Source organism: Methylobacterium sp. NMS14P, assembly GCF_028583545.1.
Taxonomy (GTDB): domain Bacteria; phylum Pseudomonadota; class Alphaproteobacteria; order Rhizobiales; family Beijerinckiaceae; genus Methylobacterium.
In genome coordinates this window covers 3,491,000-3,895,000 of sequence record NZ_CP087106.1, presented here as the reverse complement: position 1 = coordinate 3,895,000, position 404,001 = coordinate 3,491,000, and the positions used below count along the sequence as shown (strand labels likewise).

Sequence of the window (404,001 nt, the reverse complement as noted above, 5' to 3'; positions counted from 1 at the left end):
CCGGCCAGAGCGAGACGCGCTACGGCCGCAACGACGCGGATTCCGAGGCGCACCAGGCGATCGTGCGGGTCTTCACCCTGCCGGGCGGGTTCCGCCTCCTCGTCGGGCGCGACACCGAGGAGCGCGACCGCCTGCGGGCGGTGATCGGGCGCGCCTTCGTCACGTCGCTCGCCGCCGTCGTGCTCCTCGGGGTGATCGGCGGCTGGCTCGCGGCGAGCCGGGTCCTGCGCCGGGTCGATTCGATGACGCAGACCACGCGGGCGATCATGGCGGGCGACCTCGACGGCCGGCTCCACGTGGCCGGGAACGGCGACGAACTCGACCGCCTCGCGTCGAGCCTCAACCAGATGCTGGAGCGGATCGGCGAGCTGATGCGCGGCATGCGGGAGGTCTCCGACAACATCGCGCACGATCTCAAGACGCCGCTGACCCGTCTGCGCAACCGCGCCGACGAGGCCCTGCGCACGGCCTCGACGCCGGAGGAGCTGCGCGCGGCGCTGGAAGCCGTGATCGACGAGGGCGACGGGCTGATCCGGGTGTTCAACGCGCTCCTGATGATCGCGCGGCTCGAGGCCGGGAACGCCCGGGAGATCCTCGCGCCGCTGGATATCGGCCAGACGGTGCGGGGTGTCGGCGAGTTGTACGAGGCGCTCGCCGAGGATCAGGGGCTGACCCTCACGGTGACGGCGCAGGACGACCTGATCATCGCCGGCAACCGCGAGCTGATCGGGCAGGCCCTGGCCAACCTGATCGAGAATGCCCTGAAATACGGTGCCGTCTCCGCCGGGGCGGAGGCCAGCGTGACCCTGGAAGCGCGGCGCGAGGCGGACACGGTCCGCCTCGCCGTCTCCGATCACGGCCCGGGCATTCCCGAGGCTGAGCGGGCGCGCGTGCTCGGCCGCTTCGTGCGCCTGGAGGATGCCCGGTCGCGACCGGGCTTCGGTCTGGGCCTCAGCCTCGTCAACGCCGTGGTGCGCCTGCATCACGGGACCCTGCGGCTCTCCGACAATGCTCCCGGGCTGCGGGTCGAGATCGAGTTTCCGGCCGCGGCGCGGGCGCAGCCGGTGGCCGGTGACATCCTGCCCGCTCCGCTGTCGGGCGGCCCTGTGCCGGAGACCCTGTCCCGCGCTACTTAGGTCGCGACCTGTCCCACCGTGACCGCGCCGTGATCGCGCCGTGATCGCGTCCGAGCGGCGGCGCGCCCGCGTTCCAGGAGGCCCCATGACCCTCAAGACCAAGACCGCCCTCGTGACCGGCTCGACCAGCGGCATCGGGCTCGCCATCGCGCGCGCCCTCGCGGCCGAGGGGGCCAACATCGTGCTCAACGGGTTCGGGGACGCGCGGGCCGTCGAGGAGGCCCGGGCGGGCATCGAGAGCACCTACGGGGTCAGGGCCCGCTACTCGGCCGCCGACATGAGCAAGCCCGACGCGATCGCCGCCATGGTGCGCGAGGCGGAGGAGGCCTTCGGGGCGGTCGACGTGCTGGTCAACAATGCCGGCATCCAGTTCGTCTCGCCGATCGAGGAGTTTCCGGCGGAGAAGTGGGAGCAGATCATCGCGATCAACCTGTCCTCGGCCTTCCACACGATGCACGCGGCGATTCCCGGGATGAAGGCGCGGGGCTGGGGGCGGATCATCAACACGGCCTCGGCCCACTCTCTGGTGGCCTCGCCGTTCAAGTCGGCCTACGTGGCGGCCAAGCACGGGATCGCGGGCCTGAGCAAGACGGCGGCGCTCGAACTCGCCCCGCACAGGATCACGGTGAACTGCATCTCGCCGGGCTACGTCTGGACGCCCCTGGTGGAGTCGCAGATCCCCGACACGATGAAGGCCCGCGGCCTCACCAAGGAGCAGGTGATCGAGGACGTGATGCTGAAGGCGCAGCCGACCAAGGAGTTCGTCACCGTCGACCAGGTGGCCGCGCTGGCGGTGTTCCTGTGCTCCGACGCGGCGAGCCAGATCACTGGCGCCAACATCAGCATGGACGGGGGCTGGACCGCGCAGTAGCGCGACCGGTCGCGACGGCCGGGGCCCATCGCCGCGAAGGCCCCGCCCGAGCCCGGGCGGGGCCGCTCCCGGTCAGCGGCGGCCGTGGACCAGCAAGGCGAGGCCGTAGCCGACCGCGCCCGCGATCAGCAGCGCGACCAGGGGATTCTCTTCCACCCGGGCGCCGACGGCGCTGCGCCCGTCGCGCAGGTACGAGCCGCTCCGCTCGTAGACGTCCCCCGCCACGTCGCCGGCGCGATCGTAGGCGTCGCTCGCGTAGTCACCGGCGCGGTCGGCGATGTCCCGGGCCTTGTCCTTCACCTGGCCGTAGACGTTCTGAGCCTGGCCCTGGGCCTCGCGGAAACGTCCCTCGACCGAGTCGCGGTTGGAGCCCACGAAATCGCCGGCCGCGCCCTGAACCTTGCCGACAGCCTCCTTGGCGCCGCCGACGATCCGATCCGTATCCACCATGGCACTCTCCTGGACGTGAGCGCGGCGCCGCGACACGGGCGCCGCTCGTTACGCCGTCGTCCACCGAACGCGCGAGATGGCGTTTGTGCCCCCGATCGCCACGAAATTGTGCGCCGCGACCCGCGATCGCGGCGGCGGAACGGTCAGAGCCCGATCAGCCCGGCGATGGCCGCCGCCCCGGCGGCGGGGGAGGTCTCGCCCCGGGCGACGCCGGCCTCCGCCTCGGCCGTGCGGCGGCGGACCTCCGGGGAGCCGACGAGGCGCTGGTGCAGGCGCTCGTCGACCAGCGCCCACATCCACTTCACGTCCTGCGTCCGGCGCTTCGCCCGGATCTCGCCGGTCGCCGTGAGCTTCTCCCGGTGATCGACGATCTTCGCCCACAGGGCGTCGAGGCGCAGGTTGTGGAAGCCCGAGATCGTGACCACCGGCGGCGTCCAGGTGGCGGAGGCCGGGGTCAGGATGTGCAGCGCCGCCCGGTATTCCGAGGCCGCCGCGTTGGCGCGCTGCTCGGCCTCGCCCGCGTCGGCCTTGTTGACGGCGATCATGTCGGCGAGTTCGAGGATGCCCTTCTTGATGCCCTGCAACTCGTCGCCCGCCCCGGGCAGCATCAGCACGAGGAAGAAGTCGGTGAGGTCGGCCACGGCCGTCTCCGACTGGCCGACGCCGACCGTCTCGACGAGGATCACGTCGAAGCCCGCGGCCTCGCAGAGCAGCATGGTCTCGCGGGTCTTGGCGGCGACGCCGCCGAGTGTGCCGGAGGACGGGGAGGGACGGATGAAGGCTCCGGGATCGTGCGACAGCCGCGCCATCCGGGTCTTGTCGCCCAGGATCGAGCCGCCGGTCCGGGAGGAGGACGGGTCGACCGCGAGCACCGCCACCTTGTGACCGGCCTCCGTCAGGTTCGAGCCGAGGGCGTCGATGGTGGTCGACTTGCCGACGCCGGGCACGCCGGTGATTCCGACGCGGATCGCCCGGCCGGTCTCGGGCAGGACCGAGTCGATCAGGCTCGCCGCCAGCGCCCGGTGATCGGCGCGCTTGGACTCGGCCAGCGTGATGGCCCGGGCCAGAGCGGCGCGGTCGCCGCGCAGCAGGCGCTCGCGGAGACTCTCGATGTCGATGGACGGCGTCATGGACCCTTCATGGCCGCGGCCGCGGTCGCCGTCGAGGGGGCGTGCGGCGGCGCCAGGGGATGGCGAGCTGTGTCCCACCCACCACAAGCGCGGCCGTGCCCGCTATTCACGCCGCCCTGCGACGATCATGCCCCGCGATGGTCACGATCCTGGGCGACGGAGGGCGCCCCGCCCGAGCGTAAACGGATCATGTCGAGCCAGATCGTCTCACGCCGCGTCCTTCTTCGCTTCGGAGCCCTAGCGGGCGCCTTGGGGCTCGCCCCGTCGCTCGGCGCCTGCGTCACCGACGACCTCGGGACCGGCGCGGCCCTGCCCGAGAAGCAGTCGGCCCTCGACGTCATGCCGGTGCTGCTTGTCGCCACGACCCGCAAGCCCGTGGGCAATCCGCCCCGGCCCCCGTACTTCAGCAGCGACCGCGGCCGCGGCCTGAGCTTCGCCGAGGTGCGCCTGTCGCCGCCCGACCGCTCGCTGCTCGGCAAGGTCTCGTCCGTCATCACCGGCGACTGGACCATCGGCGCGGTTCCGAAATCCGAGTCCGGACCGGGCGCCGCCGAGGCGTTTTCCCAGGCGGCCCTCGGGCGCGACGTCCTGATCTACGTTCACGGCTACCGCGAATCGTTCGAATCGGCCGCGGTCAGCGCCGCCCGGCTGTCGGACGGGATCCGGTTCCGCGGCGTCTCCGGCCTGTTCACGTGGCCGTCGGCGGCCGCGACCCTCGATTACAATTACGATCGCGAGAGCGCCCTCTGGTCGCGCGACGCGTTCGAGGACCTGCTCAAGGCGCTCGCCGCCTCGCCGAGCGGCGGCCGCATCAACATCGTTGCGCACTCGATGGGCACGCTCCTCACCCTCGAGACCCTGCGCATGCTCCGCGCCGAGGCCGGCGAGGCCGCCATGTCGCGGATCGGCGCCGTGGTGCTGGCCGCCCCCGACATCGATTTCGACCTGTTCTCCAACGGCGTCGCCCGCATGGGACCCGACGTCTCGAAGATCACGGTGATCTCGTCGACCAACGACCGGGCGCTCGAGCTCTCCGCCGCGCTGGCGGGGGGCGTGCGCGCCGGCGCGGCCGACCGTGCCAAGCTCGAGGCGCTCGGCGTGCGCGTCGCCGACGCCTCCGATTACGGCGGCGGCCTGATCAACCACGACCTGTTCCTCTCGAACCCGGACGTGCAGGGGGTGGTCAAGCGCGCCATCGCCCGCGGCTCCGGCGTCTGACGCGCGGCGCTCACCCCATCCGGGTCGCCATGCTCTGCGGCGGCAGGGGTTCCTCCGGCAGGACCGGCGCGTCGCCGGACTCGCCGAGGTGGTCGATCCGGTCGGCCCAGACCCGGAAGCCCACGAGGGGATTCGGTCCGAACGTGTGGGTCAGCGGCACGTCCGCGGCGTCGCGGCCGTACGCAACCATGACCCGGCCGATCCGCGGGCTGTTGTTGCGCGGGTCGAACACGTGCCAGCGCCCGCCCAGATAGACCTCCATCCAGGCCGCGAAGTCGCCCGCCGGGTGCGGCTCGGGCTCGCCGATGAAGCTGATGTAGCCGGTGCAGTACCGGGTCGGGACGTTGAGGGCGCGGCAGAACGCGACCGCCAAGTGGGTGAAGTCCCGGCAGACGCCGCGCCCGCCCGCGTAGGCGTCCGCGGCCGTGCGGTCGCGATGGGCGAACTCGTAGCCGAACGCGATGTGGGCGTGGACGAAGTCGCAGACCGCCTGCACCCGGGCCCAGCCCGGCTCGGTATGGCCGAAGAGGCGCCACGCCTCGTCGGCCAGGAGGTCGGATTCGCAGTAGCGGCTGGGAAGCAGGAACACGATCGTCTCGGGCGGCAGCTCCTCGATCGCGTGCTGCGCGGCCTCCGGGTGCGCCGGATCGGGCACCCCGCTGTCGCGGATCGCCGCGTCGGTCCCGATGGTGAAGTTGCCGGCGGGCGCGGTCAGGCGGCCGCACAGGTTGCCGAAGCCGTCGCGATAGATCGTCACCGGGACGGGCGGATCGGTCCGGAGCGCGTCGGGCGCCTCCAGGGCTTCCGCCCGGGAGGGATGCACGTTGAGCATCACCACCATGGGCACAGGGTAGGGGAAGGCGTAGCGCATCTCGCAGCCGAGCCTGATCCGCATGCGCGGGTGATCCTTCGTGTTCGAGACTGTGCCCGCGGCGATGCGCGCAGGATCCGTGCCGCGCCGAATCGTGCGGGTCGGGCCGCGACGGGCTTGGCGGCCGTCCGCTTCCCCCCTACAGCATCCCCGCGCGACGCTCATGGCCGCCGGGCGAAACCGAGGTGTTTCTCCCCGGGGCAGCGCGTCGCACCCGTGCGCCGGCCCGCCGAGCGGGGGCGCCTGAGGACGGTTACGAGAGGGATGCCGGCCATGTTCACGCTCGAGATCGACGGCACCGCCGTTGCGGTGATCAACAGCGACGAGGCGTCCGCCAAGGACCTCTTCACCTGTGACGGCTTCAAGGAAGACATCCGGACCATGACGACCGGCGGGAAGCCGCTCTGGAACGGCACGTCGGCGCTCAAGGTCCGGGCCGCCACCGAGGACGAGGTCGAGATCTTCGAGGACGCGCTCGCCGAGGACGACGGCGAGGGCGACTTCGTCGAGGATCCGCGCCACACCGGGTCCGATTCGGACGACGAGGACGAGGCCGACATCGTCTTCCTCGTGGATATCGACGAGGACGAGGACGAGGCCGACGCCTGAGCGTCGCTGAACCCGACCGCCTCCCGGGTGGTTTCCGATCCGATCTGGATCGGATCCCGGGAGAACGGCATGGCTGACAGCAGACGGATCGTCGACGCGCTCGTGCGCTCGAGGCGGGGCGGGCTCGCCGCCGGTGCCGCCCTCGGCGGGCTGGCGCTGATCGGCGGCCTCGCCTACCGGGCGCTGCGCGGCGCGCCGCCGCCCGAGGCCGGGGGCCCGGACTTCACGAAGGTCGACGAGGACGAGGCCCGGCTGATGCTGCGGGCCATGGTGGCGGCCACGACGGCCGACGGGATGGTCGACGCCGCGGAGCGCAAGCGCCTCGACGCGGCCGTGGCGGAGGCGGGCCTCGATCCCGACGGTCGAGCCTGGCTCGATCGCGAGCTGGAGGACCCCGCCGACGTGGACGCGATCGCCGACCGGGTCGCGAACCCCGACGCGGCGGCGCGGATCTTCGCGGCGGCGCGGCTCGCCATCGACCCCGACACGCTCCAGGAGCGTCAGTTCCTGAAGATGCTGGCCGAGGCCCTCGACCTGCCCGCGGAGGCGATCGAACGCGTCGAGCGCGACATCGCGGCCTGACCGGCAACCTGTCCGATGGGTGGATCTCCCATGGCGGCCGAGCTTCGTGCTAGGCTTCTCCGCGACGACGGGTCCGGGGGATCCGTTCGCGGGAGGACGGGACATTTCATGGCAGGACTGTCAGTGCCCGCGCTCGGGCGCGCCCGGCGGCGGGCCTGCGCGCTGGTCGCAGCCGTGCTGATCGCCGGCGGCTCCGCGCGCGCGGCCGAACCGGCCGCCGCCCCCCTGACGATCGCCGAGCAGGGCAGCTTCTTCGTCGGCGGCCGCGACGTCCAGTCCGACACGCTCTCGACGCTGCCGGCCTACGCGCCGTCGGGCACGATCAGCGTCGACCAGATCTACGTCCGCTACCAGGTCCCGGTGAATGCCGGACGGCCGCCGCTGGTCCTGATCCACGGCTGCTGCCTCACCGGCAAGACCTGGGAGACGACGCCCGACGGGCGCATGGGCTGGGACGAGTACCTCGTCCGGCGCGGCTTCCCGACCTACGTGATCGACCAGGCCTGGCGCGGCCGCTCGGCGGCGAGCCCGGCCCAGATCAACGCCGTGAAGATGGGGCGGGCCGACCCGAACGCCCTGCCGGCCGTCTTCTCGGCCGGGCGCGAGCCGGCCTGGGCGATCTTCCGGTTCGGGCCGGAATACCCGAAGGTGTTCCCGGGCATGCAGTTCCCGCTGGAGGCCCAGGGCGAGTTCTGGAAGCAGATGGTTCCGGACTGGTCGGCCGCCCTGCCGGTGCCGAACCCGACCGTGCCGGCCCTGTCGGAGCTCGCCAAGCGGCTCAAGGGTGCGGTGCTGATCTCCCACTCGCAGTCGGGGATCTACCCGTTCCAGACCGCCGGCCTCGATCGGACCGGCCTGCGCGCCATCGTGGCCATCGAGCCGGCCGCCTGCCCGGACCCGGCGAAGGACGACCTCGCGCCCTACAAGGACCTGCCGATCCTCGTCCTGTTCGGCGACTACGTCGACGCCTCGCCCCGCTGGGCGCCGCGACTCAAGCAGTGCCGCAGCTTCGTGGCGGCCGCGAATGCCGCGGGCGGCAAGGCGGAGCTGATCCTGCTGCCGGAGATCGGCATCCACGGCAACTCGCACATGCTGATGCAGGACAAGAACAGTCTCGACATCGCCGACTGGCTGGTCGGCTGGATCGACAAGCGGGCGCCCGGCAAGTCCTGAAGCGTGGCGGTCAAACCGGTGTCCGTCCTGACGTCTCGGTCGCCACACCCGCCACCGTCATCACGAGCGCAGCGAAGTGACCCAGGTCAGCCCGGCCTCGGCGGTCTCGTCGCGCCAACTGGATCGCTTCGCTGCGCTCGCGAGGACGGCGGCGGCGATACCGCCGACCGGCGCGGATGATGGCGTCCCTGCCGAGGTCGGCGACCGGGCGCCGTCTCAGCCCGGCTTCCGCTCGCCGAGGAACGCGCCCATCCGCTCCAGCGCCCGCCGGATGTTCTCGGCCGAGTTGGCGTAGGACAGGCGGAGGTAGCCCTCGCCGTGGACGCCGAAATCCGGACCGCCGATCACCGCCACGCCCGCTTCCTCCAGGAGGGTCGAGGCCAGGGCCTTCGCCTTCCAGCCGGTCCGGGCGATGTTCGGGAAGGCGTAGAACGCGCCCTTGGGCGCGATGCAGGAGACGTCCGGCAGGGCGTTCAGCCCGTCGACCACGATCGCGCGGCGCCGGTCGAACTCGGCGACCATCGCGGCCACGCAATCCTGCGGGCCGTCGAGCGCCGCGATGCCGGCCCACTGGGTCGCCGCGTTGACGCAGGAATGCGCGTTGACCGCGAGCTTGCGCGCCGCGTCGTAGAGCGGCTTCGGCCAGACCGACCAGCCGAGCCGCCAGCCGGTCATCGCGTAGGTCTTGGACGCGCCGTCGAGGTAGACCAGCCGGTCGCGGATCTCGGGATAGGTCAGCAGCGAGTGGTGGGCCTCGCCGTCGTACGTCATGGTGCCGTAGATCTCGTCCGACAGCACCGCGACGTCGGGGTGCTCGGCGAGGCCCTTCACCAGGGCGTCGATCTCGGTCTTCGGCGTCACGCCGCCGGTGGGGTTGGCGGGCGAGTTGACGATCAGCAGCCGCGTCTTCGGCGTGATCAGCGCCAGCGTCTCGGCCGCCGAGAAGGCGAAGCCGTTCTCCTCGCGGATCGGCACCGGGACCGGCGTCGCGCCGGTGAACTCGATCATGGAGCGGTAGATCGGGAAGCCGGGGTCCGGATACAGGATCTCGGTCCCGGGCGCGCCGAACATCAGGATCGCCATGAACATGGTGACCTTGCCGCCCGGCACGATCATCACGGAATCCGGCGAGACCTCGACGCCGTGGCGGCGGTGGATGTCGCGGGACACCGACTCGCGGAGCTGCGGGATGCCGACCGCCGGCGTGTAGCCGTGGTGGCCGTCGCGCAGCGCCTTGATGCCGGCCTCGACCACGTGGGCGGGCGTCGGCATGTCCGGCTGGCCGATGCCGAGGTTGATCACGTCCCGCCCCTGCGCGGCGAGGGCCTGGGCCCGCGCCAGAACCGCGAAGGCGTTCTCCTCGCCGATGCGCGAGAAGGCCGGGACCACGTGCAGCATCGCGCCCTCCGGGCGGTGGGACCTCAGTGCTTGGACCGCTCGGAGAGCTTCATCGCGCCGAACGACATCGCCGCGGCGATCGCGCCCAGGATGACGAAGGTCTTCACGGAGGCGTAGAACAGGTCCGGATTGATGCCCTCATCGGTGTAGAGCACGAGGCCGATGGCCGCGAGCGGCAGCGAGATGAGGATGAAGAGCGGGACGAGCGGGTTCATATTCGGCACTCGGGATCCGGCGCGCGGCTGACCGCGGCCCTGGGAAAGCGCCCCTGCATATCACCGTGCCGCGAAGGTTGGGACCCCGGGATCGGCAGTTTTTCGCCGGCTCGCCCGAACGCTCATGGATGCGCAATCATTTCGCGCAACAGTGGCGTCTTCGGGAGGGCGGACACGCATGCGTTGGGCATCGGTCGATTCGAAAGGCAAAGGAGCGGGGAGTTCGGGCTCCAGATCCTCCAGCGTCGAGACGCTGGCGCTCCATATCGGGCGGCTGCTGCGACATCCCGCCTACCGGCGCGAGGCGGTCGTGAGCCCGCTCCTGCGGCGCCACCTGCCGTACGAGGCCGGCTACGCGTGGAACGGCGAGGCCGGCCTGCGCACGCGGCTGGCGGGCGCGGCCCTCGACGAGGCGAGCATCGATCACCTGCTCCGGAACGTGCAGGCCGAGTTCCTGCGCCTGCGCCGGCCCGCCGATACCTGACCCGACCGGCGTGATCCGGCCCCGATGATCCGGCTCAGGCCGGAACCCGCACGGTGGCCCGCAGGCCGCCGAGCGGGCTGTCGTGCAGGGTTATGTCGCCGCCATGCGCCCGGGCGATGTCCCGGGCGATCGACAGGCCCAGCCCGGAGCCGCCGGCATCCTGGCGGGCGTCGTCGAGCCGCACGAACGGCTTGAACACGTCCTCGCGGCTCTCCGCCGGGATGCCGGGCCCGTCATCGTCGATCGAGACGAGGAAGGTCCGGGCCTCGAGCCGGCCCGAGATCGCCACCGTCTCGCCGTAGCGGACGGCGTTGGCGGCGAGATTGAACAGGCAGCGCCGGAAGGCGCCCGGCCGGACCGTGACCTCCGGCGCCCCGGCGAGATCGACCGCGGAGACGTGGGCGCCGAGGCGCTCGACGTCGGTCCGCAGGTCCTCCAGCAGGGCGCGCATGTCGGTGGGCGTCGCGGGCTCGGCCGAATCCCCCCGCGCGAAGGCGAGGTAGCCCTCCAGCATCCGGCTCATCTCGTCCACGTCGCGGCTGAGATCCTCGATCTCCTCGGTCTGCTCGATCAGCGCCAGGGACAGGCGGAAGCGGGTGAGGATGGTGCGCAGGTCGTGGCTGACGCCGTTCAGCATCGTGGTGCGCTGCTCCATCGCCCGCTCGATGCGCCGCTTCATCTCGATGAAGGCGTGACCGGCCTGACGGACCTCGCGGGCGCCGCGGGGCCGGAACTCGATCTCCCGCCCCTTGCCGAAGCCCTCCGCCACGGCGGCGAGCCGCAGGATCGGCTTGATCTGGTTGCGCAGGAACAGGATCGCGACGCCGAGCAGCACCAGCGACGAGCCGATCATCCACACGAGGAAGATGTGCGAGTTCGACGCGTAGGCCTGGCTGCGCCGGGCGGTGATGCGCATCACCCCGTCGGGAATCGCCACGCGGATCTCGATCAGGTTCGAGCGGCCGACCGTGTCGATCCAGAACGGCCGGCGGATCTGGCGCTTGATCTCGTCGGACAGGGCCTCGTCGAGGATCGAGAAGAACGGCCGCGGGCCCGGGGGCGGCAGCTTGGCGCCCTTGAGGATGTCGAGGTCGAGGTTCAGCCGCTCCCCGGCGATGCGCGAGAGGGTCTCGGAATCCCTGTCCTGCGGGTAGCTCTCGTAGATGTCGATCAGCGCGGCGACATCCGCCGTGACCGCCGCCGACAGGCGCTTGGTCACGAGTTGCCAGTGCCGCTCCATGAACGTGTAGGCGATCACCGACTGGAGCAGGACCACTGGCGCGATGATGATGATCAGCGAGCGGGCGTAGAGGCCCTTCGGCAGGACGTCGCCGATCGCCCGGCTGACGCGCTTCCACAGGCGACGCGGGCCCGATCGGGGCGGGTCCTTCCGGAGCGCCCGGGCGAGGGCGGGATCCGGGGCATTCATGACATCGCGCGCCCGTCCGGCCCGCGGGCGCGGTGGTCGGTCGGTCGACGGATGGTCCGTTCAGCGGCGGCGGACATGGCTCGAGCGGGCGCGGAATGCCGGCGCGTTATCGCATCCGCGCCGGGATCGGCCAAGGCGCCGTGCAATTCTCGGTGGTCTGTGCCTCGGTGGGCCTGTGCCTCGGTGGGCCCGGGCGACTTGCACGGCGGCACGCGGGCCATACCTGAGAGGGGCGGGGGGCGCCCGCCGGCCGAAAGTTCACGAGGCCATGCTCAGCACCGACACAGACATCCTCTCCGCCGCCCAGTCCTGGCGGCGCGACGGCCGCGCCGTGGCGCTCGCCACCGTCATCGAGACCTGGGGCTCGGCCCCGCGACCGGTGGGCAGCCACCTCGTGGTCGACGGCGACGGCAACTTCCTGGGCTCCGTCTCCGGCGGCTGCGTCGAGGGCGCGGTGATCACCGAGGCGATCGAGGTGATCGAGGCCGGCGCGCCGCGCGTCCTCGAGTTCGGCGTCGCGGACGAGACCGCGTGGCGCGCCGGGCTGTCCTGCGGCGGCCGGATCCGGGTCTTCGTCGAGCGGGTCGACTGATGCGCGGCGACGTCCTGGCGGCGCTCAACGACGCGCGGGCCGCGCGCCGCGCCGCGATCCTCATCACCGACATCGCCGACGGCGCGCAGCGCCTCGTCCGCGAGGACGCGATCGCCGCCGATCCCCTGGCCGAGGTGCTGGCGAAGCACCTCGCCTCCGGCAAGAGCGGCCTCGTGGAGGCGGGTGGGCGGACCCTGTTCCTCACCGTGCAGGTGCCGCCGGTGCGGCTCGTGGTGGTCGGTGCCGTCCACATCTCGCAGGCCATGGCGCCGATGGCGGCGGGGCTGGACCTCGCGCTCACGGTGATCGACCCGCGCACCGCCTTCGCGACCCCCGAGCGCTTCCCCGGCACCGCGCTGGTCGCCGAGTGGCCGGACGCCGCCCTGGGGACCGCCGTGCCGGTGCTCGACCGCTACTGCGCCCTCGCGGCCCTGACCCACGATCCCAAGATCGACGATCCCGCGCTGAAGGCGGCGCTGGCAGCCGAGTGCTTCTACGTGGGCGCCCTCGGCTCGCGGAAGACCCACGCGGCGCGCGTCGCGCGGCTCACCGAGGCCGGCTTCACGCCCGCGCAGATCGGCCGGATCCACGCGCCGATCGGCCTCCCCATCGGCGCCGTGAGCCCCGCCGAGATCGCCCTCGCGGTGCTCGCCGAGATCGTCGCCACCTTGCGCCGCGTGCCCCGTCCGGAGGTCGCGTGAGGTTCGGGACGGTCCCGGTCGCGGAAGCGGCCGGGCTGATCAGCGCGCACACGGTGCGGCGGGCCGACATCACCCTGCGCAAGGGCGCCGTCATCGCCGAGGAGGCCGCCGCCGGTCTGGCGCGGGCCGGCCTGTCGGAGATCGTGGCGGCCACGCTCGAGCCCGGCGACGTCGGCGAGGATGCCGCCGCGGCGCGGCTGGCCGCGCGCCTGCGCGGGCGGAACCTGCGCGTCGAGGCGCCCTTCACCGGCCGCAGCAACCTGTTCGCCGAGGCGGCGGGGGTGCTCACCCTCGATCCGGCCCGGATCGACGCGGTCAACGCCGTCGACGAGGCGGTGACGGTGGCGACGCTGCCGCGCTTCCGGCCCGTGGTCGAGGGCGAGATGGTCGCCACGGTGAAGATCATCCCCTACGCGGTGCCGGGCGCCGTGCTGGCCCGGGCCTGCGCGGCCGCGGAGGGCGACGTCCTCGCGGTGGCGCCGTACCGCCGCCGCCGGGTGGCCGTGATCTCGACGCGCCTGCCGAGCCTCAAGGAGACCACGATCGACAAGACGCTCCGGGCCCTGGCCGACCGCCTCGCGCCCGCCGGCGCCGCGATCGTCGCCGAGACCCGGGTGCCCCACACCGGCGCGTCCGTGGCGGCGTCCCTGGCGGAGGTGATCGATCGCGCCGGGGCCGACCTCGTCGTGGTGTTCGGCGCCTCGGCGATCGCCGACCGGCGCGACGTCATCCCGGCCGGCATCGAGGCGGCGGGCGGCCGGGTCGACCATCTCGGCATGCCGGTCGACCCCGGCAACCTGCTCCTCGTCGGCGCCCGCGGCGGGGTGCCGGTGATCGGCGCGCCGGGCTGCGCCCGCTCGCCGAAGGAGAACGGCTTCGACTGGATCCTCCACCGCCTGCTGGCGGACCTGACCGTGACCCGGGCCGACATCGTCGCCCTCGGCGTCGGCGGCCTGCTGATGGAGATCGTCTCGCGCCCGCAGCCCCGCGCCGGCGGCGCGACCGCGGAGGACGAGCCGGGTCCGGCGGCGGAGGGCCGGCATGCCTGAGGTCGGCACGGTCCTGCTCGCCGCGGGCCTCGGCAGCCGGTTCGGCGCCGCGCCGAAGCTGCTCGCGCCCCTCGGCGATCGGCCGCTGGTGCGCCACGCCGCGGAGGCCGCCCTCGGCGCCCGTCCCCGCCCGGTGGTCGCCGTGCTCGGCGCGCACGCGGCGGCGGTCCGCGCCGCGCTGGCGGGGCTCGACCTCGTCCGGGTCGACAATCCGGATTACCGCTCCGGCCTCGCGACCTCGCTGCGCGCCGGTCTCGCGGCGCTGCCCGCCACCTGCACGGCCGCCCTCGTCGTGCTGGGCGACATGCCGCTCGTCACCGCCGCGCATCTCGATCGCCTGGCGGAGGCCTTCGCGAAGGCCTCCGCGGGCGCCGCGGAGCCGCCGGCGGCCGTGGTGCCGGTGCAGGCCGGCCGGCGCGGGAACCCGGTTCTGCTCAACCTGCGCCGCCTCGGCCCGGACATCGCCCGCCTCGCCGGCGACCACGGGGCCGGGCCGCTCCTGAAGGGGCGGTCGGACGTGCTGGAGATCCCGGGCGATCCGGCGACCGCCCTCGACGTCGACACGCCGGACGCGCTGGCCGCGCTGCGCGGTTAGCCCGGCGCCGCGCCGCGCCCGCGCGCGGCCTTCGCCTCGGCCCGGCACCGGTCCGAGCAGTAGCGGACCTCGTCCCAGACGCGCTCCCACTTCTTGCGCCACGCGAACGGGCGGCCGCACTGGGCGCAGATCTTCTCCGGCAGATCGCCCTTGCGGCGCATCGGCGGCATCGTCGCTCCTCCCGGCCTATCCGGGCCGGCGCGCGTCGGGGCCGGTCCCGGCTGCCCGGCGGACGCGCGCGTCCAGGACGTGGGCCAGGCCGAGCATGACCGCGATCCCCCCGACATTGACCGCGATCTGCAGCGGCCAAGTGGGGTCGAAGGTCCGGTAGAGGATGCGGCCGATGAGCGCCGCCAGGCATCCGGCGGCGAAGATCTCCAGCGAGTGCCGGCCGCAGGCGTCGACGAGGCGCAGCCGCTGCCACCGGCTCGCGCGGGCCACGGCGGGCGTGCTGAACAGCAGGTAGGCCAGCACCAGCATGTTGATCAGGCGCAGGGGCGCGACGTGGCTCTTGTCGGGCGCGCCGATTGCCAGCGGCCGGAGGTCGGGGAGCCCCCAATCCGCCCAGGACCCGCCCTGCAGGAAGGCGAAGGCGAGGTAGGCGGCGGCTGCCGCCACGGCCCATCCGCGCCGCGGCAGCGTGCCGTCATGGGCGCGGACCGTGACCGCGAGCGCCGCCCCGATCACGAACAGGAACTGCCACGCGAAGGGATTGAAGTACCACCCGTCATCCACCGCAGCGGCGTTCGGAAGGTTCAGCTGATGATCGACGTTGGCGGCGAGCCAGAGCGCGCCCGACAGGCCCAGCACGCCCCAGATCCCGCGCCGCATCCCGGCGTAGACCAGCGGGAACAGCGCCAGCAGCAGGATGTAGAGCGGCAGGATGTCGAGGTAGTTCGGCAGCGCGTTCAGCGCGAGGCCGCGCAGCAGGCCCGGAAGGAGGCCCATCTGCAGCAGGGGCGCGACGCCGAATCGCGGCGTCAGGCCGGTGAGGTCCATCCAGATCCGGACGATGACCAGGGTCGCGAGCAGCAGCCCGGCCTGGAACAGGTAGATGCGCAGGCAGCGCTTGGCGATGCGCGTGAGCGCCGTCCGGATCCCGGCACGCCGGAACAGCCCGCCGTAGGCGATCATCGACGAGTAGCCGGCCAGCAGCACGAAGATCTCGGCGGCGTCCGAGAACCCGAAATTGTGCAGCGTCAGCAGGGCCGGCGCGTTGCGCGGGATGTGGTCGACGAAGATCGTCAGCAGGGCGAGGCCGCGCACGACGTCGACCCGCGCGTCGCGCACGGGCTTCGCGGGACGTGCCTCCGCGGGCGGTGGGGGGAGCGCCCGCGGTTCCGCGGCGCCGGGCCGTTCGAGATCGTCGAGGCGCGTCACTCAGCCCATCACCGTGGCGCTCTCCGTCCGGAAGCGGAGCGGCCGGGGCCGCGGTGCAACAATAGCGCGCCGGCGCGCCGCCGCCGCCCGGGAGCCCGCCGATCACGTGCCTTTGTTCGGATGTGCACAACGGCGGGAGCGCGCCGATGATCCGCCGGCCGCGCCGGCTATCGGTCGCGCCGCCCACTCGCGTCGGGGCGGGGCCCGGTATAGACGCGGCCGACGATCCCGGATTCCGGCGTCCGCGCCGGGCCGGGGCGCACCGCAGGGTTCGAGGCAGGGTTGAGGGCAAGGGACATGCGCGTCCTCGTCACCGGAGCGGCAGACTATCTCGGCCGTCGCCTCCTCGAGGCGCTGCGGCGGGACCTGCCGCCGGGCAGTCGCATCCTCGGCCTCGACCGGAGCCCGCCACCGCCCCTCGACGGCGTGACGCTGAAGGCCGTGGACCCGTTCGACGCGGGCGACCTCGCCGAGACGGTCGCGGCCTTCGATCCGACCTGCGTGTTCCACCTCGCGGCCCTGGCCTCGGTGGCCCAGTCGAGCGAGACGCCGTCCTACGCGTGGCGGGCGGAACTGCTCGGCACCCTCAACCTCGCCGAGGCGGTGGCGCGGACCCGCGCGGCCCTGGTGTTCCTCAGCTCGACCGTCGTCTACGGCGAGGTGTTCCGCACGTGCGCCCGGCCCGACGAGAGCGTCACGCCGCGCCCCGACACGATCTCCGGCCGGACCAAGAACGCCTGCGAGTACATCCTCCGCGACGTGCTGGCGAATGCCCGGGTCAAGCATCTCGTGCTGCGGCCCTCGAACTATATCGGAGCCGGGCAGAGCGAGACCTTCGTGGTCGCGTCCTTCGCGGGTCAGATCGCCCGCATCGAGCGGGGACTGGCGCCCCCGAGCCTGGAGGTCGGCGACCTCTCGGCGGGGCGCGACTTCTTCGACGTGGCCGACTTCACCGCGGCGTGCCTGCGCGTGATCGCGCGGATCGACGACCTGCCGGACGGCGGCATCTTCAACGTGGGATCGGGTGTCGTCACCCCGGTCTCCGAGATCCTGGAGACGCTGCGCGGCCTGACCGACGCGCGGTTCGACCTGCGCGTCGCGCCCGGACGGGTCCGCCCGGCGGGCGTGCGCAGCGAGGGCTGCGACCCCGCGGCCTTCGCGACCGCCACCGGGTGGGCCCCCGCCGTCCCGCTCGCGCGGAGCCTGTCGACGATCCTGGCTGGGGCGCGGGCGCGGCTCGGGTGAGCGCCGGTTCCGCGATCGCCCGCGGCGACCCGGAACCGGCGACCGGTCTCAGCGCGAGAACCGCTTGTACTTGATCTTCTTCGGCATGATCGAATCCGCCCCGAGCCGGCGCACCTTGTCGGCCTCGTAGTCGGAGAAGTTGCCCTCGAACCACTCGACGTGGCTGTCGCCCTCGAAGGCCAGGATGTGCGTCGCGATGCGGTTCAGGAACCAGCGATCGTGGCTGATGATGACCGCGCAGCCGGCGTAATCCTCCAGCGCGTCCTCGAGGGCGCGCAGGGTCTCCATGTCGAGGTCGTTGGTCGGCTCGTCGAGGAGCAGCACGTTGGCGCCGCCCTTCAGGGTCCGGGCGAGGTGCACCCGGTTGCGCTCACCGCCCGAGAGGGTGCCGACCTTCTTCTGCTGGTCGGGTCCCTTGAAGGCGAAGGCCGCGCAGTAGGCGCGCGAATTGATCTCGCGCTTGTTGAAGTAGATGATGTCGTTGCCGCCCGAGACCTCCTGCCAGACCGTCGCGTTCGGGTCGAGGGCGTCGCGCGACTGGTCGACGTAGCCGAGCTTCACCGTCTCGCCGACGTCGATCTTGCCGCTGTCGGGCTTCTCCTGGCCGGTGATCATCTTGAACAGCGTGGTCTTGCCGGCCCCATTCGGGCCGATCACACCGACGATGCCGCCCGGGGGCAGCTTGAACGACAGGTCCTCGATCAGCAGCCGGTCGCCGAACGCCTTGCTGAGATGCTCGAACTCGATGACGTTGTTGCCGAGCCGCTCGTCGATCGGGATGACGATCTGCGCGGAGGCGTCGACCTTCTGCGCCTGCTTGGCGACCAGCTCCTCGTAGCGGGTGATGCGCGCCTTCGACTTGGACTGGCGCGCCTTCGGGGAGGCGGCGATCCACTCCTGCTCGCGGGCGATGGAGCGCTGCCGGACCATGTCCTCGCGGCCCTCCTGCTCCAGGCGCTTCTGCTTCTGCACCAGCCACGCCGAGTAGTTGCCCTCGTACGGGATGCCCTTGCCGCGATCGAGTTCCAGGATCCAGCTCGTCACGTTGTCGAGGAAGTAGCGGTCGTGGGTCACGATCAGGATCGCGCCCGGGTACTGGCGCAGGTGACCCTCCAGCCAGTTCACCGTCTCGGCGTCGAGGTGGTTGGTCGGCTCGTCGAGGAGCAGCAGCTCCGGCTCCCACAGGAGCAGGCGGCACAGCGCGATGCGGCGGCGCTCGCCGCCCGAGAGGGTGGCGACCGGCTGCTCGTCGCTCGGGCAGCCCAGGGCCTCCATGGCCTGATCGACCTTCGAGTCGAGTTCCCAGAGACCCAGCGACTCGATCCGGTCCTGGAGCTCGGTCATCTCGTCGGCGGTCTCCTCCGAGTAGTTCATGGCGAGCTCGTTGTAGCGGTCGAGCATGGCCTGCTTCTCGGCGACGCCCTCCATCACGTTCTCGCGGACGGACTTGTTCGGGTCGAGCTGGGGCTCCTGCGGCAGGTAGCCGACGCGCGCGCCCTGCGCGACCCAGCCGTCGCCGGTGAACTCCTTGTCGATCCCCGCCATGATCTTGAGCAGCGTCGACTTGCCGGACCCGTTGATGCCCAGCACACCGATCTTGGCGTCCGGGTAGAAGGACAGGTTGACGCTATCCAGGACCTTCTTGCCGCCGGTATAGGCCTTGGTCAGGCCCCGCATGTGGTAGATGAATTCGCGAGCCATCGCGGATCGTCCTCGGCGCGTTGTTCGGGACCGCGCGGATCGTGCCAATGGCACGGGTCAGGCACCGGGCTTAAGCACCCGTCCTGGACGCGCGTCCCTACGATATAGGAATGACCCTCTCCGAGTATCAGGCCCGCCGGGACGCGGCAAGGACGGGCCGGCCGTCGGCGGGCGCCGGATCGCTCACGCGAAGGGGTTCTTGACCGTTCGCGGCGGCGCGTCAGGCGCCTCCGCCACCGCGTCGGGCAGGTCGGTCGCCTCCAGGGCCTTCACGATCGCGTCCAGCGTCTCCCGGAGCCGTCTGGCCTGCTCCAGGCCGGCGCGGTCGCGCGTCAGGTCGAGGGACCCGTGCAGGGCGATCCGGTCCGTGCCGTTCTCGAAGCTCAGGGTGCCGAAGGAGCGCGCGCCGGCATCGTCCGCGAACGGCACGAAGCTCCTGTCATCCGGGCTCTCGGCCTTCGGCCGGGCGCGTCGTTTGTCCTCGGGCATCGGATCCTCTCAGAAGAACGTGCGCAGGAAGTCGCGGACGAGCTTGCGCAGGGCGCGGGTGAGTTCGCGCTCGAGCCAGTCCTGCCAGGTCTGCTCGTGCCGGGGCCGGCGCTCGTCCGAGCGGGCGGAGGCATGGGGGTCGGGCAGGCTCATCGCGGTCGCCCGCGCCGCGGGCGGCAGGCCGGGGAAGACGTCGATGCCGGATTCCTGGCGGAGATCGTCGATCGACAGGGCGCGCCAGTCCTTCGAATCGTCGTTCCGCGCGAGGTAGGCGCCCGCCTCGCCGCGGGACGGGTCGTACACCGCCTTGAACAGCTGGGTCGGGACGAGCACGCCGCCCTTGATCTGCTGCACCGCGTCGCCCGCGAAGATCACCCCCGTGACGACGAACAGCGCGCCGCGGCGGGTGGCCAGGCGCCGGGTGCTCTCCTCGATATCCGCCCAGAGCCCCCGGTTCAGGACCCGGTTCTGCGGCACGATGTTGGCCAGGCTGAACGACTCGGCCTGCGAAGTGAGCGTCGGCATGTCCCCGGCCGGGGCGAGATGGCCCCGGTCGAAACCGCTGCGGACGTAATCCTCCAGCGAGGCGCGCTGATCCTCGGGGAGGCGCGTCTCCTCGTGGAAGGCGTCGTCGCGGGCCACCGCCCGGGCCGACGCGACGCTGGCCCGGGTGAGGTGCTCGGCGGCGTAGAGCGGCGTGCGCGTCACGCCGGAATGCAGGACCGCGAAGGCCTCGAAGCACAGCGGGACCGCGCGGACGGCGAGCTTCGGATTCGTGAGGACGGGCGTCCGCCCGTCGGCGAACAGGCCCGGACACGCATCCTGGGCCCGGGCCGGGACCGCGCCCAGCGCGAGGGCCAGGGCCGCGGCGACGCGTCCCGGAGCGCGCATCACCAGCATACGCGGACCCGGCGCACACCCTCCGGGGTCGGGCGGTCCCGCCACGCGCAGGGCCGGCCGAGGCTTTTGCTGAACGGGCGGGCGTCGCGGTCCGGACCGCCCGGCGCGACCCGCGCCGGGCAGTCGCCGAGGAAGTTGCAGAGGAAGTCGAGATTGCCGTCCAGCGGCCGCGGCTGGGCGTAAGCTTGGCCGTTACCCGTAATCGCGAACATGAGCAGGATTGTGCACAGACGAGCCGGATTCAAAGGCGAACCTCTTGTGGCGTTAAGGGCACGTGATTGAAAAAAACGCCGGCCTGACATTGATCGCGCCGCCGTTCGTCCGTAACTGGCACTATCATGACAGCGACGGACGGGCGGGTTCTAGCATGAACGCGCGCCCCCGGGCTGCTGGCGTCGCGGTTGCCGAGGGCCCGTGACGGAGCCGTCGCCATACTCGAACGAACGGATGCGAGCATTGGCACTCTCCCCTGAGCAATTGGCGTTGCTGGACCGCGTTCCGTCTCCTTCGGCGCTGCGGCGTCTTCCGGAGTCGGATCTTCAGGCTGTGGCGGACGCGGTGCGCGCCGAGATGATCGACGCGGTCTCGATCACCGGCGGCCATCTCGGCTCGGGGCTCGGCGTGGTCGAGCTGACGGTGGCGCTGCACCACGTGTTCGACACCCCCGACGACCGCATCGTCTGGGACGTCGGCCACCAGTGCTACCCGCACAAGATCCTCACCGAGCGCCGCGACCGCATCCGCACGCTGCGCCAGGGCGGCGGCCTGTCGGGCTTCACCAAGCGGAGCGAGAGCGTCTACGACCCCTTCGGCGCCGCCCACTCCTCCACGTCGATCTCGGCAGCCCTCGGCATGGCGGTCGCCCGCGACCTCGACAACGCCACCGCCAAGCAGAAGAACCGCCCGCTCAAGCGCCGCAACGCCATCGCGGTCATCGGCGACGGCTCGATGTCGGCCGGCATGGCCTACGAGGCCCTCAACAACGCCGGCGCCCTGCACTCGCGCCTGATCGTCATCCTCAACGACAACGACATGTCGATCGCGCCCCCCGTCGGCGCCATGTCGGCCTACCTCGCGCGCCTCGCCTCGGGCGGCGCCTACCAGTCCCTGCGCGAGACCGCCAAGCAGCTCGGCAAGCTCCTGCCCAAGGCGCTCTACCAGCGCGCCGCCGCGGCCGAGGAGTACGCCCGCTCGCTGGTGGTCGGCGGCGGCACCATGTTCGAGGAGATGGGCTTCCACTACGTCGGCCCGGTCGACGGGCACAACCTCGACCACCTGCTGCCGGTACTCAAGAACGTCCGCGACGCCGAGCACGGCCCGATCCTGCTCCACGTCGTCACCCAGAAGGGCAAGGGCTACGCGCCGGCCGAGGCCAGCGCCGACCGCTACCACGGCGTGGTCAAGTTCGACGTGGTCTCGGGCGTCCAGGCCAAGGCCAAGCCGAACGCGCCGGCCTACACGCGGGTGTTCGGCGAGAGCCTGATCAAGGCGGCCGACGCCGACGACAAGGTCGTGGCGATCACCGCGGCGATGCCGGGGGGCACCGGCATCGACCTGTTCGGCAAGGCGCACCCGGACAAGACCTTCGACGTCGGCATCGCCGAGCAGCACGCGGTGACGTTCGCGGGCGGCCTGGCGACCGAGGGCTACCGGCCGTTCGTGGCGATCTACTCGACCTTCCTGCAGCGGGCCTACGACCAGGTCGTGCACGACGTGGCGCTGCAGAACCTGCCCGTGCGGTTCTGCCTGGACCGGGCGGGCCTGGTCGGCGCCGACGGGGCGACGCACGCGGGCGCGTTCGACCTGGCCTACCTGTGCTGCCTGCCGAACATGACCGTGATGGCGGCCTCCGACGAGGCCGAGCTGGTGCACATGGTGGCGACGGCGCACGCGCACGACACGGGCCCGATCGCGCTGCGCTACCCGCGCGGCGAGGGTGTCGGCGTCGAGCTTCCGGAGCGGGGCGAGGCGCTGGCGATCGGCAAGGGCCGGGTGGTGCGGCGGGACGCGGAGGCGCGGGTGGCGCTCCTGTCGCTCGGCACGCGTCTGTCGGAGGCCTTGAAGGCGGCCGACACGCTGGCGGAGCAGGGCGTGGCGGTGACGGTGGCGGACGCGCGGTTCGCCAAGCCGCTGGACGAGGCGCTGATCCTGGATCTGGCGCGCGACCACGAGGTTCTGCTGACGATCGAGGAGGGCTCGCGGGGCGGGTTCGGCGCGATGGTGCTGCACCTGCTGGCGGAGCGGGGCGCTCTGGACGCGGGCGGCGTGCGGGTGCGGACGCTGACGCTGCCGGACAGCTACCAGGACCACGACAGCCCCGAGAAGATGTACGCCGAGGCCGGACTCGACGCCAAGACCATCGTCAGGACCGCCCTCGACACGTTGCCCGAGCGGAAGGACAGCCGGTCGCGCCTGCGGCTCGCCTGACCGGGAGGGCCGCTCCGGCCCTCCGGAACAGCGGGAAGGCCGCCGGCCGTCGGAGTCCTCCCGCGTCCCAATGGTGGCGTCGCCGGCCCGGGCGGCGCCCGGTCACGCGGGACGAACCGTGAGGCCCCAGGCCCCGGCCGTCTTGCCGGCGCGCGCGATCCTCCGCATATCGCCGGCACGGGGTGAGGGCGTGCCGCGCCTTCCGAACCCCGCCGGTATGCCTGTCGCACCGCGCCGACACGGGGACGAACGAGCGGATGACCTCCGAGAACCTGCGCCTGGGCGTCAACATCGATCACGTCGCGACCGTCCGCAACGCCCGCGGCGGCGACTACCCGGACCCGGTGCGGGCGGCCCTCCTCGCCGTCGAGGCGGGCGCCGACGGGATCACCGCGCATCTCCGCGAGGACCGGCGCCACATCCGCGACACCGACATCGCGGCGCTCAAGCGCGGCCTGTCCGTGCCGCTCAATTTCGAGATGGCCGCCACCGACGAGATGGTGGCGATCGCGCTGGCCACCCGCCCGCACGCCGCCTGCCTCGTCCCGGAGAAGCGCGAGGAGCGCACCACCGAGGGCGGCCTCGACATCGTCGGCGGCCGCGCGCACCTGGCGCCGCGCATCCGCGCCCTCGCGGAGGCCGGCATCCGCGTCTCGCTGTTCGTCGAGCCCGAGCCCGCCGTCATGGACGCCGCCCGCGCCCTCGGGGCGCCCGTGGTCGAGCTGCACACCGGCAGCTACTGCGAGGCGGCGCTGGAGGACGACGACGCCCGGACCGCGCACGAGCTCGCCCGCATCCGGCGCGCGGCGGAGCACGGGGCCGGCCTCGGCCTCGAGATCCACGCGGGCCACGGGCTGACCCTGGGCAGCGTCGGGGCGGTGGCGGCCCTGCCGCAGATCCGGGAGCTGAACATCGGCCACTCGCTGATCGCCGACGCGATCTTCGTGGGGCTCGACCGGGCGGTGCGCGACATGCGGGCCGCCATGGACCGGGCGCGGCAGCCATGATCGTCGGGATCGGCTCGGATCTCTGCGACATCCGCCGGATCGCCCGGACCCTGGAGCGGCACGGCGAGCGCTTCACCCACCGGGTCTTCACCGACGGGGAGCGCGCCCGCTGCGACCGGCGGGCCGCCCGCGCCGAGGGCTACGCCCGCCGCTTCGCCGCCAAGGAGGCCTGCGCCAAGGCGCTCGGTACCGGCCTCAGCGCCGGCGTGTTCTGGCGCGACATGGAGGTTGTGAACCTGCCCTCCGGGCAGCCGACCCTCCGGCTCGCGGGCGGCGCCGCGGAGCGGCTCGCGGAGCTCCTGCCGGCGGGGCACGCGGCGCGGCTCCACGTGAGCCTCACGGACGATCCGCCGATGGCGCAAGCCTTCGTGATCATTGAGGCCTTGCCGGTCCCTGTCGCCGGTTGAGGCCGCCGTCGCGGATTAGCCAGCGGCGGTCGCGCGTTGCGGGGGGCTCGCGCATGGTCTAGACCGCCGGTCACGGCGGACACGATTGCGGCGCATTCCTCGGGACAACCGCACATCAGGCCGCGCGCGGCGGGGCCGCGCCCCGCTGATCGCTGGCGATGCACCTCAACCGAAGACGGAACGCGCGCGTGGATTACGACGGCAAGCCGCTCAGGAAACCTGCCGAGACCGGCACCTGGGCCAGCATCCGCGAGACGCTGAAGGTCGGCATCCAGGCGCTGCTGATCGCCCTGGTGGTGCGGACGCTGCTGTTCCAGCCGTTCAACATCCCGTCCGGCTCGCTGGTCCCGACCCTGCTGATCGGCGACTACCTGTTCGTGTCGAAATATTCCTACGGCTATTCCAAGTACTCGCTGCCGCTTTCGGAATACATTCCGATCCAGGCCGACGGCCGGATCTGGGGCGCCGACCCGAAGCGCGGCGACATCGCGGTGTTCAAGCTGCCCAAGGACAACTCGACCGACTACATCAAGCGCGTGATCGGCCTGCCGGGCGACAAGATCCAGATGATCGACGGCGTGCTCAACATCAACGGCAAGGCGGTCAAGCGCGAGCGGATCGCCGACTACGAGACCACCGACCCCTACGGCCAGCCGACCAAGGTGCCGCAGTACCTGGAGACCCTGCCCAACGGCGTGGTCCACCGGGTGATCGAGCGCGACGGCGACAACGGCTTCTGGGACAAGACCGAGCTGTACACGGTCCCGCCCGGTCACTTTTTCATGATGGGCGACAACCGCGACAACTCCACCGATTCGCGCGATCTCGCCAATGTCGGCTACGTGCCCTTCGCCAACCTGGTCGGGCGCGCCGAGATGATCTTCTTCTCGATCGACGAGGGCACGCCGGCGTGGCAGGTCTGGAACTGGCCGGCCCACGTGCGCTGGTCGCGCCTGTTCACGACGATCCATTGACCGGCCCGGACTTGGACGACGCGGCGCAGCCCCGGGCCAACGCCCGATCCCGGCGGGCCCACAAGCCGCGCCCGCCCCTGACCGCGCTCGAGGATCGGATCGGGCACAGCTTCGGCGATCAGGACCTGCTCACCCGCGCGCTGACCCACACCAGCAAGGCGAGCGGCCGCGGCGGCAGCTACCAGCGCCTGGAATTCCTCGGCGACCGCGTGCTCGGGCTCGCGGTCGCCGACCGCCTCTACGGCGCCTTCCCGGAGGCCGACGAGGGCGACCTATCCCGGCGCCTGGCCGCCCTCGTCCGGCGCGAGACCTGCGCGGCCGTGGCCGCCTCCTGGGAGGTCGGCCCGCACCTGATCCTCGGCCAGGGCGAGGTCATGGGCGGCGGCCGGCGCAACCAGACGATCCTGGCCGACGTCTGCGAGGCGATCCTGGGTGCGATCTACCTCGATGCCGGGTTCGACGCCGCCCGGGCGGTGGTCGAGACGCATTTCCGCCCCGGCGAGCCGACCGCGGCGGCCCGGGGCCGCGACGCCAAATCCGCCCTGCAGGAATGGGCCATGGGCCGCGGCCTCCCGATCCCCACCTATGAGGTGGTGGAGCGGACCGGTCCCGACCACGCGCCCCGGTTCCGCATCGCCGTGCAGGTCCAGGGCCTCGAGCCCGGCCTCGGTGACGGCACGTCGAAGCGGATCGCCGAGCAGGCCGCCGCCCGGGCGCTGATGGAGCGGGAGGGGATCGGGGCCTCCGCGGACGCGGAGCCGACGGAGACAGCATGAGCGCGCACGAGCAGGACGATCACGACGAGCAGGACGGGCCCGACACCAAGCCGGTCCGGGAACCCGCGCGCGACCCGTCCACCCTTCCCGGCACGCCCGCCGACGCCCGGGCCGGCTTCGTCGCGCTGATCGGCGTGCCGAATGCCGGCAAGTCGACCTTGCTCAACAACCTCGTCGGCACCAAGGTCTCGATCGTCTCGCGCAAGGTGCAGACGACCCGGGCCCTGGTGCGAGGGATCCTCATCGAGGGCTCGGCCCAGGTCGTGCTGGTCGACACCCCCGGCATCTTCGCGCCCAAGCGCCGCCTCGACCGCGCGATGGTGCACTCGGCCTGGAGCGGCGCCTCAGACGCCGACGCCGTCTGCCTGCTGGTCGACGCGCGCAAGGGTGTCGACGCCGAGGTGGAGGCGGTGCTCGGCCGGCTCGGCGAGGTGAGGCGCGAGAAGCTGCTGATCCTCAACAAGATCGACCTGATCCCGCGCGAGCGGCTGCTCGATCTCGCCGCCAAGCTCAACGCCGCCGCGCCCTTCGCCGAGACCTTCATGATCTCGGCGCTGAACGGCGACGGCGTCGCCGACCTGCGCCGGGCGCTGGCCGCCCGCATGCCGCCGGGGCCCTGGCTCTATCCGGAGGATCAGGTCTCGGACGCGCCCCTGCGCATGCTCGCCGCCGAGATCACCCGCGAGAAGATCTACGACCGGTTGCACGAGGAGCTGCCCTACCGCTCCACGGTCGAGACCGACCAGTGGCAGATCCGGCCCGACGGCTCGGTGCGGATCGAGCAGACGATCTTCGTCGAGCGGGAGAGCCAGCGCTCGATCGTGCTCGGCAAGGGCGGCCAGACCATCCGGTCGATCGGGCAGGCGGCCCGGATCGAGATCGCCGAGGCGGCCGACGCCAAGGTCCACCTGTTCCTGCACGTGAAGGTGCGGGAGAACTGGGCCGACGATCCGGCGCGCTACCGCGAGATGGGCCTGGAATTCCCGCGGGGCTGACGCGCCGGGTCGCCCATGGGAGGCTGGGCTTCCCGGGCGGTTCCGGTATAAACGCGGTGTTCCCCCCGGATGAACCGAGTCGGGCGCGGGTTTACCCCGCTCCGCCGCGGATTCGCGTTCCGGATTCGGCACTCCAAATCCCGAATTGTCTATGCGCCATGCCGTCTACGGCCTGCCGCCGGTGGACCTCGCCGAGGTCCCGGGCGACGCCGTCCAGCTCTCCCCATTGATCCCCGGCGCCGCGCGGCTGGAGGATCTGTCCGAGAACAGCCTCGACGCGGCCACCGTCCTGGCGCCGCCCGGGACGGTCGAGCGGCGCTACGTGCTGGCTCAGGTGCTGCGCGCCCTCGGGCCGGGCGGGCGCATGGTCGCCCTGGCGCCGAAGGATCGCGGCGGCACACGCCTCGCCAAGGAGCTGACGACCTTCGGCTGCGCGGCCGCGGACCAGCCGCGCCGGCACCACCGGATCTGCACGGCGGAGCGGCCGACGGCGCCGGCCGGCCTCGCCGAGGCGATCGACGAGGGCGGCCCGCGCCACGTCGACAACCTCGCCCTGTGCACGCAGCCCGGCATCTTCTCGTGGGACCGACTCGATCCCGGCACGGCGCTGCTCCTGGCGAACCTCCCGACCCTCAAGGGCCGCGGCGCCGATTTCGGCTGCGGCCTCGGGGTCCTGTCGCGGGCCGTCCTGGGCTCCGAGGCCGTGACCGCCCTGACCCTGCTGGAGATCGACCGGCGCGCCGTCGAGATGGCGCGCCGCAACGTCGCCGACCCGCGCGCGACGATTCTCTGGGCGGATATCCGGGCGTCCGGCGCCGTGCCGGAGAACCTCGACTTCGTCGTCACGAACCCGCCGTTCCACGAGGGGGGAAGCGAGGATCAGGCCCTCGGCCGGGCGTTCATCGCGCGGGCCGCCGAGGCCCTGCGCCCCGGGGGAGCGCTGTGGCTCGTGGCCAACGCGCACCTGCCCTACGAGGCGAGCCTGCGCGCGGCGTTCCGGCACGTCGCGGTGGCCGTCCAGGCGAGCGGCTACCGGGTCTACGAGGCCCGCCGGTGAGCGCGCGGCGGTCATGAGCGCCGGGAGATCCGTCCGCCTGGACAAGCTCCTCGCCAATCTCGGCTACGGCTCGCGCCGCGAGATCCAGGCCCTCGCCCGCGCCGGTGCGATCCGCCTCGACGGCGCGGAGCTCGCGGATGCCGGCGACCGGATCGCCCTCGCCCCGGATTTGCCGGCGTGCCTCACGATCGACGGCGAGTCCCTCGACCCGCTCCCCGGCCTGTGCCTGATGCTGCACAAGCCGCTGGGCGTGACCTGCTCCCACAAGGAGGCCGGCCCGCTGGTCTACGGGCTGCTGCCCGAGCGCTGGCGCCGCCGCGACCCGCCGCTGTCCACGGTGGGGCGCCTCGACAAGGAGACCTCGGGCCTGCTGCTGCTGACCGACGACGGGGCGCTCCTGCACCGGATCATCAGCCCGAAGGCCCAGGTGGCGAAGCGCTACCGCGTGACCCTCGACCGGCCGCTGACCGGCCGCGAGGCGGAGGTGTTCGCCTCGGGCACGCTCGTGCTGGAGGGCGAGGAGCGCCCGCTCCTGCCGGTGCGGCTCGACGTCGAGGATGCCACGCGCTGCGCGGTGACGCTGACCGAGGGCCGGTACCACCAGGTCCGCCGGATGTTCGCCGCGGTCGGCAACCACGTCGCGGCGCTGCACCGGGATCGGGTCGGCGGTCTCGCTCTGCCGGCGGACCTGCCGGCGGGGGCGTACCGGGTGATGACGGCCGACGACGTGGCGGCGGTGTTCGCGGGCGGGTGATCCGGGCCACGGTCCCGAGCCCGGTCCAGCGCCGCACCTTGCCTTCGGACCCGCCCTCTGCTAAGCGCCCGCCCATCCCACACGCGGAGCCGGCCTCATGCCTGAATGAGGCGTTTCCGGTGGTCGTCCGAGGTCTCGGCCGGCCGCATCCCTCCGCGGCGGATATAACCGGAGAGCACGAAAAACATGGCCGTCGATTTCTCTATGCGTCAGCTCCTCGAGGCGGGCGCCCATTTCGGTCACCAGTCGCACCGCTGGAACCCGAAGATGCAGCCGTACATCTTCGGCACCCGCAACAACATCCACATCATTGACCTCGCCCAGACCGTGCCGGCGCTGCACCAGGCGCTGCAGGCGGTGAGCGACACCGTCGCCAAGGGCGGCCGCGTGCTGTTCGTCGGCACCAAGCGCCAGGCGGCCGACACGATCGCCGAGGCGGCCAAGCGCTCGGCCCAGTACTACGTCAACTCCCGCTGGCTGGGCGGCATGCTCACCAACTGGAAGACCATCTCGGGCTCGATCTCGCGCCTGCGGAAGGTCAGCGAGACGCTGGAGACCGGCGGCCCGGGCCTGACCAAGAAGGAGCGCCTGATGCTCTCCCGTGAGAAGGAGAAGCTCGAGAAGGCGCTCGGCGGCATCAAGGACATGGGCGGCGTGCCGGACCTGCTGTTCGTGATCGACACCAACAAGGAGCAGCTGGCGATCAAGGAGGCGAACCGCCTCGGCATCCCGGTCGCCGCCATCGTCGACACCAACTGCAACCCGGACGGCATCAGCTACATCGTCCCGGCCAACGACGACGCCGGCCGCGCGATCGCGCTGTACTGCGACCTGATCGCCAAGGCCGCCATCGACGGCATCTCGCGCGCCCAGGGCTCGTCGGGCATGGATATCGGCGCCTCCGAGGAGCCGATGGCCGAGGAGCTGCCGGCGAACGACGACGCGGCCGTCACGGTCGAGTCCGACGCCCTCGACCCGGCCGACGTGGCGATGCTCGCCGAGTCGACCGAGCACTTCGAGCTGCTCGCCGCCCCGCGCGGCGCGCCGGACGACCTGACCAAGCTCAACGGCGCCGGCCCGCAGATCGTGCAGAAGCTCAACGACGCCGGCATCTACCACTACTGGCAGCTCGCCGCGATGACCGCCGAGGACGTCGCCAAGGTCGATGCCGACCTCAAGCTCAACGGCCGCATCGACCGCGATTCGTGGGTCTCGCAGGCCCGCGGCTTCGTCGAGGCCGCCGCCGCGGCCTGATCCATCGGGACTCCGCGACGGCACCGTCATCGGGCCGTCGCGGTTCCAGGCATACCGGGCCCGGCCGCTCACCCGCGCGCCGGGCCTCTCGCATCCAGACCACACGAAAGGGACCGCCATGGCCAACATCACCGCCGCGATGGTGAAGGAGCTCCGGGAGAAGACCGGCGCCGGCATGATGGACTGCAAGGGCGCGCTCAACGAGACGCAGGGCGACATCGAGGCCGCCGTCGACTGGCTGCGCAAGAAGGGTCTCGCCAAGGCCGCCAAGAAGGCCGGCCGCGTCGCCGCCGAGGGCCTCGTCGCCGTCGAGTCCGCCGGCCGCCACGCCGCCGTGGTCGAGGTGAACTCCGAGACCGACTTCGTCGCCCGCAACGACGCCTTCCAGGCCTTCGCCCGCGAGGCCGCCAAGATCGCCCTGAACACCGACGGCACGCTCGAGGGCCTCCAGGCGGCCCATTTCCCGGGCGCCGCCGAGACCGTCTCGGAGAAGCTGCAGGCCCTGATCGCCACCATCGGCGAGAACATGAACCTGCGCCGGGTGACCAAGCTCGAGGTCAAGAAGGGCGTCATCGCCTCCTACGTGCACAACCAGATCTCCGAGGGCCTCGGCAAGATCGGCGTGCTCGTGGCGCTCGAGTCCGAGGGCGACGTCGACGCGCTCTCGGCGCTGGGCCGCCAGATCGCCATGCACATCGCGGCGACCAACCCGGTGGCGCTGGACGCCTCGGGCGTCGACGCCGCCACGGTGGAGCGCGAGTCGAACATCCTGCGCGAGAAGAACGCCGGCAAGCCGGACCACGTCCTCGCCAAGATCATCGAGAGCGGCCTGAAGAGCTACTACAAGGAGGTCACCCTCCTCGAGCAGCCCTTCGTGCACGACGGCTCGAAGACGGTGAGCCAGGTCCTCAAGGAGGCCGGCTCCAAGGTCGGCGGTCCCGTGACCCTGACGGGCTTCGTCCGCTACGCGCTGGGCGACGGCATCGAGAAGGAAGAGGGTCTGGACTTCGCCACCGAGGTCGCCCAGCAGGCCGGCCGCGCCTGAGACCGACCGCGAACGCCCGGTTTGCCGGGCCGTCATCGTGAGATCAGCCCCGTCCGGCACGAGCCGGGCGGGGCTTCGCGTTCTCGGGGTCATCAAATCAATCCACGCCGGGCCGTGTTGCGCCGCACACCCCGCTGTGCGGCGCCGCGCTAAGTTCCCGGCATGGCTCTGAAACCCTTCTCCTACCTGATGATCGGCGTGTTCGCCTCCGGCCTCGCCATGACCGTCTTCGGCGCCGTCGGCGTCCTGGCCGGCAGCTGAGAACGGGCGCCGGCGCGGCGGGTCGCCGTCGCGCCGGCGTCGCATCGACCCGGGGCCCGCCGGTCCGGACCCGGACCGCGCCGGCGGCGCAGACCTCCTTCCCGGGCGCACGTCTCTCGCACGTCTCTCGCGCGTCGGTAGCATTTCGACCCACGATCCCCGCCGGATCGGTGCCGGGCCTCTCGACGGCGCTCGGGCGGTTGACGTAGAAGCCTCCCCGCTTGCGCGATGCGGGATGGAGCCGGGGGCCCAGATGCCGGAGACGACGCCGTTTCGCCGTATCCTTGTGAAACTGTCGGGTGAGGCGCTCGCCGCTCCGGACGGCTACTGGTTGCATCCGCCGACGCTGGCGGCGCTCGCCGAGGACATCGCCCGCACGATCGAGGCGGGCGCCGAGATCGCCATCGTGGTGGGCGGCGGCAACATGATCCGCGGGGCGCGGATCTCCGCGGCCGGCTGGATCGACCGGGCGACCGGGGATTCGCTCGGCATGATGGCCACGGTCATGAACTCGCTGGCGATCGAGACGGCGCTCAACGCCGCGGGCGTCCAGGCGCGGACCATGTCGGCGGTGTCGATGCCGACCATCTGCGAGACCTACGCCCGCCAGCCGGCGCTGCACCATCTGGACAAGGGCCAGGTGGTCGTCCTCGCGGGCGGCACCGGCAACCCGTTCTTCACCACCGACACCGCCGCGGTGCTGCGCGCCGCCGAGCTGCGCTGCGACGCGGTCCTCAAGGCGACGCAGGTGGACGGCGTCTACTCGGCCGATCCGAAGAAGGATCCGAGCGCCACGCGCTACGACCGCATCACCCACGACGAGGCGATCGCCCGCGACCTCAAGGTGATGGACACCGCCGCCTTCGCCCTGGCCCGCGAGAGCCGCCTGTCGATCGTGGTCGGGTCGCTCCACCCGCCGAGCTCGATCGCCGCGATCCTGTCGGGCGACGCGCCCTCGACCCTCGTGGCGCCCTGACGCGCGGCGGGATCGGGGCCGCGACCGTTTGCGGCCCTGAAAAAATTCGTCCATTGAGGCCGCGACTGCCCGCGCCGGGCTCAAGACCACGTCAGACGTCTCGGGACGACCCTCATGGCCACACCGGAATTCGATCTCAACGACATCAAGCGCCGCATGCAGGGCGCTGTGTCCTCACTCTCGAAGGATCTCGGCTCGCTGCGCACCGGGCGCGCCACGCCGTCGCTCCTCGACCCGATCCAGGTCGACGCCTACGGCTCGCTGATGCCGATGGCCCAGGTCGCCACCGTCAGCGTGCCGGAGCCCCGGCTCCTGTCGATCTCGGTCTGGGACCGCAGCATGGTCACGGCCGTCGAGAAGGCGATCCGCGAATCCGACCTCGGCCTCAACCCGCAGACCGAGGGACAGACCATCCGGCTCCGCATCCCCGAGATGAACGAGCAGCGCCGCAAAGAGATGGTCAAGGTCGCCCACAAGTACACCGAGGAGGCCCGCGTCGCCGTGCGCCACGTGCGCCGGGACGGCCTCGACCACCTCAAGAAGCTCCTGAAGGACAGCGCCATCTCGGAGGATGACGAGAAGCGTCAGGCCACCGACGTTCAGAAGGCGACCGACCAGTACATCGCCGAGATCGACGGCGTGCTGGCGTCCAAGGAGAAGGAGATCATGCAGGTCTGAGGCGAAGGATGCGACGCGCGTGACCTCCGCCGCCGCACCGGCCGCGCGTCCCTCGGGGCGGCGCGAGCTGTGGCTGCGCGTCGCGTCGGGCCTCGTGCTCGGGGCCGGCGTGCTGGCCGCGCTGGTCTATGGCGGCTGGCCCTTCGCGGGGATCTGGCTCGCCGCCGGCATCGTCGGCTTCGCCGAGTGGATGGTGATGAGCCGCACCGAGCCCCGCGAGGTGCTGATCGCGCTGGGCGCGGCGACGCTCGGCGCCCTGCTGCTCTGCCAGCGCGGCGGCGCGCCGACGCCGGCCTGCCTCGCGGTCCTGCTGCTCGGCGCCGCGGCCTGCGCCACGGTGGCCCGGACCGGCCGGGGGCGGCTCCGCGCCTTCCTCGGCGTGCTCGGTGCGGCGGCGATCGCCGCGGTGCCGGTGGCCCTGCGCGACGATCCCGCCATCGGCCTCGTCGGGCCGGCCTGGATGTTCGCGGTGGTCTGGTCCACCGACATCACGGCCTACTTCGCCGGCCGGAAGATCGGCGGCCCCAAGCTGATGCCCCGGGTCTCGCCCAACAAGACGTGGTCGGGCGCCCTCGGCGGCCTCGCCGGCGCGGTCGCCGCCGGGACGCTGGTGCCGGTCGTCGCCGACCTCGCCGGCATGACTCTGCCCAGCGCCGCCTCCCTCCCGGTGGTGGCGGGCGTGAGCGCGCTCGCCTCGGTCCTGAGCCAGGCGGGCGACCTGATCGAGTCCGGCCTGAAGCGCCACTACGGCGTCAAGGATTCCGGGAAGATCATCCCCGGCCATGGCGGCGTCATGGACCGGCTCGACGGATTCTTCGCGGTCGCCGTGCTGGCGGCCGTCTATCTCGCCCTGCGCGGGGGCGGTCTGATCACGTGACGATGAGGGAGTTGAACCCGTGACCCAGGTCGTCACCGTCTTCGGCGCCACCGGCTCGATCGGCCGCTCCACCGCCGACCTCCTGGCCCAGCACGCCGACCGGTTCCGCGTCGGCGCCCTGGTCGGCGGCAAGGATCCCGTCGCCCTGGCCAAGGTCGCCCGCGAGCTCAACGCCTCCTTCGCGGCGCTCGCCGACGAGGCCGCCGGCCCGGCGCTGGCCGAGGCCCTGTCGGGCTCCGGCATCCCGAGCGGGGCGGGGGAGGCGGCCGTCATGGAGGCCGCCGCCCGCGACGCCGACATCGTCGTGGCGGCCGTGAGCGGGGCGGCCGGGCTGAGATCGACCCACGCGGCCCTTCGGCTCGGCCGGAAGGTCGCGCTGGCCAACAAGGAGAGCCTCGTCTGCGCCGGCGACGCCTTCATGCGCGACGCCGCCCGCTACGGCGCCACGATCCTGCCGATGGATTCCGAGCACGACGCGCTGAGCCAGGCGCTGGCCGGCCGGCCGCTCGCCGACGTCCGCACCATGATGATCACGGCCTCGGGCGGCCCGTTCCGGACCTGGACCCGCGAGCGGATCGCCGCCGCCTCCGCGGCCGAGGCCGCCGCCCACCCGACCTGGTCGATGGGCATGAAGATCAACATCGATTCGGCGAGCCTGATGAACAAGGGGCTCGAGCTGATCGAGGCGCACCACCTGTTCGGCATCGAGCCCGAGCGCCTGGACGTGGTCGTGCACCCGCAATCGGTGATCCACGGCATGGTCTACTGGCTCGACGGCGCGGTGACCGCCGAGCTGGCACTGCCCGACATGCGCGTGCCGATCTCGCACTGCCTCGGCCTCGGCGACCGGCTGACCATCGAGCGGGGCCGGCCCCTCGACCTCGTGAAGCTCGGTTCGCTGACCTTCGAGGCCGCGGACGAGGCGCGTTTCCCGTGCCTGCGGATCGCCCGCGCGGCCCTGGCCGCCGGCGGCGCGGCGCCCACCGTGATGAACGCCGCCAACGAGATCGCGGTGGCGGCGTTCATCGCCGGCCGGATCGGCTTCTACGGGATCAGCGATCTGGTCGAGCGCGCCTGCACCCACTTCGCCGGGCAGTACCGGGCCGCGCCGGCCGACGTCGACGAGGCGCTCGCCATCGACGCCCATGTGCGGATCTGGAGCGCCGAGGCCCTGCCGGAGCTGCGCGCCGCCGGCTGAACCCGGTCATTGCGAGCGCAGCGAAGCAATCCAGCGACGCCACGCTCGCAGAATGTCGCGCCGCCCTGGGTTGCTTCGCTGCGCTCGCAACGACGTTTCCCGCCGGAGCTGCGCCTCAGCGCGCGGGGCCGTACCCGGCCAGGAACACCCGCACCGCCTCGTCGACCTGATGGCGCATCTCGGCCTCGCCGGCGATGCCGCCTGCCGCGAACAGCAGGCGGGTCAGCAGACCTGCCTGGCAGAGGTGCAGGAAGTGCCGGGCCGCGAGCTCGGTGTCGGCGATCGTCAGGCGACCCGCCTGGACCTGCGCGTCGAGGTAGCGCGAGAGGCGCTCGACGCCGCAGGCCGGACCGGCCTGGTAGTAGACCTGCCCGAAGCGCGGAAACTTCTCGCTCGCGCCGATGACCATGCGGACCAGCGAGACGTGCGCCGGACGGCACATCTCGGTCAGGAAGCTGCTTCCCAGCCGGGTGAGGACGCCCGGCACGTCGGGATCGTCCGCGTCGAGGGTGAACAGAGCCTCGGCGAGGCTGGCCTTCTCCTGGATGGCCAGCGCCTCGAACAGATCCTCCTTGTTCTCGAAGTATACGTAGAGCGTGCCCTTGGAGACGCCGGCTGCGCGGGCGATCTCGCCCATGCTCGCGCCGTCGAACCCCGCGGCCAGGAACACCGTCCGCGCGCCCTCGAGGATCTGCTGCCGCTTGTCGCCCTCGTGCTGGGCCTGACCCCGCTCCAGCACCGCACCCTGAGCCATCATCCCGCTCCGCACCGTGACACCGTCACGCTTGACCGAACCGTTCGGTCAAAATAACCTGCGGCTTCTTCGGGGGCGCGTCAAGCCGTGCCTCGTTATTGACCGAACGGTTCGGTCATTGATGTCGAGGCGCTGATATGTCCCTTCGCGAGGACGCCGATCGGCCGAATTCCGGTCTCGAGGCCCGAATCGAGGCCGGAGACGAGACTCGTGCCGAGCGTTCCGCGCCGCCGGCGCCGGCCACCGCCGCGGCGTCTCTGCCGACGCCCGTACCGGTCGAGGCGCCGCCGGCCCGCAAGCGCCCCCTCAAGCGGTTCGTCCTGCTCGGCCTGCTGACGGCCGCGCTGGGCGGCGGCGCCTACGAGGGATGGCAGTGGTGGACCGTCGGGCGGTTCTTCGTCTCGACCGACGACGCCTACGTCCAGGCCGACATCTCGGTCCTCGCGGCCAAGATCCCGGGCTATCTCCAGTCGGTCCCGGTGGTGAACGGCCTCGCGGTCAAGAAGGGCGACGTCATCGCCAAGCTCGACGACGGCGACTACCGCCTCGCGCTGCAGGCGGCCCAGGACAAGCTCGCCACCCAGGAGAGCACGATCGCGCGGATCGGCCGGCAGGCCGAGGCGGCGCAGGCCCAGGTCGCCCAGGCCGCCGCGCAGCTCGACGCGACCCGCGCCGACGCCGTCCGCGCCCAGGCCGACTTCACCCGCTCGACGCAGATGCAGGCGGATTACGTCGCCAAGTCGCGCATCGACCAGACCCGCGCCGATCGCGACCGCACCGAGGCCTCCGTCAAGGCCATGGAGGCCGGCCTCCTCGCGGCCCGCGCCAACGTCGACGTCCTCCAGGCGCAGAAGCGCGAGGCGGAGAGCCTCGCGGCGGAGCTGCGCACCGCCGTCGACCGGGCCCGCCGCGACCTCGACTTCACGGTGATCCGCGCGCCCTTCGACGGGGTGGTCGGCAACAAGGCCGTCGAGGCCGGCGCCTATGTCGGGCCCGGCACGCGGATCGCCGCGCTGGTTCCGCTCCAGAGCGTCCGGATCGACGCGAACTTCAAGGAGACCCAGGTCGAGCGGATGCGCCCCGGCCAGCCCGTGACCGTCACGGTCGACGCCTACCCGGACCGCGAGATCCACGCCGTGGTGGAATCGTTCTCGCCGGCCTCCGGCTCGGTGTTCAGCCTGCTGCCGCCCGACAACGCCACCGGCAACTTCACCAAGATCGTCCAGCGCCTGCCCGTCCGGGTGCGCGTGCCCGAGGAGGTCGCCCGCGAGGGCCTGCTGCGGCCGGGACTGTCGGCGGTGGTGCGGGTCGATACCCGCACCGGCGCGGACCGTTCCGTCCTCGACCGCGCCTCCGCGCCGCGGCCGGTCAGTACCGCGAGCCGCTGAGACCGGCGATGGCCGCCAGCGCCGCCCTCGCGCCCGCCGCGCCGATCCGCGCGGCCGAGCCGCCCCTCGACCGCCGCCGCATGGTGGCGTTCGTCTGCATGGTCTTCGGCATGTTCATGGCGATCCTGGACATCCAGATCGTCTCGGCCTCCCTGAACGAGATCCAGGCCGGCCTCTCGGCCTCCGGCGACGAGATCCCCTGGGTCCAGACCAGCTACCTGATCGCCGAGGTCATCTCGATCCCGCTCTCCGGCACCCTGTCGCGGGTGCTCTCGACGCGCTGGATGTTCGCCATCTCGGCGGGCGGCTTCACCGCCATGAGCCTGATGTGCGCCACCTCCTCGTCGATCGGCGAGATGATCGTGTGGCGGGCGCTCCAGGGCTTCATCGGCGGCGGCATGATCCCGACCGTGTTCGCCGCGGCCTTCACGATCTTCCCGCCCTCGAAGCGGACCATCGTCTCGCCGATGATCGGCCTCGTGGCGACGCTGGCGCCGACGATCGGGCCGACCGTGGGCGGCTACCTGACCGATCTGATGTCCTGGCACTGGCTGTTCCTGATCAACGTCGTGCCGGGCATCTTCGTGACGGTCTCGACCTGGATCCTGGTCGATTTCGACGAGCCCAATTACGGCCTGATCGGATCGTTCGACTGGGCCGGGCTCGCCTTCATGGCCGGCTTCCTCGGCTGCCTCGAATACGTGCTGGAGGAGGGGCCCAACCACGACTGGCTGCAGGACGAGGCGGTCTTCGCCTGCGCAATCGTCTGCGGGACGTCGGCGCTGCTGTTCTTCTGGCGGGTCTTCACGGCGAAGCAGCCGATCGTGGATCTCAGGGCCTTCTCGGACCGGAACTTCGCCAGCGGCTGCGTGGCGAGCTTCGTGCTGGGCATCGGCCTCTACGGGCTGACCTACATCTACCCGGTCTACCTCGCCCGGGTGCGCGGCTACTCGGCGCTGATGATCGGCGAGACGATGTTCGTCTCCGGCCTGTGCATGTTCGCCACCGCGCCGATCGCCGGCCGGCTCTCGGGCAAGGTCGATCCCCGCATCATGATGGGGATCGGCTTCGTCGGCTTCGCCTGCGGCACGTGGATCGTCACGGGCCTCACCAAGGACTGGGACTTCTACGAGCTGCTCGTGCCGCAGATCCTGCGCGGCTGCTCGCTGATGCTGTGCATGATCCCGATCAACAACATCGCGCTGGGCACGCTGCCGCCGGCGCGGATGAAGAACGCGTCGGGGCTGTTCAACCTGACCCGCAACCTCGGCGGCGCGGTCGGGCTCGCGCTGATCAACACGATCCTCAACGACCGCTGGGACCTGCACCTCGCCCGGCTCCACGAGCGCTTCACCTGGGCGAACACGGCCGCGCTGGAGCGGCTCGACGCGATGCAGCGCGGCTTCGACGCCTACGGCAGCGCCGCCTCCGACATGGCGCTGAAGGCGATGACCAACACGGTGCGCATCCAGGGCCTCGTCATGGCCTTCGAGGACGTGTTCCTGGCCCTCACCGTCCTGTTCCTCGCGATGGCCTGCGCGGTGCCGATGATCCGGCGGCCGAATGCCGGCACGGGCGGAGGCGGCGGCCACTGACGGCCGCGGACGGGCGGTGACGACGGCGCGCGATCGGCCGGTGCGGAATCGGACGGCGCGTGCGACCTTCCGCGGCCGGGCCGCAGGATTGCGTTGGCGGTCGGCACCGCCGATCTGCTAGACAGGGCGGATGGCCGGCCCGAGAAGCCGGCGCCGAGACGGCCAGGATACGGCGTATGGACTTCCTCAACGCGATGGGCGGGACCGCCGGCGGTTTCTTCGGCGCCGTGATCCCGTTCCTGTTCGTGCTCACCGTCGTGGTGTTCGTGCACGAGATGGGCCACTTCCTGGTCGGGCGCTGGTGCGGGGTCGGCGTGCACGCCTTCTCGCTCGGCTTCGGCCCCGAGCTGTTCGGGTTCAACGACCGGCGCGGCACCCGCTGGAAGATCTGCGCGATCCCGCTCGGCGGCTACGTGAAGTTCCACGGCGACGTGAACGGCGCCAGCATGCCCGATCCCGAGGCGGTCGCCCGGATGAGCCCGCACGAGCGGGCGATCAGCTTCCCGACCCAGCCCGTGTCCAAGCGCGCCGCGATCGTCGCCGCGGGCCCGGTGGCGAACTTCATCCTGGCGATCCTGCTCTTCGCGGGCGCGATCTGGCTCGGCGGCCGCTACGAGCTGCCCGCCCGGGTCTCGTCGGTGGAGCCGAACAGCGTCGCCGCCCAGGCCGGCTTCCAGCCCGGCGACGTGATCACCGCCATCGACGGCGAGAAGATCGGCGACTTCAACGCCATGTACCGCACGGTGACGGGCAGCGCCGGGACGCCGCTGACCTTCACGGTGGAGCGCAACGACCAGCCCATCACCATCCAGGCGACGCCGGCGACCTTCGAGGAGAAGACGCCGTTCGGCCGCCACCGGATCGGCCGGCTCGGCATCCGCTCGCCCGCGGGCTCCGAGGCGCGGCTCGTGCAGTACGGGGCGCTCGACTCGCTTAATCTCGGCGTGAAGGAGACCTACTTCGTCGTCGAGCGCACCTTCTCGTATCTCGGCAAGCTCGTGACGGGCCGGGAATCCGCCGACCAGCTCTCGGGACCGATCGGCATCGCCCGCGTCTCCGGCGAGGTCGCCAAGACCGGCGGCGTCGGCGGTCTGGTCGGGCTGATCGCCCTGCTCTCCGTCTCGATCGGCCTGCTCAACCTGTTCCCGGTGCCGCTGCTCGATGGCGGCCACCTGCTGTTCTACGCCTTCGAGGTCGTGCGCGGCCGCCCGCTCAGCGAGCGGGCCCAGGAGATCGGCTTCCGCATCGGTCTCGCCCTGGTGCTGATGCTGATGCTGTTCGCCGCCTGGAACGACATCCTCAACCTCGGCGCCTCCTGGCGGAACACCTGATCCGGGGTCGGCGGGGATCCGAGGATCCCCGCCGGATCCCTGCCGGATCTCCACCGGAAACGCTGCCCCAATCCCGCCGCGATCTCGCCCGGCCACCGCCCGGATGACGCCGCGCCGGCGCGTCGGAACGGGGTTAAGAGAGCGTTCACGGGGTCGCGAGCGCGGCTGAAAAGCCGCGACGGCCCAGGCGTTTACGGCGCGTTCACCACGATCCGCGGTTTGCCCGCATGCTGACCGCGCCGTTAAGTGGCGCGAAGGCCACGACCCCCCAAAATCCCCTGACGATGGCCTCCCGCGCGTTTGCTTGGCAGGGGAATCCCGCTAAGAGCTACGCTTGGACCGAAGCCACGCTTGGACCAGGTGACGGGACGGCCGATCAACGGTCGCCTGTGACGGGCTAACCCCCGCGACCAGAACAGAAACGGGCGATTGCATGATGTCGTTGACGGGGAAGCCCCGACGTAAGTCGGTGCGGAAAACCATCGTCCTAGTCACTGCCGGTCTGGGTGTCGTCCTGAGCGGGGCTGCCCAGGCGCAGCAGATCGTCGTCCAGGGCAACCAGCGCGTCGATGCCGACACGATCCGGTCCTACGTGACCGGGACGGCGTCCGGCTCCGCCGAGGAGGCCCGCCGCAACCTGCTCGCGAGCGGGATGTTCTCCGACGTGAAGGTCGCCCAGTCGGGTGGCCGCACGGTGGTGACGGTCCGCGAGAACAACCTGATCAACCGCGTTGTCTTCGAGGGCAACAAGAAGATCGAGAAGGCCACGCTGGAGGGCGTGGTCGAGGCCAAGGCCCGCGGGCCGTACAGCGAGGCGATCGTCAACGCCGACCTCGCGCGCATCCGCGACGTCTACAAGCGCTTCGGCCGCGGCACCGCCAAGGTGACCTACCGGACCGTCGACCTGCCCAACGGCCGCGTCGACGTGATCTACCAGATCGACGAGGGCGATAAGACCGGCATCCTCTCGATCAACTTCGTCGGCAACAACGCCTACTCGGAGCGGACACTGAAGGGGCTGATGAGCTCCTCGGAGATGAACTTCCTGTCGTTCATCAAGACGTCCGACGTCTACGATCCCGACCGCATCACCAACGACCTCGACCAGGTCCGCCGCTACTACCTGAAGAACGGCTACGCCGACTTCCAGGTGGTCAGCGCCGACGCGCGCTACGTCGAGGGCGACAAGTCCGGCTACGTCATCACCATCACGGTGAACGAGGGCGAGCAGTACAAGGTCGGCGCCGTCCAGGTGGATTCGCGCCTGCCGGGCCTCGACACCGCGAAGCTCGACAGCGACATCGCGACCTCCGTGGGCGACATCTACAACGCCGACGACGTCGAGAAGACGCTCAACAACGTCACACGCGAGGTCAACCGCGCCGGCTACCCGTTCGCGCAGGTCCGCCCGACCGGCCAGCGCGACCCGGCGAGCCACCAAGTCTCCCTCGGCTTCGTGGTCGAGGACGGCCCGCACGTCTACGTCGAGCGCATCAACATCCGCGGCAACACCCGCACCCGCGACTACGTCATCCGCCGCGAGCTCGATATCGCGGAGGGCGATGCCTACAACCGCGTGCTGACCGACCGCGCCGAGCGGCGCCTGAACGGCCTGGGCTTCTTCAAGAAGGTCCGCTTCTCCAACGAGCCGGGCTCGGCCCCGGACCGGGTCGTCATCAACATCGACGTCGAGGATCAGCCCACGGGTTCGTTCTCGGTGGCGGGCGGCTACTCCACCCAGGACGGCATCATCGGCGAGGTCTCGGTCTCCGAGTCCAACTTCCTCGGTCGCGGCCAGTACGTCCGCCTCGCCGGCACCGGCGGCCAGTACTCGCGCGGCGTCGACTTCTCGTTCACCGAGCCGTACTTCCTCGGCTACCGCCTCGCGGCGGGCTTCGATGCCTTCTACAAGTACTCCGACCTGACCCGGTACTCGCGTTACGAGACCACGGTGTACGGCGGTCAGCTGCGCCTCGGCCTGCCGATCACCGAGGAGTTCGGCATCACGCTGCGCTACTCGCTGTACAACACCGAGCTGAAGGTGCCGAACACCCTCAAGCGGCCGTACAACGACTGCTCGATCCCGATCCCGGGCTACACCGCCACCTACGCGGCAGGCACGATCGACCCGAACACGGGCCGGAACATCGGCGGCCAGTCGATCTACCCGAACTGCGCGTATGACGGTGAGGCCTCGATCGCCATCAAGGGCTCGCAGGGCAACACGCTGACCTCGCTGGCCGGCCTGACGCTCGCCTACTCGACCCTCGACGTGATCGGCGCGCCGCGCAACGGCCTCTACGCCGAGCTGAAGCCCGACGTCGCCGGCCTGGGCGGCGACTCGAAGTTCTTCCGCGTGACCGCCGACGCGCGGTACTACAAGGAGATCTTCGAGGACGTGGTCGGCTTCATCCGCTTCCAGGGCGGCCACATCTCGTCGCTCAACAACGACCCGCTGCGGGTGACCGACCAGTTCTTCCTCGGCCCGTCGCTGGTCCGCGGCTTCGCGCCGAACGGCATCGGTCCGCGCGACGTCGGCATCGCCGACGCCCGCTCGAACGCGATCGGCGGCTCGACCTATATCGGCGGCACCCTCGAAGTTCAGTTCCCGCTGCCCCTCGTGCCGCGCGATCTGGGCCTGAAGGGCGCGCTCTTCGCCGATGCCGGCACGCTGTTCGGCTATCACGGCCAGCGGAACTTCAACGTGAACGGCGACGCCTTCATCAACGGCATCTCGCCGACGACCGGGAAGTGCAACTTCAACGCCTTCACGATCGGCGTGGAGCCGGAATGCGTGAACGTCCGCGACACGGCGGCGATCCGCTCCTCGATCGGCGCCTCCATCCTGTGGAACTCGCCGCTCGGCCCGATCCGGTTCGACTACGCCTACGCTCTGTCGAAGGACGAGGGTCAGAAGGTGTTCGTCCCGATCCTCGGCAAGTTCGGCCATATCGGCGCGGATCAGGTCCAGGCGTTCCGCTTCTCCGGCGGCTCGCGCTTCTGATAAAAATCCCGCGCGCCGGCCGGATTCCCCCGGCCGGCGCGTTGTCGAACATGTCAGATCCCGTCTTCTTCACCGCTGCCGCCACCGGCCTCACCCTGGCCGAGATCGCGGCGGCCGCCGGCACCGGCCTTCCCGAGGGGGCTGATCCGGATCGCCGGGTCATCGGCGCGGCCTCCCTGGAGAGTGCCGGTCCGGACCACCTCGCCTACATGGACAATGCCCGCTACGGCGACGCCCTCGCGGCGACGCGGGCGGGCGTCTGCCTCGTCTCGCCCCGCTTCGCGGCCCGCTGTCCCGCCGGCACGGTCGGCCTCGTCAGCCGCGATCCCTACCGCGCCTACGCGGCCCTGCTCGGCCGCCTGCACCCGGACGCCCTGCGTCCCGGTTCCCAGTTCGCGGTCCGCGGCGTCGCCTCCGGCGCCCACGTCCATCCCGAGGCCCGGCTCGAGGACGGCGTCACGGTCGATCCCGGCGCGGTGATCGGGCCGGGGGCCGAGATCGGCGCCGGGACGGTGATCGGGCCGAACGCCGTGATCGGACCGGGCGTCCGGATCGGGCGCGACTGCGCGATCGGCGCCGGCACGACCCTGAGCCACGCGCTCCTCGGGAACCGGGTGATCCTCCATCCCGGCGCGCGGCTCGGGCAGGACGGGTTCGGCTTCGCGATGGGCGCCACCCACCTCAAGGTTCCGCAGGTCGGGCGCGTCATCGTCCAGGACGACGTCGAGATCGGCGCCAACACCACGGTCGACCGCGGCGCCTCGCGCGACACGGTGATCGGGGAGGGCACCAAGATCGACAACCTCGTGCAGATCGCCCACAACGTCGTGATCGGGCGCCACTGCGTCATCGTGTCGGGGGTCGGCATCTCGGGCTCGACCACGCTGGAGGACTACGTCGTCCTCGGTGGGCAGGTCGGCGTCGTCGGCCACCTGCGCATCGGCCGCGGCGCGCAGATCGCCGGCTCGTCCAACGTCAACCGCGACGTGCCGCCGGGAAGCCGCTGGGGCGGCACGCCGGCCAAGCCGGTGCGGGCTTGGTTCCGCGAGCTGACGACGCTCGCGCGCCTCGCCGAACGCTCGGGCAAGGACCCCGCGGCAGACGACGCCTGACCGGGAAGGCCTTGCGCTTCCGGTGATTTCTTCCGAAGAGGGCGGTCGGCACGCCGAAGGCGGCCGGATTGCGGGCCGCCGAAAGCGGCAAGTCGAGGTGCGGATTTCGATGAGTGAGGCGGCGCGCGAGACCAGCACCGAGCTGGGCATAGCCGATATCCAGACGCTGCTGGAGCTGCTGCCGCACCGCTACCCGTTCCTGATGGTGGACCGCATCGTCGAGATCGACCGCGACGAATCCTGCGTCGGTATCAAGAACGTCACGGCCAACGAGCCGCAGTTCATGGGCCATTTCCCCGACATGCCGGTCTTCCCGGGCGTGCTCCTGATCGAGGGCATGGCGCAGACGGCGGGCGCCATCTGCTGCCGCCACATCCGGGCGGACGGGCGGAACACCAAGCAGGTGTTCTTCATGACTATCGACAAGTGCAAGTTCCGCAAGCCCGTCACCCCCGGCGACCAGGTGCGCTTCCACATGACGAAGCTGAACCAGCGCCGGACCATGTGGTGGTTCCGCGGCGAGGCCCGGGTCGACGGCACGCTGGTCGCCGAGGCCGAGATCAGCGCCATGCTGGTGACGGAGTGACCGCGCCCGTCATCCACCCGAGCGCCGTGATCGAGTCCGGCGCCCGGATCGGCGACGGGGCGCGGATCGGCCCCTTCTGCCACGTCGGACCCGAGGTCGTGCTCGGCCCGGACTGCGATCTCATCAGCCACGTGGTCCTGGCGGGCCGGACCACGGTCGGCCCCCGCACCCGGATCTTCCCCTTCGCGTCGATCGGCCACCAGCCGCAGGACCTGAAGTACCGGGGCGAGCCCTCGACCCTGACGATCGGCGCCGATTGCCTGATCCGCGAGGGCGTCACCATGAACCCGGGCACGAGCGGCGGCGGCCTGGAGACCGTGGTCGGCGATCACTGCACCTTCCTGGCCAACTCGCATGTCGGACACGATTGCCGGGTCGGGGCCCACGTGATCTTCTCCAACAACGTCATGCTGGCGGGCCATTGCAGCGTCGGCGACTACGCGATCCTGGGCGGCGGCGCCGCCGTGATCCAGTTCGCGCGGGTCGGCGCGCACGCCTTCGTGGGCGGCCTGTCGGGCCTGGAGAACGACTGCATCCCCTACGGCATGGTCCTCGGCAACCGGGCCTACCTGTCGGGGCTCAACATCATCGGGCTCCAGCGCCGCGGCTTCGCCCGCGAGGACATCCACGCGCTGCGGCGCGCCTACCGCCTGCTCTTCGCCCCCGAGGGCACGCTGATGGAGCGGGTGGAGGACGTGGCCGCGACCTTCGAATCCCACACGGCGGTCGCCGAGATCCTCGACTTCATCCGCCTCGGCGGCAAGCGCTCGATCTGCACGCCGCGCGAGGTTCCGACCCCGATCAGCGCCGCCTGAGCGGCCGGGCCGTGACCGAGGCCGATCCCGCCCCCGAGGGGGCCCTGGTCCTGATCGCCGGGGCGGGGCGCCTGCCGGAGCTCGTCGCCGAGTCGCTCCGCCGGGCGCGCCGGCCCTTCCGGGTGATCGCCTTGCGCGGCTTCACCGGGCCTGCCCTGCGCGCCGGCGCCGACGCCACGGTCGATCTCCTCGATCTCGCGGCCACCCTGAAGCTGCTGCGGCGCTGGGGACCGGCGACCGTGGTGCCGGCGGGCGGCGTCTCCCGCCCGAGCCCGGCCGCGATCTTCAACGCCGGCGCCGCCCTGCGCAACCGGGAGGCCCTGCGGGCGATCGCCGGCGGCGGGGACGACCGCCTGCTGCGGGCCGCCGTCGCGCTGGTCGAGGAGGAGGGCCACCGGGTGGTCGGCGTCCACGAGGCCGCGCCGGACCTTCTCTGCCCGCACGGCCCCCTCGGGCGCCGGGTCCCGGACACCGAGGCGGCCGCCTCGATCCGCACCGGTCGCGGCGTCCTCGACGCCCTCTCGCCCTACGATCTGGGGCAGGCGGTGGTTCTGGCCGGCGACCGGATCCTCGCGGTGGAGGGACCGGAGGGCACGGACCGCACGCTCGCCCGGGCGCGGGCCCTGGGGCGGCGCCCCCTCGGGTTGGGCCGGGCGATGCCCGCCACCGTGCTGGTGAAGGCCCCGAAGGTCGGCCAGGACCGTCGCATCGATCTTCCGGCCATCGGCGCGCGGACCGTGCGCAACGCGGCCCGCGCGGGCTGCGTCGGCCTCGCCCTGGAGGCGGGCGGGACCCTGGTCATCGACCGGGCGGCCACGGCCGCGGAGGCCGACCGCCTCGGCCTCTTCGTGGTCGGGTACGGAGGCGCGCCGTGACCGGCCGGCCCCGGACGATCTGGCTCGTGGCCGGCGAGGATTCCGGCGACCAGCTCGGCGCCAAGCTGATGCGCGCCCTGCGCGAGGCCGCGCCCGACACCGTCTTCGGCGGCGTCGGCGGCGAGGCCATGGCCGAGGCGGGGTTCGCGTCCCTGTTCCCTCTCGATGACGTGGCGGTGATGGGCTACCTGCCGGTCCTCGCCCGCGCCCGGACCCTGCTCCGCCGCATCCGCGAGACCGTCGAGGCGACGATCCGCGCCCGGCCGGACGTGCTGGTGATCATCGACAGCCCGGGCTTCACCCACGCGGTGGCGCGGCGGGTGCGCAAGGCGGCCCCTGGCATCCCGATCATCGACTACGTGTCGCCGAGCGTCTGGGCGTGGCGGCCGTGGCGGGCGAAGGGCATGCGGCCGTTCATCGACCACGTCCTGGCCCTGCTCCCCTTCGAGCCCGACGCGCATCTGCGGCTCGGCGGCCCCCCCTGCACCTATGTCGGGCACCCGCTGATCGAGCGCCTGCCGGAGCTGCGGCCCAGCGCGGCCGAGCAGGACCGGCGCGACGCCGGTCCCTACAGCCTGGTGGTCCTGCCCGGCTCCCGCCGCTCCGAGATCGAGCGGCTGATGCCGGTCTTCGGCGCGGCGCTGGCCCGGGTCGCCGAGGGCCTGCCGGTCGAGGCGGTGCTGCCCGCCGTGACCCGGCACAGGGCCCTGATCGAGCGGCTCTGCGCCGACTGGGCGGTGCCGGCCCGCATCGTCACCGGCGAGGCGCCGAAATACGCCGCCTTCCGGGAAGCCCGGGCGGCGCTCGCCGCCTCCGGCACCGTCACGCTGGAACTGGCGCTCGCGGGCGTCCCGATGGTCGTCGCCTACAAGGTCTCCCGGGCGGAGGAGTTCATCGCGCGCCGGCTGATCCAGGTCCCGAGCATCGTGCTGCCGAACCTGATCCTCGCCGAGAACGCGATGCCGGAATTCGTCCAGGCCGACTGCACCCCGGAGCGCCTCGCGGGCGCCCTGCGGCCGCTCCTGGCCGGCGGTGCCGCCCGCGATACCCAGCTCGCCGCCCTCGGCTGCATCGACGGGCGGATGCGGCTCGCCGCGGAGGACACGCCGAGCCGGGCCGCGGCGCGGATCGTCCTGCGCGCGGCCGAGGGCTCGGTGGTGGATCCGGCGGCGTGACGGCGCCGTTCAGCCGGCGCGGCGGCCGCAGCGGATGTAGGTCGAGGTGCCGCGGCTGCTCGACCAGGTCAGGTGCTCGCCGTCGACCTGCAGGCGGACCTGCGACGACCAGTGGCGGCCGCGATCGCTGCACTCGGCGGCGGTGACCCAGGCGGCGCCGCTCCGCCGCAGGTCGTGGAAGAGGCAGAGCGTGCGGCCCGCGCGGGCGCGGTCCTGCGTGATCGTGGCCGGGATGTAGCCGCGGCGCCGCGACCGCGCCCCGCAGGCCTCGGGCGTCGGGCCCCAGACGCCGACATACTCGGCCGCGGCCGGAGCGGGGCCCGGAGCCGGTGCCGACCGGGCATTCGCGGCCGTCGTGGCCGTCGCGGCAGTCTGCGGGGCCGGCGGCGCCGCCGAGGCCGCCATGGCGGTCTGGCCGGCCGCGTCGGCCGGAGCCGCGGGCTGGTCGGGCTCGTCGAGCATCACCACGCGGCGCGCGGCGCGCGGGCCGGCGGAGCCCTCCGCGGAAGGGCTCGCTTCCGGCATGGACGGGCGGAACGGCAGATCCTCGGTCAGGTAGGCGGCGCTGTAGGCGAACAGGCCCACCCAGCCGAGGATGAGGAGCGTCGGCAAGGCGAGGCGACGCCAGGAGCCGGAACGCGCCCCGTCGCCCGGATCCGCCAGCACGACCGCCCCCATGGTCCGCCCCCCTTGTCGTTCGATCAGCGGCCGAAGATGCCCTTCAGGAACTGCGCCGTCCGGTTGCGCTTGCGCTTGCGCTCCAGTTCCGACGCGTCCTTGAGCCACGCCACCTGCACCACGCGCCGCTCGCCCTCGAACGGCTCGTGGCCGTGCCAGGAATTGTCCGCCCGCAGGAACGCGAACATCGTGCCCATGGTCGGCGGGACCTCCACCGCGAAGGGCTCGTAGTTGCGGCCGTCGTAGAGCACCCGCAGGCGGCCGGCCGCCGGGGCGTCCCAGGCGTCGTTCATGTAGACGAGCAGGGTGAGCACCTTCGACGGGCCGTCGGTGTGGATCGAGCCGTATTTCAGCTGGCTGCGGCGCATGATGGTGGTCAGCCGCGGGCAGGAGACGAGGTCGATGCCGAACTTCTCGCCGAGGATCTCCGAGAAGGCGTCGCTCTCCAGCTCGTCGATCAGCGCCTTGAACCGGCCCTTGAGGGCGACCTCGTCCACCGTCAGGTATCCCGGCTTGGCGATGTCCGGGAAGTCGCGCCGGATGTCGTCGATCGCGTCGGGGTTCAGGACGTTGTTGCCGAGCGTGTAGGCGTAGGGCTCGCGGGAGACGGGCGCGGCGCGCACGGCGGAGATGTCGAGGATCGAGAGAGCGGACATCGCTGGGTCCCTTGGCTCCGGCGCCGGTCGGCCGGCACGCGGGGCGCCGGAGACGCGTGCCGGGGGGCCGGTCCAGCCGTCGTGCCGGGGCCGCCCGCGCAGGCGTCCACGATCACAAATCTACAGCTGCTTTCGGCAATCCCGGAATCTCCTAATCCGCCGATTGCGGCGGTCCGACGGCGAAAGCGGCTTGGTGGCGCATTCCGGTGACAGTCTCGGACGGCCTGCTTGTGCAGGATGGCGCCAGACCCGCGGGCTTTCTTCCCGGGTGCGTACCGGAATTCGTGCCCGATGAGGCCGTTGGCCCTCGCTTTGCTGTTCGCCCACCTCGCCGCCGTCGCGGCCGGGGTCGAGGCCCGTGCGCAGACGCGGCCGCCGCGCGGCTCGATGACGGCCCGCATGACCTGCTCCGAGGCGATGGCCCTGGTGAAGAACGAGGGCGACGTGATCATCGCCGCCGGGACGGCACCGGAGCGTTTCGTCAGCAATCCCGGGCAGTGCACCGGCGCGGAGATCGCCGAGCTGCGCTTCGCCCCGACGCGCGACAACCCGCAATGCCCGATCGGCTACCATTGCCGCGAGCCCGGCTTCGAGGAGTGGAACTGGTAGCCGGCCTGCCCGCGCCACCCGCGTAAATCGCCGCACCGTCGGAACGTGACCAAAGTTTCACGCGACAGCGCCGGCATAGTGCCACTATCTGGCCATCTGCCGGGGCCAAGGCCGCCGGCGGCGTCCCGAGCGGGCGCGCACGGATGGGGGTCGACGCGTGGCAGCACTCAGGACCGGACTGGGCATCCAGGCCGTGCTCACGGCTCTGGCCGCGCTGATCCTTCTGGCGTTTCCCGGAATCCCGAGCCCGCCGCTCTACGTGTCCCTCGCCGGCTTCGCCATGGCGGGCATCCTGATCGCCTCGAACGGCATCTCCGCCTATCTCAAGGTCTTCGTCTCGGTCTACGGCGTCGGCTACCTGCTGCTCGCCGGATCGAAGACGATCGCCGCCATGGAGCTGCTGCCGCCGGTGATCGCGGCGCTGCTCCCGCCGGCCTTCGCCGCCACCGGCGCGGTGGTCTTCGCCGCCATCGTGCTCGGCATCTCGCACCTCGAGCCGATCCGCGCGATCACCAACATCGCCGACCCGTACTTCGCCAACCGCGACAAGCCGACCAAGGAGATCGGCCTGTTCCGCTGGTTCGGCACGACCGAAGGGCGGATCGGCCGCAATCTCGTGGCGCTGTCGATCTTCGTGAACTTTGCCGACGTGGCGCTGACGCTGCGGTTCAATTTCTTCTACCGCGACATGTACAATTCGCTCCAGGAATACAACGCGAGCGCGTTCTGGTACCAGCTGCTGTGGGTGTTCATCCCGCTCGCCACGCTGAACATCGCCATCGGCATGTTCGACCTGTTCGTGGATTCCTCGCTGCTGATCCGCTGGCGCACGTGGCTGACCCACAGCCTCTACGAGCGCTGGCTCGGCAACGGCACGCATTACCGGATCCCGTTCACCGACGAGGAGGCGGACAACCCGGATCAGCGTATCCAGGCCGACGTCAACAGCTTCATCGTTCAGACCACGACGCTGTCGATCCGCCTCCTCAGCCAGGCCGCGCAGCTCGTCTCGTTCATCGTGATCCTCTGGACCCTGTCGCGCGACTTCGTCGTGCCGTTCACCGACACGGTGATCCCGGGCTTCCTGGTCTGGCTGGTGATCGCCTACGCGGTGGTCGGCACGTGGCTCACCCACCTGATCGGCCGACCGCTCATCGGGCTCGACTTCCGGCAGGAGCAGGTCGAGGCGAATTTCCGCTTCGCGCTGGCGCGGAACCGCATCTACTCGGAGCAGATCGCCCTGCTGCGCGGCGAGCGCGCGGAGGCCTCGCGGCTCTCGACGCTGTTCCACAGCGTGATCGACAACTACGTCGGGATCATCTTCCGCCGCATCAAGCTGATCGCCTTCACGTTCAGCTACCGGCAGGCGAGCGTGATCTTCCCGATGGTGCTGGCCGCGCCCTCCTTCTTCGCCAAGAAGATCACGCTGGGCGCGCTCCAGCAGACCTCCCAGGCTTTCAGCCAGGTGCAGAGCTCGCTGTCGTTCTTCGTCGATTCGTACACGACGCTGGCGGCCTACAAGGCCAACACCAACCGTCTCGGCTCCTTCCGCCGGGCCATGACCAAGGCCGAGGCGCTGGAATCGGCCGGCTACGGGCTCGTCCAGGGCAACGAGAGCAGCGGCGACGTCACCGCGCGCGGCCTCGTTCTCGCCCTTCCCAACGGGAAGCCGATCGTCACCGCCGACGCGCTGACCCTGCCGCGCGGCGGCGCGACCCTGGTCACGGGTCCCTCCGGCTCGGGCAAGTCGACCCTGTTCCGGGCGATCGCGGGGATCTGGCCGTTCGGCAAGGGCCGGGTCGACGTGCCCGCCGGTCAGTCGGCCCTGCTGCTGCCGCAGCGACCCTACATCCCGCAGGGGACCCTGCGCGGCGCCGTGGTCTACCCGAATACCACCGACCAGTTCCCGGACACGGCGATCAAGGATGCCCTGACGGCCGCCCAGCTCACCCACCTCGTCGACCACCTCGACGAGACCGACACCTGGGAGCGGCGGCTGTCGGGCGGCGAGCAGCAGCGGCTGGCCATCGCCCGCGCGCTGCTGGCGAAGCCCGAATGGCTGTTCCTCGACGAGGCGACGGCCTCCCTCGACGAGCCCTCGGAGGCGGCCCTCTACCGGATGCTGCGCGAGCGGCTTCCCGGCACGACGATCGTGTCGATCGGCCACCGCTCGACGCTGGACGCCTTCCACGACCGGCGCATCGCCCTCGAGCCGGAGAGCGGCGTGTTCGTCCCGCGGGTGCAGAGGCAGCCGCTGCCGGCGGAGTGAGGGGCTGCAACAGCTCCCACCTCTCTCTGCGGGGAGGGGGCCGTGCCCTCTCCGTCATCGCGAGCGCAGCGAAGTGACCCAGGGCAGCGCGACATCCTGGAGATGTGGCGCGACCCTGGGTTGCCTCGCTTGGCTCGCAAGGACGTCGATCGTGAGGCTTACGCCGTCCGCAACCCAGCGGCGGCCCGGGCCGCCCGCTCGATCGCCGCCGGGTCGGGGGCGCCGGGCTTCACCACCCAGCTGCCGCCCACGCAGAGCACGGACGGGATCGCCAGCCAGTCGGGAGCGGTCGCCTCGGTGATCCCGCCCGTCGGGCAGAACCGCACCGCGCCGAACACCGCCGCGTGCGCCTTCAGCGCCTTGATCCCGCCCGCGGCCTCGGCCGGGAAGAACTTGAACCGGTCGAGCCCGTGGTCGAGGCCGCGCATGATGTCGGCCGCCGTGGCGACGCCGGGCAGGTAGGGCACGCCGTTGGCCTTGGCGGCGTCGGTCAGCGGCTCCGTGAGGCCCGGCGAGACGATGAACTCGGCCCCCGCCGCCAGGGCCTTCTCGAGATCGCGCGGGTTGAGGACCGTCCCGGCGCCCACCACCGCGCCCTCGACCCGGGTCATCTCCCGGATGACGTCGAGGGCGGCCGGGGTGCGCAGGGTGACCTCCAGGGCGGTCAGTCCGCCCCTCACCAGGGCCTCGGCGATGGGCCGCGCCTGGGCCGCGTCGTCGATCACCAGGACCGGAATGACGGGCACGGAGCGCATCAGCGCGTCGATGCTGGTCAGATCGTTCATGGTCGGCAACTCCCTGCTGGTTTCAGAGGCCGGCGGCGGCGAGCATCGCCGAGGCGCCACGCTCCGCCGTGTCGGCCCCGTGACGCATGAACGCGAACAGCTCCCGCCCGGTGCCCTGCGCGGGCTCCGGCGCCTCGGCCTCGGGGCGGGCCGCGAATTCCGCGTCGTCGACCAGAACCTGCAGCAGCCCATCGGCGGCGCTGAGGCGGACGATGTCACCGTCGCGGATCCGTCCGATCGGGCCGCCGCCGAGCGCCTCGGGGCTCAGGTGGATGGCGGCCGGGACCTTGCCCGACGCCCCCGACATGCGCCCGTCCGTCACCAGCGCGACCTTGTGGCCGCGATCCTGCAGCACGCCGAGCGGCGGGGTGAGCTTGTGCAGCTCGGGCATGCCGTTGGCCTTCGGGCCCTGGAACCGGACCACGACGACGACGTCCCGCTCCAGCTCGCCGGCCTTGAAGGCCTTCAGCACCTCGTCCTGGTCGGAGAAGACCCGGGCCGGGGCCTCGATGGTGCGGCGATGCTCCTCCACGGCGCTGGTCTTGAACGTCGCCCGGCCGAGATTGCCCCTCACGAGCCGCATGCCGCCGTCGGGCTGGAACGGGTTGCCGGGACGACGCAGCATCGTGTCGTCGAGGCTCTCCGGCACCGCGTCCTCGAAGACCAGCTCCTCGCCGTCCAGCTTCGGGTCGCGGGCGTGGTCGCGCAGCGACTGGCCCGCCACGGTCAGGATGTCGTCGTGCAGGAGGCCCGCGTCGAGCAGCGCCGCCATCACGAAGCTCATGCCGCCCGCGGCGTGGAAATGGTTCACGTCGCCGGCGCCGTTCGGGTAGACGCGGGCGATCAGCGGCACGGCGCTGGAGAGGCGGTCGATGTCCTCCCAGTCGATGACGATGCCGGCCGCGCGCGCGATGGCCGGCAGGTGGATCGCGTGGTTGGTCGATCCGCCCGTGGCGAGCAGGCCGACCGCGGCGTTCACGATCGCCTTCTCGTCGACGCAGAGGCCGAGGGGCCGGTAATCGTTGCCGGCGCCGCCGATCTCGGTGAGCCGGTGGATCGCCGCCCGGGTCACGGCTTGGCGCAGCTTCGTGCCGGGATTGATGAAGGACGCGCCCGGCATGTGCAGGCCCATCATGTCCATCATCATCTGGTTCGAGTTCGCGGTGCCGTAGAACGTGCAGGTCCCGGCCGCGTGGTAGGAGGCCGACTCGGATTCGAGCAGCTCCGCCCGGCCGACCTTGCCCTCGGCGTAGAGCTGGCGGATCCGCTGCTTCTCCTTGTTGGCGAGGCCGGAGGGCATCGGGCCGGCCGGGATCAGGATCGTCGGCAGGTGGCCGAAGCGGAGCGCCCCGATCAGCAGGCCCGGCACGATCTTGTCGCAGATGCCGAGCAGCGCCGCGCCGTCGAACATGCCGTGGCTCAGCGCGACCGCGGTGGAGAGCGCGATCGTGTCCCGGGAGAACAGCGACAGCTCCATGCCGCTCTGGCCCTGGGTGACGCCGTCGCACATGGCCGGCGTGCCGCCCGCGACCTGCGCGGTGGCGCCGCGCTCCCGGGCGAACAGCTTGATCTGCTCCGGGTAGCGCCCGTAGGGCTGATGGGCCGAGAGCATGTCGTTGTAGGCGGTGACGATGCCGACGTTCATCACCGTCCGCTCGTCGCGGATCGCCGCCTTGTCCTCGCCGGACGCCGCGAAGCCGTGGGCGAGGTTGCCGCAGGCGAGCTTGCCGCGCCGGACCCCCGCCTCGCGCTCGCGGGCGATCAGGTCGAGATAGGCGCGCCGGGTCTCGCGGGAGCGCGCCACGACGCGCTCGGTGACCGCCGCGACCTCGGGATGAAGCTCGGTCATGCTCGTTCCTCCAGGCTCGGTGCCGACGGGCGCAGGGCCGATGCCGCGATTCGGGATCGGCCGCGCGGCCGCGTCGGTGGCCGGTATCTAAGGGGTGCGCCGCGGGATGTAACCCGGGACGGGCGCCGGCGACGCCGCGAGGTCCGCCCGCCGCGTCGTCGCGAGCGGAGCGAAGTGACCCAGGGCAGCGCGACCCTGGATTGCCTCGCCGCGCTCGCCAAGACGGTGACCGCACGCCTCTGCCCGGACGCCCGACGTCGGCACGCCTCAGGACGGGGTCGACCCTCGGAGGCCCGGCCCGTCCCCGGACTCAGTACTCCCAGAAGATGCGCTGCAGCTCCTTGGTGTCGCTGGTCTTGGTGAGCGCCACGGCGGCCAGGATCTTGGCCTTGGCGGGGTTGAGGTCGTGGGCGACCACCCAGTCGTACTTGTCGTCGGGCTGCTCGGCGTTGCGCAGGACGAAGCCGTCCGGCACCCGCGACGAGCGGATCACGACGGCGCCCTTGGACCGGATGTCCTTGAGCTTGTCGACGAGGTAGCCCGGCACCGAGCCGTTGCCGGTGCCGGCGTTGACGATCGCCTTGGCGCCGGCCTGGAGCTCGGCGTCGTAGACGCCCGGGATCATGTTGCCCGAGCCGTAGACGATGCCGACCAGCGGCAGGCTGTCGATCTGGTCGATGTCGAACTCGGAGCTCATGTTGTGCCGCTTCGTCAGCGAGCGGAAGAAGTAGGTCTTGCCCTCGACCACCATGCCGAGCGGGCCCCACTGGCTGTAGAAGGCGCTGGGCACGATGTTGGTCCGCTTGTTCACGTCGCGGCCGCACTGGATGTAGTCGTTCATCGTCACGGTGACGCCCTGGCCGATCGCCTCCTTGCTGGCGGCGACCGTGACGGCGTCGAGCAGGTTGAGGGCGCCGTCGGCCGAGATCGCCGTGCCCGGCCGCATCGAGCCGACCACCACGATCGGCTTGTCGCTCTTCACCACGAGGTCGAGGAAGAACGCGGTCTCCTCGAGGGTGTCGGTCCCGTGCGTGACGACGACGCCGTCGACGTCGTCCTGCTTCAGGAGCTGCGACACGCGCTTGCCGAGCTGGACGAGCTGCGCGTCGGTGAAGCTCTCGGAGGCGATCTGGAAGACCTGCTCGCCGCGGACGTTCGCGATGGTGTTCACCTGCGGCACGGCGGCGATCAGCTTGTCGACCGGCACCTTGGCGGCCGTGTAGGTGGCACTGTTGGCGGCATCGGCGCCGGCGCCGGCGATCGTGCCGCCGGTGGCGAGGATCACCACGTTCGGCTTCTTCACCGCGGCGGCGGTGCCGGCCTCGGGCATCTCGCGGGCCACGAGGGGCGCCGCCCCGAATCCGCTGGCCAGGGCCAGGGCGAAGACCGCTCCGCGCAGGGGAAGAGCCGCGCCGCTTCGGCAGGAGAACATCGGAGATCCTCGACGGTTGACGGGAGAGCGAGCGGGACTCGCCGCGGGGATGGTAGCCGCGCCTCGGCCCGAGGCAAGGATCATGCAGGGCGCCGACGTGCAGGGCGCGACGGATCGTTACGCAAGCTCGGGCGTTAGTCGGGGTTGCTGTCCGCTCGGAGGTAGACCCCATGCTGCATCTCGCCGGCCTGCTCGAGGAACTCGAGCGGAGCGAGCCCGCGCGGGCCGCGATGTCGATCCTCGAGAAATCCCTCGCGCGCCGCTCGATGGAGGAGCAGGGGGCGTTCTGGCGCGCCGTCGACATCTACTACGTCTCGCGCAAGGCCCCGCCGGAGGCGACCGTGCCGCCCCAACTCGGGTCAGGCGAAGTCGTGCCGAGCCAGGCCGCGCCGGAGCTGGCTGCCGCGTCCTGAGCCCGACCTCCGGATCCGATCGCGGCGCTCAGGCGCTCGCCGGAACGGCCGGCGGCATGCCGGCGCCGCTCTCGGGCTCGCTGCCCGCGCGCACCGCGTCGCGGGTCTCGGGCATCAGCGCGAAGTAGAGGACGAAGCCGAGCGCCGCGATGGCCGCCAGCGCCAGGAAGGCGGTGGAGTAACCCGCCGACACGATGATCACGCCGGCGAGGGTCGCGCTCAGGGAGGCGCCGATCCCCTGGGCCGTCGCCACGGCACCCTGCGCCGCGTTGAACCGACCGCCGCCGCGGGTCAGGTCGGCGACGACGATCGGGAACAGCGCGCCGTAGACGCCGGCGCCGATCCCGTCGAGGAGCTGGACGCCCACCAGCCAGAACGGGTTGTCCGACAGCGTGTAGAGGACGCCGCGCAGCGCCAGGATGCCGAAGGCGGTGAGGAAGATCGGCTTGCGGCCGATCACGTCGGCCTTCGCGCCCACGAAGATCGCCACCGGCACCATCACGCACTGCGCCGCCACGATGCAGACCGCGATCAGCGAGGTCGCGTGGTCCTTGCCCGAGATGTGCGTCAGGAGCTGGCCCACCGAGGTCAGCATCGCCGCGTTGGCGAGGTGGAAGATCGCGCAGAGCACCGCGAAGATCAGGAGCGCCCGGTTCTGCAGCAGGGTGGCGAGGCCGGAGGGCTTCTCATGCGCCTGCTCCTCCGCCTCGGTCATGCCCCGGGCGAGGTCGTTGTCGATGGCGTCGGCCGGCACCAGCAGCATGGCGCCGATCGACAGCGCCGCCAGGATGCCCATCAGCCAGAACACCACGACCGGCCCGAAGAAGTAGGCGAGCCCGCCCGCGAGAGCGGCGGAGACCGCGTTGCCGGCGTGGTTGAAGCCCTCGTTGCGGCCGATCCGCTTGGCGAACATCTTCGGCCCGACGAGGCCCAGCGTGATCGCGGCGAGCGCCGGCGGGAAGATCGTCCCGGCGACGTGGGCGATCGATTGCGTGGCGGTGACGAGGTAGAAGTTCGTGATGAACGGCAGGACGAGGCAGCTGGCCGTCACCGCGATCGCGCCGCCGATGACCACCGCGCGCTTGTGGTTGGTGGCGTCGATCAGCGCGCCGGCGGGCGTCTGCGCCACGAGGCCGAGGATGCCCGCGATGGTCATCACGAGGCCGGTGGTGGCCTCGTTCCAGCCCTGGTCCGGGCCGCGCACGGCGATCAGGTAGATGGCGAGGTAGGGGCCGAGGCCGTCGCGCACGTCGGCCAGGAAGAAGTTGAGCGCGTCGAGGCCGCGCAGGGCCTTGGCCGAGGGCGTCCGGCTGCCGGCGCCGCGGGCGCCCGTCTCGATCCTGTTCATCCTGCCGCGATCCCCCGACCGACGGACGGCGCGGCCCCGATCCGGGCCGCACCGTCGCACGCGGGGCTCGACGCCCGCGCGCGCCATCGGTTCCCGCGCCGCCGGGACCTCACGCCGGATGTGAACGATTCTCCGGCCGGTGCAGTCGTCAGGCCGGGTCGGTGCCCGCCGAAGCGTCGGGATTTCCGACAGCATCTGTCGTCTCTTCCGACAGATCGGTCCCCGGCGCGGCGAGGCCGTAGCGCTCGATCTTGGCGTAGAGCAGCTGCCGCTGGATGCCGAGCCGGCGGGCCGCCCGGGCGCGGTTGCCGTCGGCCTCGCGGAGCGCGGCGGCGATCATGGTCCGCTCCAGGCGGGCCACGGCCCCGGGCAGGTCGCCGGCGAGCCAGTCGGCCAACGCGTCGTCGCCGCGCCGCTCGGGCCGCGCGGCGGGCAGATCGATGGCCTCGGCGGCGATCGTGCCGCCGCGCACCAGCACGGCGGCCCGCTCCACGACGTTGCGCAGCTCGCGGACGTTGCCGGGCCACTCGTAGGCGAGCAGGCGCGAGGCGGCGCCGCCGCTCAGGCGCTTGCCGGAGGGAACCAGGAAGTGCTCGGCGAGCGGCACGATGTCGGCCAGGCGCTCGCGCAGGGGCGGCAGGGCGATCGGCACGACGTTCAGCCGGTAGTACAGGTCGGCGCGGAACCCGCCCTCGGCGACGAGCGCCGGCAGGTCGCGGTGCGTCGCCGCCACGAGGCGGACGTCGACCCTGGCGGACCGGCCCCCCAGCGGGGTCACGACGCAGTCCTGGATCACCCGCAGGATCTTGGCCTGCATCGCCGCCGGCATGTCGCCGATCTCGTCCAGGAACAGGGTGCCGCCCTCGGCCTCGTGGAAGGCGCCGGCGCGGTCGGAGGTCGCCCCCGCGAAGGCGCCCCGGACATGGCCGAAGAGCTCGCTCTCCAGGGCCTCGGCGGGGATCGCCGCGCAGTTCACCGGGACGAACGGCCGCGCGCGGCGCCGCGAGAAGGCGTGCAGGGCCCGGGCGACCTCCTCCTTGCCGGTGCCGGTCTCACCCTGGATCAGGATCGTGGACGCGCTGTCGGCGACGAGGCCGATGGTCTTCTGGACCTTGCGCATGCCCGCGCTCGACCCGATCAGGACGGGATGGCCCGGCGGCGGGGCGGCGCTGCCGGGATCGGAGCGCGCGTCGCGCAGCATCGCGTCGAGGACGGCGGCGAGGTCGGCCCGGCCGATCGGCTTCGTCAGGTGGTCGTGCGCCCCGAGGCGCATCGCCTCGATGGTGTTGGCCGGGCTCGCGAAGGCCGTCAGCACCGTCACGGGGGGCGGCTCCGGCAGGGCGCGGATCCGCTCTAGCGTGGCCATGCCGTCGAGGGCGCCGGGCATGCGCAGGTCGAGGAGCACCGCAGCGACCGGACCCTCGCCCAGCCGCGCCAGCGCCTCCGAGCCGGAGGCGACCGGGAGCGCGGTGTGCCCGAGGTCGGTCACCGTCTCGGCGAGCCCGTCGCGCAGGGCTCTGTCGTCGTCGACGATCAGGATGGTTGCCATGGCAGATCCAGGACGAAGGTGGTCTCCGGCGCGCCCTCGACCAGTCTCGCCTCGCCCCGATGCGCCCGGGCGATCTCGCGCACGATCGCGAGCCCGAGGCCGGTCCCGTCGGGCCGGCCGGTGACGAAGGGCTCGAACAGGCTGGCGCGGATCGCCGGATCGACCCCGGCACCGGTGTCGGCGACGCTGAGGCGCAGCCGCAGCGCGCCGTCGACGGTCACCCGCTCGGCACCGAGGCGGATCCGGCCGCCCGGCGGCGCGTGCTGCAGGGCGTTCAGCAGCAGGTTGTCGACGGCCCGGGCGATCTGCGCCCGGTCGAGATGCGGATGGTCCGCGGCGGGCAGCCCGTCGGCGGCGACCGCGATCCGGACCGACCGCGCGCTCGCCAGGTCCTCGTGCAGGTGCGCGCACTCGGTCAGGAGCGGCGCCACCGGCGCGGGCATCCGGTTGAGCGGCCGCGCCTGCGTCAGGTTGAGGAGGTCGCGCAGCAGCGTGTCGACCCGGGCGATCTGGCCGAGCACCGCCTCGAGGGCGGCGGCGGCGCGGTGCGGATCGCCGCTGACCAGGGCGTTCTCGGCCTTCAGCCGCATCGCCGCGATGGGGTTGCGGATCTCGTGGGCGATGCTCGCCGCCAGCCGGCCGACGGCGGCCAGGCGCTCGGTCGCCACGATGCGCGCCTGCGCCTCCCGCAGCCGCCCGCCGGCGGCGTTGAGGGCGTCCACCAGCCGGTCGAGCTCGCGCTCGCCGGTGCGGTCGAGATGGGGCAGGTCCTGGCCGTCCGGGCGCGGCGCGGCGAGCGCGGCCTCCAGCCGGGCGATCCGCCCGGAGAACCCGTACAGGAACCAGCTCAGGAACGCGGCCGATCCGAGCACCGTGGCGGCGAGGAAGCCGAGGCCCGCGAGGAAGCGCGTGTAGGTCGGGCCGTCGTTGACGTGCGCGCGCGTCATCGACCACGCGGTCAGGCCGGCCTCCGGCCCGTGCAGGGGGCAGGCCTGGAGCATCAGGACCTGGGTCCGGCTCGGCCGCCGCTCCGAGACCGCGTGGTCGACCCGCAGCGCCTGCGCGTTCAGCGCCGCGATGGCGTCGCGCTCGGCCGCCGGAAAGTCGGTCTTCGGCCCGGATCCCTCGTAGGTCGGATAGGCGTAGGCCACCGACCCGCGCGCGGCGCTCCAGATTCCGCCCTCGAGGCCCGGGAAGCGCGCCAGCGCGGTCGACAGGGTGCCGACGAGGTCGGCCTCCCCGACGCCCTTGCCCCGCGCGCGCACGAGGGCGGCGTACCGGTCGATGATCTCGCGGCAGGCCCGCCCGACCGCGAGATCGGCCTGCGCCACCTGGACGCCCGTCGACTGGTCGTAGACGCCGAGCATCAGGTAGGCGGTGGCGGCCGCGGAGGCGACCAGCAGGACCCAGAGCGCGAGCAGCCGGGCGCGCAGGCTGTAGGCCGTCACGGCGATGTCCGACCCGGCATGGCGCTGGCTCCTGCGGCGGCGCGCGCCCGGACCCCGTTCCTAAGCCATTGCCCGGTCCCCGACCACGCGAAGACTGCGCGGGTCCCACGGTGACGGGGCGACGCGCGCGAACGGTCCCGGGCCGGGCCCGGGACCGCTGGGAGAGGGGCGCTGCGTCCGGCACCCCTCTCGGATGAACTATCGATCAGTCGTCGGCGCGCGCGCTCACTTGCGGTTCGTGATGAGGCTGTCGACGTTCTTGTTGGCTTCCTTATTCTCCTTCCGCTGCATCACCACTTCGTGCTTGGTGTCCTTCATCGACATCTCGTCGCGCTTGCCCTGCGGCATCTCCTTCGGGGCTGCCAGGGCCGGCGTCACCGACCAGAGACAGGCCAGGCAAAGAGCAGCGCGCGCCGTAGTCTTGAACATGATGCCTCCTCCACTTGATCGACATTGCAGGACGTCTCGGCGATGCCGCCGGTTCCTCATGCGCGGATCACGGACGTGCGATCCGTCGCGCGGATAGTCTCATCTCAGGGCTGGCCCGACGGGTTGATCGGCAGGGCGTCGCTTCCGAGCTGCACGCAGGTCAGCATCGCCACGTAGGACGGGGCGCCGCCGATCTGGCTCTCCGTCGCGCAGGTCCGGCGCTCCGCCACGTCGAACGTCGCCCAGCGCTTGATCAGGGTGCGCCGCGCGGCGGCCTCGTCGGACAGGCAACCGCGGTAGCTCGCCCGGTCGACGGCGGTGGATCCCGCCCGGTGCTCCGGCGCGCAGATCGCCCGGATGTTGAAGTCCGGAACCCCCACCGTCCGGGCGGAGGCCGCCAGGGTCCCGCCGAGGAGCAGTTCGAGTCCCAGGATGGTCGAGATCCAGAATCGCCGCACGCGACCCTCCCTCCTGTGCGCCGACCGGGCCGCGCCCGAGATCCGTCAGGCGCGGCCGTCGTCAGCGGTCGGTCACTTGCCGGTCTTGGCACCCGCCGTCGTGCCGGTCGCCTGCGGCGCGCCCTTGTCGGCCGTGGCGGCGGTCGCCTTCTGGGGCACCGCGACCGCATCGATCACGTCGAAGCGCATGTTGTCCTGGGCCGACTTCAGGGCGGCGTTGGCCTCGTAATACTTGCCCTGATTGATCAGCGTCGCCGCCTGATCGACGTCGGTGATGGTCTTGTTCAGGGGCAGGACCGCCATGGTGAAATTGACGTCGACGTGGGCGAGCTTGAGCTTCTCCAGGGCACCCTTCTGGTCGCCCTGAGCGAGATTCTTGTTCGCCTCGGTGACCGCGGAAGCCTTGGCGGGCGTGGCCACGAAGTCGTCGCCGAGGGTCAGCTGCGCGTCGACCGGAACCCAGGCCACCTGCTCCTTGGAGGCCGTCTTGGTATCGGCCCTGGTGTCGGCCTTGTCGCTCGGCGCATTCGCCTTGTGGGCGGCCATGTCGGCCGGGGACTTGAAGTCGGCCTCGGCCTTGGTGAAGACCGCGTCGTCGGTCTTGGCCTTGGCGAAGGCGGCCTGCGTCTTGGCGATCATGTCCTTGGCCTGGCCGGGATTGGCCTCGAAGATCGCGAGGCGGGTGAGCTGAAGATCTCTGAAGCCCTGTGCGCCGTCCTTCGAGAGCTTGCCGACATCCTTGTCGACCGCCGCCTGGCTCGCGCTGATCTGCGTGCCGTTGGTCTGGACGGCCTGCTCCGCCGCGTAGGCAGTTCCACCGAGGATTGTGGTGAGCACGAGAGCCGCAGCCATAGATTTGCGATAGGACATAACAATATCTCCCTCTAGTGCCGGAGATGAGGCCTTCATCTGCATTGGCCTCATTCATTACGTGTTCAGATAATAGATCAGCCATCATTTGGTCGCATGACCGAAGGATTAAAAAACGGCAATGCGGCGGGCGGCGGCACCCGGGGCGGCACCGGGGCGGCCGCGGAGGCTCAGCGCGGCAGGAAGCGGCCGGCGCGCGCGTTCAGCAGCGCCACCAGCGCCGGCGCCATGACGTCGTGCGCGTCGGGGATGTCGAGGCAGACGAGGCGGGTCCCGCGCAGGGCGGCCCCGAAGCGGCGCATCAGCTTGCGCCGATGCGCGCGCTCCATGACGACGACGATCTCCGCCCAGGCGAGATGATCGGCGTCCACCGGCTCGTCGGCGTCGGGGGACACCCCCGCGCTGGCCGTCTCGATCCCGGGCCGGCGCGCGAAGATCTGTTCCGCGGTCGGGCTGCGGGCGCGCGCCCGGCCGCAGACGAACAGGACCCTCACGCACTCTCGGCGAGGTCGGATTGCCGCTCGAACAGGGCGCGGTACGCCCCGTGCGGGCGGCGCAGCAGGGCGGCGTGGGGCCCGTCCTCGACGACGCGACCGCGGTCGAAGACGAGGATGCGGTCGAGGGCCCGCACCGTCGACAGCCGGTGGGCGATGACGATGGCGGTGCGCCCGCGCATCAGCCGCGTCATGGCCTCCTGCACCAGCGCCTCCGATTCCGAGTCCAGGCTCGAGGTCGCCTCGTCGAGGATCAGGATCGGCGCGTCCGCCAGGAAGGCGCGGGCCAGCGCCACCCGCTGGCGCTCGCCGCCTGACAGCTTGACCCCGCGCTCGCCCACCAGCGTGGCGTAGCCCTTCGGCAGCCGCGCGATGAAGTCGTGCGCGTTGGCGAGGCGCGCCGCCCGCTCGATGTCGAGCGCCGAGGCGCCGGGCCGGGCGTAGGCGATGTTCTCGGCCAGGGAGCGGTGGAACAGCACCGGCTCCTGGGGCACGATGGCGACCTGCGCCCGCAGGCTCGCCTGGCTCGCCGACGCCACGTCCTGCCCGTCGATCGTCACGCGCCCGCCCGACACGTCGTAGAGCCGCTGGATCAGCTTGACGAAGGTCGTCTTGCCGGAGCCCGAGCGCCCCACCAGGCCGACGCGCTGGCCGGCCGGGATCGCGACGGTCAGCCCGTCGTACAGCGGCCGCGTGTGGTCGCCGTAGTGGAAGCGCACGGTCTCGAAGCGGATCGCCCCGCCCGCGACCGCGAGCGGAACCGCGCCGGGCCGGTCCGCGACGCCGACGGGTTCGGCCTCCAGGGCGACCAGCTCCTCCATCTCGTTGATGGCCCGCTGCAGGTGGTTGATGTGGCTGCCGATGTCGCGAAGGTAGCCGTGCACCACGAAGGTCGAGGTCAGGACGTAGGCGACGTCGCCCGGGCTCGCCCGCTCCCGCCACCACAGCCACAGGGCGATGGCGACGATGGCGGTGCGCAGGACGAGCAGCAGCCCGAGCTGGCCGGTGCCGCCCCAGGTGACGATCATCCACGTGCGCCGGGTCCGCCGCTGCCATTTCGCCAGCAGCCGGCCGAGCCGCGCCTCCTCCCGATCCTCCGCGCCGAAGGCCTTGACGACCGCGTTGTTGCCGATCGCGTCGCTCAGCGCGCCGCCGAGGCGGGTGTCGAGGGCGTTCGAGAGGGCGGCCGCGGGCGCGATGACGCGGGTCGCGAGGAGCACGGTCGCGCCGACGTAGGCGCCCGCGCCGATCGCGACCGTCGCGCCCAGGGCCGGCCAGTGCAGGCCGAGCACGAGGGCCGTGCCGACGAGGACGACGAGCGAGGGCAGGAGCGACAGCAGCAGCGTGTCGTTGAGCCCGTCGATCGCCCACATGCCGCGCGAGATCTTCCGGACGGTCGAGCCCGAGAAGGTGTTGGCGTGCCACTCGGTCGAGAAGCGCTGTACGCGGGCGAAGCCGTTGCGGACGATGTCGCTCATGGTGTGCAGGGAGAGCGGCACCACGAGGCTCCAGGCGACGTGCCGCAGCAGCGCGGTGGCGAGGCCGAGCCCGGTCATCGCCAGGAAGGCCGGCCAAGCCGCGTCCAGCGCGGCGCGGCGATCGCTCCCGGACAGCGCGTCGACCAGGCGGCCCGCGTAGAGCGGCAGCAGCACTTCCGCCAAGGTCGCGAGCGTGATCGCGCCGGTGAGGCCGGCGACGAGAGGCCAGCGCCTGCGCCAACTGCGGACGACGAAGGTCAGGACGCGACGGACCGCGTCCGGCTTCCGGGGAGACGACAGAGACATGCGAGTGCCCGACGCAGGGAAAGCGTCGGCTCCGGGTGACGCGGGCGTCCCATCGCGAACGATGCGCGCCGGCGTAGTCAGACGGGACTGGGTTCAGAGGCGCCGGGCGGCAGGGCCGGGCGAGAGCGGGAGGCGGCTAGCCGACCCGCGCGGGGGCGCCGACAAGTCCTGCTCGGAGAGTAGCCAACACAGCGATCATGCAGCTCCCTCCCTGATGCGAGCGCGACAGGCCTGCGAGGCTAGGAGAGGCCGAACTGATTCGCAATGCCCATTGCGACGCTTCGGTCCTTCGCGACGCGCCGCGTCCGATGTTCGTTCCTGACCAGTCTTTCGCCGCCGCGACGGCCGATCCATGCGCCGGGGTCAATCCTGCGAAGACCGGGAGACGGTCGCGCTTCGTTGAAAAGCTGACGCAAGGCGGTGTAAACACTTCGCTGCAAACTTGGCCGTTGTGCGGCGCCTTGGTTGCGCGCCTCTCTCGGATCGCTGTCGCGGATCCGTACTTGGAGACCGACGGTGTCGCACTCCCTGGTGAACCGGGACGCGCTCGAGGAACTCACGGCCGTGATCGGCACGGAGAAGCTCGTCCGCATCCTCGACCGGTTCGTCGTCAGCCTCACGACCGCCTTCGAGGGGCCGGATCGTGCCAATGACGATTACGGCCGCGAGGCGCACACGCTGGTCTCGATGTCCGGCATGCTCGGCTGCGCCGAACTCTCCCAGGCCTGCCGCGGCCTCGAGGAATCGGCCATGGCGGGCAACGATCTGACCCGATCGCTGGTGGATCTCAGGACCCTGCGCGACCGGACGGTCGCGGCCCTGCGGGACCTGCAGGCGGAGACGCGGCTGAGCGCCTAGCGCCGCGCAGCCGCATCAGGCCACCATCACCGCGTCGAGGGGCGCCTCGAAGGTCAGCACCGCGCCCTCGCGCGGGTAGCTCATGTGGGCGGTGCCGCCGAAGCTGTGAGCGAGGCTGCGGGCGATGAGCCGGGTGCCGAACCCCGTGCGGGTCGGCGGCGTGACGGGCGGTCCGCCGCTCTCCTCCCAGCGGAACCGGAGGGTCTGGCCGCCCGCCGCCTCGGCCACGTTCCACGTGATGCAGACCCAGCCGGCGGCCACCGACAGCGCGCCGTACTTGGCCGCGTTGGTCCCGAGTTCGTGCAGCATCAGCGCCAGGGTCATGCCGTGCCGGGGGCCGAGCGTCAGGTCGGGACCGGCGATGCGGAATCGGCCGGCGACACCGTCCCCGTGGAGCGACACGGCCCCCTCGACCAGGCCGCTCAGGGAAGCCCGGGTGAAGGAGCCCTGCAGCAGCACGTCGTGCGCCTTCGCGAGCGCCAGAAGCCGCGCGGCCAGGGCCTCGCCGGCCGCCTCCAGCGACGGCGCGTTGCGCATGGTCTGCGTCGCGACCGCCTGGACCATGGCCATGGTGTTCTTCATCCGATGGGCCAGCTCCTGCATCAGCAGCGTCTGGCGCGCCTCGGTCAGCTTCTGGTCGGTGATGTCGCGCGACACCGCCAGGATCCGCTCGGGCCGGTCCGGTGCCGCGCCGATCGGCGTGACGGCCACGTCCCACCAGCGGATCGCGCCGCCGGCCTCCGACTGCGCCTGGAACCGGCTCGGCCGGCCGAGCCGCGCCCGGTCGAGCGCCTCGCCCACGGCCTCCCGGTCCTCGGGGCGCGTCCAGGTATCGATCCACGGCCGACCGATCGCCTCCGCCTCGTCTCCCGCGGCGGACAGGGCCGGGCCATCCTCGCTCGCGGTGATCAGGCACCCCTCGCGGTCCAGCAGTTCCAGGTAATCGTTGGGCGCCTGCGGCAGGCCGATCGGCCGTGCGCGGCCGAGGGTGCGCGGCCTCGCCTCGGGCGCGAGCCCGGCCCGCTCGCGGGTCGGCGGCCCGCGCGGCGCCTCGACCCGTTCGGCCGCCATGCGCCCGGCCTCAACGCGGCTCGCCGCCTCGATGATGCGGCCGAGCCGCCGGCTCCGCTGCCGCTCCCAGTCAGCCTGCGCGGTCGCCTGGGTCAGCAGGCTGCGCAGGCGGATGTTCTCCGCCTCGAGCGTCTCGACGCGGCGCTCCGCCCCGTCGGTCCGCGGCCGCACGATGTCCACATCCATCGCCCGCCCCCCCTCGTCATCGCGACGGGGCGCCCGTGCGCGGCGCGCCGTCGGAGGTCCCCGACCGCGCGGTGCGGCGACGGTTGTCGAAGGCAGGGCCGCACCGGCGGTTCAGACCGCTTCTGGTGCCGGTTCCCCGCCCGCAGCCGAGCGAATCGTTGGATGTCTCACGCTAGCATGACCCGCGGGATTATCAACTCAGTCCCGTATTCGGTTGCGGGTGAAAACTTATGTTGGTGTCCAGGGCAGGTGCGAAGACGGTTACTTATTTCGCATCAGCAGCACGAGCCAGCCGATCCCGAGGATGAAAATTATCAATCCGATCGAGACGAAGACCGGCGTGCCGAGATCGATGAGGCGGGGCGCGAGCTGGGTGGCGAAGGCCGCCACCACCAGGGCCACGGCGACCCGCGCGGCCGCGCGCTCGATGCCGCGGGTGACCTTGTCGAGGCCCTTCACCTCGATCTCGACGGTGACGCGGCCCTGCTTCAGCCGCACCAGCATCAGGTGGATCAGGGTCGGCAGCTCCGAGGCGGCGCCGTAGAGGCCCACGCCCAGAGCCTCGGCCTTCTGCTTGAGGGCGGAGAGCGAGAACTGCGTCTGCATGCTCGCCCGGACGGTCGGGCCGGCGGCGGCGAACAGGTCGAAATTCGGGTCGAGGTAGCGCATCACGCCGTCGGCGGTGACAAGCCCCTTGAACAGGATGGCGAGGTCGGTCGGCATCGCGAGGTCGTTCTCGCGGGCCATGTTCATGAAGTCGGTCAGCACCAGCCCGAGGTTCAGCGGGATCGAGGAGTGGCTCTCCACGAAGGACTGGGCCGAGACCTGGAGGCGGGTGAGGTCCGGGTTACTGGTGCCGGTCCAGTCGAGGAGCACGGCCATGAGGCCGTCCGCATCCTGCTTGAGCATGGCGCCGATCAGCACGAGCAGCTGCGAGCGCCGCCGCTGCGACAGCCGGCCGATGATGCCGAAATCGATGAAGCCGATCTTGTTGCCGGGCAGCGCCAGCATGTTGCCGGGATGCGGGTCGGCGTGGAACACGCCCTCGATCAGGGCCATCTGCAGGAACGCGTCGGTGCCCTTCTGGGCGAGCAGCTTCTTGTCAATGCCCGCCGCGCGCAGGGCCGCCTCGTCGTTGGGCGGGATGCCGTGGATGAAGTCCTGCACCAGTACCCGCTCGGAGCAGTACTCCCAGTGGATCTTCGGGAAGACGATGTCGTCGCGGTCCTCGAAGATCTGGGCCAGCAACTCGCAGTTGCGCGCCTCGTTGAGCAGATCGAGCTCGCCGTTGAGGCCCTCCGCGAGGTGGCGCATCTGCTCCCGCGGCTGGTAGCGGGCCATGTCGGGCCACTCGTTCTCGACGATGCGGGCGCCGTGCGCCATCAGGCGCAGATCCGCCTCGATGATCTTGCGCAGGTTCGGCCGCAGCACCTTGACGATGACGTCCTCGCCCGAGTGCAGCCGCGCCCGGTAGACTTGGGCGATCGACGCCGAGGCGATCGGGTTGGTGTCGAACTCGGCGAACACCTCCATGGGCGAGGCGCCGAGATCGAGCTCGAGCTGCGGTCCGATCTGCTCCCACGTCACCGGCACGACCTGGCTGTGGAGCTTCTGCAGCTCCTCGGTCCAGGCCGGCGACAGGAGGTCCGGCCGGCTCGCCAGCACCTGCCCGAACTTGATGAAGGTCGGCCCGAGCGCCTCGATCGCCCGGCGCAGCCGCTCCGGCTCGGACAGGCGCGTGACGTCGACCCGGGGCTGGCGCCGCGGCAGGAGCGGCAGGTAGCGCAGGCCGAGCCGGTCCACGACGCGGGTGACGCCGAAGCCGATGAGGATCGTCGCGATCTCCGACAGCCGCTGGCGGTCGCGGGCGGCAACGAAGGCTGTCTTCAGCATGAAAGGAGCGATCCGGTCGGACGGGATTGGGCGTCCGGACAGCACGAGCATAAGGACTTTTTTGCGGTCGCGAACCCCGTCCGGCCCTGGCGCCTCAACTTAAGCGGCGCAGAGCGGGGCCGGAACGGGCGCGATCAGGAGCGCCGGCGGCCCGTCAGAAGGCCGGCTCCAGGCCGCTGGTGCGGTAGGCCTCGGCCGCCTGCGGCGTCGTCAGACCGGCGAGGAACCGGGCCGCGCCGTCCCGATCCGTCGCGCCGCGCAGGATCGCCGCCGCGAAGGTCGTCATCTCCTGAACCGGGTCGGGGAGGGGGCCGACCACCTCGATGCCGGGCACGACCATCAGTTCGCTGATCTGCTGGACGGCGATGTCGGCCTCTCCGGAGACGAGCTTCTCGGCCGTGAAGCCCTGCGGGATGATCGTCGCCCGGGCGTTCACCGCCTCGGCGAGGCCGAGCCGCGGCAGCAGCCCGGCGAAGTAGATCCCGCTGGCGCCGGTCCGCGAGTAGGCCACCGATCGCGCCGCCACGAGGGTGCGCTTCAGCGCCTCGACGGTCGCGATGTCCGGATGCGGAGCCCCGGCCTTCACGGCGATGCCGTAGCGCGACCGCACGACGTCGATCCGGCTCTCGGGCTCGACCCTTCCCTCGGCGACGAGCCGGTCCATGGCGTCCGACAGGACGAGCACCGCGTCGGCGGTCTCGCCCTCGGTGAGCGACTTCACGATGACGGTGGTCGGCGCCCAGTGGATCGCCGTCCGGCCACCCGCCGCCTCGAAGGCCGGGACGACGTGGGCGTCGAAGGCGCCGCGCACCACCAGGGCGCATTTGAGGCGTGTCTCGGGTCTCTCGTTCGGCATGGTGTGTCCAGTCTGTCGTCTCAGGAGGAGCGGTCGGGTGGCCGCGCGCCGAAGAAGCGGTCCGTCACCGCGGCGGCGCGGCGCGGGAATAGTCGATCGCCGTGAAGCCGCCGCCCTGGTAGCGCTCCACCACCGGGTTGCCGCTGGTCTTCCCCTCCAGCGCCGCCGCGTGGGAATCGGCGCTGTCCTGCGGCGCCCAGCCGATGGCGGCGCGCCCGTCCTTCCGCCACCAGGTCATGCGGCTGTTGTTCGACGCGCCCCAGATGACCACGGAGCCCGTCGGACCGAGGTCCGGGGCCAGGGTGGCGCGGGTGATCAGCCGAGTCAGGTCGGCGTAGGACAGCCACGTGGCCAGCATCCGCGCGTCGGTCGGCTCCGGGAAGCACGAGCCGATCCGCAGGAAGACGCTCTCGACCCCGTGCTTGTCGCGGTAGAGGCCGCCCATCAACTCGCCGTAAGCCTTGGACAGGCCGTAATAGCCGTCGGGTGCGAGGCCGCAATCGTCGTCCAGCACCTCCGAGCGCGCGTGGAAGCCGATCGCGTGGTTCGACGAGGCGAAGATCATCCGGGCGCCCTCGCGCCGGGCCGCCTCGTAGGCGTGGTAGAGGCCGCGGATGTTCGGGCCGATCACCGTCTCGAACGGGTGCTCCACCGAGATCCCCCCGAAATGGAGGATCGTGCCGCAGCCCTCCGCCAGCCGCAGGATCGCCGGCCCGTCCTCCAGGTCGGCGACCTGGAAGCGCGCCCCCTCGGGCAGCGGGTCGGGGAAGGGGACGCGGTCCGTGAGCCGGAGCGTCCAGCCCTGCGCGCCGAGCGCGCGGGTCAGGACGCGCCCGAGGGCGCCGGAGGCTCCGGTCAGGAGGACGGGTTTGGGCGGGACGGTCTCGGCGCTCATGGGACGCTGCTCCAGATTCCGGCGGACTTGATCGGACGGCCTCGGTCAGACGGCCTTGGCCGCGGCGAGGGGGCCGGCTTCCGCCGGGTTGCGCGGCCGCCGCACGAAGATCGCCATCGCGACGACGCCGGCCGCCGCGATCAGGGCGGCGATCACGAAGGCGCTGGCGTAGCCTCCGAGATACTGCACGGCCAGCCCCGTGGCGGTCGGTCCGATGATGCCCGAGATGTTGCTCAGGAGGTGGATGAAGCCGCTGACGCCGCCGACCCGCGCCTCGGGCACCAGCTCGTGGATCGTCGCCCAGCAGGATTGCACCGAGCTGGTCAGCATCAGCACGGCCAGCGCGATCAGCGAGACCGCCATGGCGGTGCTGGTCGCGGCGTTGACGGCGAGCAGGGCGACGCCCGCGACGGCCAGCGGCACGATCGTGGTGATCTTCCGCGCGGCGAGCTTGTCGCCCATGCGCGTGTAGACGAAGTCGGCCACCACGCCCCCGCCGACATAGCCCACGAAGCCGCAGGCCCAGGGGATCGAGGCGACCAGCGCCATCTCCTTCACCGGCATGTGCAGCGCGTCGGTGAGATAGCTCGGGAGCCACGAGAGGAAGATGTAGAGGGTGTAGTTCACCGCGAACATGCCGAGCCCGAGCGACAGGGTGCTCGGCAGGAACAGGTACTCCTTGAGCGACCGGGCATGGTCTGACGGCGCGAGGTGCGTGACCGCCCGGCTGCGCTCCACGAGCGCGATCTCCTCCGGGTCGACCCGGTGGTTGTCCTGCGGCCGGTCGGTCATGAGCATCCGCCAGGCCACGACCCAGAGCAGGCCGACGGCGCCGATGGCCACGAACGCCACCCGCCAGCCGTACTGGATCGCCAGCAGGCCGACGACCGGCGCCGCGATGGCGCTGCCGACCGTCTGGCCCGAGAAGGTGAAGCCGATGGTCCGGGCGGTCTCCTCGCGGGGGAACCACGTGGTGATGGTGCGGTTCGTGGTCGAGTTCATCGGCCCCTCGGCGAAGCCGAACAGGGCGCGGACCACGAACATCTGGGCGAAGCCGGTCACCGCTCCGGTGAGCATGCACAGGACCGACCACGAGGCGGCCGCCCAGGTGTAGACGCTGCGCGGCCCGTACCGGTCGGCGAGCTGACCGCCCACGAAGGCGAACAGCGCGTAGCCGAAGAAGAACGTGCTGAAGATCACCCCCAGTTCCGAGGGCGACAGGTTCAGGTCCTGCTTGACGAAGGGCGCGGCGACGCCGAGAGCCGCCCGGTCCATGTAGTTGATGATGCCGGCTATGAACAGCAGGAACGCGATCAGAAACCTGTAACGCTTGGCGAACATGGCGTTTCCTCCGAGATATACATGTTTTTATTTTCTTGATTGGTTGTCGTGGCCCGACAGCGAGCGGTCACGGTTCGACCGCCGCCGGTTCCGCATCTTGCTCTTCGCCCAGGCCGCGATGCGTGTCGGCGCCTCCTACAGGAACGCGATCGTGCAGGGGCTGAGGCTCGGACGCGAACCCGTCCGGGTCAGGTCTCCGGTCTCGGGATCGACGGCGAAGGCGACGAGGCAGTCGCCCTGCTCGTTGGCGACGAGCAGGTGGCCTCCGTCCGGTGCCAGGACCATGAAGCGCGGGTCGCGGCCGCCGGAGGGCGTCCAGCCCGCCGGCTCGAGGCGCCCGGCCGCGTCCGCCCGGAACCGCGCGATCCCGTCCTGCCCGCGGTTCGACGCGTAGACGAACCGTCCGTCGGGCGTGACCGCGATGGCCGCGGCGGTGCTCGCGCCGAAGAAGTCCGGCGGCAGGGTCGAGGCGAGGTGCAGGGGCGTCAGCGTCCCGGCGGCCGCGTCCCACCGGCAGGTGGCGACGCTCGAGTCGAGCTCGTTGACCAGGAAGGCGAGGGGCTGGTGCGGGTGGAACGCGATGTGGCGCGGGCCGGCGCCGGGGCGCATCGCGGTCTGCGAGACGATGGCGAGCCGCTCACCCGCGAGCTTCAGGACGAAGACGTGGTCGAGGCCCTTGTCGGGAACGATGACGTGTCGACCGTCCGGCGACAGGACGACGTGGTGCGGGTGCGCGCAGGCCTGCTCGGTCCGGTGCGGGCCCGGCTCGCCCGGGAGCGGCAGGACGTGGCACGCGGGCTCCAGGCCGCCATCGGCGCGCACCGGCATGAGGGCGACCGATCCGCTGGCGTAGTTGGCCACGATCAGGAACCGACCGCCGGGGTCGAGGGCCTGGTGCACGCTGTTGGTGCCGCCAGTGGCGGCGCTGCCGAGGCCGCGCAGGGTGCCGTCGGGCTCGAGCGCGAAGGCGCTCGCCGCCTCGCCGTCGCCCTGGACCGTGTAGAGGATCGCGCGCGCCGGGTCGGTCACCAGGAAGGACGGGTTCGTCAGGTTCTCGACCCGGCCGAGATGCGTCCAGTCGCCGAGGTCGCGGCCGGTCCGGTAGATGTCGATGCCCCGGCCGCGCGCCCGGCGCCGCTCGGTGGTGAAGCAGCCCACGAAGGCGAGGCCGCGAGAGGCGGTGTCGGTCATGCGGAGCATCCGGATCGGGGACGGGGCTGCGGTGGCCGCCCGAGGGATCGACCGCGCGGGGATGCCGGCCGCCCGAGGGCGGCGATTCCGGCGCCCCGGGCGGGCGCCCGATCCTCGCGGTTCTGCGCGGTGCGCGTGTCCGGGAAGACGATCATGTCGATCCTCCCGCCATCGGCTCAGGCCCGCCGCGGCGCGCGGCGCAGGAAGTCGGGATTGAGTTCGGACAGGCGGTTCACCCCGATCAGCGCCATGTCGCGGTTGAGCTCCTCCTTGAGGATCCGCATCGCGTGCTCGACCCCCGCGGCGCCGCCGAGCGCCGCGGCGAACATGAAGGGCCGGCCGAGCAGGACGAAGTCGGCGCCCAGCGCCAGCGCCTTCATCACGTCGGTGCCCCGGCGGATGCCGCTGTCGACGATGATCTTCAGCCCGCCCTTCCGGGCGGCGATCTCCGGCAGCACGTCCAGGGGAGCGACGGCGTAGTCGAGCTGGCGGCCGCCGTGGGTCGACAGGATCACGCCGTCGGCGCCGCACTCCCGCGCGATGTCGACATCCTCCGGCGCCAGCAGGCCTTTCACCAGCAGGTTGCCGGACCAGCGCTTGCGGATTGCCTCCAGGTTCTTCCACGAGAGCTGGTCGCGGGCGATGGTGTTGCGCACCGCGCCCTGGGACATCATCGGCGGCCCGCGCTCGGCCTCGGTGTTCTCGAAATGCGGGGCCCCGTGCTTGAGGAAGGTCCGGGCGACGGTCCCGAGGAGCCAGCGCGGGTGGGTGGCGCTCTGCCACGCCACCTTCGGCGTGACCTTGATCGGCATGGAGAAGCCGCTGCGGATGTTGTGCTCGCGGTTGCCGAGGGTCGGCGTGTCGGCCGTGACCACGAAGGTCCGGTAGCCGGTGGCCTCGACCCGGTCCAAGAGGCGGTCGATCCGGTTCTGGTCGCCCGGCAGGTAGCCCTGGAACCAGGCCTGCGGGTTCTGGGCGTGGACGTCCTCCAGCCTGATCAGCGAGGAGGCGCTCAGGCACATCGGCAGGTTCATCCGCCGGGCCGCCTCGGCGAGCACGAGGTCGCCCCGGTAGGCGATGAAGGCGGCCCCGCCCAGCGGCCCGATGCCGAACGGCGCCGCGTATGTCTGGCCGAACAGGGTTGTGGCGGTGTCCCGCGCCGAGGTGTCCCGCATCAGGCGGGGCACGAGGGCGTAGTCGGCGTAGGCGCCGCGGCTCTGCGCCAGGGCCGAGCCCGTCTCGACCCCGCCGGAGACGTACTGGAAGATCATCGGCGGCAGGAGCTTGCGCGCGTGCCGCTCGAAATCGTCGAGCGCCAGCAGGTCGCGGAACCGGTACGGCGTGACCGCGTCGCTGCGCTTGAGGCTGGTGACGATGGCCTGCGGAGCCGCGATGCCGGGCGCCCCGGCGTCGGCCCCTCCGACCGTCGGCGCCGCGCGCTCGGGTGCTCCCAGTCCGGAGGCCGGCCGGTCGAGCGTCGCCATCGGGTCCTCCTGTGGCCCCCCGGATCGGCGGCCTTTTGAAAGCGCTTTCAGATAGCCAGCGGTCGGGCGGGGTGTCAATATACTGCCGGTTCGGCCCGGTGCTGGTGGCCGGGCCTCGCCGCGTCGCGTATCTGGTACCGGCGCGATGCTGGTCGTCGCCGCGCGGGAGGGGATCGATTTCAGTGCTGGACCTGCCGGAGGAGATCCTCGAGCCGTCGACGCGCAGCCCGGTTGCCCGGGACGTTGCCCACCGCGCCGGCGTCTCGACCGCGACGGTTTCCCGGGTCCTCAACGGCTCTGCCGGGGTCCGGGCCGACAAGCGCGAGGCGGTGATGCGGGCCGCGCAGGATCTCGGCTTCGTCGCCAACGGAGCGGCCCGGGCGCTCTCGACGCGCCGGTTCATGGCGGTCGGCGCGGTCGTGCCCAACATCGAGAACGAGGCCTTCGTGCGCGTCCTGTCGAGCTTCCAGGACCGGCTGCGGCAGGCGGGCTACACCCTGGTCGCGGCCAATGCCGGCTACGACTTGGAGGACGAGCTCCGCGAGGCGACGTTCCTGCTGGAGCGCGGCGTCGACGGGCTGATGCTCGTCGGCGACATCCACCACCCGGACCTCCACGCCCGGATCGCCCGCGCCGGCATCCCGATGGTCCAGACCTTCAGCCTGTCCCGCGAGCGCCCGTGCGTGGGCTTCGACAACGCCGCCTCGGCGGCCCGGGCGGCCAATTACCTGATGGATCTCGCCCATCGCCGGATCGGGGTGATCTCGGGCCTGCGCAAGGACAACGACCGCGGCGGCGCCCGGGTGACGGGCATCGCGGCGGCCCTCGCGGCCCGCGGCCTCCGGCTCGCCCCGGAACACGACATCGAGATCTCCTACGGGATCGGCGGCGGCCGCGACGGGTTCCGCCAGATGCTGGCCGGCGGGCCGCCGCCGACCGCGATCATCTGCGGCACCGACCAGATCGCCTTCGGGGCGATGATCGAGGCCCGGGCCCGGGGACTGTCCATCCCCGGAGACCTCTCGGTCATCGGCCACAACGATTCCGACTTCGCACCCTTCCTGGAGCCGCCGCTGACGACGATCCGCATTCACTCCGTCGAGATCGGCCACGCCGCCGGCGACCACCTCATCGCCCGGATCCAGGGCCGGCCGATGGTCCGCCTCACCGAGATCGACGCCGAGCTGATCCTGCGCGCCAGCACGGCTCCCCCCAGAAATCCCGCGTGACCTGCGCTATCTTGCCACCCGTTTGAAATCGCTTACAACATCCGGACCGGCTCCCGGCCGGCTCCGCGGCCTCTCCGGAACACAGCATGGCTCCCCGCATCGTCCTCCTGCACGCCACGCCCGTCGCCATGGCGCCGATCCAGGCTGCCTTCGCCGAGCGCTGGCCGGAGGCGGAGACCGTCAACCTGCTCGACGACGGCCTGTCCCTCGACCGGTCCAGGGAGTCGGGCGCGATCTCGGAGGGGATGATCGAGCGCTTCGTGCGGTTCGGCCGCTACGGCCACGACATGGGCGCCGACGGCATCCTGATCACCTGCTCGGCCTTCGGCCCGGCGATCGACCGGCTGATCGAGACCGTGCCGGTGCCGGTGCTCAAGCCCAACGAGGCGATGTTCCGCGCGGCGATCGCGCAGGGCGCGCGCATCGGCATGCTGGCGACCTTCGGGCCCTCGGTCGGCACGATGACGGACGAGTTCGAGGAGTTCGTCGCGGAGGCCGGACGCCCGGCGAGCCTGCGGACGGTCCTGGTGGACGACGCGATGGCGCGACTGCGCGCCGGCGATGCCGAGACCCACAACCGGCTGATCGCCGAGCGGGCGCCGGACCTGCGCGACTGCGACGCGATCATGCTGGCGCATTTCTCCACCTCGCGCGCGGCCGAGGCCGTGCGGAAGGCCGTCGACGTCCCGGTGCTGACCGCGCCCCACGCGGCGGTGGACCGGATGCGGGCGATGATCGAGACCGGCGGGAGCGCCTGACCCATGAAGCTCGGTGCCTACAAGGATCGTCTCAGCGGCCATTGCGGCTTCCTGTTCACGGAGCTGCCGCTGGCCGAGCGGTTCGCGGCGGCGGCCCGGGCCGGGTTCCGCGCCGTCGAGCACCCGAACCTGTTCGCGACGCCGGCCCGGGAGGTCGCGGGCTGGCTGGAGCGGGCGGGCGTGCCGCTGGTCCAGACCGGCTTCCCGGCGGGGGACGCCGCCAAGGGCGAGAAGGGCTTCGCGGCCCTGCCCGAACGGATCGATTACTACCGCTCCACGATCGAGCCGACCCTGGACTACGTCGCGCAGCTCGGCTGCCGGATGGTCCACCCGATGGCGGGCGTCCGGCCCGCGGGAGTCGAGCGGGCGCGGCTCTGGGACACCTATCTCGACAACCTCGCCTTCGCGGCCGACGCCGCCGGCGCGCGCGGCATGACGGTGATCGTCGAGCCGATCGGCCCCGGCTCGATCGCCGACTACGCGATCGACGACCCGCTGCTGGCGGTCGAGGCGATCCGGGCGATCGGCCGCGACAACGTCAAGCTGCTGTTCGACGCCTATCACTGCGTGTGCCTCGGCCACGACCCGGCGGCGCTGATCCGCGCGCACGCGCCGCTCATCGCCCATGTCCAGATCGCCGACGATCCCGGGCGGCACGAGCCCGGGACCGGCACGATCGCCTTCGACCGGATCTTCGCTGCCCTGGAGGAGGTCGGCTATTCCGGCTTCGTCGGCTGCGAGTACCATCCCGCTGCGGGCACCGAGGCGGGGCTCGGCTGGATGCGGGCGGCCGCGGCCTAGGGCCGGGGCCTCAGAACCGGGCGGCGACGCCGCCGATGATCGTGCGGGGCTGCCCCGGCGTCGCGTAGCGGTTCTGGAACGCGCGGTCGTAGAACGTCGCGTCGAACACGTTGTCGACGTTGAGGTAGATCCGCACGCCCGGCGCGATCTGGTAGTACGAGATCAGGTTGACCCGTGTGTATTGCGGCAGGTTGAAGGTCGCGAGCGCCGTCCCCGCGGCGCGCCGGCCGACGAAGTCCAGGCCGCCGCCGAGCCCGAGCCCCTTCAGGTCGCCGCTCTGGAACTCGTAGACGGTCTGGAAGGCGAGGCTGTTGGCGGGCACGTTGGCGATGCGCGTGCCGACCGGCAGGGTGTTGTCGCGGGCGACGGCCGCGTCGACGCGCGTGTAGGTCCCGATCACGCGCCAGCCCGGGGCCAGATAGCCGGCGGCGGTCAGGTCGAAGCCGCGGCTGCGGACCATGCCGGTGGCCACGCTGAAGTTCGGGTCGACCGGATCGGTGCTCAGGACGTTGGTGCGCCGGATCTCGAACAGGGCGGCGGTGGCGTCGAGGCGCCCGTCGAGGAGGCTGACCTTCGCGCCAGCCTCGTAGCCCTCGCCCTCCTCGAACGCGAAGGGCCGGCCGCTGCGATCCGTGCCGATATTGGGCCGGAAGGAGCGCGCGTAGTTGCCGTAGACCGCGACCGTGTCGGTCAGGTCGTAGAGCAGGCCGAAGCGCGGCGTCGCCACCAGACCCTGCAGGCTGGTGGTGCTCTTCGTCAGGTTGTTCGTCGAGACCAGCCCGAGATCCTCGACCCGCACACCCAGGAGCGCGTGGAGGCGGGGCGTGAGGTCGATCTGATCCTGCACGTAGCCGGCGTAGCTCTCGGTCTTCTGCAGGAAGTTCGTGACCCGCGCGGTGATCGGCGGCAGCGGCTGGCCGTAGCGGGGCGCGAGGAGGTCGAGGAGGAACGGGTTCGTCGCGACGTTCGAGCGGTTGAACACCTCGCGGTAGCGATAGAGCTCGTATTCCAGCCCGAGCAGGAGCGTGTGGCGGAACGGGCCGGTGTCGAACTTGCCCGCGAGATTCGCCTGCAGGTCGAGGTCGGACCACGTCAGGTCCCGCCATTCCAGGGTCCGCCGCTGGGTCCGGCCATCCGGCAGCAGGCCGATGGCGCCGACCCCGTAACCCGCGAGGTTCCCGCCGAGCACCTGGGCGCCGGCGTTCAGCACCCAGTCCTGGTCGAACCGGTGCTCGACGCGCAGCTGGCCGAGGGCGTTGTCGACATGGGCCGGCGGCAGGCCCGGCTCGCCGATGAAGCGGCTGCGCGGCAGGGCGCGCACGTTGCCGCCCAACGGCACGATGCCGCGGTCGAAGGTCTGCGCCGTGCTGACGAAGTCACCCTCCAGGGTGATGGTCGTGTCCGCATCCGGCTTCCAGGCGATGACCGGGGCGAGGGCGTAACGGTCGCTGGTGACGAAGTCCCGGAAGCTGCCGTTGGCCTCGACGGCGCCGGTGACGCGGGCCAGCACCTGGCCGCTCTCGTCGAGGGCACCCGTGGCGTCGAAGGTGCTCCGCTTGGCGCCGAAGCTGCCGTACTGCGTGCCGACCGTGAGGGAGCGCGCCGCCAGCGGCTGCTTGGTCACGATGTTGAAAGTGCCGCCGGGGTCGCCGCGGCCGTACAGGAAGGCCGAGGGGCCCTTGAGGACCTCTATGCGCTCGATGGAGACGATATCGGGGCTGTTCGGGTAGCCGCGGTTGATCGGGAAGCCGTTGCGGTAATACTCGCCGGTCGCCACGCCGCGGATCGTAAACTCGGTCAGGCCGAGGCCGCCGAAATTGTTGCCGCGGCCGACGCCCGCGAGGTCGAGGGCGGTGTCGATCCGCGTCGCCGCCGCGTCCTCCAGCACCTCCTGCGGCACCGCCACGATGGTCTGCGGCACCTCGCGCACGGGCGTGTCGGTCCGCGTGGCGCTCACAGCCCGCGCGACCCGGTAGCCGTCGACGCGGGTGTTCCCGTCGCCGGTGCCCGCTACCGAGAGTTCCTCGAGCTGGACCTCCTGGGCGCTGTCAACGGCAAGTTGAGCCCAGCCTGGCGACGGGAGCAATACCGGAGCGAGGAAGAGAGAGATTCTGGCCGCGCGCCCGGAAACGCCGCGCGATGCCCGCGTGCAAGACCTTGCACAGTTACGCCGTACCACGATGTCGACCATTCTGTTTCGAGTGGCGCCAGATACGGTGCAGAAACATTCACGGTCAAGCTTGATGGCCGAAGTGCTCTCAAGGCTAGATTTTGAATAACTACAATCTGAGCGGGATCGACGGTGCGCTCGCACAGGAGCGCGCGAAAACGCCGTCGTCGCCGGTTCGAGCGGGGTGGGAAAAGGACGGTCGCTCCGGTGTCCGGACTCTCAACACGCCGAGTCGCGGGGCATCTGCACAGACGACGCCTCTAGCGCCGTCCGAGCGATCGTGACCAGTTCGCGCGCCGCCCAGACAGCGCGGAGCGGGACCCGCTCCCGGTCAGGCGCCGCCGAGCAGCCGCGCCCGACGCTCCAGCACGGCGGGCCAGACCTCCGGGTTGACGAGCCGCGGCGGCGTCTCGCCCCGGAGCAGGCCGACGATCTGCTCGGCCCCCCAGGCGGCCACGTTGCGCCGCGCCTCGTGGGTGACGCCGGCGGTGTGGTAGGTCGCCACCACAGTGTCGAGCTGCAGCAGGGCCGCGTCGAGGGGCGGCGGTTCCGGCGCCCAGACATCGAGGCCCGCCCCGGCGAGATGGCCGGCGGTGAGCGCGGCGGCGAGCGCCGCCTCGTCGTGAACCCCGCCCCGGGCGGTCGTGATGAACAGCGCCCCCCGCTTCATCGCCGCGAAGGACGCGGTGTCGAAGCTGCCCCGGGTGGTGTCATCGAGGGGGCAGTGCAGGGAGACGATGTCGGCCTCGGCGAGCAGCCGCGCTCGGTCCACTGGCTCCGCGCCGCGGGCCCGGATCTCCGCGTCCGGGAGCAGGGGATCGTGGGCGATGACCCGCATGTCGAAGCCGCGGGCCAGCTTGGCGACCTCCCGGCCGGTATGACCGATCCCGATCAGCCCCAGGGTCGCGCCGCCGATCTCGTGGCCCATGAGCGATTCGCGGGTGAAGCCGCGCGCGGTCCGGAGCAGGCGGTCCGAGACGCAGATCTTGCGCGACACGGCGAGCATCAGGCCGATCGCCAGTTCCGCCACCGAGCGGACATTGCCGCCCACCTGGTTCACAACCGCGACGCCGGCCCGGGTGCAGGCGGCTGCGTCCACCGTGTCGAAGCCCGCGCCGGCCGACGAGACCGCGAGCAGGTCGGGGCATTCGGCCAGCAGCGCGTCGGTCACGTGCCAGCGGCGCGGCAGCTCGTCCCGCGCCGGCGAGACGTGGAGGACGTGGGCCCGCGCCAGCAGCGCCGCGAGCGCGTCCTCCGGTCCCTGCAGGTCGCCGACCTGCAGGTCGATGTCGGGCTCGGCCCCCAGGCGCGCGTCGAAGACCGGATTGATCCAGACGTTGAAACGGCAGACGCGCTTGAGGGCCGCCACCCGGTTCAGCCCTTCACCACCGCGTCGATCGCGTCGATGACGTGGTCGATGTTGTGGGTGTTGACCGCGGCCACGCAGATCCGGCCGGTCTCCAGAGCGTAGACCTCGTGCTCCTCGCGCAGGCGGGTGGCCTCGGCGGGGCTCAGGCCCGTGTAGGAGAACATGCCCTTCTGCACCTTGATGGCGTCGAAGCCGCGCTCGGGGTGGCGCTGCTGCAGGCTGTCGGCCATCCGCTCGCGCATGGCGCGGATCCGGTCGCGCATCTCGCCGAGCTCCCGCTCCCAGTCGGCGCGCAGCTCCGGATCGGTGAGCACGATCTCGACGATCGCCGCGCCGTGGGTGTGCGGGTTCGAGTAGCTCGCCCGGACAAGGCGCTTGGCGAAGGCCTCGACCTTGGCCTTCGCGGCCGGGTTCTCGGCCACGATGGTGAGCGCGCCGACGCGCTCGCCGTAGAGCGAGAACGACTTCGAGAACGAGGAGGCGACCAGGAACTCCTGGCCGGACTCGGCGAACAGGCGCACCGGCTCGGCGTCGGCGTCGAGGCCGTTGCCGAAGCCCTGGTAGGCGATGTCGAGGAACGGGATCAGGCCGCGCTCGGCCATCAGGGGCACGAGGTCGCGCCACTCGTCGAGGCCGAGATCGGCGCCGGTCGGGTTGTGGCAGCAGGCGTGCAGCACCACGATCGAGCCCTTCGGCAGATCCCCGAGATAGGCCTTCATGGCCGGGTAGTCGGCGCCGCCGGTCTCGGCCGAGAAGTAGGGGTAGTCGACCACGGTGAAGCCGGCCTGGCCGAACAGCGCCTTGTGGTTCTCCCAGCTCGGGTTGCTCACTGCCACGGTGGCGTTCGGGTAGAGCTTGGCCAGCAGGTCGGCGCCGGTCTTCAGGGCGCCGGTGCCGCCGATGCTCTGGAGCGTCGCGGCCCGGTTCTGGGACAGGATCGGCGCGCCCTTGCCGAACAGGAGTTCTTGGACCGCGTCGCGGAACGGCTTGGTGCCCTCGATCGGCCGGTAGGTCTTCGGCAGGCCCTTCTCGATCCAGCGCTTCTCGGCGGTCTGCACGGCGCGCAGGCGCGGCACCTTGCCGTCCGCGTCCGTGTACACGCCGACGACGAGGTTGAGCTTCTTGGGGCTCGGGTCGGCGTTGAAGGCCTCGAACAGGCGCATGATCGGGTCGAGCGGCGCGTCCTGGATGCCGGCGAACAGCGAGGTCATGATCGTCAATCGTCCCAGAGGGTCTCGGCCGGCGACGCGTGGAAGGGCGCCGGCACGCCCGGCGACGGGCCGGGCCGACGCCCTTATTCCGCACATCGCGCCCGCCCGCCAGCGCTTCCGCGCGCATCAGCGTCCCGATGCGCTCAACGATGCGCCCGACGGTATGCCGGGCGATCCGGGTCCGACGCCCTTCCGGTCGGGGCCCCGACGGTCCTAGAGTGCCGCCATGATCCGTCGCCTCGTCCCGTTCCTCGCCCTTCTCGTGATGTCCGCCCCGGCCGTCGCGCAGGCACCGGTGCGGATCGGGCTGTCGGCGCCGCTGACCGGTCCGGACGCCGCCTTCGGCCAGGGGCTCCGGCAGGGCGCCGAGCAGGCGGTGGCCGACCTCAACCGCGCCGCGGGCGGACGTCCGCGCTGGGTCCTCGTCCCGGCCGACGACGGCGGCGAGGCCCGGCAGGCCGCCGCGGTCGCGAAGAAATTCGCCGCCGACGGCGTGCGCCTCGTCGTCGGGCCGCTCGAATCCGGGGCGGTCGCGGCCGCGGCGCCCGTGTACGAGGAGGCGGGCGCGGTCATGGTCGCGCCCGCGGCGTCCTACGGGCCGCTGACCGGGCGGGGCCTGTGGAACCTGTTCCGCCTCGGGCCGAGCGACGCGCAGCAGGGCCGGGCGGCCGGGGCCTATCTGGCGAAGGCCTTCGCGGGGCGCCGGGTCGGGATCCTCAGTGACCGCTCGACCTACGGCCGCGGTCTCGCCGACGCGGTGGCGGCGCGGCTGAAGGAGGCCGGCACGCCGGAGGTGCTGTTCGACGGCTTTCCCCGGGGCACCCGCGACCTCGCGGACCTCGTCGCGCGGCTGAAGGCGGCGCGCCTCGACGCGGTGTATTTCGGCGGCCTCGCGCCCGAGGCCGCGACCCTGCTCCGCGCCATGCGCGAGGCCGGCCTGGGCGCGACGCTGGTGGCGAGCGACGGCATCCTCGACCCGGCCTTCGCTGCGGCGGCCGTGGACGGGGAGGGCACCGTCATGACCCTGGTTCCCGACCCGCCGCGCCTGCCCGAGCCGCGCGGCGCCCGTCCGGCGCCGCGGTCCCCCGAGGCGGAGAGCGTCGCGGCCGGGGCCTACGCCGCCGTGGAGCTCCTGGCGCAGGCGACCGAGCGCGCCCGCGCCGCCGACCCGAAGACCGGCCGCATCGCCGACGGCCGCAAGGTCGCCGAGGCCGTGCGGACCGGGCCGTCACGGACGCTGCTGGGATCGGCGGCCTTCGATGCGCGGGGTGACCGCGCCGGCGCGCCGGTCGCGCTGCGGATCTGGCGCCGGACGCCGGACGGGCGCCTCGACTACGCCGGCAACGACGCGGAGCCGTGAAAGCCGGCGAATCGTGTCGATGACGGAACGCGTTCGGCCTCCGTGACTTGCGGCCGGTTCCCGCGGGGACTACATGCGGCGGTGCTGCTGAGCTGGCGCGGGCGGTCCACCGGATCGGATCCGCGCCCTGCGGCGTTTCCCGAGCTCGATGACAGCTGAACACGCATTGCCGGAACGCCTGCTGCCGGACGGTCCGACTGGAGAAGGTGCATGGCGAAAGAAGAATTGATGCAGTTCGACGGTCTCGTGATCGAGATCCTGCCGGATGCGCGCTACCGCGTGCAGCTCGACCAGGGCCACGAGATCGTGGCCTACACGGCCGGCAAGATGAAGAAGAACCGCATCAAGACGCTGGCCGGCGACCGGGTGACGGTCGAGATGTCGCCCTACGACCTCGAGAAGGGCCGCCTCGTGTTCCGCCACAAGGACGAGCGCTCGTCCGGACCCCGCCCGCCGGTGCGCGGCGGACAGTTCCGCCGCCGTTGACGACCGGGCGCGCGAGCCGGACTGCCTCGGCCGCGCCCGCCTACCTGCTGCTGACCGTCACGGCGCTCCTCTGGGCCGGCAACGCCGTCACCAGCCGCTGGGCGCCGGGTCACGTCTCGCCCCAGGTCATCACGACGCTCCGCTGGGCGGTCGCCTGCCTGGTGCTCATGCCCTTCGCCGGGCGCCGGCTCGCCGCCGCGTGGCCGCTCCTGCGGCCGCACTGGCTGCGCATCCTGCTGATGGGCGGCCTCGGCTACACGGCCTTCAACTGCCTGTTCTACGCGGCCGGCGTGCATACCGGCGCGATCAACCTCGCCCTGTTCCAGGGGGCGATCCCCGTGCTGGTGATCGTCCTGAACCGGCTCGCCTACCGGGTGCCGGTCACGCCGGGGCAGGTGCTGGGCGTGGCGCTGACCCTGGTCGGCGCCGGCCTCGCCGCCACGCACGGCGACCTGTCCGTGCTCACGACCCTGGCCTTCAACCGCGGCGACGTGCTCGTCTTCGGAGCCTGCCTGCTCTACGCGGGTTACACGATCTTCCTGCCGACGCGCCCGAAGGTGCCGGCCCTGGTGTTCTTCGCCGCGATGGCGGTCGCGGCCTTCGTCACCTCGCTGCCGCCGCTCGCCGTCGAGTGGGCGACGGGCCACGCCGTCTGGCCCAACCGCGAGGGCTGGCTGATGGTCGCCTTCGTGGGCCTCGGGCCGTCGCTGCTGGCGCAGCTCTTCTTCATGCGCGGCGTGGAGATCATCGGCCCGAACCGCGCCGGCCTGTTCGTCAACCTCGTGCCGATCTTCGGCGCGATCCTCGCCGTCCTGCTGGTCGGCGAGCCGTTCGGCGCCACGGAAGGGGTCGCCCTGGCCCTGGTGCTGGCCGGGATCGCCTGCGCCGAGCGCCTGAAACCGGCGCTCGCCGCAGAGGCGACTCCGGAGGCCGCCTACTCGCAGACGCGAACGCGGCGGATGTAGACGTCGCCGTAGGCATCGTAGGTCCGGCGGCGCTCGAAGTGGCAGACGGGGCCGTAATCCTCCTCGACGTAGACCGGCGGCGGGGCGCGGTAGACCGGACGGCCCGGGTAATAGCCGTTGTTGGCCGACGCGATGGCGCCGCCGACGGCCAGGCCGCCGAGCACGCCGAGTGCGGCCGCGCCGCCGGCGCCGATGCCGTCGCGGGCCTGGGCGGCCGGCGCGAGCGTGGCGAGGCTCCCGACGACAAGGCTCGTCGCGAGAAGGTACTTCATGACATCCCCCTGAAAGCAGGCGATTCGTGCCGATCGATCGGCACAGAGCTGCTACCACACCCGAGCTTTGGGGCGTTTGTTCGGCCGCACGTGCCGGCTTGACGTGAGGTGCTCCGCCGCACCAAACCCGGGAGCGAGCCGGGGGGCGAGCGAGGGGAGCGGCGAACGTCATGGTGACACGGGGCTTCGTCGGACGCAGGCAGCCGCCCGAGACCGGCGCGCGCCTGCCGCCGGGTCAGTACCTGACCGACGACTTCCCGATCCTCCAGATCGGCCCCAACCCGACCGTCGACATGGCGACGTGGCGGTTCACGCTGCGCGAGGGCTCCCGGCCGATAAAGGCGTGGAGCTGGGCGGAGTTCGAGGCGCTGCCCCGCACCACCTGGCACGGCGACATCCACTGCGTCACCAAGTGGTCGAAGTTCGACACGACCTGGGAGGGCGTCAGCTTCGACGACATCCTGGCGGATGCCGGGATCGCGGCGCCGACGGGCTACCTCCTGGCGGAGTCCCACGACGACTACACCACGAACGTGCCGGTGGCCGACCTCGTGGGCGGCCGCGCCCTGGTAGCGACGCGCTACGAGGGCCAGCCGATCCATCCGGATCACGGCGGCCCGGCGCGGCTCTTCGTGCCGCATCTCTACTTCTGGAAGAGCGCCAAATGGGTGAAGGGTCTCCGGTTCACCCAGACCGACACGGCCGGCTTCTGGGAGCTGCGGGGCTACCACATGTACGGAGATCCCTGGCGTGAGCAGCGCTACATCGGTGACTGACCCGGCGATCGAGCCCATCGTTTTCCGCTGGCACGAGGCGGAGATCACCGCGATCGCGCCGGTCACGCCGCACGTGAAGAGCGTCCGGCTGCGCTGCGGCCTCGCCGAGTCCTACCGGGCGGGGCAGCACGTCGACGTCCGGCTCACCGCCGAGGACGGCTACCAGGCACAGCGCAGCTACTCCGTCGCCTCGGCGCAGGACGGCAGCGGCACTCTGGAGCTGATGATCGAGGCCCTGCCGGACGGCGAGGTCTCGGGCTGGTTCTCGCACTGCGCCGAGATCGGCGACCGGGTCGAGCTGCGCGGGCCGATCGGCGGTTCGTTCTCGTGGGACGGGTCCGACGGCGGGCCGCTGCTCCTGGGCGGCGGCGGGTCCGGCGTGGTGCCGCTCCTGGCGATGCTGCGGCGGCGGGCCCAGAACTGGCGCGAGATCCCGGCGGCGCTGATCTACTCGGCCCGCACCCGCGCCGAGGCGATCGCGGTCGCCGAGCTGGAGCGGCTCGCCGAGGCGGATCCCAACTTCTCCCTCCATCTCGCGACGACGCGCGAGCCCGGCGGCAAACGGATCGACGCGCCCCTCGTCGCCGACGCCCTCGCGCGGATCGGGTCGCCCGGGAAGGTGTTCCTGTGCGGCTCGAACCGGTTCGTGGCCGCGGCCTCGGACCTGATCCTGGCGCAGGGCGTCGCGCCGGGCCTGATCCGCACCGAGCGCTTCGGCGCCTGAACGAGGCCTGGCGCTTTCCGGTCGAGGATCTCAGCTCTGTCGTCTTTGCGAGCAGAGCGAAGCAATCCAGCAGTGCGCCACGTTCTCCAACGTCGCGCCACCCTGGGTCGCTTCGCTGCCCTCGCGATGACGGAGCGGGTTGCATCGACCGAAGCGTTCAGCCGGAAGCCGGATCAGGGGCTGAAGATCAGCACCAGATAGACGAAGAACAGCACGAGGTGCACCGCGCCCTCCAGCACGGTGGTGCGCGAGCCCGAGAAGGTCTGCGCGCTGAGGATCAGCGTCACGGCGAGCAGGGTCATCTCGGTGGGCTTGAGGCCGAGCACCACGGTCTGGCCGGTGAGCAGCCCGATGGTCAGGATCGCCGGCACGGTGAGGCCGACCGTCGATGTGGCCGCCCCCAGGCACAGGTTGATCGCCCGCTGGAGCTCGTTGCGGGCCACCGCCTTGAGCGCCGAGATCCCCTCCGGCGTGAACACGATGGCGGCGATCAGCACGCCGCCCAGCGCCGTCGGCGCGCCGAGCGCCGCGATCCCGTGGTCGAGGATCACCGCGAGGCTCTTGGCCAGGATCACGATCGGCACGACGTTGGCGAGCAGCAGGCCGACATGCTTGGCGATGCTGCCGCCCGAGACCGCGTCGGCGCCGTGCGCCGGCTCCGTTGCCTCGGAGACTTCCGCGTCGATGAAGAACTCGCTGTGGCGCCCGGTCTGGATCAGCAGGAACACGCCGTAGAGGGCCAGCGTGAACACCGAGAACGTCACCGCCTGCAGGGTCGTCAGGGTCCCGTCGCTGGTGGAACTGGTGAAGTTCGGGATGATCAGCGCGATGGTGGTGAGCGGGATGATCACCGCCATGAAGGCCGAGGCGCCCTGGAGGTTGTAGCGCTGCTGGTGGTGGCGCAGTCCGCCGACGAGGAGTCCCAGACCGACGACGCCGTTCAGCACGATCATCAGCACCGCGAACATCGTGTCGCGGCCGAGGGTCGGCGCGTCCTTGGCCGACAGCATCACGGCGGAGATCAGCGCCACCTCGATGATGACGATCGCCAGGGTCAGGACCAGGGTGCCCAGGGGTTCACCGAGGCGGTGCGCCAACTCCTCGGCCTCGTGCACCACGCCGAAGGCCGCCCAGACGATCACGCCGAGCAGCCACGCGAACAGGCCCCCCGCGAGCAGAGGTTGCGACAGGTCTCCGAGCCAGGCCTTGCCGAACCACGCGAAGGCGAGAACCGTCGCCCAGGCTACCGCCACCCGCAGGGCTGCCATCATGATGAACGTCTACTCCGGCCGGACCGCGTCGAGGGCGCGATGTGCGAGACTCGACCGTGCCTTAGCAGGTCGCCGCACCGGTGTCGGCCTCTCGTCCGCGCGACGGCCGGGTGGGCGGCCGATCGTCGGACGGGAGGTCGTCGCGAGCGGCACCCGCCGCGTCGCGGATCGAGCGCGCAACCGCCCCATGCTGCAACGGGAGTGGTCAGTCGCCGCGCTTGGCGTTACCTTGCCGATACCCGAATAAAGTCCGGCGCCTGATTCCCCCGCCGCGCGATGGCGCGCTGCCGGGCGCGGCACGGCCGTTGAGAGTTTCCGAAGCTTGCCTTTCCCGACCCTGCCCGCCCCCCTCGCGCGGGCCCTGAGCGACCGCGGCTACGCCGAGCCGACCCCGGTCCAGGCCGCCGTGCTGGAAGCCGCCGCCGGCTCCCGCGACCTCCTCGTCTCGGCCCAGACCGGGTCCGGCAAGACCGTGGCCTACGGCCTCGCCATGGCCAGCATGCTGATCGGGGACGCCGACCATCTGCCGCCTCCGGCGGCGCCCCTCGCCCTGGTGATCGCACCGACCCGGGAACTCGCCCTGCAGGTCCAGCGCGAGCTGTCCTGGCTCTACGGCCCCGCTGGCGGCCGGGTCGCGGCCTGCGTCGGCGGCATGGATCCCCGCCGGGAAAGCCGGATGCTGGCCGACGGCACCCACATCGTGGTCGGTACGCCGGGCCGCCTGCGCGACCACCTCGAGCGCCGCAACCTCGACCCCACGGCGCTGCGGGCGGTGATTCTCGACGAGGCCGACGAGATGCTCGATCTCGGCTTCCGCGAGGATATCGAGTTCATCCTCTCGGCGACGCCGCCGGAGCGGGCCACCTACCTGTTCTCCGCCACGCTGCCGAAGGCGATCGAGACTCTGGCCGAGCGCTACCAGCGCGGGGCCCTCCGGCTCGCGATCAAGAGCGAGACCAAGGGCCACGCCGACATCGCCTACCGGGCGGTGCGGATCATGCCGCGGGAGACCGAGCACGTGGTGCTCAACCTGCTGCGCGAGGCCGACGCCGCCACCGCGATCGTCTTCTGCAACACCCGCAACGCCGTCCGGCACCTCCAGGCCAGCCTGACCGAGCGCGGCTTCTCCGTCGTGGCACTCTCGGGCGAGCTGGGGCAGGGCGAGCGCAACGCCGCGCTCCAGGCCCTGCGCGACGGCCGCGCCCGCGTCTGCGTCGCCACCGACGTGGCCGCCCGCGGCATCGACCTGCCGTCCCTGAGCCTCGTCATCCACGCGGATCTCCCGCACGACGCCGAGGTGCTCCAGCATCGCAGCGGCCGCACCGGCCGCGCCGGCCGCAAGGGCACCTCGGTGCTGCTGATCCCCAATTCCCGGCGGCGCCGGGCCGAGCAGATGTTCGCCATCGCCAAGGTGAGCCCCGAATGGTCGGGGCCGCCCTCGGCCGACGAGATCCGTCGGCTCGACGGCGAGCGCATGCTCTCCGACCCGCTCTTCGCCGAGCCGCCGGCCGAGGAGGACGTCGCACTCGCCGAGACGCTGCTGGCCGGCAAGAGCCCGGAGGAGCTCGCCGCGCTCCTGGCCCGCGTGTACCGCACCCGCCTGCCGGCCCCCGAGGAGGTCAGCGATCCGGGCGAGGGCCGCGCGCCCCGCGGCGAGCGGCCGCCCTACGACCCGATGGACCCGGAGCGGATCGCCGCCATGGGACCGGCGGTCTGGTTCCGGCTCAACCTCGGCCGCCGCGACAACGCCGACCCGCGCCGGCTGCTGCCGATGCTGACCCGCCGGGGCGGCATCGGGCGCCAGGAGATCGGCGCCATCCGGATCTTCGACCGCGAGACCAAGTTCGAGGTGCGGGGCAACGCGGCGGCGCGCTTCGCCGAATCCTTCGCCCGCAACGGGTCACCGGAGATCCAGGTCGAGGCGCTCGCGGGCGAGGGGGCGCCGGCCGAGCGCAGGGGGCCGCCCGCCGGGCCGAAGGGGTTCGCGAGCCCGCGCGCCGGAAAGCACCAGCGCAAGGTCGAGCGCACCGGGCCGAAGGGCGACAAGGCCGGGCGCCAGACGGGCCGGGCCTGAGCGGCGGACCGCGATAGCCGTTCGGCCCCGGTTCCGGGGCCGGCGCGGCGGATCAGAAGACGTTCTTGACGGCGTCGCCGAGCGCGTCGACGCTCTCCTTCAGCTTCCGCCCGGCCGGGGCCAGCGACGGGAGCTTGATTCCGAGCACCTCGGTGTCCTCCGCCTCGGCGGGCTCCGCCTGGGCGACGGTCGCGGTGGCGGCACCCTTCGCCTTGTCGGCGGTGCGCGTCGGCGCGGTTGCCTGGCGGGCCGCCGCCTTGGGCGCGGGCTTCTCGGAGCGCTCGGTCTTCTCGGCGCGCTGAGTCTTCTCGGATTTCCCGGAGCGCTCCGTCTTCTCGGCCCGCTCCTTCTTCTCGGGGCGTTCGACCTTCTCCAAACGCTCCGTGCTCTCCGCCACCGGCTTCGGCGCGGCCGGCTCGACGATCTCGCGGGCCCGGACCGTCTCGGAGGCCCGGGGCGTCTGAAGCGCGGCTGTGCGGACCGGCGCCAGCGGCGCGACTTCCCGCGCGGCCGCGACCGGCGTGACGGGGGTCGGAACCGGGATGCGCTGCGTCGGCGCGACGGGGGCCGCCGCGACCTTCGCGGGCTGCGGCGCCGCCGGCCGCGGGGCGGCGGGCGCGGGCGCCGTCGGAGCGGGCGTGATCGCCGCGAAGGCTTCCGGCAGCGACACCATCCTGAGCGCCGGCGTCTCCGGCGTGGCGGGCTTCGCCGGGGCCGCTGCCGCCTGGACGGAGCCCTTGATGGCGGGCAGCCCGTCCTTCAGCTCCGGCCAGTCCGCGGCCTGCCGGGACGCGACGATCTTGACGGGGGTCGGCGCCGCGAGGCCGGCCATCACCGTCGAGGCGGCGACGCCGAAGCCGACCAGCGCGCTCGCGCCGGCCACGCTGAACAGCACGACCTTGAGGTTCAGCGACGGCCCGGTCTTGGCCGACGGAATCCGGTCAGGCCGGGTCTCGGACGGGTCGAGGTTGAGATCGATCATAGGCCGGGGTCTCTGACACGATACACGCCGCGCGCGACCGGGCTCCCCTTCACCGGCCGCCACACTCCGAGGATTCGAAGGTGGTTCGACTCTGGTGGCGATAGAGGAGCTGCAATACGGCGCAATGATGTCGGTCCGAATTGCCCGCCCAGCCAGTCCTGGTGCGGCTATCCACAAGATTACGCCGTGCCGCTTAAGATTCGGTGTTCGGGCCGTCCGCGCCGGTGCGGGCGGGGCGGCCCGAGCGTGTCCGGCTCGACGGCCCGCGTGCCGCCCGCGGCGGGCGCCATGGACTTCGCCAGCGCGGTCGCTATGCGTCACCGGGTGGATACCCGCCCGAACCTGCCCCCGCGTTCCGAGACGGCCGCCGCGCCGGACAGTCCCCGGCTCCGCCGGTGGCCCTGGTCGGCGTGGTCCACCCGCGCGCGGCTCGTCGCGGTGGTCCTGCTCATCGACGCCTTCGCGGCCGTGATCTCCTGCGCGGTCATCGTGTTGAACGCCCGGTCGGCGGTGCGCGTCGAGACCCGCGCGTCGCTCGCCACCGTCGAGTCGCTGGTGGCCGACACGATCCGCCTGTCCGACACGGCCGCGCCCGACACGCTGCTCCAGACCCTCGACCTGCGCTTCAAGGTCCTGCGGCACGTCCGGGTCGCGGTGCTCGACGCGGACGGCGACCAGGTCGGCCGGCCGCTGCCGCCGCCGCGCGCCGACCGCGAGGCGCCGCACTGGTTCGCCGACCTGATCATGCCGCCGATCGAGCGCCACGCCCTGCCGATCGTCGTCAACGGGCAGCGGCTCGGCACGGCGCAGATCACCACGCAGCCGATGGACGAGATCGACGAGATCTGGGGCTACGCCAGGGCGCTGTCGCTGACCACCCTGGCGATCAACGCCGCGATGCTGATCGCCCTCTACATCGCGCTGGGCCGGATCCTCGCGCCGCTGCGGCGGCTGGGCGCCGGCCTGACCCAGCTGGAGCATCACGACTACACCGCCCGCCTGGAGCCGCCCGGCGCCCGGGAACTGGCGGTGATCGCCGAACGGTTCAACAAGGTCGCCGAGGCCCTGGGCGAGGTCCGGGCCGCCAACGGCCGCCTCAACCGCCAGCTCCTGACCGCGCAGGACGACGAGCGCCGCCGGACGGCCCTGGAACTGCACGACGAGTTCGGCCCGTGCCTGTTCGCCCTGGAGGCCAACGCCGCCTCGATCGGCCGCATCGCCTCCGGCGCGGCCGAGCCGAGCCGCGAGAAGCTCGCCGCCCGGGCGGCCGAGATCAGCGCCATCGTCGGGCAGGTCCAGACCGTCAACCGGGAACTCCTGAACCGCCTGCGGCCGCACGGCCTCGGGCAGGCGCCGCTGGCGACCTGTCTCGACCTCCTCCTGCGCGGCTTCGGGCAGCGCCATCCCGGCATCACCTTCGCGGGCCGGTTCGACGGGCTGGCCCGGGGCTACGGCGACCTCGTGGACCTCACGGTGTTCCGCTGCGTGCAGGAGAGCGCCACGAACGCCGTGCGGCACGGCGCCGCGACCCGGGTGGACGCCGTGGCGGCCGAGACCGGCGGCCGGATCGACCTCACCATCCGCGACAACGGCACCGGTATCCCGCCGGAACACGGCACCGGCCTCGGTCTGTCGGGGATGCGCGAGCGCGTTGAGGCCCTGGACGGCACCTTCGCCCTTGACAATGCCGGCCCCGGGGCGATCGTCCGGATCACGATCCCCGTTCCGCCTGACCGGGGCGACGAGAACAACGCCGCGCCGAGCGCATGAACGCCATCGCCTCCCAGATCGACGCCGCCGCCACGCGCCTGCCGGTTCTCGTCATCGATGATCACCCCATCGTCCTGCAGGGCTGTCGACGCGTGCTGGAGGATTCCGGCGTCGAGACGATCGCGGAGGCGACGACCGTCGTCGGTGGCTACCGGATCTTCCACCGGCTCCGCCCGCCGGTCGTGATCTGCGACCTGACCTTCCAGGGCAGCGGCATGGCCGGGCTCGGCCTGATCCGGCGGATCCGGGCGGTCGCGCCCGAGACGCGCATCCTGGTCTTCAGCATGCACAACGACCCGGTGATCGTCGCCCGCGCCCTCGAGGCGGGGGCCCTGGGCTACGTCCTCAAGGACCACGCCTCGGCCGAACTGTTCGAGGCCTTTGCCAAGGTCCGCGTCGGCGACGTCTACCTCGACCGGCGGCTCGCCACCGAGGTGGCGATGCTGCGCGCCGACGCCCGCCGCGCGCCGGAATCGCAGCTGACCCCCCGCGAGCAGCAGATCCTGGCGCGCCTCGCGCAGGGCCGCTCCTACGGGGCCATCGCGGCCGACCTGTCGGTGAGCTACAAGACCGTGACCAACGCCTGCTCGCAGATGCGCCAGAAGCTCGGCGTGCGCACCCTCGCCGAGCTGATCCACGTCGCCGTCACCCACGCGCAGCGGCAGGGCTAGGCCGTGGCGTCCTCCGGACTGGTGGGCGCCCCCGGCGTCTTTTCCTACGAGGCCTGGGCGCGCAACGCCGCCGCCTACGAGACCATCCGGTCGATGCCGTTCAACGCCGAGCTCGCCGCCGGCACGCTGCCGCAGGACCGGTTCCGGCACTACATCGTGCAGGACGCGCACTACCTCATCGGCTTCGGCCGGGCGCTGAGCCTCGCCGCCGCGAAGGCGCCGGATCCGGACACGATCGTGCAGTTCTCTCGCGCCGCGCAGGAGGCGATCGTCGTCGAGCGCGCCCTCCACGGCGGCTTCTTCCGCGACTACGGCATCGGGCCGGAGACCTTCGCGGCCACGCCCCTGACGCCGGCCAGCGACCACTACGTCTGCTATCTCATGGCCACCGCCTACGCCGAGCCCTACCCGGTGCTCTGCGCGGCCCTGCTGCCCTGCTTCTGGATCTACAAGGCGGTCGGCGACGACATCTTCGCCCGCGCGGCGCCCGACAACCCGTACCGCGCCTGGATCGACACCTACGCGGGCGACGATTTCGCCGCGGCGGTCGCCGCCATGATCGACGCCACAGACCGGGCGGCGCGTGACGCGTCGGAGACCGAGCGCGCGTGCATGCACCGCGCCTTCACGCAGGCCACCCGGCTCGAGTGGCAGTTCTGGGACAGCGCCTACCGCGACGCGGCCTGGGCCCTGTGACCCACCCGGCGCCGTGACCGCGCCCGCGGCCGGATCGGCGCCGGAGACCTGCCGCCGCGATCTCGTCGCCGCCGCGCTCGCGGCAGCCCTGGCCGCGCCGCTCCGTCCGGTCCTGGCCGCCGCCACCGGCGAGCCGGCGCCGATCCCGCCTGACCGCCCCGTCCGGATCGCCATGCTGGTCTATCCGGGTCTGACCGCGCTCGATCTCGTGGGGCCGCAGACCTTCCTCGCCGGCCTCGCGCCCGGCACCCTCCACCTCGTCGGCGCGGAGGCCGGGCCGGTGACGAGCGACACTGGCCTCGCCCTGGTGGCGACCCACGGCTTCACGACCTGCCCGGCCGATCTCGACGTCCTGTTCGTTCCCGGGGGCGACGGCACGCCCGCCCAGATGGGAAACGCGGCGCTCCTCGCCTTCCTGCGCGACCGCGCCGCCCGGGCCGGCTGGATCGCCGGCGTCTGCACAGGATCGCTGATCCTCGGCGCGGCGGGCCTGCTGCGCGGCTACCGCGCGACCTCGCACTGGAGCGTGCGCGACGCGGTGCTGCCGCTTCTCGGCGCCCGGCCGGTGGCGGAGCGGGTCGTCTTCGACCGCAACCGCGTCACCGCGGCCGGGGTCTCGGCCGGGCTCGATCTCGGGCTGGCGCTCGCCGCGCGGCTGCGCGGGGACGCCTACGCCCGCACCGCGCAGCTCGTCGCCGAGTACGCCCCGGCGCCGCCCTTCCGGGCCGGCACTCCCGCCGAGGCCGGGCCCGCGACCGTGCGGGCGGCCGAGGCGATCCTCGCGCCGCTGGTGACGGGGTCGGAGGCCGCAGCCCGTACGTGAGCGCCGCGCCGGCGATGCAACCGGGCCACGGTCCGGCGCGACGTGCGGCGGCGTCCTTGACGGCGCGCCGCCGGGGCCCGAACTGTTGCGGTGCACGATCCCCCGGAGCCGTCATGTCCCTGATCGCACGCCTGCGCGCCTACGCGGCCGAGGCTCTCGGCGTCGGCACGCAGGAGGCCGTGGACGAGACGCATCTTGCGGCCACTGCGCTCCTCGTCCACGTCGCCCGCGTCGACGGCATCCTGGCGCCGGCCGAGAGCGAGCGCCTCTCGCGCCTCGTGCAGGGCCACTACGCCGACGGTCCGGACGCGGCGCGGGCATTGATCGAGCGCGCCGCCGCCATGGATTCGGAGGTGCGCGACGTGGCGAGCCTCGTGGAGATGATCCCGCACGAGGCCGACCGGTCCGAGCGCGAGGAGCTGCTGACCATGGCGTGGTCGGTCGCGGCGGCGGACGGCCGCGTCGACGAGTTCGAGGAGGCCCTGGTCGAGCGCCTCGGCCGCCTGCTCGGCTTCGACGAGGCCGCCATCGCGGCGGCCCGGCGCAGCGGACAGCAGGGCGTCGCGGCCGCCTAGCCCCGGCCGCCCGCGATGATCGCCAGCCTGGCCCTGATCCTGCTCGCGCAGCTGCTGGGCGAAGCCCTCGCGCGCGGCGCGGGCGTTCCGATCCCCGGCCCGGTGATCGGCATGGGCCTGATGTTCGCGTTCCTGCTGCTGCGCGACAACGCCCGCCTCGGCCTGCCGCGCGTGCTGCCGAAGCCGCTCACCGACGGCACGCTCGAGACGACCGCGCGCGGGCTGCTGATGAACCTGTCGCTCCTGTTCGTTCCCGCGGGCGTCGGTGTCGTCGGCCGCCTCGACCTGCTGCGGGCGCAGGGCGCCAAACTGGCCCTGGTTCTGGTCGTCTCGACCGCCCTGTCGCTGCTGGTCACCGTCCTGGTCTTCCGCGCCGTCGCCGCCCTGGTCGAACGGCGCGGGACCGACCGGGAGCCCTGACGCGTGGGCGGCGACTTCTCGCTCTGGGTCTACCTCGCCAAGACGCCGCTCCTGTGGCTCACGGTGACGCTGACCGCCTACGTCCTGGCGGACCGGGTCGCCGCCGCGACCGGCCGGCACCCCATCGCCAACCCCGTCCTCATCACGGTCGTCCTGGTCGGTGCGGTCCTGGCCGTCACCGGCACGCCCTACGGGGCTTATTTCGAGGGCGCGCAGTTCGTCCACTTCCTGCTCGGGCCCGCCACCGTGGTGCTGGCGATGCCGCTCTACGAGCGGCGGGCGACCGTCCTGCGCGCTCTCGCGCCGATGCTGGCGGCCCTCGCCGCCGGGTCGGCCACCACCCTCGCGGTGGTGATCGGCCTCGCGCGGCTCCTCGACATCCCGCAGCCGATCCTCGTCTCGCTGGCGCCGAAATCCGTGACCTCGGGCGTGGCGATGGGCATCGCGGAGGCGCTCGGCGGCGACCCGACGCTCACGGCCATCCTGGTGATCCTCACCGGCATCATCGGGGCGATCCTCGTGACGCCGATGATGAACCTCCTGCGGATCAGCGACATGCGCGCCCGCGGCTTCGCGGCCGGGCTGGCGGCCCACGGCATCGGGACGGCCCGCGCCTTCCAGGTCAGCGAGGTGGCCGGCACCTTCGCGGGGATCGCCATGGGGCTCAACGCCTTCCTGACGGCGATCCTCGCGCCCCTGGCGCTGCACCTGCTGTTCTGAGGCCTCAGGCGTCCAGCCGGTCGGCCACCGCCTCGGCGAGCGACAGGCTCGACGTCAGGCCCGGGCTCTCGATGCCGAACAGGTGCACGATCCCCGGCAGGCCGTGCTCGGCCGGTCCGTCGATCCGGAAATCGGCCGCCGCCTCGCTCGGCCCCGTCAGCTTCGGCCGCAGGCCCGCGTAGTCCGGATAGAGCGCCCCGTCGGGCAGGCCGGGCCAGTAGCGGCGGATCGCGCCGTAGAAGGCCTCGGCGCGCCCGGGATCGACCCGGTAGTCGAATCCGTCGACCCACTCCACGTCGGGCCCGAAGCGCGTGCGGCCGGCGAGGTCGAGGGTCAGGTGGATGCCGAGGCCGCCGTCGATGCGCGGCGCCGGGTAGATCAGCCGCGAGAAGGCCGGCTTGCCGGTGCAGCCGAAGTAGTTGCCGCGGGCGAGGCGCAGCGTCGGCACGCGCTCGGCCGGGTAGCCCTCCGTGCGGGCGGCCAGGGCCGGCGCGCCGAAGCTCGCGGCGTTGACCACCGCGTCGAAGGCCATCGTGCCGGGCTCGGCGCCGCCGAACGCGGCCTGCCACTGCCCGTCCCGCCGCGTCAGGTCCTCGACCGGGGTGCGCAGGGCGAGCGCGCCGCCGTGATCCTCGATCGCCCCGAGCAGGGCGAGCATCAGCGCGTGGCTGTCCACGACGCCGGTGCGCGGCGAGTGCAGCGCGACCGTGCAGGCGAGATTCGGCTCCAGCCGCCGGGCCGCGCTCCCGTCGAGGAGCTCGAGGCCCGGGACGCCGTTGGCCTCGCCCTGACGGCGGATCGCCGCGATCTTCTCGGCCTCCGCGTCGTCGGAGGCGACGATCAGCTTGCCGCACGCGCGATGCGGGACGCCGTGACTCGCGCAAAAGTTGTATAACCGCCGGGCGCCGTCGACGCAGTGGTGCGCGCGCTCGGACCCGCCCGGGTAGTACATGCCGGCGTGGATCACCTCCGAGCTGCGGGACGAGACGCCCGTGCCGAAGGCGTCCTCGGCTTCCGCCACGATGACGGCGTGCCCGCGCAGCGCGAGCGCTCGCCCGATGGCGAGCCCGACGACGCCGGCTCCGACGACCAGGGCCTCCATGTGTTCGCGTTCTCCATCGCGCCCGGACGGGCAGGTGAGTCCTCAATACCGCACTTGAGCCCGAACAACGACGCGACCGTTGATTCGTCGTTGACCCTAAATCTCAATCCTAAGTAGAAATATCGGCGCGATAAATGCGCGGCTCGGTTGTAGCGACGGCGGACGGGCGCATAATGAGCCCATCCGCCGCCTCCGGCCGGAGCCGAGAACGTCTCAGGGACATGCACCGGCCGTCGGCGGCGAAGAGCCCGACGGAAACCGACGAGCGCCACATCCGAAACACGTAGAATCGAGGTGACGACCATGCAGATGACATCGCCGAGCGTCGAACTCGCCGCAAAGATCCTGAGCGCCTACGTCACGCGCAACAGTGTCCCGGCGGGAACGTTGCCCGACCTGCTCTCCGAGGTACACCGCTCGATCACCGCCCTGGACCAGCCGGCGGAGCCGCAGGTCCGGCGGCCGACCGAGGCGCAGATCCGGGCCTCGATCCGGCCCGACACGCTCATCAGCTTCGAGGACGGCAAGCCCTACAAGGCCCTGCGGCGGCACCTGACGATGCGCGGCCTCACGCCCGAGGCCTACAAGGCCAAGTGGGGCCTGCCCGTCGATTACCCGCTCGTCTCGGCTGTCTACAGCGCCCGCCGCTCGACGATCTCGCGCCAGATCGGCCAGGGTCAGCGCCTGCGGATGCAGCAGGCCGCGGAGTAACGGGGCTCCGGTCGCCGGCGCGCCGGGCCGGCGACCGACTGTCACGGCCAGCCGGTGGGCTGCGTCTCGGCGGCGGCGGTCGCCACTTCCTGGATCAGCAGGGCCACGAGCCCGGACCACCCGGTCTGGTGCGACGCGCCGACCCCGCGGCCGCTGTCCCCGTGATAGTACTCGTAGAACAGGACGAGGTCGCGGAAATGCGCATCCTCCTGCTCGATCCGGCTGTCGCCGTAGACCGGCCTGCGCCCGTCCGGGCGCCGGGTCGAGAGGCTGATCAGGCGCCGTGACAGGTGGGCGGCGATCTCCCGGAGCGCGTAGGTCCGGCCCGATCCGGTCGGCGCCTCGACCCGGAAATCCGGGCCGTAATAGTCGTGGAAGCGGTTCAGCCCGGCGATGAGCAGGTAGTTCACCGGCATCCAGACCGGTCCTCGCCAGTTCGAGTTGCCGCCGAACAGGCGCGAGCGCGACTCGGCCGGCTCGTAGGCGAGCCCCAGGTCCCGCCCGTCCCAGGCGAAGCGGAACGGCTCGTCCGCGTAGACGCGGGACACGGCGCGCAGCCCGTAATCCGAGAGGAACTCGTTCGGGTCCAGGGCGCGGTGGAGCAGCGCCTTCAGACGGTGCCCGCGCAGCAGCGACAGCAGCGCCGTCTGGCCCGCGCCGGGCTCGTTCCAGCGCGAGACCAGGGTCGCGAGGTCCGGGCGGTTCTTCAGGAAGAACACCATCCGGTTGCGCAGGGACGGCAGCCGCGCGAGGTCGCACTCGTTGATCACCGCCACCGCGAAGATCGGGATCAGGCCGACCATGGTCCGGGCGCGGATCGGGAGGCGCTGCCCGTCGCGGGTCTCGATCACGTCGTAGAAGAAGCCGTCCGGCTCGTCCCACACGCCCGCGCCGGTTGCGCCGGCGATGAGGAGGAAGTGCTCGAAGAACTTCTCCGCCATGTCCTCGAAGGTCGGGTCGTCGAGGGCCAGCTCGATGGCGATCCGCATCAGGTTCAACGCGTAGGTCGCCATCCAGGCGGTCGCGTCGGACTGGGTCAGCGTGGCGCCGTCGCCCACCGGCTTCGACCGGTCGAAGATGCCGATGTTGTCGAGGCCGAGGAAGCCGCCCTGGAACAGGTTGCGGTCGTCGGAATCCTTCCGGTTCACCCACCACGTGAAGTTCAGGGTGAGCTTGTTGAAGATCCGCTTGAGGAAGGCGTGGTCCGGCCTGCCGGTGAGCGCCCGGTCCAGCTCGAACACCCGCCAGGCGGCCAGCGCGTGGACCGGCGGGTTGGCGTCCCCGAAGCCCCACTCGTAGGCCGGCAGCGCGGCGTTCGGGTGGGTGTAGGCCTCGTCGACCAGGAGCAGGAGCTGGTTCTTGGCGAAGTCCGGGTCGATGAGCCCGAACACGATCGCCTGGAGAGCGAGATCCCAGGAGGCGAACCAGGGATATTCCCAGGCATCCGGCATCGAGATGATGTCGTTGGCGCGCAGATGCGCCCAGTCGGCGTTGCGGCCGTGTCGCCGCTCCGGCGCCGGCGCGGGCTGCGCCGGGTCGCCGGCGAGCCACTCGCGCACGTCGTAATGGTAGAGCTGCTTCGACCAGAGCATGCCGGCGAGCGCCTGCCGCTGCACGAGCCGCATCTCGGGGTCGACGATCGGCGCCTGGAGCGCCCCGTAGAAGTCGTCGGCCTCCGCCTCGCGGGCGGCGAAGACCGCGTCGAAATCCGCGAAGGGCGCGCCCGGCGCGGTCTCGGCGCGCAGGCGCAGGCGCACGCTCCGCGTCTCGCCGGGGCCGAGATGCAGGTCGTAGCGGGCGGCGCACTTGGTGCCCGACAGGGCGTTGACGGCGTCCCGGTCGCCGCCCACGACGCACCGGTCGATGCCGTCCTTGTAGAAGCCCTCGGCGGGGCCGCTGCCGAACAGCCGGTGCGTGTTCGTCTCGTTCTCGGTGAACAGCAGGTCGCCCGCGCCGTCGGCGAAGAACCGGAAGGTCGGCATCTCGGGGTGGCGCGCCCAGACCGAGCCCTCCGACCCGGCCATGAGTTCCGGCCTCGGCGTGCCCTGCTTCCACGACCACGTGTTGCGGGCCCAGAGCTGCGGCAGCAGCGTCAGGTCCGCCGCGTCCGGGCCGCGATTGGTGGCGGTGACCCGCATCAAGATGTCGTCGGGCGCGGCCTTGGCGTAGGCGATCTCGACGTCGAAGTAGCGGCCCTCCTCGAACAGGCCGGTGTCGAGGAGCTCGAATTCCGGGTCGTCGAGGCCGCGCCGCGCGTTCTCCTCGACCAGGCGCCCGTAGGGGAAGGCCCCCTGCGGGTACTTGTACAGCATCCGCATGAAGGCGTGGGTCGGGATCCCGTCGAGGTAGTAGTAGAGCTCCTTGACGTCCTCGCCGTGGTTGCCTTCCTGGTTGGTCAGGCCGAACAGCCGCTCCTTCAGGATCGGGTCGCGCCCGTTCCACAGCGCCAGGGACAGGCACCAGTTCAGGTGGCGGTCGCCGAAGCCGCCGATCCCGTCCTCGCCCCATCGGTAGGCGCGGGACCGGGCATGGTCGTGGGGCAGGTAGTCCCAGGCGTCGCCCTTCGGGCTGTAATCCTCCCGCACCGTGCCCCATTGCCGGTCGCTGAGATACGGCCCCCAGCGGCGCCACGCCGGATCGGAGCGCGCCTCCACGAGACGGCGTCCCTCGGCGGTCTCGAAGAGGTGCGGCGGCACGCCGTCGGGCTTGGTCATACGCGCGCTGCTCCTGCCCCCGCGGATCCGTACGGGATAAAGCCGCGACACCGGCAGGGAAAGTCAATGCCCCGCCGCGACCGGATCCCCGCGCGGCGGGGTCAGACGATGCGGATCGACAGGTCCGGCAGGCCCTCGATCGAGCCCGCGAGCACGTCCCCGCGCACGACCGGCCCGACATTCTCGGGCGTCCCGGAGAAGACGATGTCGCCGGCCCTGAGCTCGAAGGCCCGCGACAGCTCGGCGATCTGCTCGGCCACCGACCAGATCATCTCGGAGAGGTCGGCGTCCTGCCGCACGGTGCCGTTCACGGCGAGCCGGATGCGCCCGCGCGCCGGATGCCCGGCCCGGGTAACGGGCAGGATCGGCGTGATCGGCGCGGACTGGTCGAAGCTCTTGCCGATCTCCCAGGGCTTCTTCTGGTTGCCCATGCCGCGCTGGAGGTCCCGGCGGGTCATGTCGAGGCCGGTGGCGTAGCCGTAGACGTGGTCGAGCGCCCGCGCGGCCGGGATGTCGCGCCCGCCCGACTTCAGCACGGCGACGAGCTCGATCTCGTGGTGGTAGTTCTGGGTCAGCGACGGGTAGGGATGGTCGGCGACGCCGCCCGCGACGACCTGCACGGCGTCCGCCGGCTTCTGGAAGAAGAAGGGCGGCTCGCGCGACGGGTCGGAGCCCATCTCGCGGGCGTGGGCCGCGTAGTTGCGGCCGATGCAGTAGATCCGGCGGACCGGGAAGACCTGCGCCTCGCCCAGGATCGGGACGGTGGCCTGCGGCAGCGGGAACAGCATGACCGGTTGCGCCTCGGCGGCCGCGACGGGGCCGAGGCCCGCGGCGGCGCCGGCCGCGACCGCCCCGAGCACGCGGCGTCGATCGATCGTTGCCATGGCCCTGTCCCTTCACCGCGATCCGCGCGCCGCACGCGGGCGATACGACCGGGCGGGACCGGCCGCCAGCGGTCCGCGGCCGGGATGGAGAGGCTCAGGCGGTCCGTGTCACCCGGATCCCCTCCGGCTCGGCCCTGACGCGCAGCCCGGTGTAGTCGGCGATCGTCGGATGACCGGTCCTCACCGTCTCGTGATGGGTCGCGGTGACGACCACGACGGCCGCATCCGCGGCCTCGGCCGCCCGGATGCCGGCCGGGGCGTCCTCGAACACGAGGCAGTCCGCCGCCGCCACGCCGAGCCGCTCGGCGGCGAGCAGGAAGCAGTCCGGCGCGGGCTTGCCCCGCGCCACGTCCTCGGCGGCCACGAGGAGGTCGGGGACCGGCATGCCGGCCGCCGCGAGGCGGCGCTCCGCCAGCCGCCGGGGCGCCGAGGTGACGATCGCCCAGCGGTGGCGCGGCAGCGCCTCCAGGAAGACCCGCGCGCCCGGGATCGCGACGATGTCGTCGACATCCCTCATCTCGGCCTCGGTGATCGCGGCGGCTTCGGCCACGGGATCGACGCCCGGCAGGTTCAGCCGCCGGATGGTCTCGACCGATTGCACGCCGTGGATCGTCGGCAGGAAGGACGCCACGTCGAGGCCGTGCGCCTCGGCCCAGCGCGACCAGATCCGCTCGGCGGAGGCGATCGAGCTGATGATCGTCCCGTCCATGTCGAACAGGAGCGCGGCCAGGGGGCGCGACGGAAGGGCTGACTCGGGCATGGGCGAGGGCTAGGCCGGCGCCGCCGCCCCGGCAACCGGCCCGCGCGCATGGCCGCGTCTCGCGGGTGGCCGGGCCTCCGCGGGCGACGCTCACCGCGGCCGCCGCGCGGCCGCGGGAGGCCCGCCCGCTTCACGGGCCGATGCCTTTGGTGTAGCGCGGGTGCAACCCCGGGCCGTCGGCGGCCCTGCAGAAGCGAATATCGACCGACCATGCCGAGCCGCATCGACGCCACCTTCGCCCGCGCCCGCGCGGAGAACCGGTCCGTCCTCGTCACCTACGTGATGTCCGGCGATCCCGATCCCGAGACCTCTCTGGAGGTCCTGAAGGCCCTGCCGGGCGCAGGCGCCGACATCCTGGAATTCGGCCTGCCGTTCACCGACCCGATGGCGGACGGCCCGGCGATCCAGGCCGCCGGCCTGCGGGCGCTCAAGGCGGGCCAGACCGTGTCGGGCACCCTCGACCTCGTGCGCCGCTTCCGCGCCGGCAACGACACCACGCCGGTCGTGCTGATGGGCTACTACAACCCGATCCACACTTACGGTGTCGACCGCTTCCTCGACGACGCGGTCGCGGCCGGCGTCGACGGGCTGATCGTCGTCGATCTCCCGCCCGAGGAGGATGCCGAGCTGTGCCTGCCGGCCCTCGGCAAGGGCCTCGCCTTCATCCGGCTCGCCACGCCGACGACCGACGAGCGTCGCCTGCCGGCCGTCCTCGCGAACACGGCGGGCTTCGTCTACTACGTGTCGATCACCGGCATCACCGGGACGGCGACGCCGGATTTCGGCAAGGTCTCCGAGGCGGTCGCCCGCATCCGGCGCCACACCGACCTGCCCGTCGTCGTGGGCTTCGGCGTGAAGACGGGCGCGCACGCGGCGGCGATCGCCGAGGGCGCCGACGGCGTCGTGGTCGGCTCCGCGCTGGTGGACGCCCTGGTGCGCTCCCTCGACGGCGAGGGCCGGCCGCAGGCCGGCAGCGTCGGGGCGGTGACGGAGCTGGTGCGCGAACTCGCCGCGGGCGTGCGGTCGGCGGGCGTCGGGCGGGCCGCCTGACGGGCGGACCGGGCACCCCTGGCGGCGGAGCGCGCCGCACCTGATATCTGCGCGGGCTTGAAGCGGACGGACGCGAGTCGATGGTCGAACCGATGAACTGGATCTCGGAGGTGGTGCGCCCCCGGATCAAGACCTTGTTCAAGCGCGAGACGCCCGAGAACCTGTGGGTCAAGTGCCCGGACACGGGGCAGATGGTGTTCCACAAGGAGGTGGAGGCCAATCACTGGGTCATCCCCGGCTCCGAGCATCACCTGAAGATGGGCGCCCAGGCGCGCCTCAAGATGATGTTCGACGAGGGCACGTGGATCGACGTGGCCCTGCCCGAGGTCGCCCCCGACCCGCTGAAGTTCCGCGACGAGAAGCGCTACGTCGACCGGCTCAAGGAGGCCCGGGCCAAGACCGGCCTGCAGGACGCGTTCAAGATCGGCTTCGGCCGGGTCGGCGGCCTGCCCATGACGCTGGCCGCGCAGGAATTCGGATTCATGGCCGGGTCGCTGGGCATGGCGGCGGGCGAGGCCTTCGTGCGCGGCGCCGAGACGGCCCTGGAGAAGCGCACGCCCTACGTGCTGTTCGCGGCCTCCGGCGGCGCGCGCATGCAGGAGGGCATCCTCTCGCTGATGCAGATGCCGCGGACCACCGTGGCGGTGCGCCGGCTCAACGCGGCGCGGCTCCCCTACATCGTGGTGCTGACGAACCCGACCACGGGCGGCGTCACGGCGTCCTACGCCATGCTGGGCGACGTCCACCTCGCCGAGCCGGGCGCCCTGATCTGCTTCGCGGGACCGCGGGTGATCGAGCAGACGATCCGCGAGAAGCTGCCGGACGGCTTCCAGCGGGCGGAGTACCTGCGCGAGCACGGCATGGTCGATCAGGTGGTCCACCGGCACCAGCTCAAGGAGACGATCACGCGTCTCTGCAGCCTCCTGACCAACGTGTCCCAGGCCGGCGCGCCGGCCGCGGCCTCCGAGGCGGCCTGAGCCCGGCGATGGCCTCGTCCGACGCCCTGATGGCGCGCTTCCTGGCGCTCCACCCCCGCACGATCGACCTGTCGCTCGGCCGCATCGAGCGGCTGCTCGCGCGGCTCAACCATCCCGAGCGCCGCCTGCCGCCCGTGATCCACGTGGCCGGCACCAACGGCAAGGGCTCGACGATCGCGTTCATGCGGTCGATCCTGGAGGCCGGGGGCCTGGCCGCCCACGTCTACACCTCCCCGCACCTCGTGCGCTTCCACGAGCGGATCCGCATCGGCGGGATCGGCGGCGGGCATTTCGTGGACGAGGACCGTCTGGCCGACGCGTTCGCGCGCTGCGAGAGCGCCAATGCCGGCGAGCCGATCACGATGTTCGAGATCACCACGGCCGCGGCGTTCCTGCTGTTCTCGGAGAGCCCGGCCGACGTGCTGCTCCTCGAAGTCGGTCTCGGTGGCCGGCTCGACGCCACCAACGTGATCGACCGGCCGGCCTGCGCGGTGGTGACGCCGATCGGCCGCGACCACGCCGAGTATCTCGGCGACACGGTCGAATCGGTCGCGACCGAGAAGGCCGGGATCTTCAAGCGCGGCTGCCCGGCGGTGATCGCCGCCCAGGATTACGCCGAGGCCGACGCGGTCCTCTGCCGGCGCGCGGAAGCCGTCGGTGCCGCGCCCGTGCTGGTAGGCAATCAGGACTTCTCCGTGCACGAGGAGCGCGGCCGTCTCGTCTATCAGGACGAGACCGACCTGTTCGACCTTCCGCGGCCGCGCCTCGCCGGGCGCCACCAGCTGGTCAACGCCGGAACAGCGATCACCGCGCTGCGCGCCGCCGGTTTCGGCGATATCGGGACGGCGGCCCTGGAGCGGGGACTGACCGAGGTCGAGTGGCCGGGCCGGCTGCAGCGCCTCGGCCGCGGCCGTCTGGCCGCCCAGCTCGCGCCCGGCACCGAGCTCTGGCTCGACGGCGGCCACAACATCGACGGCGGCCGGATCCTCGCCGCCGCCATGGCGGATCTCGGCGAGAAGAGCGACGTGCCGCTCGTCCTCGTGGTCGGCCTGCTCGGCACGAAGGACGCCGACGGGTTCCTGCGCAACTTCGTGGGTCTGGCCCGGGCCCTCGTGGCCGTCCCGATCACCGGGACCATGGCGGCGCGCCCGGCCGAGGAGGTCGCGCGGATCGGCGAGGAGGTCGGCCTCAAGACCTACGCGGCGCCGAGCATCGAGGCGGCCCTCGCCCTGGTGCGGGACATCGCCTTCGAGCGGCCGCCGCGGATCCTGATCTGCGGGTCGCTCTACTTGGCCGGCATGGTTCTCGCCGCCAACGACACGCCGCCGGTCTGAGTCGTCTCCAGTCTGTGCGCGCCGCGCGCGGCGACTGTATCAAGTGGCCGGCACGCCGGAGACCTTTGAAATCCGGATTCTGCATTCGAAAATCCGTCGAATCGCCGCAATCGCCCGGATGGAGACCCGCCCACGGCCACGCTTTCCTCCCGCTGTGGCAGCTAAGCTACATCCTCGCGGGCCCCGATCGCATAATTTCCCCCTCGATCGGGCTTATGCTGGGGATCACAGTAATGAAGAAGCTTCTCACCTCTCTCGCGGCGTTCACCGCGCTCACGGCTGCCGCTTCGGCCGCCGATCTGCCGCGCCGCGCCGCGCCGCCGCCGGTGTTCACCCCCGTTCCGGTGTTCACCTGGACCGGTGCCTACTTCGGTATCAACGCCGGCTACGCGTTCGACGCCAGCAGCAACTCCAACCGCGGCTTCGTGCAGACGCCCGGCAACCCGGTCGCTCTCGTGCCGGGCGGCCTCGTGCCCTACCAGGCCCTGCTGCCGAACGGCTCGTCGCTGGCCTACAGCAACGACAGCCGCGAGGGTTTCTCGGGCGGTGGCCAGATCGGCTACAACTGGCAGCTGACCCCGGGCTCCGGCGCCGTGATCGGCTTCGAGGCTGACGCTCAGTACCTCGACTTCGGCCGTCGCGCCCGCTTCGCCACGAACGCCGCGGCGATCAACCCGGGCTTCATCCCGGTCAACGGCACGCTCAACACCATCGACTTCTTCGGCACCGTCCGCGGTCGTCTCGGTTACGCCTTCGACCGGACCCTCGTGTACGCCACGGGTGGTTTCGCCTACGCCACCGGCACGGATGACGGCGCTCGCGTCGGCCTGCAGAACTTCGCCGGCCGCCGGAACGACTTCAAGACCGGCTGGACCGTCGGCGGCGGTGTCGAGTACGCCCTGCCCACCGACTCGTTCCTGAACTTCTTCCGCTCCTCGGCCGTGACGCTGAAGGTCGAAGGTCTGTACGTGAACCTCGACAACAACAACGGCCGCGCCCAGCTGCCGCTGGTCGGCGCCGCGGTCGCCCCCGGTCTGGGCGGCCTCGTGCCGGTGTACTCGCTCGCCGGCGCCAGCCGGAACGAGAACGCCTTCGCCGTCGTCCGCGCCGGCCTGAACTACAAGTTCGGCTCGTACTGAGACCGGACGCGGGATCCCGGACTTTGCTCCGGGATCCCTCCAAAAAAAATCTTGGGCTCGAAACCGAGAAAGCCCGGCCTCGCGGCCGGGCTTTCTTTTCGTCGTTCTGGGCCCTGAAGGCGGTTCAGGCGGTCTGGGCGCCGATCCAGCGCGACAGGTCGCCCTTCGGGGCGGCGCCGACCTTCTGGTCCACCCGCTCGCCGTTCTTGAAGAGCAGCAGCGTCGGGATCGAGCGGATGCCGTACTGGGCGGCGATCTGCGGGTTCTCGTCGACGTTGACCTTGGCGATCTTCACCTTGCCCTGCAGGTCGGTCGCGATCTCCTCGAGGGCCGGGCCGATCTGACGGCACGGGCCGCACCACTCCGCCCAGAAATCCACCACGACGGGCTCGGCGGACTTGAGAACGTCCTGCTCGAAGCTCGCGTCGGTTACTTTCACCGTCGCCATAACGTCACCTTTCGGAATCCGCCGCCCGTCGGGCGGCGTCGAACGGGCAGAGGCCCGCGCGGTCCGGTCAGAATTGGCGACGGCCCGGCGCGCGGTCAAGAAGTCCGATCCCCGGGGCCGGGCGGCGGCGCCCGGGACGGAGCGCTCTGTGGACCGGTCGGCGCGCCGCGATGTGCGCTGGCGCATGCGGACCGCCCCCGGCGATCGGCCGGGGGCGGCACGTCACGCCTCGATGCCGATCCGGTCCAGGGCCGCCGCGACGTCGTCGGGGTCGAGGGCGCGGATCACCGGGCCCGAGGTCCAGACGAGGATCGGGCGGATCGTCCGGCCCGGATAGATCTGCGCGAGCAGGCGCGCGTAGAGGGCGATCTGGCCGGTCTCCGCGGTCGGCAGCGGCGCGCCGGGCTCGGGCGGGCGGCCGGTCTTGAAGTCGGCGAGATGCACCGCGTCCGCCGCCACGGCGAGGCGGTCGACGCGCCCCTGAACCACCCTGTCCGTGCCGCCGGCCCGGACCCGCCCCGAGAGCGCCACCTCCGCGCGGGCGCCCTGGGCGAAGAGCGGCGCCAAGTCCGGGGCGTCGATGATCCGGAGGACTGACCGGACGATCGCGGGCGCCGCCGCGCGCGGCAGCCCGGGTGCCCGGGCCCGCACGAAGGCGCGGCCGGCCGTCTCCCGGCGGTCGGGCTCGACCCGGGGCAGGTGCTGCAGCAGGGCGTGGGTCAGGATTCCCCGGCGCCGGGCCTGCGCGTCGGCGAGGCGCGGCGGCGGCACGCGGGCGCCGTCCGCTGCCTGCAGGGCGCCGGACGGGTTCAGGACCGCGGAGGCCGGTTCCGGCGGGACCGGCCCGCGCAGCCAGTCCGGCTCCGACTCGGGTTCCGGCCTGGCCGCGGGCGCCCCGGCGACGGCGGCGGCACTCGGCGGGGTGCCGTCCTGCCAGAGAGTCGCGGGTCCGTAGGGGAGTTCCAGCGTCCGGCCGGCGCCGAGCGCCGCCTCGAGGCCGGCATGGATCATCCGGCACCACGCCGCCTCGGTCTCGCGCTCGTGGCCGCGGAAGGGCGCCACGATCAGCCGGTCGGCCGCGCGGGTCATGGCGACGTAGAGCAGGCGGTTGTGCTCCTGCCGGGCCTTGGCGAGCAGGGTCGCCCGCGCCGCGTCGGTGGCGGCGCAGTCCTGGGTCCGGCCGCCCGACCAGACCGGCGGCAGGGCGATCTCCGTCGCCGGGAGCGGCAGCAGGGGCGGATCGTTGCGGCCGAGGGGCTCGCACCCGTCGAGGATCACCACGACCGGCGCCTCCAGGCCCTTGGCGCCGTGGACCGTCATCACCCGGACCTCGTCGCGGCCCGATTCGAGGTCGCGCTTGACCGTGTGCCCGGCCTCGGCCCCGACGTAGCGGGCGAGGAAGCCGCCCAGCGACGGGGCGTCCTCGCCGGTCTCGGCCTGGGCGGCGGCGGCGAGGAACACGTCGATGGCGTCCCCGGCCTCGCCGCCGAGTCGGGCCACCAGCTTGGCGCGGCCGCCCTGCGGCCCGAGGAGCCGGGCGTAGAAGCCGAACGGGCCGTGGAGCCCCGCCAGGGCGATCCAGCCCGACAGGGCCTCGAGCCCGCGCCGCGCGGCCGCGTCGCCCGCTTCGGCGTGGCGGTGCAGGGCGTCCTCCAGGGTCTCGGCGAGGTCGCGGCGGGCCGCGATCCGCACGAGGTCGTCGTCGCTGAGCCCGACGAGCGGCGTCTTGAGGGCGGTGGCGAGGGTCAGGTCGTCGGCCGGCAGGAGCCCCGCCCGGCCGGCGGCGACCAGATCGGCCACCGCGATGTGGGCGGAGACCTCGAGCCGGTCCTGCCCGGCGACCGGGACGCCGATCCCCTTCAGGGCGCGGATCACCTCCTCGAAGGCCGGCCCGCGCTTCCGGACAAGGATCAGGACGTCCCCGGGGCGCCAGATCCGGCCGGTGGCGTCCCCCGCGGTGGTCCAGGCGCGCACCGCCTGCGCCACCCGGCGGGCGGTGACGATCGCGGGAGCGCTGGTCTCCGGCGCGTCGACGGGGGCGGTCCAGGCATCCGGCTCCGCGGCCGGCTCCGGCTCGGCGATCGGCCACAGCTCGACCGCGCCGGGCGCGCCCGGCCGGGCGCTGGCGTGCACGGTCGTGCGCACCGTGTCCTCGAAGGACAGGCCCTCGTTGTGGGCGTCGAGGGCGAAGACCGCGTCGACGGCGCGCAGGACGAGGCCGGTCGAGCGGAACGACAGGGTGAGCGGCACGTCCTCGAAGGTCAGGCCGGCCGAGCGCGATTCCGCGATCCAGGACGCGCGGGTCAGGGCGAATTCCCGCGGCTCCGCGCCCTGGAAGCCGTAGATCGACTGCTTCGGGTCGCCCACGGCGAAGCGCGTGCGGCTGCCGGACCGCGCGCCCTCGCCGGCGGCGAATTCCTGCATGATCGCCCGCAGGATCGCCCACTGCTCCGGGTTCGTGTCCTGCGCCTCGTCGACGAGGACGTGGTCGATGCCGCGGTCGAGCTTGTACAGGACCCAGCCGGCGCCGACGCGGCCGAGCAGGTCGAGCGCCTTGTGGATCAGGTCGTCGAAGTCGAGGGCGCCGAGGCGGGCCTTCTGCGCCTCGACGCGGCGGTGGATCTCGGCGGCGATCTGGAACAGCGCCTGCGTGCGGGCGTGGGCCCGGGCGGCGCGCAGGCGGTCGAACAGCGGCTCCAGCCGGTCCCGCTCGGCGAGCAGCGCCGCCTTGGCGCCGGCCGGGACGCCCTTGGTCCCGAGGCTGCTGTCGGCCTTGGGCTCGTCCTTCTGGGTGAAGAACACCGACCGGTAGAGGGCGAGCGCCTCGGCCCGGTCGGGAAGGTCCGCCGCGCGGAGCCGCTCGGCCTCGGCGGCCTCCAGGGCGTCGGCGAGCTTCTCGTCGTTGGCCTTGCCGGTGCGGAGCGCCGCGACCAGCGCGGCGCGCTCCTCCGGACGGCACCCGGGACCGCCCTCGAGGATCGCGGCCTCGATCCGCTCGGCGGATTCCTCGGCCGCCAGTCCGAGCGCCCCGTGCAGCCGTCCGAAGGCCCGCTCCAGGCCGGCGGCGTCGCCGATGAAGCTCCGCGCCCGCATGGCCGCCCGGATCGCCGCCCGCAGGGTGTCGCCCGTGGCTTCCGGCGTGACCCGCGCGAGGGCGGCGCTGAGCGGCGTGTCGCCGTTCGCGACGGCGTCGGCCAGGACGTTGGCCATCTCGATGTCGAACAGTTCCCGGGCCTTGGCCTCGTCGAGCACCACGAAGCGGGCCGGCACGTTCGCCTCGAAGGGAAACATGTGGAGCAGCCGCTCGCACAGGGCGTGCAGCGTCTCGATCTTGAGGCCGCCCGGTGTCTCGACCGCCCGGGCGAAGAGGCGGCGCGCCAGCCGCAGGCGCTCGGGCCCGGCGCGCTCGCCGGTGAGCTCGGCGAGTTCGGCGGCGAGGGTCTCATCGTCCAGCGTGACCCAGCGGCCGAGCAGCCGGAAGACGCGGATCGCCATGTTGGCCGCGGCGGCCTTGGTGAAGGTCAGGCAGAGGATCCGGCCGGGCGGCGCCTCGTCGAGGAGCAGCCGCACGACCCGATCGGTGAGGACCTTGGTCTTGCCCGCGCCGGCATTGGCCGAGACCCACGCGGAGGCGCGCGGGTCGGCCGCCCGACGCTGGTTGGCGCGGGTCAGGTCATCGACGACGAAGGGGGCGGGGGCGTGCGAGGTGGCGCTGCTCAACGGTCCGGTCCGGCTCGGATGCCGGCTCTCTCTACAACAGAAACGCGCCCGCGGACCCGCCAAGGCGTCACACCGGCCCTCGCGGGATTGCCCCCGGCGCGGCGCCGCCCCATGGATGCAGACGATCCCTTCCGCGCACACCGAACACGCCCGTGACCCAGCCGACATCCGAGCCGGCGCGCCCGCCGATCCGCTTCCGCGGCCGCTCCTTCATGGCCACCGTCCTGGCGCCGATACCCCCGGTGGCCGACTGGTTCGGCGACCTCGACGCCCTCAACCGCCGCGCCCCGAACTTCTTCGCCGGTCGGCCGGTGATCCTCGACCTGGCCGGATTGCGGCTCAACCGCGAGGATCTCGACGGGCTGCTCGCCGAGCTGGCCGCCCGCAACATCCCGATCCTGGGGATCGAGGGCGCGTCGCCGTCGCTCCTGGATTCCGGAACCCCGCCGGCGCTGTCGGGCGGACGGCCCGCGGGGGAGGTCGCCGCCCCGGACGAGTCGGCCGCGGACGCGCCCGCGCCGGCCGAGCCGCAGGCCCGGGAGACGGTCCGGTCGCTGATCCTCGACGCGCCCGTGCGCTCCGGCCAGACCGTGCTGCACCTCGAGGGCGACGTCACGGTCCTGGGCGCCGTGGCGTCGGGCGCCGAGGTCATCGCGGGCGGCTCGATCCACGTCTACGGCGCCCTGCGCGGCCGCGCGATCGCCGGCGCGGCCGGCAACCCGACGGCGCGGATCTGGTGCCGGCGGTTCGAGCCGGAGCTGGTGGCGATCGACGGGCTCTACCGCGCCGCCGACGACCTCGACCCGGCTTTCCGGGGGCAGGCCGTGGAGGTGCGGCTGCTGGAGGACGCGATCAAGCTCAACCTGTTCGAGCGGGGTTGAGAGGCGAACCGCCGACGGCTGTCGAGCTTTTTCGTCGCGCGCCATTTCCGCAGGGCGCTCAGGGACGGGCCGCTGATCTCCCCGCGACGGTCGCGGCCGGGGCGTGAAACGGTCCTCCGCTGCCCCGATACCAGGATCCCGGCAGAATTTGCCGACCGGATCAGAAACTTAACCCTTCGGTAACCATACCCGCCGTCAATGGTCCGGTAAGGACTCTTAACGGGCGGACATGAGCGACACCCTCCCCGAGCCGATCGATCCGGAGACCGCCCGCGCGGCGGCTCCTTCCGCGCCCCGGCCGCTCAGCCTGCGCGGGCGGGCCTTCAAGGCCCTGGCCCTCTCCCCCGAGCCGCCGCTTCCCGAGTGGCTCGCGGGCCTCGACGCGGCGCTCAAGCGCTCGCCGACCCTGCTGAAAGGCCGGGCCGTCATCCTGGACTGCGCCCAGCTCAAGCCCGAGCCGGACGCGCTCGAGACGCTCATGAACGAGCTCAAGGCCCGCGGCATCGCGGTCCTGGGCATCGAGGGCGCCGACGCGGTCGTGGACGGCCTGCCGCCGCTGCTGGTCAAGGGTCACCCGTCCGAGACGATCGAGATCCCGAGCGTCCCGGCCGAGCCGGAGCCGCAGGTGGTCACCTCGATCACCGTCGAGGGCTCGGTCCGCTCCGGTCAGAGCGTCATCAACCCGACCGGCGACGTGACCGTGATGGGGTCGGTCTCCTCGGGGGCCGAGATCCTGGCCGGCGGCTCGATCCACGTCTACGGCGCCCTGCGCGGTCGCGCGATCGCCGGAGCCGCGCGCAACCCGCGCGCACGAATCTACTGCCGCAAATTCGAACCCGAGTTGCTGGGGATCGACCGCCTCGTGCGGACGGCGGAGGACATGGGCACGGCCCTGCGCGGCAAGGCCGCCCAGGTCTGGCTCGATGGCGGCAACATCCGAATGGCAAGCCTGGATTAAGGGAGATCGACGCGTGGCAAAGGTTCTCGTCGTCACATCGGGCAAGGGCGGCGTCGGCAAGACGACGACGACCGCGGCCCTCGGAGCGGCCCTGGCCCAGGGCGGGCAGAGCGTGTGCGTCGTCGACTTCGACGTCGGCCTGCGCAACCTCGACCTCGTCATGGGCGCCGAGCGCCGGGTCGTCTACGACCTCATCAACGTGGTCAACGGCGACGCCAAGCTCCCGCAGGCGCTGATCAAGGACAAGCGGCTCGAGACCCTGCACCTGTTGCCGGCCTCGCAGACCCGCGACAAGGACGCGCTCACCGACGAGGGCGTCGCCCGGGTGATGGACGAGTTGCGCGCCAAGTTCGACTGGGTGATCTGCGACTCCCCCGCCGGCATCGAGCGCGGCGCCCAGCTCGCCATGCACCACGCCGACGTGGCAGTTGTCGTGACCAACCCCGAGGTCTCCTCGGTGCGCGACTCGGACCGGATCATCGGCCTCCTCGATTCCAAGACCGCCAAGGCCGAGAAGGGCGAGGACATCGAGAAGCACCTGATCCTCACCCGCTACGACCCGATGCGGGCCGACCGCGGCGACATGCTCAAGACCGAGGACGTGCTCGACATCCTGTCGATCCCGCTGCTCGCGATCATCCCGGAGAGCCAGGAGGTGCTGCGCGCCTCGAACCTCGGCTGCCCGGTGACGCTGAACAACCCGCTCTGCGCCCCGGCGCGGGCCTACGCCGACGCGGCACGCCGGCTCAAGGGCGAGTCCGTGCCGATGAGCCTGCCGGTCGAGCGCAAGTCCTTCCTCGACAAGCTGTTCATGCGGAGGGCGGCGTGAGCATCCTGGGTCTGTTCCAGAAGCGCAGCTCCGGCGCGGTCGCCCGCGACCGCCTGCAGCTGATCCTCGCCCACGAGCGCGCGGAGTCGGGTCGCCCCGACCTCGTGATCCAGCTCCGGGAGGAAATCCTGGCGGTGATCGCCAACCACGTCGCGGTCGAGCCCGACAAGGTGAAGGTCACCCTGGAGCGCGGCGAGGGTGTCTCGACCCTCGGCCTCGACATCGAGCTGCCGCTCGGTGCCTCGGGCAAGCTCGACGCCAAGCTGGCCGCGAAGCTCGCCGAGGTCGCCGCCAAGAAGGGGGCCGCCAAGCCGGCCTCCTCCAAGAAGGCCGCTTGAGCCGGGCGGGGAGCGTCCCCGCCGGCACGGAGATCCACGAGCCGCGCCCGGTCCGCCGGGTGCGGCTTCGTCGTGCCCGCGACGAACGCCGGTCGCGACACTCGACCGGGCGCCCCGACGCGCCATCTCGGAGACCGGGGGAGGTCGATGAGAGGATCGCGATGCCGAGCGCCACGACGGACGACGGGGTACGGCTCCACTACGAGGAGAGCGGCCACGGGACGCCGCTGATCTTCGTCCACGAATTCGCCGGCGATCATCGCAGCTACGAGGCGCAGCTGCGCCATTTCGGCCGGCGCTACCGCGCGGTCGCGTTCAACGCCCGGGGCTACCCGCCCTCCGACGTGCCGGAGGCCGTCTCGGCCTACGCGCAGGCGCGCGCCGCCGACGACATCCTGGCCGTCCTCGACCATCTCGGCGCGCCGAAGGCCCACGTCGCCGGCATCTCGATGGGCGCCTTCGCGACCCTGCATTTCGGCCTGCGGCACCCCGGCCGCGCGCTGTCGCTGTGCCTCGGCGGCTGCGGCTACGGCGCGGAGCCCGAGCGGCAGGCCCTGTTCCGCGCCGAGGCGGACGCCACCGCCGCCATGCTGCTCCGCGACGGCATGGCGGCCTTCGCGGAGCGCTACGCCGTCGGGCCGACGCGGGTGCAGTTCGAGACCAAGGATCCGCGCGGCCACGCCGAGTTCAAGCGGATGCTGGCCGAGCACTCGGCCCTCGGCTCGGCCAACACCCAGGCCGGCGTGCAGAAGGGGCGGCCGTCGCTCTACGACCTCACGGACGAGCTGGGGCGCATGACGGTCCCGACCCTGATCGTCGCCGGCGACGAGGACTGGCCCTGCCTCGCCCCCAGCCTGATGCTCAAGCGGGTCATCCCCTCGGCGGCCCTCGCCGTGCTGCCCAATACCGGCCACGCCCTCTCGGTCGAGGAGCCGGACGCCTACAACCGGCTCCTCGACGACTTCCTGGCGCAGGTGGAGAGCGGCCGCTGGCCGATGCGCGACGCCCGCGCGATCTCGGCGACGATCACCGGGATCAGGGGCTGACCGGCTCGCGGGGGATCAGCCGGAAGCGCGCGGGGCGATCCGGCTGGGTCGTCACGACCGCCTGGGGCAGCACGGGCTCGCGCTCGTCGAGCACCAGCCGGAAGCGCTGCAGCACCCGCGCCAGGGACAGGACGGCCTCGCTCAGAGCGAACTGCGCGCCGATGCAGACCCGCGGGCCGGCCCCGAAGGGCAGGTAGGCGAAGCGTCGCGGGGCCGGGGCGCCGGGCAGGAAGCGGCCGGGATCGAACGCGTCCGGATCCGACCAGAGCGACCGGTGCCGGTGGAGCACCCATGGGCTCACCATGACGATGTCGCTCGCCTTCACGGTGTGGCCCGCCACCGTGTCCGGGCCCAGCGCCCGCCGGACGACCACGAAGGCCGCCGGGTACAGGCGCAGGGTCTCGTCGATCACCGCGCGGGTGAGCGGCAGCCGCCCGTCGCTCTGGCAGCCGGTGGGGTCGGTGAGGTCGGCGGCCCGCGCCTCGGCGGCGACCCGCTCCTGCACCTGCGGCGCGAGGGCCAGCAGGTAGGCGGCCCAGAACAGCGTGCCGGCGGTGGTCTCGTGGCCCGCCAGGATCATGGTGGCGACCTGGTCGCGCAGCTCGTCGGGCGTGAAGGCGGCGCCGGTATCCGGATTGCGGGCGGCCGCGAGCAGGTCGAGGAGGTCGCCCGAGCGGGCCCTGTCCCCCTCCGCCGCCCGGCGCGCCGCGATGATCCGGTCGAGGAAAGGGATCCACCGGCGCCGGAAGCGGCGGCGCGACCAGTCGAGGGGGACCGGCCAGCCCGGGGGGGTCACGATGTCGAGGAGGTGCGGCCGCCCCATCCGCTCGGCGTACTCGGCGATGAACTGGCGCAGCTCGGCGCCGTGCTCGTCCATGCCCACCGAGAACATCGCGCGCCCGGCGATCTCGAGGGCGAGCCGGTAGAAGGACGTGAACAGGTCGACCGGCCCCGCCGCGGCCTCGGCGGCGATCCGCTCCATCCCGTCGGTCACGGCGGCGGCGATATGGGGCACCAGACCGTCGATCGCCCGCGGCGTGAAGGCCGGCGCCAGGGTCCGGCGCTGGTGCCGCCACGCGGAGCCCTCGCTGATCAGGAGCCCATCGCCGAGGATCGGGCGCAGGATGCGGGTCGTCCCGGTGGTGCGGGCGTAGTTCGCCTGATTCTCGACCAGGACCCGGCGGATCGCCTCGGGGTCGTTCAGCACGAAGCTCGACCGTCCGAGCAGGCCGCGGCGGGTGACCGGCTCCTCGAAGGCGCGGCGGGGGAAGCCCGCCAGCGCGTTGTCGCGGATCGAGCGCAGGTAGGCGGCCAGCGGCAGCTCGCGCTCCGGCGGGGAACGGTGCGGCGGCACCACGCGCGGCAGTCCGGCGAGGCTCGGGATCGTCCGGTCCGAGGTCGCGGTGGCGTCCGAGAATGTTGGCATGGGGTGCCATCCTGTGCCGCAGACGGGCAGCCCTGTAAACCGCCGGCCGCGCCCCGCGCGGACCGGTCACGCTCACGTCATTCCGCCGCCGTGCGCAGGCGCGCTTCGGCACTCCGGATCGGCAGGCGCGCCGGGAACCGGGCTGGATCCGATTCCGGCGACAGGCTCGCCACGAGGCTGGCCCGGGGCAGGGCGGTCTCGGTCACGTCGAGCAGGGTGTCGACGCCCCGCTCCAGGTGCTCGTCCACCCGGTCGATCACGAGGATCTCCGGCTCGCGCAGGATCGCCCGCGCGAGGCCGACCCGGACCCGGACGCGCTCGGCGAGCAGCTGCCCGCGGTTGCCGACCTCCTTCTCGAGGCCGCGCCGCTGGATCGGCCGCTCCAGGTCGAACTCCCGGAACACCGCGCGGGCCTCCTTCTGGATCAGCGCCTCGCCGTGCATCCGCGCCGTGTCGATGCGGCCGAACAGGAGGTTGTCGAGGACGGTGCTGCGCGGGTTGATCCGGTTCGGGTCGTAGGATTCGACGTCGCACCCGTCGTCGCCGTGCATGAAGCCCTGCACGACCGCCCGTGCGCCGACCATGCGCTTGGCCAGGGTCTCGTCGAGCAGTCCGAAGCGCATCCGCGGCTCGACATAGGCGAGGGCCAGCGCCAGGAAGGCGACGCTGTCGGTCTCGCTCAGGCGCCCCTCGTCGGGCAGCCGCGCGAGCCGGCGCAGGTAGTCCGGCAGCGCGTCCGGGGTGATCAGCGAGAACCGCCGGAACAGTGGGTGGCCCGGCGGCACGTCGGCGAAGATGTCCTTGAGGTTGCTGGCGATGGCGACGCCCATCCGGTCGAGCTCGTCGAGGAGCTTCACCTTCTCCAGCGCGTCGCGGAACAGGGGGACGCCGGCGAGGCGGCGCGGGTCCGTCAGCGTCGGGTCGCGGGGGACGCCGAACAGCAGGTTCTCCCCGACGGTGGCCTGCTCGTTGTAGTGGCCCCGGGCGAAGGGGATCACGAGGTCGGCGAGGCCCTTCTGGGCGAAATGCTCGCGCAGGTGCTCCCGCGCGGCGATCATGCGCTGCCCCACCGGCGTGTCATGGGCCACCGAACTCAGGGCGCCGAGCCCGAACCGGTAGAGCTCGTCGCCGAGGTCGAGCCGGCCGAGCAGGTCGAGCAGGCGCTCGTCGAGCTCGCCGGCATCCCGGACGCCGAGGCGCTTGAAGTCGATCCAGGGGTCCTCGACGCTGTCGCAGGGATTGCCGGTCTTCACCGCCTCGTTGATCCGCGCCTTGCTCAGATCGAGGCTGTTGGTGCGCAGCGGGTGCACGCGCAGCCCGTAGAGGATGTTGTCGCGCAGCGTCCCGGGGAACAGCACGGGCTGGACGCCCGCGTAGGCGATGCGCCGCGCGTGGTCGCGGCGCGGCAGCGTGGAGAGGTCGTGCTCGCCGATCCGGACCGTACCCCCGGGCGGCGACTGCAGCCCGGCGAGGATCCGGACGAATTCCTGCGCGATCGGCCCGGGCGGGACCAGGGCGACGCGCCCGGGGAGGCGCACCTCCGCGTCGCCGATCTCGATCAGGGAGCCGCCCTGCGGATCGCGCAGCTGCAGGCCCTCGAGCCGCAGCGGGCCGCCGAGGCGAGGCGCCGCGCGCTCGGATTCGTGCTCCGCCGGCATCAGCCGCTGCGGGCCGAAATGCGCCGCCACGGTCTCGTACTTGACCTCGACGTCGAGGCGCTGCTGGTCCCAGTCGATCAGCTCCTTGAGGGGCGGCGGCAGGTCGCGATAGGCGGCCAGGACCGCCACGAGCTGGCCGATGTCGAGCTGGCCCTTCAGGGCGAAGTAGCCGCCGATCGCGTAGAACAGGAACGGCGTCACCTGCGCGAGCAGGTTGTTGAGGTACTTCACCGCGAACTTGCGGCGGTAGATCCGCAGCCGCAGGTCGTAGAGCCGGTAGAGGCGGCCGCCGATCTCCGCCCGCTCCCAGCGGCCGGTGTCGTTCAGCGTCACCGCCTGCAGGCCGTCGAGCACCTCGGCGACGCGGCCCGCGAGGGCGCGGGACGCGATCTGGCGCTGCCGGCTGAGGCGGATGATCTCCCGCCGCAGCCGCGGGATCACGATCATCTGCACGGCGACCATGCCGCCGGCCGCGATGCCGAGCCACATGTTCTGCATCATGATGAAGGCCAGCGCCGTCGCGGCCTGCGTACCGAGGAACACCGGCACCACGATCGCGTCGCCGATGAACGAGCCGATCGGCTCGACCTCGTCGCGGATGATCGTCGCGGTCTCGGAGGATTTCACCTCCCGCTGCGTCTCCGGCGAGAAGCGCAGCATCAGAGAGAACAGCTGGAAGCGCAGACGGCGCAGCATCCGCTCACCGAGGATGCCCTTCTGCAGGTTGATCCAGAACTTGAACGCGCCGTTGATCAGGACGAGGCAGAGGAACAGGGTCGACAGGCTCAGGAGCAGCTCGAACCGGTCGAGCTGGAACCCCTCGAACAGGTGGGTCTTGCCGCCGCCCAGGAAGGCGGGCCACTCGACGGTGAGCTCGAGGAACGGCGCGGTCGCCTCGCCGTGCGCGTAGGCCTTCCCGGTGATCGCGTCGTTGACGATGCGCTTCGGCAGGTCGAGCGAGGCGAAATAGAACGGGAGCGACGCCAGCACGACGGCGCAGATCCGGAGCTGCGCGCCCTTCGAGTAGCGCCAGATATACGGGAACAGCCGCGGCTCAAGCGCGCGCATCGTGTCCTTCCGGGGAAAGCCCGCCCCGGCGGCCCGAGGGCCGAATCGCCGCAGCCGGACGCCTGATCCTGGCCGATACGCTACCCGAGGGAGCCGGTTTCATCCAATATAACCCGATACGGACGGCTTCGCGCCGGTCGCGGCGTCATCGTGCCGTCATATAGGGCAGCCGGCTCAGGGGAGGGCGCTGCAGAGCAGCCCTGCAGCGACGGCCGAACCGCGCCCGGCGCGCGGTGCCGGCCTCGGATCTGCCCCCAGCAATCCCGGCAACGCGACGCCCCCATGACCTCAGCGGCCTTGCCCAAGCGCGCGCGTCCTTATATTGCGACGCAACCACCACGACTCCGTACCTGAACCGGCGCGGACGGCCGCGCCGCGCGGCCGCCAGGGAGCCGGCACAACCCGTTTCGGGCCGCCATGAATCTGCGCAACATCGCCATCATCGCTCACGTCGACCACGGCAAGACGACCCTCGTCGACAAGCTGCTGGCACAGTCCGGCACCTTCCGCGAGAATCAGCGGGTCGAGGAGCGGGCGATGGACTCGAACGACCTCGAGAAGGAGCGTGGCATCACGATCCTCGCCAAGGCGACCTCGGTCGTCTGGAAGGAGACCCGCGTCAACATCGTCGACACCCCCGGCCACGCCGATTTCGGCGGCGAGGTCGAGCGCATCCTGTCGATGGTCGACGGCGTGATCGTGCTGGTCGACGCCGCCGAGGGGCCGATGCCCCAGACCAAGTTCGTGGTCGGCAAGGCGCTCAAGATCGGCCTGCGCCCGATCGTGGCGATCAACAAGGTCGATCGTCCGGACGCCCGGATCAACGAGGTCGTGAACGAGGTCTTCGACCTGTTCGCCGCCCTCGACGCCACCGACGAGCAGCTCGACTTCCCGATCCTCTACGGGTCGGGCCGCAACGGCTGGATGGCCGACACCCCTGAGGCCGACCCGTCGGTGGGCCTCGAGCCCCTGTTCGACCTGGTCCTGAAGCACGTGCCGCCGGCCCGGACCGAGGAGGGACCGTTCCGGATGCTCGGCACCCTGCTCGAGGCCAACCCGTTCCTCGGCCGCATCATCACCGGCCGCATCGCCGCGGGCTCGGTGAAGCCGAACCAGCAGATCAAGGTGCTCGACCGTCACGGCAAGGTCGTCGAGACCGGTCGCGTGTCGAAGATCCTCGCCTTCCGCGGCCTGGAGCGCGCGCCGATCGACATCGGCGAGGCGGGCGACATCGTGTCGATCGCCGGTCTTATCAAGGGCACCGTGGCCGACACCTTCTGCGACCCGCAGGTCGAGACCCCGATCCAGGCGCAGCCGATCGACCCGCCGACCGTGACGATGTCGTTCATCGTCAACGACAGCCCGCTCGCCGGCACCGAGGGCGACAAGGTCACGAGCCGCATGATCCGCGACCGCCTGTTCAAGGAGGCCGAGGGCAACGTCACGCTCAAGATCGAGGAAGCCGCCGACAAGGACAGCTTCTACGTCTCGGGCCGCGGCGAGCTGCAGCTCTCGATCCTGATCGAGACCATGCGCCGCGAGGGCTTCGAGATCGCCGTGTCGCGGCCGCGGGTCGTGTACGAGCGCGACGAGGCCGGCGGTCTCCTGGAGCCGATCGAGGAGGTCGTGATCGACGTCGACGAGGAGCATTCCGGCGTCGTCGTGCAGAAGATGTCCGAGCGGAAGGCCGAGATGCTGGAGATGCGGCCGTCCGGCGGCAATCGCCTGCGCCTCGTGTTCCACGCGCCCACCCGCGGCCTGATCGGCTACCAGGGCGAGCTGCTCACCGACACCCGCGGCACCGCGATCATGAACCGGCTGTTCAAGGCCTACGAGCCCTACAAGGGCGAGATGCCGGGCCGGCGCAACGGCGTGCTGATCTCCAACGACCAGGGCGAGGCCGTGGCCTACGCCATGTGGAACCTGGAGGACCGCGGCCCGATGATGATCGAGCCGGGCTGGAAGGTGTACCAGGGCATGATCGTCGGCGAGCACAACCGCGAGAACGATCTCGAGGTGAACGTGCTCAAGGGCAAGAAGCTCACCAACATCCGCACCACCTCGAAGGACGAGGCCGTCCGCCTCACCCCGCCGATCCGGATGACGCTCGAGCGCTCGCTGGCCTGGATCCAGGACGACGAGCTGGTCGAGGTGACGCCGAAGTCGATCCGCCTGCGCAAGGCGATCCTCGACCCGAACGACCGCAAGCGGGCCGAGCGGTCGAAGGAGAACGCCGCCTGAGGCGGGTGACCGTCACCGATCGTGAACGACCGGCAACCGGGCGCTCAGGCCCGGTTGCTGATGCGGTCCTTATTCCTGGCCGCTCTCGGACCCATCGAACCCTTATGCCGGGGGCGATACCTCGGTGGGGCGGACCCGAGAGGCCCGCGTGAACCCCGTGACACCGATGCCCGTCGCGTTGAACCCGCTTCCGTCACTCGCCCCGGCCGCCGCCGCGCCGCCCTCGTACCTCGTCGGCCAGGACGGCGAGGGTCACTGGGTCGCGGTCGAGGCCGGTGGGCGCGCCGGAGGCATCTTCCGCAGCCGCCAGGACGCGATCCGCTACGCCTGCGTCGAGACGGGCTGCCGTCCCGGCGACGTGCCGCTGGCTGCCGGCCCGATCCCTTTCCGGCTCTCCTGAGCCCCGAAGAGCCGCGGCGCGTATCCCGCCGCGGCGCCGTTCGGCCCGGCCGCGTCAGCTGCTTCCGGGATCGGTCTCGTCGTTCTGCTTGCCGCCGGAGGGCGTCCCGTGTCCGGGCTTGCCCTCCGTCTTCTCGTTCGGGTCCTTGACCGCGTCCGGGGCGACGTTCTTCGGTTTGTCCGGCTGCGAGCCGGTCTCTCGGCCATCGGTCATTCCCGGTTCTCCTGCTCCGCCCGGTAGTGTCCACCAGCGACCTTCGTGTCGGCGGCCGGACCTCGCGAGGCCTTCTGGTCCGAGTGGCCCCCCGAGGAGCCGCCGACCGCGGGCGGCGCGCGCCCCGGTTCTCCCGCCGCGCCCCATCCCTCCTTGGGTTCGGTCCGCGGCGTCTCGCCGGAGCCCATGTCGGTGATCGCGGCCTGATCGGAGGTCTGATGGCCGCCCCCGGCGGGCGGACTCCCGCGCGACCCGACCTTGTCGTCGGGCTTGCGGGTGACCGTCCCGGATTCGCTCGTCGGCCTGACCATCAGCGCTTCCCGTCGTCCTGGCCGACAGCGGCGGTGGCGCGGTCGATCGCCTCGCCGAGATCGGTGCCGGACCGCGCCTTGTCTTCCATCTGGCCGAGCTTCTCGCGCGGCGTCTCGGTCTCGGTGGCGGCCTGGGCGTCGGGGTCTTCCCGCGACGGTCGTCCGGTCTGTTCTGTCATGGCTCGCCTCTCTGCCTCTTCGGGAGACAACGGAGGCGGCCGAGGAGGGTTGCGCCGACCGGGCATCGGCGGCGCGCGGTTCAGGTCTCGGGGCCGACGATCCGGGACAGGACGGCCCGCACGAGACGCCGCGCCGAGTCCTCCGCGGCCCCGCGATCCGACGCCCGGGCCTCGATCGTCAGCAGATCGCCGTCCTTGAGGATGACCGCGGTGGCTCCGGCACCGCCGTCCAGCGCGTACACGCTCATCCAGCCGACTGCGGGTCTTGCGGGCAGTGACGAGAGGCGGCAATCCGGATTGCGCTTCACGCAGATCGCCTCGAGCGCCGCGAGGGTGGTCCGGCCCGAGCGGACCCGGGCCTCAGTCCCGTCGGTCAGGCGCCCGATCCGCATCTCGATCGATGGGGCGCCCGTGCAGGCGGCGCAGTGCAGGCCGAGACGCTGCGCCTCCGCCTGTGCCGTGGCTTCCGGCCCGAGCGCCGCTCTGGCGGCTTCGGCCAGCCCGGTCAGGTCGTGGACCGCGAAACCCTGGGCCATCGCCGCCTGAGCCCAGAGGCCGAACACGAGAATCAGGAGGCCGCGCATGGTAAGAAGCATTGTCCGTTCGCCAACCGGCGTTAGCGGAAAGCTCTTCTCTCGTCCAGACGCGGTGGATCGGCGTAAATTTCCGTCGTTCTCGATCCGAGATCGGTATCAGACTATAGCTATTGTCTGAAGTCGATCGATTTAAATCTTCAAGAGCGAAACTAGGCGAATGATAGAACGAAAAATTTGTTTCGGTGCGTCGATCACGACGTTCGCGGCCAGGACGAGGACCGCGCCGATCGGTGTCGGCGCGGTCCTGATGGCAGGCCGTAGGGGAGAGGCTCGAAGGCCGCTCCGGTGCCGGACTCAGCCGATCCCGTCGAACAGGGCGGACGAGATGTAGCGCTCGGCGAACGAGCAGGCGACGGTCACGATCCGCTTGCCCTGGAACTCGGGGCGCTTGGCCAACTCCAGCGCCGCGGCGACGTTGCCGCCTGTGGAGATGCCGCCGGGGATGCCCTCCAGCCGGGCGAGCGCCCGGGAGGTCTCGAAGGCCGCCTGGTTGGTGACCTTCAGGACGCCGTCGAGGATGTTGGTGTGGAGGTTGTCGGGGATGAACCCGGCGCCGATGCCCTGGATCTTGTGCGGGCCGGGCTGGCCGCCGGAGATCACCGGGGAATCCTCGGGCTCGACCGCGAAGACCTTCAGGTTCGGCAGGCGCGGCTTCAGCACCTCGCCGACGCCCGTCACGGTGCCGCCGGTGCCGACACCGGCCACGAACGCGTCGAGCTGGCCGCCCGTGTCGCTCCAGATCTCCTCGGCGGTGGTCTTCCGGTGGATCTCGGGGTTGGCCGGGTTCGAGAATTGCTGCGGCATGACCGAGCCCGGGATCTCCTTCAGCAGCTCCTCGGCCTTGGCGATCGCGCCCTTCATGCCCTGCGCGCCCGGCGTGAGCGCGAGCTCCGCGCCCAGGAAGGCGAGCATCTTGCGCCGCTCGAGCGACATCGTCTCGGGCATCACCAGGATGAGGCGGTAGCCGCGGGCCGCCGCCGTGAAGGCGAGGGCGATGCCGGTGTTGCCCGAGGTCGGCTCGACCAGCGTGCCGCCGGGCTGGAGCTTGCCGGAGGCCTCCAGGGCATCGATCATGTTGACGCCGATGCGGTCCTTCACGCTGGCGATCGGGTTGAAGAACTCGAGCTTCAGCAGGATCTCGGCGTCGACGCCGTGCTCCTTGGGCAGCCGGTTCAGGCGCACCAAGGGGGTGTTGCCGATCGTCTCGGTGATCGAGCCGTAGACACGGCCGTGGCCGACCTTCGCCGGTGCGTTGAGGGTATCGGCCATCGCGGAACTCCTGCTCGTGGTGACGGATCGGACAGATGTCGTGTCCGGGAAAGGCGCCGCCAAGGGATCGCCCTCGCGTGGGAGGCTTGACCGGCCCGGACGGGAGGCTGCGATATCGCGTTGCCGCGGCCGGAGCAATCGGGCTAAGTGCCGTTACCGAAAGTTCTTTCCGGAATCCGGCGAACTTTCGTGACGGGGTGGAAGGCCTTTATTGAGCGATCGGTTCCTGATGGAATTTCATTCTCTCGCTTCCGCGACGACGGCGGGCCGCTCCCCACCTTCCTCCGCGTCCGCGGCGCCGAGCCTCGCCCGGCGGCCGACTCGTCGAGCCGCTCTGCTGGCGGGCCTCGGGCTGATGCTGGCGCGGCCGGCGCGCGCCGCCGAGGCGCTCCGCGTCGTGCTCGCCACCGCGACCCCGGGCGGCGGCTTCCCGGCCTTCGGGGAGGCCTTCGCCGGCGCGATCGCGGCCGCGGACCCGGCCCTGACCGTCGAGCGGCGCGCCACCGGCGGGTCGTCCGAGAATGTCGGCCTCCTCCGCGCCGGCCGCGTCGATCTCGGCCTCGTGCAGGGCGAGTACGCCTACCCGACCCTCGCCGAGGGCGGCGGCCTGACCGTTCTGGCGCCGATGTACCCGACGCCGGGCCTGTTCGTGGTTCCGGCCGGCAGCGCGATCCGCTCCGTGGCGGATCTGCGCGGACGCAGGGTCGTGCTCGGCACGCACAAGTCCGGCCTCACCGTCATGGGCCGGAGCGTCCTCGGCGCGTCGGGCCTCGATCCCGAGCGCGACATCAGCCCGATCCTCCTCGATCGAGCCGGCGACGGCCCGACACTGGTGCGTGAGGGCCGCGCCGACGCGCTCTGGGGCGGCGGCCTCGACTGGCCGGGCTTCCACGCGCTGGCCGCGGACCCGGGCGGTGCGCGGTTCTTCGGGCCGTCGGAGGCGGGCATCGCGCGCCTCGCGCAGCCCGGCGCGGCGACGCGGCGCCTCACGGTTCCCGCGGGCAGCTTCGCCGGGCAGGCGGAGCCGATCGAGACGGTCGGATCCTGGAGCTTCGTGCTCGCGCGGCCCGGCCTCGACGCGGAGACGGCCTACCGCGTCGTCGGGGCGCTGGCGCGGACCGATCTCATCGCCGCCCAGCCGAAGAACCTCGTCGGCCTCGTCCCGGCGGACCGGGTCAATCCCGGGACCGCCCGCTTCCTCGGCGAAGCCGGCGTGACGCTGCGCTAGAGCGCACTCCGCCGAAATGGCTGCCGGTTCGGCGCCAGAGAGCGCGTCAGAGCGGAGGCCGAGGGCCGCGCACGATCGCTGCGCGATCGGGCAGGGCCCTGACGGCGCGGCGGCTCAGCGGAACGAGGCGACGCGGCGATCGCGCTTCCGCTCGGTGGCGGGCTGGTAGGCGATCTCGGCGTGGTGGGTGCAGTAGGGCAGGCCGGTGATCGACCGGGCGCCGCAGAAGCGGAATTCCGGCGTCGTCGGGTCGCCGAGGGGCCAGCGGCACATGGATTCCCGGAGGTCCATGATGGTGACGCGCTGCGACACCGCGAGGGCCACGGGCTCGGGCGCCGCGGCCGGCGCGGGCGCCGGGAATTCCGGTGCCGGACGATGGGTCAGGATCGCCACCGGCTCGGGCGCCTGCGTCTCGACCACCGCGATGGCGGTCTCGATCTCGACCGTCTTCGAGGGCGGCGCGGCAGTGGCGGCTTCCTCGCCGCCGCGGGCGCGACCGGCCAGACCCAGGCGGTGAACCTTGCCGATGACGGCGTTGCGGGTGACGCCGCCGAGTTGCGCCGCGATCTTGCTGGCGCTCTGCCCGTCTTCCCACAGGCGGCGCAGCATCGCCACGCGATCGTCCGTCCAGCCGAGACCCGCTTCCATCATCCCCTCCGCCCCCTGCGGCTCGGCTGCGTTCCCGAAGGCAAGTCCGTGTTTTCCAGGCCGACAGCGGCCGTTCTCTCGGACGGCCGTCTCGCCACGCAGACCGCGCCCTCGCGCACCGGCTGCCGCATCACGTGCGACACCCTGTCTCGCCAGGCCACGGGGGAACCCTAGCGCGGCGTTCGCGAACCTTGCAAGGGCAGGCGACCACCGGGCGCCGACCGCCACGCCGCCTGTCCACCGCCAATGGTCCGGACTGGCCAGGACCGGGACGGCCCGGTACGCCGCCGCGCCGTCCGGGGTGTGGCCTCCACGGCCACGCTCGCGCCCCGATCGCGTGGGAACGTGACCCCACCGCAACAGCGCGGCCTTATCGCTCCCTCGAAGCCGGCTAAGACGGAACAGGCGATACGGCCAAGCTCGTTCCGTGTGTCAGAGTGGGCGCGTTTCGCGGTTCGAGGAAGTGACGATGGGTGTTCGTCAGGTCAGCCTGCGCATGGCGGTGGCGTTCGGGCTGGCGGGTCAGGTCGCGGCCTGCGGCAGCGTTCCGCGGACGCCCTACAGCGCCGAGCAGGCGGCGTTCGCCACCGTGCCCGGCATTCCCGGCGCGCGCGTCTTCGCGGACGCGTCGGTGGACACGATCGCGGCGCTCGCCGCCAATCCGGAGCGGCGCCTCAAGGGCTTCTCCTACCTGGCCCTGTCGGGCGGCGGCGGCGACGGCGCCTACGGGGCGGGCGTGCTCAACGGCTGGACGGCGTCCGGCAAGCGGCCGGAATTCACCCTGGTCTCCGGCGTCTCGACGGGGGCGCTGATCGCGCCCTTCGCGTTCCTGGGCCCGGCCTACGACGCCTACCTGACCGAGTTCTACACGAGCGGCGTCGCCAGCGAGCTGGTGGCCTCGCCGAACCTGGCCAACGTGCTGTTCGGCTCGGGCCTGTTCGGCGACGGGCGCCTGCGCAACCTCATCGACCGCTACGTCACGGACGACCTCCTCAAGGCCGTGGCCGAGGAGCACGCGAAGGGCCGGCGCCTGCTCGTCGTGACGACGAACCTCGATTCCCAGCGCGCGGTGATCTGGAACATGGGCGCCATCGCGGCGAGCGGGGTGCCCAACGCCCGCCAGCTGTTCCGCGACGTCCTGGCGGCCTCGGCCAGCATCCCGGCGGTGTTCCCGCCCCAGTTCATCGACGTCTCGGCCGGCGACGCGCGCTTCCAGGAGATGCACGTCGACGGCTCGGTGGTGACCCCGGTCTTCACCCTGCCGCAGACCCTGCTGCTGCGCGACGGGCGGATCCGCACCGGCGGCAAGGCCGAGATCTACGTGGTGATCAATGGCCGCCTGGAGCCGGAATTCGAGGTCACGAAAGACAACACGCTCTCGATCGTCGAGCGCTCCTTCACGACGGCGAGCCGCGCCCGCTCCCGCGCGACGCTGACGGCGACCTACGCGCTGGCACGCACCAACGGCATCGGCTTCAATCTCACTTACATCGACGAGAACGGCCCCAAGGCGTCCGCCGCGAAGGGCTTCGACACCGCCTACATGCGGGCCCTGTACGACGCCGGGTTCGAGAAGGGCCGGACCGGCACCTTCTGGCAGCACTCGATCCCCGCCGCGCCGGTGCTCAAGGAGACCGCCAGCGCCGTGGCGAACTGAGCGCCTGACGGTCCGCCGCGCGCCCGGCCCGGGCGCGCGGCGAACGGCGCGCCTACTTGCCCAGGATCTTCGTCACGAGGCGGCCGAGCGGCGTCGCCGTGCTGGCGTTCCGGTCGTCCCGGTCGACGGGGCGGTTCTCGTTGCCGAGGATCTTGGTGACGATGCGTCCGATCAGGTTCATGGGTGGGCCCTCCGGTCTCGCGCCCAAATGGCGCAGCTTCCCCATCAACGGGTCAGGCGCGGGCCGCGTTCCAGCCCGGCGCCCGATCGGGCGGCTCAGACCTGCATCAGGCGGATGTTGTTGGTGTTGCCGGCGGTGTGGAACGGGATGCCGGCGGTGACCACGATGATGTCGTTCGGCCGCGCGAAGCCCTCGTCCTGCGCGTGGTGGCAGGCCTTCGAGGTCATCTCCTCGTAGCTGTCGACGTCCACCGTCAGCACGCTGTGCGCCCCCCACAGCAGGCTGAGCCGCCGCGAGGTCGCGACGTTGGGGGTCAGGGCCAGGATCGAGGCGGCGGGGCGCTTGCGCGCGACCCGGGCGGCCGTCGTCCCGCTCGCCGTATAGGCGACGATCGCGGCGGCGTGCACGGCCTCGGCGAGATCGGCCGTGGCGGTCGCCACCGCGTGGGGCGGCGTCTCCTCCTCGCCCGGCTCCGAGGCCGCGACGATCGAGTGGTAGAGCTTGTGCCCCTCCACGCTCCGGATGATCCGGTCCATCATCGCCACCGCCTCGACCGGGTAGCGGCCGGTCGCGGATTCCGCCGAGAGCATCACGGCGTCGGCGCCGTCGTAGATGGCGGTGGCGACGTCCGACGCCTCCGCGCGGGTGGGCGCGGGGGCGCTGACCATCGAGTCGAGCATCTGGGTCGCCACCACCACGGGCTTCACGGCGAGGCGGCAGGCCCGGATCAGCTCCTTCTGCCGCCCCGGCACGTCCTCGTGCGGGATCTCGACGCCGAGATCGCCGCGCGCGACCATCACGGCGTCGGAGAGCCGGATGATGTCGTCGATCCGCTCCAGCGCCTGCGGCTTCTCGATCTTCGACATGATGCCGGCGCGGTCGCCGATGATCCCCCGCGCCTCGATGACGTCGGACGGCTTCTGGACGAACGACAGGGCGACCCAGTCGACGCCGAGGTCGAGCCCGAAGGCGAGGTCCGCCCGGTCCTTCTCGGTCAGCGGCGACAGGTCCAGCAGCGTGCCCGGCAGGTTCACGCCCTTGCGGTTCGAGATCGGCCCGCCGGTGACGACCTCGGCGGTGATGGAGGTCCGCTCGGGCCCGGTGACCCGCACCCGCACCCGCCCGTCGTCGATGAGGAGCTCCTGGCCCGGCACGACGGCGTCGAAGATCTCCGGGTGGTGCAGCGGGACCGCCTGCTTGTCGCCGTCTGAGCCTTCGAGGACGAAGCGCACCGTCTCCCCGGCCTGGAGATCGAGCCGGCCGCCCTGGAGCGTGCCGATCCGGATCTTCGGCCCCTGGAGATCCTGCAGGATGCCGATCGGTCGTCCGACCTCCTTCTCGAGGGCGCGGATGGCCGCGTGGACCTTGGCGTGGTCCTCCTGGAGGCCGTGGCTGAAATTGAGCCGGAACGTGTCGACGCCGGCGAGGAACAGGGCGCGGAGCTGGTCCGGGGCGGAGCTGGCGGGACCGACGGTGGCGACGATCTTGGCGTGGCGGTGACGGCGCATGCGGGTCTCGGCCTCCTGAGGCTGCCTCTGGGAATCGAGCCGGGCGCTCGGTCGCGCCGACGGCGCTCACATCGGTCGCGACGGCCCCGCGGCGAGGCCCCGCGGCACCCGGCGGGCGATTTTTCGCGCGGCCGGCCGATTCGGCGGGCGGCTATCTGGCCGCTTCCCGGGCGATCCCGGCAAGCCCGGCGTCGAACACGCCCGTGATGTCGGCGACGGCGTCGGCGTCGCTCATGCCCTCGGCGTCGAAGGTCGCGCTCCAGATCACCGTGGACCCTTCGCCGTTGCGACGGACCGCCAGCGTCGCGTTATAGGCGCGCACCGGCAGGGGGCCCTGGATGAAGCTGTAGCTGTAGCTCATGCCGGTCTCGTCGCGCGCGGTCTCGACTTCCGCGATCGTGCCCTGGCCGCCCTTCACCACGAGGCCGCGGATCTGCGCGCGGATGCCGTCATCGTCGTCCTCGCCCGACAGGATGCAGCGCTGGACCTGCGGGTGCCAGTTCTGGATCGCGCAGAAATCGCCCACCAGCGCCCAGACCGCCGCGGGCGGGGCCGGGATGTCGCGGCTGCGGGTGACCTCCAGGGCGCTCGCCGGTCCGGCGGCCAGGACGGCCGCGCCGATCGCCGTCAGGGAAGCGGGATGCATCACGGTTCGGTCTCCGGGCCGTCGGGCTGATGTGACGCGACTTGGGGCGCCGCCGCGGCCGCGGCGAGCCCCAAGCCGCGTCTCGAAGGTGTTGCTGCCGACGCGGTATGCTACGCCGCGCCCGTCTGGATCACCGGAGATGCCCATGGACGATCGCGCTGCGCCGAAGCGGCCCGCGACCCGGAGCGGCGCCGCGCGCGCGGTCCTGGCGACCGGCGCCGCACTGGGCATCGTCGCGCCCGCGTTCGCCGCCGGGCCGGACCCGTCGCCGGCGGCCGCGCCGCAGGCCTTCGAGAGCTGCCGGGCCGACCTGATCGCCTGGGTCACGGCCCGCGCGGTGCCGCGGGGCCTCGCCGAGGCGCAGCTCGCCGATCTCGCGCCCGACCCGGACGTGATCGCCGCGACCCAGAGCCAGGGCGAGTTCGTCCGGCCGATCTGGGACTACATCGAGGCCAGCGTCACGCCGGCCCGCGTCGAGGCCGGTCAGCGCAAGCTCGCCGAGCACGCCGACACGCTCGCGGCCATCGAGGCCGAGTACGGGGTCGACCGCCACGTCCTGCTGGCGTTCTGGGGCGTAGAATCGAGTTACGGCGCGGTGCTCGACAACGCGGCGGTGGTGAAGCCGGTCGTCCGCTCGCTCGCGACGCTCGGCTGCAGCGATCCCACCCGCGCGACCTACTGGCGCGACGAGCTGGCGGCGGCGCTCCAGATCCTGGCCTGGAACCAGGCGCCCCTCGACCGGATGCCCGCGGGCCTGACCGGGTCCTGGGCCGGCGCCATGGGGCACACGCAGTTCATGCCCAGCGTCTACCAGCGCGAGGCGGTCGATTTCGACGGCGACGGCCGGCGCGACATCTGGACCTCGGTGCCGGACGCCCTCGCGTCGACGGCGAACTACCTGCGCAGCCACGGCTGGAAGCCCGGCGCGGGCTGGGGCACCGAGGCGGTGCTGCCCGGGACCTTCGACGCGGCGCTGGCCGACGAGACCACGGTCCGCACCGTCGCGGCGTGGCGGGCGCTCGGCGTGAGGCCCGCCCGCGACCGCGCCCTGCCGGACACGGCCGAGGCGACCCTGATCCTGCCCGCCGGGATCCGCGGCCCCGCCTTCCTGCTGCAGCCGAACTTCGCGGTGATCCTCCGCTACAACACGGCCCTGTCCTACGCGCTGACCGTCGCGCTCCTGTCGGACCGCCTGCGCGGCGACCCGGGCCTGGTGCACGACTGGCCGCGGGGCGACCGAGCGCTCACCGCCGACGAGCGGCGCGACCTGCAGGCTCGCCTCACCGAGCGCGGCTTCGCCACCGGCGGGGTCGACGGCAAGATCGGACCGAAGACGCGGGCGGCGCTGCGCGCCTTCCAGGGATCGGTCGGCCTGCCGGCGGACGGCTACGCCGACGCCGCGCTGCTGGACCGGGTCCGGGCCGCGCCCTGACGGGCGCTCACGCCAGGAAGGCGGGCTCGTCCCGGGCGAGCACCCGCTTGACGCTCTCCAGGTGCAGGCGCGCGCTCTCGGCGCGGCCGGCCGCCTCCTGGGCCGCCACGCGCTTCACGATCGCCTCGGGCACGGCCTTGAGCGCGCGCCCCGTGCTCATGGCCAGGACCTGCGCCTGCGCGGCGCGCTCCAGGTAGTAGAGGTCGTCCCAGGCCTCCGCGATGGTCTCGCCCAGCACCATCACGCCGTGGTTCTTCAGGAACACGACGTCCGCCTCCCCGGCGCTCTCGGCGATCCGCCGGCCCTCGGACGAGTCGAGCGCGAGACCGTTGTAGTCCTCGTCCACGGCGATCCGGCCGTAGAAGCGCAGCGCCGTCTGGCCCGACCACGTCAGGGGCTCGCCCTCCAGCATGGCCAGCGCCGTCGCGTAGGGCATGTGGGTGTGGAACGCGGCCCGCGCGCGGGGCTTCAGCCGGTGCAGCTCCGCGTGGATGTGGAAGGCGGTCGCCTCCGGCTGGCCGTCGCCCTCGAGGACGTTGCCGTGGAAGTCGCAGAGGAGCAGGCTCGACGCGGTGACCTCCGCGAAGGCGAGGCCGTAGGGATTGACCAGGAACAGGTCGGGCCGCTCCGGCAGCACCGCCGAGAAGTGGTTGCAGATCCCTTCTTCCAGACCGTTGCGGGCGGCCCAGCGCAGGCAGGCGGCGAGGTCGACCCGGGCGCGGCGCACGCTGTCGGCGTTCAGGGGCTCGTTGCTGCGGGCCGGCGGGGTCTCCGGGGCGGTCACGGCGTGCGCCATGCGTGCGGGCTTTCCTGTGTCTCGGGATCGGGCCGGGCAATCTGGCCGGGGCCGCACTCTAGACGCTCGATCGCCCGCGCGCAGCCGCCAAGCGCTCAGGCGCGGCCGTCGGTGACGCCGCCGACGAGGTTGAGGCCGAGCAGGAAGTCCGACGCGAAATCCGTGCGGATGACCGGCTCGCGCGGGACCGCCTCGCGCAGGAGATCGCGCTCGGCGCGGCGCGCCGCGACCGCCTCCGCCACCGTGACGCGCCGGAACGACAGGCGCGCCCCGCCCCGGACCTGCGCCAGCCGCCCGAGATCCGGCCCGATCACCGTGGCGATCTTCGGGTAGCCGCCGGTGGACTGCCGGTCGGCCATCAGGATGATCGGCAGGCCGTTGCCGGGCACCTGGATCGCCCCCATGGCGACGCCGTCGGAGACGATGTCGTGCCCCTTGGCGTGCGTCAGCGGCGTGCCGTCGACGAAGCACGCCATCCGGTCGCCCCGGGGCGAGACTGTCCAGGGACCGGCCAGGAAGGCCTCGACCTGGTCGGGCGCGAAGTAGTCGTCCTGCGGACCCAGCACGACCCGGATCTCCCGGCCGTCGCGGCCGAGCCAGGGTGCGACGAGCCGCTGCGGCGGCCCGTCCGGGGTCCGGCTCTCGGCGACGGGGAGGCGGTCGCCCGCGGCGAGGCCGCGCCCGTCGAGGCCGCCGAGCCCCGAGCGGGTATGGGTCGCCGCCGATCCCAGGACCGGCGCCACGTCGAGCCGCCCGGCGACCGCGAGGTAGCCCCAGGCGCCCGCGTCGCCGGCCCGCACGACGAGGGTCTGGCCGGGCTCCACGGTGAGCGCGACCGTGTCGGGCAGCGGCACGCCGTCCAGCGCGACGCGGAAGCCCGGCGCGAGCAGGGCGATCCCGACGGCGCCGTCCTGCACCGAGACGGTGACGCCGCCGGTGGAGATCTCGACGGCGGTGGCGTCGAGGGGGTTCGACGCCGCCCGGTTGGCGGCGGCGTGCATCAGCGGGTCCATCGGGCCCGCGGCGGTGATGCCGTAGCGCAGGTAGCCGTGCCGGCCCCCGTCCTGCAGGGTGACGCCGGGTCCGGTGGAGTCGATGACGAGGGCGGTCATCAGCGCGCCTCCCCGCGGCGGGCCACCGGCTCGCCCGCCGCCTCGCGGGCCGTGAGGGCGTCGAAGGTCGCGGCATCGACGGGCTCGAAGCGGATCAGGTCGCCGGCGCCGACGAAGAAGCTCGGGTCGCGCTCCGGCGCGTAGAGGCGGGACGGCGTCGCGCCGATCACGTACCAGCCGGTCGGCATCGGCACGGTCGCCACCGCGGCGAGGCCGCCGCCGATCATGATGGCGTTGCGCGGATGGGGCGGCCGCGGGCTCGCCCGCCGGGGCACCGCCAGGGGCTTCGGCAGGCCACCGAGATACGCGAAGCCCGGCGCGAAGCCGTACATGTAGACCCGGAAGGTTGTGGCCGCGTGGGTCGACACCACCGCCTCCGGCGTCAGGCCGCTCCGCTCGGCGACCTGCGCCACGTCCTCCCCGTGGGGCGCGTCGTAGCAGCAGGGCAGGGTCCAGTGGGTTGGGCTCGCCGCGCGCGCGGTCGCGCCCGCCACCAGCGCCCGGACCCGCTCGGCGAGCGTCCCGCGGTCGAGCACCAGCGGGTCGTAGTGCAGCATCAGGGAGCGGTAGGTCGGCACGCGCTCCCGCAGCCCCTCCGGCGGGTCCGCCCCGAGGGCGTCGTCGAGCGCCAGGACCCGGTCGCTGATCGCGGGGTCGACGGTGCTGCCGAACTCGACCACGAGGGCCGCCTCGCCGGCGTCGAGGAGGCGGGGCTCGTCCAGCGCCGCGCTCACGGCCGGAACGGCGCCAGCGTGACGCCCGCGCCCTCCAGCCGGGTCCGCACCGCCCGCGCCGTGGCGACGGCGTGGTCGGAATCGCCGTGGACGCAGATCGAGTGGATCGGCGTCGGCAGCGTTTGACCGTCGGCCGTGAGGATCGCGCCCGCCTCGACCATGCGCAGGACGCGGTCGGCCGCCTCGCCGGCATCGGTGATCATCGCGCCGGGCTGGCTGCGGGGGATCAGCAGGCCGGACGGCGTGTAGCCGCGGTCGGCGAAGATCTCCTGGTGAACCTCGAGGCCGCAGGCCTCGCCCGCCGGCACCTGGGCGGTCAGCGCGATGGCGAGCAGCGCGAGCTCCCGGTCCACCGCGCGGACCGCGCGGGCGATGGCGTCGGCCACCGGCCGCTCCTCCGCGGCGACGTTGGCCAAGGCCCCGTGCGCCTTCACGTAGGTGATGCGGTGGCCGGCATAGGCGGCGAGCGCCTGCGCGGCGCCGATCTGGTAGGCGACGAGCCGCTCGATCTCGGCCGGGCTGTACGGCATCCGCCGCCGCCCGAATCCCCAGAGGTCCGGGAAGCCCGGATGGGCGCCGACGGCGACGCCGCGCTCCTTCGCCAGCGCGAAGGTCCGGGCCATGATCTCGGGGTCGCCGGCGTGGAGCCCGCAGGCGACGTTGGCCGAGGTGACGATCCCGAGGATCGCCGCGTCGTCGCCGCAGGCGTAGGCGCCGTAGCCCTCGCCGAGGTCGGAATTCAGGTCCACGCTGGTCATCGCCGCCGCTCCGCGTGCCGATCGGGTCTCATAAGGCCGCAACGGGTTCCGGCTCGGCCGGATCCGCGCTGCGAGAATCGAGCGCGCGGCCCGCCGTTTCCGGCAAGAGAAGCGCCGCGACGATCACGAGGCAATAGGCGCCCGCCGCCACGACGCCGATGGCGATGCCGAGTGTCAGCGAGCCGCTGAGGTGGCCCACCACGGCGGGGCAGATCGCGCCGGTGGCGCGGCCGAAATTGTAGCAGAAGCCCTGCGCCGAGCCGCGGATCCGGCTCGGGAACAGCTCGCTCAGGAAGGCGCCCATCCCGGAGAAGACGCCGGAGAGGAAGAAGCCCAGGGGGAAGCCGAGGACCAGCATCACCGGGTCGGTGATCGGGATCAGCGTGTAGGCCAGGACGAGAACGCCGGCGCAGAAGCCGAACAGGATGAAGCCCAGGCGGCGGCCGATGCGGTCGGAGAGCCAGGCGCTGGTCAGATACCCGACGAACGACCCGAAGATCAGCATCAGCAGGTAGCCGCTGGTGTTCAGAACCGAGAGGTTGCGCTCGGTCTTCAGGTAGGTCGGGAGCCACGTGGTCACCGCGTAGTAGCCGCCCTGCATGCCGGTCGCGAGCAGGCTCGCCAGGACGGTCCGGCCGATCAGCGGCCGAGAGAAGATGTCGAGGAAGCTGCCGGTGTCGCCGACGTCCCGCATGGCGGCGCGGGTCTGCCGGTAGACCTCGGGATCCTCGATGTTGCGGCGGATCCAGAAGATCAGCACCGAGGGGAGGGCGCCCAGCCAGAACAGGATCCGCCACGCCACCGCCGGCTCCGCCAGGGCGAACACGGCCCAGAAGGCGATCGCCGCGCAGGCCCAGCCGACCGCCCAGCTCGACTGGACGAGCCCCACCGCCTTGCCGCGGTAGCGGGCCTGGATCGTCTCGGCGATCAGCACGGAGCCCACCGCCCACTCGCCGCCGAAGCCGAAGCCCTGCAGCGCGCGGGTCACGAGCAGCTGCTCGTAGGAATGGGTGAAGCCGCTGAGCACCGTGAACAGGGTGAACCACGCGACGGTGCCCTGCAGGACGACGACCCGGCCGTAGCGGTCGGCCAGGATCCCGGCCGCCCAGCCGCCGATCGCCGAGGTCACCAGCGCGGCGGTGGCGATGTTGCCGGCCTCGACCTTGGTCAGGCCCCAGACCACGACCAGCGTCGGGATCAGGAACGTGTAGACCATGTAGTCGAACGCATCGACGCCGTAGCCCGCGAAGGCCGCGCCCAGGACCCGGCGCTCCGCCGGACTCGTGTCTTTCACCCACATGGCGCAACTCCTTTGCGGACGGGCCGCCGCGCGGCCGGGAGGGTCACAGGAACGGCAGGTCGCGGTTGAGGAGGTCGGTGATCAGCATGTGACCGGGCGCGTGGGTGATGCAGAGCGGCAGCCGCGCCGCCATCGCCACCGCCTGCGGGGTGACCCCGCAGGCCCAGAAGACCGGGATCTCGTCGGGCTCGATCGGCACGGGGTCGCCGAAATCCGGCCGCGCGAGGTCGCGGATGCCGATCAGGCCCGGGTCGCCGAGATGGATCGGCGCCCCGTGGACCGCCGGCATCCGGGCCGTCACCTGCACGGCTTTGATGGCGTCCGCCGCCTTCATCGGTCGCATGGAGACCACCAGGGGGCCGTGGAACGGGCCCGACGGTTGGGTGGCGATCGAGGTCCGGTACATCGCGACGTTGCGGCCGAGGGCGACGTGCCGGAGCGGGATGCCCGCCTCGATCAGGCCGGCCTCGAACGAGAAGGAGCAGCCGAGGACGAAGGTGACGAGATCGTCCCGCCACACACCGGTCAGGTCGGGCAGCTCCGCCACGAGCTCGCCGTCCTCGTAGACGCGGTAGCCGGGGACGTCGGTGGCGAGGTCGAGATCGGTCCCCAGCGTCGGAAGCGCGTGGGCGCCGGGCTGCGAGACGCCGAGGATCGGGCACGGCTTCGGGTTCTGCTGGCAGAAGCGGTGGAAATCCTCCGCCATGGCCCGCGGCAGGATCATCAGGTTGCCCTGCGCGTGGGCGGGAACGAGACCCGAGGTGTGGCCCCGGAACCGACCCGCGCGGATCGCGCGCCGCGCGTCCGCGGCGTCGGCGAAGACAGGTGGCGCGCCGTCGGCGCCCGCGTGCTGGCTCACCGCGTTGATCTCCCTGGCTGGTCGTCGCGCGCCGGAGCGGCCGCGTCGGCCGTCCGGATTCCGCAAGATCCCGATCGCTTCAGCGATTCATTTCCTGCGGCAACGATCCCATCGCGCCGCGAGGCACGCCAATCGTGATTGCGAATGGGGAGCGATAAACCGGTCTTATCGGGCGGCAGCCCAGGTCTCGGCGACCTCCTGGGCGAGGCGGGCCGCGTCCGCCACGAAGTGGTGGGCCGGCCGCTTCGTGTGCATCGCCGTGAAGGTCAGGTCCGAGAGCATCGGTTCGGCCGGCAGGACCCGCAGGGTGCCGGCACGGAGTTCGGCCTCGACCACGGCCGGCGGTATCACGCAGATCCCGAGGGCCTCGACGCCCATCTTCACGATCGTGGCCAGGGAGGCGCTCGTGTGGATCTGGCTCGGCAGGAGGTTCTCCTGGAGGACGAGGTCGCGCAACTCGACGTACGGACTGGTGTTGCGCGGGTAGGTGATGAGCGGGTGGTGCAGCAGCGCGCCGAGGCTCAGGGGCTCGTCGCCCGGCAGCAGGCCCGGCGCGGCGATCCAGGCGATCGGTGTGCTGAACAGGGGCCGGTTGGCGAAGCTCGGCAGGGTGATCGGGCCGACGAGGAAGGCAAGGTCGATCTCGTCGGCGACGAGGGCGGCCTGCATGTTCGGCGAGATGTCGACGGTGATGTCGACGCCGATCCCGGGATGAGCGGCGCGCATGCGCTCGATGAAGCGCGACAGCCAAAGGTGGACGATCGTCTCGGACACGCCGAGCCGCAGGGTGCCCCGCGTCCGGCCGGTCTCGTGCAGGGCCGCGCTCATCTCGGTTTGGAGCGCCAGGAACCGCTCCGCGAAGCCGAGGAGCAGGCGTCCCCGCTCCGTCAGCGCGACGTCCCGGCTGCGGCGCTCGAACAGCGTCCCGTACTCGTGCTCCAGGGCCGCGATGCGCTGGGAGACCGCCGGCTGCGTGGTGTTCACCTTCTCGCTGGCGCGGCGGAAGCTCGAGAGTTTCGCGACCCAGTAGAACACCTCCAAGCTGCGGAAATCCGCCATCCCGCGATCGTCCCGCGCCGCCGTCGTATCCGGTCATATCGCGCCCCGGCGCGCGGAAGCGCAAGCGTGCGGCGTGGCCCCCTCCGCAGGGGACGATCTGGCGCCCGCGCGGCCGAGCGGCGCATGCCCCCATCCCGCACGGGAGAGGGGACCCGCGCCTCGCGGCGGCACGCGCCCGGCTATCGCCCCCATCCCAACGTGATCGACAACGGCCCTAGAGGTCCGAAACGGTCGTGGCCGGGCGGGCCGGGCGCATGTGCGCGAGCAGCAGGCGCGCTTCCGCGACGAGGGGATGGTCCAGGTACCAGAGGCCGCAGACCCAGCCCGCGATGCCCGCGGCGATCGCGGCCGCGAGGCTCGGGAGCGGCGTCTCGGCCGACCAGCCCCAGGCCGACATGACCAGGATGGCGGGCGCGACGGCGATCGCCGTCAGGGTGGCGGCGTGGAGGTAGATGGGGGCGTAGTCGCGCCTGAACGTGTCGGTCATCCGCTCGAGATGCGGCCGGTAGAGGCCGACCGCCAGGAGCGCCTCGCCGATCCGGGCCGCGCCCGCGCCGCCGAGGCCGAACAGGCAGCCGGCGCTGAACATCACGAGGCCGGCGCCGTGGCGCAGGAACTCGAACCGCGCCTGCAGGGCGGTCTGGTCCCGGATCAGGAACACCTCCCAGGTCATGCTGAGCGAGGTCAGGACGATCGCGGCCAGGGACAGCAGGCAGAAGGGCAGCGCCGCGCCCTCCCAGCCCGGCCCGAGCAGGACGCGCACGATCGGCCCGGCCAGGACGGCCGCGCCCGCGAAGGCCGGCCAGAGCAGCACGGTGATCATCCGCAACGTGTGGAGGTAGCAGGTGCGCAGGGACTGTCCGTTCCGCTGCTGGTTGGCGAGGTCCACGAAGGTGATGCGGGTGATCACCACGTGCAGATGGTCCCACATCAGGGTGTTGAGGCTCGCCGCGCGGGAGTAGAGGCCGAGGGCGCTGAGCCCGAGCATCCGCCCGAGGACGAGGTCGCCCATCCGGCCGGCGATCCCCGCGATCCCCGCGATGGCGAAGAGCCGGCCGCCGTAGGTCAGGATCTCGCGCCAGCCGGCGAGTCCCACGCGGAGCGACACGTAGCGCAGGCCGAGGCCGTTCGCCGCCAGCGCTGCCGCGACGGCGCCCGCCGCCTGCCCGTAGGCCTGGCTCATGTAGCTGAAGCCGAGGAGGGCCAGCGCCAGCATCGCGCCGCTGGCGACGAGACCGCGCAGCATGTTGACCAGGGCCACGCCGCGGAAATTGCCGTGCCGCTCGATCATGGCGGCCGGGCGGAACTCCAGCGCCCCGACAAGGGGCACCACGGCGAGGATGGCCAGGGCGCGCTGGACATCCGGCTCGCCGAGGAGGACGCTGCCGAACACGCTGAACGCCAGGATCAGGATCGCGGCCGCGCCCGACAGCATCAGGTTCACCGTGAAGACGCTCGCCAGCAGGGCCGCATCCACCCGCTCCGCCCGGACGATGTAGCTCGACAGGCCGCAGGAGCGCAGCGTCGACAGCAGGCCCGCGATGGCGGCGGCGAGGCTGAAGATGCCGGTCTCATGGGGCGTGAGCAGGCGTGCCAGGGCCAGCGAGGTGCCGAACTGTGCCAGGAACAGGCCGCCCTGGCAGAACCCCATCCAGGCCAGGCTCCGGCGCTTCGAGAACGCGGGCGGCGCCGTCGCTTCCGGCCCCTCTCGGAGTTCTGCCATGGGATCCTTCGGACGCGACAGGGTGGCGGCGGCGCTGGCGGCTACCAGGGCGCGATCGGTCAGGACGGCTTAACAGTGCCTGGCCGACCGTGGCAGCTGGCCAATCGGAGGATTGGGCCCACGCCCGATGGCCGAGGCCGAGCCGGCCTGCCGTGAAGCTCCGGTGCCGCGGAGATGCCTGAAACTTTCAGCTTTCCGCGAGGGAAGAGGAGCCTCTTCCCGTATCGGGCGAATAGAATTGGGACTTATCGGCAGAAAAATTCAGGATCTCAGACATTCATTCTCTATCGGCGACTTCCGGCGCGGCTCGGCCCGTCAGCGCCGAGTTGTCCCGCGACTTCGAGAGCCCGATTTTCCGACCGGTGACCGACTTGGTCAGGATGATCTGAACGGACGATCGAGAACGCTCGCAGCCGATTTGAAATCCCGGTCGTCGCGCGTGCGATCCCGTTCTTCGATGCTGTGCGCGGTGGTCGTGTTATGGATTTCTGGCGATAAGACAGTAAATTTTTGAAATGTATTTCGGGATTGGTGTCGCGATGGGATCGAGAACGTTAGATCGCGGTCGGATCACGGCGCGGGCCTGGACTCCTTCTATAGCTCGCGCGAGGATCGAAGCGGCGGTCGCTTTGCCTCAGGAACCGCGATTTTTGCGACGCCACATCTGCAGGATATTTGGTTCCGCATCCAAAAGGCGTAGCTCTCCCTACGGCGCACGACTCGATGAATTGCATTAATATTACTATATCTTGTCTGTGGCTTGTTCTACGAAGCCCGGATCCTGGCAGTATTTCCGAGATAATGCCAAATGAAAGTCAGCTTTATCGTATGTACACGGAACCGTGTCGCGTCCCTCCTGGAGACGCTAGACTCGGTGACGCGCGCGATCGAGGCCGTGCCGGACGCTGAGGCCGAGATCATCGTGGTGGATAACGGGTCGCAGGATGGGACGGATACGGCGTTGAAGCGCTGGTCGGCTTCCGTCCCAACGGATCGGTTCGATGTTCTGCTCCTCGCACAGTCGCGCCCCGGCGTCGCCGGGTCTCGAAATGCCGCGATCGCGCGTTCTTCCGGCGACATCATCGCGTTTATCGATGACGATTGTGTCCTGTCGGATCAGTATCTGCGAGATCTGATCGCGCACTATGCCGGCGACACGGAGAGCATCATTCGCGGTGGCCGGGTCGAGCTGGGATCGGCGCAGGACATCGACTTCACCACGAAGACCGACGCCCGGGCCAGCCGGCTGACGTACCCGGCCCATCCCGGCGGCTTCGTCCACGGTTGCAACATGACCTGCAGCCGGGCCGTCATCGAGCGGATCGGCGGGTTCGACGCGGCGTTCGGCCCCGGAGCGACGTTCCGCGCGGCCGAAGATACGGACTTCATCTATCGCGGCTGGGCGGCCGGCGTGGCCGTCGAGTACGTGCCCGACATGAGCGTCAAGCACTTCCACGGGCGCCGGGATCCGCGCACGATCGACCGTCTGCACTGGAACTACCAGTTCGGCAACGGCGCGCTCTACGCCAAACACATCGGCCGCAGCCCGTGGCTGATCAAGCACCTGTACTGGTCAGCCCGCAACGCCGCCCGCGAACTGGTCGGGGGCCCGTGCTTCGACGCGCATCTCGGCCTGACGTGGCGGGCCCTCGTGACCGCCAACCTGTCCGGCGTCCTGGCCTTCGCCTGGCACAGCGCGCGGACGCTGCCGACGCGCTCCTCCGTTCGGGCCTAGGGCGCTTCGCTCCGGCGGAGGTCGTCGTCGTGCCGCCCGCTCAGCGGGTCGGCGCGCCGCCGGGCTGTGCGAGGAGCGTCCGGCCGAGCATCAGAAGCGTGACGCGCCGCCCGAGCTTCATCGCCGGGTAGAGCAGCCGCGCGCGTCCCGGGCTGCGCAGCAGCCGCGCGAGGAGCCGGCTGGCCACGCCCCGGTCGTCGCTGAGGCGTGACAGCAGGACGAGCGCGTCCGCGCCGTAATAGAGATCCGGGCCGTGCCGGACGACCATGCCCTCGTTGAGGTCGTACCCGCGCCGGGTGATCTCGTCGACCAGGGGACCGCCGCTCCGGGCGTCCACCAGGGCGACGGTGCCCACCGACCGGCGCAGGGCCATGAGGTGCACGTAGTTGGAGCAGAACGGGCATTCGCCGTCGTAGACCACCGTCAGGGCGGCCTCGGTCGAGGGGGTGGTCATGGGGTCAGGTCGATCCTGTGCTCGGCTTCGGACACCACGCGGCGGACGGTGACGCCGTCCTGCATGCTGAAGCAGACGGACTCGCGCCGGTACACGTAGGCGACGATGTCGGCCATGGCGACGGTGTCGAAGCCCGCGGCGTACTGGAGCGGCACGAAGAAGTGGTGCGGATAGAGCGCGTAGGGAAACAGGCCCGTCCTATCGCGGATGGTGCTCACGAGGCGATGGTAGCCCCGGATATAGGCGTCCATCGCCGGCCCATCGATTTCCGCCTTCGAGTATTCCTGGCCCATGCCGTCCGGTGCGGTCAGGACAGGAACATCGCAGGTCGTCGAGGCCGTGACCTTGCGGAACACCTGAGTCCCGCCATTCGGGTTGTCGAGGGCGAAGGCGTGCGCCGCGTCGGGCGCGCCGTAGGCCATGTGGGCGAACGGGTAGGAGTAGAAGGTGAAGAAGTTGGTCGGCACGTAGTGCCGCTGGCCGTTCCGGTCGATCGCCTCGAAGTACATCTTGTTGTTGGCCAAAGTGTCGTACCAGCCGAGCCAGGCCTGGGTCATGAAGGTGTTGCCGGTCAGGATGAACAGCACCGACAGGATCCCGACCGAGACCGGTGGGCGCTCGTAGTGCCGGCTGACGACGACGGCCGCGATGGCGAGGTTCAGCATGATCCAAGGGGCGAAGTTGGCGCCCATGAGCACGATGATCGACAGGTGCATCACGTCGAAGCCGAGCAGCAGGAGCAGCAGCCAGCGGCGCGGCATGAGGATCCCCACCAGGGCGATGCCCTGGCCGAGCAGGATGAGGGTGTTCGTCAGCGCGCTCGAATGGCTCAGGATCGTCCGCATCCCCTCCACCAGCACAGGCCAGCCCGCGTAGGGGACGTGGTTGTTGTCGAGGCCGACGACGAAGATCTTGCCGGGATCGTTGTTGAGCAGCCAGGAGAGCGGGCCCTCGTCGAGCGTGACCTTGGCGAGGAACGAGGAATAGTAGTTGCCGAGGTGGATGCTGATTGCCGCCGCGATCAGGACCTTCGAGAACATCGAACTGGCCGCCCCGACGTCCGTGCGCGCCGAGGCGCCGAGGCCCGGCCAGTCATGGATCCGCGCGGTCACGTGGGCCACCAGCAGGCCCGCGACGAGGCAGAAGCTCACCTCCGCAAGCGGCAGCACGTCGATGATGTGGCCGTGCCAGAGGCCGGTCACCCGGATGACCGCCTGCTTGCTCCAGACCAGATAGGTGGCGCTGATCAGGGCGAGGGAGGGCCACCGCAGGCAGAGCACGCCCCCTGCCACGGCCGCGACCCAGAGCGCCATGATGGCGCTGACGGCGACGGTCGCCTTGGTCCCCGGGAGGACGATCGGGAAGAGCGGATAATGGATCAGCGCGTACGCGCCCGCGATCACGCCGATCATCTGCAGCAGCCGGACCGCGGCGAGATCGGCGGCGGCGAAGCGCACCCGCGTCATCGCGAGGGCCAGCGCCACGGGCAGCACCACGCCGTAGTAGTTGTTGATCGCCGTGACGCCGTGCGAGATCTTCAACAGGACCAGCAGGCCGCCGATCTGCGCGAGCAGGATCAGGTAGTAGCGCGCCCGGTCCGCCACCGGTCGGGCCAGGCGTCGCAGGGCCGAGTCGAGGGACTTGTCCGGGCCGGTGATCGGGAGCGTGCTGCTCATCGTCTGTCTTCCGCCGCGCTGGTGCGATCGCCGCTGCGCGCAGCGACGACCTCTCATCCTCAAGGGCCCGCGACGACGGGGCGGCCAGCGGCCGTACGGGTTCCGCCGTCATGCGGGCGTCTCGAGGAGGACCCGCCGCGGAAGTGTCCTGCCGCGCCGGGTTCCTGCCTCGCCGGAGAGCTTGGCACTGCACGGGGGCGTGAGAGGCTGCAAAGAGGGCGATCGCCCCTACGCCTTTCGGCTACCCCGACCGTCCCGGCCCCGGGCTCCCCCGCCGCGTCGCGGCGGGACGGTCGTCAGCGCGGCGCCTGTCCGGCGAGGGGTTAGGTCTCGTCGACGAACAGCGTCCTGGAGGCGATCCGCTCCTCCAGGACGCGGCGTCGCGCGGTGAACAGCGGCCTGAGGAGGGGACTGCCCTTCAGGAAGGCCATGATCTTGGAGCGGGACGTGAAGATGGTCGACTCGAAGGGCTTGCGCGAGACGGCGTTCGGCAGGAGCGCGCGACCGCGCGTTATTGCGTCGCGCTCGAAGAAGTAGCTCCAGTTGTCCGACGTCACCGCGACCGGCCGGTTCGCGCGCAGGATCCCCCTCGGCCGCCGACCGGGTGATGACGTAGGCCCCTGTCGTCCCGAGGCTGCTCATGTCCATGGGCAGGCACAACCGGTGTTCGCCGACGGTCACGGCGTCCACCGTGCTGAACGGCCCGACCGTCTCGGTCCAGTTGAAGAGCAGGACGACGTCGCCGGGTCGCAGCGTGGCCTCGATGCCGGCCACGATCTGATGGATCTGCGGCGGCAGGATGACTTCATCCTCGACGATGAGCGCGTGCGGCAGGTCGAGCGCGATCATCCGCTCGTAGGCGCTCATGTGGGACATCGCGCACCCGATCTGACCGGCCGTCAGGTCGGGCTGGAACGGGGCGTTCGGATCCGGCACAGGGCCCTCGAAGCCCGTGATCTCGCAGTTCGGCCCCCACACCGCGGCGAGGTGCTGGGACAAGTAGGCGTACCGTTCGTGGAACCGGCGCAGGGAGATCCCGCAGCAATACATCGCAGTCACCTCTGATTGGGCCTGTCGGGCCGGCCGCGGCGATCGCGGCGGGCGGTCACGATCCGTCCCGGTCGAGACCTCCGAAGCCGCGCGTTCGGAGCCCCGTCGAGGTCCGGACGCCGCTCAGGCCTGTGGGGTCAGTCGCGGGCGACCTAGTCGTTCCCGTCCGCGGTCGGCGACCGCACCACGGGCAGGATCGCCGCCAGCAGGAGCTGGTGGAGGCCGTGATTGACGAGGAGCGGGCACTCGAAACAGACCAGGACGAAGAGCTGGCTCATGAACAGGATCGGCCAAGCTTCCACGTAGCCGGAGGAGCGCGCGAAATGGGCGATCACCCGGCGTGCGGTATCGAGCAGCGCGACCGTGAAGAGGACGACGCCTACGATCCCGAACGCGACGGCGGCGTCGATGAAGTTGTTGTGGAAGAACCACAGCTTCTGCTTCGTGATGAAGTGCAGGTAGGCGGCCGTGGTGAGCGGGCTCTCCCAGTAGGCCTTGTAGCCGATGCCGATGAGCGGCTCCCGCCAGAACTGGTCGAGCCCGAACCGCCAGAGGATGGTGCGGCCGGTCAGCGTGGTGTCCTTGCCGAGATCCGACAGAACGCTCGCCGAGATGTCGGCGCCCCGCGCGACGACGAGGAGGATACCGACGCCCGCCAGGGCGATGGCGATGCCGAGGCAGAAGCCCGTCACATGCTTGCCCTGCCGCCACGCGAAGATCGCGGCGAGCGGCATCAGCCCTGCGGTGGCCGCCACCAGGGCCGTGGCCGAGCGCGTCGCTAGGAGGAGCGCCAAGGCCAGGCAGAAGCCGAACGCGATCAGGAGACGGTTCCAGCCTTGCAGGAACAGGCAGGCCGCGCAGAGGATCTGGAGGCTCGCCAGGGATCCGAGGACGTTCTTATGCGAGTAGATCCCGGACCAGTTGCCGTCCGTCCCGCGCGTCAGGCCGGGCGCCGCCACCGTGAGAATGACCGACAGGAGCTGTCCCGCCAGCAGACCTAGGAATACGATCCTTACCAGCCGGGACAGACCCATCGTCGTCCGCAGGGTGATGCCGGTCACGATCGTCGCGAGCAGCTGGAGCCCGTGATAGGCCGAGAGGCCGGGCGTCAGGGACCAGAGGGCGGAGGCGATCGCGAGGAGCGGCTAGCTGAGTAGCAGCAGACGGCTGCCGAACAGGGTCGCGGCAAGGTCGCGGCGCATGACCAGGAACGCGAAGGCGATCAGGTCGCTGCCGATCCAGATCGCCTTGTCGACACCCGGCAGCTTGATCTGCTCGCCGACCACCGGGGCGAAGAGGAACAGGACGATCCACGCCGCGGCGGCCACGCCGAGCCGTGGCATGGCGTCTGCGCCTTCACCTGTCTCCCTGCCACCCGCCCAGCGCCGATCCGCCCCGTACGGCCCGAGCGGCGACCAGGCGAGGCTGCTCGCATGGCCGGGTCCAAGGCTCGCCAAGTCTCGTGGAAACGCCATCGCTCGATCTCGGACGCCCGGGGTGAGGCAGTGTCCCGTCCGCCCTGCGGTCGGACACCGCTCGAGGCTGCCGCGGACACGCCCCCTCGCGAGTCGACGCTAGCCGGGGCAGTCCGGACTCAGAACTCGACCAAACGAGGTAGCGGCGGCGCGCCTACCGCGCGGGCCGGGAAGGTCGCGGTGCGGCACGCTCCAGCAGCCACGGACTTGGCGGGATAAGATGCCGCACCCCGACATCGCCGCGCCGTCGAACCTGCCGTGCCCGGGCGGACACTGTCTGCTTTCATACGATCTAACCCCGTCCAAAGATCCGAAATCGCGGGATCGGACCGAGGCTTTTCGAAGAACTAGGGAATCCTGTCGGAACTGATGGGACGATTAGGCACTTGGGAATTCGATAAATCCTGGAGGAGCGTTTGATGAAGGTCTCTCGTCTGTCCGGCGCCGTTGCGCTTCTGGCCCTCGTTGCCGGTCCTGCCCTCGCGGCCCCGTGCAACACCGGAACCACAAAGCCGAAGACCCCCGATCAGCAGGCTTCGAATCCCAAGAGCTCCGACGTCGACAAGTCGAGCAAGAACCTCGCCGGCGGCAATCAGCCAGCCTCGCCGGGCACGGTCGGCGCCATGAACAATGCCGGCGCCACGCAGACGGCGGATCGCCAGGCGCAGACCGACGCCGGCTCCAAGGCGAACTCGAGCGACCCGGGTGCCGCGAACCTGGCGGGTGGCCAGCAGCCGGCCTCGCCGGGCACGGTCGGCGCCATGAACAAGGCGGCCGCCGATCGGCAGACCGCTCCGGTATCCGGCGACGATTGCTGATCTGACCCGATCCGTCCGAGCACATCGGAAGCCCGCCTCGCACCGTCGAGGCGGGCTTTCGCGTTTCTGCCCGGGTGCCGGTCCGACCCACAGGCAGACCCGAGCGTGACGGTTTGAGTCGGTCGCTTTCGGGTGTATTTGGCATCGAAACCGGGTAGATTCGGCAATCGGGCCAGGGGGAGGATCGCGACGTGGGTGGTCGCCGGGCGCTGCTGCTCATCGGAGGGATCCTGCTGGCGGCGGCCGGCCTCGCGCTCACGCCGACCGGCGAACGCATTCGCGCCGATGTAGGCCCGATGGTCGCGACGGTGCGGGCGCGCGTGGCGGCGCTGATCCCCGAACGGCGGGACGATTCGTCCACAGGCGCGCAGCTCCCGGCAGCGCGCACCGCCATCGAGGACGGCCGGACCCTGGTCCGGCTGACGCCGGCCGAGCGCGCGCGGATCGGTCTCGTCGCCGAGGCGCGGCCCGCCACCCTTCACCGACAGGAATTGACCGCCTACGGCAGCGTCCTCGAGCTCGCCCGCATCACCGAGCTGACCAACAGCTACGCGGGCGCCGTGGCGGCGCTCCAGACGGCCCGCGCCCGGGTCGAGGTCTCGGCCAGCGCCGCCCGCCGCGCGCGAACCCTCGGCGCCGGCGTGGTGGCGGTGGCGCAGATCGAGACCGTCGAGGGCACGCTCCTGACCGATCAGGCGTCGGTCACGGTGGCGGAGTCGCAGTTGCGCACCCTCGCGGCGACCGCGCGCCAGGAATGGGGATCGGTGCTCGGCAAGGCGATCATCGAGCGGTCGCCGCTGGTGACCCGCCTGATCGAGCGGACCGACTTCCTGATGCAGGTGACGTTGCCGCCGGGGGAGACCCTGCCGGAGGCGCCGCAGGCCGCCTTCGCCGAGGTGCCGCCGCAGAGCGAGCGGGTCGCCCTGCGGCTGGTCTCGGCGGCGACGCGGACCGATCCGCGGATCCAGGGGCAGAGCTTCTTCTATCTCGTCACCGGCGACAGCGGCCTCCTGCCCGGGACCAGCACGATGGCGTTCCTGCCGGCGCCGCGGGCGGTGAAGGGCGTCCTCGTGCCGGAGGACGCCGTCGTCCACGGCGAGGGCGGCACCTGGGTGTATCGCGGGACCGGCGACGGCGCCTTCGTGCGTCATCCGGTCCGGCCGGACGCGCCGATGTCGGCCGACGCCTTCGTGGTCGAGGATCTGCCGGACGGCAGCGAGATCGTGCTGCGGGGCGCGCAGGCCCTGCTCTCGGAGGAGATGAAGAGCCGCATCCGCGTCGTGGGCGACGACGATGACTGAGCCTCCCGCTGCCGCCGGCCGCGGCGGTCCGCAGGCGGCCCTCGTCGGCTTCGCCGTTCGGTTGCCCAGGGTGGTCCTGGCGCTGGCCTGCGCGGTCCTGGTGTTCGGCCTCTACGCCCTCACGGGCGCGCGCTACGACGTGTTCCCGGAATTCGCGCCGCCGACCGTCACGATCCAGACCGAGGCGCCGGGCCTCGATTCGGAGCAGGTCGAGGTGCTGGTCACGCAGCCCGTAGAGGTGGCGGTCGGCGGCCTTCCGGGCCTGGAGACCCTGCGCTCCACCTCCATCCAGGGCCTGTCGGTGATCACCGCCGCGTTCCGGCCCGGCAGCGACGTCGACCGGATCCGCCAGCGGGTCAACGAGCGTCTGGCGGCGCTCGCCAGCCGCATGCCGGACGGGGTGGCGGCGCCCGCCATGACGCCGCTGACCTCCTCGACGCTGACCGTGCTCCTCGTCGGGCTCACCTCAGAGATCCGCGACGCCATGGACCTGCGCCAGGTCGCGGAATGGACCGTGCGCCGGCGACTCCAGGGGGTGCCCGGCATCGCCCAGGTCTCGATCTACGGCGGGGGCGTCCGCGCCCTGCAGGTCCAGGTCCGACCCGACGACCTGATCCGCTTCCAGATCGGCCTCAACGACGTGCTGACGGCCGCCCGGAAAGGGACCGGTGTGCGCGGGGCGGGCTTCGTCGACACGCTGAACCAGCGTGTCCTGCTCCGGACCGACGGGCAGTCGCTCACGCCGGAGGCGCTCGGGCAGATCGTGCTCCACAACGACGGCGGGGCGAGCGTGGTCCTCTCGGACGTGGCGACCGTCACGGCCGCGCCCGAGCCGGCGATCAGCGCGGCCCTCGTGGACGGCAAGCCCGGCGTGCTGCTGATGGTCGGCGCCCAGGCGAGCGTCGATACCCGCGCCGTGACCGCCCGACTGGAGGCGGCCCTGGACGAGTTGCGCCCGGTCCTGCAGCGCGAGGGCGTGAGCCTGCGGGCCGACCTGTTCCGGCCGGCGAACTTCGTGGACGTCGCCACCGGCAACGTCATCCAGGCGCTGGCGCTGGGCGGCGTGCTGGTTGTGATCGTGCTCCTGATCTTCCTGGCGGACTGGCGGGCGGCGCTGATCAGCGCGACGGCGATCCCGCTGTCGCTGATCGCCGCCGCGCTCGCCCTCCAGGCCTGGGGCGAGAGCCTCAACACGATGACACTCGGCGGGCTGGCCCTGGCCATCGGCGAGGTGGTCGACGACGCGGTCATCGGCGTCGAGAACGTCGCGCGCCGGTTGCGGGAGGCGCGGTGCGGACGGCGCGACGTGCCGCGCGTGGTGCTGGCCGCGATGCTGGAGGTGCGGACCTCGGTCGCCTACGCGACCCTCGCGGTGATCCTGATGTTCCTGCCGGTCCTGGCGCTGACCGGCGTCGCCGGCCGGCTGTTCGGGCCGCTGGCGCTCGCCTACATCGCGGCCGTCGTCGCCTCGCTCCTCGTCGCGCTCACGGTCACGCCGGCCCTGGCGCTCCTGCTCCTCGGGGGCCGGACGGCGCGCGACGCGGGCGCGGCGCCGCCCGACCCGCCCGTGGTGCGCTGGAGCCGCGCCGCCTATCTTCGGTTGCTCGCCGGGATCGGCCGGGTGCCGCGGATCGCCATGGCGGGCGCCCTGCTGGTCACCCTCGCGGGGGCCGCCATCCTGCCGACCCTCGGCGCGGTGTTCCTCCCCGACCTGAAGGAGGGGCACATGATCCTGCACATGGTGGCCATACCCGGCACCTCCCTGCAGGAATCGCAGCGGCTCGGGACGCTGATCACCGGCGACCTGAAGGAGATCCCGGGGGTGCGCGCCGTGGCGGCGCAGATCGGGCGGGCCGAGGCCGCCGAGGATACCGCCGGGCCGCACTACAGCGAGATCCACATCGATCTGGAGCCCGGCCTCGACGGCGCCGCCCAGCGGCGGGTCGAGGCCGGTATCCGGCAACTGATCGCCGGCTTCCCGGGGGCGGCCTTCTCGCTCAAGACCTTCCTCACCGAGCGCATCGAGGAGACGGTCTCGGGCTTCACCGCCCCGGTCGTCGTCAACGTCGTCGGCAGCGACCTCGACCGGATCGAGGCCGCGGCCCGTTCGGTCGCGCAGGAGCTCTCGGAGGTGAAGGGCGCCCGGGATGTCCAGCAGGCCTCGCCGGCCGGGCTGCCGCAGGTCACGGTCGCGCTGCGCCCGGTGGATCTCCGGCACTGGGGACTCGATCCCGTGGAGGTGCTGGAGGCGGTGCGCACCGCCTACCAGGGCGACACGGTCGGCCAGACCTACCGCGGCAACGCCGTGTTCAACGTGCTGGTGATCCTCGACGCGCGCGTGCGGGATCGCCTCAGCGCGGTGGGCGACCTGCCCCTGCGGACGCCCGGCGGGCGCTACGTCCGGCTGTCCCAGGTCGCCGACGTCTACGAGAGCGCGGGGCGCTACCAGGTCCAGCATCTCGGCGCGCAGCGGGTGCAGGCGGTGACGGCCAACGTCGCCGACCGCGACGTGGCCGGCTTCGTGGCGGCGGCCAAGCGCAAGATCGCCCGCGAGGTGCGGCTGCCGGAGGGCGTCTACGTCACCTTCTCGGGGGCCGCCGAGGCGCAGGCGGCCGCCCGCCGCGACCTGCTGGTCCATGCCGGGATGGCCGGCTTCGGCATCGTGGTGCTCCTGGCGATCGTCACCGGCTCCGCGGCGAACCTGCTCCTGGTCCTGGTCAACCTGCCCTTCGCCTTCGTGGGCGGCGTCGCGGCCGCGGCGCTCACCGGCGGGGTGCTGTCGCTGGGCTCGATCGTCGGCTTCGTGACCCTGTCGGGCATCTCGTTGCGCAACAGCGTGATGATGATCGCCCATTACGAGCAGATGGTCACCCGGGACGGGCGCGCCTGGGACGCCGCCACGGCGGCGGAGGGCGCGGCGGACCGGATGGTGCCGATCCTGATGACCTCCCTGGTCACGGGCCTCGGGCTGCTGCCGCTGGCGCTCGGCGCCGGGGAGCCCGGCCGCGAGATCGAGGGCCCGATGGCCCTGGTGATCCTCGGCGGCCTCGTCACCTCGACGGTGCTGAACCTGCTGATCCTGCCGGTGATGGCGCTGCGGTACGCGCGTTTCCGGCGCGCGGACCCCGCGGATCTGGAGCTGACCGCGATCGGGTCCTGAACAGGTTCGGCTGCGGCCGCTCAGCGGCCCGGCGGCGTCCAGATGCCGAGCGCTGCCGTGTCGACGGCCCGGGGCAGGAGCCCCTCGGCGCGGAAGGCGTCGGCGATCTTCTGCTGCTCCGAGAGCCCGGTGCGGGTGACCGGCTCGACCCGGTAGCTGCGGCGCGCGTTGGCGCGCAGGACCACCTCCGGCTCGATCTTCCACAGGGGCGCGAGGCGGGCTGCCGCCTCGGCCGGGTTGGCCTTCACCCAGTTCCCGGTCTCGGCGAGCCGGTCGAACAAGGCCGCCAATACGGGGCCGTTGGCCGCGACGTAGGGGTCGGCCGCGAGATAGTAGCGCTTGTACAGTGAGAGGCCGGCCCCGTCGCGCAGCACCCGCGCGCCCGATTGTTGCCGGGCGGCGGAGAGGAAGGGGTCCCACGCGACCCACGCCTCGACCCCGCCGCTGGCCAGGGCGGCACGCCCGTCGGCCGGTGTCAGGTAGGCCGGGGTGATGTCCTTGAAGGTCAGGCCCGCCTCGCCGAGGGCCGCCAGGAGCAGGTAGTGGCTGCCCGCACCCTTGGTCACCGCGACCCGGCGGCCGCGCAGGTCGGCCACCGACTTCGCCGGTGCGTCCGCCGAGACGAGGATGGCCTGCGCCTCCGGGGAGGCCGCCTCCTGCGCGATGTAGCTGATCCGGGCTCCGGCGGCCTGAGCGAAGATCGGGACCGTGTCGGCGACGTCGGCCGACACGTCGATCTGTCCGGCATTGAGCGCCTCCATGATCGGCAGGCCGCTGGTGAATTCGTGCCAGGTCACGCCGGTGCCGAGCGGCGCGAGCGCGCGTTCCAGGCCGCCGTCCTGACGGAGCAGGGCGATCAGCGTCGAGGAGCGCTGGTAGCCGATGCGCAGCGTGCCGGCCGCGCCGGCAGCGCGGGGCAGCCCGACGAGGGCGGACGCCGACAGGCCGGAGACGAGGGCGCGACGGGTCAGGGGCATCGTGTCATCCTATGATCGATCCGCGAAGGCGGGCGCGGCCTACCACCAGCTCGCGCGGGTCTCGGGGGCGGCCGGCCGGCTGCTCGCGGCCGGACGGAGGGAGTGGTCGAGGGCGGCCAGCACGCGCCGCACGGCCTCCTCGTAGGTCGCGGCCACCGGTTCGCGCGGCCGGGCGAGCCCGATCGGGACGGTCTCGTCGAGGCGCCCGGGCCGCGGGCGCATCACCACGACCCGGTCCGCCAGGGTGACGGCCTCCCCGACATCGTGCGTGACGATCAGGATCGTCGGCTTCGACTCGGCCCAGAGATCGAGGAGCTGGTCGTGCAGCCCCTTCCGGGTGAAGGCGTCGAGGGCGGAGAACGGTTCGTCAAGGAGCAGCACCCGCGGGCGCGCCACGAAGGCCCGGGCGATCGCCACGCGCTGCTGCTGACCGCCGGACAGCTCGCGCGGCCAGCGGCCGCCGTGCTCGGCGAGCCCCACCCGCTCCAGGGCGTGGGCGACGCGGGCGCGGCGCTCGGACCGGGACAGGTCGGCGAGGCCGAAGCCGACGTTGCCGGCCACGTCGAGCCAGGGCAGCAGGCGCGGCTCCTGGAAGACGACGCCCACGCTCGGATGGGGCGCGCGGATCGTCTCGCCGTCGACCGCGACGGTGCCCGCGCTCGCGTGGTCGAGCCCCGCGATCAGCCGGAGCAGGGTCGTCTTCCCGCAGCCCGACCCGCCGATCAGCGCGACGATCTCGCCCTGCTGCACCGACAGGTCGATGCCCGACAGCGCCTGCGTGCCGTCCGCGTAGGTCTTGGAGAGGGCGTCGACGGTCAGCACGGGCGTCTCTCGGCGGTCGTGGCATGGGGATCGCCGCGCAGGACGGAGCCCCGTTCCGCGGCGCGCGTCCGCGCCGGTGCGGCGGTCACAGGCTGTCCCGCACGGTATCCTGCCACCGGGTGAGGGGCCCAGTCAGCGTGACCAGGGCCATGTCGGCCACCTTGCCGACGAGGGCGAAGGCGATGATGGCGGCCACGATCTGATCGGGCTTGCTGAATTGCTGACCGTCCACCAGCAGGTAGCCGAGCCCCTCCGAGGCGCCCATCAGCTCCGCCGCCACGACGAACAGGAAGCCGAGGCCGAGCCCCGTGCGCAGGCCCACCAGGGTCGCCGGCAGCACGGCCGGCAGCAGGATCCGCCGGGCGAGGGCGAGGCGCGACAGCCGGAAGATCCGCCCGACCTCGACCAGCTTGCGGTCCACCGACGCGATCGCGCCCGAGACGCCGACGTAGACCGGGAAGAACACGCCCACGGCGATCAGCAGGACTTTCGGCGTCTCCAGGATGCCGAACCACAGGATGAAGAGCGGGACCCAGGCGAGCGACGGCACGGCCCGCAGCGCCTGCAGGCTCGGGTCGAGGAGCCAGCGCAGCGGCGGGACGGTGGCGACGAGGGTCCCGGCCAGGATCCCGGCCGCCGCGCCACACAGGAAGCCGAGCCCGACCCGCACGAGGGTCGCCTCGACATGCATCCAGAGATCGCCCGACACGGCCAGGGCCCAGAGGGTCGCGCCGATCCGGCTTGGCGGCGGCAGCAGCCGCCCGGACGCCGCCCCGCTCGCGACCGCGATCTCCCAGCCGATCGCCAGGATGAGCGGCAGCAGCAGGCCCAGTCCGGCGCGACCGCCCCGCCGCAGCAGCGGCACGCGGCCGCTCACTGTCCGGCGACGGGATTGAAGCGCGTGTCGAGCAGGCCGTCGACGGACGCGGACACGTCGCTGCCCGCCGGGATGATACCGGCCTGCTGGAGGGCGGTACCGGCCGCCTTGATCGACTGCGCCTGGGCCGCGCCGATCGCCGGCTGGGACAGGTCGGTCCGCTCGAGCTGCCGGGCGATCACCGGCTCGGGCAGCTTGGTGGCCGCGACGAGGGCGGCCGCCAGCGCCGGCGGGTTGGCCAGCGCGTAGGCGCGCGCCCGCTCGTAGGCGGCGATCACCGTCCGGACGAGGTCGGGATGGGCCGTCGCGAAGTCCTCACGGACATCGAGCAGACCCCAGGTGTTGGCCGCGGCGTCGCGGTAGAACAGCACGTCGCCGTTCTCGATCTCGGCCGCCGCCATCATCGGGTCGAGGCCGGCCCAGGCATCGACGTCGCCCCGGTCCAGGGCGGTCCGCCCGTCCGCGTGCTGCAGCAGCACGAGCTTGGCGTCGCGCTCGGTGAGGCCGGCGCCCTGGAGTGCGCGGATCAGGAAGATGTGCGGATCGGTGCCCCGGGTGACCGCGACGCGCTTGCCCTTCAGGTCGGCGGGCTTGGTGATGCCGCTGTCCTTGCGGGTGACCAGAGCCGTCCATTCGGGGCGCGAGTAGGCGTAGATCGCCTTGATCGGGTTGCCGTTGATGCGGGCCACGAGGGCCGCGGCCCCGGCCGCCGACCCGAAATCGATGGCGCCGGCGTTCAGGAACTCGAGCGCCTTGTTGGAGCCGAGCGACTGGACCCAGCGGACCTTGATGCCCCGCGGCGCCAGCGCCTCCTCGAGGAAGCCCTTCTCCTTCAGGAGCAGGCCGACCGGGTTGTAGGTCGCCCAGTCCAGGCGAACCTCCTTCGGGTCGTCGGCCCGGGCCTCGCGCGTCGTGAGGGCGCCGAGGCAGGCCAGGGCGACGCTGGCGGCCAGAAGGGATCGGCGAGTGGAGCGCATGGTCGGGCCTGATGTCGTGGGGAAACGAGGGGCGGGGTGCGGGGCCGGCGCGGGGCAGGGGATCCGCGTCGCGGCGCGGTCCCGAGCGGGTTCGTCCGGGCGGCTGGGGTCAGGGGTGCGGCGCGGCCGGCGTGTCGATCGGCCGAGCGCGGCCGGCGCGTTCGAGACCCGAGATCGTCCCGATCGCTCGATCCGCGCCGACACGCTCCCCGGCTCCGGGATCACGACCGGACCACCCCTGCGTCTTCATCGTACCTGCGCGGCCCTCAGCGTGACTGTGAATACAAGATCCTGTCGGCCGGTCGCCGAGTCAACAAAAGGGCGTTCTCTACTTGGCGACGGTGGAGCAAGAATTTTCGGCCGTCAGCCCAGAGTCGAGAAGAATTTGCGCGTCGCTGCCTGTGTGGAGCGGCGTCCGTCCTCTCAGGCCGCGCTGGGGCCGCGCGGCTGGACCGCGCCTGCCGGGAACGGTTGTGAGGCCGACGCTTCGGGCAGAAGGGGCATTTCGGCTCCCCGATGGCGCGACGCAGAATGGAGCTCACCGCCGGCCTTCGATTGTTGAAAGCCTTCCTCGCCCTCGCCAGATCAGTAACCGTTGCCGTAGCGGCGGACGCCGTGCAGAGTTCGGTGTACCCGGCAATCGTGGAGCTCTGCGGTGGTCTCGAAAATCCTGGTGATCGGCGGCGGATTCGCCGGACTCTGGGCGGCGGCCGCCGCCGCGCGCGCGCGGACCGAGTTCGGCCTCGGCGACCGCATCGCGGTCACGGTGATCGCTCCGGACGCGTTCCACGACATCCGGGTCCGCTGCTACGAGACCGATCTCAGCGCCCTGCGCGTGCCCCTCGACGACGTTCTCGGGCCGATCGGGGTTGATCGTCGCGAGGGGCGCGCGCTCGACATCGACCCGGTGGCGCGCACGGTCACGGTCGAGTCCGGCGCGCCATCCGGCGGCGTCGACACGCTGGCGTACGACCGGCTCATCCTCGCCGCCGGCAGCGTGCTGCGACGGCCCGATATCCCGGGCATCGACGGCGCCTTCGATGTCGACACCTTCGCGGGCGCTCAGGCCCTCTCGGCGCATCTCGGTCGCCTCGGAGACGCGGGCCGGCCGGATCAGGCCGGCCGCTGGACCGCCGTCGTCATCGGCGGCGGCCTGGTGGGACTGGAGCTTGCCTGCGAGCTGCCCGCCCGGCTCGCCGCTGCCCGGAGCCGGGCCGGTGGCGACGGTCCGGTCCGGACCATCCTGATCGACCAGGCCCAGGAGGTCGGGAGCGCCATGGGCGCGGCCGCCCTGCCGGCGATCCGCGCGGCCTTGAGCGAGGCCGGCGTCACCTGCATCGGCGGTGCGCGGGTCGACGCCATCGATCGCGCCGGGGTGAGGCTGGCGGACGGAACGCACCTGCCCACGTGGACGAGCGTCTGCGCCACCGGCATGCAGGCGAGCCCGCTGGGCGAGACGCTCGGTCTCCCCCGCGACCCGCTCGGGCGCGTGCCGGTCGACGCCTTCCTGGCCGTCCGAGGGCTCGCCCACATCTACGCGGCCGGCGACATCGCCTCGGCGGAGGCCGACGATGCCGGCCATCGCACGGTGATGTCATGCCAGCACGCCCGGCCGATGGGCCGGTTCGCGGGCTTCAACGCCGTCTGCGATCTCGCCGGCCGAACGGAGCAGCGGCTGCGCTTCGCCGCGCCCGACTACGTCACCGTGCTGGATCTGGGTGCCTGGGGGGCGGTGTACACCTCCGGCTGGGATCGCGGCACGCTGGTCGCGGCGGGCGCCGCCGCGAAGGCGACGAAGCGGATCATCAACGGGACGCGGATCTATCCGCCCCTCGACCGCGATGCCGGGGCCATCCTGGCCGCGGCCGCGCCGATCATCCAGGCTGCGCCCGCGACCCAGGCCGTGCGATGATGCCGGACTGCCTCCGCCCGGTTCGGCTTTCCGGTCGTCGGCCGTCGGTGCGCTGGCGAAAGCACTTGTGGGGCGCCGAAGACCGGGAGTGAGCGGGCGGAGTAATGTCGATCCAATCTGCTCAGTCTGCCGTGACTGATGGGCGCCAATCCATCTCGCCGAGAGCTCGGCCGCCACACAGCCGGTTAATCACCTGTTAACCATACCGGAGATTGTATTGGCTATCGACAAAATCCCGCCAGGGTAGAGCCATCATGGTCGCGGCCCCCACAGCCACGTGGTCCCATATCCTCACGCAGGTCGCCGACAGCCTCGACCGCTTCGTCGAAGGGGCGTCCGCCGAGATCCTGCCGCTCAAGCCGTCCTTCGACACGGTCGAAGTGCCGGCCGCGTTCTCGGCACCGCGCATCGAGGAGGTCGCGCACCCGCCGATCTGGCCGGAACCCGCGGTCAACGATGCGGGCCCAGCGCCGGCCTCTTCCGAGCCCGAGGCGGTGTCGGATTGGATGAGCACGCTCGACATCATCAACGGCATGGCCGGCCGCGCCGAAGCGCAGAAGCAGCGTCTGCAGGAGCAGAGGATGTCGCACGAGGCCGCCCTGGCCGCCGCGCAGCGCGCGCTGACGGAGACCCAGCACCGCCTGCACCTGTCCGAGATGCGCGTCCGCGAGGTCGAGGCCCGCGCCGATATCGGGTTGCAGCGGGTCCAGGCCGAGGCCGACGCCCAGGTGCAGGACATCCGCGCGGAGGCCGAGGCCCGGGTCCGGACGATCCGCGCCGAGGCGGAGGCGTGGGTTCGGGCCGCCGAGGAGCAGGTCCGCGTCGCCGACCTGCGCGCCGAAACGGCGGAGAAGTGGCTCGGCCGGATCGACGCGGCCGCCAAGACCCTTCTTCTGGGCAGCCACGCGCGCGGCGGACCGGCGGGAGCCTGAGGTCGAACGGTGGGGCCGAGCCCGTGTCCGCGCCGGGCCGCCGGCGCACGCGGCGCGCCGCTTCCGGGCACCAGCCAGAGCCCGATACCGGACGTCCGGCCCGACGCGGACGGGTCGTGGCGATCGCCCGTTCGGTTGAGGCCGCGCGCCGGTTCAGCCTGCGGAACGCGTCGATCCGGATGGCCGCCCTCGCGGTGGTCTCCCTCACGCCGCCCCTCTGCGGTTGCGTGTCCCTCCGCGCGCCGACCGCCGACATCGCCGCGGCGGACCCTGCGCCGTCGGCCCAGGCGGCGATGATGCGGCCCGGTCCGGACATCGACGCGGACCCGTCCGGGTGGCGCCTGCGCCTCACCCGCCTCTAGGCGCGGTCCGGCCACGGCTCGGCAACAGGATCGGCCTTCGTCAGGCCCTGCCGGACGGCCGGGCTCGGCGCGCGACGGTCCCGACACGGACTATCTCAAGGTAGACGCGGCGCCGGTTCAGATGCCGAACGTCACGAGTCCGCGCTCATCGATTCGCCAGGCGGGGTTCCAGGCGATCTCCCAGGCGTGTCCATCCGGATCGCTCAGGTATCCCCGGAAGCCGCCGTGGGGTGGATCGTCGGCCGCGCGCAGGAGCGTCCCGCCCGCCGCGATGAGACGCGCGATGGTCGGCTCGACGTCGCTCCTGTCCGGGACGTTGTGGGCGAGGCAGAAGGCGCTCGGGGTCGGTTCGCTCGCGCGCTGCATGTCCTTGTCGAGATGGGGATTCTGCCAGGTTCCGAGCATGAACCCGTTCATCTGGTAGAAGACGATCTCGCCGTTCTCGAAGACGGGAGACCAGCCGAAACCGTGGACGTAGAAGGCGCGCGAGCGGCTGAGCGATGAGACGCCGAGCGTGATGACCGAGATCTGCTGCTGCATCGTCGGATCCTAACATCAGACGCGAGCCCACCGCGCGGGGCGCCGAAGGCCACGAACCGTCGGCACGTTGACGGGCGGTCGGTTCACCCAGTGGTCGTGCCGATGCTCCAACCGACAGGCCCCGGCAATGCCGTCGCCTATCCGCGGCATCCGCGGGCGCGGACCCCCGCCGGGTCCCCCGGACAGCCCGGGCCGTGCGCCTCCCATCGACGCCCCGAGCGGCGTCGTACCGCGCGAGCGTCAAGTCTTACAAATTGTTCATGCCGTCGAAGGCTAATTGTCAGCTGAAGAGGGCAACCCGAGAGACGTCCAAGCATTGATCGGCTGTAGCAAGTGTGAAGATCTTGCCGGGCCCGGCAGGGGCCGATCCCTGAGAGAGAGTCAAGACAATGACCGATCCTGGCACCTTCCGCGAAGCCCTTCTCGCTGTGGTTGTCCTGGGAGGAGGGGCTTTCATGGTGGAACAGTACATCCGGACCCGGGCATGGCCTCGGTCCGGGCCACACCGCGCGGATCGCGGTGAGAGCACGCGCTGAGGCGCGCCATCCTGTTCGATTCCACGGCGAAGCGAAGATCCCGGGGGCGGCGACGGCAGCCACAGGGATCTCCGCGGACGCGCGCCCGGAGGTGCCGTGCTCGATCGAAGGCCGCGTTCGCGGCGATGCGCCAGCTGCTGAAAGTTGCTCGATACTGGCGTAGGTTGCGGGGTGTGGCCGCCGTATCGAACGAATATTGCTGAAGGACGACATCGTCGCGTATTCTCGGCCCCCAGGGCCTCGCTGGATCGGCCCGCGATGGAAGGCGCGATCATGGGCGCGAACCGGCGGGACGCGGTTCCGGACTTCTCGGGTTACCCGGACCTCGTCGTGATCTATCTGGGCATGAAGGTCCGGACCCTGGCCGGCGTGAAGACCTTGCTCGGCTTCGGGCCGCGGATCGACAGGGTCGGCGCGGCGCGGCCGGAGGGCCTGCTGCACTACGAGAACAACATCATCTTCAGCCTGCGCCCGCTGCATGTCGGCATGCGCTGGTACTGGCGGGACATGGACAGCATGGTCGCGTGGTCCAAGTCCGAGCCGCACCGGATCTGGTGGCGGGACTTCCTGCGCGACACGCGCGGTGTCGGCATCTGGCACGAGACCTACCACATGCGCGGCGGCATGGAGGCGATCTACCACGACGTCGCCGAGCCGGTCGGGTTCTCGGCCTTCATGCCGATGCAGGAGGCCCGGGGCTCCCTGGCGGCGCGGCACGGGCGCTACGCCTCGTCCGACCTGCGCGACCTCCCCGCCGACAACGCGCCGGACGCCCCCGTCCCGCGCTGACGCGCGGCCAGGACGTCCGCGACGGGCCGCGCGCGGGCAGAGCGGGGTTCGCCCCGGCGGGCGGGTCGGCTAGACACCGGCCCGTGCGAGAGGCACGGAGCGGATCAGGCACGATGACGGTCGGTTCGATGAGACAGGGTACCCTGCGCCTCGGCGCGTTCTTCTACGCGACCGGCCATCACGTCGCCGGCTGGCGCCATCCCTCCAGCGAGGCCGACGGCGGCCTCGTCCTGGAGCGCTATGTCGGCTGGGCGCAGCGGGCCGAGGCCGCGAAGTTCGACCTCATCTTCCTCGAGGACGGAAGCGGGATCCGGGATCTCGACCTGCGATCGAGCGAGCGCACCGCGCGCTCGACCCATTTCGAGCCCCTGACGCTGCTGTCGGCCCTCGCGGCGGTGACGAGCCGGATCGGTCTCGTCGCCACCACCTCCACCAGCTTCAACGAGCCCTTCAACGTCGCGCGCCGGTTCGCCTCCCTGGATCATCTCAGCGGCGGACGGGCCGGCTGGAACCTGGTGACTTCCGCGACCGACGCGGAGGCGGCGAATTTCGGCGGCGACCGGATCGACCGCCACGCCGACCGCTACGAGCGCGCCGAGGAGTTCGCGGACGTGGTCCTCGGCCTCTGGAACACCTGGGACGACGGCGCCGTGATCGTCGATCGCGCGAGCGGCCAGTTCTCGAAGCCGGACGGCTTCCGCCCGCTGAACCACCGGGGCAAGCATTTCGATGTCCGCGGGCCGCTCAACATCTCGCGCACGCCGCAGGGCCAGCCCGTGCTGGTGCAGGCCGGCTCGTCGGGCCCCGGCAAGGATCTCGCGGCGCGCACGGCCGAGATCGTGTTCACGGCGAACCAGACGCTGGAGGAGGCGGTGGCCTTCTACGGCGACCTGAAGGAGCGCATGGCCCGATTCGGCCGCGCGCCCGACGACCTGAAGGTCATGCCGGGCCTGTTCCCCGTGGTCGGCCGCAGCGAGGCCGAGGCGCGGGCGAAGTTCGACGCCCTGCAGGATCTGATCGATCCCGTCGTCGGCCTCGCGCTGCTCGGCCGCATGATCGGCGGCCACGACCTGACGGGCTACGACCCGGACGGGCCCGTCCCGGAACTGCCCGAGACCGACGGCATCAAGTCGCGCCAGCAGCTGATGGTCGACCTCGCGCGCCGCGAGGGTCTGACCCTGCGCCAGCTCTACCTGCGCGTCGCCGGGGCCCGCGGCCACTCGCAGATCGTCGGCACGCCGGCCCAGATCGCGGACGAGATGGAGGCGCGGTTCCGGGCCGGCGGGGCGGACGGCTTCAACATCATGCCGCCGACGCTGCCCGGCGGCCTCGACGACTTCATCGCGCTGGTCCTGCCGGAGCTGCGGCGGCGCGGCCTGTTCCGGGCCGAGTACGAGGGCCGGACCCTGCGGGACCATCTCGGCTCGCGCCCGCCGGCGGGGTTCGGCCCCCGCCGCGCCGCGGTGTAGCGGCGGCTGGTCTCTCGCCCGACCCGGCCCCGATCGGGCGAGGCGCCGCGGTCCCCTGCGGCGTCTCGGCCCGCATGATGGTTGCGCACAAGCGATCCGCGCTGTGGTACAGCCGCGCGACAAGGGCCGAAGGCCGCCAACGGTAAGTCGTGGCAGGGGCGACGGGGCATTGACGGATCAGCAGGAACGCACGCGCTTCGAGGCGGAATTCGCCCGGACCGACGCGAGTACCGACCCCTTCGTCTCCGCCGTGCGGGCGACGCGGATGCCGATGCTGATCACCGATCCCCATCTGCCGGACAACCCCATCGTCTTCGTCAACGCCGCCTTCTCGAAGCTGACCGGGTACGGCCACGACGAGATCATCGGCCGGAACTGCCGGTTCCTGCAGGGTCCCGAGACCGGCAAGGCCGATATCGCGAAGATCAGGACGGCGATCGCCCGCCGCGTGCCGATCGAGATCGAGCTCTTGAACCACAAGAAGAGCGGCGAGGTCTTCTGGAACCGGCTCCTGATCTCGCCGGTCTTCGATCGCGACGGGGAGCTCACCTACTTCTTCGCGTCGCAGTTCGACGTGACGCTGGAGCGGGAGAAGCTCGCGCGGATGCAGCGCGACCGGGAAGCGCTCGAGCACGAGGTGGTGCGCCGCACCAGCGACCTCACCCGCAGCGAGGAGCGGCTGCGGTTCATCCTGAAGGCCGGACGTTTCGGCTCGTGGACCCTCGATCTCGCCGACATGCGGCTCGTGGCCTCCGACACCTGCAAGGAGAATTTCGGGCGGGCGCCGGGCGAGCCGTTCGGCTACGAGGACCTGATCGCCGCGATCGAGCCCGAAGATCGGCCCCGCATGCAGGCGGCGGTGCAGACCTCGATCCGCGAGCACAGCGACTACGACATCGAGTACCGGGCGCGCACGCCCGGCGGTGAGCTGCGCTGGCTGCAGATCCGGGGCCAGACCTTCTACGACTCGGTGGGCCAGCCGCTGAGCATGGCCGGCGTCTCCATCGACGTGACCGAGCGCAAGCGCGCGGAGGAGCATCGCACCCTCCTGGCCGACGAGCTGAACCACCGGGTGAAGAACTCGATGGCGACCATGCAGTCGATCGCGCACCAGACCCTGCGCAACGCCGCCTCCCTGGAGGAGGCGCACAGGACCCTCGACGCGCGGCTGCACTCGCTCTCGGCGGCCCACGACGTCCTGACCCGCCAGAGCTGGATCGGGGCCACGCTCGACGTCATCGTGGAGGGCACCCTCCAGGCGTTCCGGGGCGGGGCGGGACAGCGCTTCCTGATCAACGGCCCGGAGGTGTGGCTGACGCCGCGCCTGACCCTCGCCTTCACGATGGCGCTGCACGAACTGGCGACCAACGCGGTGAAGTACGGCGCCCTGTCGAACGACCGGGGGCGGGTGGTCCTGAACTGGGACGTGGTGGACGGGGCGACGCCGTCCCACCTCTGGTTCCGGTGGGAGGAGATCGGCGGACCCGCGGTGACGGCGCCGGCCCGCGGCGGGTTCGGCACGCGGCTCATCGAGCGGGCCCTGGCCGCCGAGATGGGCGGCTCGGCGGAGATCGAGTACCGCGCCCGCGGCGTGGTGTTCACGCTAGACGCGCCGCTGCCCGACCGGGCGCCCGCCGCGGCGGAGGCGAAAGCCTGAGGATCGCGCGCCGTCGGCGCCCCGCCAGTCAGGTCATCCGCGTCAGGACGGCCTCGTTCCAGAGCCTGCGGTGCAGGATCGCCATCGCGGCGTGGCCGAGCACGACGGCCAGGAGCGTGAAGCCCAGCCAGTAGTGGAACAGATCGGCGGGCAGCATCATCCACTCGATCTTCGTCTCCCGCGCCGGCATCACCGGGATGCCGTAGGGCGTGAAGGGCTTGCCCGATCCGTACTGGCGCAGCAGCGCGAGGCTCGGGACCAGGACCATCAGGAGATAGATCAGGCCGTGTCCGGCCGCGACGGCGCGCCCCGGTGCGCCGGAATGGGCGGGGCGCCGGTGAAGGTTCGCGAGACCCCAGACTCCGCGCAGGAGCACGAGCACGAACAGGGTGAAGCCGAGGGTGAAGTGGCTGCCACCGACGAGGCGCGTGAGCGCCGTGTCGCCGATCGTGACGTAGAGCAGAGCGCCCGTGAATTGCCAGGCGAACAGGGCGGCCATCAGCCAGTGGAAGCCGCGGCTGACGCGGCCGTAGCGCTCCGGCGTGTCCAGCCAGACGGTTCGCGGTGCGGCGGCGTGACGTCCCGGCCCCGTCATGCGGCGTTCTCGGTCCACAGGTCACCGGCTAGGCCGCCGGTGCGCAGGATCTCGGAGGCCGCGCTGGTCAGCGCGTTGTCCGGCCCGGGCTGGCGCAGGTAGGTGGCGAGATCGCGCGACAGCCGCTCCAGCGGATGGCCGCGCAGGAAGCCCTGCAGGCCGACCGAGCGCTGGGCCAGCTGGAGGACGTCGAGGCCCGCGCGCTCGACCGCGAGGCGGACCAGGTTGATGTAGGCGACGACGCGCTCCGGCGACATGGCGGCGTCCGACGCGACTTGCGCCCCGCGCTCGACCCAGAGCCGCGCACCCTCGACCGCGATCGCACCCTCGCCGAGGCGCGCCAGCTGGTGCGGATCGCCGCCGCGGCCGAGGCGGTCCAGATGGCCGCGCCAGGCATCGAACACCGCCTCGATGCCGCCGAGCTGCACCGCCGCGAAGCGCCACGCACCGCCCGAGAAGGCAGGCTGCCGGAAGTAGTCGTCGGGCGCGCCCACGATGTGATCGCCGTCAAACGCGATTCCGGTGAAGTCGACGGTGCCGGTCGCCGAGGCGCGCATGCCCTGCGCCCGCCAGGCGGCGAGGTCGGCCCGCGTGCCGGCCTCGAGCGGCACCACCATCATCGCCGTGCCGGCCTGTCCCGGATGCCCCGCGGTGACGAGGGCGCGGGTGACGAAGCCGGCGCCCGACGCGAAGGTCTTCACGCCGCGGAGATGGCCGTCGGCGTCCGAGGCCTCGATCCGCAGGCCGCCTTCGCCCGGCCCGGTGTTCCAGACACCGAACAGATGGCCGGCGCGCGCGTCCGCGAACAGGCGAACGCGCTGGGCGGGCGAGCCGTACCGGGCGATGAGCTGGAGGGCGTTGACGTGCCCCTCGTAGAGCCGGCCGAGGGCGAGGCTCCCGTAGCCGACCAGCCGCAGGACCTCCGCCAGGGCACCGGCGCCCGGCTCCGTCCCGAGGCCGGCGCCGCCGTGATCCACCGGGACGGGCGCGGCGAGCAGCCCCAGGCGGGCGAGATCGGCGACGTCGTCCTGCGGGAAGCCGTGGTCGTGATCCTGGGCGTCCGCGCGCGCGGGCGCCGCCGCGGCGATCGCGCGCGCGGCCGCCTCGGAATCGTAGACGGGGTCCAGGCGGGTCCACTGATCCATGCGCCTGTCTCCTCTCAGATCGCCGCCGGGCGCGGCGCGCGCGCCGCGTGCCGATGGTCCGGGCGCGTCGCGGCATCGACATCCGGGCGGGCGGCCGCTGAAGCGCGGCCGCGCGCGGTCGCGCGCTCGGGTTTCGTCACGTAGGGGGCCCCCATTGCCCGCGGAAGATGCGGGAGATCCTGAAAAACTAACTTAAGACTGAACCATCCTTTTCGCTGCTGCGACCAATGCGACCGATGCGACCGATGCGACCGTCGCAGGCTCGGCCCGCTCTCAGTTCAGCGTCCGGTTGGCGCGCAGACGCGACACCGCCAAGTCGACGAAGGTCCGCACCTTCGCGGGCGCGTGCCGGCCCTCCGGGTACAGCACGTGGACGGGCAGCGGTGACTCCTCGTAGTCGGCGAGCACGATCTGCAGGCGGCCGTCCCGCAGGTCCGGAGCGATCTGGTAGTTCAGGACGCGCGCCAGCCCCCAGCCCGACCGGGCGGCGCCGATCGAGACCTCGTTGGTGTTGCCCTGCAGGGTCGGGTGGACGATCACCCGCTCGTTCCGGCCGAACCGCCATTCCGGCGACGCGAAGGCGCCGGTGGAGACGGCGATCCGGTGCCGCTTCAGATCCGCCGGCGTCGTGGGCACGCCGTGCCGCGCGAAGTAGTCCGGGGCGCCGCAGATGACGTGGCGCACCGATCCGACCCGGGCGGCCGTGAACCCGGAATCGGTCAGGTGACCGATGCGGATCGCGACGTCGATCCCCTCCTCGACGATGCTGACCGGCCGGTCGACGAAGAGGGTCCGCGCCGCCATGGTCGGGTAGGTGTCGAGGTAGTCGGTGACGATCGGGAGCACGTGCATCCGCCCGAACATGACCGAGGCCGTCACCGCGAGTGTGCCCGAGGGCGTCGCGTTGGAACCGGCCGCCGCCGACTCCGCCTCGGCGATGTCGGTCAGGATCCGCCGGCAATCCTCGTAGTACCGGCTGCCCGCCTCCGTGAGCTTCACGGAGCGCGTCGTCCGGATCAGGAGGCGGGCGCCGATGGTTTCCTCGAGCGCGGCCACGGCGCGCGTCACGGCCGGCGGGCTCATGTGCAGGAGGCGGGCGGTCTGCGCGAAGCTCGCCGTCTCGGCGACCTTGGCGAAGATGCGCATGGCCTGCCACCGATCCATGGCCTCGCTCCGGGTTTTCGCGGCCGGGTCGCGGCGCTCACGCCCGGCCCGGCCTGTCATGCCGGCGCGACGGCCGAGCGGTCAGAAGCCGAAATGGCTCAGGCCCGGATGATCGTCCGGTCGGCGCCCGAGGGGCCAGTGAAACTTGCGGTCTGATTCCGCGATCGGCAATTCGTTGATGCTGCTGTGCCGATAGCGCATCAGCCCGTCCTCGGCGAACTCCCAGTTCTCGTTGCCGTAGGCCCGGAACCAGTGGCCGCTGTCGTCGTGGTACTCGTAGGCGTAGCGCACGGCGATCCGGTTGCCGGTGAAGGCCCAGAGCTCCTTGATCAGGCGGTAATCGAGCTCCCGGTTCCACTTGCGGGTCAGGAACGCCTCCACCTCCTGCCGTCCGTTCAGGAACTCGGCGCGGTTCCGCCAGCGGGTATCGGTCGTGTAGGCGAGGGCGACCTTGGCCGGGTCGCGGCCGTTCCAGCCATCCTCTGCGAGGCGGACCTTCGTGATCGCGCTCTGTTCGTCGAAGGGCGGCAGCGGCGGACGGGACATGGTGGACTCCTTGTTCTCGGGGTGAAGGTTCAGCCCGGCTCCGGTATCGGCGCGGCGCAGAATGATCCGCCGCCGCCGGTCGCGGAAGGTGGAAAACGGCGCGGGCCGCGCCGTCTCGCGCGTCAGAGTGCCAGCTGCACCCGGTCCGTGCCCTCCGCGGGCACCGCTGAGCAGATCAGCACCTCGTCCTCCGCCACGGCGGCGCTCGGCTCCCTGAGATAGGTCACCGCGCCGGCGAGCAGCTTGGTCCGGCAGGTCCCGCAGCTGCCCTCGCGGCAGCTGAACTCCGGCGCGAGGCCGCGGGCCTCGGCGAGGTCGAGGAGGCTGCCCGAATCCGGCGTCCAGCGCGCCTCCTTGCCGGTGTCGAGGAAGGCGACGGGCACCGTCACGGTGGAGGCCGGCGGGCGCGGTGGGGCCGCCGCGCCCGAATCGCGGACCAGCCCCGAGGGGCCGAACGCCTCCGCGTGGATCCGGTCGTCCGCCACGTTGTAGCCGCGCAGCCCGTCATAGAGCGCCTGGGTGAAGGCCGACGGCCCGCACAGGTAGAAATCGTAGTCCGCGAAGGCGAGGAACCGCGTGAGCAGCGCCATGTCGATCCGGCCCGCGGCCTCGTAATCGGCGCCGGGCCGGGCATCGGACACGTCGCTCAGGACGCGCACGATCCGGACGGCCCCCTGCGCCGCCGCGGCGAGTTCGGACAGCTCCCGGTCGAAGGCGCGCTCGGCCCGCGTGCGGGCGGCGTAGACGAGCGTGGTCGGCCGGATCCTGCGGGTGCGCAGGCCCTCGTAGACCACGTGGCGGAGCATCGCGAGGAGGGGGGTGATCCCGATGCCGCCGGCGAGCAGCACCGCGGGGCGCGCCGCGCCCGCGTCGAGGGTGAAGCCGCCGCCGGGCGCGCGCGCCTCGACGATGTCCCCGACCCGGACGCGGTCGTGGAGGTGCTGCGAGACGGCGCCGTCGCGCTTCACGCTGATCCGGTAGGTCGGGTCCGAGGGCGCGACCGAGAGCGTGTAGGTCCGGATCACCGGCGCCTCCGCCCCGGGCACCGTCACGCGGATCGGGAGATGCTGGCCCGCGCGGTGCGGGAGCCGCCCGGCCCCGTCGTCCGGGATCAGGTGGAAGGACCGGATGGTGCGGCTCTCGTCGACGATCTCGGCCACACGGAACGGCCGCCACTGCGCCGCGCGCCCGGCCGCCCGGACGCGGTCGGCGGCCTCCGCCCAGTCGCCGGTCATCAGCGCGTTCGGCGACCAGCCATCCGCCCGGAACGACCAGCGCAGCGGAAGGGCGCCGCGCCGGCGGATCACCCGGCGCGGCCGGAAGGTCCAGAGCCGCTCGGCGCCCTGGAAGGCTGCGATCTCGGGCGAGTCCAGGATCACCGCGGCGTCGCCGGTCAGCTGCAGGAGATCGCCCGTCTCGAAATCGGTGAAGACCAGGCCGGCCCTGCCGTTCAGGAGGATGTTCCCGAGGGTGGCGAAGAACAGGTTGCCGGCGAAGTCGGGGATGGTCAGCGTGCCGTCCGCGGCGACGCGGACGAAGCCCGCCTTGCCGCCGCGATGCGAGACATCGACCTGCCGCCGGCCCTCGCGGTCGGCGTAGGAGGCCACGAAGAACGTGTCGGCCGCCGCGATCAGGCCGCGCGCCGCCGCGTCGAGCGCAGCGCTCTCCTCGGCGGGGTCCGGGGCGGGGGCGCCCGGCCCATCCACGAAGCTCAGGTCGCGCAGCTGGATGTATTGCGGGCAGTTTCCGAAGCTCTGGTCGACGTCGAAGTGCAGGCCCCCGCCGGCCGTGGAGCGGACGAGACCGTTGACGCGGTTGCGGCGGCGGTTGTCCAGCGCGATCCCCAGGAGGCCGATGGCGTCGCCGTCGCCCGTGCCCTCGGACGCGGGGTCGGCCGGGTCCGGCCGCGCGGCGATGTCGAGGGTCGTGGCCGAGGGCGACGTGATGAAGCCGGGGCCGCCGGCCAGGAGCGTGGCCCAGGCGTCGCCCTGCCGGTCGACGCTGCCCAGCACGACGAACGGGATCTGCGCGAAGAAGGCGCGGTGCTGGTCGGGCATGAAGTCCCGCACCACCCTCTGGCCGATCACCGCCATCCGGTCGGCGGCGCCGACCGTCTCCTGGATGGACGTCTCGCCGGCATGCCATGTCGGCAGCGTCGCAAAAATCTGACTCTCGGCCATCGCCGCGCCCTCCACGGGAATCCGCCCCGGGCGCGGACGCGCCCGGGGGCTTCCGGTCACGCCGCGGCCGTGAGGCCCGCGGGGGTCTCGGCGAAGGGGACGAAGCCCGGCAGGCCCTCGACCCGGCGCAGGAAGGCCCCGACCCGCGGGTAGCCCGACAGGTCGACGTTCCCCTCCGGGGCGCGGGCGAGGTAGCTGTAGACCGCCACGTCCGCGATGGTCGGCCGCGCGGCCGCGAGCCAGTCCCGGCCGTCGAGATGCGCCTCGAGCCGCCCCAGGAGCGTGTGTGCCCGGGCGATCACCTCCTCCGGAAGGAACTTGGCGCCGAAGACCGTGATCAGGCGCGCGGCCGCCGGGCCGTAGGCGAGTTCGCCCGCCGCGACCGAGAGCCAGCGCTGGACCGCCGCCGCGGCGCGCGGATCCTCGGGCAGCCAGTCGGACCGGCCGAGCCGCTTCGCCACGTACACGAGGATGGCGTTGGAATCGGAGACGATCACGCCGTCGTCGTCGAGCACCGGCACCTGACCGAACGGGTTCATGGCGAGGAAGGCCGGCGTCTTGTGCCCGCCTGCCTTCAGGTCGACCTCGATCAGCTCGTGCGGGGCGTCGACCAGGGACAGGAACAGGCGCGCCCGGTGCGCGTGGCCCGAGAGGGGATGGTGGTAGAGCTTCATGACCGTGGATCTCCGTAGGAAGCCGGGATCGCCCCGGGCCGTGTCCGGAGAATGCCGCCGCGTCCGGCTTGGCAGAATACGCGTTCTGCGCAGTTCATCATTCCTTGAAGTGGAATAATCGGTCCTGCCGACGTGGCGGACGTCGGTCCGCCGCTCGCGGGTTGGCGGCCGTCATTGGCGTCGCGCCCTGCGCCGCGGCGTCGGTGAGGCGCCATCGCGCCGACCGCGGCGGGGGATCCGGGAAGCAATCATCAAGACGCCGGTTCTGAAAAGACTGCGCGGGACTTGACACAGGGGCCATTACCGAGGAGCCTAGTTTTCAGGCGCGGGGCAAAGCTGCCCAGTTTCGCGCCAATACGTCTATATCTTTCTCGGCGATGCCGCCCGCAGTGCTCCGCACTGGCGGGCTTTTTGCGTTCTGAAGGATTGCATGGGCCTCAGCCATCACCGCGTCGGCATCCTGTTCTCCGCGGACGGACCCTACGGTCTCGTCGGGCGGGCGATGCTGAACGGCGCGCGCCTCGCGGTCGAGGAGGTGAACGTGCGGGGCGACTGCGTCCTCGAGCCGGTGATCTGCGATCCGCACGGCGCCCTCGCGGGCTACGTCGCCGGGGCCGAGCAGCTCCTCGACGCGGGGATCCGTCACGTCGTTGGCTGCTACACTTCGTCGAGCCGCAAGGAGATCATTCCGATCTTCGAGAAGCGGGATGCCCTGCTCTGGTACCCATCGCACTACGAAGGCTTCGAGACCTCGGCGAACGTGGTCTACACCGGTGCGGCGCCGAATCAGCACATCGTCCCGCTGGTGCGGCACCTGCTCGCCCGCGGCGGCCGCACGGCCTTCTGCGTCGGCTCCAACTACATCTGGGCCTGGGAGAACAACCGCATCCTGCGCGAGACGCTGGCGCTCGCCGGCGGCGGGGTCGCGGGCGAGCGCTACCTCGCGGTGGGCGAGACCGCCTTCGCTCAGGTGATCGAGGCGATCCTGGCCGCGAGGCCGGACTTCGTCTTCAACACGCTGATCGGGATCTCGGCGTACCGGTTCTTCCGCGACTTCCGGAGCGCCTGCGCGGCGCGCGGCATCGACCAGGCGCAGACCATGCCGGTGGCGAGCTGCAGCCTCGCCGAGCCGGAACTCGAGGCGATCGGACCGGAGGCGGTCGACGGCCACCTGTCGTCCAGCGTCTACTTCACGTCGATCGACACGCCCCGCAACCGCGCCTTCATGGCGGCCTACGCGGCGCGCTTCCCCGACGGGCCGACCCCCTCGGCGGATGCCGAATCCTCGTACATCGCGGTGCATCTCCTGGCGCGGGCGCTGGTGCGGGCCGGGACCGAGGACGCCGCGACGGTGCGCCGGGCGGCCTGCGCGGACGGGTTCGAGGCGCCCCAGGGGCCGGTGCGCCTCGACGAGACGACGCTCCATGCCTGCCTGACGCCCCGGATCGGCCTCTCGACGGCGGCGGCCCGCTTCACCATCGTGGCGGAGGCCGAGGAGCCGGTCGCGCCGGACCCCTACCTCGTGCGCAGCGATCCGCGCGTCGTGCCGGTGAGCCGGCGCCCGCGCCTGCGGGTGGTGCCATGACGACGCCCCGGCTGATCCAGAATTTCAGCGGCGCGCAGGCCCTGCTGATCGCCCCGCCGAGCACCGCCACGGACGTCCTGGCGGGCACCCTGATGAAGCTCGGGCTCACCGTGGCCTCGGTCGTCCCGGCCGGCGAGGCGCCGTGGCTCGATTTCGAGATCCTCGATCCCGAGCACCACATCGTCATCGTCGACGGCGACCTGCCGCTGCCGGGCCTCGCGGCGAGCGCCGTCCCCGACCTGCCGCCGGTCCCGGTGGTCGGGCTGGTGGGCGTCGAGGCGCCGAGCCGCCTCAAGGGGCTGCTCCAGCTCGGCGCCACCGGCCTCCTGCGCAAGCCGATCCACGGCGCCTCGGTCTACGCGGCCCTGTTCCTCGCGGTGAACGAGCACAACCGGCGCCGCCTGCTCGAGGAGCGCCTGGCCCGCCACGAGGAGCGGCGCCGCGGCCGGCGCCACGTCGTCAAGGCGATCCTCCGGCTGATGCAGGAGCACGGCGTCGACGACGACGCGGCCTACGAGACTCTCCGCCGCGACGCCATGCGCGCCCGCCAGCCCCTCGAAGCCTACTGCGAGGCGCTCGTGCGCGCCCGTCCGTCCGTCGCGGCGCCGGCCGCGTCGCCGCGGCACGCCCGATCCTGAAGCTCTGTCGCCATCCCGAAGACGAGGACGCCATGATGCCGAGAACGCCCCGCGGATCCCGACTGCCCGCCCTCGCGGCCGCCCTGCTCGCGGGCGCATCCCTGGCCGCCCCCGCGGCCCGCGCCGCAGACCCGATCAAGCTCGGCGTCCTCGAGGACCAGTCCGGCGACTTCGCCGTCGCCACCATCGGCAAGGTCCACGGCATCCAGCTCGCCGCGGACGAGATCAACGCCGCGGGCGGTATCGCCGGGCGCAAGCTGGAACTCGTGATCTACGACACGCAGTCCGACAACACGCGCTATCAGGAATTCATGCGCCGGGTGCTCCAGCGCGACAAGGTCAACGCCGTCTTCGCGGGCTTCTCCAGCGCGTCCCGCGAGGCCTACCGGCCGATCGTCGACCAGCTCGACGGCTTCGCTTTCTACAACAACCAGTACGAGGGCGGCGTCTGCGACGGCCACATGATCGTCACCGGCGCGGTGCCGGAGCAGCAATTCTCGACGCTGATCCCGTGGATGATGGAGAAGTTCGGCAAGCGGGTCTACACGATCGCGGCCGACTACAATTTCGGTCAGATCTCGGCCGAGTGGGTGCGCAACATCGTCAAGGAGAACGGCGGCGAGATGGTCGGGGAGGAGTTCATCCCCCTCGGCGTGTCGCAGTTCTCGCAGACGATCCAGAACATCCAGAAGGCCAAGCCCGACATCCTGATGACGCTGCTCGTCGGCACCGCGCAGGCCTCCTACTACGAGCAGGCGGCGGCCGCGAACCTGAAGGTGCCGATGGGCTCCTCGGTCAATATCGGCCAGGGCTACGAGCACAAGCGCTTCCAGCCGCCGAGCCTCGCCAACATGTACGTGACCACGAACTACATCGAGGAGGTCGACAGCCCGTCGAGCAAGGCTTTCCTGGCCAAGTGGAAGGCGAAATTCCCGAACGAGCCCTACGTCAACCAGGAGGCCGAGAACTCCTACCTCGCGGTCTACCTCTACAAGCAGATGGTCGAGCGGGCGAACGGCTCGACCAAGCGCGCCGACCTGCGCAAGGTCATCGCGGCGGGCGATGTCTGCGTGGACGCGCCGGAGGGCAAGGTCTGCATCGACCCGAAGAGCCAGCACGCCTCCCACACGATCTACCTCGCGAAGGTCGACGAGAAGCACGCGATCTCCTTCCCGAAGACCTGGGACGGCATCCAGCCCTACTGGCTCGGGAAGGCCGGCTGCGACCTGACCAAGAAGGATCCGATGGCGCAGTACACACCGAGCAACCCGCCGAAGCCCTGAGCTGCCGGGACGGGTTCCCGCGCGCCGCGGCCCCGGGCCGGAGTCGACGCGACATCGCCGGGGCCGAGGCCCCGGCCCACAAGCCATCACGATCGGGCCTCCGGATGGATCTGCTGACCCACGCCTTCACGTTCCTCTACCAGATCGGCGACGCGTTCTCGTTCCTGGTCCTCTCCGCCTGCGGCCTCGCGGTGGTGTTCGGCATGATGGGCGTGATCAACCTCGCGCACGGCGAACTGATCATGTGCGGCGCCTACGTCACGGCGGCGACCACGCGGGCCGGGCTGCCGCTGCCGCTGGGCATCCTGGCCGGCGCGCTCGCGGCCGGCGCCGTCGGCATGGTGATGGAGCGCCTCGTCATCCGCCACCTCTACGGTCGGCCCCTCGACACGATCGTGGCGACCTGGGGCATCAGCCTCGCGGCGACGCAGGGCACGCTGATCCTGCTGGGCTCCAGCATGCCGGGGATCGGCACGCCGCTCGGCAGCTTCACGGTCGGCGGCTACTCCTACTCGACCTACCGCGTGGTGCTGATGGTCGCCGCCGTGGCGGTGCTGGCCGGGCTCTACCTCGCCTTCAACGCCACCCGCTTCGGGACGCTCGCCCGCGCCACCATCCAGGTGCCGCACATGGCCGAGGCCCTCGGGGTCGACACCCGCACGGTCTACGCCCTGACCTTCGGCCTCGGCGCGGCGCTGGCGGGCCTCGCGGGCGGGCTCTACGCGCCGACCATGACCATCGTGCCGACCATGGGGACGACCTTCATCATGGAGGCCTTCGTCACCGTGGTGGTCGGCGGCGCCGACATCTTCCTCGGCACGGCGCCGGCGGCGCTCGTGCTGGGCACCGTGCGGGCGCTGCTCACGACGTGGCAGGGCCAGCTCTTCGGACAGATCGGCCTCCTCGTCGCGGTGATCCTGGTGATCCGGGTGCTGCCGCGGGGCATCTCGGGCCTGATCCTGCGCGAGCGGGCCTGAGGCCATGGCGATGACCTCGGCGATGCTTCCGGCGATGACCCTGCTCCGGCGCCTCGAGGGCCCGCAGACCCTGGGGCGCGGCCCGGCCTTCTGGACCGCCTTCGCGTTCGCGGTCGCCGCCGCGGTGGCCTACCCGTGGTTCGCGGACGGCTACACGGTCGGCAACACGGCGTACTTCTTCTGCTGGGTGTTCATGGCGCTCGGCCTGTGCCTGATCTGGGGCTACGGTGGCGCGCTCAGCTTCGGCCAGACCGCCTTCTTCGGCCTCTCCGGCTACGCCTACGGCGTGCTCACCCTGAACGTCGGCGCCGCCTACGGCTTCACCCTGGCGGCCGTGGTGCTGGCGGTGGCGCTCTCGGCCGTGATGGCGGCGCTCCTCGGCTACTTCCTGTTCTTCGGCCGGATCGGCGGCGTCTTCCTCGGCATCATCACCCTGTCGGTGACGCTCGCCCTGGAGCGCTTCATGGCGCAGACCGCCGGCCCGGAATGGAAGATCGGGGCGGCGCGCCTCAACGGCTACAACGGCATGAGCGGCATGCCGCCCCTGACCGTGCCGTGGTTCGACGGTGACGTCGTGCTGTTTCCCGACGTCGCCCTCTACTACGGGCTGCTGGCTCTCCTGATCGTCGTCTACCTCGCGCTGCGCATCCTGGTGAACGCCCGGTTCGGCAACGTGCTGGTGGCGATCCGCGAGAACCCGGAACGGGCCGAGATGCTCGGCTACGACGTGCGGCGCTACCAGCTCGCCGCCTTCGTGATCGGCTCGGCCCTCGCGGGGCTGAGCGGCACCCTCTACACCGCCTGGGGTCAGTACATCACGCCCTCCAGCATGGGGCTCACCGCCGCCGCGCTCCCGGTGATCTGGGTCGCGGTCGGCGGCCGCGGTGACCTGACGGCCACGCTCGTCGGCACGCTCCTGGTCCTCGGCGGCTTCCAGGCGCTGACGATCTACGGCAGCCAGTACGCCTTGGTGGTGATGGGCCTGCTCCTCGTGGTGGTGGTGCTGGCGGCGCCCGACGGCCTCGTGGTGGCGGCCATGCGCGGGCTCGGCCGCCTGCGCCGCCGGGAGGCGGGCCGATGACCCCGCTCCTCGAGACCCGCGCGCTCAGCAAGCATTTCGGCGGACTGCACGTCACCAACGACGTCGACTTCGCCCTGGCGGCGGGGGAGATCCACTGCCTGATCGGGCCGAACGGCGCCGGCAAGAGCACGTTCTTCCGCCTGCTGCTCGGCGAGTACGCGCCGGAGCGGGGGCAGATCCTCTACGCCGGCGAGGACATCACCGCGCTCAAGCCCTTCGCGCGGATCCGGCGGGGCATGAGCGTCAAGTTCCAGGTGCCGGGCATCTTCCCGAGCCTGTCGGTGGCGCACAACCTGGAGATCGCCCTGCAGCACCATCTCGAGGGCGCCTCGCTCGGCGCCGAGATCCGCCGGCTGCTCGCATTCCTCAACCTCACCGCGGCGGCCTCCGACCGCGCCGGCAACCTCAGCCACGGGCAGAAGCAGTGGCTGGAGATCGGCATGGCGATCAGCCTCAAGCCGCGCCTGCTCCTCCTCGACGAGCCCACTGCCGGGATGTCGCCGGACGAGACCTTCGCCACCGGCGCGATGGTGCAGGCGCTCAACCGCGACGGCGTCGCGGTGCTGGCCATCGAGCACGACATGGCCTTCGTCCGGCAGATCGCCCAGCGGGTGACCGTGCTCCATGTCGGGCGCATCTTCGCTCAGGGCACCACCGACGCGATCATCGCGGACGAGCGGGTCGCCGCGATCTACCTCGGGGAGGCGGACGCGCCGCCGCTGCGGAGCGTCGCCGATGCCTGAACCGCTCCTCGAGACGACCGGCCTGCGGGCCGGCTACGGCGGCAAGCCCGTGCTGCAGGGCGTCGACCTCGCGGTCCGGCCCGGCGAGATCGTGGCGGTGATCGGCCGCAACGGCGTCGGCAAGTCGACGCTGATGCGTAGCCTCGTCGGGCTCTTGCCCGCCTCCGCGGGCGGCATCGCGTTCCGAGGCGCGGCCGTCGAGGGGATGGCCGCCCACCGGCGCGCTCGCCTGGGCATCGGCTACGTGCCCCAGGGCCGCGACGTCTTCCCGCGCATGAGCGTCGCCGACAACCTGACGGTCGGGGCCTCGCTGCTGCCGAAGGGCGAGCGGCCGGATTACGAGCGCGCCTTCGGGCCGTTCCCGATCCTGCGGGAGCGGCGCGGGCAGCGGGCGGGGACGCTCTCGGGCGGGCAGCAGCAGCAGCTCGCCATCGGCCGCGTCCTCGTCGGCGGGCCCGCGCTGATCCTCCTCGACGAGCCCTCCGAGGGCATCCAGCCCTCGGTGGTGCAGCAGATCGGCCGCACCCTGGTCGATCTCAACAAGCGCACCGGGGTGACGATCGTGTTCGTGGAGCAGAACCTCGACCTGATCCGCGCCATGGCCCAGCGCAGCTACGTCATGGACAAGGGCCGGATCGTCGCGGCGCTGACGGCCCGGGACCTCGACGACCGCGACCTCGTGCGGCGCCACCTCGCCGTCTGACACCTCAGTCCGACAACCCAGGGAGAGACGACCATGCAGTGGCTCGACCAGTCCATCATGGCCCGCAAGGGCGTCGCCGGCGGCAAGCCCGGCCGGGAGCACACGATCACCGAGGCCGAGCAGGGCCGCTACCACTACGTCTACGGCCCCTTCGCCGAGCCGGTGCTGACCGTCGATCCCGGCGCCGTCGTCACCGTCGAGACCCACGACGCCTTCGAGGGCAAGATCCGCCACGAGACCGACAGCCCGACGCAGATCCTGAACTTCCCCTACCTCAACCCGCAGAACGGGCCGATCTACGTCAACGGCGCCGAGAAGGGCGACTGCCTCGCGGTGGCGATCCGCTCGATCCGGCCGCGCGGCCCGCAGCCCTGCGGCACGACGCTGATCATGCCGGAATTCGGCGGCCTCGTCGCCACCGGCGACACCGCGCTCCTCAATCCGCCGCTCCCCGAGCGGGTGCGCAAGCTCGAGGTCACGGCCGAGAACGGCGTGCGCTGGAACGACCGGATCACGCTGCCCTACCAGCCGTTCATCGGCACGATCGGCACCTCGCCGGAGATCGAGGCGATCTCCTCGCTGCAGCCGGACTATTACGGCGGCAACATGGACCTGCCGGACGTGGGCGTCGGCGCGGTGATCTACCTGCCGGTGAATGCGAAGGGCGCGCTCCTCTACCTCGGCGACTGCCACGCCGCGCAGGGCGACGGCGAGCTCTGCGGCGTCGCGGTGGAGCACCCGACCCACACGACGGTGCAGATCGACCTGATCAAGGGCTGGACCTTCCGCTGGCCGCGGCTCGAGACCGAAGACTTCTACATGACGATCGGCTCGTCCCGCCCGATGGAGGACGCCGCGCGCATCGCCTACCGGGAGCTGATCCGCTGGCTCGCGGCCGATTTCGGCTTCGACGAGATCGACGCCTACATGCTGCTCACGCAGTGCGGGCGCGTGCGGCTCGGCAACATGGTCGATCCGAAATACACGCTCGGCGCCTCGATCACGAAAGCGATCGCCCACGCCTGATCGGCGACGGAGGAGGATGGCATGGATCTCGGCCTCAGGGGCCGCCGGGCACTGGTGACCGGCGGCACGAAGGGCATCGGCGGGGCGATCGTCGACCTGCTGGCAGACGAGGGGGCGGCGGTCGCCTTCTGCGCCCGTAACGCCGCGGAGGTCGCCGCCAAGGTGGCGGACCTGCGCGGCAGGGGCGTGGCGGCGACCGGGCGCGCCGTCGACGTGGCCGACTCCGCCGCCCTGCGCGGCTGGGTCGCCGAGGCCGCGGAGGAGCTCGGCGGCCTCGACGTCGTGGTGCCGAACGTGAGCGCCCTCGCGGTCGGCAGCGACGAGGCGGCGTGGCGGAGCGGCTTCGCCGTCGACATGATGGGCACGGTCACGGCGGTCGATGCGGCGATGCCGTTCCTCGAGCGCTCCGGGGCCGGCGCGATCGTCGTCATCTCCAGCGTCTCCGGGCGCGAGATCGACTTCGCGGCCGGTCCCTACGGCGCCTTCAAGGCGGCGCTGATCCACTACGCGCAGGGGCTGGCCTTCCAGCTCGCGCCCCGGAACATCCGCGCCAACTCGGTCTCGCCCGGCAACACCTACTTCGCGGGCGGCGTCTGGCACCAGATCGAGACCGGCAACCCGGCGCTGTTCGCCGAGGCGCTGCGGCTGAACCCGACCGGCCGGATGGCGCGGCCCGAGGAGGTGGCGCGCGCGGCCGTCTTCCTGGCCAGTCCGGCCGCCAGCTTCATCACCGGCACCAACCTCGTGGTCGACGGCAGCCTGACCCGCGGCGTGCAGTTCTGACGCCGCCGACCGGCGTCGCCGCGCGCCGGGACGCCCGCGGCAGCCGAAGCACACCCGGCGCATTCGACACGAACGTTCGGCGACGAAGTCTGGAGATCACGGGGATCCACCACACTTGCGACGCATTTCGGCCGCTCTCGGCTCTGTAGAGACAAGCTTGCCAGGCACGCTGGCACGCGGCACTCTCAAGCTTGGCCGTTCGCGCGACGGGGGCACGCCGCGCGGTGGCGCCGGGCTGCAGGACAGGGAAGTCCAGGGCGATGATGACGGACGATCGCAAGGCCGGCGGGCTCGACGGGCGCGGGCGCCTCGGATGCGAGGCGGCACTTCTCAGCCGCCGGTCGTTCCTGGCCGGCTCCGCCCTCGGGATCGGCGCCCTCTCGCTCGGCGGGTGCGGAACGACCGACACCCTGCTCATGGCCGAGGCGGCGAAGACCTACGGGCCGATGCCGAACGAGAAGTTCCCGATCCCGGCGGTCGACGTCAGCAAGGTCAACCCGAAATACTATCGGCGGACCGTCCAGTACGCCTCGTCGGAGGCGCCCGGCACGATCGTGGTCGATCCCGCCAACTATTACGTCTACCGCATCGAGGGCGACGGCACGGCCACGCGCTACGGCGCCAATGTCGGCCGCCAGGGCTTCCTGTGGAACGGCGACGCCTATGTCGGCCGCAAGTCCGAGTGGGCGACGTGGACCCCGCCCAAGGAGATGATCCGGCGCCAGCCCGAGGCCGCGAAGTACGCCCGCGGCATGCCCGGCGGCCTCGACAACCCGCTCGGTGCCCGCACGCTGCACCTCTACCAGAACGGCGCCTACACGCTCTACACGATCTACGCGAGCAGCGACGCCGAATCGATCGGCACGGGCATCACCAGCGGCTGCGTCGGCCTGCTCAGCCAGGACATGATCCACCTCTACGCGCGCACGCCGGTGAAGACGAAGGTGGTCGTGCTGCCGGCCTGAGGACGGGCAGCGCCCGCGCCGTCCCCGCTTCCCGGCGGCCCCGACATCCGGCAGGATCGGATTCCCTGACGTCCGACAGCGCGCCGGGAGCGCCCGCATGGCCTACGCGACGACGATCGAAGGTACGCGCTTCACCTTCCCGGACCTGCGCAGCCTGCTCGCCAAGGCCACGCCGGAGCGCTCGGGCGACCAGCTCGCCGGGCTCTGCGCCGACGGGCCGGTAGAGCGCCTGGCCGCGCAGATCGCCCTCGCCGACCTGCCGCTCAAGACCTTCCTGGCCGAGGAGCTGATCCCCTCGGACGAGGACGAGGTCTCGGACCTCATCGCCCGCCGGCACGACGCGGCGGCCTTCGCGCCGGTCTCGTCGCTGACGGTCGGCGCCTTCCGCGAGTGGCTGCTCGCGCCCGCCGCCGACGCGGACGCCCTCGCCGCGCTCGCGCCCGGCCTCACGCCCGAGATGGTCGCGGCGGTCTCCAAGATCTGCCGGCTGCAGGACCTCGTCGCCGTCGCCGCCAAGCGGCCGGTGGTGACGCGCTTCCGCTCGACCATCGGCCTGCCCGGTCGGCTCGCCACCCGCAACCAGCCCAACCACCCGACCGACTCGTCCGAGGGCATCCTGATCTCGGCCCTCGACGGCCTGCTGATGGGCTCGGGCGACGCGGTGATCGGCGTGAACCCGGCCACCGATTCCCTGCCGGACTACATCCGCATCGTCGAGCTGCTGGAGACCCTGCGGCTGCGCCTCGACGTGCCGACCCAGCACTGCTGCCTCGGCCACGTCACGGTGGCGATCGAGGCCATGGCCCGTGGAGCGCCCGTCGACCTCGTGTTCCAGTCGGTGGCCGGCTCGCAGAAAGCCAATGCCGGCTTCGGCGTCGACCTCGCCGTCCTGCGCGAGGCCTCGGACGCGGCGCGGTCGCTCGGCCGCTGCCTGGAGGGCGGCCAATACATGTACTTCGAGACCGGCCAGGGCTCGGCCCTCTCGGCGGAGGCGCACTGGGGCGTCGACCAGCAGACGATGGAGGCGCGCGCCTACGCGGTGGCGCGAGAGTTCGATCCCCTCCTCGTCAACACGGTCGTGGGCTTCATCGGTCCCGAATATCTCTACAACGGCAAGCAGATCATCCGCGCCGGATTGGAGGACCACTTCTGCGGCAAGCTGCTCGGCCTGCCGATGGGCGTGGACGTCTGCTACACCAACCATGCCGACGCCGACGGCGAGGACATGGACGCGCTCCTGACCCTGCTGTGCGCGGCCGGCGTCAACTTCGTCATCACCGTGCCGGGGGCGGACGACGTGATGCTGAACTACCAGTCGCTGTCGCACCACGACGCGGTCTTCGCCCGCGAGACGTTGGGGCGCCGTCCGGCCCCGGAATTCGAGGCGTGGCTGCGGGACGTGCGGATCACGGACGCGCAGGGCCGGCTGGCCAGCGCGACGGGCGCGCTGCCCCCGGCCCTCGCCGAGGCGTCCCGGCTGCTGCCGGGGAGGGCCGCGTGAGCGACGAGCCGACCGAGCCGACCCGCCCGGGCCCCCCGACGCTGCACGACCTGCGCGGGCTGACCCAGGCGCGCGTCGCGCTGGGCGCGCACGGCGCCGGCCTCCCGACCGGCGCGGCGCTCGCCTTCGGCCTCGACCACGCCCGCGCCCGCGAGGCGGTGTGGACGCCCCTCGACGCGGCCGCGATTCGCGAGGCGCTGACGGTCCAGGGCCTGGAGGCGGTGGAGGTCCGCTCGGCCGTGACCGACCGGGCGGAGTACCTGCGCCGGCCGGACTGGGGCCGGGCCCTCGATCCGGAATCCGCGGCGCTGCTCGACGGGCTCGGACAAGGCTTCGACGTCGCCATCGTGATCGCCGACGGGCTCTCGGCGACGGCGGTCGCGCTGAACGCGGTCCCGGCCGCCGCGGCGCTCGCGGCGCGGGCGCGGCGGGCCGGCTGGAGCCTGGCGCCCGTGGTCGTGGCGAGCCAGGGGCGGGTGGCGATCGGCGATCCGATCGGGGCCCGGCTCGGGGCGCGCTGCGTCGTGGTGCTGATCGGGGAGCGGCCGGGCCTGTCGGCCTCCGACAGCCTGGGCTGCTACGTCACGTTCGGCCCGGCGCCGGGGCTGCCCGACTCGCGGCGCAACTGCATCTCGAACATCCGGCAGGACGGCCTGGCGGTCGAGGCGGCCGTCGGCCAGATGGAGGCGCTGCTGCGGGCGATGCTGGCCCAGGGCACCAGCGGCGTCGCGCTGCGCCGGGAGGATCCCGTCGATCCGCCGCCTCTCCCGGACGCGCGGGACTGACGGCTCGGACTGCCCGCGCGGACGTCACGCTCGCTCCGCGGACGGGCTGCAGCCGAACTGGGACCGGTAGCAGCGGGCGAAATGGGCCGCGCTCGAGAAGCCGCAGGCCGTCGCGATCTCCCCGATCCTGAGCGGGCTCTGGCGCAGCAGGCGCCGTCCGTGGGCGAGGCGGATGGCCCTGTACTGGGCCGAGAAGCTCAGGCCGAGCTTCTCGAGGAACAGCCGATCGAGGTGGCGCGGGCTGATCGCCGCGAGGCGCGCCATGGCGAGGCGGCCGAGCGGCGCCTCCACGGTCTTCTCCATCGTCTCCAGCACCGCCAGCAGGGCCGGATGGTGGATCCCGTAGCGCTCGACCGCGGAGGCCCGCTGCGGGTCGTCGGCGGCGCCGATGGCGGTGTGGAGGAACCAGTCGGAGACGCGGCGGGCGAAGGCCTCGCCCATGCGCTCGGCGATCAGCGCGTGGGCCATCTCCAGGGGGGCGACGCCGCCGCCGCAGGTCAGGCGATCGCCGTCGGCGACGTAGCGCGCCCGGCTCAGGCGCGCCTCCGGGAAGGTCTCGACCGTGGCGCCGGCATATTCCCAGTGGAGCGTGAACGCGCGATCGGCCAGCAGGCCCGCCGCGGCCATCAGGTAGGGACCGCCCGAGATGCCGCCGATGCGGACACCGAGCCGGGCCATCCGCCGGAGAGCCGCGTGGATCTCGGGCCTGTCCCACCCGGTCGGCTCTCCGCCCGCGCAGACGAAGAGGGTGTGGAGGTGGCCGCGCAGGCGCGGCAGCGCCTCGGTGGGAATCTCGGCGCCCGACGAGGCGGCCACTGAGCCTTCCGACTCGCCGAAGTAGCGCAGGCGGTAGAGCGGCCGCCCGGCGAGTTCGTTGGCCGCCCGGAACGGCTCGCAACCCGAAGCGAAGGACAGCAGCGCGAAGCCGGGCACGAGGATGAAGCCGATCTCCTGCGGCCGGTCCCCGGTCTCCGCCTCCATCTCACACGCGCCCTCCGCTCCCCGATGGCTCAAAAGTGCAGGAAACCGTCCGTGTCAGTCAAACGCCCGCCTCGGCATCCATCATGCTGTGTGCCGTTATCCCGTGCCGCGCGAGACCGCCTCCGGATGCCTCAACCTGCCGATCTGCTCCCGCTCCCCGACGCGGCGGCGTCCCGTCCCGGCAGCCCGCAAGAGCGCCGGCCGTGAGCCGCCGCTACGACGTCGCCGTCCTGGGGCTCGGCGCGATGGGCAGCGCCGCGCTCTACCAGCTGGCGAAGCGTGGCGCCGCGGTGATCGGGCTCGACCGCTTCGCGCCGCCCCACGCGCTCGGGTCCAGCCACGGCGAGACGCGGATCACCCGGCAGGCGGTCGGTGAGGGCGCCGACTACGTGCCCTTCGTCACCGCCTCGCACCGCATCTGGCGCGAGCTGGAGGCCGAGACGGGCGAGACGCTGCTGAACGCCTGCGGGGCCCTCGTCATGGCCCCAGGCCACGGCGTCTCCTCGCATCACGGCAAGCCGGACTTCGTCGGACGCTCCATCGGCGCCGCGGAGGGGGCCGGCATCGTCCACGAGGTGCTCACCGGCGCGGAGGTGGCCCGGCGGTTCCCGCAATTCCTCAACCTCGCGGGCGACGAGAAGGCCTATTACGAGCCGGGCGGCGGCTACGTGTTCCCGGAGCGCTGCCTCGCGGCGCAGCTCGGCCGCGCGGGTGCCGCGGGTGCCGAGATCCGCACGAACTGCGCGGTGGTCGGGCTGCAGCAGGACGGGAGCGGCGTCCGCATCGAGACGGCGGAGGGGACGATCCTGGCCGACCGCGCCGTCGTGGCCGCTGGCGCCTGGACGGCCCCGCTGCTCGGGAGCCCGTTCGACCGTCTGCTGACCGTCCGCCGTCAGCTCCTGCACTGGTACGCGCTGGCGGACGAGACCGCCTACGGGCCGCACGCGCCGGTCTTCATCTGGATGTACGGGACGAGCGACACGGCATACCTCTACGGCTTCCCGCCGCTCGACGGGTCCATCAAGGTCGCGACGGAGCAGTACAGCACCACCACCAGCGCCGACGGGGTGGAGCGCCGGGTCGACCCGTCGGAATCCGACGACATGTACCGGCTGCGCGTCGCGAACCGGCTGGCCGGCGCGACCCCGGAGGTCGTCCAGGCCGCGGCCTGCGTCTACACGGTGACCCCCGACCGCGGCTTCATCATCGACCGGCATCCCGCGATGGAGCGGGTCCTGGTCGTCTCCGCCTGCTCGGGGCACGGCTTCAAGCACTCGGCCGGCATCGGCGAGGCCGTCGCGGCGGAGCTGGCCGGGACCGGCGGCACCGTCGATCTCAAGCCCTTCGCTCTGGCACGTTTCAGTTGATGCGCCGGCCAATGGCTCGTGGATTGCTTGAAACCGTGCCAAGATCAGTCGACCCGAGCAGGAAAGATCCGATGCGCCTCACGATCCGCACCCTTCTGAGCACCGGTGCGATGGCCGCGCTCGCGGCGTTCTCGGCCGTCGCGCTGCCCGGCCGGGCCGCGGCCGCCGACGGCGTCGACGCGATCAAGAAGCGCGGGACGCTGATCGTCGGCGTGAAGGCGGATTACAAGCCGTTCGGCTTCCGCGACCCGAGCGGGACGATCATCGGCCTCGAGCCCGATCTCGCCGCCGACCTCGCCAAGCGGCTGGGCGTGAAGCTCGAGCTCGTGCCGGTCGTCTCGGCCAACCGGATCGAGTTCCTGCAGCAGGGCAAGGTCGATCTGCTGATCGCCACCCTGTCGGACAAGCCGGAGCGCCGCCGCGTCGTGCAGGCGATCGACCCGAACTACTATTCCGACTTCGTCAACGTCCTGCTGCCCAAGTCGTCCGGCATCACCGATTGGGCGCAGCTCAAGGGCAAGCCGGTCTGCGCCACTTCGGGGGCGTGGTACAACAAGGACGTCGCGCGGACCTACGGGGCGGAGATCGTCGCCTTCGACGGGTCCGAGAAGCCGCTCTTCGCGCTCAAGCAGGGCAACTGCATCGGCTACGTCTACGACCAGAGCATGCTGCAGGGTAAGCTGCTCGACGACGACTGGAAGGCCAACTACGCGCTGCCGCTCAAGGGCATCCTCGACGCTCCGTGGATGATGGCGGTGGCGCAGGGCAACACCACGCTCCAGACCGCGGTCGAGGACGCCACCAAGGACTGGATGAAGACCGGCTTCATCGTCAACGAGGAGAAGAAGTGGGGCATCGAGCCGACCGCTTACTCGAAGGCGATGCACGAGAAGTACAAGAACGCGACCAACTGATGCGCGCCTGCACGCCGAAGCCGAACGTTCGCCCGCGATGATCGCCACGATCCAGGCGTGGTTCCAGCAGCTCTACGAGACCACGGGCTTCAACTTCACGGTCTTCTACGATCCCTACGACTGGGACCGGTACGTGGCCGGCCTGCGGATGACGCTGCTCCTCGGGATCAGCACGATCCTGGCGAGCCTCGTCATCGGCGCCGTCGGCGCGCTCCTGCAGAGCGGGCCGTCGCGCGTCCTGCGGGCGCTGGTCAACGGCTTCGTGGTGGTGTTCCGCAACACGCCGCCGCTCGTGCAGATCTTCTTCTTCTACTTCGGCCTCGGGACGCTGCTCCCGGACATCCGCTCGGCGGACGGCCTGCGCGCGCCGATCCTCAGCAACGTCCAGTGGGCGATCATCTCGCTATCGCTGTTCGCGGGCGCGTTCAACGTCGAGATCTTCCGCTCCGGCATCGAGGCCGTGCCGCGGACCACGGTCGAGGCCGCCGAGGCCCTGGGCTACACCCGGTTCAAGGCCTACCGGTACGTCGTCCTGCCGCTGGCCCTGCGCGTCTGCCTGCCGGCCCTGAACAACAACCTGATCAACCTCCTGAAGACCACGACGCTGGCCTACGCCATCGCGGTTCCGGAGACGCTGTACGCGGTCAAGCAGATCTGGTCGGAGTCGCAGAACGTCCTGGAGATGATGCTGGTGCTGCTGGCGACCTACGCGGTCCTCGTCGGCGTACTCGTCTGGATCATGCACCGCTGGGAACGCACCCTGCGCATCCCGGGATACGGCCGATGAACGCTGCCGATCCGCAGGGCGGGCGACCGGGGGACCTGCCGGTGCTCCTGCCGTTCGCGCTCCCGAAGGACCGCGCGGCGGCGCGCCTGCGCCCGGCCCATCTCTGGCTGCTGACCGGGCTCGCCCTCGTCGCCGTCCCGGCCTGGGCGCAGGGAGGAACCGCCGCGCTGTCGCCGCTGGAGGTCGTGATCAAGTGGGCGCCTCTCCTGCTCACGGGCTTCGCCTTCAACGTCGCGATCTCACTGATGGCGATGGCGATCGGGACGGTGGCGGGCATCGGGCTCGGGCTGGCCATGCTGGCGGAGGGGCGGATCCTGCCCCGCCTCGCGTGGTGCGCCACGCAGGTCTTCCGCAACGTGCCCTGGCTGGTGCTGCTGTTCTTCGTGATGTTCCTCGTGCCGTTCCAGATCACCGTGTTCGGCATCCGCGTGCCGCTGCCCGACTGGGTGAAGGCGACCTTCGGCTTCAGCCTGCCGGTCATGGCCAACGTCGCCGAGATCGTCCGCGGCGCGGTGCGCTCGGTACCGAACACCCAGTGGGAAGCCGCCGAGTCGCTGGCCTTCACCCGGCGGCAGACGATGTGGCGCATCATCCTGCCCCAGTGCGCGAAGCGCATGCTGCCGCCCTGGATGAACGTCTACTCGCTCATCGCCATGGCGACCGTGCAGGCCTCCATCGTCGGCGTCACCGAGATGCTGACGCTGACCGCGCAGGTGCACGCCGCCGAGGGCGGCCGCCCCGAGCTGTTCGCGCCGCTCTACGGCTTCGCGCTGCTGTGCTTCTTCCTCTACTGCTACCCGATCGACCGGTTCACCGCCGCCCTGGAACGCCGCTTCGAGACCCGCTGAGACCATGACGCGCGCGACCCCGGCCGCCACCCCGTCCCCGAGCTGGACCCCCGATCAGCCGATCGTCCGCCTCGCCGACGTGCACAAGTCCTTCGGGACGTTCGAGGTGCTGAAGGGGATCAGCTTCGACGTCCGCAAGGGCGAGGTCGTCTGCATCATCGGCCCGTCGGGCTCGGGCAAGTCGACGCTGATCCGCTGCGTCAACGCCCTGGTGCCGGTGAGCGCGGGCTCGATTCAGGTCGAGGGGATCGAGGTGACCGATCCGCGGCTCGACAAACTGGCGCTGCGCCGCAAGGTCGGCATGGTGTTCCAGCAGTACAACCTGTTCCCGCACAAGACCGCGCTGCAGAACGTGATGATGGCCCCCATCCACGTCCTCGGGCAGGACCGGCGCGAGGTCGAGTCCCGGGCGCGGGCGCTGCTCGCCAAGGTGCGGCTCGCCGGCAAGGAGAACGCCTATCCCGGCGAGTTGTCCGGCGGCCAGCAGCAGCGCGTGGCCATCGCCCGCTCGCTGGCGATGCGGCCCGACGTGATGCTGTTCGACGAGGTCACCGCCGCCCTCGATCCGGAGACGGTCAAGGAGGTGCTGGTGACGATCCGGGAGCTCGCCGAGGAGGGCATGACCTGCATGCTCGTCACCCACGAGATGAACTTCGCCCGCGACGTCGCCGACCACATCTACTTCACCGACCGCGGCGTGATCGTCGAGCACGGGCCGCCCGCGACCTTCTTCGCCTCCGCCCGGGACGAGCGCACGCGCCGGTTCCTGTCGCAGGTGCTCTGAGCTCGCCGGGTCAGGGCCGCGTCAGCGCGGCCCGGCCTCTCGCGCCACGATGTGGTCGGCGATCGCCCCGGCGGTGGTGAGCCAGATGTCGGCGCGGCGGTCGGCGATGTGCCGGAGCGCCCGCCGCAGGGGCCGCAGCCGGTGCGGGCGCCCGACGATGTAGGGATGGAGCGCGATGCCCATCACCAGCGGCGCGCCCCGAGACTGCTCCAGCATTTCTTCGAAGGCGTCGACGATGGCTTCGGCGAACTGGCGCCCCGTCTCCTTGCGGGCCACGATGGCGGGGATGTCGTTGAGTTCCTGCGGGTAGGGCACCGTCAGGATTCGGCCGCCGCCGCGGGTCGCGAACCAGGTCGGCTGGTCGTCGTGGTCCCAGTCGAGCAGGTAGCGGTAGCCGGCCTCGGCGAGCAGGTCAGGCGTCACCCGCGACTGCGAGATCCAGGGCCCGAGCCAGCCGGCAGGCGGGCTGCCCTCCTGCGCGGCGATCACCCGCGTCGTCTCGGCGATCAACGCCCGCTCGGCGGCCTCGTCGAGGGTGCCCTGCCGCTCGGCGTTGGTCCGCCCGTGGCCGACGATCTCGTCGCCCCGCGCCCGGAACGCCTCGATCAGCCCGGGACAGTCCCGGTAGAGGTTGCTGTTGACCAGCACGCTCGCGGGCATGGCCAGTTCGTCCAGCATCGCGGCGATCCGCCAGGCGCCGACCCGGTTGCCCCAGTCGCGCCACGCGTAGTTGAGCACGTCCGGCTGCGGGCCGCCCGGGGCCAGCTCGGCGCCGAGGCCCTCGCCGAACGCGAAGGTCTCGAGGTTCAGCCCGACATAGACGGCCAGCCGCTTGCCCGCCGGCCAGTCGTAGACCGGGCGGTCGGGGAGGGCGCTGTAGCCGTAGCGGCCGTGTCCGGCATTCGTGTCCATCAGGGCCCCCTTACGCCGCACCGAGATAGGCCGCTTCCAGCCCCTTGTCCGCCGACAGCTCCGCGGCGGTTCCGCGCGCGACGACCCGGCCCTGCTCCAGGACGTAGCCGCGGTCGGCGACCGTGAGGGCCAGTGCCGCCATCTGGTCCACGATCAGGATGGTGACGCCCTCGTCGCGCAGCTCGGCCACGGTCGCGTAGAGGGCGTTGATCATCGCCGGGGCGAGGCCGAGCGACGGCTCGTCGAGGAGCAGGATGCGCGGGTGCGCCATCAACCCGCGGGCGATCGCCAGCATCTGCTGCTCGCCGCCGGAGAGCAGGCCCGCCCGGCTTGCCGCCCGGTCGCGCAGCCGCGGGAACCGGTCGAGCAGGCGCTCCACCTCGGCCGGGTCGATCGGCGACCCGCGCCCGAAGGCGCCGAGACGGATGTTCTCGACGACGGTGAGCTCCGGGAAGACCTGCCGGCCCTCCGGCACCAGGACGAGCCCGCTTCTGGCGATCCGGTGCGCAGGTAGCGCCTCGACGCGCCGGTCCTCGAACACGACCGATCCCGCGACCGGGCGCAGCAGCCCCGCCAGGGCCCGCATGGCCGTGGACTTGCCGGCCCCATTCGCGCCGAGCAGGGCAACGGTCTCCCCCGGCCGCACGTCGAGATGGACGCCGTCGAGGACGGGCGCGGCGCCGTAGCCGGCGGTCAGGTCGAGGACCGAGAGGACGGCGTCCGCCGGTCCCTGCCACGGCGCGCTCCGCGGCCGGGCCGGGGTGTCGGCGCCGCCGAGATAGGCGCGCAGGACCGCCGGGTCGCGCCGGATCTCGGCGGGCGTGCCCCGCGCGATCGGGCGCCCGGCATCCATGACGAGGATGTGGTCGGAGATGCCCATCACCAGCGGCATGTCGTGCTCGACCAGCACCACCGCGACGCCGCTGTCGGCGATCCGGCGGATCAGCCGGGCCAGCCGGTCGGTATCGGCCCGCGACAGGCCGGCGGCGGGCTCGTCGAGGAGCAGCACCGCGGGACCGCCGGCGAGCGCCCGGGCGATCTCCACGAGGCGCCGGTCGACATGGGGCAGCTCGGCGGCCGGGCGGTCCACGGCGCCGCGGTAGCCGACGAAGGCGAGGAGCGCGGCGGCCGTCTCGCGGTCCCGCGCCCGCGCACGGCGCCAGAGCCGGCCCGGCGCGAAGCCGAGGGCGACGTTGTCGGCCACCGGCAGCGAGCCGAACAGGCGGGTGGTCTGATAAGTGCGCGCGATGCCGGCCCGGGCGACGACGTGGGCCGGCCGCCCGGCGAGGTCGCGGTCGCCCAGCCGGATCGCCCCGGCGCTCGGGCGGTAGAAGCCCGAGACCATGTTGAGCACGGTGGTCTTGCCGGCCCCGTTCGGGCCGATCACGCTGGTGACGGCCGCCGGCCGGGCCGTGAGGTCGACGCCGTCCGCCGCCGTGATGCCGCCGAAGCGGATGCCGACGCCCTCGAGGACGAGGGCCTCGCGCGCCGCCGTGCCGGGCAGCGGCACCTCCCCGCCCTCGACGGCGGCTGCCTCGTCGCGGCCTCGCGGCAGCAACCGGGCGAGGCTGCCGACCAGCCCCGAGGGGACCAGCCACAGCACCGCCAGCGTCGCGACGCCGAAGAACAGCAGGCGGTACTCGGCGAGGCCGGACAGCGCCTCCGGCAGCAGCACGGTGACGAGCGCCCCGAGCAGCGGGCCGAGCACCGTGCCGGCGCCGCCGACGATCACTGAGAGGACGAACAGGATCGACTGCGAGAACGGGAACGAGCTCGGCGCGATGAACAGCATCAGCGGCGGCAGGATTGCCCCCGCGAGGCCGGTCAGGGCGGCGGAGATCGCGAAGGCCAGGGTCTTCACCCGGACCGGGTCGAAGCCCAGAGCCGCCGCGGCGACGTCGGCGTCGCGCACGGCGCGCATCGCCCGGCCGAGGCGGCTGCGGGCGAGGATATCGAACCCGGCGAGGCTCGCCCCGGCCGCGAGCACCGCCAGCACCGCGAGGCCGGCCGGCGAGAGCGGCGCGCCGAAAAGTGTCGGGGCGTCGGTCACGACGAGGCCGTTCTGGCCGCCGGTCAGCTCGCCGCCCTCGATCAGGCCGTGCTCGACGATGAAGCCGAAGGCGATCGTCAGCATGGCGAGGTAGGGGCCCTTCACCCGCATCGCCGGCACCGCCACGAGGCCGCCGACGAGCGCCGCGATCGGGGCCGCCGCCGGGAGCGCCAGCCAGAAGCTCACGCCGTGGAGCGTCAGGATCGCGCTCGCGTAGGCGCCGATCGCGTAGAAGCCGGCCTGGCCGAAGGAGATCAGCCCGGTCAGGCCGAGGAGCACGTTGAGGCCGACCCCCGCCACCGTGGTCAGTGCCACGAGGGCGATCACGAAGTGGCTGTAGCCTGCGGTCAGCGCGACGAGGCCGAGCGCGGCGGCGGTGAGGCCGGCGATGCCGAGCCGCATCGCCGGGCCTGAGCGCAGGTACGGCATCGGGTCAGACCTTGTTGACCGCGGCGCGGCCGAGCAGGCCGTCGGGGCGCAGGGTGAGGGCCAGGATGATCACCGAGAACACCACGAGCTGCGTGTAGGTCGAGCCGAGGGTCGCGGTGACGCCGGCCTCGACGAGGCCGTAGAGCAGCCCCGCCAGGATCACCCCGGTGGCGGAGCCGATGCCGCCGAGGATCGCGACCGCGAAGGCCTTGATGCCGAACAGTGTGCCGAGCTCGGCCGAGACCGAGAACAGCGGCGCGATCAGGAGCCCCGCGATGCCGGCCAGCACCGCCGAGAGCGCGAAGGCGCAGGCCACGGTGCGGCGCACGTCGATCCCCATCAGGCGGGCGGCGTCGGCGTTCTGCGCCACGGCGAGCAGGACGCGGCCGAGATCGGTCCGGCGGAACACCGTGCGGATCGCGAAGGCGAGCGCGATCCCGACCACCGGGATCACGAGCTGCAGCGGGTAGATGCCGGTCCCGAGGATCTCCACCGGCTTCGTCGCCAGCGGGGAGGGCAGGCTTCGCGGCTCCTTGCCGAAGGTGAACAGCACGGTGTTGTCGAGGACGATGCCGCCCGCCACCGTCGCCAGGAGCCACGCGTCCGAGCCGCGCGCCACGAACGGGCGGACCAGCGCCCGCTCGACCACGAGGCCGAACAGGGCGCAGCCGGCGAGCGCCAGGACGATCGCGGCCGGCATCGGCCAGCCGAGGGTGACGCCGAGCGCGTAGGCCAGGACCGCCCCCAGGGTGACGACGCTGCCCTGCGCGAAGTTCACGGTCCCCGACACCGCGTAGGTCACGTGGAAGCCCAGGGCCACGAGCCCGTACATGCTGCCGAGGCCGAGGCCGCTGACGAGGATGGAGGTCAGCATCGCCGGGCTCAGTTGGTCACCGCGACGATCTCACCGTCCTTGAAGCGGGTGAACACGTAGTCGTTCGGGCCGAGCGCGTCGTGCCGGCCGGGCGCGAAGGGCTTGTCGTAGGTTTTGATCAGGCCCGGATAGGTGCCGATCTTGTAGAAGCCGTCGCGGACCTTCGGCCCCTCGGTGGAGCCCGCGGCCTGGATGGCGAGCGCCAGCAGGTGCGTCGCGTCGTAGGCGTTGGCGATGCCGACCGCGGGCGTGACGTCGGCCATCGACTTGATCGCCGGGTACTTGGCCTTGAGCGCGTCGAGCACCGTGCCCGCCTTCGGCGACGCGTTGCCCGCGAAGGTGAAGGTCTGGATGAAGTGGACCTTGCCGGCGCTCGGGCCGGCGAGCTCGTCGAAGCGCCCGCCCGCCGGGCCCCAGTGCGAGACGACCGGCACCGACCAGCCCATCCGGTCCAGCGACTTCACCACCTGGGCCGAGGGTCCGACATTGCCGACGAGGAACAGCGCGTCGGCCCCGGCCTCCTTCAGCCGCGACAGCTGGGGCACCATGTCGACGTCGTTGGCCTCGTACTTCTCGATGCCGGCCGCCGGGAGGTTGGCCGCCTGCAGGGCGTCCTTGAGGCCCTTCTGGTTCGACTCGCCCCAGGCGTTGTTGACGAGGATCATCCCGGGCTTCTTCGCCCCGTAGGTCTTCACCGCGTAGGCGACCAGCGCCTCGTCGACGAGGGCGTCGACCGCGGAGACGCGGAAGGCGTAGTTGTCGGCGGCGCCGTTGCGGGTGATGCCGGTGCCGGCCGCCCAGGGGCCGATGAACGGCACCTTCATCTGGTTGGCGATCGGCACGATCGCCATCGAGACCGGCGTGTCGAGGCCGCCGACCACCGCGACGACGCCGACCCGCTGGATCAGCTCGCGGGTCGCCAGCACGCCCTTGGACGGGTTGGCCTCGTCGTCGCGGGCCACGAGCTCGAGGGGGCGCCCCAGGACGCCGCCCTTGGCGTTGATCTCGTCGATGGCGAGACTCATCCCGCGGGAGATCGCCTCGCCGGACTTGGCGGACTGGCCGCTCAGGGCCGTTACGAGGCCGATCTTGACGGTGTCGGCCGCCTGCGCGGTCGAGACGGCGAGGGCGAGCAGGGCGCTCGTCGTCACCGCGATGCGGCGCAGGGTCGGGGGCAGGAAGGAGGCCATGGCGTGTCTCCGAGGGCGGGGCGCAGCCTGCCGAGCGCAACCTCCGTGCCATCGGGAATTGGCCGATTCGGCCGCTGCACAGCCCGGTGATTGTATCCTCGGGGGCAATCTGTGCTCAATCCGGCGTCAAAGTGCATACACTTCCTGCATGCACGAGCGCGGCTTTTGCGGCACGTTAGGCCGACAGGAGGCCTGCATGACCGACGTGACCCAAAGCGCGGCGACCGCGCGCGACGCCGCCAACGTGACCGCCTATCTCGAGGCCTCGATGGTGCCCGATCCCGAGACGGCCGCGCGCTACATGGCGCCGGGCACGCGGATCGTGTTCACCGGCGCCCGGGTGTTCAACCATCCGTCCGAGGTCACGGCCTTCAACGCCGGCCGCTACGCCTGGGTGAAGAAGCGGATGGAGCGGCTGGACGTGGTGCCGGGCGACGGCGTCACCACGGTCTACAGCCTCGGCACCCTGTACGGCGCGTGGCCGGACGGCACCCCGTTCGAGGGCAACCGCTACGTCGACCGTTTCACCGTGCGCGACGGGCTGATCGTCGGCATGGAGGTCTGGAACGACAGCGCCGAGCGCCTCCTGACCAAGCACGGCCTCACGGCTTGACGCGGCGGGCTCAGGCCCCGCCGCCCGCGACGTAGGGCGCCAGCAGGCGCGCGAGATCGCGCTCGCGCGGGGCCGGCGGGACGATGCGTGCCCGGTCCGCCACCGCGTCGAGATGGTGGTCCATGAGCGCGGCGGCGCGCTCGGCGTCGCCCGCGACCAGGGCGGCGACGATGTCGCGGTGCTCGCTCACGGCGCAGTCCGAGGAATGCGGGCGGCTGTAGAGAGACAGGATCAGGGCGCAGCGATAGCCGAGTTCCGCGACGTAGCGGGTCAGCACCGCGCTGCCGGTCATCTCGGCGAGCATCAGGTGGAATTCGGTGGCGAGCCGGATCGACAGCGCCTCGGGTCCGCCCCGGGCGGCCTCCTCGCGGGCGATCTGGTCCAGCAGGCCCTGGCGCTGCTCCGGGCTGAGCTGCCCGGCGAGGCGGCGCACCACCAGCCGCTCCAGGCCGAGACGCACGTCGAAGGTGTCGCGCGCCTCCTCCCAGCTCGGCGTCGCCACGACGGCGATGCGGTTGCGGCGCAGGTCGACCAGGCCTTCCCCGGCCAGCCGCAGCAGGGCCTGCCGGGCAATGGTGCGGCTCACCCCGAACCGCTCGCCGAGGGCGTCCTCCGGCAGGCGGTCGCCGGGGGCGAGCGCCCGTTCCACGATGGCCCGTCGCAGGGCCTGGCAGATGGCCCCGACGCGATCGCCCTCGTCCACCGCCCTCATGGACGGTGCCCGGACTCTGTCGCCCGTGTCCGCGCGGATTGAACCGTCATGATCCTCCCTCGGGCGCGATTCACCGCGACGCATCCGGGCCCCTTGCCCGGTCGGCTCTTCGCAGACCTGGCGCCGCGTGTGCAACGGTCGCGCCAGCGTCGTCGGTGACCGTCCGCCGTGCGCGAATTCCGCCGATCGCGCTTCCATCCGTGTCCGTGGGCGTCTCGTGCGGGACCGGCGCGACCGCTTCCAACAAGGTCGCCGCCACGGACGTGTCGCAGATCCAGTACAGCAACCTGTTCGGTACCCAGGTCCGCGGGGAGGATGGAGCCCCTTTCTGGTTGAGAAATTTTGCAGTCATTGTTTCTATAAGTAGAATATCGGTCTCAATGTTCTTTTTTGAAGTTCAATCAAGATGAAGGACTGACATGCGAAAATTGATATACAACTCTCATGGGGCACTTTTGGAGGAGGAATGGCAGGTATGCTACCTGAGGTTGGTGCCGACGCGGGAGAAAATTCTGACTCGTCATTGAGAAATTCAATCAAGATCGTCTGTGCCTACGTGACCCACAATCCGGTCTCCCCCGTCCAACTCTGTGAGATTTTAGCCAGTACGTACGAGATGCTTAGACAGATCGGCGCGGGACCGGCGCGCGCGGTCGCGACGCCCGACGCCGCCACCGCGCGGGAGATCCGCGCGTCGATCCAGGCCGAAGGCCTGATCAGCTTCATCGACGGCAGGTCCTACAAGACGCTCAAGCGTCACCTGACGGCTTACGGGCTGACACCGGAGGAATTTCGCGCCAAGTACGGGCTGCCGCGAGACTATCCGATGGTGGCTCCGGGTTACGCCGCCAAGCGCTCGGAGATCGCGCGATCGCTGCAGCTGCGTCACAGGGCGGGATAGGCCCTCTCGCCCGCGTCCGAAGCGGTTCGCCGCGACACGCCCGGTCACGCGCGGATCAGGCGCCCGGATCGATCGCGGCCTCCGGCCAGGGGTTCTGCCCGTCGCATAACCAGCGCAGCGTGTCGGTCCAGAACGTGCCGCTCGCGCGCGCGCGGAACAGGCCGAAATGGCCGATCGCCGCCGCGCCGATCACGGGCGACGCCAGCTGCACCTGGATGCGCGGGCTCGACACGTAGTAGCCGAGGCCCCGGTGGATCGCGGTCGGCGTTCCGAACGGGTCGTCCGGGGTGCCGACTGCCAGGATCGGGGCGCGCACGGCGGCGAAGCGGGCGAGGAGCGCCGGGCGCTCGGCGGCCGGGTAGCTCGCCTCCATGCGCCGTCCCCGCGACGCCCACTCGTAGGCCATGCCGGCCGGGAGATCCTCGATCCATCCGAGCCGACGGCCGGGAAAATAGCCCACGACGGCGGTCAAGCACGGCATCAGCAGATGCCACTTCGCGATCATGCCCAGCCTGTCGCGGGCGCGATAATCGTGGCGATAGGCGTATTGCGCGCCGACGGTGAGGATGCGGTCCACCGCGCCGGCCGCCTCGGCGAAGCCTGGGAGAAAGCCCCCGATGCTGTGGCCGACGACCATCAGCGGACCGGCCTCGCGCGCTCGGACCCACCGGACGGCGGCGTCGAAGTCGAGCTCGCCCCAGTCCCGCCAGCGGATGCCGGATCCCCTCAGGCGCGCGGGCCGCGATTCGCCGATGCCGCGGTAATCGTAGGTGAGCACGACGAAGCCGCGCTCGGCCAGGAACCGCGCGTAGGCGTGGTAGTAGCGCGCGCGGACGCCGGTCGCCGGGTTGACGATGATCGTGCCCCGGCCCGGCGACCCGCTCGCGCCCGGGCACCAGAGGTGACCGTGGAGTCGGTAGCCGTCCCGGCAGGCGATCGCCACGGCTCGCGGGCCGACACCTTCGGTCATCGCCGGCGCGTCGCGGACGGTCGTCATCGGGCCGCCTCCGCGACGGCCGGAGCGACCGGACGATCGTCGATCGGGACGTGCAGGAGCGCGGCGATCAGGCCCGCGAGGGCCGTGGCGAGCCAGACCGGACCGTAGGATCCGGAGATTTCCAGCACCACGCCCCCTAGCCACGCCCCGAGGAACGATCCGATCTGGTGGCTCAGGAAGACGATCCCGAACAGGGTCCCGAGGTGGCGGACCCCGAAGACCCGCGCGACGAGGCCGCTCGTCAGCGGAACCGTACCCAGCCAGGTCAGGCCCATGACGGCCGCGAAGGCCAGGACCACGGCTTCGGATTTCGGCGCGATGAGGAAGGTGCCGATCGCGGCGGCGCGGATCAGGTAGAGCCAGACGAGGACGTGCTGCGGCCGGTACCGGCCGCCGAGCCACCCGCACCCCCAGCTTCCGGCCATGTTGAACAGGCCGATCAGGGCCAGCGCCGTCGCGCCCAGGCCCACCGGCATGTGGCAGAGGGCGAGGTATCCAGGAAGGTGCGTCGCGATGAAGGCGAGCTGGAAGCCGCAGGTGAAGAAGCCGAGCGTCAGCAGCCGGTAGCCCGGGTTCCGCCACGCCCGCAGGATCGCCTCGGACGGGTCGCCGGCCGCCGACGAGCCGTCCGGTGCCGCGGCGCGGGGCGCCCGATCGAGAGCGACGCCGAGAGGCGCGAGCGCCACGACGATGGCCGCGAGTGCGAGGAGCGCCGCGCCCAGGCCCGCGACCGCGGTGATTGACTGCGCGAACGGGACGAGCAGCACTTGGCCCAGCGAGCCGCCGGCGCTCGCGAGGCCCAGCGCCGCGCTGCGTCGTTCCGGGGCGGAGGCGCGACCGACCGCGCTCAGGACGACGCCGAAGCCGGTGCAGCTGAGCCCGATCCCGACCATCAGCCCCATGCCGAGCAGCAGCATCGGCGCCGTCGGCACGCGCGCCATCAGCACGAGGCCGCCCGCGTAGATTAGCGCGCCGAGGGCGACGACCGGCGCGGCCCCGTAGCGATCCGCCGCCGCGCCCGCGAAGGGCTGCGCGACGCCCCAGACGAGGTTGTGCAGGGCGATGGCGAGGGCGGTCGTCGCCACCGGGACGCCGGTCTCGAGGGAGTAGGGCCCCAGGAACAGCCCGAAGGTCTGGCGGATCCCCATCGCGCCGCTCAGGACCAGACCGGCCGCGATCGCCACCGGCACCACCGGCAACCTGACCCACCGCGCTGCGCGCGCACGCCCGAACGTTGCCATCGCGGTCTCCTTCGCGGAGACGCTCGCAGCCGGCGGCCGGGACGACAAACGAGAAGATCTCCTCGGGCGGTGAGCGGCGCTCACGGGCGCGCCGTCCCGGCCCCTTCGGGCTGTCAGGCGGCTCTGGTCGGGAAGCGCGCCTTCTGCTCGGTCGCGAACCGCCTCGCCTCCGCCAGCAGCCAGGTCCGGAACTGGTCGGAGTCCTGCCGATCGTCGTCGCCCTCGGCGCTCACGAGCCAGTGGGACGTCGCCGCCGCGACGGCGGGGCCGACCCCGACCAGGGTGCCGTCGCGCAGTTCCCGGTCCATGAGCGCGCCCCGGCCGAGGGCGACGCCCAGGCCCACGGCCGCGGCCTGGAGCGCCATCGCGAACGTGTCGACGTGCAGGGTGTCGGCCGAGGACAGTTCCGCGGTCCCCGTCGCGTCGCTCCAGGCCTGCCAGTCCTCCGTCGCGGACGTGACGTGGATCGTCGTCGCGCGCCGGAGATCGACGGCACCGTCCCGGCCGGTGACGGCGTCGCGATAGGCCGGGCTGCAGACGGGGAGCAACCAGTCGTCGAAGAGGCGGATGCTGCGCTGCCGTGGGGTCGGGACCCGGCTGAGACGGAGGGCGAAATCGTAGCCGTCGATCGGGAAGCCGACCTGCCGGTGGGAGGTGTCGATCCGGATCGCGATCTGCGGATGGCGGCTGCGGAAGCCGGGTAGCCGGGGCAGCAGCCACCGCGTCGCCAGGGTGGGTGCGCAGCTGATGGCCAGGATCCTGCCCGACCGCGGCGCGGGCAGGCGGCGCGTCCCGATCAGGATCAGGGACAGCGCCTCGGACACGTAGGTCAGGTACTCGGCGCCCGCGCGTGTCAGCGCCAGCCTGCCCGGCTCCCGGACGAACAGCTTGACGCCGAGCGCCCTCTCGAGGCCGACGATCCCGTGGCTCACGGCGCTCGGCGTCAGGTTCAGTTCGGACGCCGCGCGGGCGAAGCTGAGATGGCGGCCGGCCGCTTCGAAGAGCCTGAGCGTGGACAGGGGAGGCGTGCGCGGCCGCATGGGATCGTCGGGGTGAGGCAGCCGGTCGCCGGGACGGCGACGACTTCATCGGACGGGCAAGCTAGCCTGGATGGCGCCGCGGGCCCAAGGCGGGGCGGGACCCTGGTCAGCGCCGGAGCGGGACGGACGTCGCGGGCGGCGACGCGGTCAGTCCCGCGGTGTCGGGCCGGGGACGGACGCCTTCGGGACCGCGAGGCGTCCCTCCTCGGCCTTGTTGATGTACTGGCTGGCGATGAAAAGCCCCTTCAGCGGCCGGATGATCGGCACGCAGGCCAGGAGGAGCAGAGGGAGCGTCACCGCCGCGTGGACCCAGAGCGGCGGGTCGTAGGCGAGTTCCAGCCAGATCCCGAAGGCGGTGACGGGGAACGCCATCGTCATCATGATGAAGAAGGCGGGCCCGTCCGCCGGGTCGGCGAAGCTGTAGTCGAGCCCGCACGCCTCGCAGCGCGGCCGCAGAGTGATGAAGCCGTCGAACAGGCGACCCTGTCCGCAGCGCGGGCAGCGGCAGCGCAGGCCGACGGACATGAGCGATTGATCGGTGGTCCTCTGCATCATCCAAGGTCCTGAACAGCAGGCCGACCCTGAACGAACGGGCTTGTGCCTGCCGATTGTATGGCATATTGAGCCATACAATCACGGTGGAAACTGAGCGATCCGACGTGTCGTTCGCGGATCACGACCGCGAAACGCCGCATTGCGCCCCGGCCGTATGCTGAATGTATGCATACGCCGGCGGGAGAACAGGGGTCAATGTTGGAATCCTGGAGCCCGACAATCGCCGGCGAGACGGGGCCCAAATACCTCGCCATCGTCCGGGCACTGGCGGAGGACATCCGTGCCGGACGCCTCTCGCCGGGGGCGCGGCTGCCGCCGCAGCGCGCTCTGGCGAAGCACCTCAACGTCGATCTCACGACCGTCACGCGCGCCTTCAACGAGGCGCGCAGGACGGGATTGATCGACGCGACCGCCGGCCGGGGCAGCTTCGTCCGGGCACCCCGGTCGGCGGCCGCGGAGATGCGCCGGCCTGATCCGTCCGGCAGCGTCGACTTCAGCATGAACATGCCGCCCCAGCCGGCGGCGGCGCGGCTGGCGGAGCGCCTGGAGGCGGGTCTGTCGCGGCTCGCCGGATCGTCCGGCTTCCTCGCCCGGATGCAGTACCAGGACAGTGCCGGGAACCTGGCCGACCGTGCGGCTGCGGCCCACTGGCTCGGTCGACGGCTGGGGACACTCCCGGTGCAGCGCGTCCTCGTGGCCGGCGGTGCCCAGGTCGTTCTCGCCGCCGTGCTCGCCGCCGTCATGAAGCCGGGCGATGCCCTCTGCGTCCCGGCGCTCACCTATCCCGGGCTGCGCACGGCCGCGGAGCGCCGCGGCGTCCGCCTCGTGCCGGTGGCCGCCGACGCGGAGGGGCTCGATCCGGACGCCTTCCTCGAACGCTGCAGATCCGATCGGCCGCGGGCCCTGTACCTCGTGCCGACGCTCGACAACCCGACCACCGCGACTCTCCCGGCGATCCGGCGCCGGCAGATCGCCGAGATCGCCCGCACGCACGGCGTCGCCATCATCGAGGACGACGCGTACGGCGCGCTGCCCCTGGACGCGCCGGCTCCGATCGCGTCCCAGGCGAGCGACATCACGTGGCACATCGCGACGCTGTCCAAATGCGCGAGTCCCGGCCTGCGCGTCGCCTACGTCGCGGTCCCCGGAACGAACGAGGCGGTGCGGCTGGCGGCCGAACTGCGCGCCATCAACATGATGGCCTCGCCCCTCACGGCCGCGCTCGCCTCACACTGGATCGCCGAGGGCGAGCTCGACGCCGTCGTCGCGGCGATCCGGCAGGAGAACGAGCTCAGGCAGGCGGTCGCGCGCGAGACGCTCCAGGGTCTCGACGTCCGGGGGCATCCGTGCGGGCACCATCTGTGGCTCCGGCTCCCCGATACCTGGCGTCGCGGCGAGTTCGGCGCCCACGCGCGGCAGCTCGGCGTGTCGGTCATCCTGAGCGACGCCTTCGCGGTCGGGCCTGCCCCGGAAGCCATCCGCGTCTCCCTGGGCGCGGCGCCGGACGCCGAGACGCTCCGATACGGCCTCAGCCTGCTCGCGACGCTGCTGGCGCATCCGCCCGGCGCGATCTCGACCGTTGTCTGAGTCGGCTGAGGCGGCGCGAGCCTCGCACGTTCAGGCGGTCCGCGCCGCGCGGACACGTGCTGCGCCCCGGTCGTCGGCTGGCTCCCACTCGGAGCGTCGCGCTCCCCGTGGGACGACCGGCGCCTGCCAACTCGAATCCGCTCACCGCGGAGGAAATGCGATGCTGTGGTGTCTCAGGCAGACGCGACCGCGGATCCTGCGGCGTCCCGCGCGCATCGCGGCGCTCGCGCTGGCCCTGCTCGCGGCAGCCTGCTCGGACGACGGGCGGGAACGCCGCCGCGCCCTGGGCGAGACCCCGAAGTTCGACGACGTCATGCGGGTGGCCGACGCCGAGCGCGGCGGGCGGCTGTTCGGTCAGTGCGCCGCCTGTCACACGATCAGCCCGGGGGCGGGCGATCGGAACGGTCCCGGACTCTACGACGTGCTCGGCAAGCCTGTTGCCAGCAACAGCAGGCGCTACGGCTATACCGGGGCGCTCCGGTCGCTGGGCGGCGTCTGGACCCCGGAGCGGATGGACCTCTGGCTCGCCGCCCCGGCGAAGCTGGCGCCCGGCACGAGCATGAGCTTCCCCGGACTTCCAGATCCCCTCGATCGGGCGGATCTCATCGCCTACCTCCGGACGCAGTCGTCCGGGGAGGGTGACGCCGAGGCGCCCCCGACGAGGCCTTGAGCAGGTCCCGGGGGCCTCGTTCGTCCTTCCGCGCTCGGCCGGAGCCGGGTCTTCCTGCTGGTCAGACGAAATGCGCCGGCAGGGCCACGTCCTGCGCGTACTGGATCAGCGCCAGTGCGAGACCCGCGATCATCGACCAAGCGACGATGCGGTCGGACCCGGACGCGGTGTTCGTCATCATGCGCGTGACCATCTGCCGTCTCCTTGTCGTCGCGGCCAGCGATCGGCCGCCCTGAAGCGGCGTTATGGTCAAGCTCCATTGCCTCAGTATTGCGCGAAGTATTTCGTCCCGCGCGGCGGCATCGACTGATCCCGCGATCCCGGCCCGCGCGGGATCGCCGGAACGGTCAGTCCGGAGGCCGTCCTTCGTGACTGAGGCAGGCCCGCGTCGGTCCGGGAGAGCTCCGGGAGCCTCCCCTCAGAACAGGCCGACGGACTCTTCCGGGAAGCGGATCGCGAAGACCGCGCCCAGGCCCGGCCCGGCGCTCTCGGCCGTGGCGCGGCCGCCGTGGAGCTCGGCGATCCGACGGACGATCGACAGCCCGAGACCGGTCGAGTTCTCGCCGCCGGTGGGCTTGGCCGACAGGCGCTGGAACCGCCCGAACACGCGGGCAGAATCCTCCGGCGACAGGCCGGGCCCGTGGTCGGCGACCGCGCAGACCAGCTGCGCACCCCGCGGGCCCGGCTCGCGACTCACCCGCACCGTGATCGCCCCGCCCGTCGGGCTGTACTTGATGGCGTTGGACACGAGGTTGTCGAGGGCCTCGCGCAGGCGCTCGGCGTCGCCGCAGAGGAACAGCTCGTCGGGGCCCTCGCAGACGAGGGTCTGGCCCTTGGCGTCGGCCAGCGGCCGGTCCGCCTCGCAGACCTCCCGGGCGAGGCCCGCGAGGTCCACCGGTTCCCGGCGCAGGCTGATGTCGAGGGCGTCGTTCATCGCGTCCGCCATGAGGCTGTCGATCATGGTCGTCAGCCCCTTGGCGCTGGTGCGCACGTGCTGCACCTGCGCCCGCATCTGCTCCCGGTCTCCCTGCATGTCGATCAGGTCGGACAGCATCTCGGCGCGGCCGAGGATCACCGCCAGTGGGTTCTTGAGATCGTGCGCGATGGTGCCGAGGATCTCGGTCTTGAGGCTGTTGGCGCGGCGCAGGTCCGAGCGCTGCAGGTCCAGCCGGCGGTTCGCCCGGATCAGCTCGGCGGTCCGCTCGACCACCCGCCGCTCCAGGTCGGCGTTGGTCTGCTGCAGACGCTCGTAGAGGATGACGTTGTCGAACGCGATCGACAGCCGGCTCGTGAACAGCGCGATGAGCGAGCGGTCGGTCTCGGAGAGCTGGCGGTCGGCCTCGATCAGCGCGACGATCTCGCTGCCGCTCGCCGTGTGCAGATACAGGGTCGACCAGTGCTCGCCGAAGCTGTGGCGGCGCTCGGCGAAGGCCCGCTCGACGAGGGGGTGCACCCGCTCCTCAAGCGGCCAGGCCGGCTCGCGCCCGGCGTAGTGGCCGTAGCAGCCAGACCCGGCCAGGACGCAGAAGCGCTCCTGCGGGGCGGCGGTCTCGCGCAGGACCAGGATGCCCGCGCAGGCGACGTTCAGGAGCGAGGCGACCTGAGTGAGGACGCCCTCGGCCAGGCGCTGCATCGACTTGTGATCGAGGAGCATCGGCGCGGCGTCGATGATGATCTCGAGCCCGCGCCGGGTCTCGTCGAGGCGCTTGAGCTGCTGATGGGCGCGCAGGGCCGCGGTGAGGCTGGTGAACAGCTTGTCGGCTGTCAGCTCGGTCTTCGCCTTGTAGTCATTGATGTCGTAATCGACGATGATCCGCCGCTCGGGAGCCTGCCCGGGCTGGCCGGTCCGCAGGATGATGCGCACGGTCTCCTGCCGGAGTTCGCGCCGGATGTAGTCCACCAGCTCCAGCCCGGCGTTGTCGGTCTCCATCACCACGTCGAGCAGCACCACCGCCACGTCGCGGCGCTCGGCGAGCAGCACCCGCGCCTCCGCGGCCGAACGGGCGGTGAGGATCTCCAGGCCGCGTCCGTCGAGGGTGTAGCTCGCCAGCGCGTAGCGCGTGCCGTCGTGGACCGCCGGATCGTCGTCGATCACGGCGATCACCCAGGCGCCCGCGGTCGGCTGCGCCTCATCGAGGTCGTCGGGGATCAACGTGAGGGTATCATCGTCCATGGCTGTGACCCGAAATGCTGCTCGTAACCGGACGACTACGCTAGAAATCGTGTTGAAAACTTGTCACGCTAACGTGAGCCGATACGATTCCTGAATTCGTTCTAAAGCGAACCCGGAAAGTGCGCACCGCTGCGATGATCATTCCAGACAGCCCGGCCCCCGGCACCGCCCGCGGCGGCGCGGCGATCCCGTCGATCGCCGTGGTCGACGACGAGGCGGCGACCCGCGAGATGGTCGGGGATTACCTGAAGCTCCACGGGTTCTCGGTGATCCTGTGCGACGGCGGGCGCGCCCTGCGCGAGCACCTCGCCCGTCGCAGCCCGGACCTGATCGTGCTCGACCTGAACATGCCCGAGGAGGACGGGCTCTCCATCGTGCGCGACCTCAAGGCCCGGACCGCGATCCCGATCATCATGCTCACCGCCACGGCGAGCGCGATCGACCGCGTGGTCGGGCTGGAGCTCGGGGCCGACGATTACTTGCCCAAACCGTGCGAGTTGCGGGAACTGGTCGCCCGCGTGCGGTCGGTCCTGCGCCGCGTGCAGATGCCGAGCGCCGCAGCGGCTCCGGCCCCGGTGCCGGCGGGCGGACGCCGGATCCGGTTCGGCACCAAGTGGCTGGAACTCGACGCGCTGCGCCTGAGCGACGATGCCGGTCTGGAGCAGGCGCTCACCCGCTCGGAATTCGATCTGCTGAAGGCGTTCGCCGACAACCCGCGGCGCGCGCTCTCCCGCGAGCGCCTGCTCGACCTCGCGGATGCCCGCGACCCGGACGCGTTCGACCGCGCCATCGACGTGCGGATCAACCGCATCCGCAAGAAGGTCGAGCCGGATCCCGGCAATCCGCGCTACATCCGCACCGTGCGGGGGCTCGGATACATATTCCGCCCCGAGGGCGACTGATGCGCTGCGGCTCAATGTTGCGTCCGGACGGGCGAACGCAACAATTCGGCCCTCGGATCGAGCTGGAAGCAATATCGACGGTACGGAGCATCCCTATCAGCGTGGCAGGACCGAGGGCCGTGGGTGCCCGGAGGACGGGCCATGCGACACGTGATCGGTACCTCGTCGGCCGCGGCGGTCGGCACGCTCTGCATCCTGGCCTTCGTCGGCTGGACCCCGGTGCCCGGAACCGCGCCCGGAGCCGTGCCCGCGGAGGCCCGGGGCGTCGTCCCGGCCGCCGCGGCCCGTGACGGCGCTCCCTGTGCCGGCGCGGCCTGGCCGTACCCGCCGGGCGCCTGCGCGGGTAGCGGCACGGCCGGGGGCCCGGCCGCCCGGCGCGTCCGGCTCATCGCGGTCGATGCCGCGCCCGGCACGCGGTGAAGGGCGGACTCTGCCATGCCGCACTTCAGCGACGATCCCGCTGCCGACGAAGATCCCGACCTGCTTCTCCGGCTGCGCCGCATGCTGCACGGCGGAGATCCCGCGCCGCGGCGTCTGCCGACCTGCGCTGAGCGGTTCGGCGGGCCCACGCCGCACGGCAGGCCCACGCCGCGCGATGGCGCGCGTGACCCGCGGGATGCGGTTTTGGCCGGTCCCCACCCGCGACCGGCCGGATCCCGGCCCCGCTGAGACCGCGCGTGGTGGGTGGCCGCGACGCCGTCTGTGCGAGCGCAGCGCGGCGATCCAGCGGCGCCGCACCGGCCGGTCGCGCGCAGACCTGGGTCACTTCGCTGCGCCCGTGATGACGGAGGGGGCGGCATCGACCGAAGGCTGCGAGCGGAAACCGGGCGACCTGGTCGCCGGGGCGCCAGGCCTCGCCGGGACGCCGCCCGATTGCACCGCGCTCCGGCACGGCTTTAAGTTGCTGCCGGACCCCTATGTCGGGACGCGGATGCGGGTTGGACCCAAGATCGCTCTGGTCGGTGGCGTGCCGATCCTCGCCGCCGGCGCGATCGCCATGGCCGGCTGGCTCCTCCTGGCGCAGGAGGAGCGCGCCCGGCGCGGCGCGGTCCTGGTCGCCGACGTCTACCACGACATCGCCACTGCCCGCCTGGTCCGCGACCAGTACGCCGCCGCCGACGCGCAGGACCGGTCGGGCTATGCCGAGCGCTTCGCCGGCCTGACGGCGCGGGCCGAGGCCGGTCTCGGCCGGCTCGCCGGCTTCGCCCGCATCGACGAGCAGCGCGCGCGGATCGCCTCGGTGGAGCGGGCCCTGGCCCGCTACCGGGGCGAGATGGACGCCTTCGTCCGGCGGACCCGGGAGAATGACGGCCTGATCCGCGAGATGACGCAGCGGGCCGACACCCTGATCGACCTCACCGACCGGGCGCGCCTGCGGCAGCAGGCCTCGAACGCCGACCTCGCGCGCTCGATGGCCGAGAAGGTCGAGGCGCTGCGGGTCGCCCGGGGCCTCGTCGCCCGCCTCAACACGCTGAGAGCCCGGAGCGCGGAGGGCGCCGTGGTCGCCGCCCAGACCGCCGCCCAGGCCGCCGCCCAGACCGCCGCCCGGAGCGACGCTACCGCGTCCGGCCTCGCCGGAGGGGTGAGCGCGGAGAGCGACGGCCCGCGCGCGCAGAGCCTTTTCCGCGCTGCCAGCCGCGACCTCGCGACGGCTCTGCGGGCCGACGGCCGGGATGCCGACGCGGATTCCCTCGACGCGCTCACCGTCGAGGCGGCGGGGCAGAACCCGGATCTCCGCGCGAAGCTCGACGGCTGGATCGAGCGCACCTTGAAGATCGAGACGTCCGGCCAGGAGAGTCTGCACGACGAGGTGGCGCAGCTGCTGGCCTATTCCGTGGAGGCCAACGAGATCGAGCAGGCCACCCAGAACGTCGCGATCGGCACCCTCAAGCTGGGGCCGCGCACGTCCGGCGCCCTCCTGCACCGGGACGCCGCCCTCGCCGAGCGGATGCGCGACGAGGGCGAGCGCCTCGCGCGGAGCGCCGCCTCGCTGCCGATCTCGCCGCTGATCCAGGCCGAGATGGTCCAGGCGCTCGACGGCTGGCGCGCGCGCCTCACGACCACCATCGGGGGCCTGCGGCAGCAGAACGCCATGATCGTCGCGATGGATGGGCTCGCCGCGACGATGATCGACAGCGCCAAGGCGCTCAACGACGCCTTCGTGGAGGACGCCGACCGGTTCGGCATCTTCATCCAGCGGATCCTGCTCGCCGGCGCGGCCGGCCTCTTGCTGTTCGGCGCGCTGGTGGTGATCTTCGTCGCCCGCTCGATCCTGGTGCCGCTGCGCGCCCTCCAGGGCGACATGGTCATGCTGACCGGGAACCCGGCGGGCGCGGCCGTGCGGGGCACGGCGCGCCGAGACGAGCTCGGCGACATCGCCCGCGCCACCGCGGTCTTCGTCTCCGAGATCACCCGGCGGGAAGGCGCGCTGCGCCGGGCGAAGGATCAGACGGACGTCGCCCTGGTCGAGCTCCGCCGGACCCAGGACAACCTTGTCCGGGCCGAGAAGCTCGCCTCCCTCGGGCAGCTCGTGGCCGGGGTCGCCCACGAGATCAACACGCCGCTGGGCATCGCGCTCACCACCGGGACGCTGATGAGCGACGAGGCGCGGACCTTCCGGACAGGCCTGTCGGCCGGCACGCTATCGCGCTCCCGGCTGAATCATTTCGTCGACCGGGTCGAGGAGGGCGCCACCCTGCTCTGCACCAACCTCACCCGGGCCGCCGACCTCGTCCAGGGCTTCAAGCAGGTCGCGGTGGACCGCGTCAGCGACGAGAGCCGCAGCGTCGCGCTGGCGACTTGGCTCGACGACCTGCTGACGAGCCTGCGGCCGATGCTGCGCAAGGGCGGCCACGTCGTGGAGCGCGCCTGCCCGGCGGACCTCGTCATCGACACCAACCCCGGGGTGCTGGCGCAGATCGTGACCAACCTCATCGCCAACGCGGTCGTGCACGGGTTCCGGGCGGGCGAGCCGGGACGGATCATCGTGGACGTGTCGGAACGGGAGGGGGGCCTCGTGCGGATGGAGGTCCGCGACACGGGTGAGGGCATCCCGCCGGAGCACCTCGACCGCATCTTCGACCCGTTCTTCACGACGGCCCGGAGCGCCGGCAGCACGGGGCTGGGCATGCACATCGTCCACAATCTGGTGACCGCCAAGCTCGGCGGCCGCATCGCGGTCAGCAGCGAGCGCGGTCAGGGGACCGTGGTGCAGGTCGATTTTCCCGCGGAGGGTGCGGGAGCGGCCGCGCGGCCGCGGACCGGCGCGATCCGGGCGCCGTGAGGCCGGCGGCGGCATACCGGGCCGGGCTCCTCGCCCTGACGGCCGGCTTCATCTCCGGCCTGCTCCTCGCTCACAGTCCGGCGGCGGCGCGCACCTTCGTGTTCTGCTCGGAGGGCAGCCCGGAGAGCTTCGATCCCGCCCGCGCCACGACCACCACCACGATGAACGCGGCCTGGCAGGTCTACAACACGCTGGTCGAGTTCGCGCCCGGCACCACGACGATCCGCCCGGCGCTCGCCGAATCCTGGACGGTCTCGGAGGACGGGCGGACCTACGTCTTCGCCCTGCGCGACGGTGTCCGCTTCCACGCCAACGCGCGCTTCACCCCGACCCGCGCCCTGAACGCCGACGACGTGGTGTTCTCCTTCGCCCGGCAGCGGCGCGCCGGGCCCGACGGCGCCGCTCCGGGCTTCACCTACTTCCACGACCTCGGCCTCGCCGACCTGATCGAGGCCGTCGACGCACCGGACCCGCGCCACGTCCGCTTCCGGCTGCGCGAGGCCGACACCACCTTCCTCGCCAACATCGCCCAGGCCTTCGGCGCGATCCTGTCGGCCGAGTACGCGGCGGCCCTCGCGGCCGGCAACGCGTCGGACGACCTCGCGCGCGCTCCGATCGGGACCGGCCCGTACGTGTTCGAGGGTTACCGGCCGGATCAGGTCCTGCGCTTCCGCGCCTTCCCGGATTACTGGCGCCGCGCCGCGGAGGACGGCGAACCGGGCGAGCGCCCCGACGGCCTCGTCTTCGCGATCACGCCGAACGCGGCGGTCCGTCTGACGAAGCTGCGGGCCGGGGAGTGCCACGCCATGGCGTTCCCGGCGACCGGGGACCTCGACGCGATCCGCGCCGAGCCCGGCCTCACGCTGCTGGCGCTCGCCGAGCTGAACGTCGCCTACCTCGCCCTCAACACGACCCGCGCGCCCTTCGGCGACGCCCGGGTGCGGCGCGCGGTCAACCTCGCCATCGACCGGCGGGCGATCGTGGCGGGCGTCTACGGCGATGCCGGGATCCTGGCGCAGGGACCGCTGCCGCCCGGGATCTGGGCCCACGACGCGGACCTGCCGGACACCCCCTTCGACCGCGGCGAGGCGCTGCGCCTGCTGGCGGAAGCCGGGCTCGCCGAGGGCTTCGATGTCGAGCTGTGGTATCCGCCGGTCAGCCGGCCCTACAACCCGAACGGCCGGCGCGTCGCCGACATGATCCAGGCCGACCTCGCGCAGGTCGGCATCCGCGCGCGCCCGGTCACGCGTCCCTGGAACGCGTACCGCGCCGCCCTGTACGGCGGAGAGCCCGCGCTGATGCTCTACGGCTGGACGAGCGACAACGGCGACCCGGACAACTTCCTGAGCGTCCTGCTCGGCTGCAAGGCCGCCCAGGCCGGCGGCGCCAACCTCGCCCGCTGGTGCGACCCGGCCTACGATCGGCTGGTCGAGGCCGCCCGCCGCACCGGCGACCGGGAGGCGCGGCAGGCGCTGTACCGGCAGGCTCAGGCCATCGTCCGGCGCGCGATGCCCTGGGTGCCCCTGGCCCACACCAAGGTGCATCTCGCGCTCCGCAGCGACGTGCTCGGCCTGACGATGGATCCCCTCGGCCGCCACCTGTTCGAGACGGTGCGGTTCCGCGGTCCGCAGTGATGGGAACGCCGTCCTTGCGAGCGCAGCGAAGCAATCCAGGCGGCGCCACGATCACCGAACGCGCGCTGCCCTGGGTCGCGTCGCTGCACTCGCGATGACGGTGTGGGCCGCCCCGCCCGTCACCCTCACTTCTTGGTCCGCTGCTGGAAGACGCGCAGCACCTGATTGCCCCGCGCCACGGCGTCGTCGAGGGCCCGCTGCGGCGCCTTGGCGCCGTCGAGCGCCGCCTCCAGCTCCTCGGCCCAGATGTCCCGGATCTGCAGCATGTTGCCCAGGCGCAGTCCGGCGGTGTTGCGCGTCGGCGGCCGCCGGGTCAGTTCCTGCACGGCGACGTGGAGCTGCGGGTGCCGCTCGAAGAAGCCCTCCGCGACCGCGTCGGCGTAGGCGCCGCGCGTGGTGGGGATGTAGCCGGTGTTCCGGTACATCGCGGCCTGCTGCCGCCCGTCCATCAGGAAGGCCAGGAACCGGGCGACGCCGCGGTACTCGTCCGGCGTCTTGCCCTGCATCACGTAGAGCGAGCCGCCGCCCAGGATCGCGTTCTGCGGCTCCGCGACGACGTCGGGGTAGAAGGGCATCGGCGCGACCGTCCAGTCGAACCGGGCCGCGGTGGAGACCTTGCCGTACAGGCTCGACGAGGTGAGGAAGATCGCGCAGTCGCCCGAGACGAACCGGCTCTCTCCGCGATTGACGCGGTCGTTGTACTCGAACACGCCCGCGCGCTTCAGGTCGACGAGGTTCTGCAGGTGGCGGACCTGGAGCGGGCCGTTGAAGACGAGTTCGGCGTCGTAGCCGTCCAGGCCGTTGGAGCGGGTCGCGAGCGGCCGGTCGTGCCAGACAGAGAGCTGCTCGAGATGCACCCAGGTCGGCCAGGCCGAGGACAGGGCGCACCGCTTGCCGTCCGCCGCCCTGAGCCGCCGCGCGGCCTCGAAGACCTCCGGCCAGGTCGCCGGGGGATGCTTGGCGTCGAGCCCCGCCAGGCGGAACCGGTCGCGGTTGATCCACATCACCGTCGAGGAGACGTTGAAGGGCAGGGACAGCATCCCGCCCTCGGCATCCAGGTAGTTGGTGGCGACAACCGGCAGGAAGTCCTCGGGCGTCACCGGGAGTCCCGCCTCCCGCATCACGGTGGCGACGGGCCTGACGGCGCCGATCGCGGCCGCCATGGTGCCGTTGCCGACCTCGAAGACCTGCAGCAGGTGCGGCGCCGCGCCGGTGCGGTAGGCCATGATGCCGCTGCTGATCGTCTCGGCGTAGGAGCCCTTGTAGACCGGCACGACCCGGTAGTCGGGCTGGGAGGCGTTGAACGTCTCGGCGATGCGGGTCACCAGCTCGCCGTTCGGCCCGTCGAGGGCGTGCCAGAACTGGAGCTCGGTGAGGGCTGCGGCGGGCAGCGGGCGCAGCGCGGCGAACAGAGCGGCGAGCAGCCCGACGTGCAGCCAGGCGCGGGCGCCGGCGATCAGCGGCCTCAGGCGGCCGACCCCGCGCCGTTCCGGTTGCCACGCTCCGCTCATGCCAGCCGCTCCGGAAGCCACAGCCGCAGCACCGTGCCGGCGCCCGCGCTGCTCGACAGTTCGACCCGCCCCTGGAGGCGGTTCACCACGAGGTTGTGGACGATGTGCAGGCCCAGGCCCGTCCCGCCGCGGGCGCGAGCCGTGGTGAAGAACGGGTCGAACACGCGGCCGAGGTCGGCGCCGTCGATGCCGCGCCCGTCATCCGCGATCGAGAGGCCGATCCCATCGCCGGTCCGGATCCCCGTGATGGTGATGCGGCCGCCCTCCCGCTCCTGGAAGCCGTGCTCGATCGCGTTCTTGACGGCGTTCGACACGACCTGCGCCAGGATCCCCGGCAGCGTGTCGAGGACGAGATCGGGCGGGCACTCGACCACGAAGACGTGCCGGCCCGGCCGCGCCAGGGCGCGCAGGCTCTTCAGCAGCTCGTCGATCCAGTCCGCGAGGTTCAGCGCGCGGCGGTCCTCGATGGCCTGATCGGCCGCCACCTGCTTGAAGCTGTAGAGCAGGTCGGCCGCGCGCATCAGGTTGCTGGTCAGGAGCTGCGCGCCCTCTCGCATCCGCCCGGCATACTGGGTCAGCCGCGAGCGGGAGAGCTGGTTCTCGCCCACCAGGCGCTCGAACGCGGCCGAGTCGGACTGGACCTGCGTCGCGGTGGTCAGGGCGATGCCGAGCGGGGTGCTGATCTCGTGCGAGACGCCCGCCACGAGTTGCCCGAGCGAGGCGAGCCGCTCCGCGCGGATCAGGTCCTCCTGGGCCTGCCGCAGGGTCGTGAGCGCGTCGTCGGCCCGCTGCGAGGCGTTGCGCCGGTCCGCCTCGCGGCGGCGGATCTGCTCCAGGAACGCGTTGGTCGCCCTGGCGATGTCGCCGAGTTCGTCGCGCCGCGCGAGCAGGTGGCCGTCGCGGCCGATATCCTCCGGGGCGGGCGCGGCGGCGGCCGTGACGATGCTGTGCTGCAGGGCGTGCAGCGGCCGCGTGATCGAGCGCGCCACCGCGGCGGCGGCGCCGATCCCGAGGCACAGCGCGCCGACCGCCCCGACGACCAGCAGCTGCCGGATCACGCTGCCGAACTGGTCGGCATCGTCGATGAAGGCCCGGCTCAGGGTCTGCGCGTTGGCACTCATGGTGGCGGCGCGGCCGTCCATGTCGGCGATGGTCTCGTTCTGCTCGCCGATCTTCTCGATCGTCGCGGCGAGCTGCGTGCGCCAGCCGTCGATCGCCTCCGCCATCTCGTCCCGGATGCTCACCGGGATCAGCAGCGTCCGGGACGTGCCCGACAGCTCCGCGCCCGCCTCCAGCACCCGCGACACCTCCGCGGTGTCCCGGCGCGCGAGCGCCGCATCGGTCCGCCGGGCGAGGCGCAGGGCCGTGAGGGCGATGTCCTGGGCGGAGAGCTCGGCCTCGTTCGAGAGGACCGAGTGGCGGATGAGGAGCGCGACCTCCTCGTACAGCCGGTTCTGGCGAGCGACGTTCACCTGCACGAGCTGGTCGCACCACTCGACTAGGACGCGGCCGGCCTGGGTGGCGCGGGTCAGCTCGAAGCCCTCGGACAGTACTCGGTTGAGATAGTCCTCGGTCCGGCTCCGGTCGCGGTACGCCTTCAGGAGCTCCGTCGCCCGGTCCGCCGCGCCCGCCTCGCCGTCGACCCGCAGGACGCGGCGCAGCCGGTCACCCACCGCATCGAGCTGCCGCAGGTCGGCGGCCAGCTCGTCGAACTCGATGGGGAAGACCGGGCGGCCGATGCGCGCCCGATTCAGCTCGGCGGTGCTGATCGCCTCCCGCAGCTCCCGGAGGGCGGTGACGACGCCCTGGTTCCGCTCCAGCTCGGCATCCTTGACGGCCAGGACGGCGATCAGCTGGGCGTTGTCCTGCTGCTGGCGCCGGCGCGCGACGTCGGTCAGCGCGACCAGGGCGTCCGCCCGCCGGGCCATGTCGGCGATCGTGGCGGTCGCCGTCCGCTCGGAGAGCAGGAGCGAGCGCATCCGCGTCACCTGCGAGTTCAGATCGCCCGTGACGGTGGCCACGAGCGCGGACTGGCCGCGCGTGCGCGCGAGACCCTCCAGGCGTTCGAGCTGCCCGGCCGCCGTGGCGGCCCGCTCGTCGAAGCGGCGCTCGGCCTCGTCCCGGCGCGCGGCGCCGCCGCTGACGGCGTCCGCCCGGGCCCGGTTCATCGACGTGAGCGTCTGCGCCGTCTCCGTCGCCACCACGGCGCCGGTCCGGGCACGCTCGGCCTCGTAGAGCAGGATCCAGGCGCCCAGCGCGATGGCGGCCGCGACGAGGATCGGGATCGCGCCGACCACGAGGACGCGGCGCGCGATGCCGGACCTCCCGAACCCGCGGGTCATCGCGCCTCGCACCGTGTCCCGCGCCCCGTCACCCGTGCGGCCTCCCGATCGGTCGCCGATTCCGCGACGACACATTCCGTTATTGTGCCATCGCCGCGATGACTTCCCGAGAGCGCTGAAGCAACACGGGACGCAATATTCCCGCAGCACGGCTTCCGTAGATACCGCCTCGCACAACGGTCCTCGAAGACCGAACGAGGGGAAACACCATGCTCGACGTCATCGCCCGCCTCCTGCTCTCGGCCGGCATCATGGTCGGTACGACCTACCTGCCGGCGCTCTCGCAGGCCGTCACCGGGCAATCGGGCGGCACCCGGGTCTCCGCCGCGGACGCGCCTGCCTGCCCGGCGAAGCCCGCGACGGCCGGGATCCGCGCCCTGGCCTGCCTGGGCTGACCGGCATGGAAACGCTCCCTCTGGTCCTGCTCGTGGGCGGGAATCTCCTGCTCGCCATCGTGATCCCGCTCCTCGTCTGACCGCCCCGCGGTCATGATCCGCGCCGCCCGGGAAGCCGGTCGATCAGGACCGGCCCCGAACCGCCGCAGCGGTCGGCAGTTGCCCGTCGGTGAGGCCTCGATTAGCCGGACGATGCGGCCGGCTCGGGTCGCGCTCCGTGTCACGATCCGCCGCCGCCCATGCCCGAGTCTCCATGCCTCGCCCGGGATCGATCCCGCACCGCGGCCCTCGCTCTGGCGATGCTGATCGGCGTCGGCGGCGCCGGCCCGGGCTGGTCCCTCGACAGGCCGGACGGCCCGCGTCCCGCGCGGCCGTCCCGGCCGGTGGCGCCGGAGCTGGCCGCGGCCCTCGCCGCCTACAGGACCTACGTCGTGGCCCAGGCCGACGCCTTCGTGCGCGAGACCGCGCGCTTCGTCGCGGCGATCCAGGCCGGGCAGCTCGCGGAGGCGCGCCGGCTCTACGCCCCGGCGCGCGCGCCCTACGAGCGAATCGAGCCGGTGGCGGGCCTGTTTCCCGAGCTGATCAAGCGTCTCGACGTGCGCAGCGACGAGTTCGAGCTGCGCGAGCGCGACCCCGCCTTCGTGGGCTTCCACCGCCTGGAGATGGCGCTGTTCACCCTCGGCACCACGGAAGGGCTCGGCGAGGTCGCGGAGCGTCTCGCCGCCGAGACCGTGACCCTGCGCGACCGCGTCGCGGCGCTCGCCATCCCGCCCGCCAAGGCGGTCGGGGCGGCCTCGGCCCTGATCGAGGGGATCGCCGCCACCAAGATCAGCGGCGAGGAGGAGCGCTATAGCCGCACCGACCTGTGGGACTTCCAGGCCAACATCGAGGGCTCGAAGGTCGTGTTCACGCTCCTGCGGCCGCTGCTGACGGACCGGGACTTCGTGGCCCGGGTCGAGCGCAGCTACAAGCGGGTCGAGGACCTGCTCGCCCGCTACCGCGGCCCGGACGGCGGCTTCCAGAGCTACGATAACCTGACGGCCCGGGACCGGAACGCCCTGAAGGGGCCCATCACCCTTCTGGCTGAAGATCTGTCGACGCTGCGTGGCCGGCTCGGGCTAGACTGATATCATTGCCGAGGTGCCGCCCTGTGGCCTTTCTTCGAGGCTACAGGTGGCAACACGACCAGATTTTGCCGAGCGACGATGCGCTTCCTTTCCCCGGTCACCTCCCGCCGCCGGTTCCTCGGCGGCCTCGGCGCCGCGGCGCTCCTCGGGCCCGCTCGGGCCGAGGACGCGACGCCGACCACCGCCACCGAGGGGACGCTCGTCGCCCAGCCCTTCCACGGGCTCCACCAGGCCGGGATCGTCACCCCGCAGCCGGCCGCCGCCCTCTACGTCGCCTTCGACGTGCTGGCCGAGCGTCGCGGCGAGCTGCCCCACCTGTTCCGGACGCTCACCGAGCGCCTCGCCTTCCTGACGCGGGGCGGTGCGGTGCCCGATCTCCACCCGCAGCTGCCGCCGCGCAATTCCGGCATCCTCGGACCGACGGTGCTCCCCGACAACCTCACCGCCACGGTCTCGGTCGGCGCGAGCCTGTTCGACTACCGGTTCGGCTTGGCGCGCGCCCGCCCGCGCCATCTCGGGCCCATGGAGCGCTTCTCCAACGACGCCCTCGACCCGGGCCAGTGCCACGGCGACCTGCTGATCCAGTTCTGCTCGAACACGGCCGAGACCAACATCCACGCCCTGCGCGACGTCATCAAGGCGACGCCCGGCCTCCTCGCGCCGCGCTGGAAGATCGAGGGTTTCCTGCCGCCCCACGTGGTGAAGACCATGGGGGCCGACACCGTGCGCAACATGCTGGGCTTCAAGGACGGCACCGCCAACCTCGACGTGCGGGATTCCCGGCTGATGGACCGCTACGTCTGGGTCGGGCCGGGGCAGGACGAGCCGGCCTGGACGGCGGGCGGAAGCTACCAGGTGGTGCGGATCATCCGCACCCTCGTCGAGCGCTGGGACCGCACGCCGCTCGGCGAGCAGGAGGCGATCATCGGCCGGCACAAGGGCAGCGGCGCGCCGCTCAGGCAGGGACACGAGCGCGACGTTCCGGACTACGGCGCCGACCCGGACGGCGAGGCCATCTCGCTCGCCGCCCATATCCGTCTCGCCAACCCGCGCCTGCCGGGCACTGAGGGCAGTCTGATCCTGCGCCGCAGCTACAACTATTCCCGCGGGCTGACCGCCGCCGGCCAGCTCGACATGGGCCTGCTGTTCGTCTGCTATCAGGCCGATCTCGCGGCCGGCTTCATCACGGTGCAGAACCGTCTGTCCGGCGAGGGCCTCGAAGAGTACATCCGCCCGACAGGCGGCGGCTATTTCTTCGCTCTTCCCGGCGTTCCGGGTCCCGAATCCTTCCTCGGGGAAGGCCTGCTGGCCGCGGTCTAGACATCGTCGACGCGGATCCGTGTCGCTGGATCCGCTTGCGGCAGCCGGCCCGACCCATCCCGGCCGAACGGACGGGACGCCGGGACAGGCCCGACGGCGCGCCCCGCCATCGCAGGGAGCCGGCTCCGGTCGATACCGGAGCGTGCGAGGGGATCGCGCACCTCTGCCATCACGGTCGCTCGGTCACGTGAGGGCCTGTGGCTTCGACCGGAGTGCGCTCCCTTCCACACCGTCCCGAGCCGATCGGAAGCGGATCTCGTCAGTCGGCGAGGTCCCGCAGGGCGGCGGCGTTGCGCAGGATGACGGTGCGGCGGTTCGGAGGCAGCTCGATCAGCCCCTCCCGCTCGAGCTGGGTGACGGCGCGGGAGACGCTCTCGATCGTCAGGCCCAGATGGTCGGCCATGTCGTTGCGCGACATGGGCAGGCAGATCGCCCGGCCCGCGTCCGCCGTCCGCTCCGCCAGGGCGAGCAGGAAGCTCGCGATCCGTTCCCGGGCGGACTTGCGACCGAGCAGCATCATGTGCTCCTGCGCCCGCTCCAGATCGCGCATCATCGCGGCCACGACCTCGCGGGCGAGGCCGCCGTCGTCGCCCGTCAGGACCCGCGGCTCGCGGCGATGGACGAGCAGCCGCGTCTCGCCGACGGCGTCGGCGCTGAAGCGGTGATCCTCCCCGGATTCCAGGCCGAAGATGTCGCCCGGCAGGTAGAAGGCGCCGATCTGCCGACGACCGTCCGACAGCAGCTTGTAGGTGCGCACCACCCCGACGGCGATCTTGTAGAAGAACATGGCCCGGTCGCCCTCGGCGTATATCTCCTCGTTGGCCGCGAAGGTCCGGCGCGTCGCGGTCCGGGACTCGGACGCGGGGGACGCGGGAAGCGCGGCCGGCGCGCCGCGTCCGAGGACAGGGGCGAGGCCGGCGGTGGCGAGGGCGGTCAGCATGGGAGCCTCCGGGAGCGGAACGTCGCTCCTGGCTACGCTCCTCCCCGGCGCGGCGACATTCGGGACCTTCTCTTAAGGGGTTTTACGGAGGCCGATCCGGCCGCCGGTCTGAAGGGCCAGGGCCTCGTGGATCCCTTCGAGGAGCGAGCCGTCCTCGAACGGCTTCTCGACCACGCGCCTGAAGCCGGCATCCGCCGCGAGGCGGCCCAGGTCGCCCGACAGGCGGCCGGTGATCAGGATCGCCGGCAGGGCGACGTCGCGCGCGCGCAGACGGGCCACGAGTTCGAGCCCGTCCATGTCGGGCATCCGGTAATCGACCAGCAGACAGCCGTCCGTCGGCAGGGCGACGTCGCGCAGAAGCTGCGCGGCGCCCGCGTACAGGCGGACCTGCAATCCTTCCAGCTCCAGGGCGAATTTCAGGGAGTCGCGGACGGCCTCGTCGTCGTCGACGACGAGGACCGGCCCCGTGCGCTTCGGCATTGCTTGGCAGGATCCTTCGCGAAATCGGGGTAGGCCGCCCAGGGGACGGGCGCCTTGATCTGCCGCAAGCCGGTCCCGGAGGTCGCGCGGCCCGAGACGCCGGTTCTCGACCCTGGCCCGAGGTCGCCGTGAACACGCCCCGCCGGTCCGCGAGACCCTGACGCAGGTCGGAGAGACCCGGCCGGCTGTGGGATCGCCTCCGTCCTCAGTCGCCGTCCGCCTGTCCCGCGATCAGGGCCATGCGGACGAGCTCGGAGAGGCTGCCCGCCTGAAGCTTCGACATGACGTTCGCCCGGTAGATCTCCACCGTCCGCGGGCTGATGCCGAGGTCGAGGCCGATGACCTTGTTGGCCTTGCCGGCGACCAGACCCTCCAGCACCTGCCGCTCGCGCTCGGTCAGCTCGGCCAGGCGCGCCCGCATCGCGTCGCGCTCGGACGCGCGCTTCGCGGTCCGGTCCGCCCGCGCCAGGGCCGACCGGATGCTGGCGAGAAGCACCTCGTCGTCGAACGGCTTCTCGATGAAGTCGACCGCGCCGGCCTTCATGGCCGCGACCGCGAGGGCGACGTCCGCGTGGCCCGTCATGACGATCACCGGCGGCAGGCCGCCCCGCTGACGGAGGCGGTGCAGGAGCTCGACGCCGTCGATGCCGGGCATGCGCACGTCCGTGACGACGCACCCGACGCGCCCGGCCTCGGCGGCCAGGAAGGCGGTCGCGGACTCGTGGACGCGGACGGCCAGCCCGTCGGTCGCCAGCAGGAAGGCCAGCGCCTGGCGCACCGCGACATCGTCGTCCACGATGTGCACGGGCGCGTCACTCGACATGGGCCATCTCCTCCCGGTCGAAGGCGCGCAGGGTGAAGCGGAAGGTGGTCCCGCCGTCCGGGCCGGGGCCGGCCTGGATCTTGCCGCCGTGGGCCTCGACGATGGTCCGGCAGATCGACAGGCCGACGCCCATGCCGCTCGCCTTCGTGGTCACGAAGGGCTGGAACAGCTGCTCGGCGATCTCGGGGGCGATGCCGGTCCCGGTATCCGACACCCGAACCTCGACCAGGCCCTCGGTCGGAAACGCCCGCGTGGCGACGGTCAGGTCGCGCCGGGCGACCTCCTGCATGGCCTCGATCGCGTTGCGGATGAGGTTGAGCAGGACCTGCTGCACCTGGATCCGGACCGCCAACACGAGGGGCGCGTCCGGGTCGAGGTCGAACCGGACGCGCACGCCCTTCTCCTTGGCGCCGACGAGGGCGAGGGCGCTCGCTTCCTCGATCAGCTTGGGCAAGCCCTCGATGTGCCGCTCGCTCTCGCCGCGCGACACGAAATCCCGCAGGTGCCGGATCACCTGCCCGGCTCTCAGGGCCTGATCGGCCGCTTGCGTCACGGCGTCGGCGAGCAGGGGCACCTCGGGGCCTTCCATGCGCCCAAGGAGGCGTCGGCAGCCCTTGAGGTAGCTCGCGATCGCCGTCAGCGGCTGGTTGATCTCGTGCGCCAGGGTCGACGCCATCTCGCCGAGGGCGGTGAAGCGCGACATGTGCACCAGCTCGGACTGCAGCTCCTGCAGGCGGGTCTCGGTCTGGTTCCGCTCGGTGAGGTCGCGGATGAAGCCGGTGAAGTAGCGCTCGCCGCCCGAGCGCATCTCGCCGACCGACAGTTCCATGGGGAAGGTCGAGCCGTCCTTGCGCTGGCCGACCACGACGCGGCCGATGCCGATGATCCGCCGCTCACCCGTCACGAGGTAGCGGGACATGTAGGCGTCGTGCTGGCTGCGGTACGGTTCCGGCATCAGCAGGCTGACGTTCCGGCCGACCATCTCGTCCGAGCCGTAGCCGAACTGGCGCACGGCGGCCGCGCTGAACGATCTGATCCGCGCCTGCTCGTCGATGACGATCATCGCGTCGGGTACCGTGTCGAGGATCGAGCGCAGGTGCGCCTCGCGCGCCCGCAGATCCTCGTCGGCCTGCTTCTGCTCGTGGATGCTGAAGACCACGCCGCGGTGCCGGCACGGCCGACCGTCGGCATCGACCTGCACGCGCCCGCGCGAGCGCAACCAGTGAACGCGTCCGTCGGGATGCACGGCGCGGTAGTCGATCTCGTAGCTCCCGCCTTCGGTCAGCGCGCGTCCGATCGCCGCCGCCCTGGCGGCGCGATCGTCCGGATGCACGAAGGCCTGCGTCTCGGCGAAGGTGGTGAGACGGTCCGGCGGCACGCCGAACAGGCGGATGCAGGACGGGAGGATCGTGACGCGTCCGGTCGGGATGTCGAGGGCCCAGCCGCAAATGCCGGCCTCGTCGAGCGTCAGCCGCAGGCCGTCCGCGTCGAACGGGTCGTCGTCCCGGGTGGCGGGCGCGTGCGGGTCTTCAGGCGTCGTCATGTCGGCGGCAGGGGGGGACGGCACCGTCATCCATCCAGGTTGTCGGTGCCCGTCTTACACCGCCGGTCGCATCGGGAGACAGCCGGGGCGCGAGCGCGTCGTCGGTCCGGCGTCACGACCGCGCCCGCGGCGCGGCAGACCGGGCTGCGCGGCCGTGCACGGCGCCGGCTCACGGCGTCGCCGCCGCGTCCCGCTTCGGCGCGGTGACTTGCCGGAGCAGGCGTCCGAGCTGCTCGGCCGAGTAGGGCTTGTGCAGCACCGAGAACCCGTGCGTGCCGTCCTGTGCGAGGACGTGGCTGTAGCCTGAGGCCAGGAGCACCGGCAGTCGCGGCATCCGGCGTCTGAGTTCCTGCGCGAGGGCGAGCCCGCCCATCCCCGGCATCACCACGTCCGAGAACACGACGTCGAACTCCGCCCCCTCCGATCCGAGCCGGTCCAGAGCCTCCTCGGCATTCGCCGCCCAGGTGGTCTCGTAGCCGAGATCTTCCAGGATCTGCGTGGCGAAGGTGCCGACCTCGACGTTGTCCTCGACCACGAGAACGCGCTGGCCGGAACCGACGGGCGAGGCCGGCGCCGCGGCGGCGGCGGCGGCGGCGGCCGTGTCGTACGGCACGGTCTCGGCCGCGACTTCGGGCAGGTAGAGCGTGAAGGTCGTCCCCGCGCCGAGCACGCTCTCGACCGCGACATCGCCGCCCGACTGCTTCGCGAAGCCGAAGACCTGGCTCAGGCCCAGCCCCGTCCCCTTGCCGACCTCCTTCGTGGTGAAGAACGGCTCGAAGATCCGGTCCAGCACGTTCGGGGCGATGCCGGACCCGGTGTCGGTCAGCGCGATCGCGGCGAAGGGCTGGGCGCTCGCCGCGTGGCCGCGGATCGCCGGCAGCGGGCAGGTGCAGGTCAACCGCAACGTGAGGGTGCCTTCGCCGTCCATCGCGTCGCGCGCGTTGACGGCGATGTTCACCAGCGCCGTCTCGAACTGGCTGAGGTCGGCGCGCACGGCGCAGGAGATGTCCGGGACCTCGGTGACGACGCGGATCCGCGCGCCGGTCACCGTGTCGAGCAGCTCGGCCACGGCCCGCAACCGGTCGCCGAGGTCGAAGATCTGCGGGGCCAAGGTCTGGCGGCGGGCGAAGGCGAGGAGCTGGCCGGTCAGCTTGGCGGCGCGATCGACCGTGTCGGACACCGCGTCGAGGTAGCGGGCCTTGCGCGCCTCGGGCAGTTCGGGCCGGCGCAGGAAGTCGACGGACGAGCGGATGATGGTGAGCAGGTTGTTGAAGTCGTGCGCCACCCCGCCCGTGAGCTGGCCCACGGCCTCCATCTTCTGCGACTGGCGCAGCGCCTCCTCGGTCTTGAGCAGCTCCCCGGTGCGTTCGGCGACACGGCTCTCGAGGGTCTCGTTCAACTCGCGCAGGCCGTCTTCGGCGAGCTTGCGGTCGTGGATGTCGGTCGACGTGCCGAACCAGGCGGTGATGGTCCCGCCGGGATCGCGCAGCGGTTCGGCCCGGGCCATGTACCAGCGATACGCACCGTCGTGCCGGCGGTAGCGGACCTCGATCTCGTAGGTGACGCCGCGCTCGCGCGCGTCCGACCAGGTGGCCGCGGTCCGCGCGCGATCGTCCGGATGGACCGCCTCGATCCAGCCATCGGGCAGCGACGCCCGCGTATCGAGGCCGGTATACGCGCACCAACGGTTGTTCAGGAAATGCAGCCGGCCGTCCGGCGAGGCGAACCAGACGAAGGCCGGCACGACGTCGGTCAGGGTGCGCAGCCGTGCCTCGGCCTCGCGGCGCTCGTCGATGTCGATCACCGAGCCGAAGTAGCCGAGGAACGCGCCGTCGGCGTCGAGTCTCGGCGACGCGGCGTCGAGCGCCCAGCGGTACCGGCCGTCCCTGTCTCGGAGGCGGTATTCCAGGCGGAACGACGTCCGGTCCGCGTTCGCCGCCAGGAACACCTCTTCGGAGCGGGCGCGGTCGTCGGGATGGATCGCGTCGAGCCAGCCGAGGCCGAGCGCCTCGGCCTCGGCCTGACCGGTGAACTCGTACCAGCGACGGTTGAGGTAGATGCACGCGCCGGTCTCGTCGGTGATCCAGGTCATCACCGGCGCGTCGTCCGCCATGGCGCGGAATCGGGCCTCGCTCTCCCTGAGCCGCGCGTCGGCCTCGTGCCGGAACGTGACGTCGCTCGCCATCCCGAACCACTCGGTCACGGTCCCGTGCCGATCGATCAGCGGCACCGCGCGCGACAGCGTCCAGCCGACGCCGCCGTCGGCGCGCCGGACCCGGTGCTCGAGTTGGAACAGGCCTTTGCGGCGGACCGCATCGTCGACGGCCGCCATGACCTCGGGCCTGTCGGCCGGATCGACGTAGCGGTCGAGCCAGCGCACGCTCGGCTCCGCCATGTCGGACAGGAAGCCGCGCCCGTCGAGCTGGCGCATCTCCTGCCAGTCCGGGCTCATGTGGTAGACCACGTCGGAGGTCGCGTGGACCAGGGCGCGGAGCCGCGCTTCGCTGACCCGCAGGCTCGCCTCGGCCCCGACACGCTCGATATGCGCCCAGCAGCGCTCGGTGACTTCGCGGATGAGCGCGAGCTCGGCGTGCGACCAGCGGTGGGGCTGCGCGTGGTGGATGGCCATCAGGGCCGCGAGCCGGCCGTCCTTCACGAGCGGCATGCAGATGGTGGCCGCGATCCCGATCGCCCGGAAGGTCTCGGCCTCGTGCGGGGCGAGCTCGGCGGCGTTGTCGTTGATGATGAGGGGCCGGCCGGCATTCAGTTCCTGGACGGCCAGCGCGCCGAAAGCGGCGAGGCTGTAATGCCCCAGGATCGAGGGCGATGTTGGCGCGTGCCAGTTGCCGCGGATGGTGAAGCCGTCGCCGTCCGGATCCATGTCGGCGTAGGCGCAGTTCGACAGGTTCAGGTGCGCGCCCACGCGGCGCGTGGTGATCTCCAGGATCGCGCCGGCGTCGCGGGCGTGCGCGGTTGCCTGACCCAGCTGGTCGAGGAAGCGGAGGCGGCTCTCGTTCTCGGCGATCCGACGCTCGCTGAGGACGCGTTCGGTGATGTCGAGCACCGTGGCGAGCGTGCCGATCGGCGTGCCCTGATCGTCCAGGACCGGGGTGTATTCCAGGTCCATCCAGACCGTCTCGGCGCGCCCGTGCCGCCAGAGCTCGAGTTCCTGGGCGCGGAAGCTGAGCGGGCGACCGGACAGGCCGCTCGCGATCACGCGCGCGTTGAAGGCGCGGGCTTCCGGCCAGAGCTCCAGAAGGCGCCCGCCGAGCGCCTCCGGATGGCGCGGGCCGCAGATCTCCGCGTAACCCTGATTGTAGACCAGGATGCCGTCGCGACCCCAGATCGCCACGGTCGGGACTGGCGAGAGCAGCAAGGTCTGGACGATGGTCCGGACGGGCGCGGGCCAGGTGTCGATGGCCCCGAGCGGCGTCGCCGCCCAGTCATGGCCGCGGATCAGGTCGCCGAGATCCCCGCCTCCGACCGGAGACCAGTTCTGCGTGACGGCCGCGCGCGTCATCGATCCGAATACGGAATTCGTTGCATCGCGGCGCTTGTCGACGCGCCGGCGCCCATCGTCAACGGGGCAGGTGATCGGGGCAGGCGCCGCGCCGAAGGCTCGCGCCCCGCGAGTCCTGCCTCCGCGCCCTGCGGGCCGACGGGCCGGCCTGCGGCGTCCCGCCGTTTCCTCCCTGGGTCGAATCCGCTAGGCGTGTCACCGGTCCGGAACGCGCCTTCGCTTTTTCGAAGCGCTGGCGCGCTCGCACCGAAAACGGTTTCAATTTCGTCGCGCGGAGGTCTGCAGGCATGCTCTCGGAGCGTCAGAACGCGATCATGGACCTCGCGCGGACCGAGGGGCGCGTATCGGTCGATGCCCTGTCCGGCCGGTTCGCGGTCAGCGTGCAGACCATCCGGAAGGATCTCAACGACCTGTGCGACGCGCGCCTCCTGTCGCGCATCCACGGCGGGGCCGTCCTCGGCGCGGGGGCCGAGAACCTCGACTACGAGGCCCGCAACGCGCTGGCGGCGCCCGAGAAGGCGGCGATCGCGCGCGCGGCCGCCGACCTGATCCCGGACCGCTCCTCGCTGTTCATCAACATCGGCACCACCACCGAGGCCGTCGCCCGGGCGCTTCACGGCCATTCCGGGCTCATGGTGATCACCAACAACCTCAACGTCGCGCTCGCCCTGCGGCCGAGCCCCGAGATCGAGTGCATCGTGGCGGGCGGCCTGATCCGCCGCTCGGACGGGGGGATCGTCGGGGAGGCGGCGGTGGATTTCATCCGCCAGTTCAAGGTCGATTTCGCGGTGATCGGGGCCTCGGCGATCGACGAGGACGGGGCGCTCCTCGATTTCGACTACCGGGAGGTCCGGGTCGCCCAGGCGATCATCGCCAACGCCCGCCACGTCGTTCTGGTCGCGGATTCCACGAAGTTCGAACGGAGCGCGCCGGTGCGGCTCGCCCAGCTCAGTCAGGTCGGCACCTTCGTGACCGATCGCTGCCCCAGCGAGACGCTGCGCGACCTCTGCCGCGCTTCCGGAGTCCGCCTCGTCGAAACCGGTCGCTGAGCGTATCGCTTTCGGTTGACTTTCCTTTGGTTTCGTATTCAATTTGCTCGCTTTCGCAGTCGCGCGTTAGACGCCGCGACACGAAAGGGGGAGGATCATGCGCACGTTCGACGTTGCCGTCATCGGCGGGGGGATCAACGGCTGCGGGATCGCGCGGGACGCGGCCGGCCGCGGGTACTCGGTCTCGCTGACCGAGCAGAACGACCTCGGCAGCGGCACCTCGTCATGGTCGACCAAGCTGATCCACGGTGGCCTGCGCTACCTGGAGCACTACGAGTTCCGCCTCGTGCGCGAGGCGCTGGCCGAGCGCGAGGTGCTCTGGGGCATCGCGCCCCACATCGTGCGCCCGCTGCGCTTCGTCCTGCCGCTGCACACCGGCCTGCGTCCGGCCTGGCTGCTGCGGATCGGGCTGTTCCTCTACGACCATCTCGGCGGCCGCAAGCGCCTGCCCGGCACGCGCCCCGTCGACCTCTCCGGCCCGATCGGCGCCCCGCTCAAATCCGAGTTCCGGCGCGGCTTCGAGTATTCGGACGCGCGCGTCGACGACACGCGCCTCGTGGTGCTCAACGCGCGCGATGCCGAGGCGCGGGGCGCCGAGATCGCGGTGGGCACCCGCGTCGTCTCGGTCCGCCGCGAGGGCGATCTGTGGCGCATCGTCCGGCGCGAGCTTCGGACCGGCCGCGAGGAGGAGATCGCCGCGCGCTTCCTCGTCAACGCGGCCGGACCCTGGGTCGACCGGGTGATCCAGGGTCCGCTCGGCCGGAGCGAGGCCAGGCACGTGCGCCTCGTGCAGGGCTCGCACATCGTGATGCGCAAGCTCTACGATCACGACCGGGCCTTCATCTTCCAGAACGCGGACGGGCGCATCATCTTCGCGATCCCCTACGCGAACGACACGACCCTCGTCGGCACGACGGACCGTGACTTCTCCGGCGACCCCGCCGACGCGGCGATCACCGAGGAGGAGACCGCGTATCTCCTGAGCGCCGCCAGCGAGTACTTCGCGACGCCGCTTCGCCGCGACGACATCGTCTGGTCCTTCTCGGGGGTGCGCCCGCTCTACGACGACCACGCCTCCGCGGCGCAGGAGGCGACGCGCGACTACGTGCTGAAGACGGACGGCGCGGCCGGCGAGGCGGCGGTGCTCAACATCTTCGGCGGCAAGATCACCACCTATCGCAAGCTGGCCGAGGATGCCCTGAAGGAGATCGGCCAGCGCCTCGGCGCGCGGGGCCGCTCCTGGACCGGGAGCGCCCCGCTCCCGGGCGGCAATTTCCCGGTGGACGGGGTGGACGAGATCGAGGCACGCCTCGCCCGCGCCGCGCCCCAGCTCGCCGCCGCCACGGTCGTGCGCATGGTGGCCGCCTACGGGACGGACGCGCTGCGCATCGCCGCGAATCTCGGGCCCAATCTGGGGCACGGCCTCCACGAGGGCGAGCTGCGCTGGATGATGGACCGGGAATGGGCCCGCACCGCCGAGGACGTGCTCTGGCGTCGGTCCAAGCTCGGCCTCGCCTTCTCGGCCGACGAGGTTGCGGCGCTGCGGGCGAGGATCACCGCCATGACCGTCCGGCACGACAGCGCGGTGGCCGCCGGCTGAGCCGGTCGCCGCGCGCCGACGCAGAAGAATCGCGAGACGGCGACCCGGCCGAGCCGGAGATGCGCCGCACAACAGGAGGAAACGATGCCGCGACCGGACCAGGACGTCCACCAACGCCACCGGTCGAGACCGGACGCGCGGATCGCGCATCAGCGCGCCGCGGGACCCGCTTCGGCGCCACGCTGAGCGCGGCACGTCACCACCCCGTCCTATCCGAGACGCGCCCGGGATGAGCCCGGGTCCGTCCGCGGTCTCACGCACCAAGGCGCGCCATGATCGGCTTTCTCGCTCCCGCGGCCCATCGGCCACCCATTCAGACGGATCGCGTCGATCCGACTTACCGCAAGCTGCGCTGGCAGATCTTCGCGGGCATCTTCCTGGGCTACGCGGGCTATTACCTGCTGCGCAAGAACTTCTCGCTGGCCATGCCCTACCTGGTCGAGCAGGGCTACAGCCGCGGTGAGCTCGGCACCGCGCTCTCCGCGGTGGCCATCGCGTACGGCCTGTCCAAGTTCCTGATGGGCATGGTCTCGGACCGCTCCAACCCGCGCTACTTCCTGCCGATCGGCCTCGTGCTCTCCGCGCTGGTGATGTTCCTGTTCGGCTTCGTGCCCTGGGCGACGTCCAGCGTCGGCATCATGTTCGTGCTGCTGTTCCTCAACGGCTGGTTCCAGGGCATGGGCTGGCCGCCGAGCGGCCGCACGATGGTGCACTGGTGGTCGCAGAAGGAGCGCGGCGGCGTCGTCTCGGTCTGGAACGTGGCGCACAACGTCGGCGGCGGCCTGATCGGCCCGCTCTTCCTGCTCGGCCTGGCTTGGTTCAACGACTGGCACGCGGCCTTCTACGTGCCCGCCGCCGTGGCGCTCGGCGTCGCGGTCTTCGCCTTCCTGACCATGCGGGACACGCCGCAATCCTGCGGGCTGCCCTCCGTGGAGACCTGGAAGGAGGATTATCCGGAGGGCTACGACGCGAACCACGAGCGCGAGTTCTCCACGCGCGAGATCTTCGTCGAGCACGTGCTGAAGAACCGGATGCTCTGGTACATCGCGTTCGCCAACGTGTTCGTCTACCTGCTCCGCTACGGCGTGCTGGACTGGGCGCCGACATACCTGAAGGAGGCCAAGCACTTCTCGGTCGACAAGACCTCCTGGGCCTACTTCCTCTACGAGTGGGCCGGCATTCCCGGCACCCTTCTCTGCGGCTGGCTGTCCGACAAGCTGTTCCGCGGCAACCGCGGCGCCACGGGCGTGGTGTTCATGTTCGGCGTCATGGCGGCGACGCTGGTCTACTGGCTCAATCCCGAGGGCAATCCGGGCGTCGACCTCGCGGCCCTGATCTGCATCGGCTTCCTGATCTACGGGCCGGTGATGCTGATCGGCCTCCAGGCGCTCGAACTCGTGCCGAAGAAGGCGGCCGGCACGGCGGCCGGCTTCACGGGCCTGTTCGGGTATCTCGGCGGCTCGGTCGCGGCCAGCGCGCTGGTCGGCTACACGACGGACCATTACGGCTGGAACGGCTGCTTCATTCTCCTGCTGGCGGCCTGCGTCCTCGCGATCGTCTGCCTGGCCCTGACCCTGCGGCACAGCAGCACCGCGGCCCCGCAGTTCGCCTGATTGCCGGGTCTACCGACGCGGCAGGGGGGCCGAGGCCCCCCTGCCGATCCTGTGCCGGCGCGATCAGGCCGGGGCGCCCAGAGCGGCCGGCTGGCTCGCGCGGCGGTAGATCAGGAGCGTGGCGACGAGGCCGCAGGCGCCCCCGAAGGCCATCCACAGGCCGGGGGCCGCGCGGTTGCCGGTGGCCTCGATGAGCCACGTGGAGACGAGGGGCGTGAAGCCGCCGAGCAGGGCGGTCGCCAGCGAGTAGGCGAGGGAGAAGCCGGCCGTGCGCACGCTCGCCGGGACGACCTCGGTCAGCGCCACCACCATCGCGCCGTTGTAGCTGCCGTACAGGAAGGACAGCCACAGGAGCGCGATCAGCATGTTGCCGAAGCTCGCGTTGGCCACGAGCCAGCCCAGCACCGGGTAGGCGGTGAGCAGGGTCAGCGCCGAGAAGACGAGCAGGATCGGCTTGCGCCCGATCCGGTCGGACAGCGCCCCCATGACCGGCAGCCAGAACAGGTTCGACAGGGCGGTGCAGAACGTGACCAGCAGGCTGTCGGTGTCGGACAGCTTGAGGACGGTCTTGCCGAAGGTCGGCGTGTACACGGTGATCGTGTAGAACGAGATCGTGGTCATGCCGACGAGCAGCATGCCGAGCAGCACGATCTGCCAGTTGCGGGCGAGCGAGCCGAACACCTCGTTCATGGACGGCCGGTGCTTGCGCTTCAGGAACTCCTCCGTCTCCTCCAGCGACCGCCGGATGTAGAACAGGAACGGCACGATCGCGCAGCCGATGAAGAACGGGATGCGCCATCCCCAGGCATTCATGTCGGCGGGGGTCAGTGCGTTGTTGAGGATGTAGCCGATCACGGCCGCGAACATCACGGCGACCTGCTGGCTGCCGGACTGCCAGGACACGTAGAAGCCCTTGTTGCCGGGCGTGGCCATCTCGGACAGGTAGACGGACACGCCGCCGAGCTCGACGCCGGCCGAGAAGCCCTGCAGCAACCGTCCGACGAGGACCAGGAACGGCGCGAACAGGCCGATCGTGCCGTAGCCCGGGACGAAGGCGATCAGGATCGTGCCGGCCGCCATGATGCCGAGCGTCACGATCAGCCCTTTGCGGCGGCCGATGCTGTCCACGTAGGCGCCGAGGAAGATCGCGCCGAGCGGCCGCATCAGGAAGCCGGCGCCGAACGTCATGAAGGTCAGCATCAGCGAGGCGAACTCGTTGCCGACCGGGAAGAAGGTCTTGGAGATGTAGGTGGCGTAGAAGCCGAACAGGAAGAAGTCGAACATCTCCAGAAAGTTGCCGCTGGTCACGCGCAGGACCGTGGCGGCTCTGGAACTCGACGAGTGGGCCTGTATCATTGCTGTCTCCCTCAGGCGCTGGAGCGGTCGCAACCGCACGAGGGAAGCGTCGGTTCGGGTCGGCGCGCGATCGCCCCTGGCGACCGGGCCGCAGCCGTGAACCAATCCTCCCGTGTATTCGCGCCGACTTCGCGGCGCTTGCGGCCGCTATACGCGCGTTAACCTGTCACGAAGCTGTCGCGGGTCTCGGCTCAGCGGCCTTCCATCGCCCGCCGCCAGCGCCGCAGCATGCGGGCGCGCCGGATCTGGTCGAGGTTGGCCAGCAGTTCCGGCCCCACCGAGACCGGCCGCAGCGCCGGGGCGTTCGCGACCGGATCGTCCGCCCGGCGGGCGTCCAGGCGCGCCGGCGTGAGGGACCGCGACGCGAGCCGCGCTTGGCCCTCGCGGGAGAGCATGTAGTCGAGGAACAGGCGGGCGGCCGCGGGATGGCGCGCGTCCTTGGCGATGAAGGCGATCCGCGACACGAGGAGCGTGTAGTCGGTCGGCAGCACGACGCCGATCACGGGGTCCTGCTTGGCCCGCTCGAGGGCGTAGGCGCCGAACACGCCGTAGGCGAGCAGGGCCTCGCCGTCGACGATCCGGTCGAGCATCGTCTCGGTGCGCGTGTAGAGCTTCACCCCGGCCTGTCCCAGGGCGGAGACCAGGTCCCAGGTCCGGGGCGTCACCTCGGCATCCTGCGCGAGGATCAGCGATCCGACGCCGCTCCGCTCGGGATCGTAGGCGGCGACCTTGCCCTTCCAGGCCTCCGGTTGTTCGGTCAGGGATCGGATCAGCTCGGCGCGGGTCGTGGGCACGCGCTCCCGCGGCAGGAGCGTCTTGTTGTAGGCGATGGCGATCGGCTCCGCCGTGACGCCGAAGGCCTCGTTGCGCCACACGGCCCATGACGGCAGCGACGCGGCCTCGGGGGACACGTAGCGGGCGGCGTAGCCGTCGTTCACCAGCTTGATCTGGCGATCCATGGCCGAACTCCAGACGATGTCGGCCGTGCCCGTCCCGGCGGCGGCGGCCTCCACGAAGCCGTCGTAGAGGCGCGACGAGTTCATCTTGGTGTACGACACCGCCACGCCGGGATGGGCCGCGCGGAAGCCCGCGATGAGGTCGGCGACCTCGGCCTCGTCCGTCGTCGCCTCCACGACCACGACGGTCTCACCCTTCGCCGCGGCGGAGCCCGAGTCCCCCGCCGTCAGGGGCGGTTCGACCTGCGACCAGGCCGGGCCGAGGCCGGCGGCCAGCAGCAGGAGAAGCCCGACGGCGTGGCGAACGCTCAACGATGTCTCCCCTTCGTCGGCCCGGGATGTCCGGTGCCCTTGCTGTGCAGCGCCTGGGCGGAAATGCTAGGCCGGGCTCGCCGCCCGGGCCAGGACAATCGATCACGGGAGGAGCATGCGCGTTCTGGTCGTCGAGGACGATGCCGCCCTGGCGCGCGGCCTGATCGCCGCCCTCCGGCAGGGCGGATACGCCGTCGACCACGAGGCGGACGGGGCCGACGCGGTCCGGCTCGCGACGAGCGAACCCTACAGCCTCGTCGTCCTCGATCTCGGGCTGCCGGGCCTGCCGGGCTTCGAGGTGCTCAAGGCGGTCCGGGCGGCCGGCTCGACCGTTCCCGTGATGGTACTGACCGCGCGGGACGCCATCACCGACCGGGTCCGCGGCCTCGATCTCGGGGCGGACGACTACCTGCTCAAGCCCTTCGACCTCGCCGAGTTCGAGGCGCGGGTCCGGGCCCTGGTGCGCCGCGGGCAGGCGGTGCCGAACCCGGTCCTGCGCTGCGGCACGCTGGAGCTCGACCGGGCATCGGGCACCGTCACCCTCGACGGGGCGCCCGTCGCGCTGCGGCGGCGCGAACTCGCCGTCCTGACCATCCTGATGACCCGCGCCGGGAAGCCCGTCCCGAAGGAGCGGCTGAGCGCGGAGATCTTCGGCTTCGACGAGGCTGTCGCGCCGAACGCCCTCGAGCTCTACGTCGCGCGTCTCCGGAAGAAGCTGCAGCCGCACGGGCCCGAGATCCGCACCATCCGCGGCCTCGGCTACCTGCTGATGCCGGTGTGACCCAGGCGCGCGTCCCCTCGATCCGGCGGCGCCTGCTGGTCCGCATGCTGCTCCCGGCCCTCGCGCTGGCGCTGGCGCTCGGCTTCGCGGGCGCGCTGGTGATCCGGAACGTGGTGGAGACGACCCACGACCGCCTGCTCGACGGCTCCGTCCTGGCGATCGCCGAGCGGCTGACGGTGGAGGACGGCGAGGTCTCGGTCGACCTGCCCCGCGTCGCCCTCGGGATGCTCGAGAGCCAGGCCCAGGACCGGATCTACTACGGCGTCACCTATCTCGGGGAGCTGGTGACCGGCTACCGGGATCTGCCGATCCCGGATGTTGGCGCCCTGCAGCCCGGGGTGACGATCCATCGCGACGGCGTCGTCCGCGGGGCGAGCGTGCGGATCGCCGCCCAGGCGCGGCGGGTCTACGGGAAGCCGAGCCCGGTCCTCGTGCAGGTCGCCGAGACGCGCGAGGCCCGCCAGACCCTGGAGCGACGCCTGCTCGCGGGACTCGCCCTCGCCGAACTCGGGCTGCTGGGCCTGATCGGGGCCCTGTCCTGGTACAGCATCGACAGCAGCCTCAGGCCGCTGACCCGGTTGAGCGACGCGATCGGCCGGCGGGCGGTCCCGGGCGCGATCAACCTGCAGCCGCTCGACGTGGCCGGGGTGCCCCGCGAGGCGCTGGCCCCGGTTTTCGCCCTCAACACACTGCTCCACCGTCTGGAGCAGGCGATCGCGGGCGAGCGCAGCTTCACGTCCGACGCCTCGCACCAGCTGAGAACCCCGCTCGCCGTCCTGCGGATGCACGTGGAACTGCTCCGCCGGACCCCGCCCGGCGACGCGGCCCAGGCCGCCACGATCGACGACATCGACGGCGCCGCGCGGCGCCTGGAACGGCTCCTGTCGCAGCTGATCGCCCTGGCACGCGCCGACGAGGGTCTTGCCGAGACGGGGGCGCCGGCCGCGGTCGCGGACCTGAACGACGTCGCGACCCGCGTGGTCACCGAGCAGGTGCCCCACGCCCTCGCGCGCGGCGCCGAGATCGCGCTCGATCGTCCCGACGGCCCGATGCCGGTCGTGGGCGATCCGTTCATCGTCGGCGAGATCCTGACCAACCTCGTGGACAACGCGATCCGCTACAACCGGGCCAGGGGCACCACCACGCTCCGCGTCCGCCGCACGGAGGTCGGTGCCTGCGCGGAGGTCGAGGACGAGGGGCCGGGCATCCCGCCCGAGGCGCGCGAGAAGGTCTTCGAGCGGTTCTACCGCGTCGCGTCCCGGGACGGGCCGGAGGGCAGCGGCCTCGGCCTCGCCATCGTCCGGGCGCTGGCGGACCGGATCGGCGGAGCGGTCACGCTCGCGTCTCCCGCCGCGCGGTCAGGGCTGGTGGCGCGCGTCGATTTCCGCGTGCCCCGGGACGCCGCGACGCCGGCCGAGCCCTAGGCTGCACCCGCGCGAGCGGCCCGGCGCCCGTCACATCGCCCCCAGCGCCCGCGGGAGCCACAGGGAGAGGGCGGGCCAGTAGGTCACCAGGACCAGGAAAGCCAGCATCGTCAGCAGCCAGGGCAGCACCGCGACCGTCAGCTCGGAGATGCCCATATGGGCGATGCCGCTCGCGACGTAGAGGTTGAGCCCGACCGGCGGGTGGCACAGGCCGACCTCCATGTTGACCGCCATGATGATCCCGAAATGGATCGGGTCGATCCCGAGCTTGACGGCGATCGGGAACAGGATCGGCGCCATGATCAGCAGGATCGAGGACGGCTCCATCACGTTGCCGGCGATCAGCAGGATGATGTTGACGACGAGCAGGAAGACCAGCGGGCTGAAGTTCATGGCGATCAGCCACGCCGCCATCGTCTGCGGGATGTTCTCCGACGTCATCAGGAAGGAGAACAGCACCGCGTTGGTGATGATGTAGAGCAGCATCGCGCTCATGTTGGCGGAGGCGAGGAGCACGCGGGGCACGTCCGACAGCTTCAGGTCGCGGTAGACGAACACCGCGATGACGAAGGCGTAGACGGCGGCGGTCGCGGCCGCCTCGGTCGGCGTGAAGATGCCGGCGTAGATGCCGCCGATCACCATCACCACGAGGAACAGGCCCCAGGCGCTCTCGCGGAACGCGCGCAGGCGCTCGGCCCAGGAGGCCTTCGGCATGCGCGGGTAGCCGCGGCGCTTGGCGATGACGAAGGTGACGCTCGCCAGCATCGCCGACAGGACGATGCCGGGCATCACCCCGGCCAGGAACAGGTTGCCGATCGAGGAATTCGTCGACACCCCGTAGAGCACGAGGATGATCGAGGGCGGCACGAGGATGCCGAGCGCCCCCGAGGTGGTGATCACCCCCGCGCCGAAGCGGCGCGGGTAGCCCTCGGCCACCATGGCGGGCAGGATGATCGAGCCGATCGCCACCACGGTCGCGACGCTCGACCCCGACACGGCGGCGAACAGCGCGCAGGCGACGACGCCCGCGAGCCCGAGGCCGCCCGGCCAGTGCCCGACGAGCGAGGTCGTGAAGGCGATCATCCGCCGCGCCACGCCGCCATGGGCCAGGAAGTTGCCGGCGAGGATGAAGAACGGGATCGCCATGATCGAGAAGTTCTCGATCCCGGTGAACAGCTTGAGCGCGACGCTCTCGATCGGCACCTGCGTCAGGGTGAACAGGAAGGTCAGCACCGTCAGGCCGAGCGCGATCGAGATCGGCATCCCGGTGAGCATGAGGGCGATGAGCAGCCCGAAGATGATCAGGCCGCTCATGCGGGGCCTCCCTCGCGGCCGAGCTGGATCGGGTCGACGCCCTCGACGGTCCGGACGCCGTCGACGTGGGCGTGGTCGCGGGCGGGCAGGTGCCCGGTCGTCCAGTAGCCCCAGGCGACCTGCAGGAAGCGGAAGCACATCAGGTAGGAGCCGAGCGGGATCGCGAGGTAGACGATCCAGACCGGGATCTCCATGTCGGGCGTCGTCTGATCGGTGTGGCCGATGCGCCAGACGAAGTTCGTGCCGAGCGTGCCGACGATCCCGGTGAACAGGGCGCCCGCCGCGAGGCTGACCAGGACCATGACCCGCCGCGCCCCCGGCGGCAGGCGGTTGACCAGGACGTCGACGCCGACATGGATGCCGGTGCGCACGCCGTAGGCCGCGCCGAACTTCGCGACCCAGATGAACATGTAGATGCACAGTTCCTGCGACCAGCCGAAGTCGATCCGGTCGGTGTAGTCCTGCAGCGCCGGGATGCCGGAGAGGAACCGGTGCACCACCGTGGCGAAGGTGATGACGGTCGCGGCCGCCATCAGCGTTCCGATCAGCACCTCTTCGAGCCGATCGAGAAGTTTCAGCAACATGGTCGGTCCGGGTGGCGCGGCGGCGGGATCAGTTGTTGGGCGCCGCCTCGGCTTCCTTGTTGAGCGCCGCGACCAGATCCTTGCCGACGCGGGAGGCCATCTCGCGCTGGACCGGCGCGAGCGCCTTGCGCCACGCGGCGTTCTCGGCCTCGCTCGGCGTGTAGACCTCGGTCTTGCCGGTGGCGCGGATGTCGGCGAGCGCCTTCTCGTTCTGCTTGTCGGCGATCTCGTGCTCGTAGGCGGTCGCGTCCTTGATGGCGCCCTCGAGCGTCGTGCGGATGTCGGCGGGCAGGCCGTCCCAGAAGCCCTTGTTCACGATGACCGCGTAGCCGATGTAGCCGTGATAGGTCAGGGTGGCGTGCTTCTGCACCTCGTTGATCTTCTGGGTCGTCACGTTCGAGGGCGGGTTCTCCTGGCCGTCGACCACGCCGGTCTGCAGAGCCTGGTAGAGTTCGGAGAAGGCCAGCACCTGCGGCAGCGCGCCGAGCTGCTTGAACTGCGCCTCAAGAACCTTCGAGGACTGGATCCGGAACTTCAAGCCCTTCATGTCCTCGGGGACGTGCATGGGCTTGTTGGCTGTGAGGATCTTGAAGCCGTTGTCCCAGTAGCCGAGGCCCTTGATCCCCTTGGATTCGAGCTTCTTGAACAGGCCCTGGCCGATCGACCCGTCCTGGACGCGCCGCAGCACCTGCTCGTTGGGGAAGATGTAGGGCAGGTCGAAGGCCTCGAACTCCTTCACGCCGAGGGGCCCGAACTTGCTCGTCGACGGCGCCAGCATCTGCACGGCGCCGAGCTGGAGCATCTCGACCTCTTCCTTGTCTTTGTAGAGCGTGCTGTTCGGGTAGATCTCGACCTTGACCGCACCCTTGGTGCGCTCCTCGGCGAGCTGCTTGAAACGCTCGGCGCCCTGGCCCTTGGGCGTGTCGGTGGTGGTGACGTGGCTGAACTTGATGACGATCGGGGCCTGCGCCGCGGCCGGCACCGCGAGGGCGAGCGCACACACGAGCGCACCGAGAATCCGAGCCGTCATCGCGTCCTCCCAGACGTTAGGTCCGCGTCGTTGCGCGGATTGAATTTTGGATAGACTTGCAGGTGGGCGCGGTGGCGACAAGCGCGAAAGTGCGACGCCCGGGGGAAGATGTCGCGCGCGCCGAACGTTTCTGTCTTGATGCGGGCGACAACGGGACCGGGCCCGGACGCTTCAGGTCCTGTCTCGCCCACCGATGAAGGCCTGCACCGCCTCCCGGTGCTCGGGCGTGGCGGTGACGACGGCGTAGTGCGAGGAGATCAGGTCGAGGTTCGTGCGCAGGTCGTTGCGCATCCCCTGGTAGACCGCCCGCTTGATCAGGCTCAGCGTCAGCGGCGGCGCCTTGGCGATCTTGCGCGCGAGCGCCGCCACGGCCGGCATCAGGTCCGCGTCGGCGTGGACGCCGTTGACGAGGCCGATCCGGAGCGCCTCGTCGGCGTCGACGAAGTCGCCGGTGAAGAACAGCTCCAGCGCCTTCGCGGTCCCGACGAGGCGGGGCAGGAAATGGGCGCCGCCCGCGCCGGGGACGAGACCGACGCGCACGTAGGTCTCGGCGAAGCGGGCGCTCTGCGCCGCGAAGCGCAGGTCGCACATCAGGGCGAGGTCGAGGCCCGCGCCGGTGGCCACGCCGTTCAGGGCGGCGATCACCGGCTTGTCGAGATCCTCCAGCGTCAGCGGGATGCGCTGGATCCGTCCGTAGAGCTCCTCCTTGCGCCGGGCCGGCGGCTGGTCGAGGCGCTCGCCCATCTCGACGATGTCGCCGCCGCTGCAGAAGGCCGAGCCCGCGCCGGTCACCACCACGACGCGGATCGCCGCGTCGGTGCGGCAGCGCTGCAGGGCCGCCGTCCAGGCCTCGATCATCGGGAAGGTGAAGGCGTTCTTCCGGTCGGGGCGGTTCAGCGTGATGGTCGCCACCCCGTCGGCGACGGAGAACAGCAGGTCCTCGCCGGCGTCTCGGGTCTCGGCTTCAACACTCATCGGGCGGCCTCCAGGGGCGCGGTGTCGAGATCGTCCGGCGCGTCGATCAGGGCGGCGATCTCCGCCGGCTCGAGCCCGGCCTCGGCCAGGACTTCGGCGGTGTGCTCGCCGTGCCGGGGGGCGTGGCGGCGGATCGCGAAGCGGCTGCCGCTGAACGAGACCGGCCTGCGCATGGTGCGGTAGCGCCCCTCGCTCGGGTGCTCGGCGCTGCCGAAGAAGCCCACCGCCTTCAGGTGCTCGTCCTCCGGCAGGTCCTCCAGGCCGAGGACCGGCATGCACGGGATGCTCACCGAGTCGCAGAACGCCACCCACTCGGCGGTGGTCCTGCGCGGCGCCTCCTCCTCGACGAGCGCGTAGAGGATCTCGATGTTGTCGACCCGCACGGCGAGCGGCGCGAACCGCGGGTCGTCCACGAATTCGAGCCGGCCGGTATGGATGAAGAAGTCGCGCCAGTTCCGGTCCGAGTAGGGCAGGATGCAGGCGTGGCCGTCCCGGGTCCGGTAGGGCTTGCGCCGCGGGCTCAGGACCCGGTTGAAGCCCGGCGGACCGAGCGGCGGCTCGAAGGCGTAGCCGACCATGTGCTCGACGAAGTTGAACTCCACCATCGTCTCGAACATCGGCACCTCGACCGCCTGCCCGCCGCCGCCGGCCCGGCGCTCGTAGAGGGCGGCGAGGATCGCGCAGGCGATGGCCTGACCGGCGATCTTGTCGCACAGCACCGTGGGCAGGTAGCCGGGCTGGCCGGTGACTGTTGTCTGAAGGGCCGCGAGGCCGGAGCCCGCCTGGATCAGGTCGTCGTAGGCCGCCTTGTGGGCGTAGGGGCCGTCGGCCCCGAACCCGTAGGCGCCGCAGAAGACGATGTCGGGCTTGAGCGCGCGCACGCGCTCGTAGCCGTAGCCCAGGCGCAGGATCGCGTCGGGCCGCATGGAGTGGACGAAGACGTCCGCGGTGACGATCAGCCGGTCGAGGGCGGCCCGCGCCGCCGGCCGCTTCAGGTCGAGGCGGACACTGCGCTTGTTGCGGTTGAGGTGCAGGAAGTTGCCGCCCATCCCGGCGCCCCGGGCGGGCCGGTAATGCCGGAAGGAATCGCCTTCCGGCGTCTCGACCTTGATCACGTCGGCGCCGAGATCGGCCAGGATATGCGTCGCCGAGGGCCCCATGATCACGCTGGTCAGGTCGACGACCCGCACGCCCGCCAGCGGGCCGGCCGTGTTCGTCTCGGCGGGGTGGGTCTCGACGGGGTGATCCGGCACGCACAGGTCTCCCATCTCAGCCGGCGCCGCCGCGGAGCCGGACCAGCATCGGCCAGAGGGCCGCGCCGCCGCCGGCGCAGACCGCGCGCCCGATCCGCTCCTGCCAGAGGGCGTCGGATCCGAACTCGTCGCGCCAGGACCAGAGCCGCCGCGTCGCGCGGTGGAGCGGGTGCTCCTGGGTGAAGCCCATGGCGCCGTGGATTTGATGGCCGATCGCCGCGACGTGCCCCGCCGCCTCGCCGCAGCGCGCCTTCGCGACGGCGGTGGCGAGGACGAAGCGCGGGTCGCTCCAGCAGGCGGCCGCGAGATCGGCGGCCGCGGTCGCCGCCGCGACGTGGCCCGCGGCCTCGGCCAGCATGTGCTGGATCGCCTGGAACTTGGCGAGCGGCCGGCCGAACTGCTGCCGCTCCTGGGCGTGATCGAGGGCGGAGCCGAGGCAGGTCTCCAGGGCGCCGACCATCTGCTGCGCCCGGACCCAGGCGCCGACGGAATCGACGGACGGCACGCCCGCTTCGGCGGCCCAGCCCGGCGCGGTGCGGACATCGTCGGCCGGGACGGTGCGGCCGGTCAGGTCGAGCGTGTCGCGCGGCTCGCCCGCGAGATCGTGGTGCGTGTCGCGGAGCGTGCCAGGCGCGGTGACCCGGACGAGATGCGGGACGCCGGCCGCGTCGACGGCGTCGAGGAGCAGGGCGGGGACCGAACCGCCCCAGGGCACCTGCGCGGCCCTTCCGTCCAGGACGAAGCCGTCCGCGTGCGGCGCGATCCGCACGGGACTGCCGCCCGGGACCAGCGACAGGGCGTCGTCGCCCGCCTGTCCCCCCGCGGCAGCCCAGAGCGCCGCGCCGGCGACGGTCTCCGGCAGCGGCAAGGGGAGGGCGGCCCGGCCGCATCGCCGGATCAACTGGGCCGCGGTCGTGGCGGTGAGGCCGATCCCGCCCTCCGCCTCGGGCACCAGCGCCAGCGGCAGGCCGCTCTCGGCGAGCGCGGCCCAGAGATCCGCCGGCCAGGCGGCCGCGCCCGCGGCACCGTCGCACGCCGCCAGCAGCGCCGGCGTGAGGTGCTGGGCGAGCAGACGCTCGACCTGATCGAGGACGATCCCGTCGACCGCGTCGCCGGCCTCGGCGTGGTCCGTCCGGCTCATCGCAGCCCCAGCCCCCGGGCTATGACGCCGCGCAGGACCTCGCGGGTCCCGCCGCGCAGCGTGAAGGAGGGTGCCCGCAGGGTCACGCCGCCCAGCGCCTCTCGGAAGGCGTCGCCCTGCACGGTGAGGCTCGGCTCGACCGGCACGAGGCGCCGGGCGATCTCCGGCACCGCGCGCTCGAAGCCGTTGCCGACATCCTTGACGAGCGCCGCCTCGACGCCCGGCACGACGCCCTGGTCGAGGAGGCGGGCCACCGAGGCCGACATGCCCAGCAGCGCGGTGAGCTGCGCCACCATCCGCCCGGTCTCGACCGCCTGGAACCGGTCCGGCTCCGGCCCGATCCGGTCGACGAGTTCGACGAGCAGCCGGTAATCCGACAGGAAGCGGTCGGGGCCCGAGCGCTCGAAGGCGAGTTCCTCCGTGACGAGACCCCAGCCCGCGCCCTCGGCACCGACCCGCATCGCGTCGGGGACGCGGTAGTCGGTGAAGAACACCTCGTTGAACTCGTGGTGGCCCGACAGGTCGAGGATCGGCCGCACCGTCACCCCCGGCGCCGCCATGTCGACGATGAACTGGGTCAGCCCGCCGTGCCGGTCCGGCCCGGGCTCCCCGGTCCGCACCAGGGCCAGCAGGTAGTCGACCTGATGGGCGTTCGTCGTCCAGATCTTGGAGCCGTTGATCACCCAATCGTCGCCGTCGCGCACCGCGCGGGTCCGCACGGCGGCGAGGTCCGAGCCGGAATTCGGCTCGCTCATGCCGATGCCGAAGGCGCAGTCGCCCCGGCAGATGCGCGGCAGGATCGCCCGCTTGGCCGCCTCGGTGCCGTGCCGCAGGATCTGCGGGCCGGACTGGCGGTCGGCGATCCAGTGCGCGCCGCAGGGGGCGCCCGCCGCCAGCATCTCCTCGGTGACGACGAAGCGGACGAGGCCGGAGCGGCCGTGGCCGCCATAGGCCTCCGGCAGGGTCAGGCCGATGAGGCCCGCCGCCCCGGCGCGACGGCTGAAGGCGGCGTCGAAGGTCGTCCACGAGGTCCGGTGCGGCACGAAATGCCCGGCCGCCCGTTCCGCGTCGAGGAAGGCGCGGACGGAGGCGCGCGCGGCCTCGGCCTCGGGCGGGAGCGGCTCGGCGCTGAAGCGGAAGCTGTGCATCGGGGCTCCGTGGGGGCTCCGTGAGCGGCGGGACGTGCGGGCGACGCGGAACCGGCGCCGCTCAGCTCCCGTCGCGGCCCTCGAGGCCGGGGAAGAAGATCTCCTGCCAGTCGCCCGGCACCTTCCGCAGGAAGCCCTGCGCCGCCATCGCCTTGGCGAGGTTGACCATGCCCTTCGGGGCGACGTCGTAGACGATGGAGCCGTCGGTCAGGATCGTCTCGACCTGCGCGCGGTCGATCTGCACCTGCTCGGAGGCGAGGTAGATCGTCGCCGCACGCTTGGGGTCGCTGCGGATCAGCGCGACCGCGTCCTCCATCCCGGCGCGGATCGCCTGAGCGACCTTCGGGTTCGCGTCGACGAAGCCCTGCTTGGCGTTCAGGGTCGCGGCGGTGATGTCGCCGCTGCCGATCAGGCCGGTCGAGGTCATGACCGTCCGGATCTTGGGATCCGCCTGCAGGACCTGCGTGAACGGCGGCGTCGCGAAGTAGCCGGCGATGCCCTGTCCGGCGCGCATCGCCGCGGTGGCGTCCGGATGGGGCAGGCTCACCATCAGCGCGTCGGCCTTGGCGGAATCGCCGAGCTGCTGCGCCGCCGCGACCCGCAGCAGGATCGCCTGGGGCGAGTTGAAGGCCGGGACCGCGACCTTGTCGCCGAAGGTGAAGTCCTTCAGCGCGGCGACGCCGGGCTTGCCGGTGAACAGCGTGTAGACGACCGAGCTCAGGGCGGTCAGGCTCTTGATCTGCTGGCGCCCGCGGGTCTTGTCCCAGGCGATCAGGGCGCCGGCCGAGCCGAGGGTGCCGAGCTCGACGCTGTCGGACAGCAGCGCGTCGTTCATCGCCGTCGAGCCGCTGAAGCGGGTCAGCGTCACGGTCAGGCCGTCGAGCCCGGCTTCCTTGGCGCGCTTGTCGAACAGCCCCTCGCTCTGCGCGATCATCACCGGCAGGTAGACCAAGCCGTACTGGAGGCCGATGCGGACGGAGGCGGTCTCGGCCCGTGCCACCGCTCCGAGGGCCGGAAGCGTCAGCGCGGCGACGAGGAGGCGCGCGGCGACGGCCGCGTGGCGGATCGGCATCGGCATTCCTCCCGAACAGGGCCGCGCTTGCCGCGCGGTCTCCCGGTGCCGGTCCATCAGACGGAGCCGACACCGCGGACGAGTAGGGCAGAGCGCGGACCCGGCTTCAACCGCCATCGCCCTTCTGCTGAAGAATATCACATGTGTGATGGGAGGCGCCGATCATGCAGGCGCTATACTGCCGGCAGGCGGCATTCGGGCTCGCGCCGCGGCAGAGGGGAGCTGCGACAGCGATGCGCCGCGATCGGGACGGATCCGCGCGGGTAAGACCAGTGCCGTCGCGAGCCGTGCGGCTTCCGGAATCGCCGTTTCGCGGGGTCGGGCATGGGTGAGCGCATCGGTGAACGGGGCGCCGCGTCCACGGACCTCACGGTGGGGGCGGATCCCGCCGGCTCGGATCTGACCCTGGTGAAGTCCGCCGGACGGGTGCTCCAGATCCTGGAGCTGTTCGATGAGATCCAGCGCGAGGCCCGGGTCTCCGAGATCGCCGAGCGGCTGAGCGTTCCGCAATCCTCGACCTCGGTGCTCCTGAAGAGCCTCGTGCGCCTCGGCTACCTCGACTACGACCCGGCGAGCCGCAGCTTCCTGCCGTCGCCCCGGGTGGCGCTCCTCGGCGCGTGGCTCGACAAGGGGCCGGTGCGCGACGGCAGCCTCGTGCGGATGCTCGAGCACCTGTCGGAGCGCACGGGTGGCACGGTGATCCTCGCCGCGCGCAACGCGATCTTCTCGCAATACGTCCACGTCCTGCAGGCGCGCACCGCCATGCGCTTCCACGTCCCGCCCGGGACGCGCCGCCTCGTCGTCTGGTCGGCCACCGGCACCGCGCTCCTCGCCGACAGCCCGGAGGCCGAGATCGGTCCGCTGGTCCGCCGCACCAACGCCGAGGCGCCGGCCGAACAGCCGCCGATCGCGCTCGCGGCGGTCCTGGCCAACCTGGCGCGGCTGCGGCGGGACGGGCACTTCTTCTCCCGCGGCCTCGTCACGCCGGGCGCCGGCTCGATCGCGGTCCCGCTGCCCAGGCGCATCGACAGCCGGGGCCGCCCGCTGGCGGTGGCCGTGTCCGGCCTGCTCGACGAGTTCGAGCGCCGGGAAGCGGAGATCGCCGCGACGATCCACGACGCGGTCGCGCGGTTCCTGCCGGAGGACACGGTCCACGACAGCCGCGCGGACGGCCCGGATGGGCGCGACAGGCTGCCTCTCCCGAGCGGGAGAGGGTCGGGGTGAGGGGCGGGAAGGCTCAGGACCGAGCGCGCGATGAACGTGCGTTCGGGTCGAGCTTCTTCCGGACAGTTCTCGTCCCTCACCCTGTCCCTCTCCCGCGCGGGAGAGGGGACCCGCGCCTCATTCTGTGACGATGGCGCCGCTGTCGTGTCCCGTGGCCGGAGCGTGCCTCGCGGTCCACATGCCTCTGTTTCGACGCGCTCTCGCGCCGAGCCGCTGGCCGCTTCGGCGGGCAGTGCTCTGAGGCCGGCCGGCATCGGGCTCCGAGGCCCGTGCACGGCTGCAGATCAAGGATCGCGGGGCTGCGGGGCCCGGTGGCGCGCTAGGGATGCGCAAGCCTTGCCGCTTCGAATTCAACACAACGGAGACATCATCATCGTGCCCGGCGCCCCATCCGCGCGCAGTCCCGAGCGGCCCGAGGCGCCGCGTCCGACCATCGCCGGCAACACCGCCCTCGGCGTGACGCAGATCGTCCTGTGGGGCGGCACGTTCTTCCTCACCGCGGTCGTCTCGGACCCGATCGTCGCCGAGACCGGCTGGCCGCAGGCGATGGTGGTGGGCGCGCTCTCGCTGGCGATCTTCGTGTCGGGCCTGCCGGCGCCGTTCGTCGGCCGCATGATCCGGCGCCACGGCGGGCGGCCGGTCCTGGCCGCCGGCGCCACGATCATCGCGGCCGGCCTCGTGCTGATGGCGCTCGCGCAGACCCTGCCGGTTTTCCTGCTCGCCTGGGTGGTCGCCGGTCTCGGCATGTCGGCCGCACTCTACGACCCGCTCTTCGCGGCGATCGGCCAGGCCTACGGCGCCAACGCCCGCGGGGCGATGACCCAGATCGCGATCTCGTCGGGCTTCGCGGTCTCGCTGTGCTGGCCGGCGACGCGGTTCCTGGTCGATCAGGTCGGCTGGCGCGGGGCCTGCCTCACCTACGCGATCCTAGCCGTGACCCTCGTGGTCCCGCTCTTCGCCTGGGCCCTGCCGGCGCGGAGGGTAGCGGTCGAGCCCGCGGTATCACCCCGGCCCTACGCGCCGGCCGGTTCGGCCGAGGCGGCGCGCCTGCCGGCGGAGCGCCTGCTCGCCGTGACCTTCACGATGGCGGCGATGATCATGACCGCCGCCTCGGTGCAACTGCTCAACCTGCTGCAGGCGCAGGGCGTCGGCGCGACCGCCACGGTGGCCCTGACCGGCCTGATCGGTCCCGCCCAGGTCGGCGTGCGCGTGGTCGAACTCGCCCTCGGCCGCCGCGCCCATCCGGCTTGGTCCCTGCTGCTGTCGAGCGCCAGCGTCGGGCTCGGGCTCCTGCTGCTGGCGACTTCGCCGGCCATGGCGTGGCTCGCGATGCTGCTCTACGGCGCCGGCAACGGCATGCGCACCGTCGTGCGGGGCACGCTGCCGCTGGCGCTCTACGGACAGCGCGAGTACGCGGCGGCGATGGGCCGGCTCGCCCGCCTCCCGCTCCTTGGCCAGGCGATCACCCCGCTGGCCTGCGGCTACTCGCCGAAAAGTTCGGCCTCCTGCCGCTGCTGGAGGTGATGCTGGCCGTGGCGGCGATCAATCTCGGCCTGTCCCTCTGGGTGTTCGGCTTCGCGATGCGCCGTCCGAACGCGCAGGCCTGATCGGACTGGGAGCCGGTCACGGCGTCGCCGACCGGAGCCCGCAGCCAGCGCGAGCGATCTCGCTCTTGCCTGATTGACAGATTGTCGGACGATGTGCTCCATTCGGCACGCGGATGAGAGGCATCCGCGAGGACGAGCCGGATCAACCGGCCGCCTGAAGGAAACGCCCGCATGGACGCAGAGATCTACGAGATCTACGCGATCAAGTACGCGCATCATCACCGTATGGCCCGCGAGAACTTCATCGGCGGGGACATCCACGACGGCCCGATGCCGATCGACTACTTCGTCTGGGTCGTCGTCGGCGGCGGCCGAACGATCGTCGTCGATACCGGCTTCGACCGCGCGATGGCGACGAAGCGGGGCCGCAGCATCGTGCGGCCGGTCGAGGAGGGGCTGGCCCGGATCGGCGTCGACCCGCTGCGGGTCGAGGACGTCGTCCTGACCCACCTGCACTACGACCACGCCGGCAACCACGACCTGTTCCCGACGGCCCGCTTCCACGTCCAGGAACGCGAGATGGCGTTCTGCACCGGCCGGTGCATGTGCCACCCGGAGGTCCGCCACCCCTTCGCCGCCGAGGACGTGAAGGCGATGGTGGACCGGCTGTTCGAGGATCGCGTCCGCTTCCGCGAGACGACCGACACGCTGTATCCGGGGATCACCCTCCACCGGGTCGGCGGCCACTCGGACGGCCTGCAGATCGTCCGGGTCCGGACCGCGCGCGGCTGGGTCGTGCTGGCCTCCGACGCCGCGCACTTCTTCGCCAATATCGGACGCCGGCTCGCCTATCCCATCGTCTACAACGTCGGCGACATGTTCGAGGGCTACCGGACGGTCCGACGTCTGGCCGACTCCGAGGATCACATCGTCCCGGGCCACGATCCGCAGGTTCTCGCGATCTACCCGCCAGCGGCCGAGGACGTCGTCGGCTGGATCGCGCGCGTCGACCTGCCTCCGACCGCTTCACCGACCTACTGACCGGAGGATTCCATGATCGTCGAGATGCGCGTCTACTACTGCGCCCCAACCCGGCTGCCGGCCCTGCTGGAGCGGTTCCGCTCCACCACGCTCGGCTTCTTCCAGAAATACGGCATCGAGCAGATCGGATTCTGGACCACGCTCGTCGGGCCCGACAACCACGCACTCACCTACCTGCTCAAGTGGGACGACATGGCCCAGCGCGAGGCGCGCTGGAACGCCTTCCAGGCCGATCCGGACTGGATCGCCGCCCGCGCCGAGACCGAGAAGGACCGGCCGATCGTCGCCCGGATCGAGAACACCTTCCTCGCCCCCACGGACTTCTCCGCCCTGCGCTGACGGGGACACGCGGCGGGCGTCTCCGGTCGTCGCCCAGAGGGACATTCACGGCATGGAACAGAGAACCATCGGCGTCATCGGCCTCGGCATGATGGGCGACCCCATGAGCCGATGCCTCGCCCGAGCGGGGCACGCGCTGCGCCTGCTCGACGCGGACGCGGGCCGGACCGACGCGCTCGCCCGGGATCTCGGCGCGGCGACGCTCACGCGGGAGAACGCGTCCGAACTCGACCTGCTGATCACGATGCTGCCGAACTCGGCCATCGTCGAGGCGGTGCTGCTCGACGAGGGCTGGGCCGACGCGCTCCCGGCCGGCGCTACCGTGATCGACATGAGTTCCTCGGAGCCGGTCCGGTCCCGCGCCCTCGGCGAGACGCTCGCCGGGAAGGGGATCGGCTATCTCGACGCGCCGGTCTCGGGCGGGGTGCGGCGGGCGGTGGACGGCACGCTCGCGATCCTGGTCGGCGGCGAGGCGGATCTCCTCGCCCGCTGGCGGCCGGTGCTGGAGGCGATGGGCTCATCCGTCCTGCATATCGGCCAAGTGGGATCGGGCCACGCCGCCAAGGCGCTGAACAATTTCGTCTCCGCCGCGGGCCTGCTCGCCACGGTCGAAGCGCTCCACGTGGCGCAGCGCTTCGGCATCGCGCCGGAGGCCATGACCGACGTGCTCAACGCCTCGTCCGGGCGCAGCAACACCTCCGAGAACAAGGTCAAGCAGTTCATGCTCAGCGGCAGTTTCGCCTCGGGCTTCTCCCTGAAGCTGATGGACAAGGATCTCGGCATCGCCGGGGCCCTGGCACAATCGGTCGACTACCCGCTCGGGTTCGGCCGGCACTGCATCGAGACCTGGCACGCGATCGCCGGCGAGGTCGGGCCCGCGGCCGACCACACCGAGATGTACCGCCTGCTGGCCGAGGGAGCCTGAGACGATGGCGCTCCCGGACCTAAGCCGCTTCTACATCGACGGCGCCTGGGTCGAGCCGGCTGCGGCCCGGCCGTTCCCGCTGATCGACCCCGCCACCGAGACGGCGTTCGGCACCCTCGCGCTCGGCAATGCCGAGGATGTCGACCGGGCCGTGCGCGCGGCACGCGCCGCCTTCCCGGCCTTCTCGGAGACGGCGCCCGCCGAACGCGTCGCGCTCCTGCGCCGGATCCTCGCGCTCTTCGAGGAGCGGTTCGAGATCTTCGCGGAGACGATCCGGCAGGAGATGGGCTCGCCCATCGGCTTCGCCCGCAAGGGGCAGGCGGCGCGCGGGCCGGTGCACCTCAACGCGCTCATCGCGGTGATGGAGCGCTTCGCCTTCGAGGAGGATCGCGGCACCACCCGGATCCGGCGCGAGCCGATCGGCGTCTGCGGCCTGATCACCCCCTGGAACTGGCCGATCAACCAGATCGTCGTGAAGATCGCCCCGGCGCTCGCGGCGGGCTGCACGATGGTGCTGAAGCCCAGCGAGTACTCGGCCGTCAGCGCGATGCTGTTCGCGCAGGTCCTGCACGATGCCGGCGTGCCGCCGGGCGTGTTCAACCTCGTGAACGGGGACGGCCCCGGCGTCGGCGCCGCGATCGCGGCGCATCCGGGGATCGACATGGTCTCGTTCACCGGATCGACCCGCGCCGGAATCGAGATCGCCCGGGCGGCGGCCCCGACCATCAAGCGCGTCGCGCAGGAGCTCGGCGGCAAGTCCGCCAACATCCTGCTCGAGGACGTCGACTTCGACCAGGCGGTCCGGCGCGGCGTCGCGGCCTGCTGCACGAATTCCGGCCAGTCCTGCTCGATCCCGACGCGGATGCTCGTGCCCCGGGCCCGGATGGACGAGGCGGCCGCCATCGCGGCCGAGGCGGCGGCCGGCTTCCGGCTCGGCCCGACCGCGGACCCCGAGACGGATCTCGGCCCGGTGGTCAACCGCACCCAGTACGAGCGCGTCGTCGGGCTGATCCGCACCGGCATCGCGGAGGGTGCGCGGCTCGTCGTCGGCGGCCCGGAGCGGCCGGACCACCTCGACTGCGGCTTCTACGTCCGCCCGACGGTCTTCGCCGACGTGACCCCCGACATGACCATCGCGCGGGAGGAGATCTTCGGCCCGGTCCTGTCGATCCTCGCCTACGACAGCGAGGACGACGCCGTGGCGATCGCTAACGGCTCGCGCTACGGGCTCGCCGCCTACGTCCAGGGGCGGGACCGCGACCGGGCGCGCGCCGTGGCGCGGCGGCTGGTCGGCGGGCAGGTCCACATCAACTACCCGCCCCCGGACGTCCACGCGCCCTTCGGCGGCTACCGCCAGTCCGGCAACGGCCGGGAATGGGGCGAGGCCGGTCTCCAGGAATACCTCGAGACGAAGGCGATGATCGGCTTCGGCCTCGACTGATCCGTCCCGCGCGATGCGGCCGGCGCCTCCGCGCGACGGCCCCGACCAGGAGAACCAGATGTCCGACGAGAGCGAGCTGTTCGGCCAGGGTTTCGAGAACCGCAAGACCGTCCTCGGCGCCGCCCATGTCGAGAAGTCCTGGGCCAATGCCGACGCGTTCAACCGTCCGGTCCAGCGGCTCGTGACCGAGTATTGCTGGGGGGCGGTCTGGGGCGACGAGGCGCTGCCGTTCAAGACCCGCAGCATGCTCAACATCGCGATGCTGACCGCGATGAACCAGCACCACGAGCTCGGCGTCCACGTTAAAGGCGCGCTCAACAACGGCGTGACCAAGGACGAGATCCAGGCCGTGCTGATGCAGGCGCTCGTCTATTGCGGCGCCCCGGCGGCCCTGGCCGCCTTCCGGACCGCCTCCGCGGCGATCGCCGATTGGGACAGAGAGCACGCCAGCGGGCGCTGAGCCCGCACCCGCGCCCAGGTCCGACGCAGTCAGAAAATTGCGCGGCAGACGAACAGGGAGGGAGACGCCATGTCGGTCACGTCGGCGGCCTTGGCAACGGACACGGCGGGCGCGCGCCCGGCCGCGTCCCAGTCGATCGAGGAGAAGCGGAAGAGCGCCATCCGCGGCGCGTTCTTCTCCGAATACATCGACATGTTCGACATCTACCTGCCGGTGGTCGCGCTGGCGCCGGTGATGTTCATGTTCCAGCCGAAGAACCTGTCTCCCCAGATGGAGACGGTGCTGGCCTCGCTGGTGTTCATCACCACTCTGCTCGGCCGCCCGATCGGTGCCCTGATCTTCGGTCTCATCGCCGACAAGGTCGGGCGCCGGGCCGCCTCGATCTACTCGGTGGCCGGGTTCGGCGTGATCACCCTGCTGATCGGCCTGCTGCCGGGCTACGAGACGCTCGGTCTCGCCTCGTACATCCTGCTGGTGCTGCTGCGCTTCCTCGACGGGATCTTCCTCGGCGGCGGCTACACGGGCGCGATGCCGCTCGCTATCGAGTATTCCAAGAAGGACAAGCGCGGCTTCGTCGGCGGCCTGATCATCGCGGGCTTCCCGGCCGCCTATGTCAGCATCAACCTCATCACGATGCTGATGTTCTACCTGTTCCCGCTCGACGGGCCCGGGTCGCCCTACACGGTCTGGGGCTGGCGCATCCCCTTCATCGTCGGCGCCGCTTTGGCCGGTCTGCTCGCCCTCTACTACATCCACAAGGTCTCGGAATCGGAGGTCTGGAAGAAGGAGGCCGCCGGGGCCGAACAGGCCGAGGCATCGCCCATGGCGGGCCTGTTCTCCGGGAAGGGCGGCCGCGACCTCCTGCAGGTCCTGCTGCTGATGACCGGCTTCTGGACGACGCAGAACATCATCACGATCTACATGCCGACCGGGTTGCTGGTGAAGACCCTGCACCTCAACGGCTTCGCGCTGACCGCGACGCTGATGATCTGCTACACGATCCTGTTCTTCAGCTACATCGGCTCCGGCCTGCTGGGGCAGCTCATCGGCCGCCGGCGGTTCTTCGTGATCGTCGGCCCGCTGATCGCGACGGTGGGCGCGTACATCCTCTACACGCTGACCGTCACGCCCGACATGGCGTTCGGCACCCGCGTGCTGCTGGTCAGCCTCCTGGCGGTCATCGTGACCTCGCCCTGGGGCGTCATCGTCACCTACATCAACGAGCGCTTCGCCACGGATGTCCGCGCCACCGGCTTCGGCATCGGCTTCAGCCTCTCGGTGGTGATCCCGTCCTTCTACGCCTTCTACATGGACTGGCTGAGCGCGCTGATGCCGCTCGCGCTGACGCCCGTGGCGCTGCTGATCGTCGGCGGCCTGATCGGCACCGTGGGCGCCCTCATCGGGCCGGAGACCAAGGACGTCGATTTCGGCACCGGCCACTGAGCCGGACGCCGCGCGGAGGACGCAGCATGAACGGGAACCGGATCGGCTTCATCGGTCTCGGCAACATGGGCGGCCGCATGACCCGCCGCCTGACCGGGGCGGGGATCGATGTGGTCGGCTTCGACACCGACCGGGAGGCCGCCTCGCGCTGGGGTGCGACGGACGCGGCCTCGATCGCCGCGGTCGTCGGTGAAGCGGACGTGGTCCTGATGTCCCTGCCCGACAGCAAGGTGGTCGAGCGCGTCGTGCTCGGCGAGGGCGGGGTCCTCGCGGGCTGCCGGGACGGGCAGATCGTCGTCGACCTCAGCACGGCCGCGGCGAGCTCGACGCGCCGCATCGCCGCGGCGCTGGCCGAGCGCGGCGTCGCCTACGTGGATGCGGGCATTTCCGGTGGCGCCGCCGCGGCCGAGAAAGGCACGCTGACCCTGATGGTCGGCGGCGATCCCGCCGTCATCGACCGGCTGGGCTGGGTGTTCGCGCCGATCGCCCAGAAGGTCGTCGTGATGGGTGGCTCCGGCGCCGGCCACACGACCAAGCTGCTCAACAACTTCCTGAACGCGGTCAGCCTCGCCGCCACCGCGGAGGTCATGGTCGCGGGCCGGAAGGCCGGACTCGACCTGCACCGGCTCCTGGAGGTGCTGAACGCCTCCAGCGGCGTCAACTTCGCGACGCTGAACCGTTTCCCCAAGATCGTGGACGGCGACTACCTGGAAGGCGGCCTGACCGGCAAGCTGATGACCAAGGACGTCGTGCTCTACACCGATCTCCTGCACGAGCTCGGCGTCGCCTCCCTCAACGCGTCCGGCCCGATGGCGAGCTTCGGCCTCGCCACGGCGCTCGGCTACGGCGACGTCATCTCCAACCGCGTCGTCGACGCCATCGGCGACGTCTCCGGCGGTGTCCGGCTCCACGGCAACCGACACGAGAACTGAGAGGATACGATGCAGATCTTCCACGGTCGCGAGAGCAGCGCGAAGTCCGAGAGCCGCGGGCCGACCTTCACCGGGCAGGTCTGGGCCGACCCGGTGATGCCGTCGACGGGCGGCGTGATGATCAACAACGTCTTCTTCACGCCCGGCGCGCGGACCTTCTGGCACGCGCACGCGCAGGGCCAGATCCTGCAGGTCACCGCCGGCAAGGGCTGGATCTGCGTCGCGGGCCAGCAGGCGCAGCCGATCCGGGCGGGCGACACCGTCTGGATCCCCGCGGACGAGCGGCACTGGCACGGCGCGGCCGCCGACAGCTACCTGCTCCACACGGCGATCTCGCTCGGCAAGACCGACTGGCAGGACGAAGTGGTCGAGGCCGATTACGCCGGAGCCACGGCATGACCGGGCCCGCGCCGAGCCCGGAGAGCCTCCGGCACACCGTCCAGGGCGAGCTCGGCTACTGGGACGCGGAGCAGGCGGCCCTGGCCGAGCTGGCCCCGGGCTTCCTCGACGCCTGGGCGCGGCTGGCGATGGTCCCCGTGCGCAAGAACCATCTCGGCGCCAAGGACCGCGCCCTGATCGCGCTCTCGGCCGCGACGGCCGCGACCCACCTCTACGCGCCCGGGACCCGCCGCCAGATCCGCAACGCCCTCGACGCGGGCGCGACGGTCGACGAGATCACGGAGGTGCTCGCCCTGACGGCGACGCTCGGCATCCACGCCTGCAACATCGGCGTGCCGCTGCTGCTGGAGGTGCTGGAGGAGGCCGGCGAGCGGAGCGGCCCCGCGCCGCTGACGCCGCGGCAGGAGCAGCTGAAATCCGACTTCACCCGCGACCGGGGCTACTGGCACGCGTTCTGGGACGGTCTCCTCGAGCTCGATCCCGACCTGTTCGAGGGCTATCTCGACTTCTCGGCCTGGCCCTGGCGCCACGGCGTGCTGACGCCGAAGATGAAGGAGTTCGTCTACTGCGCCTTCGACGCGGCGGCGACGCACCTCTACGTGCCGGGGCTGAAGATGCACATGAAGAACGCGCTCGGCTACGGGGCGACCAAGGAGGAGCTCATGGAGTTTCTCGAGATCGTCAGCCTGATCGGCATGCACGGCGCGGAGCTGGCCGCGCCGATCCTGCGCGACGAGCTGGCCGCGCGGGGCCGGGGCTGACGGACGCGCTCCGGTGCACGCCTTGCCACCCGGGGCCGCGCCGTGTCACCCGTTCGGCCCAGCCGCGATCCCCCAACACCCACCCATGAACAAGATCAGGGCCATCCAGCCTGACACGCTCCGGCAAAAGGTCGAGGACGCCGTCCGCGAGGCGATCACGTCCGGCGTCTACGCCCCCGGCGAGCGGCTGATCGAGCGCGAGTTGTGCGAGGGGCTCGGCGTCAGCCGCGCCTCCGTGCGCGAGGCCCTGCGCCGGCTCGAGGCCGAGAAGCTCGTCCACACGGTGCCGCATCGCGGCCCGGTCGTGGCCTCGATCTCGGTGGAGGAGGCCCGGCAGCTCTACGCGCTGCGGGCCGTGCTGGAGGGTTACGCGGCGCACGAATTCGCCACCCAGGCCACGGACGCCGCCATCCAGCAGTTCGGCCGGGCTGCCGCGGACCTGCGCGAGGCTGCCGGCTCCGGCGACACCGACTGTGTCCTGCGCGCCAAGGGCATCCTGTACGACGTCATGCTCAGCCATTGCGGGAACGATCTGGTCCGCGAGACCCTTCGCGGCTTCTACTCCCGGATCAACCTGCTGCGCGCGACGTCCCTGATGCATCCCGAGCGGCTGCCGCACAGCCTCGCCGAGATCGACGCCCTCGTCGCGGCCTTCCAGGCCCGGGACGCCGCGAAGGCCGAGCAACTGGCCCGCCTCCACGTCACCAACGCGTGCGCGGTCGCCCTCAAGCAGCTCGCGTTCCGCATCGCGCAGACGTCCCTCGACGCGGTGAGCTAAGCGCGCGCTCCGCGGCCGCGCAGCCTTTCCGCCGCGAGCATCCCCTGCGGTCCGCGGGCGCGCGCGGACCCTGCGCGGGTGAGGGCGGCGAGGTCGCCTCCGCGGCGACGCACGTGGCCGAGGCGGTCCAGGTGATCGGCGCCCTGTCGGCGATGTCGGGCGCCCTGCGCCGAGGGACCGGTGGCGACACGCCTTGCGATCCTCCGGCCGAAGGCCCAGAACCGCACGGTCCTTGCTTCCCCATGCTGGCGCCACGGGAGTTCGTCGCTTGGTCCGGACCGTCTGCCCGCACGATTGTCCCTCTGCCTGCAGCCTCGACGTGCAAGTCGCGGACGGGCGCGTCGTCTCGGTCCGGGGCGGCGACAATCCCTACACGGCCGGCGTGATCTGCGCGAAGGTCAGCCGCTACGGCGAGCGCGTCCACCACCCGGACCGGATCCTCCACCCGATGGAGCGCGTCGGCCCGAAAGGCGGCGGGGCGTGGCGCCGGATCTCCTGGGACGCTGCGCTCGACCGGCTGGCCGAGGCCTTCTCGGAGGCGGCGGACCGTTGGGGCGCGGAGGCGGTCTGGCCGTACAATTCGGGCGGGACCATGGGCCTGGTCCAGCGCGACGGCATCCACCGGCTCACCCACGTGATGGGCTACTCGCGGCGCAAGCGCACGATCTGCACGGCGGTCGCGATCGCGGGCTGGAGCGCCGGGGTCGGCCGGATCGCCGGCCCCGATCCCCGCGAGATGGCGCTCTCCGACCTGATCGTTGTCTGGGGCGGCAACCCGGTGAGCACGCAGGTCAACGCGATGACCCACATCAGCCGCGCCCGCAAGACGCGGGGCGCCAAGCTGGTGGTGATCGATCCGTACCGCACCGGGACCGCGGCGGCCGCCGACCTCCACCTGGCGCCACGGCCCGGCACCGACGGGGCGCTGGCCTGCGCGGTGCTCCACGTCCTGTTCCGCGACGGTCACGCGGACCGGGCCTATCTCGCGGCCCACGCGCAGGTCACGGCCGCGCTGGAGGCGCACCTGGCGTCGCGCACGCCCGAATGGGCGGCGGCGATCACCGGCCTGGAGCCCGCCGCGATCGAGGCCTTCGCGGCCCTCTACGGCCGCACGCCGCGCAGCTACATCCGCTGCGGCTTCGGCTTCACCCGGAGCCGCAACGGCGCGGTGAACCTGCACGCGGTGACCTGCCTGCCGACCGTCACCGGCGCCTGGCAGCACGAGGGCGGGGGCGCCCTCTGGCAGCACGCCGCGATCTTCAACTGGGACAAGACCCTGACGGAGGGTCTCGACGCCAGGGCGCCGGGCGTGCGCGAGCTCGACATGAGCCGGATCGGCGCCGTGCTCGCCGACGATCCCGACGCCCTGCAGGGCGGCCCGCCGGTCCGCGCCATGCTGATCCAGTCGGCCAATCCCGCGGTCTCCGCGCCCGACAGCGCCCGGGTGCGCGCCGGGCTCGCGCGGCCGGACGTGTTCGTGGCCGTCCACGAGCAGTTCATGACCGAGACGGCCGCGCTCGCCGACCTCGTGCTGCCGGCCACGACCTTCCTGGAACACGACGACATCTACGGCGCCGGCGGCCACAGCCACATCCAGGCCGGGCCCGCGATCCTGGAGCCGCCGGGCGCGTGCCGCTCGAACCACGCGCTTCTCTCCGGGCTCGCCGCCCGGCTCGGCGCGGAGCACGCGGGCTTCCGCCTGAGCGCCCGGGACCTCGCCGACGCGACCCTCGCGCGCTCCGGCTGGGGCGGCCTCGACAGGCTGGAGGCGGAGGGCTGGATCGACGCGCAGCCGGACTTCGCCGCGAGCCACTTCCTGAACGGGTTCGGCCATCCCGACGGACTGTTCCGCTTCGCCCCCGACTGGGCGGCACTGGGACCGCGCGCGGCCGGGATGCCGGCCCTGCCGGATCACTGGCCGGAGGCCGAGCCCGCCGACGCGCAGCACCCGTTCCGCATGATCGCCCCGCCGGCCCGCCAGTTCCTCAACGCGACGTTCACCAACGTGCCGGAGTCGCTCCGCCGCGAGGGGCGGCCGACCTGCCTGATCCACCCGGCCGATGGCGCGCGGCTCGGGATCGGCACGGGCGACGCCGTCGAGGTCGGCAACGCCCGCGGCCGGGTCCAGCTGCACGCGCGGCTCGCCGAGGGGCAGCAGCCGGGCGTGGTGGTGATCGAGAGCCTGTGGCCGAGCGCGGCCTTCACGGGCGGGGACGGGGGCATCAACACCCTGATCGGGTCCGCGCCGGCCGCGCCCAACGACGGCGCCGCCTTCCACGACACCGCGGTCTGGGTTCGGGCGGCCTGAGCCGGGCGCCCGGGCCGTCACAACGCCCGCGCCCCCTCGGGTGCCCCCGTCGCGGAGGCGGGGGACGGGCAATCCGACAGCGATCCGTTGCTCGGTATACCGGCAAGGCGCTCGGCAGGTCGGGGCCGACGGAGGCGGACGGTGCTCGCCGGCGACCGCGCTTCCGCAGCTGGCGGCCTTTGATCGTGACCGCAGGGCCGGGCTAGGGCTCGGCCGTCGTCGCGCCCGTCCCGCAGATGCCCTTGAGCGCGGTCCACGCGGCGCCCGACAGGATCTGCCGTTGGGCCGCCGCAGGACCCGCCTGGGCGCGGATCGCGGCCGCGCGCTCGCGTGTGAAGGGATGGCTGCGCAGCAGGTCCAGCACGTCGCTCTTCCCGTCGTGCTTGTCCTTGGCGATGCGCTCGAGGATGTCGGCGAGCGCCGCGCCGTTGCCGCCCGCGCGGGTCATCAGGTCGACCGCGTAGGCGTCCGCCGCCCGCTCGGCGTCGCGGCTGTAGCCGGCCGAGAGCACCGCGTCGCCCAGCGCGATGATGATGGTCGAGCCGGTCAGATCCCCGAGGACGAGGCTCAGAAGGAACGAGGTGCCCGATGCCCGGATGAGGGAGCGGGTCGGATCCCGTCTGCGGACATGCCCGAACTCGTGCGCCAGAACCGCCGCGGCCTCGTCGGCCGATCGCGCCCGCGCGATGAGGCTGGAGAGGACGATCACGCGGGCGCCCGGCAGGGCGAAGGCGTTGGCCGTCCCGTGCCGGCGCACGCTCACGGCGAGGTTCGGAGGCAGGGAGCCCTCCACTTGGCCGGCCGCGACGAGGCGGGCCACGAGCGTGCCGAGCGCCTCGCGCCCGGCGGGTTCCTCACAGGCCGGCGGGCTGCCGAGGAACCGCAGGACCTGCGGCTCTGCCAACGCCCCGAGCCGCGACTCGGCCGCGTCCGGCACGAGCGGGGCCAGCAGGCCCGCGACCTGCGGGACGCCGAAAATCGCCACGAGCAGCACCGAGACACCCGCCGCGAGAGACCAGAGCACGAGCCGCATCGTGCCGCCCGAACGCTCCCGACGGCGCAGGTCCGGGCAGCGCGCGGCGAGCGCCGCGGCGAGCGTCGCGTCCGAGAACTCTACGCGGACCGGCTCGTCGGCAGGACCGATCCGCATCAGCGGCGGCACCGAGACGGCGGCGCGCAGGTCGAGCAGGTTCCAGTCCCGGGCGACGTCCGGCCCGGAGACGCGGAAGCGGTCGTCGAGGCGCAGCGTGACGGGATGAGCCCGCGCGCTGACGCCGTCGAAGTAGCGGCCTCCGACCTCGATCGGCGCCGTGTCGGTCGCCTCGGAAGCGCGGGTCAAATCTCAGAAGCCGATCTGGAGGGCGCCCCCGACGTCGAGCGCGTCGGCGAGGCCCTCCTGCAGGCCGCTGCCGGCGCCGCGGGACGAGGCGAGGACGGTCTCCAGGGCCTCGGGATCCATCACCGTCGTGCTCGTCGCGACCGCCGCCCAGAGCCGAGCCTGCACCACGCGCACGTAGAGCACCGCGAAGAGCGGCGCGCCGACGAGGTAGATGAGGACGACGAGCCAGTGGAGCATGCTGAGATCACCCGCCGCCCGCGCGGCGAAGATCAGCAGGGCCGCGACGAGGCCCAGAACGACCAGGAAACCCAGGAGCGACAGCGTGTAGACGAGGTAGGGCCAGTAGAACTGGCGCGCCTTGAGACTCGAGGCGAGGCGGGCCTGACCGAGGCCGGCGGCGGCCATGAACGCCCGCGTCTCGCGGGCGCGGTAATAGGGGATCAGCAGCAGCGCCGCGGGCACGCAGATCGCGGCCACGAAGCCCGTCGTCTGGAGGATGACGCCGATCTTCGAGGCCGCGTAGGCGGGGTTGAGGATCGTCTCGCCGGCCTTGCCGCCGGGCTTCGGCACCACGAGGTCCGCGGGCAGTGAGAAATCCGTGGCGAACAGGAGGGCGATGCCGAGCCCGATCAGCGGCCCGAGCCCGACCACGTAGAGCAGAAGCCAGGGGCCGAGCACGCTGCGTCCCCGCGCCGTCGAGTGCATCCGGCTGGTGCCGATCAGGGTGTGGCCGATGCGGTAGCGCTCCAGGCTCGCCCGCATGAACGGGAAGGCCAGGCCGAAGGTGACGAGCGTGAGCAGCCACCAACCGCCCGCGCGCGCCGCGTAGGCGAGACCGGAACCGTCCTGCCCGAGGCGGATGCCGCGCCAGAGCGTCCGCATCGCCCGGTACCGGCGCCCGCGGTAGATCGCGAACTGCCCCAGCAGGAACAGGAACACGAAGGAGATCACCACCGAGAACGGCGCGAGCGCGGGCGCGACGAGCGAGACCGCGAACAGCGCGACATAGATCGGCACCAGGATGGCGAGCGCGACGAGGAAGCCCAGGAACAGCTCCTTGCCCGTGCCGGTATACTCGGCGGGCGAGCCGTCGAGCGCGGTGCGCTCCCAGAAATAGCGGCGCAGGTTGGTGACGTACCAGAACCGGTAGATGCCGAAGGTCACCACCGAGAGCAGAAAGCCCTTCAGCGCCAGCCACGTGAGACCTTTGACCTGCGGGTCGAAGGTTACGGTGGCCACGCGGGTGGCCGGAGCGCCGCTCCGCGGGTCGAACTGTGTACCGGTTGCGGGATTCATGGGTTCGTCGGTCGTCCCGTCGCGTTTCGCGGCGAGACACTACGAAGCGAGGCCTGCGCTGACCAGTTCCGCGCAGTCCCAATTCAGATCCGTCCCCGTCATGTCGTGCGGCGACCGTACGAAAGCTGGGGCGTCGTTAACGTGCGGTCTCCGGCTGCTGGGCGGCCGTCGCCGGTGTCGCGGCCGAGCCGGCGCGGTGAGGTGCGCGTCGGGCTCGGCGCCGGCGGTTCGAAGGCGGCGCAGAGGTCGCGCGGCCGTCACGGCCTGAGCGCCGTCAGCCGAGGACGGCCAGAGCCGCGGCGAGGTCGGCGACCAGATCGTCCGGGTGCTCGATCCCGATCGACACCCGGATCGTCGCGTCGGTGATCCCGAGGCGGTCGCGCACCGCCTTCGGCACGCCCGAATGGGTCGTGGAGGCCGGGTGGCTGGCGAGCGACTCGGTTCCGCCGAGGCTGACGGCGAGCTTGAACAACTGGAGGCCGTTGAGAACCTGGAACGCCTCGGCCTCACCGCCGACGATGTCGAACGAGAACGTCGAGCCCGGCGCCGCGCACTGCCTGGCGTAGACCTGCGCCTGCCGCGATCCGGGCTCGAGATGCGCGAGATGGTGAAGGCGCGCCACCTTCGGGTGCGCCGCCAGCATGCGGCCGACGATCTCGCCGTTGCGGTTGGCGGCACTCATCCGCAGCGACAGGGTTTCGAGCGAGCGCCCGAGCATCCAGCAGGAATGCGGGTCGAGACCGGTCCCGATCGCCGAGCGCAGCAGCCGCACCGGCTTCATCCGCTCCGCCGAGCCGAGGGCGGCGCCGGCGATCAGGTCCGAGTGGCCGCCGACATATTTCGTCAGGGAGTAGACCGAGATGTCGGCGCCTTCGCGCAGCGGGTGCTGGTAGAGGGGCCCGAGCAGGGTGTTGTCGCAGACCACCACCGGCGTTGCGCCGCCCTGCCGGGCACCGATCTCCTCGGCGACCGCGCGGACAAGGCCGAGGTCGACGAGGGTGTTGAGCGGGTTGGAGGGGGTCTCGACCATGACGACGCTGACGCGTCCCGCGTCCGCCGCCCGGTGGGCCGCGGCGCGCACGCTCGCCGGGTCGGTCCCGTCCGAGAACCCGAACGGCGCGATGCCGAACCCGGCCAGGGTCCTGGCGATCAGCGTCTCGGTGCCGCCGTAGAGGGGCTGCGAGTGCAGGATCGCGTCGCCGGGCCGCGCGAAGGCCAGGATCGTTGTGGCGATCGCCGACATGCCGGAGGAGAAGACCAGCGCGGCTTCGGCCTCCTCGAAGACGGCCAGCCGATCCTCGACGATCTCGCTGTTCGGATGGTTGAAGCGCGAGTAGACGAGCCCCGCCGCCTCGCCGACCGGCGGTTCGCGCCGCCCGGAGACGTAGTCGAAGAAGGCTTTGCCGTGCTCGGCGGAGGTGAAGACGAAGGTCGACGTCAGGAAGACCGGCGGCTTCACCGCACCCTCGGACAGGGCCGGATCGTAGCCGTAGCCGAGCATCAGCGTCTCGGGATGGAGCGGGCGGTCGCCGAGCGCCTTCTTGTGGTAGCGGTCGTCGGACATGCTGGTCTCCCTCCGACAGGACCCCAGCCCGGGGCTGGGAAGCCCGGTTGCGCTCGGAATCCGGATTCCGGACGCGGGAGCATGGCACAGCCATGCCGATTTACCGGTACGTGCGCAGGGTCAGATCTACGCGTCCCTGTGATCGCGATCAATCTCGAGTACGTTCTCGCGCCGATCCGGGAATTTCCTGGCCGGATCGCACGGCCAGTAAGAGCAACATCGAATTCTATGATCGTGCATCTTCAGGATGTTCGGCGCACGTTCCAGAACACGGACAGGTTCTTGACCACGTCCTGGAGATCGTTCCGATAGGCTGTCCGGCTGAGATACTGCCCGAGGGGCAGGTAGGGCACCTCCCGCATCGCCAGCGCCTGAATATCGTGGGCGATCTTCCTGCGGCCGTCCTCGTCCGGCGCCTCGATCCACGCCCCCCGCATCGCCTCGATCCGCGGCAGGTCGGGCCAGCCGAAGAAGCCCGTCTGCACGCCGCCGCAGCGCAGCACCTGCTCCACCGCCGGGTTCAGCATGTCGAACCCGGACCAGTCGGTGCAGAAGATGTTCCAGCCGCCCCGGTCCGGAGGCGCCTTGCTGGCCCGGCGGGTGACCATGCTCCCCCAGTCCGAGACGGTGTGCTGCACGTTCACGCCGATGCGCTGGAGCAGGTCGTTCATGACATCGCCCATCGCGGCCAGCCGCGGCAGGTCGCCCGCCGCCAACAGGACGACGCGCTCGCCCGCGTAGCCGGCCGCGATCAGGTCCCGCTTCGACCGCTCCAGGTCGCGCGGGCGGGTCAACGCGTCGAGCCCCGCGTCGGACGCCATCGCCGTGTCGGGGGCGAACAGACCGACGCCGGTACGGATCAGGTTCGGATCCGTGCCGTTGATCGCGGTCATGAAGTCCTCTTGCGAGAGTGCCTCCAGCAGCACGCGCCGCACTGCCGGCTTATCGAAGGGGGGGTGGAGGTGGTTCATCACCCCGGTGCCCATCGTCCCGAGCCGGCCCGCGAGCGGCGTGACGATCCCGCGGTCGGTTCCCAGCGTCGGCAGCAGGTCGTTGATCGGGTTCTCCCACCAGTCGACCTCGCCGTTCTTGAGTGCGGCCGCCGCCGTGCTGGGGTCGGGCATGGTCGTCCATTCGACCCGGTCGAAGTGCACCCGCTTCGGCCCGGCCACTCCGGATACCGGCCCGTCCGCACGCGGCACGTAGTCTTGATTGCGGTCGTAGACGACGCGGGCGCCGATGATGCGCTCGCGCGCGTTGAACCGGAACGGGCCCGAACCGACGACCTCGGGGAGCTGCTGCTTGGGATCGAGGACGGCCAGCCGCTCCGGCAGGATCAGCAGCGCCGGGGGACCGAGCTTCGACAGCGTCTCCAGCATCAGGCCGTAGGGCCGGTTGAGGCGGATGGTGAAGCTGCGGTCGTCGGGGGCTTCCATCGCGTCGGTGCGCGCCAGCAGCAACTGGCCGAGGTTGTCGCGCGGGGCCCACCGCCGGATCGAGGCGACGCAGTCGCGCCCGCGCACCGGCTCGCCGTCGTGGAACTTGAGACCCTCCCGCAGACGGAAGGTCCAGCGCTTCCCATCGTCCTCCACCGTGTGGCCCTGGACCATCTGCGGCTGGGGCCTGAGATCGCCGTCGACGGCGTAGAGCTGGTCGAATACCAGCAGCGCGTGGTTGCGCGTGACGTAGGCGCTCGTCGTCAGGGGGTCCAGGATCGTGACATCCGCCTGCGGCACGAAGCGCAGGGTCCGCTGGCGAGCGCCTTGCGCGAGCGCGGGTCGGGCGGGGAGGAGCGGGGCAGCGCCCGCCGCGGCGGCACCCGCGAGAAAGCTTCGACGCAGCATAGCTGGAGCCCTCGACGGATGCACGGGAAGCGACCCGCTCTCCCAGCCGAGCGGAGGTACATCCCGTCGCGCACCCTAGCATGCCGAAGCGGTTCTGGGCTGCAAACTGTCGGCGATCCGTCGGCGAGCGTGGGCGCTCGCTCAACGTCGGCGGGGTCCAAGCGTAGCAGCGTGTCTACCGCCCTGGGGAAGACGACTCGAGCCCGTCACCTGGGCCGGGCTTGAACGCCGGGCGCCTCGTGTCCGCTTCTCGAGAACCGGAGTGATACTCGCGAACCCTGCCGATCGGTCGCCGTTCGGAGCGGCGGCTCGAGGCGGCAATCGGAGATCAGGCGTCCTCGAGACTTGGCGCGCCTGGCTGAAGGGTGATGGCGACGGAGCGCGCGCGGATCAGGCCATCCAGGCCGTTCCCGGTGCGGTCAAACCGCGCCCGATAATCCCTACCTTAGAACAAATTCAGTTTTGAACCGTTGTAAGTGTGTGATCTATAACACGTTTTCGGCTTGCTCAACGATCCGTGAACGGCGAACACGGAGGCACTGCGCCGCCGAAGGCGCTCGTCAGCGTGATCTATGTCGTATCGCTCCTCCTTCCTCACGATCCTTCTCGCGACCACTGCTCTGGCCGGCCCCGCGAGGGCGCAGGACAGCGCCGTTCAGCTCAACGAGATCTCGGTCGAGGCGGCGGCGCCCAGCAGTTCCGCCCCCGGCCCGACCGGCTCCGGCGGCCTCAACGTCAGTGCGGGCGACGGCGGCACGGCAACCACCAGTGGCGGTGGTGGCGGTCCGTCCGGGATCACCGGTTACACCGCCCGGGTTGCCACGACCGCAACGAAAACCAACACACCGCTGATCGAGGTCCCGCAATCGGTGTCGGTGGTCACCCGCGAGCAGCTGAACGACCGCAACGTTCAGACCTTCACCGACGCGGTCAACTACGTCCCCGGCGCCGTTTCCGCCCGGTCCGGCTTCGATCCAAGGTTCGATCAGATCTTCATCCGCGGCTTCGACGTGCTGACCAACCAGGGGATCTACCGGGACGGGCTGCGCGTGATCGGAACCGGCTTCGCCTTCCCGAAAAGCGAGCCCTACGGCGCGGAGGCGCTCACCATCCTGCGCGGCCCCGCCTCCGGCCTCTACGGCCTCGGCTCGCCTGGCGGCATCCTCGACATCACGACCAAGCGTCCCGTCTTCGTGCCGTTCGGCGAGGTGCAGTTCCAGGCCGGCAGCTTCGACCGCTTCCAGGGCAACTTCGACGTCGGCGGTCCGATCGAGGGTTCGGGCGGCACCATGGCCTACCGCCTCACCGGTGTGCGCCGCGAGGCGGGTACCTTCATCGGTCTCGGCACGACCGACGACCAGCTCTATCTCGCTCCCGCCTTCACTTGGAAGCCGTCGGCCGATACCACGTTCACGTTCCTGAGCGAGTTCCAGGTCACCAACACGCCGGCGGCGACGTTCTTCTACAATGACCCGGGCTTCCGGGTGTCCAAGTTCTACCAGGGCGATCCACGCTTCATCGGCCTCGATCAGACACAGTACCGGGTCGGCTACGCTTTCGAGCACTTCATCACGCCAGACCTCGTTTTCCGCCAGAATTTCCGGCATTACGGGCTGTTCCTGAGCGGCAAGTACGTCGACATCAACAGCATCAACGAGGCGCGCACGATCGGCACGCGCGACACCGGCTACATTCGCGAGGGTCTGGTGCAGCAGACGCTGGACAACCAGCTGGAGGCGCGCTTCGCCACCGGTCCGGTCGCGCACACCGTGGTCGGCGGCGTCGACTACGCCCGGTACAGCCTCAGCGCGCGCTTCGGGTTCGGGCTGGCTCCCGACCTCAACCTCGTGACGCGGAACTACGGTCAGCAGTTCATCGCGACGCCCCCCCTGGCGCCCGCGTCGCGCCAGACCCAGGACCAGATCGGCGTCTACCTGCAGGATCAGGCCAAGTTCGGAAACTTCATCCTGACGCTCAACGGGCGCCACGATTGGGTCTTCCAGAACAACTATGCCACGCCGGACAGCGCGGTTTCCCGTCAGGACAACAGCGCCTTCACCGGCCGGGTCGGCCTGGGCTACGTCCTGGCACCGGGGCTGGTGCCCTACGCCAGCTACGCCACGACCTTCACGCCGCAGGTGGGCCTCGACCGGAACGGGCAGGCCTTCAAGCCCGCCACGGGCGACCAGATGGAGGCCGGCGTCAAGTACCTGATCCCCGGCACGAACATCCAGACGGCGTTCGCCGGGTTCGACATCAACCAGTCGAACATCCTGATCCCCGACGCGGGCAACTTAACATTCCAGACCGCCGGGGGCGCCGTGCGCTCGACGGGCTTCGAGGCCGAGGCCACGGCCAACCTCGCGCCGGGCACGAACCTGACGATCGCCTACACGCATGTCGACATCCGGTTCGTGAACTCGGTCTCGGCCACCGGTCAGTCGATCGCCGGGAACCGCGTGTCCGGCATCCCCAGCGACACCTACGCGTCGTTCCTGACCTATGCCTTCCCGCCTTCCTCGGCCCTGCGCGGCCTGCAGATCGGCGGCGGCATCCGCTTCATCGGATCCAGCTTCGCCGACGATCAGAACACCGTTCGCAACACCGCAGTCACGCTCTACGACGCGCTGGTCGCCTATGACTTCGCCGCGCTCGACCCGAAGTACAAGGGCTTCCGGGCGCAGGTCAACGCCTACAACATCTTCGACCGGAACTACACGACCTGCTCGTTCGGCTTCTGCAACTTCAACCAACCGGCGAGAGTCATCGGCAGCCTGATCTACCGCTGGTGAACGGCGCTACCTCCGGCGGCTCCGTGTCCCGACGCCGGGCTCCCGCGAGGACACGACGGCTGTGATCTGCCGCATGGTGGGCCACAGTCGTCGCGGCGGGGACGCGAGAGGTCGACGTGCACCGCATTGACCTGGCTCCGACCGACCGTGACAGTCTCCGACTGGCTCAGATGCGGCGGCGGGCGAAGCGCCTCGGCCTGAAGCTGTCGAGGTCACGCTGGCATCAGTCTTACGTTCAGAACCGTGGCGGTTTGATCCTGGCCGATACTCGGGGCGAAATCATCGCGGGTGACGGCTACTGCCTCGATCTCGCGTCCGTTGATAGGCTCCTGTCCTCGATGGCTGACCAGATGTCGCCAGCGATGCCGAGGTCGGTTGGACGTCTCAGGCGCGGTGCGACAGCCCTGTTCGGGGCCGACCATGCCGCCGAGGAGCAGATCCTCCGAAGGGTCGAGGACTGTCGTGCGCGCGCCGGGCGACGCTGTCCACCTCCATGCATCGCCGCCCGTAAGCGGACCGGGGGAGATCCACCCACTTGAGCGGCCCCGTCGAGCGATGCGTTGCGGCGGACGCGGCCGGAAGCAGCTGGTCCGCCTCGGAGCAGGTCCGCCGGAAAGGCCGATGAGCTCCGACCGGCCCAACCCGGACAATCGGACGGGCATCGGCTCTTCCCGAAAGCGGCCTTGCAACGGTGCCCAGAGAAGGCCTCCTCTGCGCCAACCCTGGGCGGAATCGCGCGGACGAGGGTTGCGGAGGACGGAGGCGCTTCGCCGGCCGTCGGCACCGAGCGCCCGGCCGGACGCGGCGACGCCAGCGCCGAAGGCGAGGCCGCCGAGAGAATAGCGCCGCTCTGCCTCCACGGACCCCTCCCGCCCGATGCGGCTCGCTGCCGATCCGGGGCGCCGTGCTCCTGCACGATGAGAAGATGCGCCAGCGTTGCCGTGACATTGAGGCATCGTCACGGCCCAGGCCGCACTCGTCGGGCTCCCGGCCGCGCGCGCCGGTCAGCTAGCCGGATCCCGCCTTCAGGCTTCTCACGGTCGCTACCATGCAGTGGCCTCGCAATCGGCTCGGCCCGGATGGCCGGTCGAGCCAGATGGCAGCATCTCCTGGGGCTTCTCCAGCGTGCCGCGCGCGTTCACGATCTCAGAGGATGATGAACGTGCTCTACATCTCTGCGATCCCGCGATGCGTGAGTGGATAATTCGACATCACGGTTGGGCGCAATTCTATTTCTCACAATATCGCACGTTCCCGCCGGCGCGATGTGGGCGGGAAGAATGAGCAATTTAGAATTATTACACGTCGATTTTGTCGCTGATCTGCAACGAGACTAGACTTATAGGCTCGCAAGCTGCTGCAACCTATTGCGTTCGTGTATCGCGGGCGCGCAGATGGATGCGTCCAGCCGAATCCGACCGCGGCGGCTGCAGCGCCGAAGAGTTCCCTGCATGTGCGTCGATTTCGCCCCCGCTCCGTCCGATCGACCGCAGAAGCGCCTCCCGTATTGGGGGCCGCTCCTGCTGTCGGCGGCCGTCGGTATCTCGTTGCCCGCCGACGAACTGGCCGCGCAGCCGGTGAGCGGCGGGCAGACTGCTGTCACCCTCGACGAGATCCAGGTCGTCGGACAGGGAGGAGTGTCGCCCAACCCGGCGACCGGGCCGGTCAACGGTTACGTCGCCAAGGCGAGCGCGTCCGGCACGAAGACCGACACCCCGATCATCGAGACGCCGCAGACGATCAACGTCGTCGGGGCCCGTCAGATCCGCGACGAGGGGGCCTCGACGCTGGCCGAGGCCCTGGCCTACACGCCCGGCCTGAGCAGCCAGGCCGTGGGCGGCTTCGCCAAGGTGTCGGACGGCTTCACGATCCGCGGCTTCACCGTCGAGGCGGGCAACTCGGGATTGCTGCGCGACGGCCTGAAGCTGCAATCGGGCGTCTATGACGGGACGCAGGAGCCCTACGGGCTGGAGCGCCTCGAGGTCCTCAAGGGCGCGGCGTCGATCCTGTACGGCCAGCTCTCGCCCGGCGGCATCGTCAACGCCGTCAGCAAGCATCCGCTGCAGACGCCGTTCAACGAGATGAACGTCACCTTCGGCCAAAACAATCGCAAGGAGGTCTCGGGCGATTTCACCGGACCGCTCACCGACGACGGCGTGTGGTCGTACCGGCTGACCGGGCTGATCCGCAACAGCGACAGCTATCTCGCCTTCACGCCCGACGACAAGCGCTACATCGCGCCCGCGATCACGTGGCGGCCGTCGACGGCGACCTCGGTCACGCTGCTCGGCTACTACCAAGAGATCCACACGCGCTTCCAGCCGCCGCTCTCGGCGGTCGGCACGCTGCTGCCCAACGGGCAATTCCCCCGCTTCGCCATCGACCGGTTCTACGGCGAGCCCGCCTTCGACCGCTACGATGCCCGATCGGGCGCGATCGGCTACCAGATCGACCACGCCTTCTCGGACTCGGTCCGGCTGCGCCACGCCCTGCGCTACTACCAGTCGGGGGTCGACTGGGACTACCTGCTCCCGAACGGGCTGCTGGCGAACCGGCAGGTTGCGACGCGCGGCATCAGCATGCGCAACGAGAACGCGACGGGCGTGGCGTCGGACACCTCGCTCGAGACGAAGTTCGTCGTCGGCCCGACCGCCCACACGCTGCTGACCGGCATCGACTACTACCGCAGCTTCCTGAACTCGGAGCGCTACACCAGCGGCACCGTCGGCAATCTCAACGTCTACGCCCCGGTCTACGGCCTGACCTACCCGCGGATCAACTACGCGATCAACACCGGCTCGAAGAGCCTGCTCGACCAGGTCGGCCTCTACGTCCAGGATCAGGTCAGGTTCGACCGCTTCATCTTCCTGGCCGGCGGTCGACAGGACTTCGCGCGCACGCAGGTCCTCACCTACCGCACCGGCACGCAGCTCGATCAGAACGACAGCGCCTTCAGCGGGCGGCTCGGCCTGCTCTATCTCGGCGATCACGGGCTGGCGCCCTACGTGTCCTACAGCCAGTCCTTCCAGACCTTCGCGGTCACCGACCGGAACGGCAATCCCTTCCAGCCGTCGCTCGGCGAGCAGTACGAGGGCGGCCTGCGCTGGGAGGTGCCGGGCGCCGACACCCTGCTCAGCGCCGCGGTCTACCGGATCAACCAGACGAACGCGCTGGTGGCGGACCCGGTCAACCCGGTCTTCAGCACGCAGGCCGGGCAGGTCCGCTCGCAGGGCTTCGAGGCCGAGGCGCGGACGAATTTCGGCCCGCTGGAGGCGGTGGCGTCGTACTCGTACACCGACGCCCGCCAGACGCGGACCACGGTGGCGGCGAACTTCAACCAGCGCCTCGACCTCGTGCCCTACAACCAGGCCGGCCTGTTCGGCACCTACGACATGGGCGTGCTCGGGATCCCGGGCCTGCGGCTGGGCGGCGGCGTGCGCTACGTCGGCAGCGCGAACATCTCGGGCGCGACCTTCGACACGCGCGCGGCGACCCTGTTCGACCTCGTGGCGCTCTACGATTTCGGCGTGGCCGACCCGAGCCTCAAGGGGTGGCGCGCCCAGATCAACGCCCGCAACGTCCTCGACCACTCCTACGTCACCTGCGTCACGGTGAACGGCTGCCGGTACAGCGAGCCGCGCAACGTGTTCGGGACCCTCTCATACCGGTGGTGAGCGGCTCGCCGGCGGCCGGCCCCGCATGGGGCGACGCGTCGGGACAGGGCGCGGTCGCGGCCGGGCGTCCGGGTCGGACGATTGCCGCGACCCCGCCCGCGCCAGCCCCGGCCGGACCGGCGCGCGGTCCCTGATCCGACGCGCCCCCCCCCGCGCGGGCCTCTTCTCCCCCGCCGTCGTGGCCCGTCATCCCGCGCGGGGGAGACGTGGCCCGCGCCGAGCACGGCGCGGGAGCCGCCGTCGCGCCGGAATCGACAGCGGCCTCTGGACAGGTCTGGGTCAGGCGTCGGCCGCGTCGAGCGCCTCGGCGAACGCGTCATGGAACGCGGTGCTCCGGAGGATGTCCAGGTGCCGCGGGCCGGGAATGATCCTCAGATCGGCGACGGGCGCCAGCCTGCTCCAGTCGCGCAGGCGTTCCGGCCGCGTCAGTGAATCCGCGGCCTGGAAGACGTGCACGGACCGCGCCAGCGGCGCGAAGGCGTGCCGCTTGGCCCGCACGCGCTTGTCCAGGAGGGCCCACAGCTCGAACTCGCGCGCCGTCAGGTCGGGCCCGTCCGAGGGCAGCTCCGGGTTGTCGACGAGGTAGGCGTCGAGCGCCTCCCGCTCGTCCGCGTCCATGCGGGCGATCAGGCCGCGCCACCGGTCGGCCATCCGCGAGCCGTCGAGCCAGTCCGCGAGGCGCCGCGTCGCCAGCGCCCGCGCGTCCGCGTCCAGAGCCCGCGGCGCCGCGAAGGGCACCGACTCGAACGCGTCCACGAGTCCCAGGAAGTCGACGCGCACGCGCCCCTCGAGGCGGCGCGCGGTCTCGTAGGCGAGATCGCCGCCGGACGACCAGCCGACCAGCGCGCACCGGCCGCCCGGCGCGTGCGCGGCGATGCACGCCGCGTAGGCGCCGCTCAGCGCGGGCACGTCGTAACCCTGCCAGCGCGCCTCCGTGTAGACGTGGCTGACGAACCCGTGGACCGGCCGCTCCGGCCCGAGCCGCGCGGCCAGCGCGGCGAACTCGGTCGCGTTGGCGATCAATCCGGGGACGCAGAACAGCGGGATCCGCCCGCCCTCGCGGCGGAGATGGACGATCTCCGGCCCGCGCGGAGCCGCCGGCGCGACGCGTTCGGCGAGGTCGGCGAGGCTCTTCGCGCCGAGGATCCGGGCGAGGGTTAGGGTCTTGCCCCCCTCGATGCCCTGCCGGCGGATGCGCGCGAGCATCTTCAGGCTCAGGATCGAGTCGCCGCCGAGGTCCGAGAAGGCGTCGTCGCGGCCGATCGCGGACGGATCCAGGCCGAGGAGGTCGGCCCAGAGCGCGGCGAGCACCTGCTCCATCCCGTCCCGGGGCGGATCCTTCCCGTCCGTCCCGCGCGCCACCTCCAGCGATGCCAGGCTGCGCCGGTCGAGCTTGCCATTAGGGGTCAGGGGCAGCGCGTCGAGCCGGGTCAGGCTCGTCGGCACGAGGGCCGGCGGCAGGCGCTCGGCGAGCCGGGTGCCCAGCGCGGTGAGGTCGAGGTCCGGTTCGGCCACGACGTAGCCGGCGAGTCGCAGGCCGTCCGCCCCGTCGGCCTCCGGTTCGGCGAGCGCGATGACGGCGGCGTCGCGGACCCCCGGAAGCTCGCGCAGGGCCGCGGCCGCCTCGCCGGGCTCGACCCGGTGGCCCCTGATCTTCACCTGGTCGTCGGTCCGGCCCACGAAGGCGAGGCTGCCGTCGCGGAGTAGCCGGACCCGGTCGCCGGTCCGATAGAGGCGCGCGCCGGGCCCCGAGACTGGGTCCGCGAACGGGTCCGGGACGAATCGCTCGGCGGTGAGGCCCGGCCGGTCGAGATAGCCCCGCGCGACCTGGGGCCCGCCGAGGTAGAGCTCCCCCGTCGCGCCCGGCGGCACCGGCGCCAGGAAACCGTCGAGCACGCGCGCGCGGACGCCCGGGAGCGGGGTCCCGATGGGCACGCCGCCGGCCCACCGTCCGGCCCCGTCCTCCGGGCCGAGCGCACCGTCACGCTGTTCCGCCCCCGCGCGGACCTCCTGGCACAGCGCACCGACCGTCGCCTCGGTCGGCCCGTAATGGTTGACCACCCGGCAGCCGGGCTTCAGCGCGGCGATCCGGTCGACGAGGGGCCAGCGCAGTGCCTCGCCGCCGAGGACGAGCAGCCTGTCGGGCAGCGCGGCGGCGGGATCGGCCGCCTGGAGCAGGGCGCCGAGATGGCTCGGCGCGATCTTCAGGACGTCGATTCCCCGGCCCCCCGCCGCGTCCCCCCCGACGGCCGCGGCGAAGCGGTCGGGATCGAGGGCGGTCTCGTGGTCGAGGAGGTCGAGTTCCGAGCCGCCGGCCAGCGCGCCGAACAGCACGGTGTTGCCCAGGTCGGCCGCCACGGTCGAGGCCATCGCGAGGCGGCCGCCGGCGGGCAGGCCGACGCGCGCCAGCATCCCCGCCACGTACTGCGCGAGGCCGCCGCGGGTCACGACGACCCCCTTCGGCCGCCCGGTGGAACCCGAGGTGTAGAGGATGTAGGCCGCCGCGTCGGGATGCGGCGGAGCGGCCGCGAAGGGCAGAGCCGCCGCGTCCTCGGCCGGATCGAAGCGCGCCGCGATCACCGGCCGGTCGGGCCGGTCGCCCGGGACCGGCTCGCCCAGGACGAGGCAGGCCCCGCTCCCGGCCACGAGGTCGGCCCGGCGGGCGGCCGGCAGGCCGGGATCGATCGGCACGTAGGCGGCGCCGGTCTTGAGGATCGCCAGGAGGCCGAGCACCCATTCGGGCCCGCGGCCGAGATGGAGGGCGACCCGTGCCTCAGGGCCAGCCCCGCCCGCGGCCAGCCGCGCGGCGAGGCGGTCCGAGGCGGCGTCCAGCGCGGCCCGGCTGTGGGAGCGCCGACCCTGCCGCAGGGCCGGCGCCTCCGGCGCCTCGGCCGCGCGGGCCCGCCATGCCGCGACCACGTCGGGCACGACCAATTCGGGCGCGACCACGTCGGGCGCGGCCGGGTCCGTCGACGCGGTCGCGTGCGGGGCGGGGCTCGCCAGCGCGTAGAGCGGGCGGTCGGGTTCGGCGACGGCCGCGGCGAGCAGCGCCGCGAAGGCCTCGGCCAGGCCGGCGACGGTCCCGGGGTCGAACAGGTCGCGGGCGAAGGCCAGACGGCCGCACAGGCCCTCGGCGGAATCGACGAGATCGAGGCTGAGATCGAAGTGGACGTCGCCCCCGTCGAGGCCGCGCAGCCGCATCGGCCGGCCGGCGAACCGGGCGTCGGGCGGGGTCGCGGCCTGCTCGGTGACCTTGACCTGGAACAGCGGGTGGAGCCCGGGCCGGCGCTCCGTCGCCGACGCCGCGACGATCCGGTCGAAGGGCAGATCGGCGTGCGCCTGGGCGGCCAGCAGCCGATCGCGGACCTGCCGCAGATGGGCGCGGAATCCGTCGCGCGGGTCGACGCGGGCCCGCAGGACCCCGATGCCCGTCAGGTGGCCGACCATGCCGCGCGTCTCGGGCCGCGCGCGGTCGGCGAGCGGCAGGCCGACGCGCACGTCCGCGCCATCGCCGTAGCGCGCCAGTGTCAGCGCGAAGCCCGCGAGGGCGGCCATGAACGGCGTCGCGCCCTCGCGGCGGGCGAGGCTCCGCAGGGCCTCGCTCACCCCGGGCGCGATCCGGAACGGGTGGATCCCGCCCGACGCATCGCGCTCCGCGCGGCGGGGCCGGTCGAGGGGCAGCGGCGTCTCGGCCGGGGACGCGCCCAGCTCCGAGCGCCAGTACGCGGCCTGGCGCTCGGCCTCCCCGGCCTCGAGCCGGCCGTGCTGCCACAGGGCGTAATCCGCGTACTGCACGGGCAGCGGCGGCAGACTGTCGGCCCCCGCCTCCCGCGACCGGGCCGCGTACAGGGCGTCGAGGTCGCGCAGCAGCACGGGGATCGACTGCCCGTCGGCGGCGATGTGGTGCAGGCCGAGCAGGATCCGGTCGGTGCCGTCCCCGAGGCGGTGCAGCTCGACGCGGAGCAGGGGGCCCGCCTCCAGATCGAACGGCGCGCCGGCCAGGGCCTCCGCGAGGGCGTCGCTGCCGGCGGCGTCGAGCCCCTCGCGGACCCGGATCGGGACCGGGGCGGCCGGGTGGACGCGCTGGCACGGCTCGCCCCGCGGATCCAGCCCGAAGGTGGTGCGCAGCGGCTCGTGGCGCCGGACGAGGTCGTCGATGGCGGCCTGGAGCAGCGCCGGATCGAGGGTCCCGGCGATCTCGACGAGGCCGGTCAGGTTGTAGGCCGGGCTCAGGGGCTCGCGTTGCCAGGTCAGCCACAGGCCGCGCTGCGCCGCCGAGAGCGGCAGCGCCGTCCTGTCGCCGTCCGCCGGGACGATCGGCAGGGTGGCGAAGTCGATCCCGTTCTCGGCGAGCTTGGCGAGGAAGGCCCGGCGCTGCTCCGGCGCGAGCCGGGCGAAGCGTCGCGCGATCTGCGTGGCCTGGAGTGTCATGTCCGCGTCGCTCCTGCCGCCGACTCGAGCGCGTCGAGCCAGCTCTCCATGTCGGTGAGGTCGGCCGCCCCGGACCGGCCGGTGCTGCCGTCCGCGTCGATCCGGGCGGCCAGATCCGCCAGCGTCGGGTGATCGAACACCGCGCGCAGCGGCAGGCGCGGTCCCAGGCTCTCCTGGACGGCGGCGACGAGCTTCATGACGAGGATGGAATCGCCGCCGCGCTCGAAGAAGGTGTCGGACCGGGCGACGGCGTCGGGCCCGGGCAGGCCGAGCACCGCGGCCCAGAGATCGGCGAGGCGCCGCTCGGTCGCCGTGCGCGGCGGGTCGGCGTCCGGGGCGGGCGCGTCCGCGTCGGGCTCGGGCAGGGCGCGGGCGTCGAGCTTGCCGCTCGTCGAGAGCGGCAGGGCGTCGAGCAGGACGATCGCGGCCGGCACCAGGGCCTCGGGCAGGTCGCGGGCCAGGGCGCGGCGCAGCTCCTGCGGGTCCGGGCGCGCGCCCGGCGCCGGCACCGCGTAGGCCACCAGCCGCGCGGCTCCGTCGGGTCCGCGGCGGGCGACGACGGCGGCCTGGGCGATGCCGGGTTGCGCGCGCAGGGCGGCGGCGACCTCGCCGGGCTCGACGCGCTGGCCGCGGATCTTGACCTGCGCGTCGGCGCGTCCGCGGTAGTCGAGGGCGCCGTCGGGGCGGCGTGCGGCGCGGTCCCCGGTGCGGTAGAGGCGCGCGCCGGGCCTTCCGAACGGGTCGGGCACGAAGCGCTCGGCGGTCAGGCCGGGGCGTCCGAGGTAGCCGCGCGCGAGGCCGGTGCCGCCGATGTAGAGCTCCCCCACCACGCCCACCGGCACCGGGTGCAGCGCGTCGTCCAGGACGTGGAGCTGCGTGTTGGCGATCGGATACCCGATCGGCACGCGCGGGGCGTCCGGCTCGGGCCCGCAGGTCCAGGCGCTGACGTCGACGGCCGCCTCCGTGGGCCCGTAGAGATTCGCCAGGTCGGCCCGGCTCTGGGCGCGAACGGCGGCCGCGAGGTCGGGGGCGAGCGCCTCGCCGCTGCACACGATGCGGGTCAGGCTCGGGCACGCGGCGAGCCGGCCGGACGCCAGGAACGCCTCAAGCAGGGCGGGCACGAAGTGCACGATCGTCACCGCGTCCCGCCGGATCAGGGCGGCCAGCGCGTCCGGGTCGCGGTGGGCCCGCGGCGGCGCCATGACCAGGCGGGCGCCGCTGACGAGGGGCAGGAGGATCTCCCAGACGGCGACGTCGAAGGAGACCGGGGTCTTGTGCAGGATCACGTCGGCGGGGCCGACCGCGAAATGGGCCCGCATCCAGGCGAGCCGGTTGGCGATGGCGCCGCGGGTGTTGGCGCAGCCCTTGGGGGTTCCGGTCGAGCCGGACGTGTAGATGAGGTAGGCCAGGGCGTCCGGGTGCGGCGCCGCGGCCGGCAGGGCCGGATCGCCCGCCGCCGGCTCCGCCAAGTCCGGGGTGAGGATCTGCAGGTCCGGGAGTTCCGCCGGCCCGGGCATCCGCCCGCCCAGGCCGGACTCGGTGACGAGGAGGCGCAGGGCCGCCTCTCTGGCGGTCGCGACGAGGCGCGGGCGCGGCAGCTCGGGGTTGAGGGGCAGGATCGCGGCCCCCGTCTTGAGCACGGCCAGCCAGGCGACGAGCAGGGCGCGGGACCGCTCCAGCCCGACGCCGACCAGCGTGTCGGGACCTGCCCCGGCGCGCGCGAGGCGGCGGGCCAGCGCGGAGGCCGCGGTGTCGAGGCCGCGGCGGGTCAGCGCGCCCTGCGCGTCGGTCACCGCGACCGCGTCCGGGTCTCGCGCGAGGTGGTCGGCGAAGGCGGCGAGCACGTCGCCGGCGCCGGTCGGGTAGGCCGGCGCGGTCGCGTTCGCGGACCGGATGACCGCGCGGTCGCTGTCGGGGATCGGCGGCGGCAGTGCCCCGAGCGGCGTGGCCGGGTCGGCCTCGGCCAGGGCGGTGAGGTGAGCCGCGAAGGCGGCGAGCAGCGCCTCGGCGTCGGCTTGTCCCAGGCGGTCGGCGGCGTAGCTCAGGCGCAGGGCCAGCTGCGTCCCGTCGGGGGTGACTCTCGGTTGGACGACGAGGGTGACGGGGTAGTGCGTGGTCTCGGCGACGACGGCCGGCCCGAGGCGCAGGCGGTGCGGGGCGTCCCCGTCGCCGTGGCCGTTTCCGTCCTCGTCCCCGTCCCGGCCGTGGCGGGCGGCGGCGAGGGCGGCGTCGACGGGGTAGTTCTCGAACACCACGAGGCTGTCGAACAGGCCGCCCGTACCTGTGCCCGCGCCCGCGGGGCCGGCCAGGCGCTGCACGGCGGCCAGCGGCAGGTGGCCGTGCTCGCGCAGGCCGAGGTTGACCGCCTGCACCTGCGCCAGCCACGCGCCGAGTGGCCGGGCCGGGTCGAGGTCCACGATCACCGGCAGGGTGTTGATGAACAGCCCGAGCACGGTCTCGGCCCCGGGCAGGTCGGCCGGGCGCCCGGCCACGGTCGTGCCGAAGGCGACCCGCGCCTGCCCGGTGCGGGCGGCCACGAGCTGCGCCCAGGCGGCCTGGACGCAGGTGTTGAGGGTGAGGTGCGCGGCCCGCGCCTGGGCGAGCAGCCGCCCGGCGGCGGCCGGCGGCACCCGGTGCCGGACCTCGCCGTGGCCGGGCGGCTGCTCGCCCGGGCGCCGCTGAACCGCGCGCGCCGGATCGGGCGTGCCGGGCGCCTCGAAGGTGTCGGCGAGGCGGGTGGGGGCGTCGAGGCCGGCGAGGGCGTCCTGCCAGAAGCGCTCGGCGGCGGCGCGGGGCTGGCGGGCGAGCCAGGCGAGGTAGTGGGCGAAGCGTCCCGTGACCGGCTCGGGCTCCTCTCCGCGGTAGCGGGCGAGCACCTCGGCGACGAGGCGTGCGGTGCTCCAGCCGTCGAGGATCAGGTGGTGGACGGTGAGCACGAGGTGGTGGCGGGCGGGTCCGGTGCGGACCAGGACGAGGCGCAGGAGCGGGGCGCGAGCGAGGTCGAACGGCCGGGCGCGCTCCGCCGCGGCCAGGACGGCGAGGCGGTCGGCGAGGCGGGCGTCCAGGGTGTCCTCGTCTAGCGCGTCCTCGTCCGGCGCGTCCTCGCTCGACGGCTCCCTGGTCCAGTCGAGGCGGGTGAGGGGTTCGGGCACGGCGGTGAGGACGGCCTGGAGGGGCGGGCCGTCGGCGGGGGCGAGGATGGCGGTGCGCAGGACGTCGTGGCGCTCGAGGGTGGCGCGGACGGCGCGGGCGAAGCGGTCGGGGTCGAGGGGTTCGAGGTCGAGGCGGACCTGGTTGCGGTATGCGACGTCCTCCGGGGCGAGGCGGGCGTGGAAGAGCAGGCCCTCCTGCAGGGGGGTGAGCGGGTAGAGGTCGGCGAGGCTGTCGGGAGCCAGGGCGTGGTTGGCGAGGAGGGCGTCGAGGCCGGCCTGATCGAGGCGGGCGAGGGGCAGGTCGGCGGGGGTGGGCCGGCGCGGGGTTCGCGGATCGGCGCAGTGGGCGACGAGGGCCTCGAGGGTGTGCCGGGTGTCGCGGGCGATGGCGGCGATGGCGGCGGCGTCGTGCCGGTCCGGGCTGAAGCGCCAGGCGAGGTGGAGGCGGCCGGCGCGCACGAGGGCGGTGAGGGTGAGCTCGGCGCCCGCGGGGCTGTGGGGGGCGCGCATGGGACCCGCGCTCTCGGAGGCGAGGGCGAAGGGCGCGTCGGGGTCGGCGCGGTCGGCGTCGATCTGGCCGAGGTAGTTGAGGAGGATGCCGGGCTCGGGTGTCGCGGCGAGGCGGTGGCGCAGATCGGGCTCGGCGCAGTGGCGCAGGAGGTCGTGGCTGAGGTCGGGCTGGGGCAGGGTGCGGCGGGCTTCCTTGACGCGGCAGAGGGCAGCGCCGAGGGCAGCACCGCGGGCGGCTTCGTCCGGCGGCAGGTCCGGTTCGCCGCCGAGGGGGTCGAGCCGCAGCGGCACCAGCGTGGTGAACCAGCCCACCGTCCGGCTCAGGTCGTGGCGGGCCGCCTCGCCGGCCGCGTCCGCCAAGCTGTCCGCCAGGGCGTCGGCATCGCGACCGTGGCCCTCGAGCACGACGCGCACGGCTCGGCCGCCGCAGCGGCGCGACACCGCCACCGCGAGCGCCGCGAGCAGGAGTTCGTCGGGGCGCGTGCGGTAGGGCCGGCCGGCCCGGCGCAGGAAGGCGTCGGTGGCGTCGGCGTCGAGGCTGTCGGCGATCTCGGTCTGGGCGGATTCGACGTTGGGGGCGTCGGGCCGGGCGGGTTCGAGGCCGCACGCGGACGGCGCGAGCCGCGCCGCCCAGGCCTCGGCCCAGGCGCGGCGGCGGTCGGCCCCGGCCGGATCCCGGGCCAGGGCGTCGAGGTGCCGGGCCCAGACGGGGAAGGAGGTCGCGGGCGCGGGCAGCGGCCGTCCCGCGACGGCCAGGGCGAGATCCGCCACCAGGATCCGCCAGGAGACGGCGTCGACCACCAAGTGGTGGGCGACGAGGAGGAGGCGCTGCCCGCCGTCCGGGGCCGGATCGACCAGGACGGCGCGCAGGACCGGCCCGCGGGTGAGGTCGAGGCTCGTCTGCGCGGCCTCGGCCAGCGCCGACAGGGCGGCCGCGTCCCGGGCCTCGCGGCGCCACAGCGACCCGTCGATCGCGCCTGCGTCGGCGGCGGTGCAGGTCTGCCGCCAGCCGCCGTCGGCCGCCCGCGCGAAGCGCAGCCGCAGGGCGGGATGCGCGGCGGACAGCGCGGCGAGCGCCTCCGCGACGCGGTCCGCCGCGAGGCGCGCCCGCGGGACGAGCAGCACGGCCATGTTCCAGTGCGCGCGCCGCGGCATCGGCGTAGCCAGGAACCAGCTCTGAATTGGGGTCAGCGGCACCGGGCCGGCCTCGAGGCCCGGATCGGTCGCCGCCTCGCGCGCGGGGAGCGCGGGGCTCGCGCCCTGGCGCTCGGCGTGCGCGGCGAGGGCGGCGAGGCTCTGGTGGGTGAACACGTCGCGGGGGGTGAGCGTCAGGCCGGCCTGACGGGCGCGCGTGACGAGCTGGAGGGCGAGGATGGAATCGCCGCCGCGCTCGAAGAAGGTGTCGGACCGGGCGATGGCGTCGGGGCCGGGCAGGCCGAGCACCGCGGCCCAGAGATCGGCGAGGCGCCGCTCGGTCGCCGTGCGCGGCGGGTCGGCGTCCGGGGCGGGCGCGTCCGCGTCGGGCTCGGGCAGGGCGCGGGCGTCGAGCTTGCCGCTCGTCGAGAGCGGCAGGGCGTCGAGCAGGACGATCGCGGCCGGCACCAGGGCCTCGGGCAGGTCGCGGGCCAGGGCGCGGCGCAGCTCCGGCGGGTCCGGGCGCGCGCCCGGCGCCGGCACCGCGTAGGCCACGAGCCGCGCGGGGCCGTCGGGTCTGCGGCGGGCGACGACGGCGGCCTGGGCGATGCCGGGTTGCGCGCGCAGGGCGGCGGCGACCTCGCCGGGCTCGACGCGCTGGCCGCGGATCTTGACCTGCTCGTCGGCGCGTCCGCGGTAGTCGAGGGCGCCGTCGGGGCGGCGTGCGGCGCGGTCTCCGGTGCGGTAGAGGCGCGCGCCGGGCCTGCCGAACGGGTCGGGCACGAAGCGCTCGGCGGTCAGGCCGGGGCGTCCGAGATAGCCGCGGGCGAGGCCGGTGCCGCCGATGTAGAGCTCGCCCACCACCCCCACCGGCACCGGGTGCAGCGCGTCGTCGAGGACCCAGGCGGTCCGGTCGCCCACCGGGCTGCCGATCGGCGCGTAGGGCGTGTCGCAGGTCGTGCCGGCGGGGACCTTCCAGACGAGCGGCGTCACCACGGTCTCGGTCGGCCCGTAGCCGTTGATGAGGCGGCGCGGCCCGAGGGCGCGGTTGACGCGCGCGAGCTCGTCGCGCGGCATCGCCTCGCCGCCGAAGGAGAGCAGGTCGAGGGTCGGCGCGCCGCCCTCCTGCTCGGCCCAGCGCGTCAGTTCCCGGACGTAGCTCGGCGGGAAGCCGGCATTCGTCACGCCGTGCCGGCGGAACGCCGCGAACACCTCCGCCGGCGACCAGAGCGCGTCGTCGCGGAGCACGAGGCTGGCGCCGCAGGCGAGCGCCGTCAGCCAGCGCTCGTGCCCGCCGTCGAAGTTGAAGGTGATGAAGTGGAACTCGCGCGAGTCCGCGTCCATCTCGTAGAGCGGCGCGGTCGCGCGGACGTGCATCGCGAGCGGGCCGTGCGCGACCGCCACCGCCTTCGGCTTCCCCGTCGAGCCGGAGGTGTAGATCAGGTAGGCGAGGTTGTCCGGGTGGAGCGCCACCGGGGGTGGAGTCCCCGCTCCCGCGTCCGGTGCGTCCGCGTCGACCAGGATCCGCGGGACCGCGGCCGGCCCGCGGCCGGCATGGGCGCGATCCGTGACGAGGACGCGCGCGCCGCTGTCGGCGACCATCGCGGCGATCCGCGCGTCCGGCAGGTCGAGCCCGAGCGGAAGGTAGGCGCCACCCGCCTTGAGCACGCCGAGATAGGCGGCGAGCAGGCCGGGCGAGCGGGGCAGCATCACGGCGGCGACCGTGTCCGGGCCGATGCCGGCCTCGGCGAGACGGTGCGCGAGGCGGTTCGCCTCGGCGTCCAGCGCGCCGCGGCTCGTGGCCCGATCGGCGAAGATCACGGCGGTCCGTTCGGGGTCCGCCCGCGCGAGCCCCGCGATGGTCACGTGAACGGGCAGCCCGTCGTCGTCGGACGGCGCGGAGGGCGGGTTCAGCCGCGCGATCTCGTCCGGTGCGAGCAGGGGCGCCGCGTGGATCGGCGCGCCCGGCGCCGCGACGAGGCTGCCCAGCAGGGTCAGGAAATGGTCGCGCCAGCGCGCGACGGTGGCCGCGTCGAACAGGTCGCGGGCGTAGGTCAGGTGCGCGGTGAAGCCGCCCTGCGCGTCCTCCAGCGTGGTCAGGCCGAGATCCACGTGGGCGCTGCCGGTGGCGCGGGGGACGCGCTCGACCGACAGGTCGCCGAGGCGGATCGTGGCGAGCGGGCGCTCCTGCAGGTGCTGGACGATCGCCTGGAACAGGGGATTGCGGCCCGGATGCCGGTCGGGGCTCAGCGCGCTCACGAGCCGCTCGAACGGCACGGATTGATGGGCCTGCGCCTCCACGAGGAGCGCCCGCGTCGCCTCCACGCACGCGGCGAAGCTGTCCAGCGGGTCGAATGCGAAGGGCAGCACCAGGGTGTTGGCAAAGCTGCCGATCACGCCCGCGGTCTCGGGCCGGGTGCGGTTCGCCACCGGCACGCCCAGGCGGACCGCGCGCTCGCCGCCGAGGCGCTGGAGCAGGATCGCGAAGCCGGCGGCGAGGACGTGGAACACGGTCGCGCCGCCACGGCGGGCCAGGGCGCGGACGCCCGCCGCGGTCGCGGGCGGCAGCGGGAAGGTCAGCGTCTCCCCCGTGAAACTGGGCACGTCGGGGCGCGGCCGGTCGGCGGGCAGGGCGAGGACGGGGTGCTCCGTGCCGAGGAGATCCGTCCAGAACCCGAGGCTCGCGGCCTGGGCGCCCGCGTCCAGCATCCGCGCCTGCCAGACGGCGTAATCCGCGTAGGTGATGGCGGGGGCCGCGCTCTCCGGCGCGTCGGATCCGTAGCCGGCGGCGACCGCGTCGATCAGCAGGTCCATCGACACGGCGTCGCCGACGATGTGGTGCAGGGTCAGGAAGACGACGTGCCGGTCCGGCGCCTCGCGCACCAGGGCGGCGCGCAGCAGGGGCCCGCGCGCGAGGTCGAAGGGCGCCCGCTCGACGGCCGCCTCGATCGCGGCGCGACGCGCCCGCGCCTCGGCCGCGTCGCAGCCGGTCAGGTCGTGGCGGACCATCGCGAACGTGCCCGCCGGGTCGACCTGCTGCACCGGCTCCCCGTCGCGCAGGGGGAAGCGGGCGCGCAGGCCCGCGTGACGGGCGACGGCGCCGGCGAACGCCCGGTCCAGCGCCTCGGGGTCGAGCGGACCGGTCAGGCGCAGCGCGCCGACGATGTGATAGGCGGGGCTCTCCGGGTCGAGCTGCCAGAGGAGCCAGAACCGGCGCTGCGCGTCGGAGAGCGGTCCCGCGTCGCCGCCCTCCGCGGGCAGGATCGGCAGGCGGTCCGCGTCGAGGCCGCGCGCGGCGAGTTCCTGCAGGAACTTGCGGCGCTTGCCGTCGGGCAGCGCGGAGAAGCGCGCCGCCAGGGCGCGCAGCTGGTCGTCCCGCGAGGGGCCGGTGTCAGTCATTCGGCGTGTTCCAGCGCGTCGAGGAGGTCGCTCATCGCGTCGATGTCGGCGTCCGCGCCGCCCGCGTCCCGGCCGTCGATCGCGACCGCGAGATCCGCCAGGGTGCGCGCCTCGAACACGGCGCGCAGGGGCAGGACGATGCCGTGCGCCTCGCTCAGGCGCGCGACGACCCGGGCGACGAGGAGCGAGTGCCCGCCCAGGGCGAAGAAGTTGTCGCTGCGCCCGACCGAGGGGAGGTTCAGCACCTCGGCCCAGATTGCGGCGAGGCGGCGCTCCGTCCCGGTCCGCGGCGGGTCGGCGGCCGGGTCGGCGACCGGCTCCGGCGCCGGCAGGGCGGCGCGGTCGACCTTGCCGTTGGGGGTCAGCGGCAGGGCGTCGAGCGTCACGACGGCCGCGGGCACCATCGCGTCCGGCAGCGTCGCGGCGAGCGCCCGGCGCAGCTCCGCGGGGTCGAGCGCCGCCCCGGGGCCGGGGACGACGTGGGCCACGAGCCGCGCGTCGCCGGGCCGGTCCTGCCGCGCGGTCACGACCGCCTGCGCGACGCCGGGTTGCGCGATCAGCGCCGCCTCGATCTCGCCGGGCTCGATGCGCACGCCGCGGATCTTCACCTGGTGGTCGACGCGGCCGCGGTAGTCGAGGGTCCCGTCCGCGCGCCAGCGCGCGCGGTCGCCGGTCCGGTACATGCGCGCGCCGGGCGGGCCGAAGGGGCAGGGGACGAAGCGCTCGGCCGTGAGCCCCGGCCGTCCGAGGTAGCCGCGGGCGAGCCCGGCGCCCGCGAGGTAGAGCTCGCCGACCGTGCCCGGCGGGACCGGCCGCAGGCCGCCGTCGAGGATGTAGGCCTGCGTGTTCCACAGGGGCGCGCCGACGGTGACGGCCTCCGCGCCGGGCACGATCTCGGCCGCCGTGGACCAGATCGTGGTCTCGGTCGGGCCGTAGAGATTGGTGACCCGCGCCGCCCGCGCGCTCAGGGCGCCGGCGAGGTCGGGCGGCAGCGCCTCGCCGCCCACCAGCACCCGCACGCCGTGCAGGGCGTCCGTCTCCGCGAGGCCGCGCCACAGGGTCGGCGTCGCCTGCATCAGCGTGATGCCCGCCTCGCGGACGAGCCGCGCCAGACGCCCGGGATCGAGCACGTCGTCCCGCCCGGCCAGCACGACGCGCGCGCCGCGCAGCAGCGGCCCGAACAGTTCGAGGCCCGCGATGTCGAAGCCGACCGTGGTGACGGCGAGCAGCCGGTCCTCCGGCGTCACGCCGAGCCGATCGACGAGGTCGTGCAGCAGGTTGGTCAGGCCGGCATGCGGCACCACGACCCCCTTGGGCCGGCCCGTGGAGCCGGACGTGTAGATCACGTAGGCGGGATGGGCCGGCACGAGCGGGCGCGCCCGGTCCCGGTCGGTCGGCGCGCGGGCCGGCGCGGCGGCGAGCGCCGCGCGCCCGTCCGGGGCGTCGAGCACCAGGGCGGCCAGGCCGTCCGGCCGCGGCCACGCCCCGACGGTCACGAGGCCGGCGGGCCGGGCATCGGCCAGCATGAGCGCGAGCCGCTCCGCGGGGTAGCCGGGGTCGAGCGGCAGGTAGGCCGCCCCGGCCTTGAGCACGCCCAGCAGCGCCGCGACGAGGTCCGGCCCGCGCGGCAGCGACACCGCCACGATGTCCTCCGGTCCGATTCCGCGGGCGATGAGCGCGTGGGCGATCCGGTTGGCGCGGGCCTCGAGCTCCGCGTAGCGCAGCACCTCCGATCCGGCCACGAGGGCGACGGCCTCCGGCGCGCGGGCCGCCTGCGCGGCGACGAGCGCCGGCAGGGTCTCGCGCGGCACCGCCCGCGCCGTCGCGTTCCAGTCCGTCAGGACCTGCCGCCGCTCGCCGGCCTCGAACAGGTCGAGATCCCAGATCGCCCGGTCCGGCTCGGCCGCCAGGGCCGCGAGCAGCCGCGCGAACCGGTGCGCGAGGCGGGTCGCGCCGGCCTCGTCGAAGAGGTCCGTGGCGTATTCGAGGTGGCCGACGACGCCCGCCTCCGTCCCGTCGGCCCCGCGCCGCTCGACGAGGTCGAAGGCGAGGTCGAACCGCGCGGCCCCGGCGCCGACCGGATCCGGGACGGCGCGCAGGCCGGCCAGTTCGAACGACTCGGGGACGCCGTCCTGCAGGGCCAGCATGACCTGGAACAGGGGGTGGCGCGCGAGCGAGCGCGGCGGGTTCAGCACCTCCACGAGGCGCTCGAAGGGCACGTCCTGGTGCGCGTAGGCCTCGAGCGCGGCGGTGCGGGCCCGTCCCACGAGATCGCGGCCGCTCGGGTCGCCGGACGTGTCGGTGCGCAGCACCAGCGTGTTGACGAAGCAGCCGACGAGGCCGTCGAGGGCCTCGTCCGTGCGGCCCGCGATCGGGCTCCCGAGCGGGATGTCCTCGCCCGCGCCCAGGCGGGTCAGGAGCGCCGACAGGCCGGCCTGGAGCACCATGAACAGGCTCGCCCGCTCGCGCCGCGCGAGATCCGCCAGCGCGCGGTGCAGGTCGGGCCCGAGGGCGAGGGGCACGCGCCGCCCGCGGTGGCTCGCCGTCGCCGGGCGCGGTCGGTCGGTGGGCAGCGCGAGGGCATCGGGCAGCCCCGCGAGCTGCGCGCGCCAGTAGCCGATCTCGCGGGCGATCAGGCTGTCCGGGTCGGCCTCGTCGCCGAGACGGTCGCGCTGCCAGAGCGCGTAGTCGGCGTACTGCACCGGCAGGGCCGGGCGCTCCGGCGCGGCGCCGCGGCGGCGCGCCGCGTAGGCCGCCGCGAGATCGCGCATCAGCGGGGTCAGCGACCAGCCGTCGGCGGCGACGTGGTGGATCAGGAGGAGGAGCCCGTGCGCCTCCGGGCCGAAGCGGTACAGCCGCGCGCGGATCGGCAGGTCGACGGCCAGGTCGAAGGGCGCGCGCGCCGCCGCGGACAGCGCGTCCGGCCAGGATTCCGGGTCCGCCGCGCGCACGTCGAGGTCCGGCCGCGCCGCGTCGGGCGGCAGGACCTGCTGCGCGGGTGCCCCGTCGATCGCGACGACGCGGGTCCGCAGGCTCTCGTGGCGCGCCACCACGTCGGCGAGGGCCGCGCGCAGCGCGTCGGCGTCGAGCGGGCCCGTGAGGCGCAGCGCGATCGGGATGGTGTAGGGATGCGCGCCGTCGATCCGCGACAGCAGCCACATCCGGGTCTGGGCCGCGGAGAGCGGGACCACGTCCGGGCGCGGGCGCGCGACGAGGGGCAGGCGCGCGGGGCCGGCGTGTCCGGCCGCCTCTCCGCCCGCGTCGCCGCCCGCGGCGATCCACCCGCTCAGCGCCGCGACCGTCGGGGCCTCGAACACGGCGCGCAGCGGCAGCTCGACGCCGAGCGCCGCGCGCAAGCGGCTGACGAGGCGGGTGGCGAGCAGCGAGTGCCCGCCGAGATCGAAGAAGCCGTCGTCGATCCCGACCGCGTCGAGGCCGAGCACCTGCGCGAAGGCCCGCGCCACGGCCGCCTCCCGCGCGGTGCGCGGCCCGCGCCGGCCAGCGCCCGCCCAGTCCGGCTCGGGGAGCCGTCTTGGGTCGAGCTTCCCGTTGGCGGAGACCGGCAGGGCGGGGAGGGCGAGGATGCGGGCGGGGCGCAGCGCGTCGGGCAGCGTGTCGGCCAGAGCCCGCTGCAGCGCCGCCGCGTCGATCGTGCCGCCCGCCGCCGGCACCGCGTAGCCCACCAGCCGCAGCGCCCCGTCCGGTCCGGGACGGGCGACCACCGCCGCCTCGGCCACCCCCGGCAGCGCCCGCAGCGCGGCGGCCGCCTCGCCCGGCTCGACGCGCTGGCCGCGGATCTTGACCTGATCGTCCGCCCGCCCGCGATAGTCGAGTTGCCCGTCCGCCCGCCACGCCGCCCGGTCGCCGGTCCGGTACAGCCGCGCCCCGGCCGGCGCGCCGTCGCGCCCGGCCTCCGGGTCGGGCACGAACCGCGCGGCGGTCAGGCCCGGCTGGCCGCGGTAGCCCCGGGCCAGGCCGAGCCCGCCGATGTAGAGCTCGCCGACGACGCCGACCGGCACCGGGTGCAGCGCGTCGTCGAGGACGTGCAGGCGCAGGTTGGCGATGGGCGCGCCGATCGGCACGCGCGGCCCGGGCGCGGGTCCGGCGTCCCAGGCGGCGACGTCGCAGGCGGTGACGTCGATGGCGGCCTCGGCGGGTCCGTAGAGGTTGTGCACCCGCGCGCCGGTGCGGGCGGCGACGGCGCGGGCGAGGTCGGGCGGCAGGGCCTCGCCGCTGGCGACCAGGCGGGTGAGGCTGGCGGTGTCGTCGAGGGCGCCGGCGGCGAGGGCGGCCGAGAGCTGGGCGGGCACGAAGTGCACGAGGGTGACGGCGTGCCGGTCGATGAGGCGGGCGATAGCGTCGGGGTCGCGGTGGGCGCCGGGGGGCGCCAGGACGAGGCGTGCGCCGCTGACGAGGGGCAGGAGGATCTCCCAGACGGCGACGTCGAAGGAGACGGGGGTCTTGTGCAGGACGGTGTCGCGGGCACCGACGTGCAGGTGGGCGGCCATCCAGGCGAGGCGGTTGGCGAGGGCGGCGTGGGTGTTGGCGCAGGCCTTGGGGGTGCCGGTGGAGCCGGAGGTGTGCAGGACGTAGGCGAGGGCGTCCGGGTGGGGCGCGCGGGTGCGGGGCCGGAAGGGCCGGGCGGCGTCCTCGTTCTGGTTCGCGTCTGCGCCCGCGCCGGCATCCGGATCGGCGTCGAGGACGAGGGGCGGGCGCCCTGCGGCGTCGGCGAGGGCGGGGTGGCGGTCGGCGAGCTCGGGCTGGGTGAGGAGGAGGTCGGCCTCGGCGGCGAGGGCGGCGAGGCGGGCCGCGGGCAGTTCGGGGTTGAGGGGGAGGATGGCGGCGCCGGTCCTGAGGACGGCGAGCCAGGCGGCGGGCAGGTCGCAGGCGCGCTCGAGGAGGAGGCCGACGACGCGCTCGGGTCGGGCGCCGGCGCGGGCGAGGCGGCGGGCGATGGCGGTGGCGCGGGCGTCGAGGCCGGCGCGGGTCAGGCTGGTCCGGGCGTCGGTCACCGCGACCGCGTCCGGGTCTCGCGCGAGGTGGTCGGCGAAGGCGGCGAGCACGTCGCCGGCGCCGGTCGGGTAGGCCCGCGCGGTCGCGTTCGCGGACCGGATGACCGCGCGGTCGCTGTCGGGGATCGGCGGCGGCAGCGTCCCGAGCGGCGTGGCCGGGTCGGCCTCGGCCAGGGCGGTGAGACGGGCCGCGAAGGCGGCGAGCAGCGCCTCGGCGTCCGCGGGCGCGAGGCGGTCGGCGGCGTAGCTCAGGCGCAGGGCCAGCTGCGTCCCGTCGGGGGTGACGTCCGGGTGAACGACGAGGGTGACGGGGTAGTGCGTGGTCTCGGCGACGACGGCCGGCCCGAGGCGCAGGCGGTGCGGGGCGTCGCCGTTGCCGTCGCCGTCGCCGTTTCCGTCCTCGTCCTCGTCCCGGCCGTGGCGGGCGGCGGCGAGGGCGGCGTCGACGGGGTAGTTCTCGAACACCACGAGGCTGTCGAACAGGCCGCCCGTACCTGTGCCCGCGCCCGCGGGGCCGGCCAGGCGCTGCACGGCGGCCAGCGGCAGGTGGCCGTGCTCGCGCAGGCCGAGGTTGACCGCCTGCACCTGCGCCAGCCACGCGCCGAGTGGCCGGGCCGGGTCGAGGTCCACGATCACCGGCAGGGTGTTGATGAACAGCCCGAGCACGGTCTCGGCCCCGGGCAGGTCGGCCGGGCGCCCGGCCACGGTCGTGCCGAAGGCGACCCGCGCCTGCCCGGTGCGGGCGGCCACGAGCTGCGCCCAGGCGGCCTGGACGCAGGTGTTGAGGGTGAGGTGCGCGGCCCGCGCCCGGGCGAGCAGCCGCCCGGCGGCGGCCGGCGGCACCCGGTGCCGGACCTCGCCGTGGCCGGGCGGCTGCTCGCCCGGGCGCCGCTGAACCGCGCGCGCCGGATCGGGCGTGCCGGGCGCCTCGAAGGTGTCGGCGAGGCGGGTGGGGGCGTCGAGGCCGGCGAGGGCGTCCTGCCAGAAGCGCTCGGCGGCGGCGCGGGGCTGGCGGGCGAGCCAGGCGAGGTAGTGGGCGAAGCGTCCCGTGACCGGCTCGGGCGCCTCTCCGCGGTAGCGGGCGAGCACCTCGGCGACGAGGCGTGCGGTGCTCCAGCCGTCGAGGATCAGGTGGTGGACGGTGAGCACGAGGTGGTGGCGGGCGGGTCCGGTGCGGACCAGGACGAGGCGCAGGAGCGGGGCGCGAGCGAGGTCGAACGGCCGGGCGCGCTCCGCCGCGGCCAGGACGGCGAGGCGGGCGGCGAGGCGGGCGTCCAGGGTGTCCTCGTCTAGCGCGTCCTCGTCCGGCGCGTCCTCGCTCGACGGCTCCCTGGTCCAGTCGAGGCGGGTGAGGGGCAGGGGCACGGCGGTGAGGACGGCCTGGAGGGGCGGGCCGTCGGCGGGGGCGAGGATGGCGGTGCGCAGGACGTCGTGGCGCTCGAGGGTGGCGCGGACGGCGCGGGCGAAGCGGTCGGCGTCGAGGGGTTCGAGGTCGAGGCGGACCTGGTTGCGGTATGCGACGTCCTCGGGGGCGAGGCGGGCGTGGAAGAGCAGGCCCTCCTGCAGGGGGGTGAGCGGGTAGAGGTCGGCGAGGCTCTCGGTGTCGAGGGCGCCGTCCAGGAGGGCGTCGAGGCCGGCCTGGTCGAGGCGGGCGAGGGGCAGGTCGGCGGGGGTGGGCCGGCGCGGGGTTCGCGGATCGGCGCAGTGGGCGACGAGGGCTTCGAGGGTGTGCCGGGTGTCGCGGGCGATGGCGGCGATGGCGGCGGCGTCGTGGCGGTCCGGGCTGAAGCGCCAGGCGAGGTGGAGGCGTCCGGCGCGCACGAGGGCGGTGAGGGTGAGCTCGGCGCCGGCGGGGCTGCCGGGGTCGCGCATGGGGCCCGCGCTCTCGGGGGCGAGGGCGAAGGGCGCGTCGGGATCGGCGCGGTCGGCGTCGATCTGGCCGAGGTAGTTGAGGAGGATGCCGGGCTCGGGTGTCGCGGCGAGGCGGTGGCGCAGATCGGGCTCGGCGCAGTGGCGCAGGAGGTCGTGGCTGAGGTCGGGCTGGGGCAGGGCGCGGCGGGCTTCCTTGACGCGGCAGAGAGCAGCGCCGAGCGCAGCACCGCGGGCGGCTTCGTCCGGCGGCAGGTCCGGTTCGCCGCCGAGGGGGTCGAGCCGCAGCGGCACCAGCGTGGTGAACCAGCCCACCGTCCGGCTCAGGTCGTGGCGGGGCAGGGTGGGGCCGTCCGGCCTGTCGGCGAGGGGGTCGGCCAAGGGTTCGGCGAGAGCGTCGGCCAGGGAGTCGGCATCGCGACCGTGGCGCTCGAGGGTCACGCCGACCGCAGAGCCGTCGCCGCGCCGCGCCAGCGCGACCGACAGGGCGGTGAGCAGGATCTCGTCGGGACCGGCGCTGTAGGGCCGGCCGGCCCGGCGCAGGAAGGCGTCGGTGGCGTCGGCGTCGAGGCTGTCGGCGATCTCGGTCTGGGCGGATTCGACGTTGGGGGCGTCGGGCCGGACCGGCCGCAACGCGGCATCAGGGCACGGGCCCCCGGCCTTCCAGCCGGCCAGCCAAGTTTCGCGGCGCCCGGCATGTCCGGGGTGCCGGGCCAGGACGTCGAGGCTGCGGGCCCAGCTCGGGAAGCTCGTCGGCGGGGGCGCGAGCGGCCGCCCGGCGAGGGCAACCGCGAGGTCCTGGATCAGGATGCGCCACGACATGGCGTCGACCACGAGGTGGTGGGCGACGAGGAGGAGGCGCTCGGTCCCGTCCGCCGGGAGGGTGACGTGCACGGCCCGCCAGACCGGCCCCTCGGCGAGGTCGAGGCTCGTCTGCGCCTGCGCGGCGAGGGCCGCGAAGGCCGGCGCGTCGACCGCCGCGCGTCGCCACAGCGGGGGCTCCAGCCCCGGTGCCCGGCACTCCTGGGTCCAGGCACCGTGCGTATCCTGCCCGAAGCGCAGGCGGAGCGCGGGATGGGCGGCCTCGACGGCCGCGAGGGCCTCCGCGAGGCGGCCCGGATCGAGGGGCGCCCGGGGCGCGAGCACGATGGCCTGGTTCCAGTGCTGCCGGTTCGGGACAGGTCCGTCGAGGAACCGGCGCTGGATCGGGGTGAGGGGAACCGGACCTGCCTCGCGCGCCGGGTCGACCTGGATCGCCGGCGGGGTGGCGCTGTCCGGGACCGCGTCGAGATGCGCCGCCAGGGCGGCGAGGCGCGGGTGGGTAAAGACGTCCCGCGGGGTCAGCGCGAGGCCGCCCTCCCGGGCGCGGGCGACGAGCTGGAGGGCGAGGATCGAGTCGCCGCCGCGCTCGAAGAAGCTGTCCAGGCGCGACAGGCGTCGGGAATCGAGGCCGAGCACGCCGGCCCAGAGGGCGGCGAGGCGCGTCTCGGTCTCGCCGCGCGGCGGATCGAAGCCGGCGGTCCCGCCCGCCACGTCCGGGCCCGCCCAGTCCGGTTCGGGGAGTCGGCCTGTGTCGAGCTTCCCGTTGGCGGAGACCGGCAGGGCGGGCAGGACGAGGATGCGGGCGGGGCGGAGCGCGTCGGGCAGCGTGTCGGCCAGGGCCCGCTGCAGCGCCGCCGCGTCGAGCGCGTCGCCCGCCGCCGGCACCGCGTAGCCCACCAGCCGCAGCGTTCCGTCCGGACCGGGACGCGCCACCACCGCCGCCTCGGCCACCCCCGGCAGCGCCCGCAGCGCGGCGGCCGCCTCGCCCGGCTCCACGCGCTGGCCGCGGATCTTGACCTGGTCGTCCGCCCGCCCGCGGTAGTCGAGCTGCCCGTCCGCCCGCCACGCCGCCCGGTCGCCGGTCCGGTACAGCCGCGCCCCGGCCGGCGCGCCGTCGCGCCCGGCCTCCGGGTCGGGCACGAACCGCGCGGCGGTCAGGCCCGGCTGGCCGCGGTAGCCCCGGGCCAGGCCGAGCCCGCCGATGTAGAGTTCGCCGACGACGCCGACCGGCACCGGGTGCAGCGCGTCGTCGAGCACCTGCAGGCGCAGGTTGGCGATGGGCGCGCCGATCGGCACGCGCGGCCCGGGCGCGGGCCCGGCGTCCCAGGCGGCGACGTCGCACGCGGTGACGTCGATGGCTGCCTCGGCGGGTCCGTAGAGGTTGTGCACCCGCGCGCCGGTGCGGGCGGCGACGGCGCGGGCGAGGTCGGGCGGCAGGGCCTCGCCGCTGGCCACCAGGCGGGTGAGGCTGGCGGTGTCGTCGAGGGCGCCGGCGGCGAGGGCGGCCGAGAGCTGGGCGGGCACGAAGTGCACGAGGGTGACGGCGTGCCGGTCGATGAGGCGGGCGATAGCGTCGGGGTCGCGGTGGGCGCCGGGGGGCGCCAGGACGAGGCGTGCGCCGCTGACGAGGGGCAGGAGGATCTCCCAGACGGCGACGTCGAAGGAGACGGGGGTCTTGTGCAGGACGGTGTCGCGGGCACCGACGTGCAGGTGGGCGGCCATCCAGGCGAGGCGGTTGGCGAGGGCGGCGTGGGTGTTGGCGCAGGCCTTGGGGGTGCCGGTGGAGCCGGAGGTGTGCAGGACGTAGGCGAGGGCGTCCGGGTGGGGCGCGCGGGTGCGGGGCCGGAAGGGCCGGGCGGCGTCCTCGTTCTGGTTCGCGTCTGCGCCCGCGCCGGCATCCGGATCGGCGTCGAGGACGAGGGGCGGGCGCCCTGCGGCGTCGGCGAGGTCGGGGTGGCGGTGGGCGAGTTCGGGCTGGGTGAGCAGGAGGTCGGCCTCGGCGGCGAGGGCGGCGAGGCGGGCCGCGGGCAGTTCGGGGTTGAGGGGGAGGATGGCGGCGCCGGTCCTGAGGACGGCGAGCCAGGCGGCGGGCAGGTCGCAGGCGCGCTCGAGGAGGAGGCCGACGACGCGCTCGGGTCGGGCGCCGGCGCGGGCGAGGCGGCGGGCGATGGCGGTGGCGCGGGCGTCGAGGCCGGCGCGGGTCAGGCAGGTCCGGGCGTCGGTCACCGCGACCGCGTCCGGCTCGGCATCGCGCAGTGCCGCGAAGGTGGCGAGCACGTCGCCGGCGCCGGTCGGGTAGGCCCGCGCGGTCGCATTCGCCGACCGGATGACCGCGCGGTCGGAGGCCGTGAGCGCGCTCGCCGCGTGGAGGGGACGATCCGGCGCCGCCACGAGGGCGCGCAGCAGGGCGAGGAAGCCGTCGCGCCAGCGCCGGGCGGTGGCGTCCGCGATCAGGCCGGCGTCGTACTCGAGCTGGCAATCGATGCCGGTCCCGTCGGCGGCGATGTCGAGCGCGACGTCGAACTTGGCGCTCGCCACGTCGACGTCGATCCGCGCCACCGCGACGCCCGCGAGGTCGAGGGGGGTGGCATCCCGGCTGGGGCGGAAGTTGAACGCCGCCTGGAAGACCGGCGTGGTCGCGGCGTCGCGCGCGATCCCAGTCTCCGCGACGAGGCGCTCGAAGGGGACGTCGTCCTCGGCCAGGAAGGCCATCGCCTCGCCGCGCAGCCGCGCGCAGAGATCGCGGAAGCTCCCGCGCGCGTCGAGGCGGACCCGGTAGACCTGCGTGTTGACGAGGAAGCCGACGAGGTCCTGCAGCTCGGGGCGGGTGCGGGCGGCGTTCGGCACGCCGAGGGCGAAGTCCGTCTGGCCGCTCAGGCGGGCGAGCAGCACCTGCCACGTCGCCAGCAGCGCCACGAAGGGCGGGCACGCGTGCGCCCGGCAGAACGCGGCCACCGAACCGGCGAGGTCGGCGGGCAGGGTGAAGTCGACCCGCCCGCCCGGGCGGTTCGCCAGGGGCTGGCGCGGATGGTCGAGGGGCAGGTCCAGGGCCGGGACGGCGTCGCCGAGGTAGCGGCGCCCGCGCGCGACCGCGGCCGCGCCGGCCGCGCCGTCGAACCGGGCGCGCTGCCACGCGGCGAAATCCACGAAGCGCAGGCGCGGGGCGGGCAGCGGCTGCCCGATCCGCCCGGGATCGGCGAGGGCCGCGCGGTAGGCCTGCGCGAGATCCCGGAAGAGCCGCGCCGTCGACCACGCGTCCACCGCGATGTGGTGCATCACCACGAGGAGGACGCGCGCGCCTGCCGGATCCGCCTCCGACAGGACCGCGCGCAGCGGCGGCGCGCGGGTGAGGTCGAAGGGGCGGCGGCTCAGGGCGCGCAGCGCCGCGCCCGGGTCACCGTCGAGGGCCGCGACGCGGTCGAGTTCGAACGGCACGTGCGGGTGCAGGATCTGGCGCGGCCCGTCCGCGGTATCCGCCAGCGCCGTGCGCAGGACGTCGTGACAGGCGATCAGGCTCCGGAACGCGCCCTCGAGCGCCGGCACGTCGAGGGGGCCGGTGAGGCGGAAGGCCCGGGCCGAGTGGTAGGCCGGGCTGTCCGGGTCGTAGCGCTGGTGGAACCAGAGCCGCGCCTGCGGGAATGACAGGGGCGCCGGGCCCCCGGGGTGCCGCGGGATGCCGTCGGCCGCCGCGGCGTCCTCCCGGAGCAGTCGGGCGAGGGCCGCGCGCCGCGCCGCGTCCGCGGTCACGCGCCCACCCCGGCGAGGCCGGCGCGCTCGGCCTCGCTCAGGCCGGCGAGTTCCAGGCGCAGGCTCGCCGTCTCCTCGATCGCGTCCGGCGAGGCGTAGGCGCCGAGCGCCGCCGCCAGGGTCGCGGGCGTGCTGTGGTCGAAGACCAGGCTCGGGGGGATCTCGACCTTGAGCAGCTTGCGGATGCGCGCCGTCAGCTTGATGACGAGGAGCGAGTTGCCGCCGGCCGCGAAGAAGTCGCCCGCGGCCCCGAGGCGCTCCGCCGGGAGGCCCAGCAGCTCCGCCATGGCGTCGGTGAGCACGGTCTCCAGCTCCGTTCGCGGCGGGACGCCCGCGGCGTCCGGATGGGCGTCCGGACGGGGCAGGGCGGCGCGGTCGACCTTGCCGTTTGCGAGGCGCGGCAGGCTGTCGAGGCGGAGGATCGGGGCCGGAAGCCACGCGGCGGGCAGGACTTCGGCGAGCGCCGCGAGCAGGGCGGCGGGTGTCCGCTCGGGCTCGGCGACCACGTAGGCCGCGAGCCCGGTCGCGCCGTCCGGTCCCGCGAACGGGCGCACCGCCGCCTGGCTCACGCCCGCGAGGCCCGCCAGCGCGGCCTCGACCTCGCCCGGCTCGACGCGGTGGCCGCGCAGCTTGATCTGGTCGTCGGCCCGGCCGGTGAGCACGAGGCGGCCGCCGGGCAGCAGGCGGGCCCGGTCGCCGGTGCGGTAGAGCCGCCCCTCTCCGAAGGGGTTGGGCGAGAACGCGCCCGCGCCGCCGGCCTCCGTGCCCGGGAGATAGCCGCGGCAGATCTGGGCGCCGCCGAGGTGGAGTACCCCGGCCTCGCCGGTCGGCGCGAGCGCGCCCGCCGCGTCGAGGATGTAGGCCTCGCTGCCGGCGAGCACGCGGCTCAGCGGCAGGCTCTCGTCCGGCGGCGCGGTGGCCGCGTCGGGATGCACCAGCACGCCGACGCAGGCCTCGGTGGGACCGTAATGGTTGGCGACCCGCGTCGCCGGCGCCGCCGCCCGGATCCGCCGGACCAGGCCGGCCGGCGTCGGCTCGCCGCCGAGCACCAGCAGGGCGGGCAGCGCGGGGTCCTCGACGCCGTCGAGGAGGGCGGCGAGGTGGGACGGGACCAGTTTCGCGCAGGCGACCGCGTTGGCGCGCAGGAAGCGCGCGAAGGCCGGGCCGTCGGCCATCTCGGCCTCGTCGGCGACCACGAGGCAGGCGCCGAGGCGCAGCGCCGCGAACAGCACGGTGTTGCCGAGGTCGGCCGCCACCGTGGAGGTCAGCGCGAAGCGCCCGTGGCCGGACAGGTCGAGGGCGTCGATGACGGCCTCCACGTAGGCGCGGATCTGGGCATGCTCGATCACCACGCCCTTCGGCGTCCCGGACGAGCCGGAGGTGAAGAGCAGGCAGGCCATGTCGGAGGGATCCCGGGCCTCGGCGGGGTGCCGGGCCTCGCCGAGGCCGTCGAGGATCGCCCCGAGGGCGTGCCGGCCGGCCGCGGGGTCGGCCGAGAGCGCCACGGTCAGCGCGGGCCGTGCGAGCGCGATCAGGCGGTCGCGGCGGGCCTGCGGCCAGGCCGGGTCGAGGGGCAGGTAGGCGCCCCCCGCGCGCCAGACCGCGAGGATCGCCACCACGAGGTCGACGGAGCGCGGCAGGTCCAGGGCGACGACGCGCTCGGGACCGACGCCGTGCGCGGCGAACCAGGCGCCGAGGCGCGCGACGCGGTCCTCCAGCGCGGCGTACGACAGGGTGCGGCCGGCGCCGACGAGGGCGGGGGCGTCCGGCGCCGCCGCCGCGTGGCGGGCGACGAGGACCGGAAGGGTCTCCGCCGGCAGGGCGCGGGCGGCCGGGCGGCCGAAGGCGCGCAGGCGCGCCTCCTCGCGCGCGCCGACGAGGGGGTAGGTCGCGAAGGGCGTCGCGGCCTTCGCGGGCAGGCGGGCGAGGAGCGTCTCGACCTGATCGAGCAGGGTCTCCAGGGCCTCCACCGCGTAGCGGCGCGGGTCGGCGTGCAAGGTCAGCGCGGCGAGGCGCCCCTCCGCGTCGAGGGCCGGCTCCAGGCAGAGCTCGAACCCGGCGGGCCCGGGCAGGAGCCGGTCCTGCGCGGCCTCCTGCGCCGCGAGCGCGAAGCCGACCGCGGGGCGGCGGTCGTCGCCGGCCGCGTCGAGGGGGCAGAGTTCCTGGAAGGCGCGGTGCTCGTCGAGCCGCGCGGCGAAACCGGCCGCGACCTCCGAGACGCTGGTCTCCGGCGGGAGGGCGAGGCGCAGGGGCAGCGTCTTGGTGAAGACGCCGACCGTGTCGGCGAAGACCGCGTAGTCGCGCCGGCAATCGTGCGCCCAGCCGCCGAGGATCTCCGTCCGCTCGGCGAGGCGCGCCACGAGCAGCCACCACGCGGCCTGGAGCACGACCTCGGCGCCCGCCCCGGCGAGGTCCGGGCGTGCCATCGCGCGGCCGAAGGCCTCCGCGAGGGCGGCGTCGGCGGTGCGGCTCAGCCGGATGGCAGCGGCCGGGCTGGCGGCCGCGCCGGCGGTCCCCCCGCGGCGATAGGGCAGCCGGAGGGGCGCCGCGCCCGCGCCGAGATGGTCCCGCCAGTAGGCGCGGCCCTCGCCGTCCGCGTCGTCGGCGGCGACCGCGTCGCGCCACTCCGCGTACTGGGCGTAGCGCGCGGCCTCGGGATCCGCGTCGGGCGCCGCGTCCGCGGCGTAGGCGGCCGCGACTTCCGACAGGAGGCGGTCGAGGCTTCCGGCATCGACCGCGAGAGCGCTGGCGACGAGCCGCAGGCGCGGCGCCGCGGCCGGCAGGAGCGCGGCCGGCAGGAGCGCGGCCGCGAGGGTCCGGCCGCGCTCCGGCGCGAGGTCGACGGTCGCGGCGTCTCCCTGCTCCGCGCCGAGATCGAGCGGGACATCGGGCGCGCCGGCCTCGGCCTGCCGCAGGCCGCGGAAGCCCGGTTCGCGCACGAAGGCTGTGCGCAGGGCGTCGTGGCGGGCGGCGACCGCGGCGAGGCTGCGGCGCAGGCGGTCCGCGTCGACCGGCCCGGGAAGGTCGATCTCGGCGACGAGATTCGGCGCGGCGCCGGCCGCGTCGAGACAGGCGCGCTGCTCGGGGGTGAGCGCCCAAGTCGGCACGTCCGCGAGAGCGCCCGGGGCCTCGGCCATGGATGCCCCGGTCATCGCCGCGCCGGTCATGCCGCCGCTCCCGTGACCGCGCCGCGCTCGACCATGTCGCCCATGGCGACGACGATCCGGCGCGGCCCCTCGTAGGGATCGCGGGCATGGGCGGCGAGCATGTTGTCGAGCATCACCACGTCGCCGGGGCGCCAGTCGAAGCGCACGGCGATCGCCTCGTAGAGGCGGCCGACCTCGTCCATCACCGCGTCCTCGATCGGCGTGCCGTCGCCGTAGAGCACGTCGCGCGGCATCCGCTCCGGCCCCACGAGGCCGAGGAGGTCGGCGCGCACCTCGGGGTCGAGGCAGCGCGGGTGGTGCAACTGCACCTGGTTGAAGAACGACTTCTCGCCGGTCAGCGGGTGGGTGATCACCGCCGGGCAGCGGGTCCGGGTCTGGAGCGTGTCGGCGTCGAGCCACGCGAAGTCGACGCCCTCGGCCCGGCAGCGGGCCTCCACGGCCGCGCGATCCTCGGTGTGGAAGAACCGGCGCCAGTCGACGTCGAAGCGCTCCGTGAAGGTGCGGACGTAGATCAGGCCCAGGCGCTCGAAGCGGTCGGCGATCGCCGGCGGGAGCTGCCGGTACAGCGCGCGGCAGTCGACGATGGGGGTCGCGCCGCCCACCGGCGACGGCTGCTGGCAGAAGAACCACTGCTTGCGCGGCCAGGCATGCAGGTGGCTGCTCTCGTTGTGGTAGAGGATCATCTCCCGCTCGGGGTAGGGCGTCGAGCGGTAGGTGTTCTTCCCGCCCTCGTTCTTGGGCAGGTCGCCGTAGCCGCCGTAGAGGCCGGGCTGGAGCGCCTCGGCGAAGGCCTCGAACTCCTGCGGGGTCGCGATGCCGAAGCCGCGCAGCAGCAGGCCGGCGTGGCGGCGCAGCTTGCGCTCGACCCAGTCGCGCTGGGCAGTCGCCCAGGCGACCGCGTCGACGTCGGCCGACAGCGGCTCGATCACGAGGGGGAAGTCGCGCCCGGGCGCCAGGGTCGAGAGGCGGGCCGGCTCGCCCGCGGCGGCGGCGGGTTTGCCGGCGCCCAGTCCCTTGAGCTTGTCGAGCTTCGCTTCCAGGCGGCCGGCGCGCGGGAGCGATGGGGCGGTGTTCGACATGGCGGGATCCTCCGGGTCTCGTGAGGGCGGGAGCGCGGGCAGAAGGTCGGGCAGGCCGGGCAGCAGGGTCGAGAGCGGGGCCGCGGGCGCGGCGGCCGCTGCGGCGAGCAGGATCGCGTAGGCCTCCGCGAGGCGCGCGACGCGTTCGGACGTGAACAAGGCCGTGGCGAAGACCCACTCGGCCGCGATCCCGCCCCCGGGCGCGGGCGGGTCGAGGAACAGCGCCATCTCGAACTTCGAGCCGTGCGCGCTGGCCGCCCGGGCCTCGGCCGCGAGCCCCGGGACACCGAAATCGCCGGGCGGCGCGTTCTGCATCACGAACAGGGCCTGGACGAGGGGTGGCCGGGCGCGGACGCGCGGGATGTCGAGGGCGTCGACGATCCGGTCGAAGGGCAGGGTGGCGTGCTCGAAGGCGGCGAGGACGTCCTCGCGGACGCGCTCGATCAGCGCGGCGAAGGACGGGGTGCCGTCGAGGCGCGCCCGGATCGGCAGCACGTTGACGAAGAAACCGATCAGCCCGGCCAGCTCGGGCCGTGGCCGCCCCGCGACGTCGGTGCCGACCACGAAGCGTTCGGCCCCGCTCAGCCGATGGAGCAGGGCCTGGAAGCCCGCGAGCAGCACGACGAACGGCGAGGCGCCGCGCGCCCGGCCCAGCTCCGCCAGACGGGCGACCAGCGGCCCGGGCAGTTCGAAGCGGACGGAGCCGCCGGCTTGCGACGGGACCGCCGGCCGCGGCCGGTCCGTCGGCAGGGGCAGGAGGGTGGGCACGCCCGCGAGATGCGCGCGCCAGAACGCGGTCTCGGCCGCCGCCGCGCGCTCGACGGCCGCCCGGTGCCAGCGCGCGAAGTCCGTGTACTGGACGGGGAGGGGCGGAGCCTCCGCGCCGCGATACGCGGCCCCGAGCTCGGACAGGAGCACGCCGACTGACCAGCCGTCGCCGACGAGGTGGTGGAGGGCCAGGACGAGGCGGTGGTCGTCTGCGGCCAGGCGCAGGAGCCGGGCGCGCAGGAGCGGCGGCCGGGCGAGGTCGATCGGCGCGGCCGCCTCCGCCGCCTCGCACGCGGCGACCCGGACCTCGCGGGCGCCCGGATCGAGGCCGGTGAGGTCGTTGACGGGCACGTCGAGGGCGACCGCCTCGGCGATCCGGGGCTCCGGAAGGCCGTCCTCGCCGGTGGGATAGCCGGTCCGCAGCACGGCGTGCCGAGCGACGACCCGGCGCAGGGCCGCGGCGAGCCGGTCGGGCTCCAGCGGGCCTCCGAACCGGATATGTCCGGTCATGACGTAGGCGCCGCGGCCGGCCGGATCGCCGAGCCGCTCGGCCAGCCAGAGCCGCTGCTGGCCGAGCGACAGGAGGGGCGGGCCCGCACGCGGCAGGAGCGCGGGCGCCGGCACCGCGTCGCGGGGCAGCGCGTCGATCCGCGCCGCGAGGTCGGCGAGGGTCGGGGCCGCGAACAGGTCGCGCAGCGGCAGGGCGACCCCGAAGGCGGCGCGCACGCGGTCGACGGCGCGCATCGCCAGGAGCGAGTGGCCGCCGAGTTCCAGGAAGCCGCGCCCGCGCGAGACCTCGTCGAGGCCGAGGAGATCGCACCAGATCGTCGCGAGGGCGCGCTCCGTCGCGCTCCGGGGCGGCTCATCCGGCGACGGGGCACCCTGCGGGCGCCGGTAGAGGTGGAGCGGGGTGAGGTCGCCCGCCGCGAGGCCGTCCCGGCAGGCGCCGCGCCGGAGCTTCCCGCTCGTGGTCTTGGGCAGGGTGCCCGGCGCCAGCAGGGCCACGAGTTCCGCCGGCTCGGCCAGCACCTCCGCCAGCGCGGCGTCGACCGCGGCGGCGATCTCCGGCGCGCGGGCGGCGGCGCTCCGGCCGATCTCGGCGGCGATCCCGATCGCCTCGCCCGCCGGGCCCTCGACCGCGAAGGCCGCGACGCGCCCCGGGCGGAGGGCCGGCACGCGCGCCTCGACCGCCGTCTCCACGTCCTGCGGATAGACGTTGTGGCCGCGCAGGATGATGAGGTCCTTGGCGCGCCCGGTGACGAAGAGCTCACCGCCGTCCAGGAAGCCGAGGTCCCCGGTCCGCAGCCAGGTCGCGCCGTCGCGGGGCACGAAGGTCGCGCGGGTCGCCTCTGGGTTGTTCCAGTAGCCGCGCGCGACGCAGGGGCCGCTGAGCCAGATCTCGCCGACCGTGCCGTCGGGGCAGGGGAGGCCCGAGCGCGGGTCGACGATCCGCAGGTGCTCGGGCCGGACCGGCCGGCCGCTGCTCGCGAGGGCGGTCCCGTCCTCGTCGGCGACGGCGCGGCCGACCGCCAGCGCCGCCGGCGCGACGCTCAGCCGGCGCCACGGCGTGCCCCGGGGCTTGGCCGCGACGAGGAGGGTCGCCTCGGCGAGGCCGTAGGCGGGGCTGAGCGCCGTCGGCGCGAAGCCCGCCGGGGCGAAGCGCTCGGCGAAGCGGGTGAGGGTCCGGGGCCGGATCGGCTCGGCACCGCTGTAGGCGACGCGCCACCCCGCGAGGTCGAGCCCCGCCAGCGCGGCGGCGCCGACGCGCTCGCAGGCCAGCCGGTAGGCGAAGTCCGGGCCGCCGCTGATCGTGCCGCCATGCGCGCCGATCGCCTCGAGCCACGAGGCGGGCCGGGCGAGGAAGGCCTGCGGGCTCATCAGCACGAGCGGCGCGCCGGCGAAGATCGGCTCGATCAGCCCCGCGATCAGGCCCATGTCGTGGTAGAGGGGCAGCCAGGAGACGAAGACGTCGTCCGGGCCGGGCGCGATCGCCTCGGCGAGCCAGCGGGCGTTGGCGACGATGTTGCCGTGCGTGACCTCGACGCCCTTGGGATTCGCGGTCGAGCCCGACGTGTACTGCAGGAAGGCGAGGGTGTCGGGCGGGCACGGGACCGGCCGCCACGCCTCCGCCCCGGCGCTGCCGACCGCGTCGACGCAGACGATCTCCCCCACAGTGCTGCCCGCGCAGGTCGCCGCCACGGCTTCCCGGTTCGCCCGATCGGTCAGGACGTGGCGCGGTGCCATGTCGGCGATCATCAGGGCGAGGCGGGCCGCGTGGTGCGGATCCCGCGTCTCCGGCGGGTAGGAGGGCACCGCGACGAGGCCCGCGTAGAGGCAGGCGAAGAACGCCACGACGTAGTCGGGCCCGCTCGGCAGGGCGATGAGCGCCCGCGCGCCGGGCTCGGCGTCGCGCTGGAGGCGCGCCGCCAGGGCGCGGACCCGCCGGTCGAGCTCCGCGTAGTCGAGGGACGCACCGACCGCGCGCCCGTCCGTGAGGAAGCGCAGGGTCAGCCGGTCGGGCGTGGCGGCCGCCCGCTCCCGCAGGATCGCCACGAGGCTGTCGCCCGGCGCGTCCGGGACGAGCCGGTGCGGCGACGGCGCGTGGCGCGCGCGGCTCACGTGCAGGCTCACGCGCCGGCTCCCGCCTGGCGTGCGCGCGGCGCGGCGGCGCGGTGCTCCACCACGAGGCCGCGCTCGAGCTTCACGACCTGGTCAGCCCGGTCGAACCAGCGGTCGTCGTGGGTGACGACGAGGATCGTCCGGCCCTCGGCGGCCAGCTCCGGGAGGATCGTCTCGTAGAAGGCGGCCCGTGAGTCCGGATCCTGGTCGGCGGCCCACTCGTCGAAGATCATGACGGGCCGGTCCTCCAGGCATGCGACCAGGAGGGCGAGCCGCTTGCGCTGGCCCGTCGAGAGATCGCGGGTCGAGAAGGCCCCGTTCCGGAGGTCGACCCGGTCGTCGAGGCCGAGGCGCGCCAGCCACGCGCGCGCCTGCGCCTCGCGCGCGGCGTCCGGCCGGCCGAGCAGCGTCTCGAACAGGTGGAAATCGGAGAAGACGGCCGCGACGTGCGCGCGGTAGCCGGCGAGGGCCGCGCCCTCCACGGGACGTCCGTCCAGGCTCAGAGTCCCGCCGGTCGGCGGGTGCAGGCCGGCGATCACCCGGGCGAGGCTGGTCTTGCCGGAGCCGTTGCCGCCGACCAGGAAGGTGATCTCCCCGGGACGCAGCGTCAGGTCGATCGGGCCGAGGTCGAAGCGGTCGCCGGTCCGGGGATCGGCCCGGCGATGCGTCACGCCGCGCAGGCTCACCGTGGCGCTGGGCCCGGTCGCCGCGGCGGCGCCGACGGGTTCGGGCGGCAGTTCGGCGAAGGCCGCCTCGATCCGCCGCGCGCCGACGCGGGCGAGGTTCACGAGCGGCATCGTGTTCAGCACCGCCTCGAGCGGCCCCATCAGGTAGAGCAGGGCGATGACGTATCCCGTCGTCACCGCCGGGCTCTGCGCGCCGGTCCCGGGGAGGAACAGCGCGAGACCGACGAGCCCGAGGAAGAGGATGCGGCCCCAGCCCGCCGCGAGGGCGAGGAGAGCGAGGCCGCGCCGGCGGTGGTCGGCGACGCGCGCGATCGCGGTCGCCAGGACCGCGTCGAGGAAGTGGCGCCCCTTCTCCCGGTTGAGGCGCAGCTCCTTGGCGCCGCCGTGCAGCGCCTGGAAATGTCCGACGAGGCGGTCCTGCTCCGCCCCGGCCCGGGCGAGGTGGCGCGTGACGCGGCCGTAGCAGGCGGAGTAGCCCGCGGCCCCCAGGGCGATCGTGAGGGCCGAGGCCAGGAACAGCGGGACCGACAGGTAGCCGAGATAGGCGAGCGTCGCCGCGACCACCGCGCAGTTGGTGACGAGCACGGGCAGCGCCGTGAGAAAGTTGGCGACTTGGTTGGCGTCCTCGGTCACCAGTGCCTGCACCCGGGCGCTTCCCACCGCCTCGAGGTCGGCGAAAGAGGCGGCCTGGACGCGCGCGGCGATCGCGGACCGGAGATCGGCGAGCCCGCGCTGCCCGAGATCGGCGAAGAGGGCGCGCGAGACGACGAGCGCCGCGCAGGCGAGGAGGGCGGTCGCCGCGAAGGCGGCGATCCGGCCGGCCCGGGCGGGCTCGGACGCGTGGAGCGCCCCGTTGATGAGCACGATCAGACCCGTCGTGGCGATCCCGCCGACGAGGCTCGCCGCACCGGCCAGCACGAGCCGGGCGCGGGCGCCCCGCGCGAGGGCGCGCCACAGCGCGACCCCTGGTGCGGCCCCGGGCTCCGCGAAGGCGAACGCCGCGTCCATCACTGCGCGCGGCCGGCTTGCGCCATCGCCACCACGACCTTGCGCGGTCCTCGGAAAGGCGTCCGCGCATGGGCGGTCAGCATGTTGTCCAGCATCACCACGTCGCCGGACTGCCAGGGGAAGACGACGGTGTGCGCGGCGAGCACGGCGCGGATCGCCTCGAGATCCGCGTCGGGGATCGGGCTGCCGTCGCCGTAGTAGACGTTGCGCGGCAGGTCCGGCTCGTCGACGAGGTCGAGGAGGGTCGCGCGCACCTCCGGCTCGAGGTTCGAGACGTGGAACAGGTGGGCCTGGTTGAACCACACCGGCTCGCCGGTCTCGGGATGGCGGGCGGTGCCCTGGCAGACCTGCTTGGTGCGGAGGTCGCCGTCCGGCTTCCACTCGCAGGTGATGCCGTGGCCGGCGCAGTACGCCTCGACCGCATCCCGGTCCCGGGTGCCGAACACCTGCTCCCAGGCCACGTCGAGGCCGTTGCCGTAGTTGCGCACGTACATCAGGCCCCGCTCGGCGAAGCGCGCGCGGATCGGCTCGGGCACGGCGCGGTAGATGGCGCGACTGTCGGCCAGCGGCGTCTCGCCCCCCTCGGCCGCCGCCTGCTGGCAGTAGAACCAGATCATCATCGGCCAGTCGCGGGCGTAGGCCTGCTCGTTGTGCAGGGGGATGTGCTGGTGGGGCGGGTACTCGGTCGAGGTGTAGACCCCCTGGGTCACGGGGCTGCGCGGGGTGGAGCCGAACTCGTAGCTCAGGAGGTCGTGGCCGAAGCCGGCCGCGAAGCTGCGGAACGCGTCGGGCCCGTCGAGGCTGAAGCCGCGGAGCAGCAGGCCGCCCGCGGCGTGAAGGTGCGCCGCGGCCGCGGCCCGGATCGCCGGCAGCGCGTCCGCGAGCGCCGCGCCCTCGGCGCCTTCCGGCGGTGTGACCAGGAGCGGCAGCGGACCCTCGTCCCGCAGGGGCTTGGTCACGAGTTCCATCACGGCGTCCTCCATGGTGACATCCCGTTCGTTCGCGCCGTCGGCCCGCGCGCCGCCGGTGGGCGGGCGCGGTCGCCTCAGGCCGCGGCGTCCGCCCGCGCGCCGATCCGCCGGCCGACGAGGTCGAGCACCGGCCCCCGGCGCGCGTGGATGAAGAAGTGATCGCCCTCGAACAGCGCGAGGTCGAAGGCGCCGCGCGTCTCGCGGCCCCAGGCCTCGAGGTCGGCGCGGGCGACGTCGTCCCGCGTCCCGCCGAGCGCCTGGATCGGGCAGTCCAGCGCCGGCCGCGCCGCGTAGGTGTAGGCGCCGCGCAGCCGGAAATCGGCGCGGAGCACCGGCAGAACCAGGGCCATCAGGGCGGGATCGGCCAGCGCCTCCGGCGGCGTCGCGCCGTAGGCGGACAGGGCGTCGCGCAGGTCCGCGTCGCTGCGCGGGCGGCGGAAATACGTTCCGTCGCACACCGCTGGTCCGGCGCATCCGGAGGCGAACAGCGCGCGTGGCGCCGCGATCCCGCGGGCGCGGAGTTCGTGCGCCAGCTCGAAGGCGAGCAGCGCGCCCAGGCTGTGCCCGAACAGCGCGTAGGAGCCTGTGACGCAACCGGCGACCTCGTCCGCGAGGCGCCGCGTCAGCGCCCGCGGGTCGGTGCAGGGCGCCTCGCCGATCCGGGATCCGCGCCCCGGCAGCTCGACGGGCCTGACGTCGACCGAGTCGGGCAGCCCGCGGCGCCACTGCGCGTAGACCGCGGCGCTCGCACCCGCGTAGGGAAGGCAGAACAGCCGGACTCGTCCCGGCACGGTCACGTCCGCGCGCCGCCCGCGTCCCGCTCCTGTGCCTCCATGTGTCGGCGCAGGCTCAGGGGCCGCATGTCGGTCCAGACCTCGTCGATATAGGCCAGGCAATCGGCCTTCGCGCGCGGGTCGCCCACCGCGCGCCACCCGTCCGGTATGTCGCGGTAGCTCGGCCAGATCGAGTATTGCTCCTCGTGATTCATCACCACGTAGAAGAGCGTATCTTCGCGATCGAACGCCATCGATGCATCCCGTTCACGTGAAGGCCGCGAGCAGCCTCCTCAATGAATCAATGAACTTCGCTTGTTGGCGCATAACATGACCGAAAGATCGTCGGACTCAAGGGGTATTCTACATATTTGAAATGTTCTAATTTAATTCATTACTGCCGGATCGTCTCGAACGTTGCTTAGATACCTTGAATCAATACGCCGGTTCGCGGTACGCAGTGCGGCCAGCGGGTGCGACGTGGTTCGGCGTGGCGGGGGACGCGGTCAGTGGCGTGTGCGCGAACGAGCTTCCGGTCGCCTGTGAGCGATCCCGCCGGGGCAGCGCGCGGCTCCCTCGGGAAAGGCGCCGCCTGTCTGCGCCGCGCCGGACAGGATCGCTGCGCACCCCGCCGTGCGGACGAGGGGTGGATCGGATGACCGCGCCCGCCGCTCCGCCCTACGATGTGATCGGGGTCGGCTTCGGGCCGTCGAACCTCGCGCTGGCGATCGCCCTCGCCGAGACCCCGGCGGCGCGCGGCCTGCGGCACCGCTTCCTAGAGCGGCAGCCCCACTTTCGATGGCACGGCGGCATGCTCCTGCCGGGCAGCGACATGCAGATCTCGTTCCTCAAGGACCTCGTCACGCTCCGCAACCCGACGAGCCCGCTGACCTTCGTGAACTACCTGCACAGCCAGGGTCGACTGCACGACTTCATCGATCTCGGAACCTTCCATCCCAGCCGAATCGAGTTCAACGACTATCTCCGCTGGGTTGCGGACCATTTCGCCGACCGCTGCGACTACGACGAGACCGCGGTCGCGGTGGAGCCCGGGCTGGGACCGGACGGGGCGGTCGAGACCCTGTGGGTCGTCGCCCGCGACGCTGCGGGCCGCGAGATCCGCCGTCAGACGCGCGACCTCGCCCTCGCGGTGGGTGGCGCCCCGCACGTGCCCGCCGTCTTCGCGGCATGGGCGCGCGATCCTCGGCTCTGCCATTCGAGCCGCTACCTCGACTATGTCGATCGCCCCGGCACCCCGCTCGACCTGTCGCGCCCGGGCGCCCGCGCGGCGGTGATCGGCGGCGGCCAGAGCGCGGCTGAGATCGGCCACGATCTCCACGCCCGCTTCCCGCACCTGCAGGTCGATCTCGTTTTCCGCGGCCACGCCCTCAGACCTTCGGACGCGACGCCGTTCGTCAACGAGATCTTCCACCCCGACCGAACCGACTTCGTGTATGCCCAGCCGAGCGAGAGACGAGCGGCGATCGTGCGCAGCTACCGCAACACGAACTACGCGGTGATCGATGCCGATCTGCTCAAGGCGCTCCACGTGATCGTCTACCGGGAGAAGGTCTCCGGGCCGCAGCGCCTGCACCTCCGCCCGCGCAGCGAGATCGTCTCGGTCGCCGGCGACGCGGGTGGGATCAGGCTGCGCACCGTCGACCGCTTCGCCGAGACCGAGGCGGAGCGCAGCTACGACGGCATCGTCCTGGCGACCGGGTACGCCCGCGACCCGAACCCGGCGATTCTCGAACCGCTCGCGCCCTATCGCGACGGCCCGGACCTGGCGCGCGACTACCGCGTCTCGACCCGCCCCGGCTTCATCCCGCGCATCTACGTCCAGGGCTACTCGGAGACCTCGCACGGCCTGAGCGACACCCTGCTCTCGGTCCTGCCGGTCCGCGCTCAGGAGATCGTCGACAGCCTGCTCGATCAGGACCGGCCCGGGGACGCGGTCGCCGCGGCGCGCCTGCCCTCCGCCGGCGGGATCCGCGCCTGGGACCGGCAGGGGGCGCGTCCATGAGGCTCGCCGTCTCGGGAGCCGATCGGGCGCGGCGCAGCCCGCGGAGGAACGCCGCGTGAGGATCGGCCACCCGTTGATCCGGTGCGGCCTGCCGGCGCCGGCTGGCCCGGACGGCCATCGTCGTCTCAGGCGCCGCCGCGACCGCAGGCACGGACGCCTCGGCGCATGGTGATGAGCCGCCCGCGCGGCGATCGTCGCGCCCTCCTCGCCGGCCTCGTCGCGGGCGCCCTGTGGCTCGTCCGGGGCGGCTTCGCCGTCTCTCCCGCGGGCGCGTCCGACGACCCGCCGCGCGAGGGGGCGAGCGGCGCGCCCACACCCCGCGTAGTCGCCCTCGACGGATTGTTTGCCGAGACGCTCCTCGCCGTCGGCCTCGTGCCGGTGGCGATCGCCAACCGGCCGCTCTACGACAAGCTCATCGCCCAGCCGCCGCTCCCCGCGTCCGTCCTCGATCTCGGCCCCTTGCAGGAGCCGAACCTCGAGTTCCTCAGCCTGATCGCCCCGGATCTCATCCTCGCCGCGCCGTGGCAGGCGCAGATCCAAGTTGCGCTCACCCGGATCGCCCCGGTCGTGGCGTTGCCCATCGTCGCGGGCACGCGGGAGCCGATCGACCATCTCGACGCGCTGACCCGCGACCTGGGCGACCGCGTCGACCGCGCCGCCGCGGCGCGGGCGCTGGTCACCGGGACGGACAGGGCCCTCGCCGAGGCCCGCGCCGAGCTCGCGGGCCGGGCCGGGCGGCCTGTCTACATCTGCCGCTTCCGCGACGACGGGCGGCAGCTAGCCGTCTTCGGCACGCGCAGCACCGTCGGCGCGGTCGCCCAGCGGCTCGGCCTGACCAATGCCTGGACCGGCCGGCAGAGCGGCGCGGGCACGGTGCTCGCCGCCGTCGAGGACCTCGCGGAGGTGCCCGACGCGACGCTGATCCACTTCGACCGCGGCGCAGAGACCGCGCGCGCCCTCGCGCGCCTCGACGACAGCCCGCTCTGGCGGGCGCTGCCCGCCGTGCGCGCCGGCCGCGTGATCCGCATGCCGGTCGTCCACCCGAACGGTGGGTTACCCTCGGCCGCGCGCTTCGCCCGTCAGGTCGTTGCGGCGCTCGGGAAGGCACCGGCGTGAGCGCGGCGGGGGCCGGCGCACGGCGGGCGCGAGCCGATGGGTACGAGGCCTCGCCGCCCTGGCGCGGGGCGGGCCTCCTCGCCCTGGCACTGGTTGCGAGCACCGCGCTGCTGCACGCCAATCTGGCGGCCATCCTGCCGCCCGGCCAGTGGTGGGCCGCCCTGCTGCACCCGACCGACGGCGACATCGCGCAGATCGTCCTGCGCGACAGCCTGCTGCCGCGCTTGGCGATGGCGGCCCTGGCCGGCGGCGGCCTCAGCCTGGCCGGGGTGCTATTCCAGCAGGTACTCGACAACCCACTCGCCGAGCCCGGCACCCTCGGGGTGTTCGCGGGCGCGAAGCTCGCGTTGGCCATCGCGACCCTGTGGTGGCCCGCCCTCCTCATCTACGGCTACGAGCCCGTCGCGGGTGCCGGGGCGGGGCTGTGCACGGGCCTCGTGCTGCTGCTGAGCGGGCGCAGCGGCTACGCGCCGTCCGCCGTCATCCTCGCCGGACTGGTGGTCGGGCTGTCCGTCGAGGCGGCGAACCGGATGCTGGTGCTCGCGCATTTCGACGCGCTCTCCGACCTCTACGCGTGGCAGGCCGGCGCGCTGAACCAGAACAACTGGGACGGCGTCCGCGGCCTCGCCCCGCGCCTCGCCCTCGCGGCCCTCGCCGCCTGTCTGCTGGCGCGCCCGCTGACCCTGATCGAGCTCGGCGATGCCGGCGCGCGCGGGCTCGGCGTCTCCACCGCGGGCACGCGGCTCGCCGCCCTCGCCCTCGGCGTCGCGGTCGGCGCCAGCGTGACCGGGTATCTCGGGGTGATCGGCTTCGTCGGCTTGGCGGGGCCGGCCCTGGCCCGTTACGGCGGTGCCCGCCGGCTCCGCGATCGTCTGCTGTGGGGCCCGGTCGCCGGGGCGGTGCTGCTCGTCCTGACCGATCAGCTCGTGCAGCGGCTCGTCGGCCGCAGCGGTGTCCCCACCGGCGCCGTCACCGCGCTCGTCGGCGCGCCCCTGCTAGTCGGCCTGATCCTGGGTCTGCGGACGGCGCGCGAGGCGCCGCCGGCGCCGGGGCCAGTTCCGGCCCGGCTCTCCCGGCCATGGCCCGCCCTCGGGGCGCTCGCGATCGTGGCGCTCGCGGCCGTCGGCCTGTCGCTCACCCTGGGGCGGGATGCCCAGGGCTGGCTGTGGAGCTCCGATCCGGGCGCCCTCCTGGCCTGGCGGGCGCCGCGGGCGCTGGCGGCCCTGGGGGCCGGGGCCATGCTCGCCTACGCGGGCGGGCTGTTGCAGCGGCTGACCGGGAACCCGCTCGCGAGCCCCGAGCTGTTCGGCGTCTCCGCGGGTGCGGCCCTCGTGGTGGTGCTCGTCCTGTTCCTCGCGCCGGGCCTCGGCCAAGCCGCGATGCTGGCCGCCTCCGCGGCGGGCGCGCTCGCGACGCTGCTGGCGGTCCTGGCCCTGGGCCGCCGGGCGCGCTACGCCTCCGCCCGGATCCTCCTGGTCGGCGCGGCCCTCACCAGTCTGATCGGCTCGGTGGTCGCGCTCCTGCTCGCCACGGCCGATCCGCGGACCGCCGCGCTGCTGACATGGCTCTCGGGCTCGACCTACAACGCCACCGGGTTCGAGGCCGCGCTAGCCTTGCTCGGCGCGGCCCTGGTGCTCGCGGGCACGCCGCTGCTCGCGCGCTGGCTCACGATCCTGCCGCTCGGAGCGGAGACGAGCCGGGCCGTCGGGCTCCAGGTCGCGCGGGCGCGCCTGACGATCCTGTCGGTCGCCGCGATCCTGACCGGCGCCGCGACCCTGCTCGTCGGCCCGCTGAGCTTCGTCGGGCTGATGGGCCCGCACCTCGCCCGCAGCCTGGGCTTCAGCCGTGCCGCCGAGCAGCTGGTGGCGGCGACGCTCGCCGGCGGCCTGATCATGGTGCTGGCCGACTGGCTCGGGCGCGTCGTGGCGTTCCCATGGCAATTGCCAGCCGGTCTGGTCGCCACGGTCCTCGGGGGCGCCTATTTTGTCTGGTTGATGCTGCGCCGATGACGCTCTCCGCGCTGAACGCCCTGTTCGTCGGCCCCCTCGAGGGCTACCGGGATCGGCTCGTTTCCGCAGAGGATCCGCGCCCCTCCGTCAGGGGCGCCGACCTGCTCGATCCGCGCGTCCTGACCGAACAGCTCGATCGGTTCGCCCGCACCTTCGCGGCGCCGGAGCCCCGAGCCGTCGCGTCGATCTGGGCGAAGCAGCACTTCTCCATCCTGGTGGTGCCCGCGCTCGCCGCGAACATCGTGCTCGACCTCGTCCTGCCGGTGGCCCTCGACGCGGTCGAGATCATCCCGGACGCGGGTGGGCTGACGCGGGCGCTCAAGCTGCGCGGCCTCGCCCCGGGCCGCCACGAATCCGAGGGCCTGACCAGGGATCGGGCACCGGCGGATCGCTTCGACGCGCTGATCGACGCGCATCTGGCCCCCCTGGTCGACGCCCTGGCCGCGGTCTCGGGTGTGGCGCCGCGCGTACTGTGGAGCAATGCCGGCAACATCTTCGAGTTCGTGGTGCGCCGCACCGAGGGGCTCCCGCAGGAGGGCGGCGCCGGGCACGCGGCCGCCGCGCGCGTGCTGACGAGCCGCCGACGGTCCGGCGCGCCCAATCCGCTGTTCGAGCCGATCCGCTACGTCCCGGAGGTGGGGGACGCGCCCGAGGGTTCGCCGCCGCGGCGGGTGCGGAAGGTCTGCTGCCTGCGCTACTTCATCCCCGATCAGAGCCTCTGCGGCGCGTGTCCGCTGCCCGCACGCCCTGAGGCCGGTCCGGCGGGGACAAGCGGCCCGCGGAGATCCGCATGAACGGTTCCGATGCGCCGGTCGCCGCGCGTCCGCGGGGCGTCCCGGCGGCAGACACCGGGGGCGACACCCCGCTCTTCACGCTGCAGGGCGCGAGCTTCGGCCTCGCCGGACGCACCCTGCTGCATCCCCTCGATCTCGTGATCCAGCCGCGACAGGTGGTGGGCCTGATCGGCCACAACGGGTCGGGCAAATCGACCCTGATCAAGCTGCTGGGCCGCCAGCAGGCGCCGACCACCGGCCGGATCGCGTTCTTGGATCGCGCCATCGGCGCCTGGGAGGACCGCGCCTTCGCGCGCAAAGTCGCCTACCTGCCGCAGGCGCTCCCGCCGGTCCCGGGCATGACTGTGCGCGAGCTCGTGGCGCTGGGGCGCTATCCCTGGCACGGCGCCCTGGGTCGTGTCGCCGCCCGGGATCGCGAGGCGGTCCGGCGGGCGCTCGCCGCCACTGGCGTCGCCGGCTTCGCGGACCGCTTCGTCGACACGCTCTCGGGCGGCGAGCGGCAGCGCGTCTGGCTCGCGATGATGATCGCCCAGGAACCCGCCTGCCTGCTTCTCGACGAGCCGATCTCGGCCCTCGACGTCGCCCACGCCGTCGAGATCCTGGCGCTCGTGCGCGATCTGGCCCATCGGGAAGGGCTCGGCGTGGTGGTGGTCCTGCACGACGTGAACATGGCGGCACGCGTCTGCGACCGGATCCTCGCGCTGCACTCGGGACGCCTGACCGCGGATGGTCCCCCCGGCACATTGGTGACCCCCGACACTCTGCGCGCCATATACGACATCCCAATGGGCGTCATGCCGCATCCGGATACCGGTCGACCGCTGAGTTACTTGCGCGGATAGGCCCTACAGCGGCGACGCGGGCTTCGCGCTTCAGAGGCCCGACCCGTGTGACCTGGACCCAGCAAACTGGTCCGCGACGCGCGCAAGCTCTCCGGGCATCCTGAACCCTGGAGGAGGGTGGATGCCATGCCTTCCTCGACTGCCTCTGCAACGTCGATGGTGGATCGGGCCTCGAAGGCGAACGCCTCGGCGCGCTCCCGTCTTTCAAGCACGATCACCGGCACGGCGGCGAGCTTCGGGTCGAACACGCGCTCGCCCGCGCAGTAGACGCTGTTGCCGTCCATCCGCGCCACGGCGCGGTCGCGCCGGCGGGCGTCCGGCGTGCTCACGCGCGCTGCCCGCGGGCGACGTGCCAGCGGATCGAGACGCGCACCACGTCCCAGATCACGCCCTCGCCGAGTTCTTCGAACGCGAAGGCGGGCGGGTCCGGGTTGCGGAAGGCGAGCCGCGGAACGGTGCCGTCGATCACGGGGCGCTTGCGGCTCATCTGGCCCTCGACCGCCGCGACGACGATGCTGCCGTGGTCGGCCTCGAGGCTCGACGCCGGCGAGGCCGCGATCGTGGATGCCGGCGCCCTCCGCGGTCGAGCCGGCGATGCGCCGCAGGAAGGTCGACCTTTTGCCAGTCGACGGCCTGCAGACCGGCCGGCGTGACGCTCCCGTCACGTTCACGCCAGCGTGAGTTTTTTGGGCGACAATCCGTAGCCACCTCGCGAGGCGGAAGACGATCAGGCGCTGTTGCCTCGGTGCCGCTCGTGGCAGGAAGTGGCTTCCACGGATCGTCACTCGCGCTCATGCATGAAAAAGCCCGCGCCGGCCGACCGGGCGGGCTCTTCCGAGACACTAAAGCATCAGGCGGCGCGGACGGTCGCCATGAAGCGTCCCACCTCGGCAGCGAGATGTTCGGACTGGCGTGACAGTTCGGAGGCAGCTCCCAGAACCTGGCTCGCCGCCGCACCCGTTTCCTCGGCCGCGCCGGCCACCCCGGCGATGTTGCTGGTCACCTCGCCGGTGCCCATCGCTGCCTGGCCGACGTTCCGAACGATCTCCTGCGTCGCCGCGCCCTGCTGCTCCACGGCCGCCGCGATCGAGGTGGCCACGTGGCTGATCTCCTGGATCCGCGTCGTGATCGAACCGATCGCCGATACGGCCTGACCTGTGGAGGCCTGAACCCGGGCGATCTGGCCGGTGATCTCCTCGGTGGCCTTGGCGGTCTGCTCAGCCAGTGCCTTCACCTCGGACGCCACAACGGCGAAGCCGCGGCCGGCGGCGCCGGCGCGGGCCGCCTCGATGGTTGCGTTCAGGGCGAGCAGGTTGGTCTGCCCCGCGATGGTCGAGATCATGCCGACGACGTCGCCGATGCGCGCGACCGACGCGCTCAGCTCCTGCACGAGAGCTCCGGTCTGGTCAGCCTCGCGGACCGCCACCTGCGCCATGTCGGCGGAGCCGTCGACCTGTCGGCCGATCTCCTGCACCGAGGAGCCGAGCTCCTCAGCGGCAGCCGCGACCGTGTTGACGTTGGCGGCGGCCTCCTCGGCGGCGGCCGCCACGGTGGTCGACTGGCTGGCCGTCTCGGTCGCCGTCGCCGTCATCGTCTGCGCCGTGGCCTGAAGTTCCGTGGCCGAGGAGGAGACCATTCCGAGGATCCCGCCCACTGCACGCTCGAAGCCGTCGGCGAGTTCGATCATCGTCCGCTTGCGCTCAAGCGCGGCGGCCTCATCGGCGATGCGTCGGATCTCGGCTTGCTCGGCGGCCTTCCGGGCCACCATAGTCTTGATGCCTTCGACGGCTTTGCCGACGGCACCGATCTCGTCGCCGCGGGAAGCTTCCTTGATCTCGGCGTCGATCTCACCCATGGCCATCCGCTGCAACACGCCGACGAGGCTGGCCAGTGGCCGGTTGATCCCGAACAGCACGATCGCGCCGAGGATGCCGAAAGCGACGAGAAGGCCCGACGCAGCGATGATCGTAAGGGTCAGCTTGATCTGTTCGGCGACGGCAACGGCGTGGTCCCTGGACGATCTGAGCTCTCTGGCGTTCGTGTCGGTCCGCATCTGGACGCCTTCCAGCACCTTAGCCCGCGCGGGACGGCCCTCGTCGATCGAGACCTTTCGGGCTCCTTCGATCTCGTTCTTCAGACCGAGAGCAATGGCGCGGTCAGCCGCCGCGAAATACGCGCCCATATCGGCCTTGATGGCTTCGTTCGTCGACCGCCGAGCGGGGGTGTCCGCGAGGGCGATAAGGTGATCGATCGCCTCGTAGGCGAGCTTCTGCTCCCGTTGGAAATGCAGGCGCTCGGCAGCCATCGTGGATGCGTCGGTCTGGATGATGATATTCTTCTCGGCGATCGTCGCGTTGCTCATAGCCAGCGCCATTTGCAACGCTGTGACGGCTCGAACGGCGGTCACGTCGACGATCTGTTGTGTGTTCCTCTCGAGTTCATCAATCGCCGAGCGCGAGAAAAAGACGATGCCAATGGCCGTCGCGAGCAGTAGCGCTACCGGTATCGCGATCTTGGCGCCCAATCGCAAGTTGCGAAACCAGTTCATTGCAGTCGCTCCGGCGCCCGAGATTGCAGAGAGCTCAAAAACTCGCACGATGCGAGTAGGGATGGAATAAGATGCCGGGGTAAAACTAAACACAGGTTAATGATGGCCGTTCTGTCCGCGATGACAAGTCGTAGTTATTTGAGGTTGTCTGACCTGGGAAATGTGAATGCCAATAAAAAATCTTTCTGCACCGTGGATTGAAGTGCCGAGTCATGCGTGATCTGACCGGCATTTTGGACCGGGCCGAGTGAGAGGCTACTGCACGGCCGCTGCCATGGGTAGCCGGAAGGCCAGATCTGGGTAGCTGACAGGCGCTGGTGGCCGATAGCCAAGGGACGAGTGCGGCCGGATGCAGTTGTAGGCGCTCTGCCAGAGGGCAATCACGGCCTGGGCTTCCTTGAGTGAGTAGAAGATCTCCTGGCGCAGGCACTCGTCGCGCAGCTTGCCGTTGAAGATTTCACAGTACCCGTTCTCCTGCGGTGAGCCCCGTGCGATATACTGGATCTGTGCTCCGGCTTTGGCGACCCATTTGCGGAGTGCCTTTGAGATCATCTCAGGGCCGTTATCGCAGCGGATGTGCTCCGGGATGCCGTGCAGGCACATGGCGTCGGCCAGCGCCTCGATCACGCCGAGGCTGTTGATCCGCCGCGACACCTTCAGCGCCAGGCACGCCCGGCTGTGCTCGTCGATCAGCGTCAGGATGCGCAAGCTGCGCCCGTCGTGGGTCTGCGCCTGCACGAAGTCGAAGCTCCACACATGGTTGCGGTAGAACGGACGCAGACGCACGCACGAGCCGTCATTCAGCCAGAGGCGGCTGCGTGGTCGGTGCCTTTGTGGGACATTGAGCCCCCCGCGACGCCAGATGCGCTGAACGCGGTCCTTGCCCACTCGCCACCCCGCGGCATGCAGCAGCGCGGTGACACGGCGATAGCCGTAGCGTCCGTACTCGGACGCCAGGGCGACGATGGCGCGGGTCAGCCCATCCTCATCGGCCAGCACGGTCGGCACATAGCGCTGCGTGCTCCGATGCTGGCCGACGATCCGGCAGGCGTGACGTTCCGACAGGCCGTACTTCTCCCGGATGCCAGCCACCGCCTGCCGGCGTCGTTCGGGGGCTATACGTTTCCCGAGGCGACGTCCGCCAGCACCTGACTCACCAAGGACAGGTCAGCCACGAGCCGCCGTAGCCGCGCGTTCTCGCGCTCCAGATCCTTCATCTTCCTGGCCTGATCGACCTGGAGGCCGCCGTACTCCTTGCGCCAGCGGTAATAGCTCTGCTCGGAGATCTCCGCCTCCTTGCACGCCAGCGCCAAGCTCTTGCCCTGGGTCGTCTGCACCTCGATTTGGCGCAGCTTCAGCACCACCTGATCCGCACTCGTCTTCTGACCTCGCCGCATGTCCAACTCCCTCGGTCCCAGCTGATCCTCTCAATCAGCGCGGTCCAAAGCCAGCCGGTCAGGTCAAGACCGTTATACCAACGTTCTACAACGGCGGCGGTCCACCATGAGATACGCCGCGTTCGGGCGTCACAAGCCTTTGCCGCCAGAGCAGAAATTGATGGAGCGGGCGATCGGGATCGAACCGACGACATTCAGCTTGGGAAGCTGACGTTCTACCACTGAACTACGCCCGCCGACATGGTCGGCACGGAAACGGTCTGTCGCGGAGCGTGAACTCCGAACGGCGCCGTGCGCTCATGTACAGCCACGATCTAGCAGTTCGACGGCGACGGCGTCAAACGGGTCCGTTATCGCCGGCCAGAATTCCAGGCTTCGCGGATGCCTGCCGCGCCGGTCGGGCCGGCTTGCCGGAACGCCCCGACGCCCCGGCCGTTTCGCTCGACGGAGCGTGCGTCGCGCCGGACCGAGACCCTGCTGACATCATGTGTGGAATCTGCGGCGAGATCTGTTTCGACCAGCCAGCGGACCCCGCCGCCGTCGACGCGATGATGGGATGCCTGCGACCGCGCGGGCCGGACGCCGCGGGGCTCTTCGGTTCCGGCCGGGTCGTCTTCGGCCATCGTCGGCTCAAGATCATCGACCTGTCCGAGGCCGGGCAGCAGCCCATGGTCGACCCGGCCCTCGGACTCGCGATCGTGTTCAACGGCTGCGTCTACAATTTCCGCGCGCTACGCGCCGAACTCGAGGCGAAGGGCTACAGCTTCTTCTCGACGAGCGACACCGAGGTCGTGCTCAAGGCCTATCACGCCTGGGGACGTGCCTGCGTCGAGCGCTTCGCCGGCATGTTCGCCTTCGCGATCCTGGAACGGGAATCCGGGCGGGTCGTGCTGGCGCGCGACCGGCTCGGCGTGAAGCCGCTCTACTACAGCGAGGCGAAGGGCCGGTTCCGCTTCGCCTCGTCGCTCCCAGCCCTGCTCGCCGCCGGAGACGTCGATACCGCGGTCGATCCCGTCGCCCTCCACCATTACATGAGCTGGCACGCGGGCGTGCCGGCCCCGCTCACCATCCTCAAGGGCGTGCGCAAGCTGGCGCCGGCGACGATCCTGACGATCGAGCGGGACGGGACGCAGCACGCGTCGACCTACTGGACCCTGGCGATCGGGCCCCGCGAGGCCGATCGCGGCCGGACGGAGGCGGACTGGCGCGAAGCCGTCCTCGACGCCCTCGGCACCGCCGTCGAGCGCCGGCAGGTCGCCGACGTCCCGACGGGGGTTCTCCTCTCGGGCGGCTTGGACAGCTCGCTGCTGGTGGCCCTGCTGGCGCGCGGTGGCCAGCGCGGCCTCAAGACCTTCTCGGTGGGCTTCGACGCGGTGAACGGCGTCGAAGGCGACGAGTTCAAGTATTCGGATATCATCGCCGAGACTTTCGCCACCGACCACACCAAGCTGGCGGTCGACGGCTCCCGGACGCTGGAGGCGCTGCCGGCAGCCATCGCGGCGATGTCGGAGCCGCAGATGAGCCACGACGCGGTGGCCTTCCTCCTGCTCTCGCAGGAGGTCGCCAAGCACGTGACGGTGATCCAGAGCGGCCAGGGCGCCGACGAAGTGTTCGGCGGCTACCACTGGTATCCGAAGCTGATGGGCTCGACGGACCCGGTCGCCGATTACGCGAAGGCGTACTTCGACCGCGACCATGCCGAGATGCGGCAGGCCCTGACGCCCGAAATGGTCGGCGGCGATCACAGCACCGACTACATCGCCACCTTCTTCGCGCGATCGCGGAGCGACAGCGCCATCGACAAGACCTTGCAGCTCGACCAAGAGGTCATGATGGTCGACGATCCGGTCAAGCGGGTCGACAACATGACGATGGCCTGCGGCCTCGAGGCGCGTGTGCCGTTCCTCGACCACGACCTCGTCGAGCTGGCGGCCCGCATCCCGGCGGAGCTCAAGGTCCGGGACGGCGGCAAGTACATCCTCAAGGAGGCCGCGCGGGCTGTCGTCCCGGCCGAGGTGATCGACCGCAAGAAGGGGTATTTCCCCGTTCCGGCGCTGAAGCACATCCGCGGCCCGTTCCTCGACTACGTCCGCGACGTGCTGGACCGGCCCGAGGCGCGCGCGCGCGGCATCTTCAACCGTGCCTACGTCGATCACCTGCTCGCCGATCCCGACGGCACGCTGACGCCCAAGGGCAACTCGAAGCTCTGGCAGGTGGCCCTTCTGGAGAGCTGGCTCCAGACTCACGGCGTCTGAGACGGGCCGCGGCACGCCTTTCGCGACGGATCGTGATCGAACGCGTGCTCAAGGTGCCGCGCTTTGTCCACGATCGTCCCGGATCAGCCGGTCGACAGACACCCGGAGAAGCCCGTCGATGTGCCGCTGGATCGCCTATGCGGGACGCACCATCCCGCTGGAGCACTACGTCACCGAGCCGTCCCACAGCCTCGTCTCTCAGAGCATCGCGGCGCTCGAATCGACCGCGGCCACCAACGGCGACGGGTTCGGCCTGGGCTGGTACGGCGATCACCTGGAGCCCGGCCGCTACCGCGAGGTCCAGCCAGCCTGGTCGGACGACAACCTCCGCTACCTGTGCCGGCACCTGCACTCGCACCTGTTCTTCGCGCACGTGCGCGCCGCGACCGGTACGCCGATCACCCGGCCGAACTGTCATCCCTTCGCCTGCGGCCCGTGGCTGTTCATGCACAACGGCTATATCGGCGACTGGAGCCGCCTGCGGCGGCCGGTCGAGGCACTGATCCCCGACGAGCTCTACCCGTCGCGCGCGGGGACCACCGATTCCGAGGCGATCTTCCTCGGATTGCTGGGTTGCGGCCTCATGGGGCCGGGGCCGCGCCGCGATCCAGTCGAGGCGACGGCGCGCGCGCTCGAGCGGCTCACGGACCTCGCCGGCGCGCATCCGTTCCGGTTCACCGCGGCGCTGGCGGACGGCCGCGATCTCTACGCGTTCCGCTACGCCGCGAACGACAAGGCGAACTCGCTCTACTACCGCGCCTCGGAGGGCGGCGTGGTCGTCGCCTCGGAGCCGCTCGACCGGGATCACGGCACCTGGACGACGGTCGCCGAGAACAGCGTGCTCGTCGCGCGGCGGGACGCGCCGGTGGAGATCCTGTCACTGGCCCAGTTCGGCCTGGGCGCGCCGTCGGTCGACGACTCGGTCCGCCGGCTGCGCGCCTGAGCGAAGGCGCCTAGGCGACGCGTGAGAGACTGCCGCTCTGCGACCCGAGCGTGCTGCGGGCAGAATCGTAGGCGCGATTGCGCAGGGCGGTCTCGCTCGGGAGCTGATCGATCACGTTGCCGGACGACGGATCGACCACCTGGAACACGATCGAGCTCGTGTCCGGGTCCTGGATGTAGCGCGCCTTGCCGCCGTTCGTGCCGATATCGAGCTTGACCGCGGGCTCGAGCGGCTTGGCGGGAGTCTGGGGCCGGGGAGCCTCCTGCGTCACGGCGGCGGCGGCCGTCGCTCCGAGTGCCTCGAGGCCCTGCGGCCCCGGCGTCGTGGATGTCAACGCTCGAATCTCCATCGCCGGTCTCCTGCGATCCTGTGATCGAAGGATTGAGGGGCGGTCCTGCCTAATCCTTCCTTAATGGCGACCGCCGGTCCACCGGATGCTGCGGCGGGATCGGAGATGCGATGAACATCGCGTTACCGTCGCGACACAAATCTGTGCTGGTTTTTCAACGAAGCCGACTCGGCGCGCGTCCGGTTCGTCTTCCCACAACGGGGCCGCGGTCCGCCCCGCGCTGCATGGAGCACGCGATGTACAGGATCTTCGCGACTCTCGTCCTGGCGGCGACGTCCGCGCTCGCCGCGCCGGATTCGCGCGCGCAGTTCATCCGCGAGAATCGCTGCGCCGTCGCGGAGCGCCTCGACGCCATCCACAGGCACGGCCCGGTCGACGTCTCGCGCGACCGCTTCATCGTCGTCGCGCTGCACGGACAGGAGCAGCGCTACGTCCAGTGCATCTTCCAGGATCGGGATACGCGGATGTTCTGCGAGGCCGCGTCGGGCGCCTACGGGCCGCCCGGCGGGGGCCGCTTGAGGCTGGATGCGACCGCGCGGGCGGCCCTGGCGGCGCTCCGCTACGTCCAGGCGGACCCGGCGGAGAACTTCGCCCGCCTCGTGGAACTGGGAACGCCGCCCGACCTCGGCATCGCCGCGGATCTGATGCTGGCGGCGCTGCACGATGCCTACGGCGCTCGCCCGGGCGACGTCCTCGATATCGAGGCCCCGTACGGCGGAACGCCCGGGCGGGGCTGCGGCACGCCCGAATCCTGAGCGGACCGGGCGTGCCGTCGTGTCACTCGGCGGCGTCGACGTAGAGCTTGCCGCCCTCGGCCAGAAACTCCTGCGACTTCGCCCGCATCCCGGCCTCGGCCTCGGCCTTCGACATCGCGGGCGCGGCGCCAACGACCTCGCCGGCCTCCTCCATCGCCAGCACCTCGGCGCGCAGGTCCTGCGTGATCTTCATCGAGCAGAACTTCGGCCCGCACATCGAGCAGAAATGCGCGACCTTGTGGGCGTCCTTCGGCAGGGTCTCGTCGTGGAAGCGCCGGGCCGTGTCCGGATCGAGGCCCAGGTTGAACTGGTCCTCCCAGCGGAAGTCGAACCGGGCGCGGCTCAGCGCGTCGTCGCGCAGCTGCGCGGCGGGGTGCCCCTTGGCGAGGTCGGCGGCGTGGGCGGCGATCTTGTAGGTGATGACGCCGGTCTTCACGTCGTCCCGGTCGGGCAGGCCGAGATGCTCCTTCGGGGTGACGTAGCAGAGCATCGCGGTGCCGAACCAGCCGATCATCGCGGCGCCGATGCCCGAGGTGATGTGGTCGTAGCCGGGGGCGATGTCGGTGGTCAGCGGGCCGAGGGTGTAGAACGGCGCCTCGCCGCACTCCTTGAGCTGCTTCTCCATGTTGACCTTGATCTTGTGCATCGGCACGTGGCCGGGGCCCTCGATCATCACTTGGCAGCCCTTGTCCCAGGCGACCTTGGTCAGCTCGCCGAGCGTCTCCAGCTCGCCGAACTGGGCGGCGTCGTTGGCGTCGGCGATCGAGCCCGGGCGCAGGCCGTCGCCCAGCGAGAACGACACGTCGTAGGCCCGCATGATGTCGCAGATCTCGTCGAACCGCTCGTAGAGGAAAGATTCCCGGTGCCCGGCGAGGCACCAGCGGGCCATGATCGAGCCGCCGCGCGAGACGATGCCGGTGACGCGCCGCGCGGTCAGCGGCACGTGGGCGAGCCGCACGCCGGCATGGATGGTGAAGTAGTCGATGCCCTGCTCGGCCTGCTCGATCAGCGTGTCCTTGAACACCTCCCAGTCGAGCTTCAGCGGGTCGCCGCCGACCTTCTCCAGCGCCTGGTAGATCGGCACCGTGCCGATCGGGACCGGGCTGTTGCGGATGATCCACGAGCGGATGTTGTGGATGTTGCGGCCGGTGGACAGGTCCATGACCGTGTCGGCGCCCCAGCGGATCGACCAGACCAGCTTCTCGACCTCGTCGGCGGCCGAGGAGGTGACGGCCGAGTTGCCGATGTTGGCGTTGATCTTGACCAGGAAGTTCCGGCCGATCGCCATCGGCTCCAGCTCGGTGTGGTTGATGTTGGCCGGGATGATCGCCCGACCGCGGGCGATCTCGTCGCGCACGAATTCCGGGGTGATGAAGGGCGGGACAGAGGCCCCGAAGCTCTGGCCGTCGGCCAGCGCGGCCTCGGCGCCCGCGAGCATCGTCTCGCGGCAGACGTTCTCGCGATGGGCGACGTAGATCATCTCCTCGGTGATGATCCCCGCGCGGGCGAACTCGTACTGGGTGACCATCTGGCCCGGGGCCGCCTTGCGGATGGTCCGCTCGGCGGGGCAGGGGGCCACGAGCTTGTCGCCCGCGAAGCCGTTATCCTCGGGCTTCACCGCCCGCGGCGCGACGGCCGCGTAGCCGCGCGCCGCGACCCAGGGCTCGCGCACGCCGGGAAGGCCGGCATTGAGGTCGATGCGGGCATCGGTCTCGGTGTAGGGGCCCGACGGGTCGTAGACCCGCACCGGTTCCTCCTTCGGATCGGAGAGGACGATCTCGCGATAGGGTACGCGGATGTCCGGCCGCCCGGCCGGGTTCGCATACGCCTTGCGCGATCCGGTCACCGGACCGGTGGTCACGGTCTCGGGGCTGCCTTTCACGTCCTTCGGGAGAACGGGTGCGTTCATCGTGGGCCTCTCCTCGTGCTGGAGTGGTCCGGTCCACGCGATGGCCGAGATGAGATGGGGTCGCGCAGGATGCGACCGCAGGTTCCCGTCCCTCCGCCGGTATGAGCCGGATCAGGTTCAAGGGTCAGGGCAGCGTGCCCAATCTCAGCCCTCTGCAGGGCCCCCCTCGGAACGGTTCCAGACTCGGGCTCGCGGAGGGCTTTGTCAATGCTGACCGGCGGCCGTAGAAAACACATCCCGTAAACCGTTCGTCCGAACGCACCCGTTCTCCCGCACCGCATGCGTCTCCTCGCCGGCCTCCTGCTCGCCGCGCTCCTCCTCTGCGGGCTGGCCTGCGCCGCACTCGCGCTCGGGCAGCGCCGGTTCCTCTATCCGGGCGCCTTCGGGCCGCAGAACCCGTGGACGACCCCGCCCGGCCTCGCGGCAATCACGGTCGCGACGCCCGACGGCGAGACTCTGCACGGCCTGTGGCGGCCGCCGCGGCCGGGCTGCGGCGTCGTCGTGAGCTTCCACGGCAACGGGTCGCGCCCCGAGCCGCACGCGGCCCGCTTCGCCGCGGAGCCCTGGCGGGCGCGCGGCTGGGGCGTGCTGACTTTGGCCTATCGCGGCTACCCCGGCTCGACCGGGAGTCCGAGCGAGGACGGGCTGATCCGCGACGGGCTGGCGGCGGTGGAGGCCGCGCGGGCGCGGGCGCCCGGCGCGCCGATCCTGCTCCACGGCCATTCCCTCGGGGCCGCCGTGGCCGTGGCCGTCGCCCAGCGGGAGCCGGCAATCGGGCTGTACCTGGAGGCGCCCTTCGACTCGATGAGCCACACCGTGCGGCTGCATGTCCCGCTAGCCCCGATCTGGCTCCTGCGCGACACGTACCGCTCGGACCTGCGCATCCGCGGTGGCACGGCGCCGGTGCTGATCGTGCAGGGCCGCGACGACACGGTGGTGCCGGCCAAGCTGGCGCGGAACCTCGCCGAGGCGGCCGGTCCGCGGGCGCGGATCGACGTGATCCCGGGGGACCACGTCTCCATCCTGGGCAGCCGGGATCGCGAGGCCGAGACGCTGTTCGGACCCCGCGTCGGTTCGGCCTGCCCGCAGCCGGTGGAACAGCAGGGGTAGGAGAGGGAGGCTCGCGTGGTCGGACGGCGCTCGCAGCGCTGGAGCGCCGAGGATCCGGACGCGCCGGGCGTCCCGGGCCTGCCGGACCCGGTCTGCCCCCTCTGCGAGCGCCCGATTCCGCGCCGCGCCCGCTCCAGCCTCCATCATCTCACGCCGAAGCTGAAGGGCGGGACCCATCGCGGCACGGTCCGGCTGCACCAGATCTGCCACTCGGCGATCCATGCCCGCTACAGTGAGGCGGAGATCGCCAAACGCCTCGCCGACGTCGAGGCCCTGCGCGCCGATCCGGAGATCGCGCGCTTCCTCGTCTGGGTCCGCGGCAAGCCCGACGATTTCCACGCCGCCACGCGCATGACCCGCGACCGGCGGTCGGCGCGGCGCAACACCTGACATCTGACCGGCCGGATTTACCGCGCGTTCGTCACATCCGCAGGTGGCGGCCGCCCCGTTCCTTGCCGTCAACCCGAACCGGTCCAGGATCGCGCCGATCGCGAGGGGTGGGTCGATGGCCGGGGTCGGGGATACGGGGGATCGGCTCGCCTGGGTCGATATCGCCAAGGGGATCTGCATCCTCCTGGTCGTCATGATGCACTCGGTCATCGGCACCGGCGAGGCCATGGGCGGCGAGGGCTTCCTCCACCCGGTCGTCGCCTTCGCGAAGCCGTTCCGGATCCCGGATTTCTTCCTGCTCTCCGGCCTGTTCGTGGGACGGGTCATCGACCGCGACTGGCGCCTGTTCTCCGACCGCCGGGTCGTCCACTTCGCCTACTTCTACCTGCTCTGGCTGGTGATCCAGTCGGCCGCCAAGTACGGCAAGATCGTCGGCGATGCCGGCCCCGCGGCCTTCGCGGCGCACCTCGCCCACGCGCTGATCGAGCCCTATTCCACCCTCTGGTTCATCTACCTTCTGGCGGTGTTCTCGGTGGTCACGAAGGCCCTGCGCCGCGTGCCCGGCGGCGTGCTCCTCGCCGGCGCCGCCCTGCTGCAGATCGCCGACATCCGCAGCGACGCGACCCTGATCGAGGAGTTCTGCGCCCGCTACGTCTACTTCGTCGCGGGCTACCTGTTCGCCGGGCGGATCGTCGCGCTCGCCGACGCGGCGCGCCGCCGCGTCCCCCTCGCCCTGTTCGGCCTCGCCGCCTGGGCGCTCCTGGAGGGCTGGCTCGCGCTGACCCCGTCCGGCCTGCCGGACCACCCGACCCTCGCCAGCCTGCCGCTGCTGAGCCTCGCCCTCGGCGCGGCCGGTGCCCTCGCGATCGTGGTGGCGGCCGCCCTGATCGGCCGCGCCGGCGGCCCGGTTGCCGAGGCGATCCGGACCTGCGGCCAGCGCTCGATCGTGATCTACCTCGCCTTCTCGCTGCCGATGGCGGCGACCCGGGAGATCCTTGTGCGCACCGGCGCGATCACCGATATCGGCCTCGCGAGCCTGACGGTCATGGCGGTGGCGGTGGTCCTGCCGCTGGTGCTGGAGCGGCTGGTCCGCGGGACGGCGCTCGACCTGCTGTTCGTGCGGCCGCGCCGGTTCCGGCTGGTCGGGTCCGGGCCTAAGCCGCGCCCGGCCCTGCAGGCGACCTGAGGGGCCTCAGCCGTCGAAGGCGATGCCGATCCGCCGGCTGCGCCGCCACGCCACGGTGGCCAAGCGCGGTTCGGTGCCCGCGCTGACACGAAGCGCGAAGCGGTCCGGCACGGCCTGATCGTCCTCGACCTCGATCTGCGCGCCGACCTCGGTGGCGTCCCAGACCAGGCAGCTCACCTCGCCGCCGTCGAGCAGCACGGCGCCGAACGTGAAGGCGTTCTTCCGGAAGGTGCCGCGGCGATTCTCCGTCATCAGCTCCTCCGTCCGGTTTCGCGGCTCCGCGGAGCCGGACGATGCCGGATCGCGGTTAACAGGGCAAATACGTTCCCGTGCCTGCCCTGCTCAACCGAGATCAGTACTCGTCGGGATCACCGCGGTAGCGGCGCGGCCCCGGCCCGTAATCGTCGTCGTAGGGGCGGCGCGGCGGCGGGCGGTCGTAGTCGCGGCGGTCGCGGTAGGCGTCCCGCCGGTCGTCGTAGCCGTCATTCCGGTAGCCGCCCCCGCCGCCGTAGGCACCCCCGCCGCCACCGCCGTAGCCACCGCCGCCGTAGCCCCCGCCGCCGTAGCCTCCGCCACCGCCCGCGTTGATCCGCGGAGCGAACCAGCAGCTCTTCGCCTGGCCCGGTGCCGGATCGCCGAAGGTCTGGGTATTGCAGGGCACGACGCCACCCTGCGGAAACGGCCGGCCGTTCGTCCGGCCGGGCACGCCGTAATAGACGTTGGTGGGGTAGGGCATCCGGCAGACGCCGCCCTCCTGCGCGCAGCCGACCAGGTTCACCGTGTCCAGCTGATAGGCCTGGACCGGGGCGGGTGCCACCGCGCCGCCTCCCAGCGTGATGGCCCCGAAGGCCAGAGCGATCCGGATCTGCACGTGCCCGATTCCCCCGTCGTTTGCGGTGTGCGTGCCGAATAATCCGGTCGGCGGCTTCCGGCCAGCGGCCGCGCTCGCTATGGCGTCGCACGAGGATGCGCGCCGGCCGGTCCGCGGCCGGCGCGACGGCGATCGGGTGGAACGACCCGTCGGCGGACGGGAGGCGGCGCCTCGGGAGGCCTTGATGAGGGATGCGTCCGCGCAGGAGCTTCTGCTGCTCAGCGCGCTGCAGGAATGCCGGATCCAGCTCGACGCGGCGCGCAAGGACGAGGCGGCCCGCGTCGCCGTCCGGGGCGAGCTCGAGGCCGCGCTCCGCCGCGAGGCCGCTCTCGCGGCGGCGATCGTGGAGGAGCGTGAGCGGACGGAGGCCGTCCGCCTCGTGCTTCAGGCACTGGTGATGAGCGTCCGCCGGTTCGGCCTGCGCCGGCGCCTGTTCCGGGCGCGCATCGCCCGGCTCGGCCGCGAGACCCCGGATTCCGGCCCGCAGGCGGAGCGCCACTCCGTGCTGCTCGCCGAGGCCCGCCGGGTGCTCGGCGGGTCGTCCGCCGAACCGTGACGCCGGTCGCCGCCTGACCGCCTCGGGGCGCCGCTCCTCACGGCGCGCCGCCGGCCTCGCCGGGCGCCGCGGCCAAGATGATCAGGGCCACCAGAATGCCGAGCGGCAGGACGATGCTGCCGAAGGCGAGATGCGCGATCCCGAAGGCTCCGCACAACGCGCCCGCGGCGAAGGCCGCGATCGCCGGCAGCACGCGCAGGAAACGCTTCCGGGTCTGATCGCGCTGCTCGCCGCTCCCCAGGGCGAGGTCGGTCGCGTCGATGACGGCTTGGCTGACACTCACGGTCATGACCGTCGTGGGTGCGAGATGGCCGAGGGACAGGCGGCCGACGGCGTTCTGCAGGCCCATGGCCGCGACCGCGAGCATGCCGACGGCGATGGAGGCGGCGCCATCCGCCCCGCCGAGAGGCGACCACACGGTGCCGCACAGGCCGAACCCCGCGAGCAGCGCCACCTCGACGGCGAGGAGCCAGGGCAGGGGGTCGGAACCCCGCCGCTCCAGCAGCAAGGCCAGAACCCGCGCCGCCGCCACCGCCCCGACGAAGACGGGCAGCGCCAGGAGCTTGGCCAGCACGCCGCTGGAGCTCGCGATCAGCTCGGCGCCGATCAGGACGAAGTTGCCGGTGACGTGGGCGGTGAAGAGGCCGGTCAGGGCGATGAAGGCCGCCGCATCGACGAAGCCGGCGACGAACGCCAGGGCCGCGCCCGCGGAGGGGCCGTTCCCCAGAGTCTGCGAACGCGCGGGACGGGTCATCGTCTCACTCGGCGAACGGTGTCGCCATCGTGCCGACCGGCATCCGCGGGTTGGCGAAGTAGTCCGGCCAGCGATCGCAGAGGTACAGGATCACGACCAACACGGTGGCGGTCGCCAGCAGGGAGGCGAGCACCTCCGTGACCTGTACGGCCCACCGGCCGAGCGTCGGGATCGCCACGAGGCCACCGACGAAGAGGGTGGTCATGATCACGGGTGCGGACATCGGACGAGGCTTCGCGGTGCGGCTCTGAGACGGGTCTGTCTCGAATCCTAACGCGGCGCTGGCCCGCGGCGTTACCGATATCGGTTATCATGAACCATGATAGGCAACCTGAACGTCGAGCTGCTGCGCTCGTTCCTGGCCGTCGTCGAGAGTAGCAGCTTCACGGCCGCGGCCCAGGCGCTCGGGCTCCGGCAATCCACCGTGAGCGGGCACATCGCGCGGCTCGAACACGCTCTCGGTCGCGCGCTCCTGACGCGGGACACGCACCGGGTCGCCCCAACGCCTGACGGCCAGGCCATGATCGGCTTCGCCCGCGATGTGGTCGACGCGCAGGACCGGCTGCGCGCCTTCTTCTCGCCGGGTGGCCTGCGCGGCCGCATCCGGCTCGGCGTCTCCGAGGACTACACCCTGTCGGCCCTGGCGCAGGTCCTGGCCCGCTTCGCCGCTCGGCACGACGCGGTCGATCTCCAGATCACGGTCGGGCTGAGCCGCGCCCTCTACCAGGGCTACGATTCGGGCGAGTTCGACGTGATCTTCTGCAAGCGTCGGCGCGGCGATCCGCGCGGAACCCTGACCTGGACCGAGGACCTGACCTGGGCGGGCAGGCCCGGCTTCGTCCCGGATCCGGCCAAGCCCTTGCCTCTGGTGCTCTACCCGCCGCCCTCGATGACCCGCACCCTGGCGCTCGACGCCCTCGAGGCGGTGGGCCGGTCCTGGCGGGTGGCCTGCACCAGCGGCAGCCTGATGGGCCTGCGGGCCGCCGTCGAGGCGGGCCTAGGCATTGCGCCGCACTCGGCCAAGGTCATGCCGCCGGGCCTCGCCGCGATCCCCGAGGCGGTCGGCCTGCCTCCGCTCGGCACGGTCGAGTTCGTCGTGCTCGGCCCGGGCCGCCACCACGTGGCAGCGACCGCGTTGCAGGAAGCGATCCTGGCGAGCACGGGCGAGCTTCAGGGCGCCGCGCACTAGCGCGGCGCCGTGCCGAGGCGCGGCGTCCGGTTTCGATCCGACCGGTCCGGCGCGGTCCTTAACGGAATGGCCAGCCTTTTTCCGCACCGTACCGCGAAGCGGTCACAAACGGTTACGACAAGGATGTCCGGCTGTGCCGGCTCCCGTGTCAATTCCGGACGGGGCGCGAAACCGCCGCATTTGGCGTGCGGAGACCGTCCTCCGGCGCGCCTCACAGACGCGCGTCGTGGCGGAACATTCGAAGACGGGATGCATGGCCAAGGGTCGGGGCAGGATTGAGCCGAACTTCGACGTGCCCGAGGGGCGCGCGCGGGATCGCGGCGAACTCGACCTGCGCCTGACCCGGGAGGACCGTCCCGGGGCAGGAGACGGCGTGGCGAAGCGATCGGGCGGCGGGGCGCGGCAGCCGAACAAGGCGCCGACACGGACCACGGGGCGGGCGAAGGCCTCGGGTCGCGGCCGACGCCGGCGCTCCTGGCTCGGCCGCATCGTCTACGGCGCCGTCGTCCTCGGCCTGTGGGGGGTGATCGGGCTCGCCGGGCTCATCGCCTATCACGCCTCGCAGCTGCCGCCGATCGACCAGCTCGCGGTGCCGAAGCGGCCGCCCAACATCGCCATCCTGGCGAGCGACGGCTCCCTGCTCGCCAATCGCGGCGAGACCGGCGGCCGGGTCGTGTCGATCAAGGAGCTGCCGCCCTACCTGCCGCGCGCCTTCGTGGCGATCGAGGACCGGCGCTTCTACCAGCATTTCGGCGTCGATCCGGTCGGCATCGTGCGCGCCATCGGCCAGAACCTGACCCGGCGCGGCGTCGCGCAGGGCGGCTCGACCCTGACCCAGCAGCTCGCCAAGAACCTGTTCCTGACGCCGGAGCGCTCGGCCTCTCGCAAGATCCAGGAGGCGATCCTCGCGCTCTGGCTCGAGCACAAGTACACCAAGGACGAGATCCTCGAACTCTACCTGAACCGCGTCTATTTCGGCGCCGGCGCCTACGGCGTCGAGGCGGCGGCGCAGCGCTATTTCGGCAAGCCCGCCAAGGAGGTGAGCCTCGCGCAGGCCGCGATGCTCGGCGGGCTCGTGCAGGCGCCCTCGCGTCTCGCCCCCAACCGCAACCTCCCGGCCGCCCAGGCCCGCGCCGCCCAGGTGCTCGCCGCCATGCAGGAGCTGGGCTTCGCGGCGGCCCAGGACGTGAAGGTGGCGCTCGCCCAGCCGGCGAAGCCTGCCAACGCCCGCGGCGGCGGATCGGCCAACTACGTCGCCGATCTCGTGATGGACGTGCTCGACGATTACGTCGGCAAGTTCGACACCGACATCACGGTCCAGACCACCGTCGATCCGAGTCTCCAGGCGGCGGCCGAGAAGGCGCTCACCGACGAGCTCAACGCCAAGGGCACGCGCTTCAACGTCAGCCAAGGGGCGCTGGTCTCGATGCGGCCCGACGGCGCCATCCGCGCCCTGATCGGCGGCCGCGACTACGCGCAGAGCCAGTTCAACCGGGCCACGACCGCCAAGCGTCAACCCGGCTCCTCGTTCAAGCCCTTCGTGTACCTCGCGGCCGTGGAGCACGGTGCCACGCCCGACACGGTCCGGGAGGACGCGCCGATCCGGATCGGCAACTGGGCGCCGGAGAACTACTCCCACCGCTACGAGGGTCCCGTCACCCTGCGGACGGCGCTCGCCCAGTCGCTCAACACCGTCGCGGTGCGCCTCGGCCAGGAGGTCGGGCCGAAGACCGTGGTCCAGACCGCGCAGCGGCTCGGCATCACCTCGCCGCTCCAGGCCAACGGCTCCATCGCCCTCGGCACGTCCGAAGTCACGCTCCTGGAGATGGTCGGCGCCTACGGGGCCTTCGCCAACGGCGGCATCGGCGTGATCCCCTACGTGGTCACCGCCGTGAAGAGCCAGGACGGGAAGGTCCTCTACAAGCGCTCCGACAACGGTCTGGGTCGGGTCATCGACGCCAATGCCGACGGCATGATGAATGCCATGATGCACGAGACCTTCGTCAGCGGCACCGGCAAGAAGGCCGACATCCCGGGCTGGGACCTCGCGGGCAAGAGCGGCACCACCCAGGATTACCGCGACGCGTGGTTCATGGGCTTCTCGGGCAGCCTCGTGACCGGGGTCTGGCTCGGCAACGACGATGGCGAGCTCACCAAGAAGGTCACCGGCGGCAACCTGCCGGCGGAGATCTGGAAGACCTACATGACCCAGGCCCTGAAGGGGCAGACGCCCGTCCCGCTCCCGGGCCTCAACCGCTGGCGCCGGCAGCCGGAGACGACCGCCTCGGTGGCGAGCGCCGCCCCGACCGGCCCGGGCGGGCTCCTCGGTCAGATCCTCGGCGAGCCGGAGGCGCCGGCGCCGCGTCAAGCCGCGCCGGCGCGGCGCGCCCAGAAGGACGACCGCAACTTCATCGAGAAGCTGTTCGGCATCGGCGACTGACGCGCCGCGTTCCGCGGGAGGCACGCGTCGGCGCGCGTCACGGGCAGGAGGCGGCCCGCGACGCGCATCGTCCTGTAGCTGCCGACGATGGCGGGGTTCCGGTCCCTGACGGGCGCGCGGCGCCAGCACTTACAGGCGCACTGGCCTGTATTTGTATTAGCAGCGATTTGGCGCTTCTTAATGCTGCTAATGACCCCTTTTTCAATCTTCACCGACTTAAGATCGGGTCAGCAGCAAGTCCGTCAACCGCAATGGCGCGGCCGGCGGCAGCCCGATCGAGCCCATGCTCCTGCGCGCGACCGCCACAGCGATCCGAGCCCATCTCGACGATCGCGCCTCGCGCCTGATCGCGGCGGGCGGCACTTGCCTGCTGCTCTGCCTGACGCTGCTCGGCGTGTATCTGTGCCTCGATCTGCGCGACGTCGCTTGGCACAACGCGCGCCGCAACGCGTCGAACCTTCTGGCGGTGATCGAGGAGGGTGTTGGCCACAGCCTGCGGGTCTACGACCTCTCGCTGCAGAACTCCGCACGGCTCGCGAGCCGGGCCGACATCGCGGCCCTGGATCCGGACATCCGGCGCCTAGCGCTGTTCGACACCGCGGTGGCGGGATCCGGCCTCGGTCCGATCGCCATCACGGACGCGGCCGGCGACGTCCGGCTGACGAGCGATCGAACCCTGCAGAACCGACCCAACTTGGCGTCGCTGCCGGAATTCGAGATCCATCGCGCGAATCCCGATGCGGGCCTGATCCTGGCCGGACCGACCGAGTCCCGCCTGACCGGGGAGCAGATCATCCGATTGACCCGGCGGATCCGCACGCCGGACGGCTCATTCGCCGGAATGGTCGCGGGATCGATCAAGCTCGCGCATTTCCAGGCCCTGTTCGAGCGTCTGCACTTCGACGACGGCATCGCCCTGAACGTCTTTCATCGGGACGGAACGCTCCTGATCCGGGCGCCGGCACGGCCGCAGGCGCTCGGCCAGAGCATCAGCGCGAGCCCCGGCTACAAGATGTACCGTGCCAAGCCGCGCGGGGAGTTCCAGGGGCGCTCCTTCCTGGACGGCGTCGAGCGGGTCTACAGCTTCGCCGACCTCGACGACCTGCCGCTGATCGTGACCGTGGCGACGGATGTCGACAGTATCCGCGCCGTCTGGATCTACAAGGCGGCGATCGTCGGCGTCCTGATCCTGTGCCTCTGCGTGCTCTCCTTCGGCCTGACAGTCCTGCTGCACCGGGAGGTCGGGCGACACGTGGCCGCCGAGGCCTCCACCCGCGAGGCCAACGCCGCGCTCGCCGTGCTCGCCCGGACCGACGGCCTGACCGGTCTGCCGAACCGGCGCAGCTACGACGAGCACTTCGCCCTGGAGTGGAAGCGGGCCGCCCAGCTCCGGACGCCTCTGGCGCTCATGATCGTCGATGCCGACCACTTCAAGCAGTTCAACGACCGCTTCGGTCACCAGCGCGGCGACGAGGTGCTGAGGGCGGTGGCGGATTGCCTGCAGCGGACCCTCGACACCGCTGGACTCAGCTTCCGGATCGGCGGCGAGGAGTTCGTCGCCCTGCTGCCGGGCCTCGACGCGACGGCCGCCAGCGTGGCGGCGGAGCGCATCCGCCGCGCCGTGGTGAACCTCCGCATCCCCCACGCTCCGGAGGTCGGGGGCAGCGCCACGGTCAGCATCGGCATCGCCAGCGCCGACCCGGGCGGTGGCGATCCGCCCGAAGGCCTGTTCACGGCGGCGGACGCGGCCCTCTACGCGGCCAAGAAGGCCGGTCGCAACCGCGTTCGCGCCGCCGCGCCGGTGGATCCGGTGACCCTGGCGCTGCGGGCCTGAGCCGGCCCTTGGATCAGAGCATCGGCAGCATCCGGGGGCGCGGTCCCCGCGGGAAATGCGCGTCGATCAGGGCGATCTCGGCCGCGCCCAGGTGCAGGTCCGCCGCGCCGGCATTCTCGATGGCCCGGTCCGGGCGACCGGTCTTGGGGATCGTGAACGTGCCCGGCAGCCGGGTCAGGTAGGCGAGGGCCACCGCGTAGGGCGTCGTGCCGTGATTCTGCGCGATGCCCGCCAGCACGCGGCCGCCGGCGCTGGCCGGATCGGGGAAGTCGCCGCTGCCGAAGGGCGAGTAGCCGACCATCGCGACGCCGTGCTTCTCGCACCAGGGCAGCACGGCGTGCTCGATGGCCCGCTCGTTCAGGTGGTAGAGGACCTGATTGCACGCGATCCGGTCCGGCCCCGCGATGGCGAGGGCGCGATCGAGATCCTCGACGTCGAAGTTGCTGACGCCCCAGGACAGGATCTTGCCTGCCCGGCGCAGGTCCTCGAAGCCCGCGATCGTCTCCTCCAGCGGGTGCTGGCCCGGCCAGTGCAGCAGGTAGCAGTCCAGCCGATCCGTGCGCAGGCGGCGGAGCGAGGCCTCGCAGGCCCGCGCGACGCCCCGGCGCGTCGCGTTGCCCGGCACCACCTTCGAGACGAGGAACACCTCCTCGCGGCAATCCGCGGCGGCGGCGGCGACGATCGCCTCGGCGTCGCCGTACATCTCAGCGGTGTCGATATGGGTCATGCCGGCGTCGATCCCGGCCCGCAGTGCCCGGATCGCGTCCGTCCGGTCCGAACTGTCGATGTGCCACGTGCCCTGGCCGATCACCGGCACAGAGACGCGCGTCGCGCCGAAGCTCCTGGCGTACATGGCAGCGCTCCCTCTTCGCTGTCACAGGGGTTGCAGGCGGCGGTCCGGTCGTGTCCCGGGCCGCCGGCGTATCACGGCTCGTCCGCGCAACAACCCGGCACGCCTTACTCGCGCCATCTTGGGGCGTTGAGCAATGGCATGCGGCCACCCGCGGCGCTAAACTTTAGGCCCAGGCCCGAAGTGAGGCGGTGCGGGCTTGCCGAGCCTGCGCTGCCCCGCGCAGCGCCGCCGCGCAGGGCCACTCGACACCCGGACCCACCGCACGGTCCGTCGGCTGGCCATGCTGGAGATGCCTCGATGCTGCCGGCTCACCGGATATTCTGGGGTCTGATCCTGCTGGCGGCGGCCGGCGCGGGGTTGCTCTACAACATCATCTTCGCGGCCGGCGCCTCGCCCCTCGCCGGATTCACCTACGGCCTCTGCATGGGCGCCACAGTGCTGGCGTTCGACCGCGGGCTGATCCTCGCCGGCCTGCAAGCGCGGATCCGCCGGCTGCCGGCCTGGCTCTACGTGCTGGCCGCGGAACTCGCCTACGTGCTGATGATCATGGCGGGGAACGCGCTGGGCGGGCTGGTCGTCTGGGCGTTCGCCCTGACACCGGACGACCTCACGACCGCGACCCGCATGACCGCGCGGGTCCTGGCCTACGCCCTGGCCGTGTCGGGCCTGCTGGTCTTCGTCATACGGATGCGCGACCTGATCGGCGGCGAGGTGTTCGTGAACTTCATGATCGGCCGCTACCACAAGCCGGTTGCGGAGGAGCGGGTCTTCCTGTTCCTCGACGTCGTCGGCTCCACGGCCTTCGCGGAGACCCACGGCGACCTGCGAGCCCAGGAATACCTCAGCGCCGTGTTCGCGACGCTCGCCGAGCCGGTGCGGCGCAACGGCGGCTCGGTCGACGACTACATCGGCGATCTCGCCATGGTGACGTGGCCGATTGCCCGCGGCCTGAAGGACGCGCGCTGCGTGACCTGCGTGTTCGAGGTGCTCGACCGGATCGAGGCGGACGCCGAGGCCTGGACCGCGCGGTTCGGCACGGTCCCGCGGCTGCGGGCGGCGCTGCACGGCGGCTCGGTGGTCACGGCCGAAGTCGGGGTCGACCGCCACAAGATCGCGTATTTCGGCGACGCCGTGAACGTGACGTCGCGGATCGAGGCCCTGTGCCGCCCACTCGGCGTCGGCATCCTGATCTCGCAGGATCTCCTCAACCGCCTGCCGCGCCTGCCGGCCGGGGTGCGCGCGCGCTCCCTCGGCGCCCACGCGCTTCGCGGCCGCGGTGCGCCACTCTCCGTCGCGACCCTGGAGCGCGGTCCCGCCGAGACCGCGCCCGTGGCGGATCTGTCGCCCCGACGCGCCGCGGTCGCCCGCTGATGGCCGGGACGCGCACCGGGCGGGCCAACGCCCTGATCGCCGTGAAGATGGCGCTGCGCTTCGGGCTGCCGCTGATCGGGCTCGTCGTCTTCGGCCGCGCCATCGTGCTGTCGGTCGGCGGCGATATCGAGCACGGGCAGTTCGCCTTGGGCGTGCTCCTGATCCTGGCGGGCTTCACCTCGAAGCTGGTGCCTCGCCCTTGAGTGCCTCGCTCACGAGTGACCCGCCCATGAGTGCCGCGCCGCGCCCGCCGATCTACCTCGACGCCGATGCGTGCCCGGTCAAGGACGAGACCTACCGGGTCGCCGAACGCTACGGCCTGACCGTCCACGTCGTCGCCAACAGCGTCCTGAACCTGCCGCGCGAGCCCTGGATCGAGCGGGTGGTCGTCGGCCCGGAACTCGACGCCGCCGACGACTGGATCGCCGCGCGGGCCGGACCCGGGAGCATCGTGCTCACCGCCGACGTCCCGCTGGCCGCGCGCTGCGTTAAGGCCGGCGCCACGGTCCTGGCATTCACCGGCAAACCGTTCAGCGAGGCCGGGATCGGTCTCGCCCTCGCCACGCGCGACCTGATGCAATCGTTGCGCGAGGCCGGCACCATCACGGGCGGGCCGAAGCCCTTCTCGCGCGCCGACCGGTCGGCCTTCCTGTCCGCCCTCGACCGGGCGGTGAACCGGATCCTGCGCGAGCGGCCGAAGCCGGTCTGAGCGGCCGGCCCCGGGTCGAAGGCTCCTCGCGCGTGGGACGGCTCAGGCCTCGGCGGCCGGGACGAGGGCCTTGAGCGCCTCGTTGATGCGGTCCTGCCAGCCCGGCCCGTCCTTCTGGAAATGCGCGAGCACGGCGCTGTCGAGGCGCAGGCTCACCACTTCCCGCGAGCCCGGGATCGCCGCCGGCCGCGGTACCGCCTGCGGCGGCGGGGCAGCGGGCTTCGGGCTCGTGGCGGCCCGGAACGCCGCCTCGGCTGCCGCGCGCGGGTCGGTGAAGCGGCGGCGATTGCGGTCTTCGGCCATCGACCTCTAGCCCTTCGCGGACGACTTCTTCGGCGCGGCCTTCTTCGCGCTGCTCTTCGCGGCCGCCTTGGCTTCCTTCTCCGCCGCCTTGGCCTGCGCGTCCGCGGCCTCCTTGGCGAGCCGGAGCGAGCGCAGCCGCACGGTCCGCTCGTCCATCGCCTTGATGGCCGCGTGATGCTCCGCCATCGCCTGGGCGCCCTCGCGAGCCATGCGTTCCGCCCGTTCCGCGCGCTCGGCGCGGTTCTCGGCGCGGGTCTTGGCTTCCGCCTCCGCGTCGCGGGTGGCATTCACCTCGTCGAGGTCGTACTCAGTGTCGTCGCTCATCCTGTCCCTTTCACCCCGGCTCGACGGATCCGACCCGGCGCAGCCTGCGCGGGACGGGGTCTGAGCGGGTCCGGCCTGTTCTGACGGGCGGAGGGCGAGGCCGGATCGGCGCCCTCCCGCATCGCCGTCAGGCGCGCGGGGAGGGCAGGTTCACGAAGGCTTTAGCATGCCCGCGCGGCCGATGGCGAATCCGGATCGCCGGCCGGGACTGACGGCGCACACTATTCGTATGCGTCCGCTGGACGATCCGGCCCGGGCCCATGTTCAGCCGAGAGGAACTGGGCCCGATCGTCGCTCGATCAGCGCACGCGGAAGTTGAGCGGAATGGAGATCGAGAGGCTCGACTGCGTCACGCCGGATGGCGCGGCCGGCATGGAGCCGCGCACCGCCGCGAGGGCCGCGCTATCGATCTGGCCGACCCCGCTGGATCGGGCCACGCCCGCACCCGTCACCTGGCCCGAGCGCATCACGGTGAACCGAACCACTGCGGTCCCGCCGCCGGTGCCGACGGCCGCGTTCACGTTCATCCGGCTGTGGATCGCCGCGCTGATCGCGCCCTGCCACTGCCGCATGGCGCTCGGGTCGTTGCCCGCGGCGGCCCGCCCGGCCGCGTTCTCGCGCGAGGCCGACGCCGAACTCCGCTCGGCGCCCGCCCGGGCTTTGGCCTCGCGCGCCTTGGCCTCGCGCGCCGCCTTGGCCTTGGCCTCGCGGATCTCCTCCAGGCGCTCTTGCCGCGCCTCCTCGCGCTTCTGCTCGCGGAGCTTCTCCTCCCGGACCTTGCGCAGCTTGGCTTCCCGTTCCGCCTTCAGCTTGGCCGGATCGGGCGTCGGCTTCGGCGGCTCCTCGGTCTTCGCGACCTCCGTGGGCGGCGGTGCCAGCGGCTCGGCGGCCTCCGACGCGGAGGTGATCACCTGGCTCTGCGCCTCCACGGGCTGAGCCTCTTGCGGCATCTCGACCGCCTGGGTGTCCTCCGGGTTCACCTCGGTCATCTCGGTCGGCGGCGGCTGGACGGCCTCGTCGGGCGGCGCGTCCACCGGCTTCGTCTCCGGCGGCGCCTCCTGGCTCATCTGCTGTTCCGCCGGGGCCTCGGTGGCCGCGTCGGTCATGAGCGGCGCAAGGTCGACGGTGATCTGCTGCTCGCCGGGCGGTGCCGGCGGAGACAGCCGCAGCAACATCACCGCGGCGAGCACGCAGGCGTGCAGGCCCAGAGCAACCAGGAAGGCGGCCAGCAGCCCGGACGGGCGGCGCTCACCGAGACCGGCCGGCATATCCGTCGACGTGTAGGTGCTCATCGGCTCAGCGCGCGGTCCCTGCGGGAGCGGCGGCGGGTGCGGCCGGAGCGGCGCCGCCGGGCGACTGCGCGATCAGCGACACCTTGGTGAAGCCCGCCTGCCCGACGAGCCCCATGACCTCCATGACCTTGCCGTAGGGCACGTCGCGGTCGCCGCGCACGAGGATGACCTGATCCTTGTCGGCGGCCGCCATCTCGCGCAGGCGCGGCACGATGCTCTCCATCGTGAACACCTCCTTGGCGATGGACGGGTTGCCGTCCTTGTCGACCGTCACCTCGGCGGGCTTCTTCGACTGCGCGACCTTGGGGGCCGCGGTCTTCGGCAGCTGGACCGGCACGCCGGTGGTCATCAGCGGCGCGGCGACCATGAAGATGATCAGCAGCACGAGCATCACGTCGACCATCGGGGTGACGTTGATGTCGGACATCGGCACGTCGTCGAGGTCGTCGTCGTCGTTCGCGCGAATGGATCCCATCGCCATGGGGCGTCTCCGGTACCTTTACGTTCGGCTCTCTGGGGGCGGGCGCGGCCGCTCTACTCGGCGGCCGCGCGGTGGGCGCCGGCGCGGTCGCGCGCGAGGCGGTTGCCCAGAACCGAGATGTAGGACGAGAAGGTGCTCTGGATGCCGCTCACGTCGCTCGCGAGCTTGTTGTAGGCCATCACCGCCGGGATCGCGACGACGAGACCGATCGCGGTCGCGAACAGGGCTTCCGCGATGCCCGGCGCCACCACGGCGAGCGAGGTGTCCTGGCTTCGGGCGATGGACGAGAACGAGTTCATGATGCCCCAGACGGTGCCGAACAGCCCGACGAACGGGGCCGTGGAGCCGGAGGTCGCCAGCAGCGACAGGCCGGTGCGCAGGCGCTTCACCTCGATGGCGAGGGCGCCCTTCATGGCCCGCTCGATGCGGTCGCGGCGCTCGGCCCGGGTCTCGGAGGAATCCTGATCGCGCCACGCGTCGATCGCCGCCTTCACCACGTGGCCGGCGATGCCGCGATGCTCGCCGTCGAGGCTGCCGCCGGAGCGGACCAGGTTCGCGAAGGCCTTGGCCTGGCGCCGCGCGGCGGCGAGCCGGATCACCTTCTCGAACACCACCGTCCAGCAGGCGATCGAGGCGATCACCAGCAGGATCATCACGCCCTTCACGATCGGGTCTGCCTGCAGGAACAGGCCGAGGAACGAGAAGTCGTGGGCCGCCTCGATCGGGGCTTGTGTCGGGTCCATCGCGGGCTCCTGGCGTCCTGGTCTCACGCGGCCTTGCGCCGCCATCGTCTCGGGGTGCGGCGAAAGCCGCAGGCCGCCCGGCGGCCCTCGCCGCCGGGCGGTTTGGTCTCGTCGACCGTCACACCACCCGCATCAGCGGTCGAACGGGAGGCCGGCCTTGCTGTCGGTCTCGGTCCGCTCGAGGCAGGCCTCGCGGCCGGAATCGCCGCCGTCGCAGGTCAGAACGTCGTTCAAGAGGACGCGTCCGACCTTGTTGCAGGCGATGCCGGGGAAATCGAAGATCTTCACGGTGGTCTTCTTCGGCGGCAGCGGCCCGAGCTCGACGGCCACGCGCTTCTGCGCGACGCCCTCGGGGTCGAAGGCGAACAGATCCACCTTGTAGGCCTTGAGGCCCGACCCCTTGTTGTCGATCACCATGGTGATCCGGCAGGCCTCACCGGCGGTCTCGACCTTGTTGAGCTGCAGCTTGATCGGCGCCTTCTCGGAGGCGTCCTGCGCCAGGGCCGACACGACGAGGAGCGCCGAGAGCGCGAAGCAGGCCGCCGTGTCGAGGGCGATGCGCCCGATCCGACGGCGGTACAGGGGAGCGCGCAGGGCAAGCACCGTGACAAGGTCCTCTTCGAGTTTGCGCCGTCCGGCGGCTGGCGCCGCGCGGAGCGGGGTGACGGGGAGTCGGATCAGTGCAGCACCGTCCCGGCGGGGCAGGTGGCCGGGGCGAGGCGCTCGGCCGCCGCCTCCAGCGGCCCGACCGCGGCGCGGACCGCCGCGACGAGGCGCGGCGCCGCGTCCTGGCCGGTGATCTCGGCCGCGGCCGCCTCTAGATCCGCCCAGAGTCGCTGCCGGCCCCGGTTGATCAGCTTCACCAGCGCGCATTCGTGGCCGGTCACGCGGCAGCAGCTCGCCGGCATGAACGACCAGTCACCGTCGCGTTCCGCGCGGAGCGCCCGGATGATCGCGACCACGCAGGCGACGAAGCGGCAGCCCTCCGTCGGGCCGAGCAACTGCTCGGCACCGTCGAAGGCCGCGTTCCAGCAGGCGACGTCGCTGGTCATGTAGCCGGCGGCCACGAAACGGGCCACCGACAGGGCCAGGATATCGGCCTCGTCGCCGCACACGTCGGCGACGCGCCGCATCGCCGCATGGTCCGACGGGGTCATGGGCGTGCTCACGGCTCCGGTGCCTCGCGTCGCGTAAAAAGATCGCGGCGATCAATCTCGAGACCGGGATCGTCGCCTGTCGCGGCAGTATCCAGGCCCGCCGTCCGGATCAAGGCCCGGACAGAAAATCAGAGCAGTTCCAAACTGTTAGAAGAAAGCGTGGCCGTTCCAGGCTTTGCCTATCGATCCCGCACATTTTTGCCGAAACATCCCGGATATGCGCGACGCGCGACCTTCCGACGAAACCCACCTCCTCCCTTGATGGCCCGGAAGGCCTTGGCCATATCTCGAAGTTGCCGGCGTCGTCGCGTCCGGCGGAGTGCTGCCTCGGGCGGGCTCCTGTCGACGAGGTGCTCAGGCATCCCGGGATTGCGGCAGATCCCGGGGTCGGAGGCTTCGCTTTCTGGATGATGGCCGCGATGACTCGATCCTCGCCCTTCGGGCACCCGTTCCTGCTCGGCTTCGACGAGATCGAGCAGGCCCTCGACCGGGTCTCCAAGGCCGCGAACGACGGCTACCCGCCCTACAACATCGAGCGTCTGCCCCGCACCGAGAGCGAGCCCGAGCGGCTGCGGATCACCCTGGCGGTGGCCGGCTTCACCCGCGATCAGCTGGACGTGATGTTGGAGGAGAGCCAGCTCGTCGTGCGCGGCCGGCAAGTCGACGAGCGCGAGCGGCACTTCCTCCACCGCGGCATCGCGGCGCGCCAGTTCCAGCGGGCCTTTCTGCTCGCGGACGGCATGGAGGTCCTCGGCGCCGACCTCGCCAACGGCCTCCTGTCGATCGACCTGGTCCGGCCGGAGCCGGACCGCATCGTGCGCAAGATCGATATCGGCGCCCGCGGCTGACGCCGACCGATTGATTGGCGGGCGCGGATCCCCACATCAAGGCGGAGCCGCCGGTGCCTTCAGGATCGGCGGTGGACGCTCTGCCACCCCAGGAGGGCTTTATGACCGATCTGAACCCGTCTCCTCTGACTCCGGCCGATCTCGATCCGGCCGAGTTCCAGCCCGCCGATCTCGCGGCGCTGGGCGAGGGGCACATCGCCTACGTCCGGCCGATCCGGTCCGACGAGGTCCGCCGCTTCTTCCCGCAGGCCCCCGAGCTGACGCCCGGCCTCGACCTGTTCGCCCTGCTGTCGGCGAGCGGCGCCCCGATCATGCTCGCGGACTCGCGGGACGTGGTCCTGGCCAACGCCGCCGCGCACGACCTGCAGCCCGTCAGCCTGCACTGACCGGCCCGACCGTGAGGCCGGTCAGGCGACCTCGGCCACCGCCGCCACGAGCCGCGCGATATCCCGCGGCCGCGACAGGCGGTGGTCGCCGTCGGCGATCAGTGTGAGCACGGTCCCCTCGGCCGGCAGACGGTCGATCGTCTTGAGGGCGTGTGTGTAGGGGACGTCGGTGTCCCGCATGCCCTGGAGGATGTGTACCGGGCAGGCCGGATCCACCGGGCCGCCCAGCATGCAGTGGCGGCGGCCGTCGTCGATGAGGGCCCGCGTGATCGGGTCCGGCTCAGGCGCGTAATCGCTGGGCTTCCTGAGGACGCCGTCGCGGATCAGCATCGCGCGGGCCGCCTCGCTGAGACGGTTCCAGATCAGCTCCTCCGTGAAGTCCAGCGCCGGCGCGATGAGCACCAGCCCAGCCGTTGCCTGCCCGCGGGCGACCCGGTCGCGGGCCGCTAGGCAAGCGATCCAGCCACCCATCGACGAGCCGACTAGGACCGGGGCCTCCGTCACGTACGCCGCGAGGACGGCCTGCGCGTCCTCGAGCCACCACGAGATGGTGCAGTCCGTGAAGGTGCCGCTCGAGGCGCCGTGCGCGGCGTAGTCGAACCGGACGAGCGCCCGGCCCGTCCGCGCGGCCCAGGCATCCAGCGCCGTCGCCTTGGTGGCGGTCATGTCGGAGCGAAACCCGCCGAGCCAGACCACGGGTGGCCCACCGCCCGCGCGCGCGCGCACGGCGATGCGGCGGGCGGCGTCACCCGCGCCGACGGTGAGGAACTCGGGGGCCGTATCCGTCATCGTTCTCTCCGATATCCCTGTCTCGACGTAGACGAAGTCCGGTCCTGAACGGTTCGGCTTCAACTCTCGTTTACCGGACCGTAAAGCCCGGCGGCGATGCTGGATCAATGGCAGCGAGCATTTGGCAGATACCGGCCGGGGGCCTGCGCGTCCTCGCCGAGGGCCCGCGGACGGGCGAGGGAACCCACGCCCTGTCGGGTTTCCCGGCGGAAGTCGGGGCGCTGGCGGGCGCCCGCATCCTGCAGATCATTCCCGAACTCGACGCGGGCGGCGCCGAGCGCACCGCGGTCGATGTCGCGGGCGGCCTCGCGGCCGTGGGCGCCCGCGCCCTGGTGGCGACGGAGGGCGGACGTCTCGTCGGCGAGTTGCAGGCCAAGGGCGGTCACTGGCTGCGATTCCCGGCCGCGTCGAAGAACCCGGCGTCGATGGCGGTGAACGTCCTGCGGCTGATGGCGCTCTGCCGCCGCGAGAAAGTGCAGATCATCCACGCCCGCTCCCGCGCGCCCGCCTGGGTCGCCCTCGGGGCGGCGCGCCGGCTCGGACTGCCGTTCGTCACGACCTATCACGGCAGCTATTCCGGCCGGACCGGCGTGAAGGTGCTCTACAACTCGGTGATGGCCCGCGGCGACGTGGTCATCGCCAACTCGCACTACACCGCGGACCTGATCCATAGGCTCCATGCCGAGCAGGCCGGCGACCGCGTGCGAGTGATCCACCGGGGCACGGACCTCGCCGTGTTCAACCCGGTGGCGGTCGGCGCCGCCCGGGTCGAGGCGCTGCGCCGGAGCTGGAACGTGGCGCCGCACGAGCGGGTGATCCTGCTGGCCGCCCGCCTCACCGCCTGGAAGGGCCATCGCGTGCTGATCGAGGCCGCCGCGCAGATGCGCGACCGCAGCGTTCCCGATCTGGCCGTGGTCCTGGCCGGAGATCCGCAGGGCCGCGCCGCCTACGAGCGCGAGCTCGACGCGCTGATCGCCGCGCGCGGCCTCGGGGGCATCGTCCGCCGGGTCGGGCACTGCACCGACATGCCGGCGGCCTTCCGCGCCGCCTCGGTGGTGGCGGTGCCGTCCGTGGAGCCCGAGGCCTTCGGGCGCTCGGCCGTGGAGGCGCAGGCGCTCGGCGCCCCGGTGGTCGTCTCGGATCTCGGCGCCGTGCCGGAAACGGTGCTGGCACCGCCCGAGACCCCCGCAAGCCAGCGCACCGGATGGCGCGTGCCGCCCGGCGACCCGGCCGCGCTCGCCGCCGCCCTCACCGAGGCGCTCTCCCTCGGCGCGAGCGCCCGCGACGCCCTCGGCCGGCGGAGCCGCGCGCATGTCGAGGCGCACTTCTCCCTCGAGCGGATGGTCGGCGACACTCTGGCGGTCTATGCCGGGCTGCTCGGCCGGTCGGCCTGACGGCTGCACCGGAGCCGGTCGCGAATCGCGACGCGGCGGCCGATTATTTCCGGCGCCGCGAGGGTAGCCGGTTGACTCTGGCCGCGGTTCCACCAACGTTGTATGTCCGGATGAGACCGGAGCGGCTGGCGGTCAGGAGATCCTCCTGAAAATCCGCCGTTTCGCCGTTGCAGCAGGAGACCTAAGCCATTCGTAGACCGATGAGAGCCATGCCGGCCCCGCAGAAGGACGGGCCGCGCGCCAACCGCGACATTCGCGGTGTGCGGGAAGTGCAGCTGATCGACGACACCGGGCAGAACCGCGGCGTCGTTCCCTTCTTCGACGCCCTCAATCTGGCCGAGGAGGCCGGTCTCGATCTCGTGGAGATCGCGCCGAACTCCGTGCCGCCCGTCTGCAAGCTGCTCGATTACGGGCGCTTCCGCTTCAACGAGCAGAAGAAGCAGAACGAGGCCCGCAAGCGGCAGAAGACCGTCGAGGTGAAGGAGATCAAGCTCCGTCCCGGCATCGACAAGCACGACTACGACACTAAGATGAAGTCGGTGCACCGCTTCTTCGAGGAGGGCGACAAGGTCAAGGTGACCCTGCGCTTCCGCGGTCGTGAGATGGCTCACCAGGATATCGGTCTGCGCCTCCTGGAGCGCGTGAAGAGCGAGACCGCCGAGATCGCCAAGGTCGAGAGCGAGCCGATGCTCGAAGGCCGGCAGATGATCATGATCCTCGCGCCGCGCTGAGCGGCCCGGATCCAGATACGCGAGACCCGCGCCGCCTCCTCACCGGGGCGGCGTTGTCTTTTTCAGCGCTTCCGATCGGCGGCGCCGCGGATTATGGGCAGCCCATGGCCCTCGTTCCCGATGAGATCGAACGTTACGCCCGCCACCTCGTCCTCGCCGAGGTCGGCGGCCCCGGTCAGGCCCGGATCAAGGCCGCCCGGATCCTCGTCGTCGGGGCGGGTGGCCTCGGCGCGCCGCTGATCCAGTACCTCGCCGCCGCCGGGATCGGCACGATCGGCCTCGTCGACGACGATACGGTCTCGCTCTCCAATCTCCAGCGGCAGGTGATCCACGGGACGCCGGATCTCGGTCGGCCGAAGGTCGAGAGCGCGGCCGACGCGGTGGCGCGCCTCAACCCGCACGTGACGGTCGTCCGGCACCCGTTCCGGATCGACCCGGACAACGCCGTCGACCTGATCGCCGGGTACGACCTCGTGGCGGACGGATCCGACAATTTCACCACGCGCTACGCCGTCTCCGACGCCTGCTTCCGCGCGCGCCGCCCGCTGGTCACGGCGGCGCTGGGCCGCTTCGACGGCACGCTGACCACGATCCGGGCGCACGAGACCGGGCCGGACGGGACCCCGAACCCGACCTACCGCTGCCTCTTCCCCAACCCGCCGCCGCCCGGCAGCGTGCCCGCCTGCGCGGAGGCCGGCGTGCTGGGCGCACTGGCCGGCGTCATGGGTTCGCTGATGGCCATGGAGGTGCTGCGCGCCGTGGCGGGCTTCGGCGAGCCCCTCGTCGGGCGCCTCCTGATGGTCGACGCCCGCGCCATGCGGTTCGAGACCTTGAGCTACGGCTGGGATCCCGAGAACCCGCTCAGCGGCAGCGGCGCCTCATCCGCCTAGGGGCACCGTCGGCATCCACGGCCCCTCCGCCTCCGCCTTGCCGAGACAGCACTTCTTGAACTTCTTGCCCGAGCCGCACGGGCAGGGATCGTTGCGGCCGACATCCTTGAACGGGTTGCGCTGCGGCTCGCCCGCACCCTCCTCGGCCCAGTCGAGGGCTTCGACCGGATCGTCGAGGTAGCCGTACTGGTAGGGGCCGAGCCGGTCCAGGTCGTCCGGTTTGGTCTCCGCCTTGCGCAGGGCCTCCTTGAACCAGTCGGCGTCGCTGACCTCGTCGGTCAGCCGTCCGTCGGCGCGGGCCGCGGCCGCGCGGGGCGCGAGGTCCCGGAAGCCGAGATGCGCGATCGTCTCCTCCCAGCCGACCCAGGCCGGACCGTCCTCCACGGCGGCCTGCGCGTCGTCGAACCGGACCAGCAGATCGTGCATCGCGGCCCGGTCGATCCGCCCCTCCAGCGTCAGGAAGGTGCAGGCGCACATCAGCGCCATGCGCGCGTGATCGTCCACTGTGCTGTCCAGGATCAGCCGGAACAGCGGCTGCGGCTCGCCGTCGAACAGGCTCGCCACGACCTTGGCGAGGGTCGCCGTGACGGCATCGCCGAGCACGGCGTCGAGGGTCTCCTCATCGTGCCGGAGCAGCCTGAGGAGCGGCGCGAGGGCGCGCGTGTCCCGGGCGTGGGCCATGACGTGCAGGCCCCAGAACAGGAGGTTCGTCTCCTCCGGCGCCAGCTCGCGCCCGTCGGCGGCCGCCTCCAGCAGCGGCAGCGTCGCATCCGCGATGGCGGACGGGTGGTTGAGGGCCTCCCGCAACGCCGCCTTCGGCCGGTACTCGGCCGCCGCGAGGTCGTCGATGAGCAGGGCGATCCGGTCCATGCGTTCCTCAGGCCCGGAGGGTCGCGCCCGTCCGGCGGGTGACCTCGGCGACGATCCTGGCGCTCACCGCCTCGATCTCCGCGTCGGTCAGGGTCCGCTCGACGGGCTGGAGGCGCACCGCGATCGCCACCGACTTCGCGCCGTCCGGCACGCCCGGTCCTTCGTAGAGGTCGAACACGTCGACGCCGGTCACGAGCTTGCGCTCCGCGTTCTGGGCGGCCTTGACGATGTCGCCCGCCGGGACGTCGCGGCCGACCACGAAGGCGAAGTCGCGCGACAGCGGCTGGAATTCTGACAGCGCCAGGGCGGCCTTGGCCTTGGTGGGCTTGAGCTTGGGCAGCGGCAGGGCGTCGAGGACGATCTCGAAGGCCACGAGGGTCCCCTTCAGGTCCAGCGCCTGCAACGTCCGCGGATGCACCTCGCCGAACCAGCCGATCTCGGTCTTCGGACCGAAGCGCAGCGTGCCCGAGCGGCCGGGATGCAGCCAGGACGGGCCGCCCGCCGTGATCTGGAGGCCGCCGGTCGGCACGCCGAGGCTGCCCAGCAGGGCGAGGGCGTCGGCCTTGGCGTCGAAGGCGTCGACGGCCGCGGCTCTGCCGTCCCAGTGCCGCCCGGCGCCGGCCAGGGTCGCGCCGCCGCGGCGGACTGCCGCCGCGCGGATGGTCTGGCCCCCCGGCTCGTCCGAGGCGAAGCACTGGCCGACCTCGAACAAGGCGGAGTCCGGGTAGCCGCGGTCGGCGTTGCGCTGCGCCGCGCGCAGGAGGCCCGGCACCAGGCTCGGCCGCATGTCGGACAGCTCAGAGGCGATCGGGTTGGCCAGCACGAGGTCGGCCCCGCCGCCGCCGAACAGGACGGCGTCGTCGTGCGGTACGAAAGACCACGTGACCGCCTCCATGAGGCCGCGGCTCGCCAGGGCGCGCTTGGCCAAGCGGGTCCGCTTCTGCATCACGGTGAGCAGCGGGCGGCCGATCCCGGCGAGCGGCGGCAGGGGCTTGGCCACGATCCGGTCGAGCCCGGCGATGCGCACGACCTCCTCGACGAGGTCGGCCTTGCCCTCGACGTCGGGCCGCCAGGACGGGGGCAGCACCGTCACCCGGTCCCCGGTGCCGGAGACGTGGAAGCCCAGCGTCTCGAGGATCTGCTGCATCTCCGTGCGCGGCACGTCCAGGCCGGCGAGGCGGCGGACCTCGGTCCAGGGGAAGTCGATGCTGCGCTCGGATTCGGGCGGCGCGCCGGCGACGTGCGCCTCGGTCGGTGTTCCACCGCAGAGATCGACCACCAGCCGCGTCGCGAGGTCGAGGCCGGGGAGCGTGAAGGCCGGGTCGACGCCCCGCTCGAAGCGGTAGCGCGCGTCGGTGATGATGCCGAGGCGGCGGCCAGACTGGGCGATGTTGGTCGGGTCCCACAGGGCCGACTCGATCAGCACGTCCGTGGTGCCGGCGTCGCAGCCAGAGGCCTCGCCGCCCATGATGCCGGCGATGGATTCGACGCCGTATGCGTCGGCGATCACCACGGTGTCGTCGGTGAGCGCGTGGGTCCGGCCGTCGAGGGCGCGCAGGCTCTCGCCGTCCCGCGCCCGCCGCACGGTCAGCGTGCCGGCGACCTTGGCGGCGTCGAAGACGTGCAGCGGCCGCCCGCGGTCGAAGGTGACGTAGTTGGTGATGTCGACGAGGCTGTTGATCGGGCGCAGGCCGATGGCGCGCAGACGCGCCTGCATCCAGGCCGGCGACGGGCCGTTCCGGACGCCGCGCACGAGCCGCAGGGCGAACAGCGGGGCGAGGTGCCGGTCGGCCGGATCGAGGGCGAGCTCGACCGCGACCGGGCAGGAACCCTCGCCGCGCAGGGCCGGCAGCGCCTCGCCCTTGAGTGTGCCGAGGCCGGCGGCGGCGAGGTCGCGGGCGATGCCGTGGACCGAGGTGCAGTCCGGCCGGTTCGGCGTCAGGTTGATCTCGATGACCGGATCGTCGAGCCCGGCGTAGAGCGCGTAGGCTTGGCCGACCGGCGCGTCGGTCGGGAGCTCCAGGATGCCGTCATGGTCGTCGCCGAGCCCGAGCTCGGCGCCCGAGCACAGCATGCCGTGGCTCTCGACGCCGCGGATCGTGCCCACCGACAGGGTGATGTTCTTACCCGGGACGTAGGTGCCGGGCGGCGCGAAGACCGAGACGAGCCCGGTCCGGGCGTTCGGGGCGCCGCAGACCACCTGCACGGGCGCGCCCGCACCGGTGTCGACGGTGCAGACCCGGAGCCGGTCGGCGTTCGGGTGCTGCTCGGCCGTCAGGATCCGGGCGATCACGTAGGGCTTGAGCGCGGCGGCCTTGTCCTCGACGCCCTCCACCTCGAGGCCGATCCGCGTCAGCGTCTCGGCGACGGTGTCGAGGGAGGCCTCGGTGTCGAGGTGGTCCTTGAGCCAGGAGAGGGTGAATTTCATGATGGACCTTCGAGAGCCCGGTGTCGGCTCGACCGTCGGAGGAACAGGATCGCGGGGCCATCACCGGGGCCGGAGGGCCGCGGCGGGGCCGGTGCGGCTCAGCCGGTGAGGCCGCCCACTAGGCTCGGCACGTCGAGCGGGCGGAAGCCGTAATGGTCGAGCCAGCGGACGTCGGCCTCGAAGAACGGGCGCAGGTCCGGCATGCCGTATTTCAGCATGGCGATGCGGTCGATGCCGACGCCGAAGGCGAAGCCCTGCACGGCGTCCGGGTCGAGCCCGCAATTGCGCAGCACGTTCGGGTGGACCATCCCGCAGCCCAGGATCTCCAGCCAGTCGTCGCCCTCGCCGAAGCGGATCTCGCCGCCCTTGCGCGAGCACTGGATGTCGACCTCCGCGGAGGGCTCGGTGAAGGGGAAGAAGGACGGGCGGAAGCGCATCTTCACGCCCTCCACCTCGAAGAACGCCTTGCAGAACTCCTCCAGCACCCATTTCAGGTTGGCGATGTTGGCGCTCGTATCGATCACCAGCCCCTCGACCTGGTGGAACATCGGCGTGTGGGTCTGGTCGGAATCGTGCCGGTAGGTCCGCCCCGGGATGATCACGCGGATCGGCGGCGTCTGCGCCCGCATGGTCCGCACCTGCACGGGCGAGGTGTGGGTGCGCAGCACCTTGCGCTTCCCGTCCCGGTCCGGCGCCAGGAAGAAGGTGTCGTGCATCTCGCGGGCCGGGTGGCCGGGCGGGAAGTTGAGGGCGGTGAAGTTCAGCTCGTCCGTCTCGATGTCCGGACCCTCGGCGACCGCGAAGCCCATGTCGGCGAAGATCGCGGTGATCTCGTCGATGACCTGGGAGATCGGGTGGATCCGGCCGCGGACCTCCGGGGCCTCGCGGACCGGCAGGGTCACGTCGACCCGCTCGGAGGCGAGGCGGGCCTCCAGGGCAGCCTCGGCCAGCTCGGTCTTGCGCGCGGTGACGGCGCCCTGGACCCGGTCGCGCAGGCCGTTGATCAGCGGGCCGCGCTCCTTGCGCTCGTCCGGCGTCATCGAACCGAGGGTCTTCAGCAGCTCCGAGACGCTGCCCTTCTTGCCGAGCGCGGCGACGCGGACGGCGTCGAGGGCCGCCTCGTCGGACGCCGCGCCCACCTGGGTCAGGAGATCGCGTTCGAGGGTGTCGAGATCGGTCATCGCTGTCTTCGAGCAGGGTTGGCGGAGTCGGCCGTCGGGCCGTGCTCTCGCGCGTTGTGCGCCCGGGCGCAAGCGCGGGGCGCGGGACCTCGTAAACGACGAAGGCGCGGCTCCCTGGGGAACCGCGCCTTCCGTCCGTCTCGCCTCAGGCCTGGATCAGGCGGCCTTGGCGGTGTTCTGCGGCAGCGCGGCCTTCGCCTTCTCGACGACGGCGGCGAAGCTCGCCGGCTCGTGGATCGCCAGCTCCGAGAGGGCCTTGCGGTCGACGACGATGCCGGACTTCGCCAGACCGTCGATGAAGCGCGAGTAGGTCAGGCCGTGCTCGCGGACCGCCGCGTTCAGGCGCTGGATCCAGAGGGCTCGGAACGTGCGCTTCTTGTTCTTGCGGTCGCGGTAGGCATACTGCATGCCCTTCTCGACCGCCTGCTTGGCGATGCGGATCGTATTCTTGCGCCGGCCGTAATAGCCCTTGGCGGCCTTCAGAACTTTCTTGTGCTTCGCGTGACTGGTCACGCCGCGCTTGACGCGGGCCATCGGTTATCTCCTGGATTCGACGAAAGACAGTGGCAACGGGTGTCGAAGGACTTACCGCGCGTTCGGCAGGAAGTACTTCTTCACGTTGGCGGCATCGCCCTCGAACAGGGTCGTGGTGCCGCGCAGGTTGCGGATCTGCTTGGTCGTCCGCTTGATCATCCCGTGGCGCTTGCCGGCCTGGGCGTACATCACCTTGCCGGTGCCGGTGATCTTGAAGCGCTTCTTCGCGCCCGATTTCGTCTTCAACTTGGGCATTTGGCTCTCCGTTGCGCGAAATGATCTCTGGCCGATCCGGGAGGATCGGATGAGGTTCGCGCGCTGATGCTTCTGGTGGAGCAGCACGAGCCGCCACGGCAGCCCTATCGGCCGGGCGGTTCGACGCGGGGCGGCTTATGACAGAAAGCTGACGCCGCGGCAACGGCCGCGGGGCGCCGTGACGGGCGGGGCACTCAGACGGCCATGAAGGTCTGTGCCGTCGTTCCGCCGCGCCGCCGGCGAGCCCAGACTCCAGGAACGCGGTCCGTGTCATGCAAGGCGCCCGGTGCGGTTATGGATTCCGGGCCCAGCTGCGCAGTCACGGAATGACGGTGCGGTCGCTGTGGCCGCCGAGGGGCGGGTCGGCGCGCTGCCCACCCCGCTGATTCGGGGGAATCCGGGGACAGCTTGCGCGCTGCACAAAACGGCGCGCGACAGCGAGGGGCGCCAGGAACCATAACCTTGGCCGTCCGTTTCATTCATGTCCCGCTCAGGCCGGCAGGGTTAGACCCCCCGTCAAATTCGGCCAACCAGGAGACACTTCGTGCGCATTGCCCAGATCGCTCCGTTGTCGGAGGCCGTCCCTCCGAAGTTCTACGGCGGCACCGAGCGCGTCGTCAGCTGGATTACAGAGGAACTGGTCCGCCAGGGCCACGAAGTCACGCTGTTCGCGAGCGGTGACTCCGAGACGACTGCCAAGCTCGCGGCCTGCACGCCCGAGGGCCTGCGCCTGCTCGGCTACCGCGATCACACCGCCAGCCACCTGGCGATGCTACATCAAGTGCACCGCCGCGCGCACGAGTTCGACATCCTGCACTTCCACATCGACCTGCTTCAGTATCCGATGTTCGAGGATCTGAACCACAAGTGCATCACCACGATGCACGGTCGCCTGGACGTGCCCGACTTCATGCCGGTCTACCGGACCTTCACGGGCATGCCGCTGGTCTCGATCTCCGACAACCAGCGCCTGCCCATGCCGCCGACCTCCAACTGGCTGGCGACGATCCATCACGGCCTGCCGGCCGAGAACTGCCCGTACTACCCGGACGCCAAGGGCGGCTACCTCGCCTTCCTCGGCCGGATCTCGCCCGAGAAGCGTCCCGACCGCGCGATCGAGATGGCGATCCGCTCCGGCACGCCGCTCAAGATCGCCGCCAAGGTCGACAAGGCTGACCAGGATTACTGGGACGAGGTCATCGAGCCGATGATCCATCACCCGCTGATCGAATACATCGGTGAGATCAACGAGGAGCAGAAGAAGGACTTCCTCGGCAACGCCCTGGCGCTCGCCTTCCCGATCGACTGGCCGGAGCCCTTCGGCCTGGTGATGATCGAGGCGATGTCGGCCGGCACGCCGGTGATCGCGTTCCGCAACGGCTCCGTGCCGGAGGTGATCAAGGACGGCGTCGGCGGCGTGCTCTGCGAGAACATGGACGACGCCGTGGCCGCGGTCGCCAAGGTGAAGACCATGAGCCGCGCCGGTGTGCGCCGCCACTTCGAGAGCGCCTTCACCGCCGAGTGCATGGTCAAAAAGTACGTCGCCGCCTACGAGGACCTGCTCGCCCGCGGCGCCGACGTGATCAAGCTGCCGAAGTCCGGCTTCATGCCGCAGTACGGCGAGGTCAACGGTTCCGCTCGGCCGGCGATCCCCGTCGCCGCCATGCCGGCCTGAAAGCCGGCACCGGGCTTGCGAGGCGGGTCCGGCTCGGCCTAGCGTCTTAAAGGCGACTCATCCGTAGGGTGAACAAGGGCTGCTGCATCGACGGGATGCAGCAGCCCTCTCGATTCGCACCTCTCACTTGCACCCGGAGATGCCCTGCATGGCGGCGGACAGAACGGCAGCGGCCCACGATGCGAAGGCCCGGACCGCGGCGAGCGCCGGAAGCGTGGCGCACGGATTTCAGGACGCGGACGACGTCCTTCCGACCTACCACATCGAGGCGCAGACCTCCCTGGTCGAGCGGCCTCTGCGCTCGCTGAAGTTCGGCGAAGCCTTCGGCGTCCTCGATTCCTACGGCGATATCGGCGTCCAGCCCGGCCCTGAGGGGCTCTACTTCCAGGACACGCGCTATCTCTCGCGCCTGGAGGTAACGGTGGAGGGTCAGCGCCCGCTGATGCTCTCCTCGGTGATGCAGGACGATAACGGTGCGCTCAGCGTCGACATGACGACGCCCGACATCCGCATCGACGCCCACGACGAGACCTCGATTCCCCGCGAGACGATCGCGATCGAGCGCACCAAGTTCCTGTTCCGCGGCGCCTGCTACGACCGGATCGGCCTGCGCTCGTTCGATTCGAAGCACCGTCGCCTGCGCATCGCCGTGACCTTCGACGCGGATTACCGCGACCTGTTCGAGGTGCGCGGCACCGACCGCAAGGAGCGTGGCAAGCGCGGCGTGCTGGTGGCGAGCGACCGGGAGGTCCAGTTCCGCTACGTCGGCCTCGACGAGATCGTGCGGACCACGGCACTCCATTTCGGCCCGAAGCCCGACGTGATCGAGCCCGGCCGCGTCGTCTTCGACGTTTCGCTGCCGCCGGAGGGTCGGACGTCCCTGTTCATCCGCGTGACCTTCGAGGCGCACCGGGCCTTCACCAAGCCCCCGACCGACACGATGGTCGGCGAGGACGCGGCCGCCAAGCTCACGCTCGCGGCCAATGCCGGCGGTGCCCGGCGCGAGCTCAAGGACCTCGGGGAAGGGACGATCTTCGCCCGCGCCTACCGCGATTCGCGGCGCGATCTGCGGGCGCTCACGGCGGGGATCACCACGATCATCTCGTCGAACGATCAGTTCAACGAGGGCCTGTGCCGGGCCACGGCCGACCTCTACATGCTGGCGACCCGCACCCCGGAGGGCATCTACCCGTTCGCCGGCATTCCCTGGTACTCCACGGTGTTCGGGCGCGACGGCATCATCACCGCGATGATGGCGCTCTGGATCGACCCGAAATTCGCCCGGGGCGTGCTGCGCTACCTCGCCTCGACCCAGGCCAAGGCGGTCGATCCGGCCGCCGACGCGCAGCCCGGCAAGGTCCTGCACGAGACCCGGCGCGGCGAGATGGCGATGCTCGGCGAGGTGCCGTTCCGGCACTATTACGGCACCATCGACGGCACGCCGCTCTTCGTGATGCTGGCCTGGGAGTACTACGCGGTCACGGGCGACCTCGAGACCGTGCGGGCGATCTGGCCGGCGCTGGAACTCGCCCTGGAATGGATGGACCGCTACGGCGACCGCGACGGCGACGGCTTCGTCGAGTACGCCCGCGACACCGACAAGGGTCTCGAGAACCAGGGCTGGAAGGACAGCCACGACTCGATCTTCCACGCCGACGGCCACTTGGCCAAGGGCCCGATCGCCCTGTGCGAGGTGCAGGGCTACGTCTACGCGGCCAAGAACGGCATGGCGAAGCTCGCGGCTCTGCTGGGGCACGATCCGATGGCCGAGCGCCTCACGCAGGAAGCCGCGGCGCTCCGCGAGAAATTCGACGCGGCGTTCTGGAACGAGGAGATCGGCACCTACGCGCTGGCGCTGGACGGCGCGAAGAAGCAGTGCGCGGTGCGCTCCTCCAATGCCGGCCACGCCCTGTTCACCGGCATCGCCAAGCCGGAGCGGGCGGCGCGGGTCGCCGAGACGCTGCTGTGCAAGGACGGCTTCAACGGCTGGGGCGTGCGCACGATCGCCAAGGGCGAGGCGCGCTACAACCCGATGTCCTACCACAACGGCTCGATCTGGCCGCACGACAACGCGCTGATCGCGATGGGTCTGGCGCGCTACGATCGCAAGCACGAGGCCGCGCGCATCTTCCAGGGGATGTTCGACACCTCGCTCTACCAGGACCAGAAGCGGCTCCCCGAGCTGTTCTGCGGCTTCATGCGCCGCAAGCAGCGCGGCCCGGTCTCGTACCCGGTCGCCTGCAGCCCGCAGGCCTGGGCGGCGGCGGCGCCGTTCGCGTTCCTGGCGGCCTGCCTCGGCCTCGAGCTTGACCACGAGCGCAACCGCGTCCGGCTCAAGAACCCGATCCTGCCGGGCTTCCTCGACGGGGTGACCCTCTACAACGTCAAGCTCGGCGGCTCGCGCCTGGACATCCGGTTCCAGCGCTACGACGACGACGTAACCGTGTCGGTGCAGCGCCGCCACGGCGACGTGCAGGTCGTGGTCACCAAGTAGGGCCCGGGACGGGAGTTCCGGGGCGGCCCGCTTCGGGTTAAGCGGGCCGCGCGGCACGTCGCGCCGCCGAGGACGGGTTCATGCCGGCAGATCATCACGCCCCCGACGCGGCCCTGCGCCTCGCGCAGGACCTGATCCGGTGCCCGTCCGTGACGCCGGACGATCGGGGCGCCCTCGATGTGGTCGCCGACGCGCTCCGGCCCGCCGGCTTCGCGGTCGAGCGGCCGGTCTTCTCGGAGCCCGGCTATCCCGACACGCCGAACCTCTACGCCCGCGTCGGGCGATGCGGTCCGTGCCTCGTCTTCGCCGGCCACACCGACGTGGTGCCGGAGGGCGAGGGCGCGTGGCGCCACGACCCCTTCGCGGGCGCCGTGGTCGACGGGATGCTGTACGGCCGGGGCGCCGCCGATATGAAGGGCGGCGTGGCCTGCATGCTCGCGGCGACCCTCGCCTTCCTCGACCGGCGCGGGCCCGAGTTCGGCGGCTCCATCGCGTTCCTGATCACGGGTGACGAGGAGGGGCCCGCGGTCAACGGCACCGTGAAGCTCCTCGACTGGGCGCGGCGACGCGGCGAGCAATTCGACCACTGCGTCCTCGGAGAGCCAACCAACCCGGGCCGGCTCGGCGAGATGATCAAGATCGGCCGGCGCGGGTCGCTGACCGGCAAGCTCACCGTGCTGGGGCGTCAGGGCCACGTCGCCTACCCGCACAAGGCCGAGAACCCGATTCCGGGCCTGCTGCGCCTCGCCTCGGCGCTGGTCGCCGAGCCGCTGGATCGCGGAACCGCGCATTTCGACGCCTCGAATCTCGAGTTCACTACGATCGACGTCGGCAACCCGGCCACCAACGTGATCCCGGCGACCGCCCGGGCGACCTTCAACGTCCGCTTCAACGACGACTGGACCGCCGAGAGCCTGGGCGCCGAGATCCGCCGGCGCCTGGAGCAGGCGGCCGGGAACGCGGTGCGCTTCACCCTCGACCTTCAGCCCTCGAACGCGCCGGCCTTCCTGACGCGACCGGACGCCTTCGTGACACTGGTCGCCGAGGCGATCCGGGCCGAGACCGGCCTGACGCCGACGCTCTCCACGACGGGGGGCACCTCGGACGCGCGCTTCATCAAGGAGGCCTGCCCGGTGATCGAGTTCGGCCTCGTCGGCGAGACGATGCACCAGACCGACGAGTGCGTGGCGGTCGCCGACCTGGAGCGGCTGACCGCGATCTACGGGCGGGTGCTCGAGGCCTACTTCCCCGGACCGTAGTCGACGCCCACGAAGGTCAGCCCGGCGGCCGGCGCCAGAGGACCGCACCGACGCTTCTCGCCCGAGGCGAGGATGTCGGCCACGCCGTCCGCCGAGAGCCGGCTGCAGCCGGCGAGCATCAGCGTGCCCACCATAGCCCGCACCTGATGGTGCAGGAACGAGCGCGCGGACGTCGCCACCACGATCTCATCGTGGAGCGCCATCGGCGCGCGGGCGACGTCGAGCTGCTCCAGGGTGCGGATCGGGCTGTTCGCTTGGCACTCGGCGGCCCGGAAAGCCGAGAAGTCGTGGCGGCCGACGAGGCGCTGGGCGGCGTCGTGCATGCGATCCGCGTCGAGGGGCCACGGCACGTGCCAGACATGGGCCCGCGTCAGCGCCGCCGGGCTGCGCCGGTTGAGGATGCGGTAGCGATAGTGCCGGCGGATCGCCGAGTGGCGGGCGTCGAAGCTCTCCGGCACGATCTCGGCGGACAGGATCGCCACCGGCCGCGGCCGCAGATGGGCGTTCAGGGCGTCTCGCACCGTGTCGGTCCGCCAGTCCTTGGCGAGGTCGAGATGGGCGACCTGATGGATCGCGTGCACGCCGGCATCGGTCCGGCCCGCGCAGGTGAGGCGGGCGTCCTCCCCGGAGAAGCGCGTGACCGCCGCCTCGATCGCGCCCTGGACCGTGGGATCCTCGGCCTGCCGCTGCCAGCCGCAGAACGGGCCGCCGTCGTACTCGATGACGAGCTTGTAGCGGGGCATCAGGCGGCCCCCTCGAGGTCTTTCGAGGACGCTCCGATGTTCGATTTCGCGATATGACACAAAGCTCTGGAATGATGTGCGCGCGATCGTCCTTGCGAGCGCAGCGAAGGAATCCAGTGTCGCGCCGAGCCTCGCCAGGGTGCGCTGCCCTGGGTCGCTTCGCTGCGCTCGCGATGACGGGTTGGGCCGAGTGCCGAAGACCTTGAACGGGCCACGCGCATCAGCCGAGGCGGGCGCCGGGCGTGAGACGGGCGCCCCGGACGAACTCCGCTCCGCTGGCGCTGCCGCCTTTTCCCGCGCGGCGCAGCTCCAGAAGCCGAACGGCGCCGTCGCCGCACGCGACAGTTCCCTCGGCATCGCGCAGCGTCCCCGCCTCGCCTGCGCCCGCGGCCGGTATGGCGCGGAGCACCTTCACGCGCTCCGGCCCCTTGCCGAGATCGACCTCGAAGAACGCGCCGGGGAACGGCGACAGCCCGTTGATCCGGTTGGCGACCTCATCCGCCGGCCGGGACCAGTCGATCCGCGCCTCGTCGTTGGTGATCTTGTGGGCGTAGACGACGCCGTCCTCCGGCTGTGGCGCGAAGGTCAGCGTGCCCGCCGCGAGCGCCGCGAGGGCCCGCGCCATCAGGTCGGCGCCGAGGGGCATGAGCGCGTCGTGAAGGGCGCCGGCCGTCATGCCCGGGGTGACCGGCAGCCGCGCCTCGAGGGCGACCGGGCCGGTGTCGAGTCCTGCCTCCATCCGCATGACGCCGACGCCGCTCTCGGCGTCGCCCGCCATGACGGCGCGCTGGATCGGCGCAGCGCCGCGCCAACGCGGCAGCAATGAGCCGTGCAGGTTGAGGCAGCCGTGCTTCGGCGCGTCGAGGATCGCCTGCGGCAGCAGCATCCCGTAGGCCACGACCACCGCAACGTCCGCCCGGTGCGCCGCGAAGGTGTCGGCGGCTTCGGGCGTGCGGAGCGTCGCGGGTGTCAGGACCGGCACGCCGAGCGTGTCGGCGAGCGCGTGGACCGGCGAGGGACGCAGGCTCATGCCGCGGCCGGCTTTCGCGGGCGCGCGGGTATAGACCGCAACGATGTCGTGCCCGTCCTGCGCGAGCCGCGCCAGCGTCGGCACCGCGAAGTCGGGTGTGCCCATGAAGACGACGCGCATGGCCGGCTCAGGCCGCGTCGCGCTTGGCCGCCTTGGTGAATTTCTTGACCACCCGGTCGCGCTTCAGCTTCGACAGGTGGTCGATGAACAGCACGCCGTTGAGATGGTCGATCTCGTGCTGGATGCAGGTCGAGAGCAGGCCGTCGGCCTCGATCTCCTGTTCCTGGCCGTCGAGGTCGCGGAACTTCACGCGCACCCGGTCCGGCCGCTCCACTTCGGCGTAGTAGTCCGGGATCGACAGGCAGCCCTCGTCGTAGACCCGCTTCTCCTCCGAGGACCAGACGATCTCGGGATTGATGAACACCCGCGCGTCGCGGACCCCTTCCTCCTTCGACGTGTCGATCGTGACGACGCGCTTGGCCACGCCGATCTGGATCGCCGCGAGCCCGACGCCGGGAGCGTCGTACATCGTCTCGAACATGTCGGCGACGAGGGTGCGGATCTCGGCGGTGATCGGCCCGACCGGCTCGGAGCCCAGGCGCAGGACGGGATCGGGGAGGATGACGAGCGGGCGGATGGTCATGGCGGAAACCGGCAGGGAAGGCGCCGGGACGGGTCCGGGCTCAGCGTCGAATAGGATGCGGCCGAGGACCGGTCAAATACCGGTTCGCTGCCTGTCGCCGACCCTCAGAACGCCGTCCGGCTGCGGATCGCCGCCGACAGGGTACCCTCGTCGAGGTAGTCGAGCTCGCCGCCGACCGGGACGCCGTGGGCGAGTCGCGTGACCTTCACGCCGCAGTGCCGGATCGATTCCGTGACGTAGTGGGCCGTGGTCTGGCCGTCGACGGTCGCGTTGAGCGCCAGGATGACTTCCGTGACCTCGGGCCGGGCCACGCGCTCCACGAGGCTCGCGAGATTGAGGTGCTCTGGCCGGACGCCGTCCAGCGCCGAGAGGACGCCGCCGAGCACGTGGTAGCGCGCCTTCACGGCCCCGGACCGCTCCAGCGCCCAGAGGTCGGACACGTCCTCCACCACAACGAGCGTCGTCGGATCGCGCTCAGCGTCGCGACAGATCGTGCACGGGTCCGAGGTGTCGACGTTCCCGCAGCTCGTGCACACGATGATCCGGTCGGCCGCCACCCGCATCGCGTCGGCGAGGGGCCCGAGCAGCGTGTCGCGCTTCTTGATGAGCTGTAGGGCGGCCCGCCGCGCCGAGCGCGGTCCGAGGCCCGGCATGCGGGCGAGAAGCTGGATCAGGCGCTCGATCTCGGGGCCGGCGACGGCTTGGGGCATCGTGCCTCTGGGGCGAGGAAGGGATTGCGGATCCGGACGGGGATAGACGGCGCCGGGCGCCGCGCAAGGGTCCAGGGGCGGGTGAGTACCCGCCTGTGTGGTATATGGGTATTCCGAAGCCGCTCCGCCGGCGGCATTATGCTGCGTGACGGACGGAACTGCTTACAGACCTGGGTTCCTGAGTCCACGACTGTGGTCTAACCTGTTTGTACACGTTGCGGGCTCCCGGCGGGGCCCCTTATGACAGCGAAGCTTCGCCGCCTACTCGAGAGTGGGATGGAGAGCGGCCGGGAACGGAGATCCAGCGTGCGGCGGTCCTGTACGACCGCACGGACGTCTCCCGGGCAAACCCGGACGGCGGTGCCGCCCGGCTCAGTCGCGTCGACGGTCGAACAGGGGCCCGGGAGATACGATCTTGACCAACATCGGTGATCACAACGCGGCCCACGGCGCCGAGGCGGCCGGCTTCCGCGACCTCAAGGCCGTCCATTGGAATTTCGAGGCGCCGCGCCTCTACGAGGAGGCTCTGTCCCGCAAAGAGGCGCAGCTCGCACGCGGCGGCGCGATCGTAGCCACTACCGGTAGCCATACCGGCCGCTCGCCCAAGGACAAGTTCGTGGTCCGCGACGCCGGCACCGAGAACGAGATCTGGTGGGACAACAACGGAGCGATCACGCCCGAGCAGTTCGAGACCCTCCGCCAGGACTTCCTGAAGCACGCCGAGGGCAAGGAGCTGTTCGCCCAGGACCTCTACGGCGGCGCCGATCCGGCCTACCGGGTCAAGGCGCGGGTGTTCACCGAGTTCGCGTGGCACTCGCTGTTCATCCGCAACCTGCTCATCCGGCCGGACCGCTCCGAGATCGCGTCCTACGTGCCCGACATGACGATCATCGACCTGCCGAGCTTCCAGGCGGATCCCGCCCGGCACGGCTGCCGGTCCAAGACCGTGATCGCCATCGACTTCTCGAAGAAGCTCGTGCTGATCGGCGGCTCCGCCTACGCGGGCGAGATGAAGAAGTCGGTCTTCACCTACCTGAACTACATCCTGCCCGGTCAGGGCGTGATGCCGATGCACTGCTCGGCCAACGCGGCGCTCGACGCCGAGGGCGGCTCGGCGATCTTCTTCGGCCTCTCTGGCACCGGCAAGACGACGCTGTCGAACGACTCCTCCCGCCAGCTGCTCGGCGACGACGAGCACGGCTGGGCGAATTCCGGAATCTTCAATTTCGAGGGCGGCTGCTACGCCAAGACCATCCGCCTCTCGCGCAACGCCGAGCCGGAGATCTACGCCACCACCGAGCGCTTCGGCACGGTGATGGAGAACGTGATCATCGATCCGGTCACCCGCGCGCCGGACTTCGACGACGCGTCGCTCACCGAGAATACCCGCTGCGCCTACCCCCTGGACTTCATCGCCAATGCGAGCGCTACGGGCCGTGCAGGGCATCCGAAGAACATCGTGATGCTGACCTGCGATGCGTTCGGGGTGATGCCGCCGATCGCCAAGCTCACTGGCGCAGAGGCGATGTACCACTTCCTCTCGGGCTACACCGCCAAGGTCGCCGGCACCGAGCGCGGCCTGACTGGTCCGGAGGCGACCTTCTCGACCTGCTTCGGCGCGCCGTTCATGCCGCGGCACCCGAGCACCTACGGCAACCTGCTGCGCGACCTCATCGCCAAGCACGACGTCGATTGCTGGCTGGTCAACACCGGCTGGACCGGCGGCGGCGTCGGCACCGGCCGGCGGATGCCGATCCGCGTGACGCGCCGCCTGCTGAGCGCCGCCCTCGACGGCTCGCTGGCGCAGGCCGAGTTCCGCCGCGACCCGTACTTCGGCTTCGCGGTGCCGGTCTCGGTTCCCGGCGTCGAGCCGCATATCCTGACCCCGGTGAAGACCTGGGCCAACAAGGGTGCCTTCGTGGAGACGGCGGCGCGGCTGGTGAAGATGTTCGACGACAACTTCAAGCGGTTCGAGGCCCATGTCGACGCCGACGTGCGCGCCGCCGGGCCCACCGCGCAGGCGATCGCCGCCTGAGAATCGGACGGGCGGCTCTCCGGGCCGCCCGTCCAATCTGGTTCGAAGACCGATATCACCTCACCGCATCGTCATTCCGGGGCGCCGCAGGCGAGCACGGAATCCTGACGTACGGTCGGCGCGAGGCCTTGCCAGGCCGGTGGGGCGGGATCCCGGGTTCCGCTACGCGAGCCCCGGGACAACGGCGCCCTCGCGGTCTGGGGACCAGTCCGCTTCCGCGCTCCCTAGAACGGCAGCTTCATGCCCGGAGGCAGGGGCAGGCCCTTGGTCAGCTCGGCCATGCGCTCCTGCATGGTCGCCTCGGCCTTGCCGCGGGCGTCGTTGCAGGCCGCCACGATCAGGTCCTCCAGGATCTCGCGCTCGTCCGCCACCATCAGGGACGGGTCGATGCTGACGCCCTTCATCTGACCCTTGGCGGTCATGGTGACCCGGACGGAGCCGCCGCCGGAGGCGCCGCTGACCTCGATCTCGTCCATCTCGGACTGCAGGTTGGCCATCTTCTCCTGCATGGCCTGAGCCTGCTTCATGATGCCCATCAGGTCGCGCATGCGGCTCTCTTTCCGTTTCCTCGTCTGATCTGGGTATGGCGCCGTCGCGGCGCCACCCTGCGCCGCGCGCGCGTCAGGCGTCGTCGTCCTCGACCTCGCCGACCCGCGCGGCATCGCCGTCCCCGAGGATCTCCTGCTCGGCGGAGGGCAGGGCCTCGGGCGCGGTCTCGCGCACGTCGACGATCTCGGCCCCGGGGAAGCGCGTCAGCACCTCGCGCACGAAGGGGTCGGCGGCGGCGTTCTCCCGGCGGGTCTCCGTGGCGGCCCGGGCGGCCGCGTCGAGGGTCGGGGCGCCCTCGTCCTTCGACAGGGCCACCACCCAGCGCCGCCCGGTCCAGCGCTCGATGGCGGCGGCGATGTCGTTGGCGAGGCTCGACCGGCCGCCGGAGGCGAGGCGGAACTCGATCCGGCCCTCCTCGAAGCGCACCAGATGGACGTCGCGCTCCAGCGCGGTCCGCAGCAGGATGTCCCGGTTGGCGTCGGCCAGCGCGATCAGGTCCTCGAACCGCCCGAGGCGCGGCGTCGGCGGTGCCGAGGCCGCCGGTCTCGGAGCGGGCGCACCGATGGGCGCGCTCACGGGGGCACCCGCGGGCGCGCTCACGGCGACGGGCGCCGTCACGGGCGCCGCGACCGGGGCGGCCGCCGCCACGGCCGTCCGGGGTGCGGCGGCGAGCGCCGCGGAACCGCCGCCGCGCAGGTCGGGGATCGGCGGCAAGGGCGGCCGGCCCGACACGGCGGGGGCCTCGTCCGCGGGCGCGGCGGCCGCCTCGGCCCTGAGCTGGCGCAGGGCCTCGTCGGGTGTCGGCAGGTCGGCCGCGTAGGCGAGGCGCACGATCGCCATCTCGGCCGCCGCGAGCGGCCGGGGCGCGGCCTGGACCTCGGGAATCGCCTTGAGCAGGATCTGCCACGCCCGCGACAGGGCGCGGATCGAGAGCTTGTCGGCGAACGCGGCGCCCCGGACGCGCTCGGTCTCGCTGAGGGTCGGGTCGGCAGCCGTCTCCGGCACCACCTTGAGCCGGGTGACGAGATGCGTGAAGGCCGCGAGGTCGGAGAGCACCACCGACGGGTCCGCGCCGGAATCGTACTGCGCCCGCAGCTCGGCGAAGGCCGCCGGCACGGATCCGCGCATCACCGCCTCGAACAGGTCGAGGATCCGGGCGCGGTCGGCGAGGCCCAGCATGTCGCGCACGCTCTGCGCGGTGATCGTGCCGGCGCCGTGGGCGATCGCCTGGTCGAGCAGCGAGAGCGCGTCGCGCACGGACCCTTCCGCGGCTCGCACGATCGCGCCGAGAGCCTCGTCCTCGACGGTGACGCCCTCGGCCGCGCAGACCTTCGCGAGATGGGCGTGCAGGGTCGGCGCCTCGACCCGGCGCAGGTCGAATCGCTGGCAGCGGGACAGGATCGTGACCGGGACCTTGCGGATCTCCGTGGTGGCGAACACGAACTTCGCGTGCGGCGGCGGCTCCTCGAGCGTCTTCAGGAAGGCGTTGAACGCCTTCTCGGAGAGCATGTGGACCTCGTCGACGATGTAGACCTTGTAGCGCGCCGAGACCGGCCCGTAGCGGATGCCGTCGATGATCGCCCGGACGTCGTCGATGCCGGTATGCGAGGCGGCATCCATCTCCAGCACGTCCATGTGCCGGGATTCCATGATCGCCGCGCAGTGGAGGCCGAGCTCCGGCATCGACACGGTCGGGCCGGTATCCGCCTGGCCGGCGCGGGCGTAGTTGAGGCCGCGGGCCAGGATGCGCGCCGTCGTGGTCTTGCCGACCCCGCGGACGCCGGTGAGCATCCAGGCCTGGGGAATGCGGTTGGCCGCGAACCCGTTGGCCAGGGTTCGCACCATCGCGTCCTGGCCGATCAGGTCACCGAAATTGGTGGGGCGATACTTGCGCGCGAGCACCCGGTAGGGCGTCGCCGCGGTGGGGGGCGCTGGAAACCCGGGCAGGCCCGGCTCGTCGTCAGGCGTGCCGGTCGTAGCGTCCATGCCGTGTCTGGGTCTGGCTGCCGCGCGCCGTGGAATGAGGTGGGAGGCTGGACGAAGACCCGCTCGGTCTCGTTAGGGCTGCTTCCTTCCGGACCTGACCCGGTTGGCGAGTGAAACGTCCCTCGCCAACCCCCCGCCGGCTATATGGCCGGGCCTCGCTCCGAACGCAAGCGCTGCCTCTGCGCCGCCTACTCGGCCTTGCGCTTGACGATCGCCAGGGTCTTCGGATCGAGCTTCAGGTCGAACTGCTTGCCGCTCGCGTCGATCGCGTCGTCGACCTCGATCATGCCGTCGTCGAGCTCGATCTCCTTCCACTTGGTGAAGCCCTCCTGCTTGAGCACGGCTTCGACCTTGGCCTGCTGGTCGGGCGGAAGTTTCTCGTCGGCCTGGGCGGCGAGGCCGGTGCCGGCGATCAAGGTCAGGGCGAGAAGGGGCGTGGTCAGGCGCATGGCTGTCTCCGGTCCGGCCTCTGTTTCCGGCTGTGAACAGGCTTGCGGCAGCGGAGTTCCACGGCGGCGATCCCCTTGAGCCGCTCCCGGATCTGCCGCACATCTTGGCCGTACCGGAGCGCGGCGGCGAGGACTTGGCATCGATGGTCACCCGCGTCGCCACCGTGGCCTTCGAGGGCATCGAGGCGCGGGCGGTGGACGTGCAGGTCCAGATCGTCCCGGGCTCGGTGGTGTTCACCGTGGTCGGTCTGCCCGACAAGGCGGTCGCGGAGTCGCGCGAGCGGGTCCGCGGCGCGCTGATCGCCTCCGGGCTGGCGCTGCCGGCCAAGCGCATCACGGTGAATCTCGCCCCGGCGGATCTTCCCAAGGAAGGCTCCCATTTCGACCTGCCGATCGCGCTCGGCGTCATGGCGGCGATCGGCGCGATTCCGGCCGACGCGCTGGCCGGCTACTGCGTGCTGGGCGAGCTCGCCCTCGACGGCAGCATCACGGCGGTGAGCGGCGTGCTGCCGGCCGCGATGGCGGCCGGTGCCCGGGGGCTCGGGCTCATCTGCCCGGCCGCCACCGGACCGGAGGCGGCCTGGGCCGGGGGCGATCTCGACGTGCTCGCGCCGCGCTCGCTGATCCAGCTCGCCAACCACTTCAAGGGCAGCCAGGTCATGGAGCGGCCGGAGCCCGCCGTCGCCGCGCCGACCGGGCCGCTGCCGGACCTCGCCGACATCCGCGGGCAGGAGGGTGCCAAGCGCGCCCTAGAGATCGCGGCGGCCGGCGGCCACAACCTGTTGATGAACGGTCCGCCGGGCTCGGGCAAATCCATGCTCGCGGCCCGCCTGCCGTCGATCCTGCCGCCGCTCACGCCGCGCGAGCTGCTCGACATCTCCATGATCCAGTCGGTGGCGGGCGCGCTGAAGGACGGCGCCCTCTCCAACCGCCGGCCGTTCCGGCAGCCGCACCATTCCGCCTCGATGGCGGCCCTGGTGGGCGGCGGTCTCGGTGCGCGGCCCGGGGAGGTCTCCCTCGCCCACGGCGGGGTGCTGTTCCTGGACGAGCTGCCCGAATTCGCCCCGCAGGTGCTCGACAGCCTGCGCCAGCCGATGGAATCCGGGGCGGTGATGATCGCCCGGGCCAACCACCGGGTCACCTATCCGGCGCGCTTCCAGCTGGTCGCGGCGATGAACCCGTGCCGCTGCGGCCAGGGGCTCGAACCGGGCTACGCCTGCCGGCGCGGGCCGAACGCGCGCTGCATGGCGCAGTACCAGGCGCGGATCTCCGGCCCGATGCTCGACCGCATCGACCTGCGCGTCGAGGTGCCAGCGGTGACGGCCGCCGACCTGATCCTGCCGGCGCCCGCCGAGGGTTCCGGCGAGGCGGCCGCGCGGGTGTCGGCGGCCCGCGCGCTCCAGGGCGCGCGCTACGCCGCGCGCGGCCTGCCGGATTCCACCACCAACGCGACCTGTCCGGGCACGCTGATCTCGGACGTCGCGAGCCCCGACGCCGACGGGACGGCGCTGATCCGCCAGGCGGCCGAGAGCATGCGCCTCTCCGCCCGCGGCTTCCACAGGACTTTGCGTGTCGCCCGGACCCTCGCCGATCTCGACGGTGACGCGCAGGTCCGCCGGGTGCACCTCGCGGAGGCGCTGTCGTACCGGGGCCGCGGCGACGGCGCGGCGGCCGCCGCGTGAGCGCCGGTCCGGACGGCCCGACCGACCTGACGGTGGCGATCGGCCAGCACAGCAGCGCCGGCCGGAAGGCGGCCAACCAGGATTTCAACGGCACCCTGGTCCCGGTTCAGCCGGCCCTGGGCCTGAAGGGCATCGCGGTGGCGCTCGCCGACGGGATCAGCAGCAGCGCCGCCGGGGCCGCGGCGAGCGAGACCGCGGTCAAGAGCTTCCTCAGCGACTACTACGCCACGCCCGACACGTGGTCGGTGAAGACCTCGGCGCAGCGCGTGATCGCGGCGACCAACTCCTGGCTCTTCGCCGAGACCCGGCGCGGCGCCGACCCGAACGACCTCGACCGGGGCCACGTCACGACCTTCGACGCCCTCGTGCTGAAATCGCGCGTGGCCCACCTCTTCCACGTCGGCGATGCCCGGATCTGGCGCGTCTCCGGCAAGTCCCTCGAGCAGCTCACCGAGGACCACCGCGTGGTGGTCTCCGCGGCGGAATCCTACCTCGGCCGGGCCCTCGGGGCGCAGGCCCGCCCGGAGATCGACTACCACGCCGTCGGCATCGCGGCGGGCGACACCTTCGTGCTGACGACCGACGGCGTGCACGAGCATGTCCGGCCCCGCGACGTGGTCGCGGCGATCGCGGCGGCCGAGACCCTGGACGCGGCCGCGCGGGCGATCGTGGAGATGGCCCTGGCGGCCGGAAGCCCGGACAACCTGACGATCCAGATCGTGCGGGTCGAGGCGGTGCCGGCGGGCGAGCCGGCCGACCTCCTCGGCGAGGCCGAGGGGCTGGACCCGGCGCCGCTCCTCGACCCGCCCGCGGAGCTCGACGGATTCCGGCTGCTGCGGATCCTGCATTCCGGTCCCCGCAGCCGCGTCTATCTGGCTGTGGAGGCTGGGACCGGTGCCCAGGTCGCCCTGAAGGTGCTGTCCCTCGATCTGCGGGACGACCCGGCGCAGCGGAAGCGCTTCGTCATGGAGGAGTGGATCGCGCGGCGGATCGACAATCCCCACGTGCTCAAGGCCCATCCCCGGGCCGGCCAGCGCAGCCACCTCTACACGGTGATGCGCTACGTCGAGGGCCAGACGCTGACCCAGTGGATGCGCGACCACGAGGCGCCCGAACTGGAGGCGGTGCGGGGGCTGGTCGAGCAGCTCGCCCGGGGCGTGCAGGCCTTCCACCGGCGGGAGATGGTCCACCAGGACCTGCGGCCCGACAACGTCCTGATCGACGCGGCGGGGACCGTCCAGATCATCGATTTCGGGGCGACACAGGTCGCCGGCGTCGTCGAGGGCGACCCGGGGATCGACCCGACGGAGATCCTCGGCACGGTGCAGTACACGGCGCCCGAATGCTTCCTCGGCGCCCCGGGGACCGCCCAGTCCGACGTCTTCGCGGTCGGCGTGATGACCTACCAGATGCTGACGGGGCGGCTGCCCTACGGCGACGCGGTGCCCCGTGCGCGGACGCGCGCGGCGCAGCGACGGCTGCGCTACGCCTCGGCGCTGACCGTGCGCCCGATGCTGCCCGTCTGGGTCGACGGGGCGCTGCGCAGGGCCGTCCATCCCGATCCGGAGCGGCGCTACGCGGCGCTGTCGGCCTTCGTCCACGACCTGCGCCACCCGAACCCGGCCTTCACGGATGGCCGGCGGGCAGCGCTGCTGGAGCGCGACCCGCTGCTGTTCTGGCGCCTGCTGTCGCTGGTGCTCGGGCTCGTCGCCCTGGTGCTCGCGGCGATCCTAGTCGCGGGCCCGCGCCGGTGAGTCCCGGCGCGCGCCTCAGGGATCCAGCTCGGGATAGCGGCGGAAGATGCCGTCCTCGTTGAACGGGATCCGGCGCGCGCTGGCGAGGTAGGCGGCGAGTCGCGGGCGCTGCGCCACGGTCTCGTGGAGCCGCGCCACCTGCGGGGTCCTCCTGAGGGCCGCGGCGGTCGCCTTGGGGAAAGCGTAGAGCAGGCCGTCGACGAGCTGGAACAGAGACAGGTCGGCGTAGCAGAGGTCCGCGCCGACGAGGCGGCGGCCGCCGTTGGCCGCCAGCACGCGCTCGAAGTAGCCGAGATATTTGGGGATGCGCTCGCCGCGGAACTCGGCCGCCCGGCGCAGCGCCTCGGGCTTCTGATCCGCGTAATACAGGCCGACGCCGACGGGATGGTGCGTGTCGTGCGCCTCGTCGACCGCGTCCGCGACGGTGAGCTGGAGCTGGTGGGTCCAGATCCGGTCGGGCTCCGCCACGCCGACGAGGCCGAGGCGCGGCCCGAGGTAGAGCAGGATCGCGGCGCTCTGCCCGACGACGACGTCGCCGTCGCGCAGGAAGGGCGGGGCCAGGGGCGGCCGCGGATCGGCCGGATCGGACAGGCGATCGAGCATCGGCCCGATGCCGCCGGACTCGTCGTCCTGGCGGGAAACGTCGACGTAGTCGGCGCCGGCGTCCTCGAGGGCGAGGCGGACGAACTCGCCGCGCCCCTGGATCATCGGCCAGTAGTGGAGTTCGTAGGGCATCGCCGCCTCCGGGTCGGGGAAGACGCCGCGGCCCCGGTCAGTTCCCGCTCAGTTGTTCTCGGCCGGATCCTCGGCCGAGGCCTTCTCGACCGGCGGCTCGGCGCTGGCGACGGCCTTGCGGGCGAACATCGGCTGGAGGCGCTCGGCGAGCTGCTGGTCCAGATGCTTGACGTAGGCGCCCTTGAAGTAGCGCTCGCCGGTCTTCGCGCCATACAGGCTGTCGTGGGCCTGGATCATCGCGGCGACCTCCGGGCGGCACAGGAAGCCCGTGATGCCGACGGCCTCGTACCAGCGGCCGGCGCGCGCCTCGGCGGTGGCCTTCGGGTTCGACAGCACCGTGTCGGCGAAGCACGCGGTGGCGGCCTGCCGCAGCGGCGCCAGCACCTTCTCGGCCTCGGCCGCGTTCACCTTCGGGGCGACCGGGTGCCGGTGAGGCCGCGCCTCGGCAGCCGAGACGAGCGCGAGGACGGCGAAGGTGGCGAGGATCGAAGTCTTCATACGGGCGGCCTCGTCGGGTGTCCGAACCGTGTTCAGCTCTCGCTCATGATTGCGTCGGGATCGGGGCTGTCGGCCCGGTCCGGGTGCCCGATTCTGGGCGAGATCCGGACCGTTTCGCGACGGCCACGACCGGGCTCAGCCGCGCCGCTCCGCGTTCCAGTGTCCCCGGCAGATGAGGGCTCCGGACGCGACCCAGGTTCCGGCCCCGAACCCGTCCGAGCCCAGTCGTCCCCGCACGTCGGCGGTGGCGGCACCGTTGGAGATCGTGCCGCGGATCGCGCCGTTCCGGGCGACGCCGCCCTCGACCGTGAAGGCCGTCCCGACGAAGCGCGCCCGCCCGCGCTCGATCCGCACCGGGTAGCGATAGGCGCGGTCGCAGGTCCCCGTCTCGGTGATGATCTCGACGCTCCACGTGCCGTCGAACCGGTCGGGCTGGGCGGCCGGGCGCGGGGCGGCCGCGGCGGGAAGCGTGCCGACGAGGAGCAGGGCGACGGCGAGGCGGGGCGTCATGCGGATCCGGGGCGAGGGCTTCGGAGGGACCGGCGCCCCGTCAGCGCGGCGTCTGCGGCGCGGGTGTCCGCATGGCCGCGCGGAGCGCCGCGTTGAGGAGGGCGAGCAGGTCGCAGCCGACATGCAGGAAGGCGGCCACGCCCGCCTGCTTCAGGGGCTCGGCCAGGTCCGTGGGCTTACCGGCGAGGTAGACCGGTCCGGCGCCGGCCTCGGTGAGCGCCTTCGCCGTCGCGACCGCGCGCTCGGCGTAGATCCCGTCCGTGGAGCAGATGCAGGCGAGGCTGGCGCCGGACTCCCGGAACGCCGCCGCCGCCGCCTCGGCGTCGGGGAAGCCCTCGTTCGACAGGGACTCGAGCCCGCCGGCCGCGAAGGCGTTGGCCGCGAAGGTCGCGCGGGCGTTGAAGGCCGCCACCGGGCCGAGGTTGGCCAGGAACACGACCGGTCTGCGCCCGGTCTTGGCGAGGAAGGCGTCCGAGGCGTCCCGCAGGGCCTCGTAGGGCTCCGCGAGGCGCTGGGACGGCAGCGCGTCGCAGGCGACCGCCGAGCCCGCGCCGAAATTGGAGCCGCGCCCCGCCGCGGCGGGCGCCACGTCGAGAACCGTCACCGACTTCTCGGGGAGATTCGGGAACTCGCTCGCACCCGTGAGCGGTTCGCGACGGGTCGCCACCGCCTTCGCGCGGGCCTCGCGGGTCAGCTCGATCCGCCGCTGGAGCTTGCCGACGCTGAGCGAGGCGACGATGCCGCCCTCGGCCTCGATCGCCTGGAAGGCCGCCCAGCCCGCCTCGGCGAGCTCGGCCGTCAGGGCCTCGAAGCCGCCGGCGCCGGCCGCGGGGTCGCTGACGCGCGCGAGATGCGATTCCTCGATGAGCACGATCTGGCTGTTGCGCGCCACGCGCCGGGCGAAGGCGTCGGGCAGGCCAAGGGCCTGCGTGTAGGGCAGGATCACGACGCTGTCGGCGCCCCCCATGCCGGCCGAGGCCGCCGCCATGCCGGCGCGGAGGATGTTCACGAACGGGTCGCGCTTGGTCATCATCCGCCACGCGGTCTCGGCGTGGAGCCGCAGCGGCTGCGGATCGAGGCCGCAGGCCTGCTCGACCCGCGCCCAGAGTCGCCGCATGGCGCGGAACTTCGCGACGGTGACGAACTCGTCGGCATCGGCCGCAAGCAGCACGGCGATGCGGTCGCGGGCGCTCGCCAGGTCGTGGCCGGCCGCCTCCAGGACGCGCAGGTAGGCGACGGCGGTGGCGAGCACCGCGCCGAGTTCGGCCGCCTCGCCGGCGCCGCCCTCGTGGTAGGGCCGGCCGTCGGCCAGGAAGGCACGGCCGCGGAAACCCGCGGCCTCCAGCTCGGCCACGGTCTCGGCAAGGCGCGGGGCGATGTCCTTCCAGACGGCTCCGAGACTGCCGGTGGCCGCCAGGACGCCGACGGGATCGAGCCCCAGATCGACGTCGTAGGTCGAGAGATCCTCGCCGCGGCGCTCCGCCAGCGCCTTGACCAGCCGGGCCACCTCCAGGCCGCGGCCGCCGGCGTCGATCCGCAGGGCGATCAGCGGCAGCATCACGCCCTTCAGCGCTGCGTCCAGCTCCTCGACGCTCGCCGCTGTCAGACCGTAGCCGCGGGCGCCCGGTGCGCCCGCGAAGGCGAGCACGAGGGCATCGGCCCCGCCCTCGAGGTCGGTGAGCGCCTGCGTGTTGGCGGCTCCGAGGTCGGGATGGTCGACACGCTGGGCGATCCGCCAGGGTCCGGGCTCGCGCACCGGCTGCGCCGCCGGCTCGGCCGGTCCGTAGAGGGGTTCGATCCGCAGGCCGTCGGCCGTGCGCGACACCAGCCGCTTCTCGAAATCGGCCCCCTTCAGGACGCCTTCGACGAGGCCGAGCCAGCGGGCCCGGTCTGCTGGCTCGAAGAGGTCGGCGTGCGGTCTGTCTTCCATCGGTACGTCCCAGGGCGCGGCGTCTTCTGCGCCGCTTTCATGCGTTTGCCTCGCACGCCGCTCCGCCGCTGGCAATCGCCCGATGGTTTAGGAAAGCTCAACCCGGGGATCACCGATTTTTGAGTGACGCGGCGGAGGCGAGGCGAGGGGCGCCCGCCGATCCGGATCGGCGTTCCGGGGCCCCGACGGCGAGCCCGGAACGACCGCACGGAGCGCGACGCCCTCCGCGTCAGCCGAGGATTATCAGGCCTGCGAAGCCGAGGGCGCCGACGATGATCCGCCACCACGCGAACAGCCAGAAGCCGTGGCGGGAGACGTAGTCGAGGAGAACCCGCACCACGAACAGCGCCGAGACGAACGACACGATGAAGCCGATCACGATCAGGCCGACATCGTTGCTCGAAAGGTACTTGTAATTGTCGAGCAGGTCCTTGGCGAAGGCGCCCGCCATGGTCGGCATCGCGAGGTAGAACGAGAACTCGGTGGCCGAGCGCTTGTCGGCGCCCATCAGCATCGCGCCCACGATCGTGGCGCCCGAGCGCGAGACGCCGGGGATCATCGCCAGGCACTGGAAGATGCCGATCTTCAGGTCCATCGGCAGCGAGAAATCGTAGACGTCGGTCTTCTTCACCTCGAGGTCGGTGTCGTCGATGACGAGGAGCACGAGGCCGCCGGCCACGAGGGTCGCGCAGACGATCCACGGGTTGAACAGGTAGGCCTTGATCAGCTTCGAGAAGAGGCCGCCGATGATCGCCGCCGGCAGGAACGCCACCAGGATGCCGAGCACGAAGCGGCGCGCCTTCGGGTCGGACGGGACCGCGGTGGCGATCCCCAGGAGGCGACGGAAATACACCAGCAGGATCGCCAGGATCGCGCCGAGCTGGATCAGCACCTCGAAGGTGTTGTTGGGCGAGTGGAAGCCGATGAAGTGCCCCACCAGCAGCTGGTGGCCGGTGGAGGAGACCGGGATGAACTCGGTCGCCCCCTCCACCAGGGCGAGCAGCACTGCCTTGCCGATGCTTGCCGGATCCATCGCGACGCCTTGTGCCGCGGGCGCGGAGGCCCCCGTCGGGCCACCGCCTGCCACGCGAAATGGTTGTACCCGAGGCTTCGCCGATCAGGGTTGACGGGCAGTTACCGGGTCGGGCCGCGCGTGTTAAGGGCTCGGCAACGGTCGGGCAATAACGCTCGGTCCGAAGTCCTGCGCGCCGAAGACCCGCGCATCAGGACCCACGACGAGCGCGGGACCGGCCGCGCTGGCAGACCGAACGTCCCGCACGGCCTCGATGGCAACCCTCTACCATTTCCCCTTCTGCGCGAATTCCCGATTCATCCGTCTCGTGCTCGCCGAGATGGGCATGGAACCGACGCTGTTCGAAGAACGGCCGTGGGAACGGCGCGACGACTTCCTGCTGATCAACCCGGCGGGCGTCACGCCCGTGCTGCTGGAGCAGAACGGCCTCGTCGTGCCCGGTGCCGGCGTGATCGCCGAGTACCTCGACGAGACCCGCGGCCTCGGGCTCTCGGGGCGGCGGATGCTGCCGGAGGACACGGTCGAGCGCGTCGAGGTGCGGCGCCTGCTCGACTGGTTCCTGGTCAAGTTCGAGTCCGAGGTGACCGCCTACCTCGTCAACGAGAAGATCTCGAAGCGCTTCATGTCGGCCAACGAGGGCGGCGGCCCTCCCGACATGAACGCGATCCGCGCGGCGCGCTCCAACGTGCGCTACCACCTCAAGTACATCGGCTACCTCATCGCGCGGCGGCGCTGGCTCGCCGGCGACAACCTGACCTATGCCGATCTCGCGGCGGCCGCCCATCTCTCCTGCGTCGACTACCTGGGCGACGTGCCCTGGGACGAGGACGAGATGGCGCGGAACTGGTACGCTCGGGTCAAGTCGCGGCCCTCGTTCCGCGCCCTGCTCGCCGACCGTGTGGCCGGGATGGCGCCGGCCGCCCACTACGCGGATCTGGATTTCTGAACGCCCGACGGACCTATCACGGCGCCGACCTGCGCCGCCTCGTCGAGACCCGGGCCCGGACGCTCGGGTTCTGCGGCCTGCGCGTGACCCGGCCCGACCGGCTCCCCGACCTGCCAGGACGCCTGTCCGCCTGGCTCGCCGAGGGCGCGCAGGGCACCATGGACTGGATGGCGGAGCGGGCCGACCAGCGCGCCAGCCCGATCGCGCTGTGGCCCGGGGTGCGCAGCATCCTGGTCCTGGCGATGAGCTACCGGCCGGAGCACGATCCCCTCGACCTCGTGGCGCGCCGCGACCGCGGTGCCGTCGCCGCCTACGCGCAGCGGCGGGATTATCACGAGGTTTTGAAGGGCCGCCTGAAAGAATTGGGCGGGTATCTGTCGGCCAAGGGCGACGTGCGGGTGAAGGTTTTCTGCGACACCGCCCCCGTCATGGAGAAGACCCTGGCGGAGGCGGCCGGCCTCGGCTGGCAGGGCAAGCACACGGTGCTGATCTCCCGCGGCCACGGCAACTGGCTGCTCCTCGGCGCGATCTACACGAGCGCAGAATTCGAGCCCGATACCCCGGAGCGCGACCATTGCGGCTCCTGCCGCGCCTGCCTCGACGTCTGCCCCACCGACGCCTTCCCGGCGCCCTACCGGCTCGATGCCCGCCGCTGCATCTCGTACCTGACGATCGAGCATGCCGGGCCGATCCCCGCGGCCTTCCGGCCGGCGATCGGCAACCGGGTCTTCGGTTGCGACGATTGCCTGGCCGTCTGTCCGTGGAACAAGTTCGCCCGCACCGCGGCGGAGCACCGGCTCGCCGCGCGTGCGGACCTGGCGGCCCCGGCGCTCGCGGATCTCGCGGGCCTCGACGGCGCGGCCTTCCGCGCGTTCTTCGCCGGCACGCCGGTGAAGCGCACGGGGCGCGACCGCTTCCTCCGGAACGTCATGATCGCGATCGGAAATTCGGGAGACCCGTCGCTGGCGGAGGCCGCCGTCGCGCGGCTGCGCGACCCGTCCGCGCTGGTGCGCGGCATGGCGGTCTGGGCCTGCGCCCGGCTGCTGGCGCCGGAGGCCGTGCGCGCGCTCCGTCGGCAGCACGGCGATGACGAGACGGACGGCCACGTGCGCGACGAGTGGCGGGCCGCCACCGGCTTGACGGAACCGCGGGCGGACGAGACATCCGCCGCATGAATCTCTTCGTCTTCGGGCTCGGCTTCACCGGCCGCCACTTCGCCGAGCGGGCACGGGCGCGCTTCGGGACCGTCCGCGCCACCGTCACCGACCCCGCGGCCGCCGACCGCGTCGCGGCGGAGACGGGCTTCGCCATGCGCGCCTTCGGGCCGGAGGCCGACGATCCCCGGATCGCCGCGGATCTCGCCGACACGGACGTGCTCCTCGTCTCGGCGCCCCCCGGTGAGGCCGGCGACCCGGTGCTGGCCTGCCACGCCGACGCCGTCGCGGCGAGCCGGATCCGGTGGATCGGCTACCTGTCGACCATCGGCGTCTACGGCGACCAGGGCGGCGCCTGGATCGACGAGGCCACGCCGGCGACCCCGCGCAGCGCCCGGTCCAAGGTGCGCCTCGACGCCGAGGCGGCGTGGCTCGCGCTCGGCGCCGCGACCGGCAAGGCGGTGCAGGTGTTCCGGCTGTCGGGCATCTACGGACCCGGGCGCAACCCGATCGTCAAGCTGCGCGAGGGCCGCTCGCAGCGCATCGTGAAGGCCGGGCAGGTCTTCAACCGCATCCACGTCGACGACATCGCCACGACGCTGCTCGCCTCGATCGACCGGCCGCGGCCGGGGGCGATCTACAACGTCACCGACGACGAGCCGACCGCGCCCCAGACCGTGACCGAGCACGCGGCGGCCCTCACAGGCCTGCCGCTGCCGCCCGAGATCGATTTCGAGACCGCCGACCTGTCGCCGATGGCGCGCAGCTTCTACGGCGAGAACAAGCGCGTGCGGAACCGGCTGATCCGCGACGAGCTCGGCGTCGCGCTCGCCTACCCGACCTATCGCGAGGGGCTCGCCGCGCTCAAGGATCAGCCCTGATCAGGCCTCGAGGTGGCGCGGCCGGACGAGGCGGCGGAGCAGGCCGTCGCGCGGGCCGACCATCATCGAGACGACGTAGAGCGCGCCGGCGGCCAGCACGATGGCCGGTCCGCTCGGCACGTCGTACCGGTACGACAGGCTGAGCCCCGACACGCTCGCCAGGGCGGCGATCAGCATCGAGACCGGGATCAGCCCGGCCAGGTCGCGCGCCCAGAACCGGGCCGCCACCGCCGGCAGCAGCATCAGGCCCACCGCCAGCAGCGTGCCGAGGGCCTGGAACCCGCCGACGAGGTTGACCACGACCAGCGCCAGGAAGGCGAGGTGGACCGGGCCGCCGCTGCGGCTGACGCTCCGCAGGAACAGCGGGTCGACGCATTCCATCACGAGCGGCCGGTAGATCAGGGCGAGGGCCAGCAGGGTCAGCGTGCTGATGCCGCCGAGCAGCCACAGGGCGGCGTCGTCCAGCGCCAGGACCGAGCCGAACAGGAAGTGCATGAGGTCGATCTGCGATCCGCGCAGCGACACCAGCAGCACGCCGGCCGCGAGCGAGATGAGGTAGAAGGCCGCGAGGTTGGCGTCCTCCCGCACGACCGTCGCCCGGGTGACGGCGCCGGCGAGGAGGGCGACCGCGAGACCGGCGACGAGGCCGCCCAGCGTCATCGCCGGCAGGGACAGGCCGGCGACCAGGAAGCCGACCGCGGCCCCGGGCAGGATCGCGTGGCTCATCGCGTCGCTCATCAGGCTCATGCGGCGCAGCGTCAGGAACACGCCGATGGGCGGCGCCGACACCGACAGCGCGAGGCAGCCCGCCAGGGCCCGGCGCATGAAGCCGAACTCCACGAACGGCGCGAACAGGGATCCGAGCGGATCGGTCACGCGGCGTCCTCGTGGTGGTGATGGCCGGCGCCGCCGTGGTCGTGCGCGGCCGCCGCGACCGCCCGCGGACCGGCGCAGATCGCCGCGCCCTCGTCCCAGGCCTCGGACAGGTTGCGGGCGCGGGCGAGGTTCTCGGCCGTCAGGACGCGCGCGGTCGGTCCCCAGGCCACGGGCTCCCGGGCCAGCAGCAGGGTCGTCGGGAAGTGCGCCCGGACCTGCTGGAGGTCGTGGAGGGCCGCGACCACGGTCCGCCCTTCGGCGTGCCACGCGCGGATGAGCACCAGGAGATCGTCCACCGTCCGCGCGTCGATGCCGGTGAACGGCTCGTCGAGGAGCACGACGGGGCAGTCCTGCAGGATGAGCCGGGCGAACAGCGCGCGCCGGAACTGCCCGCCCGACAGGGTCCCGATCGGCCGCGCCGCGAAGCCGTCGAGCCCGACCGCCGCCAGCGCCGCCTCGATGGCCGGGCGCCGCCGGGTGAGGCTGCGCCACGCCCCTGCGCGCCGCCACAGGCCCATGCCGGCGAGATCCATGACGGTGAGCGGGAAGCTCCGGTCGATCTCGTCCACCTGCGGCATGTAGGCGAAGGCGCCCGCGCGCTCGATGCGGCCGTCCAGGCAGCGGATCTCTCCGGCCATGCCCTTGAGGAGCGTCGACTTGCCGGCCCCGTTCGGACCGACCAGGGCGAGCAGGTCGCCGGCCCGCACGGACCCGTCGAGGTGGTGGACCGCCGGATGGCGGTCGTAACCGAGGGTGAGGCCGACGAGGCGGATCGAATCCGGGATCGGGCCGCTCATGTGGCGAGCGCCCAGGCGATGGTCAGCCAGACCAGCGCCGAGAAGAGCGCGGCGAGCGCCAGCCGCAGGCCGATCCCGCTCTGGAACAGCGATCGCCGCGCCGCGTGTCTCGGGCTGGGAATGGTCGGCACGGAGTCCTCGTCGCGCGCTCGGGCCGGCGCGGGCACCACGCGGGCTACTGGTGCGGTGCTGGGCCGGGGTGATACACTGTAACAAACCCGCGGGACAACCTGCGGATCACGTCTGGAGCAATCATGCACCGTCACGAGGGTCACGACGCGTGCCACGCCGGCACCGGTGACACGCTCGCGCGGGCCGAGGCCCTGTGTCGCGAGCGCGGTCTTCAGTTCACGCCCCTGCGCCGGGAGGTTCTGGTGGCCGTGGCCGAGGCCGGGAAGGCTCAGGGCGCCTACGACATCGCCGAGCGGCTGAGCGCGCCGGGCAAGCGCGTGGCCCCGGTCTCGGTCTACCGCGCTCTCGACTTCCTCATGGAGCAGGGGCTGGTCCACCGGATCGCGAGCCGCAACGCCTTCATCCCCTGCGCGCACGACCACGCGCCCGGAGAGGGGGTCATCTTCCTGATCTGCCGCACCTGCGGGGGCGTCGACGAGGCCTCGTCGGAGGAGGTCGAGGGCAGCCTCGGGCGCACGCTCGAGCGGGCCGGGTTCACACCGACCCACAGCATCCTGGAGGTCGAGGGCGATTGCGGCGCCTGCCGGGGCCGGAAGCAGGCCCCCTGAGGAGCCCCGCCCGGGCCGAGCCGCCCGGCCATCCGAGCGCGCCGCGCGAACCGGGAGCGCCGGACGACCGCCGGGTGGCGGTCAGAACGCGTTCTGGTAGGCGCGGCGCGAGACGACCGTCTGGATCATGATCTGGATGTCGAACCAGATCGACCAGTTGTCGATGTAGTGCAGGTCGCAGGCGACGCGCCGCTCCATGGCGAGGTCGGTCTGCGTCTCCCCGCGGTAGCCGTTGACCTGGGCCCAGCCGGTGATGCCGGGCTTCACGTTGTGGCGTCGCGCGTAGAGGGCGATCCGGCGCTCGAAGCTCCGGTCGTGCGCCAGCGCGTGCGGACGGGGTCCGACCAGCGACATCTCCCCGCGCAGGACGTTGATCAGCTGGGGCAGCTCGTCGAGATTCGTCCGGCGCAGGATCGCGCCGATCCGGGTGATCCGGCTGTCGTTGCGGGTCGCCTGCCGGAAGGCGGCACTCGGATCCGCCCGCATCGACCGGAACTTGAACACGCCGAACGGCTGCTGGTTGAAGCCGTAGCGCTTCTGCCGGAAGAAGACGGGACCGGGGCTGTCGAGCTTGATCGCGACCGCGATCGCGGCGAGCAGCGGCGACAGCGACACGAGGGCGATGGTCGCGACCGTCAGGTCGAGGGCGCGCTTGAGCATGACCTCGCCCACGTTGAGCGGCCGGCGGCCGATGTTGATCCCCGAGACGCCGCCGACCCGGGCGACCTGCAGGTCGGGGAACCGGTCGAGCACGGCGCCGGGACGCAGGTGCAGGGCCGAGGGCACCCGCAGGAAGGCGTCGATGCAGCGCTCGACCTCCGCGGTGTCGGCCCAGGGCACCAGGACGAAGACGTCGTCCGGCCGCAGGAAGCGCACCACCGAGACCGCGAGGTCGAGATCCTCCTGCAGCTGGTCGTGGCGCGTGGCCGCGTCGGCGCCGGGATCGACGCGCCGCAGGTAGCTCGTCCCGATGATCCGCGAGCCGAGCTGGTCGACCTCCTTGCCGGCGTAGAAGCGCGCGATGTCCTCCTCGTAGCCCACGAGGTGGATCCGGCTCGCGGTGGCCGAGCCGGCGCTCAGCCGATCGCGGACGAGCCGCCGCACGGCGGCCCGCGCCCCGATCAGGACCGGCAGGCCGGCGGCGAAGATCCCGAGCGAGACGAGCCGCGAGTAATCGTTGGTCGTCTTCGTCATGAAGCTCACGACCAGCACGGCGGCCCAGGCGATCAGCCAGAGGGAGACCGCGCGCTGGACGCCCGGCTTCTGCGCCATCACGTTCTCGAGGCTGTACTCCTCCCGGAGGACGTTCGTGGCGACGATCACCAGGGCGAGCAGCGCAGACAGCCGCAGGCCGCGGACGAGGCCCGCCCAGACCGTGCTGTCCTGCGCGAGGACGTGGTAGGCGCACTCGATGCCCAGCGTCACCGCCAGGATCGCCGCGATGTCGGTGACAGCGAGCGCCATGGAGAGGGCGATGCGCGCCAGCGCACGACCGCGGCGCGGCAGCAGGGCCGACCACACATTGCGGCGGCGCTCCGCCGAGGTCGGCAGCGCCTGAAACGTCTCCGGAAGCCGATCGTGAAACATCTGACCCGCAACGTCCCGTCTTAGTCGGACTCTGTACCAGTCTGAGACACGAAAGGTTTCAGCGCCGCCTGGTGACGGTGACGGAGCAAGCCGCGGGCCCCGCGGGTTCACGATCGCAGTCACGAAGGAAGGCTGCGACCTAGGGCGAGCCCCCGGACGTTGCAATACATGATTAATGCTGAGTGACTGTTCGGCGCATCCGGCAGGCGCCAGATTCGATAGGGAACCGTTTGCGCCGGAGTTATTTCAATTCACGCGGGTTTCTTCGTTCGCGGGTTCAACCGCGTCGGAGCCCCCGGATGACCCCGGCCGCCGAGGGCCGGGGTCGGTCTCGATCAGGCGTCCGCGTCCTGGCGAGCCTCGGTGGTCCCGCCGACCGTCTGGATCGCCTCGAAACCCTCGAATTGCGGGTGGCCGAGATAGAGGGGCTTGGTCGAGGGCACGCGGCCGTGCGCCTTGCGGAACTGCTCGGATCGGGTCCAGGCCTCGAAATCCGCGCGCGACCGCCAGATCGTGTGCGAGGCGTAGAGCACGTGATCCTCGTGCTCGGGTCCGCGGAGCAGGTGGAACTCCACGAAGCCGGGCATCTCGCCGAGGTGGCTGTCGCGGCCGAGCCAGACGGCCTCGAAATCCGCCGTCGCGTCCTTAACGACCTTGAAGCGATTCATCGCGATGAACATGCGTGTCTCCTGCGCGGTACCGAACCTACATGCGTCTGTGCTCCTAAGGGGAACGCCCGCGCGGCGACAAGGCGCACCTCGAAAGCAGGCGAGAGCTCAGCGTCGACATTTGAGCAACAATGTTGCAAAGATGTGTGGGCTTAAACTAGAAGATGTAACCTTCGACTTGCGAAGCTTGACAACTTGGTGTCCTACTGCGCCGCGGTTCACCTGTGCCGGGATCAGGGCTATAGCCGGATAGCGGCACGGAGTACCGGCAACCTGGCGTGCAGGACATGCGACTAAGGGGCGGACGGTGAAGCGGCGCGACAGCGAGGCGAAGACACCGCGTCCGCAGGAGGATGCAGCCCACGCCATGGAGAAGGATACCTCCGGCCAGACGATGCCGAAGCAGACGACCGACGTCGATCGCCTGGTCGGCATCCGGATCACCGCCCTGCGCAAGGCTCGCGGCATGAGCCAGACCGCGCTCGGCAACGCGGTCGGCGTGACCTTCCAGCAGGTCCAGAAATACGAGAAGGGTCAGAATCGCGTCGGTGCCGGCCGGTTGCGCGAGATCGCGCGCCTCCTCGAGGTTCCGGTCTCCGCGTTCTTCGAGGAGAGCGAGCCGCGCGAGAACGCCCAGGAGGATGTCTTCGGCTTCCTCAGCGCCCACGGCGCCATCGAGCTGCTGCGCGCCTACGCCCAGATCGAGGACGAGCAGATGCGCCGCGACGTGCTCGCGCTGGTCCGCAGCGCGGCGCGCCTGGCGCAGAACCGCGCGCCGGCGCCGACGACGGATCCGGCCTGACAGGCGCGGCAGGCCGGCGTCACGGCGGATCGGTCGCGATCAGGTGGAAGAAGCTGCCGGTGACGGGTCCGACCCGGTGGCCGGCCAAACCCAGATCGACACCTTCGGCATCCGAGACGCGGGCGAGCGCCGTCGCCTCCGGGGCGATCGGCGAGAGCTCGCTGGCATAGTGGAACTCGTGGCCGACGAGGCGCGCGCCCGCGGCGCCGAGCATGCCGGATCCGCACAGCCGCGCGACGCGGTAGCCGAGATGCAGCTTGCGCCGGTGATACGAGGTCGCGACCGGCAGGAGGCCCGCCATGGGATGGGTGGCGCCGTCGGCATCCTGGAGCGTCTGCCCGAGGACCATGTAGCCGCCGCACTCCCCGTGGACGGGCCGGGTCCGGGCGAAGCGGCGCAGGCCGTCCAGGAACCGGGCCGCACCGGCGATCCGACCCGCGTGCAGCTCCGGATAGCCGCCGGGCAGCCAGCAGACGTCGCAATCCTCGGGCGGTCCTTCGTCGGCCAGCGGCGAGAACGGCACGAGCTCGGCGCCGGCCATCCGCCAGCCGGTCTCGAGATGCGGGTACAGGAAGCTGAACGCCGCGTCCCGGGCGACCGCCACGCGCTGTCCGGGCGGCCGGGGCAGCTGGCCGCCGGAGGCCGGCACGGCACCGCCCGCGCAGGCCGTCACGGCGTCGAGGTCGATGCCCGCCTCGGCGAGGTCGGCGAGGCGATCCAGACGGGCGGCGAGATCCGCGGTCTCGCCGGCCTGCACGAGCCCCAGGTGGCGCTCGGGCAGGACGAGCTGCGCGTCGCGCATCAGCGCCCCGAGCACCGGCAGCCCGGCGCGCTCCATGCCGGCCTCCACGAGGCGCCGGTGGCGGGCGCTCGCGACCTTGTTGAGGATCACGCCGGCGATCCGGATGCGGGGATCGTAGAGGGAGCAGCCGAGCGCCACGGCGGCGGCCGATTGCGCCGCGCCCGACACGTCCACCACGAGCACCACCGGCCAGCCGTAGCGCGCGGCGATGTCGGCATTCGCCCCGGTCCGGTTCTCGGCCGCCCGGACACCGTCGAACAGGCCCATCGACCCCTCGGCGATCACCAGATCGGCCGCCGCCGTCGCGCCCGCCAGGGCGTCGAGCAGCGGCGTCGCCATGGCGAAGCTGTCGAGGTTGAAGCTCGGATGGCCGGTCGCGGCCTGGTGGAAGGCCGGGTCGATGTAGTCGGGACCGCACTTCGCGCCGCGCACCCGCAGGCCGCGCCGCGTGAGCGCGCGCATCAGCGCGAGGGTGACGGTCGTCTTGCCGGAGCTGGAGCGCGGCGCCGCGACGAGGAGGCCGGGGGCGCTCACGGGCGGGTCCCGACCGTGCCGCCGGGCCGGTAGCGCCGGTCGTAGTCGGGCGCGTAGAGCGCGCTCTCGCGGAATTCCGCGGCGCCCAGCGCCGGTCCGACCAGGATCAGGGCGGTGCGCTCCAGGCCGGCCTCCGCGACGAGCCTCGGCAGCGCGGCGAGGTCGCCGACGAGCGCCCGCTCGTCCGGCCACGAGGCGCGGAACACCGCCGCCGCGGGGCAGGCCGGGCCGTAGAAGGGGATCAGCTCGGCGGCGACGGCCTCGACCACGTGGATCGACAGGTGGATCGCCAGCGTCGCGCCGGTGGCCGCGTAGGCCGCCAGCGTCTCCCGCTCGGGCATGGCGCTCGCCCGCCCGGAGGTGCGGGTCAGGACGACGCTCTGCGCCACGCCCGGAACGGTCAGCTCCCGGCGCAGCAGCGCGGCCGCGGCCGCGAAGGCGGGGACACCGGGCGTCACCGTGTAGGGAATGGCGAGCGCGTCGAGCCGGCGCATCTGCTCGGCCAGGGCGCTCCAGATCGACATGTCACCGGAATGCAGGCGCGCCACGTCCTGGCCGGCCGCGTGCGCCGCCCGGATCTCCGCCACGATGGCGTCGAGGTCGAGCGGCGCCGTGTCGACGATCCGGGCGCCGGGCGGGCACCAGCCCAGGATCTCGGGGGCCACGAGCGACCCGGCGTAGAGGCAGACGGGGCAGGCGGCGATGCGGTCGCGCCCGCGCACCGTGATCAGGTCGGCCGCGCCGGGGCCGGCGCCGATGAAATGGACGGTCATGGTTCCCGTGTCGTGTCGTATCGGACGGCCAGGGCGCAAGTGGCGCCGCCGCTCGCGATCCGGGGCAGGGCGAGGCGGCTCCGGGGGCCCGCGCCGGCGAGGGCCGCCGCCTCGGCCAGCGAGCCGACGCCGCGCAGGCGCTCGATCCGCGCCGAGCGGGTGACGACCTCGGCGTCGCGCGCCTCCAGCGCGGCGGCGGGGATGGGATGCGGCGCCAGGCCGAATCCGGCTGCCGCCGCGCGGATCGCCGGGTCCGCGGCCCGGTCGGCCGCCGTGGCCACGGCCGCGAGGCTCGACCGCGCGGCGCCGACCAGGGCGAGGGCGCGGTCGATCAGTCCCGCGATTTCCTCAGCATCTGTTTCCCGGCGGAAGCCGATGCCGGCGACCAGGGCTCCGGTCACGGCTTGGTCCAGGCCCACTGGGTCACCGGCATGGCGGGGCGCCAGCCGTGCATCCCTCCGACCGGGCTCGCCCGCTCCACACCGTAGCGGCGGAGCGTCCCGCCATGCGCCGCGAAGGCCGCGAGCAGTGCGGCCTCGCCCTCGAGGGTCACGGCGTTGGCCACGCAGCGACCGCCGCTCCGCAGCGCCGCCAGCGCCTCAGGCAGGACCCCCGGCTCCGACACGCCGCCGCCGATGAACACCGCGTCCGGCGCGGGCAGGCCGGCGAGCGCGCCGGGGGCCGTGCCGGCGACGACGGCGAGGTCCGGCGCGCCGAGCGCGACGGCGTTGCGGCGGATCCGCTCGGCGCGGTCCGGTCTCCCCTCGATGGCGGTGGCGCGCAGGCTCGCGTGGCGCAGCATCCACTCGATCGCGATCGAGCCGGCGCCGGCACCGACATCCCAGAGATGCTGTCCCGGATGCGGCCGCAGCGCCGACAGCGTCAGAGCCCGGATCTCGGCCTTGGTCAGCTGCCCGTCATTCTCGAACAGGCCGTCGTCGAGGCCCGGCGCGAGGGGCAGGGCGCGGCCGGCACCCGCCACCGCGAGCGCCACCGTGTTCAGCGGATCGATGTCGACTTCGTCGAACGCGTCGGCGCGGGCCGTGCGGACGCGCTCGCGCGGCCCGCCCATCGCCTCGAGCACCGTCAGCGTCGACGCGCCGAAGCCCCGGTCGCGCAGCAGGGCGGCGAGGGCGCCGGGCGTCGTGCCGTCCCACGACAGGACGAGCAGCCGCGACCCCGGCTGGAGATGCGGGACGATCCGGGTCAGCGCGCGGCCGTGCAGCGTGACCAGCGCGCACTCGGCGAGCGGCCAGCCGAGCCGGGCGCAGGCGAGGCTGAAGGCCGAGGGCTGCGGGAAGGCGCGGATCTCGCACGCCGGCACCAGCCGGGCGATCTCGGCGCCGATGCCGTAGTGGAACGGGTCGCCCGTGGCGAGGAGGCAGGTCGGCCGGCCACGCCGGGCGAGGATGTCTGGATAGGCCTCGTGGATCGGGCTCGGCCAGGGCCGCGTCTCCGCGTCGAGCGGCCCCGCGAGGGCGAGGTGGCGCCGGCCTCCGTAGACGACGCGGGCGGCGTCGAGCGCGGCGGCGGCGGACGGCGTCAGTCCGGCCCGGCCGTCCTCCCCGATCCCGACGATCGACAGCCACGGGACGCTCGACAGCGAGTCAGCGCTCATGGACAAGGCGCCCATGAACAAGGCGCCCATGAACACGCCGCCCTGGATTACCGGCACGATGCGGATCCTGATCCTCGGCGGGACCGGCGAGGCGAGCGCCCTGGTGCGGTCGCTCGCCGGCAGGCGGGATCGCGCCGTGACGCTGTCGCTGGCGGGCCGGACGGCGGCACCGAAGCCCGAGCCGGTGCCGACCCGGATCGGCGGGTTCGGCGGCGCCGAGGGTCTCGCCCGCTACCTGGAGGCCGAGGCGATCACCCGCCTGATCGACGCGACCCACCCGTTCGCCGCGCGGATGTCGGCCAACGCCGCGCGCGCGGCGGCCCTGACGGGGGTGCCGCTGCTCGCGATCCGCAGGCCGGCCTGGAACCGCGAGCCCGGCGACGACTGGATCGAGGTCGACGGGATGGAGGAGGCGGTCGCCGCCCTCGGCGCGGAGCCCCGGCGCGTGTTCCTGACGATCGGCCGGCAGGAGGCCGGGGCCTTCGCGGCGGCGCCCCAGCACAGCTACCTGGCGCGGACGGTCGAGCCGCTGGGCGGGATCCTGCCGGTGCCGCATCTCACCGCACTGGAGGCGCGCGGACCGTTCGACGCCGCGTCCGAGGCGGCGCTGATGCGGGCGAGCCGGATCGAGATCGTGGTCAGCAAGAACGCCGGCGGCGCGGCGACCTACGGCAAGATCGCGGCGGCGCGCGGCCTCGGCCTCCCGGTCGTGATGGTGCGGCGGCCGGGCAAGCCCGACGTGCCGAGCGTCGCGGACGCCGCCGGCGCGCGCCGCTGGCTGGACGCGGGCGATCACGCCGGTCCCTCGACCTTGCGGGCGGTGTAGACGAGCGGCGTCCGGCCCGCGCGCGGGATCAGCCGCGTCGTCGAGGCGCCCAAGATCACCATCGTGGCCATGTCGGTCGGTACCGCGGCCGCCTCGGCGAGGGTCGCGACCCGGATCGCCTCGTCCGGGCGGCTGACCGCGCGGGCGAACATCACGGGCGTGTCGGGCGCGCGGATCCCGGCCGCGATCTCCAGTGCCGCCCCGAGCTGCCAGGGCCGGGCGGTGGAGATCGGATTGTAGAGCGCCACCACGAAATCCGCGCGCAGCACCGCCTCCAGCCGCGCGGTCACGACCGGCCAGGGCTTCAGGTTGTCCGAGAGCGAGAGCGCGCAGAAATCCCCGCCGAGCGGGGCGCCGAGCCGGGCCGCGGCGGCGAGCATCGCGGTGATGCCCGGCTCCACCGTGATGGCGAGGTCGCGCCAGCCGGGCTCGCCGTACTCGACCGCCTCGAACACCGCCGCCGCCATGGCGAAGACGCCGGGATCGCCGCCGGAGACGACCGCGACCCGGCGCCCGGAAGCGGCGAGCTGCAGCGCGTGGCGCGCCCGGTCGATCTCGACGCGGTTGTCGCTGGCGTGCCGGACGAGGCCGGGACGCTCGGGCACGCGGGCCACGTACGGGAAGTAGCCGACGACGTCCTCCGCCGCGTCCAGCGCCCGGCGGGCCGACTCGGTCAGCAGGGCCGCGTCGCCCGGCCCGAGGCCGACGACGGTGAGGCTCCCGCTCACGGCCGACGGCCCTCTCCGGGCAGGAGCACCATCGAGAAGTAGGGCGCGTCGTCGTCGGCCTTGTCGGCCAGCATCACGACCCGCTCGCCCGCCATCGTGCCGCGCTCCACGTAGACGGCGCGCGCCAGCAGCCCGGCCGCCGACAGGGCGGCCCGCACCTTCGGCAGGTGGCGCCCGAGCTTCATCACCACGGCCGCGTCGGTGCCGCGCAGGCGCTCGGTCAGGGCGTCGAGCGACAGGGTCGCCGGCAGGACGGTGAGGACGTCGTCGCCCCAGGTGATCGGCGTGCCGGCCCGGGTCCAGCAGCCCGACATGCCGGTGACGCCCGGAACCACCTCCACGGGAAAGCGGTCCTTCAGGCGCCGCCACAGGTGCATGAACGACCCGTAGAAGAACGGGTCGCCCTCCGACAGGATCGCGACGTCCCGCCCGGCACCCAGGTGGTCGGCGAGCTGCCCGGCCGCGTCGTCGTAGAAGCCGGCGAGCGCCGCCACGTAGTCCGGGTGCTCGGGGTGGATCTCGGTCGTGTAGGGATAGGCGAGGGCCATCTCGCGGGCCGGGTCGCGCAGGATCGCGTCCGCGATGGTGCGGGCGTTGCCCCGCCGTCCGCGCTTGCAGAAATGCACCAGGACGGGCGCGCGCATCAGGATGCGCTGCGCCTTCACGGTCAGCAGCTCCGGATCGCCCGGGCCCATCCCGACGCCGTAGAGCGTGCCCGTGACCGCGGCCGCGGGGACTTCCTCGGTCGGGCCGTCGAGGCGTTCGAAACCGTCCATCACTCGACCTCGCTGGCGAGCGCGTTGACCGCCGCGGCCGTCATGGCGCTGCCGCCGCGCCGCCCGTGCACGACCACGAAGGGCACGCGGCCGTCCCGTGCCAGGGCCTCCTTCGACTCCGCTGCGCCGACGAAGCCCACCGGGATGCCGATCACCGCTGCGGGCGGCGCCACGCCGGCGTCGAGCAGCTCCAGGAGGCGGAACAGGGCGGTCGGGGCGTTGCCCACCGCCACGACGCTGCCCGGAAGGTGCTCCCGCCACAGCTCCATGGCGGCCGCGGATCGGGTCGTGCCGAGGCTCTTGGAGAGATCCGGCACGCGCGGGTCGCCCAGTGTGCAGATCACCTCGTTGCCGGCCGGCAGGCGGGCCCGGGTCACGCCGTCGGCGACCATGCGGACGTCGCACAGGATCGGCGCGCCGGCCTGGAGGGCCGCGACGCCGGCCGCGGCGAAGTCGGGCGCCATCTCCACGTCGGCCGGCAGGTCGGTCATGCCGCAGGCATGGATCATGCGGACGACGACGCGCTCGGCCGCGCCCGACCAGCGCCCGAGATCGGCCTCGGCGCGGATCATCGCGAAGGAGCGCGCGTAGATCGCGCCGCCGTCGCGGATATAGTCGTAGCGGGACGGGGACTCGTGGGCCGCGGCCGGCTCCGATCCTGTCTGGCGCAGGGCGTTCTGGCTCGCGCTCATGCCGGTCTCCTGGTCCTCCCGCATGCCGAAGGGGTGATCTCCGGCGCGAAGGCGGCGGAGAGCCCGTCGATCTCGGCCCTTCCTAGCCGCTCCAGCACGGCCTCGATAGGGAGATCCATCGCCGGCTCATCGCCGGGCGCGCCCCCGACCAACACGCCGTAGAGCCCGTCCCGGCCGACGAGGGTCAGGTCGGCCGGGCCCGGCCGCGCGCAGCCCTTGGCGCAGCCCGAGACGTGCGCGGCGCGGCCCGAGGCCGCCAGAGGGCCGAACGCCGCCGCGAGGCGCGCCGCGTCCGCGAGCGTGGGGGTCGATCCGGAGGCGCAGCCCGGGGCCCCCGTGCAGGCCGCGATCGCGCGCCGCGGATCGTCGGGGACGACGATGAACTCTGCCGCGAGGGCCGCCGTCGCGGCCGCCGCCGCGTCCGAGGCGGTGGCCGGCACCAGCAGCACGAACCCGCGCGTGGCCGAGAGGCGGATCTCGTCCGCCCCGATCGCCGTCGCCCTGGCGGCGACCCGTTCGAGCGCGTCGGCGGTGCAGCGCCCGAAGGGCGCGTCGATGGCGACGCTCCGGAGGTCCCGTGCGCCCGCCGGACGTGCCGGCTCCCGTCCCGGCGCGAAGCCACCCCGCGCCTTCGCCGAGCCGGCGGATGGCGCCGGCCTTCCGGAGCACAGCGCTCCGGTCAGCGCGGCCATCTCGCCGTCCGACAGGTCGCGCATCCGGCGCCGGCCGGTCCGCGCGAAGACGCCGAGCAGGGCCGCCACGTGGCCGGGCGCCGCGTCCTCCGCGCAGGTCAGGAGCGTCCGCGGGGTCTCACCGTGCGCGACCGCGATCGCGACGCGGCCCGGCCCCTCGGCGACGACGCTGAGATCCGCCTCCGGGACCGCCCGGCCGGGGCGGCCCTCCACGACGACCAGGGTCTTGGCCGGCAGCCCGGGGATCGCGAGCCCCGCGGTCTCGATGGCAGCGGCCAGGGTCGGCACGTCGACCGTCTCGTCCGGATCGTGGCCCGCCAGGGGGCTGGTGAGTGTCAGGCGCTGGGGGCCGCCGTCGGCGCGCACGTCGCCGAGGCCCTGGGCCGCGAGCCAGGCGGCCAGCGGCGCCCGCGTCGCCTCGGTGACGCCGCGAATCTGGAGATTGGCCCGCGCGGTGAGATCGAGGTGGCCGTTCCCGAAGCGCCGCGCGCCCTCCGCCACTGCGCGGGCCTGATCCAGGGTCAGGATCCCGAGCGGCGGGTGCACGCGCGCGAGCAGCCCGTCGCCGGTCGGCATGGGTCGCGCCAGGCCGGGGCACCAGCCGCGGCGGGCCGGCGCCTCGGGTAGGACGCGCCGATGCGGGGCGGCGCTCACTCGGCGGCCTCGCGCATCAGTGCGTCGGCCGGGAGGGCGTTGCGCCGGCTGTGCCAGAGGCCGCGGTCCCGCGCCTCGTCGAACCGCTCCAGGATCGCCCGGGCCGCGGCGGGATTGGCGGCGCGCAGCCGCTCGAACACTTCGGCGTCGGCGATCCAGGCCGCGTAGAGCGCCTCGAAGCCCGAATCCGTCACCGCGTCGCTCGCGGCGGCCAGGACGAAGACCGCGTCGAGCCCCTGGGCGAGTTCCTGCGCGCCCCGGTAGCCGTGGCGCAGCTGGGCCGCGATCCAGCGGGGATCGGCCAGGCGCCCGCGGATCAGGCGGACGGCGTCCTCCCGGGCCGTCCGCGCCTTCGGCCGTTCCGGCACCGAGACGTCGAGGCTGTAGAGGGCGGGGCTCGCTCCCTCCAGCGCAGCGGCCGCCGCGAAACCGCCCATCGCGTCGACGGCGGCGTCGCCGTCGAACAGGTCGCGCTCGGCCACGTCGAAGGCGTGGAGATAGGCGTCGGCCGCCGCGACCCTGGCGGCGAAATCGGCGTCCGGCCCCTCGCGGTCGCCGTAGGCGTGGCCGCTCGCGGCCAGGTAGGCGCGGCCGAGGTCGGCGCGGCCGTCCCAGGCGCCGTCGAGGGCCGTGGCGGCGGTGCCGGCGCCGTAGCGGCCGGGCGCGGCCCCGTAGACGCGCACGGACGCGTCACCCCGCCGCCGCGCCGCCGCCAGGGGATTCTCGTCGTCGGCCTCGTCCCGGTCCGCCACGGCGCGGGCGGCGCGGTCGAGCAGCGCCAGCGTGTCGGGGAAAGTGTCGCGGAACGCGCCTGAGACCCGCACGGTGACGTCGATCCGCGGCCGGTCCAGCATGGCGAGGGGCAGGATCTCGAAGCCGGTGACGCGGGTGCTGGCATGGTCCCAGACCGGCCGCACGCCCATCAGGGCCAGGGCGTGGGCCACGTCCTCGCCGCCGGTGCGCAGGGTCGGCGAGGCCCACAGGTCCATGATGATCCGGGCCGGATAGGCGCCCTCGTCCTGGAGGTAGCGGGTCACCACGGCGGCGGCGGCCTTCTCGCCGAGGAGCGCGGCTGCGCGGCTCGGGATGGCCCGCGGGTCGAGGGTCGCGAGGTTGCGCCCGGTCGGGAGCACGTCGGCCCGCCCGCGAGACGGGGAACCGGAGGGGCCGGGCCGGACGAACCGCCCGTCGAGGGCGGCGAGCAGGCCGGCGCGCTCGGAGTCCGCGCTCGCCGCGACGGCGTCCGCGGCCCCGTCCGGCGCGCGGGCGAAGACGTGCAGGCCGTCGCGGAAGACGGTCTCGCCGAGATCGCAGAGATGCGCGTCGAGTCGCGTCAGCGCCTCGTCCATCGGCGTGTCCGCGCCGATCCCGGCGCCGTCGAGCAGGCCTGCCGACTCGGCCTCCTCCAAGATGGCGCGGGCGATGAGATCGGCCCGGCGGGGGTCGAGCACGCTCGCGGCGGAGTACTCCTCCACCAGCTCGCGGAGCCGGGCCGCCTCGGGCGTCAGCGCGTGGACGGCGGTGTCGGGCGTGAGGTGACCGAGCGCGACCCCGCCGAGACGGCGCTTGAGCGGCGCGGCCTCACCCGGATCGTCGACGATGAACGGGTAAATCACCGGCAGCCCGCCGACGCAGAGCGCCGGGAAGCAGTCGGGTGACAGGGCCACGGCCTTGCCCGGCAGCCACTCCGCGGTGCCGTGCGTGCCGAGCTGCACCAGGGCGTCGAAATGCTGCCGCAGGCCGAGATGGAAGGCCAGGTAGGCGTGGGTCGGGGCCCGGTCGAGGTCGTGGTAGCCGGTCTTGCGGTCGGGGTCGCGGCCGCGGTCGGGCTGGAGGAAGACCGCGAGGCCGTCGTCCCGGACCATCCGGAACCGGAGGGCGCCGTCGACGCAGGCCGGGTCCGCTTCGGCCGCGCCCCAGCTGTCGGTGACGGCGGCGCGGACGTCCTCGGAGAGCGTGCGCCACCACGCCGCGTAGGCCGCCAGCGGCACCCGGAACTCGGCCGGGCCCTCCGTGAGCGCCGCCATGAGCGCGCCGGCCTCCGGCAGTGCGCCCGCCGCGTAGCCGGCGGCTGCGAGGTCGGCGGCGATTGCGCGGGCGCTCGCGGGCGTGTCGAGGCCGACCGCGAACCCGGCCCGGCCGCCGCGGGCGGGGTAGTCGGACAGCACCAGGGCCAAGCGCCGCGCCGCCCGGGGCAGGGCGGCCAGCCGCAGCCATCCCGCGGCCCGGTCAGCGAGCGCGGCGATGCCGACCTCGTAGGGCGCGGCGCGCCGCTCGGCGAAGCCGGCGATCTCGGCGCTCTCCTCCTTGAACGAGATCGGGAAGCCCGAGAGCCGGCCGTCGAATTCCGGCAGCGCGACCTGCATGGCGAGGTCGGCCGCGCCGAGACCCCGGGCGGAGGCCTCCCAGGCCGCGCGCGGCGACCCCACCGTGAAGGCCTGGAGCACCGGGCAATCGGCGCCGTCGAGGACGAAGTCGGTCTCGTCCTCGCGGGCCGAGAACGCGGTGGCGGCGATCACGAGGTCGGGCCTGCGCGCCCGCACGGCCGCGGCGACCGCGGCGGCGGCCTGCGGCTCCTTCAGGCTGGACACGGCCATCGGCAGCACGCCGATCCCGCGGGCCCGCAGCGCGGCGGCGAGGGCGACGAACGGGCCGGTGTCGCCGCCGAGCACGGCGGACCGGTAGATCAGGAGGAGCGCGACGGGCTCGGCGGCGATCCGCGCTCCGGCGAGCGGGACCGCGGTCGCGGCCGCGGCGAGGGCTGTCTCGAGGGGAAGAACTCCGCAACCGGGACACCAGGGAAAACCGCGCGGGAGCGGCACGGGCGGCTCGACCGGTCCGTCGGCGCCCAGGCGGACCGCCAGGCTCCGCAGCATGCGCCACAGGTTGTCGGGCCCGCCGGCGCGGAAATAGCCGTCGAGCTGCCCGGCGAGGTCGGGATCGGTGGAGAAGGACGCGAGGCGCGGATCCGGCCGGTCGTCGCCCGGCAGGACCGCGAGAACGACACCCTGCGCCCGCGCGGCCTCGGCGCAGCGCTCGATCCCGTAGCGCCAGTAATCGAGCCCGCCGAGGCAGCGGATCACCACCACCTTGGCGCGCGCCACCACGCGCTCGACGTAGAGGTCGACCGAGAGCGGGTGCCGCAGCTTGGCGAGCTTCGCGAGCCGCAGGCTCGGCAGGCCGGGCTCCGCGGCGTGGGCCTGCCCGACCGAAGCGAGGTCGCTGTCGGTGAATGACAGCACCACGAGGTCGCCGGGCTCCTGCCCGAGATCCACGGCCGCCTCGCCCTCGTCGAGGGAGACGGCATCGATGCGCACGAGGTGCACCGCGGCGGCCCCTAGAGCGAGTCCGGGCGGGCGTGCGCGACCGGCCTCATCCCGCGAGGGCCGCCGCGACGGCGTCCTTGTCGAAGCCCTTCAGGCCGATCACCACCAGCGTCCCGTCGCGGGCTTCCCCGGCCCGCCAGGGGCGGTCGAAATGATGGGTCACGCGGCGGCCGACGCCCTGCACCACGAGGCGCATCGGCTTGCCCTCGACCTCGGCGAAGCCCTTGATGCGCAGGACGCCGGCCGCCTCGGCCGCCGTCTCGACCCGGGCCGCGAGATCCCCCGCGGTCACCGCCGCGCGCACCGGCAGCGCGACCGTCTCGAAATCGTCGTGGTCGTGGTCCTCGCCCTCTCCGTGATGCGAGGGGCGGGCGTCGAGATCGTCCTCGGCGGCCGCGCCGAGGCCGAGCAGCACCCGCGGGTCGATGGCGCCGTTCTCGGTCTCGACCACTTTCACGGCGCGGGGCAGGTGCCCCTCGACCTCGGCGCGGACCCGCGCCCGGGTCGCGGCGTCGATCAGGTCGGCCTTGTTGACCACCACGAGGTCGGCGCAGAGGAGCTGGTCCTCGAACACCTCCTCCAGGGGGTTGTCGTGGTCGACCGACTGGTCGGCGGCCCGCTGGGCCGCCAGGGCCTCCGGATCCTCCGCGAAGGCGCCCGAGGCCAACGCCGGGCCGTCGACCACCGCGACCACGCCGTCGACGGTCACCCGCGAGCGGATCGCCGGCCACTGGAACGCCTGGACCAGCGGCTTCGGCAGGGCGAGGCCGGAGGTCTCGATCAGGATGTGCTCCGGCGGCTCGGCGCGGCCGAGGAGGGTCTCCAGCGCCGGCACGAAATCGTCCGCGACCGTGCAGCAGATGCAGCCGTTCGGCAATTCGACGATGGCGTCCTCGGTGCAGCCCTCGACGCCGCAGGCCGCCAGGAAGGACTTGTCGAAGCCGATGTCGCCGAACTCGTTCACCAGGATGGCGAGGCGGCGCCCCTTGGCGTTCTCGACCACGTGGCGGACGAGGGTCGTCTTGCCGGCCCCGAGGAAGCCGGTGACGATGGTGCAGGGGATCTTGTTGACGAGGGTCATTCCGCGGCCTCCAGGGTGCCGGCGGGGAGCGGGCGGGGTTCTGGGAAAGGGGGGATGCGGGCGATCACGCCCTTGCGGAACGCCTCCGGACGCTCGCGCCAGGGCACGATGCCGTCCGGGGTCGCCGCGTAGGCCGCGAGCCCGCCGAGGATGATCTCGGCCGAGGCGGCCGGATCCATGTCGCCGTAGACGTAGGTCCAGCGGTCGGCCGCGGCGACCGCCACGGTGCAGGGCCGCTTGCAGACCGACAGGCACTCCACCGCCTCGACCCGCAGGTCCGGCGTGCCGCCGCTTTGCGCTCGGAGCGCCTCCAGCAGGCGGGCCCCGGCGCGGGGCCCGTCCGGGTCGTCGTCCGGGCGGCGGCAGGCGGTGCAGACGTAGAGCACGGTCTCAGGCACGGGCCGCCCCCCGATCAGCGCCGCGGGCGAAGGCCTGCCACGCCCAGCCGAGCCCGAGCCCGATCAGGATCCAGAACACGAAGCTGATGGCGAGCGACCGGGCGGCGAACTGGGCGGCGAGCGCGGCCGGGAGTTCGGACGAGGCCTCGGGCGCCTGCGGGGCGCCGACGACGTGCGGGGTGATGATCAGGACGAGCCCCCCGAGGATCGTGATCAGCGCGCGGCGGATGGTGATCAGGTAGAGTCCCATCCCGGTCGCCGCGGCGGTCATCACCCACCACGCCTGACGCGTCGCGAGCGGCGCTGCCGCGCTGCCGGGCAGTTCCGGCGGCAGGCCGAGGCCCGGCGCGAGGGCGACGCTGGCGAAGCCCGCCACCGCGAAGGCGAGGCCGACCTGCGGCGTGGGTTCGCGGCCGCAGGCGAGCATCACCGCGCCGAGCAGCAGCGCGTAGCCGACGCCACCGACGAGGGTCGCGAGCCCGGTGAAGGCCATCCGCGGCAGGCCGGGGCCGGGCTGCCATTCCGGCGCGGCGTCGGGCGCGGCGTGGTCGTGCCCGGCATGGGCCAGCACGATCGGGAGCGCCTTGATCGGGAGCGCCTTGGCGGCCTGACGCGGCGCCTCTTGCTGCTCGTAGCGCTCGGCCGCCACGATCAGCGGCGAGGTCAGCGTGAGTTCGAGGCCCGTCACGACGGCAGCCGCGAAGAAGCCGGCGGCGAGCGCCGCCGACAGGAGCCGGATGATCATCCCTGGTCCGGGGACGTCAGTGGCAGGGGAAGTTCTGGGTGTGTCGGAAATCGTGCGCCGCGTTGTGGAGCGCGATCGCCGGCGAGAAGCCCGCCATGAACAGCAGGCCGAGGCCCAGCACGGCCGCGAACGCGACGGCGATCGGGCGCTCCGATGAGCGGGTGCCGGCGGCGACGGGGGCGAGGGTTTGCGTCGTCATCAGAAGCGTCTCCAGCCGCCCCACCGGCGGCATTGCGGGATCCTGTCGCGACGGCAGGTCTCCTGGCTCGCGGCTCGGCGCGCCCACCGCCTTCCCGGATCGCTCCGGTGGCGCATGGCGGGCGCTCGCCGCTGACAGTTGCGGGGGCAGCCGCGGAATCGGGGCTTCAAACCCCTCACCGCATTCCCTTTTCACCCCGTCTCCGGGGCACCGTCGCCCGGCCGTTGTAGACGCATGACCGCCGGGACACAACGGAGCGGCGCCGGATCGCGACCGTTTCCCGCGCCCGCCCCGCTATCGGGGCGGGCTTGACGGCCGCGCCCCGGAGCGGGCACCGCCGCACCCGATACCCGCCCGGCCCCGGCGCGGGCCCTGAACTCCCGGAGACCCGATGGCCCCGACAGACGATCCGACCCCGGTCCTCGTCGATCTCGCGGCCGGCCGTGACCGGCGGATCGTCTCCGATGCGGCGACGGGAACGACCTGGCTCGAGGTCGACCTCGGCGGCCGGTTTCCGATCCACTCCGTCGCCCTGCGGTCGGGGGAGGCGGCGGTTCCCCCGGAGCCCGGCGACGTCGCGGTGGCGGTCTCGCAGGACGGCGCGACGTGGACCGAGCCGGACCTCGCCGGCTGGACCGCGACCCCGGACGCCCTCGTCGCCGCGATCGTCCCCGACGAGCGGGCTTGGGCGCGCGCGGTCCGGATCGCCGCGCCCGCACCGGCTCAAATCATCGGCGTCGGGATCCGGGCCGACGAGGCCGCGGTCGACCTGATCGCGCTGCGGGCGATGCTCGGCCTCGACGTGACGCTCCTGAACGAGAAGTCCGGCGCCAACGTCTACGTCACCTACAATCTGCGATCGGCGCCCGACCGCGCCAGCCACGCCCTGGTCGGCCTGTCGCTGTTCGAGAACGGCGCCTTCGGCAACTGCCTCGTCCAGTACATCATCGCGGTATCGATCGCGAAGGCGCTCAACCTGAAATACATCAAGGTACCCAAGGTCGACCGCAGCAAGGTGATCTTCCTGACCGAGCGCCTGACCTGCGACGGCATCACCTTCATCCCGCCGGACGAGCCGCTGCCGCCGGACGGCTACTTCCTGTCGGGCCTGTTCTTCGACCCGACGCAGTTCGAGCGCGTGACCGCGCTGCGGGGACCGACGGACTCGCGCGCGATCGTGCAGAGCGTGATCCGGCCGCTGTTCAACGGCCTGCCCGAGACCTTCCCGGCCAAGCCCGACGACCAGCTCCTGATCCACATCCGCTCGGGCGACATCTTCAGCACCTGGGTCGATCCGCACTACCCGCAGCCGCCCTTCGCGTTCTACCGGATGGTCATCGACCGGTTGCTGGCCGAGGGCCGGATCCGCTCGGTCAAGCTCGTGTTCGAGAATCGGCTGAACCCGGTCATCGCGGAGGTGGAGGCCTACGCGGAGCGACGCGGCCTGCCGGTGGAGATCCAGAGCGAGTCGCTGATCTCCGACGTCGCGGCCCTGGTGAACGGCCGCTATCTCGTCTTCGGGCTGGGCACCTTCGGGCCGGGGATCTGCCACCTCTCGGATCGGGTCGAGCAGGTTTTCTACTTCGCGTCGAACTGGCCGCAGGGTTTCCAGTCGATCCCCACCATCGGCAAGGTCGTCGAGGTGCGCGATCTCGAGGGCCGCTACATGAAGGTCGGGGAGTGGCAGAACACCGAGGCACAGCGCCGGATGATGGTGGAGTACCCGGCCGAAGCCCTCGCCTTCGACGACGCGTGACCGCTGCGCCGGGCCGGAGACGCTACGGCGCGGTCCTGAGATGCTCGGCGGGGGCGCCGGCCGGACGGGTCGCGCCGGCGTCGCGCACCTTCAGGGCGTCCGTGTACATCCGCTCGACGTCCGCCTTGAAGGCGGCGCGCGAATCCGGTCGCGTGTAGAACATGTGCCCGCCCGGGTAGACCGCGAGGCTCAGGCGACCGGCCGCGTAGGCGGGGACCTGTGCCAGCAGGAGCTTCGAGGCGAAGTACGGCGTCACCAGATCGGTGAAGCCGTGCGCCACGAGGACGCGCAGGTGCCCGTCGAGGGCCAGATCGCCCTTCAGGTTCGACAGGACCTCCGGGGCCTGCCGACCCGAGCCCCAGCTCCAGCCGCGGTTGACCGCGTTGCTCAGCAGCTCGTAGCGCATGTTGGTCACCGGCCACTTCAGCGTGCGCGCGTAGAGGTCGAGCATCGCGCTGGTCAGCGGCGCTTGGAGGGCCGTGAGCTGCGGATCCTCGAAGCTCGACTGGGCGGCGTCCGGATTCGGGTCCCAGCCGGTGATGCCGGTGTCGTAGGCGCTGGTCACGCGGCCCTCGGAGCGGTCGATCTCGCGCTGAACGCTCCGGGTCGAGAGGCGCGCCGCCTGCGCGCGCACCAGGGCGGGGTCGAGGCCGACGAGGGGCGCGACCTTCTCGGTCATCCGGGCGACGGCGGCCGTGTCGCTCGGCCCCTTGAGCAGGTCGCTCAGGTACGGGCCCGAGGCGTAGGCCTCCGCGTCGCCGAGCAGGGTGGGCGTCGGCACCGTGCCGGCCCGCTCGAGGGCGCCGGCCGCCAGCGAGGGCAGCTTCAGCACGTAGCCCCACGGGTTGGCCCGCGGCGTCTCCAGCCACGCGAAATCGAGCACCGGCGACAGCAGCACCATGCCGGACAGGCCGACGCCGATCTCCTCCTGGAGTTTCTCGGCGATCAGCGGGCCGCGGAAGCCGCCGTAGCTCTCGCCGACGAAGAATTTCGGGCTCGCCATGCGGTCGTTGACGCGCAGGTAGCGGGCGACGGTCGCCGCCAGGGTCGAGGCGTCCGAATCGACCGACCAGTAGGCCTTGCCGTTCCCGTCCGCGGCCCGGCTGTAGCCGGTGCCGACAGGGTCGATGAACACGAGGTCGGTGAAACCCAGCCACGTCCCGTCGTTGGGCGTCAGCGTCACCGGCTGGGACGGGCTGATGCTGTCCCCGCCGACCGGCAGCCGCCAGGGCCCGATCGCCCCGATGTTGAGATAGGCCGACGCGGCGCCCGGGCCGCCGTTGACCGCGAAGGTGACGGGACGCTCCCGGCCGGCCTGCGGCGCCATCGTGTAGGCGACGTAGGCGATCTCGGCCTGAAGCTTTCCCGCCTCGTCGACGAGGGGCAGGCTGCCGGCCGTTGCGGTGAAGTCGAGGGTCCGGCCGTCCGGCAGCGTCACGCTCTGCTTCGTCGTCGCATCGGGCGGCAGGCGGCGCCCTTCCGGGCCGCGCGGCGCCGGCTTGGCCTCCGCGGGATGCGGGTGCGGCGCGTCCTGGGCCAGCGTGGCCGAGGGCGCGGCCAGAGTCAGGGCGAGGGCGAGCGCGGCGCGCCCGAGACGTGCGTGGGGGGCCACCATCAAGCCTTCTTGTTCCAGCGTCCGGAATCGTCCTGCTGCCAGTAGGCCACCGCGTGACCGGCGTCCTTGGCCTGCTTCCACTGCTCGCGGGCGCGCAGGAGCGCGTCCTGATCGGACCCGTCGAACAGGATGCAGATCCGCTCGTACTGCCCGGCGTCGGGCGGCAGGTCGGCGCCCTCCACCAGGAAGCGGATCGAGGCCGCGTTGGGATTCACGTCCCGGAGCGTGAGCACCACCGGCTGGCTCGCGGAATCGGGCTCGCGGTCGGTGCCGTGCGGCAGGAAGCTCTCGTCGGAGTAGGTCCAGAGGTGGTCGTCCAGCGCCTGCAGGCGCTCCTCGCTCGCCGCCTGGATCGCGGCCTGCCAGCCGCGGTCCAGCGACCGCTCGACGAGGTTCGGCAGCACCTTCTCCAGGGGCTGCCGCTGCATGTGGTAGAAGAGGATCTCGGTCACGACGCCGAGGATATAGGGCGCCGGGCCGCCGCGCGAGCAGCGGCGCGGAGCCGCGGCCTCAGACCAGGCGGCTCTGCTCGATCGCGGCGCCGACGAAGCCCTTGAACAGCGGGTGCGGCTCGAAGGGGCGGGACTTCAGCTCCGGGTGGAACTGCACGCCGATGAACCACGGATGCCCGACATGCTCGACGGTCTCGGGCAGGAGGCCGTCGGGCGAGACGCCGGAGAAGCGCAGGCCCTTGGCCTCCAGCCGCTCGCGATAGGCCATGTTGACCTCGTAGCGGTGGCGGTGCCGCTCCGAGATCTGATCGGACCCGTAGATCTGGGCGATCTTCGATTCGGGATCGAGCTTCGCCTCGTAGGCGCCGAGCCGCATCGTGCCGCCGAGGTCGCCGGCCGCGGCGCGCCGCTCCAGCTCGTTGCCGCGCAGCCACTCGGTGAGCAGGCCGACCACCGGCTCGGCGGTCTCGCCGAACTCCGTGGAATTGGCCTCCGGCATCCCGGCCAGCGAGCGGGCGGCCTCGATCACCGCCATCTGCATGCCGAAGCAGATGCCGAGATAGGGGATGCGCTTCTCGCGGGCGTACCGGGCCGCCCGGATCTTGCCCTCGGCCCCGCGCTGGCCGAAGCCGCCCGGCACCAGGATCCCGTTGAGACCTTCGAGGAAGGGCGCCGGATCCTCGCGCTCGAAAACCTCGGCCTCGATCCACTCGAGGTTGACCTTCACCCGGTGGCTGATGCCGCCGTGGGTCAGCGCCTCGGTCAGCGACTTGTAGGCGTCTTTCAGCCCCGTGTACTTACCCACGATGGCGATCGAGACCTCGCCCTCGGGGTTGCGCACGCGCTCCGCGATGGTCTGCCAGCGGCCGAGATCCGGCTCCTCGCCGTGCTCGAGGCCGAAATGGCCGAGCACCTCCCGGTCGAGGCCGGCGGTCCGGTAGGACAGCGGCACCTCGTAGATCGAGGCCACGTCCCGCGCCTCGATCACCGCGGTCTCGCGGACGTTGCAGAACAGCGCGAGCTTGCGCCGCTCATCGACAGGGATATCCCGGTCGCAGCGGCAAAGCAGGATGTCGGGCTGGATGCCGATGGAGCGCAGCTCCTTCACGGAGTGCTGCGTCGGCTTGGTCTTCAGCTCGCCGGCCGACGGGATGTAGGGCAGCAGCGTCAGGTGGACGTAGCAGCAGGTGCCCCGCGGCAGTTCTTGCCCGAGCTGCCGGATCGCCTCGAAGAACGGCAGGCCCTCGATGTCGCCGACCGTGCCGCCGATCTCCACCAGCACGAAGTCGAAGCTGTCGTTGCCGTCGAGGACGAAGTCCTTGATCGCGTTGGTGACGTGCGGGATCACCTGGATCGTGGCGCCGAGGTAGTCGCCGCGGCGCTCCTTGGCGATGATGTCCTGGTAGATCCGCCCCGTCGTGATGTTGTCGGCCCGGCTCGCCGGAACGCCGGTGAAGCGCTCGTAGTGCCCGAGGTCGAGGTCGGTCTCGGCGCCGTCGTCGGTGACGAACACCTCGCCGTGCTGCGTCGGGCTCATCGTGCCCGGATCGACGTTCAGATAGGGATCGAGCTTGCGCATCCGGACCCGGTAGCCGCGGGCCTGAAGCACCGCCGCCAGGGCCGCCGAGGCGAGGCCCTTGCCGAGGGAGGAAACCACGCCGCCGGTGATGAAAACGTACCGCGTCATGGGCCTCGGTCCATAAAGAAGCTGCTGGCATTTGCCAAACGGCGGAGGCCCCGGCCCGCGCATGGGCTGGGGATCGCGCGACGCATGGCGTGGACCGGCCGAGCGCCGGTCCGTCGGGATAAGGGTCGACGCCGCGCCGCCGGCGGCGCGCGCCGTCAGCGCGACTGCGGCGCTTCCGGAACCGCCGGCTGGGCGGGGGCCGGCTGGGCCGGTGCCGGTTGGGCCGGCGCGGTGGCGGGCGCCCGGTCCTGCTGCTGGCGCAGCGTGTCGAGCAGGTTGTCCGCACCGGTCGGCTGCTTGGCCGGCTGGCCGGACGTCTGCGGCGCGCCGGTATCGAAGATCGACTTCGGCGCCGCCGAGCGGTGCGACAGGATGGCGAGGACCATGCTGGTGGTGAAGAACAGGGCCGCCAGGATCGCGGTGGCCCGCGTCAGGGCATTGGCCTGGCCGCGGCCGGTCATGAACCCGCCGACGCCGCCACCGCCGCCTCCGCCGAGCCCGAGGCCGCCCTCGGAGCGCTGGAGCAGCACGACGCCGATCAGCGCGAGCACGATGATGAGGTGGACGACGATCAGGACGGTCTGCATCGGTGTTCCGGGATCTTCTTCAGCGCCGCGCGCCGGCAGCGGGCACCGGAAGACGAACGCACGAGGGCCGGGGCCAACGATCGTTCACGAACCTCCCGGGCACGCGGGCGTGCGGCGGGAGCTTCGGGGGCGACGCTTCGGGCGGACCGGCCGGAATTCGGCGACGGCATACACCACCGGCCGCCCGTCGCCAACCTGACGCGAGCGGCCGGCTGTCCGCTTCGACCCTCGCCTTCGGCCGCGCATCGTGCTCTCTGCCGGGAAAGGGCGGTCGACCGAACGCGCCGCCCGGTCCGGGAGGCAAACCATGTCCGTGTCCCGCCGTGCGGCGCTCGCCGCCGCCATCGCCGCGCCCGTCCTGATCCGGTCCGGCCCGGGCTCAGCGGCCGGATCCGACGCCACCGCCCAGGGCGCCGCCGTCGAACAGGCCGTCGACGCCCTCACCAAGGCCCTACTGGCCGCGGACGGGCCGGCCCTCGACGCCCTGGTCCTCGACGGTCTGAGCTACGGCCATTCCAGCGGTCAGGTGCAGGACAAGACGGCCTTCATCGAGACGCTGACCAGCAAGCGCTCGACCTTCCCGAGCATCAGCCTCTCGGACCGGTCCGTCTCGGTGATCGGCGACGACGCGATCGCGCGCCACGTCTTCACCGGCGAGGTGGTCTCGGGCGGCAAGACGTCGCCGGTGCATATCGGCGTGATGCAGGTCTGGCACAGCGACGGCGGCCGCTGGCGTCTGCTCGCCCGGCAGGCCTTCAAGATCTGACGGCCGCGCGGCGCGACCATCGCGCGCCGTTAGCGGGCGCGGCGCCGCGCCCTGGCGGTCCCGCGGTCAGGCGTAGGCGGCGCAGATCCCCAGGAAATCGTCCGCCACGAGGCTGGCGCCGCCCACGAGCGCGCCGTCCACGTTGTCCACCGACAGCAGTTCCTTGGCGTTCCCGGGCTTCACCGAGCCGCCGTAGAGGATGCGGATCTTCTGCGCCTCGTCGCCCACGAGCTTGTCGAGCATCTCCCGCAGGGAGGCGTGAACCTCGGCGACGTCGCGCGGCGTCGGCGTCCGCCCCGAGCCGATCGCCCAGACCGGCTCGTATGCGATCACCGTGTCGGCCGCCGTCGCGCCCTTGGGCAGGCCGATGGCGAGCTGGGCGCGGACGATGTCGAGGGCGCGGCCCTGCTCGCGCTCCTCGATCGTCTCACCGACGCAGATGATGCCGCACAAGCCCGCGCGCCTGGCGCCCAGCGCCTTCGCGTGGACGCCGTCGTCGGTCTCGTGGTGATAGGCCCGGCGCTCGGAATGGCCGACGATCACGTACTTGGCGCCGAGATCGGCGAGCATCTCGGCGGAGATCGAGCCCGTGAAGGCGCCGCTCGGGCGAGCGTGCAGGTTCTGGCCTCCGATCGCGATCGGCGATCCGGCCGCCGCCGCCACGCAGGATCCGATCAGCGTCGCGGGCGGGCAGATCAGCACGTCGATGCTGGACGCGAGGTCCGGCGAGAGCCCGTCGCGAATCGCTTCGACAACCTGGATGGATGCCCGGGTCCCGTTCATCTTCCAGTTGCCAGCGACAAGCGGCTTGCGCCCAGACTGCGTCATTCCTGCCCTCGCTCCGCCGCGGCTTTTCCGAAGTTGCCGGGGCCTACCAGAGCGAGCTTGAGCGTGCAAACGGCCCGGAGCGCCCGAGCCTTTGCCTGTGGACGCGAATGGTCTATCGCGGTCGGCTCTCAGGGACAGCGCCGGCCCGGCGACGGGACGGCTGCCGAAGGTACTCGATCACAGACCATGCTTCAGGGCATCCGCAACGCCAGCCAGCACTGGCTCGGCAAGATCGTCTTGACGATCATCTTCACGCTGCTGATCGCCGGTGTCGGCATCTTCGGGGTCGAGGAGTTCTTCCGCGGCGGCGCGAGCAACAAGGTGGCCACGGTCGGCAGCACGCCGATCACCGCCGAGCAGGTGCGCCAAGCCTACCAGAACCAGCTGCAGCGCTATCAGACGCAGCTGAAGCGTCCGCTCACGCCCGATCAGGCGCGGATGCTCGGTCTGGACCGTCAGGTGATGTCCCAGCTGATCACGGAGGCCGCCCTCGATCAGAAGACTCACGACCTCGGCCTCACGGTGCCGGATTCCTCGGTGATCAAGGCGATCCACGACGAGAAGAGCTTCCAGAACCAGCAGGGTCAGTTCGAGCCGCAGCTCTTCTACCAGACCCTGCAGCGCGCCGGCCTCAACGAGGGCCTGTTCGTGCGCGAGCAGCGCTCGGTGATCGCCCGCCTGCAGCTGGCGGAGGCGGTGTCGTCGGACCTGCACGTGCCGCTCGCCATGCGGGAGGCCGTCCACCGCTACACCACCGAGCGCCGCGCGGCCGCCTACCTGATGCTGACCCCGTCGGTGGCCGGACAGATCCCCGAGCCGACGGACGACGAGCTGAGGACCTGGTACGAGGCCAACAAGGCCGGCTTCCGGGCGCCGGAGTTCCGGGCGGCCAACCTCCTCGTGGTCGAGCCCGAGGCGATGGCGAAGCCCGACGCGATCACCGAGGCCGACGCCCGCGCCGCCTACGCGCTGAACAAGGACCGCTACGGCACGCCCGAGAAGCGCACGATCCAGCAGATCGTGTTCCCCGACGCGGCCGCGGCCGAGGCGGCCCGCAAGGCGATCACGGACGGCTCCAAGACCTTCGACGCGGTGGCGGCCGAGCGCGGCACCGACGAGAAGGACCTGACCCTCGGCACGCTGACCAAGAGCGAGCTGTTCGACAAGGCCGTCGCCGACGCCGCCTTCGCGCTGCCGGAGGGCGGCGTCAGCCAGCCGGTCCAGGGCCGGTTCGGCACGGTGCTGCTGCGCGTGACCAAGATCGAGGCCGGGACGGTGAAGCCGTTCGAGGCGGTGGACGGCGAGATCCGCAAGGCCCTCGCCCTGGCCCGCGCCCGCGACGCCATGGAGACCACCCGCGACGCGATCGAGGACCAGCGGGCCGGCGCCAAGCCGCTGGCCGACATCGCGGCCGAGCGCGGCCTCAAGGTCGTCGCCGTGAAGGCCGTCGATGCGAACGGCAAGGGACCGGACGGGCAGCGGATCACCGACATCCCGGACCCGGAGACCACCCTGCCGGCCCTGTTCCGCGCCGAGATCGGCGGCGACAACGAGCCCCTGCGGACCAAGACCGGCGGCTACGTCTGGTACGACGTCACCGGAATCGACGCCGCCCACGACAAGCCCCTCGACGAGGTGAAGGACGGCGTGAAGGCCGGCTGGACCGCGACCGAGATCGCCAAGCGCCTCCAGGCCAAGGGCCGCGAGCTCGTCGAGAAGATCAACAAGGGCGAGACGATCGAGGCCGCCGCCCAGGAGGTCGGCGTCAACCTGCAGGATGCGCAGGATCTCGCGCGAAACCAGGCCAAGGACATGCTCACGGCGGACGTCGTGAACCTGATCTTCGCGACCCCGGTGGGCAAGGCCGGCACGGCGGCTGCCGGCGATTCGCGCGCGGTCTTCAAGGTCACGGCGGCGACGGTGCCGGCCTTCGTGGCCGACAGCCCGAGCGACAAGCAGATCACGCAGAGCTTCCAGGCCGCGCTCGCCGACGACGTGCTGTCCGAGTACATCAGCGAGGTTCAGAAGAACGCCGGCGTGAAGGTCGATCCGGCGGCCCTGCGGCGCGCCATCGGCGGCGAGTACTGAGGCATGGCCGAAACGGCGGACTACGCGGCCTTCGCGGCGCGCTACGAGGCCGGGCAGCCGAGCCTCGCGGCGGTGAGCCTCGTGGCGGACCTCGAGACGCCGGTGGCGGCGTTCCTCAAGCTGCGCGCCGGCCATTCCGGGCCGGCCTTCCTGCTCGAATCGGTCGAGCGCGGCGCCGTCCGCGGCCGTTACTCGATGATCGGCCTCGATCCGGACCTGATCTGGCGCTGCCGGGAGGGGGCGCCCGCGATCGCGCGCGGGGCCGATCTCACGCGGTTCGAGCCGGATTCCCGGGCGCCGCTGGCGAGCCTGCGAGCCCTGATCGCCGAGAGCGCCATCGGCGAGTCGGACGGCCAGGACCTGCCGCCGATGGCCGCCGGCCTGTTCGGCTATCTCGGCTACGACATGGTCCGCGCCATGGAGCGGCTGCCGGAGCCGAACCCCGATCCCCTCGGCGTGCCGGACGCGATCCTGGTGCGCCCCCGCGTGATGGTGGTGTTCGACTCCATCCGCGACGTCATCACCGTCGTCTCGCCGGTCCGGCCCGCCCCCGGCGTCGCGGCCCGGGCCGCCTACGAGGACGCGCTGCACCGCGTCGACCGGGTCGCCGCCGCCCTGGAGGGGCCGCTGCCCATCGAGGCGCGGGTGGACCTGTCGGCGGTCGCCCCGCCCGAGGCGGTCTCGAACACGCCGCCGGACGACTTCTTCGCCATGGTGGCGCGCGCCAAGGAGTACATCGTCGCGGGCGACGTGTTCCAAGTGGTGCTGTCCCAGCGCTTCTCGGCGCCGTTCACCCTCCCGGCCTTCAGCCTGTACCGCTCGCTCCGGCGGACGAACCCGGCGCCGTTCCTGTGCTACCTCGACTTCGAGGGCTTCCAGATCGTCTGCTCCTCGCCCGAGATCCTGGTGCGGGTGCGCGACGGCGTGGTCACGGTCCGCCCGATCGCGGGCACGCGCCGCCGCGGCGCGACCCAGGCCGAGGATGCCGCCCTCGCCGAGGAGCTGCTCGCCGATCCGAAGGAGCGGGCCGAGCACCTGATGCTCCTCGATCTCGGCCGCAACGACGCCGGCCGGGTCTCGCGGATCGGCAGCGTCCGGGTGACCGACTCGTTCTTCATCGAGCGCTACAGCCAGGTCATGCACATCGTGTCGAACGTCGAGGGCGACCTCGACCCGCGCCACGATCCCCTGGACGCCCTGGCGGCGGGATTCCCGGCCGGCACGGTCTCGGGCGCCCCGAAGGTCCGGGCCATGGAGATCATCGACGAGCTGGAGCGCGAGAAGCGCGGGCCGTACGCGGGCTGCATCGGCTATTTCGGCGCGCGGGGCGAGATGGACACCTGCATCGTCCTGCGCACCGCGGTGGTGAAGGACGGGACGATGCACGTCCAGGCCGGGGCCGGGATCGTCTACGACTCGGACGCCGCCTCCGAGCAGCAGGAATGCGTCAACAAGGCCAAGGCGCTGTTCCGGGCCGCCGAGGAGGCGGTGCGCTTCGCCGCGCAGGCGAAACGCGGGCAGTAGGGCGGACGCGCGGCGGCTCGGGTCCCGGCGCCGTCCGACGTCGATGGTTGACCGCGCGGGTGCGAGCGGTCACATCGCCTGCATGCCCGAGCGTGCCGCCGCGATGCCCAACGTCCTCGTCATCGACAACTACGATTCCTTCACGTGGAATCTCGTGCACCTGATCGGGCCGCTCTGCGGTACGGTCGATGTCGCGCGCAACGACGCGCTGACGATCGCCGACATCCGCGCCAGGGCACCCGACGCGATCGTGCTGTCACCCGGGCCGTGCACGCCCACGGAGGCGGGGATCTGCCTCGACGTTGTCCGCGACCTGTCCGAGGAGATTCCGATCTTCGGCGTGTGCCTCGGCCTCCAGGCGATCGGCCAGGCCTTCGGCGGCGACGTCGTGCGGGCGCCCCTGCCGCTCCACGGCAAGGTCTCGACCATCCGGCACGGCGCGCGCGGCCTGTTTCGCGGCCTGAACGACAGTTTCGAGGCGACGCGCTACCACTCCCTGGTGGTCGACCGCGCGACCTGTCCGACGGCCCTGCGGGTCACCGCCGAGGCGGACGGCCTGATCATGGGCCTGGAGCACGCCGACCGGCCGCTCCACGGCGTCCAGTTCCACCCCGAGAGCATCCGGTCGCAGCACGGCACGGAGATCGTGAAGAACTTCCTCGATCTCGCCGCCGCCTGGAACACGGCGCGTGACAGGACGCGTGCCGACGTGCATTGACGCCGGGGGCCGGGGCGGCCCTCCGTAAGAACCCATGGACAGCTTCAGACCCCATCTCGCGAAGGTCGCCGGGGGCCTCCCCCTCGACCGCGCCGAGGCCCGCGCCGCCTTCGACGACCTGCTGTCGGGCGAGGTCACGCCGGTCCAGGCCGGCGCCTTCCTGACCGCCCTCAAGGTGCGCGGCGAGAGCGTCGAGGAGATCGTCGGCGCGGCCGAGGCCATGCGGGCGCGGATGACGCGCGTCGCGGCTCCGGCGAACGCCGTCGACGTCGTCGGCACCGGCGGCGACCATTCCGGCAGCGTCAACGTCTCCACCCTGGCGGCGATCGTCGTGGCCGCCTGCGGCGTGCCGGTGGCGAAGCACGGGAACCGCGCGGCGACCTCGCGCTCCGGCGCCGCCGACGTGCTCGCGGCTCTGGGCGTCCGGCTCGGGCTCGACCCCGCCGCGCAGGCCCGCTGCCTCCACGAGGCCGGCCTCTGCTTCCTGTTCGCGCAGGCCCACCACCCGGCGATGCGCCACGTCGCGGCGGTCCGGTCCGAACTGCCCGTGCGCACGATCT

The 404,001-nt window shown here is 72.3% G+C and carries 350 protein-coding genes, 1 tRNA gene, 1 other RNA gene, 1 pseudogene and 2 riboswitches (2 of these 355 only partly in view); of the genes and pseudogenes, 169 read left to right on the top strand and 184 right to left on the bottom strand.

What is annotated here, in order from left to right:
• Positions 1 to 1,136 carry the 3' portion of a HAMP domain-containing sensor histidine kinase gene (locus LOK46_RS18500; RefSeq protein WP_273559560.1) on the top strand. It extends 373 nt beyond the left edge of the window, so only the last 1,136 of its 1,509 coding nucleotides appear in the window; the start codon falls outside the window, past its left edge; the stop codon is at positions 1,134 to 1,136.
• A gap of 85 nt (positions 1,137 to 1,221) precedes the next feature.
• Positions 1,222 to 2,007 (top strand): 3-hydroxybutyrate dehydrogenase, encoded by a 786-nt coding sequence (locus LOK46_RS18495; protein WP_273559558.1) that lies wholly within the window; start codon positions 1,222 to 1,224, stop codon positions 2,005 to 2,007.
• A gap of 72 nt (positions 2,008 to 2,079) precedes the next feature.
• Here the strand turns inward: LOK46_RS18495 and LOK46_RS18490 are convergent, their stop codons facing one another.
• Both LOK46_RS18490 and meaB read right to left on the bottom strand, forming a co-directional pair.
• The gene (locus tag LOK46_RS18490; protein ID WP_273559556.1) at positions 2,080 to 2,457 is read right to left on the bottom strand and encodes a CsbD family protein; all 378 of its coding nucleotides are present in this window, start codon (positions 2,455 to 2,457) and stop codon (positions 2,080 to 2,082) included.
• A 143-nt stretch (positions 2,458 to 2,600) separates the two neighbouring features.
• Entirely contained in the window at positions 2,601 to 3,587 is a 987-nt protein-coding gene (meaB, locus tag LOK46_RS18485) for a methylmalonyl Co-A mutase-associated GTPase MeaB (RefSeq protein WP_273559554.1), read from the bottom strand.
• A 189-nt stretch (positions 3,588 to 3,776) separates the two neighbouring features.
• Here meaB and LOK46_RS18480 point away from each other — a divergent pair, with 189 nt between their 5' ends.
• Positions 3,777 to 4,805: an alpha/beta hydrolase gene (locus LOK46_RS18480; protein ID WP_273559552.1), complete on the top strand. Its 1,029-nt coding sequence runs from the start codon at positions 3,777 to 3,779 to the stop codon at positions 4,803 to 4,805.
• Positions 4,806 to 4,815: 10 nt separating this feature from the next.
• Here the strand turns inward: LOK46_RS18480 and LOK46_RS18475 are convergent, their stop codons facing one another.
• Entirely contained in the window at positions 4,816 to 5,700 is an 885-nt protein-coding gene (locus LOK46_RS18475) for a transglutaminase-like domain-containing protein (protein WP_273559550.1), read from the bottom strand.
• 249 nt (positions 5,701 to 5,949) lie between these two features.
• Here LOK46_RS18475 and LOK46_RS18470 point away from each other — a divergent pair, with 249 nt between their 5' ends.
• The 3 genes from LOK46_RS18470 to LOK46_RS18460 all read left to right on the top strand — a co-directional run bounded on the left by LOK46_RS18470 (position 5,950) and on the right by LOK46_RS18460 (position 8,040).
• Complete coding sequence (locus LOK46_RS18470; RefSeq protein WP_063110187.1) at positions 5,950 to 6,285, top strand: hypothetical protein; 336 nt, start codon at positions 5,950 to 5,952, stop codon at positions 6,283 to 6,285.
• Between the two features lie 69 nt (positions 6,286 to 6,354).
• The gene (locus tag LOK46_RS18465) at positions 6,355 to 6,867 is read left to right on the top strand and encodes a DUF533 domain-containing protein (protein ID WP_273559547.1); all 513 of its coding nucleotides are present in this window, start codon (positions 6,355 to 6,357) and stop codon (positions 6,865 to 6,867) included.
• Positions 6,868 to 6,975: 108 nt separating this feature from the next.
• Positions 6,976 to 8,040, top strand: coding sequence for an esterase (locus LOK46_RS18460; protein ID WP_273559545.1), 1,065 nt, complete (start codon positions 6,976 to 6,978; stop codon positions 8,038 to 8,040).
• A gap of 216 nt (positions 8,041 to 8,256) precedes the next feature.
• Here LOK46_RS18460 and LOK46_RS18455 read toward each other — a convergent pair whose 3' ends face one another.
• Positions 8,257 to 9,438, bottom strand: a complete 1,182-nt coding sequence (locus tag LOK46_RS18455) for a pyridoxal phosphate-dependent aminotransferase (protein ID WP_273559543.1) — start codon at positions 9,436 to 9,438, stop codon at positions 8,257 to 8,259.
• Between the two features lie 23 nt (positions 9,439 to 9,461).
• Positions 9,462 to 9,653 (bottom strand): hypothetical protein, encoded by a 192-nt coding sequence (locus LOK46_RS18450; RefSeq protein WP_273559541.1) that lies wholly within the window; start codon positions 9,651 to 9,653, stop codon positions 9,462 to 9,464.
• Between the two features lie 178 nt (positions 9,654 to 9,831).
• Between LOK46_RS18450 and LOK46_RS18445 the strand changes: the two genes are divergently transcribed.
• Positions 9,832 to 10,137, top strand: coding sequence for a hypothetical protein (locus LOK46_RS18445; protein WP_273559540.1), 306 nt, complete (start codon positions 9,832 to 9,834; stop codon positions 10,135 to 10,137).
• Between the two features lie 34 nt (positions 10,138 to 10,171).
• On the opposite strand, the gene LOK46_RS18440 is transcribed toward LOK46_RS18445, so the two are convergent.
• Positions 10,172 to 11,566: an ATP-binding protein gene (locus tag LOK46_RS18440; RefSeq protein ID WP_273559538.1), complete on the bottom strand. Its 1,395-nt coding sequence runs from the start codon at positions 11,564 to 11,566 to the stop codon at positions 10,172 to 10,174.
• A gap of 268 nt (positions 11,567 to 11,834) precedes the next feature.
• Between LOK46_RS18440 and LOK46_RS18435 the strand changes: the two genes are divergently transcribed.
• From LOK46_RS18435 to LOK46_RS18420, 4 genes are read left to right on the top strand one after another with little or no spacing between them, the layout of a single operon-like run.
• Complete coding sequence (locus LOK46_RS18435; RefSeq protein WP_012320410.1) at positions 11,835 to 12,158, top strand: XdhC family protein; 324 nt, start codon at positions 11,835 to 11,837, stop codon at positions 12,156 to 12,158.
• Positions 12,158 to 12,859 carry an XdhC family protein gene (locus LOK46_RS18430; RefSeq protein ID WP_273559533.1) on the top strand — a complete coding sequence of 234 codons (702 nt, stop codon included), beginning with the start codon at positions 12,158 to 12,160 and terminating at the stop codon, positions 12,857 to 12,859. Before LOK46_RS18435 ends, LOK46_RS18430 begins: the two co-directional genes overlap by 1 nt.
• Positions 12,856 to 13,908, top strand: coding sequence for a molybdopterin-binding protein (locus LOK46_RS18425; RefSeq protein WP_273559531.1), 1,053 nt, complete (start codon positions 12,856 to 12,858; stop codon positions 13,906 to 13,908). The genes LOK46_RS18430 and LOK46_RS18425 overlap by 4 nt, the downstream gene beginning before the upstream one ends.
• Entirely contained in the window at positions 13,901 to 14,503 is a 603-nt protein-coding gene (locus LOK46_RS18420; protein ID WP_273559529.1) for a nucleotidyltransferase family protein, read from the top strand. Before LOK46_RS18425 ends, LOK46_RS18420 begins: the two co-directional genes overlap by 8 nt.
• Here LOK46_RS18420 and LOK46_RS18415 read toward each other — a convergent pair.
• Complete coding sequence (locus LOK46_RS18415) at positions 14,500 to 14,673, bottom strand: DUF2256 domain-containing protein (protein ID WP_273559528.1); 174 nt, start codon at positions 14,671 to 14,673, stop codon at positions 14,500 to 14,502. The two genes, LOK46_RS18420 and LOK46_RS18415, sit on opposite strands and share 4 nt — an antisense overlap.
• A gap of 16 nt (positions 14,674 to 14,689) precedes the next feature.
• A complete protein-coding gene (locus tag LOK46_RS18410; RefSeq protein WP_273559526.1) occupies positions 14,690 to 15,883 on the bottom strand; it encodes an OpgC family protein in 1,194 nt (397 codons plus the stop codon).
• Positions 15,884 to 16,180: 297 nt separating this feature from the next.
• Here LOK46_RS18410 and LOK46_RS18405 point away from each other — a divergent pair, with 297 nt between their 5' ends.
• The gene (locus LOK46_RS18405) at positions 16,181 to 17,128 is read left to right on the top strand and encodes an NAD-dependent epimerase/dehydratase family protein (RefSeq protein WP_273559524.1); all 948 of its coding nucleotides are present in this window, start codon (positions 16,181 to 16,183) and stop codon (positions 17,126 to 17,128) included.
• A gap of 48 nt (positions 17,129 to 17,176) precedes the next feature.
• Here LOK46_RS18405 and ettA read toward each other — a convergent pair whose 3' ends face one another.
• The 4 genes from ettA to LOK46_RS18385 form a co-directional block, all read right to left on the bottom strand.
• A complete protein-coding gene (gene ettA, locus LOK46_RS18400; protein ID WP_273559522.1) occupies positions 17,177 to 18,829 on the bottom strand; it encodes an energy-dependent translational throttle protein EttA in 1,653 nt (550 codons plus the stop codon).
• Positions 18,830 to 19,012: 183 nt separating this feature from the next.
• Positions 19,013 to 19,318 (bottom strand): hypothetical protein, encoded by a 306-nt coding sequence (locus LOK46_RS18395; protein ID WP_273559519.1) that lies wholly within the window; start codon positions 19,316 to 19,318, stop codon positions 19,013 to 19,015.
• Positions 19,319 to 19,327: 9 nt separating this feature from the next.
• The gene (locus LOK46_RS18390; protein WP_273559517.1) at positions 19,328 to 20,218 is read right to left on the bottom strand and encodes a DNA/RNA non-specific endonuclease; all 891 of its coding nucleotides are present in this window, start codon (positions 20,216 to 20,218) and stop codon (positions 19,328 to 19,330) included.
• A complete protein-coding gene (locus LOK46_RS18385; RefSeq protein WP_273559515.1) occupies positions 20,209 to 20,430 on the bottom strand; it encodes a hypothetical protein in 222 nt (73 codons plus the stop codon). The genes LOK46_RS18390 and LOK46_RS18385 overlap by 10 nt, the downstream gene beginning before the upstream one ends.
• Before the next feature lie 235 nt (positions 20,431 to 20,665).
• On the opposite strand from LOK46_RS18385, the gene dxs reads away from it, so the two are divergent.
• From dxs to dxr, 14 genes are all read left to right on the top strand, one after another.
• A complete protein-coding gene (gene dxs, locus LOK46_RS18380; RefSeq protein ID WP_273559513.1) occupies positions 20,666 to 22,645 on the top strand; it encodes a 1-deoxy-D-xylulose-5-phosphate synthase in 1,980 nt (659 codons plus the stop codon).
• A 257-nt stretch (positions 22,646 to 22,902) separates the two neighbouring features.
• Positions 22,903 to 23,652, top strand: coding sequence for a pyridoxine 5'-phosphate synthase (locus tag LOK46_RS18375; protein WP_273559511.1), 750 nt, complete (start codon positions 22,903 to 22,905; stop codon positions 23,650 to 23,652).
• Positions 23,649 to 24,059, top strand: a complete 411-nt coding sequence (acpS, locus tag LOK46_RS18370; protein WP_020092967.1) for a holo-ACP synthase — start codon at positions 23,649 to 23,651, stop codon at positions 24,057 to 24,059. The genes LOK46_RS18375 and acpS overlap by 4 nt, the downstream gene beginning before the upstream one ends.
• Before the next feature lie 158 nt (positions 24,060 to 24,217).
• Positions 24,218 to 25,033: a signal peptidase I gene (gene lepB / locus LOK46_RS18365; RefSeq protein ID WP_012320396.1), complete on the top strand. Its 816-nt coding sequence runs from the start codon at positions 24,218 to 24,220 to the stop codon at positions 25,031 to 25,033.
• Entirely contained in the window at positions 25,030 to 25,809 is a 780-nt protein-coding gene (rnc, locus tag LOK46_RS18360) for a ribonuclease III (RefSeq protein ID WP_273559508.1), read from the top strand. Before lepB ends, rnc begins: the two co-directional genes overlap by 4 nt.
• Positions 25,806 to 26,804, top strand: a complete 999-nt coding sequence (gene era / locus LOK46_RS18355; RefSeq protein WP_273559507.1) for a GTPase Era — start codon at positions 25,806 to 25,808, stop codon at positions 26,802 to 26,804. Before rnc ends, era begins: the two co-directional genes overlap by 4 nt.
• A 151-nt stretch (positions 26,805 to 26,955) precedes the next feature.
• Positions 26,956 to 27,861, top strand: a complete 906-nt coding sequence (locus tag LOK46_RS18350) for a class I SAM-dependent methyltransferase (RefSeq protein WP_273559506.1) — start codon at positions 26,956 to 26,958, stop codon at positions 27,859 to 27,861.
• 13 nt (positions 27,862 to 27,874) lie between these two features.
• A complete protein-coding gene (locus LOK46_RS18345) occupies positions 27,875 to 28,615 on the top strand; it encodes a pseudouridine synthase (protein ID WP_273559504.1) in 741 nt (246 codons plus the stop codon).
• A 186-nt stretch (positions 28,616 to 28,801) separates the two neighbouring features.
• The gene (locus tag LOK46_RS18340) at positions 28,802 to 29,869 is read left to right on the top strand and encodes a 30S ribosomal protein S2 (protein ID WP_273559502.1); all 1,068 of its coding nucleotides are present in this window, start codon (positions 28,802 to 28,804) and stop codon (positions 29,867 to 29,869) included.
• A gap of 118 nt (positions 29,870 to 29,987) precedes the next feature.
• A complete protein-coding gene (gene tsf, locus LOK46_RS18335; RefSeq protein ID WP_273559500.1) occupies positions 29,988 to 30,914 on the top strand; it encodes a translation elongation factor Ts in 927 nt (308 codons plus the stop codon).
• 514 nt (positions 30,915 to 31,428) lie between these two features.
• On the top strand, positions 31,429 to 32,151 hold the full coding sequence (gene pyrH / locus LOK46_RS18330) for a UMP kinase (protein WP_024829306.1): 723 nt from the start codon (positions 31,429 to 31,431) through the stop codon (positions 32,149 to 32,151).
• Between the two features lie 114 nt (positions 32,152 to 32,265).
• Positions 32,266 to 32,829, top strand: a complete 564-nt coding sequence (frr, locus tag LOK46_RS18325; RefSeq protein ID WP_273559496.1) for a ribosome recycling factor — start codon at positions 32,266 to 32,268, stop codon at positions 32,827 to 32,829.
• Between the two features lie 19 nt (positions 32,830 to 32,848).
• Positions 32,849 to 33,706, top strand: a complete 858-nt coding sequence (locus LOK46_RS18320; RefSeq protein ID WP_273559494.1) for a phosphatidate cytidylyltransferase — start codon at positions 32,849 to 32,851, stop codon at positions 33,704 to 33,706.
• A 19-nt stretch (positions 33,707 to 33,725) separates the two neighbouring features.
• Positions 33,726 to 34,904: a 1-deoxy-D-xylulose-5-phosphate reductoisomerase gene (dxr, locus tag LOK46_RS18315; protein WP_273559492.1), complete on the top strand. Its 1,179-nt coding sequence runs from the start codon at positions 33,726 to 33,728 to the stop codon at positions 34,902 to 34,904.
• Positions 34,905 to 35,019: 115 nt separating this feature from the next.
• On the opposite strand, the gene LOK46_RS18310 is transcribed toward dxr, so the two are convergent.
• Positions 35,020 to 35,658 carry a TetR/AcrR family transcriptional regulator gene (locus LOK46_RS18310; protein ID WP_273564628.1) on the bottom strand — a complete coding sequence of 213 codons (639 nt, stop codon included), beginning with the start codon at positions 35,656 to 35,658 and terminating at the stop codon, positions 35,020 to 35,022.
• 137 nt (positions 35,659 to 35,795) lie between these two features.
• Between LOK46_RS18310 and LOK46_RS18305 the strand changes: the two genes are divergently transcribed.
• The 9 genes from LOK46_RS18305 to lpxB all read left to right on the top strand — a co-directional run bounded on the left by LOK46_RS18305 (position 35,796) and on the right by lpxB (position 47,539).
• The gene (locus LOK46_RS18305) at positions 35,796 to 37,046 is read left to right on the top strand and encodes an HlyD family secretion protein (protein WP_273559490.1); all 1,251 of its coding nucleotides are present in this window, start codon (positions 35,796 to 35,798) and stop codon (positions 37,044 to 37,046) included.
• Positions 37,047 to 37,054: 8 nt separating this feature from the next.
• Positions 37,055 to 38,641, top strand: coding sequence for a DHA2 family efflux MFS transporter permease subunit (locus LOK46_RS18300; RefSeq protein WP_273559488.1), 1,587 nt, complete (start codon positions 37,055 to 37,057; stop codon positions 38,639 to 38,641).
• A gap of 176 nt (positions 38,642 to 38,817) precedes the next feature.
• Positions 38,818 to 39,972 (top strand): M50 family metallopeptidase, encoded by a 1,155-nt coding sequence (locus LOK46_RS18295; RefSeq protein ID WP_273559486.1) that lies wholly within the window; start codon positions 38,818 to 38,820, stop codon positions 39,970 to 39,972.
• A gap of 433 nt (positions 39,973 to 40,405) precedes the next feature.
• A complete protein-coding gene (bamA, locus tag LOK46_RS18290; protein WP_273559484.1) occupies positions 40,406 to 42,976 on the top strand; it encodes an outer membrane protein assembly factor BamA in 2,571 nt (856 codons plus the stop codon).
• A gap of 50 nt (positions 42,977 to 43,026) precedes the next feature.
• Positions 43,027 to 44,088 (top strand): UDP-3-O-(3-hydroxymyristoyl)glucosamine N-acyltransferase, encoded by a 1,062-nt coding sequence (gene lpxD, locus LOK46_RS18285; protein WP_273559482.1) that lies wholly within the window; start codon positions 43,027 to 43,029, stop codon positions 44,086 to 44,088.
• A 109-nt stretch (positions 44,089 to 44,197) separates the two neighbouring features.
• A complete protein-coding gene (fabZ, locus tag LOK46_RS18280; protein WP_273559479.1) occupies positions 44,198 to 44,674 on the top strand; it encodes a 3-hydroxyacyl-ACP dehydratase FabZ in 477 nt (158 codons plus the stop codon).
• A complete protein-coding gene (lpxA, locus tag LOK46_RS18275; RefSeq protein WP_273559477.1) occupies positions 44,671 to 45,489 on the top strand; it encodes an acyl-ACP--UDP-N-acetylglucosamine O-acyltransferase in 819 nt (272 codons plus the stop codon). The genes fabZ and lpxA overlap by 4 nt, the downstream gene beginning before the upstream one ends.
• 11 nt (positions 45,490 to 45,500) lie before the next feature.
• The gene (locus LOK46_RS18270) at positions 45,501 to 46,364 is read left to right on the top strand and encodes an LpxI family protein (protein WP_273559475.1); all 864 of its coding nucleotides are present in this window, start codon (positions 45,501 to 45,503) and stop codon (positions 46,362 to 46,364) included.
• A complete protein-coding gene (gene lpxB / locus LOK46_RS18265) occupies positions 46,361 to 47,539 on the top strand; it encodes a lipid-A-disaccharide synthase (RefSeq protein ID WP_273559473.1) in 1,179 nt (392 codons plus the stop codon). The genes LOK46_RS18270 and lpxB overlap by 4 nt, the downstream gene beginning before the upstream one ends.
• A 9-nt stretch (positions 47,540 to 47,548) precedes the next feature.
• Here the strand turns inward: lpxB and LOK46_RS18260 are convergent, their stop codons facing one another.
• A complete protein-coding gene (locus LOK46_RS18260; RefSeq protein WP_273559471.1) occupies positions 47,549 to 48,217 on the bottom strand; it encodes a peptidase inhibitor family I36 protein in 669 nt (222 codons plus the stop codon).
• A 23-nt stretch (positions 48,218 to 48,240) separates the two neighbouring features.
• The gene (locus LOK46_RS18255; protein WP_273559469.1) at positions 48,241 to 48,873 is read right to left on the bottom strand and encodes a 2OG-Fe(II) oxygenase; all 633 of its coding nucleotides are present in this window, start codon (positions 48,871 to 48,873) and stop codon (positions 48,241 to 48,243) included.
• A gap of 291 nt (positions 48,874 to 49,164) precedes the next feature.
• Here LOK46_RS18255 and LOK46_RS18250 point away from each other — a divergent pair, with 291 nt between their 5' ends.
• Both LOK46_RS18250 and LOK46_RS18245 read left to right on the top strand, forming a co-directional pair.
• Positions 49,165 to 49,482 (top strand): hypothetical protein, encoded by a 318-nt coding sequence (locus tag LOK46_RS18250; RefSeq protein ID WP_273559467.1) that lies wholly within the window; start codon positions 49,165 to 49,167, stop codon positions 49,480 to 49,482.
• A gap of 157 nt (positions 49,483 to 49,639) precedes the next feature.
• A complete protein-coding gene (locus tag LOK46_RS18245; protein WP_273559464.1) occupies positions 49,640 to 51,751 on the top strand; it encodes an ABC transporter ATP-binding protein/permease in 2,112 nt (703 codons plus the stop codon).
• A 158-nt stretch (positions 51,752 to 51,909) separates the two neighbouring features.
• Here LOK46_RS18245 and eda read toward each other — a convergent pair whose 3' ends face one another.
• From eda to LOK46_RS18230, 3 genes are all read right to left on the bottom strand, one after another.
• Entirely contained in the window at positions 51,910 to 52,536 is a 627-nt protein-coding gene (gene eda, locus LOK46_RS18240; protein ID WP_273559462.1) for a bifunctional 4-hydroxy-2-oxoglutarate aldolase/2-dehydro-3-deoxy-phosphogluconate aldolase, read from the bottom strand.
• 22 nt (positions 52,537 to 52,558) lie between these two features.
• Positions 52,559 to 54,385 carry a phosphogluconate dehydratase gene (edd, locus tag LOK46_RS18235; protein WP_273559460.1) on the bottom strand — a complete coding sequence of 609 codons (1,827 nt, stop codon included), beginning with the start codon at positions 54,383 to 54,385 and terminating at the stop codon, positions 52,559 to 52,561.
• A 310-nt stretch (positions 54,386 to 54,695) separates the two neighbouring features.
• Positions 54,696 to 55,817: an asparaginase gene (locus tag LOK46_RS18230; RefSeq protein WP_273559458.1), complete on the bottom strand. Its 1,122-nt coding sequence runs from the start codon at positions 55,815 to 55,817 to the stop codon at positions 54,696 to 54,698.
• Between the two features lie 170 nt (positions 55,818 to 55,987).
• Between LOK46_RS18230 and LOK46_RS18225 the strand changes: the two genes are divergently transcribed.
• Positions 55,988 to 56,230 (top strand): hypothetical protein, encoded by a 243-nt coding sequence (locus LOK46_RS18225; protein WP_273559456.1) that lies wholly within the window; start codon positions 55,988 to 55,990, stop codon positions 56,228 to 56,230.
• A 28-nt stretch (positions 56,231 to 56,258) separates the two neighbouring features.
• On the opposite strand, the gene LOK46_RS18220 is transcribed toward LOK46_RS18225, so the two are convergent.
• The 8 genes from LOK46_RS18220 to LOK46_RS18185 form a co-directional block, all read right to left on the bottom strand.
• Positions 56,259 to 57,578, bottom strand: a complete 1,320-nt coding sequence (locus tag LOK46_RS18220) for an MFS transporter (protein WP_273559455.1) — start codon at positions 57,576 to 57,578, stop codon at positions 56,259 to 56,261.
• 148 nt (positions 57,579 to 57,726) lie between these two features.
• Positions 57,727 to 59,127, bottom strand: a complete 1,401-nt coding sequence (locus LOK46_RS18215) for a sigma-54-dependent transcriptional regulator (RefSeq protein WP_273559453.1) — start codon at positions 59,125 to 59,127, stop codon at positions 57,727 to 57,729.
• Positions 59,112 to 60,575, bottom strand: a complete 1,464-nt coding sequence (locus tag LOK46_RS18210) for a sensor histidine kinase (RefSeq protein WP_273559451.1) — start codon at positions 60,573 to 60,575, stop codon at positions 59,112 to 59,114. The genes LOK46_RS18215 and LOK46_RS18210 overlap by 16 nt, the downstream gene beginning before the upstream one ends.
• A gap of 225 nt (positions 60,576 to 60,800) precedes the next feature.
• Positions 60,801 to 61,004: a hypothetical protein gene (locus LOK46_RS18205; protein WP_020093001.1), complete on the bottom strand. Its 204-nt coding sequence runs from the start codon at positions 61,002 to 61,004 to the stop codon at positions 60,801 to 60,803.
• A 104-nt stretch (positions 61,005 to 61,108) separates the two neighbouring features.
• Positions 61,109 to 61,462, bottom strand: coding sequence for a hypothetical protein (locus tag LOK46_RS18200; RefSeq protein WP_273559449.1), 354 nt, complete (start codon positions 61,460 to 61,462; stop codon positions 61,109 to 61,111).
• A gap of 72 nt (positions 61,463 to 61,534) precedes the next feature.
• Positions 61,535 to 62,332, bottom strand: coding sequence for a YfdX family protein (locus LOK46_RS18195; protein WP_443192827.1), 798 nt, complete (start codon positions 62,330 to 62,332; stop codon positions 61,535 to 61,537).
• A 170-nt stretch (positions 62,333 to 62,502) separates the two neighbouring features.
• Positions 62,503 to 62,826, bottom strand: coding sequence for a low molecular weight protein tyrosine phosphatase family protein (locus LOK46_RS18190; RefSeq protein WP_273559445.1), 324 nt, complete (start codon positions 62,824 to 62,826; stop codon positions 62,503 to 62,505).
• Positions 62,823 to 64,610, bottom strand: a complete 1,788-nt coding sequence (locus LOK46_RS18185; RefSeq protein ID WP_273559443.1) for an ABC transporter ATP-binding protein — start codon at positions 64,608 to 64,610, stop codon at positions 62,823 to 62,825. Before LOK46_RS18185 ends, LOK46_RS18190 begins: the two co-directional genes overlap by 4 nt.
• A 516-nt stretch (positions 64,611 to 65,126) precedes the next feature.
• On the opposite strand from LOK46_RS18185, the gene LOK46_RS18180 reads away from it, so the two are divergent.
• Positions 65,127 to 65,468, top strand: coding sequence for an Hpt domain-containing protein (locus LOK46_RS18180; protein ID WP_273559441.1), 342 nt, complete (start codon positions 65,127 to 65,129; stop codon positions 65,466 to 65,468).
• A 15-nt stretch (positions 65,469 to 65,483) separates the two neighbouring features.
• Here the strand turns inward: LOK46_RS18180 and LOK46_RS18175 are convergent, their stop codons facing one another.
• From LOK46_RS18175 to LOK46_RS18145, 7 genes are all read right to left on the bottom strand, one after another.
• A complete protein-coding gene (locus LOK46_RS18175; protein WP_273559439.1) occupies positions 65,484 to 66,725 on the bottom strand; it encodes a sensor histidine kinase in 1,242 nt (413 codons plus the stop codon).
• 261 nt (positions 66,726 to 66,986) lie between these two features.
• Positions 66,987 to 68,618, bottom strand: coding sequence for an ABC1 kinase family protein (locus LOK46_RS18170; protein WP_273559437.1), 1,632 nt, complete (start codon positions 68,616 to 68,618; stop codon positions 66,987 to 66,989).
• 154 nt (positions 68,619 to 68,772) lie between these two features.
• Positions 68,773 to 69,474: a molybdate ABC transporter substrate-binding protein gene (locus LOK46_RS18165; RefSeq protein ID WP_273559436.1), complete on the bottom strand. Its 702-nt coding sequence runs from the start codon at positions 69,472 to 69,474 to the stop codon at positions 68,773 to 68,775.
• 64 nt (positions 69,475 to 69,538) lie between these two features.
• Entirely contained in the window at positions 69,539 to 70,369 is an 831-nt protein-coding gene (locus LOK46_RS18160) for an NAD-dependent epimerase/dehydratase family protein (RefSeq protein WP_273559435.1), read from the bottom strand.
• A gap of 45 nt (positions 70,370 to 70,414) precedes the next feature.
• The gene (locus LOK46_RS18155) at positions 70,415 to 71,710 is read right to left on the bottom strand and encodes an MFS transporter (RefSeq protein WP_273559434.1); all 1,296 of its coding nucleotides are present in this window, start codon (positions 71,708 to 71,710) and stop codon (positions 70,415 to 70,417) included.
• Between the two features lie 135 nt (positions 71,711 to 71,845).
• The gene (locus LOK46_RS18150; protein WP_273559433.1) at positions 71,846 to 72,901 is read right to left on the bottom strand and encodes a lactonase family protein; all 1,056 of its coding nucleotides are present in this window, start codon (positions 72,899 to 72,901) and stop codon (positions 71,846 to 71,848) included.
• Positions 72,902 to 73,077: 176 nt separating this feature from the next.
• Positions 73,078 to 74,385, bottom strand: coding sequence for an alpha-hydroxy acid oxidase (locus LOK46_RS18145; protein ID WP_273559431.1), 1,308 nt, complete (start codon positions 74,383 to 74,385; stop codon positions 73,078 to 73,080).
• Positions 74,386 to 74,567: 182 nt separating this feature from the next.
• Here LOK46_RS18145 and LOK46_RS18140 point away from each other — a divergent pair, with 182 nt between their 5' ends.
• The 3 genes from LOK46_RS18140 to LOK46_RS18130 all read left to right on the top strand — a co-directional run bounded on the left by LOK46_RS18140 (position 74,568) and on the right by LOK46_RS18130 (position 77,173).
• Complete coding sequence (locus LOK46_RS18140) at positions 74,568 to 75,614, top strand: LacI family DNA-binding transcriptional regulator (protein ID WP_273559429.1); 1,047 nt, start codon at positions 74,568 to 74,570, stop codon at positions 75,612 to 75,614.
• 86 nt (positions 75,615 to 75,700) lie between these two features.
• Positions 75,701 to 76,372, top strand: coding sequence for an aspartate/glutamate racemase family protein (locus tag LOK46_RS18135; RefSeq protein WP_273559427.1), 672 nt, complete (start codon positions 75,701 to 75,703; stop codon positions 76,370 to 76,372).
• Positions 76,373 to 76,375: 3 nt separating this feature from the next.
• Positions 76,376 to 77,173, top strand: coding sequence for a hydroxypyruvate isomerase family protein (locus tag LOK46_RS18130; protein WP_273559425.1), 798 nt, complete (start codon positions 76,376 to 76,378; stop codon positions 77,171 to 77,173).
• A 10-nt stretch (positions 77,174 to 77,183) separates the two neighbouring features.
• On the opposite strand, the gene LOK46_RS18125 is transcribed toward LOK46_RS18130, so the two are convergent.
• The 3 genes from LOK46_RS18125 to LOK46_RS18115 form a co-directional block, all read right to left on the bottom strand.
• On the bottom strand, positions 77,184 to 79,364 hold the full coding sequence (locus LOK46_RS18125; protein WP_273559423.1) for a TonB-dependent siderophore receptor: 2,181 nt from the start codon (positions 79,362 to 79,364) through the stop codon (positions 77,184 to 77,186).
• 310 nt (positions 79,365 to 79,674) lie between these two features.
• Positions 79,675 to 80,712, bottom strand: a complete 1,038-nt coding sequence (locus tag LOK46_RS18120) for an NAD(P)-dependent oxidoreductase (protein ID WP_273559421.1) — start codon at positions 80,710 to 80,712, stop codon at positions 79,675 to 79,677.
• A 5-nt stretch (positions 80,713 to 80,717) separates the two neighbouring features.
• Positions 80,718 to 81,923 carry an amino acid aminotransferase gene (locus tag LOK46_RS18115; RefSeq protein ID WP_273559418.1) on the bottom strand — a complete coding sequence of 402 codons (1,206 nt, stop codon included), beginning with the start codon at positions 81,921 to 81,923 and terminating at the stop codon, positions 80,718 to 80,720.
• Between the two features lie 226 nt (positions 81,924 to 82,149).
• Here LOK46_RS18115 and LOK46_RS18110 point away from each other — a divergent pair, with 226 nt between their 5' ends.
• From LOK46_RS18110 to LOK46_RS18100, 3 genes are all read left to right on the top strand, one after another.
• Complete coding sequence (locus LOK46_RS18110) at positions 82,150 to 83,283, top strand: branched-chain amino acid ABC transporter substrate-binding protein (protein WP_273559416.1); 1,134 nt, start codon at positions 82,150 to 82,152, stop codon at positions 83,281 to 83,283.
• A gap of 210 nt (positions 83,284 to 83,493) precedes the next feature.
• A complete protein-coding gene (infA, locus tag LOK46_RS18105; RefSeq protein WP_012320343.1) occupies positions 83,494 to 83,769 on the top strand; it encodes a translation initiation factor IF-1 in 276 nt (91 codons plus the stop codon).
• Positions 83,766 to 84,734: a DMT family transporter gene (locus tag LOK46_RS18100; protein WP_273559413.1), complete on the top strand. Its 969-nt coding sequence runs from the start codon at positions 83,766 to 83,768 to the stop codon at positions 84,732 to 84,734. Before infA ends, LOK46_RS18100 begins: the two co-directional genes overlap by 4 nt.
• Here LOK46_RS18100 and LOK46_RS18095 read toward each other — a convergent pair.
• The gene (locus LOK46_RS18095) at positions 84,704 to 85,006 is read right to left on the bottom strand and encodes a hypothetical protein (RefSeq protein WP_012320341.1); all 303 of its coding nucleotides are present in this window, start codon (positions 85,004 to 85,006) and stop codon (positions 84,704 to 84,706) included. The two genes, LOK46_RS18100 and LOK46_RS18095, sit on opposite strands and share 31 nt — an antisense overlap.
• A 170-nt stretch (positions 85,007 to 85,176) precedes the next feature.
• On the opposite strand from LOK46_RS18095, the gene LOK46_RS18090 reads away from it, so the two are divergent.
• Together LOK46_RS18090 and LOK46_RS18085 are read left to right on the top strand one after the other, a co-directional pair.
• On the top strand, positions 85,177 to 85,782 hold the full coding sequence (locus LOK46_RS18090; RefSeq protein ID WP_273559410.1) for a sulfite oxidase-like oxidoreductase: 606 nt from the start codon (positions 85,177 to 85,179) through the stop codon (positions 85,780 to 85,782).
• Positions 85,757 to 86,506: an FAD-binding oxidoreductase gene (locus LOK46_RS18085; protein WP_273559408.1), complete on the top strand. Its 750-nt coding sequence runs from the start codon at positions 85,757 to 85,759 to the stop codon at positions 86,504 to 86,506. The genes LOK46_RS18090 and LOK46_RS18085 overlap by 26 nt, the downstream gene beginning before the upstream one ends.
• A gap of 173 nt (positions 86,507 to 86,679) precedes the next feature.
• On the opposite strand, the gene LOK46_RS18080 is transcribed toward LOK46_RS18085, so the two are convergent.
• Positions 86,680 to 87,777 (bottom strand): calcium:proton antiporter, encoded by a 1,098-nt coding sequence (locus LOK46_RS18080; protein ID WP_273559406.1) that lies wholly within the window; start codon positions 87,775 to 87,777, stop codon positions 86,680 to 86,682.
• Positions 87,778 to 88,099: 322 nt separating this feature from the next.
• On the opposite strand from LOK46_RS18080, the gene LOK46_RS18075 reads away from it, so the two are divergent.
• A complete protein-coding gene (locus LOK46_RS18075) occupies positions 88,100 to 89,851 on the top strand; it encodes a DEAD/DEAH box helicase (RefSeq protein ID WP_273559404.1) in 1,752 nt (583 codons plus the stop codon).
• Between the two features lie 52 nt (positions 89,852 to 89,903).
• Here LOK46_RS18075 and LOK46_RS18070 read toward each other — a convergent pair whose 3' ends face one another.
• Positions 89,904 to 90,833 carry a hypothetical protein gene (locus tag LOK46_RS18070; RefSeq protein ID WP_273559402.1) on the bottom strand — a complete coding sequence of 310 codons (930 nt, stop codon included), beginning with the start codon at positions 90,831 to 90,833 and terminating at the stop codon, positions 89,904 to 89,906.
• A 288-nt stretch (positions 90,834 to 91,121) separates the two neighbouring features.
• On the opposite strand from LOK46_RS18070, the gene LOK46_RS18065 reads away from it, so the two are divergent.
• From LOK46_RS18065 to LOK46_RS18035, 7 genes are all read left to right on the top strand, one after another.
• Complete coding sequence (locus tag LOK46_RS18065; protein ID WP_273564627.1) at positions 91,122 to 92,603, top strand: ATP-binding protein; 1,482 nt, start codon at positions 91,122 to 91,124, stop codon at positions 92,601 to 92,603.
• The gene (locus tag LOK46_RS18060; RefSeq protein ID WP_273559400.1) at positions 92,600 to 93,274 is read left to right on the top strand and encodes a response regulator; all 675 of its coding nucleotides are present in this window, start codon (positions 92,600 to 92,602) and stop codon (positions 93,272 to 93,274) included. Before LOK46_RS18065 ends, LOK46_RS18060 begins: the two co-directional genes overlap by 4 nt.
• Positions 93,275 to 93,367: 93 nt before the next feature.
• Positions 93,368 to 93,970, top strand: coding sequence for a TenA family protein (locus LOK46_RS18055; RefSeq protein ID WP_273564626.1), 603 nt, complete (start codon positions 93,368 to 93,370; stop codon positions 93,968 to 93,970).
• 172 nt (positions 93,971 to 94,142) lie between these two features.
• Complete coding sequence (locus LOK46_RS18050; RefSeq protein WP_273564625.1) at positions 94,143 to 94,793, top strand: DJ-1/PfpI family protein; 651 nt, start codon at positions 94,143 to 94,145, stop codon at positions 94,791 to 94,793.
• 113 nt (positions 94,794 to 94,906) lie between these two features.
• On the top strand, positions 94,907 to 95,368 hold the full coding sequence (locus LOK46_RS18045; RefSeq protein ID WP_273559398.1) for a tellurite resistance TerB family protein: 462 nt from the start codon (positions 94,907 to 94,909) through the stop codon (positions 95,366 to 95,368).
• A 15-nt stretch (positions 95,369 to 95,383) separates the two neighbouring features.
• Positions 95,384 to 95,788 (top strand): CidA/LrgA family protein, encoded by a 405-nt coding sequence (locus LOK46_RS18040; protein ID WP_273559396.1) that lies wholly within the window; start codon positions 95,384 to 95,386, stop codon positions 95,786 to 95,788.
• Positions 95,789 to 95,791: 3 nt separating this feature from the next.
• On the top strand, positions 95,792 to 96,508 hold the full coding sequence (locus LOK46_RS18035) for an LrgB family protein (RefSeq protein WP_273559394.1): 717 nt from the start codon (positions 95,792 to 95,794) through the stop codon (positions 96,506 to 96,508).
• A 4-nt stretch (positions 96,509 to 96,512) separates the two neighbouring features.
• Here the strand turns inward: LOK46_RS18035 and LOK46_RS18030 are convergent, their stop codons facing one another.
• Positions 96,513 to 97,610, bottom strand: coding sequence for an NAD(P)/FAD-dependent oxidoreductase (locus LOK46_RS18030; RefSeq protein WP_273559392.1), 1,098 nt, complete (start codon positions 97,608 to 97,610; stop codon positions 96,513 to 96,515).
• 303 nt (positions 97,611 to 97,913) lie between these two features.
• On the opposite strand from LOK46_RS18030, the gene LOK46_RS18025 reads away from it, so the two are divergent.
• Positions 97,914 to 98,321, top strand: a complete 408-nt coding sequence (locus LOK46_RS18025; protein WP_273559390.1) for a MucR family transcriptional regulator — start codon at positions 97,914 to 97,916, stop codon at positions 98,319 to 98,321.
• 41 nt (positions 98,322 to 98,362) lie between these two features.
• Here LOK46_RS18025 and LOK46_RS18020 read toward each other — a convergent pair whose 3' ends face one another.
• From LOK46_RS18020 to LOK46_RS18010, 3 genes are all read right to left on the bottom strand, one after another.
• The gene (locus LOK46_RS18020; protein WP_273559389.1) at positions 98,363 to 101,035 is read right to left on the bottom strand and encodes an MGH1-like glycoside hydrolase domain-containing protein; all 2,673 of its coding nucleotides are present in this window, start codon (positions 101,033 to 101,035) and stop codon (positions 98,363 to 98,365) included.
• Positions 101,036 to 101,136: 101 nt separating this feature from the next.
• On the bottom strand, positions 101,137 to 101,919 hold the full coding sequence (locus LOK46_RS18015; RefSeq protein WP_273559386.1) for a fumarylacetoacetate hydrolase family protein: 783 nt from the start codon (positions 101,917 to 101,919) through the stop codon (positions 101,137 to 101,139).
• A gap of 94 nt (positions 101,920 to 102,013) precedes the next feature.
• A complete protein-coding gene (locus tag LOK46_RS18010; protein WP_273559385.1) occupies positions 102,014 to 102,679 on the bottom strand; it encodes an HAD-IA family hydrolase in 666 nt (221 codons plus the stop codon).
• 210 nt (positions 102,680 to 102,889) lie between these two features.
• Here LOK46_RS18010 and trpA point away from each other — a divergent pair, with 210 nt between their 5' ends.
• The 4 genes from trpA to LOK46_RS17990 all read left to right on the top strand — a co-directional run bounded on the left by trpA (position 102,890) and on the right by LOK46_RS17990 (position 107,179).
• A complete protein-coding gene (gene trpA, locus LOK46_RS18005) occupies positions 102,890 to 103,729 on the top strand; it encodes a tryptophan synthase subunit alpha (RefSeq protein ID WP_273559383.1) in 840 nt (279 codons plus the stop codon).
• Between the two features lie 80 nt (positions 103,730 to 103,809).
• Complete coding sequence (gene accD / locus LOK46_RS18000; RefSeq protein ID WP_273559381.1) at positions 103,810 to 104,706, top strand: acetyl-CoA carboxylase, carboxyltransferase subunit beta; 897 nt, start codon at positions 103,810 to 103,812, stop codon at positions 104,704 to 104,706.
• An 8-nt stretch (positions 104,707 to 104,714) separates the two neighbouring features.
• On the top strand, positions 104,715 to 106,040 hold the full coding sequence (locus tag LOK46_RS17995) for a bifunctional folylpolyglutamate synthase/dihydrofolate synthase (RefSeq protein ID WP_273559379.1): 1,326 nt from the start codon (positions 104,715 to 104,717) through the stop codon (positions 106,038 to 106,040).
• Positions 106,041 to 106,273: 233 nt separating this feature from the next.
• Entirely contained in the window at positions 106,274 to 107,179 is a 906-nt protein-coding gene (locus LOK46_RS17990; RefSeq protein ID WP_273559377.1) for an outer membrane protein, read from the top strand.
• A gap of 124 nt (positions 107,180 to 107,303) precedes the next feature.
• Here the strand turns inward: LOK46_RS17990 and trxA are convergent, their stop codons facing one another.
• Together trxA and addA are read right to left on the bottom strand one after the other, a co-directional pair.
• Positions 107,304 to 107,627: a thioredoxin gene (gene trxA, locus LOK46_RS17985; protein WP_010682902.1), complete on the bottom strand. Its 324-nt coding sequence runs from the start codon at positions 107,625 to 107,627 to the stop codon at positions 107,304 to 107,306.
• Positions 107,628 to 107,849: 222 nt separating this feature from the next.
• Complete coding sequence (gene addA / locus LOK46_RS17980) at positions 107,850 to 111,347, bottom strand: double-strand break repair helicase AddA (protein WP_273559369.1); 3,498 nt, start codon at positions 111,345 to 111,347, stop codon at positions 107,850 to 107,852.
• Positions 111,348 to 111,559: 212 nt separating this feature from the next.
• On the opposite strand from addA, the gene minC (LOK46_RS17975) reads away from it, so the two are divergent.
• From minC (LOK46_RS17975) to LOK46_RS17955, 5 genes are all read left to right on the top strand, one after another.
• On the top strand, positions 111,560 to 112,228 hold the full coding sequence (minC, locus tag LOK46_RS17975) for a septum site-determining protein MinC (RefSeq protein ID WP_273564624.1): 669 nt from the start codon (positions 111,560 to 111,562) through the stop codon (positions 112,226 to 112,228).
• A 229-nt stretch (positions 112,229 to 112,457) separates the two neighbouring features.
• The gene (gene minC, locus LOK46_RS17970; RefSeq protein WP_273559367.1) at positions 112,458 to 113,186 is read left to right on the top strand and encodes a septum site-determining protein MinC; all 729 of its coding nucleotides are present in this window, start codon (positions 112,458 to 112,460) and stop codon (positions 113,184 to 113,186) included.
• A gap of 13 nt (positions 113,187 to 113,199) precedes the next feature.
• Positions 113,200 to 114,015 (top strand): septum site-determining protein MinD, encoded by an 816-nt coding sequence (minD, locus tag LOK46_RS17965; protein ID WP_020093046.1) that lies wholly within the window; start codon positions 113,200 to 113,202, stop codon positions 114,013 to 114,015.
• A complete protein-coding gene (gene minE, locus LOK46_RS17960) occupies positions 114,012 to 114,353 on the top strand; it encodes a cell division topological specificity factor MinE (RefSeq protein ID WP_042672278.1) in 342 nt (113 codons plus the stop codon). Before minD ends, minE begins: the two co-directional genes overlap by 4 nt.
• 161 nt (positions 114,354 to 114,514) lie before the next feature.
• Positions 114,515 to 115,399 (top strand): alpha/beta fold hydrolase, encoded by an 885-nt coding sequence (locus LOK46_RS17955; protein WP_273559362.1) that lies wholly within the window; start codon positions 114,515 to 114,517, stop codon positions 115,397 to 115,399.
• Here the strand turns inward: LOK46_RS17955 and LOK46_RS17950 are convergent.
• Both LOK46_RS17950 and LOK46_RS17945 read right to left on the bottom strand, forming a co-directional pair.
• Complete coding sequence (locus LOK46_RS17950) at positions 115,389 to 116,825, bottom strand: cytochrome P450 (protein WP_273559360.1); 1,437 nt, start codon at positions 116,823 to 116,825, stop codon at positions 115,389 to 115,391. The genes LOK46_RS17955 and LOK46_RS17950 overlap by 11 nt on opposite strands.
• Positions 116,826 to 116,902: 77 nt before the next feature.
• Entirely contained in the window at positions 116,903 to 119,551 is a 2,649-nt protein-coding gene (locus tag LOK46_RS17945; RefSeq protein WP_273559358.1) for an ABC transporter ATP-binding protein/permease, read from the bottom strand.
• A 417-nt stretch (positions 119,552 to 119,968) separates the two neighbouring features.
• Here LOK46_RS17945 and typA point away from each other — a divergent pair, with 417 nt between their 5' ends.
• Both typA and LOK46_RS17935 read left to right on the top strand, forming a co-directional pair.
• Positions 119,969 to 121,792, top strand: coding sequence for a translational GTPase TypA (typA, locus tag LOK46_RS17940; RefSeq protein ID WP_273559356.1), 1,824 nt, complete (start codon positions 119,969 to 119,971; stop codon positions 121,790 to 121,792).
• A gap of 148 nt (positions 121,793 to 121,940) precedes the next feature.
• Complete coding sequence (locus tag LOK46_RS17935) at positions 121,941 to 122,192, top strand: RAG2 PHD domain containing protein (protein WP_443192826.1); 252 nt, start codon at positions 121,941 to 121,943, stop codon at positions 122,190 to 122,192.
• A 54-nt stretch (positions 122,193 to 122,246) separates the two neighbouring features.
• Here LOK46_RS17935 and LOK46_RS17930 read toward each other — a convergent pair whose 3' ends face one another.
• The 5 genes from LOK46_RS17930 to cysK all read right to left on the bottom strand — a co-directional run bounded on the left by LOK46_RS17930 (position 122,247) and on the right by cysK (position 124,760).
• Positions 122,247 to 122,405 (bottom strand): hypothetical protein, encoded by a 159-nt coding sequence (locus LOK46_RS17930; RefSeq protein WP_273559354.1) that lies wholly within the window; start codon positions 122,403 to 122,405, stop codon positions 122,247 to 122,249.
• On the bottom strand, positions 122,402 to 122,716 hold the full coding sequence (locus LOK46_RS17925; protein WP_273559352.1) for a hypothetical protein: 315 nt from the start codon (positions 122,714 to 122,716) through the stop codon (positions 122,402 to 122,404). Before LOK46_RS17925 ends, LOK46_RS17930 begins: the two co-directional genes overlap by 4 nt.
• A complete protein-coding gene (locus LOK46_RS17920; RefSeq protein WP_273559350.1) occupies positions 122,716 to 122,895 on the bottom strand; it encodes a hypothetical protein in 180 nt (59 codons plus the stop codon). The genes LOK46_RS17925 and LOK46_RS17920 overlap by 1 nt, the downstream gene beginning before the upstream one ends.
• Positions 122,896 to 122,975: 80 nt before the next feature.
• Positions 122,976 to 123,479, bottom strand: a complete 504-nt coding sequence (locus LOK46_RS17915; protein ID WP_273559349.1) for a hypothetical protein — start codon at positions 123,477 to 123,479, stop codon at positions 122,976 to 122,978.
• 306 nt (positions 123,480 to 123,785) lie between these two features.
• Positions 123,786 to 124,760 (bottom strand): cysteine synthase A, encoded by a 975-nt coding sequence (gene cysK / locus LOK46_RS17910; protein WP_070999936.1) that lies wholly within the window; start codon positions 124,758 to 124,760, stop codon positions 123,786 to 123,788.
• A 355-nt stretch (positions 124,761 to 125,115) separates the two neighbouring features.
• Between cysK and LOK46_RS17905 the strand changes: the two genes are divergently transcribed.
• A complete protein-coding gene (locus LOK46_RS17905; RefSeq protein ID WP_273559345.1) occupies positions 125,116 to 125,988 on the top strand; it encodes a TAXI family TRAP transporter solute-binding subunit in 873 nt (290 codons plus the stop codon).
• A gap of 114 nt (positions 125,989 to 126,102) precedes the next feature.
• On the opposite strand, the gene LOK46_RS17900 is transcribed toward LOK46_RS17905, so the two are convergent.
• A complete protein-coding gene (locus tag LOK46_RS17900; protein WP_443192825.1) occupies positions 126,103 to 126,639 on the bottom strand; it encodes a GcrA family cell cycle regulator in 537 nt (178 codons plus the stop codon).
• Between the two features lie 466 nt (positions 126,640 to 127,105).
• Here LOK46_RS17900 and LOK46_RS17895 point away from each other — a divergent pair, with 466 nt between their 5' ends.
• Entirely contained in the window at positions 127,106 to 128,293 is a 1,188-nt protein-coding gene (locus tag LOK46_RS17895) for a patatin-like phospholipase family protein (RefSeq protein ID WP_273559344.1), read from the top strand.
• 52 nt (positions 128,294 to 128,345) lie between these two features.
• Here LOK46_RS17895 and LOK46_RS17890 read toward each other — a convergent pair whose 3' ends face one another.
• The 3 genes from LOK46_RS17890 to LOK46_RS17880 all read right to left on the bottom strand — a co-directional run bounded on the left by LOK46_RS17890 (position 128,346) and on the right by LOK46_RS17880 (position 130,628).
• Positions 128,346 to 128,474 carry a hypothetical protein gene (locus LOK46_RS17890; protein WP_012320301.1) on the bottom strand — a complete coding sequence of 43 codons (129 nt, stop codon included), beginning with the start codon at positions 128,472 to 128,474 and terminating at the stop codon, positions 128,346 to 128,348.
• Between the two features lie 95 nt (positions 128,475 to 128,569).
• Positions 128,570 to 129,982: a pyruvate kinase gene (gene pyk / locus LOK46_RS17885; protein ID WP_273559334.1), complete on the bottom strand. Its 1,413-nt coding sequence runs from the start codon at positions 129,980 to 129,982 to the stop codon at positions 128,570 to 128,572.
• A 151-nt stretch (positions 129,983 to 130,133) separates the two neighbouring features.
• A complete protein-coding gene (locus LOK46_RS17880) occupies positions 130,134 to 130,628 on the bottom strand; it encodes an SRPBCC family protein (protein WP_273559332.1) in 495 nt (164 codons plus the stop codon).
• 145 nt (positions 130,629 to 130,773) lie between these two features.
• Between LOK46_RS17880 and LOK46_RS17875 the strand changes: the two genes are divergently transcribed.
• Positions 130,774 to 132,060 (top strand): lytic murein transglycosylase, encoded by a 1,287-nt coding sequence (locus tag LOK46_RS17875; RefSeq protein ID WP_273559330.1) that lies wholly within the window; start codon positions 130,774 to 130,776, stop codon positions 132,058 to 132,060.
• A 7-nt stretch (positions 132,061 to 132,067) separates the two neighbouring features.
• Here LOK46_RS17875 and LOK46_RS17870 read toward each other — a convergent pair whose 3' ends face one another.
• The 8 genes from LOK46_RS17870 to LOK46_RS17835 all read right to left on the bottom strand — a co-directional run bounded on the left by LOK46_RS17870 (position 132,068) and on the right by LOK46_RS17835 (position 140,401).
• Positions 132,068 to 132,856, bottom strand: a complete 789-nt coding sequence (locus LOK46_RS17870) for an aldolase (RefSeq protein WP_273559328.1) — start codon at positions 132,854 to 132,856, stop codon at positions 132,068 to 132,070.
• Positions 132,857 to 132,951: 95 nt separating this feature from the next.
• Positions 132,952 to 133,968, bottom strand: a complete 1,017-nt coding sequence (locus LOK46_RS17865) for a biotin-dependent carboxyltransferase family protein (RefSeq protein ID WP_273559326.1) — start codon at positions 133,966 to 133,968, stop codon at positions 132,952 to 132,954.
• Positions 133,968 to 134,702, bottom strand: coding sequence for a 5-oxoprolinase subunit B family protein (locus tag LOK46_RS17860; RefSeq protein ID WP_273559324.1), 735 nt, complete (start codon positions 134,700 to 134,702; stop codon positions 133,968 to 133,970). Before LOK46_RS17860 ends, LOK46_RS17865 begins: the two co-directional genes overlap by 1 nt.
• Entirely contained in the window at positions 134,699 to 135,460 is a 762-nt protein-coding gene (locus LOK46_RS17855; protein ID WP_273559322.1) for a 5-oxoprolinase subunit PxpA, read from the bottom strand. The genes LOK46_RS17860 and LOK46_RS17855 overlap by 4 nt, the downstream gene beginning before the upstream one ends.
• A gap of 28 nt (positions 135,461 to 135,488) precedes the next feature.
• The gene (locus tag LOK46_RS17850) at positions 135,489 to 136,760 is read right to left on the bottom strand and encodes an MFS transporter (RefSeq protein ID WP_273559320.1); all 1,272 of its coding nucleotides are present in this window, start codon (positions 136,758 to 136,760) and stop codon (positions 135,489 to 135,491) included.
• Between the two features lie 43 nt (positions 136,761 to 136,803).
• On the bottom strand, positions 136,804 to 137,619 hold the full coding sequence (locus LOK46_RS17845) for a putative hydro-lyase (RefSeq protein ID WP_443192824.1): 816 nt from the start codon (positions 137,617 to 137,619) through the stop codon (positions 136,804 to 136,806).
• A gap of 165 nt (positions 137,620 to 137,784) precedes the next feature.
• On the bottom strand, positions 137,785 to 138,678 hold the full coding sequence (locus LOK46_RS17840; protein ID WP_273559318.1) for a LysR family transcriptional regulator: 894 nt from the start codon (positions 138,676 to 138,678) through the stop codon (positions 137,785 to 137,787).
• Between the two features lie 214 nt (positions 138,679 to 138,892).
• Positions 138,893 to 140,401: an oligosaccharide flippase family protein gene (locus LOK46_RS17835; protein ID WP_273559316.1), complete on the bottom strand. Its 1,509-nt coding sequence runs from the start codon at positions 140,399 to 140,401 to the stop codon at positions 138,893 to 138,895.
• A gap of 808 nt (positions 140,402 to 141,209) precedes the next feature.
• On the opposite strand from LOK46_RS17835, the gene LOK46_RS17830 reads away from it, so the two are divergent.
• The gene (locus tag LOK46_RS17830) at positions 141,210 to 142,136 is read left to right on the top strand and encodes a glycosyltransferase family 2 protein (protein ID WP_273559314.1); all 927 of its coding nucleotides are present in this window, start codon (positions 141,210 to 141,212) and stop codon (positions 142,134 to 142,136) included.
• Between the two features lie 40 nt (positions 142,137 to 142,176).
• Here the strand turns inward: LOK46_RS17830 and LOK46_RS17825 are convergent, their stop codons facing one another.
• The 6 genes and pseudogenes from LOK46_RS17825 to LOK46_RS17800 all read right to left on the bottom strand — a co-directional run bounded on the left by LOK46_RS17825 (position 142,177) and on the right by LOK46_RS17800 (position 146,659).
• On the bottom strand, positions 142,177 to 142,590 hold the full coding sequence (locus tag LOK46_RS17825) for a DCC1-like thiol-disulfide oxidoreductase family protein (RefSeq protein WP_273559312.1): 414 nt from the start codon (positions 142,588 to 142,590) through the stop codon (positions 142,177 to 142,179).
• The gene (locus tag LOK46_RS17820; RefSeq protein WP_273559310.1) at positions 142,587 to 144,266 is read right to left on the bottom strand and encodes a hypothetical protein; all 1,680 of its coding nucleotides are present in this window, start codon (positions 144,264 to 144,266) and stop codon (positions 142,587 to 142,589) included. Before LOK46_RS17820 ends, LOK46_RS17825 begins: the two co-directional genes overlap by 4 nt.
• Positions 144,267 to 144,589: 323 nt before the next feature.
• On the bottom strand, positions 144,590 to 144,823 hold the full coding sequence (locus LOK46_RS17815; protein ID WP_273564745.1) for a hypothetical protein: 234 nt from the start codon (positions 144,821 to 144,823) through the stop codon (positions 144,590 to 144,592).
• A 211-nt stretch (positions 144,824 to 145,034) separates the two neighbouring features.
• A pseudogene (locus tag LOK46_RS17810) lies at positions 145,035 to 145,115 on the bottom strand (glycosyltransferase family 25 protein); the annotation flags it as partial.
• Positions 145,116 to 145,468: 353 nt separating this feature from the next.
• Entirely contained in the window at positions 145,469 to 146,377 is a 909-nt protein-coding gene (locus LOK46_RS17805) for an O-antigen ligase family protein (RefSeq protein ID WP_273559308.1), read from the bottom strand.
• 84 nt (positions 146,378 to 146,461) lie between these two features.
• The gene (locus LOK46_RS17800) at positions 146,462 to 146,659 is read right to left on the bottom strand and encodes a hypothetical protein (RefSeq protein ID WP_273559306.1); all 198 of its coding nucleotides are present in this window, start codon (positions 146,657 to 146,659) and stop codon (positions 146,462 to 146,464) included.
• A 551-nt stretch (positions 146,660 to 147,210) separates the two neighbouring features.
• Here LOK46_RS17800 and LOK46_RS17795 point away from each other — a divergent pair.
• From LOK46_RS17795 to LOK46_RS17785, 3 genes are all read left to right on the top strand, one after another.
• A complete protein-coding gene (locus tag LOK46_RS17795; protein WP_273564620.1) occupies positions 147,211 to 147,609 on the top strand; it encodes an exopolysaccharide production protein YjbE in 399 nt (132 codons plus the stop codon).
• A 191-nt stretch (positions 147,610 to 147,800) separates the two neighbouring features.
• Positions 147,801 to 148,910, top strand: coding sequence for an efflux RND transporter periplasmic adaptor subunit (locus LOK46_RS17790; protein WP_273559305.1), 1,110 nt, complete (start codon positions 147,801 to 147,803; stop codon positions 148,908 to 148,910).
• Positions 148,903 to 152,070: an efflux RND transporter permease subunit gene (locus LOK46_RS17785; protein WP_273559303.1), complete on the top strand. Its 3,168-nt coding sequence runs from the start codon at positions 148,903 to 148,905 to the stop codon at positions 152,068 to 152,070. The genes LOK46_RS17790 and LOK46_RS17785 overlap by 8 nt, the downstream gene beginning before the upstream one ends.
• A gap of 20 nt (positions 152,071 to 152,090) precedes the next feature.
• Here LOK46_RS17785 and LOK46_RS17780 read toward each other — a convergent pair whose 3' ends face one another.
• The 4 genes from LOK46_RS17780 to LOK46_RS17765 form a co-directional block, all read right to left on the bottom strand.
• A complete protein-coding gene (locus LOK46_RS17780) occupies positions 152,091 to 153,047 on the bottom strand; it encodes an aliphatic sulfonate ABC transporter substrate-binding protein (RefSeq protein ID WP_273559301.1) in 957 nt (318 codons plus the stop codon).
• A gap of 39 nt (positions 153,048 to 153,086) precedes the next feature.
• Positions 153,087 to 153,869, bottom strand: coding sequence for an ABC transporter ATP-binding protein (locus tag LOK46_RS17775; protein ID WP_273559300.1), 783 nt, complete (start codon positions 153,867 to 153,869; stop codon positions 153,087 to 153,089).
• Positions 153,870 to 153,954: 85 nt separating this feature from the next.
• Positions 153,955 to 154,734: an ABC transporter permease gene (locus LOK46_RS17770; protein WP_273559298.1), complete on the bottom strand. Its 780-nt coding sequence runs from the start codon at positions 154,732 to 154,734 to the stop codon at positions 153,955 to 153,957.
• 8 nt (positions 154,735 to 154,742) lie between these two features.
• Positions 154,743 to 155,723 carry an aliphatic sulfonate ABC transporter substrate-binding protein gene (locus tag LOK46_RS17765; protein WP_273559296.1) on the bottom strand — a complete coding sequence of 327 codons (981 nt, stop codon included), beginning with the start codon at positions 155,721 to 155,723 and terminating at the stop codon, positions 154,743 to 154,745.
• A 655-nt stretch (positions 155,724 to 156,378) separates the two neighbouring features.
• Between LOK46_RS17765 and LOK46_RS17760 the strand changes: the two genes are divergently transcribed.
• From LOK46_RS17760 to LOK46_RS17750, 3 genes are all read left to right on the top strand, one after another.
• The gene (locus tag LOK46_RS17760; RefSeq protein WP_273559295.1) at positions 156,379 to 157,635 is read left to right on the top strand and encodes an NAD(P)/FAD-dependent oxidoreductase; all 1,257 of its coding nucleotides are present in this window, start codon (positions 156,379 to 156,381) and stop codon (positions 157,633 to 157,635) included.
• A gap of 254 nt (positions 157,636 to 157,889) precedes the next feature.
• Positions 157,890 to 158,567: a cell division protein DivIVA gene (locus LOK46_RS17755; RefSeq protein ID WP_273559293.1), complete on the top strand. Its 678-nt coding sequence runs from the start codon at positions 157,890 to 157,892 to the stop codon at positions 158,565 to 158,567.
• Between the two features lie 116 nt (positions 158,568 to 158,683).
• Positions 158,684 to 158,929: a hypothetical protein gene (locus tag LOK46_RS17750; protein ID WP_273559291.1), complete on the top strand. Its 246-nt coding sequence runs from the start codon at positions 158,684 to 158,686 to the stop codon at positions 158,927 to 158,929.
• 117 nt (positions 158,930 to 159,046) lie between these two features.
• Here LOK46_RS17750 and LOK46_RS17745 read toward each other — a convergent pair whose 3' ends face one another.
• Positions 159,047 to 159,469 carry a VOC family protein gene (locus LOK46_RS17745; RefSeq protein WP_273559289.1) on the bottom strand — a complete coding sequence of 141 codons (423 nt, stop codon included), beginning with the start codon at positions 159,467 to 159,469 and terminating at the stop codon, positions 159,047 to 159,049.
• Between the two features lie 794 nt (positions 159,470 to 160,263).
• On the opposite strand from LOK46_RS17745, the gene LOK46_RS17740 reads away from it, so the two are divergent.
• The 3 genes from LOK46_RS17740 to LOK46_RS17730 all read left to right on the top strand — a co-directional run bounded on the left by LOK46_RS17740 (position 160,264) and on the right by LOK46_RS17730 (position 163,920).
• Entirely contained in the window at positions 160,264 to 160,794 is a 531-nt protein-coding gene (locus LOK46_RS17740) for a DUF4188 domain-containing protein (protein ID WP_273559287.1), read from the top strand.
• 128 nt (positions 160,795 to 160,922) lie between these two features.
• On the top strand, positions 160,923 to 162,263 hold the full coding sequence (locus LOK46_RS17735) for an LLM class flavin-dependent oxidoreductase (protein ID WP_273559285.1): 1,341 nt from the start codon (positions 160,923 to 160,925) through the stop codon (positions 162,261 to 162,263).
• A 169-nt stretch (positions 162,264 to 162,432) separates the two neighbouring features.
• Positions 162,433 to 163,920 carry an HWE histidine kinase domain-containing protein gene (locus tag LOK46_RS17730; protein WP_273559283.1) on the top strand — a complete coding sequence of 496 codons (1,488 nt, stop codon included), beginning with the start codon at positions 162,433 to 162,435 and terminating at the stop codon, positions 163,918 to 163,920.
• A 28-nt stretch (positions 163,921 to 163,948) separates the two neighbouring features.
• Here LOK46_RS17730 and LOK46_RS17725 read toward each other — a convergent pair whose 3' ends face one another.
• From LOK46_RS17725 to LOK46_RS17700, 6 genes are all read right to left on the bottom strand, one after another.
• On the bottom strand, positions 163,949 to 164,515 hold the full coding sequence (locus tag LOK46_RS17725) for a cytochrome b (protein WP_273559281.1): 567 nt from the start codon (positions 164,513 to 164,515) through the stop codon (positions 163,949 to 163,951).
• Entirely contained in the window at positions 164,512 to 165,660 is a 1,149-nt protein-coding gene (locus LOK46_RS17720; protein ID WP_273559279.1) for an acyl-CoA dehydrogenase family protein, read from the bottom strand. Before LOK46_RS17720 ends, LOK46_RS17725 begins: the two co-directional genes overlap by 4 nt.
• 273 nt (positions 165,661 to 165,933) lie before the next feature.
• Complete coding sequence (locus tag LOK46_RS17715) at positions 165,934 to 166,824, bottom strand: LysR family transcriptional regulator (RefSeq protein WP_273559278.1); 891 nt, start codon at positions 166,822 to 166,824, stop codon at positions 165,934 to 165,936.
• Between the two features lie 81 nt (positions 166,825 to 166,905).
• On the bottom strand, positions 166,906 to 167,370 hold the full coding sequence (locus LOK46_RS17710; RefSeq protein WP_273559277.1) for a nuclear transport factor 2 family protein: 465 nt from the start codon (positions 167,368 to 167,370) through the stop codon (positions 166,906 to 166,908).
• Between the two features lie 122 nt (positions 167,371 to 167,492).
• A complete protein-coding gene (locus tag LOK46_RS17705; protein ID WP_273559276.1) occupies positions 167,493 to 169,550 on the bottom strand; it encodes a 2Fe-2S iron-sulfur cluster-binding protein in 2,058 nt (685 codons plus the stop codon).
• Between the two features lie 56 nt (positions 169,551 to 169,606).
• On the bottom strand, positions 169,607 to 170,224 hold the full coding sequence (locus LOK46_RS17700; protein ID WP_273559274.1) for a glutathione S-transferase family protein: 618 nt from the start codon (positions 170,222 to 170,224) through the stop codon (positions 169,607 to 169,609).
• A 430-nt stretch (positions 170,225 to 170,654) separates the two neighbouring features.
• Between LOK46_RS17700 and LOK46_RS17695 the strand changes: the two genes are divergently transcribed.
• The 12 genes from LOK46_RS17695 (at position 170,655) to eutC (ending at position 182,294) form a co-directional block, all read left to right on the top strand.
• On the top strand, positions 170,655 to 171,809 hold the full coding sequence (locus LOK46_RS17695; RefSeq protein WP_273559272.1) for a transporter substrate-binding domain-containing protein: 1,155 nt from the start codon (positions 170,655 to 170,657) through the stop codon (positions 171,807 to 171,809).
• Positions 171,806 to 172,447, top strand: coding sequence for an ANTAR domain-containing response regulator (locus LOK46_RS17690; protein WP_273559270.1), 642 nt, complete (start codon positions 171,806 to 171,808; stop codon positions 172,445 to 172,447). The genes LOK46_RS17695 and LOK46_RS17690 overlap by 4 nt, the downstream gene beginning before the upstream one ends.
• A 32-nt stretch (positions 172,448 to 172,479) precedes the next feature.
• Positions 172,480 to 173,730: an urea ABC transporter substrate-binding protein gene (locus LOK46_RS17685; RefSeq protein WP_443192823.1), complete on the top strand. Its 1,251-nt coding sequence runs from the start codon at positions 172,480 to 172,482 to the stop codon at positions 173,728 to 173,730.
• A gap of 104 nt (positions 173,731 to 173,834) precedes the next feature.
• Positions 173,835 to 174,707 carry an ABC transporter permease subunit gene (locus LOK46_RS17680; protein WP_132368368.1) on the top strand — a complete coding sequence of 291 codons (873 nt, stop codon included), beginning with the start codon at positions 173,835 to 173,837 and terminating at the stop codon, positions 174,705 to 174,707.
• Between the two features lie 34 nt (positions 174,708 to 174,741).
• On the top strand, positions 174,742 to 175,788 hold the full coding sequence (locus LOK46_RS17675) for a branched-chain amino acid ABC transporter permease (protein WP_443192898.1): 1,047 nt from the start codon (positions 174,742 to 174,744) through the stop codon (positions 175,786 to 175,788).
• Positions 175,785 to 176,531, top strand: a complete 747-nt coding sequence (locus LOK46_RS17670; RefSeq protein WP_273559266.1) for an ABC transporter ATP-binding protein — start codon at positions 175,785 to 175,787, stop codon at positions 176,529 to 176,531. The genes LOK46_RS17675 and LOK46_RS17670 overlap by 4 nt, the downstream gene beginning before the upstream one ends.
• Positions 176,524 to 177,234: an ABC transporter ATP-binding protein gene (locus tag LOK46_RS17665; RefSeq protein WP_273559265.1), complete on the top strand. Its 711-nt coding sequence runs from the start codon at positions 176,524 to 176,526 to the stop codon at positions 177,232 to 177,234. The genes LOK46_RS17670 and LOK46_RS17665 overlap by 8 nt, the downstream gene beginning before the upstream one ends.
• Before the next feature lie 33 nt (positions 177,235 to 177,267).
• On the top strand, positions 177,268 to 178,260 hold the full coding sequence (locus tag LOK46_RS17660) for an acetamidase/formamidase family protein (protein ID WP_273559263.1): 993 nt from the start codon (positions 177,268 to 177,270) through the stop codon (positions 178,258 to 178,260).
• A gap of 21 nt (positions 178,261 to 178,281) precedes the next feature.
• Positions 178,282 to 179,043 carry an SDR family NAD(P)-dependent oxidoreductase gene (locus LOK46_RS17655; RefSeq protein WP_273559260.1) on the top strand — a complete coding sequence of 254 codons (762 nt, stop codon included), beginning with the start codon at positions 178,282 to 178,284 and terminating at the stop codon, positions 179,041 to 179,043.
• Between the two features lie 260 nt (positions 179,044 to 179,303).
• A complete protein-coding gene (locus LOK46_RS17650) occupies positions 179,304 to 180,008 on the top strand; it encodes a L,D-transpeptidase (protein ID WP_273559259.1) in 705 nt (234 codons plus the stop codon).
• A gap of 97 nt (positions 180,009 to 180,105) precedes the next feature.
• Positions 180,106 to 181,509, top strand: a complete 1,404-nt coding sequence (locus LOK46_RS17645) for an ethanolamine ammonia-lyase subunit EutB (protein WP_273559256.1) — start codon at positions 180,106 to 180,108, stop codon at positions 181,507 to 181,509.
• Complete coding sequence (eutC, locus tag LOK46_RS17640; RefSeq protein ID WP_273559254.1) at positions 181,506 to 182,294, top strand: ethanolamine ammonia-lyase subunit EutC; 789 nt, start codon at positions 181,506 to 181,508, stop codon at positions 182,292 to 182,294. The genes LOK46_RS17645 and eutC overlap by 4 nt, the downstream gene beginning before the upstream one ends.
• A 24-nt stretch (positions 182,295 to 182,318) precedes the next feature.
• Here eutC and LOK46_RS17635 read toward each other — a convergent pair whose 3' ends face one another.
• A complete protein-coding gene (locus LOK46_RS17635; RefSeq protein WP_273559252.1) occupies positions 182,319 to 183,275 on the bottom strand; it encodes a GlxA family transcriptional regulator in 957 nt (318 codons plus the stop codon).
• Between the two features lie 203 nt (positions 183,276 to 183,478).
• On the opposite strand from LOK46_RS17635, the gene solA reads away from it, so the two are divergent.
• The 5 genes from solA (at position 183,479) to LOK46_RS17610 (ending at position 187,975) form a co-directional block, all read left to right on the top strand.
• The gene (solA, locus tag LOK46_RS17630) at positions 183,479 to 184,642 is read left to right on the top strand and encodes an N-methyl-L-tryptophan oxidase (protein WP_273559250.1); all 1,164 of its coding nucleotides are present in this window, start codon (positions 183,479 to 183,481) and stop codon (positions 184,640 to 184,642) included.
• Between the two features lie 71 nt (positions 184,643 to 184,713).
• A complete protein-coding gene (locus LOK46_RS17625) occupies positions 184,714 to 185,556 on the top strand; it encodes a transporter substrate-binding domain-containing protein (RefSeq protein WP_273559248.1) in 843 nt (280 codons plus the stop codon).
• A 37-nt stretch (positions 185,557 to 185,593) separates the two neighbouring features.
• Positions 185,594 to 186,343, top strand: a complete 750-nt coding sequence (locus tag LOK46_RS17620) for an amino acid ABC transporter permease (protein ID WP_273559247.1) — start codon at positions 185,594 to 185,596, stop codon at positions 186,341 to 186,343.
• Positions 186,340 to 187,191 (top strand): amino acid ABC transporter permease, encoded by an 852-nt coding sequence (locus LOK46_RS17615; protein WP_273559245.1) that lies wholly within the window; start codon positions 186,340 to 186,342, stop codon positions 187,189 to 187,191. The genes LOK46_RS17620 and LOK46_RS17615 overlap by 4 nt, the downstream gene beginning before the upstream one ends.
• 4 nt (positions 187,192 to 187,195) lie before the next feature.
• Positions 187,196 to 187,975, top strand: coding sequence for an amino acid ABC transporter ATP-binding protein (locus LOK46_RS17610; RefSeq protein WP_273559243.1), 780 nt, complete (start codon positions 187,196 to 187,198; stop codon positions 187,973 to 187,975).
• Positions 187,976 to 187,996: 21 nt separating this feature from the next.
• On the opposite strand, the gene LOK46_RS17605 is transcribed toward LOK46_RS17610, so the two are convergent.
• The 4 genes from LOK46_RS17605 to LOK46_RS17590 are packed head-to-tail and all read right to left on the bottom strand — an operon-like array spanning position 187,997 to position 193,430.
• Positions 187,997 to 188,887 carry a polysaccharide deacetylase family protein gene (locus LOK46_RS17605; RefSeq protein WP_273559241.1) on the bottom strand — a complete coding sequence of 297 codons (891 nt, stop codon included), beginning with the start codon at positions 188,885 to 188,887 and terminating at the stop codon, positions 187,997 to 187,999.
• 10 nt (positions 188,888 to 188,897) lie between these two features.
• Complete coding sequence (locus LOK46_RS17600; protein ID WP_273559239.1) at positions 188,898 to 191,366, bottom strand: branched-chain amino acid ABC transporter ATP-binding protein/permease; 2,469 nt, start codon at positions 191,364 to 191,366, stop codon at positions 188,898 to 188,900.
• A gap of 4 nt (positions 191,367 to 191,370) precedes the next feature.
• Complete coding sequence (locus LOK46_RS17595; protein ID WP_043348786.1) at positions 191,371 to 192,240, bottom strand: branched-chain amino acid ABC transporter permease; 870 nt, start codon at positions 192,238 to 192,240, stop codon at positions 191,371 to 191,373.
• Between the two features lie 8 nt (positions 192,241 to 192,248).
• Positions 192,249 to 193,430 carry an ABC transporter substrate-binding protein gene (locus LOK46_RS17590; protein WP_273559236.1) on the bottom strand — a complete coding sequence of 394 codons (1,182 nt, stop codon included), beginning with the start codon at positions 193,428 to 193,430 and terminating at the stop codon, positions 192,249 to 192,251.
• Positions 193,431 to 193,626: 196 nt separating this feature from the next.
• Here LOK46_RS17590 and LOK46_RS17585 point away from each other — a divergent pair, with 196 nt between their 5' ends.
• Positions 193,627 to 194,043 carry a nuclear transport factor 2 family protein gene (locus LOK46_RS17585; RefSeq protein ID WP_273559235.1) on the top strand — a complete coding sequence of 139 codons (417 nt, stop codon included), beginning with the start codon at positions 193,627 to 193,629 and terminating at the stop codon, positions 194,041 to 194,043.
• A 10-nt stretch (positions 194,044 to 194,053) separates the two neighbouring features.
• Here the strand turns inward: LOK46_RS17585 and LOK46_RS17580 are convergent, their stop codons facing one another.
• The gene (locus tag LOK46_RS17580) at positions 194,054 to 194,755 is read right to left on the bottom strand and encodes a GntR family transcriptional regulator (RefSeq protein WP_273559234.1); all 702 of its coding nucleotides are present in this window, start codon (positions 194,753 to 194,755) and stop codon (positions 194,054 to 194,056) included.
• Positions 194,756 to 195,230: 475 nt separating this feature from the next.
• Here LOK46_RS17580 and LOK46_RS17575 point away from each other — a divergent pair, with 475 nt between their 5' ends.
• Positions 195,231 to 195,656: a MucR family transcriptional regulator gene (locus LOK46_RS17575; protein ID WP_273559233.1), complete on the top strand. Its 426-nt coding sequence runs from the start codon at positions 195,231 to 195,233 to the stop codon at positions 195,654 to 195,656.
• Positions 195,657 to 195,711: 55 nt separating this feature from the next.
• Here the strand turns inward: LOK46_RS17575 and LOK46_RS17570 are convergent, their stop codons facing one another.
• From LOK46_RS17570 to LOK46_RS17555, 4 genes are all read right to left on the bottom strand, one after another.
• The gene (locus LOK46_RS17570) at positions 195,712 to 196,653 is read right to left on the bottom strand and encodes an alpha/beta hydrolase family protein (RefSeq protein ID WP_273559231.1); all 942 of its coding nucleotides are present in this window, start codon (positions 196,651 to 196,653) and stop codon (positions 195,712 to 195,714) included.
• On the bottom strand, positions 196,650 to 197,894 hold the full coding sequence (locus tag LOK46_RS17565; protein WP_273559230.1) for an MFS transporter: 1,245 nt from the start codon (positions 197,892 to 197,894) through the stop codon (positions 196,650 to 196,652). The genes LOK46_RS17570 and LOK46_RS17565 overlap by 4 nt, the downstream gene beginning before the upstream one ends.
• A 113-nt stretch (positions 197,895 to 198,007) precedes the next feature.
• Positions 198,008 to 198,934 carry a LysR substrate-binding domain-containing protein gene (locus LOK46_RS17560; protein WP_273559229.1) on the bottom strand — a complete coding sequence of 309 codons (927 nt, stop codon included), beginning with the start codon at positions 198,932 to 198,934 and terminating at the stop codon, positions 198,008 to 198,010.
• A gap of 147 nt (positions 198,935 to 199,081) precedes the next feature.
• A complete protein-coding gene (locus LOK46_RS17555) occupies positions 199,082 to 199,486 on the bottom strand; it encodes a DUF983 domain-containing protein (protein WP_273564617.1) in 405 nt (134 codons plus the stop codon).
• A gap of 198 nt (positions 199,487 to 199,684) precedes the next feature.
• Here LOK46_RS17555 and LOK46_RS17550 point away from each other — a divergent pair, with 198 nt between their 5' ends.
• Together LOK46_RS17550 and LOK46_RS17545 are read left to right on the top strand one after the other, a co-directional pair.
• Positions 199,685 to 201,076 (top strand): aminotransferase-like domain-containing protein, encoded by a 1,392-nt coding sequence (locus LOK46_RS17550; RefSeq protein WP_273559228.1) that lies wholly within the window; start codon positions 199,685 to 199,687, stop codon positions 201,074 to 201,076.
• A gap of 160 nt (positions 201,077 to 201,236) precedes the next feature.
• Positions 201,237 to 201,746: a c-type cytochrome gene (locus LOK46_RS17545; protein ID WP_273559227.1), complete on the top strand. Its 510-nt coding sequence runs from the start codon at positions 201,237 to 201,239 to the stop codon at positions 201,744 to 201,746.
• A gap of 61 nt (positions 201,747 to 201,807) precedes the next feature.
• Here LOK46_RS17545 and LOK46_RS17540 read toward each other — a convergent pair whose 3' ends face one another.
• Positions 201,808 to 201,939 carry a hypothetical protein gene (locus LOK46_RS17540; protein ID WP_273559226.1) on the bottom strand — a complete coding sequence of 44 codons (132 nt, stop codon included), beginning with the start codon at positions 201,937 to 201,939 and terminating at the stop codon, positions 201,808 to 201,810.
• Between the two features lie 225 nt (positions 201,940 to 202,164).
• Complete coding sequence (locus tag LOK46_RS17535) at positions 202,165 to 203,919, bottom strand: ATP-binding response regulator (protein WP_273559224.1); 1,755 nt, start codon at positions 203,917 to 203,919, stop codon at positions 202,165 to 202,167.
• 134 nt (positions 203,920 to 204,053) lie between these two features.
• Between LOK46_RS17535 and LOK46_RS17530 the strand changes: the two genes are divergently transcribed.
• The 4 genes from LOK46_RS17530 to LOK46_RS17515 all read left to right on the top strand — a co-directional run bounded on the left by LOK46_RS17530 (position 204,054) and on the right by LOK46_RS17515 (position 209,738).
• Positions 204,054 to 204,821 (top strand): response regulator, encoded by a 768-nt coding sequence (locus LOK46_RS17530; RefSeq protein WP_273559223.1) that lies wholly within the window; start codon positions 204,054 to 204,056, stop codon positions 204,819 to 204,821.
• Positions 204,822 to 204,962: 141 nt separating this feature from the next.
• Positions 204,963 to 205,241, top strand: coding sequence for a hypothetical protein (locus tag LOK46_RS17525; protein ID WP_273559222.1), 279 nt, complete (start codon positions 204,963 to 204,965; stop codon positions 205,239 to 205,241).
• Positions 205,242 to 205,752: 511 nt separating this feature from the next.
• Complete coding sequence (locus tag LOK46_RS17520) at positions 205,753 to 208,104, top strand: sensor histidine kinase (protein WP_273559220.1); 2,352 nt, start codon at positions 205,753 to 205,755, stop codon at positions 208,102 to 208,104.
• Positions 208,101 to 209,738 carry an ABC transporter substrate-binding protein gene (locus LOK46_RS17515; RefSeq protein WP_273559219.1) on the top strand — a complete coding sequence of 546 codons (1,638 nt, stop codon included), beginning with the start codon at positions 208,101 to 208,103 and terminating at the stop codon, positions 209,736 to 209,738. The genes LOK46_RS17520 and LOK46_RS17515 overlap by 4 nt, the downstream gene beginning before the upstream one ends.
• Before the next feature lie 125 nt (positions 209,739 to 209,863).
• On the opposite strand, the gene ugpB is transcribed toward LOK46_RS17515, so the two are convergent.
• The gene (ugpB, locus tag LOK46_RS17510) at positions 209,864 to 211,249 is read right to left on the bottom strand and encodes a sn-glycerol-3-phosphate ABC transporter substrate-binding protein UgpB (RefSeq protein WP_273559217.1); all 1,386 of its coding nucleotides are present in this window, start codon (positions 211,247 to 211,249) and stop codon (positions 209,864 to 209,866) included.
• On the bottom strand, positions 211,246 to 213,591 hold the full coding sequence (locus tag LOK46_RS17505; protein ID WP_273559215.1) for a sensor histidine kinase: 2,346 nt from the start codon (positions 213,589 to 213,591) through the stop codon (positions 211,246 to 211,248). Before LOK46_RS17505 ends, ugpB begins: the two co-directional genes overlap by 4 nt.
• Before the next feature lie 209 nt (positions 213,592 to 213,800).
• Between LOK46_RS17505 and LOK46_RS17500 the strand changes: the two genes are divergently transcribed.
• From LOK46_RS17500 to efeB, 3 genes are all read left to right on the top strand, one after another.
• Positions 213,801 to 213,986 (top strand): hypothetical protein, encoded by a 186-nt coding sequence (locus LOK46_RS17500; protein ID WP_273559213.1) that lies wholly within the window; start codon positions 213,801 to 213,803, stop codon positions 213,984 to 213,986.
• Between the two features lie 239 nt (positions 213,987 to 214,225).
• Positions 214,226 to 215,113: an iron uptake system protein EfeO gene (gene efeO / locus LOK46_RS17495; RefSeq protein ID WP_273559212.1), complete on the top strand. Its 888-nt coding sequence runs from the start codon at positions 214,226 to 214,228 to the stop codon at positions 215,111 to 215,113.
• A gap of 78 nt (positions 215,114 to 215,191) precedes the next feature.
• The gene (gene efeB / locus LOK46_RS17490; RefSeq protein WP_273559210.1) at positions 215,192 to 216,433 is read left to right on the top strand and encodes an iron uptake transporter deferrochelatase/peroxidase subunit; all 1,242 of its coding nucleotides are present in this window, start codon (positions 215,192 to 215,194) and stop codon (positions 216,431 to 216,433) included.
• Between the two features lie 259 nt (positions 216,434 to 216,692).
• On the opposite strand, the gene LOK46_RS17485 is transcribed toward efeB, so the two are convergent.
• From LOK46_RS17485 to LOK46_RS17465, 5 genes are all read right to left on the bottom strand, one after another.
• Positions 216,693 to 217,373, bottom strand: coding sequence for a helix-turn-helix domain-containing protein (locus LOK46_RS17485; protein WP_273559209.1), 681 nt, complete (start codon positions 217,371 to 217,373; stop codon positions 216,693 to 216,695).
• A 72-nt stretch (positions 217,374 to 217,445) separates the two neighbouring features.
• Positions 217,446 to 217,853: a response regulator transcription factor gene (locus LOK46_RS17480; RefSeq protein WP_273559208.1), complete on the bottom strand. Its 408-nt coding sequence runs from the start codon at positions 217,851 to 217,853 to the stop codon at positions 217,446 to 217,448.
• Between the two features lie 205 nt (positions 217,854 to 218,058).
• Positions 218,059 to 218,676, bottom strand: coding sequence for a response regulator FixJ (gene fixJ, locus LOK46_RS17475; protein WP_273559206.1), 618 nt, complete (start codon positions 218,674 to 218,676; stop codon positions 218,059 to 218,061).
• Positions 218,666 to 220,219, bottom strand: a complete 1,554-nt coding sequence (locus LOK46_RS17470; RefSeq protein ID WP_273564616.1) for a PAS domain S-box protein — start codon at positions 220,217 to 220,219, stop codon at positions 218,666 to 218,668. The genes fixJ and LOK46_RS17470 overlap by 11 nt, the downstream gene beginning before the upstream one ends.
• Before the next feature lie 169 nt (positions 220,220 to 220,388).
• Entirely contained in the window at positions 220,389 to 223,739 is a 3,351-nt protein-coding gene (locus LOK46_RS17465) for a PAS domain S-box protein (protein WP_273559205.1), read from the bottom strand.
• A gap of 287 nt (positions 223,740 to 224,026) precedes the next feature.
• On the opposite strand from LOK46_RS17465, the gene LOK46_RS17460 reads away from it, so the two are divergent.
• The 3 genes from LOK46_RS17460 to glpT all read left to right on the top strand — a co-directional run bounded on the left by LOK46_RS17460 (position 224,027) and on the right by glpT (position 228,001).
• Positions 224,027 to 224,788 (top strand): DeoR/GlpR family DNA-binding transcription regulator, encoded by a 762-nt coding sequence (locus LOK46_RS17460; RefSeq protein WP_273559203.1) that lies wholly within the window; start codon positions 224,027 to 224,029, stop codon positions 224,786 to 224,788.
• Between the two features lie 97 nt (positions 224,789 to 224,885).
• The gene (gene glpD / locus LOK46_RS17455) at positions 224,886 to 226,388 is read left to right on the top strand and encodes a glycerol-3-phosphate dehydrogenase (RefSeq protein ID WP_273559201.1); all 1,503 of its coding nucleotides are present in this window, start codon (positions 224,886 to 224,888) and stop codon (positions 226,386 to 226,388) included.
• A gap of 272 nt (positions 226,389 to 226,660) precedes the next feature.
• Positions 226,661 to 228,001: a glycerol-3-phosphate transporter gene (gene glpT / locus LOK46_RS17450; protein WP_273559199.1), complete on the top strand. Its 1,341-nt coding sequence runs from the start codon at positions 226,661 to 226,663 to the stop codon at positions 227,999 to 228,001.
• Between the two features lie 63 nt (positions 228,002 to 228,064).
• Here the strand turns inward: glpT and LOK46_RS17445 are convergent, their stop codons facing one another.
• Both LOK46_RS17445 and LOK46_RS17440 read right to left on the bottom strand, forming a co-directional pair.
• Entirely contained in the window at positions 228,065 to 229,357 is a 1,293-nt protein-coding gene (locus tag LOK46_RS17445; protein ID WP_273559198.1) for an MFS transporter, read from the bottom strand.
• A 191-nt stretch (positions 229,358 to 229,548) separates the two neighbouring features.
• Positions 229,549 to 230,625 carry an ABC transporter substrate-binding protein gene (locus LOK46_RS17440; RefSeq protein ID WP_273559196.1) on the bottom strand — a complete coding sequence of 359 codons (1,077 nt, stop codon included), beginning with the start codon at positions 230,623 to 230,625 and terminating at the stop codon, positions 229,549 to 229,551.
• A 115-nt stretch (positions 230,626 to 230,740) separates the two neighbouring features.
• Here LOK46_RS17440 and LOK46_RS17435 point away from each other — a divergent pair, with 115 nt between their 5' ends.
• Positions 230,741 to 231,406, top strand: coding sequence for a response regulator (locus tag LOK46_RS17435; RefSeq protein ID WP_273559194.1), 666 nt, complete (start codon positions 230,741 to 230,743; stop codon positions 231,404 to 231,406).
• Positions 231,403 to 232,830, top strand: coding sequence for a sensor histidine kinase (locus LOK46_RS17430; protein WP_273559192.1), 1,428 nt, complete (start codon positions 231,403 to 231,405; stop codon positions 232,828 to 232,830). Before LOK46_RS17435 ends, LOK46_RS17430 begins: the two co-directional genes overlap by 4 nt.
• 30 nt (positions 232,831 to 232,860) lie before the next feature.
• Here the strand turns inward: LOK46_RS17430 and LOK46_RS17425 are convergent, their stop codons facing one another.
• The 8 genes from LOK46_RS17425 to LOK46_RS17390 form a co-directional block, all read right to left on the bottom strand.
• Positions 232,861 to 234,144: a TRAP transporter large permease gene (locus LOK46_RS17425; RefSeq protein ID WP_056533341.1), complete on the bottom strand. Its 1,284-nt coding sequence runs from the start codon at positions 234,142 to 234,144 to the stop codon at positions 232,861 to 232,863.
• Complete coding sequence (locus LOK46_RS17420; RefSeq protein WP_273559187.1) at positions 234,141 to 234,728, bottom strand: TRAP transporter small permease; 588 nt, start codon at positions 234,726 to 234,728, stop codon at positions 234,141 to 234,143. The genes LOK46_RS17425 and LOK46_RS17420 overlap by 4 nt, the downstream gene beginning before the upstream one ends.
• Positions 234,729 to 234,756: 28 nt before the next feature.
• On the bottom strand, positions 234,757 to 235,758 hold the full coding sequence (locus tag LOK46_RS17415) for a TRAP transporter substrate-binding protein (RefSeq protein ID WP_273559185.1): 1,002 nt from the start codon (positions 235,756 to 235,758) through the stop codon (positions 234,757 to 234,759).
• Positions 235,759 to 235,929: 171 nt separating this feature from the next.
• Positions 235,930 to 236,733, bottom strand: a complete 804-nt coding sequence (locus LOK46_RS17410) for an enoyl-CoA hydratase/isomerase family protein (protein WP_273559184.1) — start codon at positions 236,731 to 236,733, stop codon at positions 235,930 to 235,932.
• Entirely contained in the window at positions 236,730 to 237,986 is a 1,257-nt protein-coding gene (locus tag LOK46_RS17405) for a CaiB/BaiF CoA transferase family protein (RefSeq protein ID WP_273559182.1), read from the bottom strand. The genes LOK46_RS17410 and LOK46_RS17405 overlap by 4 nt, the downstream gene beginning before the upstream one ends.
• A 16-nt stretch (positions 237,987 to 238,002) precedes the next feature.
• The gene (locus tag LOK46_RS17400) at positions 238,003 to 239,127 is read right to left on the bottom strand and encodes an acyl-CoA dehydrogenase family protein (RefSeq protein WP_273559180.1); all 1,125 of its coding nucleotides are present in this window, start codon (positions 239,125 to 239,127) and stop codon (positions 238,003 to 238,005) included.
• Positions 239,124 to 240,275, bottom strand: a complete 1,152-nt coding sequence (locus tag LOK46_RS17395) for an acyl-CoA dehydrogenase family protein (protein ID WP_273559178.1) — start codon at positions 240,273 to 240,275, stop codon at positions 239,124 to 239,126. Before LOK46_RS17395 ends, LOK46_RS17400 begins: the two co-directional genes overlap by 4 nt.
• A gap of 61 nt (positions 240,276 to 240,336) precedes the next feature.
• On the bottom strand, positions 240,337 to 241,347 hold the full coding sequence (locus LOK46_RS17390; protein WP_273559176.1) for an ABC transporter substrate-binding protein: 1,011 nt from the start codon (positions 241,345 to 241,347) through the stop codon (positions 240,337 to 240,339).
• A gap of 324 nt (positions 241,348 to 241,671) precedes the next feature.
• Here LOK46_RS17390 and LOK46_RS17385 point away from each other — a divergent pair, with 324 nt between their 5' ends.
• The 13 genes from LOK46_RS17385 (at position 241,672) to LOK46_RS17325 (ending at position 254,945) form a co-directional block, all read left to right on the top strand.
• Entirely contained in the window at positions 241,672 to 242,571 is a 900-nt protein-coding gene (locus LOK46_RS17385) for an IclR family transcriptional regulator (protein WP_273559174.1), read from the top strand.
• A 375-nt stretch (positions 242,572 to 242,946) separates the two neighbouring features.
• The gene (locus tag LOK46_RS17380; protein ID WP_273559173.1) at positions 242,947 to 244,095 is read left to right on the top strand and encodes an MFS transporter; all 1,149 of its coding nucleotides are present in this window, start codon (positions 242,947 to 242,949) and stop codon (positions 244,093 to 244,095) included.
• 254 nt (positions 244,096 to 244,349) lie between these two features.
• Complete coding sequence (locus tag LOK46_RS17375) at positions 244,350 to 245,159, top strand: N-acyl homoserine lactonase family protein (RefSeq protein ID WP_273559171.1); 810 nt, start codon at positions 244,350 to 244,352, stop codon at positions 245,157 to 245,159.
• A 12-nt stretch (positions 245,160 to 245,171) separates the two neighbouring features.
• On the top strand, positions 245,172 to 245,498 hold the full coding sequence (locus LOK46_RS17370; RefSeq protein WP_273559169.1) for an NIPSNAP family protein: 327 nt from the start codon (positions 245,172 to 245,174) through the stop codon (positions 245,496 to 245,498).
• A 52-nt stretch (positions 245,499 to 245,550) separates the two neighbouring features.
• Positions 245,551 to 246,423, top strand: coding sequence for an NAD(P)-dependent oxidoreductase (locus LOK46_RS17365; RefSeq protein WP_273559166.1), 873 nt, complete (start codon positions 245,551 to 245,553; stop codon positions 246,421 to 246,423).
• Between the two features lie 4 nt (positions 246,424 to 246,427).
• Complete coding sequence (locus LOK46_RS17360; protein ID WP_273559164.1) at positions 246,428 to 247,864, top strand: aldehyde dehydrogenase family protein; 1,437 nt, start codon at positions 246,428 to 246,430, stop codon at positions 247,862 to 247,864.
• A gap of 58 nt (positions 247,865 to 247,922) precedes the next feature.
• Positions 247,923 to 248,324: a carboxymuconolactone decarboxylase family protein gene (locus LOK46_RS17355; protein WP_273559162.1), complete on the top strand. Its 402-nt coding sequence runs from the start codon at positions 247,923 to 247,925 to the stop codon at positions 248,322 to 248,324.
• Positions 248,325 to 248,393: 69 nt separating this feature from the next.
• Positions 248,394 to 249,767, top strand: coding sequence for an MFS transporter (locus LOK46_RS17350; RefSeq protein ID WP_273559160.1), 1,374 nt, complete (start codon positions 248,394 to 248,396; stop codon positions 249,765 to 249,767).
• Positions 249,768 to 249,793: 26 nt separating this feature from the next.
• Positions 249,794 to 250,699 carry an NAD(P)-dependent oxidoreductase gene (locus tag LOK46_RS17345; RefSeq protein ID WP_273559158.1) on the top strand — a complete coding sequence of 302 codons (906 nt, stop codon included), beginning with the start codon at positions 249,794 to 249,796 and terminating at the stop codon, positions 250,697 to 250,699.
• Positions 250,700 to 250,708: 9 nt separating this feature from the next.
• The gene (locus LOK46_RS17340; protein ID WP_273559156.1) at positions 250,709 to 251,098 is read left to right on the top strand and encodes a cupin domain-containing protein; all 390 of its coding nucleotides are present in this window, start codon (positions 250,709 to 250,711) and stop codon (positions 251,096 to 251,098) included.
• On the top strand, positions 251,095 to 251,859 hold the full coding sequence (locus LOK46_RS17335; protein WP_273559154.1) for a carboxymuconolactone decarboxylase family protein: 765 nt from the start codon (positions 251,095 to 251,097) through the stop codon (positions 251,857 to 251,859). Before LOK46_RS17340 ends, LOK46_RS17335 begins: the two co-directional genes overlap by 4 nt.
• Positions 251,860 to 251,944: 85 nt before the next feature.
• A complete protein-coding gene (locus LOK46_RS17330; RefSeq protein WP_273559152.1) occupies positions 251,945 to 252,637 on the top strand; it encodes a GntR family transcriptional regulator in 693 nt (230 codons plus the stop codon).
• A 268-nt stretch (positions 252,638 to 252,905) separates the two neighbouring features.
• Complete coding sequence (locus LOK46_RS17325) at positions 252,906 to 254,945, top strand: molybdopterin-containing oxidoreductase family protein (RefSeq protein ID WP_273559150.1); 2,040 nt, start codon at positions 252,906 to 252,908, stop codon at positions 254,943 to 254,945.
• Between the two features lie 202 nt (positions 254,946 to 255,147).
• Here the strand turns inward: LOK46_RS17325 and LOK46_RS17320 are convergent, their stop codons facing one another.
• The 4 genes from LOK46_RS17320 to LOK46_RS17305 form a co-directional block, all read right to left on the bottom strand.
• Entirely contained in the window at positions 255,148 to 256,284 is a 1,137-nt protein-coding gene (locus LOK46_RS17320) for a M48 family metallopeptidase (RefSeq protein ID WP_273559148.1), read from the bottom strand.
• Between the two features lie 3 nt (positions 256,285 to 256,287).
• Entirely contained in the window at positions 256,288 to 257,580 is a 1,293-nt protein-coding gene (locus tag LOK46_RS17315) for a YjgN family protein (RefSeq protein WP_273559146.1), read from the bottom strand.
• Positions 257,581 to 257,854: 274 nt separating this feature from the next.
• On the bottom strand, positions 257,855 to 259,144 hold the full coding sequence (locus LOK46_RS17310; protein WP_273559144.1) for a cystathionine gamma-synthase family protein: 1,290 nt from the start codon (positions 259,142 to 259,144) through the stop codon (positions 257,855 to 257,857).
• Positions 259,145 to 259,386: 242 nt separating this feature from the next.
• Positions 259,387 to 260,988, bottom strand: coding sequence for an ABC transporter substrate-binding protein (locus LOK46_RS17305; protein ID WP_273559142.1), 1,602 nt, complete (start codon positions 260,986 to 260,988; stop codon positions 259,387 to 259,389).
• A 572-nt stretch (positions 260,989 to 261,560) separates the two neighbouring features.
• Between LOK46_RS17305 and LOK46_RS17300 the strand changes: the two genes are divergently transcribed.
• On the top strand, positions 261,561 to 263,780 hold the full coding sequence (locus LOK46_RS17300) for a TonB-dependent siderophore receptor (protein WP_273559140.1): 2,220 nt from the start codon (positions 261,561 to 261,563) through the stop codon (positions 263,778 to 263,780).
• A 1,451-nt stretch (positions 263,781 to 265,231) separates the two neighbouring features.
• Positions 265,232 to 267,454 carry a TonB-dependent siderophore receptor gene (locus LOK46_RS17295; RefSeq protein WP_273559138.1) on the top strand — a complete coding sequence of 741 codons (2,223 nt, stop codon included), beginning with the start codon at positions 265,232 to 265,234 and terminating at the stop codon, positions 267,452 to 267,454.
• Between the two features lie 279 nt (positions 267,455 to 267,733).
• Here LOK46_RS17295 and LOK46_RS17290 read toward each other — a convergent pair whose 3' ends face one another.
• The 9 genes from LOK46_RS17290 to LOK46_RS17250 all read right to left on the bottom strand — a co-directional run bounded on the left by LOK46_RS17290 (position 267,734) and on the right by LOK46_RS17250 (position 302,855).
• Positions 267,734 to 271,885 (bottom strand): amino acid adenylation domain-containing protein, encoded by a 4,152-nt coding sequence (locus tag LOK46_RS17290; RefSeq protein ID WP_273559136.1) that lies wholly within the window; start codon positions 271,883 to 271,885, stop codon positions 267,734 to 267,736.
• Entirely contained in the window at positions 271,882 to 280,080 is an 8,199-nt protein-coding gene (locus tag LOK46_RS17285; RefSeq protein ID WP_273559134.1) for a non-ribosomal peptide synthetase, read from the bottom strand. Before LOK46_RS17285 ends, LOK46_RS17290 begins: the two co-directional genes overlap by 4 nt.
• Positions 280,077 to 291,530, bottom strand: coding sequence for a non-ribosomal peptide synthetase (locus LOK46_RS17280; RefSeq protein ID WP_273559132.1), 11,454 nt, complete (start codon positions 291,528 to 291,530; stop codon positions 280,077 to 280,079). The genes LOK46_RS17285 and LOK46_RS17280 overlap by 4 nt, the downstream gene beginning before the upstream one ends.
• Positions 291,527 to 294,697: a non-ribosomal peptide synthetase gene (locus LOK46_RS17275; RefSeq protein WP_273559130.1), complete on the bottom strand. Its 3,171-nt coding sequence runs from the start codon at positions 294,695 to 294,697 to the stop codon at positions 291,527 to 291,529. Before LOK46_RS17275 ends, LOK46_RS17280 begins: the two co-directional genes overlap by 4 nt.
• Positions 294,694 to 299,175: a condensation domain-containing protein gene (locus LOK46_RS17270; protein ID WP_273559129.1), complete on the bottom strand. Its 4,482-nt coding sequence runs from the start codon at positions 299,173 to 299,175 to the stop codon at positions 294,694 to 294,696. Before LOK46_RS17270 ends, LOK46_RS17275 begins: the two co-directional genes overlap by 4 nt.
• Positions 299,172 to 300,857 carry a cyclic peptide export ABC transporter gene (locus LOK46_RS17265; protein WP_273559127.1) on the bottom strand — a complete coding sequence of 562 codons (1,686 nt, stop codon included), beginning with the start codon at positions 300,855 to 300,857 and terminating at the stop codon, positions 299,172 to 299,174. The genes LOK46_RS17270 and LOK46_RS17265 overlap by 4 nt, the downstream gene beginning before the upstream one ends.
• A complete protein-coding gene (locus LOK46_RS17260; protein ID WP_273559125.1) occupies positions 300,857 to 301,840 on the bottom strand; it encodes a TauD/TfdA family dioxygenase in 984 nt (327 codons plus the stop codon). The genes LOK46_RS17265 and LOK46_RS17260 overlap by 1 nt, the downstream gene beginning before the upstream one ends.
• A gap of 62 nt (positions 301,841 to 301,902) precedes the next feature.
• Positions 301,903 to 302,619 (bottom strand): thioesterase II family protein, encoded by a 717-nt coding sequence (locus LOK46_RS17255; protein ID WP_273559123.1) that lies wholly within the window; start codon positions 302,617 to 302,619, stop codon positions 301,903 to 301,905.
• A 2-nt stretch (positions 302,620 to 302,621) separates the two neighbouring features.
• The gene (locus LOK46_RS17250; RefSeq protein ID WP_273559121.1) at positions 302,622 to 302,855 is read right to left on the bottom strand and encodes an MbtH family protein; all 234 of its coding nucleotides are present in this window, start codon (positions 302,853 to 302,855) and stop codon (positions 302,622 to 302,624) included.
• Positions 302,856 to 303,256: 401 nt separating this feature from the next.
• Here LOK46_RS17250 and LOK46_RS17245 point away from each other — a divergent pair, with 401 nt between their 5' ends.
• The 5 genes from LOK46_RS17245 to LOK46_RS17225 all read left to right on the top strand — a co-directional run bounded on the left by LOK46_RS17245 (position 303,257) and on the right by LOK46_RS17225 (position 309,385).
• Positions 303,257 to 304,624, top strand: a complete 1,368-nt coding sequence (locus tag LOK46_RS17245; protein WP_273559119.1) for a lysine N(6)-hydroxylase/L-ornithine N(5)-oxygenase family protein — start codon at positions 303,257 to 303,259, stop codon at positions 304,622 to 304,624.
• 171 nt (positions 304,625 to 304,795) lie between these two features.
• On the top strand, positions 304,796 to 305,740 hold the full coding sequence (locus LOK46_RS17240) for an ABC transporter substrate-binding protein (protein WP_273559118.1): 945 nt from the start codon (positions 304,796 to 304,798) through the stop codon (positions 305,738 to 305,740).
• Positions 305,737 to 307,749: a Fe(3+)-hydroxamate ABC transporter permease FhuB gene (gene fhuB / locus LOK46_RS17235; protein WP_273559117.1), complete on the top strand. Its 2,013-nt coding sequence runs from the start codon at positions 305,737 to 305,739 to the stop codon at positions 307,747 to 307,749. The genes LOK46_RS17240 and fhuB overlap by 4 nt, the downstream gene beginning before the upstream one ends.
• Positions 307,746 to 308,543, top strand: coding sequence for a siderophore-iron reductase FhuF (gene fhuF / locus LOK46_RS17230; RefSeq protein ID WP_273559115.1), 798 nt, complete (start codon positions 307,746 to 307,748; stop codon positions 308,541 to 308,543). Before fhuB ends, fhuF begins: the two co-directional genes overlap by 4 nt.
• Positions 308,540 to 309,385: an ATP-binding cassette domain-containing protein gene (locus tag LOK46_RS17225; RefSeq protein ID WP_273559113.1), complete on the top strand. Its 846-nt coding sequence runs from the start codon at positions 308,540 to 308,542 to the stop codon at positions 309,383 to 309,385. The genes fhuF and LOK46_RS17225 overlap by 4 nt, the downstream gene beginning before the upstream one ends.
• Here LOK46_RS17225 and LOK46_RS17220 read toward each other — a convergent pair.
• The 5 genes from LOK46_RS17220 to LOK46_RS17200 all read right to left on the bottom strand — a co-directional run bounded on the left by LOK46_RS17220 (position 309,370) and on the right by LOK46_RS17200 (position 313,566).
• Positions 309,370 to 309,714: a hypothetical protein gene (locus LOK46_RS17220; protein WP_273564744.1), complete on the bottom strand. Its 345-nt coding sequence runs from the start codon at positions 309,712 to 309,714 to the stop codon at positions 309,370 to 309,372. The genes LOK46_RS17225 and LOK46_RS17220 overlap by 16 nt on opposite strands.
• The gene (locus LOK46_RS17215; RefSeq protein WP_273559111.1) at positions 309,711 to 309,872 is read right to left on the bottom strand and encodes a hypothetical protein; all 162 of its coding nucleotides are present in this window, start codon (positions 309,870 to 309,872) and stop codon (positions 309,711 to 309,713) included. Before LOK46_RS17215 ends, LOK46_RS17220 begins: the two co-directional genes overlap by 4 nt.
• Positions 309,873 to 310,235: 363 nt before the next feature.
• Entirely contained in the window at positions 310,236 to 311,933 is a 1,698-nt protein-coding gene (locus LOK46_RS17210; RefSeq protein ID WP_273559109.1) for a methyl-accepting chemotaxis protein, read from the bottom strand.
• Positions 311,934 to 312,188: 255 nt separating this feature from the next.
• A protein-coding gene (locus LOK46_RS17205; RefSeq protein ID WP_273559107.1) for an IS3 family transposase occupies positions 312,189 to 313,330 on the bottom strand; the annotation gives its coding sequence in 2 pieces (ribosomal slippage) (positions 312,189 to 313,054 and positions 313,054 to 313,330; 1,143 coding nt in all).
• Positions 313,331 to 313,491: 161 nt separating this feature from the next.
• A tRNA-Gly gene (locus tag LOK46_RS17200) sits at positions 313,492 to 313,566 on the bottom strand.
• A 249-nt stretch (positions 313,567 to 313,815) separates the two neighbouring features.
• On the opposite strand from LOK46_RS17200, the gene LOK46_RS17195 reads away from it, so the two are divergent.
• Together LOK46_RS17195 and LOK46_RS17190 are read left to right on the top strand one after the other, a co-directional pair.
• Positions 313,816 to 315,585, top strand: a complete 1,770-nt coding sequence (locus LOK46_RS17195) for an N-acetylglutaminylglutamine amidotransferase (protein ID WP_273559105.1) — start codon at positions 313,816 to 313,818, stop codon at positions 315,583 to 315,585.
• Between the two features lie 118 nt (positions 315,586 to 315,703).
• A complete protein-coding gene (locus tag LOK46_RS17190) occupies positions 315,704 to 316,528 on the top strand; it encodes a class II glutamine amidotransferase (RefSeq protein WP_273559103.1) in 825 nt (274 codons plus the stop codon).
• A gap of 10 nt (positions 316,529 to 316,538) precedes the next feature.
• Here LOK46_RS17190 and LOK46_RS17185 read toward each other — a convergent pair whose 3' ends face one another.
• The gene (locus tag LOK46_RS17185; RefSeq protein ID WP_273559101.1) at positions 316,539 to 316,862 is read right to left on the bottom strand and encodes a flagellar protein FlaG; all 324 of its coding nucleotides are present in this window, start codon (positions 316,860 to 316,862) and stop codon (positions 316,539 to 316,541) included.
• Between the two features lie 251 nt (positions 316,863 to 317,113).
• Here LOK46_RS17185 and LOK46_RS17180 point away from each other — a divergent pair, with 251 nt between their 5' ends.
• Positions 317,114 to 317,632: a TY-Chap domain-containing protein gene (locus tag LOK46_RS17180; protein ID WP_273559100.1), complete on the top strand. Its 519-nt coding sequence runs from the start codon at positions 317,114 to 317,116 to the stop codon at positions 317,630 to 317,632.
• 22 nt (positions 317,633 to 317,654) lie between these two features.
• Here the strand turns inward: LOK46_RS17180 and thiC are convergent, their stop codons facing one another.
• Entirely contained in the window at positions 317,655 to 319,541 is a 1,887-nt protein-coding gene (gene thiC, locus LOK46_RS17175; RefSeq protein WP_273559098.1) for a phosphomethylpyrimidine synthase ThiC, read from the bottom strand.
• 71 nt (positions 319,542 to 319,612) lie between these two features.
• A riboswitch (TPP riboswitch) is annotated at positions 319,613 to 319,718 on the bottom strand.
• Between the two features lie 102 nt (positions 319,719 to 319,820).
• On the opposite strand from thiC, the gene LOK46_RS17170 reads away from it, so the two are divergent.
• From LOK46_RS17170 to LOK46_RS17160, 3 genes are all read left to right on the top strand, one after another.
• A complete protein-coding gene (locus LOK46_RS17170) occupies positions 319,821 to 320,651 on the top strand; it encodes an alpha/beta hydrolase (protein WP_273559097.1) in 831 nt (276 codons plus the stop codon).
• A 15-nt stretch (positions 320,652 to 320,666) separates the two neighbouring features.
• Complete coding sequence (locus tag LOK46_RS17165) at positions 320,667 to 321,041, top strand: restriction endonuclease (RefSeq protein ID WP_273559095.1); 375 nt, start codon at positions 320,667 to 320,669, stop codon at positions 321,039 to 321,041.
• A gap of 115 nt (positions 321,042 to 321,156) precedes the next feature.
• On the top strand, positions 321,157 to 322,227 hold the full coding sequence (locus LOK46_RS17160) for an acyltransferase family protein (RefSeq protein ID WP_273559094.1): 1,071 nt from the start codon (positions 321,157 to 321,159) through the stop codon (positions 322,225 to 322,227).
• Between the two features lie 6 nt (positions 322,228 to 322,233).
• Here the strand turns inward: LOK46_RS17160 and LOK46_RS17155 are convergent, their stop codons facing one another.
• Together LOK46_RS17155 and LOK46_RS17150 are read right to left on the bottom strand one after the other, a co-directional pair.
• The gene (locus LOK46_RS17155) at positions 322,234 to 322,479 is read right to left on the bottom strand and encodes a pilus assembly protein PilZ (protein ID WP_273559093.1); all 246 of its coding nucleotides are present in this window, start codon (positions 322,477 to 322,479) and stop codon (positions 322,234 to 322,236) included.
• A 100-nt stretch (positions 322,480 to 322,579) separates the two neighbouring features.
• Entirely contained in the window at positions 322,580 to 323,098 is a 519-nt protein-coding gene (locus LOK46_RS17150) for a hypothetical protein (RefSeq protein WP_273559091.1), read from the bottom strand.
• 184 nt (positions 323,099 to 323,282) lie between these two features.
• On the opposite strand from LOK46_RS17150, the gene LOK46_RS17145 reads away from it, so the two are divergent.
• Entirely contained in the window at positions 323,283 to 323,654 is a 372-nt protein-coding gene (locus tag LOK46_RS17145) for an ATP-dependent helicase (protein WP_273559090.1), read from the top strand.
• A gap of 37 nt (positions 323,655 to 323,691) precedes the next feature.
• On the opposite strand, the gene LOK46_RS17140 is transcribed toward LOK46_RS17145, so the two are convergent.
• A complete protein-coding gene (locus LOK46_RS17140) occupies positions 323,692 to 324,408 on the bottom strand; it encodes a YoaK family protein (protein ID WP_273559088.1) in 717 nt (238 codons plus the stop codon).
• Positions 324,409 to 324,412: 4 nt separating this feature from the next.
• Complete coding sequence (locus tag LOK46_RS17135; RefSeq protein ID WP_273559086.1) at positions 324,413 to 324,631, bottom strand: hypothetical protein; 219 nt, start codon at positions 324,629 to 324,631, stop codon at positions 324,413 to 324,415.
• A gap of 96 nt (positions 324,632 to 324,727) precedes the next feature.
• Between LOK46_RS17135 and LOK46_RS17130 the strand changes: the two genes are divergently transcribed.
• The 3 genes from LOK46_RS17130 (at position 324,728) to LOK46_RS17120 (ending at position 329,871) form a co-directional block, all read left to right on the top strand.
• Positions 324,728 to 325,597, top strand: coding sequence for a LysR family transcriptional regulator (locus LOK46_RS17130; protein ID WP_273559085.1), 870 nt, complete (start codon positions 324,728 to 324,730; stop codon positions 325,595 to 325,597).
• Between the two features lie 253 nt (positions 325,598 to 325,850).
• Positions 325,851 to 328,037, top strand: a complete 2,187-nt coding sequence (locus LOK46_RS17125) for a transglycosylase domain-containing protein (protein ID WP_273559083.1) — start codon at positions 325,851 to 325,853, stop codon at positions 328,035 to 328,037.
• Between the two features lie 283 nt (positions 328,038 to 328,320).
• Complete coding sequence (locus tag LOK46_RS17120; protein ID WP_273559081.1) at positions 328,321 to 329,871, top strand: GGDEF domain-containing protein; 1,551 nt, start codon at positions 328,321 to 328,323, stop codon at positions 329,869 to 329,871.
• A gap of 13 nt (positions 329,872 to 329,884) precedes the next feature.
• Here LOK46_RS17120 and LOK46_RS17115 read toward each other — a convergent pair whose 3' ends face one another.
• A complete protein-coding gene (locus tag LOK46_RS17115) occupies positions 329,885 to 330,724 on the bottom strand; it encodes an aldo/keto reductase (protein ID WP_273559079.1) in 840 nt (279 codons plus the stop codon).
• 297 nt (positions 330,725 to 331,021) lie between these two features.
• On the opposite strand from LOK46_RS17115, the gene LOK46_RS17110 reads away from it, so the two are divergent.
• From LOK46_RS17110 to LOK46_RS17100, 3 genes are read left to right on the top strand one after another with little or no spacing between them, the layout of a single operon-like run.
• Positions 331,022 to 332,095: an adenylate/guanylate cyclase domain-containing protein gene (locus LOK46_RS17110; RefSeq protein ID WP_273559077.1), complete on the top strand. Its 1,074-nt coding sequence runs from the start codon at positions 331,022 to 331,024 to the stop codon at positions 332,093 to 332,095.
• Positions 332,095 to 332,298, top strand: a complete 204-nt coding sequence (locus tag LOK46_RS17105) for a hypothetical protein (protein WP_273559075.1) — start codon at positions 332,095 to 332,097, stop codon at positions 332,296 to 332,298. The genes LOK46_RS17110 and LOK46_RS17105 overlap by 1 nt, the downstream gene beginning before the upstream one ends.
• A 26-nt stretch (positions 332,299 to 332,324) precedes the next feature.
• Positions 332,325 to 332,804 (top strand): YaiI/YqxD family protein, encoded by a 480-nt coding sequence (locus LOK46_RS17100; RefSeq protein ID WP_273559073.1) that lies wholly within the window; start codon positions 332,325 to 332,327, stop codon positions 332,802 to 332,804.
• Between the two features lie 42 nt (positions 332,805 to 332,846).
• Here the strand turns inward: LOK46_RS17100 and LOK46_RS17095 are convergent, their stop codons facing one another.
• From LOK46_RS17095 to LOK46_RS17065, 7 genes are all read right to left on the bottom strand, one after another.
• Entirely contained in the window at positions 332,847 to 333,107 is a 261-nt protein-coding gene (locus tag LOK46_RS17095; protein ID WP_273559071.1) for a BrnA antitoxin family protein, read from the bottom strand.
• A 6-nt stretch (positions 333,108 to 333,113) separates the two neighbouring features.
• Complete coding sequence (locus LOK46_RS17090; protein WP_273559069.1) at positions 333,114 to 333,431, bottom strand: hypothetical protein; 318 nt, start codon at positions 333,429 to 333,431, stop codon at positions 333,114 to 333,116.
• Between the two features lie 299 nt (positions 333,432 to 333,730).
• The gene (gene tolA / locus LOK46_RS17085; protein WP_273559067.1) at positions 333,731 to 334,723 is read right to left on the bottom strand and encodes a cell envelope integrity protein TolA; all 993 of its coding nucleotides are present in this window, start codon (positions 334,721 to 334,723) and stop codon (positions 333,731 to 333,733) included.
• A 4-nt stretch (positions 334,724 to 334,727) separates the two neighbouring features.
• Positions 334,728 to 335,204, bottom strand: a complete 477-nt coding sequence (locus LOK46_RS17080; protein WP_273559065.1) for an ExbD/TolR family protein — start codon at positions 335,202 to 335,204, stop codon at positions 334,728 to 334,730.
• 53 nt (positions 335,205 to 335,257) lie between these two features.
• Complete coding sequence (locus LOK46_RS17075) at positions 335,258 to 335,947, bottom strand: MotA/TolQ/ExbB proton channel family protein (protein ID WP_273559062.1); 690 nt, start codon at positions 335,945 to 335,947, stop codon at positions 335,258 to 335,260.
• A gap of 132 nt (positions 335,948 to 336,079) precedes the next feature.
• Complete coding sequence (locus tag LOK46_RS17070; RefSeq protein ID WP_273559060.1) at positions 336,080 to 336,550, bottom strand: Tat pathway signal protein; 471 nt, start codon at positions 336,548 to 336,550, stop codon at positions 336,080 to 336,082.
• A 74-nt stretch (positions 336,551 to 336,624) separates the two neighbouring features.
• Entirely contained in the window at positions 336,625 to 337,104 is a 480-nt protein-coding gene (locus LOK46_RS17065) for a hypothetical protein (protein WP_273559058.1), read from the bottom strand.
• A gap of 419 nt (positions 337,105 to 337,523) precedes the next feature.
• Between LOK46_RS17065 and LOK46_RS17060 the strand changes: the two genes are divergently transcribed.
• Positions 337,524 to 337,952, top strand: coding sequence for an Hsp20 family protein (locus LOK46_RS17060; protein ID WP_012320108.1), 429 nt, complete (start codon positions 337,524 to 337,526; stop codon positions 337,950 to 337,952).
• Between the two features lie 101 nt (positions 337,953 to 338,053).
• Positions 338,054 to 338,338 (top strand): DUF1150 domain-containing protein, encoded by a 285-nt coding sequence (locus LOK46_RS17055; RefSeq protein WP_273559055.1) that lies wholly within the window; start codon positions 338,054 to 338,056, stop codon positions 338,336 to 338,338.
• A 21-nt stretch (positions 338,339 to 338,359) separates the two neighbouring features.
• On the opposite strand, the gene LOK46_RS17050 is transcribed toward LOK46_RS17055, so the two are convergent.
• Positions 338,360 to 339,127, bottom strand: a complete 768-nt coding sequence (locus LOK46_RS17050) for an alpha/beta hydrolase (RefSeq protein ID WP_273559053.1) — start codon at positions 339,125 to 339,127, stop codon at positions 338,360 to 338,362.
• Between the two features lie 107 nt (positions 339,128 to 339,234).
• Between LOK46_RS17050 and LOK46_RS17045 the strand changes: the two genes are divergently transcribed.
• From LOK46_RS17045 to LOK46_RS17035, 3 genes are all read left to right on the top strand, one after another.
• Positions 339,235 to 340,521 carry a glycosyltransferase family 4 protein gene (locus tag LOK46_RS17045; protein ID WP_273559051.1) on the top strand — a complete coding sequence of 429 codons (1,287 nt, stop codon included), beginning with the start codon at positions 339,235 to 339,237 and terminating at the stop codon, positions 340,519 to 340,521.
• A gap of 209 nt (positions 340,522 to 340,730) precedes the next feature.
• Entirely contained in the window at positions 340,731 to 341,252 is a 522-nt protein-coding gene (infC, locus tag LOK46_RS17040; protein WP_020092802.1) for a translation initiation factor IF-3, read from the top strand.
• A 104-nt stretch (positions 341,253 to 341,356) separates the two neighbouring features.
• Positions 341,357 to 342,142 carry a HesA/MoeB/ThiF family protein gene (locus LOK46_RS17035; protein ID WP_273559046.1) on the top strand — a complete coding sequence of 262 codons (786 nt, stop codon included), beginning with the start codon at positions 341,357 to 341,359 and terminating at the stop codon, positions 342,140 to 342,142.
• Here LOK46_RS17035 and LOK46_RS17030 read toward each other — a convergent pair.
• From LOK46_RS17030 to rpmI, 5 genes are all read right to left on the bottom strand, one after another.
• Positions 342,131 to 343,012 (bottom strand): DUF1186 domain-containing protein, encoded by an 882-nt coding sequence (locus LOK46_RS17030; protein WP_273559044.1) that lies wholly within the window; start codon positions 343,010 to 343,012, stop codon positions 342,131 to 342,133. The two genes, LOK46_RS17035 and LOK46_RS17030, sit on opposite strands and share 12 nt — an antisense overlap.
• Positions 343,013 to 343,019: 7 nt before the next feature.
• Positions 343,020 to 345,440, bottom strand: coding sequence for a phenylalanine--tRNA ligase subunit beta (gene pheT, locus LOK46_RS17025; RefSeq protein ID WP_273559042.1), 2,421 nt, complete (start codon positions 345,438 to 345,440; stop codon positions 343,020 to 343,022).
• A 98-nt stretch (positions 345,441 to 345,538) separates the two neighbouring features.
• Positions 345,539 to 346,621: a phenylalanine--tRNA ligase subunit alpha gene (pheS, locus tag LOK46_RS17020; RefSeq protein WP_273559040.1), complete on the bottom strand. Its 1,083-nt coding sequence runs from the start codon at positions 346,619 to 346,621 to the stop codon at positions 345,539 to 345,541.
• A gap of 156 nt (positions 346,622 to 346,777) precedes the next feature.
• Positions 346,778 to 347,155, bottom strand: coding sequence for a 50S ribosomal protein L20 (gene rplT, locus LOK46_RS17015; RefSeq protein ID WP_012320099.1), 378 nt, complete (start codon positions 347,153 to 347,155; stop codon positions 346,778 to 346,780).
• A gap of 51 nt (positions 347,156 to 347,206) precedes the next feature.
• Complete coding sequence (gene rpmI, locus LOK46_RS17010) at positions 347,207 to 347,410, bottom strand: 50S ribosomal protein L35 (RefSeq protein ID WP_007561407.1); 204 nt, start codon at positions 347,408 to 347,410, stop codon at positions 347,207 to 347,209.
• A gap of 544 nt (positions 347,411 to 347,954) precedes the next feature.
• Between rpmI and LOK46_RS17005 the strand changes: the two genes are divergently transcribed.
• From LOK46_RS17005 to dapE, 3 genes are all read left to right on the top strand, one after another.
• Positions 347,955 to 349,085, top strand: coding sequence for a glycosyltransferase family 4 protein (locus LOK46_RS17005; protein WP_026604868.1), 1,131 nt, complete (start codon positions 347,955 to 347,957; stop codon positions 349,083 to 349,085).
• 148 nt (positions 349,086 to 349,233) lie between these two features.
• On the top strand, positions 349,234 to 351,579 hold the full coding sequence (locus LOK46_RS17000) for an amylo-alpha-1,6-glucosidase (protein ID WP_273559034.1): 2,346 nt from the start codon (positions 349,234 to 349,236) through the stop codon (positions 351,577 to 351,579).
• Between the two features lie 80 nt (positions 351,580 to 351,659).
• The gene (dapE, locus tag LOK46_RS16995; RefSeq protein ID WP_273559032.1) at positions 351,660 to 352,838 is read left to right on the top strand and encodes a succinyl-diaminopimelate desuccinylase; all 1,179 of its coding nucleotides are present in this window, start codon (positions 351,660 to 351,662) and stop codon (positions 352,836 to 352,838) included.
• On the opposite strand, the gene truA is transcribed toward dapE, so the two are convergent.
• The 4 genes from truA to recR form a co-directional block, all read right to left on the bottom strand.
• Complete coding sequence (gene truA, locus LOK46_RS16990) at positions 352,820 to 353,581, bottom strand: tRNA pseudouridine(38-40) synthase TruA (RefSeq protein WP_273559031.1); 762 nt, start codon at positions 353,579 to 353,581, stop codon at positions 352,820 to 352,822. The genes dapE and truA overlap by 19 nt on opposite strands.
• Before the next feature lie 220 nt (positions 353,582 to 353,801).
• Complete coding sequence (gene fmt / locus LOK46_RS16985) at positions 353,802 to 354,731, bottom strand: methionyl-tRNA formyltransferase (protein ID WP_273559030.1); 930 nt, start codon at positions 354,729 to 354,731, stop codon at positions 353,802 to 353,804.
• Between the two features lie 7 nt (positions 354,732 to 354,738).
• Positions 354,739 to 355,254 carry a peptide deformylase gene (gene def / locus LOK46_RS16980; RefSeq protein ID WP_273559028.1) on the bottom strand — a complete coding sequence of 172 codons (516 nt, stop codon included), beginning with the start codon at positions 355,252 to 355,254 and terminating at the stop codon, positions 354,739 to 354,741.
• A gap of 104 nt (positions 355,255 to 355,358) precedes the next feature.
• Positions 355,359 to 355,964 carry a recombination mediator RecR gene (recR, locus tag LOK46_RS16975; protein WP_273559026.1) on the bottom strand — a complete coding sequence of 202 codons (606 nt, stop codon included), beginning with the start codon at positions 355,962 to 355,964 and terminating at the stop codon, positions 355,359 to 355,361.
• Between the two features lie 415 nt (positions 355,965 to 356,379).
• Here recR and LOK46_RS16970 point away from each other — a divergent pair, with 415 nt between their 5' ends.
• Positions 356,380 to 357,999 carry a phosphoenolpyruvate carboxykinase gene (locus tag LOK46_RS16970; protein ID WP_273559024.1) on the top strand — a complete coding sequence of 540 codons (1,620 nt, stop codon included), beginning with the start codon at positions 356,380 to 356,382 and terminating at the stop codon, positions 357,997 to 357,999.
• Positions 358,000 to 358,223: 224 nt separating this feature from the next.
• Here the strand turns inward: LOK46_RS16970 and LOK46_RS16965 are convergent, their stop codons facing one another.
• The 4 genes from LOK46_RS16965 to LOK46_RS16950 all read right to left on the bottom strand — a co-directional run bounded on the left by LOK46_RS16965 (position 358,224) and on the right by LOK46_RS16950 (position 360,983).
• On the bottom strand, positions 358,224 to 358,547 hold the full coding sequence (locus tag LOK46_RS16965; protein WP_012320090.1) for a YbaB/EbfC family nucleoid-associated protein: 324 nt from the start codon (positions 358,545 to 358,547) through the stop codon (positions 358,224 to 358,226).
• 73 nt (positions 358,548 to 358,620) lie between these two features.
• Entirely contained in the window at positions 358,621 to 360,534 is a 1,914-nt protein-coding gene (locus LOK46_RS16960) for a DNA polymerase III subunit gamma/tau (RefSeq protein WP_273559019.1), read from the bottom strand.
• 37 nt (positions 360,535 to 360,571) lie between these two features.
• Positions 360,572 to 360,670, bottom strand: an RNA gene (ffs, locus tag LOK46_RS16955) — signal recognition particle sRNA small type.
• A gap of 52 nt (positions 360,671 to 360,722) precedes the next feature.
• Positions 360,723 to 360,983 (bottom strand): PepSY domain-containing protein, encoded by a 261-nt coding sequence (locus LOK46_RS16950; protein WP_273559017.1) that lies wholly within the window; start codon positions 360,981 to 360,983, stop codon positions 360,723 to 360,725.
• Between the two features lie 143 nt (positions 360,984 to 361,126).
• Between LOK46_RS16950 and LOK46_RS16945 the strand changes: the two genes are divergently transcribed.
• Complete coding sequence (locus LOK46_RS16945; protein ID WP_273564615.1) at positions 361,127 to 362,665, top strand: YifB family Mg chelatase-like AAA ATPase; 1,539 nt, start codon at positions 361,127 to 361,129, stop codon at positions 362,663 to 362,665.
• Positions 362,662 to 364,419, top strand: a complete 1,758-nt coding sequence (locus tag LOK46_RS16940; protein WP_273559015.1) for a bifunctional protein-serine/threonine kinase/phosphatase — start codon at positions 362,662 to 362,664, stop codon at positions 364,417 to 364,419. The genes LOK46_RS16945 and LOK46_RS16940 overlap by 4 nt, the downstream gene beginning before the upstream one ends.
• A 15-nt stretch (positions 364,420 to 364,434) precedes the next feature.
• Here LOK46_RS16940 and LOK46_RS16935 read toward each other — a convergent pair whose 3' ends face one another.
• From LOK46_RS16935 to LOK46_RS16915, 5 genes are all read right to left on the bottom strand, one after another.
• Positions 364,435 to 365,154, bottom strand: a complete 720-nt coding sequence (locus tag LOK46_RS16935; RefSeq protein WP_273559013.1) for a glutathione S-transferase — start codon at positions 365,152 to 365,154, stop codon at positions 364,435 to 364,437.
• A gap of 48 nt (positions 365,155 to 365,202) precedes the next feature.
• Positions 365,203 to 365,652: a hypothetical protein gene (locus LOK46_RS16930; RefSeq protein WP_273559011.1), complete on the bottom strand. Its 450-nt coding sequence runs from the start codon at positions 365,650 to 365,652 to the stop codon at positions 365,203 to 365,205.
• Between the two features lie 135 nt (positions 365,653 to 365,787).
• A complete protein-coding gene (locus tag LOK46_RS16925) occupies positions 365,788 to 366,162 on the bottom strand; it encodes a hypothetical protein (protein WP_273559009.1) in 375 nt (124 codons plus the stop codon).
• A 40-nt stretch (positions 366,163 to 366,202) separates the two neighbouring features.
• Positions 366,203 to 368,092 (bottom strand): methylmalonyl-CoA mutase subunit beta, encoded by a 1,890-nt coding sequence (locus tag LOK46_RS16920; protein ID WP_273559007.1) that lies wholly within the window; start codon positions 368,090 to 368,092, stop codon positions 366,203 to 366,205.
• Positions 368,093 to 368,321: 229 nt separating this feature from the next.
• Complete coding sequence (locus LOK46_RS16915; protein WP_273559005.1) at positions 368,322 to 369,125, bottom strand: undecaprenyl-diphosphate phosphatase; 804 nt, start codon at positions 369,123 to 369,125, stop codon at positions 368,322 to 368,324.
• Positions 369,126 to 369,378: 253 nt separating this feature from the next.
• On the opposite strand from LOK46_RS16915, the gene LOK46_RS16910 reads away from it, so the two are divergent.
• The 3 genes from LOK46_RS16910 to LOK46_RS16900 all read left to right on the top strand — a co-directional run bounded on the left by LOK46_RS16910 (position 369,379) and on the right by LOK46_RS16900 (position 372,106).
• Positions 369,379 to 370,071 (top strand): glutathione S-transferase family protein, encoded by a 693-nt coding sequence (locus LOK46_RS16910; RefSeq protein WP_273559004.1) that lies wholly within the window; start codon positions 369,379 to 369,381, stop codon positions 370,069 to 370,071.
• Positions 370,072 to 370,154: 83 nt separating this feature from the next.
• Complete coding sequence (gene queG / locus LOK46_RS16905) at positions 370,155 to 371,246, top strand: tRNA epoxyqueuosine(34) reductase QueG (RefSeq protein WP_273559002.1); 1,092 nt, start codon at positions 370,155 to 370,157, stop codon at positions 371,244 to 371,246.
• A complete protein-coding gene (locus LOK46_RS16900) occupies positions 371,243 to 372,106 on the top strand; it encodes an SDR family oxidoreductase (protein ID WP_273559000.1) in 864 nt (287 codons plus the stop codon). Before queG ends, LOK46_RS16900 begins: the two co-directional genes overlap by 4 nt.
• Here LOK46_RS16900 and LOK46_RS16895 read toward each other — a convergent pair whose 3' ends face one another.
• Genes LOK46_RS16895 through LOK46_RS16885 form a run of 3 tightly spaced genes read right to left on the bottom strand, consistent with a single transcriptional unit; the run spans position 372,107 to position 373,910 of the window.
• Positions 372,107 to 372,931: a metal ABC transporter permease gene (locus tag LOK46_RS16895; protein ID WP_273564614.1), complete on the bottom strand. Its 825-nt coding sequence runs from the start codon at positions 372,929 to 372,931 to the stop codon at positions 372,107 to 372,109. It abuts the gene before it with no gap.
• 47 nt (positions 372,932 to 372,978) lie between these two features.
• Positions 372,979 to 373,779, bottom strand: coding sequence for a metal ABC transporter ATP-binding protein (locus LOK46_RS16890; RefSeq protein ID WP_273558998.1), 801 nt, complete (start codon positions 373,777 to 373,779; stop codon positions 372,979 to 372,981).
• Positions 373,776 to 373,910, bottom strand: coding sequence for a hypothetical protein (locus tag LOK46_RS16885; protein ID WP_273558996.1), 135 nt, complete (start codon positions 373,908 to 373,910; stop codon positions 373,776 to 373,778). The genes LOK46_RS16890 and LOK46_RS16885 overlap by 4 nt, the downstream gene beginning before the upstream one ends.
• Before the next feature lie 123 nt (positions 373,911 to 374,033).
• On the opposite strand from LOK46_RS16885, the gene LOK46_RS16880 reads away from it, so the two are divergent.
• On the top strand, positions 374,034 to 374,519 hold the full coding sequence (locus LOK46_RS16880; RefSeq protein ID WP_273558994.1) for a transcriptional repressor: 486 nt from the start codon (positions 374,034 to 374,036) through the stop codon (positions 374,517 to 374,519).
• An 81-nt stretch (positions 374,520 to 374,600) separates the two neighbouring features.
• Here the strand turns inward: LOK46_RS16880 and LOK46_RS16875 are convergent, their stop codons facing one another.
• Entirely contained in the window at positions 374,601 to 376,106 is a 1,506-nt protein-coding gene (locus LOK46_RS16875) for a sugar transferase (RefSeq protein ID WP_273558992.1), read from the bottom strand.
• A gap of 335 nt (positions 376,107 to 376,441) precedes the next feature.
• Positions 376,442 to 376,786, bottom strand: a complete 345-nt coding sequence (locus LOK46_RS16870) for an antibiotic biosynthesis monooxygenase family protein (RefSeq protein ID WP_273558990.1) — start codon at positions 376,784 to 376,786, stop codon at positions 376,442 to 376,444.
• A gap of 355 nt (positions 376,787 to 377,141) precedes the next feature.
• Between LOK46_RS16870 and LOK46_RS16865 the strand changes: the two genes are divergently transcribed.
• Positions 377,142 to 377,576 carry a helix-turn-helix domain-containing protein gene (locus tag LOK46_RS16865; protein ID WP_273558989.1) on the top strand — a complete coding sequence of 145 codons (435 nt, stop codon included), beginning with the start codon at positions 377,142 to 377,144 and terminating at the stop codon, positions 377,574 to 377,576.
• Positions 377,577 to 377,595: 19 nt separating this feature from the next.
• Here the strand turns inward: LOK46_RS16865 and LOK46_RS16860 are convergent, their stop codons facing one another.
• From LOK46_RS16860 to cbiE, 4 genes are read right to left on the bottom strand one after another with little or no spacing between them, the layout of a single operon-like run.
• Positions 377,596 to 378,912 carry a cobyrinate a,c-diamide synthase gene (locus LOK46_RS16860; protein ID WP_273558987.1) on the bottom strand — a complete coding sequence of 439 codons (1,317 nt, stop codon included), beginning with the start codon at positions 378,910 to 378,912 and terminating at the stop codon, positions 377,596 to 377,598.
• Positions 378,909 to 379,685 carry a precorrin-4 C(11)-methyltransferase gene (gene cobM / locus LOK46_RS16855; protein WP_273558986.1) on the bottom strand — a complete coding sequence of 259 codons (777 nt, stop codon included), beginning with the start codon at positions 379,683 to 379,685 and terminating at the stop codon, positions 378,909 to 378,911. Before cobM ends, LOK46_RS16860 begins: the two co-directional genes overlap by 4 nt.
• A complete protein-coding gene (locus tag LOK46_RS16850) occupies positions 379,682 to 380,104 on the bottom strand; it encodes a cobalamin biosynthesis protein (RefSeq protein WP_443192822.1) in 423 nt (140 codons plus the stop codon). The genes cobM and LOK46_RS16850 overlap by 4 nt, the downstream gene beginning before the upstream one ends.
• Complete coding sequence (gene cbiE, locus LOK46_RS16845; protein WP_273558983.1) at positions 380,083 to 381,303, bottom strand: precorrin-6y C5,15-methyltransferase (decarboxylating) subunit CbiE; 1,221 nt, start codon at positions 381,301 to 381,303, stop codon at positions 380,083 to 380,085. Before cbiE ends, LOK46_RS16850 begins: the two co-directional genes overlap by 22 nt.
• Between cbiE and LOK46_RS16840 the strand changes: the two genes are divergently transcribed.
• Complete coding sequence (locus LOK46_RS16840; RefSeq protein WP_443192821.1) at positions 381,302 to 382,129, top strand: cobalt-precorrin-6A reductase; 828 nt, start codon at positions 381,302 to 381,304, stop codon at positions 382,127 to 382,129. The two genes, cbiE and LOK46_RS16840, sit on opposite strands and share 2 nt — an antisense overlap.
• On the opposite strand, the gene cobJ is transcribed toward LOK46_RS16840, so the two are convergent.
• The 9 genes from cobJ to LOK46_RS16795 all read right to left on the bottom strand — a co-directional run bounded on the left by cobJ (position 382,096) and on the right by LOK46_RS16795 (position 391,420).
• Entirely contained in the window at positions 382,096 to 382,857 is a 762-nt protein-coding gene (gene cobJ, locus LOK46_RS16835; protein WP_273558981.1) for a precorrin-3B C(17)-methyltransferase, read from the bottom strand. The genes LOK46_RS16840 and cobJ overlap by 34 nt on opposite strands.
• Positions 382,854 to 383,633, bottom strand: coding sequence for a precorrin-2 C(20)-methyltransferase (locus LOK46_RS16830; RefSeq protein WP_273558979.1), 780 nt, complete (start codon positions 383,631 to 383,633; stop codon positions 382,854 to 382,856). The genes cobJ and LOK46_RS16830 overlap by 4 nt, the downstream gene beginning before the upstream one ends.
• The gene (locus LOK46_RS16825; protein WP_273564612.1) at positions 383,633 to 384,205 is read right to left on the bottom strand and encodes a precorrin-8X methylmutase; all 573 of its coding nucleotides are present in this window, start codon (positions 384,203 to 384,205) and stop codon (positions 383,633 to 383,635) included. The genes LOK46_RS16830 and LOK46_RS16825 overlap by 1 nt, the downstream gene beginning before the upstream one ends.
• 116 nt (positions 384,206 to 384,321) lie before the next feature.
• A complete protein-coding gene (locus tag LOK46_RS16820; RefSeq protein ID WP_273558977.1) occupies positions 384,322 to 385,593 on the bottom strand; it encodes a precorrin-3B synthase in 1,272 nt (423 codons plus the stop codon).
• A gap of 74 nt (positions 385,594 to 385,667) precedes the next feature.
• Positions 385,668 to 388,997: a cobaltochelatase subunit CobN gene (gene cobN / locus LOK46_RS16815; protein WP_273558975.1), complete on the bottom strand. Its 3,330-nt coding sequence runs from the start codon at positions 388,995 to 388,997 to the stop codon at positions 385,668 to 385,670.
• A 46-nt stretch (positions 388,998 to 389,043) separates the two neighbouring features.
• Positions 389,044 to 390,078, bottom strand: a complete 1,035-nt coding sequence (gene cobW, locus LOK46_RS16810) for a cobalamin biosynthesis protein CobW (protein ID WP_273558974.1) — start codon at positions 390,076 to 390,078, stop codon at positions 389,044 to 389,046.
• Positions 390,075 to 390,476 carry a DUF1636 domain-containing protein gene (locus LOK46_RS16805; protein ID WP_273558973.1) on the bottom strand — a complete coding sequence of 134 codons (402 nt, stop codon included), beginning with the start codon at positions 390,474 to 390,476 and terminating at the stop codon, positions 390,075 to 390,077. The genes cobW and LOK46_RS16805 overlap by 4 nt, the downstream gene beginning before the upstream one ends.
• Entirely contained in the window at positions 390,469 to 391,221 is a 753-nt protein-coding gene (locus LOK46_RS16800) for a CbtA family protein (protein WP_273558971.1), read from the bottom strand. Before LOK46_RS16800 ends, LOK46_RS16805 begins: the two co-directional genes overlap by 8 nt.
• 16 nt (positions 391,222 to 391,237) lie before the next feature.
• The gene (locus LOK46_RS16795) at positions 391,238 to 391,420 is read right to left on the bottom strand and encodes a CbtB domain-containing protein (protein WP_273558969.1); all 183 of its coding nucleotides are present in this window, start codon (positions 391,418 to 391,420) and stop codon (positions 391,238 to 391,240) included.
• Between the two features lie 35 nt (positions 391,421 to 391,455).
• A riboswitch (cobalamin riboswitch) is annotated at positions 391,456 to 391,650 on the bottom strand.
• Between the two features lie 161 nt (positions 391,651 to 391,811).
• Here LOK46_RS16795 and LOK46_RS16790 point away from each other — a divergent pair.
• Positions 391,812 to 393,176, top strand: coding sequence for a discoidin domain-containing protein (locus LOK46_RS16790; protein WP_273558967.1), 1,365 nt, complete (start codon positions 391,812 to 391,814; stop codon positions 393,174 to 393,176).
• Between the two features lie 22 nt (positions 393,177 to 393,198).
• Here the strand turns inward: LOK46_RS16790 and LOK46_RS16785 are convergent, their stop codons facing one another.
• From LOK46_RS16785 to secG, 4 genes are all read right to left on the bottom strand, one after another.
• Complete coding sequence (locus tag LOK46_RS16785; RefSeq protein ID WP_273558966.1) at positions 393,199 to 394,791, bottom strand: S10 family peptidase; 1,593 nt, start codon at positions 394,789 to 394,791, stop codon at positions 393,199 to 393,201.
• The gene (locus LOK46_RS16780; RefSeq protein ID WP_273558965.1) at positions 394,791 to 395,243 is read right to left on the bottom strand and encodes a DNA polymerase III subunit chi; all 453 of its coding nucleotides are present in this window, start codon (positions 395,241 to 395,243) and stop codon (positions 394,791 to 394,793) included. Before LOK46_RS16780 ends, LOK46_RS16785 begins: the two co-directional genes overlap by 1 nt.
• A gap of 58 nt (positions 395,244 to 395,301) precedes the next feature.
• A complete protein-coding gene (locus tag LOK46_RS16775; protein ID WP_273558964.1) occupies positions 395,302 to 396,930 on the bottom strand; it encodes a CTP synthase in 1,629 nt (542 codons plus the stop codon).
• Positions 396,931 to 397,085: 155 nt separating this feature from the next.
• Positions 397,086 to 397,517, bottom strand: a complete 432-nt coding sequence (secG, locus tag LOK46_RS16770) for a preprotein translocase subunit SecG (protein WP_273558962.1) — start codon at positions 397,515 to 397,517, stop codon at positions 397,086 to 397,088.
• A 307-nt stretch (positions 397,518 to 397,824) separates the two neighbouring features.
• Between secG and LOK46_RS16765 the strand changes: the two genes are divergently transcribed.
• On the top strand, positions 397,825 to 398,283 hold the full coding sequence (locus LOK46_RS16765) for a nuclear transport factor 2 family protein (protein WP_273558960.1): 459 nt from the start codon (positions 397,825 to 397,827) through the stop codon (positions 398,281 to 398,283).
• A 66-nt stretch (positions 398,284 to 398,349) separates the two neighbouring features.
• On the opposite strand, the gene tpiA is transcribed toward LOK46_RS16765, so the two are convergent.
• Entirely contained in the window at positions 398,350 to 399,111 is a 762-nt protein-coding gene (tpiA, locus tag LOK46_RS16760) for a triose-phosphate isomerase (RefSeq protein WP_273558958.1), read from the bottom strand.
• Between the two features lie 186 nt (positions 399,112 to 399,297).
• On the opposite strand from tpiA, the gene LOK46_RS16755 reads away from it, so the two are divergent.
• From LOK46_RS16755 to trpD, 4 genes are all read left to right on the top strand, one after another.
• The gene (locus LOK46_RS16755) at positions 399,298 to 401,199 is read left to right on the top strand and encodes a peptidylprolyl isomerase (RefSeq protein WP_273558956.1); all 1,902 of its coding nucleotides are present in this window, start codon (positions 399,298 to 399,300) and stop codon (positions 401,197 to 401,199) included.
• 3 nt (positions 401,200 to 401,202) lie between these two features.
• Positions 401,203 to 402,723 (top strand): anthranilate synthase component I, encoded by a 1,521-nt coding sequence (trpE, locus tag LOK46_RS16750; RefSeq protein WP_273558954.1) that lies wholly within the window; start codon positions 401,203 to 401,205, stop codon positions 402,721 to 402,723.
• 103 nt (positions 402,724 to 402,826) lie between these two features.
• Positions 402,827 to 403,441, top strand: coding sequence for an anthranilate synthase component II (locus tag LOK46_RS16745; RefSeq protein WP_273564611.1), 615 nt, complete (start codon positions 402,827 to 402,829; stop codon positions 403,439 to 403,441).
• A gap of 34 nt (positions 403,442 to 403,475) precedes the next feature.
• Positions 403,476 to 404,001, top strand: partial view of an anthranilate phosphoribosyltransferase gene (trpD, locus tag LOK46_RS16740; protein WP_273558952.1) — the 5' portion only. It continues 512 nt past the right edge of the window; the window shows 526 of its 1,038 coding nt (coding positions 1–526); it begins with the start codon at positions 403,476 to 403,478; its stop codon lies off the right edge, out of view.

Excerpts from the sequence above, each read along its gene's own strand:
- LOK46_RS18495 (WP_273559558.1), top strand. The coding sequence starts at position 1,222 with ATGACCCTCAAGACCAAGACCGCCCTCGTGACCGGCTCGACCAGCGGC.
- LOK46_RS18490 (WP_273559556.1), bottom strand. The coding sequence starts at position 2,457 with ATGGTGGATACGGATCGGATCGTCGGCGGCGCCAAGGAGGCTGTCGGC.
- meaB (WP_273559554.1), bottom strand. The coding sequence starts at position 3,587 with ATGACGCCGTCCATCGACATCGAGAGTCTCCGCGAGCGCCTGCTGCGC.
- LOK46_RS18480 (WP_273559552.1), top strand. The coding sequence starts at position 3,777 with ATGTCGAGCCAGATCGTCTCACGCCGCGTCCTTCTTCGCTTCGGAGCC.
- LOK46_RS18475 (WP_273559550.1), bottom strand. The coding sequence starts at position 5,700 with ATGCGGATCAGGCTCGGCTGCGAGATGCGCTACGCCTTCCCCTACCCT.
- LOK46_RS18470 (WP_063110187.1), top strand. The coding sequence starts at position 5,950 with ATGTTCACGCTCGAGATCGACGGCACCGCCGTTGCGGTGATCAACAGC.
- LOK46_RS18465 (WP_273559547.1), top strand. The coding sequence starts at position 6,355 with ATGGCTGACAGCAGACGGATCGTCGACGCGCTCGTGCGCTCGAGGCGG.
- LOK46_RS18460 (WP_273559545.1), top strand. The coding sequence starts at position 6,976 with ATGGCAGGACTGTCAGTGCCCGCGCTCGGGCGCGCCCGGCGGCGGGCC.
- LOK46_RS18455 (WP_273559543.1), bottom strand. The coding sequence starts at position 9,438 with ATGCTGCACGTGGTCCCGGCCTTCTCGCGCATCGGCGAGGAGAACGCC.
- LOK46_RS18450 (WP_273559541.1), bottom strand. The coding sequence starts at position 9,653 with ATGAACCCGCTCGTCCCGCTCTTCATCCTCATCTCGCTGCCGCTCGCG.
- LOK46_RS18445 (WP_273559540.1), top strand. The coding sequence starts at position 9,832 with ATGCGTTGGGCATCGGTCGATTCGAAAGGCAAAGGAGCGGGGAGTTCG.
- LOK46_RS18440 (WP_273559538.1), bottom strand. The coding sequence starts at position 11,566 with ATGAATGCCCCGGATCCCGCCCTCGCCCGGGCGCTCCGGAAGGACCCG.
- LOK46_RS18435 (WP_012320410.1), top strand. The coding sequence starts at position 11,835 with ATGCTCAGCACCGACACAGACATCCTCTCCGCCGCCCAGTCCTGGCGG.
- LOK46_RS18430 (WP_273559533.1), top strand. The coding sequence starts at position 12,158 with ATGCGCGGCGACGTCCTGGCGGCGCTCAACGACGCGCGGGCCGCGCGC.
- LOK46_RS18420 (WP_273559529.1), top strand. The coding sequence starts at position 13,901 with ATGCCTGAGGTCGGCACGGTCCTGCTCGCCGCGGGCCTCGGCAGCCGG.
- LOK46_RS18415 (WP_273559528.1), bottom strand. The coding sequence starts at position 14,673 with ATGCCGCCGATGCGCCGCAAGGGCGATCTGCCGGAGAAGATCTGCGCC.
- LOK46_RS18405 (WP_273559524.1), top strand. The coding sequence starts at position 16,181 with ATGCGCGTCCTCGTCACCGGAGCGGCAGACTATCTCGGCCGTCGCCTC.
- ettA (WP_273559522.1), bottom strand. The coding sequence starts at position 18,829 with ATGGCTCGCGAATTCATCTACCACATGCGGGGCCTGACCAAGGCCTAT.
- LOK46_RS18395 (WP_273559519.1), bottom strand. The coding sequence starts at position 19,318 with ATGCCCGAGGACAAACGACGCGCCCGGCCGAAGGCCGAGAGCCCGGAT.
- LOK46_RS18390 (WP_273559517.1), bottom strand. The coding sequence starts at position 20,218 with ATGCTGGTGATGCGCGCTCCGGGACGCGTCGCCGCGGCCCTGGCCCTC.
- LOK46_RS18385 (WP_273559515.1), bottom strand. The coding sequence starts at position 20,430 with ATGTTCGCGATTACGGGTAACGGCCAAGCTTACGCCCAGCCGCGGCCG.
- dxs (WP_273559513.1), top strand. The coding sequence starts at position 20,666 with ATGCGAGCATTGGCACTCTCCCCTGAGCAATTGGCGTTGCTGGACCGC.
- LOK46_RS18375 (WP_273559511.1), top strand. The coding sequence starts at position 22,903 with ATGACCTCCGAGAACCTGCGCCTGGGCGTCAACATCGATCACGTCGCG.
- acpS (WP_020092967.1), top strand. The coding sequence starts at position 23,649 with ATGATCGTCGGGATCGGCTCGGATCTCTGCGACATCCGCCGGATCGCC.
- lepB (WP_012320396.1), top strand. The coding sequence starts at position 24,218 with ATGCACCTCAACCGAAGACGGAACGCGCGCGTGGATTACGACGGCAAG.
- era (WP_273559507.1), top strand. The coding sequence starts at position 25,806 with ATGAGCGCGCACGAGCAGGACGATCACGACGAGCAGGACGGGCCCGAC.
- LOK46_RS18350 (WP_273559506.1), top strand. The coding sequence starts at position 26,956 with ATGCGCCATGCCGTCTACGGCCTGCCGCCGGTGGACCTCGCCGAGGTC.
- LOK46_RS18345 (WP_273559504.1), top strand. The coding sequence starts at position 27,875 with ATGAGCGCCGGGAGATCCGTCCGCCTGGACAAGCTCCTCGCCAATCTC.
- LOK46_RS18340 (WP_273559502.1), top strand. The coding sequence starts at position 28,802 with ATGGCCGTCGATTTCTCTATGCGTCAGCTCCTCGAGGCGGGCGCCCAT.
- tsf (WP_273559500.1), top strand. The coding sequence starts at position 29,988 with ATGGCCAACATCACCGCCGCGATGGTGAAGGAGCTCCGGGAGAAGACC.
- pyrH (WP_024829306.1), top strand. The coding sequence starts at position 31,429 with ATGCCGGAGACGACGCCGTTTCGCCGTATCCTTGTGAAACTGTCGGGT.
- frr (WP_273559496.1), top strand. The coding sequence starts at position 32,266 with ATGGCCACACCGGAATTCGATCTCAACGACATCAAGCGCCGCATGCAG.
- LOK46_RS18310 (WP_273564628.1), bottom strand. The coding sequence starts at position 35,658 with ATGGCTCAGGGTGCGGTGCTGGAGCGGGGTCAGGCCCAGCACGAGGGC.
- LOK46_RS18305 (WP_273559490.1), top strand. The coding sequence starts at position 35,796 with ATGTCCCTTCGCGAGGACGCCGATCGGCCGAATTCCGGTCTCGAGGCC.
- LOK46_RS18300 (WP_273559488.1), top strand. The coding sequence starts at position 37,055 with ATGGCCGCCAGCGCCGCCCTCGCGCCCGCCGCGCCGATCCGCGCGGCC.
- LOK46_RS18295 (WP_273559486.1), top strand. The coding sequence starts at position 38,818 with ATGGACTTCCTCAACGCGATGGGCGGGACCGCCGGCGGTTTCTTCGGC.
- bamA (WP_273559484.1), top strand. The coding sequence starts at position 40,406 with ATGATGTCGTTGACGGGGAAGCCCCGACGTAAGTCGGTGCGGAAAACC.
- lpxD (WP_273559482.1), top strand. The coding sequence starts at position 43,027 with ATGTCAGATCCCGTCTTCTTCACCGCTGCCGCCACCGGCCTCACCCTG.
- fabZ (WP_273559479.1), top strand. The coding sequence starts at position 44,198 with ATGAGTGAGGCGGCGCGCGAGACCAGCACCGAGCTGGGCATAGCCGAT.
- LOK46_RS18260 (WP_273559471.1), bottom strand. The coding sequence starts at position 48,217 with ATGGGGGCGGTCGTGCTGGCGGATCCGGGCGACGGGGCGCGTTCCGGC.
- LOK46_RS18255 (WP_273559469.1), bottom strand. The coding sequence starts at position 48,873 with ATGTCCGCTCTCTCGATCCTCGACATCTCCGCCGTGCGCGCCGCGCCC.
- LOK46_RS18250 (WP_273559467.1), top strand. The coding sequence starts at position 49,165 with ATGAGGCCGTTGGCCCTCGCTTTGCTGTTCGCCCACCTCGCCGCCGTC.
- eda (WP_273559462.1), bottom strand. The coding sequence starts at position 52,536 with ATGAACGATCTGACCAGCATCGACGCGCTGATGCGCTCCGTGCCCGTC.
- edd (WP_273559460.1), bottom strand. The coding sequence starts at position 54,385 with ATGACCGAGCTTCATCCCGAGGTCGCGGCGGTCACCGAGCGCGTCGTG.
- LOK46_RS18230 (WP_273559458.1), bottom strand. The coding sequence starts at position 55,817 with ATGTTCTCCTGCCGAAGCGGCGCGGCTCTTCCCCTGCGCGGAGCGGTC.
- LOK46_RS18225 (WP_273559456.1), top strand. The coding sequence starts at position 55,988 with ATGCTGCATCTCGCCGGCCTGCTCGAGGAACTCGAGCGGAGCGAGCCC.
- LOK46_RS18220 (WP_273559455.1), bottom strand. The coding sequence starts at position 57,578 with ATGAACAGGATCGAGACGGGCGCCCGCGGCGCCGGCAGCCGGACGCCC.
- LOK46_RS18215 (WP_273559453.1), bottom strand. The coding sequence starts at position 59,127 with ATGGCAACCATCCTGATCGTCGACGACGACAGAGCCCTGCGCGACGGG.
- LOK46_RS18205 (WP_020093001.1), bottom strand. The coding sequence starts at position 61,004 with ATGTTCAAGACTACGGCGCGCGCTGCTCTTTGCCTGGCCTGTCTCTGG.
- LOK46_RS18195 (WP_443192827.1), bottom strand. The coding sequence starts at position 62,332 with ATGTCCTATCGCAAATCTATGGCTGCGGCTCTCGTGCTCACCACAATC.
- LOK46_RS18185 (WP_273559443.1), bottom strand. The coding sequence starts at position 64,610 with ATGTCTCTGTCGTCTCCCCGGAAGCCGGACGCGGTCCGTCGCGTCCTG.
- LOK46_RS18175 (WP_273559439.1), bottom strand. The coding sequence starts at position 66,725 with ATGGATGTGGACATCGTGCGGCCGCGGACCGACGGGGCGGAGCGCCGC.
- LOK46_RS18170 (WP_273559437.1), bottom strand. The coding sequence starts at position 68,618 with ATGCTGAAGACAGCCTTCGTTGCCGCCCGCGACCGCCAGCGGCTGTCG.
- LOK46_RS18165 (WP_273559436.1), bottom strand. The coding sequence starts at position 69,474 with ATGCCGAACGAGAGACCCGAGACACGCCTCAAATGCGCCCTGGTGGTG.
- LOK46_RS18160 (WP_273559435.1), bottom strand. The coding sequence starts at position 70,369 with ATGAGCGCCGAGACCGTCCCGCCCAAACCCGTCCTCCTGACCGGAGCC.
- LOK46_RS18155 (WP_273559434.1), bottom strand. The coding sequence starts at position 71,710 with ATGTTCGCCAAGCGTTACAGGTTTCTGATCGCGTTCCTGCTGTTCATA.
- LOK46_RS18150 (WP_273559433.1), bottom strand. The coding sequence starts at position 72,901 with ATGACCGACACCGCCTCTCGCGGCCTCGCCTTCGTGGGCTGCTTCACC.
- LOK46_RS18145 (WP_273559431.1), bottom strand. The coding sequence starts at position 74,385 with ATGGCGACGCTCGACCGGCCGGCCTCCGGACTGGGAGCACCCGAGCGC.
- LOK46_RS18135 (WP_273559427.1), top strand. The coding sequence starts at position 75,701 with ATGGCTCCCCGCATCGTCCTCCTGCACGCCACGCCCGTCGCCATGGCG.
- LOK46_RS18130 (WP_273559425.1), top strand. The coding sequence starts at position 76,376 with ATGAAGCTCGGTGCCTACAAGGATCGTCTCAGCGGCCATTGCGGCTTC.
- LOK46_RS18125 (WP_273559423.1), bottom strand. The coding sequence starts at position 79,364 with ATGGTCGACATCGTGGTACGGCGTAACTGTGCAAGGTCTTGCACGCGG.
- LOK46_RS18115 (WP_273559418.1), bottom strand. The coding sequence starts at position 81,923 with ATGACCTCGCTGTTCGCCGGCATCCAGGACGCGCCGCTCGACCCGATC.
- LOK46_RS18110 (WP_273559416.1), top strand. The coding sequence starts at position 82,150 with ATGATCCGTCGCCTCGTCCCGTTCCTCGCCCTTCTCGTGATGTCCGCC.
- infA (WP_012320343.1), top strand. The coding sequence starts at position 83,494 with ATGGCGAAAGAAGAATTGATGCAGTTCGACGGTCTCGTGATCGAGATC.
- LOK46_RS18095 (WP_012320341.1), bottom strand. The coding sequence starts at position 85,006 with ATGAAGTACCTTCTCGCGACGAGCCTTGTCGTCGGGAGCCTCGCCACG.
- LOK46_RS18090 (WP_273559410.1), top strand. The coding sequence starts at position 85,177 with ATGGTGACACGGGGCTTCGTCGGACGCAGGCAGCCGCCCGAGACCGGC.
- LOK46_RS18080 (WP_273559406.1), bottom strand. The coding sequence starts at position 87,777 with ATGATGGCAGCCCTGCGGGTGGCGGTAGCCTGGGCGACGGTTCTCGCC.
- LOK46_RS18070 (WP_273559402.1), bottom strand. The coding sequence starts at position 90,833 with ATGATCGATCTCAACCTCGACCCGTCCGAGACCCGGCCTGACCGGATT.
- LOK46_RS18065 (WP_273564627.1), top strand. The coding sequence starts at position 91,122 with ATGGACTTCGCCAGCGCGGTCGCTATGCGTCACCGGGTGGATACCCGC.
- LOK46_RS18060 (WP_273559400.1), top strand. The coding sequence starts at position 92,600 with ATGAACGCCATCGCCTCCCAGATCGACGCCGCCGCCACGCGCCTGCCG.
- LOK46_RS18055 (WP_273564626.1), top strand. The coding sequence starts at position 93,368 with ATGCCGTTCAACGCCGAGCTCGCCGCCGGCACGCTGCCGCAGGACCGG.
- LOK46_RS18050 (WP_273564625.1), top strand. The coding sequence starts at position 94,143 with ATGCTGGTCTATCCGGGTCTGACCGCGCTCGATCTCGTGGGGCCGCAG.
- LOK46_RS18045 (WP_273559398.1), top strand. The coding sequence starts at position 94,907 with ATGTCCCTGATCGCACGCCTGCGCGCCTACGCGGCCGAGGCTCTCGGC.
- LOK46_RS18040 (WP_273559396.1), top strand. The coding sequence starts at position 95,384 with ATGATCGCCAGCCTGGCCCTGATCCTGCTCGCGCAGCTGCTGGGCGAA.
- LOK46_RS18030 (WP_273559392.1), bottom strand. The coding sequence starts at position 97,610 with ATGGAGGCCCTGGTCGTCGGAGCCGGCGTCGTCGGGCTCGCCATCGGG.
- LOK46_RS18025 (WP_273559390.1), top strand. The coding sequence starts at position 97,914 with ATGCAGATGACATCGCCGAGCGTCGAACTCGCCGCAAAGATCCTGAGC.
- LOK46_RS18020 (WP_273559389.1), bottom strand. The coding sequence starts at position 101,035 with ATGACCAAGCCCGACGGCGTGCCGCCGCACCTCTTCGAGACCGCCGAG.
- LOK46_RS18015 (WP_273559386.1), bottom strand. The coding sequence starts at position 101,919 with ATGGCAACGATCGATCGACGCCGCGTGCTCGGGGCGGTCGCGGCCGGC.
- LOK46_RS18010 (WP_273559385.1), bottom strand. The coding sequence starts at position 102,679 with ATGCCCGAGTCAGCCCTTCCGTCGCGCCCCCTGGCCGCGCTCCTGTTC.
- trpA (WP_273559383.1), top strand. The coding sequence starts at position 102,890 with ATGCCGAGCCGCATCGACGCCACCTTCGCCCGCGCCCGCGCGGAGAAC.
- accD (WP_273559381.1), top strand. The coding sequence starts at position 103,810 with ATGGTCGAACCGATGAACTGGATCTCGGAGGTGGTGCGCCCCCGGATC.
- LOK46_RS17995 (WP_273559379.1), top strand. The coding sequence starts at position 104,715 with ATGGCCTCGTCCGACGCCCTGATGGCGCGCTTCCTGGCGCTCCACCCC.
- LOK46_RS17990 (WP_273559377.1), top strand. The coding sequence starts at position 106,274 with ATGAAGAAGCTTCTCACCTCTCTCGCGGCGTTCACCGCGCTCACGGCT.
- trxA (WP_010682902.1), bottom strand. The coding sequence starts at position 107,627 with ATGGCGACGGTGAAAGTAACCGACGCGAGCTTCGAGCAGGACGTTCTC.
- minC (WP_273564624.1), top strand. The coding sequence starts at position 111,560 with ATGGCCACCGTCCTGGCGCCGATACCCCCGGTGGCCGACTGGTTCGGC.
- minC (WP_273559367.1), top strand. The coding sequence starts at position 112,458 with ATGAGCGACACCCTCCCCGAGCCGATCGATCCGGAGACCGCCCGCGCG.
- LOK46_RS17955 (WP_273559362.1), top strand. The coding sequence starts at position 114,515 with ATGCCGAGCGCCACGACGGACGACGGGGTACGGCTCCACTACGAGGAG.
- LOK46_RS17950 (WP_273559360.1), bottom strand. The coding sequence starts at position 116,825 with ATGCCAACATTCTCGGACGCCACCGCGACCTCGGACCGGACGATCCCG.
- LOK46_RS17945 (WP_273559358.1), bottom strand. The coding sequence starts at position 119,551 with ATGCGCGCGCTTGAGCCGCGGCTGTTCCCGTATATCTGGCGCTACTCG.
- typA (WP_273559356.1), top strand. The coding sequence starts at position 119,969 with ATGAATCTGCGCAACATCGCCATCATCGCTCACGTCGACCACGGCAAG.
- LOK46_RS17930 (WP_273559354.1), bottom strand. The coding sequence starts at position 122,405 with ATGACCGATGGCCGAGAGACCGGCTCGCAGCCGGACAAACCGAAGAAC.
- LOK46_RS17925 (WP_273559352.1), bottom strand. The coding sequence starts at position 122,716 with ATGGTCAGGCCGACGAGCGAATCCGGGACGGTCACCCGCAAGCCCGAC.
- LOK46_RS17920 (WP_273559350.1), bottom strand. The coding sequence starts at position 122,895 with ATGACAGAACAGACCGGACGACCGTCGCGGGAAGACCCCGACGCCCAG.
- LOK46_RS17915 (WP_273559349.1), bottom strand. The coding sequence starts at position 123,479 with ATGCGCGGCCTCCTGATTCTCGTGTTCGGCCTCTGGGCTCAGGCGGCG.
- cysK (WP_070999936.1), bottom strand. The coding sequence starts at position 124,760 with ATGGCCGATACCCTCAACGCACCGGCGAAGGTCGGCCACGGCCGTGTC.
- LOK46_RS17905 (WP_273559345.1), top strand. The coding sequence starts at position 125,116 with ATGCTGGCGCGGCCGGCGCGCGCCGCCGAGGCGCTCCGCGTCGTGCTC.
- LOK46_RS17900 (WP_443192825.1), bottom strand. The coding sequence starts at position 126,639 with ATGATGGAAGCGGGTCTCGGCTGGACGGACGATCGCGTGGCGATGCTG.
- LOK46_RS17895 (WP_273559344.1), top strand. The coding sequence starts at position 127,106 with ATGGGTGTTCGTCAGGTCAGCCTGCGCATGGCGGTGGCGTTCGGGCTG.
- LOK46_RS17890 (WP_012320301.1), bottom strand. The coding sequence starts at position 128,474 with ATGAACCTGATCGGACGCATCGTCACCAAGATCCTCGGCAACGAGAAC.
- pyk (WP_273559334.1), bottom strand. The coding sequence starts at position 129,982 with ATGCGCCGTCACCGCCACGCCAAGATCGTCGCCACCGTCGGTCCCGCC.
- LOK46_RS17880 (WP_273559332.1), bottom strand. The coding sequence starts at position 130,628 with ATGCATCCCGCTTCCCTGACGGCGATCGGCGCGGCCGTCCTGGCCGCC.
- LOK46_RS17875 (WP_273559330.1), top strand. The coding sequence starts at position 130,774 with ATGGACGATCGCGCTGCGCCGAAGCGGCCCGCGACCCGGAGCGGCGCC.
- LOK46_RS17870 (WP_273559328.1), bottom strand. The coding sequence starts at position 132,856 with ATGGCGCACGCCGTGACCGCCCCGGAGACCCCGCCGGCCCGCAGCAAC.
- LOK46_RS17865 (WP_273559326.1), bottom strand. The coding sequence starts at position 133,968 with ATGACCGCCCTCGTCATCGACTCCACCGGACCCGGCGTCACCCTGCAG.
- LOK46_RS17855 (WP_273559322.1), bottom strand. The coding sequence starts at position 135,460 with ATGACCAGCGTGGACCTGAATTCCGACCTCGGCGAGGGCTACGGCGCC.
- LOK46_RS17850 (WP_273559320.1), bottom strand. The coding sequence starts at position 136,760 with ATGTGGGTGAAAGACACGAGTCCGGCGGAGCGCCGGGTCCTGGGCGCG.
- LOK46_RS17840 (WP_273559318.1), bottom strand. The coding sequence starts at position 138,678 with ATGGCGGATTTCCGCAGCTTGGAGGTGTTCTACTGGGTCGCGAAACTC.
- LOK46_RS17835 (WP_273559316.1), bottom strand. The coding sequence starts at position 140,401 with ATGGCAGAACTCCGAGAGGGGCCGGAAGCGACGGCGCCGCCCGCGTTC.
- LOK46_RS17830 (WP_273559314.1), top strand. The coding sequence starts at position 141,210 with ATGAAAGTCAGCTTTATCGTATGTACACGGAACCGTGTCGCGTCCCTC.
- LOK46_RS17825 (WP_273559312.1), bottom strand. The coding sequence starts at position 142,590 with ATGACCACCCCCTCGACCGAGGCCGCCCTGACGGTGGTCTACGACGGC.
- LOK46_RS17820 (WP_273559310.1), bottom strand. The coding sequence starts at position 144,266 with ATGAGCAGCACGCTCCCGATCACCGGCCCGGACAAGTCCCTCGACTCG.
- LOK46_RS17800 (WP_273559306.1), bottom strand. The coding sequence starts at position 146,659 with ATGCCACGGCTCGGCGTGGCCGCCGCGGCGTGGATCGTCCTGTTCCTC.
- LOK46_RS17795 (WP_273564620.1), top strand. The coding sequence starts at position 147,211 with ATGAAGGTCTCTCGTCTGTCCGGCGCCGTTGCGCTTCTGGCCCTCGTT.
- LOK46_RS17785 (WP_273559303.1), top strand. The coding sequence starts at position 148,903 with ATGACTGAGCCTCCCGCTGCCGCCGGCCGCGGCGGTCCGCAGGCGGCC.
- LOK46_RS17780 (WP_273559301.1), bottom strand. The coding sequence starts at position 153,047 with ATGCCCCTGACCCGTCGCGCCCTCGTCTCCGGCCTGTCGGCGTCCGCC.
- LOK46_RS17765 (WP_273559296.1), bottom strand. The coding sequence starts at position 155,723 with ATGCGCTCCACTCGCCGATCCCTTCTGGCCGCCAGCGTCGCCCTGGCC.
- LOK46_RS17755 (WP_273559293.1), top strand. The coding sequence starts at position 157,890 with ATGGTCGCGGCCCCCACAGCCACGTGGTCCCATATCCTCACGCAGGTC.
- LOK46_RS17745 (WP_273559289.1), bottom strand. The coding sequence starts at position 159,469 with ATGCAGCAGCAGATCTCGGTCATCACGCTCGGCGTCTCATCGCTCAGC.
- LOK46_RS17740 (WP_273559287.1), top strand. The coding sequence starts at position 160,264 with ATGGAAGGCGCGATCATGGGCGCGAACCGGCGGGACGCGGTTCCGGAC.
- LOK46_RS17735 (WP_273559285.1), top strand. The coding sequence starts at position 160,923 with ATGAGACAGGGTACCCTGCGCCTCGGCGCGTTCTTCTACGCGACCGGC.
- LOK46_RS17725 (WP_273559281.1), bottom strand. The coding sequence starts at position 164,515 with ATGACGGGGCCGGGACGTCACGCCGCCGCACCGCGAACCGTCTGGCTG.
- LOK46_RS17720 (WP_273559279.1), bottom strand. The coding sequence starts at position 165,660 with ATGGATCAGTGGACCCGCCTGGACCCCGTCTACGATTCCGAGGCGGCC.
- LOK46_RS17715 (WP_273559278.1), bottom strand. The coding sequence starts at position 166,824 with ATGGATCGGTGGCAGGCCATGCGCATCTTCGCCAAGGTCGCCGAGACG.
- LOK46_RS17710 (WP_273559277.1), bottom strand. The coding sequence starts at position 167,370 with ATGTCCCGTCCGCCGCTGCCGCCCTTCGACGAACAGAGCGCGATCACG.
- LOK46_RS17705 (WP_273559276.1), bottom strand. The coding sequence starts at position 169,550 with ATGGCCGAGAGTCAGATTTTTGCGACGCTGCCGACATGGCATGCCGGC.
- LOK46_RS17700 (WP_273559274.1), bottom strand. The coding sequence starts at position 170,224 with ATGAAGCTCTACCACCATCCCCTCTCGGGCCACGCGCACCGGGCGCGC.
- LOK46_RS17695 (WP_273559272.1), top strand. The coding sequence starts at position 170,655 with ATGGGCCTCAGCCATCACCGCGTCGGCATCCTGTTCTCCGCGGACGGA.
- LOK46_RS17690 (WP_273559270.1), top strand. The coding sequence starts at position 171,806 with ATGACGACGCCCCGGCTGATCCAGAATTTCAGCGGCGCGCAGGCCCTG.
- LOK46_RS17685 (WP_443192823.1), top strand. The coding sequence starts at position 172,480 with ATGATGCCGAGAACGCCCCGCGGATCCCGACTGCCCGCCCTCGCGGCC.
- LOK46_RS17680 (WP_132368368.1), top strand. The coding sequence starts at position 173,835 with ATGGATCTGCTGACCCACGCCTTCACGTTCCTCTACCAGATCGGCGAC.
- LOK46_RS17675 (WP_443192898.1), top strand. The coding sequence starts at position 174,742 with ATGACCCTGCTCCGGCGCCTCGAGGGCCCGCAGACCCTGGGGCGCGGC.
- LOK46_RS17670 (WP_273559266.1), top strand. The coding sequence starts at position 175,785 with ATGACCCCGCTCCTCGAGACCCGCGCGCTCAGCAAGCATTTCGGCGGA.
- LOK46_RS17665 (WP_273559265.1), top strand. The coding sequence starts at position 176,524 with ATGCCTGAACCGCTCCTCGAGACGACCGGCCTGCGGGCCGGCTACGGC.
- LOK46_RS17660 (WP_273559263.1), top strand. The coding sequence starts at position 177,268 with ATGCAGTGGCTCGACCAGTCCATCATGGCCCGCAAGGGCGTCGCCGGC.
- LOK46_RS17655 (WP_273559260.1), top strand. The coding sequence starts at position 178,282 with ATGGATCTCGGCCTCAGGGGCCGCCGGGCACTGGTGACCGGCGGCACG.
- LOK46_RS17650 (WP_273559259.1), top strand. The coding sequence starts at position 179,304 with ATGATGACGGACGATCGCAAGGCCGGCGGGCTCGACGGGCGCGGGCGC.
- LOK46_RS17645 (WP_273559256.1), top strand. The coding sequence starts at position 180,106 with ATGGCCTACGCGACGACGATCGAAGGTACGCGCTTCACCTTCCCGGAC.
- LOK46_RS17635 (WP_273559252.1), bottom strand. The coding sequence starts at position 183,275 with ATGGAGGCGGAGACCGGGGACCGGCCGCAGGAGATCGGCTTCATCCTC.
- LOK46_RS17625 (WP_273559248.1), top strand. The coding sequence starts at position 184,714 with ATGCGCCTCACGATCCGCACCCTTCTGAGCACCGGTGCGATGGCCGCG.
- LOK46_RS17620 (WP_273559247.1), top strand. The coding sequence starts at position 185,594 with ATGATCGCCACGATCCAGGCGTGGTTCCAGCAGCTCTACGAGACCACG.
- LOK46_RS17615 (WP_273559245.1), top strand. The coding sequence starts at position 186,340 with ATGAACGCTGCCGATCCGCAGGGCGGGCGACCGGGGGACCTGCCGGTG.
- LOK46_RS17610 (WP_273559243.1), top strand. The coding sequence starts at position 187,196 with ATGACGCGCGCGACCCCGGCCGCCACCCCGTCCCCGAGCTGGACCCCC.
- LOK46_RS17605 (WP_273559241.1), bottom strand. The coding sequence starts at position 188,887 with ATGGACACGAATGCCGGACACGGCCGCTACGGCTACAGCGCCCTCCCC.
- LOK46_RS17600 (WP_273559239.1), bottom strand. The coding sequence starts at position 191,366 with ATGCCGTACCTGCGCTCAGGCCCGGCGATGCGGCTCGGCATCGCCGGC.
- LOK46_RS17595 (WP_043348786.1), bottom strand. The coding sequence starts at position 192,240 with ATGCTGACCTCCATCCTCGTCAGCGGCCTCGGCCTCGGCAGCATGTAC.
- LOK46_RS17590 (WP_273559236.1), bottom strand. The coding sequence starts at position 193,430 with ATGGCCTCCTTCCTGCCCCCGACCCTGCGCCGCATCGCGGTGACGACG.
- LOK46_RS17585 (WP_273559235.1), top strand. The coding sequence starts at position 193,627 with ATGACCGACGTGACCCAAAGCGCGGCGACCGCGCGCGACGCCGCCAAC.
- LOK46_RS17580 (WP_273559234.1), bottom strand. The coding sequence starts at position 194,755 with ATGAGGGCGGTGGACGAGGGCGATCGCGTCGGGGCCATCTGCCAGGCC.
- LOK46_RS17575 (WP_273559233.1), top strand. The coding sequence starts at position 195,231 with ATGCTACCTGAGGTTGGTGCCGACGCGGGAGAAAATTCTGACTCGTCA.
- LOK46_RS17570 (WP_273559231.1), bottom strand. The coding sequence starts at position 196,653 with ATGACGACCGTCCGCGACGCGCCGGCGATGACCGAAGGTGTCGGCCCG.
- LOK46_RS17565 (WP_273559230.1), bottom strand. The coding sequence starts at position 197,894 with ATGGCAACGTTCGGGCGTGCGCGCGCAGCGCGGTGGGTCAGGTTGCCG.
- LOK46_RS17560 (WP_273559229.1), bottom strand. The coding sequence starts at position 198,934 with ATGCGGCCGCGCACGCCTCCCCTGTCCACGCTCAGGCTCTTCGAAGCG.
- LOK46_RS17555 (WP_273564617.1), bottom strand. The coding sequence starts at position 199,486 with ATGCAGAGGACCACCGATCAATCGCTCATGTCCGTCGGCCTGCGCTGC.
- LOK46_RS17550 (WP_273559228.1), top strand. The coding sequence starts at position 199,685 with ATGTTGGAATCCTGGAGCCCGACAATCGCCGGCGAGACGGGGCCCAAA.
- LOK46_RS17545 (WP_273559227.1), top strand. The coding sequence starts at position 201,237 with ATGCTGTGGTGTCTCAGGCAGACGCGACCGCGGATCCTGCGGCGTCCC.
- LOK46_RS17540 (WP_273559226.1), bottom strand. The coding sequence starts at position 201,939 with ATGGTCACGCGCATGATGACGAACACCGCGTCCGGGTCCGACCGCATC.
- LOK46_RS17535 (WP_273559224.1), bottom strand. The coding sequence starts at position 203,919 with ATGGACGATGATACCCTCACGTTGATCCCCGACGACCTCGATGAGGCG.
- LOK46_RS17530 (WP_273559223.1), top strand. The coding sequence starts at position 204,054 with ATGATCATTCCAGACAGCCCGGCCCCCGGCACCGCCCGCGGCGGCGCG.
- LOK46_RS17525 (WP_273559222.1), top strand. The coding sequence starts at position 204,963 with ATGCGACACGTGATCGGTACCTCGTCGGCCGCGGCGGTCGGCACGCTC.
- LOK46_RS17520 (WP_273559220.1), top strand. The coding sequence starts at position 205,753 with ATGCGGGTTGGACCCAAGATCGCTCTGGTCGGTGGCGTGCCGATCCTC.
- ugpB (WP_273559217.1), bottom strand. The coding sequence starts at position 211,249 with ATGAGCGGAGCGTGGCAACCGGAACGGCGCGGGGTCGGCCGCCTGAGG.
- LOK46_RS17505 (WP_273559215.1), bottom strand. The coding sequence starts at position 213,591 with ATGACCCGCGGGTTCGGGAGGTCCGGCATCGCGCGCCGCGTCCTCGTG.
- LOK46_RS17500 (WP_273559213.1), top strand. The coding sequence starts at position 213,801 with ATGCTCGACGTCATCGCCCGCCTCCTGCTCTCGGCCGGCATCATGGTC.
- efeO (WP_273559212.1), top strand. The coding sequence starts at position 214,226 with ATGCCCGAGTCTCCATGCCTCGCCCGGGATCGATCCCGCACCGCGGCC.
- efeB (WP_273559210.1), top strand. The coding sequence starts at position 215,192 with ATGCGCTTCCTTTCCCCGGTCACCTCCCGCCGCCGGTTCCTCGGCGGC.
- LOK46_RS17485 (WP_273559209.1), bottom strand. The coding sequence starts at position 217,373 with ATGCTGACCGCCCTCGCCACCGCCGGCCTCGCCCCTGTCCTCGGACGC.
- LOK46_RS17480 (WP_273559208.1), bottom strand. The coding sequence starts at position 217,853 with ATGCCGAAGCGCACGGGGCCGGTCCTCGTCGTCGACGACGACGAGGCC.
- fixJ (WP_273559206.1), bottom strand. The coding sequence starts at position 218,676 with ATGTCGAGTGACGCGCCCGTGCACATCGTGGACGACGATGTCGCGGTG.
- LOK46_RS17470 (WP_273564616.1), bottom strand. The coding sequence starts at position 220,219 with ATGACGACGCCTGAAGACCCGCACGCGCCCGCCACCCGGGACGACGAC.
- LOK46_RS17465 (WP_273559205.1), bottom strand. The coding sequence starts at position 223,739 with ATGACGCGCGCGGCCGTCACGCAGAACTGGTCTCCGGTCGGAGGCGGG.
- LOK46_RS17460 (WP_273559203.1), top strand. The coding sequence starts at position 224,027 with ATGCTCTCGGAGCGTCAGAACGCGATCATGGACCTCGCGCGGACCGAG.
- glpD (WP_273559201.1), top strand. The coding sequence starts at position 224,886 with ATGCGCACGTTCGACGTTGCCGTCATCGGCGGGGGGATCAACGGCTGC.
- glpT (WP_273559199.1), top strand. The coding sequence starts at position 226,661 with ATGATCGGCTTTCTCGCTCCCGCGGCCCATCGGCCACCCATTCAGACG.
- LOK46_RS17445 (WP_273559198.1), bottom strand. The coding sequence starts at position 229,357 with ATGATACAGGCCCACTCGTCGAGTTCCAGAGCCGCCACGGTCCTGCGC.
- LOK46_RS17435 (WP_273559194.1), top strand. The coding sequence starts at position 230,741 with ATGCGCGTTCTGGTCGTCGAGGACGATGCCGCCCTGGCGCGCGGCCTG.
- LOK46_RS17425 (WP_056533341.1), bottom strand. The coding sequence starts at position 234,144 with ATGAGCGGCCTGATCATCTTCGGGCTGCTCATCGCCCTCATGCTCACC.
- LOK46_RS17420 (WP_273559187.1), bottom strand. The coding sequence starts at position 234,728 with ATGTTGCTGAAACTTCTCGATCGGCTCGAAGAGGTGCTGATCGGAACG.
- LOK46_RS17415 (WP_273559185.1), bottom strand. The coding sequence starts at position 235,758 with ATGACGGCTCGGATTCTCGGTGCGCTCGTGTGTGCGCTCGCCCTCGCG.
- LOK46_RS17410 (WP_273559184.1), bottom strand. The coding sequence starts at position 236,733 with ATGAGTGTTGAAGCCGAGACCCGAGACGCCGGCGAGGACCTGCTGTTC.
- LOK46_RS17400 (WP_273559180.1), bottom strand. The coding sequence starts at position 239,127 with ATGAGCCGGACGGACCACGCCGAGGCCGGCGACGCGGTCGACGGGATC.
- LOK46_RS17395 (WP_273559178.1), bottom strand. The coding sequence starts at position 240,275 with ATGCACAGCTTCCGCTTCAGCGCCGAGCCGCTCCCGCCCGAGGCCGAG.
- LOK46_RS17390 (WP_273559176.1), bottom strand. The coding sequence starts at position 241,347 with ATGCCGATCCGCCACGCGGCCGTCGCCGCGCGCCTCCTCGTCGCCGCG.
- LOK46_RS17385 (WP_273559174.1), top strand. The coding sequence starts at position 241,672 with ATGGGTGAGCGCATCGGTGAACGGGGCGCCGCGTCCACGGACCTCACG.
- LOK46_RS17375 (WP_273559171.1), top strand. The coding sequence starts at position 244,350 with ATGGACGCAGAGATCTACGAGATCTACGCGATCAAGTACGCGCATCAT.
- LOK46_RS17370 (WP_273559169.1), top strand. The coding sequence starts at position 245,172 with ATGATCGTCGAGATGCGCGTCTACTACTGCGCCCCAACCCGGCTGCCG.
- LOK46_RS17365 (WP_273559166.1), top strand. The coding sequence starts at position 245,551 with ATGGAACAGAGAACCATCGGCGTCATCGGCCTCGGCATGATGGGCGAC.
- LOK46_RS17360 (WP_273559164.1), top strand. The coding sequence starts at position 246,428 with ATGGCGCTCCCGGACCTAAGCCGCTTCTACATCGACGGCGCCTGGGTC.
- LOK46_RS17355 (WP_273559162.1), top strand. The coding sequence starts at position 247,923 with ATGTCCGACGAGAGCGAGCTGTTCGGCCAGGGTTTCGAGAACCGCAAG.
- LOK46_RS17350 (WP_273559160.1), top strand. The coding sequence starts at position 248,394 with ATGTCGGTCACGTCGGCGGCCTTGGCAACGGACACGGCGGGCGCGCGC.
- LOK46_RS17345 (WP_273559158.1), top strand. The coding sequence starts at position 249,794 with ATGAACGGGAACCGGATCGGCTTCATCGGTCTCGGCAACATGGGCGGC.
- LOK46_RS17340 (WP_273559156.1), top strand. The coding sequence starts at position 250,709 with ATGCAGATCTTCCACGGTCGCGAGAGCAGCGCGAAGTCCGAGAGCCGC.
- LOK46_RS17335 (WP_273559154.1), top strand. The coding sequence starts at position 251,095 with ATGACCGGGCCCGCGCCGAGCCCGGAGAGCCTCCGGCACACCGTCCAG.
- LOK46_RS17330 (WP_273559152.1), top strand. The coding sequence starts at position 251,945 with ATGAACAAGATCAGGGCCATCCAGCCTGACACGCTCCGGCAAAAGGTC.
- LOK46_RS17315 (WP_273559146.1), bottom strand. The coding sequence starts at position 257,580 with ATGAATCCCGCAACCGGTACACAGTTCGACCCGCGGAGCGGCGCTCCG.
- LOK46_RS17310 (WP_273559144.1), bottom strand. The coding sequence starts at position 259,144 with ATGTCCGACGACCGCTACCACAAGAAGGCGCTCGGCGACCGCCCGCTC.
- LOK46_RS17305 (WP_273559142.1), bottom strand. The coding sequence starts at position 260,988 with ATGCTGCGTCGAAGCTTTCTCGCGGGTGCCGCCGCGGCGGGCGCTGCC.
- LOK46_RS17300 (WP_273559140.1), top strand. The coding sequence starts at position 261,561 with ATGTCGTATCGCTCCTCCTTCCTCACGATCCTTCTCGCGACCACTGCT.
- LOK46_RS17295 (WP_273559138.1), top strand. The coding sequence starts at position 265,232 with ATGTGCGTCGATTTCGCCCCCGCTCCGTCCGATCGACCGCAGAAGCGC.
- LOK46_RS17290 (WP_273559136.1), bottom strand. The coding sequence starts at position 271,885 with ATGACACTCCAGGCCACGCAGATCGCGCGACGCTTCGCCCGGCTCGCG.
- LOK46_RS17285 (WP_273559134.1), bottom strand. The coding sequence starts at position 280,080 with ATGACTGACACCGGCCCCTCGCGGGACGACCAGCTGCGCGCCCTGGCG.
- LOK46_RS17275 (WP_273559130.1), bottom strand. The coding sequence starts at position 294,697 with ATGACCGGCGCGGCGATGACCGGGGCATCCATGGCCGAGGCCCCGGGC.
- LOK46_RS17265 (WP_273559127.1), bottom strand. The coding sequence starts at position 300,857 with ATGGACGCGGCGTTCGCCTTCGCGGAGCCCGGGGCCGCACCAGGGGTC.
- LOK46_RS17260 (WP_273559125.1), bottom strand. The coding sequence starts at position 301,840 with ATGGAGGACGCCGTGATGGAACTCGTGACCAAGCCCCTGCGGGACGAG.
- LOK46_RS17250 (WP_273559121.1), bottom strand. The coding sequence starts at position 302,855 with ATGGCGTTCGATCGCGAAGATACGCTCTTCTACGTGGTGATGAATCAC.
- LOK46_RS17245 (WP_273559119.1), top strand. The coding sequence starts at position 303,257 with ATGACCGCGCCCGCCGCTCCGCCCTACGATGTGATCGGGGTCGGCTTC.
- LOK46_RS17240 (WP_273559118.1), top strand. The coding sequence starts at position 304,796 with ATGAGCCGCCCGCGCGGCGATCGTCGCGCCCTCCTCGCCGGCCTCGTC.
- fhuF (WP_273559115.1), top strand. The coding sequence starts at position 307,746 with ATGACGCTCTCCGCGCTGAACGCCCTGTTCGTCGGCCCCCTCGAGGGC.
- LOK46_RS17225 (WP_273559113.1), top strand. The coding sequence starts at position 308,540 with ATGAACGGTTCCGATGCGCCGGTCGCCGCGCGTCCGCGGGGCGTCCCG.
- LOK46_RS17215 (WP_273559111.1), bottom strand. The coding sequence starts at position 309,872 with ATGAGCCGCAAGCGCCCCGTGATCGACGGCACCGTTCCGCGGCTCGCC.
- LOK46_RS17210 (WP_273559109.1), bottom strand. The coding sequence starts at position 311,933 with ATGAACTGGTTTCGCAACTTGCGATTGGGCGCCAAGATCGCGATACCG.
- LOK46_RS17195 (WP_273559105.1), top strand. The coding sequence starts at position 313,816 with ATGTGTGGAATCTGCGGCGAGATCTGTTTCGACCAGCCAGCGGACCCC.
- LOK46_RS17190 (WP_273559103.1), top strand. The coding sequence starts at position 315,704 with ATGTGCCGCTGGATCGCCTATGCGGGACGCACCATCCCGCTGGAGCAC.
- LOK46_RS17180 (WP_273559100.1), top strand. The coding sequence starts at position 317,114 with ATGTACAGGATCTTCGCGACTCTCGTCCTGGCGGCGACGTCCGCGCTC.
- thiC (WP_273559098.1), bottom strand. The coding sequence starts at position 319,541 with ATGAACGCACCCGTTCTCCCGAAGGACGTGAAAGGCAGCCCCGAGACC.
- LOK46_RS17170 (WP_273559097.1), top strand. The coding sequence starts at position 319,821 with ATGCGTCTCCTCGCCGGCCTCCTGCTCGCCGCGCTCCTCCTCTGCGGG.
- LOK46_RS17160 (WP_273559094.1), top strand. The coding sequence starts at position 321,157 with ATGGCCGGGGTCGGGGATACGGGGGATCGGCTCGCCTGGGTCGATATC.
- LOK46_RS17155 (WP_273559093.1), bottom strand. The coding sequence starts at position 322,479 with ATGACGGAGAATCGCCGCGGCACCTTCCGGAAGAACGCCTTCACGTTC.
- LOK46_RS17145 (WP_273559090.1), top strand. The coding sequence starts at position 323,283 with ATGAGGGATGCGTCCGCGCAGGAGCTTCTGCTGCTCAGCGCGCTGCAG.
- LOK46_RS17140 (WP_273559088.1), bottom strand. The coding sequence starts at position 324,408 with ATGACCCGTCCCGCGCGTTCGCAGACTCTGGGGAACGGCCCCTCCGCG.
- LOK46_RS17135 (WP_273559086.1), bottom strand. The coding sequence starts at position 324,631 with ATGTCCGCACCCGTGATCATGACCACCCTCTTCGTCGGTGGCCTCGTG.
- LOK46_RS17130 (WP_273559085.1), top strand. The coding sequence starts at position 324,728 with ATGATAGGCAACCTGAACGTCGAGCTGCTGCGCTCGTTCCTGGCCGTC.
- LOK46_RS17125 (WP_273559083.1), top strand. The coding sequence starts at position 325,851 with ATGGCCAAGGGTCGGGGCAGGATTGAGCCGAACTTCGACGTGCCCGAG.
- LOK46_RS17120 (WP_273559081.1), top strand. The coding sequence starts at position 328,321 with ATGCTCCTGCGCGCGACCGCCACAGCGATCCGAGCCCATCTCGACGAT.
- LOK46_RS17115 (WP_273559079.1), bottom strand. The coding sequence starts at position 330,724 with ATGTACGCCAGGAGCTTCGGCGCGACGCGCGTCTCTGTGCCGGTGATC.
- LOK46_RS17110 (WP_273559077.1), top strand. The coding sequence starts at position 331,022 with ATGCTGCCGGCTCACCGGATATTCTGGGGTCTGATCCTGCTGGCGGCG.
- LOK46_RS17105 (WP_273559075.1), top strand. The coding sequence starts at position 332,095 with ATGGCCGGGACGCGCACCGGGCGGGCCAACGCCCTGATCGCCGTGAAG.
- LOK46_RS17100 (WP_273559073.1), top strand. The coding sequence starts at position 332,325 with ATGAGTGCCGCGCCGCGCCCGCCGATCTACCTCGACGCCGATGCGTGC.
- LOK46_RS17095 (WP_273559071.1), bottom strand. The coding sequence starts at position 333,107 with ATGGCCGAAGACCGCAATCGCCGCCGCTTCACCGACCCGCGCGCGGCA.
- LOK46_RS17090 (WP_273559069.1), bottom strand. The coding sequence starts at position 333,431 with ATGAGCGACGACACTGAGTACGACCTCGACGAGGTGAATGCCACCCGC.
- tolA (WP_273559067.1), bottom strand. The coding sequence starts at position 334,723 with ATGAGCACCTACACGTCGACGGATATGCCGGCCGGTCTCGGTGAGCGC.
- LOK46_RS17080 (WP_273559065.1), bottom strand. The coding sequence starts at position 335,204 with ATGGCGATGGGATCCATTCGCGCGAACGACGACGACGACCTCGACGAC.
- LOK46_RS17075 (WP_273559062.1), bottom strand. The coding sequence starts at position 335,947 with ATGGACCCGACACAAGCCCCGATCGAGGCGGCCCACGACTTCTCGTTC.
- LOK46_RS17065 (WP_273559058.1), bottom strand. The coding sequence starts at position 337,104 with ATGACCCCGTCGGACCATGCGGCGATGCGGCGCGTCGCCGACGTGTGC.
- LOK46_RS17060 (WP_012320108.1), top strand. The coding sequence starts at position 337,524 with ATGACTCGATCCTCGCCCTTCGGGCACCCGTTCCTGCTCGGCTTCGAC.
- LOK46_RS17055 (WP_273559055.1), top strand. The coding sequence starts at position 338,054 with ATGACCGATCTGAACCCGTCTCCTCTGACTCCGGCCGATCTCGATCCG.
- LOK46_RS17050 (WP_273559053.1), bottom strand. The coding sequence starts at position 339,127 with ATGACGGATACGGCCCCCGAGTTCCTCACCGTCGGCGCGGGTGACGCC.
- LOK46_RS17045 (WP_273559051.1), top strand. The coding sequence starts at position 339,235 with ATGGCAGCGAGCATTTGGCAGATACCGGCCGGGGGCCTGCGCGTCCTC.
- infC (WP_020092802.1), top strand. The coding sequence starts at position 340,731 with ATGCCGGCCCCGCAGAAGGACGGGCCGCGCGCCAACCGCGACATTCGC.
- LOK46_RS17035 (WP_273559046.1), top strand. The coding sequence starts at position 341,357 with ATGGCCCTCGTTCCCGATGAGATCGAACGTTACGCCCGCCACCTCGTC.
- LOK46_RS17030 (WP_273559044.1), bottom strand. The coding sequence starts at position 343,012 with ATGGACCGGATCGCCCTGCTCATCGACGACCTCGCGGCGGCCGAGTAC.
- pheT (WP_273559042.1), bottom strand. The coding sequence starts at position 345,440 with ATGAAATTCACCCTCTCCTGGCTCAAGGACCACCTCGACACCGAGGCC.
- pheS (WP_273559040.1), bottom strand. The coding sequence starts at position 346,621 with ATGACCGATCTCGACACCCTCGAACGCGATCTCCTGACCCAGGTGGGC.
- rplT (WP_012320099.1), bottom strand. The coding sequence starts at position 347,155 with ATGGCCCGCGTCAAGCGCGGCGTGACCAGTCACGCGAAGCACAAGAAA.
- rpmI (WP_007561407.1), bottom strand. The coding sequence starts at position 347,410 with ATGCCCAAGTTGAAGACGAAATCGGGCGCGAAGAAGCGCTTCAAGATC.
- LOK46_RS17000 (WP_273559034.1), top strand. The coding sequence starts at position 349,234 with ATGGCGGCGGACAGAACGGCAGCGGCCCACGATGCGAAGGCCCGGACC.
- dapE (WP_273559032.1), top strand. The coding sequence starts at position 351,660 with ATGCCGGCAGATCATCACGCCCCCGACGCGGCCCTGCGCCTCGCGCAG.
- truA (WP_273559031.1), bottom strand. The coding sequence starts at position 353,581 with ATGCCCCGCTACAAGCTCGTCATCGAGTACGACGGCGGCCCGTTCTGC.
- fmt (WP_273559030.1), bottom strand. The coding sequence starts at position 354,731 with ATGCGCGTCGTCTTCATGGGCACACCCGACTTCGCGGTGCCGACGCTG.
- def (WP_273559028.1), bottom strand. The coding sequence starts at position 355,254 with ATGACCATCCGCCCGCTCGTCATCCTCCCCGATCCCGTCCTGCGCCTG.
- recR (WP_273559026.1), bottom strand. The coding sequence starts at position 355,964 with ATGCCCCAAGCCGTCGCCGGCCCCGAGATCGAGCGCCTGATCCAGCTT.
- LOK46_RS16965 (WP_012320090.1), bottom strand. The coding sequence starts at position 358,547 with ATGCGCGACCTGATGGGCATCATGAAGCAGGCTCAGGCCATGCAGGAG.
- LOK46_RS16960 (WP_273559019.1), bottom strand. The coding sequence starts at position 360,534 with ATGGACGCTACGACCGGCACGCCTGACGACGAGCCGGGCCTGCCCGGG.
- LOK46_RS16950 (WP_273559017.1), bottom strand. The coding sequence starts at position 360,983 with ATGCGCCTGACCACGCCCCTTCTCGCCCTGACCTTGATCGCCGGCACC.
- LOK46_RS16945 (WP_273564615.1), top strand. The coding sequence starts at position 361,127 with ATGGTCACCCGCGTCGCCACCGTGGCCTTCGAGGGCATCGAGGCGCGG.
- LOK46_RS16935 (WP_273559013.1), bottom strand. The coding sequence starts at position 365,154 with ATGCCCTACGAACTCCACTACTGGCCGATGATCCAGGGGCGCGGCGAG.
- LOK46_RS16930 (WP_273559011.1), bottom strand. The coding sequence starts at position 365,652 with ATGAAGACTTCGATCCTCGCCACCTTCGCCGTCCTCGCGCTCGTCTCG.
- LOK46_RS16925 (WP_273559009.1), bottom strand. The coding sequence starts at position 366,162 with ATGACGCCCCGCCTCGCCGTCGCCCTGCTCCTCGTCGGCACGCTTCCC.
- LOK46_RS16920 (WP_273559007.1), bottom strand. The coding sequence starts at position 368,092 with ATGGAAGACAGACCGCACGCCGACCTCTTCGAGCCAGCAGACCGGGCC.
- LOK46_RS16915 (WP_273559005.1), bottom strand. The coding sequence starts at position 369,125 with ATGGATCCGGCAAGCATCGGCAAGGCAGTGCTGCTCGCCCTGGTGGAG.
- LOK46_RS16910 (WP_273559004.1), top strand. The coding sequence starts at position 369,379 with ATGGCAACCCTCTACCATTTCCCCTTCTGCGCGAATTCCCGATTCATC.
- LOK46_RS16900 (WP_273559000.1), top strand. The coding sequence starts at position 371,243 with ATGAATCTCTTCGTCTTCGGGCTCGGCTTCACCGGCCGCCACTTCGCC.
- LOK46_RS16895 (WP_273564614.1), bottom strand. The coding sequence starts at position 372,931 with ATGCGCCGGGCCCTGGCGGGCTGCCTCGCGCTGTCGGTGTCGGCGCCG.
- LOK46_RS16890 (WP_273558998.1), bottom strand. The coding sequence starts at position 373,779 with ATGAGCGGCCCGATCCCGGATTCGATCCGCCTCGTCGGCCTCACCCTC.
- LOK46_RS16880 (WP_273558994.1), top strand. The coding sequence starts at position 374,034 with ATGCACCGTCACGAGGGTCACGACGCGTGCCACGCCGGCACCGGTGAC.
- LOK46_RS16875 (WP_273558992.1), bottom strand. The coding sequence starts at position 376,106 with ATGTTTCACGATCGGCTTCCGGAGACGTTTCAGGCGCTGCCGACCTCG.
- LOK46_RS16870 (WP_273558990.1), bottom strand. The coding sequence starts at position 376,786 with ATGTTCATCGCGATGAATCGCTTCAAGGTCGTTAAGGACGCGACGGCG.
- LOK46_RS16865 (WP_273558989.1), top strand. The coding sequence starts at position 377,142 with ATGGAGAAGGATACCTCCGGCCAGACGATGCCGAAGCAGACGACCGAC.
- cobM (WP_273558986.1), bottom strand. The coding sequence starts at position 379,685 with ATGACCGTCCATTTCATCGGCGCCGGCCCCGGCGCGGCCGACCTGATC.
- LOK46_RS16840 (WP_443192821.1), top strand. The coding sequence starts at position 381,302 with ATGGACAAGGCGCCCATGAACAAGGCGCCCATGAACACGCCGCCCTGG.
- cbiE (WP_273558983.1), bottom strand. The coding sequence starts at position 381,303 with ATGAGCGCTGACTCGCTGTCGAGCGTCCCGTGGCTGTCGATCGTCGGG.
- LOK46_RS16830 (WP_273558979.1), bottom strand. The coding sequence starts at position 383,633 with ATGGACGGTTTCGAACGCCTCGACGGCCCGACCGAGGAAGTCCCCGCG.
- LOK46_RS16825 (WP_273564612.1), bottom strand. The coding sequence starts at position 384,205 with ATGATCCGCGCCGAGGCCGATCTCGGGCGCTGGTCGGGCGCGGCCGAG.
- LOK46_RS16820 (WP_273558977.1), bottom strand. The coding sequence starts at position 385,593 with ATGCCGACCGGCGACGGGCTGCTCGCGCGCGTGCACCCGCCGCTCGGG.
- cobW (WP_273558974.1), bottom strand. The coding sequence starts at position 390,078 with ATGACCCTCGTCAACAAGATCCCCTGCACCATCGTCACCGGCTTCCTC.
- LOK46_RS16800 (WP_273558971.1), bottom strand. The coding sequence starts at position 391,221 with ATGATCATCCGGCTCCTGTCGGCGGCGCTCGCCGCCGGCTTCTTCGCG.
- LOK46_RS16795 (WP_273558969.1), bottom strand. The coding sequence starts at position 391,420 with ATGACGACGCAAACCCTCGCCCCCGTCGCCGCCGGCACCCGCTCATCG.
- LOK46_RS16790 (WP_273558967.1), top strand. The coding sequence starts at position 391,812 with ATGGCCCCGACAGACGATCCGACCCCGGTCCTCGTCGATCTCGCGGCC.
- LOK46_RS16785 (WP_273558966.1), bottom strand. The coding sequence starts at position 394,791 with ATGGTGGCCCCCCACGCACGTCTCGGGCGCGCCGCGCTCGCCCTCGCC.
- LOK46_RS16775 (WP_273558964.1), bottom strand. The coding sequence starts at position 396,930 with ATGACGCGGTACGTTTTCATCACCGGCGGCGTGGTTTCCTCCCTCGGC.
- secG (WP_273558962.1), bottom strand. The coding sequence starts at position 397,517 with ATGCAGACCGTCCTGATCGTCGTCCACCTCATCATCGTGCTCGCGCTG.
- LOK46_RS16765 (WP_273558960.1), top strand. The coding sequence starts at position 397,825 with ATGTCCGTGTCCCGCCGTGCGGCGCTCGCCGCCGCCATCGCCGCGCCC.
- tpiA (WP_273558958.1), bottom strand. The coding sequence starts at position 399,111 with ATGACGCAGTCTGGGCGCAAGCCGCTTGTCGCTGGCAACTGGAAGATG.
- LOK46_RS16755 (WP_273558956.1), top strand. The coding sequence starts at position 399,298 with ATGCTTCAGGGCATCCGCAACGCCAGCCAGCACTGGCTCGGCAAGATC.
- trpE (WP_273558954.1), top strand. The coding sequence starts at position 401,203 with ATGGCCGAAACGGCGGACTACGCGGCCTTCGCGGCGCGCTACGAGGCC.
- LOK46_RS16745 (WP_273564611.1), top strand. The coding sequence starts at position 402,827 with ATGCCCAACGTCCTCGTCATCGACAACTACGATTCCTTCACGTGGAAT.